This window comes from Spartinivicinus ruber (assembly GCF_011009015.1).
In the GTDB taxonomy this organism is placed as follows: domain Bacteria; phylum Pseudomonadota; class Gammaproteobacteria; order Pseudomonadales; family Zooshikellaceae; genus Spartinivicinus; species Spartinivicinus ruber.
Genome location: NZ_CP048878.1, coordinates 3,082,131 through 3,543,503, shown reverse-complemented (window position 1 = coordinate 3,543,503; position 461,373 = coordinate 3,082,131). Strand labels below are relative to the sequence as shown.

At 41.3% G+C, this 461,373-nt stretch carries 378 protein-coding genes, 1 tRNA gene, 4 pseudogenes and 1 riboswitch (2 of these 384 running past the window's edge); of the genes and pseudogenes, 238 read left to right on the top strand and 145 right to left on the bottom strand.

Translation table 11 applies throughout. The annotated features are described in order from the left end of the window. The 7 genes from G4Y78_RS16280 to G4Y78_RS16250 form a co-directional block, all read left to right on the top strand. Positions 1–712, top strand: partial view of a glycosyltransferase family 4 protein gene (locus G4Y78_RS16280; RefSeq protein WP_163834027.1) — the 3' portion only. 434 nt of this gene lie to the left of the window's left edge; the window shows 712 of its 1,146 coding nt (coding positions 435–1,146); its start codon lies off the left edge, out of view; it ends in the stop codon at positions 710–712. A 14-nt stretch (positions 713–726) separates the two neighbouring features. After that, a complete protein-coding gene (locus G4Y78_RS16275; protein WP_163834026.1) occupies positions 727–1,317 on the top strand; it encodes a histidine phosphatase family protein in 591 nt (196 codons plus the stop codon). Between the two features lie 82 nt (positions 1,318–1,399). Continuing rightward, positions 1,400–1,843 carry a DUF2214 family protein gene (locus tag G4Y78_RS16270; protein ID WP_163834025.1) on the top strand — a complete coding sequence of 148 codons (444 nt, stop codon included), beginning with the start codon at positions 1,400–1,402 and terminating at the stop codon, positions 1,841–1,843. 52 nt (positions 1,844–1,895) lie between these two features. Then, on the top strand, positions 1,896–3,389 hold the full coding sequence (locus tag G4Y78_RS16265; RefSeq protein WP_163834024.1) for a C10 family peptidase: 1,494 nt from the start codon (positions 1,896–1,898) through the stop codon (positions 3,387–3,389). A 438-nt stretch (positions 3,390–3,827) separates the two neighbouring features. Next, a complete protein-coding gene (locus G4Y78_RS16260; protein WP_163834023.1) occupies positions 3,828–5,915 on the top strand; it encodes a phage tail tape measure protein in 2,088 nt (695 codons plus the stop codon). A gap of 213 nt (positions 5,916–6,128) precedes the next feature. Further along, positions 6,129–6,980: a DUF4123 domain-containing protein gene (locus G4Y78_RS16255; RefSeq protein WP_163834022.1), complete on the top strand. Its 852-nt coding sequence runs from the start codon at positions 6,129–6,131 to the stop codon at positions 6,978–6,980. 14 nt (positions 6,981–6,994) lie between these two features. Beyond that, entirely contained in the window at positions 6,995–7,396 is a 402-nt protein-coding gene (locus tag G4Y78_RS16250) for a hypothetical protein (protein WP_163834021.1), read from the top strand. 13 nt (positions 7,397–7,409) lie between these two features. On the opposite strand, the gene G4Y78_RS16245 is transcribed toward G4Y78_RS16250, so the two are convergent. From G4Y78_RS16245 to G4Y78_RS16230, 4 genes are read right to left on the bottom strand one after another with little or no spacing between them, the layout of a single operon-like run. Beyond that, positions 7,410–8,192, bottom strand: a complete 783-nt coding sequence (locus G4Y78_RS16245; RefSeq protein ID WP_163834020.1) for a polysaccharide deacetylase family protein — start codon at positions 8,190–8,192, stop codon at positions 7,410–7,412. Between the two features lie 4 nt (positions 8,193–8,196). After that, positions 8,197–9,381 (bottom strand): glycosyltransferase family protein, encoded by a 1,185-nt coding sequence (locus G4Y78_RS16240; protein WP_163834019.1) that lies wholly within the window; start codon positions 9,379–9,381, stop codon positions 8,197–8,199. Further along, positions 9,378–10,598, bottom strand: coding sequence for a glycosyltransferase family protein (locus G4Y78_RS16235; RefSeq protein ID WP_163834018.1), 1,221 nt, complete (start codon positions 10,596–10,598; stop codon positions 9,378–9,380). The genes G4Y78_RS16240 and G4Y78_RS16235 overlap by 4 nt, the downstream gene beginning before the upstream one ends. Before the next feature lie 31 nt (positions 10,599–10,629). Further along, the gene (locus G4Y78_RS16230; protein WP_163834017.1) at positions 10,630–11,901 is read right to left on the bottom strand and encodes an adenylate/guanylate cyclase domain-containing protein; all 1,272 of its coding nucleotides are present in this window, start codon (positions 11,899–11,901) and stop codon (positions 10,630–10,632) included. Positions 11,902–12,194: 293 nt separating this feature from the next. On the opposite strand from G4Y78_RS16230, the gene G4Y78_RS16225 reads away from it, so the two are divergent. Continuing rightward, positions 12,195–13,568 (top strand): adenylate/guanylate cyclase domain-containing protein, encoded by a 1,374-nt coding sequence (locus tag G4Y78_RS16225; RefSeq protein ID WP_163834016.1) that lies wholly within the window; start codon positions 12,195–12,197, stop codon positions 13,566–13,568. A gap of 19 nt (positions 13,569–13,587) precedes the next feature. On the opposite strand, the gene G4Y78_RS16220 is transcribed toward G4Y78_RS16225, so the two are convergent. Together G4Y78_RS16220 and G4Y78_RS16215 are read right to left on the bottom strand one after the other, a co-directional pair. Next, positions 13,588–14,235 (bottom strand): HD domain-containing protein, encoded by a 648-nt coding sequence (locus tag G4Y78_RS16220; protein WP_163834015.1) that lies wholly within the window; start codon positions 14,233–14,235, stop codon positions 13,588–13,590. An 82-nt stretch (positions 14,236–14,317) separates the two neighbouring features. Continuing rightward, entirely contained in the window at positions 14,318–14,773 is a 456-nt protein-coding gene (locus tag G4Y78_RS16215) for a cyclic nucleotide-binding domain-containing protein (RefSeq protein WP_163834014.1), read from the bottom strand. A 533-nt stretch (positions 14,774–15,306) separates the two neighbouring features. Here G4Y78_RS16215 and eat point away from each other — a divergent pair. The 8 genes and pseudogenes from eat to G4Y78_RS16175 all read left to right on the top strand — a co-directional run. Beyond that, the gene (eat, locus tag G4Y78_RS16210; protein ID WP_163834013.1) at positions 15,307–16,743 is read left to right on the top strand and encodes an ethanolamine permease; all 1,437 of its coding nucleotides are present in this window, start codon (positions 15,307–15,309) and stop codon (positions 16,741–16,743) included. Between the two features lie 56 nt (positions 16,744–16,799). Further along, positions 16,800–18,182, top strand: a complete 1,383-nt coding sequence (locus G4Y78_RS16205) for a glutamine synthetase family protein (RefSeq protein WP_163834012.1) — start codon at positions 16,800–16,802, stop codon at positions 18,180–18,182. Between the two features lie 16 nt (positions 18,183–18,198). After that, on the top strand, positions 18,199–19,626 hold the full coding sequence (locus G4Y78_RS16200) for an aldehyde dehydrogenase family protein (RefSeq protein WP_163834011.1): 1,428 nt from the start codon (positions 18,199–18,201) through the stop codon (positions 19,624–19,626). Continuing rightward, the gene (locus G4Y78_RS16195; RefSeq protein ID WP_230425603.1) at positions 19,626–20,819 is read left to right on the top strand and encodes an iron-containing alcohol dehydrogenase; all 1,194 of its coding nucleotides are present in this window, start codon (positions 19,626–19,628) and stop codon (positions 20,817–20,819) included. The genes G4Y78_RS16200 and G4Y78_RS16195 overlap by 1 nt, the downstream gene beginning before the upstream one ends. Before the next feature lie 5 nt (positions 20,820–20,824). Then, positions 20,825–21,538, top strand: coding sequence for a glutamine amidotransferase-related protein (locus G4Y78_RS16190; protein ID WP_163834010.1), 714 nt, complete (start codon positions 20,825–20,827; stop codon positions 21,536–21,538). Between the two features lie 17 nt (positions 21,539–21,555). Beyond that, on the top strand, positions 21,556–24,234 hold the full coding sequence (pepN, locus tag G4Y78_RS16185; RefSeq protein ID WP_163834009.1) for an aminopeptidase N: 2,679 nt from the start codon (positions 21,556–21,558) through the stop codon (positions 24,232–24,234). A 164-nt stretch (positions 24,235–24,398) separates the two neighbouring features. Beyond that, complete coding sequence (locus G4Y78_RS16180; RefSeq protein WP_163834008.1) at positions 24,399–24,746, top strand: TfoX/Sxy family protein; 348 nt, start codon at positions 24,399–24,401, stop codon at positions 24,744–24,746. Positions 24,747–24,757: 11 nt separating this feature from the next. Then, positions 24,758–25,480 (top strand): annotated as a pseudogene (locus tag G4Y78_RS16175) (TIGR01458 family HAD-type hydrolase); the annotation flags it as partial. A 29-nt stretch (positions 25,481–25,509) separates the two neighbouring features. Here G4Y78_RS16175 and G4Y78_RS16170 read toward each other — a convergent pair. Next, positions 25,510–25,597: transfer RNA gene (locus tag G4Y78_RS16170), tRNA-Leu, on the bottom strand. 305 nt (positions 25,598–25,902) lie between these two features. Between G4Y78_RS16170 and G4Y78_RS16165 the strand changes: the two genes are divergently transcribed. The 3 genes from G4Y78_RS16165 to G4Y78_RS16155 all read left to right on the top strand — a co-directional run bounded on the left by G4Y78_RS16165 (position 25,903) and on the right by G4Y78_RS16155 (position 28,233). Next, a complete protein-coding gene (locus G4Y78_RS16165; protein WP_163834007.1) occupies positions 25,903–26,415 on the top strand; it encodes a hypothetical protein in 513 nt (170 codons plus the stop codon). Between the two features lie 33 nt (positions 26,416–26,448). Next, positions 26,449–26,697 (top strand): hypothetical protein, encoded by a 249-nt coding sequence (locus tag G4Y78_RS16160; RefSeq protein ID WP_163834006.1) that lies wholly within the window; start codon positions 26,449–26,451, stop codon positions 26,695–26,697. A 234-nt stretch (positions 26,698–26,931) separates the two neighbouring features. Next, complete coding sequence (locus tag G4Y78_RS16155; protein WP_163831508.1) at positions 26,932–28,233, top strand: IS701 family transposase; 1,302 nt, start codon at positions 26,932–26,934, stop codon at positions 28,231–28,233. A gap of 16 nt (positions 28,234–28,249) precedes the next feature. On the opposite strand, the gene G4Y78_RS16150 is transcribed toward G4Y78_RS16155, so the two are convergent. After that, entirely contained in the window at positions 28,250–28,870 is a 621-nt protein-coding gene (locus G4Y78_RS16150) for a type 2 periplasmic-binding domain-containing protein (protein ID WP_163834005.1), read from the bottom strand. 304 nt (positions 28,871–29,174) lie between these two features. On the opposite strand from G4Y78_RS16150, the gene G4Y78_RS16145 reads away from it, so the two are divergent. Further along, positions 29,175–29,645, top strand: a complete 471-nt coding sequence (locus G4Y78_RS16145; RefSeq protein WP_163834004.1) for a transcription termination/antitermination NusG family protein — start codon at positions 29,175–29,177, stop codon at positions 29,643–29,645. A 319-nt stretch (positions 29,646–29,964) separates the two neighbouring features. Here G4Y78_RS16145 and G4Y78_RS16140 read toward each other — a convergent pair whose 3' ends face one another. Beyond that, positions 29,965–30,201: a DUF6316 family protein gene (locus G4Y78_RS16140; RefSeq protein ID WP_163834003.1), complete on the bottom strand. Its 237-nt coding sequence runs from the start codon at positions 30,199–30,201 to the stop codon at positions 29,965–29,967. Positions 30,202–30,635: 434 nt separating this feature from the next. Between G4Y78_RS16140 and G4Y78_RS16135 the strand changes: the two genes are divergently transcribed. Next, positions 30,636–30,971 (top strand): PilZ domain-containing protein, encoded by a 336-nt coding sequence (locus G4Y78_RS16135; protein WP_163834002.1) that lies wholly within the window; start codon positions 30,636–30,638, stop codon positions 30,969–30,971. Positions 30,972–30,981: 10 nt separating this feature from the next. Here the strand turns inward: G4Y78_RS16135 and G4Y78_RS16130 are convergent, their stop codons facing one another. Further along, positions 30,982–32,958, bottom strand: a complete 1,977-nt coding sequence (locus tag G4Y78_RS16130; RefSeq protein WP_163834001.1) for a monovalent cation:proton antiporter family protein — start codon at positions 32,956–32,958, stop codon at positions 30,982–30,984. Between the two features lie 57 nt (positions 32,959–33,015). Next, positions 33,016–34,521, bottom strand: a complete 1,506-nt coding sequence (locus G4Y78_RS16125) for a J domain-containing protein (protein WP_163834000.1) — start codon at positions 34,519–34,521, stop codon at positions 33,016–33,018. Between the two features lie 138 nt (positions 34,522–34,659). Between G4Y78_RS16125 and G4Y78_RS16120 the strand changes: the two genes are divergently transcribed. From G4Y78_RS16120 to G4Y78_RS16110, 3 genes are all read left to right on the top strand, one after another. Further along, positions 34,660–35,862 (top strand): DUF5610 domain-containing protein, encoded by a 1,203-nt coding sequence (locus tag G4Y78_RS16120; RefSeq protein WP_163833999.1) that lies wholly within the window; start codon positions 34,660–34,662, stop codon positions 35,860–35,862. A 63-nt stretch (positions 35,863–35,925) separates the two neighbouring features. Continuing rightward, on the top strand, positions 35,926–36,183 hold the full coding sequence (locus tag G4Y78_RS16115; RefSeq protein ID WP_163833998.1) for a glutaredoxin family protein: 258 nt from the start codon (positions 35,926–35,928) through the stop codon (positions 36,181–36,183). Between the two features lie 97 nt (positions 36,184–36,280). Next, entirely contained in the window at positions 36,281–37,114 is an 834-nt protein-coding gene (locus tag G4Y78_RS16110; protein ID WP_163833997.1) for a cobalamin-binding protein, read from the top strand. Here the strand turns inward: G4Y78_RS16110 and G4Y78_RS16105 are convergent. The 6 genes from G4Y78_RS16105 to G4Y78_RS16080 form a co-directional block, all read right to left on the bottom strand. After that, positions 37,086–37,400, bottom strand: a complete 315-nt coding sequence (locus tag G4Y78_RS16105) for an AzlD domain-containing protein (RefSeq protein WP_163833996.1) — start codon at positions 37,398–37,400, stop codon at positions 37,086–37,088. The two genes, G4Y78_RS16110 and G4Y78_RS16105, sit on opposite strands and share 29 nt — an antisense overlap. After that, complete coding sequence (locus G4Y78_RS16100; RefSeq protein ID WP_163833995.1) at positions 37,393–38,151, bottom strand: AzlC family ABC transporter permease; 759 nt, start codon at positions 38,149–38,151, stop codon at positions 37,393–37,395. Before G4Y78_RS16100 ends, G4Y78_RS16105 begins: the two co-directional genes overlap by 8 nt. Positions 38,152–38,190: 39 nt before the next feature. Continuing rightward, positions 38,191–39,138, bottom strand: a complete 948-nt coding sequence (locus tag G4Y78_RS16095) for a bifunctional helix-turn-helix transcriptional regulator/GNAT family N-acetyltransferase (protein WP_163833994.1) — start codon at positions 39,136–39,138, stop codon at positions 38,191–38,193. A 105-nt stretch (positions 39,139–39,243) separates the two neighbouring features. Then, positions 39,244–40,200, bottom strand: coding sequence for an EamA family transporter RarD (rarD, locus tag G4Y78_RS16090; protein ID WP_163833993.1), 957 nt, complete (start codon positions 40,198–40,200; stop codon positions 39,244–39,246). Positions 40,201–40,483: 283 nt separating this feature from the next. Beyond that, positions 40,484–41,329, bottom strand: coding sequence for a LysM peptidoglycan-binding domain-containing protein (locus tag G4Y78_RS16085; protein ID WP_222937508.1), 846 nt, complete (start codon positions 41,327–41,329; stop codon positions 40,484–40,486). A 303-nt stretch (positions 41,330–41,632) separates the two neighbouring features. After that, a complete protein-coding gene (locus G4Y78_RS16080; RefSeq protein WP_163833992.1) occupies positions 41,633–42,001 on the bottom strand; it encodes a hypothetical protein in 369 nt (122 codons plus the stop codon). A 70-nt stretch (positions 42,002–42,071) separates the two neighbouring features. Further along, a riboswitch (SAM-I-IV-variant riboswitch) is annotated at positions 42,072–42,181 on the bottom strand. A gap of 520 nt (positions 42,182–42,701) precedes the next feature. On the opposite strand from G4Y78_RS16080, the gene dnaX reads away from it, so the two are divergent. The 11 genes from dnaX to G4Y78_RS16025 all read left to right on the top strand — a co-directional run bounded on the left by dnaX (position 42,702) and on the right by G4Y78_RS16025 (position 55,893). Beyond that, positions 42,702–44,795 (top strand): DNA polymerase III subunit gamma/tau, encoded by a 2,094-nt coding sequence (dnaX, locus tag G4Y78_RS16075; RefSeq protein ID WP_163833991.1) that lies wholly within the window; start codon positions 42,702–42,704, stop codon positions 44,793–44,795. A 40-nt stretch (positions 44,796–44,835) separates the two neighbouring features. Further along, the gene (locus tag G4Y78_RS16070) at positions 44,836–45,162 is read left to right on the top strand and encodes a YbaB/EbfC family nucleoid-associated protein (protein WP_163833990.1); all 327 of its coding nucleotides are present in this window, start codon (positions 44,836–44,838) and stop codon (positions 45,160–45,162) included. Between the two features lie 74 nt (positions 45,163–45,236). After that, complete coding sequence (gene recR, locus G4Y78_RS16065) at positions 45,237–45,845, top strand: recombination mediator RecR (RefSeq protein WP_163833989.1); 609 nt, start codon at positions 45,237–45,239, stop codon at positions 45,843–45,845. After that, positions 45,751–47,289, top strand: coding sequence for a ribonuclease D (rnd, locus tag G4Y78_RS16060; protein WP_163833988.1), 1,539 nt, complete (start codon positions 45,751–45,753; stop codon positions 47,287–47,289). Before recR ends, rnd begins: the two co-directional genes overlap by 95 nt. Next, on the top strand, positions 47,289–47,735 hold the full coding sequence (locus G4Y78_RS16055) for a YcgN family cysteine cluster protein (RefSeq protein WP_163833987.1): 447 nt from the start codon (positions 47,289–47,291) through the stop codon (positions 47,733–47,735). The genes rnd and G4Y78_RS16055 overlap by 1 nt, the downstream gene beginning before the upstream one ends. A 283-nt stretch (positions 47,736–48,018) precedes the next feature. Next, positions 48,019–48,420 (top strand): PA2779 family protein, encoded by a 402-nt coding sequence (locus G4Y78_RS16050; protein WP_163833986.1) that lies wholly within the window; start codon positions 48,019–48,021, stop codon positions 48,418–48,420. Positions 48,421–48,445: 25 nt separating this feature from the next. After that, positions 48,446–49,465: a PA2778 family cysteine peptidase gene (locus G4Y78_RS16045; protein ID WP_163833985.1), complete on the top strand. Its 1,020-nt coding sequence runs from the start codon at positions 48,446–48,448 to the stop codon at positions 49,463–49,465. A 188-nt stretch (positions 49,466–49,653) separates the two neighbouring features. Continuing rightward, positions 49,654–50,034, top strand: a complete 381-nt coding sequence (locus tag G4Y78_RS16040; protein WP_163833984.1) for a hypothetical protein — start codon at positions 49,654–49,656, stop codon at positions 50,032–50,034. 236 nt (positions 50,035–50,270) lie between these two features. Next, positions 50,271–52,556, top strand: coding sequence for a VWA domain-containing protein (locus G4Y78_RS16035; protein ID WP_163833983.1), 2,286 nt, complete (start codon positions 50,271–50,273; stop codon positions 52,554–52,556). Between the two features lie 135 nt (positions 52,557–52,691). Continuing rightward, on the top strand, positions 52,692–53,471 hold the full coding sequence (locus tag G4Y78_RS16030; RefSeq protein ID WP_163833982.1) for a class II glutamine amidotransferase: 780 nt from the start codon (positions 52,692–52,694) through the stop codon (positions 53,469–53,471). 385 nt (positions 53,472–53,856) lie between these two features. After that, positions 53,857–55,893: a DUF1302 domain-containing protein gene (locus G4Y78_RS16025; protein ID WP_163833981.1), complete on the top strand. Its 2,037-nt coding sequence runs from the start codon at positions 53,857–53,859 to the stop codon at positions 55,891–55,893. 69 nt (positions 55,894–55,962) lie between these two features. On the opposite strand, the gene G4Y78_RS16020 is transcribed toward G4Y78_RS16025, so the two are convergent. The 3 genes from G4Y78_RS16020 to G4Y78_RS16010 all read right to left on the bottom strand — a co-directional run bounded on the left by G4Y78_RS16020 (position 55,963) and on the right by G4Y78_RS16010 (position 61,553). Beyond that, the gene (locus G4Y78_RS16020) at positions 55,963–57,351 is read right to left on the bottom strand and encodes a DUF1329 domain-containing protein (protein WP_163833980.1); all 1,389 of its coding nucleotides are present in this window, start codon (positions 57,349–57,351) and stop codon (positions 55,963–55,965) included. A gap of 123 nt (positions 57,352–57,474) precedes the next feature. Further along, on the bottom strand, positions 57,475–58,410 hold the full coding sequence (locus G4Y78_RS16015) for an IS1595 family transposase (RefSeq protein WP_163830705.1): 936 nt from the start codon (positions 58,408–58,410) through the stop codon (positions 57,475–57,477). Positions 58,411–58,505: 95 nt separating this feature from the next. Continuing rightward, a complete protein-coding gene (locus G4Y78_RS16010) occupies positions 58,506–61,553 on the bottom strand; it encodes a HEAT repeat domain-containing protein (RefSeq protein WP_163833979.1) in 3,048 nt (1,015 codons plus the stop codon). Positions 61,554–61,928: 375 nt separating this feature from the next. On the opposite strand from G4Y78_RS16010, the gene G4Y78_RS16005 reads away from it, so the two are divergent. The 4 genes from G4Y78_RS16005 (at position 61,929) to G4Y78_RS15990 (ending at position 65,529) form a co-directional block, all read left to right on the top strand. After that, positions 61,929–62,771, top strand: a complete 843-nt coding sequence (locus G4Y78_RS16005) for an AAA family ATPase (protein WP_163833978.1) — start codon at positions 61,929–61,931, stop codon at positions 62,769–62,771. A gap of 6 nt (positions 62,772–62,777) precedes the next feature. Continuing rightward, on the top strand, positions 62,778–63,956 hold the full coding sequence (locus tag G4Y78_RS16000) for a vWA domain-containing protein (protein ID WP_163833977.1): 1,179 nt from the start codon (positions 62,778–62,780) through the stop codon (positions 63,954–63,956). Beyond that, positions 63,953–64,375 carry a thiol-disulfide oxidoreductase DCC family protein gene (locus G4Y78_RS15995; RefSeq protein WP_163833976.1) on the top strand — a complete coding sequence of 141 codons (423 nt, stop codon included), beginning with the start codon at positions 63,953–63,955 and terminating at the stop codon, positions 64,373–64,375. Before G4Y78_RS16000 ends, G4Y78_RS15995 begins: the two co-directional genes overlap by 4 nt. A gap of 218 nt (positions 64,376–64,593) precedes the next feature. Further along, a complete protein-coding gene (locus tag G4Y78_RS15990; protein WP_163833975.1) occupies positions 64,594–65,529 on the top strand; it encodes a YopT-type cysteine protease domain-containing protein in 936 nt (311 codons plus the stop codon). Between the two features lie 72 nt (positions 65,530–65,601). On the opposite strand, the gene G4Y78_RS15985 is transcribed toward G4Y78_RS15990, so the two are convergent. From G4Y78_RS15985 to G4Y78_RS15970, 4 genes are all read right to left on the bottom strand, one after another. After that, entirely contained in the window at positions 65,602–67,443 is a 1,842-nt protein-coding gene (locus tag G4Y78_RS15985) for a M12 family metallopeptidase (RefSeq protein ID WP_163833974.1), read from the bottom strand. A 345-nt stretch (positions 67,444–67,788) separates the two neighbouring features. Next, on the bottom strand, positions 67,789–68,913 hold the full coding sequence (gene gcvT, locus G4Y78_RS15980; RefSeq protein ID WP_163833973.1) for a glycine cleavage system aminomethyltransferase GcvT: 1,125 nt from the start codon (positions 68,911–68,913) through the stop codon (positions 67,789–67,791). 46 nt (positions 68,914–68,959) lie between these two features. Continuing rightward, positions 68,960–70,333, bottom strand: a complete 1,374-nt coding sequence (locus G4Y78_RS15975) for an alanine/glycine:cation symporter family protein (RefSeq protein WP_163833972.1) — start codon at positions 70,331–70,333, stop codon at positions 68,960–68,962. 1,010 nt (positions 70,334–71,343) lie between these two features. Further along, positions 71,344–71,961, bottom strand: a complete 618-nt coding sequence (locus G4Y78_RS15970) for a helix-turn-helix domain-containing protein (RefSeq protein ID WP_163833971.1) — start codon at positions 71,959–71,961, stop codon at positions 71,344–71,346. A gap of 422 nt (positions 71,962–72,383) precedes the next feature. Between G4Y78_RS15970 and G4Y78_RS15965 the strand changes: the two genes are divergently transcribed. The 7 genes from G4Y78_RS15965 (at position 72,384) to G4Y78_RS15940 (ending at position 80,747) form a co-directional block, all read left to right on the top strand. Further along, on the top strand, positions 72,384–73,763 hold the full coding sequence (locus G4Y78_RS15965) for an L-serine ammonia-lyase (protein ID WP_163833970.1): 1,380 nt from the start codon (positions 72,384–72,386) through the stop codon (positions 73,761–73,763). A gap of 67 nt (positions 73,764–73,830) precedes the next feature. Further along, complete coding sequence (gene glyA / locus G4Y78_RS15960; protein ID WP_163833969.1) at positions 73,831–75,129, top strand: serine hydroxymethyltransferase; 1,299 nt, start codon at positions 73,831–73,833, stop codon at positions 75,127–75,129. A 73-nt stretch (positions 75,130–75,202) separates the two neighbouring features. Next, positions 75,203–75,595, top strand: coding sequence for a glycine cleavage system protein GcvH (gcvH, locus tag G4Y78_RS15955; RefSeq protein ID WP_163833968.1), 393 nt, complete (start codon positions 75,203–75,205; stop codon positions 75,593–75,595). A gap of 128 nt (positions 75,596–75,723) precedes the next feature. Further along, a complete protein-coding gene (gene gcvP / locus G4Y78_RS15950; protein WP_163833967.1) occupies positions 75,724–78,624 on the top strand; it encodes an aminomethyl-transferring glycine dehydrogenase in 2,901 nt (966 codons plus the stop codon). Between the two features lie 225 nt (positions 78,625–78,849). Continuing rightward, the gene (locus tag G4Y78_RS15945) at positions 78,850–79,884 is read left to right on the top strand and encodes an ABC transporter substrate-binding protein (protein WP_163833966.1); all 1,035 of its coding nucleotides are present in this window, start codon (positions 78,850–78,852) and stop codon (positions 79,882–79,884) included. Positions 79,885–79,922: 38 nt separating this feature from the next. After that, a complete protein-coding gene (locus G4Y78_RS31725) occupies positions 79,923–80,165 on the top strand; it encodes a DUF6868 family protein (RefSeq protein ID WP_408022075.1) in 243 nt (80 codons plus the stop codon). Positions 80,166–80,420: 255 nt separating this feature from the next. Beyond that, positions 80,421–80,747 (top strand): hypothetical protein, encoded by a 327-nt coding sequence (locus G4Y78_RS15940; RefSeq protein WP_163833965.1) that lies wholly within the window; start codon positions 80,421–80,423, stop codon positions 80,745–80,747. Between the two features lie 89 nt (positions 80,748–80,836). On the opposite strand, the gene G4Y78_RS15935 is transcribed toward G4Y78_RS15940, so the two are convergent. Next, positions 80,837–82,093 (bottom strand): cytochrome P450, encoded by a 1,257-nt coding sequence (locus tag G4Y78_RS15935; RefSeq protein WP_163833964.1) that lies wholly within the window; start codon positions 82,091–82,093, stop codon positions 80,837–80,839. A 142-nt stretch (positions 82,094–82,235) separates the two neighbouring features. Here G4Y78_RS15935 and G4Y78_RS15930 point away from each other — a divergent pair, with 142 nt between their 5' ends. Beyond that, complete coding sequence (locus G4Y78_RS15930) at positions 82,236–82,784, top strand: hypothetical protein (protein WP_163833963.1); 549 nt, start codon at positions 82,236–82,238, stop codon at positions 82,782–82,784. 170 nt (positions 82,785–82,954) lie between these two features. Here the strand turns inward: G4Y78_RS15930 and G4Y78_RS15925 are convergent, their stop codons facing one another. Next, positions 82,955–83,224 (bottom strand): hypothetical protein, encoded by a 270-nt coding sequence (locus tag G4Y78_RS15925; RefSeq protein ID WP_408022098.1) that lies wholly within the window; start codon positions 83,222–83,224, stop codon positions 82,955–82,957. Between the two features lie 273 nt (positions 83,225–83,497). On the opposite strand from G4Y78_RS15925, the pseudogene G4Y78_RS31720 reads away from it, so the two are divergent. The 6 genes and pseudogenes from G4Y78_RS31720 to ectB form a co-directional block, all read left to right on the top strand. Beyond that, positions 83,498–83,671: pseudogene (locus G4Y78_RS31720) on the top strand (transposase); the annotation flags it as partial. Between the two features lie 131 nt (positions 83,672–83,802). Then, positions 83,803–84,738, top strand: coding sequence for an IS1595 family transposase (locus tag G4Y78_RS15915; RefSeq protein WP_163830705.1), 936 nt, complete (start codon positions 83,803–83,805; stop codon positions 84,736–84,738). A 31-nt stretch (positions 84,739–84,769) separates the two neighbouring features. After that, positions 84,770–85,582, top strand: a complete 813-nt coding sequence (locus G4Y78_RS15910) for a thioesterase domain-containing protein (protein ID WP_163833962.1) — start codon at positions 84,770–84,772, stop codon at positions 85,580–85,582. 328 nt (positions 85,583–85,910) lie between these two features. Next, positions 85,911–87,260 (top strand): MFS transporter, encoded by a 1,350-nt coding sequence (locus tag G4Y78_RS15905; protein ID WP_163833961.1) that lies wholly within the window; start codon positions 85,911–85,913, stop codon positions 87,258–87,260. Positions 87,261–87,379: 119 nt separating this feature from the next. Beyond that, positions 87,380–88,315, top strand: a complete 936-nt coding sequence (locus tag G4Y78_RS15900; RefSeq protein ID WP_163830705.1) for an IS1595 family transposase — start codon at positions 87,380–87,382, stop codon at positions 88,313–88,315. 64 nt (positions 88,316–88,379) lie between these two features. Further along, entirely contained in the window at positions 88,380–89,639 is a 1,260-nt protein-coding gene (gene ectB / locus G4Y78_RS15895) for a diaminobutyrate--2-oxoglutarate transaminase (RefSeq protein WP_163833960.1), read from the top strand. Positions 89,640–89,756: 117 nt separating this feature from the next. On the opposite strand, the gene G4Y78_RS15890 is transcribed toward ectB, so the two are convergent. After that, positions 89,757–91,427 carry a DNA topoisomerase III gene (locus tag G4Y78_RS15890; RefSeq protein ID WP_163833959.1) on the bottom strand — a complete coding sequence of 557 codons (1,671 nt, stop codon included), beginning with the start codon at positions 91,425–91,427 and terminating at the stop codon, positions 89,757–89,759. Positions 91,428–91,736: 309 nt separating this feature from the next. Beyond that, positions 91,737–92,093, bottom strand: a complete 357-nt coding sequence (locus G4Y78_RS15885; RefSeq protein ID WP_163833958.1) for an aminoacyl-tRNA hydrolase — start codon at positions 92,091–92,093, stop codon at positions 91,737–91,739. A 275-nt stretch (positions 92,094–92,368) separates the two neighbouring features. Between G4Y78_RS15885 and G4Y78_RS15880 the strand changes: the two genes are divergently transcribed. Next, positions 92,369–92,686, top strand: coding sequence for a HigA family addiction module antitoxin (locus G4Y78_RS15880; RefSeq protein WP_329604873.1), 318 nt, complete (start codon positions 92,369–92,371; stop codon positions 92,684–92,686). A gap of 81 nt (positions 92,687–92,767) precedes the next feature. Continuing rightward, positions 92,768–96,586: an anti-phage defense-associated sirtuin Dsr1 gene (dsr1, locus tag G4Y78_RS15875; RefSeq protein WP_163833957.1), complete on the top strand. Its 3,819-nt coding sequence runs from the start codon at positions 92,768–92,770 to the stop codon at positions 96,584–96,586. 323 nt (positions 96,587–96,909) lie between these two features. Here dsr1 and G4Y78_RS15870 read toward each other — a convergent pair whose 3' ends face one another. The 3 genes from G4Y78_RS15870 to G4Y78_RS15860 form a co-directional block, all read right to left on the bottom strand. Further along, positions 96,910–100,284 (bottom strand): leucine-rich repeat domain-containing protein, encoded by a 3,375-nt coding sequence (locus tag G4Y78_RS15870; RefSeq protein ID WP_163833956.1) that lies wholly within the window; start codon positions 100,282–100,284, stop codon positions 96,910–96,912. A gap of 558 nt (positions 100,285–100,842) precedes the next feature. Next, entirely contained in the window at positions 100,843–105,744 is a 4,902-nt protein-coding gene (locus G4Y78_RS15865) for a DEAD/DEAH box helicase (protein ID WP_163833955.1), read from the bottom strand. A 545-nt stretch (positions 105,745–106,289) separates the two neighbouring features. Beyond that, positions 106,290–106,781 (bottom strand): hypothetical protein, encoded by a 492-nt coding sequence (locus G4Y78_RS15860; RefSeq protein WP_163833954.1) that lies wholly within the window; start codon positions 106,779–106,781, stop codon positions 106,290–106,292. 408 nt (positions 106,782–107,189) lie between these two features. On the opposite strand from G4Y78_RS15860, the gene G4Y78_RS15855 reads away from it, so the two are divergent. Together G4Y78_RS15855 and G4Y78_RS15850 are read left to right on the top strand one after the other, a co-directional pair. Continuing rightward, complete coding sequence (locus G4Y78_RS15855; protein WP_163833953.1) at positions 107,190–107,378, top strand: hypothetical protein; 189 nt, start codon at positions 107,190–107,192, stop codon at positions 107,376–107,378. Between the two features lie 37 nt (positions 107,379–107,415). Further along, positions 107,416–107,670: a type II toxin-antitoxin system Phd/YefM family antitoxin gene (locus tag G4Y78_RS15850; protein ID WP_163833952.1), complete on the top strand. Its 255-nt coding sequence runs from the start codon at positions 107,416–107,418 to the stop codon at positions 107,668–107,670. A gap of 96 nt (positions 107,671–107,766) precedes the next feature. On the opposite strand, the gene G4Y78_RS15845 is transcribed toward G4Y78_RS15850, so the two are convergent. The 12 genes and pseudogenes from G4Y78_RS15845 to G4Y78_RS15790 all read right to left on the bottom strand — a co-directional run bounded on the left by G4Y78_RS15845 (position 107,767) and on the right by G4Y78_RS15790 (position 124,025). Beyond that, on the bottom strand, positions 107,767–109,701 hold the full coding sequence (locus G4Y78_RS15845; protein WP_163833951.1) for a DNA topoisomerase III: 1,935 nt from the start codon (positions 109,699–109,701) through the stop codon (positions 107,767–107,769). An 8-nt stretch (positions 109,702–109,709) separates the two neighbouring features. After that, a complete protein-coding gene (locus G4Y78_RS15840; RefSeq protein WP_163833950.1) occupies positions 109,710–110,174 on the bottom strand; it encodes a hypothetical protein in 465 nt (154 codons plus the stop codon). A gap of 8 nt (positions 110,175–110,182) precedes the next feature. Then, a complete protein-coding gene (locus tag G4Y78_RS15835; RefSeq protein ID WP_222937507.1) occupies positions 110,183–112,102 on the bottom strand; it encodes a site-specific integrase in 1,920 nt (639 codons plus the stop codon). Then, positions 112,099–113,910, bottom strand: a complete 1,812-nt coding sequence (locus G4Y78_RS15830; protein WP_163833949.1) for a site-specific integrase — start codon at positions 113,908–113,910, stop codon at positions 112,099–112,101. The genes G4Y78_RS15835 and G4Y78_RS15830 overlap by 4 nt, the downstream gene beginning before the upstream one ends. 14 nt (positions 113,911–113,924) lie before the next feature. Further along, positions 113,925–115,268, bottom strand: a complete 1,344-nt coding sequence (locus G4Y78_RS15825; protein WP_163833948.1) for a site-specific integrase — start codon at positions 115,266–115,268, stop codon at positions 113,925–113,927. A 97-nt stretch (positions 115,269–115,365) separates the two neighbouring features. Continuing rightward, a pseudogene (locus G4Y78_RS15820) lies at positions 115,366–115,683 on the bottom strand (toprim domain-containing protein); the annotation flags it as partial. Positions 115,684–115,817: 134 nt separating this feature from the next. Then, positions 115,818–116,588, bottom strand: a complete 771-nt coding sequence (locus G4Y78_RS15815; RefSeq protein WP_163833946.1) for a substrate-binding periplasmic protein — start codon at positions 116,586–116,588, stop codon at positions 115,818–115,820. A gap of 119 nt (positions 116,589–116,707) precedes the next feature. After that, positions 116,708–118,093, bottom strand: coding sequence for a TRAP transporter large permease (locus G4Y78_RS15810; RefSeq protein WP_163836493.1), 1,386 nt, complete (start codon positions 118,091–118,093; stop codon positions 116,708–116,710). After that, positions 118,093–118,638, bottom strand: coding sequence for a TRAP transporter small permease subunit (locus G4Y78_RS15805; RefSeq protein ID WP_163833945.1), 546 nt, complete (start codon positions 118,636–118,638; stop codon positions 118,093–118,095). The genes G4Y78_RS15810 and G4Y78_RS15805 overlap by 1 nt, the downstream gene beginning before the upstream one ends. A gap of 117 nt (positions 118,639–118,755) precedes the next feature. Next, a complete protein-coding gene (locus G4Y78_RS15800) occupies positions 118,756–119,439 on the bottom strand; it encodes a CsiV family protein (RefSeq protein ID WP_163833944.1) in 684 nt (227 codons plus the stop codon). A 76-nt stretch (positions 119,440–119,515) separates the two neighbouring features. After that, positions 119,516–122,986: a transcription-repair coupling factor gene (gene mfd, locus G4Y78_RS15795; RefSeq protein ID WP_163833943.1), complete on the bottom strand. Its 3,471-nt coding sequence runs from the start codon at positions 122,984–122,986 to the stop codon at positions 119,516–119,518. Positions 122,987–123,122: 136 nt separating this feature from the next. After that, complete coding sequence (locus tag G4Y78_RS15790) at positions 123,123–124,025, bottom strand: type IV pilus assembly protein FimV (protein ID WP_163833942.1); 903 nt, start codon at positions 124,023–124,025, stop codon at positions 123,123–123,125. A 598-nt stretch (positions 124,026–124,623) separates the two neighbouring features. Between G4Y78_RS15790 and G4Y78_RS15785 the strand changes: the two genes are divergently transcribed. After that, positions 124,624–125,829: a hypothetical protein gene (locus G4Y78_RS15785; RefSeq protein WP_163833941.1), complete on the top strand. Its 1,206-nt coding sequence runs from the start codon at positions 124,624–124,626 to the stop codon at positions 125,827–125,829. Here the strand turns inward: G4Y78_RS15785 and G4Y78_RS15780 are convergent. After that, entirely contained in the window at positions 125,786–126,808 is a 1,023-nt protein-coding gene (locus tag G4Y78_RS15780) for a TIGR00341 family protein (RefSeq protein WP_163833940.1), read from the bottom strand. The genes G4Y78_RS15785 and G4Y78_RS15780 overlap by 44 nt on opposite strands. A gap of 264 nt (positions 126,809–127,072) precedes the next feature. On the opposite strand from G4Y78_RS15780, the gene G4Y78_RS15775 reads away from it, so the two are divergent. The 10 genes from G4Y78_RS15775 to sthA all read left to right on the top strand — a co-directional run bounded on the left by G4Y78_RS15775 (position 127,073) and on the right by sthA (position 137,888). Then, positions 127,073–128,524 (top strand): glyceraldehyde-3-phosphate dehydrogenase, encoded by a 1,452-nt coding sequence (locus tag G4Y78_RS15775; protein ID WP_163833939.1) that lies wholly within the window; start codon positions 127,073–127,075, stop codon positions 128,522–128,524. 397 nt (positions 128,525–128,921) lie between these two features. Further along, positions 128,922–130,265, top strand: a complete 1,344-nt coding sequence (locus G4Y78_RS15770) for a Na(+)-translocating NADH-quinone reductase subunit A (RefSeq protein WP_163833938.1) — start codon at positions 128,922–128,924, stop codon at positions 130,263–130,265. Between the two features lie 3 nt (positions 130,266–130,268). Beyond that, complete coding sequence (locus G4Y78_RS15765) at positions 130,269–131,477, top strand: NADH:ubiquinone reductase (Na(+)-transporting) subunit B (RefSeq protein ID WP_163833937.1); 1,209 nt, start codon at positions 130,269–130,271, stop codon at positions 131,475–131,477. After that, positions 131,467–132,243, top strand: coding sequence for a Na(+)-translocating NADH-quinone reductase subunit C (locus tag G4Y78_RS15760; RefSeq protein WP_163833936.1), 777 nt, complete (start codon positions 131,467–131,469; stop codon positions 132,241–132,243). Before G4Y78_RS15765 ends, G4Y78_RS15760 begins: the two co-directional genes overlap by 11 nt. 2 nt (positions 132,244–132,245) lie before the next feature. After that, the gene (locus G4Y78_RS15755) at positions 132,246–132,911 is read left to right on the top strand and encodes an NADH:ubiquinone reductase (Na(+)-transporting) subunit D (protein WP_163833935.1); all 666 of its coding nucleotides are present in this window, start codon (positions 132,246–132,248) and stop codon (positions 132,909–132,911) included. After that, on the top strand, positions 132,911–133,522 hold the full coding sequence (nqrE, locus tag G4Y78_RS15750) for an NADH:ubiquinone reductase (Na(+)-transporting) subunit E (RefSeq protein ID WP_163833934.1): 612 nt from the start codon (positions 132,911–132,913) through the stop codon (positions 133,520–133,522). Before G4Y78_RS15755 ends, nqrE begins: the two co-directional genes overlap by 1 nt. A gap of 24 nt (positions 133,523–133,546) precedes the next feature. After that, positions 133,547–134,779, top strand: coding sequence for an NADH:ubiquinone reductase (Na(+)-transporting) subunit F (gene nqrF, locus G4Y78_RS15745; RefSeq protein WP_163833933.1), 1,233 nt, complete (start codon positions 133,547–133,549; stop codon positions 134,777–134,779). An 80-nt stretch (positions 134,780–134,859) separates the two neighbouring features. After that, positions 134,860–135,888, top strand: a complete 1,029-nt coding sequence (locus G4Y78_RS15740; RefSeq protein WP_230425602.1) for an FAD:protein FMN transferase — start codon at positions 134,860–134,862, stop codon at positions 135,886–135,888. A gap of 14 nt (positions 135,889–135,902) precedes the next feature. Next, positions 135,903–136,157 (top strand): (Na+)-NQR maturation NqrM, encoded by a 255-nt coding sequence (gene nqrM / locus G4Y78_RS15735; RefSeq protein WP_163833932.1) that lies wholly within the window; start codon positions 135,903–135,905, stop codon positions 136,155–136,157. A 336-nt stretch (positions 136,158–136,493) separates the two neighbouring features. After that, complete coding sequence (gene sthA, locus G4Y78_RS15730; protein ID WP_163833931.1) at positions 136,494–137,888, top strand: Si-specific NAD(P)(+) transhydrogenase; 1,395 nt, start codon at positions 136,494–136,496, stop codon at positions 137,886–137,888. A 69-nt stretch (positions 137,889–137,957) separates the two neighbouring features. Here sthA and G4Y78_RS15725 read toward each other — a convergent pair whose 3' ends face one another. From G4Y78_RS15725 to G4Y78_RS15715, 3 genes are read right to left on the bottom strand one after another with little or no spacing between them, the layout of a single operon-like run. After that, complete coding sequence (locus G4Y78_RS15725) at positions 137,958–138,686, bottom strand: glycerophosphodiester phosphodiesterase (protein ID WP_163833930.1); 729 nt, start codon at positions 138,684–138,686, stop codon at positions 137,958–137,960. Positions 138,687–138,695: 9 nt separating this feature from the next. Further along, a complete protein-coding gene (locus G4Y78_RS15720) occupies positions 138,696–138,983 on the bottom strand; it encodes a hypothetical protein (protein ID WP_163833929.1) in 288 nt (95 codons plus the stop codon). Continuing rightward, positions 138,980–139,573 carry a PilZ domain-containing protein gene (locus G4Y78_RS15715; RefSeq protein WP_163833928.1) on the bottom strand — a complete coding sequence of 198 codons (594 nt, stop codon included), beginning with the start codon at positions 139,571–139,573 and terminating at the stop codon, positions 138,980–138,982. The genes G4Y78_RS15720 and G4Y78_RS15715 overlap by 4 nt, the downstream gene beginning before the upstream one ends. Positions 139,574–139,698: 125 nt before the next feature. Here G4Y78_RS15715 and G4Y78_RS15710 point away from each other — a divergent pair, with 125 nt between their 5' ends. Both G4Y78_RS15710 and lolD read left to right on the top strand, forming a co-directional pair. Further along, positions 139,699–140,943, top strand: a complete 1,245-nt coding sequence (locus G4Y78_RS15710) for a lipoprotein-releasing ABC transporter permease subunit (protein WP_163833927.1) — start codon at positions 139,699–139,701, stop codon at positions 140,941–140,943. Then, on the top strand, positions 140,936–141,637 hold the full coding sequence (gene lolD / locus G4Y78_RS15705) for a lipoprotein-releasing ABC transporter ATP-binding protein LolD (RefSeq protein ID WP_163833926.1): 702 nt from the start codon (positions 140,936–140,938) through the stop codon (positions 141,635–141,637). Before G4Y78_RS15710 ends, lolD begins: the two co-directional genes overlap by 8 nt. A 52-nt stretch (positions 141,638–141,689) precedes the next feature. On the opposite strand, the gene G4Y78_RS15700 is transcribed toward lolD, so the two are convergent. Both G4Y78_RS15700 and G4Y78_RS15695 read right to left on the bottom strand, forming a co-directional pair. Further along, positions 141,690–141,998 (bottom strand): hypothetical protein, encoded by a 309-nt coding sequence (locus G4Y78_RS15700; protein WP_163833925.1) that lies wholly within the window; start codon positions 141,996–141,998, stop codon positions 141,690–141,692. Between the two features lie 45 nt (positions 141,999–142,043). Beyond that, positions 142,044–142,583 carry a DUF2062 domain-containing protein gene (locus tag G4Y78_RS15695; RefSeq protein WP_163833924.1) on the bottom strand — a complete coding sequence of 180 codons (540 nt, stop codon included), beginning with the start codon at positions 142,581–142,583 and terminating at the stop codon, positions 142,044–142,046. Between the two features lie 110 nt (positions 142,584–142,693). On the opposite strand from G4Y78_RS15695, the gene G4Y78_RS15690 reads away from it, so the two are divergent. The 8 genes from G4Y78_RS15690 to murB all read left to right on the top strand — a co-directional run bounded on the left by G4Y78_RS15690 (position 142,694) and on the right by murB (position 149,718). Beyond that, on the top strand, positions 142,694–145,027 hold the full coding sequence (locus tag G4Y78_RS15690) for a DNA internalization-related competence protein ComEC/Rec2 (RefSeq protein WP_163833923.1): 2,334 nt from the start codon (positions 142,694–142,696) through the stop codon (positions 145,025–145,027). A gap of 42 nt (positions 145,028–145,069) precedes the next feature. Continuing rightward, entirely contained in the window at positions 145,070–145,702 is a 633-nt protein-coding gene (locus G4Y78_RS15685) for a MotA/TolQ/ExbB proton channel family protein (protein WP_163833922.1), read from the top strand. Then, on the top strand, positions 145,699–146,124 hold the full coding sequence (locus G4Y78_RS15680) for an ExbD/TolR family protein (protein ID WP_163833921.1): 426 nt from the start codon (positions 145,699–145,701) through the stop codon (positions 146,122–146,124). Before G4Y78_RS15685 ends, G4Y78_RS15680 begins: the two co-directional genes overlap by 4 nt. A gap of 83 nt (positions 146,125–146,207) precedes the next feature. After that, positions 146,208–147,242, top strand: a complete 1,035-nt coding sequence (gene lpxK / locus G4Y78_RS15675) for a tetraacyldisaccharide 4'-kinase (RefSeq protein WP_163833920.1) — start codon at positions 146,208–146,210, stop codon at positions 147,240–147,242. Beyond that, positions 147,235–147,420 carry a Trm112 family protein gene (locus tag G4Y78_RS15670; protein WP_163836491.1) on the top strand — a complete coding sequence of 62 codons (186 nt, stop codon included), beginning with the start codon at positions 147,235–147,237 and terminating at the stop codon, positions 147,418–147,420. Before lpxK ends, G4Y78_RS15670 begins: the two co-directional genes overlap by 8 nt. A gap of 39 nt (positions 147,421–147,459) precedes the next feature. Further along, on the top strand, positions 147,460–148,236 hold the full coding sequence (kdsB, locus tag G4Y78_RS15665; protein WP_163833919.1) for a 3-deoxy-manno-octulosonate cytidylyltransferase: 777 nt from the start codon (positions 147,460–147,462) through the stop codon (positions 148,234–148,236). Then, positions 148,229–148,708 carry a low molecular weight protein-tyrosine-phosphatase gene (locus tag G4Y78_RS15660; RefSeq protein ID WP_163833918.1) on the top strand — a complete coding sequence of 160 codons (480 nt, stop codon included), beginning with the start codon at positions 148,229–148,231 and terminating at the stop codon, positions 148,706–148,708. Before kdsB ends, G4Y78_RS15660 begins: the two co-directional genes overlap by 8 nt. Further along, positions 148,708–149,718, top strand: coding sequence for a UDP-N-acetylmuramate dehydrogenase (murB, locus tag G4Y78_RS15655; RefSeq protein ID WP_163833917.1), 1,011 nt, complete (start codon positions 148,708–148,710; stop codon positions 149,716–149,718). Before G4Y78_RS15660 ends, murB begins: the two co-directional genes overlap by 1 nt. A gap of 95 nt (positions 149,719–149,813) precedes the next feature. On the opposite strand, the gene rne is transcribed toward murB, so the two are convergent. After that, positions 149,814–152,567, bottom strand: coding sequence for a ribonuclease E (gene rne, locus G4Y78_RS15650; RefSeq protein ID WP_163833916.1), 2,754 nt, complete (start codon positions 152,565–152,567; stop codon positions 149,814–149,816). Positions 152,568–153,238: 671 nt separating this feature from the next. Between rne and rluC the strand changes: the two genes are divergently transcribed. From rluC to sppA, 3 genes are read left to right on the top strand one after another with little or no spacing between them, the layout of a single operon-like run. Continuing rightward, on the top strand, positions 153,239–154,171 hold the full coding sequence (rluC, locus tag G4Y78_RS15645; protein WP_163833915.1) for a 23S rRNA pseudouridine(955/2504/2580) synthase RluC: 933 nt from the start codon (positions 153,239–153,241) through the stop codon (positions 154,169–154,171). A gap of 30 nt (positions 154,172–154,201) precedes the next feature. Further along, positions 154,202–154,894: an HAD-IA family hydrolase gene (locus G4Y78_RS15640; protein ID WP_163833914.1), complete on the top strand. Its 693-nt coding sequence runs from the start codon at positions 154,202–154,204 to the stop codon at positions 154,892–154,894. 17 nt (positions 154,895–154,911) lie between these two features. Beyond that, entirely contained in the window at positions 154,912–155,889 is a 978-nt protein-coding gene (gene sppA / locus G4Y78_RS15635; protein ID WP_163833913.1) for a signal peptide peptidase SppA, read from the top strand. A 49-nt stretch (positions 155,890–155,938) separates the two neighbouring features. Here the strand turns inward: sppA and G4Y78_RS15630 are convergent, their stop codons facing one another. After that, positions 155,939–156,529, bottom strand: a complete 591-nt coding sequence (locus G4Y78_RS15630; protein ID WP_163833912.1) for a Maf family protein — start codon at positions 156,527–156,529, stop codon at positions 155,939–155,941. A 127-nt stretch (positions 156,530–156,656) separates the two neighbouring features. Between G4Y78_RS15630 and G4Y78_RS15625 the strand changes: the two genes are divergently transcribed. From G4Y78_RS15625 to G4Y78_RS15565, 13 genes are all read left to right on the top strand, one after another. Next, positions 156,657–157,190 (top strand): YceD family protein, encoded by a 534-nt coding sequence (locus tag G4Y78_RS15625; RefSeq protein WP_163833911.1) that lies wholly within the window; start codon positions 156,657–156,659, stop codon positions 157,188–157,190. A gap of 10 nt (positions 157,191–157,200) precedes the next feature. Beyond that, the gene (rpmF, locus tag G4Y78_RS15620; RefSeq protein ID WP_163833910.1) at positions 157,201–157,383 is read left to right on the top strand and encodes a 50S ribosomal protein L32; all 183 of its coding nucleotides are present in this window, start codon (positions 157,201–157,203) and stop codon (positions 157,381–157,383) included. Between the two features lie 3 nt (positions 157,384–157,386). Continuing rightward, positions 157,387–158,412 (top strand): phosphate acyltransferase PlsX, encoded by a 1,026-nt coding sequence (gene plsX / locus G4Y78_RS15615; RefSeq protein WP_163833909.1) that lies wholly within the window; start codon positions 157,387–157,389, stop codon positions 158,410–158,412. 243 nt (positions 158,413–158,655) lie between these two features. Further along, positions 158,656–159,600 (top strand): ACP S-malonyltransferase, encoded by a 945-nt coding sequence (fabD, locus tag G4Y78_RS15610; RefSeq protein ID WP_163833908.1) that lies wholly within the window; start codon positions 158,656–158,658, stop codon positions 159,598–159,600. A gap of 49 nt (positions 159,601–159,649) precedes the next feature. Next, positions 159,650–160,396 carry a 3-oxoacyl-ACP reductase FabG gene (gene fabG / locus G4Y78_RS15605; RefSeq protein WP_163833907.1) on the top strand — a complete coding sequence of 249 codons (747 nt, stop codon included), beginning with the start codon at positions 159,650–159,652 and terminating at the stop codon, positions 160,394–160,396. Positions 160,397–160,540: 144 nt separating this feature from the next. Further along, positions 160,541–160,774, top strand: a complete 234-nt coding sequence (acpP, locus tag G4Y78_RS15600) for an acyl carrier protein (RefSeq protein WP_163833906.1) — start codon at positions 160,541–160,543, stop codon at positions 160,772–160,774. 450 nt (positions 160,775–161,224) lie between these two features. Beyond that, positions 161,225–162,463, top strand: a complete 1,239-nt coding sequence (gene fabF / locus G4Y78_RS15595; RefSeq protein WP_163833905.1) for a beta-ketoacyl-ACP synthase II — start codon at positions 161,225–161,227, stop codon at positions 162,461–162,463. 74 nt (positions 162,464–162,537) lie between these two features. Beyond that, positions 162,538–163,386: an aminodeoxychorismate lyase gene (pabC, locus tag G4Y78_RS15590; protein ID WP_163833904.1), complete on the top strand. Its 849-nt coding sequence runs from the start codon at positions 162,538–162,540 to the stop codon at positions 163,384–163,386. Then, positions 163,359–164,411: an endolytic transglycosylase MltG gene (gene mltG / locus G4Y78_RS15585; RefSeq protein ID WP_163833903.1), complete on the top strand. Its 1,053-nt coding sequence runs from the start codon at positions 163,359–163,361 to the stop codon at positions 164,409–164,411. The genes pabC and mltG overlap by 28 nt, the downstream gene beginning before the upstream one ends. A 21-nt stretch (positions 164,412–164,432) precedes the next feature. Then, positions 164,433–165,080: a dTMP kinase gene (gene tmk / locus G4Y78_RS15580; protein WP_163833902.1), complete on the top strand. Its 648-nt coding sequence runs from the start codon at positions 164,433–164,435 to the stop codon at positions 165,078–165,080. Further along, positions 165,067–166,071 carry a DNA polymerase III subunit delta' gene (locus G4Y78_RS15575; protein ID WP_163833901.1) on the top strand — a complete coding sequence of 335 codons (1,005 nt, stop codon included), beginning with the start codon at positions 165,067–165,069 and terminating at the stop codon, positions 166,069–166,071. Before tmk ends, G4Y78_RS15575 begins: the two co-directional genes overlap by 14 nt. Positions 166,072–166,099: 28 nt before the next feature. Then, entirely contained in the window at positions 166,100–166,453 is a 354-nt protein-coding gene (locus G4Y78_RS15570; protein ID WP_163833900.1) for a PilZ domain-containing protein, read from the top strand. Between the two features lie 161 nt (positions 166,454–166,614). Further along, the gene (locus G4Y78_RS15565) at positions 166,615–167,391 is read left to right on the top strand and encodes a TatD family hydrolase (protein ID WP_163833899.1); all 777 of its coding nucleotides are present in this window, start codon (positions 166,615–166,617) and stop codon (positions 167,389–167,391) included. A gap of 185 nt (positions 167,392–167,576) precedes the next feature. On the opposite strand, the gene G4Y78_RS15560 is transcribed toward G4Y78_RS15565, so the two are convergent. The 10 genes from G4Y78_RS15560 to xthA all read right to left on the bottom strand — a co-directional run bounded on the left by G4Y78_RS15560 (position 167,577) and on the right by xthA (position 178,838). Further along, positions 167,577–169,538, bottom strand: coding sequence for an acetoacetate--CoA ligase (locus tag G4Y78_RS15560; RefSeq protein ID WP_163833898.1), 1,962 nt, complete (start codon positions 169,536–169,538; stop codon positions 167,577–167,579). 16 nt (positions 169,539–169,554) lie between these two features. After that, positions 169,555–170,469 (bottom strand): hydroxymethylglutaryl-CoA lyase, encoded by a 915-nt coding sequence (locus tag G4Y78_RS15555; RefSeq protein WP_163833897.1) that lies wholly within the window; start codon positions 170,467–170,469, stop codon positions 169,555–169,557. After that, complete coding sequence (locus G4Y78_RS15550) at positions 170,462–172,480, bottom strand: acetyl/propionyl/methylcrotonyl-CoA carboxylase subunit alpha (protein ID WP_163833896.1); 2,019 nt, start codon at positions 172,478–172,480, stop codon at positions 170,462–170,464. Before G4Y78_RS15550 ends, G4Y78_RS15555 begins: the two co-directional genes overlap by 8 nt. Continuing rightward, positions 172,473–173,294 (bottom strand): enoyl-CoA hydratase/isomerase family protein, encoded by an 822-nt coding sequence (locus G4Y78_RS15545; RefSeq protein WP_163833895.1) that lies wholly within the window; start codon positions 173,292–173,294, stop codon positions 172,473–172,475. The genes G4Y78_RS15550 and G4Y78_RS15545 overlap by 8 nt, the downstream gene beginning before the upstream one ends. A gap of 32 nt (positions 173,295–173,326) precedes the next feature. Further along, the gene (locus G4Y78_RS15540; protein WP_163833894.1) at positions 173,327–174,952 is read right to left on the bottom strand and encodes a carboxyl transferase domain-containing protein; all 1,626 of its coding nucleotides are present in this window, start codon (positions 174,950–174,952) and stop codon (positions 173,327–173,329) included. A gap of 11 nt (positions 174,953–174,963) precedes the next feature. Next, positions 174,964–176,133 carry an isovaleryl-CoA dehydrogenase gene (locus tag G4Y78_RS15535; protein WP_163833893.1) on the bottom strand — a complete coding sequence of 390 codons (1,170 nt, stop codon included), beginning with the start codon at positions 176,131–176,133 and terminating at the stop codon, positions 174,964–174,966. A gap of 190 nt (positions 176,134–176,323) precedes the next feature. Continuing rightward, complete coding sequence (locus tag G4Y78_RS15530) at positions 176,324–176,707, bottom strand: MerR family transcriptional regulator (RefSeq protein ID WP_163833892.1); 384 nt, start codon at positions 176,705–176,707, stop codon at positions 176,324–176,326. Between the two features lie 17 nt (positions 176,708–176,724). Further along, entirely contained in the window at positions 176,725–176,889 is a 165-nt protein-coding gene (locus tag G4Y78_RS15525) for a hypothetical protein (protein ID WP_163833891.1), read from the bottom strand. Then, positions 176,861–177,781 (bottom strand): LysR family transcriptional regulator, encoded by a 921-nt coding sequence (locus G4Y78_RS15520; protein WP_163833890.1) that lies wholly within the window; start codon positions 177,779–177,781, stop codon positions 176,861–176,863. Before G4Y78_RS15520 ends, G4Y78_RS15525 begins: the two co-directional genes overlap by 29 nt. 241 nt (positions 177,782–178,022) lie before the next feature. Then, positions 178,023–178,838 (bottom strand): exodeoxyribonuclease III, encoded by an 816-nt coding sequence (xthA, locus tag G4Y78_RS15515; RefSeq protein WP_163833889.1) that lies wholly within the window; start codon positions 178,836–178,838, stop codon positions 178,023–178,025. 437 nt (positions 178,839–179,275) lie between these two features. On the opposite strand from xthA, the gene G4Y78_RS15510 reads away from it, so the two are divergent. After that, positions 179,276–179,941, top strand: a complete 666-nt coding sequence (locus G4Y78_RS15510) for a GNAT family N-acetyltransferase (RefSeq protein WP_163833888.1) — start codon at positions 179,276–179,278, stop codon at positions 179,939–179,941. 129 nt (positions 179,942–180,070) lie between these two features. On the opposite strand, the gene G4Y78_RS15505 is transcribed toward G4Y78_RS15510, so the two are convergent. Beyond that, positions 180,071–180,712, bottom strand: a complete 642-nt coding sequence (locus G4Y78_RS15505; protein WP_163833887.1) for a TetR/AcrR family transcriptional regulator — start codon at positions 180,710–180,712, stop codon at positions 180,071–180,073. A 625-nt stretch (positions 180,713–181,337) separates the two neighbouring features. On the opposite strand from G4Y78_RS15505, the gene G4Y78_RS15500 reads away from it, so the two are divergent. Then, on the top strand, positions 181,338–182,330 hold the full coding sequence (locus G4Y78_RS15500) for a DNA replication terminus site-binding protein (protein WP_163833886.1): 993 nt from the start codon (positions 181,338–181,340) through the stop codon (positions 182,328–182,330). A 108-nt stretch (positions 182,331–182,438) separates the two neighbouring features. Then, positions 182,439–183,200 carry a substrate-binding periplasmic protein gene (locus G4Y78_RS15495; protein WP_163833885.1) on the top strand — a complete coding sequence of 254 codons (762 nt, stop codon included), beginning with the start codon at positions 182,439–182,441 and terminating at the stop codon, positions 183,198–183,200. A gap of 29 nt (positions 183,201–183,229) precedes the next feature. On the opposite strand, the gene G4Y78_RS15490 is transcribed toward G4Y78_RS15495, so the two are convergent. Further along, positions 183,230–183,742 carry an STAS domain-containing protein gene (locus G4Y78_RS15490; RefSeq protein WP_163833884.1) on the bottom strand — a complete coding sequence of 171 codons (513 nt, stop codon included), beginning with the start codon at positions 183,740–183,742 and terminating at the stop codon, positions 183,230–183,232. Between the two features lie 480 nt (positions 183,743–184,222). Then, positions 184,223–187,978: an RIFT barrel domain-containing protein gene (locus G4Y78_RS15485; RefSeq protein ID WP_163833883.1), complete on the bottom strand. Its 3,756-nt coding sequence runs from the start codon at positions 187,976–187,978 to the stop codon at positions 184,223–184,225. Positions 187,979–188,533: 555 nt separating this feature from the next. On the opposite strand from G4Y78_RS15485, the gene G4Y78_RS15480 reads away from it, so the two are divergent. The 3 genes from G4Y78_RS15480 to G4Y78_RS15470 all read left to right on the top strand — a co-directional run bounded on the left by G4Y78_RS15480 (position 188,534) and on the right by G4Y78_RS15470 (position 190,350). Continuing rightward, positions 188,534–189,082: a DUF924 family protein gene (locus G4Y78_RS15480; protein ID WP_163833882.1), complete on the top strand. Its 549-nt coding sequence runs from the start codon at positions 188,534–188,536 to the stop codon at positions 189,080–189,082. 200 nt (positions 189,083–189,282) lie between these two features. Continuing rightward, positions 189,283–189,885 carry a glutathione S-transferase family protein gene (locus tag G4Y78_RS15475; RefSeq protein WP_163833881.1) on the top strand — a complete coding sequence of 201 codons (603 nt, stop codon included), beginning with the start codon at positions 189,283–189,285 and terminating at the stop codon, positions 189,883–189,885. 15 nt (positions 189,886–189,900) lie between these two features. After that, positions 189,901–190,350, top strand: a complete 450-nt coding sequence (locus G4Y78_RS15470) for a DUF3169 family protein (RefSeq protein WP_163833880.1) — start codon at positions 189,901–189,903, stop codon at positions 190,348–190,350. A gap of 628 nt (positions 190,351–190,978) precedes the next feature. Here the strand turns inward: G4Y78_RS15470 and G4Y78_RS15465 are convergent. Then, positions 190,979–191,905, bottom strand: a complete 927-nt coding sequence (locus G4Y78_RS15465; protein ID WP_268934986.1) for a LysR substrate-binding domain-containing protein — start codon at positions 191,903–191,905, stop codon at positions 190,979–190,981. An 87-nt stretch (positions 191,906–191,992) separates the two neighbouring features. On the opposite strand from G4Y78_RS15465, the gene G4Y78_RS15460 reads away from it, so the two are divergent. Next, positions 191,993–192,982 (top strand): D-cysteine desulfhydrase family protein, encoded by a 990-nt coding sequence (locus G4Y78_RS15460; protein ID WP_163833878.1) that lies wholly within the window; start codon positions 191,993–191,995, stop codon positions 192,980–192,982. Between the two features lie 76 nt (positions 192,983–193,058). Here the strand turns inward: G4Y78_RS15460 and G4Y78_RS15455 are convergent, their stop codons facing one another. Next, positions 193,059–195,140: an acetate--CoA ligase family protein gene (locus G4Y78_RS15455; protein ID WP_163833877.1), complete on the bottom strand. Its 2,082-nt coding sequence runs from the start codon at positions 195,138–195,140 to the stop codon at positions 193,059–193,061. Between the two features lie 123 nt (positions 195,141–195,263). On the opposite strand from G4Y78_RS15455, the gene G4Y78_RS15450 reads away from it, so the two are divergent. The 6 genes from G4Y78_RS15450 (at position 195,264) to G4Y78_RS15425 (ending at position 201,816) form a co-directional block, all read left to right on the top strand. Then, on the top strand, positions 195,264–196,226 hold the full coding sequence (locus tag G4Y78_RS15450) for a GlxA family transcriptional regulator (protein WP_163833876.1): 963 nt from the start codon (positions 195,264–195,266) through the stop codon (positions 196,224–196,226). A gap of 166 nt (positions 196,227–196,392) precedes the next feature. Further along, positions 196,393–197,283, top strand: coding sequence for a BKACE family enzyme (locus G4Y78_RS15445; protein ID WP_163833875.1), 891 nt, complete (start codon positions 196,393–196,395; stop codon positions 197,281–197,283). A 5-nt stretch (positions 197,284–197,288) separates the two neighbouring features. After that, positions 197,289–198,284 (top strand): 3-hydroxyacyl-CoA dehydrogenase NAD-binding domain-containing protein, encoded by a 996-nt coding sequence (locus tag G4Y78_RS15440; protein ID WP_163833874.1) that lies wholly within the window; start codon positions 197,289–197,291, stop codon positions 198,282–198,284. Positions 198,285–198,381: 97 nt separating this feature from the next. After that, complete coding sequence (locus G4Y78_RS15435) at positions 198,382–199,449, top strand: quaternary amine ABC transporter ATP-binding protein (protein ID WP_163833873.1); 1,068 nt, start codon at positions 198,382–198,384, stop codon at positions 199,447–199,449. Between the two features lie 2 nt (positions 199,450–199,451). After that, entirely contained in the window at positions 199,452–200,786 is a 1,335-nt protein-coding gene (locus tag G4Y78_RS15430) for an ABC transporter permease (protein WP_222937506.1), read from the top strand. 13 nt (positions 200,787–200,799) lie between these two features. After that, positions 200,800–201,816, top strand: a complete 1,017-nt coding sequence (locus tag G4Y78_RS15425) for an ABC transporter substrate-binding protein (protein WP_163833872.1) — start codon at positions 200,800–200,802, stop codon at positions 201,814–201,816. Between the two features lie 42 nt (positions 201,817–201,858). Here G4Y78_RS15425 and G4Y78_RS15420 read toward each other — a convergent pair whose 3' ends face one another. From G4Y78_RS15420 to G4Y78_RS15405, 4 genes are all read right to left on the bottom strand, one after another. Next, on the bottom strand, positions 201,859–202,632 hold the full coding sequence (locus tag G4Y78_RS15420) for a substrate-binding periplasmic protein (RefSeq protein WP_163833871.1): 774 nt from the start codon (positions 202,630–202,632) through the stop codon (positions 201,859–201,861). 132 nt (positions 202,633–202,764) lie between these two features. Then, entirely contained in the window at positions 202,765–203,775 is a 1,011-nt protein-coding gene (locus G4Y78_RS15415) for a 4-hydroxyproline epimerase (protein WP_163833870.1), read from the bottom strand. Between the two features lie 19 nt (positions 203,776–203,794). After that, entirely contained in the window at positions 203,795–204,868 is a 1,074-nt protein-coding gene (locus G4Y78_RS15410) for a PAS domain-containing sensor histidine kinase (RefSeq protein ID WP_163833869.1), read from the bottom strand. Then, positions 204,861–205,163, bottom strand: coding sequence for a response regulator (locus G4Y78_RS15405; protein ID WP_163833868.1), 303 nt, complete (start codon positions 205,161–205,163; stop codon positions 204,861–204,863). Before G4Y78_RS15405 ends, G4Y78_RS15410 begins: the two co-directional genes overlap by 8 nt. Before the next feature lie 453 nt (positions 205,164–205,616). Here G4Y78_RS15405 and G4Y78_RS15400 point away from each other — a divergent pair, with 453 nt between their 5' ends. The 19 genes from G4Y78_RS15400 (at position 205,617) to G4Y78_RS30805 (ending at position 235,766) form a co-directional block, all read left to right on the top strand. After that, entirely contained in the window at positions 205,617–206,900 is a 1,284-nt protein-coding gene (locus tag G4Y78_RS15400) for an NAD(P)/FAD-dependent oxidoreductase (protein ID WP_163833867.1), read from the top strand. 266 nt (positions 206,901–207,166) lie between these two features. Then, a complete protein-coding gene (locus tag G4Y78_RS15395; RefSeq protein ID WP_163833866.1) occupies positions 207,167–207,721 on the top strand; it encodes a DUF4255 domain-containing protein in 555 nt (184 codons plus the stop codon). A 28-nt stretch (positions 207,722–207,749) separates the two neighbouring features. Next, positions 207,750–208,673 (top strand): hypothetical protein, encoded by a 924-nt coding sequence (locus tag G4Y78_RS15390; protein ID WP_163833865.1) that lies wholly within the window; start codon positions 207,750–207,752, stop codon positions 208,671–208,673. 90 nt (positions 208,674–208,763) lie between these two features. Then, the gene (locus G4Y78_RS15385) at positions 208,764–210,401 is read left to right on the top strand and encodes a phage tail sheath family protein (protein WP_163833864.1); all 1,638 of its coding nucleotides are present in this window, start codon (positions 208,764–208,766) and stop codon (positions 210,399–210,401) included. 20 nt (positions 210,402–210,421) lie between these two features. Continuing rightward, entirely contained in the window at positions 210,422–210,886 is a 465-nt protein-coding gene (locus G4Y78_RS15380) for a phage tail protein (protein WP_163833863.1), read from the top strand. A 10-nt stretch (positions 210,887–210,896) separates the two neighbouring features. Then, complete coding sequence (locus G4Y78_RS15375) at positions 210,897–211,364, top strand: phage tail protein (RefSeq protein ID WP_163833862.1); 468 nt, start codon at positions 210,897–210,899, stop codon at positions 211,362–211,364. A gap of 30 nt (positions 211,365–211,394) precedes the next feature. Then, a complete protein-coding gene (locus tag G4Y78_RS15370) occupies positions 211,395–211,685 on the top strand; it encodes a hypothetical protein (protein WP_163833861.1) in 291 nt (96 codons plus the stop codon). Then, positions 211,685–212,338 carry a CIS tube protein gene (locus tag G4Y78_RS15365; protein ID WP_163833860.1) on the top strand — a complete coding sequence of 218 codons (654 nt, stop codon included), beginning with the start codon at positions 211,685–211,687 and terminating at the stop codon, positions 212,336–212,338. The genes G4Y78_RS15370 and G4Y78_RS15365 overlap by 1 nt, the downstream gene beginning before the upstream one ends. 13 nt (positions 212,339–212,351) lie before the next feature. Beyond that, positions 212,352–214,139, top strand: coding sequence for a type VI secretion system tip protein VgrG (gene vgrG, locus G4Y78_RS15360; protein WP_163833859.1), 1,788 nt, complete (start codon positions 212,352–212,354; stop codon positions 214,137–214,139). A gap of 77 nt (positions 214,140–214,216) precedes the next feature. Further along, a complete protein-coding gene (locus G4Y78_RS15355; protein ID WP_163833858.1) occupies positions 214,217–214,528 on the top strand; it encodes a PAAR domain-containing protein in 312 nt (103 codons plus the stop codon). Between the two features lie 30 nt (positions 214,529–214,558). Further along, the gene (locus tag G4Y78_RS15350) at positions 214,559–214,978 is read left to right on the top strand and encodes a GPW/gp25 family protein (RefSeq protein WP_163833857.1); all 420 of its coding nucleotides are present in this window, start codon (positions 214,559–214,561) and stop codon (positions 214,976–214,978) included. Further along, positions 214,975–218,961 (top strand): baseplate J/gp47 family protein, encoded by a 3,987-nt coding sequence (locus tag G4Y78_RS15345; protein ID WP_163833856.1) that lies wholly within the window; start codon positions 214,975–214,977, stop codon positions 218,959–218,961. Before G4Y78_RS15350 ends, G4Y78_RS15345 begins: the two co-directional genes overlap by 4 nt. A 62-nt stretch (positions 218,962–219,023) precedes the next feature. Next, on the top strand, positions 219,024–219,908 hold the full coding sequence (locus tag G4Y78_RS15340; RefSeq protein WP_163833855.1) for a hypothetical protein: 885 nt from the start codon (positions 219,024–219,026) through the stop codon (positions 219,906–219,908). Next, on the top strand, positions 219,905–222,430 hold the full coding sequence (locus G4Y78_RS15335; protein WP_163833854.1) for a hypothetical protein: 2,526 nt from the start codon (positions 219,905–219,907) through the stop codon (positions 222,428–222,430). Before G4Y78_RS15340 ends, G4Y78_RS15335 begins: the two co-directional genes overlap by 4 nt. Then, positions 222,423–228,350 carry a contractile injection system tape measure protein gene (locus G4Y78_RS15330; protein WP_163833853.1) on the top strand — a complete coding sequence of 1,976 codons (5,928 nt, stop codon included), beginning with the start codon at positions 222,423–222,425 and terminating at the stop codon, positions 228,348–228,350. The genes G4Y78_RS15335 and G4Y78_RS15330 overlap by 8 nt, the downstream gene beginning before the upstream one ends. A gap of 36 nt (positions 228,351–228,386) precedes the next feature. Beyond that, a complete protein-coding gene (locus G4Y78_RS15325) occupies positions 228,387–230,048 on the top strand; it encodes a hypothetical protein (RefSeq protein ID WP_163833852.1) in 1,662 nt (553 codons plus the stop codon). A gap of 2 nt (positions 230,049–230,050) precedes the next feature. Further along, on the top strand, positions 230,051–232,516 hold the full coding sequence (locus tag G4Y78_RS15320; RefSeq protein WP_163833851.1) for a tetratricopeptide repeat protein: 2,466 nt from the start codon (positions 230,051–230,053) through the stop codon (positions 232,514–232,516). A gap of 71 nt (positions 232,517–232,587) precedes the next feature. Beyond that, complete coding sequence (locus G4Y78_RS15315; protein ID WP_163833850.1) at positions 232,588–233,973, top strand: ATP-binding protein; 1,386 nt, start codon at positions 232,588–232,590, stop codon at positions 233,971–233,973. 404 nt (positions 233,974–234,377) lie between these two features. Continuing rightward, positions 234,378–235,766: an eCIS core domain-containing protein gene (locus G4Y78_RS30805; RefSeq protein ID WP_230425601.1), complete on the top strand. Its 1,389-nt coding sequence runs from the start codon at positions 234,378–234,380 to the stop codon at positions 235,764–235,766. Positions 235,767–235,871: 105 nt separating this feature from the next. Here G4Y78_RS30805 and G4Y78_RS15305 read toward each other — a convergent pair whose 3' ends face one another. Both G4Y78_RS15305 and G4Y78_RS15300 read right to left on the bottom strand, forming a co-directional pair. Further along, positions 235,872–236,318: a hypothetical protein gene (locus tag G4Y78_RS15305; protein ID WP_163833849.1), complete on the bottom strand. Its 447-nt coding sequence runs from the start codon at positions 236,316–236,318 to the stop codon at positions 235,872–235,874. 265 nt (positions 236,319–236,583) lie between these two features. Next, positions 236,584–237,819 carry an MFS transporter gene (locus G4Y78_RS15300; RefSeq protein WP_163833848.1) on the bottom strand — a complete coding sequence of 412 codons (1,236 nt, stop codon included), beginning with the start codon at positions 237,817–237,819 and terminating at the stop codon, positions 236,584–236,586. A gap of 291 nt (positions 237,820–238,110) precedes the next feature. Here G4Y78_RS15300 and G4Y78_RS15295 point away from each other — a divergent pair, with 291 nt between their 5' ends. The 3 genes from G4Y78_RS15295 to G4Y78_RS15285 all read left to right on the top strand — a co-directional run bounded on the left by G4Y78_RS15295 (position 238,111) and on the right by G4Y78_RS15285 (position 239,291). Then, entirely contained in the window at positions 238,111–238,299 is a 189-nt protein-coding gene (locus G4Y78_RS15295; RefSeq protein WP_163833847.1) for an MbtH family NRPS accessory protein, read from the top strand. Next, positions 238,281–238,526: a hypothetical protein gene (locus tag G4Y78_RS15290; protein ID WP_163833846.1), complete on the top strand. Its 246-nt coding sequence runs from the start codon at positions 238,281–238,283 to the stop codon at positions 238,524–238,526. Before G4Y78_RS15295 ends, G4Y78_RS15290 begins: the two co-directional genes overlap by 19 nt. A gap of 99 nt (positions 238,527–238,625) precedes the next feature. Next, positions 238,626–239,291: an ABC transporter substrate-binding protein gene (locus G4Y78_RS15285; RefSeq protein ID WP_163833845.1), complete on the top strand. Its 666-nt coding sequence runs from the start codon at positions 238,626–238,628 to the stop codon at positions 239,289–239,291. A 1-nt stretch (position 239,292) separates the two neighbouring features. Here the strand turns inward: G4Y78_RS15285 and G4Y78_RS15280 are convergent, their stop codons facing one another. Continuing rightward, a complete protein-coding gene (locus G4Y78_RS15280) occupies positions 239,293–240,927 on the bottom strand; it encodes a peptide ABC transporter substrate-binding protein (RefSeq protein ID WP_163833844.1) in 1,635 nt (544 codons plus the stop codon). A gap of 514 nt (positions 240,928–241,441) precedes the next feature. Here G4Y78_RS15280 and G4Y78_RS15275 point away from each other — a divergent pair. Further along, entirely contained in the window at positions 241,442–242,128 is a 687-nt protein-coding gene (locus G4Y78_RS15275) for a M50 family metallopeptidase (RefSeq protein WP_163833843.1), read from the top strand. A gap of 191 nt (positions 242,129–242,319) precedes the next feature. On the opposite strand, the gene G4Y78_RS15270 is transcribed toward G4Y78_RS15275, so the two are convergent. After that, positions 242,320–243,051 carry a hypothetical protein gene (locus G4Y78_RS15270; RefSeq protein WP_163833842.1) on the bottom strand — a complete coding sequence of 244 codons (732 nt, stop codon included), beginning with the start codon at positions 243,049–243,051 and terminating at the stop codon, positions 242,320–242,322. A gap of 311 nt (positions 243,052–243,362) precedes the next feature. Between G4Y78_RS15270 and yidD the strand changes: the two genes are divergently transcribed. The 3 genes from yidD (at position 243,363) to G4Y78_RS15255 (ending at position 245,635) form a co-directional block, all read left to right on the top strand. Next, positions 243,363–243,731, top strand: coding sequence for a membrane protein insertion efficiency factor YidD (gene yidD / locus G4Y78_RS15265; RefSeq protein ID WP_163833841.1), 369 nt, complete (start codon positions 243,363–243,365; stop codon positions 243,729–243,731). Positions 243,732–243,937: 206 nt separating this feature from the next. Next, on the top strand, positions 243,938–244,984 hold the full coding sequence (locus G4Y78_RS15260) for an ABC transporter substrate-binding protein (RefSeq protein ID WP_163833840.1): 1,047 nt from the start codon (positions 243,938–243,940) through the stop codon (positions 244,982–244,984). A gap of 105 nt (positions 244,985–245,089) precedes the next feature. Further along, on the top strand, positions 245,090–245,635 hold the full coding sequence (locus G4Y78_RS15255; RefSeq protein ID WP_163833839.1) for a substrate-binding periplasmic protein: 546 nt from the start codon (positions 245,090–245,092) through the stop codon (positions 245,633–245,635). A gap of 212 nt (positions 245,636–245,847) precedes the next feature. Here the strand turns inward: G4Y78_RS15255 and G4Y78_RS15250 are convergent, their stop codons facing one another. After that, on the bottom strand, positions 245,848–246,663 hold the full coding sequence (locus tag G4Y78_RS15250) for a c-type cytochrome (protein WP_222937505.1): 816 nt from the start codon (positions 246,661–246,663) through the stop codon (positions 245,848–245,850). A 518-nt stretch (positions 246,664–247,181) separates the two neighbouring features. On the opposite strand from G4Y78_RS15250, the gene G4Y78_RS15245 reads away from it, so the two are divergent. The 10 genes from G4Y78_RS15245 (at position 247,182) to G4Y78_RS15200 (ending at position 259,120) form a co-directional block, all read left to right on the top strand. Next, a complete protein-coding gene (locus G4Y78_RS15245) occupies positions 247,182–247,886 on the top strand; it encodes a substrate-binding periplasmic protein (protein WP_163836488.1) in 705 nt (234 codons plus the stop codon). Positions 247,887–248,254: 368 nt separating this feature from the next. Beyond that, the gene (gene dhbC / locus G4Y78_RS15240) at positions 248,255–249,511 is read left to right on the top strand and encodes an isochorismate synthase DhbC (protein WP_163833838.1); all 1,257 of its coding nucleotides are present in this window, start codon (positions 248,255–248,257) and stop codon (positions 249,509–249,511) included. 5 nt (positions 249,512–249,516) lie between these two features. Further along, entirely contained in the window at positions 249,517–251,160 is a 1,644-nt protein-coding gene (locus G4Y78_RS15235; protein WP_163833837.1) for a (2,3-dihydroxybenzoyl)adenylate synthase, read from the top strand. A 20-nt stretch (positions 251,161–251,180) separates the two neighbouring features. After that, on the top strand, positions 251,181–252,053 hold the full coding sequence (locus tag G4Y78_RS15230) for an isochorismatase family protein (RefSeq protein WP_163833836.1): 873 nt from the start codon (positions 251,181–251,183) through the stop codon (positions 252,051–252,053). A 9-nt stretch (positions 252,054–252,062) separates the two neighbouring features. After that, entirely contained in the window at positions 252,063–253,070 is a 1,008-nt protein-coding gene (locus G4Y78_RS15225; protein ID WP_163833835.1) for an ABC transporter substrate-binding protein, read from the top strand. Positions 253,071–253,073: 3 nt separating this feature from the next. Next, positions 253,074–254,132 (top strand): FecCD family ABC transporter permease, encoded by a 1,059-nt coding sequence (locus tag G4Y78_RS15220; RefSeq protein ID WP_163833834.1) that lies wholly within the window; start codon positions 253,074–253,076, stop codon positions 254,130–254,132. 3 nt (positions 254,133–254,135) lie between these two features. Beyond that, positions 254,136–255,209 carry a FecCD family ABC transporter permease gene (locus tag G4Y78_RS15215; protein ID WP_163833833.1) on the top strand — a complete coding sequence of 358 codons (1,074 nt, stop codon included), beginning with the start codon at positions 254,136–254,138 and terminating at the stop codon, positions 255,207–255,209. Positions 255,210–255,289: 80 nt separating this feature from the next. Beyond that, entirely contained in the window at positions 255,290–256,063 is a 774-nt protein-coding gene (locus tag G4Y78_RS15210; protein ID WP_163833832.1) for an ABC transporter ATP-binding protein, read from the top strand. 206 nt (positions 256,064–256,269) lie between these two features. Then, positions 256,270–258,249, top strand: a complete 1,980-nt coding sequence (locus G4Y78_RS15205) for a TonB-dependent receptor domain-containing protein (RefSeq protein ID WP_163833831.1) — start codon at positions 256,270–256,272, stop codon at positions 258,247–258,249. 97 nt (positions 258,250–258,346) lie between these two features. Then, entirely contained in the window at positions 258,347–259,120 is a 774-nt protein-coding gene (locus G4Y78_RS15200; RefSeq protein ID WP_163833830.1) for a 2,3-dihydro-2,3-dihydroxybenzoate dehydrogenase, read from the top strand. Between the two features lie 18 nt (positions 259,121–259,138). Here the strand turns inward: G4Y78_RS15200 and G4Y78_RS15195 are convergent, their stop codons facing one another. Next, positions 259,139–259,837: a sensor histidine kinase gene (locus G4Y78_RS15195; RefSeq protein WP_163833829.1), complete on the bottom strand. Its 699-nt coding sequence runs from the start codon at positions 259,835–259,837 to the stop codon at positions 259,139–259,141. Positions 259,838–260,109: 272 nt separating this feature from the next. Further along, the gene (locus G4Y78_RS15190; protein ID WP_163833828.1) at positions 260,110–261,786 is read right to left on the bottom strand and encodes a tetratricopeptide repeat protein; all 1,677 of its coding nucleotides are present in this window, start codon (positions 261,784–261,786) and stop codon (positions 260,110–260,112) included. 605 nt (positions 261,787–262,391) lie between these two features. Here G4Y78_RS15190 and G4Y78_RS15185 point away from each other — a divergent pair. Both G4Y78_RS15185 and G4Y78_RS15180 read left to right on the top strand, forming a co-directional pair. Further along, positions 262,392–262,787, top strand: coding sequence for a response regulator (locus G4Y78_RS15185; protein ID WP_163833827.1), 396 nt, complete (start codon positions 262,392–262,394; stop codon positions 262,785–262,787). Positions 262,788–262,913: 126 nt separating this feature from the next. After that, entirely contained in the window at positions 262,914–265,229 is a 2,316-nt protein-coding gene (locus tag G4Y78_RS15180; RefSeq protein ID WP_163833826.1) for a CHASE domain-containing protein, read from the top strand. Between the two features lie 19 nt (positions 265,230–265,248). On the opposite strand, the gene G4Y78_RS15175 is transcribed toward G4Y78_RS15180, so the two are convergent. Next, complete coding sequence (locus G4Y78_RS15175) at positions 265,249–266,478, bottom strand: PilT/PilU family type 4a pilus ATPase (protein ID WP_163833825.1); 1,230 nt, start codon at positions 266,476–266,478, stop codon at positions 265,249–265,251. Positions 266,479–266,823: 345 nt separating this feature from the next. Here G4Y78_RS15175 and G4Y78_RS15170 point away from each other — a divergent pair, with 345 nt between their 5' ends. The 7 genes from G4Y78_RS15170 (at position 266,824) to G4Y78_RS15140 (ending at position 277,307) form a co-directional block, all read left to right on the top strand. Continuing rightward, the gene (locus G4Y78_RS15170) at positions 266,824–267,162 is read left to right on the top strand and encodes a hypothetical protein (protein ID WP_163833824.1); all 339 of its coding nucleotides are present in this window, start codon (positions 266,824–266,826) and stop codon (positions 267,160–267,162) included. 262 nt (positions 267,163–267,424) lie between these two features. Next, positions 267,425–268,453 (top strand): DUF1015 family protein, encoded by a 1,029-nt coding sequence (locus G4Y78_RS15165; protein WP_163833823.1) that lies wholly within the window; start codon positions 267,425–267,427, stop codon positions 268,451–268,453. A 64-nt stretch (positions 268,454–268,517) separates the two neighbouring features. Continuing rightward, on the top strand, positions 268,518–269,627 hold the full coding sequence (locus G4Y78_RS15160) for a cysteine synthase family protein (RefSeq protein WP_163833822.1): 1,110 nt from the start codon (positions 268,518–268,520) through the stop codon (positions 269,625–269,627). Further along, positions 269,614–270,915 carry a hypothetical protein gene (locus G4Y78_RS15155; protein ID WP_163833821.1) on the top strand — a complete coding sequence of 434 codons (1,302 nt, stop codon included), beginning with the start codon at positions 269,614–269,616 and terminating at the stop codon, positions 270,913–270,915. The genes G4Y78_RS15160 and G4Y78_RS15155 overlap by 14 nt, the downstream gene beginning before the upstream one ends. A 354-nt stretch (positions 270,916–271,269) precedes the next feature. Then, positions 271,270–274,551: an EAL domain-containing protein gene (locus G4Y78_RS15150; RefSeq protein WP_163833820.1), complete on the top strand. Its 3,282-nt coding sequence runs from the start codon at positions 271,270–271,272 to the stop codon at positions 274,549–274,551. Positions 274,552–274,699: 148 nt separating this feature from the next. After that, positions 274,700–276,589 carry a DUF294 nucleotidyltransferase-like domain-containing protein gene (locus G4Y78_RS15145; RefSeq protein WP_163833819.1) on the top strand — a complete coding sequence of 630 codons (1,890 nt, stop codon included), beginning with the start codon at positions 274,700–274,702 and terminating at the stop codon, positions 276,587–276,589. Between the two features lie 10 nt (positions 276,590–276,599). Next, on the top strand, positions 276,600–277,307 hold the full coding sequence (locus G4Y78_RS15140) for a 3'-5' exonuclease (RefSeq protein WP_163833818.1): 708 nt from the start codon (positions 276,600–276,602) through the stop codon (positions 277,305–277,307). A 63-nt stretch (positions 277,308–277,370) separates the two neighbouring features. Here the strand turns inward: G4Y78_RS15140 and G4Y78_RS15135 are convergent, their stop codons facing one another. Then, the gene (locus tag G4Y78_RS15135) at positions 277,371–278,942 is read right to left on the bottom strand and encodes a BCCT family transporter (protein WP_163833817.1); all 1,572 of its coding nucleotides are present in this window, start codon (positions 278,940–278,942) and stop codon (positions 277,371–277,373) included. A gap of 611 nt (positions 278,943–279,553) precedes the next feature. Beyond that, positions 279,554–280,300: an SGNH/GDSL hydrolase family protein gene (locus tag G4Y78_RS15130; protein ID WP_163833816.1), complete on the bottom strand. Its 747-nt coding sequence runs from the start codon at positions 280,298–280,300 to the stop codon at positions 279,554–279,556. A 187-nt stretch (positions 280,301–280,487) separates the two neighbouring features. Here G4Y78_RS15130 and G4Y78_RS15125 point away from each other — a divergent pair, with 187 nt between their 5' ends. From G4Y78_RS15125 to G4Y78_RS15095, 7 genes are all read left to right on the top strand, one after another. Beyond that, positions 280,488–281,543: a c-type cytochrome gene (locus G4Y78_RS15125; RefSeq protein ID WP_163833815.1), complete on the top strand. Its 1,056-nt coding sequence runs from the start codon at positions 280,488–280,490 to the stop codon at positions 281,541–281,543. A gap of 85 nt (positions 281,544–281,628) precedes the next feature. Further along, positions 281,629–282,417, top strand: a complete 789-nt coding sequence (locus G4Y78_RS15120; protein WP_163833814.1) for a substrate-binding periplasmic protein — start codon at positions 281,629–281,631, stop codon at positions 282,415–282,417. A gap of 40 nt (positions 282,418–282,457) precedes the next feature. Continuing rightward, positions 282,458–283,180: a substrate-binding periplasmic protein gene (locus G4Y78_RS15115; RefSeq protein WP_230425762.1), complete on the top strand. Its 723-nt coding sequence runs from the start codon at positions 282,458–282,460 to the stop codon at positions 283,178–283,180. 403 nt (positions 283,181–283,583) lie between these two features. Then, positions 283,584–284,666 carry a ribosome small subunit-dependent GTPase A gene (gene rsgA / locus G4Y78_RS15110; protein ID WP_163833812.1) on the top strand — a complete coding sequence of 361 codons (1,083 nt, stop codon included), beginning with the start codon at positions 283,584–283,586 and terminating at the stop codon, positions 284,664–284,666. 376 nt (positions 284,667–285,042) lie between these two features. Further along, positions 285,043–285,819: a urate hydroxylase PuuD gene (locus G4Y78_RS15105; RefSeq protein WP_163833811.1), complete on the top strand. Its 777-nt coding sequence runs from the start codon at positions 285,043–285,045 to the stop codon at positions 285,817–285,819. Between the two features lie 91 nt (positions 285,820–285,910). Continuing rightward, positions 285,911–286,234, top strand: coding sequence for a hypothetical protein (locus G4Y78_RS15100; RefSeq protein WP_163833810.1), 324 nt, complete (start codon positions 285,911–285,913; stop codon positions 286,232–286,234). 18 nt (positions 286,235–286,252) lie between these two features. Next, positions 286,253–287,182, top strand: coding sequence for a DMT family transporter (locus G4Y78_RS15095; RefSeq protein ID WP_163833809.1), 930 nt, complete (start codon positions 286,253–286,255; stop codon positions 287,180–287,182). Positions 287,183–287,190: 8 nt separating this feature from the next. On the opposite strand, the gene G4Y78_RS15090 is transcribed toward G4Y78_RS15095, so the two are convergent. From G4Y78_RS15090 to xdhA, 8 genes are all read right to left on the bottom strand, one after another. Next, positions 287,191–288,435 (bottom strand): urate hydroxylase PuuD, encoded by a 1,245-nt coding sequence (locus G4Y78_RS15090; RefSeq protein ID WP_163833808.1) that lies wholly within the window; start codon positions 288,433–288,435, stop codon positions 287,191–287,193. A gap of 78 nt (positions 288,436–288,513) precedes the next feature. Beyond that, complete coding sequence (uraH, locus tag G4Y78_RS15085) at positions 288,514–288,855, bottom strand: hydroxyisourate hydrolase (RefSeq protein ID WP_163833807.1); 342 nt, start codon at positions 288,853–288,855, stop codon at positions 288,514–288,516. 95 nt (positions 288,856–288,950) lie between these two features. Then, complete coding sequence (locus G4Y78_RS15080) at positions 288,951–289,856, bottom strand: DMT family transporter (RefSeq protein WP_163833806.1); 906 nt, start codon at positions 289,854–289,856, stop codon at positions 288,951–288,953. Further along, on the bottom strand, positions 289,850–290,869 hold the full coding sequence (locus G4Y78_RS15075) for a Gfo/Idh/MocA family protein (protein WP_163833805.1): 1,020 nt from the start codon (positions 290,867–290,869) through the stop codon (positions 289,850–289,852). The genes G4Y78_RS15080 and G4Y78_RS15075 overlap by 7 nt, the downstream gene beginning before the upstream one ends. Further along, positions 290,866–291,294 carry a Rid family hydrolase gene (locus tag G4Y78_RS15070; RefSeq protein WP_163833804.1) on the bottom strand — a complete coding sequence of 143 codons (429 nt, stop codon included), beginning with the start codon at positions 291,292–291,294 and terminating at the stop codon, positions 290,866–290,868. The genes G4Y78_RS15075 and G4Y78_RS15070 overlap by 4 nt, the downstream gene beginning before the upstream one ends. A 52-nt stretch (positions 291,295–291,346) precedes the next feature. Next, entirely contained in the window at positions 291,347–292,195 is an 849-nt protein-coding gene (xdhC, locus tag G4Y78_RS15065) for a xanthine dehydrogenase accessory protein XdhC (RefSeq protein ID WP_222937504.1), read from the bottom strand. After that, complete coding sequence (gene xdhB / locus G4Y78_RS15060; RefSeq protein WP_163833802.1) at positions 292,182–294,557, bottom strand: xanthine dehydrogenase molybdopterin binding subunit; 2,376 nt, start codon at positions 294,555–294,557, stop codon at positions 292,182–292,184. The genes xdhC and xdhB overlap by 14 nt, the downstream gene beginning before the upstream one ends. Continuing rightward, positions 294,550–295,998 carry a xanthine dehydrogenase small subunit gene (gene xdhA, locus G4Y78_RS15055; RefSeq protein ID WP_230425600.1) on the bottom strand — a complete coding sequence of 483 codons (1,449 nt, stop codon included), beginning with the start codon at positions 295,996–295,998 and terminating at the stop codon, positions 294,550–294,552. Before xdhA ends, xdhB begins: the two co-directional genes overlap by 8 nt. Positions 295,999–296,481: 483 nt before the next feature. Between xdhA and G4Y78_RS15050 the strand changes: the two genes are divergently transcribed. Further along, positions 296,482–298,512 (top strand): di-heme-cytochrome C peroxidase, encoded by a 2,031-nt coding sequence (locus G4Y78_RS15050; protein WP_222937503.1) that lies wholly within the window; start codon positions 296,482–296,484, stop codon positions 298,510–298,512. Between the two features lie 3 nt (positions 298,513–298,515). On the opposite strand, the gene G4Y78_RS15045 is transcribed toward G4Y78_RS15050, so the two are convergent. After that, positions 298,516–299,730, bottom strand: a complete 1,215-nt coding sequence (locus G4Y78_RS15045) for a cytochrome P450 (protein WP_163833800.1) — start codon at positions 299,728–299,730, stop codon at positions 298,516–298,518. A gap of 198 nt (positions 299,731–299,928) precedes the next feature. On the opposite strand from G4Y78_RS15045, the gene G4Y78_RS15040 reads away from it, so the two are divergent. From G4Y78_RS15040 to G4Y78_RS15010, 7 genes are all read left to right on the top strand, one after another. Continuing rightward, positions 299,929–300,198 (top strand): DUF4212 domain-containing protein, encoded by a 270-nt coding sequence (locus G4Y78_RS15040; protein ID WP_163833799.1) that lies wholly within the window; start codon positions 299,929–299,931, stop codon positions 300,196–300,198. A gap of 10 nt (positions 300,199–300,208) precedes the next feature. Then, positions 300,209–301,915 (top strand): sodium:solute symporter family protein, encoded by a 1,707-nt coding sequence (locus G4Y78_RS15035; protein WP_163833798.1) that lies wholly within the window; start codon positions 300,209–300,211, stop codon positions 301,913–301,915. 115 nt (positions 301,916–302,030) lie between these two features. Further along, the gene (locus G4Y78_RS15030; RefSeq protein ID WP_329604872.1) at positions 302,031–303,035 is read left to right on the top strand and encodes a cytochrome-c peroxidase; all 1,005 of its coding nucleotides are present in this window, start codon (positions 302,031–302,033) and stop codon (positions 303,033–303,035) included. A gap of 360 nt (positions 303,036–303,395) precedes the next feature. After that, positions 303,396–305,255, top strand: coding sequence for a choice-of-anchor B family protein (locus tag G4Y78_RS15025; protein ID WP_163833797.1), 1,860 nt, complete (start codon positions 303,396–303,398; stop codon positions 305,253–305,255). Positions 305,256–305,475: 220 nt separating this feature from the next. Next, positions 305,476–306,336, top strand: a complete 861-nt coding sequence (locus tag G4Y78_RS15020; protein ID WP_163833796.1) for a FixH family protein — start codon at positions 305,476–305,478, stop codon at positions 306,334–306,336. Between the two features lie 6 nt (positions 306,337–306,342). Next, the gene (locus G4Y78_RS15015) at positions 306,343–307,635 is read left to right on the top strand and encodes a cytochrome-c peroxidase (protein ID WP_163833795.1); all 1,293 of its coding nucleotides are present in this window, start codon (positions 306,343–306,345) and stop codon (positions 307,633–307,635) included. A gap of 316 nt (positions 307,636–307,951) precedes the next feature. Then, a complete protein-coding gene (locus tag G4Y78_RS15010) occupies positions 307,952–308,578 on the top strand; it encodes a TIGR02594 family protein (RefSeq protein ID WP_163833794.1) in 627 nt (208 codons plus the stop codon). 91 nt (positions 308,579–308,669) lie between these two features. On the opposite strand, the gene G4Y78_RS15005 is transcribed toward G4Y78_RS15010, so the two are convergent. Together G4Y78_RS15005 and G4Y78_RS15000 are read right to left on the bottom strand one after the other, a co-directional pair. Beyond that, entirely contained in the window at positions 308,670–311,174 is a 2,505-nt protein-coding gene (locus tag G4Y78_RS15005) for a carbohydrate binding domain-containing protein (protein ID WP_163833793.1), read from the bottom strand. A 632-nt stretch (positions 311,175–311,806) separates the two neighbouring features. Beyond that, positions 311,807–312,151 carry a hypothetical protein gene (locus G4Y78_RS15000; RefSeq protein ID WP_163833792.1) on the bottom strand — a complete coding sequence of 115 codons (345 nt, stop codon included), beginning with the start codon at positions 312,149–312,151 and terminating at the stop codon, positions 311,807–311,809. A gap of 203 nt (positions 312,152–312,354) precedes the next feature. On the opposite strand from G4Y78_RS15000, the gene G4Y78_RS14995 reads away from it, so the two are divergent. Then, complete coding sequence (locus G4Y78_RS14995; protein ID WP_163833791.1) at positions 312,355–312,960, top strand: imm11 family protein; 606 nt, start codon at positions 312,355–312,357, stop codon at positions 312,958–312,960. A 33-nt stretch (positions 312,961–312,993) separates the two neighbouring features. Here G4Y78_RS14995 and G4Y78_RS14990 read toward each other — a convergent pair whose 3' ends face one another. Further along, the gene (locus G4Y78_RS14990) at positions 312,994–313,188 is read right to left on the bottom strand and encodes a CopG family transcriptional regulator (protein ID WP_163833790.1); all 195 of its coding nucleotides are present in this window, start codon (positions 313,186–313,188) and stop codon (positions 312,994–312,996) included. A 121-nt stretch (positions 313,189–313,309) separates the two neighbouring features. On the opposite strand from G4Y78_RS14990, the gene dauA reads away from it, so the two are divergent. Then, a complete protein-coding gene (gene dauA, locus G4Y78_RS14985) occupies positions 313,310–315,049 on the top strand; it encodes a C4-dicarboxylic acid transporter DauA (RefSeq protein ID WP_163833789.1) in 1,740 nt (579 codons plus the stop codon). Between the two features lie 128 nt (positions 315,050–315,177). Here the strand turns inward: dauA and G4Y78_RS14980 are convergent, their stop codons facing one another. The 3 genes from G4Y78_RS14980 to G4Y78_RS31050 form a co-directional block, all read right to left on the bottom strand. Further along, positions 315,178–315,936: an AAA family ATPase gene (locus G4Y78_RS14980; protein WP_163833788.1), complete on the bottom strand. Its 759-nt coding sequence runs from the start codon at positions 315,934–315,936 to the stop codon at positions 315,178–315,180. A gap of 298 nt (positions 315,937–316,234) precedes the next feature. Further along, entirely contained in the window at positions 316,235–316,834 is a 600-nt protein-coding gene (locus G4Y78_RS31055; protein WP_230425599.1) for a Vgb family protein, read from the bottom strand. A 15-nt stretch (positions 316,835–316,849) separates the two neighbouring features. Continuing rightward, on the bottom strand, positions 316,850–317,191 hold the full coding sequence (locus G4Y78_RS31050) for an NHL repeat-containing protein (protein ID WP_230425598.1): 342 nt from the start codon (positions 317,189–317,191) through the stop codon (positions 316,850–316,852). A 145-nt stretch (positions 317,192–317,336) separates the two neighbouring features. Between G4Y78_RS31050 and G4Y78_RS14970 the strand changes: the two genes are divergently transcribed. From G4Y78_RS14970 to oadA, 3 genes are all read left to right on the top strand, one after another. Further along, positions 317,337–318,080 carry a GGDEF domain-containing protein gene (locus G4Y78_RS14970; RefSeq protein WP_163833787.1) on the top strand — a complete coding sequence of 248 codons (744 nt, stop codon included), beginning with the start codon at positions 317,337–317,339 and terminating at the stop codon, positions 318,078–318,080. Between the two features lie 385 nt (positions 318,081–318,465). Beyond that, positions 318,466–319,881 carry an acetyl-CoA carboxylase biotin carboxylase subunit gene (locus G4Y78_RS14965; protein WP_163833786.1) on the top strand — a complete coding sequence of 472 codons (1,416 nt, stop codon included), beginning with the start codon at positions 318,466–318,468 and terminating at the stop codon, positions 319,879–319,881. A 23-nt stretch (positions 319,882–319,904) separates the two neighbouring features. Then, positions 319,905–321,713, top strand: coding sequence for a sodium-extruding oxaloacetate decarboxylase subunit alpha (oadA, locus tag G4Y78_RS14960; RefSeq protein WP_163833785.1), 1,809 nt, complete (start codon positions 319,905–319,907; stop codon positions 321,711–321,713). 130 nt (positions 321,714–321,843) lie between these two features. On the opposite strand, the gene G4Y78_RS14955 is transcribed toward oadA, so the two are convergent. Both G4Y78_RS14955 and G4Y78_RS14950 read right to left on the bottom strand, forming a co-directional pair. After that, positions 321,844–322,872 (bottom strand): LysM peptidoglycan-binding domain-containing protein, encoded by a 1,029-nt coding sequence (locus G4Y78_RS14955; protein WP_163833784.1) that lies wholly within the window; start codon positions 322,870–322,872, stop codon positions 321,844–321,846. Positions 322,873–323,014: 142 nt separating this feature from the next. Continuing rightward, the gene (locus G4Y78_RS14950; RefSeq protein WP_163833783.1) at positions 323,015–323,782 is read right to left on the bottom strand and encodes a substrate-binding periplasmic protein; all 768 of its coding nucleotides are present in this window, start codon (positions 323,780–323,782) and stop codon (positions 323,015–323,017) included. Between the two features lie 609 nt (positions 323,783–324,391). On the opposite strand from G4Y78_RS14950, the gene G4Y78_RS14945 reads away from it, so the two are divergent. Next, positions 324,392–325,396: a DNA-binding protein gene (locus tag G4Y78_RS14945; protein WP_163833782.1), complete on the top strand. Its 1,005-nt coding sequence runs from the start codon at positions 324,392–324,394 to the stop codon at positions 325,394–325,396. Here G4Y78_RS14945 and G4Y78_RS14940 read toward each other — a convergent pair whose 3' ends face one another. Next, positions 325,397–326,311, bottom strand: coding sequence for a cation diffusion facilitator family transporter (locus G4Y78_RS14940; protein ID WP_163833781.1), 915 nt, complete (start codon positions 326,309–326,311; stop codon positions 325,397–325,399). A 234-nt stretch (positions 326,312–326,545) separates the two neighbouring features. Between G4Y78_RS14940 and G4Y78_RS14935 the strand changes: the two genes are divergently transcribed. The 16 genes and pseudogenes from G4Y78_RS14935 (at position 326,546) to G4Y78_RS14860 (ending at position 343,407) form a co-directional block, all read left to right on the top strand. Continuing rightward, positions 326,546–326,890, top strand: a complete 345-nt coding sequence (locus tag G4Y78_RS14935) for a metalloregulator ArsR/SmtB family transcription factor (protein ID WP_163833780.1) — start codon at positions 326,546–326,548, stop codon at positions 326,888–326,890. 117 nt (positions 326,891–327,007) lie between these two features. Continuing rightward, positions 327,008–328,009, top strand: a complete 1,002-nt coding sequence (locus G4Y78_RS14930; protein WP_163833779.1) for an ArsJ-associated glyceraldehyde-3-phosphate dehydrogenase — start codon at positions 327,008–327,010, stop codon at positions 328,007–328,009. Between the two features lie 7 nt (positions 328,010–328,016). After that, positions 328,017–329,240 carry an organoarsenical effux MFS transporter ArsJ gene (gene arsJ / locus G4Y78_RS14925; protein ID WP_163833778.1) on the top strand — a complete coding sequence of 408 codons (1,224 nt, stop codon included), beginning with the start codon at positions 328,017–328,019 and terminating at the stop codon, positions 329,238–329,240. Between the two features lie 69 nt (positions 329,241–329,309). After that, on the top strand, positions 329,310–330,107 hold the full coding sequence (locus G4Y78_RS14920) for a spermidine synthase (protein ID WP_163833777.1): 798 nt from the start codon (positions 329,310–329,312) through the stop codon (positions 330,105–330,107). Positions 330,108–330,130: 23 nt separating this feature from the next. Then, entirely contained in the window at positions 330,131–333,022 is a 2,892-nt protein-coding gene (gene hypF / locus G4Y78_RS14915) for a carbamoyltransferase HypF (protein WP_163833776.1), read from the top strand. Positions 333,023–333,069: 47 nt separating this feature from the next. Beyond that, positions 333,070–333,825: a substrate-binding periplasmic protein gene (locus G4Y78_RS14910; protein WP_163833775.1), complete on the top strand. Its 756-nt coding sequence runs from the start codon at positions 333,070–333,072 to the stop codon at positions 333,823–333,825. 70 nt (positions 333,826–333,895) lie between these two features. Next, the gene (locus tag G4Y78_RS14905) at positions 333,896–334,144 is read left to right on the top strand and encodes a HypC/HybG/HupF family hydrogenase formation chaperone (RefSeq protein ID WP_163833774.1); all 249 of its coding nucleotides are present in this window, start codon (positions 333,896–333,898) and stop codon (positions 334,142–334,144) included. Next, the gene (gene hypD, locus G4Y78_RS14900) at positions 334,141–335,271 is read left to right on the top strand and encodes a hydrogenase formation protein HypD (protein WP_230425597.1); all 1,131 of its coding nucleotides are present in this window, start codon (positions 334,141–334,143) and stop codon (positions 335,269–335,271) included. Before G4Y78_RS14905 ends, hypD begins: the two co-directional genes overlap by 4 nt. A 131-nt stretch (positions 335,272–335,402) precedes the next feature. After that, entirely contained in the window at positions 335,403–336,437 is a 1,035-nt protein-coding gene (gene hypE / locus G4Y78_RS14895; protein ID WP_163836484.1) for a hydrogenase expression/formation protein HypE, read from the top strand. A 23-nt stretch (positions 336,438–336,460) separates the two neighbouring features. After that, on the top strand, positions 336,461–336,787 hold the full coding sequence (locus tag G4Y78_RS14890; protein ID WP_163833773.1) for a hydrogenase maturation nickel metallochaperone HypA/HybF: 327 nt from the start codon (positions 336,461–336,463) through the stop codon (positions 336,785–336,787). After that, positions 336,787–337,566, top strand: coding sequence for a hydrogenase nickel incorporation protein HypB (gene hypB, locus G4Y78_RS14885; protein WP_163833772.1), 780 nt, complete (start codon positions 336,787–336,789; stop codon positions 337,564–337,566). Before G4Y78_RS14890 ends, hypB begins: the two co-directional genes overlap by 1 nt. Next, positions 337,559–338,662 carry a 4Fe-4S dicluster domain-containing protein gene (locus tag G4Y78_RS14880; RefSeq protein WP_163833771.1) on the top strand — a complete coding sequence of 368 codons (1,104 nt, stop codon included), beginning with the start codon at positions 337,559–337,561 and terminating at the stop codon, positions 338,660–338,662. Before hypB ends, G4Y78_RS14880 begins: the two co-directional genes overlap by 8 nt. Next, positions 338,652–339,491, top strand: coding sequence for an FAD/NAD(P)-binding protein (locus G4Y78_RS14875; protein WP_230425596.1), 840 nt, complete (start codon positions 338,652–338,654; stop codon positions 339,489–339,491). Before G4Y78_RS14880 ends, G4Y78_RS14875 begins: the two co-directional genes overlap by 11 nt. Positions 339,492–339,494: 3 nt before the next feature. After that, positions 339,495–340,304 carry an NADH-quinone oxidoreductase subunit B family protein gene (locus G4Y78_RS14870; RefSeq protein WP_163833770.1) on the top strand — a complete coding sequence of 270 codons (810 nt, stop codon included), beginning with the start codon at positions 339,495–339,497 and terminating at the stop codon, positions 340,302–340,304. Continuing rightward, positions 340,304–341,512, top strand: a pseudogene (locus G4Y78_RS14865) (Ni/Fe hydrogenase subunit alpha); the annotation flags it as partial. The gene G4Y78_RS14870 and the pseudogene G4Y78_RS14865, both read left to right, overlap by 1 nt. Before the next feature lie 929 nt (positions 341,513–342,441). Further along, positions 342,442–343,407, top strand: coding sequence for a calcium/sodium antiporter (locus tag G4Y78_RS14860; protein ID WP_163833768.1), 966 nt, complete (start codon positions 342,442–342,444; stop codon positions 343,405–343,407). On the opposite strand, the gene G4Y78_RS14855 is transcribed toward G4Y78_RS14860, so the two are convergent. The 10 genes from G4Y78_RS14855 to G4Y78_RS14810 all read right to left on the bottom strand — a co-directional run bounded on the left by G4Y78_RS14855 (position 343,351) and on the right by G4Y78_RS14810 (position 355,439). Beyond that, a complete protein-coding gene (locus tag G4Y78_RS14855) occupies positions 343,351–343,854 on the bottom strand; it encodes a phosphate-starvation-inducible PsiE family protein (RefSeq protein ID WP_163833767.1) in 504 nt (167 codons plus the stop codon). The two genes, G4Y78_RS14860 and G4Y78_RS14855, sit on opposite strands and share 57 nt — an antisense overlap. A gap of 37 nt (positions 343,855–343,891) precedes the next feature. Continuing rightward, positions 343,892–344,845, bottom strand: a complete 954-nt coding sequence (locus G4Y78_RS14850) for a universal stress protein (protein WP_163833766.1) — start codon at positions 344,843–344,845, stop codon at positions 343,892–343,894. Positions 344,846–344,870: 25 nt separating this feature from the next. Further along, positions 344,871–345,836: a calcium/sodium antiporter gene (locus tag G4Y78_RS14845; protein ID WP_163833765.1), complete on the bottom strand. Its 966-nt coding sequence runs from the start codon at positions 345,834–345,836 to the stop codon at positions 344,871–344,873. Positions 345,837–345,950: 114 nt separating this feature from the next. Next, positions 345,951–346,307: a DUF7352 domain-containing protein gene (locus tag G4Y78_RS14840; RefSeq protein ID WP_163833764.1), complete on the bottom strand. Its 357-nt coding sequence runs from the start codon at positions 346,305–346,307 to the stop codon at positions 345,951–345,953. A gap of 81 nt (positions 346,308–346,388) precedes the next feature. Beyond that, positions 346,389–347,288, bottom strand: coding sequence for a transcriptional activator NhaR (gene nhaR, locus G4Y78_RS14835; RefSeq protein ID WP_163833763.1), 900 nt, complete (start codon positions 347,286–347,288; stop codon positions 346,389–346,391). A gap of 21 nt (positions 347,289–347,309) precedes the next feature. After that, a complete protein-coding gene (locus G4Y78_RS14830; RefSeq protein WP_163833762.1) occupies positions 347,310–348,458 on the bottom strand; it encodes an ABC transporter permease in 1,149 nt (382 codons plus the stop codon). Further along, a complete protein-coding gene (locus G4Y78_RS14825) occupies positions 348,455–349,609 on the bottom strand; it encodes an ABC transporter permease (protein WP_163833761.1) in 1,155 nt (384 codons plus the stop codon). The genes G4Y78_RS14830 and G4Y78_RS14825 overlap by 4 nt, the downstream gene beginning before the upstream one ends. Continuing rightward, complete coding sequence (locus G4Y78_RS14820; protein ID WP_163833760.1) at positions 349,606–351,411, bottom strand: ATP-binding cassette domain-containing protein; 1,806 nt, start codon at positions 351,409–351,411, stop codon at positions 349,606–349,608. Before G4Y78_RS14820 ends, G4Y78_RS14825 begins: the two co-directional genes overlap by 4 nt. Continuing rightward, positions 351,390–352,502: an HlyD family secretion protein gene (locus G4Y78_RS14815; RefSeq protein WP_163833759.1), complete on the bottom strand. Its 1,113-nt coding sequence runs from the start codon at positions 352,500–352,502 to the stop codon at positions 351,390–351,392. Before G4Y78_RS14815 ends, G4Y78_RS14820 begins: the two co-directional genes overlap by 22 nt. Positions 352,503–352,742: 240 nt before the next feature. Then, positions 352,743–355,439, bottom strand: coding sequence for a cation-transporting P-type ATPase (locus G4Y78_RS14810; protein ID WP_163833758.1), 2,697 nt, complete (start codon positions 355,437–355,439; stop codon positions 352,743–352,745). A gap of 252 nt (positions 355,440–355,691) precedes the next feature. Between G4Y78_RS14810 and G4Y78_RS14805 the strand changes: the two genes are divergently transcribed. The 4 genes from G4Y78_RS14805 (at position 355,692) to G4Y78_RS14790 (ending at position 360,037) form a co-directional block, all read left to right on the top strand. Beyond that, entirely contained in the window at positions 355,692–358,184 is a 2,493-nt protein-coding gene (locus G4Y78_RS14805; protein ID WP_163833757.1) for a DUF1631 family protein, read from the top strand. A 281-nt stretch (positions 358,185–358,465) separates the two neighbouring features. After that, complete coding sequence (locus tag G4Y78_RS14800) at positions 358,466–359,080, top strand: sphingomyelin phosphodiesterase (protein WP_163833756.1); 615 nt, start codon at positions 358,466–358,468, stop codon at positions 359,078–359,080. Further along, positions 359,064–359,492, top strand: coding sequence for an exonuclease/endonuclease/phosphatase family protein (locus G4Y78_RS14795; RefSeq protein WP_163833755.1), 429 nt, complete (start codon positions 359,064–359,066; stop codon positions 359,490–359,492). The genes G4Y78_RS14800 and G4Y78_RS14795 overlap by 17 nt, the downstream gene beginning before the upstream one ends. Before the next feature lie 329 nt (positions 359,493–359,821). Further along, positions 359,822–360,037 (top strand): hypothetical protein, encoded by a 216-nt coding sequence (locus tag G4Y78_RS14790; protein ID WP_163833754.1) that lies wholly within the window; start codon positions 359,822–359,824, stop codon positions 360,035–360,037. Positions 360,038–360,092: 55 nt separating this feature from the next. Here the strand turns inward: G4Y78_RS14790 and G4Y78_RS14785 are convergent, their stop codons facing one another. The 4 genes from G4Y78_RS14785 to metH all read right to left on the bottom strand — a co-directional run bounded on the left by G4Y78_RS14785 (position 360,093) and on the right by metH (position 367,175). After that, a complete protein-coding gene (locus tag G4Y78_RS14785; RefSeq protein WP_163833753.1) occupies positions 360,093–360,854 on the bottom strand; it encodes a substrate-binding periplasmic protein in 762 nt (253 codons plus the stop codon). Between the two features lie 238 nt (positions 360,855–361,092). Next, complete coding sequence (locus tag G4Y78_RS14780) at positions 361,093–362,085, bottom strand: aminopeptidase (protein ID WP_163833752.1); 993 nt, start codon at positions 362,083–362,085, stop codon at positions 361,093–361,095. Between the two features lie 55 nt (positions 362,086–362,140). Further along, on the bottom strand, positions 362,141–363,463 hold the full coding sequence (locus G4Y78_RS14775) for an MATE family efflux transporter (RefSeq protein WP_163833751.1): 1,323 nt from the start codon (positions 363,461–363,463) through the stop codon (positions 362,141–362,143). A 13-nt stretch (positions 363,464–363,476) separates the two neighbouring features. Next, complete coding sequence (gene metH / locus G4Y78_RS14770) at positions 363,477–367,175, bottom strand: methionine synthase (RefSeq protein WP_163833750.1); 3,699 nt, start codon at positions 367,173–367,175, stop codon at positions 363,477–363,479. Between the two features lie 220 nt (positions 367,176–367,395). Here metH and nfuA point away from each other — a divergent pair, with 220 nt between their 5' ends. Then, positions 367,396–367,980: a Fe-S biogenesis protein NfuA gene (gene nfuA / locus G4Y78_RS14765; RefSeq protein ID WP_163833749.1), complete on the top strand. Its 585-nt coding sequence runs from the start codon at positions 367,396–367,398 to the stop codon at positions 367,978–367,980. Positions 367,981–368,205: 225 nt separating this feature from the next. On the opposite strand, the gene G4Y78_RS14760 is transcribed toward nfuA, so the two are convergent. From G4Y78_RS14760 to G4Y78_RS14750, 3 genes are all read right to left on the bottom strand, one after another. Next, on the bottom strand, positions 368,206–368,556 hold the full coding sequence (locus G4Y78_RS14760) for an ArsR/SmtB family transcription factor (protein ID WP_329604964.1): 351 nt from the start codon (positions 368,554–368,556) through the stop codon (positions 368,206–368,208). 543 nt (positions 368,557–369,099) lie between these two features. After that, positions 369,100–370,053 (bottom strand): lipase family alpha/beta hydrolase, encoded by a 954-nt coding sequence (locus G4Y78_RS14755; protein WP_222937710.1) that lies wholly within the window; start codon positions 370,051–370,053, stop codon positions 369,100–369,102. Positions 370,054–370,560: 507 nt separating this feature from the next. Beyond that, complete coding sequence (locus G4Y78_RS14750) at positions 370,561–371,643, bottom strand: lipase secretion chaperone (protein WP_163833748.1); 1,083 nt, start codon at positions 371,641–371,643, stop codon at positions 370,561–370,563. 564 nt (positions 371,644–372,207) lie between these two features. Here G4Y78_RS14750 and G4Y78_RS14745 point away from each other — a divergent pair. After that, positions 372,208–372,513 carry a hypothetical protein gene (locus G4Y78_RS14745; protein ID WP_163833747.1) on the top strand — a complete coding sequence of 102 codons (306 nt, stop codon included), beginning with the start codon at positions 372,208–372,210 and terminating at the stop codon, positions 372,511–372,513. A gap of 48 nt (positions 372,514–372,561) precedes the next feature. Here G4Y78_RS14745 and G4Y78_RS14740 read toward each other — a convergent pair whose 3' ends face one another. The 4 genes from G4Y78_RS14740 to G4Y78_RS14725 form a co-directional block, all read right to left on the bottom strand. Continuing rightward, positions 372,562–373,656, bottom strand: a complete 1,095-nt coding sequence (locus G4Y78_RS14740; RefSeq protein ID WP_163833746.1) for an HD domain-containing phosphohydrolase — start codon at positions 373,654–373,656, stop codon at positions 372,562–372,564. A 238-nt stretch (positions 373,657–373,894) separates the two neighbouring features. Then, a complete protein-coding gene (locus G4Y78_RS14735) occupies positions 373,895–376,240 on the bottom strand; it encodes an immune inhibitor A domain-containing protein (protein WP_163833745.1) in 2,346 nt (781 codons plus the stop codon). A gap of 511 nt (positions 376,241–376,751) precedes the next feature. Beyond that, positions 376,752–379,073, bottom strand: a complete 2,322-nt coding sequence (locus G4Y78_RS14730; protein WP_163833744.1) for an immune inhibitor A domain-containing protein — start codon at positions 379,071–379,073, stop codon at positions 376,752–376,754. Between the two features lie 496 nt (positions 379,074–379,569). Continuing rightward, a complete protein-coding gene (locus G4Y78_RS14725; RefSeq protein ID WP_230425739.1) occupies positions 379,570–380,466 on the bottom strand; it encodes a prenyltransferase in 897 nt (298 codons plus the stop codon). A 207-nt stretch (positions 380,467–380,673) separates the two neighbouring features. Here G4Y78_RS14725 and G4Y78_RS14720 point away from each other — a divergent pair, with 207 nt between their 5' ends. The 5 genes from G4Y78_RS14720 to G4Y78_RS14700 are packed head-to-tail and all read left to right on the top strand — an operon-like array spanning position 380,674 to position 385,595. Beyond that, the gene (locus tag G4Y78_RS14720) at positions 380,674–381,258 is read left to right on the top strand and encodes a NapC/NirT family cytochrome c (protein WP_163833743.1); all 585 of its coding nucleotides are present in this window, start codon (positions 380,674–380,676) and stop codon (positions 381,256–381,258) included. 52 nt (positions 381,259–381,310) lie between these two features. After that, positions 381,311–383,908, top strand: a complete 2,598-nt coding sequence (locus G4Y78_RS14715; RefSeq protein ID WP_222937709.1) for a molybdopterin-containing oxidoreductase family protein — start codon at positions 381,311–381,313, stop codon at positions 383,906–383,908. Positions 383,909–383,932: 24 nt separating this feature from the next. After that, entirely contained in the window at positions 383,933–384,622 is a 690-nt protein-coding gene (locus G4Y78_RS14710; RefSeq protein WP_163833742.1) for a 4Fe-4S dicluster domain-containing protein, read from the top strand. Then, the gene (locus tag G4Y78_RS14705; protein WP_163833741.1) at positions 384,622–385,005 is read left to right on the top strand and encodes a hypothetical protein; all 384 of its coding nucleotides are present in this window, start codon (positions 384,622–384,624) and stop codon (positions 385,003–385,005) included. The genes G4Y78_RS14710 and G4Y78_RS14705 overlap by 1 nt, the downstream gene beginning before the upstream one ends. After that, positions 384,978–385,595, top strand: a complete 618-nt coding sequence (locus tag G4Y78_RS14700; RefSeq protein WP_163833740.1) for a TorD/DmsD family molecular chaperone — start codon at positions 384,978–384,980, stop codon at positions 385,593–385,595. Before G4Y78_RS14705 ends, G4Y78_RS14700 begins: the two co-directional genes overlap by 28 nt. A 70-nt stretch (positions 385,596–385,665) precedes the next feature. On the opposite strand, the gene G4Y78_RS14695 is transcribed toward G4Y78_RS14700, so the two are convergent. Beyond that, entirely contained in the window at positions 385,666–385,944 is a 279-nt protein-coding gene (locus tag G4Y78_RS14695) for a hypothetical protein (RefSeq protein ID WP_163833739.1), read from the bottom strand. Between the two features lie 104 nt (positions 385,945–386,048). Continuing rightward, positions 386,049–386,555: a transcription elongation factor GreB gene (greB, locus tag G4Y78_RS14690; RefSeq protein WP_163833738.1), complete on the bottom strand. Its 507-nt coding sequence runs from the start codon at positions 386,553–386,555 to the stop codon at positions 386,049–386,051. A gap of 114 nt (positions 386,556–386,669) precedes the next feature. On the opposite strand from greB, the gene G4Y78_RS14685 reads away from it, so the two are divergent. Continuing rightward, positions 386,670–386,981, top strand: coding sequence for a hypothetical protein (locus tag G4Y78_RS14685; RefSeq protein ID WP_163833737.1), 312 nt, complete (start codon positions 386,670–386,672; stop codon positions 386,979–386,981). A gap of 47 nt (positions 386,982–387,028) precedes the next feature. On the opposite strand, the gene G4Y78_RS14680 is transcribed toward G4Y78_RS14685, so the two are convergent. Continuing rightward, positions 387,029–388,108, bottom strand: a complete 1,080-nt coding sequence (locus G4Y78_RS14680) for a 3-deoxy-7-phosphoheptulonate synthase (RefSeq protein WP_163833736.1) — start codon at positions 388,106–388,108, stop codon at positions 387,029–387,031. A gap of 386 nt (positions 388,109–388,494) precedes the next feature. Here G4Y78_RS14680 and G4Y78_RS14675 point away from each other — a divergent pair, with 386 nt between their 5' ends. Further along, entirely contained in the window at positions 388,495–389,868 is a 1,374-nt protein-coding gene (locus tag G4Y78_RS14675; protein ID WP_163833735.1) for a DegQ family serine endoprotease, read from the top strand. Here G4Y78_RS14675 and G4Y78_RS14670 read toward each other — a convergent pair. Then, on the bottom strand, positions 389,865–393,284 hold the full coding sequence (locus G4Y78_RS14670; RefSeq protein WP_163833734.1) for a UvrD-helicase domain-containing protein: 3,420 nt from the start codon (positions 393,282–393,284) through the stop codon (positions 389,865–389,867). The two genes, G4Y78_RS14675 and G4Y78_RS14670, sit on opposite strands and share 4 nt — an antisense overlap. Then, positions 393,277–396,030: a PD-(D/E)XK nuclease family protein gene (locus G4Y78_RS14665; RefSeq protein ID WP_163833733.1), complete on the bottom strand. Its 2,754-nt coding sequence runs from the start codon at positions 396,028–396,030 to the stop codon at positions 393,277–393,279. The genes G4Y78_RS14670 and G4Y78_RS14665 overlap by 8 nt, the downstream gene beginning before the upstream one ends. A gap of 215 nt (positions 396,031–396,245) precedes the next feature. Here G4Y78_RS14665 and G4Y78_RS14660 point away from each other — a divergent pair, with 215 nt between their 5' ends. The 3 genes from G4Y78_RS14660 (at position 396,246) to G4Y78_RS14650 (ending at position 398,583) form a co-directional block, all read left to right on the top strand. Continuing rightward, on the top strand, positions 396,246–396,725 hold the full coding sequence (locus tag G4Y78_RS14660) for a TM2 domain-containing protein (protein WP_163833732.1): 480 nt from the start codon (positions 396,246–396,248) through the stop codon (positions 396,723–396,725). Between the two features lie 101 nt (positions 396,726–396,826). After that, positions 396,827–397,357, top strand: a complete 531-nt coding sequence (locus G4Y78_RS14655; protein ID WP_163833731.1) for a metal-dependent hydrolase — start codon at positions 396,827–396,829, stop codon at positions 397,355–397,357. Positions 397,358–397,665: 308 nt separating this feature from the next. Further along, positions 397,666–398,583, top strand: a complete 918-nt coding sequence (locus tag G4Y78_RS14650; RefSeq protein ID WP_163833730.1) for a 5'-nucleotidase — start codon at positions 397,666–397,668, stop codon at positions 398,581–398,583. Positions 398,584–398,585: 2 nt separating this feature from the next. Here G4Y78_RS14650 and G4Y78_RS14645 read toward each other — a convergent pair whose 3' ends face one another. Beyond that, entirely contained in the window at positions 398,586–399,374 is a 789-nt protein-coding gene (locus tag G4Y78_RS14645) for a sulfite exporter TauE/SafE family protein (protein WP_163833729.1), read from the bottom strand. Positions 399,375–399,530: 156 nt separating this feature from the next. Between G4Y78_RS14645 and cysB the strand changes: the two genes are divergently transcribed. After that, positions 399,531–400,505 (top strand): HTH-type transcriptional regulator CysB, encoded by a 975-nt coding sequence (cysB, locus tag G4Y78_RS14640; protein ID WP_163833728.1) that lies wholly within the window; start codon positions 399,531–399,533, stop codon positions 400,503–400,505. Between the two features lie 50 nt (positions 400,506–400,555). Here the strand turns inward: cysB and G4Y78_RS14635 are convergent, their stop codons facing one another. Both G4Y78_RS14635 and G4Y78_RS14630 read right to left on the bottom strand, forming a co-directional pair. After that, the gene (locus tag G4Y78_RS14635) at positions 400,556–400,840 is read right to left on the bottom strand and encodes a hypothetical protein (protein ID WP_163833727.1); all 285 of its coding nucleotides are present in this window, start codon (positions 400,838–400,840) and stop codon (positions 400,556–400,558) included. A gap of 15 nt (positions 400,841–400,855) precedes the next feature. Continuing rightward, complete coding sequence (locus G4Y78_RS14630; RefSeq protein ID WP_178124463.1) at positions 400,856–401,581, bottom strand: phosphoadenylyl-sulfate reductase; 726 nt, start codon at positions 401,579–401,581, stop codon at positions 400,856–400,858. Between the two features lie 266 nt (positions 401,582–401,847). Between G4Y78_RS14630 and G4Y78_RS14625 the strand changes: the two genes are divergently transcribed. Then, entirely contained in the window at positions 401,848–402,594 is a 747-nt protein-coding gene (locus tag G4Y78_RS14625; protein WP_163833726.1) for a substrate-binding periplasmic protein, read from the top strand. A gap of 22 nt (positions 402,595–402,616) precedes the next feature. Here G4Y78_RS14625 and pabB read toward each other — a convergent pair whose 3' ends face one another. Continuing rightward, positions 402,617–403,987 (bottom strand): aminodeoxychorismate synthase component I, encoded by a 1,371-nt coding sequence (gene pabB, locus G4Y78_RS14620; RefSeq protein WP_163833725.1) that lies wholly within the window; start codon positions 403,985–403,987, stop codon positions 402,617–402,619. Positions 403,988–404,431: 444 nt separating this feature from the next. Between pabB and G4Y78_RS14615 the strand changes: the two genes are divergently transcribed. From G4Y78_RS14615 to G4Y78_RS14590, 6 genes are all read left to right on the top strand, one after another. Beyond that, the gene (locus tag G4Y78_RS14615; RefSeq protein WP_163833724.1) at positions 404,432–404,875 is read left to right on the top strand and encodes a tetratricopeptide repeat protein; all 444 of its coding nucleotides are present in this window, start codon (positions 404,432–404,434) and stop codon (positions 404,873–404,875) included. A gap of 435 nt (positions 404,876–405,310) precedes the next feature. Next, positions 405,311–405,958: a DUF2589 domain-containing protein gene (locus G4Y78_RS14610; RefSeq protein WP_222937708.1), complete on the top strand. Its 648-nt coding sequence runs from the start codon at positions 405,311–405,313 to the stop codon at positions 405,956–405,958. Positions 405,959–406,069: 111 nt separating this feature from the next. Next, the gene (locus G4Y78_RS14605; RefSeq protein ID WP_163833723.1) at positions 406,070–406,639 is read left to right on the top strand and encodes a DUF2589 domain-containing protein; all 570 of its coding nucleotides are present in this window, start codon (positions 406,070–406,072) and stop codon (positions 406,637–406,639) included. Positions 406,640–407,152: 513 nt separating this feature from the next. Further along, complete coding sequence (locus G4Y78_RS14600; RefSeq protein WP_163833722.1) at positions 407,153–409,192, top strand: carbohydrate binding domain-containing protein; 2,040 nt, start codon at positions 407,153–407,155, stop codon at positions 409,190–409,192. A gap of 93 nt (positions 409,193–409,285) precedes the next feature. Then, positions 409,286–410,155 carry an extracellular medium-chain-length polyhydroxyalkanoate depolymerase gene (locus G4Y78_RS14595; protein ID WP_163833721.1) on the top strand — a complete coding sequence of 290 codons (870 nt, stop codon included), beginning with the start codon at positions 409,286–409,288 and terminating at the stop codon, positions 410,153–410,155. A 77-nt stretch (positions 410,156–410,232) separates the two neighbouring features. After that, complete coding sequence (locus G4Y78_RS14590) at positions 410,233–411,000, top strand: substrate-binding periplasmic protein (protein WP_163833720.1); 768 nt, start codon at positions 410,233–410,235, stop codon at positions 410,998–411,000. 213 nt (positions 411,001–411,213) lie between these two features. On the opposite strand, the gene G4Y78_RS14585 is transcribed toward G4Y78_RS14590, so the two are convergent. Continuing rightward, on the bottom strand, positions 411,214–411,969 hold the full coding sequence (locus G4Y78_RS14585) for a zinc ribbon domain-containing protein (protein WP_163833719.1): 756 nt from the start codon (positions 411,967–411,969) through the stop codon (positions 411,214–411,216). A 370-nt stretch (positions 411,970–412,339) separates the two neighbouring features. Here G4Y78_RS14585 and G4Y78_RS14580 point away from each other — a divergent pair, with 370 nt between their 5' ends. The 4 genes from G4Y78_RS14580 to G4Y78_RS14565 all read left to right on the top strand — a co-directional run bounded on the left by G4Y78_RS14580 (position 412,340) and on the right by G4Y78_RS14565 (position 417,571). Continuing rightward, the gene (locus G4Y78_RS14580; protein ID WP_163833718.1) at positions 412,340–412,654 is read left to right on the top strand and encodes a hypothetical protein; all 315 of its coding nucleotides are present in this window, start codon (positions 412,340–412,342) and stop codon (positions 412,652–412,654) included. 338 nt (positions 412,655–412,992) lie between these two features. Next, entirely contained in the window at positions 412,993–414,207 is a 1,215-nt protein-coding gene (locus G4Y78_RS14575) for an acetyl-CoA C-acetyltransferase (RefSeq protein ID WP_163833717.1), read from the top strand. Between the two features lie 51 nt (positions 414,208–414,258). Continuing rightward, the gene (locus tag G4Y78_RS14570) at positions 414,259–416,397 is read left to right on the top strand and encodes a 3-hydroxyacyl-CoA dehydrogenase NAD-binding domain-containing protein (RefSeq protein WP_163833716.1); all 2,139 of its coding nucleotides are present in this window, start codon (positions 414,259–414,261) and stop codon (positions 416,395–416,397) included. A gap of 13 nt (positions 416,398–416,410) precedes the next feature. After that, complete coding sequence (locus tag G4Y78_RS14565; RefSeq protein ID WP_163833715.1) at positions 416,411–417,571, top strand: CaiB/BaiF CoA transferase family protein; 1,161 nt, start codon at positions 416,411–416,413, stop codon at positions 417,569–417,571. Positions 417,572–417,648: 77 nt separating this feature from the next. On the opposite strand, the gene G4Y78_RS14560 is transcribed toward G4Y78_RS14565, so the two are convergent. Further along, the gene (locus tag G4Y78_RS14560) at positions 417,649–417,870 is read right to left on the bottom strand and encodes an acetyltransferase (RefSeq protein ID WP_163833714.1); all 222 of its coding nucleotides are present in this window, start codon (positions 417,868–417,870) and stop codon (positions 417,649–417,651) included. A gap of 182 nt (positions 417,871–418,052) precedes the next feature. Between G4Y78_RS14560 and G4Y78_RS14555 the strand changes: the two genes are divergently transcribed. Both G4Y78_RS14555 and G4Y78_RS14550 read left to right on the top strand, forming a co-directional pair. Then, on the top strand, positions 418,053–418,265 hold the full coding sequence (locus tag G4Y78_RS14555; protein WP_163833713.1) for a hypothetical protein: 213 nt from the start codon (positions 418,053–418,055) through the stop codon (positions 418,263–418,265). A gap of 289 nt (positions 418,266–418,554) precedes the next feature. Then, positions 418,555–419,814 (top strand): chitinase, encoded by a 1,260-nt coding sequence (locus tag G4Y78_RS14550; RefSeq protein WP_178124462.1) that lies wholly within the window; start codon positions 418,555–418,557, stop codon positions 419,812–419,814. Positions 419,815–419,825: 11 nt separating this feature from the next. Here the strand turns inward: G4Y78_RS14550 and G4Y78_RS14545 are convergent, their stop codons facing one another. Then, a complete protein-coding gene (locus tag G4Y78_RS14545; RefSeq protein ID WP_163833711.1) occupies positions 419,826–421,502 on the bottom strand; it encodes a putative bifunctional diguanylate cyclase/phosphodiesterase in 1,677 nt (558 codons plus the stop codon). Positions 421,503–421,605: 103 nt separating this feature from the next. Next, positions 421,606–422,667: a TerC/Alx family metal homeostasis membrane protein gene (locus G4Y78_RS14540; RefSeq protein ID WP_163833710.1), complete on the bottom strand. Its 1,062-nt coding sequence runs from the start codon at positions 422,665–422,667 to the stop codon at positions 421,606–421,608. Between the two features lie 353 nt (positions 422,668–423,020). On the opposite strand from G4Y78_RS14540, the gene G4Y78_RS14535 reads away from it, so the two are divergent. From G4Y78_RS14535 to G4Y78_RS14515, 5 genes are all read left to right on the top strand, one after another. Next, positions 423,021–427,349 (top strand): PAS domain S-box protein, encoded by a 4,329-nt coding sequence (locus tag G4Y78_RS14535; RefSeq protein ID WP_163833709.1) that lies wholly within the window; start codon positions 423,021–423,023, stop codon positions 427,347–427,349. Positions 427,350–427,487: 138 nt separating this feature from the next. Then, positions 427,488–427,883 carry a hypothetical protein gene (locus G4Y78_RS14530; protein WP_163833708.1) on the top strand — a complete coding sequence of 132 codons (396 nt, stop codon included), beginning with the start codon at positions 427,488–427,490 and terminating at the stop codon, positions 427,881–427,883. Positions 427,884–428,598: 715 nt separating this feature from the next. Beyond that, a complete protein-coding gene (locus G4Y78_RS14525) occupies positions 428,599–428,934 on the top strand; it encodes a hypothetical protein (RefSeq protein WP_163833707.1) in 336 nt (111 codons plus the stop codon). A 333-nt stretch (positions 428,935–429,267) separates the two neighbouring features. Then, a complete protein-coding gene (locus tag G4Y78_RS14520; RefSeq protein WP_163833706.1) occupies positions 429,268–429,447 on the top strand; it encodes a hypothetical protein in 180 nt (59 codons plus the stop codon). A 328-nt stretch (positions 429,448–429,775) separates the two neighbouring features. Next, a complete protein-coding gene (locus G4Y78_RS14515) occupies positions 429,776–429,985 on the top strand; it encodes a hypothetical protein (protein WP_163833705.1) in 210 nt (69 codons plus the stop codon). Positions 429,986–430,056: 71 nt separating this feature from the next. On the opposite strand, the gene G4Y78_RS14510 is transcribed toward G4Y78_RS14515, so the two are convergent. Both G4Y78_RS14510 and G4Y78_RS14505 read right to left on the bottom strand, forming a co-directional pair. After that, entirely contained in the window at positions 430,057–430,602 is a 546-nt protein-coding gene (locus tag G4Y78_RS14510) for an SEL1-like repeat protein (protein ID WP_163833704.1), read from the bottom strand. Further along, positions 430,577–430,852 (bottom strand): helix-turn-helix domain-containing protein, encoded by a 276-nt coding sequence (locus G4Y78_RS14505; protein ID WP_163833703.1) that lies wholly within the window; start codon positions 430,850–430,852, stop codon positions 430,577–430,579. Before G4Y78_RS14505 ends, G4Y78_RS14510 begins: the two co-directional genes overlap by 26 nt. A gap of 285 nt (positions 430,853–431,137) precedes the next feature. Here G4Y78_RS14505 and G4Y78_RS14500 point away from each other — a divergent pair, with 285 nt between their 5' ends. The 8 genes from G4Y78_RS14500 (at position 431,138) to G4Y78_RS14465 (ending at position 437,227) form a co-directional block, all read left to right on the top strand. Then, complete coding sequence (locus tag G4Y78_RS14500; RefSeq protein ID WP_163833702.1) at positions 431,138–432,901, top strand: replication endonuclease; 1,764 nt, start codon at positions 431,138–431,140, stop codon at positions 432,899–432,901. A 68-nt stretch (positions 432,902–432,969) separates the two neighbouring features. Beyond that, a complete protein-coding gene (locus tag G4Y78_RS14495) occupies positions 432,970–433,332 on the top strand; it encodes a hypothetical protein (protein WP_163833701.1) in 363 nt (120 codons plus the stop codon). Further along, on the top strand, positions 433,332–433,559 hold the full coding sequence (locus G4Y78_RS14490; protein ID WP_163833700.1) for a hypothetical protein: 228 nt from the start codon (positions 433,332–433,334) through the stop codon (positions 433,557–433,559). Before G4Y78_RS14495 ends, G4Y78_RS14490 begins: the two co-directional genes overlap by 1 nt. 4 nt (positions 433,560–433,563) lie before the next feature. Then, positions 433,564–433,776 (top strand): hypothetical protein, encoded by a 213-nt coding sequence (locus tag G4Y78_RS14485; RefSeq protein ID WP_163833699.1) that lies wholly within the window; start codon positions 433,564–433,566, stop codon positions 433,774–433,776. Between the two features lie 58 nt (positions 433,777–433,834). Beyond that, positions 433,835–434,890, top strand: a complete 1,056-nt coding sequence (locus G4Y78_RS14480; protein WP_163833698.1) for a hypothetical protein — start codon at positions 433,835–433,837, stop codon at positions 434,888–434,890. Between the two features lie 8 nt (positions 434,891–434,898). Continuing rightward, a complete protein-coding gene (locus tag G4Y78_RS14475; protein WP_163833697.1) occupies positions 434,899–435,186 on the top strand; it encodes a hypothetical protein in 288 nt (95 codons plus the stop codon). Between the two features lie 3 nt (positions 435,187–435,189). After that, positions 435,190–436,362: a zonular occludens toxin domain-containing protein gene (locus G4Y78_RS14470; RefSeq protein ID WP_163833696.1), complete on the top strand. Its 1,173-nt coding sequence runs from the start codon at positions 435,190–435,192 to the stop codon at positions 436,360–436,362. Between the two features lie 361 nt (positions 436,363–436,723). Beyond that, the gene (locus G4Y78_RS14465) at positions 436,724–437,227 is read left to right on the top strand and encodes a hypothetical protein (RefSeq protein ID WP_163833695.1); all 504 of its coding nucleotides are present in this window, start codon (positions 436,724–436,726) and stop codon (positions 437,225–437,227) included. A gap of 9 nt (positions 437,228–437,236) precedes the next feature. Here G4Y78_RS14465 and G4Y78_RS14460 read toward each other — a convergent pair whose 3' ends face one another. Further along, positions 437,237–439,303, bottom strand: a complete 2,067-nt coding sequence (locus tag G4Y78_RS14460) for a flagellin N-terminal helical domain-containing protein (protein WP_163833694.1) — start codon at positions 439,301–439,303, stop codon at positions 437,237–437,239. Positions 439,304–439,576: 273 nt separating this feature from the next. Here G4Y78_RS14460 and G4Y78_RS14455 point away from each other — a divergent pair, with 273 nt between their 5' ends. Together G4Y78_RS14455 and G4Y78_RS14450 are read left to right on the top strand one after the other, a co-directional pair. Continuing rightward, positions 439,577–440,380, top strand: a complete 804-nt coding sequence (locus tag G4Y78_RS14455) for a substrate-binding periplasmic protein (protein ID WP_163833693.1) — start codon at positions 439,577–439,579, stop codon at positions 440,378–440,380. A 29-nt stretch (positions 440,381–440,409) separates the two neighbouring features. Then, a complete protein-coding gene (locus G4Y78_RS14450) occupies positions 440,410–441,192 on the top strand; it encodes a hypothetical protein (RefSeq protein ID WP_163833692.1) in 783 nt (260 codons plus the stop codon). 196 nt (positions 441,193–441,388) lie between these two features. Here the strand turns inward: G4Y78_RS14450 and G4Y78_RS14445 are convergent, their stop codons facing one another. The 8 genes from G4Y78_RS14445 to G4Y78_RS14410 form a co-directional block, all read right to left on the bottom strand. Beyond that, positions 441,389–442,294 (bottom strand): Wadjet anti-phage system protein JetD domain-containing protein, encoded by a 906-nt coding sequence (locus tag G4Y78_RS14445; RefSeq protein WP_163833691.1) that lies wholly within the window; start codon positions 442,292–442,294, stop codon positions 441,389–441,391. Positions 442,295–442,393: 99 nt separating this feature from the next. Beyond that, positions 442,394–446,779, bottom strand: coding sequence for a hypothetical protein (locus tag G4Y78_RS14440; protein WP_163833690.1), 4,386 nt, complete (start codon positions 446,777–446,779; stop codon positions 442,394–442,396). 1 nt (position 446,780) lies between these two features. Then, positions 446,781–447,611, bottom strand: coding sequence for a hypothetical protein (locus G4Y78_RS14435; protein WP_163833689.1), 831 nt, complete (start codon positions 447,609–447,611; stop codon positions 446,781–446,783). Between the two features lie 17 nt (positions 447,612–447,628). After that, positions 447,629–449,176 carry a hypothetical protein gene (locus G4Y78_RS14430; RefSeq protein WP_163833688.1) on the bottom strand — a complete coding sequence of 516 codons (1,548 nt, stop codon included), beginning with the start codon at positions 449,174–449,176 and terminating at the stop codon, positions 447,629–447,631. Positions 449,177–449,306: 130 nt separating this feature from the next. Beyond that, the gene (locus G4Y78_RS14425; protein WP_163833687.1) at positions 449,307–449,636 is read right to left on the bottom strand and encodes an STAS domain-containing protein; all 330 of its coding nucleotides are present in this window, start codon (positions 449,634–449,636) and stop codon (positions 449,307–449,309) included. 134 nt (positions 449,637–449,770) lie between these two features. Beyond that, positions 449,771–450,385: a LysE family translocator gene (locus tag G4Y78_RS14420; RefSeq protein WP_163833686.1), complete on the bottom strand. Its 615-nt coding sequence runs from the start codon at positions 450,383–450,385 to the stop codon at positions 449,771–449,773. Positions 450,386–450,546: 161 nt separating this feature from the next. Continuing rightward, positions 450,547–451,797, bottom strand: a complete 1,251-nt coding sequence (locus tag G4Y78_RS14415; RefSeq protein WP_163833685.1) for a type 2 periplasmic-binding domain-containing protein — start codon at positions 451,795–451,797, stop codon at positions 450,547–450,549. A gap of 115 nt (positions 451,798–451,912) precedes the next feature. After that, positions 451,913–452,842: a LysR family transcriptional regulator gene (locus tag G4Y78_RS14410; RefSeq protein WP_163833684.1), complete on the bottom strand. Its 930-nt coding sequence runs from the start codon at positions 452,840–452,842 to the stop codon at positions 451,913–451,915. A 240-nt stretch (positions 452,843–453,082) separates the two neighbouring features. Here G4Y78_RS14410 and G4Y78_RS14405 point away from each other — a divergent pair, with 240 nt between their 5' ends. From G4Y78_RS14405 to G4Y78_RS14395, 3 genes are all read left to right on the top strand, one after another. Then, positions 453,083–454,390 (top strand): efflux RND transporter periplasmic adaptor subunit, encoded by a 1,308-nt coding sequence (locus G4Y78_RS14405; RefSeq protein ID WP_163833683.1) that lies wholly within the window; start codon positions 453,083–453,085, stop codon positions 454,388–454,390. Between the two features lie 2 nt (positions 454,391–454,392). Next, complete coding sequence (locus G4Y78_RS14400) at positions 454,393–457,545, top strand: efflux RND transporter permease subunit (protein ID WP_163833682.1); 3,153 nt, start codon at positions 454,393–454,395, stop codon at positions 457,543–457,545. 425 nt (positions 457,546–457,970) lie between these two features. Beyond that, positions 457,971–458,987 (top strand): porin, encoded by a 1,017-nt coding sequence (locus G4Y78_RS14395; protein WP_163833681.1) that lies wholly within the window; start codon positions 457,971–457,973, stop codon positions 458,985–458,987. A 71-nt stretch (positions 458,988–459,058) separates the two neighbouring features. Here G4Y78_RS14395 and G4Y78_RS14390 read toward each other — a convergent pair whose 3' ends face one another. Continuing rightward, positions 459,059–459,922 (bottom strand): amino acid ABC transporter substrate-binding protein, encoded by an 864-nt coding sequence (locus G4Y78_RS14390; RefSeq protein ID WP_163833680.1) that lies wholly within the window; start codon positions 459,920–459,922, stop codon positions 459,059–459,061. A gap of 527 nt (positions 459,923–460,449) precedes the next feature. Continuing rightward, complete coding sequence (locus tag G4Y78_RS14385; RefSeq protein ID WP_163833679.1) at positions 460,450–460,746, bottom strand: hypothetical protein; 297 nt, start codon at positions 460,744–460,746, stop codon at positions 460,450–460,452. A gap of 252 nt (positions 460,747–460,998) precedes the next feature. Here G4Y78_RS14385 and aceB point away from each other — a divergent pair, with 252 nt between their 5' ends. Then, on the top strand, positions 460,999–461,373 hold the beginning of the coding sequence (aceB, locus tag G4Y78_RS14380; RefSeq protein WP_163833678.1) for a malate synthase A. Its footprint extends 1,230 nt past the window's final position; only the first 375 of its 1,605 coding nucleotides appear in the window; it begins with the start codon at positions 460,999–461,001; the stop codon falls past the right edge of the window.

Sequence of the window (461,373 nt, the reverse complement as noted above, 5' to 3'; positions counted from 1 at the left end):
TATTTTATCGCTCAATCCCGATGATGTACCAGGTTTACAACAAGTGTTGGGTAGTAGTGAGCGGGTTCAACAGATCAAGCCTTTTATTGATCCCATTGTGATCAATGACAATAAAAGTCAATTAAGGCAGCAGCTGTCTAATCAGTGGCAATTACCCATTAACAGTCATTGGCTATTAACTGTGGCAATGTTACGTCCCCGTGATAAACAACTGTCTTATCACTACCTCAGTCGCATATTACCTCAGTTAACAGACCTGGACTGGTATTGGGTTGTGGTGGGAGACGGTAAAGCCCGTGCTGAAATACAAGCTTATTTTGGTGATTTAACCCACCGAATTCGCTGGGTTGGTGCATTGCCAGAAGTAGAAGTCGCACGGTGGTTAACCGCTTCAGACCTATTTATTTGGCCTGCTATTAGTGAAGCATTAGGGATGGTGTTTTTAGAAGCGCAGGCAGCTGGTTTGCCGTGTATAGCAGGAGCAACAGAAGTAGGGGTGGTTAGTTTATTTGACCAGGCCAGCCCGGCTGGTATTTTATTATCAACCGAGCAGCCCAATGACTTTGCCTGCGCTATTCGACAGTTGCTATTAGATCAAGCATACCGACAGAAATTGGGACTGCGGGGAATACAACATATCAGGCAAAATCATTCAATTACCAATATCAGCCGCTGGTTGAAAAACCACTTTAATTTACTAATGAGTAAATAAGGGCACCTCTAATAATGCAGTCAATTTACTTTTTACGTCACTGGCCAACTGCCTGGAACCAGCAAGGCTTAATTCAGGGGCGTTGTGATGTCCCCTTAACTGACACCAGTATCGCCCAGTTAAAAACACTGCAAATACCAGCTGTTTGTCAGATTAAGCAATGGTATGTAAGTCCCTTGCAACGGGCCCAGCAAACTCTAGTGGGTTTGGGTTTAACAGGAGACGTGGCAGAGCCATTGACAGAAATGGACTGGGGGGAGTGGGAAGGAAAGTCATTAATTGAGCTTCGAGGTCTTGATCCCAGAATGGCATTGGAAGAACCAAAAGGGATTCATTTGCAATGCCCAGGAGGGGAGTCACCACTTGAAGTACAACACCGGTTGTTAAATTGGTTACAAACATTGGCTGATACGGATGAAACAATAGGCGTTGTGACTCACAAAGGCGTGATACGTGCGCTACTTGCCGCTGCCTGCCAATGGAATATGACCAATAAGTCCCCGGTTAAGCTTAATTGGCAGTGCCTGCATCAATTCGGTTGGGATGGTAAAAAACTCCATTTAATAAAAGCAAACATTCCCTTACTTAACCGAACAGGTCCTTAAAAGTTACGAATGAAACACTTGCTAGCATAGTGAAGTGGCAATTGATATCCTGCTGTTTTTTAATTATTAGTCTGGAATTAAAATGGATTATATCATTACCAAATATATTCACTTGTTAGCTACTTTGCTCCTATTTTCTACCTGTGTAGCAGAGCATTTACTATTATCAGACCGTATGCAGCGAGTTGAAATTAAGAGACTGGCCATTATTGATGCGATCTTTGGTGTTTCAGCACTTGTCGTATTACTGTCTGGACTTGTACTGGTATTGTGGCTAGGAAAACCTACCGATTACTATTTAGCCAATTGGCTGTTTCACTTAAAAGTAACGGTATTTATTGTAGTGGCCTTACTTACTATCTATCCAACAATCTATTTTATTAAAACCAGAAAAGCAGGAAATTTGACTGATATGGTCGAGCCACCGAAAACGATTAAAATGATGATTCGGGTAGAGTTACTGGGTATTATTATTTTACCACTACTAGGTGTTATGATGGCCAATGGTTTTGGAATACCAGGGTAACTAAAATAGTAGTGTATTTATTTGATTGTTGTAAGTGGAGTGCTTCAAATTAATGAAAAATAAAAAATGCTTCATGCCTTTATTATGTTGTACCAATTTATTAATTGGTTTGTCTACTTCTGTAAGTGTTCTAGCAGATACTTTATCAGTTGAAACTGCCAAGCAAATAGCACTACAAACTTATCGAAATAAAGTGCTTAAAGATACTCAGAAAGCTAAAGCTGAAATTACTGATATTCAAATTAAAAATAATGCACTTGGAGAAAATCAATTTTATATAATTCAGTTTAATCGTAAGGGGTTTGTGATTGTTGCTGCTGATGATGAGAATAAGCCTGTTATTGCCTATGGTGCAGATCATGGTGATAGTATAGGTTTTGATCAGAACAATACAGCTTTTAACGGTTGGCTTGAACAATATGCAAATCAATTGAAGGATAAAGCTAATAAACAACAAGACACTAAATTGTCTGATGGGTTAGCCCCTAGAAGCAGAGTTGCAAGAAGTGTCCACCGAGTAGAGCATGAGGCTGAGACAGCCATTGCACCATTAACTACATCGGAGTGGTCCCAAAATGGTTATTATAATGACTGGGTACCCAATGATTATTTAACAGGATGTGTGGCTACTGCGTTGGGGCAGTTTTTAAAATATTACCAGTACCCTTCTGTGGGGACGGGAAGCCATACTTACAAATACCCTGATCAGGATGAAATTACCGTCAATTTTGCTGCAACTACCTATCAATGGGACAGCATGGACAATAACTTAGCAGAAGCCAATGATGAAGTAGCTAAATTATTATTTCATGCCGGGGCGGCAGTCAGTACTTTATATGGTAATAAAGTGTCACTTGCTGGCATGCGTTATATTCCTAATGCATTGGAGAAACATTTTGGCTATGTCACAAATGGTTTTGAGTATGTATCCAATTACTCGAGCGCTGAATGGCAAACATTAATTCTTGATGAATTAAAGTCTAAGCGGGTAGTGATTTTAACCGGTTTAAGTGAGCAGGGAGCTGGTCACGCTTGGGTAGTTGATGGTTATGATGGCAAGGGCTATTTTCATATGAATTGGGGATGGGGAGGGAGTATGAATGGCTATTTTTTACTTAATCAACCCAATCCCAGAACTAATTACAATTTTAACCAGCGTATGGCTTTTGTTAGAGCAGCGCCAAAACCATCACTAGCCCATATTCCTTTTTGCCAGGGAACCCAGTATTTAACGGATAATCAGGGTACATTAAGTGATGGCAGTGGTAGCTGGAATTATCCAGTCGATAGTGATTGTAAGTTTATTATCCAACCTACTCAACCAGGTAAAATTACGCTTAACTTCACTGAGTTTGTTACAGAGCGTTCCTATGATTTGGTGAAAATTTATGATGGAACGACTACCAGTTCACCTTTAATTGGCCAGTTTTCAGGAAGCCAAATACCAGCAACAATGACTTCAACCAGTGGCAGTATGCTGATTCACTTTTCAAGTGACGAGGTAGTAACTAAAAAAGGTTGGACTGCCAATTATACTGTTCAATAAAAGACTATTCCTACCTCTATGGAGAGCGTTATGAGAGGGTGTAGAAAATAAATTAAATGTCTGATATGGAATAATAGACAATTGTTTTATAATATGTAGGGATTATTAATTTTTTCCACTATAAAAAGTGAAGGTATCATGCTTCGTGTGATACCTGTCTTGTTTTTTACTATTAAAAAATTAGTTAATTTTATTTTTTTCAAGCATAATGCTTTAAAGTGAAAAACACAGTTAGGTAAATTAATATTTAATACTGCTTAATGTTTAGTAGTTAGGCTTTTAGTTGATAAAACACAGTTATAAATACTTTACGTCTAACAATTAATAAATATAAAAACTCTCACAAGGATGGGAGGTTGCTTATAAGAAAGCTTATATTTTAGGCTGCTTATATCGCCATTTGGGAACTCTATAAATATAACAAATAGGTGATTAATAATGGCTAATAATTCTATCCAGCATACTAATGTTAGTCAGCCTACTCAACAGGCTATACAAAGAGCATTAATTTATAATGATTCTTCGACAGGTAATAGTAGACAACAGTCGTTTTCTACAGTTATTAATAAAGCTGTTGTCCCCAGGATTGTTCGATCATTATCAAATGAGCCGCAAGTTGGCTCTGTGCAGCAAGAATCTACCCGAACCAAACGAGCCGCTGAAGTGAAAAGGGAGTCCCTGACGGCAGAAGTATCTGGTTCTAATATAGAACGAGGGGCGCAATTAAAAGTGTCTGATCGTAATGGAACTAGAGTAATTCATGATCGTGATGATGGGCAGATAGATGGAAAAATTCAGTTTCAAGTAAATCCTAATGAAAATGGTGATTACAGTATAAAAGTCGATAATGACCAAGCACCGGACTTCAGTTTTAATGCCAATGTAGGCAATACCCAAGTGGAAGGACTAAAACCAGGCATTCAAGATACGTTAAGTCATGCACCTGCAGTATCAATAATAAACAATGGGAACCAGCTGCAGATAAAGGCTAATTTTTCTGCAGAGCAAATCAATTTGTTTAAAACCATTACCAAGGGTAATTTAATTGGTAATTTAGGTAGTACGCCTGCAGATCCGCGCAATCAACAGTTTGAACGTCAGTTATTAGATGGTACGGCTGATCCTCATAAAGTAAGTCAATTACTGAGCCGCATTGATAATACCCGACAGTTAGCTATTAGTAATGTTAATGAGCGTTTATTTGATGTTGTCAATAATCTGCGTGAGTTAGAAGGAATTAATTTAAAGAAACCCTTATCTACAGATAGCTCGGCAGTGGCCAGTCAAAAATTGTTTGAAGGTATGCAACAAGTCAGTGCTTTGGGTACAGCACTACAGTCGACTTATGGGGATTTGCAACAAGCGTTAAAACAAGCAAATAGTTATGGGATATCTGATGAATATTTAGCTGCTGGATTAAAAGCGCTAGAATTTAATGGTAAAACAGGTGAAGCTGCTCTCAAGGCAATGGAAACAAAAATTCAATCGGCAGCGGATAATTTTTTTGATAAAGCAACAGAACTGATCAAAGTGGGTGATCAATTGATTGGTCGAATCAAAGACTATGAAGCCAAAAAACAGATGATGGATACCTTACAAACTGTTTTGGGTTTTGCAACCTTAAGTTTTTCCTTTGCTGGTGCAGCACGTAGCTTATTTAAAGGTGCTGCAGGTTTTTTAAAGGCGTCAAAAAATACTAAATTGTTAAAAGAGGGAGCTGATAACGCCAAGAGTGCAGCTGATGAAGCTCAAACTGCGCTTAATGAAGCTATCAAAAATACTCGACCCAGAGTGCCAGGTAGTGCCCGTTATCGGCCAGATTTAATTGCCTTGGATAGGCAGCGGGAGAAAACACTGGGGTTACAGAAAATTGCCGGAGACGCTCAAAAAGCATTCAATGATGGTGTGAAGGAGGTCAGTAAAAAACGTAATGCTTTATTAGACTCAGCGAAAACAGGATTGGATTCTGCAACCAGTACAGCATCAACAATTAATTTAACTATTGCACGGCATAGACCGGGTGTTGAGCAACCTGATACTGGGCTAGCTAACCAGACGGATCAATTTATGAGTTCTGGTGATAGCGCTGGGTTGCGTGATTCAGCCAGTTATCAACGTTTTCATAAGACATTTGTCGATATGTATTTGAAGTATGCAATTGCACTGGATATGGGGGATAAGGTGGCACACCATCATGCATATGGTGAATATGATGATGGTGGTTATGATATGGTACATATGCCACCACCTGAAGCACACCAGCAAAAGCGAAAAGAAATGGAAGCACAAGTCATAGAATTAAACAACAATGCGCAACCGGGAGAGTTTTACTACTTGGTGGACCAACGCAAGTCCAGAGGTTTCTGGCGGCAGTCATCATGGACGTTGGATATCGTTAAAATTGATACCGGTGCTTATATGAAGGTGCCAGAAAGAGCTTATTTGCATGGTAACAATGTAACTCGTGATTTCTCAGAGTTTATTCCAGACTTCGACGTTACTGACTATGTGGGGATTATAAGCTAGAGCAATTCACGGTAGGTATTATCACATTATGGTTTACTTATAGTGGCGTAACGTTACAAGCCAAAATAATGAAATAAAACATACATTCTTCACATCAATATAGCCCGGATAATTTATCAGACTAAAGCTTGAATTATCCGGGCTAGTCTGCTCAGTTCATACTACACTTTACTCAAGTACTTTCAGTATTAAGTGCTGTCATGAGGATGTACTATGACTGTCTTATATAAACAATGGCCTGACCTTCCTTGTTACCTGTTATTGGATGTGGGTAAGCATCCAGTGATTAATAGCTGGATTGACGACAGTTATAACAGTTATGCCATTTATTTAAATACGCCTTATGCTGCCTTGATGTCACTTTCTCCCCAGCTGGTCGAGTTATCTTTTGACTCTAAATTATGGGGGGTATTCCAGCGTCAGGGTATTTATAATCAGTGGGGGGTTCTATTATTTTCAAATGCTGGCTTTACCGCTATCGTACGCCATTGCCAGTGGTGGATTCAAGTGCAGACCCAAACTAAGATGACTGGAATATTTCGTTTATATGACCCTTTGTTGTGTTATAAGCTTTTTTTTCACTCATCTGATGTTCAGCGACAAAAACTTTTGGGTATTATTAATACCATTGCTTGTTTTGCTGATGGGTGGCATCAATTTGATAACCCAGAACCTAAGCCAGCTGACCATCAGTTCATATTGTCGCTCGATGTGAATCAATGGAAAGCGATTAAGGAAGACAAATCCGCCGTATTCAAACACAGACTGCTACAGCATATACAACAGCTGTTTCCCCATTTACTAAAAAAGAAAAGTACTGAACAACAGCAACAGTGGGTGAGTATGTTGATGGAGGAAGCAAAAGCACTGCATTTTAATAGTGCAAAAGATATTTTTATGTTTGTGAATATTATTGGCTTATTGGGGATGGATGCTTTAAACCCAAAAATGTACCCAGAAATATACCGGCTGTTAACTAATCAAGATGAAACTTCTCCTTCAGCAAGATTAAGTGAAGCTGCAATACTGGCGCAGCAGGCTGTAAGGCAGGTGATAGCTGATTAAGAGGATAAAAATCAATGAGAGGTGCGGGAGGAACATCCGGAGGAATAGGGTTGTTTTTTATTGGTTTAATCATGATGTGTGGTGGCTTTTACCTGTTATTTAACGCAATTTCTGTGCGCTCAACATTTGGAATGGGTATGGGTTTATATAGCTTTTCAGGATGGGGCGCTAATTTTACAATTACCAATGGTATGGTGATGATCCCCTTTATGTTTGGGATTGGGTTGGTTTTCTATGATGCCAAGAACATAATAGGTTGGGTTTTATTTATTGGTGCTTTGGTCGCATTAATATTTGGGGTCATTACGTCTATTCACTTTAGCCTTAAGGCGATGTCTGCTTTTGATTTAATTACTATTTTAGTACTGTCTATTGGGGGCTTAGGGTTATTTTTGCGTTCATTAAAATCATTTTAAAAGTGTCCTTGGTTTAACTATTAGGCGTAGTTTTAAGCGAAACCACACTGGCTTTACTAAATAACAAATTGGGCTTTTGCCATTTTATATGCGAGTAAGGTTGTAAAAATTCACATAATTGTTGGCAAAACTGCCAGCAGCCATCATCATGTGCCAAGTGGTGGGTCATTAACCCGGTAGCTTCTTGGCAATCAACCTGATTTAAACGTCGTGCTTTCAAATGTTGGGTCAGTTGTTCCAGGCAGTGTTGTTCACCAGCAAACTGTCGTTGTTTCCAATTAATGATATCCACATGAACATTTTGTACCACTAGATCTTTTCTTGTCGTGCGGGGACCTAAAGTGGATAAGCCAATATAATGCATATTGGCTAGCTCGTTTATTAGTGCTTTTGCCATCCGGTTCCAGGGAGGGACTAGTATCGGAAAGAACTGTTTTGGAAGTGCCTGTTGCAGGATATTTTGACCTGTTAATAATTCACTGGCGATAACTTCAAAAAGTCGGTTGGTACCTAATTCGCATTTTCGTTGATCAGCCGGGGCATGGTTTTGATGGCTATACCCATGTTGGCTCAGCCAAACCAAAGGATATTGTTCAACCAGTTCGATCAACGACAGTTCCAGCTGACTGGGAATAACTGCCAGGCAAACAGGAATTTGATGTGTATGGGTTAACTGAATTAATTGTTCCAGTGCAGGGCTGTTGGCATGGGCATCATCATCTCGCCACCACAGGGTGATGGTTTTTTTCGCTTTTTCCCAGGTTTTAATTTCTGTTGCTAATTGCTGCCAACTCATGGGGTTATTCGTTTAAAAAACCTTCTAGTTGTTTAATGGTTTGTTCTGCACCATTTATTTGTATGTTGCAGTGGGGATTAACTGGCTGAGATAGTAGACGACAAATGTTGTCTACCAATTGTTGTACGGTTAATGTGGCTTGATCTAAACAAGGGAAGCCAGTGATTTGGCTAAATTGCTGGGCGCGAAAACGTTGCTCTGTTTCAGTTCTAGTAGCAAAGGGTACCCAAATAGCCTGGCAACCTGCTTGTAATGTGTCCAGTAAAGTATTATAGCCAGCTTGGGATATTGAGAGGCGGGAACGGTTTAAGCATTGAAAAAAATCCTCTCGGATTGGCTCTATCATCATATTAGCAGGGCAGTTTTTCAGTAGCTGGCGATATTGCTGTTGGGGGAGGTTGGGCCCGGTAATCATCCGCCATGTCCAGTGTTTAGTTTGGGGCAGTTGGTTTAAATGATGGCAAGCTACTTGAGCCAAATCAAGCAACTCAAAACCCACGGCTCCGCCACCGGCAGATACTAAGATATCCTGCTGCAAGTTGTTTGGGTTTGTAGTCTTTTCATACGCAGGAGCGATATAGCCGGTATAACTAATTTTATCTTCAATTTGACTGGCCAGGGGAAAGGTTTGATCCAACATAATCAATTTGGGATCACCGTGCACCAGCACTTTGTCAAAGTAATCCTGCAACTGTTGGACAACCCACTGATGGCGACGTAAGTCGTGCTTTTCAACTAACACATCACGAATAGATGAAGCGACTAATGGCGCTGAGTCGACTTGGCGGCAGGCTTCAAGTAAAGGCACAAGTTCAAAGCGAAACTGACGACGACCAAAGGGGTACATTTCCAGTAGCACCACATCAGGTTGAATTTGTTGAAAATAGCTCAGTAGTCGTTCAGTACGTTGTTGTTTGATAATGTCATCAATTGGATTGCCATCTGCTTGAATCAACTGACTAAAATGGGCATCTGCTGCGGTTAAGGGAGGGAGTTGCAAATAATTGACAGCCCCAAAATTAATTTCTGCGACTGGTCTACCGCCTGCAATAACAAAAACCTCCCAGCCGGCGTTGACTGCTGCCTGGCTAATTCGAGCGGCTCGCTGCAGGTGGCCAATACCCAACAAGTGCTGCACATAAAGCAACAGGCGACGAGGCTGTTTTACTGGGGGTAGTAGTGGGCTCATGAAAGATTAGGTTCCAACTGAATACCCCGCTTGCTCATGATATGATTAAAACGCTGGCCAATGGTATCGATGCCACTTAAATAAGTATTTGCCTGTAAAGTGTAAGGGCGTTCCTGGTTAGGCAGTGCTTGTAGTGCATTAATCATTTTATCGGTGGTATCAGGGCCTGTTAGCTGGTCAGGATCAAGCATGGTAGCCCAACCTAATTCGGCTGCTTTTTGGGCACGAATAAACTGTTCAAGGCGAGGCTCTTTTCTGGGAATTAATAATGCTCGCTGATTAAAAGACAATATTTCACAAAAAGTGTTGTAGCCACCCATAGCGACCACAGCTTGGGCATTGGCCATAACATGCTCAAGCTGACTGATAAAGGTTAACAGCTTAACCCGCGATAATTTCTTTGCTCGGTGTTCAAACGCTTGTCGATCATGACTGTTCATAAATGGGCCTGCAATAATCACTGCTGGCCAAGGCAATTTAGCCTCTGCTTGCTCATAGGCACGTAGCACCCAGTCCACCATTTCTACGCCATCACCGCCTCCCCCCGGGGTAACCAATAGATAGTGCTCTGGCAAATCACTTAGTGGTTCTTTTTTCTGGGGAAGGTGGCGATGCAGGAACCCAGTATACAGCCCACGTTGCTCAATTTCATCGGCAAAGGATAAACCTTGCAGAGGGTTACCCATCAGTTGAGGACCATATACCCAGATATCGTCGTACTGCTGTAAAATCTCTCGGGTAATGCCTTTGTGTTCCCACTCTTTTTGTAACAATGCTGGTGCATCCAATACATCCCTTAAACCAAGCACGGTATGGACGCCTTGTTGATGGAGGTGGTTCAGGGTCCGTTTGACTTCGCCTTTGAGGCCTAGTGGCTCTTTGTCCACAATAAACACATCGGGCTGAAAACTATTAGCTGTGTGAAAAATAATAGACTCACGAATAGAAAGGGTTTCTTCTAGGTTTATATGCAACCCCATAGATGTGTAGTCACCATTGTACAGCTTAATTACACCAGGAATTCTGACAAAATCTACCCTCGCTTTAAATTCAAACCGACCAATCAGGGCAGAACCACTTAAAATAAGAATGGAAACCCCTTTATACCTTCTCACCAGGCTGTGAGCAATGGTGCGGCAGCGGCGTAAATGACCCAGACCATAGGTATCGTGACTGTAAATTAAGACTTTAGCATGATGAGGCGTTGGCTGGATCATGAGTATAAACTGATTTAGCAGGGAAGGCCGACTATAAAGCAACTTCTAAATGATTGGTAGAGAAATCTGTCGTACATTGTTCTAGACGATAGACGGCCAGCGGTTCTGCCACGCCTTTAACGGTATATTTACCCACAAAGTGAACAGGATGATTAATCAGGCTGGCAAATTCATCAGACATTAATAAATTAGTGCCAACCACTTTAGTTAACTCTTCAATTCGAGCAGTGCGATTAACAGCTGGCCCCATAATTGTAAAGTCCAGCCGTGATGGTGAGCCAACATTACCATAAATGACTTCCCCTTGATGTAGTCCCACCCCAAATTCAATAATGGGTTGGCCTTTGCTGACCAGTTCGGCATTGAGGGTTTGAATTTGTTCATAAGCTAAGATAGCAGCATCCAATGCGGATTCACAGGCATTATTAATGGTACTGGCGGCATCTTTAGTGAATAAAATTAACATGGCATCACCAATAAAACGCAGGACCTCACCACCACGGTGGGTTACCGCATTGGTAATAATTTCAAAATAGGCATTAATGAGTTCCAACATATGTTGGTTTTCTAACGATTCAGTAAGAGCTGTGAAATTACGTAAATCACTATACCAGAGGGCCGCTTCAATAATTTCACTATCCCCTCGCTTGATATTACCTTTTAATATTTTTTGCCCAGTTTTTGGGCCAACATATGTATTTAATAATGAACGGATAATATCGCGGGTGGTATAAACCTCAAGAATAGGGTTTAAATAGTCCAATAATAATGACAGCTTTTGAATATCCTGTTCAGAAAAACCTGCCGGGTGGTCAGTAGCAATAGTAAAGGTATTGATATAGCCATCAGTGAATTGCAAAGGGAACACAATATAATCCGTGACCTGGGTTGCCGCTAATTCTTGCAAAATAATATGTGCCTGACTGATATCAATTTCGGACAGTTTATAGCGAACTATTTGATTGGTTTGACGAACCTTTTCGATGGGGCTCCCTTGGTATGAGCTAGTAGCCTCAATACCATGTTCAGGGGTATACACGTCAATTTGCTCCCGTCCTCGCCACCAGGTAAAGGCTTTGCCAGTAATCTCAGGATGTATTGTATGGAGGGTAAAGCGAATCCGAATGATGGGCAGGCCCGCTTCTAATAGTTGGTCGGCCAGTGCTCGTAACAGCTTACAGCGATCATTCAGCTTGCGCCCGTCAGTGATTAGCCAAACTAGCAGGGAAGCCAGGGGCCAGCTGGTAGTATCTCCTAATAAGGATTGAATGGTTTGCAGCTGTTGGGTGTTATTCGTTTTCACAGTCTCTACTTAACTACTCTATTTTCTAACAGTGTAGACAAGAGCTGTATCCTTTTTATTCTATATATCCACTCTCGAGTGATTTCTTAGGTTTGTTGGTGTCATTCTTCACCCCAATCATTAATAAATGCATAAGCTCATGGGGCTATCACTCGATGGGCTAGGTATTCAATTAATGCAGCTATCGCTAGCTTCACAATAGTAAGCTAGCTCCCTAAAAAACCATTCGTTTTGGCTATAGTACATTAACAGACTAGTTATATGGCCAATACTTATTAGAAGGGCTGCACGTTATGGTGTGGAAGAAGCTAACATCGCAGTTTTTCCAGGGTAATTTTGTATCGCTCAGTAATGAGCTTCCTGAGCGCTTTAAACAAGCGGTACAGCGTCAGCAAATAATAGGTGAACAATTAATTGCTGGCATTGAATTTGTTATTGTCGTACTTTTCTGGTTGCTGTACTCACTCTCACCTAAAACCTTTAGCAAAGCGACAGGCGATTTGGCGAATCCTCTTTTTAGTTATGAAGAGGTCGTCCAATTGGTTCAGGCAGAGCCAGTCCCTTGGGCGTTATCCATTTATTTAGGGTTTGCTGTCAGCCGGTTATGGCTAGTTTATTACCGCCCTAAGGATAATTGGCATGCCCATCTATCGATTGTAATGGACTTTGCTTTGCTATACGGCTTAATTTGGTGCTTTCATATCCAGTACCAGCAGCCACCTTCCTTCTACTTAAAAGCACCGACGCTATTGTATGTTTTTATTTTTATTGCCATTCGCAGTTTACGGTTTGAGGCACGGTTTGTGCTGCTGGCTGGTATAGTGGCAGTGGTTGGCTGGTTGATGATGGTGGCTTATGTGGTGTTTAGCCAGCCAGGGATGCCTATGATTACACGGGATTATGTGGCATATCTGACCTCAAATTCAGTTTTGCTAGGGGCCGAGTTCGATAAGATGATCACCATGGTCTTTGTTACCTTGATTTTGGCTTTAGCCATTACCCGAGCGCGCTTTTTATTAATCGAGGCGGTAGTTGAGTCGCAAGCTGTAGAAGATTTGGCTCGATTTGTGCCAACTCAAGTGGCAAAAAATATTACCCGGGCAGAACAGCGGGTAGCTGCGGGTTATGGGGAAGTAAGAGAAGCCACGATGTTATTTACAGATATTGCTGGCTTTACCAGCTTAAGTGAAGAATTATCTCCTGAAACGCTTATCCAGGTGCTAAATCATTATTTTAGTGTAGTAGCCCAACCCATTGAGGCATGTGGCGGTACTATCAATCAATTTCAAGGGGACGCCATCTTAGCTAGCTTTAACTTACCTACTGCAGATGATGACCATGCTAAACATGCTATTGAAGCGGCTCTGGCTATTCAGCAAGCGCTGGCTAAAGACCAAATTGCCTTAACGACGCGAATTGGCATTAATACAGGGTTAGTGGTAGGTGGTTTGGTAGGGACCAAAGACCGTTTAACTTATACGGTACATGGTGATGCAGTGAACTTGGCTGCACGGTTGGAGGCATTGAACAAACAATACAGTACATTAATTCTATTGTCGGAGAGAACCAGAAGCCTTGCGGGTGAAGTATTTGATTATCAGCGAGTGGGGGAGGTGCAGGTGAGAGGTCGCACCCAACCCACTTCAATCTATACCCTTTGCGAATGAAGTTTATGCTTTGGCTTTGTTATTTATTGCAGCTATGAAACCCTTGTTGGTTCAGTTCATTGATGAGTCGTTGGAGATTTTCTTGGGCTTGTGTGCCATAACGTTGTTGAAAATATTCTGTGAAAAAAAACGTTTCCCGTTTTAATAGAGATTCTAAAAAAGCCAACTGTTTAGGGTAAAACTCGCTATCACATAAATGACTACATTCTGCACGTACATTTGTGCTGTCACGTAAAAAATCTTGCCAGGGTAGGGCCATGCTGGATAAATCAATATCCGCTAAATACTGGCCATCAAGAGTAGAAGGTGTATGTTTGTGAGTAGTATCAAGGATGAGGTCGTATACTTGATCAGCAAATTTGGGCTTCAGCTTTTCGGCGACATATTCTTTAAAAAACATCGCGCTTTGAAATTCATTATCACAGGCCCCGCGTTCGTAGATCACATCATGAAACCAAATGGCCATTTCCACTGCATCAGGTGCAGTTAAAAACTGGCTGACTTGATCAAATTGCTCCAGACAAAACTTGATATGGTCCGTCGAGTGATAATAACGTTCATTAGAGTCATAGTAAGAATAAATACGGTTAAAAACTGTACTTGCGTCGTGGTCGTTATTATCAGCAACAGTTCTACTCCATAACTTACAAAACCGCCGTTGCATCATAGGGTCTGAATACCGTCTTAGTATCTATTTTTATTGTAGTGTAATTTCTTATACCACTCATTCGGGTATCTTGAAAAGGGCGTTACACCTGTAACTGCTCATGCAGTTGCTCATATTGCCGTTGGGCTTCGGCAATTTTAGCACTAAGTTGATGCATTACATCAAGAGCAACCCCAGGATTTTCTGAAAGGAGTGTGAGGAAAACGTCAGCATTGATTTTTAGTACATGTACTTCGCCTTTAGCTCGAATAGTTGCAGAGCGGGGGGACTTCATTATCACAGCCATTTCGCCAATCAAGGCATTACGCCCACGTGTAGCTGTAACCATATCTCCTGTTGAGGTATGAGCAACCACCTCGACTTCACCACGCATAATGACATAGGCACTGTCTGGTGGATCGTTTTGTTCAAATAGCACTTCTTTGTCTTTGTAACAAAGCGCTTCGCTGGTAAAAGCCAACAACCGTAACTTGGACGGATCCATTTTGGAGAACATGGGCACCTGGCTCAGTTGTTCGACTTCTTCTTTAATATCCAAGATTATGCCTCTCTACCAACGGGGTTACCCATGAGAATAACAAAATTCCCTGTTAACGGGTAATTCACTTAATACACTTTAGTTATACTCTATCTCATTGTATTAAGAGAATAGTTATATAATTCTAATATTTTGTTGTGAGTGTCGATAGCTCCCTAATTAAATAATAGCGTTTATTTTGTAAATTATTGTTATGTATCATAGCTGACTTTCTTTCTCTCATTTTTAACATAGGTATACAGCACCCGTCTTTCAGTGATATGGTAGCATTATTATGGCAGTTTAATGGGAGCTAATCTGCATTATACTGTTATTGGCAAATAGTAACTGGCACTGGCTTATTTGTTGAGTAAGTGAGCAGCTATTTGTCGGTTGAAAAATCACCCAGCAGATGGTTTCTATAGCCAAAAGTATAAAATAAAAATAATAATTCCTTCGCCAAAGATCCTTTAATAACCTGTCTGGTGATGGAGTTTTGCTCGCTAATTACTGTACCCAAGCTTTTGAGCCTGAGGATAATAACAAGGAAAGTTATGACAGAAATCAATTCTTCTTCAGTCATCAGTTATGAAACGGTTTCTACGGAGTATTTTTCTAAACGCCAACTAAAGCAAGGTGCAGCTGGTTGGGTATTGCTTGCCAGTCTTGGTGTTTCTTATGTTATATCCGGTGATTTTTCCGGGTGGAATTTCGGTTTAACCCAGGCAGGTTTTGGTGGCATGTTAGTGGCAACGATTGTGATGGCTATTATGTATTGCTGTTTAGTCTTTGCTTTGGCGGAGTTATCCGCTGCTATTCCTACAGCTGGCGGTGGTTATGGCTTTGCCCGGCAAGCGATGGGACCTTGGGGTGGTTTCATTACCGGCAGTGCGATTTTATTAGAATATGCGATTGCACCGGCGGCTATTGCCGTCTTTATTGGCCATTATGTCAATTCGTTGCTTGGCATCAATGGGCCATGGGTTTACCTGGCTTTTTATAGTGTTTTTATTGCTGTTCATTTGGTCGGGGTAGGGGAAGCACTCAAGCTGATGTTTGTGATTACAGCCTTGGCACTATTGGCCATTGGTGTTTTTGTGGTAGGTATGTTTCCCCATTTTCAGTGGGCAAATTTGCTGGATATCCCCATTAATTCTGATGCATTGGGTGCCAGTGCTTGGTTGCCTAATGGCTGGATCGGGATTTGGAGTGCACTACCTTTTGCCATGTGGCTGTTTTTAGCGGTAGAAGGGGTACCACTCGCGGCGGAGGAAGCTCAGCAACCAGCTAAAGATATGCCAAAAGGGATCATTTGGGCCATGATGGTTTTATTATTATTAGCGGGCTTGGTGCTATTTTTAGCGCCCGGTGGGGCAGGAGCTGCGTTGATACAAAACCATGGAGCCCCCCTGGTTGGTGCGCTAGAGGCGGTATATGGCAAAGGTTCCAGTGCTTCGGTATTTGTCAATGTGGTTGGCCTGGCAGGTTTAATTGCCAGCTTTTTTTCTATTATTTTTGCCTATTCACGGCAAGTGTTTGCTTTATCCCGAGCGGGCTATTTACCACGATTTTTATCATTAACTAATCAACGAAAAGCACCAGCAGTAGCATTGATTGTGCCCGGTGTTTTGGGTTTTGGCCTATCGTTAACTGGTGAAGGGGATTTACTCATAACCATGGCAGTGTTTGGTGCCACTATTTCTTATGGCATGATGATGCTTTCCCATATTTTACTGAGAAAAAAAGCACCTGAATTAAAGCGGCCCTATTATACGCCAGGGGGTGTATATACGGCAGCGATTGCTTTGTTTTTAGCCGTTATTGCGTTAATCAGTACGTTTATGGTTAATTTAGCCGCGGCTGCCTGGTCAGCATTATTTTTTCTGGTGTTATTGGCTTATTTTGCTCTCTATAGTCGTCACCATTTAGTGGCACAAGCTCCAGAAGAGGAATTAGCGGCTATTGCCAAAGCCTCTGCTGAATTAACCTAAGAACATCCTAACCATCTATTTCGAATTAATACGCTGTATTGAATAAGGAAGTTACAATGGCAGATCCAATAACTGCGCGACAAGTTGCCAATCGACAAGACTTAGCTCAGCTGGTTAAAGAACGGGAGCTATCTCATATTAAGGTGGGGCTATTTGACTTGGATGGCCTTATGCGCGGTAAATACATGAGCCGGGATAAATTTTTTAAAGCGGTTGATTCTGGTTTTTCTTTTTGTGATGTGATTTTAGGTTGGGACATCAAAGACCAACTATACGATAACGTTTCTTATACTGGGTGGCATACAGGTTATCCTGATGCAGCGGTTGAGCTATTACCCAACACCTGCCGTGAGCTTCCATTAGAAGACAATATGCTACTGATTTTAGGTCAGTTAACGGGCCGTGCTGAAGCGTTATGCCCTCGTGGCTTATTGCGTAGGGTATTGCAAACCGCTGATGATATGGGTTATCAGGTTAAAGCGGCGTTTGAATATGAGTTTTTTCTGTTTGATGAAACCCCTGATAGTGCCCATGAAAAAGGGTTTCGTCAGTTAAAACCAGCTACGCCTGATTATTTTGGGTATTCGATTTTACGTAATAGTGTTCATGCTCAGTGGTACCATGAAATATTAAACCTTGCTGAATCCATGGACTTTCCCATTGAAGGGTTGCACACGGAAACGGGGCCTGGTGTGTTGGAAGCAGCATTGAGTGTAGATGATGCCTTAAATGCAGCAGATAAAGCCGCTCTATTTAAAACGTTTATTAAAGTATGGGCACAAAAAAATCAGCGAATGGCCACATTTATGGCGAAGTGGTCTAATGAATACCCTGGGCAAAGCGGCCATATTCATCTTTCCCTGGTTGATAAAAATACAGGCCAACCGGTATTTTACGCTGCTGATCAAAAACATACCATGAGTGAGGTACAGCGTTATTTTATAGGTGGCTTACAGCAACAGCTGCCAGAATTTTTACCTTTACTGGCCCCAACCATTAATAGTTATCGGCGGCTGATACCTGGTTTTTGGGCACCCACCCATGCGACCTGGGGATTCGAAAATCGTACCACGGCTATTCGAGTTATTTCCGGTGGTGAGCAAAGCCAGCGGTTGGAAATGCGGTTGGGTGCTGCTGATGCCAATCCTTATTTGGCTTTGGCTGCAACAATTGCAGGGGGGTTATTAGGGGTTCGTTCAGCAGCCGAGCCGTCACCAGCGATTGTTGGCAATGCCTATGATACAACCATTCCTGAGGAGCAAGCATTACCAGCCACTTTATGGGAAGCTGCTCAACGGTTTCGGCAATCAAGTGTTGCTCGTGATTATTTTGGCACTGCTTTTGTCGAGCATTTTGCTGCTTCCCGTGAGTGGGAAGTGCGGGAGTTTCAAAAACATATTACCGACTGGGAGCTAGAGCGGTATTTTGAAATTATTTAATAAGTGAGGAAAGAGGATGTCCACCAACGCCGTATTTCAAACAATTTCTCCCATCAATAATCAGGTATGGTTAGAACGGCCCTATGCAAATAAAAGGCAGGTTGTTGCGACGCTAACAAATGCCATTAAAGCTCAACAACTGTGGTGTAAACTAGCTTTGAGTGAGCGAGTTGCCTATTGCCAGAAAGCGATGAATTATTGCCTCAGTCAACAGCAAGCGATAGGGCGGGATATTTGTTGGCAAATGGGGCGCCCGTTATTACAAGCAGAGCGTGAAGTATCTGTTATGGTTGAGCGGGCAAATTATATGTTGGAGGTGGCTGAGTCTGCCTTAGCACCTGCCCAGTTACCCTATAGGCCTGGCTTTAACAATAAATTAGTGCGAGAACCATTGGGTCTGGTGATGGTGATTGCTCCTTGGAATTACCCTTTATTAACTGCTATTAATTCGATTATTCCGGCGCTAGTGGCTGGTAATGGAGTGATCTTAAAACATTCTTCACAAACGCCGCGTTGTGCTGAATGGTTAGCAGAAGCGTTTAAGCAAGCTCAGTTGCCGGAAGGAGTATTTCAATATTTGCATCTTGATCACCAAACGACAGGTGAACTATTAACTGCCAAGGAAATTAACCATGTGGTGTTAACTGGGTCTGTGGCTGTAGGGAAGCAGGTGGAGAAACAACTCGCTGGTCACTTTAAAACTATTAGCTTAGAGTTGGGTGGCAAAGATGCTGCTTATATACGACCTGATGCTGATCTTAAGTCGAGTGTTGCCAGTGTGGTCGATGGGGCGTTTTTTAATAGTGGCCAATCTTGTTGTGGCATTGAGCGGCTATATATCCATCAGGAGGTGTACGACCAATGTTTACCAATGATTATTGATGCTGTTAAACAATATCAACTTGGTCATCCAGAGAATCAACACACAACCCTTGGGCCTATGGTTAGAGCCCGTGCGGCCAGTCAAGTGCTAACACAAATTCAACAGGCTATAGAACAAGGGGCCGAAGCAAGACTTGACTACCGATTATTTGTTGATGAAAAGGTGAATAATCCTCCACTCAAAATTAATACAGTTGACAGTGCCTATTTAGCACCTCAGATATTAACTGGGGTAAATCATCAAATGGCGGTGATGACAGAAGAAACCTTTGGACCTGTTTTACCAGTGATGAAAGTGGATAGTGACCTGCAGGCAGTTGAGTTAATCAATGACTCCGCTTATGGTCTTACGGCTGCTATTTATGGTAAAGACAGTGAAATAACCAGAAACATGGCCAGCCAATTGGCCGTGGGCACGGTATTTTTAAACCGTTGTGATTATTTAGACCCCGCATTGGCATGGACTGGGATAAAAGCATCCGGTAAAGGCTATTGTTTATCTAATTGGGGTTATGAAACAGTGACACGACCCAAGTCGTATCATTTTAAGGGGCAGCCGTAATGGAATACACTTCAGTGATCGAACAAATGCCTTGTCGCTGGCATTTTCCTACCGCTATTTTATTGGGTGTTGGTGAACGACAGCTGTTGCCTGAGCTTTGTTTGCAACATGATATTCAATCGCCACTGGTTGTAATAGACCCAGTGTTAGCGCAGTTACCTGTGTTTACAGCATTAATTGGTAAAATTGCCCGGGGTGGACTGAAATTAACGGTGTTCACCAAAATCAGTGGCAATCCAACTGGCCAACAAGTGATGGCGGGAGTGACACAATTTCGTTATCACCAACATGATGGCGTGATTGCTATTGGTGGCGGTAGTGCTTTGGATACTGGTAAAGCCATTGCGTTAATGGTAGGGCAAACTAAATCTCTCTGGGATTTTGAAGATATTGGCGATAATTGGAAGCAGGCTGATGCGGATAAAATTGTACCCGTAGTTGCCGTACCAACTACGGCTGGTACAGGTTCTGAAGTGGGTAGGGCCGCAGTCATTACGGATGAAAAAGTTCAGTTAAAGAAGATAATTTTTCACCCCAAAATGCTACCTTGCCAGGTGTTGTTAGACCCAGAGTTAACCTTGTGTTTACCGGCTAATTTAACGGCTGCTACTGGTATGGATGCATTAGCCCATAATTTGGAAGCATTTTGTGCGCCGGGTTATCACCCAATGGCAGCAGGGATTGCAGTCGAAGCGATTCGGCTAATTCGTCAATATTTACCCAGAGCCTATGTAAAAAGTGAAGATATTGAAGCAAGAACTCATATGTTAGTGGCTTCTTGTATGGGGGCAACGGCTTTTCAACGAGGCTTGGGAGCGATGCATGCGTTAGCTCACCCCATGGGAGCCCGCTATAATGCCCACCATGGTTTACTTAATGCAATACTTATGCCGTATGTTTTAATGGCTAACCACGCGAAAATATCAGGTCGTATTGTGCAGCTGGCTAAATATATTAATTTACCGCAAGCGGACTTTGCGGGATTTATGGAGTGGGTTTTAAGTTTACGGGATCGACTGGGTATTCCTCATACCTTAAATGCTGTGGGGGTGGCACTAAGTGATGTGGAAGAGCTGGCCGAGCTGGCAATTAAAGACCCTTCTGCAGCGACAAACCCTATTTTATTATCCGTTGATGAGTATGCGACACTTTGTGCCAATGCCATTACAGGCACATTGGAATTTTCAGGGTGATGATAATGAGGTTGGGTTTACTTCAATGTGACCATGTTACAACAGAATTACAGCCTGCTCACGGTGATTATCCTGAGCAATTTAAAGCGGTTTTTGAACGAGCTGGGGTGATAGTTGAGTGGCAGTGCTTTGACGCCACACAAGGAGTATTGCCTGACAATATTGATTGCTGTGATGCTTATTTAACCACAGGAAGCCGGTTTGGTGCTTATGAGCCACTGCCTTGGTTGACAGCTTTGTTGGAATTTTTACGACAGTTGTATCAAGCAAATAAACCTTTTGTAGGGATTTGTTTTGGCCATCAATTAATGGCTGAGGTGCTAGGAGGAAAGGTTGAAAAATCAGCAAAAGGTTGGGGGATCGGCGTTTCATTTAACCAAATAAAACAGCCGAAAAGTTGGATGCAACCATTTAAGCCAGAAGTGGATTTATTGGTCAGCCATCAAGATCAAGTGGTGGAACTGCCCGATAAAACTGAAATACTGGGTGGCAGCCAGTTTTGTCCTAACTATATCATTCAGCAGGGTAAATGGTTAGGCATTCAGGGACATCCTGAATTTACTAAAGCATATTGTCATGATTTGCTTAAACTCAGAAGTGAAAAATACTCTCCCGAACGGGTACGTGAAGCTGAATACTCCATGGCTGCGCCCGTCGATAGTGAACGAGTTATTCAGTGGGTAGCTGCCTTTATTCAGGAATCTATACAAAATCAATAAAACCAGGGAAAACAGGAATGGATAATACTTCTCGATCAGGGACTTGGAATCGATTATTAACTACTGGACTAACGATCTCCCTGATTGCTGGTTGTACGACACAACTATCGCAACAAACAGGCTCGAAAAAGCAATGGAGTAGGGCTGCTGAAGCTAACCTTACCCACGAATATGCTAAACAGCGCTATCAACAAGTACGTGATGTGTCGTATCAATTAGCTTTGTCACTTTCAAAAACCAAACCAGACTATACTGGTGAAGTGACCGTTGATTTTGCCTGGCAACCGGGTGAGCAGCCCCTGACGTTGGATTTTGTAGGAGGTAAAGTCCATAGCATGCACATTAATGGTAAGCCTGTTAACGCTGAATACAACAACTGGTTTATTCAATTGCCTGCTACCCAATTAAAGCAGGGCCATAACCAAGTCACCATTCAATATAGTCATTCTTACAGTAAAGATGGGGCAGGATTACATCGTTTTACTGACCCAAAAGATGGTAAGGTATATTTACATACCCAGCTACAGCCTTACGATGGTAATAAACTATTTCCTCAATTTGATCAGCCCAACTTAAAGGCCTCTTATCAATTAACGGTTGATGCACCCGTAGAGTGGCAAGTTGTTAGCGCCGAGCGGGAGTCAACCATTGAACGATTATCATCTGATCGGAAGCGTTGGTATTTTCCCCGTTCAGAACGGTTTAGTACATACATTATTTCTCTTCATGCTGGTCCCTATCAGGTGTGGGAAGATAATAGTGCAATACCACCACTGCGTTTGTTAGCCCGGCCGTCAATGGCTAATTATGTGGATGCTGAAGAGTGGTTTAAATTAACCCGTCATGGTATGACTTTTTTTCAGGACTATTTTGGGCTGGACTACCCTTATGAAAAATACGACCAGTTAATTGTACCGGAATTTAATGCTGGTGGTATGGAAAATGTGGCTGCAGTAACTTACTCTGAACGTTATTTAACACGGGGAAAAGTAACACGAGAATTACGTCAAAGTCGTGCTAACGTAATTTTACATGAGCTGGCTCATATGTGGTTTGGTGATTTAGTGACGGCAGACTGGTGGAATGGCTTATGGTTAAATGAAAGCTTTGCCACTTATATGGCCCATTTAGCTATGAGTCATTATCCTGATTATGAGGATAGCTGGTTACGGTTTTATTCACGGATAAAATTATGGGCTTATGAAGAAGATGAACTGGTAACTACTCATCCCATTGAGGTGAAGGTGGAGGATACCAATAATGCCTTTACCCATTTTGATGGAATTACGTATGGGAAGGGTGCGGCAGTATTAAAACAATTAGCCCATTATTTGGGGCCGGACAATTTCAAGCAAGGTGTTCATAACTATTTAAAGCAATATGCGGGAGGAAATACTCAGCTCGATGATTTTTTTAATAGTTTAGCGGATGCATCAAAACAAAACTTAACCCCTTGGGTCAAGCAATGGTTGCGTACTGCTGGAGTGAATACTATTAGTACCCATTATCAATGTAAAAATAATAAAATCAGTGATTTTTCTATTATTCAGCAAGCTTCAAATAAATACCCAGTCTATCGTATTCAGCGAGTATTAGTCGGGCTGTATTATGATAATGCTAAGCGATTAAAGCGAGCTAAACCTATTCCTGTTACCTATTTGGGTGAAGTAACATCAGTACCTGCAGCCATTGGGCGCCCCTGTCCTGACTTTACCTTTGCAAATGTAGATGATTGGGGGTATAGCAAAGTAGCACTCGACTCTCGTTCTGAAGATTACATTAAACGGCATTTGTCACGGATTAGTGACCCACTATTGCGTTCTATGGTTTGGCAAGGACAGTGGGATCAAGTAATGGCTGCTAAATTGCCACTAACGAATTACTTGTCGTGGGCACTGCAGCAATTACCCATCGAAAAAAATGAAATGATTGTACGGCAGGTAGTGGCTAATTTGCAGGAAAGTTATGACTACCTAGCAGTTTTGCATGAAAAAGAGCTGGCAATTTTTGGCCCTCAATTGGAAAATCTGGCTTGGCAGCAGTTGGCAAAAGCCAAGCCTGGTTCTGACTGGCAAGCCTTTTGGTTTGAAGCCTTTATCCACTTTACTCATACGCCTGCAGGTTTAGCTAAAGTGGAAGATATTTTGGCATTAAAACGTCGTATTGCTGGTCTAGCTATTGATCAAGATTTGCGTTGGCGGCTGGTGGTTAAGCTAAATGAATATGCTATTCCTAGTGCAGCCCAGTGGATTAATCGGGAGTTGAGTCGAGATAGCTCTGATCGGGCTGAGCGTCAGGCTTTGTTAGCAAAAGCAATTCAACCACAGGCGAAGGCCAAACAGTATTGGCTGGAACAATTATGGGATAATAGTAATTTGACTTTACAAGAGCAACGTTCTTTAGTTGATGGTTTATTTCCAACCAGTCAGTTTACTTTATCTGCTGGTTATGCGGATCAAATAGTTGGCCAGCTGAATGATCTGAAGGAAAAAGATAGCCGGTTTAAATCGACTTACTCCCGGTTGTTGCCAAGGCTCTGTCAGCCTGAAAATGTAGCAAGGTTACAAGCAGCGTTGACTAACCTGGCATTTGACAGCCCCGTGGTACAGAAGCGTTTAAAAGTGGCTATTCAACAAGAAGAGCGTTGTATTGCTATTAGCCAACGCATTAAGGATAAAAGTAAACAACAGTTGTAGTAAAAGAGCGTCACAAAGGCTGCTTCCCCCTTTGAAAAAAGGGGGGCTTAATAGGTTAGCAAGTTGTTTAAGGGCTTTCCAATGGGGATAGTAACTGCTTGAGGTTTAATCACTATCGGTTATGTAATATACTGCACTACAAGCTTGGCATAACTGGAATTTAAATGACTGCTATTTCTGTAACTTCAACTAACGAGTTTATTCAAACTGTACAACAGTTGCTCAAGCCTTTAGGGTGTATTGAAGGTAAGCAGATTTTTGGTGGGTATGGTTTACAGGTTGAGGCCAAGCAGTTTGCTATTATTAGAGGAACAACTATTTATTTTCGAGTGAACGATAATACCCGTTTGAAGTATCTGGAAAAGGGTATGCAGCCATTTTCCTACGCATCAACCAAAGGTATTGTCAAAGTCAAACAATATTATGCTGCGCCTGAAGAGTTGATTCAATATCCTACGCTATTAGTTAAATGGGCCAAAGAAGCGATAGATATTGTTGTAAATAAGAGCTAGGGTACTTAAAAGTGCTAAAACCCTATAAAGCGTTATTTCTTGATCTTAGCGGTGTACTTTATGACGGTGAGCAGTTGATCCCTAGGGCGGATGAAGCAGTTAAATTAGCTCGCAAAAATAAGCTGGTGCTGCGTTTTGTCACCAATACTGCTACCAAAAATAACCAGTCAATAATCGCTAAGCTGCAGCATATCAATATTCCTATTAAGGAATCTGAGCTTTTTACTGCTCCCATTGCCGCCAAACGTTATATTCAACAACAGCAATTAAGGCCCTACTGTCTTGTACATCAAGCAATCAAAAGTGACTTTGCTGATTTTGATCGGGATGAGCCTAACTGTGTTTTGTTAGGAGATGCTAGGGAGGATTTACACTACCAGTCGTTAAATAAAGCTTTTCAGCTTTGTAAAAAAGGAGCTCCACTCATTGGTATTGGCTTAAACAAGTATTTCAAAGATGAACATGGTTTACATTTAGATGCAGGCGCTTTTATTCGAGCCATTGAGTGGGCGGCAGATACCAAAGCCATCATTGTGGGTAAACCAAGCAGTGAGTTTTTTGAGCAAATTGTAGCTTCAACTCCGTTTGATCCAGATCAGTGCCTAATGGTGGGGGATGATTCTGTAAGTGATGTGGCTGGAGCAATAACAGCAGGTTTACAGGGTTGCTTAGTAAGAACAGGTAAGTATCAGCAAAGTGATGAGCAACAATTGCCAATTGACGCAGTAGTGATTAACTCAGTTATTGACTTGTTTTATATGTCTGGTGCCCGGGGCCGGAGTCGAACCGGCACGGAGTATTCCTCCGAGGGATTTTAAGTCCCTTGCGTCTACCAATTTCGCCACCCGGGCTGCTAACAGCAACTTACTTGTCGTCGAAATTTGGCCTCATTATACATAGCTTTTGCTTTAGTGCAATAGTTATAGATTGTTGCTTTGTATATCGCGCATCAAAAAGTCTTGTTGTAGACTGAAAATTGCTCACTTGAGTGGTTTGACAATTTTTAATCACTAGTTTATTGCTAGCTATACTTTTTTTGTTTGCCTTTAAATTAATAGGTGATCTGCAAACTACAATAATTACTAATAAGGTAAATAGACTCAAACGTTCGTAAATAGTTAGAACTTGTTGTATGTGTATTAACCAAAGAGGCCTATTGGTAACTTTTACATCAATTATCGCTGTTACCGGCTTGATGTTTGCTAGGTTACCTTTTATTTACTCATTGAAGCCAAACGCGAAAGCAGATGCAGCATTGCCAAGAATTGATGTATCAGACATTAAACCTGGTACTTATATTTTTTTGCCTCATCCTATTTATGGAGAGCTTTATAGTGGTTACAGCTGGTCAGTGATGATTTATCGCAAGCATGATGGTACCGTGAAGGCGTGGGATTTGACTACTCGGAATGGTGCTGTTGGTATGCCAGATCTTCATTGGTGGCGTCCTTTTTACGACTGTAAACAGTTTGGGCCAACTGTCATCAATGGTGAGGTACAAGAAAACCTACCCATTCAATGCCATGATGCAGATATACCATCGAATTGGTGGGCTAATGAATGGCGTTGGAATATTTCGGGTAAAAATCTCGGTAAAATGATGTCTGACTTAAATGAGACTGTAGGCGTTGTCGAAGGTAAGTATTTTGTATTTGCCAAAAGGCATTAAAAACATATTTTAGAACGTGTTAGATAAGTAGTAATGGAAAAATATTTTAAGAAAGCAGCTAGAATGATCTTAGCTTTAATATTTGGGTGTTTAGGTATGGTTGTTGGCGCCATTGTTAGATTGTTTGTTATGCCAACCACCTTGGGTTCATATTCTGAGCTGATTACCCAGTATGCGCCTTGGATGCTTGGTTTTGCTGTGGTATTTGGGTCTTTAGCTTACTTCTTCCCAAAAATAAGCTCTTTTATACTGCAGTTTATCTCTGGTTTGGAAGTAAAATAAGGTATTGATAAAGGAGGAGCTTATTAGACTATAGGTAAATATTTTCTTATTAAGCGATTAATATGGTTTATAGTTTCATCTTCAACTGTTTTACTGCAAATGAAATATCGGTAATTACCTGAAGGTATTTCAGGAAACTTATGTATCTGAAGTTTCACCATTCCAGTAACAAAAAAGCCCCTTTTTTGATATGTTAGTTTTCGCCAAAAAACAACACCCAAAAAAGAGGCTTCAGTGCAAAGTTTAATCGATCTTCTTAAGGAATTGCAAACTCAAATTAAGCAAAATGGAGAAAGAAAGGCACTATTTGTTTATACTTTGATCGCCATTATGCTACCAGTAATAGGTTCCAGAGCTTCACATATCTACCGAGCAATAACAAAGCTCTTTAAATATAACGTCACCCTCCGTCGATTCTATGGATTTATGGCTTCTCCTAAGTTAGCTTGGGATAAATTATGGCCAATTGTCTGGCAAAAAATATTACCCTTAAATCAGACAGAAGGACCTATTCTGCTTGCCACAGATGATTCTATGTTGCCTAAAACTGGAAGAAACATATTTGCTTGTGGCAAACACTTTGATCATGCAGCTAAACAAAATCAGTCGCGTTATATCTGGGGGCAAAATATTGTCAAACTGAGCTGCTTAAAAAATATTCACGGTCGTTGGGCTAGTTTACCTCTAAACTTTCGTTTTTATCAGCTGAATAAAGATGTCGCTAAAAAAGACTTTCAAACACGGATTGATCAAGCAATTACCATGATATTACGTGTAGTTAAAGTATGTGGCCATCGCTCAGTATTGTTAGTCTGTGATAACTGGTTTGGTAACGGGTCATTATATTTGCCTTTGAAAAAAGCACTTGGCGAACAGTTTCATCTCCTCTCTCGATTGCGTTCGAATAGTGTCTTATATGATCAGCCTACTCAACCCAAGAAAAGAAAAAGAGGAGCGCCTAGAAAGTACGGCAAGCGTCGTGGCAATGTAGCAACTCTGGCAAGGCGACATAAAAGAAATGCAACAACGTATCAGGTTAAGCTCTACGGTAAGACCCGCGCGGTACAGGCTTATACTGAGCTAGTGATGAGTCAATCGTTAAAAACACAGATTAGAGTCGTGTGGATTTATTCCGGACGAGCTTCTTGGGTTGCTCTCTACTCAACAGATACCTCTTTAACGGTGACTCAAATAATTGAATGGTACGGTGCACGCTGGAAGATTGAAGCTGGGTTTAAAGAGTTAAAACAGGAATTAGGGAGCTTATCTTGTCAGGCTAGAACAGAGCATGCCGTGACGAACCATCTCCATTTTTGTATGATGGCCATGTCATTGCTTTGGTTTTATGTGGCACAACAGTCTAGTAAACCTACTCGTCGCCACTCTGTTGCAAACCGGAGCTCTTTCGCTTTTTCTGATATCCGCCGTCTCTTTGCGGAAGAAACTGAACAGGAAAAATTCAGCAAGGGTTTGGGGATATTTACCAAAACCCATGATAATAATTTAATTAGTACTATGCTTCAGTTAGTGGCTTAAATGTTTTGGTGAAACTTTAGTTATGTATAACAAAGTCATGATTATCTTCAATCAAATTATAGGCTTCTTCATATGCAGAGATAAAATAATTAATTTGGTTGTTTTTTAACATGGATAACATGCCGAGGCTGTCTTTTTCTGTAAATACAGCTTTAGGTGTGTGTTGAGCGAGCTTTTTATCTAAAAAATCACCATATGAATAACCCGATTTAATACCAATGATGAATTGCTTATCGGAAAGCAGTTCATCGATAGTTCTTTTCTTGAGTACTTTGGTTTGGAATTTTGTGGTTATTACCACTGCAGGTAAATCTTGATAGATTGGAATGGAATATTTTGAGAACTGCTCTCTTTGCTTATTTCTAAACCAGCCAATAGCGCATACTTTATTATTACTATTTTTTATTACAGCTAATTGTTGTTCTGCAGGTAATGGCAATAAGCGATATGAGATTCCACTTGCGTCTAATATGAACTGGGCCTTAGTACCAACGATTCCTGCTAGTTTATTGTTTTCTATAAAGTAGTAATAAGGGCGTTCGTGATAGTATATTTCAATAGGTTGATCTTTAGCGGGTGCTTGGTTTGGTAACAGCAGGTAGGTAATTTGAGTAAGAATAACAAGGGGTTTATTCATTGCATTGAATTTTAGTGTAATAGAGCGCTTGCTTTGACAGAGTAAACTAAAACAATTATAGCTAAAGTTTGAGCCTGGGTTGTTGTGTATGGTTATTGATGTAGATGGGAAGTCAATAGGTAATTACCCTTATGTATGGATGGGTGTGACTACATTAAGATGCTTGTTTGATTAATTAAAAACACCTGTGGGATTTGTCAGGTTTGTAAGCAAGCTTGTCAAACAATAGATTTAAGCTGAGAGTTCCATTTTTTCAATATGGACGTTGAATTGAAACCGTTTTTTGACTACTAACTGGGCGACTATGTGGTATTTGCTAAGAACAAAACCAAAAGAAGAAAAAAGAGCTGTACAACATTTGAATAATCAGGGATTTGAAAACTATTGTCCTTGGCTTAAAAAGAAAAATGGTACAGAAGAGCCCTTGTTTCCCGGCTATCTTTTTTTGCAGAAAAGAGCTGCAGATGAAGTGGGTACGTTATACTCTAAAGTACGGTCGACAAGAGGTGTGCTTGGTTTTGTTCGGTTTGGCGCCACTTTTGCTGAAGTAGAAGATGAGCTAATTGACAAAATACAAAAGCAGCAAGCTTTGCTGGATGGCCAACCTATATTTAAGCCTGATCAAATAGTAGAGTTTAAGGATGGTCCGTTCAAATACCTTAAAGCAGTGTATTTATGTGATAAAGGAATTGATCGTTGCGTTGTATTGCTGAATTTCATCAACCAGATCCATCGACTTGAAGTGGATCAAAGCGAGCTAATTAGTGCTAGCTAGGGTAATAGGGTTAGTTAATTTTTCAGATGACATTTTGTCATATATTTTACACTGCGGCCTAATTAACAGCCTATTAACAGTAGGCTAGTTTTTACTTATTATTTTGAGTTGTTATTGGTTTTGTGGCTTCAGCATTTGTTGATGCTTTACCTGGTGCTGGTAGCCAGGAAAGCATTAAACCAAAGGTAATAAGAAAAAATAATTGTCTCATTAGTCGGTTTATATACACAATAAGACTCCCTTTTCGATGAAAACGAAATAGCATTGCCTACAACTGCAATGCTACGGCTAATCGCTATTTTTCTCGTATTTTATTTGCTTAGTAGTAATTTCTTAAGTTATACACATACGAAAAATACGACTGTAAGGCTGAAGAGCTAGCTAATGAAATAAAATCCAGATAATCTTTAACTTTTTCTTTAGCATCATCTATGTTGCGAAAAGGTCCGATATTTAAATCTTCCCTGGTTTTAAAGTACCAATAATTTTCTTTAAAGATAAAACGATCCGAGCGTTTTCCAGGATAGGATAACTCGCCTGAACGAGGATTATTCATTAGCTATACTCCCTTAGTATTTATACAGCAGTTAAGGCAGAAACTATGCCTGGAAAATGATAGTTGTATAAAATCAAAGGGTTAATTAATCTGGAAAGGTGTCATCCGCAAGAGTGTAAAAATCGCTGACCAGAAAAGTCAAAGCTGTTACCAGAAAATGCAGTAAACTTTTGTTTGATTATTGCGTTGTACCGCTTTCAGTAAAAACATTTACCTTAACTAAACGCTATACTGACTATGTTATGTGCTATACCAGTTTTATGCTGGTGATAAGATATATTAGTTTTATTATAAATGTTAGCTGCTAAGAGCTAGTTAGAATATGAAATCGGTAAAAAAGTATTTTTAAGAAGTAATAAGTTCACTTTTGTAATATAGCCAAAGCGTTAGAAGTAATAGGGTTTGTAATAACACAAATGAGTAGTTGATAACAAATGACTGAACAAGACCAGCATGAGCAAAGGCAGTCTCCCCGCCGGGCAGTCCGTTGGAAAGCCGCCATAAAAGATGGAGACAGGGTAATATCTGCTAAAACTGTTAATGTATCTGAGCACGGTGTTTTACTAGAGGCTGATGCCAACTTTAAAATGAAACAAATTATTCCGGTTATGATCCAAGCCAATCATAATGGCAAGAATATAACCATTTATGCCCGTGGCCAAGTTAGGCATGTCGTCATCAGAACAGTCAATTTTCATCTTGGGCTTCAGTTTACTGAAATTCAACCGGAAGCCCAAAAGTTCTTAGCGTTGTTTGCTGAAGGAGCCTGAGAGGTTGTTTCTAGCCAAGTAATAGCAGGTTTTCAACTTGCTCAATATCTTCGGCTAAACCAGAAACTAAAATACAGTCGCCGGGTTTCAATAAAGTACCAAATCTATTGGTGATGGGATGATCATTTCGTTTGATGTCATGTATTTCTACTGAATAGTTAGCCAGGAGTTGCTCATTAAGTGGTTGGTCAATGCAGACCGCATCGTCAGTTAATGTTATGGCATGTAATATTTGCCTGGGCTTCCCCTTTGCGTCAATCAGAGTAGATTTTTCGCCTTGATAATAGCCATGTAATAATTGGTAACGATCTTTTCTTACTTGGTCTATTAGCTTTCTCACCACTGCTCCTGGCTGGTCCAGCATGACAAGAACATGACTGATTAACATTAGACTGGATTCTAACACTTCTGGTATGACTTCGGTTGCACCAACTTCTTTGAGCGCTTCTAAATAGGTATCATCTCGGGTTCTGACAATAATGGGAATATCACCCCGCAAACTGCGAATATTTTTGGTAATAGTAATGGCTTGGCTGGGGTCATCAATACACACAACCGCTAAGCAGGCTTTGTTTAAGCCGATGGCCTTGAGCAATTCAATACGTCGGCAATCACCATAGTAAATATGGGATTCTGCTTTACTGGCTTCTTTTATTCGAATGGGGTCATCATCCAAAGCGGTATAAGGCAGTTGCTGCTGTTTTAGAAACCGACCAATTGACTGTCCAACACGACCGTAACCGCAAATAATGGTGTGTCGATTAAGCTTATGAGTGAGCTGAGCAATTTCTTGGGCATGGCTATCAGCAGGCTTAATGGGGGAGAGGGGAAAGGCCCACTTAACAATTAAGCTGCTATAACGGATCATAAAAGGGGTGGTTACCATCGACAGAATACTGATCGCTAGCAGTAACGACTGGGATTCTTGGTCTATAAGTTGTTGCTTACCAGCTAAGGCAATCAGCGCTAGACAAAACTCACCACTTTGTGATAGATAAAGTCCAGTTGTTAGCGCTGATTCCCTTTGCTTACTAAATAAATAGGTCAGTATGGCAATTAATAAACTTTTGACTGCTAGTAAACTGACTGTAGCAACTAGGATAATCATCCAGTTTTGAATAAATAAATTCAGGTTTAGCATGGCCCCAACGGAAACAAAAAATAGGCCTAGCAACACATCACGGAAGGGACGGATATCATGTTCTATTTGATGTCTATAATGGCTTTCTCCTAACATCATGCCAGCTAAAAAGCCGCCTAGTGCCATTGATAAGGATAAAAAGTGGGTAATCCAACCGGCAAATAGCGCAACGACTAATACTGTCAGTAGAAATAATTCTTGCGATCGTGCTGTGGCTACTTCATGAAATAACTTAGGTAATAAGAACTTGCCAATAAATAGCATGGCAATAAAAAGCCCTATTCCTTTGCCAAGTGCAAGCAAAACAGCATGTCCCAGTTCCTGATAACTGTCACTACCTAAGGTTGGAATTAGGGTTAAAAATAAAACTGCAGCAATGTCCTGAAAAATTAAAATAGCAATGGTAATCTGGCCATGCTCAGTTCTAAGTTCATTGTGTTCAGTCAGTTCTTTGGAAACAATCGCAGTTGAAGAAAGAGCCATACCAGCGGCGGCGAGTAGGGCAACCGTGATAGGAAGCTGAAATAACCAGCCTACAAAAAAAATTAAAGCGGTAACCGAAATAACCTGAATTCCCCCTAAGCCAAGCACCAGTCGCCGCATTGCGACTAATTGGGCAAAGGAAAACTCCAGACCAATGGAAAACAGTAAAAACACCACACCTATTTCAGCTAATAAGGCGATGGTTTGGTAATCGGCAATACTGTCACTGACTGCTGGACCAAGGATAATACCAATAGCCAGATAGCCTAAAATGGGTGGCATTCTCAGTTTGTTCAGTAGAGCAATAGCCATGACTGAGCAGGCAAAAATCAGCAGCAGTTGATTGTAAAAAGAAAAATCCATAATTAATCCAGAAATTGAATGTACAACAGTAAGCGTACTTGATTTAAATAACAGTTTCTAAGCAGATGGTTTGAGTGATAGTTCAGCTTGCTGGCCAAAGAGAGTAATATTTTGGCTTATTGTGCCTGTAATACGAGTAAACTGGCCACAGGCTTGATTATAAAATTTGCCAAAAGTAGCGCTTAAGCGTGTGATACCAGCAGGTAAGTGGGTCAGCATTGCTGTTGTATTGGCGTAAATAAGCACTTTTTGCACTTGTTGTTTACCACTATTAAAAGTTACTACTACATCTTGTTGGGATGGGTTGGTAAGTTTAAGTGATTGTTGACCAAACTGCTTGCCCATCAGTTCACCACTAAACGGCTTGCGTTGGGGGTATTGATCACACTTCAGTTTTTTTGCTGTGTCAGCATCCCCAAAACCAATGAGTGCCTCACGAGCAAAATAAGGCTTTTGCTTATAAGTCACCTGTAACCAAACATTATCGATTACTTTCGCTATTTGAATGGGATGGAAACCTGGTAACAATGTTTCAACTGTACTATTCAGGTTAGGGCTAGTATACAGCTTGGTTTCAGTTAGGGTGTAATGTCGGCCAAGCCGTTCTTTTGGATAAAGGGGTGCGGGACGAATCTTGAAAGGCTCACTGGGAATATAAGGTTGATGGAGGGCAGCCTGAATAAAAAAGGGACTGATGATCATTGCAATTAACAACAGAACTAATGCTCCATGACTGGCAGGCCAGTACCAGGGCAATAAATTAGGGAGTGGTGGCTTGAGGGGATTGCCTAAATTATCCAATAGTCGATAGCAGCTTTGCTGAATTGCTCGATTGGGGGGGGGATTTAATGATAATAACTGGTAGGCAAAGTTAACCGCTTCGCCATAATGGTGTTGCTGGTAAAGCGTTTTAACCCAAGCAAATAATAACGACAGTTGTTTTTCAGGTTGGTAGCCACCTGTTGCATTATGCCAAAAGGCTTTTAAATTGTGCCAGGGCCCAGCAGGTAATGCCCACCAGCCTAGCAGCAAATTAATGCAGTTATACCATAAACTAAGCTTCCAACTGCAACCTAAGCACCAAATGCCTTCATATTGCTGCTGATGGGTTTTATAGAATAAACCGATGACTCGGTAAAACTGTCGTATACTCAAATTGATTGTACACTGACCACAGCGTTGGCAAGTAGGTAGCTGTTTACTGTCTGTGGCTGTAGTTGAAGACAAGTCTGGTGCTTTTACGGATTGGTTGTTAAGGGTTTTACTGGATTTTATACCATAAGCTTTTGCAAGCTGTTGTTGGTTACGCTTTACTTGTTCAGTAATACTTGTGGCTGATTCAACTTGGTTTGCAGTTGTCGGGGAAGCATGCTGAAAACCCTTGATTAATAACCGATAGGTTTGCTGCAGTTGCTGGAACGCTTGGGTGGTATCCTGATTTGCGTTTTTATCGGGGTGGAGTCGTTTAGCATGATACCGGTAAGCCCGTTTGACATCGTCAAGACTGGCATTGGGAGGCAGCTCTAATTGTTGTAACAGTTGTTGGCGAGAAGGTTTTGCCATAGTCATTGTTCATTTTAGAAACCATTGGAGATAAGGCCTGGCTCAGTCAAACAAATTTATTATAGCTGATGGTTCAAGTGTTTAAAAAAACCTGCCGATACCTTCATTAAGGAACTGCTACTAAAAAGGGTGGCTCATATGTCATTTAACCCCACATCACTCAATCAGCCTAACACTGGATTACAGTCGCTGTATCAGGGGCTTGAGAAACAGTCTTCATCTACTCATCAGCAATTGGAACAAAGCCAGTCTGTTGTATCCCCCCAGCTGAAAGATCAACTGAGTCATTCTGTTGAACCAGATCCTTCCATCACAAAAGTACGACCAGTTAATGAGTTTTCTGCCAGTACAGTAGCAGGGAATGTATTGCAGTTTGTAGCAAGCCGTTTAGCGAAAGAGGCAGCCAACGGGGCTAATGAAGAACACTTGGCTAACCTGTTTGATCAGGCCATCATTGGGGTACAGAAGGGTTTTACTGAAGCCAAAGAGGCGCTAGATGCTTTAGGTGGGTTAACAGAGGATATCGACCAAGGTGTTGATAAAGCATTTAGCCAGATTGAACAAGGGTTAGATCGATTGCGTGAGCAGTATTTACCCACACCTACTGATAAACCAGTCGTTACTGAGGAAGGTCGTGATACTAAGCAGGAGCCTCCCACAGTTACCCCTCCTGTATTGACTGGAGAACCTCGGCTATCCACGCACACCCGTTCGGCCAGCCTGTTAAGTCAGCAGGATTTCTCGTTTCAGGTAACCACCCGTGATGGTGATGTGGTAACGATAAAGGCATCGGCATTTGAGGCGTATCAAGCATATGTCAGTCGTGCTCAAGCACAACATAGTGGTAGGCAAACCTTCGTGGCTGAAGAAAACTTTGAATATTATCAGCATCAGCAGTTTCAATTGGCCATTGAAGGTGAGTTAGACCTTGAAGAGCAGGAGGCCATCAATGGTTTACTCAATGATGTGTTTTCACTTGCCAATGATTTTTTTGAAGGAGATATAGCCACTGCGTTTGATAAAGTATTGTCACTGGGTTTTGACACCTCTCAATTACAGAGCTTTGCTGTTAACTTATACTCTGCAGAAGTACGGCAAGTGACTGATACTTACCAGTCTGTCGCGGGGCTGCCTAATGCAGCAGCAGGCTTAAAACCACTAGCGGAATATGTCGATCAGCTGCAGCAAACCTATTTGAAAGCCGTAGAGCGCTTTAACCAACCCACTCAGTTATTACAAGAATTGTTGGCTAAAGCAGAAGACTTATTTGCAGATGAAGGGGTGTTGATTCCTAGGTTAGCTGAAGTTAGCCAGAAACTACTAGAGCCCTTAACAAGTTAGAGGATGGTGCAACCTCTCTGACTTAGTTACACTTAGCGGCCTATTTGTCGCTAAGTGATTGTTATGCCCTCTGTTATTTTATATACCACTGCTGGTTGCCATTTATGTGATCAAGCCTTAGCGCTACTGAAACCAGCTGCCGCTCACTATAACCTGACAATTACTCTTCAAGAAATTGCAGATGATCCTGATTTAGTGGATCGTTATGGGGTTCGAATTCCAGTGATTGCCTTGGATAATCAATCCACTGGTGAGTTAGGTTGGCCTTTTACAGCAGAAGTATTAAATCAGTTTGTAGTGACTCACCTTGATGAGTGTTAACGGTTTATGGCGGTGCACGTCCTTTAGGCGGCACGTTATAAGTGTCTTGTGTCTTATTTGGACAATTACACAGGCTACGCTGTTATCTGCCGACTCAGTGATTGCTGTTCAAGATGATAGTCAGCAGTGGGTGAAACTAAACGCTCCGGCGAAACGCATTATTAGTTTGGCACCTCATACGACAGAACTTTTATTTGCAGCAGGGGCTGGTGATAAAGTTGTAGGCGTCATTAGTTTTAGTGATTACCCAGAACAGGCTAAGCAACTGCCAACAGTGGGTCGATTTGATGCTATAGCAGCAGAAACCATTATTAGTTTAAAACCGGATCTGATTGTCGCTTGGCGCAGTGGTAATGCCAATGCGGGTATTCAAGCCCTGCAACGGCAGGGATATCCAATATATTTTTCAGAACCAACTCGGTTAACTGCTATTCCGGAACAATTGGAAGAGTTAGGACAGTTGGCGGGTGTAGAACAAACAGCTAATCATGCAGCAGAGAAATTCAGGCAAAGTTTAAAAAAACTCCACACCCAGTATTTAACAAAAAATACTCAGCAAAAAAAGCAACCAACAGTCTTCTTTCTGGTCAGCCAAACTCCATTAATGACGGTTAATAAAAATCATATAATTAATGATGTGATATCAAACTGTGGTGGTGTTAATCCCTTTGCTGACTTACCACCGCTGATACCCATCATCAGTATTGAACAGTTATTAGTGACTTCTCCATCAGTTGTTGTTGCGACTAATAGTCTTCTACAGCAAGATGGCTGGTCAGCCCAACTAAAAAAGCTGCCCGTTATCCAGCACAATCAAGTAATTTATCTGGAAGCGGATCATATCTTACGCCCAACCCCTCGTATATTATTAGCGATGGAAACTTTATGTGAGCAATTAGCTACTAAAGCCACTGTAAAGCCCCAAAAATAGCCATGCCTAATACAATTGTGGCGAGTAGGTTTTTACTAAACCAGGCTATAAACATGGCCAATACGCCAGCTATTAAATAATTATTATCCAGTGATAGCTCTATTTGCTGTCCAGAAGGCATTAACAGGGCTGGTACGATAATGGCCGTTAATACGGCAGGGGGGACATAATTCAATGCTTGGGACAGCCAGCCAGGAAAATAAAATCGGCCAGCAGCAGCAAACAAACTATAGCGAATAAAAAAGGTAACAGCAGTCATACCTACAATTAGCATTACTTCAGTCATTAGTTTTTTTCTCAGTATTTTTGGAAACAAACCGCTCACATAATACGCCAACGATAACCCCGGTAAGGGCAGCAATAATTAATCCGGCTTTATGGGGCAGGGAATGGGTTGCCACTGCCACTAGCCCCGCGCTGACAACTGCAGCCCATTGAGGGCGCTTGACTAAATAAGGAACTACCATACCAATAAAGGTGACATACATTGCAAAGTCTAATCCCCAGTGTTGTATATCAGGTAGGGCTTGTCCCATGGTAATTCCAACCAGTGTACAAACGACCCAGTTAAGGTACATCGCAGTCATTGAGCCAAGGTAAAACCAGTGGCCAGCCACGGGGGAGAGGTTGTTTTTTTGGTCTTCAAAATAACGTTTAGCGGCAACCGCAAAGGTTTCATCAGTTAAACCAAAGGCCAGCAGTGCACGCCATTTTTGAGGGAGTGATTTAACAAAAGGCAACAAAGTGGCAGCATACAACATATGCCGTAAGTTCACGATAAAGGTGGTGAGAATAATAATTGGTATGCTGGTGCCAACAGCTAATAAGCCGACGGCGATAAACTGGCTGGAGCCAGCATAAACAAAAACAGACATAGCCAATGCGGTCAGTGGAGATAAGCCTTGGTTAATCGCTAATGTGCCATAAATGACACCAAATGGAATAGCCCCAATCAGCAGTGGAATAGTTTGTTTTGCGCCAGCAAAAAATGCTTGCCTGGCAGGGTGATTAAATTTGCTAAAAACAACTTCTTGCATAACTGCTATTTCTCAATGATAAAACTGCTGTAAAACAACTTATAATGTTAATTCCATATAAACATCAGCTCTGGTAAATCGAGCTTCGCCTTCCGGATGGGGTAGCGCTTTAAATCCCATTTTTTGATATAGCGCTAAGGCGGGGTGTAGTTTAGATGCTGTTTCCAGGATTATTTTTTTTGCTCCCAGCAAGTTAGCTTGGCTGATAGCATGTTCAATCAGTCGTTGGCCAATGTTATAACCTCGGTATACTGGGTCTACTGCCATTTTTGATAACTCATAAACACCAGGTTGAATGGGGTATAAAGCAAAGGTGCCAACCGCTTGCTGATTAATGAGAGCAAAAAATATCACTCCGCCAGAAAGCAAGTAGTAATTTTCTGGCTGTTCCAGTTGTTGTTTATCTAGGGGTAAAAACTCAAAATACTCATCAACCCATTGGCGATTTAACTGGTAAAAAGCCTGCTTGTAAGCGGGTTGCCAGCCGACAATGGTAATATCAGGCGTGGGCTTGACGAGCTTTTCTTGTACTCGTTGCTGTAAGTTTTTTTCGGTGAGAACTTGTTCCATATCATTTAGTGAAGTAAGTAAATTATGAGGGCTGCTCTCAATACAATCATCAATTGCCGTTTTAATCGCATGCCAAACGGGCTGCAACTGCTGTATTAATTGTTTAGCTTTTGGCGTGAGTGTTAATAGTTGTCGGCGCTCATCCTGGCTATCACTTTGCTTAGTGGCTAATTCCAGCTTAATCATGGTATTTGCCATTTGACTAACAGCAGCATGACTAACACCCAGCAGCTCAGCCAGGGTGCTAATGGGTGCTTGTTGTTTGCTTAACAAGCTTAATAGTGGAAACAACCGAGGGGGCATATCCACTTCTGCGGTTTGGTAAATCTCGGTCACTTCTTGCATGAAGTGGTCACTGAGCCGTTTCAAGCGGCTACCTAACGCCTGGGAGCCAAGCGCAGCGATGAAATCTTGCATTTGTTTAACTCATTACGTAAGTTCTTACGCAACTCTATAAGCGAGTCTAACAAGAATCAATAGTTAGTTGCCAACCGACTGCCTCATGGCGCATTTAGCTAAAGGTTATGCCTTTTCTGTATACTTTGCAGGTGAATGATGCCACTTTATATCCAAGCTATAAATAATCAGACCTAACCAAATAAAGCAAAAACAAATCAGTCTTGGCAGGCTAAAGGGTTCATTGAATAACCAGATAGCCATTAAAAATGTCATGGTTGGACTAATGTATTGAATAAAACCAATGGTGGATAAAGGGAGTCGTGTTGCTGCAACAGCAAAAAATAATAATGGAATGGTGGTAACAGCACCTGCCAGCACTAATTTATAATGTTCAAACTGTTGCCAGTGAAAATAATTAGTATCGGTATACGTCAGGTACAGAAAATAACTGGCTGCAATAGGTAGCATCAGTAATGTTTCAATAAAAAGCCCTGGCATAGCGGGTACCTGTAGCTTTTTGCGAACCAGAGTATAAACACTAAAACTGGAGGAAAGTATTAACGCTACAAGAGGCAGTTTGCCCAGGCTTAGCAGCTCTATGGCGACACCTGCGATAGCTAAACAAACAGCAAAATATTGCCGTTTAGACAGGCGTTCGGCCAAAAATAAATAGCCTAGTAACAGTGTGGTTAAAGGATTAATAAAGTAGCCTAAACTGGTTTCCAACACTTTTTCATTGGCAATGGCCCAAATAAATGTCAGCCAGTTTAAAGCAGCCAAAGCAGAAGAAAGCAATAAACCACTAAATAGTCGCCTATTTTTGAGCAACTTGAAGGTGCTACGTAGCTGTCGGGTGAAACAGAGTAATGGTAGCAGTAAAACTACTGACCAAATAATGCGGTGGACTAACACTTCCGGAGCAGGAACATCCGCTACCCACTTAAAATACAAAGGGGCTGTTCCCCAAATGAAGAAAGCGGTAATGGCTGAAATAATACCTGTCCGCTGGTTATCAATGGCAGTCACAAATACAACCTCATTTACTGAAGATGCCAGAAGCGACGAAAATCGTTTCGACATGCTGAACTACAAGCCGTAGTGCCTTGCGACCCTATGGTGAATAAAAAAACAAACAGAAATGCTACTTATCCTCAATAGCCTCTAAGCTTTAATCGTGGTTGGGCTTATATTGTGCTTGGTTTTAACTAATTTATGGCTAGATTTAGGATAAGTAGAGAAGAGAATGGTTATCCTAAGTAGATTTGATGGGTTAGGCAAGCAGAATTTGGTTCATGTATTCCCATGCAGCTACAAGTTGCTGCATGAGATTGAAGAGATGAGAAAGCTTAATGGTAAGTATATATTAATAATTCAATGCTTGTTTTGCTTGGGTAAGATAATGTTGGCGGTCATCCAAACCATTCAAACCACCATTGATGCGGCGGGTAATGGTTCGAATATCGTCTTGGTCAGCATAACGATTTAAGTTGTTTTTATTCCAATACCAGCCGGCGGCATCGACTACAACTGTCGGATTTTGGGCAACTTCATCCGGCGTGCTTACCACATCAATACCACTGTCTTTTTTATAGGCTTGATAATTAGACTTTCCTGTTAACTGAATAAAGCCTCGGCCACGGTACTGCCAGCCATCGCCACTACTTTCACTGCCATTACCCATGCGGTTGGCATACACTCGGTTGGCTATTTTTTCCGGATTGCGGGCGTATTGGTCAGCTAGGTTCTCATTTGGAAAATATTTACCAAATACTTGCAGCAAGGCTTCTTTGCTGTAGTTGAGATTTTCACTGACATACCGAAAACCACCACTTTCATGGGCAACTTGGGCAATAAAATGCGCAATTCTCAGTGGTGTATTAATTTCGTATTTATGAAGACATCGATTAACTGCTGAACAGTAATGTGACAATGTTTCTGTTTTGGTTTTGGGAAGGATTTGTTCTAGTTGTGACAAGCTGATGAGACTATCAGCGGTTTCACCTTCAGGCTCGCTGATGGTTGTTTGTTGTTTAGCTGCTGGTTGTGCTTTGTCTATGCCTGGTATAACCAGCTGCTGACCTATTTCTAGACGATTAATGTCTTCTAAGTGGTTGGCTTTGGCAATTTCAGGGTAGCGCATCGCATCACCATAATATTGCTTAGCAATGCGCCCTAAGGTATCACCCGCGACTACCGTGTGCGTTAACATGAAGTTGTCCTCCCTGGTTTTATAACAACACTCTGGTGATGCTCCTATGGAGAAGAAACATCTTTATCCACTGTTGTTGTATTTATTTGTTTGCAGTCCGTTGATGCGATTGAGTCATCAATTGATCAACTCAAATTGGAATTAACCGCGTTGAATTTAATGTTAAGCATAGACCTTATTTTGGAATCTGGTTAGCTGAACGGACTGGTAAAATACCTTGCCAAGCTGATAGCAGGAATTAGCAGGGAGCAATAAACCAGCATAGTTCCGACCAGCTAGAATCCTTACTTGTATAGGACGACACTAATGTGCGCGTTTGATGGGAGCTTCTCGAGTGGCCTTTGGCGATATGCTTGGTAACTGGCAGTGAGCGATTGATTGAAGGATAAACTGGCGTGCTAACGGTAGGCTAGTAAAGTAAAACGGCTGATAGCAACAGCTACGTGTATGATCCCGGTATTCAACATACACCACCCAAAGAGGCTTACTATGATGTTTAGACTGTTTAACCCATAGTTGGCTTGCCCAATAATAGAGCAGGCATTGATAGTGTTGATGTTCAATATGACCTGCAAAGTCAGCGAGCTCTTGAGGAGATGTAATATCTGCCGCCTTGGGTAATGGGGCAAAGGCGTTAATATTAGTGAGTTGAAAAAGGTGTTGGTTGATCATCGTGTTCTCCTGCTACTTAAACAGAGAACTGACGTATGGTTTGAGAGAGCCTATTTAGTTGCCCGGCCTGGATGCATCATAATGTTGCAGTCTAGGCTTGGCCACATCTCCGTCACCGGAATCCACCTTGCTTAGGTTAGCAGGTTGGCAAGGACGTCAGTCCTATTCTTGATGTATACCGTATTGGTTAAATAATAAATTAACGTCTTAATTTTTCTGTTACGAGCAATTTAATACCGCTTATGTCTTGATGGCTACTACTGTTAACTAAGAGTTCATATTAACTAAAAGCTTATGTTTACTAAAAACTTAGGTTAACTCATTAGTTTACAGTGATGTTGTCGCATATATTTTCTTAATCACTGTCTAAGCAATCGCTAAATGACTCTTTATCAATAATGACATTCGCTCAATCAATATAGTCAAACTTGGTGTATAAAAATAGCGCCAGTAGCCAATATTGTGAGCTTATTAAAACAGTAACTCACAGTTTACTCAAGTAAACGTTAGTCTAACTTGCCCCTTACTCTCTAGCACTTTTGTGACATTCTCTAAATACTTAGGAGTAAACACAAAGTTTGATATACTGAGTCGTTTTTAGTAACTGTCTTACAAAAGCACGCTGCTGCAATAGTAATAAGTTGTAGTCAGTCATAGAAAGTAGGCAACATCCAATCAAACAGCGATTTCAGGCAGCTAAATGAGCTATCAGGTATTGGCCAGAAAATGGCGGCCAAAAACATTTAAAGCAATGGTTGGGCAAAACCATGTGTTGCAGGCATTAATTAATGCCTTGGATCATGGTCGCTTACACCATGCCTATTTGTTTACTGGCACGCGTGGGGTAGGAAAAACTACTATTGCACGTATTTTAGCCAAGTGTTTAAACTGCGAAACAGGTATTAGCTCAGAGCCCTGTGGGCAATGTTCAGCTTGCCAGGAAATCGATCAGGGCCGTTTTGTTGATTTGCTCGAGGTAGACGCGGCGTCTCGAACCAAGGTAGAGGATACCCGCGAACTGTTGGATAACGTTCAGTATGCACCGACCCGTGGTCGATTTAAAGTGTACCTGATTGACGAGGTACATATGTTGTCAGCCCACAGTTTTAATGCGCTGCTAAAAACCCTTGAAGAACCGCCTCCTCATGTGAAGTTTCTGTTGGCCACAACTGATCCGCAAAAATTACCTATCACCATTTTGTCCCGGTGTTTACAGTTTGGCCTGAAAAATATGTCACCGGAGCGTATTGTTGAGTATTTAATCCAGGTACTTGAGGCTGAAAAGGTGGGGTTTGAGCAAACCGCTCTTTGGCAAATTGGCCGAGCGGCTGATGGCAGTATGCGGGATGCGTTAAGTCTGACAGATCAAGCAATTGCTTTTGGCAATGGTCAAGTGACTGAGGATAAAGTGGCGGCCATGCTGGGTACCATTGATCAGAGGCAGGTTTATCGGGTGGTAGAAGCTTTAGCCAGCCAACAGCCTGGATCAGTATTAGGTGCCGTTGCCCATTTGGCAGAATTTGCACCGGATTACACCAGTGTACTGGCAGATATGCTCTCTGTCTTTCACCGCATTGCACTGGCCCAAATGGTGCCGGATGTAGTTGATAATAGCGAGGGTGATCAGCAGCAAGTATTGGCTTTGGCCACGAGCATGACGGCTGAAGATGTGCAACTGTTTTATCAGATTGGCTTGCAAGGCAGGCAAGACTTAGCTATTGCACCGGATCCACGCTCAGGGTTTGAAATGGTGTTGTTACGGATGCTGGCTTTTCGTCCACAGCAAGGCCCGGTCATTCCACCTAGTCAACCTTTACCAGGATCTGAGGGCTCTAGCACAGCAGACAACACCAGTAATGCCGACAGCCATTCGAGTTTGCCAGGCAATAGTGCTGTAAATAAAAGTGATCCTCCCCCTACTAATAGCACTGAAGAAAACAAGGGTGATTCAGCTTCATCCCAACCAAAACAATTGGTTGAGAATGCTCAGCTGCAACAGCTATCTAAAGAACCCATAACTTCACAGCCAGCAGGACAAGACTCTATTGATAAAGGGCAGAGTGCAGATGTCAATGCTGCTGAATTAGCGGCCTATCAACAATATGCAGAAGTGATGACACCTGACTATGAAGATTATGCAGTCTCAAGTGTCTATCAGCAGCCTTCATCACCAGTGACAGAACAACCTGCTGTAGATTACAACCCAACAGCGGTTGCTGTGAAGGCCAGGCAGGCACCAGCGAAAAGGGTGGTAAGTGAACCAGCAGTTAACAGAGAGGCTGCTGTTGCTCAACCTCCTGTTGATGGTAAAGTGAAGTCTGGTGAAGCGATAAAAGAGGTTAAACCTGCTGCAACGCAGGCTATGCTTAAAGAAGAGGTCAAGCCAGCGTTTACCCTGGCAATGGTAAAGCCAGCAGACTGGCCACAATTATATTCCCAGCTGTCAATCAGTGGTGCGGCTAATGCGATTGCCCAGCAAATGGAGCTAGTCGAAATTACGGCTGGGCGCTGGTATTTTCGCATCGCGAAAGAGCATACCACGCTACTAAATGATAGCCAGCTGCAGCGGGTCAGTCAGGCTTTATCCCATTACTTTGCAACAGAAATTCAAGTGTCGCTGGATCAGGTTGCTGCAACGAAGGCTGAAACCCCAGCGGCTTACCGAGCCCGAAAACAACAGGAGCGACAAGCAGCAGCAGAACAAAGTATTATTGCTGACCCCAATGTGCAGGCATTAATGCAGCACTTTTCTGCTACAATCGTCGAAAACTCAGTAATGCCAGTCGATTTTTGAGTATTACTGGTCTTTAGTCAAAGCAAAACGAGGTTTTTATATGTTTAAAGGTGGTATGGGCAACCTCATGAAACAAGCCCAGCAGATGCAAGAGCAAATGCAAAAAGTGCAAGAAGAACTGGCCAACGCTGAGGTGACAGGTGAATCTGGTGCTGGCTTAGTGAGTATTGTGATGACAGGCCGCCATGATGTTAAGCGAGTGAACATTGATCCTAGCTTGCTACAAGAAGATAAAGAAATGCTTGAAGATTTAATCGCCGCTGCGGTTAATGATGCCGTTCGTAAAGTTGAAAAAAACAATCAAGAAAAAATGGCCGGCCTAACAGGTGGTATGAATTTACCTGAAGGTTTTAAATTTCCTTTTTAAGTCGCTGATGGGTAGAGGCGCATTGGTTTCAGCTGCGCCTCCATCCATATGTTAGTAGACCAATACAGCATTCTATGTCTTTTAGCCCTTTAATTTCTGAATTAATAACAGCCTTTCGTTGTTTGCCTGGGGTGGGTCCAAAGTCAGCACAGCGGATGGCTTTGCACTTGTTGGAACGGGACCGGCAAGGTGCGTTGCAGCTTGCCCATAGTTTACAGCAGGCAGCCAATCATGTTGGTAACTGCCAGCGATGCCGAACTTTATGCGAAACCTCATTGTGCCCAATTTGTAGTAGTAGCCGTCGGCAGTTGGAAACCATTTGTGTGGTTGAAACACCGGCTGATGTATTAGCTATTGAGCAAGCCGGTGGCTTTAATGGTATGTATTTTGTGCTAATGGGGCACTTGTCGCCACTTGAGGGAATTGGCCCGGAGCAGCTTGGTTTGAATCAGCTGATTGAGCGCGTAAAACAAGAGCAGATTGAAGAACTCATTTTAGCCACCAACCCTACTGTTGAAGGTGAGACCACGGCTCACTATATTGCTGATCAACTTCAGGGGCTGCCTATCCGTCTATCAAGAATTGCTCATGGTATTCCGCTTGGTGGTGAGTTGGAATATGTTGATGGTGGTACGCTGGCCCATGCGCTGGCTGGGCGCAAGCCATGGATGGTCAATGGTTGAAGACTTGCGGCCACAGTGGATAACCACTAATCAAGCATTAGCTCAGTATGCCACTGACTGGCTGGCAGAGCCCCAATTGGCATTGGATACAGAGTTTTATCGTTGTCAGACCTTTTATGCAAAACCAGGCCTGATTCAGCTGGCTACACCTAAGCAAGTATTTTTTATTGACCCTTTACTGGTAACAGACTTTACCCCTTTGGCAGCTGTTTTCAGAGCACCACAAGTGGTCAAAATGTTACATGCTTGCAGTGAAGACCTGGAGATTTTTCAACAATTAACAGGTGCATTACCTGCACCACTGATTGATACGCAACTGGCAGCAGCTTTTATTGGGTTAGGGGCATCGATAGGCTATCAACGCCTCGTGACTGAGCTACTGGGGGTTAAGCTTGCTAAAGATGAAACTCGATCGGACTGGTTACAGCGGCCGTTATCAGCAACGCAAATAAACTATGCGGCATTAGATGTACATTACTTGTTGCAGTTGTACCAGCCATTAGTTAACCGACTGAAAGATTTGGAACGGCTCGATTGGTTACACCAAGAGTGTCAACAACTGGTTGAGCAAGCAGCTAACCCGACACCACTGGATCAGGTTTATCAGCAGGTTAAATTGGCTTGGAAGCTGCGTCGCAGTGAACTAGTGATTTTACGTAAGCTGGCAGCTTGGCGAGAAAAAGAAGTGAGGAAGCGGGATATTCCGCGCCATCGTTTATTTTCTGATGATCAATTATGGTGGCTGGCCAGGATTAAACCCCGCAAATTGATACAACTGGATAAGGTACGAGGGATTCGGAAAGAGCAAGTGGCTCGTGAAGGGCGTGCGATTTGTGGAATTATTGCCAAAGCATTAACTGAATCGGCCAATAACTGGCCTGAGCGGTTACCCAAGCCTTTACCAAAATCGAGCAAACCACTTATTTCTAAGGTAAAAAAACACGCAGCGAAGGTAGCTGAAACACTTTCTTTACCCCCTGAGTTGGTGATTCGAAAAAAACAACTAGATGCACTGATTAGAAGCGGTTTAGCGGATGGCCAATTTAATTGGCCAGAAAATTTACAAACCTGGCGTCGTGAATTGTTGGGGGAGCCTTTATTGACAGAGTTAACCCAACTGGCCCAAGAGCAACAATGTAGTACGGTTATGAATAAGCAGTTAGTTTCTATTTATAAAAGCCCTAACAAAAATGAAATGTATCTGTATGTGGCGAAACAGGCTCAATTGTCTGAAGTGCCCGATGCGCTATTACAGTTATTTGGTAAACCTAAACATGTGATGGATATGTTACTGACACCAGAAAAAAAACTGGCGAGGGCCAATGCTGTTCAGGTGATGAAGGAAATTGATAGCAAAGGCTTTTTTCTACAAATGCCACCCGCTAAAGAGGATTACCTTATTGAATTACCGGAAGAGTTTTTATCCAAAGGAGACCCTGTGTAATGGCTACAAAGCTATTACCTTTTTGGCAAGCTAAGCCGTTGTCGGCAATGAGCCAGGAAGAATGGGAGTCACTATGTGATGGATGTGGTTTATGTTGTTTACATAAACTCGAAGATGAGGAAGACGGGGCAATTTATTATACTCAAATCAGTTGCCGCTGGCTGGACCAGCAAAGTTGTCGTTGCAAGGATTATCAGCAAAGACGACAGTTAGTGCCTGGTTGCCTGGATATCCGAGCAAGCCAGCCGGAAGTATACGATTGGTTGCCTCCCAGTTGTGCTTATCGGTTGTTAGCAGAAGGAGAGTCTTTGCCCGACTGGCATCCATTGGTGAGTGGCGATCCAGATTCGGTACATCATGCAGGTGTTTCATTACAAGGGCAAATGGTCGCAGAGCATCAGGTTAGTGAAGATGATTGGCCTGAATATATTATTGCTATCAGTTGAATATTTTCGGCTACAAAAAATAACTAAATAAGTTAATTATGACATAAGTAGCATACTCTATCTTATGTCATGTTTTTGTAGATTGATTAATCGAATAAATAAAACAGATTAAATAATAAACATTTATTCAATAATAAAAGATATTGATTTGTAAACAAGTTGTTGTATACCAATCCTCACTTCAGTAATGAAAGCACGCACGGATTAAAAAAGCCTGTTTGACCCTACAGAAGTATTACTTCTAGACTTGAACTGAACTAAATTTCTTAAGTAGGACAAAATAATGGCACTGACAATCGGTGGGCGTCGTCTTGTGGCGCTTATGTTAACTTGTTGTATAGCACTACTTTCAATCCAGGCTTCAGTAGTGCGGGCGGGTATGGTCGGTACAGATCAAGTGATTGCTGAAGAGCAGCATCAAGTTGATAAAGAAACCCTGCTAAGTATGCTGGAAGAGCAGGAGGTTAAAGACAAGCTGCAAGCCCTGGGGGTGCCTGAAGAACAGGTAAAATCCAGGATTGATGCAATGACACCGGAAGAACTGGCTCAATTTAATGAAAAGTTAACTGAGTTGCCTGCTGGTAGTGGGGTTGCTGGGGTGATCGTACTATTTCTGGTTGTCTTTATTGTTACTGATATGCTCTGTGCGACGGATATATTTACCTTTGTACGCTGTATTAATTAAGCTAAGTAACCCATAAAAGATTGTAGTGACAAACTTTTTACAACTATTACTACCCTTTCAAAATGCCCGGCATGTGCTGGGCATTTTTATTTTGTTGGGGATAACTGGCTGTACTAGTAATGCTTTTATTAAGCAAATGGATGCACTTCCAGCGGATAGTTTCTATCAAGTTGAGCTGGAGCAGGTACCTTTTTTTCCTCAAACAGAATATCACTGTGGTCCTGCTGCACTAGCGACTGTATTGAGTTATTGGCAGGTGCCTATAGAACCTGATGATCTGGTGGATGAAGTCTACACACCGGCCAAGCAGGGTAGTTTTCAAGTTGAGCTGGTGGCGGCTACACGTCAGCGAGGTCTATTGGCCTATGAAATGAAAGGCTCTCTACAACAGTTGATGGCTGAAATTACCGCTGGGCATCCGGTATTGGTGATGCTGAATTTAGGCTACAGCTGGTATCCACAATGGCATTATGCAGTTGTGGTAGGCTTTGAGTGGTCAACTAAGCAAGTGGTGCTGAGATCAGAGCAACACAAACGTTATAAAATGCCCTTGGCACTCTTTGGTAAAACTTGGGAGAGGGCCCAGTATTGGGGGTTGGTGCCATTGCCCCCTGATCGCTTGCCTGCAACAGCTAATCCGTTGTCCTATCTCAAAGCTGCACAGGCTTTGGAGCAAGTGAACCAGCGCCAGGTAGCGATTATGGCCTATCAAACTGCATTAAAAACCTGGCAGCATCATCCTATTGCGTTACTGGGACTGGGCAATGCCTATTATGCGAAGCAACAGTGGCAACAATCAGTGGATGCATTAATGGAGTTGGTGGCGAATCATCCTCATCATATCGTGGGCTGGAATAATCTGGGTTATGCACTGGCAACAGGTGGTTGTGTGCAGGCTGCACAACAAGCTCTAGCATGTGGACTGGCAGTTCAACCGGATAATCAGCAGTTACTGGCTACTCAGCAAGAAATTCAGGCTCTCACTGTCAAAGATCAGTTTAACCAGTGTCCGGAAGTAGTCTGTAACAATACAAAGCGACAGTAATCCAAACTAATCCCCTAAAATATTATTTAACTTGTTTATAATGACCTGACGATGCTCTTTGATTATGATGAGTAAAATTTTTCTAAACTAAGTTGTATATTATTGTCGGTATGGATCCAAATCATTACTTTTACGGTTGGATGATTTATTTAGCTAGCGCCTTCGGTTGCTTTTTAGTCTGGGTGCGGATGACAAGGTCATTGAGCCGGTTTTTGAAAGGTCTGTTGCGGGGTTTTGTGGCAGTTGCCTTATTTACCCCTTGGTATGTTGATAGCAATCATGAATATTTAGCCCCTGCTGGGCTGATCACCTTGTATGATGCTTTAACCAAAGGTGCTGAGGCGGCCTACCGAGCTGGACATGTGGTGGCTGTGGCAGAGTTACTAATGTTTGTCTTGTTATTGGCACTTTTCATAGTATTGCCATCCCCTAAGCCGAAGCGTGCTAAGGGTAAACCTGATGAGCAAGCAAAGTCACAATCTTCGGCTCGCAATCAAAAGCCACAGCAGAAAAAGCGGACAAGAAAAGTACCCCAGCCAGCCAAAGAGCGAATTACCCCAACCATTTAAAAAAGGCATTACTTTATGGTAATACCTTTATCTTACCACTTATGCCCTGCGCAGAAGCTAGTCCGAATCATTGAGGTATGACTCGGGCTAGACCTTATGAATAGTGCCATTTGCAATAAAGCTGCTATAACTTAATGATGATACCAGATATTTTCCTGTGCTGATCTGTTATATACACAGACACAGCAGTTCTGCCACAGGGGCTGGTCATTAGTCACTATTGCAAGGAGCTGGCAATGACTTATAAGGCTGGGTATATGAGCCTGGCAAGCATATTTTATCGACGTCCAGTAGTGGCTATTAAGCCAATTATTAATACGATGAAACAGGCTGGCGGGAAGTTTAGCCTGGTTTTTTTGATGTTGTGCTCTTTTATCGTATTTGCTGAAGAATCTGACCAGTCATCGAATAGCCAAGTTTCCGCAGCTGATGTACGAATGTTAGTGGATATTTCTGGTAGCATGAAAATCAATGATCCACAAAACTTACGAGTACCAGCAATTGAATTAATGGTTGAGCTATTACCAAAAGGCAGTAAAGCAGGAGTGTGGATATTTGGCCAGCATATCAAGTCGCTGGTTCCCTATGCTGAGGTAGATAGTCAGTGGCGGCAACAAGCAAAGCCGCAAGTCGAAAAAATTAATTCAACTGGTTTATTTACCAATATTGGTGAAGCACTGAATGCCGGGGCATTTGATCGTAATGCACAAGCCAAGCAATCCCGGCATATTATCCTATTAACCGATGGGATGGTGGATATTTCAAAAGACTCAGATAAAAACCAGACAGAACGCGAGCGAATTTTAACTGAGCAAATTCCTGTGCTCAGTGACGCAGGTTATACCATTCATACCATTGCTTTATCCAGCAATTCTGATCGGGCATTGATGGACACCTTAGCCATTGAAACAGGCGGATTATCTTCAGAAGCTAATAATGCTGAAGAACTAACCAAATTATTTTTAAAGGCATTAGAACAGACTGCACCCAGTGAGCAAGTTCCCCTACAAGATAATAAGTTTCTGGTTGATTCTAGCGTTGAAGAATTTACCCTATTAGTGTTTAAACCACGGCCAGAAGCAGTTACCCAACTACTGTCGCCTGATCAGTCAACCTATTCCAAAGCCAATACGACAGATGATATTAAGTGGCACAGCACAGATCAATATGATTTAGTGACTGTACAAAAGCCTTATGAAGGAGAGTGGTTATTACAAGCAGAACCTGATCCTGATAATCGGGTTACCATCGTCAGTGACTTGAAATTAAAGGTAAAAGATATACCCAGTAATTTGTTCTTAGGGCAAGAAGTGGAGCTTGATTTTTGGTTTGAGGAACAAGGAAAAATCATCCTAAAACAGGATTTTTTGAACATTATTCAAGGCAGTTGGCAGGTTTATCAGTCAGCTAAGCTTATCAGCGAACAGCAAATAAAAGATGAGAGTTCGCTTAACGACGGCCACTTTACCGACCAGCTTAAACCCTTTTCAGATATAGGTGATTATCGAATAGAGCTGGTTGTTGATGCAAATACTTTCAATCGACGTTATGCCAAGTTGGTTTCAGTTCGTCAACCATTTCAGATTGAAAGTGAGTTGTTTGCTGAAGAAGGACAAGATAAGTATTTAATTGTAGTGAAACCCCGTAGTCAGTCGATTGACCGTAAGTCTTCCAAAGTGGTTGCACAAGTGCGATATCCAGATGGCACCAAACAGCTTCGCCCGGTTCCCCTTTATAAAGATGGTCGTAGTTGGCGCTTTGCTATTGAGCGTTTGCAGCAAGGTCAACATAAAGTATTTTTTAATATTGATGCCCAGGCAAAAGATGGGAAGACCCTAAAAATAGAAACCGCACCTATTGTATTAAATTACCCGGAAACCCAATCAGCGACTCTAGAAGCAGGTGTTACACCTGAGCCTGAAACAGATACAACTGAACAGGTGGGAGAGTCAGAAGATGAAACTGTTGAAGGTGAAACCAAGGAGGAAGAACCACCTGTCATAGAAGAACAACCAGAAGTAGAGCCTGAGGAAACAGAGGAAACAACAGAAGATGAGTTGGGCTGGATTACATATGTAGGTATTGCTTTAGGCAATATCCTGGTGTTAGGCGGGTTGTTTTTTGTCTATAAAAAGCTGATAAAAGGCAGTGATGAAAAATTTGAAGAGGAAGAAGCAGGAACAGAGGAAACGGAAAAGAAAGAAGAGCCATCAACTGAAACAGTAGATGAAAAGCCAGCAGAGGTAGAGGAAGTTCCTGAAGAACTAGAAGAAGACCTTGTGGAGGAAGATGATATGGAGATTGAGCTGCCTGCTGACGATCTTGAAGATTTAACGGCCTCTGACTCATCAATCGCAGAAAAAGAACCCCCACCTGCAGCGCCTGAATCTACTGAAGAGGAACAGCCTAAAACCAAGGATCAGTTGGATGAAGATGATATCCCCCCAGAAGACCCTGAAGACTTACTCGATGAAGACTTTGACTTATCCGGTGGAGATGAGTCTGATGACAAAAAAGATTAACCTGAATAAATCAGTAGCTGTCTATTTTTAGAGATGCTCTAATATTTTTTCCAGATGATTATACCCAAATTAAAGGCTATATCGTGGTATAGTAGGCAAATGAGTTATATTTAGGTTAACTTGGCTACTGTTGTTATGTGTGAATTATTAGGCATGAGTGCCAATGTCCCAACGGATATTTGTTTTAGTTTTACCGGGTTGATGCAACGTGGTGGGCGTACTGGGCCTCATAAAGATGGCTGGGGGATTGTCTTATATGAAGGGAAAGCTATTCGGGAGTTCCGTGATAGCCAACCGAGCTATCAATCGGCGGTGGCAGAGCTGGTAAAGCAATACCCTATTAAAAGCTGCATTGTCATTAGCCATATTCGTCAGGCAAATTCTGGTCGTGTTTGTTTGGAAAATACCCATCCTTTTATTCGGGAGTTATGGGGGCGAAAGTGGACCTTTGCCCATAACGGCCAACTAAAAAAAGCCAAGCAAGATCTGCCTTTATCGTTTTATTTGCCAGTAGGTACTACCGACAGTGAACATGCTTTTTGCTGGATGTTAGCCCAAATAAGGCAGCAGTTTCCTACCATGCCTGAACAGTCTGAATTGTTATGGCAAACCATCCATCAGCTGTGTTGTCATCTAAATGAATATGGGGTTTTTAATTTGCTTTTGAGTGAAGCGAATTACCTCTATGCCTTTTGCTCAACAAAACTGTCCTGGTTAACCCGGCGAGCTCCATTTGCGGAAGCGGTTTTGAAGGATGCAGAATTAAGCATTGATTTTCAAAAAGAAACTACCCCTAATGATGTGGTCACTGTGATTGCAACAGAACCTTTAACCACTAATGAAGCTTGGAATACCTTAGAGCCAGGACAACTGGCGGTATTTCGGCTAGGGGAGTTAGTGTCCAAAATAGAATAACTATTGTACTCTTTCACTCAGTATGAAGCGTGGATTCAACTAACAAGTGCAACTAAGCAATATCTAGGTGAGAGGGTATACTAGCCGGCTAATCTTTTCCGGCCCAATCATAGTTGTAAAAAAGGATCTGCTTTCGGTTCATTGGTTAAATAGGTTGCAAATTTTTGGCATATAATTAATTTGTTAATGCGATTTTTTTATATGCTTTTTACAATATAGTTAACTGTATAGTCTATCTTATAAGCAAAAGGAGGTGTTCAAGTTATTTATGCAGCCGTAAAAGTACTTGAATATCTAAAGTAGATATTACTTAATACATGGAAAAGTGTGCCGAAATATATAAATAAACCAATAATTTTCTAATCCCAATCATTGAAATAGTAACGTGATCAATAATATTTTTTTGTCGGTAGTGCTTATTTATTCTAGAAAAAGCTTTATGCTACTAAGTGTTTTTATAACACTAAAAATTCATGGGGGAGAGATAACTAGTTCACTGGATACTAGCTTATCTTATGGGGCAATGTGGCGAGTGGAGGGACGAGATACTCGAAAATATGGGAATGATACTGAGCCTACCCATGATGATGTAAATTCTAATGATGGTAATCGTAACTATGATACAGGGCTGGTTTCTAGTCTTTATAAGCTTACTTTTGAATTAGAAGCTAATTACTCAAATGCTGAAAGCAGAGTTGAAAATATTGGTATTTTTATTCGAGGAAGGGCTTTTTATGATAGTGTCGTAATAGGCCAACCTACGAATTGGATTGACGCTAATAATCGCCTTACACGTCAAGGTTTTCCAAATCAAATAAACACTTACCCTTATGGAGATGGTTTTAATAATAGAGTTGATCGTTTAATTGGTAAAGATGCTTCAGTATTAGATGCTTTTCTTTTTATTGATTTCCATATAGATGAAAAACCAGTCGATATACGCATTGGCCAACAAGTATTAAATTGGGGAGAAGGCTTGTTTTATAGAGGAGGTATTAATACAATTAATCCAATAGATGCTGTTCAAATCGCATTACCTGGATCTAAGATAAAAGACATATTGATACCTCAAATGGCTTTGTCATTCACATTAGGGCTAACTGATAATACATCTATAGCGGCGTACTATATGTTGGAATGGGATGAGGCAATAGTACCCCCTAGAGGTTCCTATTTTAACAATAATGATACATTTGCTGAAGGGGCTGACAAGGGATATAAGCCAGTAAGTGTTGATGTAATGGCTATTGCAACAGCTTATCAAACGTTATTGAATCCAGGTTCAAATTTGTATAGTGATTTAAATATCAATACAAACTCGTCACAAGAATATATAGTTGCTGCAGATGTTAGACAGAAAAAGAGTGCGTCTGATGGAGGTCAGTGGGGAGTTAATGTTAAGTATTTTGCTGAAGATCTCAATGGAACAGAGTTTGGATTGTATTATATTAATTACCATGCTCAAGTACCCTTTATAGAAGCCATAATACCTAATAATGGCAGAGTAGAAAACTTTAACTCAATAGAAAGTATTATAATAAAAAATCTATGTTTGGATCCCAGATTAGGCTTAGCCTTTGATGAAGCTAGCACATGTATTGCGGGTTTATCATCGAATCACATTCTATCAAACGATTTATTTGTAAGGAGAGTTTTTCCTGAAGATATTCGTATCTATGGGGTGAGCTTCAATACCGCGATTGGAAGAACATCTATTGCTGGTGAGTTAGCTTATCGACCGAATATGCCTATGTGGATTGATCACCCAGAGGATTTGGCTGCCGGAATATCCCTGAATGCAACATCTCTTGCTAATCAAGTTGCAGCAGGTTACTCTGCTGTTTGTTCTGGAGATACATTTAATGTATCTCAAGCGAGAGTTAATAATAAGGCATGTTTAGGAAGTTGGTATAGTAACTTTGAGCGAGTTGAATTATGGACTGGCTCATTAGTATTTATGCATAATTTTGGCCCCTCTCTAGGTTTTGATAGCTTTATAGGGTTATTTGAGCCTCACTTTGAAATGATTTCTGGCTTAGGTACTGATGATTATGATAAGTTTATATCAAACGGTTCAAATCCTTACAATAAAATAATTTTTGCTAGTGACTATACTCCAGCTCATGAAAGGTTAGATCGCTTTAGTTGGGGGTATACCTTAGTATTATCGGGAGTATGGAATGATGTATTTGCAGGTATTAATTTAAATCCAGTTTTTCGCTTTAAACATGATGTAGATGGTAATTCAAGAAGGACAGGCAGCTTTATGGAAGATCGTAAAGCCGCGACTATTTCATTGAGTCTAAACTATTTAAACACAGTATCGGCTGGTATTAGTTATTCGAATTTTTTTGGTGCTGAGCGACGGAATAAACTTAATGATAGGGATAATATAGCATTGATAATCAAGTATGATTTTTGAAAGTAATTGACTTCTCCTGAGAGAATAAATTTTTTATAACTATGGATAGATTATATAACTAATGATGGCTTATCTTCTACCTTTTTGTCTAAGTGCAGCTGGTCTGAAATAACTTTTGTTTGGTGGGATATTAGAAAATGTTATATAATTTTTCATCTCGTTAGCTATACCCCCTACAAAATAGCGTCGAGCCTGAAGGTCATGGTATACATCTAGGCTTGTCCATGTTGTCGGCTGATCATAGTAATTCAGTAAATAAGCCATATTGACCCGCCATAATTTTCCTCGGATATCATAAAGATCAGCAATAGCTATTCCCCAGCTATCTTCATCTAGATATAAGGTTCGTTGAAAGTAAATATGACGTTTTCCCTTTTTGAGAGTACCTTCCACAACCCAAACTCGATGTAGTTCATAACGGGTGTAATCAGGGTTAATGTGTCCAACTTTTAAGATATCATTATTTTTTAAACTAGGGCTAACTAGCTTATAGTTATTATAGGGTATGAAAATCTCTTGCTTACCTTTTAGTTTCCAATCGAATCGGTTGGGGGAACCACTGAACATATCAACATCATCAATAGTAACTAACCCATCAGCTAAATCAATAGGAGTATCATAAGAGGCATTTGGGGCCCGTCGAATTCGGCGTTGGCCCACATCATAGGCCCAAGATAATCTAGGTTGTTTTACTTGATCGAGAGTTTCAAATGTTAATAAAAGGCTCCCTGCTAACCTAGCTGGAGCAAGAGTTTCGGATAAATAATAGATATAAACATTTCCTAATGTCGATTCGTTACCATGTGGATTATAATAGTGGAAATATGCCTCTTGTAAGAGAGTAATCGGTGTATAATTACCATTGCGGTGAACGGAAGCAATAACCTGTTTACGTTTTATGTATATTCCACGATAACGAACAATATGATTCCATAGGACTTCTAGTCCATTTTTTGGTATAGGAAATGGAAAACCAGCATAGGCTCCAGTGAATCCATTGCCATTGTTAATTAGCTTTGCAGTAGTTGAATTTTTATAAGTATTTTTATAAATAAAAGAGGGGAGTGATCCAGAGCGACGAGATTTGTAAATAGGCATATTGAAGGTTTTTGGGTAAGAATAGAATAATGCCATTTGGCCTTTGGTTAGGTTTTTTGAATATCGTTTGAAGTTATTTACAGTAATCGTAAATAAAGGCTTGTCTTGAGGATAAGGGTCAGGATAGTGTTGTCCTGGCTTGGTAAAAGTTACTGGTATATCAGTTTTTTTGATACCTCCAGTCCACTCAGGGATTTTACCTGTGCTATTTCCTTTTTTTTCTGCTCCTATTGGAGTTAAATTAGTTTCTAATAATTCAACTTCTTGAGGGGATATCTCTGCCAGAGTTATTTTGATCGTGAAGATAGAAATAGCTGAAATAATAAAGGATATATTATTAATAAAATTGATATGTGACATAGGACCCTCAAAATTATTCTCGAATAATTAAAAGTTTAGTTATCACTAGATTAGTTTATAGATATAATGCAAACAAATGAAAAATTAATTCATAGTTAAAAAGTTACCTAATTATCATCATACCTAAGCTATATTTAGTAGCTTACCTGGTAGTGGAGGTGTTCTCAGTGCTACAAATGCTAGCCTAGGAATAAATTCTACTAAGCTAAATCTTCGATTAAATCGATACTGAAATTCAGCAAGATAACGTTGTGCATATTTAGCGCGAATAGCATGATAAGTACTACGTAAAGCACTTTTTAAGTTTCCAAGGATGGTGTTAACCCAATAAAATTCAGGTTCCTCTACTGATGCACGACCACCACCGCATACAATTTTATCATGAAGACAACCTGCTTCTATGACACCATTAAAACAGGCCAGTCCATCGGAGATTACGGTACTGCCCTTGGCCAAATTCTGCCTACTCCAAGCCGTTATCTCTTCTTTATTAAACCCTTTTAAAATGCTCAGTTTAATTCGTGTCGGTTGACCTTGTTTTGTTGTTTCTACGGCTGCTACAAAAGGTATTTTCCCATCTGCTCCCCTACCTCTTTTGCAACCTGTACGCTCACCACCAAGATAGGCATCATCAATTTCAATAAAACCCGACAATTGCTTGGTGCCTTCTCTTTCTTGCATCACTTTCATGAGCTTATGTTTCATTCTCCAGGCAGCTTGATAGGAAATACCTAAATGGCGATGTAATTCTATGGCTGATATACCTTTTTTGTCTTGGGAGATCAAATACATCCCTTGGAACCAAGTCTTTAATGGTAATTTGGTTGATTCAAAGATAGTACCTGCAGTTACAGATGTTTGCTGGTGACATTTATAGCACTGCTGAAGCTTTCTAGTAGTGAGTTGACAGCATTTGTCGTATCCACAATTGGGGCACTGAAAACCTTCTGGCCATCGCAATTTGTATAAGGTATTAAAGCATTGTTCTTCTGTACCATATTGTTTGAGAAACTCGTTTAAACTCAGGCCTTTTTGAAATTGAACTTTGTTGATAGCCATTATTTATACCTTCTCAATTAAGTTTCCATGCTGTTCAAATATACAGCAGTTAATGGCTTAGGTATAGTGATAATTAGGAAAAGTTAAGCAAGCTGCTACTCTTGCTCCATTGCTGCAGATCTCTCAACTTTTAGGCTGAGCTCATCGTAAATAAAGAGGGGGATAGCAATATGACTTTGATTGGCAAGACAGCAATCCCATATAGCAAGTAAAAATCCATGAATATGCTTACGTGAGATGATTTTGTCATCGATTTCATGGAAAAAAGTATGCCAAAAATGTGTTTGTTCAGCAAATGATTCCACTATTTTTATACCTGCAAGGTACTCTGCAAGGGGGTCAAGTGCTATGCGTATACGCTCTTGTGCAGGTTGAATAAAATGAATTATTCTTAGTTGATTTGCAAGGTATTTAAGTCGCTCTTGTTTGTTTTCTCCTTCCATTTCAGAAAGTACCTCAGCAATAAGAGGTGATGATGGCTGGAAATTTGTTTTGAGAGATACCCAGGCGATAGTTTTCATATCGCGATGGACTGTTAGGTCATCTAACTTTTTTTTATGAATGTTTTTATTAAGGTTATTCAGGTAACTTAACATTAAATCTGGTATGCTTTCTGGTAGTTGGGCTTCACAATTGCTTTCCACTTTTGAAATAATTAGTTCAGCATACAGCTTTACTAGCATAACAGTAATTTCTCTATTACTGATTATTGAAGAAAGTTTACTACAGTATTTGAAGAAAGTTGAATCATCAAATAAATTTCTTTTCTGCCGTTTAACCAAGTAGGCTTCCATAAATGATGATAAATGATTACCAGAAACTCTTAGTGGTTTAATTACTGATTTAATGCAACCACCAAGATTTTCTTCATTTCGAGAAGTTATTATTAAAGCATTAATTGAAAAAGTATGTATTTCTGGATGAAATTGCTTGCATGACTCCGTGGTCATTTCAGAAAAGTGATCAACTATAACTAAAAGGCGTTGATATTGGAGTAAGTATTGTAATAGCCTTTCAGGAATAGGTGCTGGGGATTCAATTAAGTCTTGTAGCTGTCTTCCAATTACTGTCAGTAAAGTATCACTGTCTTCTGATAGATTTACGTCCAGTTCATGTTCTAATAATATTGGTAGCATAATATGGTAAGAAGGCCTATTATTTTTTTCTTCTTCCATTACTAACTTTGCGATTTGGCAAGCAAGACTTGTCTTACCTGAGCCCCCTTCTCCTGAAATAAGTAAGCAGAACTTTTTTTTTCTAGTTCTTTTCTCTAATGCTGTAAGGGTTAATGAGTCTAGTAACTCGCCATCTATTTCCACAGGTACAGGGATATAAACCTTTCTATCATATACAGTGCTTTTTTGGGAGAAACGCTCACGGGCTGAATATATATGTGATTTAACCCAAGCATCAAGAACCCTAGGTCGGTAATGAAAAAAACCAACAATAAGTACTAAATTAAAAGGTAACTTCATTCCTCCTAACCAAGATGGCAGTTGAAATTCTGTATATGATTTTATACTTTCGTTAACGTTTAAAATCCATAATGGTTTTGCTAAAAATATAATTAACCATATTAATATGAGGGATGATATATAGATGGATATCCAGAAAATAAAAATGTTTTGATTGATCCAGTATATTATTTCGTATTTAAGACTTTTCTTTTCTAGTTTTATATGATTGGATAGTGATGTATTTGCGATTTTTATATCTTTTAGTGTAGGATTATTAGTTAAGTCTTTAAATGAAGATTCTATATTTGTTGTTATCTTTTCTATTTCGGAAATGGATGTGTTGTTTGCATTAATTAAGCTGTCTTTTAAGATGTCGTTAGTATTTTTAATTATTATGTGGCATAGTTCTTCATTTTTTCTATGTTTATAAAATAGTTTGGCTAATTTAGGTAGGCTGGGGCTCGCTGCCATACCAATTTTCCCTAGAGTATTTATTGTATTGATTACTGTATTGTAATTATTGTTATAAAATGTAAGAGAATCATTTATTGGTGTATCTAATAAATTGATTAATTCAGGTACTGCGGATTTTGATTTTTGACCAATTTTGCCAAGGGTAAGAATTATAGAGTTTTTAATATCTATGTTGTTTGTAGAGGTTAGTTTGGATTTTAAATGAGGTATAGTGTTGCTTGCTGATTTTCCAATAACTCCTATTGCATAAATTATACGTTCTAATAACACTTCATTATTACTTTCTAGTTTGTTTTTTAAAATTTTGACTGCAGGCTTGCCAAGCTTTCCCAGTGCTTCAACTGCTGTAAAACAAATATCATTACAGTCGTCATTTATTAAACCAGATAATGGAATTATTACCTTATCAGTTGAATTTCCTATTTCACCAATAGCATTGAGTATATATTCTTGCAATAGTTGATTTTTAGAATTGATATATTCAAGTAAAGTGTCAATTGATTTTTCACCTATTTTTTCGAGGGAGTCTATAGCTGCAAAACAGCTGCTATTACATTCATCATTTATAAAATTTTCTAAAAAAGGGATGGCAGTATATGCATTAGGTCCTATAGCACCAATGGCAATAATAATGTCATCAGTTACTTTTTCATTGGAGAGTTTACTTATTAATATATTAACAGCTGGTTGACCAATTTTACTAAGTGCAGTAATTGCCTCGTCACATATATCATCACATTCACCTTGAATAAAATCGGCTAAGTAAGAAATAGAATGGCTTGCTGGTGTGCCAATATTACCAATTGTTTGGATAATAGATTTTACGACCCTAGTATTGTTGGTATTCAATTTGCTTATAAGTACTTTAACTGATGCAGCTCCAATTCTTCCTAGAGCATTTATCGCCTCATAACATTTATGGTAACTTGAGCTGTAGTTTCTATCGTATGTATTAGGACATTCATCATTTATAAAATTGGCTAAGTAGGGAACAGCTTTACTTGCTTTTTCTCCTAGAAAACCAAGTTCTCTTATAGCGGTTATAGAACTTTTATTTTGCAATTTATTAATATATAAGTCGACATCTTCTACCTGTTTGTTTGTTGAGCATAGAGCGTAGTTGCCTATTATTGCAAAGGCAAATACTACTAGCCTATTGACTGTTATTATTGATTTGATAGTCGCTTTTACTTCGCTTATAGTTTTTTTCATATCTGTTTAGTTGAGGGGAAATAACTAACACCTAGAATCTTTTAACAGAATATTTTGTTTAGTATATAGTTAAGCAGATATTTTTCTGTACAGCGAAGCTTTGACTTGTAATTAGGTATAGATATCAGGAGGATATAAGGCATTATAATTAGCTTTTACTCGCTATTAGTATTGCAGTGAATATCGCCAGTAATTATGAATGAGTAGTTTCTAATGTAAAAGTTTGTAGGTATCAACTTTGTTTGAGTGATATTGATAGGGGCATGCTTCCTTTATTAATCATTATTCGCTACAGTAGCTTGGTAGTGAAACTGCATTTATACAACGCAGTTGATGCAAAGGCTTTAGATAACAAAGATAGCTAGTATAAACATAATGAAATTTTCAAGTACCAAGGAATATGTTGCTGCTGATGAATTGACCATGGCAGTGAATGCGGCAATCGCTTTGCAACGTCCATTGTTGATTAAAGGTGAGCCTGGCACAGGTAAAACCATGCTGGCTGAACAGGTGGCCAAGTCTCTTCAGCTACCGCTGATTCAATGGCATATCAAATCTACTACCAAAGCGCAGCAAGGACTGTATGAATATGATGCGGTGTCTCGGTTAAGAGATTCTCAACTGGGTGATGAGCGGGTTCATGACATTGGCAACTATATTGTTAAAGGCAAGCTGTGGCAGACATTCGATTCGGATCAGCCAACAGTATTGTTAATCGATGAAATTGACAAGGCTGATATCGAGTTTCCTAATGACTTGTTATTAGAGCTGGATAAAATGGAGTTTTATGTCTACGAAACTCAACAGCGCATTACAACAAAACACCGGCCTATCATTATTATTACCAGCAATAATGAAAAAGAGTTACCTGATGCATTTTTAAGGCGCTGTTTTTTCCACTATATTAACTTCCCTGATCAGTCCACTATGCGCCAGATTGTTGAGGTTCACTATCCTGGTATTGCGGCAAAACTGGTGACAGAAGCTATGGAAATCTTTTTCTCGCTGAGAGAAGTGCCAGGCTTGAAAAAGAAACCGTCAACGTCAGAACTGATTGATTGGATTAAATTACTAATGGCAGATGAAATATCTGTTGATATTTTACGTGATCGTGATGCCAGTAAGGCTATTCCACCCTTGTATGGGGCATTGGTAAAAAATGAGCAGGATGTGCATCTGCTGGAGCGACTAGCCTTTATGGCACGTAGAAAGCGGTAAACAGCAATGTTAATCCAATTTTTTGAAACGATCAGAGCAGCAAAAATTCCTGTGACTATTCGGGAATGGCTAGATTTACTGGCTGCTTTGGAAAAGCAGGTAGTCTTTGCTGATATTGATCAATTTTATTATTTGTCGCGTACTTGTTTGATTAAAGATGAACGCTATTATGACCGCTTTGACCAAGCGTTTGCCCATTACTTCAATGGTCTTGATGACTTAACTAAAGCGTTAGAAACGCTTATTCCAGATGAATGGTTACGGAAAGCCTTTGAACGGCATTTATCTGAGGAGGAAAAACGACAAATACAGTCTTTAGGTGGTTTGGAAAAATTACTAGAAACTTTTAAAAAGCGCTTACATGAACAACAAGAGAGGCATCAGGGAGGGAATCGTTGGATTGGCACTGGTGGCACCTCACCATTTGGTGCTTTTGGCTATAACCCCGAAGGTATTAGGATTGGTCAACCGGGCTCCAGGCATCGCCGAGCAGTTAAAGTTTGGGATCAACGCCAGTTTAAAAATCTGGATGGTGAGGTAGAGCTTGGTACTCGAAATATTAAAATGGCATTAAGACGGCTACGTAAGTTTGCCAGAGAGGGAGCAGCGGAAGAGTTAGCATTGAATGATACCATTCGAGCCACAGCCGAAAAAGGTGGTTTGCTGGATATTAAAATGGTGCCGGAACGCCATAATACAATCAAAGTACTGCTCTTGATGGATATTGGTGGCACTATGGATGATCATGTGCAACAGTGTGAAGAATTGTTTGCTGCAGCAAAATCTGAATTTAAACATTTGGAATTTTTTTATTTTCATAACTTTATTTACGAGTCTGTTTGGCAAGATAATTTTCGACGCCATCAGAACCGTTTTTCCAGCTGGGAATTATTGCGTACCTATGGCTCGGATTATAAAGTGATCTTTGTTGGTGATGCAGCTATGTCTCCTTATGAAATTGCTATGCCTGGGGGAAGTGTTGAACACTGGAATGAAGACGCGGGAGCCACTTGGATGGAACGTTTTAAAGATAAATTTACTCATATTGCCTGGCTGAATCCGTTACCTGAAGCGACTTGGGAGTACTATCAATCTTGTCAGATGATTCGTGAGCAGGTTGAAAATAATATGTTCCCAATGACAATGGATGGCTTAGAGCGTGCTATGCAGTGCTTAGTAAAATGACACCACCAGAAGTCCAGCAATATCCAAAAATTATTCTTTTTGATGGTGTTTGTGTATTATGTACCGGCTGGTCAAAATTTGTATTAAAGCGAGATAAGCAGCATCAATTTGTAATGGCGACAGTTCAATCCCCTGTAGGGCAACGCTTATTGAGTTGGTTGGAAATGCCACTGGATGAATTTGATACCATGATTTACCTGGAAAAGGGCCAGCGTTATACCCATCTTGAAGCATTCTTAAAGATAATCCAATATTTTGCTTGGCCATGGCGAATACTATTAGTATTAAAGCTTATTCCCCGACGTTATAGAGATAAGCTTTATTGCTTTGTTGCCAGTCGTCGTTATCGTTGGTTTGGTAAACGACAATATTGCTTTATTCCTTCTGCACAGCAGCGAGCACAAATCCTTCAGGACTAAATTGTATTTTTAGTGGTTATAGCCAAAGCGAATGGTTTTTAGGGGAGGCCGTCGAGCGATGAGGCCCCATGAGTTTATGTTTTTATAAATGATTGGGGTAAGACAGTTTGTTGCTCCTGCATAAGCTGTATTCACACCATCCTTGTGTGCTTAGCGACGACAACAAACCCTAAAAATCATTCGAGAAGGGGATATTTGAAATTTTATAAGGATATTTGATGAATAACGTACCAAATTTATTTCCGTCAGTTAATTCTCAACCCCAGCAGTTAGTAGCCAGTAATCTTTATTCGAATGAATCGAACTCAGACAATTGGGCTGGTAGAAGGTTGCAGCTTACTATTTCTCAAATAGCAGAGAAACTTATTGGGAACTATGATTATAGAGTAACAAAGGAACGAACTGCTTATAAACAAGGAATTAAAATTAGTAACTTAATAAAAGTGCCTACCAATCAACAAGCTAAAACTCTCTATTGTCGTCAAGGACTGTTAAGCCCAATATTTACTATTAAACGGCTAATAAAAAAGTATGATAATGCTATTTTTAATCGTTTTTCTCAAGGTGCTTATATAGGTGATTCTCCATTTGGTAAGGGGGGAATTTGTGCGGTACTAGTGATGAAATGGTTTGGTTCGTTAGCTCATAATATTGACTTTTTTTCTGATATTGGACCCTATTACACTGAATTAAAAAAAACGGCAGTTGATGGTCGGGAAGAAGTTTTTCAGTTGGCAATACATTATTATACCGATATTTATGGGGGTGCCCCTGGTCATGCAGATGCGAGCTGGAATGCAAGGCAAGCCACAGACAAAAAGGTATTAGCTGATTATTTAGCGGACTATGGAATAAACGATAAGGGCTATTTACTGCGTGAAAATCAATTAAAATTGGACAAGCTTGCTGCATGTTTAAATCAGCCAGGCTATTACGATATTGGTATTTATTTGTCTGAAGGTGGAGGGGGACATGCCATAGGAGCAGCGATAAATACTACTGATTCGGGAAAAACAGAGTACCGTTTGTTTGATCCGAACTATGGTGAGTTAGTATTCAGTGATCAAGAGTCATTACAAGCGGCGGTAAAAGACTATATCAGTCGAATTTATCCCAATCATAAAGGGAAATATCGAGTAAGACTTTTTGGTTAAATAGGAAAAAAGTGAATTTTTGTATGAAGGTCTGGAGAACATAGTGATCTCCAGACTTAGGTGTATTAATAATTATTTAATGAGCTCTGCTTTAATCGATACATTACTGAAAGGTGCTGTGGGATTAACCATGACATGATAGAATTGGTTTTGTACAGGGTTGTCGATAGTTATGACCTCTGTTGTGTTTGGCTGAGTAGAAGCATAATCAAACTGTGATAATGTAGGCCAACCATTTTTTGCTAGAGAGGCATAAAGGTCTGCATTGCCTTCGCCTCCATTGAGGGTAATTTTCAACTGCTTTGTACCTGGAGTTACAAATACAAAATAGTATTTTTTTTCCGACTGAGAGGCTAAACTACTTTTTATTATACAGTTTTCCAGCGCTCTAGGATCTGCAGAATAATCCGGATAATAATCATTGACTTTATTTTTACATTGACTGTTGCTTTGGGACATTACTTCTAAATCAAATACTTTTTCATCAGTATACCCATGACTATCACGGACCTGAATGGTAATTTGTGTTTTACCTTCAGACTGGTTGGATGTTTGAAGTATGATGAGTCGCTCATTGTCATTCGACCCAGGTTTGATGCTAATATTACTATTGGCTAAAACAGCCTGATTGCTTGAAGTTACTGTTATTTTAAGTTGCTCACCAGTTGTTTCTTGGTCCTTGATAGAAACTCGTAAACCGTAATTGGCTCCTGCAGTCAATGTGCGTTGTTTTTCAGCTAAAGTGAGTGAAGGCTTGGAATTTGTTCCAGTAGTAATTGCATGTGGTTTGCCATAGACTTGCTGTAATGCACTAATATCGAGAGGACTTAGTCCCTTGCGTTGACCAATTCGCTTTTGATTAGCTGGATCTTTGGTGGTAATAGCTGTGCTGCCATGTTTTGTTGATGCAGGGCTCCAAGCGGCATAGTGCATAATTGAATCAAAATCATAGGGTCCATATTGTGTTGAAAAGGCACCTAGTTTTTGATACTGGCCACCCCAGTCACCACCAATTTGTTTCCAGTTAACGGTAATATAATTGTCACGATCATGACGGCTTTGTTCGTGAGCAAAACCTAAAGCGTGCATTATTTCATGGATAGCAATGCCTTTGCTTTTAATGTTAGCCATTGAAAGGGGCTGTTCTGTGCCTGTCATGCCAAGGTATGAATAGTTTCCTGACCCAATGAATATATTGATATAGTTTGGTTCATTGATACGTGGGACAAATTTAATAGCTGCATTATCAGAGATTTCTTCCATAGCAGAGGCCATGGTTTGACGAATAATTTTTTTGTATTCAGCTTTTGTTTGCTCAATTTCTTTTTTTGTTTTGGGAATTTCAATGAGAACCCATTCATTACCTTCATTGGCAATTTTTACTTGGACCCAATTATCTTTGGTATTTTTAGTGTCTCGCTTGATACATTTTTTTTCTACCCAAATTGAGTCACCTTTTTGGGCATTGTTGGCACAAGACTTTGTTACCCACTCAGTCCAGACGGTATCGTAGTAACTAAGTTTGATTTCGCGGTTACTGTATTGGTAATAAACAATGCCATCGGTCCACTTTGATGCTCCACCCCATGCACTGAAGGCAATATTAGGGTTTTTAGAAGAAGAGAGATTTCGTTGAGAAGATTCGCTGACAGGTAAAAGCTGTCTGGTGTCAATACCCAGATTTTTAGCATTATCTACTGATGCTGCTGCTATATCTAGCTCAACAAGAGCGAGACCATCGATACCGCAAAAAGATACTGATTGGCCTGTATATGGATCGGAAGTTTCTCCAAGCTGACAGTGTTTAGCATTTTCAACAGCTTCTGTTGCTGCAAATACTGGGGATGTAATCAAGATTGACGCTACACAAGAAACAGCAGCCAGCTTAATGATTGCTCTATTTGGCTTTCTCACTTTCACACCTTTATTAATTGAATGTTTGAGTAATGACGCGAATTATGAGAGTTAACGGAACGAGTGGTGTGATTTGGTTCAAAAAACGTGTTGACCAGTATCTCGTCAATAGTGTGAGGCTGTTTGTTTTGCGAACAAGTTGGCTAACTTATAAAATTGTAAAGAATGTAAACATAATATTTATTTATGTATAAACATTTATATTTTTTAGGAATGTATTATTTGAGTTATTAAAAAAAAGTAATAAATAAAGAAGGGGAATAAAAAAAGCGCCTGTTGGGTTGGCGCTTTATGAAATAGAAAAATATTTTAACTCGTCTATTTTATCGAATATTAAAAGTCTGGTTAGCCTCGGTAATATCGTTGTTCAACAAAAGGTGTTTTAGCTACTTTAACTGGCAGTGATTTACCTCGAACTTGGGCAAAAATTTCAGTATCCAGGGTACTGTAAGCTGTTTCCACATAACCCATGGCAATTGGGCCACCAAAACTAGGACCAAAACCACCACTGGTCACTTTACCAATTTCTTTGCCTTCACTATTGATTAGAACAGTCCCTTCACGAATAGGGGCTTTACCTTGTGGCAGTAAACCCACTCGTTTGGTTTGCCAGTTTTTTTCAGTGATTTGTTCAAGGACTTTGGCTTCACCAATAAAGCCTCCTGCACGACTACCTTCAGGTCTTCTGGATTTGCTAATAGCCCAAATTAAGCTGCTTTCCAGTGGGGTTTTAGTGATATCTAAGTCGTGGCCATACAAGCAAAGCCCTGCTTCTAGCCTTAGTGAGTCGCGAGCACCTAAGCCAATTGCTTCTACTTCAGGCTCTGCTAACAACAAACGAGCTAAGGTTTCGGTTTGATCAGCAGGAACAGAAATTTCAAAGCCATCTTCACCGGTATAGCCTGAGCGGCTGATAAAGCAGTCAATGCCTTTTATATTAAGTGCCTGGCTATCCATGAACACCATGTCATTTACGGATGGAGCTAACCTGGCCAGCACATTAGCTGCTTCTGGACCCTGTAATGCAAGTAAAGCGCGGTCGGTTAATACTTTAATTTTTACGTCAGCGGGCAGGTGCTGTTGTAAGTGGGCAATATCCTGTTCTTTGCACGCGGCATTAACTACTAAAAATAAAAAGTCACCCATATTGCTGACCATTAAGTCATCTAAGATACCACCCTGGTCATTAGTAAATAGAGCATAGCGCTGTTTACCAACAGGTAATTCAATAATGTCAACTGGCACCAGCCTTTCTAAAGCTTGTGCTGCTTGATCACCAAATAATTGCACTTGTCCCATATGGGAGACATCAAAAAGACCAGCTTTTGCCCGGGTATGTAAATGCTCATTTTTAACTCCCAGTGGGTACTGCACTGGCATTTGATAACCGGCAAAAGGCACCATTTTCGCCCCTAACTCAAGGTGCAAGTTATACAGTGGGGTTTTCAATAATGCGTCATTTGTGGTCATAATTTTCTCCCATAAAAAGTGGGGTAGCGTAGGCTACCCTGTTTACTTAGTCGTTGGATGGCACGGCTTGACCTTCAATGACCTGTTGACTTTGCGCAAAATATTCCCGAGTCAGTTTAATAATCACTGGACTCAATGCTGCTAAAGCAATCAGGTTAGGAATAGCCATTAATGCATTTAAGATATCGGCAATAATCCATACCAAGTCTAGGCTGGCGATGGCCCCAACAGGCACAGCAATTACCCAAACCAAGCGGAATGGTACAATGGCTTTTTCACCCAGCAAATATTGTACACAACGCTCGCCGTATACACTCCAGCCTAAAATAGTAGTGAAAGCAAAAATAGCCAAACCAATGGTAACAATAGAGCTGCCCACGCCTGGTAAGGTAGTTTCAAATGCGAGGGAAGTCATTGCTGCGCCTTTGACACCGGTAGTCGTGTGCCAGGCACCAGAGGCAACAATTGCCAGACCAGTAATTGAGCAGACTATGATTGTGTCAATAAAAGTACCCAGCATGGCGATTAAACCTTGTCTGACTGGGCTGTTGGTTTGAGCAGAAGCATGGGCAATTGGTGCGCTACCAATACCTGCTTCGTTAGAAAATACCCCGCGGGCTACACCAAAACGTATTGCTGCGGCAACACCTGCACCCACAAAGCCACCAGTTGCAGCGGTACCAGAGAATGCGCTAGTAAAAATTAACTCTAATGCGGCGGGGATTTGTTCAATATTTAAAGCCAATACAATCACCCCAGCTACTAGGTAAGCAATGGCCATAAAAGGCACTAATTTACCGGCGACTTTAGCAATAGACTTAATTCCACCAATTAATACCGCACCCACCAATACCATCATGATAATGCCGGTGATGGTAGGTGAAATATTGAAATTTTCTTGAAGGGCATTGGCAACGGAGTTGGCTTGTACGGTGTTACCCATGCCAAATCCAGTAATGGATCCTAATACGGCGAAAGTGGTGCCTAGCCATAACCAGGATTTGGGCAGGCCATTTTTTATGTAATACATGGGACCGCCGACGTGATTACCATTTTTATCTTTTTCACGGAATTTAACGGCACAAACGGCTTCGCCATATTTAGTTGCCATCCCGACCAGAGCGGTACACCACATCCAGAACAAGGCGCCTGGACCACCTAAGGTAATGGCAGTAGCCACCCCGGCAATATTTCCGGTGCCAATAGTGGCAGATAATGAAGTCATTAAGGCATTAAAAGGAGATATTTCACCGGCTTCTTTAGATTCTTTCCTGCCCCCCCACAGTAATTTAAACGCCAAGCCCAATTTTCGGATTGGCATAAAACCTAATCGAAAGCTTAAAAAGAAGCCAACGCCTAGAATTAGAAATAACATGGCGGGGCCCCAGACAAACCCGCTAATTGATTGAAGAAGTTCCATAAATACCATCTCTATTTTTTTCTAGCAGTTGATTAGGGTCTGTGACATTTGCTCAAGTAGCTAGCTACACCACATTTCTGCCGACTTGCATGGTGAAATAGAAGGCTTAAGTGTGTTTTGCGAGCAGATAACAACAGCCCATTTTTTGTTATAAATCATGCTACTGGCACAGCATGAGATAATTCAAGGACTCAAATCCTACATTGGTTTTTTGTTTAGTGGTAGTTTGATTTTCATATGCTGTTCTTTTGATCACCTTTATTTAAGTTACTCTGTTGTTATATTTAAGGTGCCTTTTTTGTCTATTTATTAGGCGCAAAGGTTGAGCGAAAGGGAGTGACCAGATAAAAGCTTTTAAATGAACAGTGACTTTTAGAGCGGGTCCTACAATATCGCATCAATCGCTAAGCATTTTATACAGCAAATGATTTATTACAATCATTATGCAATTTGTTTAAGTTATGTTGTTATTAATATTATTGTTAGCAAGTATTTAGCTTGGTTGAAGCTGTATAGCTTGCTACATGTTCATTGGTGACTCAGTATAAGTGAGCTTCTGCTTATGGTACTTTTGTAAACCCACCTAATATTGTTGTTGTATTTTTGTTTTATTAATTAACAAAACAAAATAGTTTATTTTTTACTGGTAAAAGCTTTATTGAGCTCAAACAGTTTGATATTAAACTAGTCACGAGAGAGTAGTTTTCTCTGGTGACTATGAGCCATATTGGGTTTTACGTTCTTATTCTTTACCTTTACTTAAAAGCATAAGTGGCATTGACTGAGTAGATCTAATTAAAAGCCCAACTCAGTTAAAATAGTTTCCTATTGGAAACAACCTATCTTATTTGCTAAATCGATGCAAGTAATGAAACATAGAAATGCTTTGAATAGATGTAACAAAACGTTAACAGTTGCTTGCAGCTCAGGGTTCATGCTTACTGAGATTAGTAGGAAGTGAGTAACTATAGAGAGTTGAGGAAGGTGGGTGTTAACAGCCAGCCAGTTAGCTAGCTGGCGGTCACCCATAGAATGTGCGCATCTTCTTTACTGGTTGACACCAGGGCGTGCCCCATATTGGCATCGTAGTAAACGCTATCACCGACATGCAGCTCTACAGGTTCATAAAACTCTGAGTAAAATAGCAGCGAACCAGACAGTATCAGTAAAAACTCTTCTCCTTCATGACGAACCCATTCCTGGTAATCACTGAATGAGCGGGCTCGAACATATGACTTAAAAGGTAGCATCTTTTTATGAACCAGTTGGGTAGCAAGTAGCTCATGTTCATAAGTCGGAGTAGGGTGAGGCTTTCCTTCATTGGCTCGGGTGATATCGCGCCGCCCAGTGGCATGGGGAGTTTTTGGTTGCGTAAACAATTGAGGTAGGTCGATGCCCAGGCCTTGAATTAGTTTTTGCACCGCTGTAAAAGTGGGTGAAATCTGATCGTTTTCAATCTTTGATAGTGTCGATCGAGCTAAGCCTGTCCGCTGACTAACTTCTTCTAAAGTCCAGTTGTTGCTAAGGCGGATTTCCTTTAGTCGTTTACCCAATTGTAAAGGCTCTACATAAGCTTCACTGGATAATGATGTTTCCAGTTTAGGTAATCCGGGGGTTTCATCCGCCATAAAGTTTCCTTAACACTAACCGCTGTTTAAGCCACAGGATAGTACAGAAAGGATAACTTAATGAAAAGCAGAGGGTTTTCTTCTTTGTTAAACTAGCAAAGGATTCGTCGTTACGAATTATGTTTCCAATAAGAAACAAAGTTGATTTAAAGAGAAAAGGTTGCTAGTCTTTCACCCTATCATCTCTATTGTGTTCAATTAGTAGTTAAGCGAGTTGCTAACAAAGGGCTTCTAGCAAGGTTATATCACCTGTTAATTTGCACCTATTACAAATAGTTAGCCTGAAACAATGAAAAGCTTGAAAAGCGTTTAACGAGTTGTTGAGTTTATTTGATAGTCGCTATTTTCTGCAGACATTCAACAAGTGTAGGGTAGTAAAGCGCTTTATTAACAAGCAATTTAATTAAACAGAGTACCTAATCATGGCGCTAAGTATTTTTGACCTATTTAAAATAGGAGTTGGGCCATCGAGTTCTCATACTGTTGGCCCAATGGTGGCAGCCAATCGATTTTTAGCCGATTTAGCTGAACGACAACAACTGAATCAGGTAGCTAAGGTAAAAGTCGCTTTATATGGTTCGCTGGCGCTCACAGGTAAAGGCCATGCGACGGACACAGCTGTGTTGCTGGGGCTATTAGGAGAAGCACCTGCTACAGTAAATCCGGATCGTATACCAGAATATATTCAAGCTATTAATACTCAGCATCAACTCAGGTTAGAGGGAAAACATCTGATTGTTTTTAATCCTGCTGAAGATATTAAATTCCACTATCAAGCAAGCCTACCTGAGCACCCCAATGGAATGCAAATGTTGGCCTATGATGCTCATGGCTTACTACTTTTTGAAGGCACTTATTTTTCTGTTGGGGGTGGTTTTGTTGTCACTAAAGGTGAGCAAGCTGCTATTGATGGAGCTGTTACTGTCCCCTTTTTATTTAATTCAGGAAAAGATTTGTTAGCACTTTGCCAACGGCATCAATTATCGATTGCTGAGCTGGTATTAAAAAATGAACAGGCTTTGCAACCTGAACTGTCTCAACCAGCGTTGTATGACCAAATCTATGATATTTGGCAAGTTATGGATAACTGTATTCGGCGAGGCTGTCAGCAATCGGGAGAGCTACCCGGTGGCTTAAAAATAAAACGTCGTGCTGCTGACTTTTATCAAGAGTTAACCAGTCAACCAGAGGCTGCACTAAAAGATCAGTTAACGGTAATGGACTGGGTTAACCTGTTTGCTATGGCAGTCAATGAAGAAAATGCTGCAGGTGGTCGGGTTGTAACTGCACCCACTAATGGTGCTGCTGGCGTTATTCCTGCTGTATTAGCTTATTATGATCGATTTGTGCATGGTGCCAGCCGTGAAGGAGTTGTCAGATTTATTGCCACAGCTGCGGCTATTGGCATGCTATACAAGCAAAATGCTTCAATTTCTGCTGCAGAAGTTGGCTGTCAGGGAGAAATTGGGGTGGCCTGCTCAATGGCAGCAGGTGCATTAACTGCTGTACTGGGTGGAACTAATGAACAAGTGGAAAATGCGGCAGAAATAGGCATGGAACACAATTTAGGCTTAACCTGTGACCCCATTGCTGGATTAGTGCAAGTACCATGCATTGAGCGAAATACCATGGGGGCCATAAAAGCCATTAATGCTGCTCGGTTAGCGATTCGAGGCAATGGTGATCATCATGTTTCATTAGATAGTGTTATTGAAACCATGCGGCAAACCGGTCTTGATATGCAAGAGAAATATAAGGAAACATCGCAAGGTGGATTAGCAGTTAACGTGGTGGCCTGCTAGTCACCAATTAATTGTTAATTAATACAAAAAATAGATAACTGAATAAATAGTGGATTAGGGGTTAACAATGAGCCAATTTGAATATCCAAATACAGTACTTGAGCAGTTTTTTGCTGAAAACCTAGCAGTTGTTGACAATGATGTGCAGCAGGCACTCAACCATGAATTTAACCGTCAACAAGAACAAATAGAATTAATTGCATCAGAAAATATTGTTTCTAAAGCCGTATTAAATGCTCAGGGCTCAGTGTTAACCAATAAATATGCAGAGGGTTACCCAGCAAAACGTTATTATGGTGGCTGTGAGCATGTTGATGTCGTTGAGCAATTAGCGATTGATCGTGCCAAGAGATTATTTAACTGCCAATATGTGAATGTTCAACCGCACTCTGGTGCCCAAGCTAATGGTGCGGTGATGCTGGCGCTGACCCAGCCTGGTGATACGATTTTAGGTATGTCGTTAGATGCAGGTGGGCATTTAACCCACGGTGCAAAACCGGCTTTATCCGGCAAATGGTTTAACGCAGTGCAGTATGGTGTTAATCCAGAAACCTTAACTATTGATTATGATGAAGTCGCACGCCTCGCGAAAAAGCATCAACCTAAATTAATTATTGCAGGAGGTTCTGCTATTCCACGACAAATTGATTTTAATAAGTTTCGTGAAATTGCAGACAGTGTCGGGGCTTACTTAATGGTGGATATGGCCCATATTGCTGGGTTAGTTGCCACGGGTGCTCACCCAAGTCCTTTACCCCATGCCCATATTGTTACTACAACTACTCATAAAACCCTGCGTGGCCCACGAGGGGGAATGATTTTAAGCAACGACGAAACACTTGGTAAAAAAATTAATTCAGCCGTATTTCCTGGTTTGCAGGGTGGGCCATTAATGCATGTTATTGCAGCAAAAGCCGTTGCATTTGGTGAAGCGTTAACCCCTGTGTTTACAACCTATATCGATCAGGTTGTCAGTAATGCAAAAGTGCTGGCTGAAGTGATTGTCGAAAGAGGCTATGCCGTTGTTTCTGGTGGTACTGACACCCACTTAGTTTTAGTCGATTTAAGACCCAAAGGATTAAAAGGCAATAAAGCAGAAGTCAGCTTGGAAAATGCTGGTATTACGTGTAATAAAAATGGCATTCCATTTGATACTGAAAAACCCACAATTACCTCAGGTATACGGTTAGGCACACCAGCAGGCACCAGTCGTGGATTTGGTAATGAAGAGTTTCGTCAAATCGGTCATTTAATTGCTGATGTGTTAGACGGTTTGGTTAATCATCCAGACAGTAATGAAGTGGCTGAACAAGTAGTTCGGGTTGAAGTGGCAAAACTATGCAAACGTTTTCCACTTTATAGCTAACAATTGATAAGTAAATAAATCGTTTTGGCTACAGATAAGTCTGTAAGCAGTATTAAACAGTAGGGTAAAGCATATGAGTCAAATTCCAACAGAGCTGTATTATAGTAAGTCTCATGAGTGGGTGCAGAAAAATGACGATAATACTGTCACTATCGGTATTACTGCTCATGCTCAGGAATTACTAGGTGATTTGGTATTTGTTGAGTTGCCTGAGGTGGGCTCTAATCTAGAAGTAGGTGATGAGTTTGCAGTGGTGGAATCTGTTAAGGCTGCATCCGATGTATATAGCCCGATTTCTGGAGAAGTGGTTGCTGTCAATGAAGCCTTGATTGATAACCCAGAGCAAGTGAATGAGGGACCTTTTACTGATGGTTGGTTAATTAAGCTTAAGTTGTCCGATAAAGCAGAGCTTGCTCAATTATTGAATGCAGATGCTTATCAAGCCGTAGTCGAAACTGAAGTTTAATTTTATCCTGTATGAATGATTTTTTAATTTAGTGCAGACATTGTTTTTAAATGAAATAATGCAACTGAAACTACTGCTTAAAGTCATTCAAGCAGTGGATATCCCTTATTATTAAAAGGTTAATGCAGATGACAGTTGATAAACAGCCTTTGCCGCAGCTTGAACAGAATGATGCTTTTATTCAGCGTCACATTGGACCTGATCAAGCGGATAAACAATCCATGTTAGCCGCGTTAGGGGTAGAAACCTTAGCGCAGCTTATTGAGCAAACGGTACCTCAGTCGATTCGTTTAAAAAAGCCTATGCAGCTGGGCGATAGTATGACTGAACAGGATGCATTAGCCACCTTAAAAAAAATGGCCAGCAAAAATAAGGTTTTTAAATCTTATATTGGCATGGGCTACCATAATACCATTACCCCCAACGTTATTTTACGTAATGTTTTAGAAAACCCAGGTTGGTATACTGCATATACACCTTATCAGCCTGAAATATCCCAAGGCCGTTTGGAAGGATTGCTGAATTTCCAGCAAATGGTGATGGATTTAACTGGGATGGATTTAGCTAATGCTTCCTTATTAGATGAGGCAACAGCTGCAGCGGAAGCAATGACCCTTTGTAAACGGTCTAATCGTAAGAAATCCAATAGCTTTTTTGTGGCTGAGAATGTCCATCCACAAACCATCGATGTGATTAAAACCAGAGCAGAATATTTTGGTTTTGAAATTATTATCGGTAACCCCTATCAAGACTTAGCCAATTACGATGTGTTTGGTGTTTTACTGCAATATCCAACAACAGAAGGGGAAATTGGTGACATTAATGCGGTCATTCAAGCTGCTCAGCAGCAAAAAGCGATGACTGTAGTCGCTGCTGATATTCTAAGTCTGGTATTGCTAAAGTCCCCTGGAGAATTAGGGGCTGATGTAGTCATTGGTAGCGCTCAGCGGTTTGGTGTACCTATGGGGTATGGTGGACCCCATGCAGCCTTCTTTGCAACGCGTGATAAATTCAAACGGTCAACCCCTGGGCGTATTATTGGAGTATCAAAAGACACACGTGGTCAATTAGCATTACGCATGGCGATGCAAACCCGTGAACAACATATTCGTCGGGAAAAAGCCACTTCCAATATTTGTACGGCACAAGCTTTATTAGCTAATATGGCTGGCTTTTATGCGGTTTATCATGGTCCTGTTGGGCTAAGAACCATTGCTACTCGTATCCATCGTCTCACCTCTATTTTGGCCGAGGGGTTGTCTGCAAAAGGAGTCAAGCGTATCAATGAACAATATTTTGATACCTTGACTTTGGAAGCAGGGGAGCAAACAAAAGCGATTTACCAGCGGGCCCTAGCAGAACAAGTTAATCTCAGGCTAATTGATGGCGAGAAAATCAGTATTGCTTTAGATGAAACCACCACGGCACAAGATGTCCAACAGTTGTGGTCTATTATCTTAGGCGCTGATCATGGCCAGCAAGTTGCCGATTGGGATCAACAGTTAGCAGAAAAAGGGTTAGTGGGAATTCCCCCTGCTTATCAACGGAGTGATAATATTTTAACCCACCCAGTTTTTAATCAACATCATTCTGAAACTGAAATGCTGCGTTACTTAAAACAGTTGGAAAACAAAGATATTTCTCTGACTCATTCAATGATTCCACTGGGCTCTTGCACTATGAAGTTGAATGCCACAGCAGAAATGATGCCTGTTTCCTGGCCTGAGTTTTCGCAAATACACCCGTTTGCACCAAAAAATCAAACGGTAGGCTATCAAGAAATGCTGCAGCAGTTGGCTGACTGGCTAGTAGAAATGACCGGTTACGATGCTTTATCTCATCAGCCAAACTCAGGTGCACAAGGAGAGTATGCTGGCTTGTTGGCTATTAGTGCTTATCATAAAGCCAATGGTAATGACCATCGTAATGTGTGTTTAATCCCCAGCTCAGCCCATGGCACCAACCCTGCTAGTGCTAGTATGTTAGGGATGGATGTGGTTATTGTTAACTGTGATGATAACGGAAATGTGGATCTGGCTGATTTAGCGGCAAAAGCGGAAAAATACGCAGATAATCTGTCGTGTATAATGATTACTTATCCTTCTACTCATGGTGTGTATGAAGAAGGCGTTCAGGAAATCTGTCGTATTGTTCATCAACATGGCGGACAGGTTTATCTGGATGGTGCTAACTTAAATGCTCAGGTGGGATTAACCAGTCCCGGCTTAATTGGTGCTGATGTCTCTCATTTAAACCTGCACAAAACCTTTTGTATTCCTCATGGAGGCGGTGGCCCTGGTATGGGACCTATCGGTGTGAAAGCCCATTTAGCACCTTATTTACCAAACCACAGCGTCAACCCGGTAGATGAGTCATTAGGTAGTAATGGTGCTGTTTCAGCAGCCCCTTTTGGTAGTGCTAGTATTTTACCGATTTCTTGGGTTTACATCGCATTAATGGGCACTGAAGGCATGTGTCAGGCGACGGAAGTAGCTATTCTGAATGCTAACTATATTGCTGAGAAACTCAGTGTGCATTATCCAGTGCTGTACCGGGGGAGCAATGGCCGAGTCGCCCACGAGTGTATTATTGATTTACGCCCCATTAAAGCAGAAAGCGGAATTTCAGAAGAAGATGTGGCGAAGCGGTTAATGGATTTTGGTTTTCATGCACCAACTATGTCATTTCCAGTGCCAGGCACATTAATGATTGAACCGACGGAAAGTGAGTCAAAAGCAGAATTGGATCGTTTTATTGACGCTATGATTACCATTCGTCAGGAAATTCAAAAAGTCACAACAGGTGAATGGCAAGCAGACAGTAACCCCTTAGTGAATGCACCCCATACATTAGCTGATATTACTGATACTGAGTGGAGCCGTCCATATTCTCGTGAAGAAGCCGTTTTTCCATTAAATTGGTTAAAACAACAAAAAGTATGGCCTACTACTAACCGTATCGATAATGTCTATGGTGACCGTAATTTAGTATGTTCTTGTCCGTCAACTGATAGCTATCGTACAGAATAAATAGTATTAACAGTATTTTTTAAAGGCTGTAATAGCCTTATGTCACGACTCCCTTCCTAGCCCTGACACAATTGTGTGTTGGGGTTTTTTTTAGTGCTTTTTCCATTATTTAGTAGCTAGAGAATTGACAGAATGGTTTGGCTCCCATCTTGGGCTAAACTTGTTAGCAATATACCTAAAATGAAAGGTGTGGAATCCTAGAGGCAAAACGACTGGTGTGTTTTGATGAAGATGAAAAAATTATTTTCTTATCAATTGATGGTTTCCCTGTTAGTGGCATTGGTGTTAACTATAAGTATTCCTATTAAGCTCTCCGCTGGTGTTAAGGATCTGTTAATTATTCATAGTTATAGTAGATCTGAGTCAAACAAGTGGGTGAGTGAGCAAAGTCAGGGGATAAGGTCTGGGTTTGCAAATAGCGATTATGTTTTTCATGAATTAGAAATGGGGACCAAAAAGTTACCGGCAGATCAGTTTAAAACTAAAGCAGCAGAGGTCTATGAGCAGGTAAAAGTGATTGATCCTGCCTTGATTTTTATTACGGATGATAATGCGCTCAAGCTAATGGTACCTAAAATTGGCAAGAAAATACCTGTAGTTTTTATGGGGGTAAATGCCAATATACGGCTGGATTATCCATGGTTACTCGAATATCCGAATGTAACAGGTATTTTAGAGCGCCCACTCATCAAACGAACGCTCTTTTTGATGAAAGAGTCCCTAAATTTAAAACCAACTAAAGCACTCTTACTATTAGGTACAAACCAAACTGGAAAAGCATTTTTAAAGATTGAACTAAACAATCAACAAAGTTTTAAACTGGTTTCTTTTGAGGTTGATGTCAAAGCATCTGGTGAGGTTAAGCAGTGGCAAGAATGGATAAAATCCAGCAAGAGTGATGGATATGACTTGGTTCTAGCAACAACTTTTTTGGGATTAACAGCCCCTGATGGCAGTAAGGAAAATACTAATGTGTTTGTGAAATGGATGTCAGCTAATTCACCTGTGCCAGTGTTTACTGTTCATACAGATGTGATTGGATACAATAAGCTTGTAGGCGGAATGGTTTTAAATGGTATCTTATTTGGGGAGGAGGCGGCTAAAATTGCCCATGAAATTCTAGGTGAGCAGAAACCTCCAAAAAGCATTCCTTATAAAACCTTGACAAAAGGACAGTTGATTTTTAGCAAGCAACAGTTGGTTAAGTGGGGTTTTGTTATTGATAAAAGCTTTATGGGTGAGGTGGTGTTAGTTGATTAAATAACTCTGAAAAACTAGAAATATATCAAGGTGGGCTTATGGATATTAAGAAACTAACCGATTTCTTTATGTGGTGCACTATTTTAAATGCTGGGTTTCTGATTTACATTACTCTCATGTGTGTATTCTTTTCTAATTGGATTTATCAGGTTCAAAGTAAGTGGTTTCCAATATCAAGAGAAGTATTTAATATAGTTGTGTATGCATTTATTGGATTATATAAACTAATTTTTATTGTATTCTTTTTAGTACCTTACTTGGCATTATTAACTATGCAATAGTTCTTTAAAAACGAAAAATGTTTTATTCATATTACATGATAGTGACGAAAAACTTTCGGTAAGATAATAGTGGGCATGAAAAATCTATTCTCTAAGGGATTTTAATATAGATTTTGTATATGGTTTAACCAAGTTCTATAATTTTTCAGCGACCTCTGTATCTGATAACTAAGGACAGTAATACAAATTTATTATTGTATTGTTTATGAAAAATGAACTTATAAACAATGATAGTGAACCAAAGGATGGGTAATAATGAAATCAAGCATGATAATTCTAACAGTACTCGGTTGTAGTATGTCTTTTGCTGTATTGGGTGAGTGTAAAGTTGATCAGGGGACTTTCACTCTTTCGACACATATGGTGCAAAAAGCAGTAGCTGGCTCTGAAGATGCGCAAGTTAGAAAAGCATTTGCTAATGATAACTGTACTATTACTAAAGGCTGGCAAAAAGGTGGTGATATTCCCGAAAATTTACCTGCTAAAGCAGAACATATCACGGTGAAGATCCCTGATTATTCTACTTGTTATATTTTTGACCACCCTGATTTATTTGGTGTATTTACGACAGTTTGTGGTTGAAAATATGTATGCCTTGTTATTGGCAAGGCATAGATTCAAGTCTCATAGTCCATGGATAAAGTTGGATAACTTTGCGCATGGACTACTCGTTACTGGATTGTGATGGGTAAACTTTCTAAGCCGACCAATGTGTCTTGTTGGCGCCACTTTGCTTGTTTTCGGTCAACGGCAATTGAAAGGCTGCTCAAGTGAGTTAATACGAGTTGCATTTCAAGACGAGAGAGTTGTGCGCCTGAGCAAAGATGACGAGCATAACCAAAAGCTAAGTGTTTGTTATGTTGACGGTCCAGTTTAAATTGATCGGGGTGTTCAAAGATATTAGGGTCTCTACAAGCAGCACCTAACAGGACTTCGATACAATCGCCTGGTTGTAGTTGATATTGATGCAGGGTTATTGATTTAGTCGCGATACGTCGTATTGACTGTACAGGACAGCTGTAGCGAAGGGTTTCTTCTATAGCTGGACTGAATAGAGTAACGTTTTGTAAAACAGGATTCAGTAGCGCTTGCTCATCAAGAAAATAAAATAAGTTCCCTATAGTGCTAGTGGTTGTTTCATGACCTGCTAATAATAGCATTGAACAATTATCCGCCATACACTGATCGGTTATTGTAGGGTGGGTATTTTGTAAGTTTAATAACGCACCCAGTAAGTTCTCTTGAGGTTGTTGCCGGTGTTGATTAATCAAGTGAAGAAAATAATCACGTGAAGCAAACATCGCCTGCTCAGCATCGCCAAGAATGCTAGGGGTGATATTGGCGAAAAAAACACGAGTCAAGCGGTCTGAAAGTTGTTTCAGGTATAAGGCATCTTCAGCCTTGGCACCAAGTGCTCTGGCTATGACTAGCATGGGTAAGGGAAAAGCGACCTCTTTGATTAAATCAAAGGTAACTGGTTTTGTTTGGTTCAAAAATGGATGTAATAATTGTTCAATACACTCGTGCATCAAAGGTTGCATGTTGTCTAATGTTTGACGATTAAATGCCTGGTTAATGCAGCGTCTTAGTAAAGTATGTGGTTCGCCATCTTTGAATAGTACCCAATTTTCGAAACCTTGAATTAGTTGTTCATAAGGGGTTGGGTTAAGGGTGATTTGTTTAAAAATAGCCCGTACCCGTTTAGCCGAAAAATCATCTGACTTTAACACATGTTGTACAGTTGGATAGTCTGCCACAGCATAGTAATGATCACTCAGTTGCCATGCTTGTGGTGGGGGTTGATGTAATACTTGATAGATTGTAAACAGTTGGTTCCAGTCATTGGGGGGAATATAAAGCTTTTGTACGACTTCCGTTACCTGCTCTGAAATAGATGTGGCTGTTGTTGTATGATTCTGACTATGCATTATTTTTATATCCGGTTGGTCAGCGTTTTTCCCCCTATTGGGAATATTTGCAGTCTAACTAATATTGTAGGTTGAGGTTCATTTTTTATCTTATCTGTTTATACTTATGAGCTTGAGTAATACTGGATAAGGAATGGAATTAATGAAACAAGTTGTAGCAAGCTATATCAGTTTGTTTTTTTGCTTTATGTTAGCGGCATGTAGCGTTAATGGTGAGAGTCCTAGTGATTATGACATGATATCAATGGGCTATTTTGAAAATAATCAGTATATCAATGCTAGTTTGGGCTTAAAACTTAATTTTCCAAAATCTTGGTATATCAAAAATACAAATAAGCATAAAAAAATAGGACGAAACGAGTTTAAAACAATTCACTTGTTTTACATATCGAAAGGGAATCCGGCTGAAAAAAATTCAGGCCCAGAGGCAATATTAACCTTGTCAAAAGCAAAAAGTGATTTTTTAACTGACAAGGATATAATTATTCACGGCCAGCAAACTAGGCAGTTTGCTAATAATAAAATCACTGCGACTGATATTATTTTTACTTACCCAGAATTTGTGCCAGGTGTGTTCAAACGGGTAATATTACTTGAGCAGGACGGACTGTTTGTTACTATTGGCTTCACTTTTAACCAAGATGAAAAAGCGGAAGTAGAGTCGATCATTAATGAATTAGTCATTTTATAGGGACGTTTATGTTATTACTTCGTTCGTTATTTTTATGTGTAGTTAGCGCTTTTACTATAAAGTCGGATGAAATGAATACCATCAGTATGTGGGTAAAAGCCATAAGTACTGTAAATAAAGGATTCTTGAATCACTTATATTACTATACGGTATCCTTTGCTACCGATTTTTTAGTATTTACTCTGTCCCAGTCCTTTTAAGCCTGAAAAAACTCGGGCTTTACTTGACATAATTAATGTTGGTAAAGCATGTATTAGTGGCTCCATAAAGCTTTTATAATTGACTTCTTTGTTACTGATGGACGTTAGTTGTGATTCCCACTGGGCTGTCATATCTGGAGTGGTAGCCACTTCTGGCAAGCTTTGGATAAGTTGGCAGCCTGTTTCAGTTGAGTGGATTTGTTTTCCTTGGCGGGGTAGAAATTGGAGTTTAAATAACAGCTCAATAACCTCTGCACGGGTGGCTGGGTTATTCGTTCAGCTTATACCTCGATCACTTTTACAAGTCTTTTTTTGTGAAAATATGTAATTCTTTAATTTCATTGAGTATTTTACTATTTTCATATAAATAGCTGATTTTGTATTTTGTTTAGTCGTTTTGCATATTCTTTTAGGATTGGCTCTGATATTACTGGAGAGACGAATGTCTTATTTTTTGTGTTGATTGAAGTGCGATCAATAAGGCGGTTGTAAAAATGGCTAACTGGTTTAACTGGAAAAGTATTTGGTGGCAGAGGCTATATCTCTGCGAAATTGACCGAAGAATTACATAAAGAAGGACTGCTACTAATCACTAGAGTTAAAAAGGATATGAAAAATAAATTTATGCTCATGACTGATAAATTGTTACTTAGGAAAAGAGCTATTATTGAGTCGATTAACTATTAAATAAAAAATATTCGCCACATTAAGCATAAAAGGCACAGGAGTAAAAAAGTTTTCCTAATTATCACTATACCTAAGCCATTAACTGCTGTATATTTGAACAGCATGGAAACTTAATTGAGAAGGTATAAATAATGGCTATCAACAAAGTTCAATTTCAAAAAGGCCTGAGTTTAAACGAGTTTCTCAAACAATATGGTACAGAAGAACAATGCTTTAATACCTTATACAAATTGCGATGGCCAGAAGGTTTTCAGTGCCCCAATTGTGGATACGACAAATGCTGTCAACTCACTACTAGAAAGCTTCAGCAGTGCTATAAATGTCACCAGCAAACATCTGTAACTGCAGGTACTATCTTTGAATCAACCAAATTACCATTAAAGACTTGGTTCCAAGGGATGTATTTGATCTCCCAAGACAAAAAAGGTATATCAGCCATAGAATTACATCGCCATTTAGGTATTTCCTATCAAGCTGCCTGGAGAATGAAACATAAGCTCATGAAAGTGATGCAAGAAAGAGAAGGCACCAAGCAATTGTCGGGTTTTATTGAAATTGATGATGCCTATCTTGGTGGTGAGCGTACAGGTTGCAAAAGAGGTAGGGGAGCAGATGGGAAAATACCTTTTGTAGCAGCCGTAGAAACAACAAAACAAGGTCAACCGACACGAATTAAACTGAGCATTTTAAAAGGGTTTAATAAAGAAGAGATAACGGCTTGGAGTAGGCAGAATTTGGCCAAGGGCAGTACCGTAATCTCCGATGGACTGGCCTGTTTTAATGGTGTCATAGAAGCAGGTTGTCTTCATGATAAAATTGTATGCGGTGGTGGTCGTGCATCAGTAGAGGAACCTGAATTTTATTGGGTTAACACCATCCTTGGAAACTTAAAAAGTGCTTTACGTAGTACTTATCATGCTATTCGCGCTAAATATGCACAACGTTATCTTGCTGAATTTCAGTATCGATTTAATCGAAGATTTAGCTTAGTAGAATTTATTCCTAGGCTAGCATTTGTAGCACTGAGAACACCTCCACTACCAGGTAAGCTACTAAATATAGCTTAGGTATGATGATAATTAGGAAAAAGTATGTACTGTGAAAAAAGATGAAGCCTCACAGTTAGTTATTTTTAGTGATGAAGAGCAATTACCATCGTTGTATTGTTTCCCCGGGTTAGGTGGTTTATCAATAGGCTTTTCAGAATTATCTAGAGCATTGTTTAATAAGGTAAATATCAAAGCTTTTGATGCACAAGGGTTATTTAATGAAGCTGTAGTGTTTAATAACTTTGAAGATATGATTGATCATCATGCATTAGAAATAAAACGACATCTTAGTACTGCTAGTTGTAGTTTAGCTGGGCATTCATTTGGAGGAAGAGTTGCTTTTGAAGTGGGGAGAAGGTTAGAAAATGAAGGCATCAATGTTACGCTTTTTATGTTAGATGTGGTTTTGTCGAATAATGTCTTTGGTATTGATGAGCAGGAAAATGAAGAAAAAATAAAAATGGACTTCATACTAGCACTTAGTGAGTGGCTAGGAATAAGTACTGAAGCTGAGCTTACTTTAGATAGTCCTGCTATTGATGTTTTTTCAAAGAATATATCGCTAGCTATGCAAAAGATGGGGCTGATAAATAATCAGTCATTTTCAGTGGATGATTTTTGGAAAGCATACAAAAGCCAAAAAAATATGAATGATCACTACCTTCCTAGTGGTAAATTTAATGGTGATGTTTATTTTCTTTATTGTGAAGAACTAAAACCATACTTACCTGAGGTTGTACTGGACTATCAACAATACTGTTCAAAAGTAAATACATATAAAGTAATGGGAGAGCATCATTCCATGTTGAATCATGAGAATGTTGGCTCAATAGTAAGTTTAATTCAAAAGAAAATTAGTTAGTTTATACCTGTCATGAGTCATTTTTAGGTGTAAAAATAAAACGGTATATACTCACAGCTAAGGATAATTTAGGCGAGGCCACCGAGAGATGAGTTCCAGTAGCACTTTTCTATAAATTAAAGTAGCTACCGCAAGTCTTACAGTAGCAGACTTGCCCCCAGGAGTTTAGTAAACTAAATGCCTGGGGTGACAGTTAAATGCTCCATGCATTAACTGCATTTCCACCTTCCATGGTGGTCAAGAACGATGGTAACAAAGCCTAAAAATCATTCGCGAAGAGTATAAATTAATAGTTTTATGTATTTGCTGTTTAGCAAGTGGAGTAAATATGCATGTTTTGACTGAAGAATCTGAATGTAGTGATGAACAGGATAAGTCAATAGGTTTTATTCGGTTTTTATTATTGCTGGTTGCAACGTTAATATCTGTCTTAGGGACTATGATGACAGATTTTGCTTTGGGGCAGTGGGTTTATAAAGAAACACAGTCTGCAACAGCATATGGACTTATTGGCTTTGCTGCACTAGCACCGCAATTATTAATGGCACCTGTTATTGGTGCTTTAATTGATCGGCACTCGCGTGCCTTGTTAATGATTATAGGCCATGCGGGCGCAGGAATTTGTACATTATTGCTTTTATTTTTATATATGAACCAGAGCTTGGAAGTATGGCTGATTATTCTTTTAGCAAGCATTAGCTCTGTTTTTAATGGACTGATAAATCAGACTTTTATTGTACTTACACCGGTTATTGTTAGTAAAAGTCAACTGGTAAGAGTGCAGGGTTTTATTCAGGGGGGGATGGGTATTGTAGAAATATCTGTACCGGCTGTTGCTGCTTTTTCTCTGGTTACAATCGGTATAGAGGGAATATTTGCTATTGATATCATAAGCTTTCTTGCAGCTATTTTGCTTATATTGGTTGTATTGAAACAGTTGAGTGATTGTGATGGCAGGATTAAAGATAGTAAAAAAGATAATAGAAGTATCAGGAGTGATGTTACTTTTAGTCTTCAATATTTAAGACAAAACAGAAATTTGCTATATTTGCTGATATTCATGGCTGTCGTTAATTTCTCAATAGGGATTGTTCATGTGTTATTTACTCCTCTTGTCTTAAGCTTTTCAAATGTTATTGAGTTGGGTAAGGTTTTGACAGCAGCTGGAGTGGGTACCTTACTAGGAAGTATCTTTCTAGCTATATGGGGAGGACCAAAAGATAAAGTAAAAGGTATCTGTATGGCACTGTTAATAATTGGTATATTGTTAATGATGTCAACTTTAATTTTTATAAAAGAAGTATATGCAGTACTATTTTTATCTGCAATAGCGCTTTTAATTACACTGTCGTTTGTTATTGTAAACGGCTGCGATCAAGTCATTTGGCAAACTACTGTACCTTCTGAAATACAAGGCAGAGTATTAAGTATCCAAACTATTGTTTCACAAGGTGCTTTGCCACTCGCATTCTTAGTAGCTGGACCTTTAGCAGATTATATTTTTGAACCGATGATGGCTATAAATGGACCTTTAGCTTCTAGCATGGTGGCAGTGTTAGGTGTTGGCCCTGGAAGAGGCATCACCCTGTTGTATGGAATCTGCGGACTACTAATAATAGCAAGTATACTGTTATTTTATACTATAAGTAGTAAAGGGAATACTAAGAGGGTGATATGACTATTGTTTCTTCCTCTAAAAGTAGACGCCAAATAATATTTCCTAATTATCACTATACCTAAGCCATTAACTGCTGTATATTTGAACAGCATGGAAACTTAATTGAGAAGGTATAAATAATGGCTATCAACAAAGTTCAATTTCAAAAAGGCCTGAGTTTAAACGAGTTTCTCAAACAATATGGTACAGAAGAACAATGCTTTAATACCTTATACAAATTGCGATGGCCAGAAGGTTTTCAGTGCCCCAATTGTGGATACGACAAATGCTGTCAACTCACTACTAGAAAGCTTCAGCAGTGCTATAAATGTCACCAGCAAACATCTGTAACTGCAGGTACTATCTTTGAATCAACCAAATTACCATTAAAGACTTGGTTCCAAGGGATGTATTTGATCTCCCAAGACAAAAAAGGTATATCAGCCATAGAATTACATCGCCATTTAGGTATTTCCTATCAAGCTGCCTGGAGAATGAAACATAAGCTCATGAAAGTGATGCAAGAAAGAGAAGGCACCAAGCAATTGTCGGGTTTTATTGAAATTGATGATGCCTATCTTGGTGGTGAGCGTACAGGTTGCAAAAGAGGTAGGGGAGCAGATGGGAAAATACCTTTTGTAGCAGCCGTAGAAACAACAAAACAAGGTCAACCGACACGAATTAAACTGAGCATTTTAAAAGGGTTTAATAAAGAAGAGATAACGGCTTGGAGTAGGCAGAATTTGGCCAAGGGCAGTACCGTAATCTCCGATGGACTGGCCTGTTTTAATGGTGTCATAGAAGCAGGTTGTCTTCATGATAAAATTGTATGCGGTGGTGGTCGTGCATCAGTAGAGGAACCTGAATTTTATTGGGTTAACACCATCCTTGGAAACTTAAAAAGTGCTTTACGTAGTACTTATCATGCTATTCGCGCTAAATATGCACAACGTTATCTTGCTGAATTTCAGTATCGATTTAATCGAAGATTTAGCTTAGTAGAATTTATTCCTAGGCTAGCATTTGTAGCACTGAGAACACCTCCACTACCAGGTAAGCTACTAAATATAGCTTAGGTATGATGATAATTAGGTAATATTTTATACGAAAAAGATTGCAAATTAATTTTAAGGGAAAGTAATGAAATTATTCTCAGATTACGAGTCAGAAGTGAGAAGCTATATCCGTTCATTTCCTGTCATTTTTGATCGAGCTGATGGGGCTGTTATATGGGACGACCAAGGAAATGAATATTTGGATTTTTTTGCTGGGGCTGGCACGCTTAATTATGGCCATAATCCAAAGGCAGTGAATCAAGCCTTAATTGACTATCTTAATAACCAAGGAATTTTACATAGTTTAGATAAAGCCACAGTAGCAAAACAAAATTTTATTGAAAAATTTTTTCAAACTATTATTAAGCCAAGAGGTCTTGATTATAAAATTCAATTTACCGGTCCTACAGGAACTAATGCAGTAGAAGCTGCTATTAAGTTAGCTCGCCGTGTTACCCAGCGTAGAAATGTCATTGCTTTTACCCAAGGCTATCATGGATTAACTATGGGGGCATTGATGCTGACAGCAAATAACTACTATCATAATCCAAGTGATGGAGGGCGAGCAAATGTTTATCATGCGCCTTATGATGGTTATTTTGGTGAAACTGTTAATACCGCAAAATATCTTAGAAAATTGATAGAAGATTCTAGTAGTGGTGTATCAATGCCTGCTGCTATTGTTTTAGAAACGATTCAAGGAGAAGGGGGCATTAATACTGCGTCGAAAGAGTGGCTTCAAGAAATTGAAAAATTGTGTAGAGAGAATAGTATAGTTTTAATAGTTGATGATATTCAAGTGGGTAATGGACGATCTGGTGAATTTTTTAGTTTTGAGTTTGCTGGAATAAAGCCTGATATTGTTTGCATCTCCAAATCAATTGGTGGTGGTTTGCCACTTGCTTTTACCTTAATAAAACCAGAGTTAGATCAATGGCTGCCAGGTGAACATACAGGCACATTTAGAGGAAATAATTTAGCATTTGTTGCAGCAGCGGAATTATTGACCTATTGGGATAATGATGAGCTATCACAAACAGTGCTTCAAAAGGGTCATATGATAAAAAGCTGCCTTGAGCAGTTTGTATCAGATTTTCCTCAGTTAAAGATGTCTGTTAGAGGAAGAGGAATGATTTGGGGCTTGGAAATACCCAAAGCACAAGCAGCCAAAGTACTTTCTCAATATTTATTTAAGCATAAGCTTTTAATAGAGACCTGTGGAAAAAATGATAGCGTCATAAAAATAATGCCTCCTTTAACCATTGAACACTCATACTTGGATCAAGGACTCAGAAAAATAGGCGACGGAATACATGATTTTCTTAAAAGTAGATATATGGATTAGAATTTATTTTCACTAGTTATTGATAGTTAGAAAACTCAGTCTTATAAAAACAGGGCTTATAGTTTAAAAATAAAAGCCCTTGAATTATACAAGTTAAGTTGTAAAAGTCTTAGTTAGTTAGGATTTTTTTCTTTTTTTATAATTTCTCTTTGGTTGCTTTTTGAAGGTTTGTCCTTGTCCTTTTAGCTTACTAAAGGCACTTACATCTACCTGAGTAATTAAGTCATGAAGGGTGTTTGTCATCGGCTCCATAAAACGCTGATAGCTAGTTTCTTTGTTGCTGATAGACGTTAGTTGTGACTCCCATTGGGCGGTCATATCCGGTGTGGTAGCCACTTCTGGCAGGCTTTGGATAAGTTGACGGCCTGTTTCAGTCGAGCGGATTTGTTTACCTTGGCGGGTTAAAAATTGGCGTTTAAATAGTAGCTCAATAATGCCTGCACGGGTGGCTTCAGTACCGAGGCCATCAGTTTCTCTTAATATTTTTTTGATTTCAGGGTCTTTGACAAATCGGGCGATACCTGTCATTGCGGATAATAGGGTAGCATCCGAAAATGGTTTGGGTGGCTGGGTCATTCGTTCGGCTAACTCGCCTTTTAAACATTGGACTACATCGCCTTTTTTTAAATCAGGTAGTTTCTGTTGTACTTCTTGATTGGGGTTATTGTCATAGCCTTTATTTCCATTACTTTTGCTAAATAGTTTTTTCCAGCCTAAAGCTACCGTTTGTCTTGCAGTAGCAACAAACAGCCCACCACTGATTTCTACTTCTATTCTTCGATCATCATATTGCCAAGCAGGGTAAAATTGGGCGAGGTACTGTCTTGCAATTAACTCATAGATTTGTAACTCGGTTTTAGATAAACGGCTTGGATCAAGTTTTCGTTCGGTAGGGATAATAGCATGGTGTGCTTCTACCTTTTTATCGTTCCAGGCTTTGCTTTTTAAGGATAAATCAGCTTCAACAACTGCTTTTCGTAATGGCTCACATACCTGATTAATGGCGGCGGTGACAGTATTTATTTGGTTTAAGTGTTCCTTAGGTAAATAACGACAGTCGGAACGTGGGTAGGTAATCAGCTTATGTTTTTCGTATAAATCTTGGCAGGTACTCAACACCTGTTGGGCATTTAACCCATAATGTCTGGCTGAATCAATTTGAAGAGAGGATAAATTATAGGGGAGGGGAGCCACTTGTTGTTTGCGTTTTTTGGTAGCAGCGGTAATCAGCCCAGGTTGGCCGGTAATACGATTGACGACAGTTTCAGCCAGCTTTTTGGAGAGTACTCGACCTTCTTCATCCTGATAAGCCTGGCAGGCTTCGCTGGGTTGCCACTTGGCTCTAAATTGTTCGCCTTTTTCTGTTTCCAATAAGGCGAACACTTCAAAATAAGGCTTCGGTTGAAAGTTTTCGATTTCTTGATCACGTCGAACCACTAAGCCTAACAAGGGAGTTTGAACACGCCCAACAGAGAGCACTCCTTGATAACCGGCTTTTCTGCCTTGAATAGAACAGACGCGACTCATATTGATTCCATATAGCCAGTCAGCTCTAGCACGGGCTAAAGCTGATGTGGCAAGGGGAATAAAGTCACGATTATCCCGTAAGCTTGCTAGTGCTTTTCGTACTGAGTTCGGGTTTAAATCATTAATCAGGCAGCGTTGGATGCTAGCCCGTTTTGTTGTTGAAACACCAATAAAGTTAATGACTTCATCAACTAAAATCTGACCTTCTTCATCACTGTTACAAGTCTTTTTTTGTGAAAATATGTAAACCCTTGATTTCATTTAGTATTTAGCTATTTTCATACAAATAGCTGTTTTCACATTTTGTTTAGTCGTTTTGAATATTCTTTTAGGATTGGCTCTGATATTACGGTTGGGACGAATGTCTTATTTTTGGTATTGGTTGAAGTATAATCAATAAAACGGTTGTAAAAATGCAAGTACTTTTCTGAGGAGGCATAAGACATATCTCGCATAAGTCTCTGTACTCAACCTATAGTATTTTAGTCTGTTCATACTATTTTAACGATCCTCTTAATCAATGTGCTAGATACTACATAAAGTATGTCGTATCTTTGCTTAAAAATAAATTTATAATATCCTCAATCGTTTAATTACTTTGCTTTCTACTGCCGTTGGAAAAATTACGATACCCGTTTGAGTATAGGCTTCGACAAAGTTATAGCCTGAATCAACAATATCAAAGCAATAGAAACCATTGCTAATTAGTTTTTCTTTTAAGCTGGTTAATTTTTCAAATGAATTTACCTTTAGTACAATTTTTCGCCTATCACCTTGTTCGGGGCTTAACCAAGTTTTGAATGAAGCTTGGTCTACCATTTGGTGCTGCCATATCATGTCTGTACCATGCCCTATCTGCACAGCAAGCTTGGCAGGATTAAGTTCTAAATCACTTCGTATAACAAAGTATGCTTTTGGGGTATCCATAATAATGCTCAAGAAGTTTAGCCATCAGACTATAGCGGTTGCGTAATTTTTTAGCTCTTTTAATTCCATTATAAACTGGGTGGTTGACAGAGAGAACTTACAGAACTGAAAATATCATAGGGTGCCATATACTGTCTGAGGATAGGAAGTTTGTTAGGACAAGAATGATCTACGGACACCTGTCATTAGGAATTAAGCGCATAGCTGTCCCACACTATAGTGATATTCGTGCTGATCTAGAACACAAAGGTACACTGACCGATTGGTGTTAAAATATGGCTATTCAACAACATAATCCTATCCACCCTGGTGAATTTATTAAAAGGGTGTATCTAGACGAATTTGATATTGGTTCTAATGAATTAGCCAAACATCTTCATGTCAGCTCAAGCATCATCAGTCGTCTATTAAATGGAAAGTCTGACGTTTCCCCAGCGATGGCCTTGAAGCTGTCTAAAGTGCTTGGCCGGTCACCTGAAAGCTGGCTACAAATGCAAAACAATTACAACTTATGGCAAGTCAAGAAATTAGTGAATCTAGACGAATTTACGCCTTTTGATTTCGCTTCAAAAAATTGTGGGCAGCAAAGCTAGTTATAAGACAGTTTTAATTAGGGTAAACTCGATGAGTAAATAGAGCGAATCCCTGAACTAACAGGATAGAAAGTTAAAAGAATGCAATTCATAGCCCACGGCCCTGACATTCCCGACGAGCTTTTGCAGGCGCATGAAGAGGGGCGCGTGGTGTTTTTCTGCGGTGCGGGCATTTCCTATCCTGCTGGCCTACCTGGCTTCTATGGGCTTGTAAGAGAAATCTATCGGTTGTGTGGCACGACACCCTCAGATATTGAGCAAGAGGCACTAGACCGCGAGCAGTATGATGCCACGCTCGACTTGCTGGAACGACGACTCCCAGGGCAGCGTCTGGCAGTTCGCCGCGCTCTGGAGCAGGCTCTCAAACCTAAATTGCGCCGCAAGGGTGCCACTGATACACATGCGGCATTGTTGCGACTAGCGCGCAGCCGTGAGGGTGCACTGCGGCTGGTCACCACCAACTTTGACCGTGTGTTCCATACGGCGGCAAAACGCATTGGCCAAACATTCAGGGCTTATGCCGCGCCGATGCTTCCGATCCCGAAGAACAGTCGATGGGATGGGTTGGTCTACCTGCATGGTCTCTTGCCAAGAAAGGCTGAAGATACGGATCTGAACAGTCTGGTATTCACCAGCGGTGATTTCGGTTTGGCTTATCTTACTGAACGCTGGGCAGCACGCTTCGTGAGTGAGCTGTTCCGCAACTATGTGGTCTGCTTTGTTGGCTACAGTATTAACGATCCTGTCTTGCGATACATGATGGATGCGTTGGCTGCTGACCGAATGCTGGGGGAAATTACACCGCAAGCCTGGGCTTTGGGCGATTGTGCACCGGGGCAGGAACACTGCAAGACCATTGAGTGGGAGGCTAAGGGAGTTACGCCCATCCTTTATGATGTGCCTGCCAGTAGCCATGACCATTCGGCATTGCACCGAACCTTGCAGGCATGGGCGGAAATCTACCGAGATGGCATACTGGGCAAGGAACGTATCGTTGTAAGCCATGCACTAGCACAGCCATCAGTGAGCACACAGCAAGATGATTTCGTAGGTCGGATGTTGTGGGCTTTGTCGGACAATTCTGGGTTGCCGGCCAAACGCTTTGCTGATTTCAACCCTGTCCCGTCGTTGGAGTGGTTGTTAGAGGCCTTTATAGACGAACGCTTTCAGCACAGTGATTTGGCCCGCTTTGACGTGCCGCCACGGGACAAGGTAGATGCTGAATTGCGCTTCAGCCTGATTCGTCGGTTTGCACCCTATGACCGTGCACCACTAATGTTGCTGGCCTCCAATGGTATCAATAGCAGTCAGTGGGACAAGGTTATGTACCATCTAGCCCGCTGGTTAACGCGTCATCTGAATGACCCTGAGTTAATCATCTGGGTAGCAAAACGTGGCGGCCAGTTACATGATCCTTGGCCGCAATTGATCGAGAACAAGCTCAAAGAATATGCCTTACTTGAGCATGACGGCAAGACCACCGAGCTGAATGATATCCACGCACAGGCACCCAATGCAATTCCTAGCCCTTTGATGCGTAAACTTTGGCGTCTGCTGCTTAGCAGCCGGGTAAAATCACCGTTGCGTGAATTCAATCTCTATCGCTGGAAAGATCGGCTGAAGCGGGAGGGCCTGACCATCATGCTGCGTTTGGAGTTGCGCGAACTGCTCACGCCAAAGGTGGCTTTGAAAAGGCCGTTTCGTTGGAGTGACCAGGAAGAGAGCGCAGCTCAAGCTACTCGCCTGTGTCAACTGGTGGACTGGGAAGTAAAGCTTGCAGCTGGTGATGTGTATGCGGTTCTACATGAACTTACCAGTGAGCACTGTTGGACATCTGCACTACCACAACTGCTAGAGGACTTTCAGCAACTGCTGCGTGATGCGCTGGACCTGATGCATGAGCTGGGTGGAGCTGATGAGCGCAGCGACCGATCTTTCTGGGATCTTCCCTCCATTACTCCACACTGGCAGAACAGAAGCTTTCGCGATTGGGTAAGGTTAATTGAATTGCTGCGTGATGCGTGGCTAGCTGTTTATAGCAATGACCGTGTTCGTGCGACGAGGATTGCTCAGGCTTGGTTCGAGTTGCCGTATCTCACCTTCAAACGTCTAGCCTTGTTTGCAGCTAGCCAGGAGGATTGCATTGATCCCGATCAGTGGGTGGATTGGCTGTTAGCTGATGGTGCTTGGTGGCTATGGTCCACTGATACGGGGCGGGAGGTGTTCAGGTTGTTCGTTCTGCAAGGGTGCCGATTAGCAGGGGCGACTCAGGAACGTTTGGAGGCTGTCATCTTGGCTGGACCACCGCGCGAGATGTATCGAGAAGATCTAGAACCAGATCGTTGGCAAGAGCTGGTGGATCGATCAGTATGGCTTCATTTATCCAAACTGGATTCCTCTGGGATATCTCTAAGCCCTACCGCCCAAGTTCGCTTACAAGAGTTGTCACATGCATATCCAAAATGGCAGCTGGCAGCTAACGAACGGGACGAGTTTTCCCATTGGATGAGTGGAACTGGCGATCCAGGCTATGAAGACAGTCGGGATGTTGATATTGCACCTCGAAAGCGGCATGAACTCGTTCAGTGGCTTAAAAAGCAACTACCCGAGCAGCAAAGTATCTATAAAGACACATGGCATGATGTCTGCCGCACCCGCTTCTTTCACAGCTTGTTAGCGCTATGTGATCTAGCTAAGGCTAGCATTTGGCCAACCGACCGATGGTGTGTGGCCCTGCAAGTTTGGAGTGAAGAAGATATGGTGTTGCGATCATGGCGACATGCTGCTTTGCTAGTAAAGAGGATGCCAGACGACACCCTTCAGGTGATTGTCCATAGTGTAACGAGCTGGATTGAGATCGTTTCGAAGTCAGTCAATCAGCAAGAAGATATACTTCTGGACTTGTGCCGTCGAGTTCTTGAACTGCCTTTAGAAGCACTTCTCAATGGTGAGCCAGTTGACCCTGTCAATGAAGCTATCAATCATCCCGTTGGGCATACCACACATGCATTAATCAATTTTTGGCTCAAACAGAGCCCTAATGATGGGGATCATCTTCCCGCTGACATTAAGCAATTCTTTACGGAAATCTGCGATGTAAATGTGGACCGGTTCCGTCATGGGCGGGTTCTGCTAAGCTCGCGATTAATTGCACTCTACCGTGTGGATCAAACGTGGACTGAACAATATCTGTTGCCTTTGTATAGTTGGAACAATCCGAAAGAAGCAAAAGCTGTGTGGGAAGGTTTTTTGTGGTCGCCACGTTTGTACCAGCCCTTATTGACTGCTCTCAAAACGGAGTTTTTAGAGTGTGTGAAACACTATATTGAGCTAGGCGAGCACCGTCAGCAATTCGCAGCTTTTCTTACTTACGCAGCGCTCGATTCGCTAGAAGGTTATACCGTGGATGATTTTCGTTCAGCGATTGGGGAGCTTCCTCAAGAAGGGTTAGAGGAAGCAGCTCAGGCACTCTTTCAGGCTCTAGATGGGGCTGGAGAACAGAGTGAGGATTATTGGAGAAACCGTGTAAAGCCGTTCTGGCAAAATGTTTGGCCCAAGTCCCGAGATCTAGCTACACCGCGTATTGCCGAATCCTTAACCAGGCTTACCATTGCAGCTCGCTCTGAGTTTCCGTCCGCTTTGGCTGCTATGAAAGACTGGCTGAAACCAATTGAACATCCTTATTACACCTTAAACCTCCTGAAAGAATCAGAATTGTGCAAAAAATTTCCTTTGGACTCACTAGATCTGCTAGATATTGTGATTTCAGACCAGCAACAATGGGTAACTCAGGAGTTGGGACAATGCTTAGATGAGATAGTGCAAACTGCACCTCTGCTAGCGCAAGATGACCGATACAGACGCTTAAGAGAATACTTACGGAAATCTGGGGTTCAATAGGAACGAATCTGGTGTGAGCCGCAAACTCAACCAACTGCTTTCCATCAAGCAGACCGATATTACTCAGTAAATGTCGGTGAACAAATCAGTTTGTAACCAAACAAGTAAGTCTGTAACTAACAAAGCTTCATTTGCTGTTGTCAGTAAACAAATAAGTTTGTAACTGGATAAATAAGTCTGTAACCATAACAAATATGTTTGTAACTAAGCGGCCAAAATAGCGACAGCAAAACCCTGTGGTCAACTCAGCTGTTTCAGTCAAGTTGACTCATATGGAACAGGATTAAGGAGGCAGCTGATCAAACCGACTATTGGCAATTCCATTACCCAAGGGAAAAACCAAAACTTTCAAACAGTTCTTTCCCTTTTTTAAATAGCTCAGAACCTTTGTCGATCATATTCAAAAAACCTGAAGCCGTATTTAGATAGGTTTCAACTAGGGTTTTATTCGGCTCAGATTTACTTACTTCATCGACGGTATTTTTTAAATACCGTATGGCATCTTCAGAGTTGGTAGTCGGTGGAGCAGCTTGCAACAAGTTAATTAGCTCCTCAAGTTTACCGATTTTTGCCTGTTTATCTGAGTTGTTCGCCCCTATATTAATATCACCTTTAATCATAAACCTAATATTTTCACTATTTTCTATAGTTACTTTATTTCCTGTATTTTCCACTTTTTTTGCCTCCTTGATATAATAATAAGTGAAATGTTGTATTTGTTCTGAGGTTGTTTCTGGTACTTCACTTAAAAGCTTCACATCTTCATATTCGAGTGCATCGAATAACGATACTGCACTCACATTTTCTCCTGTTTCAGCGACAACATATGGGGTTCGAGTCTGATGTGCTTTCTTTACTTCTTCTATATCAACCCATTCACTACCTTGCTCTTTTATTAGGTGTTCTATAGGCTGACAAAGATTCAGCTCATCCAGTGACTTCAAAATGCGTTTCAATAGTGCTGTTGGATTCTGGCCTGAAGCATAAATATGGATGCTTTTGGTTTCGGAATCTGCAACCAATGCCGCTGCGCTTTTTAGTTCTCTATCAATGACAGCAATACCATTCCGCCACCATGTTTTTTTAGGTGCTAAATGGCGTGCATGAATAATGAAACGTTCAACTAGTAGTCGGTGCAACCAAGGATAAGTGATTTTATATTCAAACTTTGCATTATAGGTATAAGCCTCTAACTCTGGGTGCGACTCGGGTAACAGTGAAGGAAAGACAAACTGCTGCTTTCCAAATGCGCTCCATTGAGACTGTGAAAAGCACAGGTGGCTCCCTCGCATGAAATTGAAGAAAATTTCCACCTCACTTTGGCTGTAGCCGCTAAATAGTGCTAAAGCTTCGTTGCCTGTAATTTCACCATGTTTTTGGTGGATGATGTGTCTTGGGCCTTTCCCTTTGTTATCTTTTTCAAATAAACGGTAAATTGCTTTTATGGCCCAATTTTGATCGAGAATAATATGATTGTTAAAGTCAGATCCGAAATAAAAGCAACTGCCGGTTTGATGAAGATAATCAAGTAATACATCAGGGTGGCCTACCTGATTCTCTTTACAAAGTGCACAGTAGTCATCGTAACTAATATAGTGGTCCTTTGTGTTATCCAGTGCTTCCCTTACTTGATGCCAGGTGATGGGTAATGTCGGTAAGTTGTTTACCAATTGCTCTAGTGCATCGACTATTGCGGCTTCTACGACTCGCACACCCTGATACACATTCGCACTGATACCATAATGCTGAAGGTGGTTATAGGGGGGTTGTTGAAGCTCATTAATTTGCAGGCCTAACTCATTTCGTCGATTAAGCTGATTTTTAATCACTATAATTTCAGCATCTTCAGCATGGAGTTGCACTAAATCCAGCCAATAGATCAGCTCATGGTCATGTTCTGTATCTATTTCATCCGTTTCTTCTGCCCATAGCACCAGATATAACGCATTACTGGTATAAAAGAGTCGGTGAGTCGCGTGATAAATCTCTTGGCCAGCAAAATCCCATAACCGTAATTGCCAGGGGTTACCCCCTTGATGACAAGGTAATGTAATGTCTTTAACGATAATCCCATGGGTTGACTCAAAAACGGTCCCTTCCAATGGAGCCTGCTGATGCTCTAAACAATAAGCCAATGTGGTTTTACCTACTCGGCCATTACCCAGTAATAATAATTTAATTTGTTTGTTTTCGATGGCACCTTGTTTTAGATCTGCAAAATACCCTTTTAAAATCTTCAGCGAATCTAAAAACTCCTTGGGAATACGTTGAATAGGATTATATCTGAAATCGACTGATATTAATGTTGGGTTATTTTCTACAATTGTTTGTATTTCTACGGAATTGGTTAGTTGATTATGACTGCAATCCAGCGTAGTTAATTGGGTCAGCTTGGCCAGGCCTGATAGGTCGGTTAGTTGGTTACCACTACAATCCAGCTCAGTTAATTGGGTCAGATTGACCAGGGCCGATAAGTCGTTTAGTGGGTTACCACTGCAAACCAGCGTAGTTAATTGGATCAGCTTGGCCAGGCCTGATAGGTCGGTTAGTTGGTTACGACTGCAATCCAGCGTAGTTAATTGGATCAGCTTGGCCAGGCCTGATAGGTCGGTTAGTTGGTTACCACTACAATACAGCTCAGTTAATTGGGTCAGATTGACCAGGGCCGATAAGTCGGTTAGTTGGTTACGACTGCAAACCAGCGTAGTTAATTGGGTCAGGTTGACCAGGGCCGATAAGTCGGTTAGTTGGTTATCACTGCAAACTAGCTCAGTTAATTGGGTCAGGTTGGCCAGGGCTGATAGGTCTTTTAGTTGGTTACCACTGCAACCCAGCGTAGTTAATTGGATCAGCTTGGCCAGGCCTGATAAGTCGGTTAGTTGGTTAAAACTGCAATTCAGCGTAGTTAATTGGGTCAGCTTGGCCAGGCCTGATAGGTCGGTTAGTTGGTTACCACTACAATCCAGCTCAGTTAATTGGGTCAGATTGACCAGGGCCGATAAGTCGTTTAGTGGGTTACCACTGCAAACCAGCGTAGTTAATTGGATCAGCTTGGCCAGGCCTGATAGGTCGGTTAGTTGGTTACGACTGCAATCCAGCGTAGTTAATTGGATCAGCTTGGCCAGGGTCGATAAGTCGGTTAGTTGGTTAAAACTGCAATTCAGCGTAGTTAATTGGATCAGCTTGGCCAGGCCTGATAGGTCGGTTAGTTGGTTACCACTACAATCCAGCTCAGTTAATTGGGTCAGATTGACCAGGGCCGATAAGTCGTTTAGTGGGTTACCACTGCAAACCAGCGTAGTTAATTGGATCAGCTTGGCCAGGCCTGATAGGTCGGTTAGTGGGTTATCACTACAATACAGCTCAGTTAATTGGGTCAGATTGACCAGGGCCGATAAGTCGGTTAGTTGGTTACGACTGCAAACCAGCGTAGTTAATTGGGTCAGGTTGACCAGGGCCGACAAGTCGGTTAGTTGGTTATCACTGCAAACTAGCTCAGTTAATTGGGTCAGGTTGGCCAGGGCTGATAGGTCTTTTAGTTGGTTACCACTGCAATCCAGCTCCGTTAACTGGGTCAGGTCAGCAACTGCTTGTGGCAATTCTGCTAGATTTAGAGAGGATAAATCCAGCTCAGTTGATTCATTGAGCCTTGCTGCTTCAATCCGTTTAAGGGCTTCTTGTTGTCCATTGCTGTTCATAATGCAATACGTTTTTTGAGGTAAGTTACCAGTTGCTTATACTTGGGTACACTTACAGTGTAGCCATTAAGCAATCATGTTAATTACCCCAACAGATTAAGTCTTTTTTATTGAAAGGTTTCCTTTGCTAAAAGGCATTAGAAATCATTAAGTTGCTAATTTTGCCTTAGTAATGATTTTGTAAGAAAAAATCGCAATTGTTAGTTACAAACTTATTTGTTATGAATCAGAGTATTTTTTAGTCATTATCTTTGGTTGGTTACAAACTTATTTTTGTTAATGCTATTGGCGTAAACGGAAGAATGCGGGTTATAGGCGGCTCTAGTTACAAACTTATTTGTTTAATGACAGCTGTGACTGAGGCACCTTTCTAAGCTCGACTAACGATAGAATCAGGTTTGCAGGCTCATCTAGTTACAAACTAATTTTTTGTAACCGGAACTAATATAAACGGCAGCACAAGGGCTACAGGCTAAGCCAGTTACATACTTATTTGGCTAACGACAAGAGTTAGTTTTGACCAAGTCAGTGTTACCCCCTTTTGTGCCCCATGAGTTACTAGTTAATATCTAACCTCGGTAGATTTTTAACAATTCTCAGTGTTTGTAAACTTACTGTAATAATACGTTGAAACAGCTTTAGGGGGTAAGAGGGGTCTTTCATAGTCTCAATTGCATAGCGGTTAGCATCATTGACAATACCACTACTTTTATCTTTTTTCACAACCTGACGTTCCATGACCCACTCCAAAGCGGGTTTGCCGTTGACAATGTAGTCATAGGCTTCAACAGGTATATTGGTCATAGTGATTTTATGATTATATATGACCGTAGATTTGTCTTTCTTGCTAGAGGTTCCACCAAATTTCCATTTTTTGTCCACACAGAAATCATCCTTAGTTAACTCATCCCAAAGCAAACGCCCACCTTTATATTCAACAGGATAAGGTTCAACGGTTTCATAGTTAACATGTAGCTCAGCTAGAGCTTTTCCTGCTTTAGCAAAAGCCCAAAAATTTTCTGCTTTTTTCACACAGGGGATACGAGGTAACTGCTTGGAAATATTGTTGGCATAACGATTATAATAATCTTCGGAATGAAGCAGTCCATAGAGGTAATAAAAAATATCCTCTTTTCGAATTTTTTCGCCTGGATAAGCTATTTGGAAATGAGAAAGCCCTGCATCCGAAATACCATCTCTCATTGTGTATTCATCAAGAAGACTTGATTCTTTGGAAACCAAATCGATAGTTGCATTTTTTTTAACAGGCTCGTAGAGTTTTAGGGGAAAACACTGACCAGTGTCCATTGTGTGAAGATTTGGGAGCGTATTTATCATCAGTACAGAAAAACCCGATCTGGCACCGACTCCTGTTACAATAATCACTCTGTTATCAATCTCGGCCTTTGGAAAAATTTGAGGTATTTGACAAACCATTTCATTTAATTGGCGGTTAAAATAAACCCACTGTTTGCTAAAAGGCCTATAGGAACTTTGAACTAGGCATTCTGCTTGAAACTCTAAAAGTTTTCTTTTTTTCAAATCTCCTTTTAGTGACCGGGACCAGCTTATTTTCTTCGCATCACTGTGAACAAAATCGTCGATTTTAATCTGTTTCTGACCAAGTGTCTCAGCAAGGTAACGATCAACTTCTGAGTTATAATAATTAATCATACGACTGATATTTCTGGATAACTCGCTTTTTGAAGCATTATAACACCATGCATCACGGTTGGTGACAACACCTAGAGAATAGTTTTCAAATACTGTAGCAGTAGTTTTATTTTTCTTATCTCCAAGGGAAATAAATTCGTCAAAACTTTTATCCCTCTGGTTTAACCAGTCACCATAGTCATCTGGAGTAATAGTTCGCCAAGCTTTTTTTTCAGTAATACCATTAATACTGACAAAACTGCTTATGAGCGCTAATTTTTCTTTACTATTTAGATCCTCCCCAATATCATAATAAAAGATGTTTCCAAATGAAGTCGCATTGGGGTTTTTAATGAGCAAGGTAATCACTATGCCTGTCATACTTGAAGAACCAAAGATGTTACTTCCTTCTTTAGCTCTTCCCTTACTTAACATATTTTTTCGAATATCGCCGCGCAGATTAAAAACGTAGATCTTAGTAAATTCATTAGCCAAGCATTTACGCATTCCATCTGCAAAGGACCGTTCTATCCAAGCATTACCAGATACATAGGCCATAACACCACTCTTGCCTAAGCGGTCACTTCCCCAGCGGATTGCTCGGATGTAACTATCATATAAATATTTATGAAGTCCTGACCTTGATTTTTGTGCATAAGTCGATCGAATGCTTTCATCTAATTCATGATAAGGAATGTTGGAATTATTATCATTCTGCCTTTTTTGACCAGAGGAGTAGGGTGGATTACTCATAATCACCTTAATATCCAGTTTCTTCTGACGCTTACGACGACCAGAGTTATCAGCCATCAGGTGGGATATTAAATCCTCTTTTTCATGCATGTGAAAGGTATCAGTGAGGCAAATCCCCTTGAAAGGCACGTATTCGCCCGCTGAAAGATCGTGATAGACTGCCTCAATGTTAATGGCTGCAATATAATAGGCCAATAGCACAATTTCGTTGGCATGTATCTCATGAGTGTACTTGTAAACTAGCTCTTCAAGGGTTATCAGCCCGGATTGCATGAGACGCGTGATGAAAGTACCAGTACCGGTAAAAGGATCAAGTATATGGACTCCTTTACTGCCCAATGTCAGCCCAAACTCATCTTTTAATACGTCATTAACGGAATGAATAATGAAGTCCACTACTTCAACTGGGGTGTAAACAATACCCAGTCTATTAGCCATGAGGGGAAAAGCTTTGCGGAAAAATTTGTTGTAGAGCTCTACCACTAGATGCTGTTTGCCTTGAATGGTTTCTACACCTTGTGCTCGTTGTTTAACGCTGTCGTAGAACTTTTTCAGAGACTGAGATTCTTTCTCCAGATGCTGTTCTTCCAGCACATCCAGAACTCCCTGGATCGCTTTTGATACAGGATTTTCTTGAGTAAAACTATGGCCTTCAAACAACACATCAAACACAGGTTTGGTGATGAGATGTTGTGCCAGCATTTCAATTGCTTCAGCTTCGGTGATGCTGTCATTGAGATCATCACGCAACTCCTCCAAAAGCTTTTCGAATGCATTACGCTCTTTAGTACCAAGCTGTTCTACCACAGTCGCTATACGAGTGACATGAGCTTGTGCAATCTTGGCAATATCCTTGGCCCAGTCTTCCCAATAAAGGCGAGTACCGCATTTCTTAACAATCTTCGCCATGACGGCCTTGGAAAGCTCATCAAAAATAAAGCTAAATTGCTGGGGACCTCTTACATCTACAACAGACTTGCCATCCCCCTCAGTTTCATAATGGTTTGAACCTCCAATATTAATCCGTTTCTCTTCTTGCTGGTTACGACTAGGAAGTTCCTGTACCACAGCCGTGGTGGCCGTAGATTCCTCACTGGAAATACCAACAATTTGAATGTTAGAGCTCACATCCTCCCCCAATCCCGCTTTGTTAATCATGGCATCAAAGCGATCATCATGGGCACGCAAAGCATTGAGTATCTGCCAGATGACTTCATATTTTTCGTTATTATTAAGGGCTTCTTCTGGCTCAACACCAGCGGGAATACCAACGGGCAAAATAACATACCCCATTTCCTTGCCTTCCGCTTTTCGCATTACACGTCCCACTGATTGCACCACATCAATCTGTGACTTACGGGGATGCATAAAAATGATGGCATCTAGTTCTGGTACATCCACACCTTCAGAAAGACAACGCGCATTCGTGAGAAGGCGGGCTTCCTGTTTTTCAGTATTCTCCTTGAGCCATTCAAGTTGTTGATTGCGAGCCTTGGTATTGAAGGTGCCGTCCACATGACGAACTCCACATCGCAAGTCCTGCACCTGATCCGGATGATGATTAAGATATTCCTCAACTACCTTGCCAAACTCACTTTCGATCAATTTTGAGCTTTTAATATCCCTACAGAAGGCAAGAGCACGACGCATAGGCTGGACGTCATCCTCTATATCTGAGGCCAAATTCTTCTTGGCCAAAGCTTTGTAACACCCAATGATTTTGGTGGCATCGTCTAGCTTCAGTTCATTGTCTTCTGAAGCTAAACGCCGCTGAACATTTTGGCTCACCAAACCCTCGTCCACAGCTAAGACAACCACTTTATAGTCACTCAAGAGGTTGGTCTGCACAGCCTGGGAAAAAGTAAGCTCGAATAGCTTTTCTCCAAAGAGTGCTGTGTCATCCATCGAACAAAGCACTGCAGCGGCCTCGTTAGCTTTAACTTTGGCTGCATCTCCAAAAATACGTGGAGTGGCCGTCATATAGAGGCGCTTTTTACCCTGGATAAAGTCTTGGTTATGGACCTTAACAAAACTGGATTCTGCCTCCCCCATAAGGGTTGCGCCGGTGGTGCGGTGTGCTTCATCACATATAATCAAGTCAAACTCAGGCAGGCCATAGAGCAACTGGGCATCAGAGATTGCTTGGATAGATTGGTAAGTGGAAAATACAACGGTCATTTTGTCTGGAGCATCAGAGCTGGCTTTTTTAGCCAATGTCTCCGCGTGAGTTGTGGCAGGAAAAACCAAATCTTGCTTTTCCAAGTCTGCCACATCTTCCTTCCGGCGCTTGCCAACCTGAGTATCAGAGCACACAGCGAAGGAACGCAATGCTAATACAGTATCATTGGTCCACTTGGTTACGGTTTGGGACATCAAGGACAGTGAAGGTACCAAAAATAGAACCCGCTTGCCCAATCCCGCAAGGTTCTCGGCTATTTTGAGGCCTGTAAAGGTCTTTCCTGTCCCACAGGCCATGATCAGCTTGCCACGAGAGGTGGTTGCTAACCCAGCTTTAACGGCTTTCAATGCTTCTTTTTGATGTGGAAGTATCTGTTTTTTAGGGCATAGCCTTACTTCATCATCAGATACAAATGTCAACCAATCGATGCGACTTTCTTCTAAGGCAGAAAGCCCAATCCTCAAGGTTTCTATTTGCTGTCCCTCAAAGGCACTTTGAGCATTTTTACCTAAATCACCTAGCGTTGTATCAATGACAATACGACGGGAAAATGGCTTTTTACCTGAAGCAGAGAAAAATGAGTCAAGATCTTTTCTTTGAAGACGATAATCTTTATCGTAAAACTTGCACTGGATAGCACACAAGCCAGCATCATCAGCCATTTGTGCAACCAAATCAATCCCAGTATCTGCCTTGCTGAGTCCCTGCTCTGCGGCCCAGTCGGCATATCTCCAGATTTTACTGTACAGCTGCCTCTGGATATCATCGTTTTCTAAATAGGCTTTGGAAATACTTTCAAAGTAACTACCTAGCTCACGCGGCGTTTTAGCATGTGAACGGTAGGTTTCTAACAAGCGATTTAATGCTGAACCCATGGGCATCCTGCCTTAAAAATCCTATCAACAGTTGATATCAGACTGATTAAGAATTGCTGAATCAAGAGAATCATCGTTGTTGCCAATGATGTACTTTCTAGTGTCGAGCAAGCTTTTTGCTATTTTAGATGACACAAAGAAAGTAAACTCCTTTTCATACTGCAGGGAAACAAACTACCTAAAGCTTAGATCAAACTATCGTTAGAATTAGAAAATGATATGCCCAAGATGATCTATATTTTGCTGTTTACCAGAAAAATAGTAGAACCTGACTTCGCTTTCAAAATGTCCAATAAACGTATTAATGGTTTTGAGTCAAGAGCTGGAAAGTTTCCCATACATCAGTTCAGCCGTATAAATCGATCTGCCTATCCTGCTAATGAGCTTTTTATGCACAATACTGATACCGTGTTTGGTAGTATTTACTTTGAATGCTTGTGCTCTCAGGATGTCTCGAAGTAAGGCAAAATATTTGTTTGAAAATGGCGATAAGCAACAGTCCTTGCAGAAATGCACTCAAAGGAATGGTAGTAGCAAGTTAATAGCTAAACAATGCTCATTAGTTTTGGCAGGTGAGGGCCAAGGTACTCTATACTGCAAAGCTCCCAATCATTAACGATATTGACTGCGAGCTCTCGAGCCTTTTGCGCATGATCTGTTTGAACAAGTGCTTGGTGACGCATCCCTACAACCTTCCAAAAGCCGTACTTTCCATTGTCTGGGTGACTATCAAAGTTGGGTGGTTCATCAGAAAATGAACTTGCACATTCAAGGGCATGAGATAGTCTTTCAGAGCCTTTATGTTCGCTATGATCATTAGCTTGACCTTGAATAATCTTCATAAAGGTGCCTATGTCAATCAGGCATGTTTCACACAGTGAAATATCAATAGCTTTCATATCCCACTCTGGTGGGGCATCATAGCCAAAGGTATGCTTAATACGGACACAAGTGTGCATTTCATATATTTTAGAGCACTTGTCGCAGGTAAATTTATCTGGTTCTTTTACAGATACTGTTTTGTAGTGGATTGGCATTCGTGTTTTTTTTCCTCTGAAAAAGGGGTAATTCGTTATCGATTACTCATGTACAATATTAATCAAACGAACATCTAAGCAGCTGCGCATAAACTAAATCATCGGGCCTTGATCTGCAAATTAATAGAAGCTCAACCTTCCTGCTAAACTCCTGTTGGCGTTTAGCAGGAAGGTTGATGGCTGGATAGCCCTCATAAAGTAGTTCCATTCACCATAAACTGACCCATTCGTTTATTTACATTGTAGAAAAATTGATTACGTGCCTTCGTTAATCCTTCAAAAACAGTCCCAATCAATCTGGGGATACAGATAATACAGATAATACAGATAGGGCAAAGATACAACTGGATGGTATGGCATCCTAAGCTTCCTCCCCAACCGCTCAGATAGTAGATCAAGGCGAGTATATTGTCAGTGACGTTAGCATTCGAACTTGAGCTGGTTGGTAGGCTATTTTCCTGTTGTGCTGGGGCAGTCGATCTCATTCGTTTGTGGTGCTATCATCAAGGCATTGATTGGTGCCGGGAGACTGGAACAGTAAGGCCTTTTATTCAGTGCCATTCAGCACATGACAAGTTAAGCGGCACTAAACTTTAGTGTAAGATAAAGGTATTTATCTAAATAAGTTATCATAATGAAAACAGTTAAGCCTATACATGCAGATTTTTCAGTGAGCATTACAGAATTTAAGCAGAACCCCATGGCAGTGGTTGAACAGGCTGAAGGGGAAGCAGTCGTCGTACTCAATCATAATCAGCCGGTGTTTTATTGTGTGCCTGCTGACGCTTATGAGTTGTTAATGGATAAGCTAGAAGATGTAGAGTTGGGTGAGCTTATAGCGGCTCGTAAGGGGCAAAATGAAGTTGAAATTAGTATAGATAAGTTATAGTGCATAATCTGTAAAAAATTTATACCTTAGAATTAACTGGGCTTTCATCATAAAAAGAAAAGCCCTTGAATTATATAAGTTAAAAGTCTTGATTAGTTAAGCTTTTTTTCTTTTTTTATAATTTCTCTTTGGTTGCTTTTTTACGGTTTGTCCTTTTCCTTTTAGTTGACTAAAGGCACTTGCATCTACCTGGGTTAATAAGTAATGAAGGCTATTAATCATTGGCTCGATAAAGCTTTTATAGCTGGCTTCTTTGTTACTGATGGATGTTAGTTGTGATTCCCATTGAGCTGTCATATCCGGTGTGGTAGCCACTTCTGGCAAGCTTTGGATAAGCTGGCGGCCTGTTTCAGTCGAGCGGATTTGTTTGCCTTGTCGGGTGAGAAATTGGCGTTTAAATAGCAGTTCAATAATCCCTGCGCGAGTGGCTTCGGTACCCAGTCCATCGGTTTCTCTTAATATTTTTTTAATTTCGGGGTCTTTGACAAATCGGGCGATGCCGGTCATGGCAGATAATAAGGTTGCGTCACTAAAAGGTTTGGGAGGCTGGGTCATTCGTTCAGCTAACTCACCTTTTAGGCACTGGACCACATCACCTTTTTTTAAATTAGGTAATTTCTGTTGTTCTTCTTGATTGGGGTTATTGTCATCGCCTTTGTTTTCATTACTTTTGCTAAATATTTTTTTCCAGCCTAAATCCACCGTTTGCCTTGCAGTCGCAACAAACAGCCCACCACTGATTTCTACTTCTATTCTTCGATCATCGTATTGCCAAGCAGGGTAAAATTGGGCGAGGTATTGTCTTGCAATTAACTCATAGATTTGTAACTCGGTTTTAGATAAACGACTAGGATCGAGCTTTCGTTCGGTGGGAATGATGGCATGGTGAGCTTCCACCTTTTTATCATTCCAGGCTTTGCTTTTTAAGGATAAATCAGCCTCAGCGACAGCTTTTTGTAGTGGCTCGCATACCTGATTAATGGCTGTGGTGACAGTATTTATTTGGTTTAAGTGTTCTTTAGGTAAATAACGGCAGTCTGAGCGCGGGTAGGTAATCAGCTTATGTTTTTCGTATAAATCCTGGCAGGTACTCAGCACCTGTTGGGCATTTAACCCATAATGTCTGGCTGAATCAATTTGAAGAGAGGATAAATTATAGGGGAGGGGAGCCACTTGTTGTTTGCGTTTTTTGGTAGCAGCGGTAATTAATCCAGGTTGGCCGGTAATACGATTGACGACTGTTTCAGCCAGCTTTTTGGAGAGTACTCGGCCTTCTTCATCTTGATAAGGCTGGCAGGCTTCGCTGGGTTGCCACTTAGCTCTAAATTGTTCGCCTTTGCCTGTTTCTAATAAAGCGAACACCTCAAAATAAGGTTTAGGTTGGAAGTTTTCGATATCTTGATCACGTCGAACCACTAACCCTAACAGGGGAGTTTGAACACGCCCAACAGAGAGAACCCCTTGATAACCGGCTTTTCTGCCTTGAATCGAACAGACGCGGCTCATATTAATGCCATATAACCAGTCGGCTCTAGCTCTTGCTAAAGCTGAAGTAGATAATGGGATAAATTCCTGATTATTACGTAAACTGGTTAGTGATTTTTTTATTGAGTTTGGGTTTAAATCATTAATTAAGCAGCGTTTAACTGCATTACGCTTTTCAATAGGAACATTACAATAATTAATTATTTCATCTATTATTAACTGACCATTTCGATCCGGATCTCCAATATGAGTCAAGTTGTCAGCTTTGTTAATTAGTTTTTTTAGTGTTAAAAATTGCTTTTTTGTTTTGCTACTAACGACTAATTTCCATTTTTTTGGGATAATAGGTAAATGCTCTAGTTTCCATTGTTTGTAAATGGGATCATAAGCATCGGGCTCTGCTTGTTCTAATAAATGACCAATACACCAGCTGACAATATCGCCATTACCTACAATAATATATCCATCTTTCCTTTGGTGAGGTTTTGGTAATACTTCAGCAACTGCATGACCCAAACTAGGTTTTTCTGCTATGTATAAAATCATATATACTACTAATCTGGCTTGTGAATTGGAACTAGTTTATTTTGTAGGATTTGCTGTTCTAGTTCATTAATTTTTGTGTATGCTTCATGAATAGCAAAAGATAAACGAGCATTTTCTTCAACTACACTGTCGGCAAACTGCTTCATTTTATCTCTTTGCTCCCTATATATGACTTTTAGTTGTTTTTCTTTATCTCTCTGTTTTCTGAGTTTACTAATTTTTTCTTCAGCATTGCTGCTATTTAGATATTGTTTATTGTTGGAAATATCTTTATCAATTATACTGCGAGCTTTAGTGATGAAGTCTTTATAGTAGTATATGCCACCTGAACTGAGTTTTGCCTCATCATTAATTCGTTTTAGATTAATCCTGCCATCACACGGGGTATTTATTGGCTTACCATCTAAGAGTCTTTGTAGTGCCTCTTTAAGCCTGATTTCAGTTAACTCACTTCTGTTCATTTTTCCACTCATTATTGTTCCTATAGCATTGTAACATCAATGGTGTCAATAAAAGGAGTAAATGGAATATCATGGTCTTTGAAGCATTGTTCAATGGACTTAATATCATAATATATTTTTGACATGATATTGGGTTGTTTTACCTGCCATTTTTTTAGGGTAAGGAACTTCTTTACTAATCGCTCTCGTTCAGGTACTAAATTAATAGCTTTTTCCTTGGTAACCACTTTGAATCGGCAAGTTTGCATATTACAAATTCGATTACAACTTGGGTTTGTACAATGTCCACCAGGGTGCTCAATTATTGACATTTGCCCTTCTTTAACCTGACGTGATATTTCATCTCTACTGAGGTATATGGTAGTAGGGCTGCTCAGCCTGGCATCTAAAATTCTTTTACCCTCTATGCCTGAGAGTGTTTCCGCTTCATTGTAAATATAGTAAAGAGTATCAGTCATAAACTCATGGTTTTCTTCTTCTATGATATTGATCAGGTCTCTATCAGTCATCATATCAAAATAACCAGCAATTTCTGCTTGATTAGAGTACCAAGCTGTCATTGCAACATTCATGTGTTTAAACTGATATTTCAGTTCCATTAGTGAACCGAGGCGATTCCTGACTAAAAATACAGCAAATGTTCTTCTGAACCCATGAGGATGTGGTATTAGTATATCACCAACCTTGAGTTGTCCTTTTCGTGTAGGGTTTAGTCGATTAAACTCTTCAATATCTTCTTTCGTTAACCTGCAATCTACTGACTTCGCAAAATTTTCTAATGAGTTGCTTAATGCTTGCCTTCCAGCTGAGGGGTGTGTAGTTGCAATATGAGGTAATGTTAAAAATATTTTATCAACCTTCTGTAAAAATTTCTTTCTATCATCAAGGTGCGTAATATTTTTTCCTTTTTCCCTCCATTCATTTCTTGCAAACTCAAAACTGTACCATAACAGTTCTATTGCAAGCTTGACAGCAGGTATAGTTACCCAAGATATCCGTCTAGAAATACCCGCATGATTGGGCTTAGAGTCTTCACCATATACAATGGGTATCGTTACGTCTGCATATTGCTTCTCTTCATATGATGCCAAGTTAAATGACTTTATTTCTCCATCCCTACACCCTGTGAAACCTGCTATCACAAAGTAACAGGCACCTCTAAGCCAGGAAAGCCAACTTCCTGATAAGTCTAATACAAAGTCACTGAATGGAATGTTGTGTTCAACATTTCTAACAGCATATTTTTTTGAATTTGCTTGTGTTTTCCAAATAGATGAGGATTTTTTATATTCGATGAATAAATTTTGATATGCTCTGCTAATAGCATATCTGTAAGGGTGATACCTAGTAATAACCTTTAAAGCATAATCAAAATACTTAGCTGCTATCCTTTCTGGAATAGCCATTGATTGTTGTACTGAAAGGTTATGGCCAGCTAACTCTATTGCTAATTTTTCAGCATTTCCTATGTCACGACATATAAATGATTTTTCGTGGAGTTTGGATATGAAAACTAAATAATTTTTCCAGGTTTTGAGTTTTAATTTTTTTTTCTTGGCCTCGATAACTAGCTTTCTAAAATTACTGTCATCATCTATGAATGTAAAGCTACTTCCGCCAGTCTTTATGATTAGTTTTTGAAAATTTATAGCGCTTTCTATTATGTTTTTCTGGATAAAGTTACTACTATAGAGTTTTTTTTCAGTAAAAAGTACTCCATAGATCAATTTTTTTGTTGTTTCTTTAAAATATCCTGTCAACCCTTGAAAATTTAAGTCTCTTGCACTAATAAATTTCCATTTGTCATCAGAGTATAGGCTGTATGGCTTATTTGCAGAGTCATATGATATTATAGTTTTTTCTTCGTTTTTTGAGAAATCAGCACTATACTTTGGCTTACGAACATTTGGGTCTATATCTTTCATAGAAAAGATACTCATGACCAAACCTCCATTAACATACCCAAGTCGTTATAATCAGACCATAAAGGGTGAGGCTCATCATTATACTGCTCAAGTGCTAACATATAAGTTTTGTTGTGATCTTTTTCTAACCTTTTTAATAAATAATTAATAGTATTTAGGACTTTTGTAAGTAAGCTAGTAGGGATACTATTTACTGATGGTCTGGCTAGAGACTCGTCGATAACATCACGAAATGAAAGTATCATCCATATGTCTTCAACTTCAGCGATAACTGCATGATGCTCGCATCCAAAACATTCAAGAAATTTATAACAAGCAACACGATCTCGCTTAGTGGCTAAACTAACTTCCTGAAGAGTTTTTTTCAGCTGTTCAGCCTTTTTACCAAAAGGGCTTTCGCAGCGTAAGCCACAAGGAGAAAGTGGTGGAGTAGTTAGTCCATTTTTCTGGTAGTTATATTCTCTAACGGGATCTTTGAATTGAAACCTGATATTATGAATGACTTCTCTAATTGGTTCCCCTTTAGCAGATCTTTCCCGCACTTCCAACGCTTTTGCTAAAGTGATCTGGTTAGTCACTTGATCTCCATCGGAGTAGTGCTTGTCAACTGTAGAGGGTGAGTTATTGAGGCTTTCTGCAACAGAAAAGATACTATTTGTAGCTCTCATTATAATAGAAGCTTTAGTCTTTCTAAATCGTTTTGCACTCAGAGCTGGAAGCCCTAACATTTTAAATGTTGTATTGATTCCACTATACAGATGACTATTATTCATCTTACTACAAACATCATTAGTTACTTTTGGAAAAACATATCCAGAACTATTCGAGGTGATTAATTTACTGAGTCGTAGCCATGTTTCAAAAAAATCTTTTCCTCTTGCTGTAAAGCCTACTCCATGTAAGTTGCGCTGGTAATTTTGTCTTCCCTTAGTTGTTTGGAGTAGGTATTTTCCTTTTGACGACTCAATGAAACTACAGCCTTTGATATCAGAGTGTTTTAAGTTTAATAGTGACGATTGGTTTACACCGGTAAAGAAACAGGTAATGAAATACCCACATATAACTAAATCTTGTTTCCAAGTTGATGAATTCCTTTTATAGCTTATTTTTCTTGATGAGGAAAACCGTATATAACGTGATATTTTGTCATTAGACTCTGTATTTTTATCATTGAATAGAGGAAATGTGTCAGGAGTGGTTTTTTCTAATAAGTGACTTTTATATGAATTTAGAATCTTATATAAATTTCGTAAAATTACTTTGAGCTCGTCATCAGTATATGGTTCAGTTGGTGTAGAGTCATTTGGGAATTTGTAAAAACAATCTAAAACTTGTCTCTCGTTAGGTAAAGCCATCTCTGCTATGAGAGTTTTTATAGAGTATTGGATTGAGTTTTGAGTTTTACCTTTTGCCCCCCGAGTATACTTAGTTTTTAAAGTTGATACAAATTTTTCAATAGCTGGAACAGAAAAAATATCGCTGATATTAGCTTCATCGCAAGCTTTTATGAGTTTACATAGATCTTGATAAATATTTGTTTTTGTCCTTTCGCTCTTATCCATACCCTTGATATTTATATACAGGCTTTGAACAAGATCCCACCTGTTCATATCGACTAAATCTTCCGGTCTTTTAGATTTAAACGATTTATTTTTGCTGCCTGGTGAAAGGTTAGGACATCCTTTATAGCCTAATCGTTTGAAGTGTACAGTCCTGTAGCTATCATTTATGACCATCGATTCAACGGATATTGGATATACTTCTGCAGAACTATTGTCTTTAGCTTTTACAGTTTTTCTTGTTTTTTGTCTTTTGAAAGCCATGGTGATTTACTCAGTTATACCAGGTTGAAGTCATTATCACTACCAAGTAAAACATCTACGGCTTGCTCATATATCTCATTAGCTTCTAATTCAAACTTAGAGAACTTTAAATAAGATAACAGTGAAGATCGATTTTTATGTCCCATGACTGCTTGTAGATAATCTAGAGCTTCTCCTTCAGTAAGCTTTTCATTGCTTAGTAAAGACTTGAGACGAAATACAGCATAGGTTGATCTTAAGTTATGAAACTTGTGATCGAAGTTTTTGTACTTGATTCTTGCAGCGTTTCGGATTTCCCCCCAACGAGCATCAAAGGTTTTTCCGGAGTATTTATTTCCTTTTTGAGTAATAAAAAGTGGGGCTCCAAATGGCTCATCAGGGTTCTTTTTCAGGTATTTATTACGGCGTTCAATATATCGTGGTGAGTTAATATATTTATGTAAATTGAGCATTAATAGAGTAGGTATTTCCACTCTTCTAGCCCCTGCCCCTTTTGTGTTCACTCCAACGGCAGGGGAGATGAGTATTCCATTATTATGTATTAAGTATTTTTTTATTAGTTGCTCTGCGTTAGGCTTAAAAACCATATTTGAGCGAAATGTGGCTAACTCCTCCCGTCGCATACCTGTATATCTAGCTAATGCCAGTATCAGCTTGAATTCAACTGAGATGCTTACCTTTTTCTTTTCTCCATTCGTGTAAGAGATAGCTTCACCTTGATTTCGGTATATATCATCGACTAATGACCACTCTTCTTCACTCAAGGGAATGAGTTTTCTGGACAATCCTCCGAAACTTGTGTCTTTAGGTAGGTTTAGCCGAAGGTCTGTTGTGTCTACATGAATAAACCCTTGTCGCATGAACTGATGGTTACCAGTTAGCTTGATTTTAACTTCTTCGTATCTAAAAGGAGGGTTAGAAAAAGGGTGGCGCCTTGCTAAGTAATACTTGTAGAAGTTAACTACCACTCCCATGTAGTTATTAGCTGTAGTCCTAGCGATACCTCCATTTTTGAATACTTCCTTAAGATGCTTTTTAAACCTGTAGGTTGGCCTGTTTCGAGGGGGGATGGGCATTTCATCCCACTTGAGATTGAGATCATCCAAGAAAATAAAGTAATGCAGTAGTGCTTGGGCTTGAGTGCTAACTTGTTTTCTGTGGTTGTTAGCTTTAAGGTGAATAAGCCATTGATTGACAACCTCGATAGATTTCCCTCTCTCATCGTATAACAGTGGCAAACGACCTAACGCATTGCCGGTCCCACTCCATCTAAGTTTTAACTCACCGTTTAAGTCAATCTCAAAGCAAGGTTGCTTATCAATAGTTAAGTTTGGTAGATCCCATAGTATGTATTCCATGCCACAAGCCTCTGTTTAGGTTCAAACTATCGTATTTCACATTTTCATACAACTAAAGATGTAAGATATGAAATTCAGTCTTTAACCGTAACAGTGCTCGATCGGGATCGCCAGCATGAATGAGTTGGTCGGCTTGTTTAATTAATTTGCGTAAGACTCCCAGCTGCTTTTTAGTTTTTGCTTTAGGGGTTAGCTGCCATTGTTTTGGAATAATCGGTAAGTGTTCCAGCTTCCACTGTTTATAGGCTGGGTCATAGGCATCAGGCTGTGCCTGTTCAAGTAAATGGCCAATACACCAACTGACGTAATCACCATTGCCGACCTGGATATAACCGTCGCCTTTTTGGTGGGGCTTGGGGAGTACCTCGGCAATGGCTCTGCCTAAACTGGGCTTTTCGGCAATAAACAAACGCATACTGTATTCTTGTTACTGTGAATCTATACAGTATGCTAACAGGTTGTTGAGGAGACGCCAACTTCTAGGAGTGGTTGGATAAGGATATCAAACAGCTTCTAGTGTTGAACACCAACAACGTTCAATGAAGGTGGTTATGGACGATACTTACCATCAATACTATCTGTTAGCATCTTATCGTAAGCACCAGAGCTTTTGATTTTTGCCAAGCCTTCATTAAATTTTTTGATTAGCTCTTCGCTATTGGCTACTTTTTTGCTGAGAATTAAATGGTAACTGGTTTCGCGTAATGGTTTAGGATGATTAGTTAAAAGCTTTCCTGAAGCTTCGTCCAGCTTGTCAGCGATTAAGGCATAGCCAACTTCTAAGGTGGCTGGGAATAAGTCAATACGGCCTGCAGCTAATTTTTTTAAGCTGGTCTCATCTTTAGCTGTTCGTGCAACGTTGATGAGTTTATCCGCTTCTGCCTTAGCAAATGCATCGCCATAACTGTAACCAATTGATGCGCCAATTTTATATTTGCTTAAGTCTTTCATCGTGCTCCAGTCGAACTGGAGGTCTTTCCGATGAAAAAACACTTCTTTAAGTTCGATAACGGCATCGCTAAATACAAAATCTGCTTCTCTGTCTGGGTTTTTTGTCCAAACCACAGACCCTGCCCATTTTTTACCTTCTTGTGCTTCTTTAAATGCCCGTTTCCAAGGAAAAAAACCATATTCGACGGTTACCCCAGATTGTTTAAAGGCTTCGGTAACAATATGAGAAATAAGCCCGTGGTGTTTATATTCTTTCGATAAATAAGGTGGCCATTCACCGTTGGTTAATTTCACGGTATCGGCAGCCCACACAGTTGCACTTGTTAAGCAAGTGATTAATAGTATGCATTGGATAAATGAGCGGAACATGGTTGCTACTCCTACTTCTCAATGACTGGCATTTCAATAAGTTTAGCAACTATTTGGGATAGCCTAAGGAATATAGTCAATGCGTAGGGTTTTTAGGAGGCTAACCTGCTGCTGCAAGGCTAGCGATATACCATTGCAGGAAACCAATTAACCAACCCAGGAAAGAGTAGAATGATGATTAATCCCACTAACTGTAGGAAAATAAAGGGAATAACCCCACGATAAATAGTGCTGAGCTGAATGTCAGGTGGACAAACCCCTTTTAGATAAAATAAGGCAAAGCCGACCGGTGGGGTAAGAAATGAGGTTTGTAAGGTTACGGCAATTAACATGACAAACCAAATCAGTTCAGGATTATCAATGACACCATAGCCTGAAATATCCAAATTGAGTGTGGAAATAACAGGGGCAAGTAAAGGTAATATAATCAGAGTGATTTCAATCCAGTCCAATATAAAGCCCAATAAAAAAATAATGCTAAGGATGACCAGAATAATCCCATAATCACTAAAGGGTAGCCCGGTAAAAAATGACTCAATAAGTTCATCTCCTCCTAGTTCTCGAAGGACTAAAGCAAAAAAAGAGGCACCAATAAAAATCATAAAAATATAAGCAGTAACATTCATTGTGTTATGTAAACACTCACGAAAAACGGTAACAGTCAGTTTGTTATTCCACCAGGCTAATAAAATAGCCCCCAGTGCTCCAACGCCAGAGGCTTCAGTTGGTGTTGCCCAGCCTGAAAAAATAGAGCCTAATACTGCCAAAATTAATAAAAGGGTGGGTAAAGTGGCTTTTAATACATTAAGCCAGATGGTTAGAGTAATGGGTTGAAGATTGTTGGGTAATGGGAAATGATCTTTGCGCAAATAACCATAAATTAATAGGTAGCCAATATATAAAATACCCAATAAAATGCCTGGAAACACAGCCCCCATAAATAAATCACCCACTGATAAGGCCAGTTGATCTGCCATAATGACTAGCATAATGGAGGGGGGAATTAAAATACCCAAAGTGCCTGCTGATGCAATAGTACCTAAGGCAACAGTATCTTTATATTGTTGGGTTTTCATCGCTGGCATTGAAATTATCGCGAGTAGAACAACTGACGCACCGATAATACCCGTTGAAGCGGCCAGAATAATGCCGATTAAGGTAACGGTGATAGCAAGCCCCCCTCGTACCTGGCCAAACAGTGACTGTAATGCGTGCATCAGTTTTTCTGCCACACCTGACTTATCCAGCATATGTCCCATAAATACAAACATGGGTAAGGCCACTAAAATCCAGTTATCCATTATTTTAAAAATACGGTTTACTGCAAGGCCCAGCGTCATAAAGTCTAAGCCGGTAAATGCGCCAAAATACTGATCAGCGAAATAACCAGCGGCGGCAAATAACGTGCCTATACCTGCTAATACATAAGCCACGGGAAAACCGCTAAATAATAAAATAATAAAACTAACCAGCATACCAATGACTAAAATTTCATTGATTTCCATCATTGGCTCCTAACTAACAACAGTAATTCACGGTAAATACGGGCTAACACTGTGATGGCGAGTAATAAAAAAGCAGTAGGAATAATCGATTTGATTAACCATCGATAAGGCAATCCGGCAGGGGCTGGAGAAGATTCATTAATACGCCAGGAGTCTTCGACAAAATCCAGACTATGAAGAAAAACGATGGTGATAAAAGGCATCACCAGTAACAGTAAACCAAAAATTTCTATCAGATGTTGGGTTTTTTTGGAAAAACGCTGGTAAAACAAGTCAACCCGAATATGGGAGTCTTGCACTTGGGCATAGGCCATGCCAAACATAAAACCAATGGCGTATAAATGCCATTGTAATTCTTCCAGGATAATCAAACCGCTAGCAAAACCTTTGCGCAAAATAACCTGTAAAACAATAGTCAGTATTAATAAGGCATAAACCCAGGAGATCAGTTCTCCCAGGCGGCGTACCCACTGATTAACGCTGTCTATGACAAGTAACGATTTTGCTGAAGGTACTGGTTTTTTTGATATTGGTTGGTTATCCATTCACTGACTGACTCCTAAAAATCCTTTGCGGTATATAACATGGGTGGATTAAAATTGAAACAAAAGCCTTGCAGCAGTAGAGTCGAGTACTGTTGAATGATGAGTCGCTTTAAAATATTATTTATTTTTGGGGCTAGGGGTGAGTAGTACTAACATACCTAGTACAGGGCTATCCACATAATAAATCTGATTAGGTTTTAATGGTTGTTGCTGGCGTAAGTGAAAATTGCGGGAAATTTGATATTCCGTTTGGTCAGGTCCTGCTGTTACCAAAAATCTTGGATTAATATTTATCCGCTGTTTTGGCCTAATAGGTTCAAATTCTCGCCACCAGAAATCGAGTGTTAATTTCAGCTCTTTATCTGCAACCAGTCCCACACTGCCAAGTAGCTCATGGTGCTCACCGTATTTTCCGCCGGCTTTTAACAGGGTAGGGGGTATGGCAGGGTTGGTTTGTACTGGCTGCAGCCAGTTAGAATAAAATAACACATTATATTTATGACTCTGCTTGAGTTTCTTTAGACTGTCTGTCAGTTGGTTTACTTGGGTTGGGTTTAATTGTTCAATATCATTTACAGTAATAGTTGGTGGGTTAATTAACTGAGCAAAAGGATCCACCTTCACTGGTGGCCACCATTGGTGATCAGGTTTGGTTTCATGTTGAAATACAATCATTTCCACTTGAAAAGGCTGCATTAGTTCTATTGCTAGATGATTTTCCTGTGCAATTGAGTAACAAGTACTTAACAGAAAAAGACCTGTACTTATTAAATGAATCATCAGTCGTTTTTTATTGACCATTTAGCATTCCTTGCTATGTGGGTGTTATTCCATATTAGGCACTAAAATTTTAATATTATTATATTCACTATAGCCCTTAAGCAGCAGGTTTTAATTCATTTAATAATCTTTCTGTGTATTTTAATCGCTGGTCAGGTTCATCCATAGTTTCGAAATATTTTAGGATAGTGGCCCCTTCTAAACGGTAGCGTTGCGGTTGATTTTGCACCATTTTAACAATGGTTAATGGGTCAACTTTTGCCTCGGCAGAAAATTCTAGTCTGCCGACTTGGGCACCAACATCAATTTTCTCAACCCCTATTTCAGATGCCTGTAATTTTAACTGGGTAAGGCGGAATAAATGTTTAGTGGGATCTGGCAATAAACCAAAGCGGTCAATCAACTCAACTTGTAACTCATCCAGCTCTGACTCGGATGTGGCATTAGCAATCCGTTTGTACATAATCAGTCGGGTATGGACGTCATGAATATATTCATCTGGAATTAAAGCAGGTAAACGTAGATTGACTTCTGGCCCTTGATCTAAGGGCTTATCCAAGTTCGGGGTTTTACCTTGCTGAATCGCCTTAACTGCTCGGTTCAGCATCTCCATATACAAGGAAAAGCCAATGGCTTGAATTTGACCGCTTTGCTCTTCACCTAATAATTCACCCGCCCCACGAATTTCCAAGTCATGCGTAGCTAGAGTAAAGCCAGCGCCTAATTCTTGGGCATTGGCAATGGCTTCCAAGCGTTTTACCGCATCTGTCGTCATGTTTTTCTTTGATGCAGGGGTTAATAAATAGGCGTAAGCCTGGTGGTGGGAACGGCCTACCCGGCCTCTTAATTGGTGCAATTGGGCTAAGCCAAATTTATCGGCCCGGTCGATGATAATGGTATTAGCACTGGGAATATCGATTCCGGTTTCGATAATGGTAGTGCAGACTAATAGATTAAAGCGTTTATGATAAAAGTCTGACATCACTTGCTCTAATTCCCGCTCACGCATTTGCCCATGGCCAACGGCAATTCTGGCTTCGGGCACTAACTCGGATAATTCGGCAGCCGTTTTTTCAATAGTTTTCACTTCGTTATGCAGGTAATAAACCTGACCACCGCGTAGTAGTTCCCGCAAAATGGCTTCTTTGGTGACAGCTTTATCTGAGGGACGAACAAAGCTTTTTACGGATAAGCGGCGTGCCGGTGGGGTGGCAATAATCGACAGATCGCGCATACCGGCAATGGACATATTCAGGGTTCGAGGAATTGGGGTGGCGGTTAAGGTTAAAATATCCACCTCAGCACGCAATGCTTTTAGCTTATCTTTTTGCCGTACTCCAAAGCGGTGTTCTTCATCAATAATCAATAAACCCAGGGCTTTAAAATTAAGATCACTTTGTAATAGTTTGTGGGTACCAATTAGAATATCTACTTTACCATCAGCTACATGTTGTTGTACGGCTTGAGTTTCTTTACTGGTTTTAAAGCGGGAAATTACTTCAACATTAACGGGCCAATCAGCAAAGCGGTCTTTAAAACTTTCATAATGTTGTTGTGCCAGCAGCGTAGTGGGGACTAAAACGGCGACCTGTTTCTGGCTTTGTACAGCTAAAAAAGCCGCACGCATGGCCACTTCGGTTTTACCAAACCCCACGTCACCACAGACTAATCGGTCCATAGGCTGTTTGGCGGTCATATCTTTAATAACAGCTTCAATGGCGGCTTGTTGATCAGGCGTTTCTTCGAAAGGAAATCCGGCACAAAACATTTCATAGTTATCATCGGGATTAGTGAAAGTGAAGCCTTGACGAGCTGCCCGGCGGGCGTAAATATCTAATAATTCAGCAGCAACATCACGGGCTTTTTCGGCAGCTTTACGTTTAGCTTGACTCCATTTTTCGCTGCCTAACTTATGAAGTGGGGCTAGCGCATCATCAGCACCGGTATAACGACTGATTAAGTGTAATGAAGAGACTGGTACATACAGTTTGGCTTCATCAGCATACTCCAGCATTAAAAACTCAGCTTCTTGATTATCAATATTGAGTTTTTCTAAACCCCGATAACGCCCAACCCCATGATCAATATGTACGACAGGTGCGCCAATCCGTAATTCAGTAAGATTTTTAATTACCTGGTCGGACTGATCCTGAGTTTTCTTACGACGTCGCCGTTGCATGACCCGTTGGCCAAATAGAGTAGTTTCAGCTATTACCACTAAACCGGGCTGGGTTAACCAAAGACTGTTTTCAACAGGGGCAACTGTAATACCGATAGCCTGCTCGCTGACCATAAATTGGTGTAAATTGCTGTATTCTTCTGGGCGGCAATTGACTTTTGACAGCAGCTCCAACAGTGTTTCACGACGCCCTGCTGATTCAGCACAAAACAGTATTTTGCTATTTTGCTGTTCCAGCATAAATGTTTGTAAACTGGCTAATGGTTGCTCGGCCCGGGCATCGACTGGCAAACTAGGGACTGGGTTGACGGGGAAATTAGTGAAGCCTGCTTTATCTGCAATAGGTGTATCGAACAATACCACCCGAGGGAATGTTTTTAATTTTTGATTTAATTCTTCAACGGGTACAAACACCTGATGAGGAGGCAGAATAGGGCGTTCTGGGTCGTAGCGTCTATTTTCGTAACGGTCATTAGCATCTTGCCAAAATCGTTGAATAGCAGGCTCAATCTGGTCAGTGGTTAGCACCAGGGTATCTTTTGGCAGGTAGTCGAACAACAGTGCACATTGCTCAAAAAATAATGCCAGATAATATTCAATCCCAGCAGGGCTGAGGCCTTCCTTAACATCTTTATAAATCGGGCTGCGACGAAAATCCACATCGAAGCTATCCCTAAACCGTTGCATAAACGTGGTAATAGCTTCTTTGGTTAATGGAAATTCTTTAGCCGGCAACAGTTGTATTTTATCTACCGTTTGGTGGGAGCGTTGGGTTTCGGGGTCGAAGGTACGTAAGGTATCAACCTCGTCATCAAACAAATCAATCCGGTAGGGCACCTGACTACCCATGGGGAAAATATCAATCAATGCACCCCGAATGGCAAACTCACCATGCTCATAAACTGTGTCTACACAACGGTATCCCGCTTGTTCCAGAACTTGACGTTGCTGATCCAAGTCCATTCGGTCCCCTTTGCTGATTACCAGGCTATTGCCGTGTAAATAGTGTTGAGGGGTTAAGCGGTGCATCAGAGTAGTGATAGGGACAATTAACACACCACGACTGATGGTGGGTAACTGATACAGGGTTAGCAGTCGTTGGGAGATAATATCCTGGTGAGGGGAGAAGCTGTCATAAGGGAGTGTTTCCCAGTCGGGAAAACTAAGGATATCGATGTCATCCCGGTGCTTGAGAAAAAATCGCAGTTCCTGTTCCAGCTGGTCTGCCATTGCAGAATTGGGAGTGATCATCAAACTCAGGGAGCCATGTTGTAAACAGGCCTGGCTTAACGCCAGCCCCAAACCCGACCCGGAAAGAGAACCCCATACCCGTCGATCACCTGCTTTACGCGGTAAGTCAATAGCCAGTAATTGTCTTGTATCGTTCATGAAACGCATCTGCTAGCAAAATTCCAATGCAGCAGATTCTAGCTTGGATGGGGGGGAGATGAAACCGTCAAGCAATAAACGGCTTGCTAGCAAGCTTAGTATGAGCTGTATATTGAAGGCAGCTAAAAATCACGGATCATTGGAATTCTTTCAGCTGCTCTTTTAAGTCTTTAATTTGGTCATCTTTTAACGTAATGAGCCGTTTTAATGTATTCACTTGGTTAGTTAATTCTTGCAGCCTATCGTTAATCTCGTTTCTTTCTCGCTGTGATTTATCGAGTCGTTCCTGGGTCATAGCGAGCTCATTTTTTAGTTCTGCGACTTCTTCTGCTCGGTTGGCAACTTGTTTTGTCACTGTATTGCGATTGAGATTAGCAGTGACAATATTGAGTTGGTCATCTTGTCTGGCTGTTGTTGATGATGACTGCTGTTTGTTACTGGTTATAGAAGTTGTATTTACTTTACTGGCTACTGGTTTGTCAGTCCCTTTGGTTTGGTAGCTAGAGCTTGTTCTAGTGTGAGTGTAGGCTGTTGATGATGCTGTACGAAATGCTGTTTTTTTGCTTGACTGGTAGCGAGTAAAGTGGGGGGGATCCAATAAAGCAATATATTCCCGTTGCAAGCGTCCTTTGGGCCAGTAAACTTCAACTAGAAAGTCTAAATAAGGTTCTCGCACGGGGCTGCTGCTCGTGACTTTTATGTAGGCAGTGCCATCCCCTCGAAATTGAGTTTTAAATTGCATATTGGCTAAAAAAGCGGTGCGCTGAATGCCTGCTTGATCAAATGTTTTATAGGTAGCTAAACCAGCGAGGATTTCTTCTTGGTTGAGCTCTCTAATTTTAATTAGCTCAATTTCAGCATCTAATGGTTGATGAAGTCCTGAGTTGAGAGAAAGTTGCCCCAATCCCAGCGCACTTACTGATTCACAACAAAAAACGCCACAAGCCAATAGGGCGGATAAAAATTTTGATTGTTTTCGGAGGGCTTCTGTAAAGTGATTAAAACACTTTACACGGGATGCTTCATGTTTTTGTGCCATATGCATAGGAACCAACTAAACATCATCTGTCTTTAGTTTTTATATGCATAAAATTGGCCATTATTTCTGAAAGCTGATACTGACAGGATTAGCTAGGGGGCTGTTAGTGTACGCTAGTCGTATTAAGTTGCTTGTTACAATTTATTGACGGCTAATTAGATAATTTTATTGTATACCACGCACGATTCACTTTTAGGTGAAGAGCAACGATAACAAAGCTTGAAACTCATTCGTGAGGGGGGTATCAATGTAATTTAGAGTCGACTAGGCGTTGTGAAAAGACCGGTACTTGCCGAAAAGAATGAATGGGAATTTTTACAGTTGAAAGCCTTCTCAGTATAAAGGTATTAGCCCTGTAAAACAGGGCTACTTCCTCTGATTAACCACAGCTTCGTCAATGAAGACTGACGTGATTAGAAAAGACAGTAGCTGTTTAGCTATAACATGTATACTTTTTAGTGCTGGAATTGTGACGCGATGCATTAACTTTTACTGTTTTAACCTGTTAGCGCAACAAATTTGACGTTTAACTGACACAAGCAATTTGCAATAATGTTGATTCTTCCTTCCTCGATATCCTCAATAGGTCAGATCACTTATGAGAAACGTTGTAATTGCTTGTTTTGCTCTCACTGCTCTTTCATCTACACTGGCATATTCAGAAGAAGGTGGCTTTGAGCATGTGGCTTATCGCTGTATAACCGATAAAACAACAATTTTGGCTTATTTAGGTGAAGGTGGCTCTTTTCAGCTAACGGCTAATGAGAAAAATTTAGGTTATGCGAATTGGCAGAATAATAATACTTATGTTACGGCAGATAATTCCATTGAAATAGTCTCTACAGGTAATAAGGGCTTGTTGCGTTATCCAAAAGCCCAGCAAGAGTACTCTTGTGATTACCTGAACTTTATTACTTATTCGGCTTTATCAGGCAGGCCGGTTAAGGCGATTTCTTATGGTGGGAGGTTCCGAGCTGGGCCTGATACTTCTTATAATCAACCGTTTGCACTCAACAAAATAGTGCCGGTTTATTTGTTGCAGGATACCGGTGTCTTTCAAGCGGCAGATGGAACTGGCTATCATTGGTTTAAAGTGCTGACTGCAAAAGGAGTTGCTTATAAGCCCGGTGATTTTATGTGCACTTTGGATACTGTAATCCCCAATATTCCTTATCAGTGTAAAGCTTCAACTATTAATGATGCTAAGCAAAATGGCACCCATGCAGCGCTCAAGCCAGGCTTAAGTCAGGAAATACTGGATGGCCTTATTCAATCAAAACCTTCAACTGAGGCAAAAACTCGGATAAGCCAGTTTCAAAGTCACTATACATCAATTGATGAGCAACATTGTAAAACATTAGAACTTGATAATCATAGTAGCGTTCAGTCCTGCCAAGGTTTTGCCAATATAGTGGTCAAAGTAACTGATTTTGATTTACGGCAGAGTATTACCTTGGTTCAAAATAACAGAGAATTTCCTTTACACTTCAGTGATACTGTCAGCTCAAGCTTTAGTGAGTTAGGCTCAAAAGTTGAGTGGCGTTATCAAGGGAACAACCCTGATCAGGTGGTCAGCATGATTGCGCGCTTGAATGTTTCTGATAACTCTGAGCAGCCAGGAAAAGTGAAATCCTATTTAGTGGTCAGTAAAATTTTGGCAGACCAAGCCTGTGTCGTAGGGAAGATCCCTCCGCAGCAGGATGGCTCTCAAAATACTAAAGCCCGACAACTGGCTGATAAAGCAGCAACATTGGATTGTGTTAATTCATCTTCCCAAACCACAATCCAATCAATGCACAAATAGTCAGCAGCAGCATCACCCAAAATACAACACTGGCCTTGAGGTTTTTCCAGGCGGCCTCATGATGCCACCAGTGGCGGGGGTGAAGTCCCTGCCACTTAAACGCTAACAGTGCAGAGAGATTCACGGCAATAATATTGGCGAGAAATAATACTGCCGCTCCCATCGCTTCCAGCCAGTGCCCACTCCCCATCATAAGACCAATAGTGACTAGTGGTGGCATTAATGCCACGGCGACCATAACCCCGATTAAAGTGCTGGCCGCGCTACTGGTAAATGATAGGGCGCCTGCCATACCAGCCGCTAAGGCTAATACTACATTGGCTAATGCCACATGAGTGCGGGCACTAATTTCTGGAATAGTGGGGTCAATTTCCATTGTTAAACCAATAAGAATGGCTATTACCAAGCCAATTAACATCCCAGTTAAATTGGTTAACAACGCCCTGAGTGCTAAACCACCTTCGTGCAAAATCACACCCAACGCGATGGCCACGTTGGGTTTTAACAGTGGTGCGATAACCATGGCGCCGATAATAATGGCCACATCATTTCGCATCAGTCCAATGGCAGCCACTAATGCAGATAAAATGACGTTTGCAATAAACATCCAGTTAAGCTGGCAGCCTTTGGCTATATCATGATAAATCTCTTCGCGACTAACGCGTTCTTTGCCTTCTGGCTTGAAATAATGCCAGAAGTTTTTGGGACCTGGTGATTTTGGTTGATGGGTTTCCGCCAGTGGCAGTGCTGCATCAGCACGAAAGATAATCATGCGAAACCGCTCAAACCCTGCAAAATGCTTGTGAAATGCATCGCAAATGGCTTCAGTTTGCTCTGTGGTCACCAAAAAGCGAAAGCACTGTCGCTTGGTTTGGGGAGGACCTTGCCAGTTATCAATGATAGGGAGTGTTTCAGTAATGCTTGTTACTTTATCTTCACATCCTTCAGGTAATAGCAGTTCTATAATTCGTAGGCCCATGGTGCTTATAAACTCGGTAATGGGTTTTATTGTGATTTTGATCAGAGTTTAGTCGAGGATAAGAGGGTAAGTGCTTTTGAGATAAGTTGCGAAAGTCAATCACTACCAGGATAATAGAGAGCCCTTGCACTAAAGAAGCCCTAGAGTTTGATCAGCTCTAAGAGAAAAAAGCTTCCAAATGATCAATAAACATCAGGGCGCCTCTAAAATATAAGTGTCCGTAAGTTTGAGCTTAAGTAATTTAGGATATAAAGGTATAAATCCGTGAAGCAACAGCAAAACGATTACTTCCAGCAGTGGAAAAACCGAGAAGCCATTGCCGAGTCGATGATTCCGCTGATTGGAAAACTGTATCGGGAAAACCATGTCATTACTTCCGTTTACAGCCGTCCAGTCATTAACCGCTCTGTTATTGATATTATTAAAGCCCACCGTTTTGTTCGCCAACTCGAAAAAGAAGAGTTATCGGTAGAAGACAGTTACCCTATTTTAAAATTGTTGACGGAGTTAGACCTGGGGCCTGCGCGGATTGATATTGGTAAACTGGCTATCAAATATAAAACTCAAGGTCAGGGCCAGGACCTGGAAGCCTTTGTCCGTGATGAAGTTGCGGACGTGGTTGGAAAAAAAGGCTTAGATGAGCAGAAAGGCCAGGATGTAGTGCTTTACGGGTTTGGCCGAATTGGTCGTTTGATGGCCCGGATCCTTATCGAACGTGCTGGTGGTGGTGAAGGCTTAAACTTACGTGCCATTGTAGTGCGTAAAGGTGGTGCTAAAAATGACCTATTGAAGCGTGCCAGCCTGTTGCGTCGTGACTCTATTCATGGCTCTTTTGCTGGTACGATTACCATTGATGAAGAAAATACGGCACTGATTATCAATGGTAGTTATGTAAAAGTAATTTATTCTAACTCCCCAGATTCAGTGGATTACACCCAATATGGCATTCAAAATGCTATTGTGGTGGATAACACGGGCATCTGGCGGGATGAAGAAAGTTTAGGGATGCACCTTAAGTGTCCTGGAATTGATCGAGTACTGTTGACGGCTCCAGGTAAAGGCGAAATTAAGAATATTGTTTATGGCGTCAACCACCATTTGGTGAATGAGGATGATAGAATTCTTTCTGCAGCTTCTTGTACAACGAATGCCATTACCCCTGTACTGAAAGCTATTAATGATAAGTTTGGAATCAAAAATGGCCATGTTGAAACGGTACATTCTTATACCAACGACCAAAACTTAATTGATAACTATCACAAAGGTGATCGCCGTGGCCGCAGTGCTGCACTTAATATGGTCATCACTGAAACGGGAGCTGCCAAGGCAGTAGCAAAAGCATTACCTGAGTTAAAAGGTAAGTTGACAGGTAATGCCATTCGAGTACCTACTCCTAATGTGTCGTTAGCTATTTTAAATCTGAATTTGACAGAAAATACCTCTGTTGAAGGACTCAATGACTACCTGCGTCATGTGTCTCTTTATTCTGACTTAAGACGTCAAATAGATTTTGTGAATTCTCCCGAAGTAGTGTCATCAGACTTTGTGGGTTCCCGGTATGCGGGAATTGTTGATGCTGAAGCCACAATAGTTGATGAAGATCGTTGTGTACTTTATGTGTGGTATGACAACGAGTTTGGCTATAGCTGTCAGGTTAACCGCGTGCTGCAAATGTTGGCAGGGGTTAACCAACCCGTGCTACCTAAAAATGAATGATGTTTAAACTGGTTGACTAAAAAAACGCTCCCAATTGGAGCGTTTTTTTATGTTTGGGTAAAAAATAATCTTGAATGTTCTATCTTAAATAAAAAAAACCAACCAAACCATGATGATAGGTGGCATATTTGCAAGCCGCTCATTATAATGTGGCCGTTTTTTTCCTGGGTTCATACTCTAAATTAGCTTGATGGGCGAAAAATTAGCTTGTTGTTGTATTAAGATCATATAAGTCACCAATCCCCAGAAACGGGATGGAAACACTGGTCTTATATTTTGTTAATACAATATTCCTTATTTTCACTAGACTGATCTAATAACAAATAAACGTCAGTTTGGTGAAGGAGGGCTATTTAGAGCTGACCTTCATCGTTAACTAGTGATTAGGCATCGACGTATGATCAATATCAAACGGGGCCTTGATCTACCCATAACCGGTTCACCAGAACAGGTGATTGCTGACGATGGCCGCCAAGTAACATCCGTGGCAGTTGTTGGCTTTGACTATCCTGGCATGAAACCGACCATGCAAGTGGCGGAGGGAGATCGTGTCAAAAAAGGCCAAATTCTTTTCGAGGATAAAAAATCCCCTGGTATCTTTTATACAGCACCTGCTGCAGGCGTAGTCGCTGCAATTAATCGTGGCGAGAAACGGGTGTTCCAGTCCCTTGTCATTAATATCGAAGGTGATGAGGAAGTAACCTTTACTCAATATGAGGCAAGCCAACTGTCCACGCTAAGTCGTGAGCAAGTGGTTGATAATTTGCTTAAGTCTGGACAATGGACCGCATTTCGAACCCGTCCTTATAGCAAAGTGCCTGCGGTAGATGCAGTGCCTCATTCTATTTTTGTCACTGCCATTGATACCAATCCATTAGCGGCTGACCCAGCATTAATTATTGCTGAGCAAGCGGAAGCCTTTGGCGAAGGGTTGGAAGTCATCAGTCGGTTGACTGAAGGTAAAGTGTTTGTTTGTCATGCGCCTGATAAGCAAATTCCAACAGGGAATGCCAAGGTAGTCACTGAAACCTTTGCGGGGCCTCATCCTGCAGGTTTACCGGGTACCCATATTCACCATTTAGACCCTGTTAACGCCCATAAATCCGTTTGGTATGTGGGTTATCAAGATGTGATTGCTATCGGCAAACTGTTCACTACCGGTAAATTATATGTTGACCGGGTGGTGGCACTAGGGGGCCCTCAAGCTGAGAAACCACGTCTGGTGAGAACCCGGGTGGGTGCAAGCTTTGATGAACTTTGTGCTGGTGAGCAAAAAGCTGGTGAAAACCGCTTGATTTCAGGTTCTGTCTTTGGTGGTCGCAGTGGTAAAGGGCCTTTTGCTTATCTGGGCCGCTATCATGTTCAAGTTTCTATTTTGTTGGAAGGTAGCCAGCGGGAGTTCATGGGGTGGTTATCTCCAGGTACAAACAAGCACTCTGTGTTAGGTATTTTCCTTTCTAAGCTGTCACCTAGCCGGCTGCTTAATTTTACCACTACCACTAATGGTAGTGCGCGGGCCATGGTGCCAGTGGGCAATTACGAGAAAGTCATGCCACTGGATATTCTGCCTACCCAATTATTACGGGCACTGATTGTTGGTGATACCGTGGTAGCTCAACAACTGGGTTGTTTGGAGCTGGATGAAGAAGACCTTTCCTTGTGCAGCTATGTGTGTGCAGGTAAGTACGAATATGGTCCCATCCTGCGCGATAACCTGACACGAATTGAAGTGGAGGGGTAAGCCATGGGATTAAGACAGCTTTTAGACAAAATTGAACCTAACTTTCACAAAGGGGGTAAATACGAAAAATGGTATGCCTTATATGAGGCGGTGGACACCATTTTTTATACCCCAGGTAAGGTAACAGCCACTACCTCCCACGTCCGAGATGGTATAGACCTGAAACGGATGATGATTACCGTTTGGTTTTGTACTTTCCCAGCCATGTTCTTTGGTATGTACAACGTGGGTCTACAGGCCAATACAGCCATGGCAGACTTAGGATTGGCTGCAATGGAAGGCTGGCGTGCTGGCTTTATTGAAATGTTTGCAGGCTACTCAGCTGATAGTATCTGGGACTGCTTCATTCATGGTGCCGCTTATTTTATCCCCATTTATTTTGTAGTGTTTATAGTGGGCGGCTTTTGGGAGGTGCTGTTTGCTTCCATTAGGGGGCATGAAGTTAACGAAGGCTTCTTCGTAACCTCTGTACTATTTGCTCTAATCCTTCCGCCTGATATTCCTTTATGGCAAGCCGCTTTAGGTATTAGCTTTGGTGTTGTCATTGGTAAGGAAGTGTTTGGTGGTACTGGCAAGAACTTCTTGAACCCTGCACTGACAGGACGGGCTTTCTTGTTCTTTGCTTACCCCGCTGAAATGTCCGGTGATTCTGTGTGGACTGCTGTTGACGGCTTTAGTGGCGCGACTGCCTTGAGTGTAGCTGCTTCTGAAGGCATGAATGTGTTACAGCAACAGCTTAACTGGTCCAATGCATTCTTTGGCTTTATGCAAGGGTCTATTGGTGAGACCTCAACCTTTGCCATTGCACTTGGTGGCATTGTGCTTCTAGTGATGGGCATTGCCTCCTGGCGGATTGTCGCTGGGGTGATGATTGGCATGATTGCCACTTCTTTGCTCTTCAACCTGGTAGGTTCTGATACCAATGCTATGTTTTCCATGCCCTGGTACTGGCATTTAGTGCTGGGTGGATTTGCCTTTGGTATGTTCTTTATGGCCACTGACCCTGTGTCTGCAGCAATGACGGATAAAGGTAAATGGTATTTTGGTGGTTTGATTGGGGTGATGGTAGTGTTGATCCGGGTGATTAACCCAGCCTTTCCAGAAGGCATGATGCTGGCCATTTTGTTTGCCAACTTATTTGCACCCTTGATTGACCACTTCGTGGTTCAGGCCAATATCAAGCGTCGGGAGGCAAGAGCCAATGTCAGCTAATAACGATACCATTCAAAGAACGGTCATTGTTACCGTATTGCTCTGTTTGGTTTGCTCCATTGTCGTATCCAGTGCTGCAGTTTTCCTAAAACCGGCTCAAACTGAAAACAAGAAGCTGTCAATGCAGCGCAGTATTCTTGAAATTGCTGGATTAATGGAAGAAGGATCATCTGTAAAAGAACAGTTCAAGCAAATCAAAACTAAAATTGTTGACCTACGTACGGGTAAGTTCTCTGATGCTGTGGATGCTAAATCTTATGAGCAGCGCTCGGCAGCTAAGAACCCTAAGTTATCTGAAGTACTCAGTGGTGAAGACGACATAGCCAGTATTAAACGTCGTGCTCACTATGCCACGATTTACTTGGTGGAAAAGCAGGGAAAAATTGAGAAGTTGATTCTGCCTGTTCATGGCTATGGTTTATGGTCAACTTTGTACGGTTTTCTTGCTTTGGAAGGGGATACTAGAACTGTGGTCGGCTTAGGCTTTTATGACCACGGTGAAACACCGGGTTTAGGTGGGGAAGTGGATAACCCTAAATGGAAAGCGCAATGGCCTGGTAAGGAAGTCTACAGTGACCAGTTTGCAGTGGATATTTCCATTGTCAAAGGTGGCGCCAACCCAGAAAGCCCTCGCTTTAAACATCAGGTAGACGGACTGGCTGGTGCAACATTAACGAGCCGAGGCTTGCAAAACTTATTGCACTTCTGGCTGGGTGAAAACGGTTTTGGACCTTTCTTAACCAACTTTAGGAAAGGGGAGGCATAGCAATGACTGTTAAAGCAAAAGAAATTCTGCTAACGCCGATTTTCAATAACAACCCAATTGCTTTGCAAATACTAGGTATTTGTTCTGCGTTAGCCGTTACCACCAGTTTGCAGGTGACGTTGGTAATGTGTATTGCCCTTACCTCGGTAACGGCTTTTTCTAACCTGTTTATTTCTCTAATTCGTACTCAAATTCCAAACAATATTCGGATCATCGTGCAGATGACCATTATTGCCTCGTTGGTAATTGTGGTTGATCAGTTACTAAAAGCTTATGCCTATAGCATCAGTAAGCAGTTGTCAGTATTCGTTGGCTTGATTATTACCAACTGTATTGTAATGGGTCGTGCAGAAGCGTTTGCCATGAAAAACCCTCCATTACCCAGCTTTTTGGATGGTATCGGTAATGGCTTAGGTTACAGCGTTATCCTGATTATTGTAGGTACGATTCGTGAGTTGTTTGGTGCAGGCAAACTACTGGGTATTGAAATCTTGCCAGTAGTTAATGAAGGCGGTTGGTATCAGCCCAATGGCTTATTGTTGTTACCACCAAGCGCTTTCTTCCTGATTGGCTTGCTTATCTGGGCGTTACGGACTTGGAAAAAAGACCAAGTGGAAGAGCCTGAGTACAAAATGGCGCCTCAAAGCCAGTTTAAGGAGGCGATGTAATGTTAGAACATTATTTAAGCCTGTTTGTTAAAGCTGTTTTTATTGAAAACATGGCATTAGCCTTTTTCTTGGGAATGTGTACCTTTCTGGCAATTTCCAAGAAAATTCAAACAGCGATTGGTCTTGGTATTGCGGTCATTGTGGTATTAGCGATTACTGTTCCAGTTAACAACCTGATTTACCAGCATGTGCTGAAAGATGGGGCTTTAGCTTGGGCAGGCTTACCTGATGTGGACTTAAGCTTTTTAGGCCTGCTGAGCTACATTGGCGTAATCGCTGCTATCGTGCAAATCCTGGAAATGTTCTTAGACCGCTATGTGCCTGCTCTTTATAACGCGCTGGGCGTATTCCTACCGCTAATAACCGTAAACTGCGCCATTATGGGGGCTTCACTGTTTATGGTAGAGCGTGATTATACCTTTGGTGAAAGTGCTGTGTATGGCATGGGTGCTGGTTTAGGTTGGGCACTAGCGATTACTGCATTGGCAGGTATTCGTGAAAAGCTCAAATATAGCGATGTACCAGCTGGCTTGCGTGGTCTGGGGGTGACTTTCATAACCGTAGGTTTGATGTCACTTGGGTTTATGTCTTTCTCAGGCGTGCAGCTTTAAGACACAAAAAGAAGGTTTTGAACGATGAGTGAAACGGGTGTAATTCTTACCGGAGTAACCATGTTCACCGTAATCGTATTGGTGTTGGTTGCGGTAATTTTGGTTGCTCGTTCGAAATTGGTGAGTTCAGGTGATGTCACCATTAGTATCAATGATGATCCTGATAAGGCAGTTAAGGTGCCAGCGGGGAGTAAACTCCTGCAAACGTTGGCAGCACAGAATATCTTTCTTTCCTCAGCCTGTGGTGGGGGTGGTACCTGTGCTCAGTGTAAATGTAAAGTGCTTGATGGTGGTGGTTCAATGCTGCCAACGGAAGAGCCGCACTTTACTCGCCGTGATGCTAAAGAAGGCTGGCGCTTGGCCTGCCAGGTAGCTGTTAAACACGACATGAAAATTGAAGTGCCAGAAGAGTTCTTTGGGGTCAAAAAATGGGAGTGTGAGGTTGTTGCTAATGACAACGTGGCAACTTTCATTAAAGAGCTGACGTTGAAGTTGCCTGAAGGTGAAAACGTTGACTTCCGAGCGGGGGGATATGTGCAGTTAGAAGCACCACCTCATCATGTCTATTACAAAGACTTTGATATTCCAGAAGAGTATCGAGGTGATTGGGATCGCTTTGATCAGTTTAAGTATGAGTCAAAGGTTGATGAAACCGTGATTCGTGCTTACTCCATGGCAAACTACCCGGAAGAGAAGGGTATCTTGAAGTTCAATATTCGAATTGCTTCACCACCTCCTGGCACTAAGCATCCACCTGGGCAAATGTCATCTTTTGTATTTAATTTGAAACCGGGTGACAAAATCTCTGTTTATGGCCCATTTGGTGAGTTTTTTGCCAAAGAGACTGATGCCGAAATGGTCTTTGTAGGTGGTGGTGCCGGTATGGCTCCTATGCGGTCACATATTTTTGACCAGTTGAAGCGTCTTAGCTCTAAGCGGAAAATTTCTTTCTGGTATGGTGCACGTTCACTACGTGAAGCGTTTTATACAGAAGAATATGACCAATTACAGGAAGAAAACGAGAACTTTAAATGGCACTTGGCACTGTCTGATCCATTACCTGAAGACAACTGGGAAGGTTATACAGGGTTTATCCATCAGGTGTTGTATGAAAACTACTTGAAAGACCATCCAGCACCCGAAGACTGTGAGTTCTATATGTGTGGTCCACCCATGATGAATGCTGCAGTAATCAAGATGCTAGAAGATCTTGGGGTTGAGCGAGATAATATTCTGCTTGATGACTTTGGTGGTTAAACACCACTAAGTGGAGTCAAAAAGGGTTCAGAGGTGTGCTTCTGAACCCTTTTGTTTTTCAGGCTAATGTGAGGTAAGTAGTGCAGAGAGCAATTAGGCTTTCAGTTGTTATTTGTGGATTGTTATTTTTATTGACAGGTTGTAATTCAGCCAAAATAGAACAAGTAGCAGGTCCCACGATGGGGACTCGCTATCATGTGAAATATGTAGCCGATAGCAATACAAAAGCAACCAAAAAGCAGGTTCAACAGGCTGTACAACAGGTGTTGGATGATATTAATGCCCGAATGTCGACTTATATTAATCATTCTGAATTAATGCAGTTCAATGCTGCTGCAATTAACCAGTCTTATACTCTTTCAGCGGATATTGTTGAATTAGTTGTATTAAGTCAGCAACTGTCCAGGCTATCCTCAGGTGCCTATGATGTGACAGTAGGGCCGTTAGTCAACCTATGGGGGTTTGGTCCGGATCATCGCCCCGATCAGGTACCCGCTGAGCAGGAGATAAAGGCGGCTTTTGCCAAGGTAGGTTATGACAGCGTTGAAGTAGATAAGCAACAAAGTCAGCTGACTAAGCGTAAGCCAGTGTTTGTGGACTTATCATCAATTGCGAAAGGTTATGCAGTTGATCAGGTTGCTAAAGCACTGGAAGGGCTTTCTGTAAACAGTTACATGGTAGAAGTAGGTGGAGAAATTAAAGCAAAGGGTATTAAACCTAATGGTCAGCATTGGCAAATTGGTATTGAACAGCCGGAGCTATTAAAGCGTGAGGCTAATATGGTGATCCCAGTTAATGACAAAGGCGTAGCGACGTCGGGTGATTACCGCAATTACTTTGAAGCAGGTGGTAAGCGTTATTCCCATACCATTGATCCACGGACTGGCTACCCAATTACCCATCGACTGGCTTCAGTAACGGTGATTGATAAAACTGTTGCAAAAGCGGATGGCTTATCCACTATGTTTATGGTGTTGGGGCCAGAGCAAGGACTGGCAATTGCTAACCAGGAAAACATCGCTGCTTATTTTATTGTCAAAACAGAACAGGGTTTTAAATCGCTAGCAAGCGAAGCATTTAAGGCGTATCTTGCCACTAACAGCAATTAATTGAGGTATTAAAGATGACTATCTTTCTGGCATTTTGTTTGATGCTGCTGATTGTAGTTGCTATGGCTGTGGGTGTGATCATGGCAAACAAGCCTATTAAAGGCTCTTGTGGGGGTATCAGCGCTTTGGGCATGGGAACTGCCTGTGATATTTGTGGTGGTGATCAGGCGAAGTGCGATAAAGAAAAACAACAGCAACAGCTTGCCCAGTCCAGCATAGAAGATGACTTGTTTTACAATGCCAGCCCAAGTCGCTCACCAGAACGCTAATTTATTTGTGTATAGCCTAAGTCATCAGTAGCTGACACTTGGGATGTAAGCCTCCGTTATGCCCTTGTGCTGGTTAATCAAATTTAAAGCTATTGATAGCTGATGAAATATAGCCAATGCGAATGATTTTTAGGGTGGCTGTCGAGCGATGAAGCTCCATGAGTTTATATTTTTATAAATGATTGTTTAATGCTGTATAAGCTGCATTTACACCATCCTTGGGCTGAGCGACGATAATAAACCCTAAAGATCACTCGCGATGTTTAAAGTTGGGCTATAAGACAACAAATAAAAAGAAATCAGTAACAATTAATTGATGTTGGAGTTTTTATAATCATGGGTGTAACGAACTATGATGTGGTGGTGCTAGGTTCCGGGCCTGCTGGCGAAGGGGCAGCAATGAATGCTGTTAAGCTAGGTAAGCGAGTGGCCGTGGTGGAGCAGTCAGCACTGGTGGGGGGGAACTGCACTCATTTAGGGACGATACCATCGAAGGCATTGCGCCACTCAGTCAAAGAAATTATATCATTTAACACGGATCCGATGTTTAGAGCCATTGGTGAACCTCGTTGGTTCAGTTTTCCCAATGTGCTGAAAAAAGCAGAAAGTGTCATCAGCAAGCAAGTAAAGTCACGAACCCAATATTATGCACGGAACCGGATTAATATTTTATTTGGGCATGGTAGTTTAATTGATCAAAACACGGTTGAAGTGGTGCAACATAATGGCTCTATTGAGCGACTGGTAACCAAGGATATCGTAATTGCCACTGGCTCAAGGCCTTATCGACCTAGCAATGTGGATTTTAACCATGAGCGGATTTATGACAGTGATACTATCTTGCAACTGAAGCACACCCCTCGTCGTATTATTATTTATGGTGCTGGGGTTATTGGCTGTGAATATGCCTCTATTTTCAGTGGCCTTGGGGTTAAGGTTGATTTAATTAATACCCGTGATCGTTTGCTGTCCTTTTTGGATGATGAAATTTCTGACGCACTCAGTTATCACTTGCGTCATCAAGGAGTACTGATTCGCCACCGAGAAGAGTATGACAAAATCGAAGGTACTGATGATGGCGTGGTGTTGTACTTAAAATCAGGTAAAAAAGTAAAATCCGATGCTTTGTTGTGGGCTAATGGCCGGACGGGTAATACGCAAGAAATGGGGCTGGAAAATGTCGGAATAGAGCCTAATAGTCGTGGGCAGTTGGAGGTCAATAAACATTATCAAACCTCTGTTGAAAATATTTATGCAGCAGGTGATGTGATTGGTTGGCCTAGTTTAGCCAGTGCAGCTTTTGATCAGGGGCGCTCAGCTGCAGGCAATATTGCGGCAGAGAATGACTGGCGGTTTGTTGATGATGTACCTACTGGCATTTACACCATTCCAGAAATTAGCTCAGTGGGCAAAACAGAACAGGACTTAACGGCAGAAAAAGTACCTTATGAAGTAGGGCAAGCTAACTTCAGATCCATGGCTAGAGCACAAATCAGTAATGAACCTGTAGGGATGCTGAAAATTTTATTCCACCGGGAAACATTGGAAGTATTAGGAATTCACTGCTTTGGTGATCGGGCCTCTGAAATTGTCCATATCGGTCAAGCTATTATGAGTCAAAAAGGTGAAGCTAATACCCTGAATTATTTTGTGAATACGACCTTTAATTATCCTACGATGGCGGAAGCTTATCGGGTGGCAGCGTTGAATGGGTTGAATCGACTGTTTTAAAGCACCTTATAATAACTTTTAGCTATTTTTTGCCTCTCCCTCTAGATAAAAAAAGAGGAGGAGGCAAAACTATGCTGCGTCCTGAAACAATTCCATTAGCTCACTAGGACGGTCAGTAATTAAACTACTGACCCCTCGAATAGCTGCTAACTTCCTTGCTACCTCTAATTCATTGACTGTCCATACTGATACGGTTAAACCTGCATTAGTGGCGGCTTTGACTCGAGCTGAAGAGCAGAGTATCTGATCAAGGCATAAATACTGGCAACCAAGTTTTTTAGCGGTGTGGATGGGGGGAGGGAAGGAATACTCGACTACTAAACCACGTGGCTGAGGGCTTTTCAGTCGAACTAAGGTTGTCAAACAGTGGCGGTTAAGTGACGTTAAAATTAAGTTAGTTTTGCCCTTATATTGTTGACAAAATTCATGGGTCGCTTCTGCCACTGCGTACGCCTCAGCGCGATTATCTGCTTTCATTTCTAGCTGGATACTGTTGATTTCAGGGCATGCATTAAGTAGGTCTTTCAGTAGCGGCACAGGGCATGCCTGGTCCCAGAGCGGGTGGGCAAACTGAGCATTTAGCTGGCTTAGTTCTTTTGCAGTTAATTTTGCCACTTTACCACTACTGTTGGTGGTGCGATCGACAGTAGCGTCATGGATTACCACTAGTTGGCCATCTTTACTCAGTCGTAAGTCTAGCTCGAAATCGAGTATTCCTAGGCTAATGCCGTGTTTAAACCCAGCGATGGTATTTTCTGGAGCCTCGTCTCGGGCACCGCGATGACCAATTAGTTTCATAGAGGTTCGCTACTCTTGTGAGGTTCGATTAGCTACGCTGTGCAGCACCGTATCATTTTCAAAATAGACGGTAAAATTAGCATAGCGCCAGGTTGAAATAACTGGGTTGCCAACAGCCGTTTTTTCAGAGGGTTGGCCATATTGCGTAAGAACATCTTGTTGCTTCATGCCATGACGTGGTTGTGATTGGTTTTGGCTGACTTGGGCATGTTGGCCGACGGTGAGTTCTTGAGCGCTAGTGACACATGCCAGGCATAAAAGTCCACTGGCTAGGGTGGCCTGAATAAGTGTTTTCATGATGACGACTCCTGCTTAGAGTGTTCCAGTTGCTGTCGCCGTTGCTTGGCTTGGTATTGAATGATGTGTTTAGCCAGCAACTGGCGATCGGGCTCAAGTATATGTTTAAATGTGATTCTGTAGTGATAACCAGTTTTAATTTTGTCACATTTTACTACTTTCCCTGAGATCAACAAGCCAGTATGACTAGGCAATAAGACCAATTTAATCGCAATAAATTGATCTGCAGGCAGAGACTCTGCGTGATCAAAGCTAATACCACTTTCACTAAGACTAACTTTTACTTTAGGTAAGTTGAGTAGTTCGCTACTACAGGAGGCGACGGCATTACCCATGAGTTGAAGGCGCCGGTCTATATTCTTTAAGTATTGAGCGATCGCACGATTCTTATCATTAATAATTCTCAATAAGTGATGGGCTTCACTCTCTAGAGTTTGCAGGTTGCTGGATAAGTGAAAGATTTCAGCTTCGCCATTAAAAGGGAAGTGCTTTGAGTCAGGCTGATAGCTGTCATCCATCACCTGATAACTCATTGCAACAATGTCATCGATTCGATAAAAATCGCGCCGATCCGCCAGTTCTTCTGGCATAATAACCGCCCTGTTAATTATTTGGTAACTCCATTAACATTTTAGCCCGAATCTTTCATAACGTTTTGCTCAATCTCGCTTAGTCGTTGATTGTGAAATATCTGGGCTGTAAGGCAAAAGACTTCATGTTCAAACCATTACCGTTTTTTATTGGCTTGCGTTACACCGCAGCCAAGCGACGCAATCGTTTTATTTCCTTTACCTCGCTTATTTCCTTTTTAGGCTTAGCCCTGGGGGTTTGGGTATTGATTGTCGTGTTATCAGTGATGAACGGATTTGACCGGGAACTGAAACAACGCATTCTGGGTATGGTCCCCCATGCCTCCATCACGACAGCCCAAGGTACCATTGAAAATTGGCCTGAGCTGATTAAACAGGTTGAACAGTCACCTGATGTGGTGGGAGCAGCCCCTTTTATTAGCGCTCAGGCCATGCTTACTCAAGGTGGTCATGTAAAAGGTGCCTATATTCAAGGGATTAGTCCTGATGATGAAAGTAAAGTCTCAATTATTGATGAGCATATGGATGCAGGCAAGTTAGCTGATCTAGCGCCTGGTGAGTTTGGCATCGTTTTAGGGGATATTTTATCTCGCCAGTTGGGGGTGAGTGTTGGGGATAAGGTGACGTTAATCCTACCTGAAGCGTCCATTAACCCTGCGGGTATTTTCCCTAGGCTAAAGCGATTCAATGTGGTCGGTATCTTTAGTGTGGGTGCCGAGTTGGATGCCAGCTTGGCCTATATCCATTACAAAGATGCAGCCAAATTAATGAGAATTGAGAAAGGCGTTTTAGGTATTCGTTTACAGCTTAACGACTTATTTAAGGCTCGTGAGGTCGCTTGGAATGTAGCGAGTGAGTTACCTGGTCGCTATTACGTGCGGGACTGGACGCGTACCCATGGTAGCCTATTTCAAGCGATCCAAATGGAAAAAACAATCGTAGGACTTTTGTTGACCCTCATAATTGCAGTGGCTTCCTTTAACATAGTCGCCACTCTGGTGATGGTAGTAAATGATAAGCAGTCAGATATTGCTATTTTAAGAACCCTTGGCGCGACCACTCGCACAGTCATGGCCATATTTATGGTTCAAGGCGCTGTCATTGGAGTATTAGGCACTTTGCTGGGAGTAGTTACTGGGGTAATTACTGCGCTTAATTTGCCCTCCTGGATTAAAGCCATTGAAGAGTTGTTAAACTTTAAATTTTTAGACTCAAGTGTGTATTTTATTAGCTATTTACCCTCCGAATTACAGTGGCAGGATGTTGGCTTGATTGCCTGTGCAACCCTGCTACTGAGCTTTTTAGCCACTATTTATCCTGCATTCCGTGCCGCTAACACCCAACCTGCAGAGGCTTTGCGTTATGAGTAGTCATTCAGTACTAGTGTGTCAGGACTTAGCCAAGTACTACCAGGAAGGCCCTGCAACAGTTGAAGTAATCAAAAACGTTAACTTTCAGTTAGAGGTTGGAGAGCGGGTCAGTATTGTGGGTAGTTCTGGCTCAGGTAAAACCACGTTGTTAAATTTACTAGGAGGGTTGGATACCCCTTCTAAAGGAAGGGTATTGCTCGATAACCAGGATATTACTCTGCTTAATGAAAACCAGAGAGGGTTGGTTCGTAATCGTAGCTTGGGGTTTGTATATCAATTTCACCATTTATTGCCAGAATTTTCTGCTGTCGAAAATGTTGCCATGCCATTATTGATGCGCAAAGAAGTGTCTGTAAAGGAAGCCAAAGCAGGTTCAATCAAGCTGCTGGAACAGGTGGGACTATCCCACAGGCTACAGCATAAACCTGGTGAGTTGTCGGGCGGTGAGCGGCAACGGGTAGCAATAGCGCGTGCTTTAGTCACTCAGCCAAAGTGTGTATTGCTAGATGAACCGACAGGAAACTTGGATCAGCATACAGCACATAGTATCCATCGGTTGATGCATGATCTTAGTCATTCGGTGAATACGGCTTTTGTAGTGGTTACCCATGATTTAGGGTTGGCCCAACAAATGGATCGAGTATTAAAGCTGGAAGATGGGCAGTTAGTACCAGTTAAAACACATCAGGAGTAGATGCTTTCTTATTGAAAAGGGCTGTCAGCAAAAGCTAACGGCCCTTTTTTTGTTATTCATCATCAGTGGGCTGATTCAAGTAAGTACTTGGGTCAATGGCAATGCCCAGTGAACGTTTATCAATTCGTTTAATTTTACCTACCTGTTGGTAACGAAAAACAACTTTATCACCCACATTAACATCAAGTACTTCTTCGGGGCTTAAGTAGTTATATTCTTCTCCATCCACCGTTAATGTATGAATATAATAATCTGGCATGCCTAGCCATTCATTATGAGGCCCATCAGTCACAATATTTTCTAGAGTGCCTCGGCCTTGTTGTTTAGGGTTTTTACGCCTCGGATTAAAACGCTTATTCATAATGCAATAACTTCTAGAGTTCAGAAAAATTTAATGGTTGGGTGATTAGTTCTTGTCGTGTTGATTAGGTTGCCGCTTTTTTTTGCGATGTAACCATGACTTGGTGACATGCCAGCGCCAATACAAACGAACTAATAAATAGCTGACCAGCCCTAACAGGATGCCACTAATAATAGAGCCGAAATATAATGGTTGCCATATATTAGCAAACTGTTTACTGATCCATTCTGTCGTGAATTCCATTTCCAATTCAAGTACTGGCGTATTCAGTAAATAACAGCCTATCTTATAGGTAAAGTAAAAAATAGCTGGCATGGTTAACGGGTTGGTTATCCAAACCAGTACCACAGAAATAGGTAAATTACAGCGAAAAATAAAGGCTAAAAAAGCAGCAACGACCATTTGGAAAGGAATTGGAATAAAAGCACAAAATACTCCCACAAAAAAAGCCATTGAAACAGAACGGCGGTTTAAATGCCAAAGATTAGGGTCGTGAATTCGGTGACCTAAAAATCGCTGAAGAGACTTATTACCTTTAATAATGTCTGGATGGGGTAGGTAGCGCTTGATTAGTTTTTTGGGCATTGATGGGCTCTGCTAGATCACTACAAAGTAAGAAGCCTATTTTAAGGTGTTAACTGCATGGCCTTCTTAAACACGCGTATTATGCATTTATTTTAAATGGTTCTCTACAGATGCACAGAAGTCTGATTGCATTTTCTTTTGGCTGTGTACTGGTGGCTGCTTTACCTTCCCTTAATCAATGGTATCTGTTTACGGGTTTGTTCTCTTTAATTGTAGTGGTTGTAATTAGTTTGCGAATTCGCCGTGGTTGGTTGGTGAGCCTAGTCAGTTTTGTATTGGGGTATTGCTGGGGAGTAACTTATGGACTGATAGGGCTAGCAGAACGGTTACCAAATTCACTTGAGCGTCAATCTTTACTCATCACTGGCCACATTGTCGGGATGCCCCAACAGCGAGCCCATGGATATCGCTTTGATTTTAAAGTGGTGAATATTGCAAGTCCTAGCCGACAGCCAGTGGTTGATGCCTACTTTCCTCCTAACAAACTAAGACTGTACTGGTATCAACAATATCAAACATTAATGCCAGGGCAACGCTGGCAGTTGTTAGTCAAACTCAAGCGTCCCCACGGCTTTGCTTCGCCTGGTGCCTTTGACTATGAAGGTTATTTATTTCGGTTAGGTATTGATGCCACGGGTTATGTTAGTCGCAGCAAGCAAAATAAACTCTTGGCTTGTTGTGAATGGCTAACCTGGTTTGATCAGTGGCGCTGGCAGCTGAAGCAGCACTTTACCCAGCAATTAGAAGAAGAGCCGGGGTTAATCCTGGCATTATTACTGGGCGACCAGTCTGCAATTCTCCCCAATCAGTGGAGTGCTCTAAATAAGACAGGTACGACACATTTGGTGGTTGTATCTGGGTTACATATTGGCCTATGTGCGCTGTTAGGGGGGCTGGTTGCCTCAGTGCTAGTCAAGGTAAGACTATTGCCTTTAGTTATTACAGCCAGGCAATGGGCGATTGGTACTGGTTGGCTATTAGCAACTGGGTATGCCTTACTAAGTGGTTTTCAGCTACCTGTTCAACGCGCCTGGATTATGTTGACTATTGGGGCTATTGCTTTTGTCGGGCGTTGGCAATTTCAACCATTGAGCTATTGGTGGGTAGCTTTATTTTTTGTATTGCTATGGCAGCCACTCGCGGTCATTAGTGCAGGGTTTTGGTACTCTTTTGTTGCTGTTGCCGCGCTATTGCTGGCATTCAGTCATCGTAGACTGGTTAGTGGCATTGTGCCTGTATGGATTAAACCCCAGTGGATTGTTTGGATTGTTTTACTGCCATTATTTATACACTGGCAGCAAGTCAGTGTTTGGTTTTCCCCTTTAATTAACTTACTGGTCATCCCCCTTTTGGGGTTTGTGGTAATGCCTGCTTTGCTGTGTGCAATAGTGGTGGCCAGTTTTTCTGAATGGGGCTGGGTTGGCTTGAAAGTGATCAACTTGGGGTTGGCGGAAGGTGTTAATATGCTGGCCCAGTTGGCTCAACTGTCAACGACCGATCAAACTGTGCTGAGTTTAGTACCACTGGGAGTTGTGTTATTCGCACTGGCCTGGCTATTACCAGCAGGATTACCTGGCCGTGCTGGGCTGTTATTAACAGGGGTTTTGGTAAGCTGTTTCAAGCCCATGACGGCCATTTTGCAAACCGGCCAGTTTCGTTTCACGCTGTTTGATGTGGGGCAGGGATTGGCGGCCCTGATTGAAACGAAAAATCATCGGTTGATTTATGATACTGGGCCACAATGGAACCCTCGCTTTAGTACTGTGGGTGCGGTTATTTTGCCTTTTTTTAAACAAAAACAAATCAATCAACTGGATAAGCTAGTGATTAGTCATGCTGATCAAGACCATAGTGGTGGATTAACAGAGTTAAATAAGGCTGCATTGATTAAAGCTGTTGAGTCAGGTACAGCTTCAGAAATAACTATGAGTAAGTCAGTGCAATCCTGTCAGGCAGGGCAAAGCTGGCAGTGGGATGAAGTTACTTTTCGTTATCTAGCAGGGTCTGAAGGTAATAATCGGAACGAGCAATCCTGTGTATTGCAAATAATAGCGGGGAATAGCCAGCTGCTACTGACAGGAGATATTTCCACACGACTAGAAAATCAACTGATAAATAACTGGCGGCAGCAATTACAATCTACAGTGTTGGTCGCTGCTCATCATGGCAGTTATTATGCTACAAGTGTATCCTTTGTTAATCAGGTTAAACCAGTGGTTGTATTGTTTTCGGCGGGTTATCAAAACAGTTATGGTCACCCGAATAAAAAATTAGTCAAGCGGCTGCAACAGTCAGGAATCGTTACCTACAATACAGCAGATGAAGGGTCAATTCAGTGGTTGTTTGATAAAGCAACAAAGCCTGCTTTAATAATGCGCTATCGCCTTGATTATCCTAGATATTGGTCACAAAAAGTTAGCGCTAGGCTATTCGGTCGCTTATAACTTTATGTTAGAGTTGGCCCAACATTCATAAGGGGAGATGTCGTGAAAGAACTCATTGTAGCCGGTGGCTGGTTGATGCTGCCAATTCTTATTTGTTCTATTCTTGCCTTGGCTATTATTATCGAACGTGCCTGGACGTTAAGGCCCTCAAAAATTGCACCAAAACATACGTTAGCCTTGGTTTGGAAATGGATTAAAAATAAACAGCTTGACAGCAAACGCTTAAAAGAACTTAAGGGAAGTTCTCCATTAGGGCAAATCCTGGCTGCAGGGTTAAGTAACTCCAAGCATGGACGTGAAATTATGAAAGAAAGTATTGAGGAGGCGGCTTCGGGGGTTATTCATGACCTAGAGCGTTTTCTCAATAGTCTGGGCACCATTGCAGTGATCACACCATTACTTGGTTTGCTAGGGACTGTTATCGGCATGATTAAAGTATTTGCCGAAATTCAGATTTCAGGTACAGGTAATGCTGATGCCTTGGCTGGTGGCATTTCAGAAGCCCTGATCACAACTGCAGCGGGGCTGACCATTGCTATTCCGGCAATGATTATGCACCGTTTTTATGTGCGCCGGGTTGATGAGCTGGTCATCGCTATGGAGCAAGAAGCCACTAAGTTGGTGGAAGTTCTCCACGGCGAACGTGAAGTGGATTACAGTGAGGTAGGCAAGTGAAGTTTCGTAGGCAAGCAGCCGAAGAGGTTTCTGTTAACCTCACCCCATTAATTGATGTGGTGTTTTTGCTGCTGATTTTCTTTATGGTAACCACCACATTTACCAAAGAAACCCACTTAAGTGTTGATTTACCAGAAGCTACTGGTGAGCCTGTTGAAAACCAACCTGATCAGATTGAAATTTTGATCAGCAAAACAGGCGAGTATGCTGTAAATGCTAAATCACTAGTTAATACGTCAATTAAAACGCTGAAAACGGCTTTACGGAAGGTGTCTAAAGGCAACAATAAGTTACCTTTAGTTATCACCTCTGATGCCAATGCACCTTATCAGGCGGTAGTGACAGCAATGGATGCTGCAGGTCAACTCGGGTTTGTTCATTTAAGTATTACTACCCAAGAACAATCAGATAAAGACGAATAACTGGCTAGCTGATTTTCTTATTACCTCAGTCGATATAGGCCAGCCTTGTGCTGGCCTAAGCTTTTTATAATTTTGGTGAATCCATGAACTGGCTAGTGAATGCCTGGTATCAACCGGATCGTCATCTGTATTGGTTAGCTCCTTTAAGGCTGCTGTATCAGCAGGTTGTGAAACATAAAAGACAGCGTTTTCTTTGTGGGACAGTAGCTGTTTGGCAACCTCCGGTGCCTATAATTGTAGTGGGTAATATTACTGTTGGAGGAACAGGCAAAACGCCTTTAGTGGTGGCTATTGTTGAGCAGTTGAAAGAGTGGGGCTATACGCCAGGTATTATCAGCCGGGGTTATGGAGGGAAAGTCGATCATTACCCGCTGTTTGTTAATTCTGATAGCAATCCCATGCTGGCAGGAGATGAACCCGTTATGCTTGCGCAACTGACGGAAGTACCAGTCATGGTTGCACCTCAGCGCGTAGAAGCAGCTAAAGGGTTGCTGACCCAGTTTCCTGAGACTGATATCATTGTTGCTGATGATGGTCTGCAGCATTATTCATTAGGCCGGGATATTGAACTGGTAGTGATTGATGGCGATCGAGGTCTGGGAAATGGCTATTGCTTGCCCCAAGGACCACTACGTGAGTCTCCAAAGCGGCTTGAGACAGTAGATTTTGTGGTTGTTAATGGCTCCAAACCGTTATTAAGTGTTCCGTTAGCTCAGCAGTCAATGACATTATTACCGGAATATTTAGTACAGTTACAAAATGGAAAAAAATACCCGCTGGCTGAAGTAAACATGAGTGATTTTAAGCTAGTGCACGGAGTGGCGGGCATCGGAAATCCTGCTCGTTTTTTTACAACCTGTGAATCGTTGGGAATGCGGGTGATACCTCATTCTAAAGCTGATCATGCACCACTAGCAGCAAAAGATATTCATTTTGATGACGACTTGCCTGTGATAATGACCACTAAAGATGCTGTGAAGTGCAGGCCTTTTGTATCCGCCAACCATTGGAGTTTGATGGTAACAGCCAAACTGCCTGATACCTTTTGGCAACAACTAAAGGTAAAGGTTGAACAAGTACGATCGAAAAAGGTTAACCACAAAGAATATGTTGGATAAGAAACTGCTTGAGATTCTTGCCTGCCCCTTATGTAAAGGGGAGTTAAAGTACGATGACGAGCACCAAGAGCTGGTTTGTCGTCATGATGCACTGGCTTACCCTATTCATGATGGAATCCCGGTTATGCTAGAACATGAAGCGCGAACTCTCACCACAGATGAAAGATTAAGTAAATAGTTCAATCAGTTATTTTAGCTAGTTAAAGTTATTTCTCTTATGACATTTACGGTTGTTATCCCTGCTCGCTATGCATCAACGCGGTTACCTGGTAAACCTTTATTGCGTATTGGCGAAAAGCCAATGATTCAGCATGTTTACCAACAAGCACTACAAAGCCAAGCCACTCGAGTGGTGGTTGCTACTGATCACCAGGGGATTGCGGATATTGTTAACGGTTTTGGTGGTGAGGTTTGCTTAACAGCGGATAACCACCCCTCAGGCACTGATCGAGTCGAAGAGGTGGCTAGAAAACTGGCCCTGACTGATGATGAGGTGGTGGTTAATATTCAAGGGGATGAGCCGTTAATTCCGCCAGTGGTGATCAATCAGGTGGCTAGCTTGCTTGGCTCACAACTTGAGTGCGAAATGGCAACATTGGTGGATCAGATTACTGAAGTTGATGACTTGTTCAATCCGAATGTTGTAAAAGTGGTATTAAATGCACACGGAGAAGCCAGTTACTTCAGCCGTGCCCCCATACCTTGGGGACGAGAGCACTTTAGCCTATCCGAACTGCCTAAAAAACTACCTGTTGGACCATTTTATCGGCACATTGGTATTTATGGTTATCGGGCTGGGTTGCTGCATCGCTATGTTAACTGGCCTGTAGCACCTACTGAGCAGCTGGAATGCTTAGAGCAATTACGAGCTTTATGGCAGGGCATCAAAATAGCCGTTGCTCAGGCGGAAGTGGTGCCTCCTCCAGGAGTTGATACTGAAGAGGATTTGGCTAAGGTACGGCAATGGGTGGAGGGAAGCTCAAGTCATGGTTAGTGTGATGTTTGTTTGTCTGGGCAATATCTGTCGTTCTCCAACGGCTCATGGTGTATTTCAACAGATGGTAGAGACGGCAGGATTAGCAGCGCATATCCAGGTAGCTTCTTCTGGAACGTCTGCTTACCATATTGGCGAACCACCTGACCGGCGGGCTCAGCAGGCAGCAAAGCAGCGGGGCTATAATCTGAGTGGGATCAGTGCTCAGCAGGTGAGCTTAGATGATCTTGAAACCTTCGACTATATTCTGGCAATGGATAAAAGTAACCTAACTGCGTTGAAGCAGTTAGCACCGGTTAATCACCATAGAAAGCTCAAGCTGTTTATGAGCTTTGCTCAGCTACAGCCTCATACTCAGGAAGTACCAGACCCCTATTATGGCGGAACAGATGGTTTTGCTCAGGTGCTGGATTTAGTGGAAGTGGCTGCACAAGGGTTGTTGCAGCAAATCAGGCAGGAATATCAGTTGTAATGACCTTGTCAGTAAAGCGTCAGGTCGCTTTGCAGTCTCATCATACGTTGGGCTGTCCTGCGACTACAGAATATTGGACTGAAGTACGCTCTCTTAATGAACTAGTAGAAGCTTGCCGGTATGCAAAAACGCATCAGCTGAACCTTCTTCCTTTGGGAGGAGGCAGCAATGTGGTGTTTACTCAACCCTTCGAAGGGTTAATCGCCAAAATAGCAATTTTAGGCAAGCAAATAGGTAACAACCAGGGTGGTAAGGTGATAGTTGAGGCTGGTGCTGGCGAAAACTGGCACCAGTTTGTTTGCTGGACCTTGCAGCAAGGGCTTTCTGGACTGGAAAATCTGTCATTGATCCCGGGCACGGTGGGAGCAGCACCGATTCAAAATATCGGCGCATATGGTGTTGAGTTGAAGGAAGTGATGGATAAACTGTGGGCATTTAATAGGGAAACCGAGCAAATTAAGCAGTTTTCTGTTGATGAGTGCCAGTTTGACTATCGAGATAGTATTTTTAAACAGCCAAGTTCCCCTTGGATCATTGCTAAAGTTGCTTTTAAGTTAAGCGCTAAATTTCAGCCAAAGCTTCATTATCAACCCCTAAAGCAGTTATTGGATGGAAAATCAGTTACCCCACAACAAGTCAGTGATACGGTTTGCCATATTCGTGCAAGCAAGTTACCAGACCCCTCTGTTTTAGGTAATGCAGGAAGCTTTTTTAAAAACCCAGTTATTTCTTTGGAGCAATTTAAGGCTATCTATCAGGCTTATCCTGAAATGCCTCATTACCAGGCAGGAAGCCACCAAATTAAGTTGGCTGCAGGTTGGTTAATTGAGCAATGTGACTTTAAAGGGTTATATCAAGGTGATATCGGTGTGCATGAAAAGCAGGCGCTGGTGATCGTCAATAAAGGAAATGGCACAGGTCGTGAGGTAATGGCGCTGGCAAGCCAGATTGCTAAAAAGGTAAGTGAGCAGTTTGGGGTTCAGCTTGAGATTGAGCCGAGGGTTTACTGATATTTCTGTAAAATGTCTAATTATATTATTTTTTGACAGAGATAAAAAATCAGGAGGGCATGCCCTCCTGATTTAGTTTTTGCTACTCAAATATCTCAGCCTGTTTCTTCAGAATTCACTGTCGGCTGTTGAGCATCACCGCTTGTGCCTTTGTCTGCCGTTGCTTCTTTTTTGGCAGGCTTTGGTTCATCTTCACTAGGTGTCTTGATTTCAGTAACTAAAGAAGTGGTGAAGTTAATACGTGCTTCTTGTTCATCGCTAGACGTTTGCTCTGCTTTAGCTGGCGCTGTATTTGCTGCATCTCCTGTTTCTGGCTTAAATGTAACGTTTACTGCTTCTTGAGAAGAGGGCTCAGATTTTTGAGCTACAGCTTCTTGTTTAGCCTGCTGTTGGCGACGAGCCTCCCGTGGGTCGTTTAAAGCACGGCGTCTGCGACGTCTTCTAGAGTCTGCAGCATCAGTAGACTGGATTTCTTCGGTTATGGAAGCGGAAGCTGGCTGCTCTGCTGATTTTTCTGGCTGTTGAACAGCTGTCTCTACAACCTCTGGCTGTGTTTGCTGCTCAGTAGTCGTTGGCTTTGCTGCAGCAGTTGTTGCAGAAGCTACCGCAGTTTCCTCTGATTTTACAGGTCGCTGTACATCAGCAATAGTTGGTGCTTCAGTTGAAATGGCCTTAGCTTTAGCTGGTTCACTAGCCTCACTGGCAACTACCGGTTGAGCATCTTGTTTTTCCTCAACAGCTTGAGTTGTCGTTTCACCAAAGTCTCGGCCTCGTTGTGAAGGTCGATTGCTGCGACGCTTATTAGTGTTACCATTTCTAGGACGGCGTTTAGGTGCTTCACTTTCTACTGACTGTGAAGCAGCTTCTTCGTGACGACTTTGAGGAGCTGGCTGCACTTTTTCATCATAGCGAGGGGATTGCTGCCGGCGGGTGGGGCGCTCTTTTTTGTAACCAGTATCAGCCGTCGCGTCTGTGCTATTATCGCGATCGCGGTTTGGTTTGCTGTCGTAGTCCTGGCGGCCTCGGCTTGGTTTATTATCATAATCTGGGCGATTACGGCGAGCAGCTGGGCGCTCTGAACGAGGCTTTTGCTGCTGCTGGCGTTGCTGGGGGCGCTGCTGATTATAGCTACGTTGTTCTTTTACTGGTGGTTGTGCTGATTTGGCTGCTTCTTCAGAGCTGAAAATGCCTGATAAAGAGCTAACGATAGACTTAAATAGGCTAGGCTTCGCAGGCACGGGTGCTGGCTCAGTCGGCTCAATGTTTTTAACCGCCGCCTCAGGCTTAGGTGTGTTGCGAACTGTAGAAAACTCCACTTCGACAGGCTCTAAATCGCTAACGATTTCATAGCTGCTTTCTGTCGTTTGGGCTTGTACATGATCCTCTCTAAGACGTTGAACCTCAAAGTGAGGAGTATCCAAGTTAGGGTTAGGAATAACGACAACTCGAATGTCATACCGCTGCTCAATGTCAGTAATCAGTGAGCGTTTTTCATTGAGCAAGAAAGCAGCAATAGTGATAGGTACCTGGGTGCGAATCTCTGAGGTACGTTCTTTTTGGGCTTCTTCTTCAACCACACGGAGTATTGAAAGTGACAGTGAGCTGATATCACGGATTGAGCCTTGGCCATTACAGCGGGGGCAAACTACACCGCTGGTTTCACCCAAAGATGGGCGGAGTCGCTGACGGGACATTTCCATCAAACCAAAGCGAGAAATCCGGCTGACTTGCACTCGAGCGCGATCGACTTGAAGAAATTCGCGCATGCGATTTTCAACTTCCCGTTGATTGCGAATAGGCCCCATATCAATGAAATCGATAACTACCAAGCCACCAATGTCTCTTAACCGTAGTTGACGGGTAATTTCCTCTGCGGCTTCCAAGTTAGTTTGTAGAGCAGTTTCTTCAATATCACCGCCACGGGTTGCTCGAGCTGAGTTAATATCAATCGATACTAACGCTTCAGTGGGGTCAATGACAATCGAGCCACCAGAAGGTAGCTTCACTTCCCGTTGAAAGGCAGTTTCAATTTGGCTTTCAATTTGGAAGCGATTAAATAGAGGCGTGCTGTCATCATATAGCTTAATCCGGTTTTGGTATTGCGGAATCACTTGCTGAACAAACTTAAGAGCCTCTTGGTGAACAGTCGGGTCATCAATTAATACTTCACCAATATCCTGGCGCAGGTAATCACGGATAGCGCGAATGATGACATTGCTTTCCTGAAAGACTAAGAAGGGAGCCGGTTGCTCTGCTGAGGCTTCTTTGATGGACTGCCAGATTCTCAGCAAGTAGTTTAGGTCCCATTGAAGTTCCTCATGGGTACGTCCCAAGCCTGCAGTTCTGATAATGACACCCATCTCAGCTGGGATTTCCAGCTTGCTTTTGGCTTCTCTCAGCTCAGCGCGCTCATCCCCTTCAATCCGTCTTGAAATACCTCCGGCGCGAGGGTTGTTTGGCATGAGGACTAAATAGCGACCCGCCAAACTTACCAAGGTAGTTAAAGCAGCTCCTTTATTACCACGTTCTTCTTTGTCTACCTGAACAATAATCTCCTGGCCTTCGGTCACAACATCTTTGATGTTAAGGCGACCAGGACCTTGGGGTGGGTTAACAAAGTATTCTCTGGCAATTTCTTTGAGAGGAAGAAAACCATGCCGTTCAGCGCCAAAGTCAACAAACGCTGCTTCTAAGCTTGGCTCAATACGGGTTATTTTTCCTTTGTATATATTGGCTTTTTTTTGTTCTCTAGAACCAGACTCAATATCTAAATCATATAACCGCTGACCATCAACGAGGGCAACTCTTAGCTCTTCCTGCTGAGTTGCGTTGATTAACATTCTCTTCATAGAGTTTTGTAGTACCTGTTTATTAATTAAATGCTAGCTAATTCAATAGGTCAGGCACCACCTATCATTTTGTTGTGTAGGCGCTATACCGCTGGCTGTCACTTTTCCTTCTATGATTGGTTGTCAGGTTAGCTTTAGGGTTACGATTTAACACTTGCGTAACGTTGTAACGACCTAGCTTTGCTGCTTTTACCAAGCGACCCTTACTTATCGGGCTAATCACCTGTGCGGAGCTTTTCTCAATGCGCAACTAAATATTGTTGAAGTTGCTAGCCATTTGGTCTGCTTATTAACGACAACCTGGCTCCACACGTACACAGAATCTGATATGGTGCGTCTATTGATTAGTAGCACATTTATAATACACACCTTATATAGGGTGATATTACTCGGTGTGCATGCCCTAATCTTAATAGTTTCAATTACTTACATGCTTTCAATCGGTTGCAGTATTAACACTATTAGTTATGTAATAGTAAGTAATAAGCTCATGCAACAGATTTCTGCAACTGGTTACTATGGTCTTAAATCTTGAGTGATTGCCATAACGTTTAACCAGTGACCTAATTATAGCAGGGGCCAAATATATCAGTAATTTATAAGTGCTTCAATTAATACAAAAAATGCTAAACTAGCGCCGTCAATATGGTTTAGCTATCCAAGAGTCGTACGTGAACCCTAACCAAACCGTCCAATATTTAACGATTGATTCTGAGCAAGCTGGTCAGCGGCTCGATAATTGGCTAACAACTCGCTTGAAAGGTGTTCCTAAAGGCAAAATTTATCGGATCATTCGCAAAGGCGAAGTCCGAGTAAATAAAGCAAGGGTAAAGCCTGAATATCGAGTAGTTGCCGGTGATATAGTGCGAGTCCCACCGGTTCGAGTCAGTCAAACTACGCCTAAAGCACAGCCACATCAAAAGGTTTTGCAGGATTTAGAGCAGTCGATTTTGTATGAAGATAGTCAGTTTTTAGTGCTGAATAAGCCCTCAGGGCTGGCAGTACATGGCGGGAGTGGCATTAGTTATGGCGTGATTGAAGGACTAAGAAAACTACGTCCCAACATTAAAAGTTTAGAGTTGGTTCACCGCTTGGATAGAGATACCTCTGGCTGTTTGCTCGTTGCTAAGCGGCGTAGCATGCTACGCTATCTGCATGAGATTATTCGCGAAGGCCATATTGATAAGATTTATCAAGCAGTAGTGCTTGGTCGCTGGTCAAAACGCCGTAAGCAAATATCAGCCCCCTTGCGCAAAAATGAACCAAGAGCAGGTGAGCGGATTGTAAAAGTAGACCCAGAGGGCAAACAGGCTTTAACTGAGTTTGAAGTAATACAGTATTATCCTGAGCTAACCTTGGTGCAAGCAAAGCCTATCACAGGCAGGACCCATCAAATTAGAGTGCATACACAGTATGCAGGGCATCCCATTGTGGGGGATGAGAAATATGGTGACTTCGCAGTTAATCGTCAGTTGAAAAGCAAAGGATTTAATCGGCTGTGCTTACATGCTGCCCAGTTAATTTTCGAGCTGCCTGATGGAACGTTATTTAATATTGAAGCTCCGTTGCCTGAGTCGATACAGCAGACACTTGCTCAGCTATAAAGTCAATGGGTAGAGTTTTTAGAGGTTGTAATGGATAAGCTGTTGTTTCAAGCTGAATTAAGTGTAAAAGAAAAAGCTAAGCACTATTCATTAATTGTATTTGATTGGGATGGTACTCTGGTTAATTCAATTAGTCGTATTGTCCATAGCCTGAGAATAGCCGCAGAAGCAAGTCAGCTGCCTGTATTAACTGAAGCTGCTTATCAGGATGTTATTGGCCTTGGTATGCCTGAAGCCACCATGAGATTATATCCAGAGCATCCTGATAGCCATGAGTATTTTCGTAATCAATATCGAGAATCTTATTTAATGGCAGAAGCCAAGCCAGCACCATTGTATTCAGGCGTTGAGCAAGGGCTGAGTGTTTTAAAACAAGCAGGCTATCGATTAGCAGTTGCTACTGGGAAAAGTCGCCGTGGTTTGGATAGAATGCTGGATCAGCGAAAATGGCATGACTTGTTTGAAGTGACTCGTTGTGCAGATGAAACCTGCTCTAAGCCCAATCCGCTAATGTTAAGAGAAATCTTGGTTGCCACTGATTTAGCCGCTGATCAGGTCTTGATGGTAGGAGACTCAGAATATGATGTGGCAATGGCGGCAGCCGCTAATATTGATCGTGTAGCAGTGACCTATGGGGTTCACACTAAGCAACGTTTAATGGATCATTCACCGGTAAAGTGTGTTGATCAATTTCAAGAACTGGTAAACTGGCTAGTAGATTAAATGGAGTTCTATTACGAATGAGTGAAGAGAAACTGGGTCTACCACCTGAAAAAGATCGCCAATGGGCGTTAATTGAAAATTTAGTGGGTGGAATTTTAGTTGAGCAACGCCGCTCCCGTCGCTGGGGGATTTTCTTTAAGTTGTTAACCTTTTTTTATTTATTTTTATTCCTGGTTTATGTCATCGCTATGGCTGCCAATATGAATATCAGTAAAGCGGCAAAAGGTGGTGAATATACCGCAGTGATTAATGTTAACGGAGTGATTGCCGCCGATGAGCAGGCCAGTGCAGACAATATTGTTACAGGGCTGCGTGCTGCATTTAAAGATAAAAAGGCTAAAGCGGTAGTGCTGCGTATTAATAGTCCAGGTGGTAGCCCGGTCCAATCTGGTTATGTTTATGATGAAATTAAGCGGCTGCGTGAGTTGCATCCAAATAAAAAAGTGTATGCTGTTATTGCTGATTTAGGGGCGTCGGGGGCTTATTATATTGCTTCTGCGACAGATGAAATTTATGCGGATAAAGCCAGTCTGGTTGGTTCGATTGGGGTAGTGGCTTCTGGTTTTGGTTTTGTTGAGGCTATTGATAAAGTAGGTGTAACCCGTCGGGTTTATACTGCCGGTCAGCATAAAGGCTTTCTTGATCCATTCTTGCCTCCTAAAGAAGATGAAACTGAGTTTTGGCAAGACGTACTTAACACTACGCATCAGCAGTTTATTAATAGTGTCAAAGAGGGTAGGGGGGATCGCCTGAAAGATGATCCAAAGCTATTCAGTGGTTTAGTTTGGTCTGGTGAACAGGCTGTATCACTGGGACTGATTGATGGTCTTGGTAGTACTAGTTATGTAGCCAGAGAGGTAGTTGGTGTTGAAGAAATTGTTGACTTTACTCCGCAAGAAAACCCATTTGAGCGTTTTGCGAAACAATTAGGTGCTAGTATTGGGGCAGGTATTAGCCAGTCACTTGGTGTAAATAGCACTATAAAACTTCAATAAATTAAATCTAGCTTTTTTCTAGGAAGGCTATTTTGCCTTCCTAAAATTTTTATAATACTTTTACTCCCATCTCTTCCAGCAAACTCACTAGCTTAATCAGCGGCAATCCCACCAGACTATTTGGGTCATCAGTTTCTAGTTTGCTAAATAGTGCAATTCCTAGTGACTCACATTTAAAGCTACCTGCACAGTCAAATGGTTGATCAGCTTGTAAATAGTGGTCAATTGCTTGGTCAGTCAGTTTTCTAAAAAGTACCTGGGTTTGAGAAACCTCATACAGATGGTGCCCATTAGCACTGTTCCAGATGCATAACCCAGTATAAAAAATAACGCGATTGCCGCTGCTTGCTTTAAGCTGTTGTTGAGCATTTTGAAAGTTACCCGGTTTATCTAAAATTTTGCCATTAAGGCTCGCCACCTGATCAGAACTGATAATTAAGTGGTTGGTATTTTCATAGCTTTCAGCAACTACAGCTGCTTTTGTAATGGTTAAGCGTTTAGTCAGTTGGCTAGGTGGCTCACCTACTAGAGGTTGCTCATCAATATCTGGTGAATGACAACGAAATGGGAGTTGAAGCTTGTTTAAAAGGGCTTTCCGATAAGGGGAGCTAGAAGCTAGGATTAGTTGAAAATCAGTCATTTGCAGTGTTAATAGTTAGCAGCTTAACTTTAATGGCACTAGATAATAATGCGTGTTGTTCGTTTACACCAGAATCAGCAATAAACCCTTTGACAGCTAGCATTACTATGCCTATTATTGCGCGCTTATGTTAGAAGGTCATTTACCCAAAACAATTGACCCCCGTAAACTTGCCAAACAGCATGTCAGTTTAAAAGGGGGGTGGCCTGTTGCTGATCTTGAGCAGGTAGCTAACTATCTCACTAACCCTGAGGGGGAAGTAGAGGTTGACTTAGCTTTTACTCAAGATGCAGAAGGTCACTTTGTGATATCTGGGCAGTTAGTTGCCCAAGTACAGATGACCTGTCAGCGGTGCTTGGAGCCAGTTACACTTGGAGTAACGGTTGAAGTGCTGTTGGCAGTCGTCTGGAGTGATGAGTCTGGTAAGCAATTACCAGATTATCTGGACCCTATCGTGGTTGCTGATGAACACCTTTCATTAGCTAGGCTGATAGATGAAGAGTTAATTCTTAATTTACCTATTGTGCCTGCTCACGAGGATCCAATTTGCCAGCCGCAAATGGAGTGGTTAGATCCTGATGCTGTAGATGATTCTACTATATCAGAGCAGCCCAAAAACCCATTCGCTGTGTTGGCTTCCTTGAAAAAGTCGAAGACTTAAGGAGCTTTTCATGGCTGTTCAGCAAAACCGTAAAACTCGGTCTAAGCGTGGTATGCGTCGTGCGCACGATGGCTTGACTGGTGCTGCGTTAACTGTGGATTCTACTACGGGTGAAACCCATCGTCGTCATCACGTGTCACCTGATGGCTTCTACCGTGGTCGTAAAGTCGTAGCTAGCACAGACGACGAGTAATCCTTGACCCAGTTGACGACCATTGCGCTTGACGTAATGGGTGGGGACCTGGGTCCCCGCAGTGCCATTGCTGCTGCTGTTCAGTGGTTAAACCTCCAACCGAAACGTTCTTGTCAATTGATATTGGTGGGTGATCGCGCCCTCATTCAAAACCAATTAAAAACCTTTCCTGATTGCTCATCCCAGTTTGATATTGTTCATGCACCTGATGTTATTACGATGGCGGATAAGCCTACCTGGGCTTTACGTGCCAAGCCAAAAGCATCCATGCGTCAGGCGATTGATTTGGTAGCGTCAGGGCAGGCGGAGGCATGTGTGAGTGCAGGTAATACCGGTGCCTTGATGGTAATCGGGCGATATGTGTTAAAAACACTGCCAGGTATTGATCGGCCTGCTATTGTGAGTCGACTTCCTACTCAGCAAGGAGTCAGTTATCTGCTGGATTTAGGTGCTAATGTTGATTGTCACTCTGAGCATTTATATCAATTTGCGGTATTGGCGGCTTTATTGGTTGAATGCTTACATGGCATAAGTTCCCCTACGGTTGGTTTATTGAATGTAGGAAGTGAGGCAATCAAGGGGAACGAGCAGGTTCGACTCGCAAGGCAATTAATTGAAAGTAATTCAAAGCTGAACTTTACGGGGTACGTAGAAGGTAATCAGCTGTTTCAAGGTCATACATCAGTAGTCGTTTGTGATGGTTTTGTTGGTAATGTGGCATTAAAAACCAGTGAAGGGCTAGCAGAGTTTATTTTAGCGTCGATACAGGAAATGGCCGGCTCTTGGTTGCGAAATCCTCTGACTCGTTGGCTTACGAAACGTATTTTTCATAAACTGCATCAGCAAATTGATCCTCGTATATATAACGGTGCGAGTCTGCTAGGTTTGCAGGGAACAGTGATAAAAAGCCATGGTCATGCAGATAGCTTGGGCTTCAGTTGGGCAATTGAGCAAGCCTATCAACAAGCACAGCTTAAATTACCTCAGGTGCTAAATGAAGCGTTAGAGGCTTGGCTAGAAGTTGACTGAATTTTTGTTTTGGCTGTTGCAAAAAAAGTAAGCAGATGCAGTACATTGTTAATAGTATTTCAGTTTATTGTAAGTGCTGACTGGGTAGTTTTGTTAAGGTGCGGTTAGGATGAAGCTTAACAGTTGTTAAACTGTTAAATAAGGCACATTGTTTAGATTAATAATTTCTCAGATACTTTTTTTAATATTTCGCTTATAATGGCGGCTTTTTATTGACTGATAAGTCAGAGGGTTGCAATTTAAATGACGACACAATTTGCCTTTGCTTTTCCCGGACAGGGTTCGCAACAAGTGGGTATGCTGTCAGCAATTGCTGCTGAGCAGTCAGTGATTAAGGATACATTTGCTGAGGCTTCAGCTGCATTGAGTTATGACCTGTGGGAGCTCGTACAGCAAGGGCCGGCTGAAGTGTTAAATAAAACAGAACGCACTCAGCCTGCAATTTTAACTGCCAGCGTTGCCTTATGGCGTTTATGGCAATCTGAAACTGCATTAAAGCCTGAGTTAATGGCTGGACATAGCTTGGGAGAATACTCGGCACTTGTTTGTGCTGAAGCAATGTCACTAGTTGATGCTGTCAAACTGGTCAGGTTAAGGGGGCAGTTGATGCAGGATGCGGTAGCTGAAGGTGAGGGAGCGATGGCGGCTGTCATAGGACTTGATGATGAAGCAGTGGCTGCTGTCTGCATAGAATCAGCTGAGCAACAAATTGTTGCGCCAGTTAACTACAACTCGCCGGGCCAGGTTGTGATTGCAGGACAGTATGAAGCGGTAGAACGTGCGATGGCAGTCGCCAAAGAAAAAGGGGCGAAAAAAGTCATCTCATTGCCTGTGAGTGTGCCTTCACATTGCTTGCTGATGAAACCTGCTGCAGAGCAGTTAGCTGAAGCACTAGCTGAAATTGATTTAAGTCAGCCAAAAATTCCCGTATTACAGAATGTTACTGCAGCAGCAGCTGAGACGGTCGAGCAGTTGCAGGGCAACTTAGTTAAGCAGTTATATAGTCCAGTGTTATGGGTGGATACTGTGCAGTCTATGGTTAATGCGGGTATTGAGGCTATTTATGAATGTGGACCTGGCAAAGTGTTGTCTGGTTTAAATAAGCGTATTCATCGCCGCTTAGCTGTAGCTTCTTTAGAGCAGTCTGATGCCTTTGATGCAGCACTTGCAGCTTTAAATGTTAATTAGCACATTAAGTTAATAGTTAGTTAAACGCATTTAATAATCGAGAGAAACAATGGATTTAACTGGAAAAATCGCCCTAGTGACAGGGGCAAGCCGAGGTATTGGGCAAGCTATTGCCAAAGCACTTGCTGAAGCAGGAGCCACTGTTGCTGGAACAGCTACTTCAGAAAGGGGAGCTGAAGCAATTACGGCTTACCTGAAAGAAGTCAATAATTCAGGGCAAGGTTTTGTGTTAGATGTCGGTGACGATGCCTCTGTTGAACAAAGCATAAAGACAATTGCTGAAACACTCGGTGGTAGTCCGTTAGTCGTGATAAATAATGCAGGTATTACCCGGGATAATATTTTGATGCGGATGAAAGCAGACGAATGGGAATCCGTTATCAATACAAACCTCACTTCATTATATCGAGTGAGTAAAGCTTGCTTGAGAGCAATGACAAAAGCCCGTTGGGGGCGCATTATTAATGTCAGCTCAGTCGTTGGCTCAATGGGCAATGCAGGGCAAACCAATTATGCAGCGGCTAAGGCGGGACTTGAGGGCTTTACTCGGTCATTGGCACGTGAATTAGGGGCAAGAAATATTACAGTAAATGCAGTAGCGCCTGGCTTTATTGATACTGATATGACCCGTGAGCTGCCAGAGGCACACAAAGAGACGTTATTAGGGCAAATTCCATTAGCGCGACTGGGACAGCCAGAGGAAATTGCGGCAGCTGTTAAATTCCTTGCCAGTGAGCCAGCAGGCTACATTACTGGTGAGACCCTCCATGTAAATGGGGGCATGTACATGGGATAATTGATAATTCCCATTGTACTCCCTGAAAGTACTGCTAGAATACCCGGTAATTTTTGGGGGTGGTGAACTTGCTTTCATCACAAACGTTTTTATACACTTACCTCTGCAGCGAGACTGCATAACTAGATAGGAGCAGAACAAGGTATGAGTACCATTGATGAACGCGTCAAAAAAATCGTTTGCGAACAATTGGGCGTTAAAGAAGAAGAAGTGACAAATGGCGCATCTTTTGTTGACGATCTTGGCGCTGATTCTCTAGACACTGTTGAGCTGGTAATGGCGCTAGAAGAAGAGTTTGAGACCGAGATTCCTGACGAAGAAGCTGAAAAAATTACTACTGTTCAAGAAGCTATTGATTACGTTATTAATCATCAGTAATTTTATTTGCTTCTTGTTTGTTTTAAGAAAAAGCCGTTCATATCCTGAACGGCTTTTTCTTTGTGAGCTTAATTTCGAGTACAGTGGCTAGCTTTTTATGCAGTCAGAGTAAAACGGATGTAATTAACTGATAACTAGGCATGCTGTTTGCTGAAAACAACAGGTGGGGCTTTGCTAATTTTGGGAGTTTGCGGAAAAAGTTTAATTAAGTTAGCCAATTATTTTTCTGGCTAAAATGGCGGGTACACAAACTAAGATATGCCTGTCATGTGATGTGTAATATTATTAAACAATTGCAACGTCTCACTAATTTCTATCTAGTGTATCACTGAACAGTAGTAACGTTTCATTGATTTAAGCAGTTTGTAATACCGAAGAAGTAAAGCATGTGTGGTTAATTATGTTAGGTCTTCGTTATATTGTTATCGATTTATTTTGGGGAGAGCATTAGTGTCTCGCAGACGAGTGGTGATTACTGGTTTAGGACTTGTGACTCCATTAGGAAACTCTGTTTCTACAGCATGGCAAAAGATACTATCTGGTCAAAGTGGTATAAGCGCTATTGATTTTATGGATGTAGCAAACTTGCCCACTAAGTTTGCTGGTATTATTAGAGACTTAGATATTGCTGAATACATGCCTGCTAAACAAGCACGAAAAATGGATATGTTCATTCAGTATGGATTGGTTGCTGCTATTCAAGCAATCAAAGATGCTGGCTTTGAAGTATCCGATGCAAATGCTGATCGTGTTGGAACAGTCATTGGCTCAGGTATTGGGGGTATCTCCACCATTGAGCAAAATGTACAAACTTTAAACCAGTCAGGGCCAAGGCGTATTTCTCCTTTCTTTGTGCCTGCCTCCATCGTCAACATGGTCAGCGGTCAATTGTCCATGATGTTTAATCTGCGTGGCCCAAACTATGCTGTTAGCACTGCTTGTACCACGGGAACACACTGTATTGGCCTAGCCGCGCGCAACATTGCTTTCGATGAAGCAGATATTATGGTGGCGGGTGGTGCAGAAAAAGCCTCGGCTGCCATTGGTATGGCCGGTTTTAGTGCAGCTAGAGCATTATCGACACGTAATGATGCACCAGAAAAAGCTAGTCGCCCCTGGGATCAAGACCGTGATGGTTTTGTTCTTAGTGATGGTGCTGGAGTAGTTGTACTAGAAGAATACGAGCATGCTAAGCGTCGTGGTGCCACTATTTATGCTGAGCTAGTTGGCTTTGGTATGAGCGCTGATGCTTTTCATGTGACTGCTCCCCCTGAAGATGGTCGAGGTGCACTAAAAGCTATGGAGAATGCAGTTAGAGATGCGAAGCTAACGGCAGATCAAATTGACTATATCAATGCCCATGGTACTTCGACCCCTGCAGGTGATATTGCTGAGTCAAGAGCAGTAACCCGGTTGATGGGAAATAGCGCCAAACAAGTAGTCATGAGTTCTACCAAGTCAATGACAGGGCATTTGCTGGGTGCTGCTGGAGCCATTGAAGCAGCATTTACAGCTCTGGCTATTCGTGACCAAGTTGCGCCACCAACCATTAATTTGGATAACCCAGACCCTGAGTGCACACTTGATTATGTACCCCATGAGCCCCGCTCCATTTCTATAGACTATGCATTATCGAACTCTTTTGGCTTTGGTGGTACTAATGCGTCATTAGTGTTTGCCAAGGTTTAACAAATAGAGCCATTTAGCTGTCAGCTTATAGGGTAGTGGGTGTGATCATTTTTGTTAGCAGTAAAGAGGTATAGGTGGCTGGTCATTGCTGGTTAAATGGTGAAGTTGTAGCAACGCTTCCAGCCACAGATCGGGGGCTTCATTACGGTGATGGCTTATTTGAAACCATTCGAGTTGAAAATAATCAGCCTGTTTGGTGGCTGCAACACCTCGAGCGTCTGTTGAAAGGCTGTCGATGTCTATCTATCGTCATTGAATCAGGCGTAGTTGAGCAAGAGTTGAAGGCGTTTATCACTAGTCAGATAGCCAGTCATGGCATTGTTAAGCTAATGGTTACCCGTGGCTCTGGTGGACGCGGTTACAATTCTACAGGAGCGAATCATCCCAACCGGCTACTGCTTTGGTATCCGCTGCCAAAATATCCTGTCAGCTATTTCCTGCAAGGTATTAAACTTTATGATTGCCAAACCCGCTTAGGGCAGCAGCCAGTGCTGGCGGGTTTAAAGCACCTTAATAGGCTTGAGCAAATATTAGCAAGACAAGAGTGGACTGATAACCAGTTTGCAGAAGGGCTTATGCTGGATTTGAACCAGCATATTGTTGAAGGCACAATGACTAATATTTTTTGGGTGGCCGAGAGTGAAGTGCAAACCCCTGCATTAACCTATAGTGGTGTTGCTGGGGTTTGTCGTCAGTTTGTGTTGGAGCAAGCAGCACAGCTTGGTTTAACAGTTAAACCAGGTGAGTATAAAGTTGCAGCACTTGCTAGGGCCAAAGAAGTATTTGTCTGTAATAGTGTAATAGGGGTTTGGCCGGTAACTGGTTACCGGCACTGGAATTGGCCAGTTGGAAAACTGACTCAGCAGTTACAGGCGTTGATAAATGCAGTAATGCCATGCGAACGTTTATTTTCAGAACACTGACTTTTTTGTTTTTTTTGATTGGAGTTGGGCTACTTGCCGCTACTTGGACATTGATCTATGGGGTTGATTTATATGGTAAACAACCTTTAAAACATCAGCAGTCAGCTACCTTGTCCATTGCCAGTGGCTCTTCGGTTAAGCAAATTACCCAGCAGTTACAGTCTCAAGGGCTGGTTGAGTATGACTGGCTGTTTGCACTTTATATTCGAGCAAAAGGCAAAGCGCAGCAATTAAAGGCTGGTGAGTTCGAGTTACAAGCTAACGCAAACCATGAAAACTTATTGGAAGCCTTGGTTAACGGCAAGCAGCGCCAATATAGTGTTACTTTTGTAGAAGGCTGGAGTGTTAAGCAAATGCTGGATGCCTTGGCCAAGCACCCACAAATTACTCACACACTACCTGTATCAGTTGACCGGAACAATTTATTAGAAGTGCTAGGGTTGCCTAGCAAACATGCTGAAGGGTTGTTTTTTCCGGATACCTACTTTTTTACCGCGGGTATGAATGATAAAGCCTTGCTGCGGCGGGCTTACCAAAAGATGGATAATGTGTTGTCAAAAGAGTGGCAAAAACGGGATGAAGGGTTGCCTTATCAGTCGCCTTACGAGGCACTAATCATGGCTTCAATTGTGGAGAAAGAAACAGGCGCAGCGGGCGAAAGGCCACAAATAGCCGGGGTATTTACCCGTCGGCTAGAAAAGGGTATGCGACTCCAAACCGATCCTACCGTTATCTATGGGCTAGGGGATAAATACCAGGGTAATCTAACTAGAAAACATTTACGCCAGCCCACTCCTTATAACACCTATACCATCAGCGGCTTACCACCTACACCCATTGCATTGCCAGGGAAAGCTGCTATCAAAGCTGTGTTAAACCCTGCATCAGGGAAATCTCTATACTTTGTTGCTAAAGGGGATGGTAGTCATTACTTTTCTAAGACTTTGGCAGAGCATAACCAGGCAGTGCGTAAATATCAGTTAAGTCGTAACAATAACTATCGTTCACAACCTGTTAATAACTAACGAAATTTCAAGCGATATATCATGTCAGAGTTGAAATCAGGCCTGTTCATTACAGTGGAGGGCTCTGAAGGGGTAGGCAAGTCTACCTGTATAGCTTTTATTCAAGCCTGGCTGCAGGCTGAAAACTTACCCCTAGTAACCACCAGAGAGCCTGGTGGAACACCTTTTGCTGAAGCGGTTCGAGACTTGTTATTAACACCACAGCAGGAGCCAGTTGCTGATATTACTGAGTTGTTATTGATGTTTGCGGCTCGTGCGCAGCATATCGAGCAGGTGATTAAGCCTGCTTTAGCAGAGCAAAAGGTGGTGGTCTGTGACCGGTTTACGGATGCTACTTATGCCTATCAAGGCGGTGGACGTGGTGTGGATTTTCAGCAGATTGCTCAATTGGAGCAGCTAGTACAAGGTGCATTACGACCCCATGTCACTTTGCTGTTGGATATGCCAGTGGCAGATGCATTACAGAGGGCAGCTAAGCGGGGCGAGTTAGACCGTATAGAAAGCCAAACTATTGATTTCTTTGAACGAGTTAGGCAGGTATATCTAAAAAGAGCAGAGCAATACCCTGAACAGTTTCACCTAGTTGATGCTAGTCAGCCGTTAGAGCAGGTTAAGCAACAAGTGGAACAGATATTAGCTAAGGTTATAAGCCAATATGTTAGCCTTTGAGCCGCAACCATTACCCTGGCAACTAGCTCAGTGGCAGCAGCTGATCGCACAGCGTCAGCAACAAAAACTGGCTCATGCTTATTTGCTGCATGGGATGCCAGGGGTAGGTAAATTGCATTTTGCACAATTATTTGGCCAGCTTCTGTTGTGCTTAAAACCAAACCTAGAAACCGCCTCACCTTGCCAGCAATGTAAGTCATGCCTGTTGTTTAACGCAAGTTCACACCCAGATATATTGCAAATAGTACCTGAAGGTTCTGGCAAGCCTATAAAAGTCGATCAAATCAGGCAGCTCATTGATTTTGTAGCAAAAACGGCTCAACAGGGTGGCTATCGCGTTATTATTATCGACCCTGCTGATGCCATGAATATCAATGCTAGTAATGCACTGTTGAAATGCCTTGAGGAGCCGGGGAGAAATACCATCCTATTGCTACTGAGTGAGCGTACCAGTGCACTGCTGGCCACTATTAAAAGCCGTTGCCAGGTGCTAGCCTTTCCACTGCCTGCACTATCAGTGGCAAAAGCTTGGCTACAACAGCAGTCATTAGCTGATAATGATTTAGATCAGCTGCTAGTGGCAGCCCATTATCAACCCTTAACGGCTTTGACCTTCCACAAAAATCAGCGACTAAAGCAGCGACAAGCCTTGCAGTCCTGTCTGGCCACTATTACCAAAGGGCAGAAAACTCCGGTTGCCGCTGCTCAAGAGTGGCAAAATGAGGATTTACTTTGCCTGTTTGACTGGCTGGTAGACTGGTTGGCAGAAATGATTAAGTGGGTGATGGCAAAAGATGAGACATTCATCAAAAATCACGATATGCTTAAAATGTTGAATTATGTTTCAAGCAAAGCAGGTGTAACTCGATTATATGGCTACTATGCTTGGTTGATCGAACAACGCCAGCGGTTGTTAGGTGCTGCTAACCAAAATAAACAATTAGTGTTAGAAAGCTTGTTTATTGGCTGGCTTCATCTGACAATATATTAGATAGAGTGAATACAGTTAGGCTGTTGTCATGAAACCTCCGAAGTTTGGTCCACGAAACGGAATCTTGTCATTAACCATAAAGGATAAGGCAGTGCTTTATGCTGCTTATATGCCTTTTGTGGGAAATGGTGGTCTTTTTATTCCAACCAATAAGGCTTATCAATTAGGCGATGAAGTGTTCTTACTGCTTAATTTGATGGATGAGCCAGAAAAGATTCCTGTGGCAGGTAAGGTCGTCTGGGTGACACCAAAAGGTGCTCAAGGCAACCGTGCTGCAGGCATTGGTGTTCAGTTTAATGGCCAAGATGATATGGCTCGGAACAAGATTGAAACCTACTTGGCTGGTGCACTACAGTCTGATAGACCCACCCATACTATGTAAATATTACTGTTAAGAATGTTTGCTAAACCCGTGTTTTTACACGGGTTTTTTGTTTTTCTTAAGAAATTACTTTAAGTCGTATTTTACGGTAATTAGTAATACCAATAATTACGAATTTAACTGTTTGGAATCATCTTCACTGTATTTTTAGGTTTGCTGTTATGTTGATTGACTCGCACTGCCATTTAGACCGTATTGATTTGACGTCTTATCAAGGGGATTTATCAGCTGCTTTGCAGAAAGCGAGTAGTCGAGGGGTTGCTGGCTTTTTGGCAATTGCTGTGGATAAGGACAATATCAATCCTGTGGTTGATATAGCGCTACAATATGACAATGTTTGGGCCAGTGTAGGGGTTCATCCTTTATCTGCGGCTGAAGGCTCATTATCTGCTGAGGAGCTAATCAGTCATGCCAGTCAAGAAAAGGTTGTAGCAATAGGAGAAACTGGCCTGGATTATTACTATGATCAAAACACGCAGGCCGAGCAGCTCAAATCGTTTGCAGACCATATAGCGGTTGCGAAACAGCTGAACAAGCCGCTGGTAATTCATACTCGCCAAGCTAAAGCAGACACGCTAGCACTTCTGCGTTCAGAAGGGGCGGAGCAAGCAAGTGGCGTTTTACATTGCTTTACTGAAGACTGGGATATGGCAAAGCAAGCCATGGATTTGGGCTTCTATATTTCAATTTCTGGGATTGTAACTTTTAAGAAGGCTACCAATGTCCATGAAGTCGCCAAGCAAGTGCCACTAGATCGCTTATTAGTAGAGACAGATTCGCCTTATCTGGCTCCAGTACCTTATCGAGGTAAGTCTAATGAGCCGCAGTATGTAGTTGAGGTGGCGAAGTTTTTGGCTGAGTTACGGGGTGAGTCGTTTGAAGCACTAGCTCAGCAAACAACGGAAAATTTTTTCAGCTTATTTGCTGGTGCAAGATAAAAACTAAAGGTAAGAAAAGAACTGTTAGGTTGTCGCAAAAGCTAATGGATATGGAGTGGTAGGTATTCTGTAGCGAAGAAAAGCCTGTCACTCCATATCGAACACTAATTTTATTTTCAACACCTTTTTACGGCAGTCTCATAAGGTTCTGTATTGTTCGTCCAGCCCTAATTTAGTGATTTTTGTTAGTCTTCCAATAACTCTTTTCGATCTCGAAAATACTCCAATGCTTCAGGATTAGCCAAAGCATCAGTGTTATCCACGGTTTCGTTATGGATCACCTTCCGTACCGCTAACTCAACTATTTTGCCGCTAATAGTACGGGGGATATCAGCCACCTCTAACACTTTGGCTGGTACATGGCGAGGGGTGGTGTGCTCGCGAATGGTCTTTTTAATCGTAGTGATCAACTGTTCAGTGAGGTGTACACCTGGTTTGAGTTTAACAAACAATACCACTCGCACATCATCCTGCCATTGCTGACCTACAGCGATGCTTTCAAATACTTCGGGCACTTGCTCCACTTGGCGGTAAATTTCGGCAGTGCCGATTCTTACCCCACCTGGGTTTAGTACTGCATCAGCACGGCCATGGATAACAACACCGTCTTGTTCGGTTAATTCTCCATAGTCCCCATGGCACCAAATGCCTGGAAACTTGCTGAAATAGGCATTGTGGTATTTGCTACCGTCTGGGTCTTGCCAAAAACCAATAGGCATTGAAGGGAAAGGCTTGGTGCAAACCATTTCGCCTTTTTCAGCAATAATTATTTGGCCTGCTTCATTGTAAAACTCCACTGCCATGCCTAAGCCACGGCACTGCAACTGACCGCGATAAACGGGTAGTGTGGGGTTGCCTAAGGCAAAGCAGGAAATAATGTCGGTACCGCCAGAGATTGAAGATAAACAAACATCTTGCTTGATATCTCTATATACATAATCAAAGCTCTCATGGCTCAAGGGTGAGCCTGTCGATAAGATAGCTTTCAGAGCAGGCAGTTGATGAGAGTGAGCAGGTTTTACCTCTGCTTTCTCCAAGGCAGCAATGTATTTAGCACTCGTCCCAAAGACTGAAATATGCTCTTTTTCAGCTATATCCCAAAGCAGTGTAGGCTTGGGATGGAAGGGGGAGCCGTCATACAGCACTAGAGTGGCACCAGACGCTAAGCCAGTGACCAGCCAGTTCCACATCATCCAGCCACAGGTGGTGAAATAAAACAACACATCCTGATCCGTTAGGTCAGTATGCAGCTGGTGCTCTTTAAAGTGTTGGAGCAGTGTCCCGCCGATCCCATGGATAATACACTTAGGCTTTCCGGTAGTTCCTGATGAATACATAATAAAAAGTGGGTCATCAAAGGCGCAGGGCTCAAAGCTTAATTGATAGCTGTCAGGTGGAGCTTGGAGGAATTCAGACCAGTCTCTGTAATTCGTAAACTCACTCACATCTAATCGCTGCTCAACGAACTGGACAATGACTTGATGCTTAACACTAGGTAGTTGTTGCTGAATTTCTTTTAATTTGGATCGGCAGTCGATCACCTTGCCGTTGTAGTAGTAACCACTACAGGCAATAAACACTTTAGGTTCAATCTGACCAAACCGATCTACTACCCCATGACTACCAAAGTCAGGTGAGCAAGATGACCAGATGGCTCCCAGGCTGGTAGTTGCTAACATGGCAATAATAGTTTCAGGGCAGTTGGGGAGCATCCCAGCTACGCGATCTCCCTTGCTCAGGCCCATCGCTTTAAGCTGATAACTTACAGCGGTTACTTGCTTAAACAGCTCTGCATAGCTGAGTTGTTGGCGGCGTCTGGTTTCATCATAACTAATAATGGCTGGATGATTGTCCCGCCGATTTAGGAGGTGTTCGGCATAGTTAAGGGTGGCGCCCTGAAACCACTTAGCTTCCTGCATTGAGGGTCCGTTGGTTAAGGTTTGTTGAGGGGGGTGATGGAATTTCACCTGACAAAATTCAGCAATGGACTGCCAAAACTCACTAAGATGTTTTATGGACCATTGATACAGAGCGGAGTAATCAGGGAGTGAACATTGCTGTTGTTGCTCTATGTGCTGACGAAACTGGGTGATTCTTGCTTGTTGGATACGCTCGGCGGAGGGCAGCCAAATGGGGTTATCCTTCATATTTATTTTCTCAAAGTTATTTTTTTCGAAGGGTAGTACTCAATGCTTGAGCTACATGAGACCGGTTGGGTCGGCCCAGTTGATCACACAGTTGCTGGCTAATGTCAATTAGTTTGGAAAGTTTCAAGCCCGTATCAAAGCCTAATGACTCAACCAGATAAGTCACATCCTCAGTGGCGACATTTCCACTGGCGCCTTTCGCATACGGACACCCTCCCAGGCCTGCGATAGCGCTATCCACAATTCTGATTCCTTGGTTCAGGGCTTGATAAATATTGACCAAAGCCTGGCCATATGTATTGTGAAAGTGCACTGCTAGTTTACCAATTCCGGTAATCGGTATTACTAAATTCAGTAATGGCTTTACCGTTGAAGGGGTGCCGATACCGATAGTATCTCCCAAGGAAATCTCATCACATCCTAGATCCAGAAGCTGCTCCACCACTGGAGCCACCTGCGCAGGTGAAATATCCCCTTCATAAGGGCAGCCCACCACACAGGAAACATAGCCTCTCACTCGTAACCCTTGTTGTTTGGCCTGTGTAACCACTGGAGCAAAACGCTGTAGGCTTTCAGCAATAGTGCAATTGATGTTTTTTTGAGAAAAAGTTTCTGAGGCAGCCCCAAACACGGCAACTTCATTGACTTGAGCTTCAATGGCTTGCTCTAGACCTTTCATATTGGGGGTGAGGACGCTGTAAATGGTATCAGACTGTCGACTTAGTTGTTGACATACCTCAGCTGTATTTGCCATCTGAGGCACCCATTTGGGAGAAACAAAGCTGCCGCATTCAATGTGCCGAATACCTGCCATTACCAAATCTTCAATCAAAGCGATGCGAGTGGCTACTGGGATAGGGGTTGGCTCATTCTGTAGGCCGTCTCTTGGGCCAACCTCAACGATACGAATCCGCTCTTTCAGCTCAGACATTGGCAGGCTCCTTCGATTGACTGGCTTCTTCCACATGTAAAGCCAGCAAGTCGGTGCCTTCGCTCACTAAATCACCCACTTTGAAGTAAATGGCATCCACTGATCCAGCAGAAGGGGCATGAATGGTATGCTCCATTTTCATCGCTTCCAATACCATCAGGGGTTGCCCTTGCTCCACTTGCTGACCTGTAGTGACCAGCACTGATACTACCGAACCTGGCATTGGGGCTACTAATGCTTGGTCATGGGGGCTAGCAGCAGTTGGGTGATTCAGTAGCCTGGGAGGAAACTCAAAACACCAATCCTGCTGCTCAATATGCAGCCAACATTGCTTGTCTGTATTTTCAACGGTAGCACTTACCATCAGTTGGTTTAATTCAGCGGTGAGCTGGTGTTGTTGGCGCTTGGCCTGGCAATTGTACTTTTCAGCAACAATAGTTAATTCCCATTTATCCTCGCTCAGCCATTTCACATGAACTGAAATGGGCTGCTGAGCCGTTAGCCAATGGATGGTAGTTTCTGGCTGGTAATTACACCGCCAAGGCTGTTGGCTGGACCAAGGGTTCCTAAAACCTGTAGGCGCTTGAGAGTATTCCTCTGGTACTAACTGGGACAGAGTGGCTACCACTAATGCTTGCTGAAGTTTTTGGTTGTTAGACTTAAGCAGAGCAGGCAGTTGCTGGCTGAGCAGGTGAGTGTGGTACTGACCTTCTGCAAACCAGGTGCTATTCAATACTGCTAACAAAAAAGCGCGATTATGGGTAAGCCCCAGCAGAGTGGTGTGGGTTAATGCTTGCTGCATCCTCTGGATAGCCTGCTGGCGAGTTTCACCCCAGGTAACCAGTTTGGCCAACATGGGGTCATAGTGAACGCCGATAACGTCTCCCTGAGTTAAGCCATGCTCGATCCGCAAATAGGATTGTGGTTTGGGCCACTGTAAGTGTAGTAATGGGCCAGTAGCTGGTAAAAAGTCATTTTGTGGGTCTTCAGCATATAGCCTGACTTCAATGGCATGACCATCAATTGCCAGTTCATTTTGGGTGACAGGCAATGGTTCCCCACAGGCTACCATTAGCTGCCAGGCAACCAGGTCAGTGCTGGTGATCATTTCAGTTACTGGGTGTTCTACCTGGAGTCGGGTGTTCATTTCCATAAAGTAAAACTGACCATCAGGCGCGAGTAAAAACTCAACCGTACCGGCACCTACGTAGTCAATTGCCTGAGCAGCAGCCAGCGCGGCTTGGCCCATTTGTTGGCGAAGCAGCTGGCTTAAGCCAGGGGCTGGGGCTTCTTCAATGATCTTTTGGTGGCGGCGCTGAATGGAGCAGTCCCGCTCAAACAGATAGACTCCATTGCCTTGGCTGTCACAAAATACCTGGATTTCCACATGACGAGCTTCAGCCAGGTATTTTTCGACGATCAAGGTGTCATCACCAAAGCTGGCTTTAGCTTCCCGTTTGGCGCTTTGGTAAGCGCTGGCGAACTCTTTTTCGGTAGTAATGACTCGCATTCCTTTGCCACCGCCTCCGGCAGCAGCTTTAAGCAGAACTGGGAAGCCAATTTGTTTGGTGGCTTTCAGTAACATATCCTGTTGCTGTGCTGCCTGGTGATAGCCTGGCATGACTGGTACCCCAGCTTGTTCCATTAGCTGTTTGGCTTGTTGCTTAGAGCCCATTAGGCGAATGGCATTAGCTGGCGGCCCAATAAATTGAATACCTGCTTGCGCACAGGCTGCAGTAAACTCCGCATTTTCAGCCAGAAAGCCGTAGCCAGGGTGAATTGCTTCTGCACCTGTTTGCAGGGCTGCATTGAGGATGGCCTGCTGGTTCAAATAGCTATCCCGACTGGGAGCGGGACCAATGAAAACAGCTTGGTCAGCCAGCTGAACATGGCGGCTATGGCGATCAGCTTCCGAATAAACAGCCACACATTGGATGCCCATGGCGTGAGCTGTGTGGATAACCCGACAGGCGATCTCTCCCCGGTTGGCGATCAGGATTCGCTTAAACATGCTGGCCTTCCTCCTGCCAAGCAGGTTTGCGTTTTTCTAAAAAGGCACTCAGACCTTCTTTGCCTTCTGTTGAGGCCCGAATATCAGCGATCAGTTTTTGGGTGTACTCAGTCAATGCTGGCCCCATTGGCATGTTGACTACCTGATGAATTAGCTGCTTAGCCGCTTTCATTGCTTCCGGGCCATTACTGGAGTATCGCTGACAAAGCCGCTCGATAATGTCTGGCAGCTCTTCCGGTTGAGCAATTAAGTGGACTAGTCCTAGCTGTTCAGCGGTTTTGACATCAATAGTTTCAGCACTTAAAAAATAACGGCGGGCAGCCCGGGCTCCCATGGCTTGAATCACATAAGGACTAATGACTGCAGGCACCAATCCTAGTTTAACTTCACTTAAGCAAAACTGGGCTTTGGGGGTGGCGATTACCATATCGCAGCAAGCGACTAAACCGACCGCACCACCATAGGCTGCGCCTTGGACGACTGCGATAGTCGGCTTAGGAAATTCATTGAGGGTTTGCAACATTTTGGCTAACTCACTGGCATCCTGCAGGTTGTCCTGATAGCTGTGATTGGCCATTCGGCGCATCCAGCCTAAATCAGCCCCAGCACTGAAGTGACGACCATTGGCTTTGAGAATGAGGGTGCGTACTTTGTTATCGCTGGCCAGTTGGTTAAATACTGCCTGTAGTTCGGCAATCATTTCATCATTAAAGGCATTATGGACTTCTGGACGGTTAAGTATCAGCTCTGTGGCACCTTGAGCGAGTTGGTTGATTTGAACAAAGCGAGTTGTGGTGAGGTCAGTAGAGTTCATTGTCACTATCCTTTTTTCGCTGCTGGCCTTAATTACATTCTGAAAATACCAAAAGCCTGACTAGATGATGTGATGGCGGGGGGCGCTAAATTAGCCTGAAAAGCCGTGGCTAAACCCAGCCCAACGACTTTACGAGTATCTTTCGGATCAATAACCCCATCGTCCCAAAGCCGGGCGCTAGCATAGTAAGCATGGGCCTGCTTGTTATATTCAGCAGTGACTTTTGCTTTAAAGGCGGCTTGTTCAGGCTCAGGCCAGACCTGTTGACGCTTGGTCATGGCAGCCGCTTTGACCTGGGTGAGCACACCAGCTGCCTGTTCGCCTCCCATCACGCCAATCCGGGCATTGGGCCACATCCACAATAACCGAGGGTCATAAGCCCGGCCACACATCCCATAATTGCCAGCCCCATAGCTGCCGCCAATAATCACGGTGAGTTTGGGGACGATGGTACAAGCCACTGCATTAACCATTTTGGCACCGTGTTTGGCGATACCTTCAGACTCATATTTCTGGCCTACCATAAAGCCAGTGATATTTTGCAAGAACAGCAGGGGGATCTGCCGTTGCTGGCAAAGCTGGATGAAGTGGGTACCTTTTAACGCACTTTCAGAAAACAACACGCCATTGTTTGCCACAATCCCCACGGGATAGCCCATGATGTGAGCAAAGCCACAGATCAATGTGCTGCCATATAAGGCTTTGAACTCGGCAAAGTCTGAGTCATCAACGATCCGGCAAATCACTTCTTTAATATCAAAAGGCTTGCGAGGATCAGTGGGAATCACCCCATATAGCTCTTCTTCACTATAACGAGGTGGCTTGGCTGGCTGAGGTGGGTCTGTGAGTTTAGGGTAATTGAATAGGGCAACGGACTGTCTGGCTAGTGCCAAGGCATGTTCATCATTTTCGGCATAATGATCGGTCACCCCAGAGGTGCGACAATGGACATCTGCACCGCCTAGGTCTTCTGCTGATACTTCTTCACCCGTTGCCGCTTTGACCAGTGGTGGACCTGCTAGAAATATGGTGCCTTGCTGCTTGACGATAATGCTCTCATCAGCCATGGCTGGCACATAAGCACCACCTGCGGTACAAGAACCCATCACCACCGCTAACTGGGGAATGCCCGCCGCCGACATCCGTGACTGATTGAAGAAAATCCGACCAAAGTGCTCACGGTCGGGAAATACTTCTGCCTGAAGAGGCAGGTTGGCACCACCAGAGTCCACCAGATAAATACACGGCAGGCGGTTTTCAGCTGCAATGGTTTGTGCTCGTAGATGTTTTTTAACGGTAAGAGGGTAGTAGGTGCCACCTTTTACTGTTGGATCGTTAGCGACAATCATACATAGCTGCTGTTGGACCTTTCCAATACCGGCAACCACGCCGGCAGCGGGGACTGGCTCGTCATACACCTGATAGGCGGCTAGTTGACTGATTTCGAGGAAAGGGCTGTCACGGTCTAGCAGTAAGTCAATCCGTTCTCTAACCAGTAATTTGCCTTTGGCTTTTTGCTTCGCCTGAGCAGCTTCACCACCACCTTGTTTGACCATAGCCACTAAGTGCCGTAAGTCAGTGACTTGTTGGCACATGGCATCGAAGTTAGCTCGGTATTCGTCTGAATCTGTATTCAGCGAGGATTTTAGTAATGCCATAGCTACCTCGCTTAACGGGTTTCTTCAAACAGTTCACGGCCAATTAGCATCCGGCGAATTTCGGAGGTACCGGCGCCAATCTCATACAGTTTGGCATCCCGTAATAGTCGACCAGTTGGATATTCGTTGATATAGCCATTCCCCCCAAGAATCTGAATCGCATCCAAGGCCATTTGGGTAGCTTTTTCGGCACAATAAAGAATTACCCCAGCAGCATCTTTACGGGTGGTTTCGCCACGGTCACAGGCGGCAGCCACTGCATACAGGTAAGCACGGCAAGCATTGAGGGTGGTGTACATATCGGCCAGTTTGCCCTGGATCAACTGGAACTCACCAATGGCTTGGCCAAACTGCTTGCGCTCATGAACATAGGGCACTACTACATCCATGCAGGCTTGCATGATGCCGACTGGTCCAGCGGCTAGAATGACTCGCTCATAGTCCAAGCCACTCATCAGCACTTTGACGCCTTCATTAAGTTTGCCGAGAATGTTGGTGGCAGGTACTTTGCAGTTGTCAAACACCAGTTCACAAGTGTTGGAACCACGCATCCCTAGCTTATCGAGCTTCTGGGCGTGGCTAAATCCGGGGGTGTCTCGCTCAACAATAAAAGCGGTAATGCCTTTTGAACCTTTATCAGGAGCAGTTTTCGCGTAAATCACATAGGTGTGGGCATCAGGGCCATTGGTAATCCACATTTTGGTGCCATTTAACACGAAGAAATCACCTTCCTGCTTGGCTTTCAGCTGCATACTTACTACATCAGAGCCAGCACCAGGCTCACTCATGGCTAAAGCACCAATATGTTCGCCAGAAATTAACCTGGGCAGATATTTGGATTTTTGCGCTTCCGTACCATTACGCCGGATTTGATTAACGCAGAGGTTGGAGTGGGCGCCGTAGCTGAGTCCCACTGAAGCAGACGCTCGGGAAATTTCCTCCATGACGATAGAATGGGCCAGATAACCCATACCACTACCACCCAAAGACTCGTCTACGGTAATACCCAGCAGACCCAGCTCACCAAGTTTGGGCCAAAGGCTGTTAGGGAAGGCATTATCCCGGTCGATATCCGCTGCGAGGGGGGATATTTCTTTTTGAGCAAACTGGTGAATTTGCTGGCGAAGAATATCCAGGGTTTCACCCAGATTAAAATTAAGGCTGTGGTACACAATGCTCATGTTGTAATGTCCTTAGGATTTAAGAAAATTTTGTAATTTATTTTTTTGAGTACATCACTGAAGCCAGGGAGTATGGGGGAATAGGGTATTTTGGAACTAAGGCATGGATGCCTTTTTAGCTTTAGAGGCCAAGGATGGCCTTCTAAAGCGGTGGAAGAATGCCCTGTTTCTCCATATCTAAACACCTATGTTATTTAGTGTCAGAAGTTTTTAATGCGTCCAGGCAGCGTTGCTCCGCTGTATCTAATTCTTGTTGTAATGCCGCAATATCCTTTAGCTGCTGATTAAGCTGTTGGCGTTTGACGGCAATTTTGTCCAGTAAGGCTTGGATTTGCTTGATGTTACTGGTACCAGGTGTGTACATCTCAATCAATTCCTGGCACTCATCGAGACTAAAACCCAGCCGCTTTCCTCGCAAGATTAGCTTTAAATGGACGCGATCTTTACTGCTGTAGACCCGGGTTTGGCCTTGTCTTACTGGAGTGAGTAACCCTTTGTCCTCATAAAAGCGAATGGTGCGAGTGGTTATCGAAAATTCCTTCGCAAGTTCAGAAATGCTGTAAGTTGCAGACATAAAGGCTATTCCAACTATTACATGTTGGCAGTGCCCATGGCATTACCTCTTTTCCTATAATGTAGATTACCTTTACGTAAACGTAAATAGCGAGGTGCAAAAAATAGAGAAATGGAATAAGAAAATGCAAAGGCATCTTGATGGTTTGCAGCTTCAGATAATCGGTTGGTGTTCAATTTCATGACATAACTCCAGGATACAACGGCGCATCCAAACATTAGAGGCATCTTCATTGGAGCTTTCGTGCCAATACAAGTGCACTTCCATAGTGGGGAAGTCTTCAAATGGCAGAGGTAGTATTCGGATATCATGTTGGGCTCGGGCAAAGCGCTCAGGCACTGTCATGGCTAAATCAGACTTGCGAACAATCAGGGGAGCAACCAAGTAGTGCTGGGCGGTGAATACCACTCTACGTTGAATACCGAGCCGGCCGAGTACGATATCGACTTCATCTGCTTGACCAAAGCGTGGCAAGATTTGAATGTGGTTGAGCTCTAGGTAGTGATCGAGCGAAAGCCCACCATTACCTAACACAGGATGGTCTTCTCTAACCACGCAGACATAATTATCTTCAAACAACTTTTGGTGTTTAATCTGGATATCATAATTAACCGGTGCATCAATGGCGAAATCCAGCCGACCAGAGGCTAACTCTTTAGTGGTTTCCCGTGGGGATATCGGTTGGGTTTCTATGTTTAAGTTAGGAGCTATTTCCTGTAGTTTGGTTAATAATCGAGGCAATAAAATCGCTTCGTTCAAATCACCAATACTTAGTCGAAACAACTTGTCTGCTTCAGTTGGATCAAAGGAGTCGCAGTGTTGGATGCTGGTCCGTAATAACGTGAGCGCCTCGCGGACTTGCCCAATAATATTTTGTGCCATCGGTGTTGGCACCATACCTTGTGAGGTACGAATAAACAGGGGGTCATTAAAAGTTTCACGAAGCCTGGCTAAGGCATTACTGACAGCCGGTTGAGTAATCCCCAAAATATGACCTGCTCGGGTTAAATTTGCCTCTGAATAAATAGCATCAAAGACGACAAACAGGTTCAAGTCGATCTTGCTCAGATTCATAGAATGCCTCAGTCACTACAAACCATCTGGCGCGACATCCCTGAAGTGAGTGTTGTATTTTTCCTTACGCTTTTTCCAGAGTAGCAAAAGCTGTTGTAAAGCGTTAACTAATTATCATAAGAGGGTCATTTAATTGTCATAAAAGAGAAGATCAGCGCTCATATGTCGTATAGATTCGTGACAGCAGCCGACTACTTCAGCTGTCAGTTTATTGGTAGTCGGCTTGACAACTGTTTTGCTGTTACTCAAACGTTGCCCAAATAGGACAGTGGTCAGAAGGTTTTTCCATGGCACGAATCGTATAATCGATACCTGTCTGCTGGCATTGGCTTATTAAAGGTGAAGTTGCCAGAATTAAATCGATTCTTAAACCCCGTTTAGGCTCTCGTTCAAAACCACGACTGCGATAATCAAACCAGCTAAAACGATTCGCTTCGGCTGGATTTAATTGACGAAAGCTGTCTTTTACCCCCCAGTTTAAGAGGGTTTGTAGCCACTCCCGCTCTTCTGGCAGAAAACTACATTTACCGGTTTTTAACCAGCGTTTAGCATTATCAGCACCAATACCAATATCCAGATCAGTATGGGAGATATTCATATCACCCATAATAATTAAGGCATCACTGGGGGTATGATGTTCTGTTAGATATTTTAATAAATCTGAATAAAACTGTTGTTTAGCGGGGAATTTAGTCGGGTGGCTACGGCTTTCTCCTTGGGGAAAATACCCGTTAATAATGGTGACCTTGCCTTTTTCTGGGTGAACATAATCAGCTGCAATAAAGCGTCGCTGCTGCTCTTCTGTGGGATAATAGGGAAAACCTTTAACAATGTTGTGGCAAGGAGTCTTACTTAACAATGCCACACCATAGTGAGATTTTTCGCCATAATAGCTCACCTCATAACCCATTTCTTGAATAGCGGTTGCTGGAAATTGATCATCACTGACTTTAATTTCTTGCAAGCCAATCACATCCGGCTGATGCGACTCAATAAGAGCTTGCAGTTGGTGAAGTCGAGCACGGATGCCATTGACATTAAATGATATGACTTTCATTGAAAACCTTTAAACGCTATTCAAGATAAAAAGTTATACCTTAATAGCAACTTAACCTAATGCTGTAAATAGGGAGAGATAGTGAAGTAAAGGAGGTTGCTGAGTGGTTTCAGCTAACCGTTGGACAGCTGGTTAGCTGTGAGGTAGTTGGCTTTAACAAATTGCCGTGATATGGTGCACATAGTGAGTGTTACACCATTATTGATAGAGTGTAACCAGTTAGTAACAAGCAAAGGTTGGAGTTGAATTAGTAATAATACTGAAATGAATTCGGAAAAAAATTGCTTCAATAAAAAAATCTAAAAAAAACGGTAATTTTAATTTTGTTACCAAAGTTGGCGCTAGCGGTTCTGTTGCCATAATAATAACCAACGCGACACTCGCAACGGACACATAATAACAACAATGTTGGCTTTTTTAAGTCAATGGAGGAGTTAATGACTGAGTACGCCCTTCAACTGAATGTGGAAGATCAGCTGACAAGGATTGTATATATTGATGAAAATTTTAGTCGTGAAGCACGTTCGATGCTTTACCATGCATACCTTGAAGAGCCTTCCATTCGCTATTTAATGGATGACTCTAAACCTAACTATTCACAACGTGTTCGTGCGCTTATCAGAGAACTAATTAGAGTCCATTTTGCTGAAAACCAACCAGTTATCGGTGTAATGAGGGGAGAGCGGCTAGCAGGTTTTGCCTTTGTATCAACGCCAGACCATCAGTTAGAATTGTTTGAATCGTTGCGCTGGCGTTGTCGTTTGATGCTGTCAGTGGGATTGCAGGCGGCAGAGCGATTTATTAACTACCGAAAAGAAGTTGCAAAGATTTTAGCGGATAAGCGTCTGTATCGAGTGCCTTTGGTGGGAATTAACCCTAAATGGCAACATCAAGGCTATGGACGTTTATTAATGGAAGCTGTGGATAGCTTATGTGAAACTGACCAGAACTCTGAGGGGGTAGTACTAGATACAGGCAATAGCCGTTATTTGTCTTTTTATAGTTCCCTGGGCTATAAAGAGTTAGGCAGCATAACCGTAGGAGAAGTAACTGAAACAGTGTTATTCAGGCCTAACCGAGATCCTCAACTCGATGAAGCATAATATTCACAATTGGTCAGTTTAAGTTAAGTTTCTTCAGCAAACTTCCAGAGGCAAAATTAACCCATAACGAGCAATAACTTATTTAAAATCGTTGATGGGTTATTTGCCAAATTGGATAGTTTGTCCATGTTAATGATTGAGCTTTAAACCAGAGAGTATGCTATTGATTTGTAACTCTAGCAGTTGCTCGGCAGGAGCCCATTTCATTTGTTTTATAGTTAGCAAATTACTCACAATTCCCTGAACACCACATAATAGGACTTGGCCAATTAAAGTGTGATTTGATTCAGAAAATATTTGTGATTCGCAGCATTTTTTTATTTCGTTAAAAAGAGACGTAAAATACTGAGACTGCATTATGATTTCATTAGCTTGCTCGTCCTGGTCAGGTGTAGAGTTGAGTTCCTCAATAGAGAACACCACGCGAAAATGATCAGGATGCTTTAACCAATATTGGGCATAAGCCATTAAAAGCAATTTGATTTTATTGATGGGCTCGGCGTTTTCGGGGTGATCAGCCGCAAAATCACTTAACTGAGAGAAAATATCAACCCAGATAAAATGCAATAATGACCGTTTATTTTCAAAGTAATAATAAAGGGTTCTTGGCGTACACCCAACACGAGCGGCGATTTTTCTGACCGAGACTTGATCTACGCCCTCATTAATAAAAAGCTCTTTGGCAACGCCAATGATTTTACTTCTGATGGCAGCCTGTTCTTCAGGTGATTTAGGCGGCCTGCCTTGCTTCCGTTTTACTGTAGTATCCACTGCTAAAAAGACCTCTTCACACCAGCAGTTCAAATTAAATCCGTTAATTACTCATCAGAGGGAGTAGGATTTGTGAATATATCAAATTGCAGCGACCAGAAGCTGACGCAGTTGGAAATATGCAAACACAACAGAGTAATTTTAATCAATTAAGTGAGATATTTTGCATATTTAGTTGTAAGTAGTTAAATGTATTTAGACAAGTAAGCATCTCTTACAGTTGTTTTATTAGGTTGTTTTTTCACCAGGCGCATACAAGTTAAATTAATATTGTTAACTAATAGGTGTATATGGTGAGAAAAGAGCGCTGCTTAATAATTTCTATTGTTTACAAACTAGCCGTTATTTTTATCTGTCAAAAAATTATACGACGGAAAAATATACAGTTAGTAAAATTTAGAAATGACTTTTGTGTAATATTTAAACAGCTTGGGTGGGTGTTTGTAGTTTTATTTTTGAAATCCATTAGTTTTTATCTAAGAGTCAAGCTATTCACCGGTGTATAGAACCCGAAAATACCTGGACTTAATCAAAGAGGTGACGGGCATTGACAGAAGTTTGTATTTAGACCATCCTAACAAGCCATCAGCAAGGTTTAATATAGCTAAAAAGTAATAACATAAAAATGAGAACACCTGCTTTTACAGAAAAGGAAGCCTTACAGCGTGAAGTTGTGAGGGAAAAGTTTTATGCTTTGAAGTCGTTTGGCGCCAATTTAAAGCAACTGTTGCTGGAAGATAACAGTTTGGCTATCCATACTGCTTGTGAAATCCCACTTCGAGAAGCCAGTGAAGTACCAGAGAGCCTTGAAGTCAAGCAGCTCGATCCAGCCCATGAAACTACTAAATGTGCTTTACTCGATTTATTGACTGATTTTTACAAAGCAGATGAGCAAAATATTGTTTCAACTAAACGTTTAAGTGGTGTTGTGAGTATTGGTGTAACAGGCTTTCGGCAATTACAGCAATTTAACCAGTTAAAAGCATCACTGAAAGAGGCTATGTTGCAGCTGCCATTTAAGATTCGACGACATATGCATAAATATTTATCGCAACCAGGTCAACCATCAGTAGTATTGCTCCAAGCTTATCGCCAAGTACCTTTATATTCAAAAGCACAGCTGCCTGATCAACCGGGCACTGTTGCTAAGGTCCAATTGCATTGGCGACGCAAAGGTGTAGGAGGGAAGCAAACAACCGTTGATGAGCTGCGTGAGCGGCTGATTGCAGAAGCCAATAGTTTGTTTGGAGAAGGATGTTGTCAAAAGCCTTATGTGGAGTTCAGCTCGGCAAATGGCAAATTGACTCACTACCGGATGAATGTAGAAGCACTTGCTGGATTACCTGATAATGAAGTGCTGTTTGCTGACTATCGGTTGATTCGTCCTCATCCGCGGGCCAATATCTTTTTTACAGACAGTCAGGGGCAGGTAATAGCAAAACCACTCACGCCAATAGCTGTGATGCCAATTTTTATTCAGCAGTCTGAACTCTTTACAGTTAAACCTCTTTCGAACCTTACCCCTCGAGATATCAGTAGGGATGGAAAGCAATTAGCTGATCAGCCAGTTACTGAAAACCCATACGCCTTTCGTTATCTTACGCCTCGCTATCGCTGATGATCGTTTGTAATACTTTCTAATAAATGAGGCTACAGACAAGTTTTACCATCGTTTGAGGCTATGCTTTACTGACTGGTAATATCGCTGAAATAGCGTGGTAACCAAATGACTAAGCCTTTAGCCAAATTGCTCGGGTTGCTGATAGCAGTGTTTTCTATAATGGTCTGGGCTGATGATGGCTTTATATTGCAAGTTGTGACAGAGGAATTTCCACCTTATAACTATACAGAAAATAATAATATTACGGGTCTTAGTACTGAGGTTGTGAGTGCTGTGCTGGCTGAGGCAAAAATTAAAGCAACTTTTCGTTCCTATCCTTGGGTAAGAGCTTATAAAATGGCTTTGACTAAACCTAATGTATTAATTTATTCCATTGGCCGAAATAAAAAGCGGGAGGAGCTATTTAAATGGGTAGGGGTTATTGCTCCAGCTAAATTTTATCTGTTTACATTAAAGCAACGAGACGATATTCAGATTAATAAATTGGAAGAGGCAAAACAGTATTTAATCGGCACTTTTCGTGAAAGTGTCAGGGAGCAGTATTTATTAAGTAAAGGCTTTAAAAAAAATGTCAATATATTGAGTTATTATGATTATAAGCGTGGTTTGACAATGCTGATCAATAAACGGATTGATTTATGGGCAATGAATGAAATGGTTGCTTATCATATTTGTAAAAGCATGGGGTACAAACCAGAAAAATTATTACGTCAAGCGTATTTTTTTGCCGATTTATCACCTGAAGGTTATTATATGGCCTTAAACAAAGATACGAGTGATGAACTAGTGAATAAACTTAGAGAAAGCCTTAGTATTTTAAGTGATAAAGGTGTATTGCAAAAAATTCATCAAAACTACAGCAAATAATGATTCCTTGTTGTTTGACTGTTTGTAACTTAAATTAAATCTTCAATGTTATCCTCGGTTTGGCCTTTGACTATTTTAGTCTGATTTGTCTCGTTGTTATTCACTTCTACTTGTTTTTGGTTTTCTTGCTCATTATTACTCTGTTCAGTTTGTGTTGTCTCTTTGGTTTCTGTTTCAGCTGTTTGCTCGGTAGATAAGGATTGTGAGGGAGCATAATGGATTTGGTAATCCTCCATGGTGGGTAAACAGGGAATAACTCGGTTCACCTTAAGCATGGTAAGTAAACCTAATGGCTGACCTTCTGCACCTATAATAAAAATGCGCTTTTGTTTTCCCTTTAAAACTTTATGCATGTGAATGATCGTGCCAATGCCAGTAGAGTCCATGAATAGTACAGGTCTTAGATTGATTAATACGTCATCAGTGATTTTGTTTGCTAATTGATCAAAGATATACTTCAGTTTTTGTGACACTTTGGCATCAAAGTGTTCTTTTAAAGCGATAATGACTTTTTGTTCTTTCTTGTAAATTGAAAAATCCATCAAAGCATCCCTTTTAAGTGGTGATAGTTAGGATTTGCTTATGCTTGATAACTTTACTTCCCTAGCTTTTGGGTGATGGCGATCGCTTTGGGTGACATGTTTCTTGCTAGCATAGCTTAATATTAGACAAATATATGTACTACAGTTGCTACTCTTCCTGGGTTTTAATTCGTATTTTTTATTTTAGCGTCAAATAGGAAAAGGCGACCCTAAAAGTCAGAATTTTTAGCGATAATAGGGGCATTAGCTTTAATATTCCAAATCAAGCAGGCTTTTTAAAAGTGTCATAAAGTAGCACTGAATAATGAGCTAGTAGTCCATACGTAAAATTGGGAACAGTTTTCGAAGTCATTTATTTTCTGGCATGGCGCTTTTTTGCAAGCATAGTGGGTCTACGTCGAGAAAAAGAGTGGTATGTTGGTTGGTAGCCACCAAAATAGTATAGTGGCTACTTGTTCGATAGGAAAATTATTTAAACGATTACTGTTGTACTGCAGCAGTATTATAAGTTTGATAAGGTAGTTGATATAACCAGATGCCTTGATTTTTATCATTATAGCCAACAAAGCTACTCCATTCAGGAACATATCTCCAGCGGCCAAAGACCCCTTGGTCTTTCCGTCTTCCTTGATCATTATATTGGCTAGGGATATTTTTTGTTGCTGTTGGTTTTTGTTCGGTTAGTGTCCAGGTTTCTGGGTCTAGCGTAATGATACTGGTGCCGCCATCCCACAACACAAATACTCTGTTAACCGTATCATAGTCAACGCCATAATGGCGAAGTGAGGTGGGGGTTTCGCTCAGCTGGTTTTGCCTTAGTTGGAAGCGCTCTCGTTTGCCTGCTTGTTTGACGTATAATGGAGTGGTCTTGATTTTTGGCAATTTACTGTTTGGGTTGTTCCAGTCAACATCGCTTAGATCGTAATAACTGACTTTTGAATCAAGTAGTTGGATAAATAGACGACGGTCAGGAGCAAATCCTGAAGGTGAGGCACCACCATGGTCAGGACCAGAAGTTGACCGGTGTTTTATACGGTTATTCACTGGATCATAGGCAACCATTTTTTTGCCATTAGCGACTAATATATATCCTGTTTGCTTATCATAAGCGGAGCTTAGTTTACCTGGTAGTGGAATGGCTTGCTGTTTAGCCCACTGTTTTGATTGTGGGTCAAAAAAGTAAGACTGCTGTTGTAATGTATCCCTACCACTGATGTATAAAGAGCCTGGACCCATCCAGAACTTTCCCAAATTAGGTAAATACTGCACTGCGCCATAAGAGTGGGCGGCGGTAGGGGTTTGATCTATGGTCATGCAATTGCTGGTTGGCTGACTGTTTTGATCAATACACTTACCGTGAGCATCGCGATAATAACCGCTTGGCTCTGTTAAGCGGCTCCAGTGAAGCGTATTTAAATCTAGGCTATATACTTCATTACCACCGTAGTCAGATCGTCCACCACCCCAGAGTAGCAGTTGACCATTACCAATTGCTCCACCAGACCAAGCTGATAACACAGCTGTTGGACCTGAGCTGCCCCAACTGTCATGGCGTTTTTTAGGAAATACCTCTGCTAAGGTGTTGTGAGTTTTGACATGATACCATTGCCCTGGTTTCATATTGTTAACAACGTCATTAATAGGGGTAACCTGACTGACAGGTTTGCTTTCAGTTGTAGACTTTTTTACACTTTTAGTTAAAGAGCTGACGGCTGGAGCTGTATTCGGTACAGGATCATGGAAGACAGTTTCAACCTGGTCATCAGGGTCTTCAATAATAATGACATCATCACCATTATTATTGTCGTCATCGTTATTTGGGTCATCGTCGTTTGTATCATCATCGGATGGTGGTAAATTAACAGGGTTGACCACTAGTGCTTGACTAGGAACTTCGGGATGAAAGCTCATTCCCTTTGCGTTGATAACATTATCAGCTTGGGTGTACCGACTGCGAGGCACCAAGGCTAACTGAGGGCCTTTACTATAGTCAGGCTTGGCTGAACGCTTGGTAAATGTGTCCCAAGCTTTCATTGCGTTTGGGTAGTTTGAGTCGGCTGCAACTGCCAAAGCAATTTGCAAGTGGGCTGGAAAACCAACAGTGGAATATGCGTAACCTACCATATGGCCTGGCTTTAAGCTTTTATTTTGCTGTTGGTTATAGTAGTTAATCATTTGCTGGGAATTACATGGCATTTTTTGTAGGTCAATATTTACTGTCTTGGAAAATGCCTCTGCAAATGAACGGTAGACTGCAAATTGCTCGTTACTGGTTTTATCCCTTAAGTTAAGGCTATAGCTACTGGCAAAATTCCAACAAAAGCCTGAATTAAGCATTCTTTCAATACTGAATTTAGCTCGCTTATCCAGTATTTTTTCTGCTTTGCTAAACCCAAGTTCTTTTAAGAACCCTAGTGACCAGGTATGGAAATCATCCATCCAGGGAGCAAGCCCAGTTTTGTTATTATAAACCAAGGCGTAACTGCCAGTTCGGATACCAAAATTATCGATTAACGTTTCTTTTCCTTCGCGATCGCTTTCAGCTTTATTGATATAAATATTTTCTAAATAAGAAAGGTTGTTATCTAGAACTTGTTGGAAGTACTGCTTAACTGGGCTTTTATCCGGGCTAATATAGGCCACTTGACCTAAGGTGCGTAATGACCAGGCTTCCGCACGTACTTGAAGGTTTCTAAAAATACCTTGCTCTTTACGCCGATACCAGGGGTGGGAGTTCAGTAAGTTGTAGTTGGCCCAAAACATAAGCTCTTCGAAATCATAATAATTACCCGTAAAAAGATAAGGTAAATAAGCAAAGGCGGGTTGATGAGCACTGTCAGGTTGGTGAGGGTTGGTACAAGGATCGCACTTAGGAAATGCTTCGGACTTGCCTGTTTCGCGATTAATGAAATCAGCAGGATTTCCCTTCAAACCAGCATAGGGCTTTTTATCAATACGAACAATTTGTCCTGTTTGTTTGTCTCTGTAGTGGATAGACCAGGCTCCTGCTTGACTGGCATTACCCAGGGTGACATTTTTAAGACGTTTATCCTGACTAATTAAATAGCCAGCAGCCCAGCCAGGCAATGGGCCAATATCAATACGTCCGCCTGTTGTTGCCATTGGTGAGGTAACGGTACCTCTATTCATCAATTGGCTCTTAGCCTGATAGTTTTGGTAGAGACTACTGATCGTCGCTTCATCTATTTGAATTGATGGGTCGTATAATGGAAGTGCTTTGGTGTTCATTAAATAGTTTTTATTAAAGACAATATGAAGAGGGTCATTGCCTTTTAAAATAACATCTCGCTTCCAACGGGCGTGGTGATAGTGCTCAACAGCGTTTTGTTGAAAAAGAGTTTTACCTTGGCTAGTCAGTTTGACGTTATAGGTATAGTTACGTGGGTTCGGTTGATAGGCATAAGTGTTTTCTACCACCACAGATACGGTGGCTTTTTCATTATTACTACCATAAGTTCTTAAGTAAAAGCGGGCATGTAGGTGAGGATGAGGTTGTCCCTGACTATTTTTAATTGGGCTACTAAAAATAAACTCGTTAGCAATGCCCCCAGCAATCCACTGTTTTTCCAGGGTACCATTGGCAATTACATCTGATAGTTTGAGATGGTAAGCAGCGCTGCCAATATCTAATGAAAGGGTTAAGTCAAGGTTATATTGCTGTAACTGGGCACGGCTAATAGACTTGCCAGGATTTGCCCCGGTTCCTTTAAATAATGAGAAGGTTTCTTGAGGGCTTGCTAGGTTGACTTTAGCACTAATAATCGCATGTCTCAGCGAGCCATCGGGGTGAGTCGCTTTTTTATCAACTTGAGTACGAATTAGATTACCTTTGGCATTTTTTAGTAGTACGGTTTCATTGGCACTGATTTCACCTGGTTTAAATGCATGGCCAAAGGTAATGTAGTCTGCTAATGGTTTACCTTCTGCGTGGGCAATAATGATTTCAGTAATTTTTTTGCCAGTTTTCACCGGTGTATCTGGTGATGGCTGGGATGGCGCAGGTGGATCATTATTGACAACTGGATCATCCGTTGGAACATCGTTGGAATTGTTATCATTATCTTCCTCTCCAGTGGTTGGAGGAGTAGGAGGAATGTCAGCATCAGGCAGAGTGGTGGTATCAGGCTTTGGGTCGGAATTACTGGAGTCTGGACAGCCAGTCAGACAGAGAGACAAAATGCTGATTAGAGCAATGTAAATTGCTGGCGATTTCATTAGCACTTATCCTTTAATGTAAAGATACAGGTTGTTGGCGCCAATGTGTTCAAAGTATGACTTATTTGTTAAGAATATAACTAGGTATATAAGCCAAGAGCGAATAAAAAACCAACAACAATTTAATAAATAAAACCTATGTGAACTTACTAATCTGATTCCCTGTTCGGTATTTGATCAATTATCAAAGAAAGATCAGCTGCCATGTTCCTGGGGCTATTGTTCCCTGTGTAGGCCAATAATGACACCCTTAGTTCAATGAAATGGCACTATTTGAGAATAAATACATAGGTTTTTTTATAAAGGATGAGCCGATTAAAAAATTAGTTGTTAAATAGAAAGGGTGCTTACTATTTTTATAACGATAAAGAAATATACGTTAAAAAATAATGTGGATTATGTTGTTATGGGGGAGAGCTAATAATGCATTGCTAATGATTTGTAATGCTCATCAACCTAACCATTAATACCTTGCTGTTGTTAAACCATATACGCGATACTAGTTGTATAAAGTAATTGGTTGTCACTATAGCTATATTAGACCATCCTATCATTATGAAGCATACAGCATACCAAGATATACTTGAATTCTGGTTCAATGAAATAACACCACAGCAGTGGTGGATAAAAGATGCTGATTTTGATCAGTTAATCAAAGACCGTTTTTCCCCCGTGCATCAACAAGCGGCTAACGGAGAGCTGTTTAGTTGGCGTAACCAAGCTGAAGGGCGCTTAGCAGAAATTATTATTATTGATCAGTTTTCACGCAATATTTTCCGTGATCAACCTGAAGCATTTAAGTGGGATTCAATGGCAGTTGTGCTTGCTCAGGAAGCAGTTGCACAACAAGTAGATAAAAAGCTAACGATCAAGCAACGAGGATTTCTTTATATGCCGTATATGCATAGTGAGTCGTTAGTGATTCATGAGCAAGCCGTTAAACTCTTTAGTCAACCAGGCTTAGAAGACAACTTAGAGTTTGAGTTGAAACATAAGGTAATTATTGAGCAATTTGGGCGTTATCCCCACCGTAATCAAGTAATAGGCCGTCAATCCACACCTGCTGAATTAACATTTTTAGCCCAGCCAGGCTCTAGCTTCTGAGGATTACATCATTTTCATATACTTTTAGGGCACAAGGGCTAGGCTACTGAGTGTTGAAGCTTTAGGAGCTTAGATAAACTAATTGATTGGGGTAGCAGGTAATAGATCCTGCATTAACTGCTCTACCATCTTTGGTAGTCAAAAGTGATGGTAACAAAGCCTAAAAGTCATTAGCGAAGAGCATACTTAGGAAATAGTCAATGGAATTACTTTATAGCGATGCATCACCATTTGCACGAGCAGTACGAATCGTGATTCGTCAGTTACAGCTGAATAATGTCAAGGAAACCGTGAGTCATCCATTTAATAATGAACCAATATTGTTACACGCTAACCCGTTAGGCAAAGTACCATGTTTAATCATTGATGACCAACAAGCACTCATGGATAGTGAGGTGATATGTGATTACTTGGATCAACACTGGGGTAAAGGCCAGTTATATCAATCTATAAAGCACACTTGGCCATTGCACCGATATTTTACTTTAACGAAAGGGGTTTTAGAGCTGGCAGTCGCTTTTCAACAGGAAAAGCTAAGAAAAGAACAACACTGTCAGTCAGGGTTTTGGTTGGAACGAATGCAGCAAGGGGTTCAACGGAGCTTAAATGAGTTAGCACAAACCCTTAAACTATTGCCTGATACCCAAACGATAGCCCATGTGTTTTTAGGTTGTTGTTGTGACTATTTGTCATTTCGCCATGCTGAATTGCAGTGGCAACAAAGTTTTCCAGCACTGGCTAAGTGGTTTGACAGCCAATGTTGTGGAGAGGAATGGCTTGCTACCAAGCCGGGTGTTCATTGATCGAAGCAGGTAAAGATGAAGCAGTGGATTTTTATCGCACTTGGTGTGTGTTCTAGTCTTGTAGGCGGACTTTTTTTCGCTCTTTCTTTTTTTATTTGGTTTTATTTTGATAACCCTTATTCAGAAGGGTTTTCCTTACCATTTGTGGTTATCTTTCTATTGATGATTATCGTCGGTGTTTGGTTGGTGATACGCAATAGAAAGCAATTAAAACAAATAGACAGACAGGCCCTGGAAAAACGTATTTTAGCTGCAATTCTGGCTAATGCTGGTCAAGTAACGGCTGCTGAAGTCGCTGTACTAGCAGACTGCTCTTTAGAAGAAGCAACCAGACAGCTGGACCAGTTGTGTGAAAAAGGGATGGGGGAGTTACAAATTACAGATGGCGGCAAGTTGGTGTATCTATTTACTGGGTTTGCTCAAACTCGTGATAAGATTACTGCCCGCTCGCCAATGGAACCTTGATTTCAATCGCTTTTGGCTGGTGTTTGTTTAACTGATAATATATACCTATCATGAATCGTTTTTAAGTATAAAAAATAAAGCAGTATATACTTACAGCGATGGGTTAATTAGGCAAGGCTTTCGAGCTATGAGGCCCCAGGAACTTAGATAAACTAAGTTCCTGGGGTGACAGTATTAACTTAACTGTATTTCCACCTTCCATGGTGGTCAAGGACGATGGTAACAAAACCTAAAAATTATTCGCGAAGAGTATAAACAAACACCATTTTTATGTATCTATAGCACTACGGAATCAAGCTGCTTTTTTAATATTTTTCTTTATCTTTTTGATTTTACTGGCGTGCTTGTCCATTTTTGCTTTTCTTTGCTTAAGCTCTTTTTTAAGGTCTTTTACTTTTTTAGTCATTTAACAAGTTCCTTCACTGTGGTACTCAAAATTACTTCCCTTAACAGAAGATTATTAAGGGACCCTTATGTAAGATAGCAATTTAACATATTTGTCAGCAGAAAATCGTATATAAATTTTATATAAAATTTTCATATTCAAGTCATATTGTTATTCTTTGTTGTAAAATCATAGTTTAAAAATTAGTCGTCTTTATTATATATTATTGCTGCACATGAATGGCTAACTCGATTCAGTGGTTTGTATTAGCCAATTGATTAGCGCATTAATAGCAGGTTGGTTAATCCGGTCAGGGTGACAAACGAAGTAGTAGCTATGTTTAGATGTTACCTTTTGACCAAAAGGAGTCACAAGCTGACCACTTTTCAGGAAGTTGTTAAGCAAGTTAAGTCTGCCTAACGCAATCCCTTGGCCATTGGCTGCCGCCTGAATAGTCGCCTCGCTAATATCGAAGGTATAATTACACTTGGCTATTATTGGTGGATTGTCTGATTGCTGTTGCCAGTAATCCCACTCATCATAATTTGCTGATTCTGGACAAGCCTGTGAGTCATGAAAAATAATACAGTTGACTATATTTTCAGGTTTACCATATAGATCATTTTCTACAACATATTCAGGGCTACAGACAGGCTGAAGTAATTCAGTCATTAATTGCCGAGTATAAAGTCCAGGATACTTTCCTGCGCCATAGTAGATGGCCGCATCAACATCTTCTGTAAGGAAGTCTCGTAAGCTGTTAGGTGTTTCAATAGCAATCGATAATTTAGGGTAGATAGTTTGAAGCTGTCCTAGCCTGGGGGCTAGCCAATTGATGGAAAATGAAGCAGGGGCTGATAAGGTCAAGTGGCCACTAATATCTTGATGGCGAATATCTCGAATGGTTACATTGAGTATATTCAAAAAATGTTCTATTACGAAGAGCAGCTGTTTTCCTTCTTCTGTTAATTCAATGTTGCGATTAAACCGTAAGAACAAGCTAAAACCTAACTGCTTTTCTAAGCTCTTTATTCGATGGCTAACAGCACTTTGAGTCAAGTGAAGCTCTTTGGCTGCCAGGGTAAAACTCATATGTTTAGCTGCACAAGCGAAGCAATGGAGGTTTGCAAGTATGGTGGGATTCAGAGGGCTTACTTTCTCATTAATCATATTAATCCGTAAATATAAATTTATCGTTTGATAACATATATAGGTTTTGTTGATATTATTTTTCCGAACAGAATACAAAGGTGTTACATGTTACTCCATTCATTGCCCCGTACATCACTGGGATTTTTCCCTACCCCAATTGTTGAACTCAAAAAACTTAGTCATAAGTTGCAAGGTCCGCGAATTTTCGTGAAGCGAGATGATCAAACTGGCTTGGCTTTGGGGGGAAATAAAACCCGTAAACTCGAGTATTTTGTCGCGGATGCGTTACAACAAGGTTGTGATACTTTGGTTACAGCAGGGGCCCCTCAATCTAATCACTGTCGTCAAACTGCAGCAGCCGCGTCTTTAACCGGACTGGATTGTCATTTGGTGTTAGGTGGCCAGCCAACAATTGACGTGAATGGGAATTTGCTACTAGATAAACTATTGGGCGCTAATATTCATTGGTCAGGTGACCAGCGAAAAGGGGAGCAAATTCCTAATATTATTGACTCGTTAACAGTACAAGGAAAAAAGCCCTATGTGATTCCCTATGGTGGTTCTAATGCAGTTGGTGCGGCAGCTTTTGTGTTTGCTTTAGAGGAGTTAACTCAGCAGTTAACTAGTCTCAATATTAATATCGACCATATTGTTTTTGCTTCCAGTTCAGGCGGGACCCATGCTGGGTTAACCGTCGGCAGCGCATTATTAAATCTTGACTCGCAAATCGTGGGCATTGGTATTGATAAAGGCGAAGCAGGGGAGTTACCTTATTCCACTTGTCTTGCCCAACTGAGTAATGAAACCCATCAGCTGATTATGGGCAAGGGCAGTCAATACCCTGAACAGGATTTTATTGTCAATACTGATTATCAAAGTACAGGTTATGGGGTAGTGGGCGACTTAGAAAAAGAAGCCATCCAGCTAGTAGCTCAAACGGAAGGTATTTTATTAGACCCGGTTTATACTGGTCGAGCAATGGGTGCTCTGATTGATATGATTAGAAATAAGCAGTTTGACCGACAGGAAACAGTCTTATTTTGGCATACCGGTGGTGCACCTGCATTATTTGATTATGCTGCTGTGCTAACTTAAGTCACCTCTAAAAATTGATTGTTATGAGATTTATATTAAACACCAGCTGAATAATTCAACTGGTGATTTGCATTGCTTAATTTGTCGCTTCGCTGATTATTAAAGCATCTAATGCCAATACCCCCTGTTCATTAACAACGACTGGGTTGATATCAATTTCTTTGATTTGATCGAAAAGCTGGTCTACTAACTGACAAAACTGGTAAACAGCCTTTTCTAATCCAGCTAAATTAACAGCTTTTTTACCACGGACACCCGCTAAAATTCGGTAGATTTTCAGGGTTGTTAATTTTGCTTTAATTTCTTGGAGTGATGCAGATGGTAGTAAAAATATTTTGTCGTCTAAGTATTCAGCTAAAATACCGCCTGCACCAACTATAACGATTGGGCCAAAATTATCATCGGTTTTCATACCAAAAATCAACTCGTGATCAAATAGCTGCATGGGTTGAATCAGTGCTTGTGGTCCAAGTCGACTTGCTAATTGTTGATAGGCCTCGATTAAAGCATCCATATCCTTTAAGTTAAGGATAACCCCGCCAACATCTGCTTTATGAAGAATGCCTGGTTTTGCAGTTTTTAAGACAACAGGAAACGCTAGTTGATTTTGTAAATTCTGTATTGCTTGAGTATTATTGATGGTGTAACTGATATTGGTTGGAAAACCATATTCTTTTAATAATAGCAGCGCATCATGTTCTTGAATAACATTCTGTTTGGTTAATACATCAATAGTTGTATTTATTTGAGCGGTTGTTGTTTTTTGCTGGTCAACAGGTGAATATTGGAAATCCCTAAAATCGAATAAATGTTTAATAGCTAATAGGGCAGGGCGAGTGCCGGTTAACACAGGTACATTTAATTGGTTTAACTGTTCAGTAGTTTTACTGCGGCGTGAGCCACTGAAATTGGTCATAAATACAATAGGTTTTTCAGTAGTTTTTTTGGCAATTTTTATGGCTTCTACCAGACCATCAGTGAGGAAATAATCGTCACGAATATCCTGGCTGAATAAACCAATAGCTGCATTGGGGGCTTGCATCATTATTGCTAAGGACTCACCAAAAATACGCTCAAAGTCCAAACCGGTTCCCCAAGGGTCTAACGGGTTATCAGCAGTTTGGCCAAACTCTTGGATCGCTTGTAATTTGTCTATAGTCACAGGATTCATGGTGGCAAATGGCAAGGATATGGTTTCAGCTTCATCGGCTAATAGATTTCGCTCTCCCCCTGAATCAGCCACTGCCATTAGTCCACCGGAAGCAATGGAGGGAAACTGGCTAAACAACAGCAAACTATTGGCTAGCTCCGCTAAGCTTTCAACTCTAATCACCCCGTAGTGATCAAAAACGGCTTGTAATGCATCATCATCGCCGGCCATTCCCCCTGAATGACTGAGCGCAAACTGGGCGCCTAGCTCACTGCGACCCACTTTCATTGCCACAATGGGGATCCGTTGAATCGCGGCTTGGGCTAAAGCCTGAATAAACAGTGCAGGTTTTCGAATGGTTTCTACATATAAGCCAATGACTCGGGTTGACGGTTGTTGTAAGGCATGGAGGATAAAATCTGCTGCACTGGTGGTTGTTTCTGCACCAGTCGCTATGGCTAGGTTAAATTTGAGTTGGGGATCATTATGGGCCAGTGTACTGAATATTGAGCCTGACTGGGTAACAAGAGCAATGTGACCTGCCATCAAATCATCAGGTGCCTTAAAGCCACAAATCCGTAGGTTAACATCATGGTTATAAAAGCCCATGGCGTTGTGTCCTAATAGTGGGATGCCTGCGGCTTCGCATTGGGCTGCAATTCGGGATGCAACTGGGGGGTCCTGATCATCAGGTAATACTGCATTGGCAAATAACACGATGGCTTTCACCCCCGCCTTAATTGCGGATGTTACTTGAGCCTCCGCTCGGTGTGCGGCGATGCATAACACGGCTAAGTCTACAGTTTTACCAATTGCTTGCAGGTTTTCATAGCAGGGCAGACCACAGACTTCTGCATAACGAGGGTTAATGGGATAAATTTCTCCATGGAAACCGCTTTGTTGAATCATGGTAACCATATCACGGCCTAGACCTGGCTTGTTGGAGGCTCCAATTAAGCCAACGGATTGTGGGGTTAATAAAGGACTTAGGCTGGAGGTTATTGTCATTGCAGCGTTTCCATTTCTATTTTTTTGTTTATTTGGAAGTCACTATAAGGGGACGCTTTGGCTTGATTTTGCCTTTTTCCGATTTTAATTTGATATAAACCGTCAAATTTTTAGGAAATATGAATGTTTGGTGACCCTCCTCATAAACTACCCCAACAAATCAGCTATTTACTATTGCCGCGTTTTTCCCTGATTGGGTTTTCATCGTTAGTGGACCCTTTACGCTGGGCTAATACTATTAGTGGCAAGCAACTCTATCAATGGCGCAATCTTGCTGTAGCGGGCCAATTGGTGGAATCTAGTGATGGTATCGCTGTACAAGTGGATGCCACGATTAATGACATTGAACAGTGCCAAATGCTGGTGGTGTGCGCAGGTTATGATCCTCAAAAACAAGTGCAGCCTCAGTTAGTGGGGTGGTTAAGGCGGATGGCCTCTCATGGTTGTTTATTGGGGGCTCAAGACACGGGCAGTTATATTTTAGCGGCAGCGGGGTTGTTGAATAATTATCGCGCCACTATCCACTGGGAAAACTTGCAAAGCTTTGCGGAAATGTTTCCCCAAGTAAAAGTGGTGAATGATATCTTTGAGATTGACCGTAACCGATTTTCCTGCTCTGGTGGGCTTTCTGGTTTGGATATGATGCTGCATTTAGTACAGTGCCAGCATGGTCAGGAATTAGCTTCAGCGATAGCTGAACAGCTCATTTATAGCCAGCGCCGCAGTGCTGAACATCCACAGCGACTGTCATTGCAAGCCAGGCTGGGTACTACCAACCAAAAGTTAATGACAGCCATTAAAATTATGCGCAGAAACCTGGAAGAGCCTTTGACTATACCTGCTCTGGCTGCTGAGGTGTATATTTCTGACCGAGAGTTAGAGAGGCTATTTCGCAAACACTTAAGCACTACCCCAGGTACTTATTATCGAAACCTTCGATTAGAACAAGCAAGGTGTTTACTACAGCAAACCAGTCGCAGTGTTACCAATATCGCCGTTGCTTGTGGTTTTGCTTCATCGGCTCATTTTTCCCGTAGTTATCTCAGCAAATATGGGGTTCCCCCTAGCCAAGATCGGCAAGCATGATATTGATTGATCGATAGCTGATCAATAGTACTTAAAACTGTCATAATTGTCGATTTTAGGCAATTTATAATCGATAAATATCAATTACTCTATTAGGGAGCAAGGTAGCTTGATAAACAAATAAGAACATAAGCAATAAAAACAAAAACAAGGAACTCGCCTGATCATGAACAACGATGTCATTATCACTTGTGCGGTCACAGGCTCTGGAGATACGGTTGGAAAACATCCCGCCATCCCTATTACCCCTGCCCAAATAGCCAATGCAGCCATTGAAGCGGCTAAAGCGGGTGCAGCAGTAGCTCATATCCATGTTAGAGACCCTAATACCGGAAAAGCCTCCCGTGATGTGGCGCTGTACCGAGAAGTAGTTGCCCGAATCCGTGATCAAAATACTGATGTTGTTATCAACTTAACAGCAGGTATGGGGGGCGATCTTTACTTAGGACCTGATGAAGCCCCCACTGATTTTACTGAACACACCGATTTAGTAGGAGGAATGGCCAGGTTGCCTCATGTTGAAGCCTTACTACCTGAAATTTGTACTTTGGACTGTGGTTCCCTCAATTTTGGTGACGGTAATTTAGTTTATGTTGCGACTCCCGAAATGTTGAGGATTGGCGCTAAACGGATACAGGCATTGGGTGTTAAACCTGAGCTGGAAATATTTGATACCGGCAACTTATGGTTTGCCTTGCAAATGTTGCAGGAAGGACTGGTTGATTCACCACCGCTGTTTCAACTTTGCCATGGTATTCCCTGGGGGGCACCGCCAGATATTGGCTTGATGATGGGGATGGTCAAGATGCTACCGGACAATGCTAACTGGACGGCTTTTGCGTTAGGGCGAAATCAAATGCCTTGGGTTGCGCAATCCATGTTGTTAGGAGGCAATGTACGAGTTGGGCTGGAAGACAACCTTTATTTAGAAAAGGGGGTATTTGCCAGTAATGGCCAGCTGGTTGAACGAGCAGCCAATATTGTCACCAATCTGGGAGGCCGGTTGCTATCGCCTGCAGAAGCAAGAGTCAAACTAGGGCTGAGCAACAAGGAGTAAGAGACATGGAAAATCAACAAAACAAAGCCCTAAAAGAGCGGCCAGCACCCAGTCAAGTGAGTCGAGCAGGAGTACTGGGTACGGGTACCATCGGTGGGGCCTGGGCTTTACATTTTCTAAGAATGGGAATGGATGTAGTGGCTTATGACCCAGGCCCTAATGCCAAGCAAAACTTGTTAGCCATGGTTGAAGCTATTTGGCCCACCATGAAAGAGCTGGGGTTGAGAGAGGGCGCCAGTCCCAGACGTCTGAGTTTCGTCAGCAGTTTGGCAGAACTAGTTGAAAATGTTCAGGTGATTCAAGAAAATACCCCGGAAAACCTAATGGCTAAACGCAAGCTGTTTGCCGGTCTGGATACGATTACCCCAGCAGAAGTTGTGATTATTTCCAGCACTTCTGGCTTTGTAATGACCGATATGCAAGTGGATTGTCAGTATCACCCAGAGCGTTTTGTTGTAGGCCACCCTTTTAATCCACCTTATTTGATTCCCTTTTGTGAAGTGGTTGGAGGCAAGCAAACCATACCAGCAGTAGTTGATTGGACAGTGGCTTTTTACGAATCCATTGAAAAGCAAGTCGCCAAAATGGATAAAGAGCTACCTGGGTTTATTGGTAACCGGCTGCAAGAGGCTCTTTGGCGGGAAGCATTGCATATGGTAGCTAACAATGAGTGCAGCGTAGAAGATATTGATAAATCCATTGCTTATGGGATGGGATTGCGCTGGGCCATTATGGGTCACTGTTTGACTTATCATCTGGGGGGTGGCCAAGGAGGTATGGCCCACTTACTGGATCATTTTGCCCCTGCCTTAAAAGAGCCTTGGACTCGGCTCGAAGCCCCAGAATTAACACCAGAATTACGTAATGCGATGGTGCAGGGGTGTTTAAATCAGACAGAGGGCCGTTCAATTGATGAACTAGTTAAAGAGCGCGATGACTGTTTAATACGAATTATCAACAGCTTAAAAGAATATAAAACCCTGCATGGTATAAAACGGTAATACGGAATACTCAATTTAAAAAGATATTACCTACTTTAGTATCCGTTATATCTGAAGCAGGGACAGCAACAATAATAACGAAAAAAGAGGTGTACCCATGAGGAGTACAAGTAGTGAAACCACTACCATTGAATGCCAAAATGTTTGGAAAATTTTTGGTGATCGAGCAGAAGAGGCCTTATTGGCTATCCAATCCCGGGGGCTAACCAAAGAACAAGTTCACGCTGAATTTGACTGCGTTGTAGGCGTTGCTGATGCCAGTTTTAAGGTATCTGAAGGAGAAGTTTTCTGCATTATGGGCTTATCGGGTAGTGGCAAATCCACTCTAGTTCGCCATATTAACCGCCTGATTGAGCCCACTGCCGGTAATATTTTAATTGATGCTGAAAATATTGGTGAGCTGAATGAAGAGTCACTGCGTGCCGTTCGTGCAGATAAAATTGGCATGGTATTTCAACATACGGCGTTATTGCCCCACCGTACCGTAAGAGAAAATGTGGCTTTAGGTTTAGAGCTACGCCATGTTGATGAACAAACTCGGTTACGCGTCGCTGAAGAAAAGTTGGCTTTAGTTCAACTCTCAGGCTGGGAAGACAGAATGCCTAGTGAGTTATCCGGCGGCATGCAACAGCGGGTTGGCTTAGCACGAGCCATGGCAGCAGACCCACGAATACTATTAATGGATGAACCGTTTAGTGCGTTAGATCCATTAATTAGGCGTCAGTTGCAGGATCAGTTTTTAGCTCTGGCGGAGGTCATGAAAAAAACCACTTTGTTTATTACTCATGATTTAGACGAAGCGATTCGTATTGGCCATCGTATCGCGATTATGAAGGACGGTAAAATTGTTCAAATAGGTACCCCAGAAGCAATAGTAACCGCTCCAGCTGACGACTATGTGGCAGATTTTGTTAAAGGAATTTCACGGCTGAAGTTAGTATTTGCACAGTCTATTATGCAACCAGTGAATGATTATTTGTTGGAGCAGAATATCAACCTGGCACAAATTAGCCATTTCCCCGTTGCCGCTTGTGATTCTAATTTAAACCAATTAATCGACTTAGCGATCGCTTATGATAATCCCACATTAATTTGTGAAGGAACTACAGCAGTTGGCGTTGTAACCAGAAAACGGTTGTTGCGTGGTATTCAAGGAGGGGATTAAGTATGGATATAGTGAATAACCTGGCAACTTATAATAAAGCAAAAGAACTGGATCAGCTAAAGCAGTTCTTAGTGAACTCATTTAATTATTATTCACAACAATTTAATCAGTTAATTCATGGTAAAAAATTTAGTTTCAATACAGCGGCTGTATTATTTGGACCATTATGGGCCGCTTACCGTAATATTTGGGTATTGTTTTGGTTATTGTCCATCACCGATGTTATCGGCTTGGTGATGATTGGCCGCGGTTTATGGGGAGCAGAAAAATACCCTGAAACCAACCTAATGATGGGGATATCTTTGTTAGTATTGTTCCGTTTGCTGGGAGGAACTGTTGCTAATCAACTGTATTATGCTTACTTTAAGCGCTGGCGGGTTAATCATGGTTTGCAGTGTGGGGTGAGTACCAAACGTATTATACTTGGTGGTCTTTTAATGGCCGCTACTTATCCACTCACTATTTATCAGTTTACTGCAACTAATATTGTCAGTTATCTTGAAACCTTTCCAACCTCCCGAAAAATTGCCGCAAAAACCGCTTTGGTGATTGATCAAGGTGTAGAATGGATGATCAGCCAGTTCGAAGGGGCTTTTGATAATATTACTGCTTGTATTCGAGAAATTTTAAATTTTCTTGAGCTGGTTTTTATTGGGACGCCTTGGCCAGTAATGGCATTGTTATTATTGTTATTAGCCTGGCGCGCGGCAGGCTGGAAGGTAGTAGCGTTTACGGCGGCAGCGCTGGCTTATTTAGGCTTTTTTGGTTTTTGGAATAAAGCCATGAGCACTATGGCATTAGTGGCAGCATCAGTATTTATTTGTTTTGTAGTTGGTACCCCATTAGGTATTTTGGCTGCTAGAAAACCTCGGTTTAATGCTGTATTAACCCCCATTTTAGATTTAATGCAAACCATGCCGAGCTTTGTTTATTTGATTCCTGCTATAGCCTTTTTTTCCGTCGGGAAACCTCCTGCTGTATTAGCAACAGTTATTTTTGCCATGCCACCGATGATTAGATTAACGACTTTAGGGATAAAGCAAGTGCCTAGCTCTGTCATTGAAACCATGTTGGCATTTGGTGCAACATCACGACAAATTTTATTTAAAGCGGAATTACCATTAGCGATTCCCTCAATTATGACGGGAATTAATCAAAGCATTATGATGAGTTTATCAATGGTGGTGGTGGCTGCGCTTATTGGTGCAGGTGGTCTTGGTTATGATGTGTTGTTTTCATTGCAACACTTAGAAGCGGGGAAAGGTTTGTTAGCCGGTATTGCCATTGTACTATGTGCGATGATATTGGACAGGATTGTTCAAGGTAAACGAAAATAAAAAAGAGGTAGTAATGATGAATAAAATAATAAAAAAACTAGGGCTAGCCACTACTTTAACCTTGGGGATAACCCACGTTGCTGCAGCTAAAGATACGGTTGTAATTGGTGAAGTGAGCTGGGATGCTTCACTGGCTATTGAGCAAATACTGAAACAGGTTATGGAAAAACACCTTGATGTGGATGTCAAAATTATCGCCACTGATCAGTCGGCTATTTGGGCGGCTATGGATAAAGGTAAGGGCAGTATTGATATTCATCCTGATGTTTGGACATCCTCTCAAGCAGAACCTTGGGCAAAGTTTGTAGTGAAAGGAGGCAAAGAATCAGTGTTGGCCAATCAAAAGCCTTATATGGGAACTGAAGGCTTGTTTATTCCAGGTTATATACAAGACGAATATGACATAAATTCAGTTTATGATTTAGCCAAACCAGAAGTGGCTAAATTATTTGATCAGGATGGTGATGGCAAAGGGGATTTTTGGCCGGGTGCACCGGGCTGGGGAATTGTTAAAGTTAATCAGGTGAAAGCCAGAAGCTACGGTTTTGATAAGTATTTTAAAGCCTTTCATGTGTCAGATGCTATCTTAAGAGCACAACTAAAAACCGCTTACCGAAAGAAAAAAGGAATCTTATTTTATTCCTGGACGCCTGACTGGATTCATAAGGCTTATGACTTACGAAAGCTGGAAGAACCCAAATTCACCGGCTATGCCAGTGACGATAAACGACATCATCCCAGTTATAATCCCGATGGTTGTTGGAAAATGGTAGAAGGCGATAACTGGTTAGAAAAGAGCTCTATTACCTGTGACTGGCCAGAAACGAAAGTGTACTTAGCTTACTCAAAATCATTACTAACCAGAAATACTCAAGTGGCCCAGTTTTTAAATAATGTGTCCTTTACAACGGACGATATCAGCCAGTGGATATATCAAATCGCTCAAGAAAAAGAACTGCCAGAGGATGTAGCAGAAGAATGGATTAACAATAATCAGAACGTTATTACACAATGGTTGAATCAATCGTAGCAACCTTAAGCTGCAGTATCTGAAGTAACTGAGGGTTTTTCCTCAGTTATTTTTCGGCTCATACATTCCCATTCTTGATTCTTGTAGTATTTGATTGAGTTTGCCACTTTTTATAAGCTGCTGTAGACCTTGGTTAAAATCATTAATGATTTTTCTAGCATCAAGGGTTTTTTTCGAAATAAGCAGGTGATTGTAACTCACTTGAAAAGGTTTCCGATGAAAGATAAATTGACTAACCAGCTCAGGCTTGTACATTAAGCGTAACTGATAATAAGCAACTTCGATATTCTCTAAAGTAACGTCTATAAGTCCTGCAACTATCATCATAAAGCATTGAGTAATACTTTTAACAAAAGTAACATTTAACTTGTCGTTTCTTATTGCGGTGTAAAATGCATTGTTGTAAGTAAATCCTTTTATAGCGCATATCCTAACCCCTGACAGCTCATCCAGTGTATTCCAGTCAAACTGATACTCTCGCAAATACAACCACACAACTTTTTCTGCTAGAACCGGTTTACTGTAAATATGATCAATTTTTCTCTCTTCTGATTCAAACCATTGGGCTGTGCCATCAACGCTACCGACTTTGGACAAATAATAGGCTTTAGGCCACGGAAAAAATGTAAAGTCGACTTGATAGCCTGCTTTAGTAAATGCTTCTGTTATTATTTTTGGCATTAAACCAAAATGTTTAAATGTTGCTGAGTTATAAGGTGGATATTCGCCAGTGGATAAAGTAATGGTTTCACCAGCAAATAAACCACTTATTTGGAGTGATATTATAATAGTTAGTGTAAGTTTAAGTGACTTCATGCCACAACCTGCAGCTATCAACGGTTGAGTACACTATAGCTAATTGATAACCAGTAAGTAGGTGTTCTGGAAACAATAAGATGAAAAAAATGCATCAATGGTCAATGCAAATGATTTCTAGGAGTATACTCTTTATTTAACTTCAAACCCGAGGCAGTAGGGGTCATCTGTATCCACCCAAATGGTATTGTGTCCATAGACTTTAGCCCAGCCTTGAATGCTAGGTAAAATAGCGGTGTAATTGCCTACTTCCGTGATTGCTTCAACTCTCCCTTCAAATAAGCTGCCAATAATACTTTCATGGATAAATGAATCGCCCGCGGTTAATTTACCTTTGGCTGCCCATTGGGCCATTCGGGCACTAGTGCCGGTGCCACAAGGGGAGCGGTCAATCGCCCGGTCGCCATAAAATACGGCATTGCGAGCAGTGGCTTTAGGTTGGGTGGGTTTTCCTGTCCATAATACATGACTGACTCCTTTTACTGTTGAATCCAGTGGATGCATACACTCAACTGTTTCATTTAGCTGTTGTCGTATAAGGGGGCTGTAATAAAGCAATTTATCAACAGCAAGTGATGCTAATCCTGAATAATTAGGCTGTGGGTCAATAATGGCGTAATAATTACCACCATAAGCAATATCCACCACTAACTCACCTAACTCAGGACAGGTGATGGGTATTTCTGTGTGGGCGAGATAAGCCGGTACATTAAAAATTCTCACGCTTTGTATTTTATTCACGTCATTATCAACTTGTTGATACTCCACCCGGATTTGGCCGGCAGGTACATCCAAAATTAATTGGCCGGGTGTTTTAGGCTGAATAATGCCGTATTCAAGGGCTGCGGTAACCGTACCAATAGTGCCGTGGCCACACATGGGTAAACAGCCACTGGTTTCCACAAATAAAATAGCAGCGTCGGCTGCTTCAGTACAAGGAGGGTAGACCATAGCGCCAGACATTATGGAATGACCACGGGGCTCAAACATTAATGCTTGACGAATCCAATCGTGGTGTTGCATGAAGTCCTGGCGTTTTTCACTCATGGTTTTCCCTTTTAATGGGGGAATACCACTGGTAATTAGCCGGACTGGATTACCACAGGTGTGGGCATCGATACAAAAGAAAGTTCCTTTTCTCATTTTGCCTTTTACTCCATGTTTAGCACCATACTCTTGGCGACTCTTTCTTTAAAGGGAGGGTAAAATAAAATTGGCTCCCTTGTCCGAGTTGTGATTTGACCCAGATTCGCCCGCCATGGCGTTCAATTATACGTCTGCACAAAGCTAGACCTATGCCAGTGCCAGGATAGGTTTGTTGGGTATGTAAACGATAAAATACATCAAAAATTTTATTGGTATTTTGGGGATTAATACCAATGCCATTATCACTAACACAAAAGCACCACTCATTGGCCTGTTTTTCTGCAAAAAAATGAATTTTCGGTGGTTTTTTACTTCGATATTTAATGGCATTACCAATGAGGTTTTGCATTAACAAAACAAGTTGTGCATGGTCACCAATCACTGTAGGTAACTTATCACAGGTTATTTCTGCGCCAGTCTCTGTAATGGACTCTTCTAATACATTAAAAGCTTCATCTACCAATGTTTGAAAGCTAATCTCCAGAAACGGCATTTGTCGGGTATCGACCCGTGAGTAGGTTAATAGGTCAAGAATAAGCGTCTGCAGTTTTTTAGTGCTTTCAACAGAACGATTAATCCACTCATTGGCTTGATCATCGAGTTTATCTTGGTAATTAGACTGTAATAGCTGGATAAAACCACTAATAGAGCGTAAGGGCGTTTGCAAATTGTGGGAAGTAAGGTAGGCAAACTGTTGTAGCTCCAAATTACTTTTTTCTAGAGCTTTGTTGGCATGTTGTAATGCTGTAATTGTTTGCTGATAATTTTGTTCTAACTGTTTGTGAACCGTAATATCTCTTAGTGTGATTAATTTACAATGCTCTCCTTGCCACTCAACTTCATCCACACGCATCTCTGCGACACAAATGCTCTTGTCTGCTTTGTTATAGACTTCTATTTCGACTGGTGTCTCAGTGCTGAGTGGATAGCCAAAAGGCAGTCCTTCCAGTGAGGTTTGGTTGAATTGAAAGAAATCCTTTGCTGCAAAGTTGGCGTATTTAACCTGGCCTTGGGGAGAAACCACCAGAATGGGATCAGCATTGTGAGACACCAGCATACGGAACTTGCCTTCTGCATGGCCTCTAATCACCGCTGACCTTAGAGAGTTCGTTACCGTGGCCGGTTAATGCGATCACGGTGGCTAAAGGATCTTGTTCCCATAACAGCTTTTGTAAGACATAAATGCCATCGTGGTCTGGTAGCATATAGTCAAGTAACACCACATCAAAGCCACCTTCATCAGCATATAGCTGCAGGCCTTCATCGGCTGTCGTCACTTCAGAAATTTGAATGTTCTGTGATAGCTCAGACTGACTCAAATAGCGTTTAACTCTGATCCGGTCAACTTGATCATCATCAATAATGAGAATTTTCTGTAAATGCATTGCTGTATTAACTAGCCTTTTAATCCCTGAACATATCTGACATCCGCTGTTATTATATTTTTTTAGGAGTTGCTAGTGCTTTGTTCATGAACCAATAATAATTGAACTTATAAGTTTATTGGGATCTCATATGTTTGATAGTTAGGCCTAAAAAACTTCTCATTGGATTTATAATAAAATCTTTGGAATTTGTCGCAGTGTAGTCATCACTTTCAGTAATGTCTACCATTTTATACCTGTACATGAATGTTACATGACAACAAAAGTGTGTGATAACAGTAGCGTTTAATAAAAATGTGATTACCAATGAAAAAACGAAGTGTAGTTATTATTTACTTTTTTAGTTTTTATTGTCGAATAAATCACAACAAAGCGAGGGCGCTGCAAAGGGTTATGAGTGTAGCAAAGCCAAGGCAAAAATCAGTAAAAAGATAACATAGGCAGGGATTAATTATGGAGCAACAGGCAACAATCGATGTGGCTGTAGTTGGTGCAGGTATTGTTGGTATTTGCTGTGCTTGTTTACTTAAACAAGAAGGGCTTAATGTTTTATTGTTAGATCGTCTTCCTCCTGTTGAAGGGGCTTCAAAAGGCAATGCTGGGCATTTTGCTACTGAACAAGTAATACCACTAGCTTCACCTCATATCCTCACCAAAATTCCAGCTATGCTACTAAATCCATTGGGACCAGTAGCCATTCAATGGACCTATTTACCACAGATTTTACCTTGGCTACTGCGGTTTATCTGGCAAAGCCGAATGGATACTTTTAAACAAAATATGTTGGCTTTACAGGCTTTAAATGAGCAGGCATTAATGGCCTATCAACCATTGCTAAAAGCGGCTGGAGTGGAGTATTTAGTCAGCATTAATGGTTCAATGGTAGTGTTTGAATCACAAGCTGCTTTTACCGCTAGCCAAGCACAATACCAATTGATGGCGGACCATGGGGTTACAGTAAATTATTTAACGGCTGAGGAAATAAGGGAGCTAGAGCCTCAACTTAGTCAACAGCTGACAGCAGGTGTATTATTTCCAAATACAGGGCACACGATTAACCCTTATCGGCTTGCCATGTGTTTGTATGATTTTTATCGACAAATCGGCGGCCATTTTCAGTGTGCTGATGTTGTTGCCTTATATAAGGAAGCGGATGGCTGTGTGATTAAAACACAAGCTAACGCTTGCCAGACCGATTCAGCCAGCCCCTATCATATGAGCCACTATAAAGTACCGCGACTGGTGTTAACCACAGGTGCTTGGTCGAAACAGTGGGTACAACAACTGACAGGGATTAAAGTGCCCTTGGATACTGAGCGCGGTTATCATTTAATGGTGCCAGAGGCAGCCAACATGTTGAAAATGGCGGTTTCTTCCGGTGAGCGAAAATTTATTATGACACCGATGGAAGAAGGCTTGCGCTTGGCAGGCACCGTTGAGTTTGCTGGATTAAAACGACCAGCCAATATGAAGCGGGCAGATATTTTATTTCACCATGCTAAAGCTTTGTTACCAACGTTGCCTGAGCAACAGGGTGAACGCTGGATGGGGTTTAGACCCTCACTACCGGACTCATTACCCGTTATTGATCAACAGGGACCTGTTTATTTTGCGTTTGGCCATCAGCATTTAGGGCTTACCCAAGCGGCGATTACCGGTCAACTGATTAAGGAAATGATTAAAGGTGTTAAACCGAGTTTGGAATTGAATCCTTATAGGATTAATCGATTTAGCTAACTATTCGCTTTGACTCTATATATACCCTTCGTGAATCATTTTTAGGTTTTGTTATCATCATTATTTTGTCATTAAGTTTTCATAATAAAGTTTGTAAAGTAGTAGCAGTATTAAATTTAGAATAATTCTTAATGTGTTTGGTTGACTTTAAAGCGATTAGATCTAAATTAAAATTTTAGAAGGAAAAGTGACTTAAGGTGTAGGATTTATTTAAGGTGAGTTTTCCTTAAAAGTTCTTTGCTAGAAACATGGTAAGGTTGCACTGCGTGATTGATGATACTGTTAAATTCATTGTTGGACAGTTCAACCAAAGCCTTAAGGCACAATATGATGTATCTGAAGATTTGGTCATTATCTCGAATCTATCTGATAAATCAGCCATCGTCACTAATAACCATTTAGTGGCTATGTTAGTGAATATCGAACGTGACACTTACCCTAACAATCACATAGGCAACCAAAGCCGTATAGCGCCTAATGGAAAACGTCCAGTTTATCTTAATCTTTACTTAATGTTTATCGCAACCCATGAAGGAGAAAAATATATTGAGGCATTACGGTTTATTTCCAATACGGTTGAGTTTTTCCAGAATAACCCTGTATTTGAACGTTCATGTTATACAGAAATGCCTAATTTAGTGGAAAAAATTGTACTGGATATTGAAAACCTTAACCTAAGAGAGCTGCATAACATATGGACATTAGTGACAGGCCGTTACATGCCTTCTGTATTATATCGGGTCAGGATGATACCTTTCGATAAGAGCATTAATCAACCAGTTACCTCAATTACTAAAACAGGTCACCGAGTGAATCGATAAAACTCATTGTTTTGTGGAAATGTAATAAATGGCACATTATCAGCCGTTATTAAGCTTAATGATTAGTCATGAATATTACCAGGGAGTGATTCCAAGTCAGTTTATCGATTACAAAGTCCACGAAAGCTCCATTAGGCTCTTGCGTAATTTAAATTTACTGAGCCAACTGACCCATAATGGGATTGAGTTGTTATATGACAGCTCCTCAGAGCAGCTGGAAAACTTGTCTGATTACCTGAGCCTCAACCCAAAAAATCAAGAAGCAGTTGCTGAAGACCAACTTATCATCCTAATAAAAATAACAAACGATGCCTTTTTTTATTGTACCCCGATTAATCTGGTTCCATCAGAAAAGGTTTTTTACTTCGAAGATGTAGCGCTGCTGAAAAAGCAGAAAGTGGATGAAACTGCCTATATCAGCAGAGATGCCCACCGGGCAGCTAGTGTATTGTCGAGTAATATGGTGGTTAGCCATTGTCAAAATATTTTAATTATTCTTAATATCAATCTTTGGCACTGGTTGCGGCAAGTGTTATCACAACATGCTCAATATGAACCAGCTACACTGTATTTGGATTTTGCTACCCAAGCCTATCATTGGCTTTATTCGATCTGGGTGGGGGAGCGATTATTTAATGAAATAGTAGATAGTAATGGTAAAGCTGAACTACTCTTTATTGAGCCATTATCAGTAAAAAAATCAGAAGATTTTGTTTTTACTCAAGTAAAAACCGATCAAAGAAACAGTAATCAGTTTGTCATTCGTTTTATTTCGGCACAGGCTATTACTTGTCTTAATAGGCAAGCATTAAAGCTTAGGCTTAAAAAGCGTACGGGGGTGAGCACAAAAACACTAGTGGAATCTTTACCTCATCCAGAATATCGCCATCAAGAAAAATTAACTATAGACGGTAAAGCAGCAACTGTTTTATCTGTGCATATGAAGTTATAGCCTATTAAATGATCGCTTTTAGGCTCTATGTATTACTAAAAATCATTCGTGAAGGGTATATCAACAGCAACATAACTAAAGGATTGCCTTATGGCTGCACCAATGAAAACGCCTGGCGTTTATATAGTTGAGAAAGATGCATTTCCAAACTCTGCCGTAGAAGTTGCTACGGCAGTTCCTGCATTTATTGGCCATACAGAAAAGGCTGAGATAAAGGGAAAATCACTCACTAATCAACCAGTCAGACTCAGCTCGCTTGCTGAATATTTATCGTTGTTTGGTGGTGCGCCAAAAACAACCTTTTCGCTTAGTAAAAATGCAGGGAGTAGTGGTGGAGCTACTGCCTCAGGTGAAGATGAAGGTGATGAAACTGCACCTGCTGCATCTGCACCAGCGGCCACTACGCCACCGACGATTACCATCCGAGGTCAGGGTTATGATTTAGATCCTAAAACCAAAGACTATATCTTTTTTAATGCCATTCGGTTGTTCTTTGAAAATGGGGGAAGTACTTGTTATATCGTTTCGGTTGGGGATTACAATACCGACTATGAATTGGACCGAATGCGGGGAGGGCTCAATGCATTAATTAGAGAGCAAGAGCCCACCATGATCATTATTCCTGAAGCGATAAAGTTAAAAGAACCTGACTGTATTACTTTACAACAGGCGATGTTAGCGCATTGTGGTGGTAAAATGAAAAACCGGGTGACTATTTTGGATATTTATAATGGTCACTTGGGTCGTCAGCCAGATTATGACCCGATTGCGGAATTTAGAAATAACATTGGGGTAAATTATTTAGATTTTAGTGCTGCCTATTATCCCTGGTTACATACGACAATTGTCCAAGATAATGCAATTAGTTTTGAAAATATCGACAAAGAGTCGGTATCAGTTTTACAAGCGCTACTAAAATCCGAGTTAATTGCGCCTTTGGATGATGAACTGGCCAAGCTAAAGCCAGGTGATGCAGAGGACGATGCACGAAAAGTCAAGCTGAATGAGCTGAAGACCGCTTATGATGGTTATATCAGTCAGCTAGGTGCTGATGATTTAACTGACGTACAAAAAAGCAGCTTAAATAAAGCATTATTACAGTTAAGTCCTAGTTTTCGGCAGATTATGGCTGAAATCAAGTTACAACTGAATTTATTACCACCGAGTTCAGCCATGGCTGGTGTGATTACCATGGTGGATAATGAACGGGGCGTGTGGAAAGCGCCGGCTAATGTTAGTTTAAGCTCAGTCGTGCAACCTGCCGTCGATATTACCCATGATGAACAGGAAGATTTAAACGTAACGCCACAAGGCAAGTCGATTAATGCGATTCGTAGTTTTATTGGCGAAGGCACGTTGGTATGGGGCGCGCGGACCCTGGATGGCAATAGCCTTGATTGGCGTTACTTACAGGTGCGTCGCACCATTATTATGTTGGAGGAGTCAATTAAACTGGCTTCGAAAGCTTACGTGTTTGAAAATAATGTGGCGAATACTTGGGTCACTATGAAAGGCATGATTAATAACTTCCTGACCAGTATCTGGAAGCGGGGAGGGTTGGCAGGCACCACACCTGAATCAGCGTTCTCTGTCAGTGTTGGCTTGGGTGAAACCATGACGCCAGAAGATATTCTCGAAGGTATTTTAAGAATTACGGTTAAAGTTGCTTTGGTGCGTCCGGCTGAATTTATTGAAATTACCTTCCAACAAAAAATGCAAGAATCTTGATTAAATAGGGAGTATTAATTATGGCAGATGACGGCTCAGCCCAAACCAGTAATGCCCAAATGTGGCCACTCCCCAAGTTTTACTTTCAAGTAAAATGGGATAGTGATGTAATGAGTTTTCAAGAAGTGAGTGGTTTGGATGTGGAAGCGCAACCTATTGAGTATCGGGCGGGTGATAGCCCGATACACAGTGTCGTGAATATGCCTGGGTTGAAAAAGTATGGCAATATTACGATGAAAAAAGGTGTGTTTATTAAGGACAATAAATTTTGGGATTGGTTTAATCAAATTAAACTCAATACCATTAAGCGTATTCCTTTAACTATTAGTTTGTTAGATGAAAGTGGTAGCCCCACCATGGTGTGGACAGTGAAAGATGCCTGGCCAACTAAAATATCGGGTACTGACTTGAAGGCAGAAGGGAATGAAGTGGCTGTTGAGAGTATTGAAATTGCGCATGCAGGTATCACCATAGCTAATAGTTAATGAGTTTGCCATGTTAGATGAACTACTGTTTGATTCCTATATTCCTACAGTATTTTATTTTTCGGTTTATGTGTCTGGGTTTTTAGGCGAAACCTCCTTTACTGAAGTGAGTGGTTTGGATTATACCATTGAAACGGAAGGGTTGAGTGAAGGAGGTTCTGAAGCGACTTATCAGGTACCAAAATCTGCATCGCCGGTTACTTATAGTGACTTAGTGTTAAAGCGTGGTATTGCTTCCAGGGCATCACAATTAGGGATGTGGTGTATTAACTGTACACAAAATTTGACGTATAACAGTATTCAAGCAAAAGACATTATGGTATCTCTGCTTAACCCTGATAGTTTACCTATTCGATCCTGGTGTTTTCAACAGGCTTATCCCGTTAAATGGTCGGTAGATCCGTTTAATTCAACTGAAAATAAGTTAGCTATTGAAACCATCACGTTAAAACATGGGGGGTTTACCCGGATACTGTAGCAGATACACTGCGTGAAGAGTATATAACTAATGAGCTTTGATATTGAAGAAATATACTTATTATCAACGGTACAAAATGAAGATGAGCCAGAATATAGCCCCACTTTTAGCTCAATCGATGGAAATAGTCGTAGCGGTAATAGTGAAACTGCTACTGCAATGGACAACCGTGGTGAGCAAACAGGAAGAACAGAAAGCGCTGAAAAGCTATTTGGAAAAATGCAGCATGATGAGCAGTTGGCAGTACAACTGAAGAACAGCATTTTAAGTGAATGTAAAAGAATGATTGATGACATCTTGGCAAGGCAGAAGGAGCGTTAGTGCCAAAAAACCGCCTTAAAATTACTGCCCAGGAAAGTGGTGATTCAATTGTTTTTCAGTTAAATCCTACCTCTGTCGAGTTGGTACAAAGCATTGCCTATAATCATGATAGGCCGTTAGGTGCGCTAGCATCAGTCAGTCGTTATAACCGCTATATGCCACAAAAACTAAAGTTCAGTGCTTTTATGGATGGTACCGGGGCAATTAAAGATAGTACTGATGATAGTAGCGAATCGATCACTGATAAAATTGATTCACTTAATGCAATTATTTATGATTATTCTGGTGATAATCACCAACCCAATATCGTAGAGATTCAGTGGGGAAATGAATTATTCGTAGGGCGTTTACAAGACATGAGTCGAAAGTTTACTCTTTACGATTCAGAAGGTGACCCACTTCGTGCAGAATTACAATTTATTTTTGTTGGTTATGTCAGTGCCGAAACCCAGGAAACGATGGCGGATAATCAGTCTCCTGACTTAACCCATATTGTCAGTGTACGGGCTGGCGATAATTTACCTGCTTTATGCTTTCGTATCTATAAAAATGCGCAGTATTATCCAATGATTGCGCAAGTAAATAAACTAACCAATGTCATGCAATTGAAACCTGGTATTCAACTTGTTTTCCCACCAATAAAAAAACGTTAATAATGAGGACAATGTGGCTGATTCACCAACATTAACAGGTGATGGTGTGGTTGAAGTGTCTGTATCAAGTAATGGCAGTTCGCTTCCTGATACAGTGAGAATTTATTCCGTTACTGTTCATAAAGAAATCAATCGTATTCCTTCTGCCATTATTGCCATTGAAGATGGTGATATGCCAACACAAAGTTTTACTAATGCTGATTCGAGTTATTTTAAACCGGGGACCACCATTAAAATTGAAGCCAGTTATGACCAAACCAGTCAGTCAATTTTTGAAGGTATTGTGGTTAAATTAGGCATAAAAATAGCCAATAATAATAGCAGCCGACTAGTAGTTACCTGCAAAGACACTGCGATTAAAATGACGGCTGAGCGTAAAAATGTTATTTACCAGTCAGTAAAAGACAGCGATGTCTTTTCAACTCTGATGAGTAATCATAGTGTAGAAAGTGATATTGAAACCACTCAAACTGAGTATAATGAGTTAGTGCAGTATTACTGTAGCGACTGGGATTTTTTAATGTTAAGGGCTGAAAGCAATGCCATGGTGGTTATTGTTGAAAATGGTAAAGTGTCTGTAGGCAAGCCCGATGCGACGGCAAGTGCTGTATTAACAGTGGAATATGGTCAAGATATTTATGAATTTAGTGCCGATGTGGATGCTTGTAGCCAGTTATCCAGCGCCAAGGCAGTTGCTTGGGATGTCACGAATCAAGCCATCGTCACAGGTGAGGGTTCGCTCCCTTCACTTAATGATCAAGGGGATTTAGACCAATCGACACTCGCTAAAGTATTAAGTGTGAGTGATTATAAATTACGGAGTGCCACCATAATTGATCAAGTGGCTTTGAAAGACTGGGCAAGTGGCAGGTTACTTAAATCGGGGTTGGCACGAATTAGAGGGCATATGACTATTCAGGGCAATGCAAATGCAACACCTGGAGCAGTCATTGAATTAAAAGGCGTCGGTAGTCGTTTTTCGGGGTCAGTTTATATTAGTGCCGTTACCCATCGTATTGCTGATGGTAATTGGTTATCAGACGTTAAATTTGGCTTAAGTGATGATTGGTTTAGTGAGCAATACCAGATCAGTTCACCACCGGCGTCGGGTTTTTCGGCTGGCGTGGAAGGCTTACAAATAGGGGTCGTCAAAAAAATTAATGAGGACCCGCAAGGTCAGTATCGGGTGCAATTATCACTGCCTGTTCTTGAAGCCACTACGGATGAAATCTGGGCAAGGTATAGTCAGTTTTATGCTTCATCGGGAATAGGCGCTTTTTTTATGCCGGAAATAGGTGATGAAGTCATAGTGGGTTATTTTAATAATGATCCTTCTAATCCAGTTATTTTAGGCAGCCTCTATAGTAAAAAAAATACCGCCCCCTATGAACCGGATAGCAGTAATACAACCAAAGCATTAATGACCAAGCAGAAGTTGTTAATGGAGTTTAATGATGATACAAAAGAGATAACCATTACGACCCCTGCGAACAATCAAGTTGTATTCAGTGATAACAATTCTTCAATTACCGTGTCTGATCAACATGGCAATACATTCACTCTGGACTCTAGCGGGATAACACTGGATAGCGCCAAGGATATTAGCTTAAAAGCAACAGAGAAAGTCACTATAGAAGCGGGTAGTAATATTGAAATGACGGCATCGGCAGATGTTAAAGCTAATGGCGTTAATGTTAGCTTGGAGGCCTCAACAACATTAACCGCTAAAGGAAGCTCCAGTGCAGAATTTTCAGCCTCAGGTAATACGACAGTGAAGGGATCAATGGTAATGATTAATTAAATATATCCTTTGCGAATGACTTGGTAGAAGATAAAAAATATAAGTAAATAATTTTTAAATTACAAGGAAAGTACTCAATGGCTTTTGCTGCTCGATTAGGCGATATGCATTTATGTCCTATGCAAACGACAACAACGCCGTCGGTTCCTCATGTGGGTGGAACAATCACGGGACCGGGTATTACTACCGTACTTATTGGGGGAGTAGTAGCAAGTGTCGTGGGCGATAGCTGTATTTGTGCAGGAGATACCACCGGCGGTACTGACACAATCAGTCAAGGGTCTGCTACGGTGATGATCGGCGGTAAATCAGCAGTCAGAATAGGTGATATGACGGGACATGGTGGTAGCATTACTGGGGGTAGTAGTAATGTGATGATTGGCGGTTAACAAAGTTAAATTGATAGTACGTTTAAAACTATGCTTGAGATTGAAAATTTTTTAGGACGAGGTTGGGCATTTCCAATCAAGTTTGATCATCACGAAGGCAGAATTACTACTCGAATGGTTTCACTGGAAGAAGATATTCGAGAAAGCTTGAGGATATTATTTAGCACTCGGCCTGGTGAGCGAATGATGAACCCGGAATTTGGTTGTGGACTACATAACATGGTGTTCGATGAATTAAGCCTTGCTACCCGAACGAAAATAGTTAATTTAATTGAGAAAGCCATACTCGAATTTGAACACCGGATTCAACTAATTCATATTGGCTTACATGAAACTGATCCGTTAGAAGGGCGAGTGGATATTTTACTTGAGTATAATATCCGGCAAACTAATCATCGCAGCAATATGGTTTACCCTTTTTATTTTGTTGAAGGAAATGGCAATACATGAGGGATAATACCTCAACTGTCACAACAAATAATGATAAAAAAGGACAGGGTTGTGCTCAATCTGAGCGGTTGGATCATCCTTTAAAAACGGGCTATCTGTTACTTGAAGAGCGGAGCTTGGAAGATTTATTGGCAATGGGCGTTGCTTTTGCAAAACAGGTTAAGTTTATTGATGAAAACAATCAGTTATGCGGTAGCTGGGCAGGGCTGTTAACCAGTGATGAAACCATTATATTAGCGTTAATCAGTCAAAAAAATAATTATAGTCGGTTTGAAGAGCAGTTTTTAACGCTTATTAAAGGTCGTTATGATGATTCTCCAGAGCTATTAGTCGATTTAATTAAACTTAACATCTCAATCCTGACAACCATTGATCAATGGTATGCATGGAGTAAACAGCGAGCAAATAAAATTGCCAAGCAGCTGCAGGCCAAACTGTTAGAAATTATTCAGTTTCATCGGTCTCACCTGAGTAAAATCAAAGAGTGGCTGACATTAAATAGCGAGAAGGTTGATTCAAATCAGGCGATTTTTCACTCCCTCCAAGCCGCTATAAATGAACTTAGTGGTTTGAGTAAAGCCTGGCAGGATGATCAGGAGGATGGCAGCCATGATAGGCATCCTCTTGATAGACAATATTTGGAAAATTGTTTTCATAGTTTACAGCACTCCATTGGTTATTTAAGTGACTTTGCCAAGCCTCGGGTAAAAGCCTCACTTAATATTGCTCAACATGATCCGGCTTGTGCATTATTTATTGGTTTTATTTTATTGTTAGGCAAAGTGAGCACGCGGACGAATCACTTTGTTGATGATCACCAACACTTTTATTACAGCCAACTATTGAATATATTGCCAAAACAGCCGCAGTCTGATTATACCCAACTAGTGTTGACCAGCCATAAAAAAACAATCGTACCGCAGAACACCATTTTTATTTGCGAGGCTACTGATCAGCAAGACGAGTTATACTACCAGTCAGAGCGTCCAGTCATGGTGGTTGACGGGGCTGTTGCTCAGCTAGCAAATATTTATATCCAGCATGATCCACTCAATGTACCTGCTTATAATTTAGGTTTAGTCACCAATATTCATGGACAATGTTTGGATGACAATAAATTAGCAAACAATCAGGCACAAAGTCTTTTTGGCGCGCCTTTAATCATCAATCAACAAACACGACGGGAGCAGACGACGATTGGCTTTGCAATTGGTAGCAATATTTTACGGTTAAAACAAGGCTTGCGACAAGTTACACTTAACTTGGTATTGGAAAAACGTCATCTTCAAAATACTATCGATGAAAATATTCATTACTGTGTTAAAACCGAAAAGAGAAAAGTTATTTGTGATGCTTTAAGTGAGTGTTTGTTGGAAGAAAAACTGCTCACTGATGATTGCTTGGCTGTGTTATTGGATGAACAGTGTACATTGCTCGCTGAAGGGGCAAAACAACGCTACCAGGCATTAAAAGTCGATGCAGAACAAAGTGGTGTTCAGTTAACCCCAGCAGATAGACAGCTACTGATTGAAAAAATTTTTGGTCAGGGATTTCAAATTGCAATGACTGGTGAAGAAGGTTGGCAATCCATCACGAGCTACGATTTCGATTTATTAACCCCTAAACAGTCTCCCAGTAAACATATTGAGTTTACCATCAGTTTTCAATTACCTCGCTCAGTACCTGCCATTGTTAACTTTGATCAATCAATACATGGTTTAGCTGTTAGTGACCAATTTATCGACCAGCAAGCCCCGGTTATTCGTTTTTTACTTAATCAAGAAAGCTTGATTTATAGTTATTCGTTACTGGCTGATTTGGTGTTGTTGCAAGCTAACATTGAGGTAGAAGTAACAGGGCTTAAAGATCTGCAAATTTATAATGATTTTGGTCCGGTTAACCCAACCAGTCCGTTTATGCCGTTTGGTGCGCAGCCAGTCTTGGGTAGTTCGCTGATAGTTGGTAGTAATGAATTTTCATTTAAAAAAGTCAATCAGTTGTCGCTTGATATTGAATGGGCAGGGCTGCCACAAAAACGGGGTGGATTTGAAACCTACTACAAAACCTATGAATTAGGTATTACTAATGATTCATTTCAGGTTTACCCGCAAATTTTACAAGATGGTCTCTGGTATCCTGAAATAGGTGTTGTACAGCAACAAGGGAAAAGTCCCCAGCCTCAGCCACTCTTTACGATCGATCAGGAAGGTTATTTAACTAATTGGCAGACGGTCGTATTTAGTGATCTTGAGTTATTTAAGCCAGCAAAAGGTAAGCAATACTCGTCGCTTAATTTTACGACCCAATCAATGAATGGTTTTGTCAGGTTCCAGCTAACGGGGGCAGAGCATAGTTTTGCCCACCAGCAATACCCGGTTATTATGGGGAAAAAAATGACGGAAACCATTCGTTTAAAAATAGCGAAGCCCCCTGAATTACCTCCACCTTATACACCTATGATCACCAGGATAAGTGCTAATTATCAGGCAAGTTGCAGTATTTATGTAGAAAAGTTGGCTCGGGAATCAAAACAACAGGTGAAGAATTCGGCAGGGGAGGTATATACCTTGTATCCTTTTGGTGCTCGATCATTCTCTGAAAAAATTCATTATGAGACTGGGTATTTGTTGCCACAGTACTCATTTCAAGGTGCTGTGTATATTGGTTTGAAGTTTAAATCGTCATTTACTGGTGGACGTTTGAGCTTACTAATAGATGTTGACCCTTCCAGTATTGCACGAATTCGGCATACGACTTGTGCATTAAACTGGGCTTTGTTAAGGCACAATGTTTGGCTGGAAATTGATGGTAAGTATGTTTTAGCAGATGACACGAATGGATTTTTAACGCCAGGGATTATCACCTTAGAGTTACCTGAAGCACTCCTTAAAGGGGAGGCTACCTTGTCGCAGTTAGGTACAACAGCATTGAACTGTCATATCATGGATCCTGATTTATTCTGGCTGCGGGTTTCTACGCAGGATGATCCTGCCTGTTATTGTCAATTACGTGATATTCAATTAAATGCTGTACGGGTACGCTGGGTAGTTAATTGTGAGGCATCGCGTTCTGCTATTTTAGCTGCAGAGAATCGTTTTAAATTACAACAGTCTATAGAAGGTATTACTAGTGTTTCTCAACCATTACCCAGTGTAAGGGGTAAACTAAAAGAATCAGTTAGTGACTGGTCTCAACGTTGTGCTGAACGACTAAGACATCGTAATAGGGCGGTTCAAGCGTGGGATTATGAACGAATTGTATTAGAGACTTTTCCCAATATAGCGCGAGTAAAATGTTTTACTGCGCAGAGTTTTCAGCAGCCACATCAAGTTGCCGCGGGTCATGTATTGATTATTGTTATTCCTACAGCAGCTCACTTACATAATGAGTCAACGGCAAGTGAGTTAAGTCAGCCACCGCAGCCTATCAGTGCGATTGAGTTAGAGCAAATCAACCAAACACTACAGCAGCACTGTACCCCTGGGGTTACCATTGAAGTGGCTAATCCCATTTATGAACGTGTTCAATTACGTTGTTCGGTGGTATTTAATAGTAATGCTTCGGATATTAATGGCCATTCGGCATTAAACGACGCAATTAGCCATTACTTATCAGCTTGGGGAAAATATAAGATAACACCAACATTTGACTGGCAACTTCAGCCAGATATTATTGAAGCATTTATTCGTGACTTACCTTATATTGCTTATGTAACCAACTTATCTTTAATTAAAGTGACACCTTTAAAAGATGGACGTTATGAGCTGCTTGACTCTGTCATCAGTGTAGATAAAAAGGCTCCCCCCAGCCAAGAAAAAGCAACTTGTACACAGCGTGATGTCTATCCAAAATACCCTTGGGGGATTGTATTACCCTTTGCTCAACATGGCATTGAGTCGTTGGGACAGGCGAATAATGTGTTGGCAGAGAGGACTGGAGTAGATGAATTAGCTTTAGGGTCAAGTTTTGTCATTGGCCATTAACTTAATTTTATACCCAATATGAAAGGTATAATTCGTGTCTCCATTAAATGGACCCCAGTGTTATGGCCAAAAAAACCAGAGACAAATTAAAAATATTATTCAGCCGAGGGAGATTGCCAAGTGAACTGGACTTTGCTGACTTAATTGATTCCACTATTAATCCTGCTGACGATGGCTTTGATATCACCCAAGTTACTGGCATAAAAATTAGACCTACAGAACGCCATAAATTATTGAGTATTTATGCTAGGCATACCGATACTAAAACAGCTTTATGGCAGATGGAAATGGAAAATGATGGCTCCCATCTACATTTTAAAAACCTGCTTGATTTTGTATCGTTAGAAAGAAAAAAAATTATTAATAATAAAGCTGAGTCTACGCATCAAACTGAAGATATAAGCAGTGAAAGTAGTTCATTATTATCATTCAGTGCTAATGAAAAAAAAATAGGAATTAATCGTAAAAAGCCTGACCATACCCTTGATATTAATGGCACCCTTGCTTGCTCTGGTAGAGTTGGTAATTACTGTCAGGGTCGTGTTGTTGCGAACGGCCGTTGGCATGATGTCATTACCAATTTAACTGGTTGTAAGATGTTTGAAGTGGTAGCAGGTGTTGGTGGTAAAAAAGGACAGGGGCGTTATGCCTTACTGAAAGCAACCGCAATGAGTACTTATCATGGTACTCGTTGGCTGAGTAAATTATTTGGCTATAATACAGGGATTTTTCATCAACATTGTCATTTTTACTCCCGTTGGGATCGGATTCGTTTGCGTTGGATAAAAGCCGGACTTAATCGATATACCTTGCAAATGCGCACGATTCGTAACTATTGCGATAGGGAGGTAAATATTTATATAAATTATAACATAACACAGTTGTGGTTTGATGATCATATGTATCATTCCTATGTCAGTAATGATAGGGAAGAAGTATTAACATGAGACCCTCACAAACCATTGATTCTTTAGATAGTGATAATCCATTTAGTTACGAAAGCTTGATGTATGAAGGGTTAAGTTTCATGCAGCAGCTGGCTGGAGACGTATGGACTGACTATAACTTACATGACCCTGGGGTCACTTTGCTGGAACAGCTCTGTTTTGCTTTAACTGATGTTGTCTATCGAAGTAGTTATCCAATACAACAGTACTTAATTGGTCCTGAAAATAAAATTGATTTATCAACACAAGGCCTTTATAGCCCGGGTAAAATACTACCAAGTGGGCCTGTTACGCTTCATGATTATAAAACACTGATGTTAGCCAAACTAACCAGTATTAATGCAGTTGTAATGAATATGAGTCAGCTCTTTCAGCAGCCTAATCTGGAGGTGCGTTATAACTGTAGAAGTTATCATAGTGAAACGGCAAAACAACAGTTAACCAAGGAACTGATTAGCTATTATCATGCACAACGCCCGCTGTGTGCTCCCATTGTTGTGCAGGTAGCAGAAATGAATGCACAAATGGTGTATCTGCATGGCAGTGTTGATATCGAAATTGGTCACCCAGTTGAAAAGGTGATCGCACAAATTTATCTTGAGTGTGCTGATTTAATTACCCCAAAAGCAGAATTTGTCCGTTATGAAACATTATTAGAAGAAGGATTAGGGTTAGAGGATGTTATCGAAGGGCCTTTTTGTCCCCAAGGTAGATTAAAAGAAACGCCCACTAAAAGAAACCTTCAAATTAGCCATTTAACAGAACATCTTGAAGCATTAGTAGGGGTAAAAAAGATCTCACAGCTTCATTTAGTTGCAGGTAATAAACAGTTTTATCAATATTTGGTGGTTGATCAGCACAGCCAATATAAGTTAGCGATCCCCTTTGATGACTTGACATCTTTTAAGCTTGACATAACCCAGGGTGGTCGAGTGTATTCAGTACAGCTCACTGAATATCAAACGGCAATACGCCAGGGTATTGCTCGTAAGGAGAAGGCTGCACTTTCCATGAAACATCATGAGCAGATTTTTCCTCATTTTGGAAATGATTATTTACTGCTTAATCAGCACATTCCAGTACAGGGATTATTTCCAGCCAATTACCAAATCAGTTCCCAGGGGTTACCTTATTTTGCGTCTAGTCAACGACAAGCACAGGCAAAACAACTTAATGGCTATTTAATGCTGTTTGAGCAGTTTATAGCGAATAACTTAGAGAACTTAGAACAGTTTCGAACTTTATTATCCCTTGATACCCAAACCACCAGCAGTTATCACTATCAAGTGCTTCCCCAAAGAGATGCACAAATATTGTATAAACAGCAGGGTGAGTCGTTAGTAGAAATATTAGCTAAGATAATTGCGGAAACGGATAATTACTGTGAACGAAAACTACGTGCGTTGAATTATTTGTTAGCACTTTATGGTGAAAGTTACCCCGATGATAGTCATCGACAATTTAATTGTTATTTTACCCAGCCTGCTTTTGAATATGAGCTAATACGAGCAAAAGTGACCTTAGCACAACATTTACCTGTATTAGGTTTGGTGAAAGGGAGGGGGGGCAACTATCAACTGCCTGCCTGGCATCCAGAATCGATATCAGGCCTCACGCTAAAAAGTCGATTACTACTGAATTGTGCTAAGCTAACCAATTGCTCGTTGACTGAATTGCTTCATAGAATAAATTTGACAATTGTGGAAGACCGGTCATGGGATTTTTCAGCCATTACATATAGTAGTGATGACCAAAAAACTATAGAAACTGATCAGAAAATTAAACACCATTTTTATCCTGCAATATTAATACCTGCTGAACCTTGTGATGAATCTCAACTGCCAGACTTGTACCAACAATTAATGCAAGTAGGCTTATTTCGCTCAGACAAAATTAATGCAGAATTTTTAGTTGAAGGTATTGACCCACAACGTTATCGATGTGGTTGGCAAAAATCACATCGCCATAAAGATCATAAAACCCAGCAGAAGAAAAAGTGTGTCTTGGTTTTTAATCGAGGTAACAAACATGATTGGTATCAATTAGGCGTTTTTAACAGTATTGATCAAGCAAAAGCGGTGGCAAGCGTATGTCAGCAGTTTTTAGTTGGGTTGAATCGCTATACTGAAGGCCTACATCTTTTGGAGCATATTGCTTTACACCCACATTCTTTAGGTAAAACAAAAAACTCAACAACTAAGCAAGGCAAGGCGACTTTTTATTATGGTCGTTTAAGTCTGTTAATACCTGCCTGGCCGGCACGCTATGCAAACCTTGATTTTCAGCAGTTTGCTCAATCTATAATCAGAGATATCTGCCCAGCTCACTTTCATCCAGAAGTATTTTGGCTTGGTTTTACTCAAATGCAGCAATATGAAAGCTTGTACAGCAAGTGGCGTCATGAAGCTATTCAAACTAAGCCAAACCATAAACAGGTTGAATCAACCAGACGACAGTTAGTCGACTTTATGCAGTCGTTGTCTAACAGTGATGAAAATAATAGAGCCGGTAGTCATGATTAAGCACGCCTGTGGTGATCAAAACCGGGTAGGGTGTTTTAATTGTAAAGTTTCCTATAATGGCTTTACTCAATTACCACAGGTGGATAAGTTAGATAAACAATTAAAATATTACTTAAACCAAGAGTTGGGAAGGTGGCTGGAAGAAGCATTACATCAGTTAAACCCGAGTTTGTTAACAAAACAGTTGAAGAAAAAGGTAGCAATTAAGCGATTGACTGTACAATTGCCCATAATTTTATATAGCCATTCTCAAACACCCCATAAATGGTTACTACAGTTTAAACGACACTTACAGCAACAGTTTGTTCAGGCACTCACCCACCATTTGCAAAACCAGCAAAATAATACAGATAATTCTGTTGAGCTAAATGGCTTAATGTCGGTACGACCCGTTATTAATCAAACGGATGCTAATAGCCCACAAGGTGATCATTCACTGAATTACCCTCAAACAACTATATCAAGTCGCTTGCCTGATCAATTACTCGCTTGGTTTGAAGAGCTACTTGCCCTTGAATATCCTCAGCAGCAACAGTCCTTGAATACAACACTATCATTGTGGAATCAACAACCGGAGTTGGTCAAGCCATGGTTGAATTTATTGAATAAGCTGCCAAATATAGCTGAGCAATGGTGTCAATTACTTAGTGATGAACAGTGCCAACAATTTTTCATGCTGGTTGCGCCGCACAGCTACCCTATGGCTAGCCAATTAATAGCTGCTTTAATGCCAGTATGTGAGTTGCTATTGAATAAAAATACAAAACAATCAGTAGTTAATCACCCATCGCTAAAGAGCCCTTCTGATAAACCAAACCAGGAAGAACCTTTCTCACTATGGGCAATTTTTTTGGCAAAGCAGCTTGAACAATATAAGGAAAGGGAGACAGGAAAGCACTCCTCGGTCAGTGATTCATATACAAAAATGCTTTCATTATTGGTAAACAAACTGGATAGTCGACAGTTTGATTTTACTTTTCTTTCTGTTCACTTGTTGGATAATTGGTTAAACCCTATATCATATCAGAGAAAAAAATACAGCTGGAATTTGCTGAAGCTGCTATTGATTCAATTAAAAACCAAAAAACAAATTTTTTTTTCAAATAAAGTTGGAGTAGAAAAACGAAATAGCAGCAGCAAACTTTTTTCTAATACGATATATAACAGATATTACTTTGGCCAACAGGCTGGATTAGCTATCCAGCAATTGCTTGAAAAACAGTTTAATTTAATTAATAAAAATAAAAAAAAGGCTGCTGATACAAGACAGTTCGAAAGGGGCTGCAAACAGCAGCCTGTAAATAGTAAGTTTCATGATGGAGTAGTAAAATGGCTTTGGTTGAAGCAGCTACAATATGATTGGGCCAAGTCAGTTAGACTCATAAGCCAGCAAGGCTCCCAAAATAGCACGAGTGATAACACAAATGATGTTTATAAAGTAGTTAAAGAAACAAATCATTCTGATCATGTTAAAAACATAAAGTACAACCAAGATGAAGCCTGTCAAATAACTCAAGATAACTTGAAGGAAACCTATATACAGAGTCACTCCCAGCAATTAAAAGACACTATTAACCTGCTATCGACTTCTCAGCTGCAACAGCTATTCGACGGTATAGACCTAGCCAATAAGTGGGATATTTATCAGCAGGTATTGAGTGAATATGATAGGGACGTTAATCAATCAACGGAAAGTAAGGTCGATATTGAATATTATGTAAATAGTCTTGCTAGTCATAAGGCCATTGACAGGCTACCTGATGCTGGTGAATTTTGGCATAAACTTTTTACAGCACTTGATGATCATAGTAAATTTAAACCAATAAAACGTCCTCCAGTTGACCAAAAAGTTCATACAAATATAAATACATTAAGCTATTTTAGCAGCAGTGAGTCTTTATATTGTTTAATGGCTAGTTCACTTGATAAAATACTTACTCAAACAGCACAACGGGGAGAGGCATATAGAAAAGATTGGTATCGTTGGGTTAATGACTATTGCTTATTACTAAGCCAGCAGTTATCACAATCTCTTCAGGATAAATTGCTCAAAAATTATTTAACCAATTATGACAGTATACTGCACAGTAAAAAAGTCGCCAACTCGAACTATTCAATGGATAAAAAATCATTTATATCTGAAGCTGATAAGCGAGATTTGGTGTATATACTATTCCCGCAGTTAGCGAGCTGGTTATTATTGCATCATGATATCGCAGTAGACCTTTTAATCAACCACCTTGAAGTAAACTTGAAGTCGACTGTTGAGCAACTGCCTATTGAGTCGATTAAAGTACAGTTAACCCATTTAAGTAGAGAAAGTATTTTAATGGGCCAAACACTATCTAAGTCGTTAACTATTTTTTTTCGCCAGGCAGAGTTGGCCATCCAGCAATGGCAACAACAATTAAATAAAACAAGCAGCTTAAATAGAGAAAAATACCCGGAAGTGGATAATAATCTTGATCATTATCAAATGAAGAAACAAGCTATTGTCCTCTCAAAAAAACAACTAGAATTAGATTCTAGTTCAATTCAGCTTAGGTCAAAAACTGATTCTTTTAATCAGAATTTTACAATTAATGTTGGTGAGCAATTTACACTAACTCACAAGTACTACCGGAAACTATTACGTCAAATTGGCCAAAAAATAACGTCTACTTTACCTGGTTATCTAAAAAACTACTTTATCAGTCAGTCTAGCCCAGGATATACCAGTATTAATGATTCTATTGACCAACCGTTGAAAAAAAATACACTAGCTAATATCTTAATTAGGTATCCAGATAATGGAAAAGTTTATGAGTCTATTGATAAAAAACAATATTGTGTGGTATCTGATCGTGAGATAAATGAAATACTTGCAACTTTTAAGCGAGCTGTTTTAGCACAACATAATCAGTTATTTTACCAAAATAGTACGAGGTTGTTGTATCAATTTTTATTACAGACTGCACCTGCACGGCTAAGCTATTGTCTACTACAGAGACTTAAGGAGCCTAAATCACTGGATTATTTATTAGGCATTTTACCTATTGCCTTAAAAAATAGTTTAGTAATTTTGCTGCGCCCTCATGATGGCTATCTGCTATTAATCTTTATTCACTGGCTAGTTGTTACCTTAGAAACCCTGATCAATGTGCATGATGGCTTGTCTTTTGAACGAAACGCAGAAGGAGCAATTGAAAATTTCAGTAATGATTGGGAAAAATATCATGACCGACGACATCAATGCTGGTTAGTTATTCAATATTGGGTATTCAATCAACGAAGCCTTTTGGTTGAGAAGGATATTCCAGAACTGTTGACTTTATTGCTACCTGAAGTCAGTCAACAAACCAAAAATTGGCTACAACAAGCACTGATAAATCAATGGTATTGCTCTACTGCATCGGCTGACTTACATAAAGCTACAAGCCAAAAACTTTCTGCTAACAAGCAACCAATAACGAATAGGAAGCATGTTAAGGCCAGAGTTAATATAGATGTTAAAGAGAATGTCACCCAGTTAGCTCAACAGCAAGCTAAAACACTTTATCAATTGTGTAATAATAGTTGGCAAGAAAATGTTAAACTAATTGCTTCACTTAGTTGTCAGGACTGCTTTAATTTACTATTACAACTGCGTCCTTTTGATGGGTTAACTATTTTCAATGACACTATAAAGTTAATTCAACAATTACAACAGGAAAACATCAATACAGAATTTATCTATAGTAACCAAACGACAGGTTTGAGCTGTAAGGCATGGGCTTTGTTATGGTGTGCTATTGGCAATCAGATTCGTACTGAAAAACCGGCTATAGAACAGGTAAAGCACCCTTATTCTCATCATAAATTGATTGCTGAGGCATTTGATCGGAATTATTTTGCCAAGCTTTATCGACAGCATTTAAGCAAACAAACGGGCGATGACAAACTATCAACCAAGCAAAAAATAGCTGAGCAGACATTTCAACCTCTTGCTGTCATTGCTCAGTTGCTAAATCGGCTGGTTCCGCTAACTCAGGTGCAGTATCAACAAATTCGCTTATTAACTACTCAGGTCCTAGAGGGGAATTTACAAGGATTAGTTCAGTGCTTTGAGGAAAGTCCAGGTTGGTTGCAAAGTTGGATGCTATTAATGAGTGAATCTCAGTGGCAAGCATTAGTGATGAGATTACGACCTGATGATGGGGTTAGCATTCAAGTGTATAGTGGTGCTGTGTTGAACCAGTTAGGCTGTTGGCTGGAAACGTTGTATTACAAACAACTTAATGCAAAAAGTCGGAAAAAATTATTACAACGTGCCAAGCAAATGACTAGACAGTGGTTGATGGAATTCTACTTACAAGCCCATCAGCGACTGGAGCCTGTATCATTGGTAAAATCCTGGCTTGAATATCTTACTCCGCTTTATGACGAAATTGTTCACTTAAATGGTTCACCTAAACAATTAACCAGTCAAACAGCAGCAACAACTATAGCAGGATTGGCTGATTCTTCACTGGCTTTTGCTGATGAATTATTGAATCTGCCAGATAAGGCTTCAGCCGTATGGAAACAGTTGAAGTCTTATTTTATGTCATCAGAAGTGTTGCTTCTAGAATGGATGGATGATGTTGAAAATCAGCATTATAAATTGACTCAGCAAAAACTGACAAAATCAACGATTAAAACAGTAAGTGTTGAGCAGATGGTTTCTCAGCCAGAAGCGTGGTTAAACCAACCAATTGATTTGATACAACAGCAGTTGGCTGAATATTTACGCAGTCAAGCCAATTTGGAGCGTATTGCTGAAGAATTCGATATGGTTTGGTTTGAACAACTTGTTTTACAGATTCGTCCTAGTGAATATTTAAGTTTGTTAGTTTATGCGTCACTCATCGTCGATTGTGTGTTAATAGAAGAAGAGATGGTGAAAACAGTGGCTTCTGAAAATGCTGACAAGAGCCAACTGGAGTTAACGGTAGGTAGTAGCACCAGCAGAAAGATAAGTGATCATGCGGCTTACTGCTTAAAATGGTTGGTATTGAGCCAATGGCTTAAGCCACAGCAATTGTTTAAATATCCTCAATCTTTGATTGAGGCTTATCAGTTGCTTGTAGAAAAGTGTGGCTTGGTAACAAATGGCAAGAACTTGAACTATCCTGACCAAGCCTATCAACGGGAGATTGTTGGTATGAATGATCGTCGCTTTTGGGGGTATCGTTTAAGCCAACAATTAAAACAGCACCAAGACCAGTTATGTAATAACCGCAAGAGTAATAATAACCTGGCTTTTTCTGTTTATATTGAGCCTGATGCACAGCCTGCTTTAATTGCTGCTTTACAATATGCCTGTCTTGATAAAGCGCCATTGGATAGCTCAGTGGATGTGCCTAGTGCAATCCTTGATCGTAATAATAACGTCACCGTTCAGTTGGATAAAGATAAACCCATACTGGTTGAAAATGCTGGGTTAGTGATTGTTTCTTGCTATTTAGAGCGCTTGTTTGGCCAACTCAATTGGCAAGCTAAAGGTGCTTTTAATAATACAGAAGCAGCAGAAAAAGCAGTTGCTTTGCTTCAATATATGGTAAGCCCGGATTGGCAGCAACCGGAGTACCACTTAACCCTCAATAAAATATTGTGTGGTATTCCCCTTGATGCCCCTTTAACAGAAACAGCGAGTTTAACAGAACAGGATTGTGCTATCGCGGATAGTTTACTTAAAGCAGTGATAAACCACTGGCGAGTATTGGGTAATACAACCGTTGAAGGATTACAAACCAGCTTTTTACAGCGAGTGGGCTGGTTAGTTTATACAGAGAAACACTGGCAATTAAGGGTCGAAGTGAAAGCCTATGATATGCTACTCGACCAATTACCTTGGAGTATTAAAACCCATAAGTTGCCGTGGATGGAAGCCCCCTTAATAGTCGATTGGCGAGATAAGTAGATTCCCATTGGCTATTTATACATAGAGAGTCAAATCATGGATACGATAAGACAACAAACAATAAGGGCTAGGATACAGCTTTGTTTGTTTTTTTTATTAGTTGTCGTTCTATCTAGTAAAGGCTTTGGTCAAGCGAACCCTAGTCAGCCACAAGTAACGGATACTAAGCCTTATAGTGGTATCAAACAGTGGGAAGCTATAGAAAATTGTAAATGTGGTTTGGCAGTGTCACAGTTGAAAAATCAAGTGTATGGTTTATTGTATTCTCAGCAGCAAAAAGGATTAGCATCGGTTTATTTTCCGATTGATTTTGGCAATGTTAACCGAGTTGCTTTTCAGTTAGACAATGTATTTTATGAGCATGATAAACGTCAAATGAGGGTGGAAAATAGCGAGTTTTATTTATCTTCTGCTGCTCAGTTTGTATCGTTGGCTCATCAATACAATACAGCCGTTGACTTGTTGATTTCTACACATAATGGCTTTCCACTAAAGCCAAATCAGCCGGTTTTCTATCACAATGAAACCAGTGCCGGTGACATTCTATTGCTAGCGCAGGACATTAAAAATTTATTGCTAAAAAATAACTTTGATGGGGTAACAATTGACTTGGATCGGCTCTTTTATGGGGATATGTTGTCTTATCGCAAGCTAGTATCAGGGGTGATTAAAGAGTTACGAAGCCATACCAAACTAGAAACAATTAGTATTAATATTATTGTGTCTGATCAAGACTTGCTGCCAGAAAAGCAGTTTGTAAATTACCTCGATAATGATATGAGTAAACTAGATAATCCTAGCTTGAAAGAAAACCGGCTACTGCTTCGTTTATTAGATGAAGATCGTCAACAAAATCGAAAAAAAAGTTTAAAAAACCGATTATTGGTACGTACCCGCCGCTTTCAGGAAAAAACCTCTGATACTCTGATTGCAGCACAATGTGATACAAAATCGGGCCCCATTTTGGAGGCAAGTTTTCGTTATGAAAAAGGATCGGTTAATACAACCAAAGGGCGTTTTCCACTATCGAATGTTTACCCCTTGGTACCATTGAGTCTATTGAAAAATAGTTTGGGGAAGGCCAGTCCCTTTTGTCGAGAGCAGTTTATTGAGGCATTTATCATTGCAAAAGGTTTTCAAAGTCTGGCCTTTGAAGGTTCGTCGGATGATAGTGGCGGAGTCAATAGAACTGGCTATGGCAAAGTTGAGCCGCAGTTTAATCGAGTCTTGCTTCAAGATGGTTTGAAGCCAGCTTTGTTATCTTTCACTGGTGATAGTGATTCAGCAAAGCAAGTCCGTGCAACCTGGGCTGATCTTGGTTTTTTAACGCAGTTGCCAGATTACAATAAAATGACTTTTTTTAAACGACAGCTACAGCGTTATTGTCCTGCCTGTTGTAATAGTATTTGTCCTTATCAAAGTACTTTGCTTGGTATCAATGTGATTTTATTGTTACTGGCATTAGGAGTTTTGCTGTTTGCCACTATTAATTATCAGATCCATTTGGTGTTAATGCGGCATACACTAGCATTTATTATTAGCGTTGTGTTGTTAATGTTAGCCTTTCAGGCACTAGTACTGTGTGAGCCAAAACTCGTTGAGTTTAGGAATGTTATTTTATTTATTATGGTGACGATCACGACGATTATTTTGGTCTACCTTCAATATAAAGCAAACATTAAAGCACGGCTGCCCTAACTATGAATGGATTGAGTCACTTTTGGTCTTTTTTAGCTGAGCAAGTGAACAGCACTCATACGACTTATCATGTATCTATGAGAGAACAGACATGTCGCCTGGGTTTGATTATATTGTTATTGATGTCTTTATCTGGCTGTACGTTATTTGGGGCTTCACTGTTATTAGAAGAACAATCTTGTCAGTATGTTTCAGCAAGTTCTTGTTACCAGTTAGGTTTGCGTTACCTGGAAGGTAATTCAGTGAAAAAGTCTGATCAGCAAGCTTTGAAATACTTTTTACTTGGTTGTGATGGTAGAAATGCGGCTGCTTGCTACCAAGCGGGTCAATTATATGAGAAATTAGGCAGTAAAAAAGATCTGACTAATGCTGTAGAGAGTTATACGAAAGGTTGTAACGATCAAAGCAGTGATGCTTGTTTTCGGCTCGGGCAGCTTTACCAGCAAGGTAAGTTGGTAACAGTTGATCAGACTAAAGCGCGAGATTACTACAAACTGGCTTGTCAATATGAACAACTGGTGGGGTGTGTTAATTTAGGTTGGCTTTATCAGCAAGGTATTTTGGGTAAAACCGATTTTAGCCAGGCGTATCGGTTATATCGCCGAGCGTGTGATGGTAATAACACATTAGGTTGTTATCAGTTAGGGAGACTCTATGATTTAGGTGAAGGCGTTCCCGTTGATCCTATACAGGCTGCAAATCTCTATCAGCAAGCTTGTCCTGCAGTAGCTGATGCCTGCTACCAGTTAGGGGTGCAATATGATGAAGGTAAAGGCCGTGATCCTGATGTTAAAAAAGCAACAGAATATTTCACTTTAGGTTGTGACAAGCACAGTGGTATAGCTTGTTATACATTAGCATTACGGGTTCCAGCAGGGCAGTGGTTAAAAAGACTGAATTTATTAAATCAAGCCTGTGAAGAACATTTTGCAAAAGCTTGTTTAACCTTGGGAAATGATTATTATCATGGTAATGGCATTCAGGTTAATTTACAGGAATCGTATTCTTTTTACCAAAAGGCTTGTCAGTTAACAAATTATCAAGGTTGTTATCGACAAGCTGAAGGGTTAAGAAAAGGGGAGGGAGTAAAAGCAAGTCCTGTACAAGCAAATACCCTTTATCAGCATGCTTGTGACCATAAAATCAATGCAGCTTGTTATCAATTGGCCGTTAATAAATTTGCTGCACCAACTACAACGGAAAAAATTGCCGAAGCTGTGGAATTATTAGACGGCTTGTGTCGGGATGATGTTGCTCAAGCTTGCTATGACCTGGCCCAACGTTATCAAACTGGTCAGGATGTATTACAAAATGGCGCCCAAGCCCAGGCCTATTTCCAACTGGCTTGTGATGGTCAAATCGCCGAGGCCTGTTTTCAATTAGGTCCATTAATGGAAGATGATTATGACCCAGAGAACCAAGTGGCCAACCAATATTTACGTGCGTGTACGCTGGGGAGTGCAGAAGGTTGTTATCGGTTAGGGGAACATTACCGCATCGGGAGTGGTGTTAATAAAAATCGTGACTTGGCCTTGCAGGAATATCAAAAAGCATGTGATGGGAAATATTATCAAGGTTGCTACTGGCAAGGCCGACTTTTAGAGCTTACTCCTACCCAATTAGATGCCAAAACCATTGCTAAAATGCAGCAAATCTATCAAACCGCTTGTGATAATGGTATTCGTCTAGCCTGTTATCGATTAGGCACAATCAAACAAGACAGTCGTTGGGGCAAGGTTGATCCACCTGCTGCAGCGCAATATTTCAGAAATGCCTGTTCGAAAGATGAATGGCTCACTTGTTATCCATTAGCTGCATTATTACTGACAGGAAATGGGGTGGTGAAAAGTGTGTCACAAGCAGCTGAGTTTTATCAACAAGTTTGTGATTCCCCCGCGACTAACCCAACACACAGTTTGGTTCAGCTGGCTAAAAATGTTGTCGTATCGGGTAATTGGTCAGCCCAGGCTTGCTTTAAATTAGGTTTACTATACCAACAGGGCAAAGATGCTGAAGGCGATGGTGTGGATAAAAACCCAAAAATGGCAGCCAGTTTGTTTAATAAGTCTTGCCAACTACAGTGGGGAGAAGGATGTTATTTGTTAGCTATTGCCCAAGATTATGGCAGGGGATTGCAGCAAAATAATCAGCAGGCGTTAACTAATTATGAACGTGCTTGTAATGAGTCTTATGATCCAGTTGGAGAAGCGTGTTATAACTTGGGTGTTAGCTATCGAGATGGTATTGGAACTAAGGCTAATCCATCGTTAGCACAGGAAATGTTTAAAAAGAGTTGTTTACTAGGACAGGCCAGGGGTTGTTTTAATCTGGCATTATCCTATCGGGGACAACAACAAGCGAAACATTATTTTGCCCAAGCCTGCCAGTTGGGTTTAACCACGGCTTGTAAATTGGTGGATGGTGATGCCTCTGGTTATATTGTTACCACCGAAACAGGCAAACTTTAATATTCCCTAAAAAAAACCTGCACTTTGGGTATACTCTATGAGTGCTTAGTTACAGTTAAAAAATAGGTATAATGTCTTCTGTTAAGTTTATTGAGCAAGAGCTTGCCTGGTTGCAGCAAGTGATTCTTACCCGTATACAGTTGTATTTTAACCAAGATTGTCCCTTCACTGATATTATGCAGATTCCCCCGCCTCCTTTAGCAGATCAAACCGGCTATTACTCTGAATTGCTGGAACAATATCATTTCGAGTATTGTGGCAGGCTGTTATTGATTTTAGCCTTAGCGCCTCATTTGCGACCGGAAGCATTGGACATTTTTTTTACCAAAAATACCCATTTTGATCGTCCTTATTCAGAGTTTGGTGGTTTACAAATTGAGGGGCATAGGGGTTTTTGGCCAACGATTGAAACGGCTGCATTTATTTGGAGTGGGGGAGACTTAACCAAGCGACTACAATTACAACAGTTTATTCAGGCTAATCCTTCTCTACCAAATTCAGGTATGCAATTTAATTCGGTATTATCCGACCAGGGTGGTTTTCATGCATCTGGCGCATTAAAATTGCCTTCCACTGGTGAATACGAAAATATCTTCGTTACACCATTAACCATTAGTGACCATTTTTTTCGAAAAATCAGTGGTAGTATACCTTATCAGCCTTGTTATAGTCACAATTTTCCCGCGGAACCTATGACGACAGGTTTAGTATGGGATGATTTGGTATTGTCGCCAGAGGTGATGGATCAGGTAGAAGAAATCCGTGCTTGGATTATCCATCGTAATACATTACTTAATGAATGGCAATTAAAGCGGAAAATTCAACCAGGATTTCGTTCGTTATTTTATGGCCCACCGGGTACTGGTAAAACATTAACGGCAGCCTTGTTGGGTAAAGTAACTGGGCTACCTGCTTACCGGGTGGATTTAGCAATGATTGTGTCGAAATTTATTGGTGAAACAGAAAAGAACCTTAGCAAAGTGTTTGCTCAAGCAGAAAAACAGGATTGGATTTTATTTTTTGATGAAGCCGATGCATTATTTAGTAAACGGACAGAAACCCATAGTTCCAATGATCGTCATGCGAATCAGGAAGTAGCCTATTTATTACAGCGGATTGAATATTTTCCTGGCATTGTGTTATTAGCCACGAATTTAAAAAGTAATATTGATGAAGCCTTTTTGCGACGTTTTCAATCGATCGTTCATTTTTCGATGCCAGATGCAGAGCAGCGCTATATCTTATGGAAAGGTGCATTTTCCGATCCTGAGCGGCTAGCAGCGAATGTAGATTTTACAACAATTGCTGGTGAATATGAATTAGCTGGGGGTGCCATTATTAATGTATTACGCTACGCCAGTTTAATGGCCTTACGGCAGGGGAGCCAACAGGTAGGGTTACAGGATATTCGTCAGGGCATACAAAAAGAGTTTCGTAAACTGGGGAGAATTACTTAGTTTGATAAAACTGCTAATGTCCTTTGGCTCCTGGGCATTAGTGGTGCCAAAGGACGATTGCTTAAATCGTTAAAGGTTGATTACACACAGTAATTTTTAGGAGTTATTGGCATTGGTTGTTGCTTACAATGCCTTATTCACCCGTTTACTGACTTAATAGTTCGACGGCTAGTGTTTGTTTTATTTTTTGAAAAGTAGAAGGTAGTCAGGGGAGTTTTTGACTAAATATTGAACGATTAAAAAAGATTAGGCCTATAATAAATTTGATTTGGTGAATGATTGGCTTGGAAAGGGGAAATACATACTTAACGGGCGACTATATACTACAATTTAAGTGTTAATTATATGATTGTCAATACTATTAAATAAATGCTGGATACTACAAGAGAACCAAGGAAAGATGAATGAGCACTTATCAAACTAATAACAAAAATAAGTCAGCTGTTAAACAAAATACAACAACTGAATCCAGTGCTCAACGTCAGGCTATTCAACAGTTTAAAGATAACCGTCAGTCGGCAGCACAATTACAAGCGTTACAACAACAAATGCAACCCATGCAGCGTCAACCGAATCGCACGGGCTTACCCGATAAGCTAAAAAGTGGGATGGAAAACCTTTCGGGTATGTCGTTAGATCATGTAAAAGTGCATTATAATTCCAGCAAACCTGCTGCTGTACAAGCTCACGCTTATGCTCAGGGTTCTAATATTCATTTAGCCGGTGGTCAAGAAAAACATTTGCCCCATGAGTTAGGTCATGTTGTACAACAGATGCAAGGGAGAGTGGAACCCAATACCTCTGTAGGGGGAATGGCGGTTAATGATGATGCGGGCCTGGAGCGCGAAGCGGATGTAATGGGCACCAAAGCATTACAAATGAGGGTGCAGCAACATATAACGGAAAGTCAGTCGATTGATAATGGTATCGCTCAGCATAAGTGTGATTTTAAACAAGGGAGCCACTTTGTAGATAATCGAATTACCCAAAGAAAAGTCTTGAATAATACCCAAAATGTCATTCAGCGAGAACTGTTAACTCTGGGTGAATGGGACGATGAACCTAATTCAGTGTCAGTTGATCGTTTAGTTGCACTTAGGGAAGGTGGTAGGAAAACACCTCCTGATGATTTACAACGTCTTAGGGAGATGGCAAGAGATAGTGAAGAGCATATATTTGCCTTGAATGAAAATCACAAGGTGAGTGTAGTAGAATGGACAAATATGTTGGGCTCTGTCACCAAAGGCGGGAAAGCTCTGAGAGCAGAAATAGCTTGGAAAGGCCACATGAAAAATAAGCAATATGCTCAGGCTATGAATGCGATTTCTCAAGCTTATGGATTTAATACTTTAAACTATCGAATTGAAATTTCTACTGATAACGATTCAAATGCTTCAACGGGCTGGCGAGATGGAAGAACAGGACGAACAACATCAGCTTCTACAAGTAATAAATATTTATCGATCAAATTTAGGACTCCTTATCTTAATGAACAATATAGTTTAGGTACAGAAGGGTTTATCAGAGTATTACATACTTTCCGGCATGAGTATAAGCATGTACAACAATATCTATCTAGTAGACGAATATCCACGGAAGTATCAGAGTTTGAAGCTTATGCTTCTGAAGTATTGGATGATGATGAATTTGATTTAATCAAGTTGAACCCAGATCGCTTTAAAAGACAGGGATATAAAGCACTACAAGAGTATACAAAAATGAAGCCAGATGAAAAAACATTATATAGGGTTAGAAAAAATGAAATTATGAGAAAAATTCGTGCACTAGGCTAAAAGGTAAAATGTGCTGACAGAGAAGGTTAAAAAGATCTGTCAGCTAAAATACTGTTGAAAGAATTATTGCTATGATGTCTGTTAGTATTTAATAAAACAAAGAATTTAATTCTTACGCCCAATAATCGAAGCCCCTAATGCAGATAAAAACCCCATTAACCCTCCAAGGATAATATGAAATGATTGGGTGGCAATGTTTTGTTTTTCTTTGAAATTGGCTACTTCATCTTTAAATAAAGATGATATTAATGCTTTCGATTCTGGGTCTTGGATACTTGTAAAAATACGTTGTTGTTCATCTGCATGTAAAATTGGGGTTTGATGGATAAAGGCAATATAACCGGTTACAATAAACAGGCATAAATAAGCCATTAAAATCCATACCCAGGTTTTTGATGGAGTTTGTTTATCACTATGCGCCTCACTAGCAGTAACTGCCGGCTGACTGCTTGGTTGAACTAAAGGTGCTGTTACAGGTGATGAGGGGTGAGGTTTATCTTCTTGATAGACATTGTTTTTAGGGGTATTTTGAGCGGGTGTTGCCGTTTCCATTGGCGGATATCCTTTTAAAAATTGGCAAGTATTTTATTTTTCCAGTCTAAGCTGAAATAAAGTATAGTCAGTCATTAAAAAGTTTTGCTGAAACTCTCCGCAACGTTGGTATAGTTATACACCACAACTTAAGTACTTATTAAGGCCACCCATTCTCACTGGAAGAGGGTGTCACAAAAAAGTATTTTTTCGCCCAGCAATGTACAGCTGCTCTAGAAAGTCCATCTCTGGTCTATCTAGAGTTAAAAAGGTATCTAATAGTTAATCAGGTAGTCACTGGTTGGCTAGCTTTAACCTCTTTATCACGACGCGTTAAGTGATTATGTAACAGTTGGATTTGTATGGGCAGTAATGCCGTTGTGGTAACCGCTATCCAAGCCACTGTAGCCATATTCTCCAGCTGGCCACTTGCATTTTGGCTTAAGACTAACGTGGAGACCGCCACACCTATGCCACTAAATGTATGCCTTATCGCTGACTGGGTGGCCATGAAACCGGCCCGCTGTGATGGAGGAGGAATTTTAGATGTTACCGTTTGCACGGTGACATTACGAATTGAATTGCAACCCATAAACCCGCTGAAAACCACTAATACCGGCCACCATAAATTAGGTAAAAAGCCTGCTAAAATACTGCTGCTAATCCCAATTGCAGCCACCCAACCTAAAATAATGGGTCCCCATTTATCCACCAGCCAACCAGTTATTTGCATCACTATATAAGTAACTATTCCCCCCACCATATAAAGAGTGCCAAGGGAGTCTCTGGGGTAGTCGAGGTTAAATAAAAAGTAAGTAGCAAAATGGGGAATGATCAAAAAGCTGGAAAAAATAGCAAAGCCGGTTAGAGCTAAACCTTGCAGCATAGTTGGATTGGTTAATGCCATAGTGAGTTTAAATGGTTCAGCCTGGTTAGCTTTGTGGTTGTTTTGTTTAGGTAAAATGACCCAAGTTATAGCAACTACCAATAAGCCAGCACTACCAATCAATAAAAAGGGTGCTTGCCAGTTGTACCAATGGGCCAGCTGGAGCCCAAGAGGGACACCTATTACTGAGGCCGCGGGAAATGCTCCCATCACCATTGCCATGGCTTTGCCTCTGTTTTTGGGTGGGACTTGATCAACTACTACAGCCATTGCGAGTGATGAAGCTAAACCACCAAATAACCCTGCAACAATTCTAGCGATTAACAACCCTGTTAAGCCATTGGCTAAGGTAGCGGCCAGGGTAGCGACACTTAAGCCACCCATGCAAAAAACCAAGGCATTGCGGCGGTCAAAACGATCCAGTTTAGAGGCTAGTAACAAGGCCATTAATGCTGCAGAAAAAGTATAAACACCCCCAATAAAACCAGCTTGGTTAGCAGGAATGCCCAGGTCTTGCGCAAAGTCTGGCCCTAGTGGCATGACCACCATGAAATCAACTAAGTTAATGAACTGTACTAATGCCATCAGTAGCACAATTGTGCGCTCTGATGGGGGGGATAAGGTGGGTTGGGTCATGATTCCTCAATTAAGTAACAAAAATTAAATATGGGACTAACTTACATTAAATTTTATTGATAATTGTTATCATTTGCAATAAAGTCATGCCTCACTTGCAGTATTCGTTGTAGTAACATAAGTAGTCAGCAGGAAGTAGGCAATGGGTAAACCCTCTGAAGTATAGCGCCAACAAAAACTTTATTATTCCCCTTATCAGCTGGCACAGAACGGCATTAGGTATGCGTAACAGCGAGATCTGACTAATGTGAAGCTATAAAGCGATAGCAGCCCAACATAAAAAAGTGCTAAATGGGCCGTCAAGCGATGAAACCCTATGAGTTTAAATCATTTGAGAAGGGTATAGCCTCAATGACGACACCTGTCGATTATAGTGATTACTGCTATCAAGTATTGGAAAATAAAGCTGGCGATTTTTCGGTTTGGTCCAGTAATATGCCTTTACCAGAAGGGTGGCAACAGTGGCAGGGAATTGGTTGAGTAACTTGGATTTTTACCTGATTTCATTACGTCCCAATAAAGCAAAAAATACAGTACAACAGTCGTCTACGAGCGTGGGTGAAATGGTTGACGCGGTGTTTTACTTAGGGGAGCTGAAGCGTGAGATGACGGTGGATCAAGCGGCTTTAGCCGATAAAGCTTGGCTAACGGAAATGACCCGGCGAGCTAAAATATTAGGAGAGGGGCATTTGCTAGGGGTTAAATAATTTACTAAAACAGCAAAACGCTTATGGTCGGTGACGGAGAATTTCACCTGTAGTCTATGCTTGAAGGTAGCTCGTTGTTTATAAAATGTTGTCATAGAAATGTGTAGTCAGAAATATAGTTATTATCTTTTAATCATCTTAGCTTTTACTTGCGTCCCTTTATGGGCTTCAGCACAACTCACTATTGTTACTTTAGCAGATAAAGACTTAACTCATGTGCGTGTTATGGAGAAAACCTTAGCAGAGGCTTATAAGTTATTAAGTATCCCAATTGAGTTGAAGGTAATGCCCAATAAGCGATCTCTGGTTGCTTCAAATAGTGGCAGAGTGGATGGTGAAGCGGGACGGATTGCAGGTATGGAAAAAGAGTACCCGAATTTGATCATGGTACCGGAGTTTCTTTATAGCCTGCCTGTATTTGTTTATAGCAAGAATGAGCGTTTTACTATTGAGGGGTGGGAGAATCTTCGGCCTTATCGAATAGGCGTGTTACGAGGTGCTAAGTATGCTGAAATTGGCTCTAAAGGTATGGATACACTGAAAGTATCCTATGGTATACAGTTGTTTAAAGCGTTGGAAGCAGGAAGAATTGATGTTGCTGTATTGCATGAAAGTGGTAATTTAGCATTGTCTGGAGTAAAGGGGATTCGGATACTACAGCCCCCTTTACAGGAAATTATTATTTTCAACTGTGCTATTAAGAAAGTGAAGAATAAAAAAATATCTGACTTCTGTTCTGAGTTACTAAAGAGTTATACTCGTTAAGCTAATTCTCCACTATATATAAATTCTTGGTATACATATTATTCAGCGGATTTTTATTTAAATACCCTTTAACATGGGGCTTTAGTAAATTACGGCTGACATAATAGTAAAAGGGAATAATCGGAAAATCGGTAACCAGTAACTTTTCTGCCTCCTGATAATAAGGCGTTGGATTGGTGGCGGTGGCTGCTTTAGTTAACAACTCGTCGTATTTTGGGTTATTGTATTTGCCATCATTAGCACCACTGGTGGAAGCCATGACACTGAGCATGGTGGAAGGCTCATTGTAATCCCCATTCCAGCCATAACGGGCAAGTTCAAATTGTCCTTGTCGTTTAGTACTTAAAAAAGTTTTCCATTCCTGGTTGATTAAATTTACTTTAATGTGTTTCAGGTTTTGTTTCCACATGGCTGATACAGCTAAAGCAATTCGCTTGTGGGATTCGTTGGTATTGTATAGTAACTCAAAAGTCAGGGGTTTTTCTTGATTATAACCAGCCTCCGCTAATAATTTGTTGGCTGCTGTATTACGTTGTTGTTGGGTCATTTTGGCAAAAGGGTTACCAGGTGCCACATAACCATCAATATAGGGGGGAGTTAAACTATAGGCAGGTATTTCTCCCATACCTAACACTTTTTTAGCAAGAATATCCCGATCTGTGGCTAAATACAGGGCTTTTCTTACCTTTACATTGTCAAAAGGTGGCTTTTGGGTATTAAAGGCATAAAAGTACGTTGACACAATACCATGGGATTTTACTTCTGCTGTGATGGTTTTTTTTAGTTTTTGATAGTGGTCTTCCGGGATTTCCCGAGTCCAGTGTAATTCACCGGCTTTATAACGGTTTAACTCGGTGTTGGCCGATTCAATGGGTAAATAAGTCACCTGTTCAATTACCGTGTTATCGTTGTCCCAATAGTGAGGGTTACGTTTAGCTTCCATCCGCTCATTCACGACCCACTTGGTTAAGGTGTAGGGGCCATTAGTGACAATATGCTCTGGCTGGGTCCATTTCTCGCCATATTTTTTTACGGTGGCGGGGTGTACGGGGAATGTCGTATAGTGGGCTAGGGTTTTGATAAAGTAAGATAAGGGGTGCTTTAAGGTAATTTCTAAGGTTTTGTTATCAATAGCACGAATCCCTAGTGTTTCAGGCTTTTTTGTACCCTTGATAATAGCATCGGCATTTTTAACCCCAATTAAATCAATATACCAGCCATAACTGGAGCCTAATTGTGGATCAACGGCACGCCGAAAGGTAAATACAAAATCATCGGCTGCGACTGTGTCACCGTTGGACCAACGGGCATTATCCCGTAATTTAAAGGTATAAACGATTTTGTCTTGGCTAACTGTCCAGGACGCAGCTTGCCCTGGTATAATTTTGCCTGTCTCATCTTCAGTCACCAGACCTTCAAATAAATCACGCACGACAAACCCACCGGGACTCCCCTCAACCAGTTGTGGATCCAGAGAGCTGGGTTCTGCACCAATCCCTCGAAAAAACACTTGTTGTTTCGCCAGCTTAGTACCTGGTGGGACATTAGCAGCGTAAAGTAAAGTCACTTGGGATACACTTAAGCAGGTGAGTAATAACCAGTGAAAAATAAAAAAAGTTCTCTTGAGAATATTCATGCACACTCCTTTGGCATTATTGTTATTATCCTATTAAGGAACGTGCACAAAATAACTTACAGTTTTGGCTCCAATCCATCCCGCTTGACTGTGTTGTAAATACTCGATGTAGGCCCACTATGTTCTCTTTTTTGCGCCTTGCCAAACGGGCTTCTTGGAACAAAAATCTAGCAAGTTATTTTGTGCATCTTCCTAAAAGGTAATACAAAGGCGTTATTATTGCATCCTATAAATAAGGAATTTATTTAAGGCTGAAAGGGTTCTAAAAGTAAATTTGCTGTCAAATATGGAATAACAGGGTATTCTTCCACCACTCATGAAGGGCCTTTCCTGGCTTATCAAGAGCTAAAACAATATCTCTGATGTGGCTTCAGAATACCCCTGTTACCCTATATGTTTTAACTTTAGTGTCAGCCTCTGTGAGAGCATAACTGATGTTTATCTTCTAAAAACCCTACAATTTGGGTATACAGTACTGTACATCTATTATTTAAGACTAAGCGAACTTTAATTTATGAATGAAGTAATAACAGAACCTTCGCCAGAGAAATCACGAAAGATCACCCGACTGATTACCTTTGCGGTTATTGTGGCAATTGTTATTGGTTGGCATTCCAGTTGGCTGTATCCACTGAAAATGCTAACGGTCTTTTTTCATGAGCTATCTCATGCGTTGATGACGATTGCCACGGGCGGTAAAGTCGTCAGCTTTGAATTAGACCCACGCCAAGGTGGGGCGGTAATGTCGGCTGGGGGGAATCGGTTTTGGACCTTAACAGCAGGGTATTTAGGCTCTTTGCTATGGGGGGTTGTGCTATTCTGGTTTGCTGATCGTACCCGCTTGGATCGTTATGCGACAGGTGCGCTGACCTTGTTAATGTTAGTGGTTGTTTTGCTTTTTTCGCCTAACCAATTTGCACTGATTTTTTGTTTGGTAGCGGGCGCAGTGTTGGCTTTATTAGCGATTAAAGGCAGCCACTGGCTAAATGATTTAGTGCTTAGGCTAATTGGTATCAGTTGTATGATGTATGTTCCGTTAGACATTATCAGCGATACCATTATACGTAGTCACTTGCGTTCAGATGCAGCGATGTTAGCTGAAGAATTTGGTGGTGCCACGATATTATGGGGATTAATTTGGTTGGTGATTTCTGTAGTAGTGGGGGTGTGGATGATGGTTAAAGTATGGCGAAGTAAGTAATATACTCTTCGCGAATGATTCTTAGGCTTTGTTACTGTCGCTCTTCACCCCAGTCACTTAGTTTATTTAAGTTCCTGGGGCTTCATCGCTCGGTGGCCTCGCCTAAATAACCCTTCGCTATGAGTATACTTTATACCTAGAAAATTTTACTAAAACTGACCTTTTACCCTCTTTAGTAATAATTTTCTATTTTATTCAGCAACACATAGTGAATGACCTAACGCACGGCTATCGTTAGTGCGAATTTGGCAACCATAACCTAAGCCATCCATTGAGCCGCCACCAGCTAATCGAACGATGTCCCAAAAATCCAGGGATAGACAAGCCTTGATTATGTTTTGCTCTGCTTCTGCAGGTGTAGCTAAGCGTGTACCTGCGGGGCAGCCACTATCACCATTGACCTTCATATGGGTATAAGTTGCACATAAGGTGTGGCCTAATAATTGTTCTTCCCGAGGCCTTAAGTTACAGCCATAGCCTGGTCCATCCATGGCGCCACCATCTAATAAACGAGCAATATACCAAGAACCTAAGGCATCACAGGTTTCTGACGAGTGGGCCTTGGCAACTAAGGAGCTGACCATGGTTTCACCTGCTTCGCAGTAGTAGTCTCGTGGGCGGGCAGTAAACTGGGTAGGTTGTTTACATAAACTATGACCCAGTTTACGGGTGTCGTTGGCACGCATTTTACAGCCATAACCTGGCCCATCTAACGAGGCCCCATTGGCAAGTCGGACAATATCCCAGCTACCTAACATACTACAAATATCGGTGTAGTTAGCTTTAACTTCATTGGGATTAACCAGAGAGTAACCAGTTGGACAGGGGCTATCCCCCTCAACTTTTTGAAATTCGGTAGCGGAAGCGCTGGAAATGCCTAAAACAACAGCAAATGAACCACTAACTAAACGCCTGAATTTCATTTAAATCTCCTTATTTTGTTTTATTTATTATTTATATACCCCTCTCTACCCCCAATATATTAAGAAGGGTATCAACCAGTGTAGACACTATACGGCGGGTGTTGAAAATTTACTGGTTATATGGCGGTTATTAATTGTGGCTTAGAAATTCATTCATATGTTGGTTATTTTGGATGCTTAAGTAAGGCATTAAAGCGCTTGATACCTATCAGTCAAAAATGGGATATTTATGGAGCCTTGTTATAGTCTGACTCAAGTATTAGCCTAAAAATGATAAGCAGGGCCAAAATCATGTAATAGAAGGGCTACTAATGAAGTGGTTACTGATTGGATTAATTCGCTGCTATCAGCGCTGGATTTCGCCTTATAAAGGATTTAGCTGTGCTCACGCTGTTTATCACCAAGGTCGTAGTTGCTCGGCAGAAGCCATTTATTTGTTGGAGCAATATGGCATGGTTGTGGGATACCAACGACTAGTCCAGCGTTTTCAAGCTTGTCGCCGAGCTTATCAACAATTGATTACAGAAGATCCCGAGCAAAATGACCAGCGGAGGAGAAGGAGGCGCAGAGATAAAGACAGCAATAAGTTTTGTGATAGCTGCGATTGTTTGGATATTGTTGATTGTAAACCAGAACTGCCCTGTGACATATCGCCTTGTGATATAGGACCTTGCCACTGATTTTGACAGAACTTTTGTACTTGGACAGGTACTAGTATCCCGCATAGTTCGGCATGTGCTTATTTATGAAATGTGTCTCAAAAGGTACATTGCCGCCCCTTGTTTCAGAATTTATTTATAAATAACAGTTGATGCTTCCACGATGGTAGTAATGGTAAGCGTGGTGTAAGCATCCAGACATTAGTTGTGCGGGATGGTGATAGACAATGAGTAGTAACAATCGGCTGCCAGCATGGTGGCAACAGTGGTTGACGGGGTTAATGTTAGTGCTAGCAACGTTAGTTGCGGCCAGTAGTATGGCGAAAGAAAATACGCAGTCTAGCCACAGAGTTGGCTTGCAGGCAAAGCAGGACGTAAAAAAAGTACTGATGCTGTTATGGCGGGGTGAAACGCAAGCCGATCAAGCATTTAAAACAAAGCTGGAAGATAATATGACCAGTATTCAATTCACCCAAATTGATGTCAATCAAGACCGTAAACAGCTGGCGAATACGTTACGCAAGCAAGTTTCATCATTTGATCAATATGATCTTATTTATGTATTTGGTACCACTGCCACTCGAACAGTCAGGCATTATACCCATGATAAGGTGCCATTATTATTCAATATGGTCTCAGACCCAGTGGGGTCAGATATTGTTGAAAAATTTGCAGAGCCACCAAAAGGATTAACTGGTGTTAGTGATGGGGTATCAGTGGCTTACCAAGTTCATGTGCTTCAGCAGTTAATCCCCTTTAAATCACTACTGGTGCCGTATAATCCTAAAGAGCGTAATGCTGCACTCTATGTCCAACAGCTAAAACCCATAGCGAACAGTCTAAATATTAAATTGAATATTGTGCGGGTATCAGACAAAGAGCCTATTTGGCAAGGTTTCTTAAAAAAACTGGCAAAAGGAGAGTGGCAAGCAGATGCTGTGTTAATTCCACAAAGCTCATTTTTGGTCAGCAAAACAGATACCATAAAGAGACTGGTCAGCAAGTATAAAATGCCAGTATTTACTGCATCTGCAAGTGGCATTAAATTAGGTGCACTCGCTTCAGTTGCTCCTAACTTAAGTCACTTAGGTGAGCTAGCGGCTGATAAAGCGATTGCTATTTTAAATGGTAAAGCAGCTGAGACCATCCCTATTGAGCGTATTGAACGGCCTGGCATTATTGTTAATAAAAAGGAATGGAAAAAACTGCGCAAACCAATACCGAAGTCATTGATGAAAAAATGCTACTTTGATAATGACGAGGTATGTAAATAACGTTTTATATCAGTAACTTTCATACCTCATAAAAAGGGCAAGGATGCCCTAATATTAACAATGAGCAAAGTGGTCAATTTGTTGCACTGATAGTGAGGGCGAATAATGCTACAAGAGATAGGCACTATCTTCGTGTTATTTGGAATAGCCCTCCAATCCTTTGCTAATTGCCAATTAAAAGTACGAGTCGCTGATTTTCCTCCCCAATATTATCAAAATGAAATGGGGCAGTGGCAAGGAATGTCCATCGAGTTGACCGAAGTGTTATTCAATGAAGTAAGTTGTACACCGGTCTATATTAAATCACCCTGGAAAAGGTCTTTTATTCTATTAAAGAGTGGAAAGCTTGATATGATGACAAATTTGTCAATAACAGAAGATCGGAAGGCTTTCCTTCACTTTATTGGGCCTCAACGTGACGAAACCATTGTTTTAGTCGTTCATAAAGACAGTCATTATCATATAAACTCACATGCTGATCTGGCAAAACTGCCACATAAAGTGGGGTTTGAAATAGGCGCATATTATGGCGAAATTTTTGATAACTTATTCAAGCAAGACCAAGCATTTGCCAGTCGGTTTGAGACAGTGCCTCATTCTGAACAAAATATTCATAAATTGCAGCTAAAAAGAATCGCTGGTTTTTGGTGATTTGTATTCAGTTAATTATCGTATAAAAATTGATCCACTTTATAGCCACGTTAAAATTCATCCCTTTGTTATCAATCAAAACTGGGTTTATTTTGGGCTAAGTAAACAGTCGGTATCAGAAGCACTATTTAATCAACTAGAAGAGCCTACCAAAAGGCCGCCTCGCAAAATAAATTTAAGCAGGTTTTATCACGTTATCGATAAGGGCGTTTTCAGTTCAGTCTGCTTTTGTATTGTAAATAATCAACAAGTGCATCTAGCTCTTGATCTGAAAGATCTAGATGATCAGGCATTTTAGAATAGCGAAACTTAGAAGGCTGTTTGATAAATGCTTTTATCATAGATTTTGAGCGATACTCTGTAATGCTTTGGGGGGCGTTTAAGTCAGGTCCAAATTTGCCACCTTGCTGGTTAATTGAGTGACATTGAAGGCAGCGGCCTTTAAACAGCTGGTAACCTTGATAAACAGTTGTACTACTAGTTACTCCTTGTGGGTAAACAGCCGGATACTGGTTTTCAAACTGAATAAGGCTGATTGATGCTAATTGCCAAGTCCAGGGAAATGCATATTCTGTTGTCTGTTGCTTGCCTGTCCATACCAGATAAAAAGGGCCAGGTGATACTTTGCTGTGGCCTACAGGTTCCCAGCCATTAGCATCAATATCAAAAAAGGTGAGATATCCCCCTTGTTCATATAATTTTGATACTTTACTGATGGCACTATAGCCATCGCTAGCAGTAAAAGTTGCATCAGAATATGCATGGTTTTTCCATTTGTCGCCAAATGCTAATTGTAATACATCTTGTATTTTAAAAGCTAAAAAGCGTTTGGTTTTGCCGTAGTGAGGGTCTTCAAATGATATTTTATGCGTTTTAAGTTGCGATTTTAACTCTTCCAGAGTGAATGTTTTAGGGGGCTGTTTTACTATTGAAAATTCAAGTTTGGCAATGCTAGCAAAAGTTTGATTGATAAGCAGTAAAGCCATAATAGCTAAATGACTTAACAAGCGTGTTAGTATTTTTTGCATATGATCATCCATAAATGGCGATTGTGGATGATTGTCCCTAGTATTTCATGCAGAAAATAAGATAACAACTTCTTATCCATTTATCCTCTGGCTAGTTGCCTTTTCTTGACATAAGGCCCACTATGTCTGTAAACAAGCGACTTGTCAGAAAATAAATAGCTTTGGAAGTCTGTTACCCAACTTTTTGCATGAGCCACTAGCGGAATTAATAATCCACTAATTAATAGAAGCGTGCTAATTGTGTGCAAAAATTACTGCTTAACTAACTACTTTTGCTTGATGAGTTCAGCAACTTATATGCCGGTTGCTCAAAGGCTTCTACTAATAGGTATAGATAGGCAAAGGTTTATTTTTTGTATAAAAACCTGACCTATTTAGCGACTACCTACTTTTGATTAATCGATCTATGCTAAAACTGATAGCATGGGATAAAGTATGTAGAAAATAATGAATCGTAGAAAAGTCTTAGCTGTGCTGATTGCCATAGTGGTGGGGGTAATTGGCCTGACTCAAAGTATATAGCTCAAGAGCTGGTCTTAGGTTTATTTGACAGCAAGCTAAAACCATATCGTTGGGCAGAGCAAGGTGTTGTTAAAGGGGCTGATCCGGATATAGTTAAAGAAGCTGCTATACGCATAAATGTAAAGATAAATATTCTGACAATGCCCTGGAAACGAATTTTACTTTTAATTAAAAATGGTAGTTTGCATGGAGCGATAGGTGGTTATAAAAATGCAGAAAGGCTTGCTTATGGCATTTATACCGAAGTCCCTTTGCACTACAGCTATTTTAGCATTTTTACGTTAAAAGGAGGAAAGCTATATTTTACTAAGATAAAGGATTTATATGGTAAACGAGTCGGAAGGTTAAGTGGCTATAATTTTAGTGATGAGTTTAACCTGGCAGTAGCACAGAACAACATTTTTCTGACGGATGCAAATAAACGACATCAGTTGTTCACAATGTTACAAACAAAAAGATTGGATGCTGTCATTGATGCACACTCACCAACGCAGATTGCACTTAAAGAACTGAAAATTGACACAATTATTGCGTTGCCAAAGCCTGTCACTCAGCCTAGAGGCTCTTATTTATGGTTTTCCAAGTCTGCGCAAATTTCACCCGACATTATTGAGCGCTTTAACCAAGCACTAAAAAAAATGCTGCAAGACGGTAAAATTGAGCAGATTACATTAGGGTATGGGTTTAGGTATAAGCCCTAAACAGACCTACAGGGCATATCTCATTAAACAGATACCCTAAGTTAGAATAAAGTATGAGAGTGGTGTAGCTGCAGTCCTTAAAGATTTAGCTTACTAACCTTCTAAAACTGTCTTACAGGGCAATATATTGTCTGATTGTCTGTCAGGTTGTGACGGTGTTTATAAAACCTAACTCACTGCTAATTTTTTATCTCTTACTCCAAAAGATAAAAAAGTGATGGCTCAACGGCTGTCTGAGACCTAAGTCGTATAGAGTAAAGTTAAAATATTATTGATAATTGTTATCATTTGCAATAATATCTACAAGATATCAGTTTTTATTGGTGGGCCCCGCTAGTAAATCGTCACGTCAATGAGAAGAGGTTCCCATGAAAAGTAATTGTTCAGAGTTAATCCCAACGGGTTCTGAACTGATCAGTCATTATGATGCTAATGACTTTTCATTTTTCTTTGGTACACCAAAACATGCTTTACTCGCTCGTGGTGTACAACAGATGTTAACTACAACAGAAGCTGCTGATGGGCTACCTGATGCGATTAAAACAATGCAAGCCAAAGCACGAGCAAAAGGCTACTTTAACCCTATTGTTGTAGGAGCTGTGCCTTTTGATACAAATAAAAGTGCACAATTGGTGATACCTGATTATGTAGAGCGAACAAGACAAGTGAAGTATGGCTCAATGAGTAAACCTAATAATAGTGTTACTCAAGCCACGAAAATAACAGAGATACCAGCAGCAGAAGCTTATAAAGCAGGGGTAAATAATGCGCTACATCAGTTTCGTACGACAGAATTAAATAAGGTTGTGTTATCCCGTTCATTACAAGTGATGGCACCTAGCCCCATTGATGTACAGCAGTTATTAACACAACTGGCTGCTGATAACGCAGCAGGTTATACTTTTGCTGTTAATTTGGCTGAAGCTCAGGCAATCACTAATAATGCATCTGTGTCCCATGGGCGAACACTCTTAGGTGCAAGCCCTGAGCTATTAGTTTCTCGATCAGGCTCGATGGTACAGTCTAATCCATTAGCAGGCTCAATTCCCCGAAGCAGTAACCCAAAAGAAGACCAGCAGCGAGCAGCCGCTTTGCTAGAGTCAGCGAAAGACCTTCATGAACATGCGGTGGTGGTTGATGCAGTGGCTGAAGCATTGCGCCCTTATTGTAAAATACTCGATGTACCTGCTAAACCATCAGTAATATCTACTGCTACCATGTGGCATCTTTCTACTTTTATTCAAGGTGAATTACTTGATCCTACCACTTCATCATTAACCCTGGCTCATGCACTACATCCTACACCTGCCGTATGTGGTTATCCTCCTGCGATGGCGAAGGAGGCTATAAAAACCATTGAGCCTTTTGATCGAGGTTTTTTTACTGGTATGTTGGGTTGGTGTGACAGTCATGGTGATGGTGAGTGGATTGTAACTATTCGTTGTGCTGAAGTGGCTGGTAGCGAAATGACATTATTTGCGGGTGCAGGCGTGGTTGAAGGTTCCTGTCCGGAAAGTGAGTGGAATGAGACAGGGGCGAAATTTCGTACGATGTTAAATGCTATTGGTATGGCACCACTTTCAGAAGTAAATAAATCAGCAACGAATCAGCTTGAGGCAAGTTAATGATAATGGCAGAACAAGTATTGCCAGCTAAATTTGATGAAGCTGATTGTCCCCGATGGCCACAAGCACTGGCTGATTATTATCGTCAAGCTGGTTATTGGCAGGGAATGACATTTGGTGACATGTTAAAAAGACAGGCGCGACAATTGCCTGATCATGAAGCGCTGGTTTCTGCCAATGATCGTTGGACTTATCAAGTTTTTGATCAAAAAGTCGATCAGTTAGTCAGAGGTTTTCATCAGTCAGGTATTGAAAACCGTGATGTGGTGGTTGTGCAGTTACCGAATATTAATGAATTTTTTGCTGTTTGTTTTGCTTTGTTTCGGTTGGGTGCTATTCCTGTCATGGCACTGCCAGCTCATCGCCGTCATGAAATCGGTTATTTTTGTCAGTTTACCCAAGCTAAAGCATATATTATTGCTGATAAACACTTGGGATTTGATTATCGCCAATTAGCCAGAGAGGTTCAGGCAGAAGTACCTTCACTCCTGCAAGTGATTGTGGTGGGCGATGCACAGGAATATACTTCATTAGCTGAGCTTTATCTTAAACCTGAAGCAAATGACGTTCTAGCAACACTAGCTAAACCTGGTTCAAATAGTACTGCTTTATTACAAGTCTCTGGTGGTACGACAGGGTTACCTAAGTTAATTCCTCGCACCCATGATGACTATTTATATAGTGTGAAAGTGAGTGCAGAGGTTTGTGCTTTGAGCACAGCAAGTAGTTATTTATGTTGTCTGCCTGTCGCTCATAATTTTCCCTTAAGCTCGCCAGGTACCATGGGTGTTTTTTATTCTGGTGGAAAAGTGGTATTAACGAAAGATACTACGCCTGAAACAGTTTTTTCACTTATTGAAAAAGAGCAAATAACGATTACTGCTGTGGTCCCTCCAATGGCCTTACTATGGTTGGAGGCAGTGAAAAATACTCCATTTGATTTATCCAGCTTACAGGTATTGCAAGTAGGCGGTGCAAAATTCAGTGCAGAAGCTGCTAAGCAAGTGAAACCTGTATTAGGTTGTCAGTTGCAGCAAGTGTTTGGTATGGCTGAAGGATTGGTTAATTATACCCGCTTAATTGATGACGACGATATTTGTATTCATACCCAAGGCAAACCGATGTCGCCAGCCGATGAAGTACGGGTGGTCGATGAAGAAGATAACCCAGTGCCGATTGGTCAAATAGGTCAATTACAAACCCGTGGCCCTTATACGATATGTGGTTACTATAAAGCCCCACAGCATAATGCTAAGGCATTTACAGCAGATGGCTTTTATTGCACGGGCGATGAGGTGAAATTAACTGAGTCAGGCTATTTAATTGTGGTTGGCCGAGTAAAAGACCAAATCAATCGCGGCGGAGAAAAAATTGCGGCAGAAGAAGTGGAAAACCATTTGCTGGCCCATCCGGCTATCCATGATGCTGCTTTAGTGGCTGTGCCTGATGAATCATTAGGCGAAGCCAGTTGTGCGTTTGTAATTTGTCCTGTTGATCAATCACCAAAAGTGATGGCATTAAAACGCTTTTTACGTGAGCGAGGGTTAGCGAATTATAAAATTCCAGATCTAATTGAATTTGTGGATGCTTTCCCCAAAACAGCAGTGGGCAAGGTTAATAAAAAAGCGTTACGAAACAGTTTAAATTAATAATAGGAAAACTTGAAGTTATGGCTATTCCTAAAATTGCAGCTTATCAATTACCAACTGCTGAGCTAATGCCAGAAAACCGGGTGGATTGGGAGTTTGATCCAGCAAGGGCCGTGTTGTTGGTGCATGATATGCAGCAATATTTTCTGAATTATTATGATTGTAATGCTGAGCCTATTCCAAGTGTTGTGGCCAATATCCAAACAATCAAACAACAGTTGAAGTCATTAGGCGTCCCTGTTATTTATTCTGCTCAGCCTGGTGACCAAACGCCAGAGCAGCGCGCCTTGTTGCAAGATTTTTGGGGTAAAGGGTTAGCCGCTGATCGTGCCGAAACCGATATTACTGATTTATTAATGCCAGAAGGTAATGATCAAGTGATTACCAAATGGCGCTATAGTGCTTTCCAACGTACTGACTTATTAAAAATGATGCAAGAACAACAGCGAGATCAGTTGGTGATCTGTGGTATTTATGCCCATATTGGTTGCTTGCTCACAGCAGCGGATGCTTTTATGAATGATATTAAAGCTTTTTTTGTCAGCGATGCGGTGGCAGATTTTACTCAGCAAGATCATATAATGGCTGTTAATTATGCTGCACAACGTTGTGCTAGGACTGTCACAACACAACAACTGTTGGCTGATGCTACTGAGCTAACAGCAAATATACCCACTGATAAGCAGCAACTAAAACAATTAATTGCAGGCTGGTTGAGTGTGGACAGCGATGAGCTGGAAGACGATGATAACTTAATTGAATGTGGGCTGGACTCTATTCGGGTAATGTCACTGCTAGAACAGTTTAAGGCAACTGGTAAAAATATCAGTTTTATTGAATTAGCAGAAAATCCAACGGTGGCTGGATGGGCTGGACTATTAATTAATGGCTGAATAATGATTATGGCAAAAAAACTGATCAATTGTCTTTTACTAATGGGGCTTGTTGTTTTAGCAGGCTGTCAGCCTGCAGAAGAATCGAATGATATACAGTCTGACCGTTCAAATGATAGTAATGAAACGACACAAGTTGTCTTACATAATCAGTCAGCGACTGATGAAGACTATCGCCAAGTAACGGATGCTACAGGTGCGGTTGTTGCTATTCCCAGTCAACCAAAGCGAGTGATTGTACTGAGTGAGTTTGACTTGGATAGTTTAATTGCACTGGGTATTCAGCCATTAGGGTCGACTGCAGGAAGAGGGCAAGCAACAGTACCCAGTTATTTAGCTGCACATATAGCTGATATTAGTATTGTTGGGCGATTAGGCTTACCAAGTTTAGATAAGCTTATTGAGTTGAAACCTGATTTAATTTTAGCGGGAGGCTTTATCGACCCTGTTGCGTTAAAACAGGTTCAAAAGATAGCGCCTACCATTATCACTCATAAAGTGGGTGAAAATTGGAAGCAGGCTTTCCAACGCACAGCAAGTATACTTGGTCAGAAACAAGCTGCAGATAATTTCTGGGCAAGATATCAAAAACGTGTAGAGCAGCTAAAAACATCCTTAGGGGAAAACGCCAATGCTGAAATCAGTGTCGTACGTTGGAACCCCACAGGTCCTGGATACATGTTAGGTGACTCATTTATTAGCTCAGTATTAAACGATGTGCAATTGAAACGACCTGTGGCGCAAAACCAGCCGGGGGCAGGTCATTCGCCATCCCTCAGTTTAGAAGCATTGGAACAAATTGATGGTGATTGGTTGTTTGTTGGTACCCTTGCGGAAAAAGGTAAAGCAGCGCAAGCTTTAGAGCACATTAAAACAACAGACGTTTTTAAAAAGTTAAAAGCCGTACAAAACAACCATGTAGTTAGCGTTGATGGTTCGTTATGGACGAGTGTTGGTGGTCCGTTGGCGGCAATGGCGGTGTTGGATGACTTAGCAAAAGTATTTAAGGATTCATAGGATTTGTTTGCTGTAAAACTAATTAAACAACATAATGAGCCTAATATTTGGCTCATTAGTTATTTGTTAATTGCTGTTCTTGCCATATTTTTGCTAATTTCCCTTACAACTGGTGCTGGTTATATCAGCGTTGGACAAAGCTTGGCTTACTTGCTTGGACAACCTGATGCCATTGCTGATAATAAATTAGCCTCAGTAATGGAGACCCTACGAATGCCTCGGACAATCGCAGCCATTATTATTGGGGGGTGTTTGGGAGTGGCTGGTACTTTAATGCAGACAGTGACTCGTAATCCGTTGGCTGAACCTGGCTTATTAGGGGTTAATGCTGGAGCTGCGTTAGGGGTTGTGATTGGTATTAGTTTTTTGGCGGCTGAAACAGGTTATGCCTATTTAGTTTGGGCAATACTTGGCGCCTTGGTAGGTAGTGGGATCATTCTCTGGGTGGCTAATCATGGTTCAGCTGTGGTGACGCCTGTTAAGTTAGTGCTGGCAGGCATTGCAATTAGCGCCACATTTCATGGTATTACTTCGTTTTTATTAATTAACAGCCAGGCGACTTATGATCAATATCGTTATTGGGTGTTGGGCTCTTTGGCGGGAGTTGACTTAAAGAGTATAAGTCAGGTGTCACCTTTTTTAGTGATTGGTTTAATTGCATCACTGATATTAACCAGGCCACTTGCCAGTTTAATGTTAGGGGATGATGTAGCTAAATCACTAGGACATAAGCCTGCATTAACCCGTTTCATTGTCACTATCACAGTTACTTTACTCGCTGGAGGCTCAGTGGCCTTGGCAGGGCCAATTAGTTTTTTAGGATTAATTGCACCGTTTTTGGCAAGAGCGATTACAGGACCAGCTTTATTTCATCAACTTATTTTGTCAGCGTTATTTGGTGCTTTAGTGGTGTTGATTGCTGATATTTGTGCCCGACTAATTGTCCAGCCATTTGAAGCATCCGTTGGGGTAATTTTGGCAATTATCGGGGCGCCTTTATTAATTGGTTTAACCCATAGTAGCCGCTTTAGTCAGCTTATCTTAAGTAAAACAGGGAGCTGATTCTTGACTGATTCGATGATTAAATTGGCTTTAACTAAACATCATGCAGATAGAGCGTTAGCTGTCAGGCTAAATAATGGTCGTTATTCATTGGTGTTTAATCGGCCAGTTATTCTACTAAGTGCAGGGTTAATAGTTTTACTGATTTTATCTGTGTTGGGTTCATTGTCCTTAGGCGCCACTATCTTAAATTTTCAAACCGTTTTTGATGCTTTATTAGGGCAGAGTACACAAAGTCAACAATTGCTGGTGAATGAATTTCGTTTACCAAGAGTAGTTGCGGGTTTAATTGCTGGGTTTGCTTTAGCTATCGCTGGCAGTCTTATTCAAAATGTGGTCAGAAACCGTTTGGCAACACCTGATGTACTGGGGATTAATGAAGGGGCCGCATTATTGATGTTAATCGTACTGGTTAGCAGTAATGTTGGGTTAATGGGACCTTGGTGGGTTGCACCTGTGGGAGCATTTGTATCAGGCATATTATTGTTAATAATAGCAAAAGGTCTGGGTACGCAAGGTTATCGCTTAATTTTGGTGGGATTGGCACTAACTTATTTGGTGCGTTCCATCAGTGAATTGATGCTGGCCCATATTAATTCATTACATGCCAGTGCGACTTATAGTTGGTCTGTGGGTAATTTAAATGGCCGAGGATATGAAGTCGCTGAACCTATTGCTATTGGTTTAGCTGTGTTGCTGCCTTTAGTCTTGATTATTTCACGGCAGCTAAAGATATTTCAATTAGGTGAAGAGTTAGCCAGTACCTTAGGGGTGAACATTTTTCAGACTCAACTTACAGCAATTTGCTTGGCTATTCTTTTTGCTGGTTTAGCTGTGGGTATTGGTGGGCCAATTGGTTTTGTCGCTATTGTCGCACCAGTGATTATTAGTAAAATTTTAGGCAGTACCCACTTGGCCATGATCAACACGGGATTATTGGGTGGTATTTTAGTGATTGTTGCGGATACCTTAGGGCGGTTTTTGGTAGCGCCTTTGGAAATACCTGTGGGTGTGTTAACCAGTATTTTAGGTGGGCCATTTTTGTTGTGGGTATTATTAAGTAATAAAAATACCTGAAGCCATTTTTCAAAAAAGTGAACCAGAAATAAACGAAAGCCAAAGTGAATGGGTTTCTGTAAAAGGGTATGAGGTAATTTGTGAGTTTAGTTGTAAATCACTTGACAGCAAGTTATGACCAGTTTTTAGCAGTTAATGATATTAGTCTTTCGGTGCAAACTGGAGAGGTTGCGGTTATTGTTGGGCCAAACGGTTGTGGTAAATCCACTTTATTTCGAAGTATTGCACGCTTGCATAAGCCTGATACTGGAGAAATATTAGTTAACCAACAAAATATTTGGCAATTAAAAGCCAACCAAGCAGCTAAACAACTGGCTTTATTACCTCAAGTGCCACAGGCTCCAGATGATATTACCGTGAGAGGGTTAGTGCAGTTTGGGCGACATCCACATCAGGGGCTGTTTCGTCAATGGTCTGCTCAAGATGAACAGGTTATAAGTCTGGTGTTGGATGTGACGGGAGTGACTGAATTAACAGGGCGGAAATTATCCCAGTTATCGGGTGGGCAACGTCAACGTTGTTGGCTGGCCATGGTATTAGCCCAGGAAACCCCATTAATATTATTGGATGAACCCACCAGTATGCTTGATCCAGGGCATCAACTGGAAGTATTACAGCTAGTACGACAGTTGGCACATAAGGGTAAAACATTTGTGTTAATTCTGCATGACTTAGTAGCTGCGGCTAAATATGCAGATTACTTAATTGCAATGCGAGACGGGAATATAATAGCATCGGGTAAGCCCAAAGATATTATTACAGCCCAACTGGTAAAACAATTGTACGATATAGATGCAGATATTTTACAGTCACCAGAAGATGGTAAACCAATTGTAGTTGCCAGAGCCAGCTAACAGTTTTAGTTTTGAGTAAATCAAGTACTGCCATTAAACAGAGCAATAGTTTTTAATATTTGTTTTATTAGTCAACAATAATAAAGGGCAACTCTACTATTTATTTAATTAAACATGCCCTAAAGCCTGATAAGTGAAATTTATTTACTGAATTTATTTGATATTAATGCCGACAGATATATAACAGTAGAAATTTGGAGAGTATTTTGAACGCCAGTAGTAATGTTTCAAAAAATGTTTTATCACCACTTACCTTGGCTATATTAGCAACTATGCCTGCTGCAACATTGGCTGATGATAAACAACAGAAGAATTATACGACGCTTGACTCAGTCGTAGTGACAGCAACAAAAACAGAGCATGATTTGACTACGGCACCAGCATCCATGTCAGTCATTACCAGTGAGCAATTAAAGGAGATGCCAGTTTCTGATATCAGTGATGCGATCCGTCATACAGTGGGGGTGTTTCAAGACAAGAAAGGGGGTAATGGGCGACAAGGGATTGGTATTCGAGGTTTAGATAGCTCTTATACCTTAATTTTAATCAATGGTCGTCGAGTTAATTCAGTCAATACTTTAATTCGAGGCAACGACTTTGATTTATCGACTATTCCACTTAATCAGGTCGAGCGCATTGAAGTTGTGCGTGGGCCGATGTCATCTTTATATGGTTCAGAAGCATTGGGTGGGGTAGTTAATATCATTACCAAGCAAGCAGACAATCAGTGGGGGGGGCAGATCAGTGTTGATTATTCAACTCCTGAAGGTAGTGGCAGTGATGATGGTAATGAAATCCGCACCAGTATCAGTACGAGTGGAGCGTTAATTGAAAACAAGTTATTTCTGTCTTTTCATGGGAATAAATATGATAGAGAGGAATGGACGCCTTTTCAGGATGATTCGGCAACTGCCACAGTTAATGAACGGATATTGTCAGGACTTGAAGGTCGCAATAGCACCAATGCTAATCTTGGTTTAAGCTGGAAATTGAATAGTAATCAGACGATTGATTTTGAATATGGCTATGGCCATGATGATCGTAAAGCCCATATCAGCCAAAGTAGGAGTAATAAAATTACTGATCAAGAAACACGACGGGACACTTATACATTAACCCACAAAGGAGACTGGTACTGGGGAAGTAGTCAGGTACGTGTTTATCAGGAAGAGATTGAATTTAAAGAACGCAGTACCACCGTAGCTAATGGCGATATCACCCAAACCAACCAGGTGGTTGATGGCTTTATCAATAAAACCTTTGGTGATCATGCGATTACTACAGGTGCAGAATATAGAAAGTCAGAACTGGATAATGATATTAACTTAAAGCAATCCGGCAGCGCTGATGTTTCACAAAAGGCGCTGTATATTCAAGATGAATGGCAGTTAACCCAGGATTGGTCATTTACTGGCGGTGGGCGGTTGGACGACCATGAGTTTTTTGGCCGTGAATTTAGCCCCCGTGGTTATTTAGTTTATACCCCAACAGATGCCTTAACCATTAAAGGTGGTGTGGGTACCGCATTTAAAGCCCCGACGTTAACTCAGCTAACCAAAGAGTTTAGTATTCCAAGTTGCGGTGGCCAAAAAAATGGTTGTACTTTAATTGGTAATCCAGATTTACAGCCAGAAAAGTCGAAAAGCTATGAACTTGGGTTCACCTACCAAGGAAACAGCTGGGATATAGGTACTACAATTTTTCGCACTGACATTAAAGATAAAATCACACTGGGTAAGCCGGTCCATGGTCTGAGAACCTATAATAATGTAAGTAATGTAAGGGTCGATGGAATAGAGTTAAGTGGTAGTGTTGATTTAACAGACAGTGTATTTTTAACTGCAAATTATTCCTATACAGATTCAAGGGACCGAGATAGTGGAGATAGATTAACAGGAACACCTAGAGAAAATGTGAATGTTCGTCTGGATTGGGAAGTAGACAGCAAGTTAGGTGCATTTACTCAAGCCCGCTATATTGGAGACCAGGAAAGTTTTCGCGGTAACAAGAATTTACCAGGATACAGTTTAGTGGATATGGGTGTCACCTATCAGTTAACTGAACAAGTGAGTTTACGTTCTGGCATCACCAATTTGGCTGATACAAGGCTGGATAAAAAAGACGACAGTTTTGGCTATGTAGAAAGAGGGCGGACTTTCTATGCCGGGTTTACTGCATCTTTCTAAGTATTGATTATTTTACTGCTTTGCATCAATCAATGGGTCATGGATGACCTTTTTTAGTCTAAAAATCTTTATCTTTAAAAAGTAAGATAAATAAACTATGAATTTCCAAAACAAAGTTGTTCTTGTGACTGGCGCTGCACAGGGTATTGGTGCCGCTGTCGTTGATAAATTATGTCAGTATGGAGCAAAAGTTGCTGCTTTAGATAGTAATGAAACTGTACTTTATCGTTTTATCGATAGTCTGAGAAGTCAAACTGTTTTACCTTTTGTGGTTGATATTAGTGATAGTAGACAAGTGATTTGTGTTGTAGAGCAAATAGAAAAAACGCTTGGTCCTATTGATTATCTGGTAAGTGTGGCAGGTATCTTAAGAATGGGGGATTTACTTGCACTATCAGATGAGGATTGGCAAGCGACTTTTTCAGTTAATACGACAGGTGCCTTTAATATAACCCGTACCGTAGCTCGTTATATGAAGGAAAGATGCTCAGGGTCAATGGTTGTAGTCAGTTCCAATGCAGCTTCTGTCCCTCGAATGCAGATGGGGGCCTATGCTGCTTCAAAAGCAGCCGTGACAATGTTAGCAAAGTGTTTGGCATTGGAATTAGCTGCATTTAATATCCGTTGTAATATTGTTTCCCCTGGCTCTACTGATACAGCAATGCAGCGTGCTTTATGGACAGATGCAAGTGGCCCTGAAAAAGTAATAGCTGGTTCTCTTGATCACCACCGATTAGGGATTCCCTTACAAAAAATTGCCTCCCCGGATACAATTGCTGATGCTGTGATATTTTTATTATCTGAACAAGCCAGCCACATTACTATGCATGATTTACGAGTAGACGGGGGGGCCACATTAGGTTGTCAATGATTATCTACAGGTGTGCTACTAAGGTAAGTATAGGGTGAAACAGCCGCCACTACTATTGATTAGACTATTATTACTTAGCTCGATTTTTCCTTGGTGTTTTGCTTGTTGATGAACTTTAGCAATTTCCTGGGCAAAATATAAACCTAAAAAAGTACTGCCACTATGACCTTTGGTAATTATAGTAGCTGGTTGTTGGTAAGCTATCATGTTATCAGGAAAACCTTTGCCATTATCATGTACTTGCAGGACTAGTTGGGCATTTTGTTGTTTTGCTAAAATTAGGATTTTATCTTTGGTGTAGCGCGCAGCGTTAACTAGCACATTATTCAATACACAACCGATTAGATATTCATCAAAATACCAGGAAAGATTATCGTCACACTCTACAGCTACTGTAATATCTTTATATTGAAATAAATACTGATTTCTTGCTATTTGCTCTTCAATAACATCAGAGATAAATAATTGTTGTTTATTTATAAGTAGTTGGTGATCTTGCAATCGGTAAAAGCTTAGTAGTTGGGTTAAATCGTTATTTATTCGGGAGTATTCATAATAAAGCAGCGCGTAGTTATCTATCGCGTCTTTGTTGTCTTCGGGAATATGTAACCTAAGCTCATCCAGTGATTGAACAACCATTGATAAAGAGTTTTTGATATCATGAGCGCAAGTGGCTAATATAGTTGACATATCTATGCTGGCATCTGGCTTCAGCATGATCAAAACCTCACTTCAATTATCTATACTTTTCTCGAATGACCTTTAGGCTTTGTTACCCTCGTTTTTGACCACCAAGGATGGTGGAAGCGCAGTTAATGCATGGAGCATTTAACTGTCACCTCAGCGATTTAGTTTACTAAACTCCTGGGACTCCATCACTCGGTGGCCTCGCCTAAATTATCCTTCGCTGTGAGTATATACCGATTTATATTTACACCTTAAAATGATTCAAGATGGGTATGTCTTTGGTCAAATGTTGCTTGTTATTACTATGCATATTTTTTAGATTTCTCTTGCCACTGTTTAACAGGTTTAAGTAGTTTCTGATACCGGTTGTATTGGGGGTGGTTCTCTCTCAAATGTTTGACATTGATAAGTGACTGTTCACATAGGTCAAGCCACTTATGTGAAAATTTTTCTTGTAATAGATAAAGGCAGGCTTGAATTAAATTGAGGTTGAGGCCTGGGTGTCTGGGTGACAGTTCCAATGCTTTTTGAAATTTCTCGACGGCCTGTAAATAATCTTTTTGCTCGTAGAGCAAAATACCTTCTTTGTTGGCGATAGCTGCTTCTTGTCTAACTTTTTGACTAATGGGTTCATCAAGAAAGGAAATGATCTTATTTACATAAGCTTTATCATCAGCATACTCTTCCATCAGTTGATAAAAAATAGTTTCGGCAAGCTCTTTTTTATTACATAAAAAGAGCGTTTTTGCTATCTCAAACTTGGTATCAGGTAATAAATTATTTTCTGGTTCATTGTAGCTGTTTTGAACATTTTCAAACAGCTCGTCCATTGTTGTCATGTCTTTTTTTTGAAAGGCTGCTTTTGCTTTAACCAAATCGATTTTTATTAATTTATTTAGGTCAAGACTAAAGCGCTTACCCGCTTGCTTTAATAGTTGAGAGGATTCTTGAATGGCTTTTGCAGGATTAATGCTCTCATCTTCTTGTGTTAGGTCGATCAAACAGGTTGCCAGGTCAATATAGTTATCAGGGTCATCATGACAAGAATTTTCACCTAATTCTAAGGTACGTCTGAAGGCTTTGGTGGCTACATCTAAACTGCCTGCTTCACGACTGACTTGCCCTAATTTTTGCTGGCGCAAAATTGCATAAGGAGAGATGTTTACTGCTTGCAGTAACATTTTTTGTGCTTCTTCAGTATTGCCTTGGTTAAGGAGCACTTGTGCCATTTCATCGTATCCAGCCATAGAGTTTGGATTAATTTTGAGCAATTGCTCGTAGTGCTTTAATGACTGACTTTTATCACCTTTCTGTGACTCAATTCTACCTAACATTTGATGGGGCCAGTCAACACTGCGCTCAGCTAAAATGGTATTGCATAAGTCTTTTGCTTCATCATATTGCTTGTTTATAATTAGTAATTCGCATAGTTGCTTTTGATACCAAGGTGTGAGCCGGCTTTCGTTGGATAATGCTTGCTTACAATCTTCAATCGCTTGGGTGAATTTCTTTTTGCTGATAAGTTTTTTGATGGGGGATATAACATTGATTTGTTTAACTAGTTTTTCCAAACGTTTTTTTAGCAGGGCTTGGTTAATTGGTTTAGAAAGATACGCATCAGGCTGACACTCAAGGGCACCCATGACTAAATCTTTAGAGGTTTCAGCGGTAATCATTATGAAGACACAAGTTGGGCTTAGCAGGTTGAGATGTCTTAGTTCTTCTAAAAGCTGTTGGCCATTCTTGCCTTCACCTAAGTTAAGGTCGCAAATAATAATATCGTAACTTTGTTGACCACAAGATGATAGAGCTAGCTTGGCATTTTGAACCATATCAATAGAGCTAATGCCAATTTCTTGTAACATTTTCTTTAATGATAGCCGAAAGTTTTCAAAGTCGTCGACAATTAGAACTTTCTTTTTGTCGAAGATGTTAGAGCCCTTTGATTCAACATGTTGTATGGTATTGAAAACGTCCATCTTTGTAAAAGCTCTGTTGCCTCATCATTATTTTTAATTACTTTTTATATTTTAGTTGTTATTCCCCCAAGTATAGCCAAAGTGTTGGTTTTGTATGGTGTACTTGAATTGTCAAGTTAACGTTGTAAATTCTTAATAAAGCTAATTTATTAAAATGTTATTAGAAAAGTAAATAAAAATGATTAGTTAAAGTGCGATTCTTTCGCTTTCGCTTTCGCTTTAGCTATAGAACTACATAGGTTTAATAGGCCATAGTTGAGTAATGACAATTACTCACTACTGGAACTAGGTATCTTTGCTAGCAGATGAAACTTTGTGCAGATATAAAGAAAGATATCTCGGGAGCTTGCTCCCGAGTGTAACTGTAAAAATTCCGTTTGACCGAAGGTCAATCAGGTCGGCGTAAACTCGGTTGCTTGCGGCCGAGTAGTCGGGCTGAAGGAATTTTTTTGATCCGTATTTAGTTTAAGACGGTATGGCATCGAAGGCTTATACTATAGTCAAGATCGCATCACTTTTATAATACTGACTTAGTGGTAACGCTAAGGTTTAAGATTACTGTAAATAACCCCAACTTATTAAGGCAATAACTAGAGCAGTTAATAGTGAGTAAACTATGCAAACAACCAATAGTACTGTTAATTGAAGACAGTATGCATGACTTTACTGCAATTCAACGTGCCTTTAGGAAAACGGGGTTTGAGGGACACATTGAACATTGCCAGAAAGGAGAAACAGCACTGGATTATTTGGAGCAGGTAAAAATAGCAGTAACTAATAATATTGTTAGCCTACCTCATTTTATTTTACTAGACTTAAATCTTCCGGGTATCGATGGTATTGAAGTATTAAAAACAATAAAGGCAGATAGTATTCTGAAACAAATACCTATCATTGTTTTTACCACCTCTCAGAGCCTACAGGATATAAAAACCTGTTACCAGTCTGGAGTAACTCTTATGTTACTAAACCCATGGATTTATCAGCTTTCAATCGGGTGATAGCAGCTATATCAGAATATTGGTTAAAAATTGCCTATCTACCTTAAGGATATCTCTAAATTTGAGTTACCCTTAAATGGAGGTTCTTAGAAAATATAAAATAATAAACATGTCATTAACCTTACGATGTATCTGCAAATAATCAAAGATTACTTCTTAAAGATATTTGTTCTTGCGGTGAGCTATGCGGTTATTGGTTATTTCTCACTCTGGTTAGCGATACCGCCAGGATTTGCTTCTCCCGTTTGGCCTCCGGCAGGCGTTGCGCTTGGATTGGTGCTACTGTGGGGGTATCGCTTTTGGCCTGGTATTTTATTGGGCTCAATGACAGTCAATATTTGGGCCTCTCAAGAAGCTTATACCAATATTATTGCGTTAGCTAATGGGATGGGTATCGCCTTGGGGGCATCACTACAAGCTGTTGTTTCCAAGTGGTGTATCGAGAAAGTCACTCAACCACCATGGGAGCTGGAAGATGTAAAACAAATCACTGCTATCGTGATGGTCGGGGGGCCTATCTGTTGTATTGTTTCTGCAACGATTGGTAACACAATATTACTGTTGAATGGGGTTATTCAACCCGATGCTTGGTTACCCGCGTGGCTAACCTGGTGGATAGGCGACTGCATTGGAGTAGTGGCTTGTGCACCGGTGTTGTTGGCATTGTTTGCTGGTTCAATTTCTCAATCAAGGAAGGGTATCGTTGTTATGCCATTAATGGCACTACTAGTCACCGTCATTTATCTGTTTTTTTCAGCCCAACGTTGGGAGCAAGAGCAACAAAATAATCAGGCTATTAAGGAAATGGAGCGTGCTGTAGAGCATATGCAAGATTACCTTGATGGCTATCTTTTATCACTATTTTCTCTGGAAAAACTTTTCCAATCATCAAACTATGTGAGTCGTGAGGAGTTTCAGCGTTTTGCTACAGGGTTTGTCAGTAAATATCCAGGTATCCAAGCATTGGAGTGGGTTCCTATTGTGCCTTCCAGTGAAAGGGAGAGACTTATTCATATGGCTAAAGTGGAAGGGTTAGATAATTTTGAAATCACTGAATATAATCTTCACTTTAATAAAATAGAAAGAGCAAAACAACGTGAAATTTATTATCCGGTATTTTATATAGAACCTTTAAAAACAAATGAAACCGCTTTGGGTTATGACTTGGGGTCAAACCATCGTTGTTTAAAGGCGATTGAGAAAACACTACAAACACTACAGCCTGTTGCTACGGAGAAAATTATGCTGATTCAGACTCTACAACCTGAGCCTGTATTTTTAGTGTTTCAGCCTGTTATTAAGGATATAAATTTCGTACCTGGCTTTGTTTTAGGGGTATTTAAGATATTGCCATTAATGGAGCAACTTCATCAACATTTAAGTAACCTAGAGACAACGGTTCTTATATATGATGAAAATAATGAAGTAATATACAATCCTGGGAAAACAATTAACCAACAAGATAATTATAAATCACTTGATAATTTTATTAATTTAAGTAAAACGCTTTCGGTAGCAAACCGAGAGTGGAAACTTAATTTTCAGTTTAAGCCACAAATTAGTTTTGAACATCGATTTTGGTCAATCTGGTTATTAGTTGTTGGCGGTTTTTTTATTATTGGTATGTTGAGTTATGTATTACTAATTATCACTGGTCAAGCAGAAGCAACTAAGCGACAAATTGTGCGTCGTACTATGGAGCTGGAAGCCAGTAAACATGCACTGAGTGAGCAGACAGAAGTATTAGAAAAATCTAATAAAGCGTTGGAAGAGTTTGCCTATATTGCTTCACATAATTTAAAGGAACCGCTTCGAGGTGTTAGCAATTATTGTCAGTTTATCAGTGAAGATTATAAAGATAAACTTGACCAGCAAGGGAGTGATATGTTGAATAACATGCGCAAGCTAACAAGAAGAATGGAAAGTTTTATTAATGATCTACTGAAGTACTCAAGAGTGGAATATATTGATGATGTACGTATTGAAACTGATATTATGGGTTTATTAGTTGAGGTTAAAGAAAATCTATCCCACTTAATAAAACCTCCTAATGTTAATGTGGTAACAAAAGAGCCATTGCCAACGATATACTGTAATAAAACTAAAATGATGGAACTGTTTGCCAACTTGATTACCAATGCAATTAAATACAATAAAAGAAAAAAAATTGAAATAATAATTGGCTGTGATATTAATAGTGTACCATCAGTTTTTTATGTACAAGATAATGGTATAGGTATACCTGATCATTTACAAAGTAAAGTATTTAAAATTTTTCAACGACTTCATACCGAAGACGAGTATGGTGGTGGAACCGGAGCTGGTTTGAGTATTGTTAAAAAAATTATTGAGGCTTACCGTGGTTCCATATGGATTAAGTCGAAACCCGGGGAAGGTAGTACTTTTTATTTCACACTACCTTTAGCAATGCAAAAAAATTAAAGAAAATATTCCCCCTTTTCTAATCGTTATAGGGTTGAAGTTCATCCTCATCATCTTGCTCTTCTTCCAGTGGCTCTAGTGTAAGATTAGACAGAATAGATGAATTATCTTTCTTTTCTATTGTTGGTTTGGCTACTGCTTTTTTAGCTTGTACTCGTTTTAATATTTCTTCATCCACAGTAGTAGATGTCTTGGACTCTAAATTAATACGTAGTCTTAGATTATTTTTAGAGTCTGCATTTTTTAAAGCTTCTTCTAAAGTGATTTTCTTCTGTTTATATAGGTTATAAAGTGCGGTATCAAAAGTCTGCATACCTTGCGCTTCAGATTTCAGCATGACTTCTTTTATTTCAGCCACTTTACCTTGTTTTATTAAGTCGCACAGGCGAGGAGTACCTAACAATATTTCAATTGCAGCACACCGTTTGTTATCAACCGTTGGGATTAAACGTTGAGAGATAATACCCTGTAAGTTTAGTGACAAATCTAAAAAAAGTTGTTTATGACGTTCTTCTGGGAAAAAGTTAATTATTCTGTCAAGGGCTTGATTAGCATTGTTGGCATGTAAAGTAGAAATGCATAAATGGCCTGTTTCTGCGAAAGTAATAGCTTGCTCCATTTGCTCCTGGGTACGTATTTCACCAATTAAGATAACATCAGGGGCTTGTCTTAAGGTGTTTTCTAAGGCATCATCATAACAGTTTGTGTCAACCCCCACTTCTCGTTGGTTAACAATAGACTGCTTATGCCGGTGGACAAACTCTACAGGATCTTCAATGGTGATAATATGGCCGGCTGAATTACTGTTACGATAATCAATCAAGGCGGCGAGTGATGTCGATTTCCCTGAGCCTGTGCCACCAACAAACAATACCAATCCGCGTTTTTGCATAATCAGCTTCAGTAAAATACTGGGTAACCCTAAGTCTTTATAGTGAGGGATTTCTGTTTTAATGGCACGAACAACCATCGATACTTGATTTCTTTGTTTAAAAATATTGACTCTAAAACGACCTATGCCTTGCTCTGCAATGGCTAGATTCATTTCAGGTTTATGATCAAAAGCGACTCGTTGCTCTTCATCCATAATCGAGTAAGCAATTTCTTCCACTCTTCCAGGAAGTAATGGCTTGTCTGCAATTGGTTTTAAATGGCCATGAATTTTGGCACTAGGAGGTGCGCCTGTGGTTAAGAACAAATCAGAGCCATCTTGTTCAGAAAAGTAACGAAGATAATCAAGCCATTCCATTGCGCATTCCCTAGTCTTAGTTCTCTAACTATTCATCTAAATGTCATATTTTAGAGTGTTGAAGAGTGCTCTGATAGTATAGCAAGTGATTTTCTGATATCTGTTAGTTTGATACCAGTTTGATACCTGATAGGGTGAGTTAATATTTTTTAAAAAAAGTGAACTTGTATAAATACTATTAATCTGAGTAATTGTTGCCTTTGCTAATATAATTAGACTAGTAAATAGTATTCGGCTCATATAGTATATTAAAAGAAGATTGTGCTTGGTTATGTGTGCTATTAATCAAATAACTGTTATTCATAACATTGCTTTTATGGCTGACTTTAAGAGTGTCATTGAGAGATGCTAGTTCAATTAGCTAAACGTTTGCTCTACCTCATTGTTCTAGCGATAGGCTTTTTTGTACTGCTTTCAACAGCAGCAAATGCTAATAAAATAAATAGTGATAGCTCTACAGTAGAAGAAGCCAGTTTGCACTACCTGCATGATCAAGAGAGTCATCTATCATCTGAACATAATGTTTCTATTGATGATTGTCACTGCTGTTTTGGTAACTGTTCTTCTTTAATTGCCTTACCTAACTATAGCTTATTCAAAACCCCCGCTGTTTTTTACCCTGCCATTACACTTACTAACTTAAAGCTGTTTATTGATCTGCATTTTCGCCCTCCTATTGCCTGAAAAACTGGCAACTATGCACTTAATCAATAATTTATAATGCCACTTTAGTAGCGGTTTAAGAGCTGTTTGTGCTGCGCTTTTAGCATATTTTGTTATTTATTTGCTGAAAAGTAGAGCAGTGGTTTTGATCGCCTGTGTGGATTGGCTATTGCAAAAAAATACAACCAAGATTTCTTTCTGTTAAAAACAAAAGTTTTAATAAGAGTGGCTATTGCTTGTTAACTGAGTAATTGCCATTGGATAGGTTTTTAAGGAATATTTTATGGACGTTATAGAACAGACACTTCAAGTGAGTAAATGTAAATTACTTCATCATTTTCAAGTAGCTGCTAGCACTAATAATTTATTGCTATATCGTATTGAAGGTTTACAAAATGGTGAATACCATCAAATAACGGGTATTTTAACACAGTTTAATAATAGATGCTGGAGAGTACCTGTTTACCCCCACGAACAAGTTGATTACCAGAAAGTATGTGATATTCAACAGTCAATTACAAAGTCGAAGGCGATTAATACTCCTAGTTATTTTGTAACAAAAAGTGATAGTTACCCGAAAAAGAAATTGGATGTATTGTTCGATTCAGGCACATTGATCGCTAAATTTACAAATAATGCATTATCCCATTCAGTTGTGTGTATGCATGACGCTGATCATATTAAGGAAGTTATATCTGCTATAGAGTGTATCGAGGATTTTCTGATTGCTGATGGTCACCACCGTTTTACAGCCTATCAACAGCAAGTGAATAGTGGTATAGAAACAGTTAGATCGCTACCTGTATTTATAACTCATGCGTCACAAGCCAGAGTTAAGAGTTTTGAGTTAATTTGTCGGCTTACAGCCAATTTTAATTGGCAACGATTTGCTCAGTATATACGTCAACTAGGGTTATTATCTTGTAACCGAAGCATAGCAGACTATTTAATTACCTATCAAAATGAACAACTGGCTGTTGCATTTGACTCACGGATTAATCGTCAAGACGATACTAAGCGAGCAGGCTACCACTTTGAGCTTATTATTGAAAAATTGACTGGATTTTCTGGCATAGATTTTATTTCTAGTGAAGCATTAGAATTTTATGAAGAAAATAATGAAGCGAATAGCCAACTGGGCAGTCGTAGTCATCAATATTTATTTATAAAAACCAAATCGCCGAGTATAGATACTATTTATCAGGATGCCATTAATGGTTATTTATGCCCCAAAAAGTCAACATGTTTTCTATTTAAACCTCATGAAGATATTATTGATTATTTACAACAAGAATTAAGGGTTGCGTCTTAAATAAGTACCATCGAGTTAACCGTCTATTCAAATTATTAAAAAGCTTATATTAAAGAGTAAACATATGTTACCAGTAAATTCACCCAATGCAGCTGTTCAATCATTATTAGTGTCTAGTCATTATTGTGCCAAAAGCTTATATGATGCTATTGGTAAAGTCCCTATTGTCCGTTTAAATCAATTAGATTTATTATGTAAACAACATAATATTTATATCAAACTGGATTCTTGTAACCCCTCTGGCAGTATAAAAGACAAAAATGCAGTTTACTTAATTAAGCAAGCTGAAGAACAAGGTCTATTAAAACCGAGGGGAACGATTATTGAATCAAGTTCAGGTAATTTTGGTTTAGCATTGGCAAGCATTGGTGCTTCAAAAGGCTATCAAGTGATTATTGTGATTGATGCTAAAACTCCACCACCGGTCATTAAGATGCTTCATGCTTATGGTGCCAGCTTAGTTGAGGTGCCATTAACCTTGGCGGATGAAGCGGGCTCTATGCAAAAAGCGAGAATGGCTAAGGCACGGCAACTAGCCAGTGAAATTCCTAATGCATTTTACCCTTGTCAACACCTTAACCCAGATAATCCTACTGCACATCAAGCATATACCGCTAAAGAAATTGCTGCTGAGTTTCCAACACCGCCTGATGCAATTGTGATTGGGGTGAGTACTGCAGGACAGTTAGCTGGTATAGCCCGTTATTTTCGAGATTATTCACCAAACACAGAAATTATATGTGTTGATGTGGCAGGATCAGCTATTTTAGGTATGCCGCGTTATCCTTATAAAATGATTGGTCTTGGATTGTCTTTTGTACCACCAGCATTTGATCTAAATTATTTGGATTATGGTTACAATGTTGAAGATCATATTGCATTCTCAATGTGTCATTTGTTGGCCAAGAAAGAAGGTTTATTGCTGGGGGCATCAACTGGAGCCATTGTTAGTGCTGGATTAGCTTACCTACAGTTGCAATCCCAAGCAAAAACGATTGTATTGATTAACCCTGACCGAGGCGACCGGTATTTGGACACCGTTTATAATGCTGAGTGGCTAGCGCAGCAACACCTTACCTTGTTAAATCGTCGTGAGCTTATGCAGGCAATTAATACTATACAACCTGTTGTCTTTCCAGAAAATAGTAAGGGAGCTGCCTGTGAAAAGCGCTAAACGACAATCCTATCTGCTCCTAAAGCAATTTTTGCCTATGTCGGCTAGTGATATGGTAATGGCATTAGGCGATCCTATTATTGTATTTGTGTTGGCAGGCTTGCCAAATGGCACATTGTATTTGGCTGCGTTTGCTTTGGGGAAAGGTGTTGCTGTTTTTTTTGAAAGTCCAATCATTTCGATTTTACCTACTTCAAATACTATGGCAGGCCAAGCTAAAGTACGACAGTTATTGCTCTGTTTTGTACTGTTATTAGGCGGTGGGCTAACTGTTGCTATGTTACTAATAGGAAGCTTTATTGGTATACCAGCGTTGTTTCAAATTAGTCAGCCGGTTTGGGATTCTGCTTTATTAATTATTCTGTTACTTTGTCCCTGGCCACTCGCGATTGCATTACGTCGGTTTTGGCAAGGGAAAATTATTCGAGCAGGTTTTTCTGGGCTTATTGCCAAGGGCTCAGTATTGCGTTGTTTATTGTTAGCAGTGACGGCTTTTGCTATATCTGCAGTGACAAGTCGTGGTGAATGGGTAGCGGCGGGTGCTTTATTAGCAGGTGTTTTTGGAGAGCTGTTATTTATTCGTTATAAGGCTAATAAAATTGTTTTAGATGAGGTGACTCCCCACTATTCGTTACCTACCAACTTAAGTGAAATGGGGCGTTATTATTGGCCATTAGCACAGTCCATGCTTTCATTATGGGGGGCACGCCTATTGTTGCCTTTTTTAGTTGCTGCAACAGGTGAGTTGTTTATTGCTGTGTGGGTGGCAGGTTGGGCATTGGTCATCAGTATGAGTAATGGGGTAAGAATGGTTCAACAGTTAGTGATTCGTAATGTTGATTATGTAGCACGACAACAGTTGTGTTATTTTTCACTTTGGGTTGGGACTGCATTTAGTTTCATATTATTTCTCATAGCAGTGACTCCTTGGGGACAGGCATTTTGTCGTTATTATGGAGGTTCCCAACTGCTAGGGGATAATATAAGTAACGTTATTTTGGCTGCTTGTTTACTACCATTGTTGATGTCATTGCAAAACTATTTACAGGGACTATTAATGGTTAAATCATTAACGAATACCATTGGTCGCTCGGCTCTGATAGCAAATTGCCTGATGGTACTGGGTGCTGTGTTCTTCACTCAACAGGGCTATCACCCTTACTGGATAGCATTGGTTGTGAGTGTGGCTACCATCGTTGAAGTTTGCTTGTTAGCTTTTTACTTAAAAGCCAGTGAACAAAGCCAGCCCAACAAGTTATTTTTTTCAAGTAAATCAACTAATCTTTAATGAGGGTAAAACCCCTGTCAGTTATGGGCGATAATTGATAGGGGTTTATAGCTAGTCAACTACAACACTTGTAGCATTTGTTCAGTATCAATCGCTTTATCCCCTAAACCCAATTTTTCGAGTATTTTATGGAAAATCCCTGCAAGGCAGCTGTATGTGTTTTGTTCAATGATCAGGAAGTTTTGATATAAGCATAAACTAGTGTTATGTCTTCAATGCATAACTTCAGTAGCAGTTCTTTCAGGGAGTAATAGCTTAAGGTGAAGTCTGTAGTCTCCTAAGAGCCTTCAAATCACCTACACTGTGATTACGTAGTCAAAAGAATAAATAGCATTACCGCTAAGTGATACCCGTATGCCAAAAAGCCGTTTGCAGTTGGGGATTCGCGGAAAACTCATCTCAATTTTCAGTCTGATCAAAGTACTGCCACTGTTATTGTTAGCGTGGATTGCTTGGGATCATAGTGTCAAGTTGGGGCATAAAGTAGTCAGTGAAAGTCAGCAAATGGCTGATCGGATGTTGCATACCGTTACAACAATAGGCGAAGTGACTACCAAACAGTCATTTAAAGCGCTGGAATCTCAAGCCCAATCAGCCATTGAACGCTTAACAGTGGATACGGCTGAGCAAGTGGCACGGTTTCTTTATGAACGAGATAAAGACTTACTATTACTTGCTGGGCAGACACCCGATTCTGACACTTATCAGCAATTTATCACCCATCGAACGGCTGTGGTAACTCTGCATCAGCCCTGGCAGTTGGATGAGGCGGGCCAGCAGTGGCAATCGGTTAGGCCGATGAGTTTTCAATATCGACAAATTAAAGCTACGGAAGAAGACAACCGTACAGCTTTTCATTATCGGCCACCTGATCATTTAGGTATTCAGGAAAAAAGACCGTTGTATCGGGAAATCAGCTTTTTTGACTTAAATGGTCAACAACAAATTCGTATTTTATCAGACTCAAACCAGGCTGCGCCGTTAATGAATATTTCACGGCCGGAAAATACTTGGTACAAGGCTGAAGATTATTTTGCTGAGCTTAATTCACTAAAAAAAGGGGACATCTACGTCTCAGATGTCATTGGTGCTTATGTGCCATCACCGATTATCGGTGCCTATACCCAAGTGAAAGCAAAAGAAAAAGGAGTTTCTTTTTTACCCGAAAATGCAGCTTATGCGGGGAAGGAAAATCCGGTAGGGAAACGGTTTGAAGGCATCGTTAGATGGGTAACACCTATTTTTCAAGCAGGAGATAAGATTGGTTATTTATCGCTTGCACTGGATCATACTCACCTGATGGAATTTACGGATCATTTGGTCCCAACTGAGCAGCGTTTTACGCCAATTGCGGATGCCAGCTCAGGGAATTATGCCTTTATGTGGGACTATTTAGGTCGGAATATTTCTCACCCAAGGGATTATTTTATCGTGGGGTATGACCCTGCAACAGGTGAACAGGTACCTTCTTGGTTAGATCAGGCCACTTGGCAACAGTGGCAGGACAGTGGTTTATCTTTTCAGCAGTTTATCCATCAGCAACCAATCTACCATGCTCAGTCGCTTAAGCGAAAGCCAGCATTATCCCAAGTCAGTAAAGGACAACTGGCATTGGATTGCCGTTATTTGAATTTTGCACCTCAGTGCTCAGGTTGGTGGAATCTCACCCAGGAAGGAGGAGCAGGATCATTTGTGATTTTTTGGAGTGGCATTTGGAAAATCACTACGGCAGCAGTAATCCCTTACTATACCGGTCGTTATGCCAACAGCGCTCGGGGGTTTGGGTTTGTCACGATTGGGGCTAACCTGAACCAGTTTCATGCACCGGCGTTAAACACTAAAAAAGAGATGAGTCAATTAATTCAGCAAGCGAATCACCAGTTGGAGAACAAACGCAATTCAGTAATCGACGGTATCAATAGTGCGTTACAGAAAATTACTGTGCAGTTAACAACTTCTACGGTAGTGATGGTGTTGTTAGTGATCTTGATAGCCATTTGGATGGCCTCTTATCTGACTAATCGGATAAAACATATTATCGAAGGGATGAAAACGTTCACGGCAGGTAATCTTAGCCACCGTCTCTCAAGTACCACGGAAGATGAAGTCGGGGAATTAATTGATAACTTTAATGAGCTGGCCAATACCATTGAACTCAATGTAAAAAATTTAAATGAGGAAATTCAACAAAGAAAAGTGGCTGAAACTAAGTTAGCACAGGCAAAAAATGAACTGGAACAACGGGTAGCAGAACGTACTTTAGAGTTACGTATTAGTAATGATCAATTGAAAAAGGAAAATAAGGAACGACAAAAAGCTCAACGACAAATTGAACATTTAGCCCGTTACGACCACTTAACTGGGCTGGCGAATCGCGTACTATTTGGTGAACGGTTGAAGCAAGCGTTGGAAGTGACAGAGGAAACAAGTGAGCCAGTGGCTTTATTTTTTGTTGACCTGGATGGGTTCAAGGAAGTGAATGATAGTTTGGGACATGAAGTGGGGGATTTGCTCTTAAAACATGTGGCTAGGTCTTTAGAGAGCGCAGTAAGAGAGGGGGATACTGTCGCGAGACTTGGGGGGGATGAGTTTGCTGTTGTAGCCCAGGGAATTACCAATCATGCAGTATTAGTGGAATTGGCGGAGCGGCTATTGAAAAAACTCGTTACGAAGGCTTCTTTGGATGGACATAAACTTCGGGCTGGTGGGAGCATAGGTATTGCCTGTTACCCAGCGGATGCCAAGAGCCAAGAAAAATTGATTCATTTTGCTGATATGGCCATGTACCAGGCCAAACATAGCGGTGGCGGTAATTGTTACCGGTTTTTTACTCCAGACATGCAGGCGCGAGTCCTTCATCATCAAAAAGTTGAAGCAGAGTTACATCAAGCGATCCAGAACAATGAATTAAGGGTGTATTACCAGCCTAAAATAGACCTGCAAACCGATAAAATATTTGGTATGGAGGCGCTGGTACGTTGGCAGCATCCCGAACGAGGGCTACTTCCACCTATTGAGTTTATCGAAATTGCTGAGCATACCGGGCAAATTGTTGAGTTAGGTGCTTGGGTGCTGAAAGAAGCTTGCCGACAAACTCATCAATGGTATCAACAACAGATTGGTACCTTGCAGGTGTCGGTGAATGTATCGGGCTATCAAATTGACCAGCGTTTTATTGAGTTGGTGACATCTGTATTAGCCTGCACGCATTTGAATCCACAACAGTTAGAGTTGGAATTAACTGAGTCGACCTTAATGGATGATACCCCGGCCACTAATACAATTTTGAAGCAATTAAGCGAACTGGGGGTGGCGATTTCCATTGATGATTTTGGTACCGGTTATTCATCATTCGAACGGATCAGGGCCTTACATTTAGATGTGATTAAAGTTGATCGCAGTTTTATCAAGGGGCTTGGTTGTCCTGATGATAATGCCATTGTTGATGCCATTATCAGTATGGCAAAAACCTTAAAAGTGAAAATTTTGGCGGAGGGAGTGGAAACCCAAGAACAGCGTCAGTATTTACAACAGGCCCAGTGTGATGCAGCCCAGGGTTTTTTGTTTAGTAAACCCTTGCCAGCAGAAGCATTTGAACGACTATTGATGGGTACAGATCGTCGACAGTCGCCGTAATTTAGCACGGCAAGGTTTCTTCTCAATCTGTTGAATGCTAGCCTGAGTGCCTGGTAGGCAGCTTGTGTAGTCTAAATGGGTTATGCTTTTTTGTTCGATCTGTTTGGTATAGCTGTTGGTGAGGGCATCGTAGTAAAGAGGGCAACTCATGCAAGTAGAGCAACTGGAAATAGCTGAGTTTCTAGCTAAGCACCCCCCTTTTGATGAATTACCTGGAGACGCACTGAGTCAACTTGCCCAACAAACGGAAATTGCTTATTACCGGGCTGGCTCGGCGATTTTGACTTATGGTGACTCCATTCAAGATTTATTTGTTGTTCGCAGTGGTGCAGTCGAAATTTATCGGCGTACGGGAGAGCTTCATAACCGCCTAGCAGAAGGCGATGTGTTTGGCCAAATGGGGTTGATGATGAATCGCCGGGTACGTTTTCCTGCCAAAGCTTTGGAAGATACCTTAGTCTATTGCATCCCCGCTGAGCAATTCAGTGAATATAACGATCGTTTTGAAACCTTTGCTGATTTTTTTGAAGCGGAAGGTGGAGAGTTGTTACGTCGCACCTTATCCAGTCAGGCTGATAATAATGACCTGACCACGGTTAAAATAAAATCACTGCTGACCCGAGAAGCAGTGACTGTGCCCTGCCAGACACCCATTCGAGAAGCTGCTATGACCATGACTGAAGAAGGGGTGTCATCATTATTGATTACTGATCCTGATAGAGCGGTTAATGATGATGAAAACAGTGGCGAGCTAATTGGAATTATTACCGACCGGGATTTACGGGAGCGGGTATTGGCGGCGGATATCCCCCTCCACACTTCTGTGGAGGAAGTCATGACTACTGATGTGGCGGTTATTGATGACAATGCTTATGTGTTTGAAGCCATGCTGGAGATGTTGCGCTTTAATGTGCACCACCTGCCAGTCATGCGTCGTCATCGTCCAATCGGCGTGGTGGCTATGTCGGATATTGTTCGCTATGAGTCTCAAAGCAGCTTGTTGTTGGTAAGAGGCCTTTTCGCTCAGCAAACGGTGGATGACTTAAAAAGCTATGCTCAGCAACTACCGCTGGTGTTTGTGCGAATGGTCAATGAAGATGCTAACTCCCATATGATTGGTAGTGCTATGTCCTGGATTGGCCGAAGCTTTAAACAACGCCTTTTAGAACTGGGTGAGGAAAAGTTGGGCCCCCCCCCGGTGCCTTATTGTTTTTTGGCTTTGGGCTCAATGGCACGTGATGAGCAGCTGATTGTTACAGACCAGGATAACGCGATTATTCTGGATAATGGCTACGACCCAGAACAACATAATAGCTACTTTGATCAACTGGCCACTTTTGTTTGTGACGGCCTAGCAGCCTGTGGCTATGCCTATTGTAGTGGTGAAATAATGGCCTCAAATCCTCAGTGGCGGATGACCCTAAATCAGTGGAAAGAGCGGTTTGCCAGCTGGATTGAAAACCCTGTGCCTGAAGCCTTATTGCATAGTTCGATTTTTTTTGACCTGGATGGAGTTTGGGGTAAAACCAGCTGGGCTAAGCAGCTGCAAACCTTTATTGCCCGCAAGGCTCGTCAGAATCAAAAATTTCTCGCCTGCCTGGCTCGGAATGCGCTTAATCGAACCCCTCCATTGGGCTTTTTTAAAGGCTTTGTGATGGAGCAAGATGGCCAGCATAAAAAGTCCATTAACCTTAAACGCCGTGGAACTGCTCCTTTGTCGGATGTGATTCGAGTCCATGCCCTAGCAGTTGGCTCCCGGGCGCAGAATTCGTTCGAGCGGCTGGAAGATATTATTGAGGCTAATATTTTACCCCCAGGAAAGGGCCAGGACTTAAGCGATGCGCTGGAGTATATCGCCATGGTGCGGATTCGCCATCAAGCTGCAGATATTGAACGAGGGGATGAGCCAGATAACAATATTGAACCAGAAATGCTATCCACCTTTGAACGGCGCAATTTAAAAGAAGCTTTTCAGGTGCTTGATAAAGCACAAAGCTTTTTGAAGTATCGTTATCATGCGTCGAAAGCATTGAAGTAAAGGGGGGGAAATGGTTGATCAATCCCGCCCAACTTCTTGGCGAAAACACTATGATTGGCTGCACGCCAATAGCCAGGATGAACGCCTACAGCGCTTTTATGCCGCTGGCATGGTATCTGGCAAGACCCCAATCAATCAGGTAGCCCTGGTGGCCCTGGACTTTGAAACCACGGGGTTGGATGCTGAACAGGACGATGTTGTTAGTATTGGTTTGGTGCCCTTTACTTTACAGCGGATTTTATGCAGAGAGGCTGCTGAGTGGATAGTCAAACCTGTACAACCGCTAGCAGAAGAGTCGGTGGTCATCCATGGTATTACTCACTCTGAAATTAGCGCGGCCCCTGATTTACAGCACATACTCGATCAACTCTTACTAGCATTGGCGGGCAAGGTAGTGGTTGTTCATTGTCGGCAAATTGAGTGTGATTTTTTCTCTAGGGCCTTATTACGGCGAATTGGTGAGGGGATTCAGTTTCCTGTCATTGATACACTGGAGTTGGAAAAACGTGCATTAAGAGCCAGGCAGGGGTTCGTGGGGCGATTACTACAGCAGCCGTTGGGTTCAGTTAGGCTAGCAGACTGCCGGCAACGTTATTCTTTACCTTATTATCATCCCCATCATGCAATGACTGATGCCTTGGCAACGGCTGAGCTATTACTGGCACAAATTGCCCATCATTATCGTCCTGACACTCCCATTTCACAGCTATGGCTGTAGCTATACTTGTATAAAAAAACCGGCAATGAATGCCGGTTTTTTTAGTTTAGATAGCAACGTAGCTTAGCGTTTTTCAGTACGCAAACCAGCCACTAAGCTTACACACATGAGCAATAACACAATGGTGAACGGCAAGCCCGTTGAGATGGCTCCAGCTTGCAAAGCCTGAATAGCTTCGGTTCCACCAATCCAAAGTAGAGCAGCGGCAATGGCACCTTCAATTGATGCCCAGAATACTCGTTGAGGTACAGGCGCATCAATTTTACCTCCGGCAGTAATGCTGTCGATGACTAACGAGCCAGAGTCAGAAGAGGTAATGAAGAAAACTAATACCAACACAATAGCAGTGACCGAAAGGAGGGTACTCATTGGTAGTTGTTCGAACATTTGGAACATAGCCAGTGGTACTTCAGTTAAGCCTTTTTCACCCAACGCACCAACACCTGCTATTACTTGATCTAAGGCGATCCCACCGTAAACAGACATCCAAATAATGGTTACAGCGGTGGGTACAAGCAATACCGCTGTGATGAATTCACGAATAGTACGACCTTCAGACACCCTAGCAATAAACATCCCTACAAAAGGTGACCAGGAAATCCACCAAGCCCAGTAGAACACAGTCCAACCCTGGAACCAGGCTTCATCTTCACGGCCATGAGGGTTGCTGAGAGGGATAATATTCTTCACGTAGGCAGCAATCGTTGTTGGTACATTGCCCATGACAACAGCAAAAGCGATAAAAATAACAAATATTAGTAGCGCGAAGGCAACCAGCATATTGATGTTACTGAGTAGCTTAACCCCACCTTCAATACCACGGACAACAGACATTATTGCTAATGCGGTTACCCCGATAATCACCAGAATTTGCATACCGATGCCGCCATCAGTACCAAATACATGATTGATACCACTGGCAGCTTGTTGAGCACCTAAGCCCAGTGAGGTAGCTAATCCAAACAGGGTGGCTAGCACCGCTAATATATCAATAATGTGCCCTGGCCAGCCCCAAGCACGATCACCGAGTAAGGGATAGAAAATTGAGCGGATAGAGAGAGGTAAGCCTTTGTTGTAGGCAAAGAAAGCTAAAGATAAGCCAACTACCGCGTAAATTGCCCATGGGTGTAAGCCCCAGTGATACATGGTGGCCCCCATTGCTAGCTCAGCGGCTTCTGGGGTGTTAGCCTCGACCCCCAGTGGAGTTTTATACCAACCGGTATAGTAGGCCACTGGCTCTGCAACGCTCCAGAACATAAGGCCTATACCCATCCCTGCTGCGAAAAGCATGGCTAACCAAGACAGAGTCGAGTGCTGTGGCTTTGCATTAGCTCCACCAATACGGATCTTTCCATAAGGCGATACAAGTAAAATGAGGCAGAAGATAACGAAGATATTACCTGACCAGATAAAGAGGGAGTCAAAGGTGCCAATGATATCCCACTTCAAACCATCCAACGCTGCTTTGGCAGTGGCAGGTTCTACCAACAGTACGGCAACGAGGAATAACACAATCAGCCCAGCACTTATACCAAATACCGGGTTATGGACGTCGAATCCCCACTTTTGAACATTATCCTGACCCACGGTGTAGTCAGTGTTTTCTATACTATATTTATCGTGATGTTTATCCATACAGCTCCCCGATTTGAGTACAAACCTTTATAACTCTAACATTTTGAGTTCAAATAATAAAATCCAACCTTCTTTAACTAAGATGTGGGTTAGACTATATTCGCTGAACAAGCATGTTAACGGTTGTCGCAAAATCGTTATGACGGCAAATACGGGTAAAAACTGATTTAAAATACTCGCCAATCTGTTTGGAGCAAACTTGACCAGTTGGTTAGCAGCACAGGATGAGCAAAGTATTTATTAATCCCTAATATGGTTGAAAATTAAATTCCATTTTTATCAATTTTTATTTTGCATTGCTCTATACGACATTGTTTTTGTTAAAATCCACAACGGGTCAAAACCCAAACGTAACTAGCGTTGTGTGTATTCATTATCTATAGAAGTTAAGGAAGACACCAGCTTTTTATTAATGATGTTATGAACTTTGAGACATATGGGGAATATTTGAAAAACACTCGATAAATTCAGCATTAAATTACAATGGTATTTTAATGTTGTTTAATGTCGTAAATGAACATATGGTTGGAGAAAAGGGGAAAAATAAAGCGCTGTGGTAAGCAGTTAGGTTTTTTACTTGTCTTATTAAACAGCAAAAATAAAATTTTGCCTCATCCGTTTTGTGTAAATTTTGGTTTATTATGTCGAGTTAAAAATAATTTAGTTATTTGTTTGGCTGTAAATTGACCAAGAGTAGTATATCCCTGTTCAGATGGGTGATAACCATCAGCTGCAAACAGTCGTTTATCGGCTTTAAAAACAAGCGGTACATGGATAATAGAGGGATGTGATATTACCTGTTTAATAATGCCATCAAAAATTTTCCCTCGAATCCCCAGTAGCATTCGTAAAGGTTGTGGTAAAAGCGGAAAATTGTTGAGTGGAGGAATCCCCAGTACAGCGATAATGGCATGGGGAGAATACTTTCTTAATAATAGTAAAATAGTTATCAGGTTTTGTTGCCAGCGTTGTTGATTGGTCAATGCTGTTACATCATTTATGCCTATGGACAAAATAATCAAGTCAGCTCTTTGAGCTGGTAGCGCTGGTATCAGTTCATTCATCACCTGGTGCGAATCTGCACCAATGATGCCTATTGCATTCCAGTTGATTTGGCGCTGTAGCATTATAGCGAGAGTAGTGGCGGTTTGGCCCACCAGGGCATTCGACAAAGTGGTTGCACCTACCCCTGCCACGAGTGAGTCCCCTAATGCTATCAGTGTAAGCTGTCTGCCATAGCCGACAGAACCAGATGTAGGGCCATTGGCGCCAGAAAAGCGAGGTGCGTTTTTGCGAATAATCATGGCCTGTGGAATAACGAGGGGAAATAGCCCCCAAAATAGAAGGTTTTGCAGCATATTAATCCACTATTTAGAGGCTTATGGGGCTTCGTCACTTGATGGCAGCCCCTGAAAACCATTCGTATTGGATACATCATTTAGTTGGTATTTTGAAGTATAAGCTGATCCTTTGGTAGTGTCGTCAGCAGATATGAACTTGACCTTGCATTGTCATACAGTTGTCGCTTTTAGACGGACCTGATAAATGACCTGCAAAACTCGCTTTAAATCTGTTTTGTTCATGATCCTTGCTTCTGGTTTTCCGCTAGGGGTGAGTGCAATAGATGTAAGCCCATATCAACCGGGACAATCTCTCACAACTGGTCAGGCATTAGAGTTAAAAAAGCGGTTTAAAAATAGGCCAATGGGAGTTTGGCGGGTGAATGATTCAAGTAATATTGATACCCATAAGAATGCTAAACTAATTCGTTACGGTATACAGATACTTGACCATACTGCGGATACTATTGGTCCCAATGTTTCCGAACCACAAAAACGCTTTTCTGGTAATAATTTAAGTTGCTCAAACTGCCATTTAAAAGGCCCATCAGGTTTGCCAGGCACGAAATATTATGGGATTCCTTTTGTTAATGTAATGAACGATTATCCTAATTTTCGTGCCCGAAGTATGAAGGTGGGAACTATTGTTGATCGGGTAAATGGTTGCATGAGTCGTAGTATGGGAGATGGCAAACCTTTGCCTGAAAACTCTTTAGAAATGCAGGCTGTGCTTGCTTATTTTAATTGGTTAGCAGAAGGTACAGCTACTAATCAGGCAATGGTGGGGGTGGGGCTGCCGGTAATTGATATTCCCAACAGAAAAGTGAGTTTACACAACGGTAAAAGGGTATATAAAAGCCAATGTGCTCAATGTCATGGAGAGAGTGGGCTGGGAGTAAAAGAAGCAGCCAGTAACCGTCATAGCGGTTACTTATTTCCACCCATTGCAGGGCGAGATTCTTATAATAATGGAGCAGGAATGAGTCGTGTGATTAAGGCCACTCGATTTATTTATGCCAATATGCCATTTGGTGCAACTGCTAACGCAACGGTTTTATCAATCGATCAAGCGTATGATGTGGCAGGTTATATTAACTCATTAAAAAGGCCTGAACGGGCTGATCGTGATAAAGATTTTCCTAACCCTCGTTTTAGGCCTATAGATTATCCTGTACCAAGCTATTTTATTGATGATGCAACCAAGTTAGAGCAAGCAAAATATGGCCCTTTTAGAACCAGTAGGCTACAGGAGAAAAAATAGGCTAAAGCGTAAATAACTTGCTATATCAGTTAGGTTGCTCTAGATGGATAAAAGGTAATAGTTAAGGCAGGACCTCAATGGTCTAATGTGTTATAAGTTTGTAGTACTTTTATTCAGTTTTTGGTTATTTTCAAAAGTAGGGGCAAACCCTCTGGTTGTGATTGCTTATGAAGATAGACCAGGCCCACCTCATTATTTGGGAGAGGGTTTTACTCCTAGTCACTCCCCAGGGATTACGCCGGATTTATTGAACCTGATTGCCTTGCGATTGAAATATAAAATTGAGTATCGACGTTATCCTTGGTCACGCTGCTTATCAATGTTGGGAAAGAATCAAGTCGATGCTGTTTTTCATGCCAGCTTTAAACCAGAGCGGTTGAAGTTAGGCGTATTTCCAATGAAAGATGGGCAGCCTGATAGTTTTAAAAAAGTCCATCGTAAAGCATATGTATTGTATAAACTCAAGGGAAGTGACTTAACCTGGGATGGTAAGCAGTTTCAAAATCTGGATGGAGTGATAGGAGCTACTTATAAATACTCAATTGTTGATCAGTTACGAACAATGGGGCTCGTAGTTGATGAGGCTTATAATGCGGAGATGAATTTTAGAAAACTTGTTGGTGGTCGATTAGTTGGCGTAGTTGATTTGGAAAATATAGCCGACTTTATGCTTTCCGTTAGATCTGATCGTTTTTCCCAAGTGGTTAAAGTGCAGCCTCCAATTTCAGTAAAAGATTATTACATTATATTCTCACACCACTTTTATCAGGAAAACACCCAACTTGTAGAAAAAATTTGGAATGAAATTTATCAAACGCATAAAAATGGTGATTATGAAAAAATTGCTAAAAGATACTTGAAAAACCTGCAGTGAACTGGCTGTTATTTAGGAAAAGAGTACTGTTAAAGTGACTATGTTAGTTTTATTAAGACCACTATTTTTGTTATTCATGGCGGTATTGTTTGGGCGACTTGCTTTTTCTGAAAGTCTACTGGTGGTTACTGAAAACTGGCGTCCGTTTAATTATATGGAAAATGGCGAGTTAAAAGGCGTTTCTACTAAGATAATGAAAGCTGTGTTAAAACAGGCAAAACTCAGTTATACCATACAAATATTACCTTGGGCGAGAGCATACCAGTTAGCACAGACTCGACCCAACTGTATTATTTATACGATTGTGAGAATTCCTTCCCGTGAAAAACTATTTAAGTGGGTACGACCTCTGGGTAAAGGAGGCACTACTTATTTATATCGGCTGACAGAAAACTACCAAGTTGCGCCTACGAACCTTGAGCAGGCAAAGCAATACTCTATAGCCACTAACTTTAATTCAATGGATTATGTTTGGTTGAAAAATAATGGATTTTCAAGAATAGAGAGTCCACCTACTTTAAAGAGTGCTATTAATATGCTCCATCAAGGCCATGTGGATTTACTTGCCTTTAATAACATATCATTTGTATTAGAGTTTAAAAATGCTGGATTTGATCCTTCCAACGTCATGGCTGTCATGCCATTATTTACTACACCTTATTATGTCGCTGCGAGTTTAGCAACATCCGATGAAATCATTATCCAGTTGCAAGAGGCATACGACAGCTTACTTAGGAACAATCAAATACAGTTAATCAACTAGTGTACCCATTGCAAATGTTCAGACCTGAAAATGATTCATGGTTGGAAGGTGTTAACAAGGTTACGTGAATAATTTTTGGGATTAGTACTTTACAGGCACACCAAACAGTTGCACACTACATAGTAATAGTAGACAGACCACAAGCCATAGGAGGAAACTAAGTATGAATATGAGTGATATTGTATTAGCAGGGAAAGTCATCAGATGGATGAACGATGAGTAAGAAGCTTCAAGTAAAGTTATTGTAATCAAGAACTACTCCCTTCTTACTTATAATTCATATCTTCTGTAATGGATTAACCTCTCTGGTGAACCTTTCCCATTCCCGCTTTATAAACGGTTTTGTGTAAATGTTTTTTATGACTTAAGTTTGTAACAGCTTCGGCTATTGGGAGAAATTGTTGTGCAACTAGACAGATTGCGCCGTTTTGGTTGGAAAGCTTTTTTTATGCAACAGTTGTTGCTTTCAGAGTGGGACAGTTGTACTCCTGCGCGAGTTTGTAATATTCAGCGTGATTGTATTTGGGTTGAAACAGAGCAGGGTAAGCAGTTATTGCGAGTAGGGAAGCTTGATTGTCCAATGAGTAGTTGGCTAGCGGTTGGCGATTGGGTATTGGCAGAAGCGAAAGGGGATTGTCTTTGGTTGGTACGGTTATTGGACAGAAGTAGTTTACTGCGTCGACAAGCCGCTGGACAACAAACCAGAGAACAACTACTCGCAGCCAATGTAGATACAATGTTATTGGTGACCTCACTCAATCAAGACTATAACCTACAGCGTTTGCAACGTTATATCATGGTTGCTCATGATGCTGGGTTGGAGCCAGTTGTGGTATTAACTAAGGCAGATTTAGTGGAAAATGCTGAAGAGTCTGTGGCTGAAATTGGCCAAAAACTCAAGCTAAATGCTGTGGCAATTAATGGGCTTGATACTCAAGAGGTTAGCAGTAAACTAAGTCCTTGGCTTAATCCAGGTGACACGCTCGTGTTAGTAGGTTCTTCTGGTGTAGGCAAATCGACGCTGATTAATAGCCTATTAGGACAGCCTATGTTGGACACTGGGGGCATTCGTGAAAATGACGACAAAGGACATCATACGACAACGAGTCGCTATCTACTTCATACTGAAACAGGTATCAATATTATTGATACGCCTGGGATGAGGGAAATTCAACTCTGGTTAGAAGAAGGACAGCTAGAAGAAGTTTTTGACGATATTGTAAAACTGTCCAATCAGTGTCGTTTCAGAAATTGCCAACATGATGCTGAGCCAGGTTGTAAAATACAGGCGGCACTGGATGCTGATGAGTTATCGGTTAATCGCTGGCAGCAGTATTTAAAGCTAAAAAGAGAAGAAGCCCATCATTTAAGACAAGCTAAAGGAGCGGCTGCACAAAGAGAGCATTTTAAAGCGTTTGCAAAAATGGTGAAATCCAGCCAAACAGAAAAATTGCAATTTAAAAACAGGAAAGTGAAGTTGTCTTAAAATAAGGTATTAACTGCCGTATATTTTTGGTTGGCAAGATGACTGTCAGCCAAATTTTTTGTGAATTTAGGTGGAAATAAAAGTATCAACCGAATTGCTTAATAATTAATAATACAGCTGCCGTTATATAGTTATTAGCTAATAATATAATGGTTATTGTGCTTCTTATACTTAAAATAAATCATGTACTCTTTATTCCTGATTACCATAGAATGGTGAGAATTCAGTTAAAGCATGGAACATTTAACTGTTATCCCAATCACCTATTATTTATAGGCCATGGGGTCTCACTCAATGGGCACACCTAAGAGCCATTAGTAATCGAGTATAGTTTAGAGAATGTAGTCTTTACTTATGAAATAATAAGGGAAATTACATGGATGTAGTGTTATGGGAGTGGGCTACTTATGCAACACGTTGGTTGCATACTGTTGCTGCCATTGTATGGTTAGGATTTTTCTTTCATACCCGTGAACTTGACCGCGCAATGCAGAGGCAAGACGCAACACAGCCGAATGCCGTTGGTGAAGCATGGGCAATCCGTGGTTTTGGTATCTATAGAACGGTTAAGTATCTATCTCGTCAAACTGACATGCCTCCAAATAATTTGTTGGTATGGTATAAGTGGCCAAATATTACGACAGTTGTAAGTGGATTTATTCTATTATCACTCATCTATTATACTCAAGCTGAACTTTATCTTATTAATATTGATGGATTTATCATGTCTGCTGAGCAGGCTGTAGCTGTATCAATTTTAGGTATTTTTGTGGCATTGGCTGTTCATGAAGGGCTTTATCGGCTGCCTCTTAAACATAATGAGACTGCAATATTGATTACAAGCTTTGTCTTTCTCTCTGGACTTAGTTTTATTTACAGTCAAGTTTTTTCTGGTCGTGGTGTATTCATGCAAATGGGGGCGACGCTTGGAATGTTTGTCACGGCGTACTTTTTTGTGAATATACTGCCTGAACTTCGTAAATTGATTGCACAACCTGAAGGTTGGCAGCCGTCACCTGAGCGTTTGCAATGGTTTTTGATGAGGGCAAGACATAATAACTACTTAGTGCTTGCTGTGGTTTTTTTGATGTTAGCAGTGCATTTTCCACTTGCCCACTCAGGTACTTATTCGTGGCTGACTATTCCATTTTGATACTTTTCATGAGACAGGGAAGTTGCTTATTTGGCCATGGGGGATGACAGCTACAATAGCGATAACTATTGTGACGCTAAGTGTTTTTGACATGAATAAACCAAAACCTGCTTGGGGAACAATGGGTTTTTTAAAATCAATTAATGCTGAAGCAAAAACTATTGTTCAGAATCGATGTAGCATGTGTCATGCTCGAACACCATCATGGCCTGGTATACATCGAGCTCCTGGAGGAGTTATGTTGGAAACAATGACTGATATGCAGCACTGGGCTCCAGCAATTAATAAGGTTGTTGTTTTATCCAGAGCGATGCCACCTGGAAATATTACAGGAATATCCCATGAAGAGAGGGCATTACTTGGCCAGTGGATGATGGTCAGTGCAGATAATATGACTGCTGTAGCGAGTAAATAACAGGAAGCTTGGTTCCCAATGTATTGGTGGTATAAAAAGGAGCTGGTGGGAGTTGGTTGGATGTTGGTAGCAGCATTCCTGGCATCACTTGTCCTGGCATCTGGAAAGCTGACAAGAACTGATATACCTGTTTTTCAAATTGTTTTTATGCGTTATTTGAGTGGTTTTGTAATTCTCTTTGCGATGATAACATTGAATAAAAGATTAAGTTTTCGAGAAACACTCACTACATCCTGTCTTTTCTTACATATGGCACGTGCAGTATCAGGTATAGGTGGTATCACATGTCTGTTATTTGCGGCAATGAATATACCATTAGCTGATGTAACTGCAATTAGTCTCACTCAAAATATGTTTATTGTGCTCTTTGCTGTATTACTATTAGGTGAAACGGTTTCACCTATTCGTTGGGTTGCTATTGCCTGCTGTGCATTAGGGGCTTTCCTAATTGTCCATGGTCAGCAAAAATATACATCTAGTATTTTCTTTATTAATTTGTCAGTAGGCATGGCTTTACTTGGAGCATGTCTTGTTGCAGCAGAAATGATTTTCATCAAGTTGTTGGCTAGCCAAGAATCTCCTTTAACCATGCTGTTTTATATTAATGGACTAGGTATTGTTATTTTTGCTTTTCCTGGAGTAGCAAGTTGGCAATCTGTTACTGTGATTGAGCAAATTGGACTTATGTTGCTTGGACCGATCGCAATTGCTGCACAACATTGTACGGTGCAAGCCTATCGATGTGCTGAAGCATCACTGGTGGCGCCAGTAAATTACTGTGGAATAGTTTTTGCTGGGGGGATTGGTTTTTTGATATTTGGGGAAATTCCAGAACCAGTTGCAGTTATAGGCTCATTAATGATTACAATAGGAGGTGTTGTACTGGCTAAAACCATTCGCTCTAGCCAGACAACTGCTGATAGTGTAGTTAGTTTGCAAAAAAGCTAGTCATTTCATTAACTGTTAGGTGAGCCTAGCTCAATCCATCGGGAAATTAATTCCCTTTCTGATTTTGTCATCCCTGTTTTATTCATCAAGGGCATATCTTCAGAGTCAATTGCTCTGGCTTTAATGCGAGGTGCCCATTGTTGCATCACCAAAATATTATCAAGTAGCACCCCAGCTGGTGCCACTTGAAATACATCATCCGTTGGGTTGTGTGAATGGCAGCTGCTGCATCGATTTTTTATTACTTCCTCAACATGAGTGATATCAACAGATTTATCTGTCTCTGCCGTTTGATTTTCTACTATGTTTGTTTGCTCGATAGCACTTGTTGATTGAGAATAAATAAGGTGGGAAGGGATAATAGCTAAGGCAAGTACTACCGTGGCAGCTCCAGCGCCAACCAGAATACTGGGCTTGTGAATACCCGTATGACGTAATACGAAATACTGTCTGCCCAATGCAGTAATGATAATAATAGCAATTAAAACAGCCCAGTTAAATGAATGATTATAAGTCATTGGATAGTGATTACTGATCATAATAAAAATCAGTGGTAGGGTAGTGTAGGTATTATGAGTTGAACGTAATTTAGCGTTAGTCGCCAATTTGGGGTCAGGCCTTCCACCTACTTTCACTGCGTCAACTAGGGCTTTTTGCGAGGGAATAATAACACGGAACACATTCCCCACCATGATTGTGCCAATAACTGCTCCCATATGGATATAAGCCCCGCGGGCACTGAAGATATGGGTTAACAAGTAAGCAATGGCAGTGGCTAAGGTGAGTAATATAATACCTAAAATTGCACCATGCTTTGCTAGTTTGGTATTACATAATACGTCATAACACAACCAGCCACCAAAGATTACCGTTAAGCCAATACTAATGGCTTGCCACTGATTTAAGTCGGCGACTCGTTTATCAATCAAATAAACTTCCGCCCCGACGTAATACATCAGTGTCAATAAAAAGAAGCCTGTGATCCAGGTGGAGTAAGCTTCCCACTTAAACCAGTGTAGGGTGGACGGTATTTGGGGAGGTGCCAGCTGATATTTAGCCACTTCATAAAAACCGCCACCATGAATGGCCCACAAATCACCTTTAATCCCTTGATCAGCTTTCCATTGAGGCGGTTTTTCCAAGTGATTATCTAGCCAAATAAAATAAAAAGAGGCACCTATCCAGGCAATACCAGTAATGACGTGTAAAAATCGCAGCAATAAATTAAGCCATTCAGTTATATATGTTTCCATTATTTTGTTATCACTAGTTCACTTTTATACTTTATATTTTCAGCCACTTTAATCAAAATAAGCGGCTAACGTTGTGTATTAACTACCACGGTAAGTGGTATAGCTATGGGCAGTTAGTAGTAAGGGAATATGATAATGTTCTCCATTCCCTCTAATACAAAACACAATGTCTACGTAAGGATAAAAGGCAGTAATTCCCTGTTGTTCAAAATAACTTTGAGTATCAAAGTGCATTCTGTAAGTTCCTTCAGCTAAGACTTGATCGGGGTCTAATAAGTCTTGAATACGGCCATCATGATTGGTTTTTCCCTGTGCTAACATTTCCCAGCCATCACCTGTTTGCCAACTTAAACTGATGGATACATTAAAGGCTGGTTGGCCAAGAGTAGTGTTCAATACATGGGTGGTTATCTGACTCATAAAAATTTCTCCATCACAACGGTTAGTAAGTCTTTTTGAAAAATAATATTCTTGTGTGTTACTTATTTTTTATTTGATCAGTTATTAGAAAATGACTATACTTTAGTGTTTTTAGTGGCAGACTGTGCGCCAAGTAATATTGAACTAATGATCAAGGCCATTGCTATAGTATCTGAAATACTTAGCGTTTCTTCTAAAAACGTAACTGCGAGTATTGTTGTGAAAAGCGGAAAAATACTTCCAAAAATGGCAGCTATAGAAGCTTCTACCTTTTGAAGTCCAAGTGTCCATAAATAAAAAAACAAAAAACTGCATACGCCGCTAAAGAAAATTAGCGTTATATTAAATGTGTCGAGTAAGGCATTTAATTGGGTTTGGTCATTTTCTAGTATTTTAAAGTTGATAGGGAAAAATAAGATGAGTGCGGAAATATTTAACATGAGTGCTGCTGTGATGATATGAAATTGGCCTCTGGCTTTTCTGCTTATAATGCTATATATCGCTTGTGGAATCATTGCGATGAGTATAAAAATATCTCCTCTATTGAAAGTTAATGAAAAATTATTGTTAAAACCAGTGTTTAAAATTAAAATGCCTAAGCAGGCTAATATTATGCTTAAAATTTTTTTTGAGCTAAGGGACTCTTGTAAAAAAACAAAAGCCATAAAAGCAATGAAACAAGGGAGTACACTCCCAATAATGCCTGCTGAGGTTGCACTGGTTGAACTTAGTCCCTCAAAAAAAAGTATGTTGAATAAAAAGCCACCGCTTAAACAGTATCCAATCAGTAACAATAGACTTTTCTTGTTGCCGTTAGTTGTTAATATTTTTTTTTGTTTTTGTCCTGCAAATAGTATTAGGAAAATGATACTGCTAACAAAAAACCTTGATCCTACATAAACAAATGAAGAAAGACTAAAACTTAAAAACTTCCCAAGAATAACGTTAGTCGCGACAGCAATTTGAGCTAATGATAGATAAATATAGCCTTTATTTAGCATAACTGGATCCATTTTCCTTCAGATAGGTGAATAGCATCTATTACCTTTTGAACTTTATGACCTTCAGTTATACTTGGAAGATTATTAGGCTCACCATCAATGGCTTTTTTAAATGCTTCAACAATATGTTTGCTCTCCATGAATGCTTCTGGATTTTTAACTCCAGAGTCATCTAATAAGGTTAGTGGCTCTTGGTTTTTCCGGCCTTTTAAAAACTGAAAGTTCTCGATAGTTAAGTACCCTTGTGTGCCAAAAAATTCTAAAGTGATACTTTCTTTGTCTTGAGAGAAATTTGTTAATATATCAAGGTGAACTTGGGTCTTGTCGGTAAGTTCTAGTAAACCATGAACTTTCTGTTCTGAGTGTTTTGGTTTGTTTTCTGGGTATGAAATTATTGTGTTAACTCTTTCAATTGTTAATTGTTTATCAAGTATATATAGTAGCCCATAAATAAAATGTGGCACTATTTCGCGAATGACGCCGCCTTCGTGTCTATTATTTAGCCAAGAGTTCTGGGATGCACCTGTACACGGTCTAGGCCAAACAGGAAAATGTAGCTTCAGTTCTATTTTGTGAAGATGAGCTAAATACTTTTGATGTAGTAGATTTTTACAAGTAGTAATGGCACTAACAAATGCCATAGGAAAATTTATTCCTGTTACAATACCTTTAGAAGCTGCAGTTTGAGATGCGGCAAGTATTTCATCTGCTTGTACTGAGGTTAATGCTAAAGGCTTTTCACATAATACATGGTTACCTTTCTGCAAGGCGATAATAAAAGCATTTTTATGATGGGCGGGCGGAGATGCAATATAGCAACACTTAGTTCCTGTCACAGCACTATCAAGAGAGGTAGACACTTCACATTGAAATTCTTTAGCAAAAAAAATAGCTTTTTCTTTATTAGGGTCATAAATTTTCTTTATGGAAAAGTGCCCACTATTACTTAAACTGTGGGCCATAGTACTGGCCATACAACCTGCGCCAATGATACTGCACGGAATGCTACTCATAAAGTGTTATCCTTAGCAGCTGCAGCCATGCACTCAATTACAATTTTACAGTCTTTCGGTAGGTGGCTAACACCTAAAGAGCTTCTAGCGGGAGCATCTGTCGGGAAATAACTATTAATGACTTGATTTACAGATTGAAAATCATCATCAAGATTAGTAAAAAATAATGTCATTTTAATTATATTAGACAGATTGCTACCTGACTCTTCTAAAAGAAGTGATAAATTTTCCATAATTTGTTTAGCTTGATCGCTGGCTTCTTGACTGATGGGCTCTAAATGACCAGGCTTAAAACCTTGGATACATGATGTATAGATAATATCATTAAATATTGAAGCATGGGTGAAAACAGGCAAAGGCACTGATAGCTGATTTGATTTTACTCTCTTTATTTTTGATAGAGTATAGCTTGTTTTTTGTTGCACGGTTTACACTCCCATAATCTTATAATACTAGTAATAACTTAATTAAGTTGATTTATAAGTTATTATCAGTCAATACTGACTTTAGTTGTTTCCAGTGTATACTTTGTTGTTTTACTTTCAGTGCTTCTTCATTTGATTGATTCTGTTGATAGTGGTTAATAACTTTACCAGCAATTGAAACAGCTACTTCCATAGGTCGTTTACCAGGAACTTCATCAAGTCCCATTGGGCAGTGGATACGACTGATGATTTTGTCAGTAAAGTTTTTAAGGGTTAAACGCTGTTTAAAACGTTGCCGTTTAGATTTCGAGCCAATCAGTCCCAAATAGCCAAAATGATTAAGTTTTAAAATAGCTTCACAAATATCAAAATCTTGTTGGTGACTGTGAGTCATGATCAGATAATAGCTATTTTCAGGCATCAAATTTACTTCATCTGCTGGGTATTCACTCGTAATCGTTGTGACATTACTGGGAATAGTCGATGGAAATTGTGCTTGGCGGCTATCCACCCAGCTAACGTGACAGGGCAATTCACTTAAAATTGAAACTAATGCTTGTCCTACATGACCAGCCCCAAACAACATAATATTCACTTGGTTGGCGCTAAATTGCTCAAATAATACGATAGTACTCCCCCCACAGCATTGTCCTAGGGAAGGACCTAAAGGAAAATATGCCAAGTGTTGTTGAGGCTGTTGCTCTGTTAGCATTTTTTGGGCAGTGGCAATGACCTGATACTCTAAATGCCCACCACCAATCGTGTCATATGTTGCATCTGCACTGATCACCATTTTTGTGCCAGCATCTCTTGGAGTAGAACCACGAGTAACCAATAGTGTGACTAAAACAAAGGCATCGCCTGACGTATTAAGCTGATTAATCGCCTCAACCCAATTCATTTTCACTGCATTCCTGGTTGGTTTTGGCTTGGATGAATTCCACTGCTTTAAGTACACGTTCTGGAGTTGCTGGGGTATCTAAAGGTGGACTAATGGAATAATCAGACAAACTAGAAACTGCATCACGCAATGCTGACCAAACAGAAATGGCTAACATTAAAGGGGGTTCTCCCACTGCTTTTGAATGGTAGATAGTAGCTTCACGATTTGGGTATTCAGGAAATAGTTCGACTCGAAAATCCACTGGCATATCACTGACAGCAGGAATTTTGTAAGTGGCTGGTCCAGTGGTTAATAATTGCCCTTGATTATTCCACACTAGTTCTTCTGTGGTTAGCCAGCCCATACCCTGAACAAAGCCACCTTCAATTTGGCCAATATCAATGGCTGGGTTAAGGGATTTACCCACGTCATGGAGAATATCCACTCTTAGTACTTTGTACTCGCCCGTTAGAGTATCAATAATTACTTCTGATACAGCGGCACCGCCTGCAAAATAAAAAAATGGTCGGCCAGCTGCTTTGTTGCGATCATAATGAATTTTAGGGGTACGGTAATAACCAGTGGCTGACAATGAAATGCGATTGATATACGCCAGTTGTGCCAGCTCAGCAAAAGAGATGGATTGCTTTCCAAACATAACTTGGCTATTAATAAACTCGACCACAGTTGGTTCAATTTTAAAATATTGAGCAACAAAGTCAGTTAAACGCTTTTTAATGGTTTTTGCGGCGTTTTGAGCGGCTTTGCCATTTAGGTCAGTACCAGATGATGCTGCGGTAGGGGAGGTGTTGGGTACTTTATCTGTACGGGTAGACGACACACAGATGGTATCAATGTCCACTTGAAACTCTTCAGCAACAATTTGCGCTACCTTGGTAAGCAATCCTTGGCCCATTTCAGTGCCGCCATGATTTAGGTGAATACTACCATCGGTATAAACATGAATTAATGCGCCTGCTTGGTTCAGATGCTGAACTGTAAAAGAAATACCAAACTTGACGGGGGTTAAAGACAAGCCTTTTTTTAGCACCTTATTTGTTTGATTAAATGCTATGACTTGCTCACGGCGCTGCTGATAATCTGAGCTTTGCTCAAGTTTCTCTACCAGTTGTGGAATAATATTTTGCTCTACTGTTTGGTAGTATGGTGTTGTACTTCGAGAGCCAGGTGTTTCATCATAAAAGTTAATTTTTCGAATGCTCAGGGGATCTGTCCCTAAGTAACGGGCAATATCATCCATGGCGGCTTCAATAGTAATCATCCCTTGTGGCCCACCAAAGCCGCGAAAAGCGGTATGGGATACCATATGTGTCTTACATCGATTTCCGACAATTTTAACTTGATCAAGATAATAGGCATTATCTGTATGAAACATGGCCCGATCGACAATTGCATCGGATAGGTCGGGAGAGTAACCACAGTTGCCGTTTATTGTAATCTTTGCACCTAAAATTCGCCCTTGTTGATCAAAACCAATTCGATAACTGTTTTTAAAAGGATGACGCTTGCCTGTCATCACCATATCATCACTTCGATTTAAACGGAGTTTAACTGGTTGCTGGGTGATTTTGGCTAGTAAAGCGGCTAAGCAAGCCCATTGAGCGGCTTGGGTTTCTTTACCACCGAAAGCACCTCCCATTCGTCGCATATCAACCGTGACTAAATTAAAAGGAATATCCAATACTTCAGCGACTAATTTTTGTACTTCTGATGGATGTTGACTGGATGTAAATATCTGCATACCCTCATCTTCAGTTGGTACTGCAGTTGATATTTGGCCTTCTAAATAAAAATGCTCTTGCCCTCCAATGGATAACTCACCTGAAAGCTGATGGGGGGCATTGTCAATGGCTGCTGACGCATCACCTCGTTGCATGGTATGGGGTGGGCGAACAAAACTTTGCTGCTGTAATGCGGTATCAATATTTAAAATAGCGGGTAAGACTTCGTATTCAACTTTAGCCAGTTGAGCAGCACGCCATGCTTGTTGATGAGAGTGGGCTGCAACGACGAATAGCGGTTGTCCATAAAATTCGACAAGGTTTTTAACCAGTAGTTTATCACCTGGAAAGACTGGACCAATATCTAATTGGCCTGGTACATCATTGGCGGTTGCGACGGCAACGACACCTTCTGCTTTATATACCTCAGTTAAATCTATGGACTTAATTTTACCGTGGGTTATTTGGCTTTTTCCCACTGCGGCATGGAGTTGATTAATGGTATTTAAGCGATCATCAATATAAACTGCTTCTCCACTAACGTGTTTATGGGCACTTTCGTGCTTTTCAGCTTTTCCTATAACACCACGGATATTTATAGCAGGTTGCGTTGTGTCAATATCAGATAGTTTACGCATAATCAGTAACTCTAATTACGACGTTGGGGGTGCTAACTTCTAAAAAACACTTCCATAAAAGGTTTTTAGCAACTTGCATTCGGTAGTTTGCTGAAGCTCTAACATCGCTTAGCGGTTTATAGTCTTGTTCTAAAGCATTGGTTGCTGCTGTTATTGTCTGCGCTGTCCAGGGTTTATTTTGTAATGCAGCTTCGCAGTGGTAGGCCCGTTTAGGAATGGCTGCCATACCGCCAAAAGCAATACAGACGTCTTTTATTTGGTGATTGTCAACGTTTAAATAAAAAGCACCTAATACTGCTGATATATCATCGTCAATTCGTTTTGATACTTTGTACACTTTTAATTGATAGCCCTGCTTGGCTTTAGGAATATGAATCGCTTGAATAAATTCACCTGGATGTAAAGCGGTGACTTTATAATCGAGAAAAAAATCAGTAATGGGCAACTGACGGCTACACGTTCCCTGATGCAAGGTTAAACTAGCCCCTAGCGCAATTAGAACGGGGGGCATATCGCCAATGGGGGAGGCATTACCAATATTACCACCAATGGTTCCTTGGTTACGAACTTGTAAGGAACCTAGTCGCTCCATCATATTAGCAAAGTCGGAATATTGCTTTTTCAAGGTGATAAAACAGTTGCTGTAGGTGACTGCTGCACCAATAATGAGGTAATGAGAGGTTTCTTTAACGGTTGTTAATTCAGCGACATTACCAAGATAAATAATAACCTTGAATTCCTGCTGTTGCTGAGTAACTGTTAGTGCTAAGTCGGTTCCGCCTGACAATAATTTTGCATCAGGATAATGTTGTAATAGTGCCGTTAGTTGTTGAATTGTTTGTGGTGAAAAAAAGTGACTTTGGCCATCCGTTAAATGAATTAGCTGCTTCCTTTTAATCGTTTTAAGCTGGGCAATACTATTTGTAGGCTGTTGACTATTTGTTGGTGACTGAATGGATTTAGCGATATTCGCTGCTGCATTGACAATGGCACGGTAACCAGTACAACGGCATAAATTGCCGGATAATGCAGTAAAAATTTGTGCTTTAGTGGGAATAGGGTAATGCTGTGCTAAAGCATATAGTGACATTACAAACCCTGGTGTGCAGAAACCACACTGAGACCCGTGGAAGTCAACCATTGCCTGCTGTACAGGGTGAAGTAGGTTTGAGTTTTTTAAGCTTTCAACAGTGATTAATTGTTTGCCCTGTAAACTGGCAAGAAAAGTGATACAGGCGTTAATCGCTTTATAATGAATAGTTCCATCAACTAACTCACCGACTACAACGGTGCAGGCACCGCAGTCACCTGATCCACAGCCCTCTTTAGTACCACAATAGTTCAAATGGCTACGTAAATAATGAAGTACAGTGGTATTAGGGTTGATATTTTCAACCGTTTGCACTGTTTCATTAAGCAGAAACTGTAATATGTTAGGCATATTATTGTTAATTTATTATTACTTTCATGTTTAGGTAATCTTCATGATCGCCAGTAATATAATGCTTTATTCTGGTGCTAATCAACCCATGTTTGAAGATTTAATGACAATTAAATAATAAAACTGATTTAGTGTTTGGTTATGTTGTGCAGTAGGTACTTACATTTTTGTCTGATCAAAGAGAGCTAAAGATAATTCGATTTGAGCAAAACTAGGAAAGTTTCACTAATCTCATCTATGGTAATAGTGGCACGAGTGATACTGTAGAAGTGTGTCATTAAAATAATATAAAACTGTAAATAAATTTTAAACTGTTTAACCTGAATTCCCTGGTTTTTTATTATCTGATAAAAAATTTGGGGTAAGTAGCCTAAGGCTAGGAAGATAATAATGTTTTTACGTCATCTCTTGTTATCTCTAGGAAAGACTATAAAAGGAAAGCTTCGTCTTTTTAGCAAAATCATAGCAACAATAGCTATTTTGATGGTTGTGACGTTAATTATTGGTAAAACATATCAGCACTGGGATGATGATCCGAACCGTGGGGCAATCGCCATTAATAGTGGTGAGTTTAATGAAAATTATGATACCCCTATTTATTTAGATCAAGGATGGTCTGAGGCAGATAGTTTATGGTTTTATTATACAACCCAGGGCTCTGGATTACTGCCTTATGATTTCTTTTTGATGTTGGAGCAGGCTGACTCACAAGAGTTATTTCGCTCTACTAGTAACATGGATAAATTTCGTTATTTACCGCAAAAGCCTACCTTTTTTAACCCTGATGGTTTGCCCGTTGGTTTTGTGAAAGATACTTACCAAGGTCATGATTATATGGGGTTTACTTGTGCTGCTTGTCATACAGGACAGGTTAATTATAAAGACAAAGCAGTTAGGATTGATGGCGGTCCAGCCATGGCTGATATGGTATCATTTCTGATTGAATTACAAAAATCAATAGAAGCTACGTTGAATGAACAGGATAAACTTTCACGTTTTGTTTCAAATGTCATTGCTCTGAATAATAATTACGCGAATAGACAGCAGGTTAAGCAAGGATTACTCAAATGGAGTAATAATATTCAATTATATAATATTTTGAATTATAGCCATGTTAAATATGGCTATGCTCGCTTAGACGCTTTTGGTCGTATTTATAATCGAGTGTTACAACATGTACAAAATAAATCGCAGGTAAGAGATGTATTAACCATATTAAAACGGCCTTCTCAACGACAGTTTTTAACAAAAAATGAAATAGATAAAGTTTTAGAAGGCATTAATGAAACTATCATTGATGATGTACAATTTGCGACGATTATTAATCGACTGGCATCTAAAAAGCCTGGTTATCCTGCTTTAAGTTTTAGAGACTTATTACGGGTGCGCAATGCCCTTTTTAATGAACCCAATGCACCAGTGAGTTATCCATTTTTATGGGATATTCCACAATCCGATTTTGTACAGTGGAATGGATTAGCGAGTAATGCAGGACTAGGCCCATTAGGTCGTAATACAGGAGAAGTAATAGGTGTTTTTGGTATTTTGGACTGGCAGGAGAAAGAGCCTGGCTTTAGTTTAGCTGCTTGGCTCTCTGGACAAAGTAATAAGAAAAAACAAGTTAATTTTAAGTCATCAATTGACTTAACCAATTTAAAGCGACTAGAGAACCAGTTAAGAAGTTTACAATCGCCCAAGTGGCCGGAACATATATTTGGCAAACTTGATCAACAAAAAGTTGAAAAAGGACGCTTGCTTTATAATCAGTATTGCCAGGGGTGTCATGAGGTTATTGAACGAGACGCTTGGGATCGTTTAATGGTTGCTAAAATGTCAAGCATTGATTCGATTGGCACAGACATTGCCATGGCCAGCAATAGTGTAAATTATGTAGGTAACTCTGGTAATTTTAAACATATTTATCAAGGCACTGATGTAGGCGATATAATTGTTGCTCAAACTGCTCCTGTAGTACAAATTTTAACTGCCGTCACAACTGGCGTAGTGGCAACTCCTGACCCAGATAAAAGCTTTATCCGGCGTTGGTTAGACTGGCTATATACTCTTGGCATGTCATTTTTTGATAATACGATAAAAGCCAGCGTTAAAGCAGGGAACTATCAACCTGATACAACGGCTAAACCTTACCAGTCATTATTGTCGTATAAAGCACGTTCATTAAATGGCATTTGGGCAACGGCTCCTTATTTGCACAATGGCTCAGTTCCCAGTTTGTACGACTTATTATTACCGAAAAAGCGTGAGGGAGACTCTGAAGAGGGGAAATACCGGCCAGATACATTTATGGTAGGAAGTCGTGAATTTGACCCTAATAAGGTTGGCTTCAGATACACAGGGTATCAAGGCACTGAGTTTAAAACCCATATTACAGGGAACATGAATAGTGGTCATGAATATGCGGCAGGTAGAACCCCTCAGGCAGATGGTACGGAATTACCCCCATTAACGGAAGAACAACGGTGGCAGTTAATTGAGTACCTTAAGAGCTTATAATTACTATATCGCTTGCAGGGGACAACTCAACATTCCCCGTAAGCTTAAATTAAATTGCCATTTGGGTTTTGTATCTACCAGTTGCCAATTGTGAAGCCTTTTTTGTAATAGTGAAAAAGCGACTTTAGCTTCTAACCTCGATAAAGAAGCACCAGAACAGAGGTGTATACCATGGCCAAAAGCAAGATGAGGGTTGTCAGATCGAGTAATATCAAATTGATTAGGACGCTGAAAAATAGCAGGGTCGCGATTGGCTGCCCCTAGGACTAATAATATCCGGTGGTTAGCTTTGATTTGAAAACCATCCAAATCGATTGGGTCAGTTGAAATCCGGCCTATGCGCTGGAAAGGGCTCTCAAAACGTAAACACTCTTCAATGGCTGAATTTAAATGGTTACCTAGTTTAGCAAGCTGTTCTGGGTGCTTTTTCAACGTCATCCAACCATTGCCGATTAAGTTAGTTGTTGTTTCATGACCTCCAAAGACTAATAAAATAGCATTAGCGATAAGGTTGGCATCAGTTAGAGAAATTTGTGACTGTTGTATTGCTATTAACTTGGTCATGAAGTTGTCTGCGGGTTGATTTCGGTAATAAGTCAATAAATGACTAAAATAATCGCTCATAGCAACCACGGTATCGGATGCTTTTGCCACAATATCTATCTTAGTGCTATCACTTAAGAATAAAGCTAGGTCATCAGACCAGGACTTAATTTTATCAATATCAGAGACAGGCACGCCTAATAGCTTTGAAATGATCACTGCAGGTAATGGATAGGCAAAGTCTTTGATCAGATCACATTGTTTTTTCTCAATAAATAAATCAATTAATTGATTGGCAACAGTTTCAATAATCGTTGTCATGTTGTTCATAACTTTGTTAGACAAAGAACGAACCATTAGCTTACGTATAGGTGTATGCTGTGGTGGGTCATTGAAGATAGCCATTAATGAGAAAGATTGTCTTAAGGGTGATATTTGTGCTTGTTCTTCAGGTGTTAAGTTAGCAACTAAGGCAGCTGATCGGTCAGAAGACGTATGAGGGTGTCTAAGTAATCTCTTAATATCTTTATGCTGAAAAATATAATAGAAGCCATATTTGGGGCATTGATAGATAGGCTGGTTTTCTAGCAAGTCTTGGTAAGTGGGATAAGGATTAGAGAGGAAGTCATAGGAATATAGGTCAAACCGACGTTGGTCATAGAATTGAGTAACCATATTGTTTCCTTTTACTAGAGATATACTTTATTCGGTGTAAAACAGAACATCCATATTCTTTTCTAATATACGCTGTAGAACTATACCTTGGCAATTTTACCAGGCATTATGAGTCGTGTTTGATGGAGTTTTTTTATAATAGAAATAAGTAAAGACTAGCTGTTATTTAAAGTTATATTTTATTAGGGAGATAAAGTAATGAGTTTTGAAAGTAAAGAAAAAGCCAGTGCTTATTGGAAAGAGAATATTCATTTAATGTTGATGCTCTTGATAGTTTGGTTTGTTGTTTCTTTTGGTTGCGGTATTTTATTTGTTGAGTCACTGAACACCATTCAAATAGGTGGATTTAAATTAGGCTTTTGGTTTTCTCAGCAGGGTGCTATCTATATTTTTGTTGGATTGATTTTTGTTTATGTGGGAAAAATGAACAAACTTGATCGTAAATATGATGTGCAAGAAGACGAGTGAGTAGTGAGTGATGGACATTCAAACCTTAACTTTAATACTGGTGGGTGCTTCCTTTACACTTTATATTGGCATTGCCATTTGGGCCAAAGCTGGTACAACAAGAGACTTTTACATTGCCGGTGGAGGTGTCCATCCTGTAGCAAATGGAATGGCTACGGCAGCTGACTGGATGTCAGCCGCTTCATTTATATCAATGGCGGGTTTAATTTCATTTATGGGCTATGACGGCTCTGTGTATCTCATGGGGTGGACAGGTGGTTATGTATTGTTAGCATTATGTTTAGCACCTTACTTGCGCAAGTTTAGCAAGTTTACTGTGCCTGATTTTATTGGAGATCGATACTATTCACAAACTGCTCGAACAGTGGCGGTTGTTTGTGCCATATTTATTTCCTTTACTTATGTTGCAGGGCAAATGCGTGGGGTAGGTGTCGTATTTTCCCGTTTTTTAGAAGTAGACATTATCAGTGGTGTAATGATTGGCATGGGAGTGGTGTTTTTTTATGCCATTTTAGGTGGTATGAAAGGTATTACTTACACACAAGTGGCACAATATTGTGTGCTTATTTTTGCCTATTTAGTACCTGCAGTATTTATATCGATTTTAATGACTAATAATCCTATTCCTCAGCTCGGTTTTGGGGGGATGTTAGCTGATGACTCTGGTATCTATTTACTTGATAAGCTGGATGGGTTATCGACAGAGCTTGGGTTTTCAGAATATACCCAAGGTAATAAAAGCATGATTGATGTATTTTTTATTACTGCGGCATTAATGGTGGGTACCGCTGGCCTACCACATGTGATTGTGCGTTTTTTTACTGTCCCTAAAGTACGTGATGCAAGAAAATCGGCTGGTTGGGCATTATTATTTATAGCGCTTTTATACACCACCGCACCAGCAGTTGCCACATTTGCAAGAGTCAATATGATTAGCACCATTAATGGACCTGAAGGACAGGGTACTTTATATGAAGATGTGCCAAGTTGGGTTGAAAATTGGCAGCGAACTGGATTAATCACCTGGTCAGATAATAACGGTGATGGTCGTATGTTTTATTCAGGTGATGAACGAAATGAAATGTCAATCGACCGTGATATTATGGTATTAGCGAATCCTGAAATTGCTAATTTACCTGCCTGGGTAATCGCTTTAGTGGCAGCAGGAGCTATAGCAGCAGCATTATCAACTTCAGCCGGTTTGCTATTGGTAATATCTACATCAATTTCTCACGACTTATTGAAACGAAACTTAATGCCAAGAATTACTGACAAACAGGAGTTACGTTATGCCAGAGTTGCCGCAGCAGTGGCAATTGGGATTGCGGGTTATTTAGGCATCAATCCACCGGGGTTTGTGGCCCAAGTGGTCGCATTTGCTTTTGGGTTGGCAGCTTCCTCTTTTTTCCCTGCTATTGTAATGGGTATCTTTTTTAAGAAAATGAATAAAGAAGGGGCTATCTGTGGTATGCTAACAGGAATAGTATTTACCGCAGCTTATATTGTATATTTTAAATTTTTAAACCCAGCAGCTAATACAGCTGAGTATTGGTTATTGGGTATTTCCCCTGAGGGAATAGGAACTTTAGGGATGCTGTTAAACTTTTCAGTTGCCTTACTTGTTAATCGAATGACTAATGATTCTCCAAGGCATGTCCAAGATATGGTAGAAAATATTCGTTTCCCAAGAGGGGCTGGTGAGGTGCAAGCTCATTAGTCTGATAAATATTATAGGAACTCTATATTCTACACATTGAGCATAGAGAGATATGAATAAATAAAATAATAAAATTGATGTGAAAACACTTTATTTAAGAAAAAGGATTAGCTTAATGATGAAAACCTATTTTTTAGCTATATTACTCACTGTAGTCACAATTGTTCAAACAAACAATGGATTCGCTTCTCAGTTACGTAATGAGCCAATAAAACCCATTCCAATGGATATGGATTACGACAAAGAAAAAGTCGCGTTGGGGAAAAAACTATTTTTTGACCCAAGGCTGTCAAAGTCTGGCTGGTTGAGTTGTAATTCATGCCATAATTTAGCAATGGGAGGGGATGATAATTTGCCCAGTTCTATTGGTCACCAGTGGCAGCTTGGCCCTATTAATTCGCCTACGGTATTGAATGCTAAATTTAACCTGGCGCAGTTTTGGGATGGACGAGCTCTAGATTTACAAGCACAAGCTGCTGGCCCTATTGAGAACCCAGGTGAGATGGCTTCTACGCATAAACTTGCAGTAGCAACATTACAATCTATTCCCAGTTATAGAGAACTTTTTGAGCAAGCTTATGGTGTAAAAACAATAACCATTACTGAAGTAACAGATGCTATTGCAACCTTTGAAAAAACCCTAATTACACCTAACTCGCGATTTGATCAATGGTTGATGGGGAACGAACAGGCCATTACAGTAGAAGAAAAAGCAGGTTATCAATTGTTTAAAGCAAAAGGCTGTGCTAGTTGCCATAATGGCATTGGTGTTGGAGGCAATAGTTATCAAAAATTTGGTATTGTCAAACCTTATCAGAAAGATTTGGAAAACCTAGGGCGATATAACGTAACAAAAAATAAGGTAGATAAGTACGTTTTTAAAGTTCCGTTATTAAGAAATATTGAACTGACAGCACCGTATTTTCACGACGGTAGTATATGGAGCTTAGATGAAGCTGTGAATGTAATGGCTGAATATCAGTTAGGTGTGACATTTTCAAAACAAGAAACAGCAAAAATAGTAGCATTTTTGAAAACGCTAACGGGTAATCAGCCAAAAATTACCTATCCTATTTTACCCGTAGAGATGCCTGAAACACCTAAACCAAATATGAATTAATTTTGGACCGAACACAGTAACTGGTTACCTTGTTGATGTTTAATAATTACTCTCGGAAGGAAGGGTATATAGCTTAAACATCAATGGTAACTAATGTGGTTGTTATTAAAATTGTTTGGGGTTTCTTTATGTCAATTACATGACAAAATGTCGTACAGTAGCTTAATTGATTCGATATTTAATCTTCATTTGGTTAACTGTTAGCATTAATTGACAAATATTGGAGGGGCTTTCATATTTAATTTGCTAGAATTATATTTTATATCTATTGACAAGTTTTGTTTTTAGCGGGCTGTTTGCATCAGAACAAAGCTTAAAACAGTGGTAAGTAATAAGGTTACAGCGACAGGGAGAGTTGCTATGAGAAGAACCCTAGTGGCGTGTAGAACAGTGACATTGTTGACTGGTGTGGGCTTTATAGGGCTCAGTTTTGGTCATAGTGCAATGTTTCCTGACGGATTTAAATTTGACGATAGCAATGAAGGGGAGAAAGCACAGCTGTTGCTACCTCAACAACAAACAGTTCGATGTATTAATGGTAAGGCAGGTGATTATCCCTGTAATAAAGTTGATTTGCATGCTTTTTTAGCAAAAGAAAATATGGGTGGAGGATCGGCTAATTTAAATGATATTTGGGGGTACACTGACCCAGTAACCGGTGCTGAAATTGCCATTGTAGGCAGAACCAATGGTACATCTTTTGTCGATATTACTGATCCTGTCAACCCGGTTTTCCTGGGTTTTTTACCATCTCATGATAATGGCTCAGATGCCTGGCGAGATATTAAAACTTATAACGATCATGCCTTTATAGTGGCTGATGGTAGTGGTAATAAAACCCATGGTTTACAAGTTTTTGATTTAACTTCGTTGCGTTATTTACCATCACCTGGACAAACGCTTAATGAAACAGCCCATCTGGGAGGTTTTGGCAATGCCCATAATATAGCGATTAATGAAGATACGGGCTATGCCTATATTGTTGGTAGTAACCAGTGTAGTGGCGGTTTATATATGGTTAATATTTCTAACCCTGTGAAACCACGTTATGCAGGTTGTTTTTCATCTGATGGTTATACCCATGATACCCAGTGTGTTATTTATAAAGGTCAAGATGCGCGGTACTATGGCAGAGAAGTTTGTGTTGGTTACAATGAAGATACAATTACTATTGTGGATGTGACGAATAAGTCTAATCCAGTTCAAGTTTCGAGAACACCCTATCAGGGAGCTCAATATACTCATCAAGGCTGGTTTCTCAATGACAGTCATAATATCTTAATAATGAATGATGAACTTGATGAATCACGCAATGGGATCAATACTACCTCCTATATATACGACGTTAGCCTTTTGGATAATCCAGTAGAATTAGGCCGTTATGTAGGCCCCACATCAGCCATTGATCATAATTTGTATACCCATAACAATTTTGTCTTTGAAACGAACTATCGGGCAGGTTTACGTATTCTTAGTACCAAGAATATTACATCAGGTAAATTAAAAGAAGAAGCTTATTTTGATACCATTCCTGGATCAAATAGTGCTCAGTTTTCCGGCACCTGGAGTAATTACATATACTTTGCCAGTGGTAATATCGTCATGAGCGATATTGGTTATGGCTTGTTTGTAGTTCAGCCTGATTGGGATGCCATTAATAACCCAGATCCAACAGTCGAGTACTGTGAAGCTAGTGGTAATAATGCCAGTGAAGAATGGGTTAGCTCTGTAAAAATTGCCAGTTTTACTAATAGTTCTGATTCCAAGCGCTACTCAGACTTTACCAATAAAGTAATTAATCTAGAAAAAGGGAAAAGTGCAGTAGAATTAACACCAGACTTTAGTGGTATTCGGTATAATGAGTATTGGAAAATTTGGATTGACTTAAATAAAGATGGTGATTTTGAAGATACTGGTGAGCAAGTTTTTAGCTCTAATCATGCTACATCCTCTACAGTTAAAGGGGAGTTAATGATTCCAGACAGCGCAAAATCTGGTAAAACTCGGTTACGGGTAGTGATGCGTTATAATGCTGTACCTAATGCCTGTGGTAGCTTTAACTATGGTGAAGTGGAAGATTATACAGTTAATATCTCATCTGGTTCTGAATTGGCTAACAAGCTGTCTAACACTCATGCCAGTGAGAAAATGGTAAAAGCGACAAAGATAACTCAAGATCAATTACAACAGAAATACTTTGCGCAGTTAAATTTTAAATAAACGATAGAAATTATTATTGATGGATAGCTGGCTGGTAAGATTTTACCAGCCTTTGTTTTACATACAGTCAAATTGAAAGTTATTCAAAACTGATTACAACATGGCTTAATTTCTTCAAAAATACGGTATGTCTAAAAAAACAAAAAAGAAGACTTTCTGTTTAAATAATGCATTGGTTTTGTTACTGGGTTATAGCCTAACTCACTGGAGTATGGTGAGTATGGCAAATGAGCCAGCAACACCCGAAACTCTAAAGGTAGCAAATGATTTGATTATAGATGCCAGAAAGTTGGAATTGGCATCTATGCAGATTATTAGTAGAGCCAATCAAATACGTCAACAAGTAAATAACTTAAGAGCAACAGCACGATCCTTAACCGATAAAATAGCTAAACAACAATTGAATACAGCTGCAGATACACTGGCGGAACAAATTGCCCTATGGCAGGAACAAGGTGCTGACAGCCGACAGAAAAGCAGTCGTTATTTTAACTATGGCCGACAATTATTAACAACAACATTTAAACAACGGTGGCAAGCCAATATTAAGCTGAATGGTGAAATAGCTTTAATGCCATCAACACAACAGTTGATGGCTCATAATACCCAAATTCGCAGTGTTCATCCCAATATGCCAAAAAACATGCAGGAAGAGGGCTCCTCTGTTACGGGGATGACATTGTCAGTACCGTCATTGAGTGCGCAGTCGATACCCTCGCCATTGGATACGGATAGTTTTCAAATTTCGAGAGATATTAATTTTTTTTCTCATGTAGAACCAATACCTGATACAGCCCAGGATCAACAACCGATGGTGCCATTAAATCAGATTCATCAGTGGCGACTCATCTTAGCAGATTTATCGGGGCAGCCGGTTTCGGGAAAAGCCATTAATGTGCGTGGCCACATGCCAGGCCATGTTCATGGCTTACCGACCCAACCCAAAGTGACTAAGGAACTAGAGCCTGGTGTTTACTTAGTGGAAGGGATGAAGTTTCAGATGATCGGTTGGTGGGTAATAGAATTTGATGTCCCGCATCAAGAGGGGATGGATACAGTCAAATTTAATGTGGTTTTATAAGCAGGTATGACCTTTATAAAGCATAAATTATTATTTGCCAGTATTTTTTCTCTATTAGCTTGTCCAGTATTGGCAATTAATTCTCTCTATCACTTTTCTGAAAATGATATTCAGTTTTTAGCTCAGTTCAGTTTATCAAACTTGCCGCCATTGCCTGATGCGAAAGATAACCAATATGCAGACTCCATTGTTGCTGCTAAATTAGGCAAGCAGATTTTTTTCGATAAACGCTTCAGTGCCAATCAAAAGATAGCTTGTGCTAGTTGCCATAACCCAAATCAATATTTTACTGATGGAATCGCAAAATCTAAAGGTATTGCTGAAACACGGCGGAATGCGCCATCCGTTATTGGTGCGGCTTATAGCCCCTGGCAATTTTGGGATGGACGTAAGGATAGCCTCTGGTCACAGGCATTAGCCCCGTTAGAGTCAGCTGTTGAGCATGGTCTCAGCCGACTTGAGGTAGCACAGTTACTGCTGCGTTTTTATCAAAAACCTTATCAACGAATTACGGACAACAAAGTTAATGCTAATAATCTATTGAAGTTGAAAGGCCCTGCAAGCCCAGTTGGTAGTGAAACAGAAAGAGCCAATTGGCAACAACTGACGAATAATCAACAAACGCAGGTTAATATGCTATTTGCTGATGTGGGCAAATTGTTAATGGCTTATCAACGGCATTTGCAGCCTTTACCTAGTCGCTTTGATCAGTTTATTGAACAGTTGCAACAAGACCCGACCCAAATTACGCAACTGAAAAAGCAGTTAAAGGAGGAAGAAGTAGCAGGGCTCCGGTTGTTTATGGGGAAAGCCAACTGTGCAAGTTGCCATAATGGGCCGTTATTTACTAATTTTGAGTTCCATAATATTGGGGCACCTGAACCGGATATCGCACAAGTGGATATGGGCCGTTATCGAGGAGTAGGGGCGTTATTGCAAGATGAGTTTACCTGTTTATCCGAGTGGAGTGATGCGAATAAAAATTATTGTCAGGAAATGTTGTATTTAAAAAAACAAGGCCAGGAATTAGTGGGAGCCTTTAAAACCCCTTCGTTGCGCAATGTGGCTGCAACGGCGCCCTATATGCAAAGTGGCCAGTTTAATACATTGGAAGAAGTATTGGCCCATTACAACAAACCTGTACCACCTTATTATGACCGGAACCAACACCCATTTAGGCCCCACTTTGATATTTTGCCATTAGGTTTGATGCCAGAGGAAATACAACAAATCAAGCAGTTTTTGACGGCACTGACGGGTGATCGGACCAAAGCGGATCAATGGTGGCAAGCTCCTTAACCTCATTATTATAAGTTAGTGTCTAAAAATATTAGACCATCCTATCAACTCTCCTTATGTTGAAAACACTTAAGGGTGAATTTTCTAGAATTCCTTAAGCTTAAGTATTCTGTTGTTTGCAAAATGCTGAAAGACGTTGAGTTGCCAAGCATAACCTGACTTTATAAAGTCCATAGCTATAAATTGAACTAGACATTTTTAGACCATCCTATCATTATGCAAATAAAAAACTAAATCAGCGGAACTACTAAACCTAGTAGTGGTGCTATAAAGAGAGTTATTGCCTGGATCTGCTTTTTACCTTAGAGGCAACAGCATGATGAATACTATCTATCGAGTTCAATCGGGTGATACCCTAACTAAAATCGCCAGAGTCCATTGCCTTTCGCTAAAAGAATTGCTAGCCATTAACCCGCAGATAGCGAACCCTGATTTCATTGATATTGGTCAGCCTATTAATATACCCATCAATGAACAGGATGCTGAAAAAGATTTAAGCATTGAAATTTCTGATAGCTCATTACCCAAATGGTACCTGGTTGCTCGTAAAGAAATGGAAGTAGGGGTAGAGGAAATTAGAGGGGCTGAGCATAACCCAAGAATTATTGAATATCACCAAAGCACTACATTAAAAGCTAGTGATGATGAAACCGCTTGGTGTTCTAGTTTTGTTAATTGGTGTATTGAGATCAGTGGTATAACCGGGACGAAATCTGCCGCGGCACGCTCCTGGTTACAATGGGGTAAGGCATTACCGGAACCTACAGAAGGGTGTGTTGTGGTATTTAAACGTGGTTCAAAACCCTGGCAAGGACATGTGGGTTTTTATGTGGGTATCAATGGCAGTCATATCCTGGTGTTAGGTGGTAACCAGTGTAATGAAGTGAATATTTCTTCTTACCCTAAAGGGCGGTTACTAGGTTTTAGATGGCCAAATGTGTAAGTATGCTCTTCGCTTTGATTATATAGTTGATATGGATTAACAGACTATCCTGTTAACCCATATCATCATCCTCATTAGTTGTGGTGATTAATTATTTTTTCTCTAGCTTAATGCTATCAATATAAAAATCCACCTTAGGCTCTGGGCCAATAATGTAAATATCAGCTGATTTAATGTTACCTTTGGGCTTGAGTTTAAACTCGGCAGCTAAGTCGTACCATTTGTTGCCTTTAGGCAGTTTCATTGAATGAATTCGTTGCCAGTGGTAGCCGTCATCATCCACATAAAACAGTTGTACATCGAGCATTTGGCTTGATTTTGCTGCTTCACCTAAACTAGCGGCTAACGACAGTTTATACGTTTCATCGACTTTTATTTTATCTTTAACGGGTAACGAAAGCCCTGCATACCAGTGATTACGTTCGGTGGATTTAACGCTCCATTGGCCTTGATGGCTCATTTGGTTGGTGTGTTCCAGTTTGCCCATTTTAAATGAAGCTTTCCAACCCTGTAAGTCATTTTCAAAACCGTGATCAAAAATTACTTTGTCATCAGGCTTGGGATCTGGGCCTGGAGTATTATCAACAGGTACCACTTTCACTTCGTCAATTAATAGGGTTTTATCCGCTTTCGGGCCAAATAAAACAATATAAGCGGCTGTTACTTTACCCAGTGCATTTACTTTAAATTGCTTTTTCAGCTCTTTAACATTTTCATCCACTTGGTTGATAGCCAAATACTGGTAGTAATAGGCACCTAAATCATTTTTAAGTAACAGGGTGGCCATGGCTAAATCTTTTTTAGCCCCTTTGGGTAGCTTCACTTTGGCTGAAAATTGATACTCTTTATTTTCTTCTAAGGGTTTAACCAGTTTTTGTAGTACACCATCATAATACTGCTTACGTTCGGTGACTTTTAGCCAATTATCTTGACCACAGTCCCGCTGCATTTTTTCAATAGTATGTTTTATGTCCTTGGTATAAAAGCGTTTCCAAGGGGTTAATGCGTTGAAATCAGGCTCTCTGATCAAGTTGTCTTTCAATAAGTCAGGTTTTTTACATAGTGGGTCATTAGGATCGGGTTTTGGATCCGGCTTAGGATCGGGTTTTGGATCCGGCTTAGGATCGGGTTTTGGATCCGGCTTAGGATCGGGTTTTGGATCCGGCTTGGGATCGGGTTTTGGATCCGGCTTAGGATCGGGTTTTGGGTCCGGCTTGGGATCGGGTTTTGGATCCGGCTTGGGATCGGGTTTTGGATCCGGCTTAGGATCGGGTTTTGGGTCCGGCTTGGGATCGGGTTTTGGATCCGGCTTGGGATCGGGTTTTGGATTCTCAACCCCATGATTATAAATACGTCCAGAGCAGTGCTTATCACCGTTTCGTGTGAACCAGAAATAGCTGCAATCTCTGTCATAACTATAGCGACCTGTATGCACGGCATAACCCGACAGCTTAACATTATTCAAGTGGATATAACGGCCATCTCTTTTCAAACTGAAATGTTGGTGAGGGCCGGTAGACATGCCACCTTGGCAAAGGGCTTGGCTTTTATTGTTGGCATAATTAGAAAGCCGTTGGCTTTGTTTAACCGTTTGGCCGGTTTTTACTTGAGGGTTGCTTAAGTGGTAATAGGTAGTTGACCAGCCATTCTCATGAATGACTTCTATATTACACGACGAATGTACTTTAACTTGGCCTGCTGCAGCTGCAATTACCCATTTATTGGAAGTATCTGAACCCCAGCCACCACTATTATTCAAATCTAAGGAAGACTGAGGGTATTCACCCTGGCCAGTGGTGACATGGCTGCCACCTATCCACCAGTATTCGCCAGTAGGGTAGGGTAGTTGCAGCATATTATCTGGAGGGGTTGCATCGTAGTAGCTGGAATAATAGCTTTCACTTAAGTTGGATTGTTTATTCTGTGCTTCGGGAAACAATCGATAATAGGTTTGATAAAAACTATCCAGCTTATTTTCTGTATCTGAGAACTGACTTTCTGTGTAAGCATTGGGTTGTTGATTACTCGCTTGGTTATTTTTTGCTAATAGTTTTTTAAGTGCCGAATCTGTTTCAAGAAATTGTTGAGAGTAAGCTTGAGTTGAGGTTTGCTGTTTAGTGGTTTGCTCAATCAATTGGTAGTGATCACGGGCAAGTTGTTCAGCAATATCTTTTACCTGATTAGAAAAGCCAATTTTTTTCGATAAACCACCCAAAGGCTTCCGTAAAAGTACTTTCGATGCTGGTGGACTACTAATAATACCGGTTTGGTGCTCGATTAATGCAATTAATATTTTGGGGTGAATACTCGTATAACCTGCCCAGTGAGAAATGACTTCGGCAAATTTCTGCAGGTGCGGTGCCTGTTGGATGATATATTCATAGACATCAAACGATAACATTTCGTCTGTGGTATAAATAAGATGGTTTTCTTCAAACTGGATCGCTTTTGAGGATTGTTCTTTATCACTGTTTTGGACAAAATCACTGGCAAAGGCAGGATAACTCGACAATATACTGCCTGTTAAACACAGTGCACTTATTGAGAGAATACGCTTTGATAGCATATTGAGTGTGAATTTTGATTTGTTTTTCATAATCACTAAAACACTTAATTATAATGAATATAGAAGGAAGGCTAACAAACTAACTTTTTAAAAATATTCGCAGGGTGTGGTGTGTTACCCATTAATAAGTTTGTATTTTTATAAGCCTGTTTATGGGAAGAAATTCTGTCATTAAATAAGCTGGAGTTGTGTGTAGTCATTCAAATCAAGCAAAAGACAGAAAGTAAGACAAATCCTTTTTTTTAAAACTGGGTTTTTAGTAAGGTTAATGTTTAGTAGCTGTGCAACAACAATGTAAATTGATTGATTTTTATATGGAAATAGATTTGTAGTGATGTTGGAAGTTAGTTAAATGATTGGTTGTTTTTGAATATTGCGAAAAAAATTAATTTAATTTTTTTATTCGAATTCGAATAAGGTTAGAACTAGAATGCAGCACTCATATGAATTACATTATGGAACAAAAGGATATTAATCCAGACCTATTATTCAATTAATCAGTTGTTTTAATAAATAACCACTGTAGACATAAGTTTCCGATAGCGGATAAGCAAGTAATGATTAAATAAAATGTAGCTTGCTTGAGTTGCAGACATCTTTGCGCTAGACACCGTCTCTCTTTTGTTGTGGTCCGACGTCTAAAATTGAAAAGTGCATTAAAGTTAAAGCCGTATCCCCTGGCCGCGCAGAAAATTCTGGAAGGTTGCACAGGTAGTATTGCGAGAGGGCATGATATTACAACCGCAACCAAACCCACCCCAGCTCCGACGATTGCAATCCAGTCCTCCAATCAATTGTCGTACTCCATTTGCTTGACAGGTTTGCTGAGCCTGAGTCGGCGTTGCCATTGGAATAAATTGTCGACTGGATGTAACGTAATACACTGTTGGAGCAACTGCATTATGTCGAACAAAGGTTGGGCGGAAGCTGTTACTTGTGCATTCGCCAGCATGGCTTGCATCAGCAACTGTCATCAGAATAAGAGCGAAAAGGTAAACCGGTTTCATGATGGGCATCTCCTTACCTCACTAACACAGCGTGTCAGGTTATTAGTCTAGTTCAGAAATAACAGGGAAATGCGTTAAAATTTTATAACCTTACCTCTTAAGTATTTAATCTAGGGCCTGTTAACTAGGTATGTCTGTTCCCTTCTACTATGCTTGTAAAAAACAACTAAAAGGTAGCTGGGTAGAATCTGTAGGGAGTAACAATGAAATACGACAGTGAGTATTATATTGCCAGGGATGTTGGCCCTGCTTCCCGCTATATTTTAAGCACAGCAGCAAATACCGGTGTTGAAGATTTTTTACTAGAATCTGACCACTGTATTGCTAATGAAGTGAAAGGAACAGGTAAGATACAAGTTAATCGAGGTGATAAAGTCCATTTCCACCCCCATGATTACCATGAATTACCTGAGCCTATAGTGTCGGAACGTTTAAAAACCTTAATTCAACAATTTACCCCTATTAAAGTCGATTTTTATCCCACCGAAATTATTAGTGGCAAACAGGTGTGGAAAGGCCATTATTTTTTACACATTTATAATGAAATTGCCGGACTCCATCCTACTCGTTCAATATTTGATTTTAATGAAACAAACGATGAGATATTTATTGAAAAGCTATCATTGAATGAAGAACTGCTCGATAAAATTCCTCTACAACAGCGATTGATTTTTGTGTTAGAAGAAGATGTCATCCAGCTTTATCACGAAAGTGTCGTAGAAACGATTAGTAATGCAGACATTACCGGGATTAAATTTGGCCGGGTAGATAAATGGCAAATTGGTCAGCACTTGGATAGTGACAACTAAAACCACCTACTTAATGGCAGTTAGGTAAGTGGATTACTTTTCTGGCTTTTCATTCTCACTAAAAATTTGATCTTTCCATTCAGTACCTAGCTTTTCTTCCAAGTATTCGCGGATAAATTGCCGTACTTTTTGCGAGGGTGTGACATCCTCAAGCGCACACAATTTTTCAAAGGCTGCTTTTTTCTTTGGGTCTATCAACAAAGTTAGTCGGGCTGTTCGCTGTTCCATCTTACTCACCACTTATCCATCACTGTTAGTAATTGATGTTAATTTGACTAACATTGAATTCTCTTTGAATGAGAGGATAATTCATACTAGATTCAAATTCAATGTGACTGAAAGTGTCGTTATGGCTCACCGTGCTCACCTATTTTCATTAAGAATTGCTCATGCTTTGCGAGAGTTTCTCCAGAAGAATCCCTTTAGCTGGTCTTGGTTGACTAAGGACTTAATGGCTGGAGTAACCATAGGGGTGATTGCGATACCACTATCAATGGCGTTAGCGATTGCCAGTGGCGTTCCTCCACAATATGGGCTTTACACGGCAATCATTGCAGGGCTGTTAATTCCCTTAACTGGCGGCTCCAGATATAGCGTATCTGGCCCCACGGCTGCTTTTGTGGTGATTCTTTATCCTGTTGTTCAACAACATGGTTTTGCTGGATTGCTGATAGCTAGTGTGTTAGCGGGGATTATCCTGGTGACTATGGCCTTATTACGCTTGGGCCGATATATCGAATATATTCCTGAGTCAGTAACGTTGGGCTTCACCGGGGGAATTGCAGTGGTAATTGCAACCTTACAGATCAAGGACTTTCTGGGGTTAGCTATTACTGAAATGCCAGCCCATTTTACAGATAGGCTCATTACCATTGTTGGCCATTTACCCGCCTTTTCTGAATCCAGCTTAATCGTGGGATTAGCCACATTAGCGGTCATGATACTGTGGCCAAAATTAAAAATCGTAGTGCCTGCCCACTTACCAGCCTTAGTTGTCAGTAGTTTGCTGGCATTTTTCCTAACCCAACAGGGGTTGGAAGTAGCTACTATTGGTTCCACTTTTACTTTTACATTACCAGATGGCCAGACAGGTGTGGGCATTCCCTCAGTATTACCTGAGATTGCCTGGCCTTGGCACCAAACGTTGCCAGGTGAAAGTAGCCTGGAATTTAACTGGGCTGTAGCTCAGGACTTATTATCCGCTGCCTTTGCTATCGCTATGTTAGGGGCGATTGAGTCTTTATTATGTGCTGTAGTGCTGGATGGGATGAGTGGCAAAAAGCACAGTGCCAATAGTGAGTTGTTGGGGCAAGGGATTGGTAACATCATTACGCCATTTTTTGGTGGTATTACTGCAACTGCCGCTATAGCACGATCAGCTGCTAATTTAAAAGCTGGGGCTCAATCACCCATTGCAGCCATTATTCATGCCCTTGTGGTGTTGTTGGCACTATTGTTGTTGTCGAAATTACTGGCGTATTTACCCATGGCTAGTATGGCGGCATTGTTATTTATTGTCGCTTGGAATATGAGCGAAGCGCCCAAAGCTATTCATTTGTTAAAAACAGCGCCACCTAGCGACATCGTAGTTTTTTTGGTTTGTTTTTCACTGACTGTTTTGTTCGATATGGTAATTGCTATTACTGCAGGTATCGTATTGGCGTCATTGTTGTTTATGAAAGAAATTGCCGCAATGACGAAGGTGACTGATATCACTCATAACCACAAACAGGTACCCGATAAACTGCCACCAGGGTGGCGAGTAATAAAAATTAATGGACCACTTTTTTTTGCGGCTGCTGATCGAGTATTTGGCGAACTATCATTAATGCTTGAGAGGCAAAATGGGATGGTGCTTTACTTTGATGCTGTGCCTATTCTGGATGCAGGTGGTCTGGCTGCCATGCAAAAATTTTTTAGTAAGTGCCAACAGATAAATACCCATATTTTGATTGCAGATATACAGTTTCAACCGCTGAAGACGCTTAGTCGTGCCAAGATAAAACCAATACCAAATAAAATAGAATATTTTTCTACTCTAGAAGAAGCTTTACACAATATCCCCTTAACCAATAGAAGTAGTGATTGATGACGTAATGTGAATAGTTTGATTGAGCTGTATTTGAATTAATATTTTTACAAGCATGGAGTATACCAATGACGATTGATCAAGCCAAAAGCTTATATACAACAGGCTATTTTAGTGAAGCCCTTAAGTTATTCCTCTAACAATATTTCCAACATACTTTCATATTTATTTAGAAATTGCTTGGTGACTGCATAGGTATCAGTATCTTCATAATCAACTTGAGTCAGCTTATCACCTCTTATTTCATAAATAGTCGCATTAGGGTAGGCCAATAAAATAGGGGAGTGGGTGGCAATGATAAACTGGCATTGTTGACCAACTAACTGGTGTAATAAACTGATCATGGCCATTTGTCGGCTGGGTGATAAAGCAGCTTCTGGTTCGTCGAGTATGTATAAACCTTGTTTGCCAAAGCGGTTTTTCATTAATGCGAAAAATGATTCTCCATGGGATTGTTCATGAAGTGAAATACCACCGTAGGAATCAATAATAGGACCACCCCCAGGTCCATTATCCAGACGCTCAATTTCAGTGGCAACATTGTAAAAGCTTTCTGCCCGCAAAAAAAAGCCTGTTTTGGGTTTTTTAATTGCTTTAACTACACGCAAATATTGGTGGAGATCTGAATGAGATGCGTGTGTCGAGAAGTTAAAGTTTTTAGTGCCGCCTTCTGGATTGAACCCTTGAGAAACTGCCAGTGCTTCCAGCAGTGTTGATTTCCCGCTACCGTTTTCCCCCACAATAAAAGTAACTGCTGGGTGAAATTCAATACTATTTTCCAGTGCTTTTACCGCTGATAGGTTAAAAGGATAGTGCTCAGATAACGTGTTTGCTTCTGGCTTGAGCCTCATGGAAATAACGAAGTGTTTGGCATCATAGGTTTTCATAAACAGTTACTAGAGGAGCCCTAAATCAATTGACGTAAAACAAGGCTATTTTAACGTCAATTGATTGCTGAAGCTATCTTAAGCAACTTAGATAAATCGGTATTACTCATAGTGAAGGATATTTTAGGCGAGGCCATCGAGTGATGAGTCTATCCTCCTTACATAGTGGTCAAGAACGACGGTAACAAAGCCCTTGTGCCCTAGGGGTATAAAAAAATTATTCACGAAGAGTATAAATCACCATTAATTTATCCTGTGCGGACTCTGGCGCCCATACTTCGCCTGGTCGACCTAATAATTATCGCACTTGTCCATTGGGGCTGGGAATATTAATACTGGTGAAGATTTCTGTTTTTGGATCAAAGCGTACGATAGTATTTGCTCCAAAATCACTCAGCCACACGATGTCTTGATCATCTACATATACGGCGTAAGCTTTAGGATTACTGCCAGGTAATTTCCATTCACGCCACTGCTTAGTCGCTGTATCATAAACCCCCACTTTACCGGCTAACCATTCACTGACCCAAATCCGGTTCTTTGAGTCAGACCATACCCGCCGCGCGCCTTGATTGGGGGTAGGTGGGTCTATTGGTTTAGCCGTGCCCGATTTTATATTGATTTGAGCGATGTGATTGCCAGCCAAAGATGCATAGTAAACATCACCTGCAGGGGTGGTATGAATACCGTATGGCCCTCTGCCTCTAGGTGCAGGGAAAACAATGACTTTTTCAGTAGTTGGATCAACCTTTCCATAAATACCGGACTGTCCGGTAAACCATAACATTCCATTATTATCAAAGCTGGCAGTATTTAAATTGGTGTAGCCAGTATTATCGGGCAGCGGAAAACGTTTGACGGCTTTGGTTTTTGGGTCAACCCGAACGATGGCATTCAATCCACCATCAGTGATCTAGGGTGCGCCATCTGGTCCCACTATAACCCCATGGGGTGTGGAACCTTCCCCTAGAGGAATATGTTCTACCTGACCATTGTCTGGGTTAAGGTAACCCAGTGCGCTTTTACGCTGAGCTGTATACCAAACGCCACCATCAATCGCAGGCGCTACATCATGAGGACGTGAACCGGAAGGTAGAGCGTATTCTTTAATCGTAAAACCTGCATAAGCTAAAGAGAAACCTGTACCCAGCAGCAGTTGTAGAAAAAAATGGAGTAGCCAGGTAGTCCTCCAAGGTTTTGCCAATGCTGTTTTTATTAGGGAAAGGCCTGACAATTTTATAGGGGCGTTTTTCATACCGTTTCTCCTATGTTATTTGATTAAACATCCAGACCAGTGTTGTTAACGGGGCTATATTAATTTATAGGGCATACTTTTCAGATACCCTCACCATAACAGCTAATCAAACACCTTTATTTGTAGGAAAAGTACGAGAGCTTCAGTGACAGTTAAGCTAATAGGCTATAAGCAGATTATCCGCTCAGTGCAAGGTTTATTTTTTGCTCTTGCAACCCCTGCTGGCTGGTTGTGCATCCAATGGCTGCAAGGGCAAAATATTTGGGCGGAAGTTTACCAAAATATTGGTTTATACCTGTATATGCTCATTGGTTCGATGATTGTGTTTGGCTGCGTAGGCTGGTATGTCGGGTATAATGAAACCGTTGTTGGGCAGTTTTCTGTCAAAGACCCACTCACTGGTCTATTTAACATACGTTACTTTCGTAGCCGTTTGGCTGAAGAAATTACCGTTGCCAAGCGACATGATATCTCATTTGCATTAATTATTTTTGATGTTGATAATTTCAAGCAGACTAATCAACAGTATGGCCATACGATAGGTGATGAATTATTAGTAGCTATCTCGGATACGATTAGTAAAACCTTACGAAGTAATGAAGTGATCGCGAGAGTGAGTGGGGAAGAGTTTGCTATGATATTGCCCCATTGTACTGCTGAGGTGGCACAAGAAATTGCTGAACGGCTAACAAATGCTGTTAGCCAAGTAAAACTACCGGTCGATGAGCACACTTTTATCAGTAGCAGTATCTCTCAAGGAATTGCCGTATACAATAAATTAGAGACCAGTGATTTACTTTATCAGCGGGCTGAGCTTGCATTATTCGCTGCGAAACAACAGGGGCAGGGTAAGTTTGTGTTGGATGAGCAAACTGAAACTAATAAGTAGCCGATAGGTTTGGCAATCTGTTACTGAAAACACTACGCCAAAACAGAACAAAAGAGTATAGACTAGTCGTTTTTAGTAAAATCCATTACTCACCGAATCACTTAGCATTTTTATACCTTTAAGATTAAATAGCTTCATCTTTCAGATAAGCTTCTGAACTTCGAATTATTTAACAAGTTTTTTGACTATCGTTCTCCAAAGGTTTTAGCGACTTACACGGTTTTACAATTAGTTAATAAAACAGTAATTTTTGTTTACTATGTCTAAACGGGGATGACTTTGTCTTAGTGGTTCTTTGTTACTTGGAAAAATAATACAGATCCAGTGTTTTTGCTTGTTTTCAGTACGATAGATGAATTTTGTTTGCTGACCTGGGAGGAGAGGCATGCTGAAAAAAATATTGATTGCAAACCGTGGTGAAATTGCGGTGCGCATCATTCGGGCCTGTGCGGAATTAGGTGTTCGTTCAGTAGCCATTTACACAGAGCCTGACCGTTATGCGCTGCATGTAAAACGAGCGGATGAAGCCTATTCCATTGGGGAGGATCCACTGGCGGGTTATCTGGACTTACGCCGATTGGTCAACTTGGCAGTGGAAACTGGCTGTGATGCTATTCATCCCGGTTATGGCTTTCTTTCGGAAAATGCCGAGCTGGCTAAGGTGTGTAGTGAGAGAGGCATTAAGTTTATCGGTCCTGCGGGTGAGGTGATTGACAAGATGGGGGATAAAACGGCAGCCCGAGCCAGCATGGTTGCGGCAGGAGTTCCCGTGACACCCGGCACCGATAGCAATCTAAAAGGTATTGATCACGCTGTAGAAGTTGCTGAACAAATTGGTTATCCGGTGATGCTAAAGGCTACTTCTGGTGGGGGCGGGCGGGGGATTCGTCGTTGTGACTCAGAAAAGGAGTTGCGTCATCAATACCCCAGGGTAATTTCTGAGGCCACCAAAGCATTCGGCTCGGCCGAGGTATTTATGGAAAAATGCATCGTCGATCCCAAACATATTGAAGTCCAAGTGCTGGCTGATGACCACGGTAATGTCATCCATCTTTTTGAGCGCGACTGTTCCATTCAGCGCCGTAACCAGAAACTAGTCGAAATTGCTCCCAGCCCTCAGCTATCGACTGAACAGCGTAACTATATCGGCGATCTGGCAGTGCGTGCTGCTAAGGCAGTCAATTACGCGAATGCAGGTACCGTGGAATTTCTGTTTGCTAATAACGAATTCTATTTCATGGAAATGAATACCCGTGTTCAGGTAGAGCACACTATTACAGAAGAAATCACCGGTGTGGATATTGTGCGGGAACAGATTCGCATCGCAGCTGGTCTACCGCTCAGCTATCGCCAGGAAGAGATTAAACACTTGGGTTATGCTTTGCAGTTTCGCATCAATGCTGAAGACCCGAAAAACGACTTTCTACCCAGTTTTGGTCGTATCACCCGATACTACGCACCTGGTGGACCGGGGGTTCGCACGGATACCGCGATTTACACTGGCTACACTATTCCACCTTATTTCGATTCTATGTGCCTGAAGTTGGTTGTGTGGGCTTTGAACTGGGAGGATGCCCTCCAAAGAGGTGCCCGCGCTTTGGATGATATGCGGGTTCAAGGGGTAAAAACGACAGCCCACTATTACCAGCAGATTCTTGAGCATCCACAATTCCGGCAAGCAGAGTTCAACACCAGTTTTGTCGCCAGCCATCCCGAGTTATTGAATTATTCGGAAAAGCGCCGTCCTAGAGAGGTGGCTGTTGCAGTTGCTGCTGCGATAGCTGCCTATGCCGGAATTTAACCGCCAGATTTCAGGGAAAAATAATGACTCAAATAAAAGTTACCGATGTTATCCTTCGCGACGCTCACCAGTCACTCATTGCCACCCGCATGAGGACAGAAGACATGTTGCCAATCTGTGAAAAGCTAGACCAGGTCGGTTACTGGTCTCTGGAAGTCTGGGGGGGAGCGACTTTCGACGCCTGTGTGCGCTTTCTCAAGGAAGATCCTTGGGAGCGTCTGCGTAAGTTACGCCAGGCATTACCTTCAACTCGCTTACAAATGCTGCTGCGTGGCCAGAACTTATTAGGTTATCGGCATTATGCAGATGATGTGGTGGAAGCTTTTGTTACCAAGGCAGCGGAAAATGGTATCGACGTTTTCCGGGTGTTCGATGCACTCAATGATTTGAATAACATTGAGGTGGCCATGTTGGCGGTGAAGAAGGCTGGCAAGCATGCACAGGGAACGATTTGTTATACCACCAGCCCGGTACATACCCTCGACAAATTTACTGAGCAAGCTAAAGCATTGCGGGACATGGGGGCAGACTCCATTGCTATTAAAGACATGGCTGGATTGCTGACACCTTACCACACCTATGATCTGGTAGGTGCTATCAAGGCTAGTGTTGACTTACCGTTGTTTATTCATAGCCATGCGACAGCAGGCCTAGCAGCACAATGCCAATTGAAAGCGATAGAAGCGGGGGCAGACCATATTGATACAGCGATCTCAGCATTTGCTTGGGGTACTAGTCATCCAGCAACTGAATCTCAGGTAGCAGCATTAAAGGATACCCAGTGGGATACAGGGCTTGATCTTAAGCTACTTGGGGAGATTGCCAAATACTTTAGAGAGGTCCGCAAGAAATATCACCAGTTCGAAAGCGAGTTTACCCGTGAAGATGTATCGGTTCAGATCAACCAAGTACCAGGTGGGATGATGTCGAACTTAGCGAATCAGCTGAAAGAGCAAAATGCGCTGGATCGGATCCAGGAAGTGTTTGATGAAATACCTCGGGTGCGTGAAGATTTGGGGTTTCCACCGCTTGTTACGCCAACTTCTCAGATAGTGGGAACTCAAGCAGTGATGAATATACTGACAGGAGAGCGTTACAAGACCATTACTAAGGAGGTTCGTCGCTATTTATTAGGGGGCTACGGCCAACCGCCCGCTACGGTGAATCAAACCTTGCAGAAACAAGCCATTGGCAATGAAACACCAATAGAAGGGCGGCCAGCAGATCAATTAAGTCCAGAGATGAAATCGTTGCGTAAAACCATCGGCTCTCTGGCACAGTCAGACGAAGATGTGTTGACCTATGCTATGTTCCAGGATATCGGTAAGCAGTTTTTGCAGGAGCGAGCTGAAGGTAAATTAGAGCCAGAACTTTTATTGCCGGTGGAAGCAGGACCCGCTGGTAGACCTATTGATGCAGGTATCGCTACCGAATTTCTTCTGGATGTGCATGGTGAGAATTATGAGGTTGTGATTACCGGTGCTGGAAATAAGGACCGTGCCAAACGCAGTATTTTCATGACTATCGATGGAGTGCCAGAAGAAGTGGTGCTTGAAACGTTAGGGAATTACACCTGCAGTACCAGTAGCGAACGCCGAAAAGCTTCCAAACCTGGCCATATTACTACAGCAATGCCGGGTAATATTGTTGATGTGTTGGTAAAAGAGGGAGACCAGGTTGAGGCTGGCCAACCTGTATTGATCACTGAAGCCATGAAGATGGAAACGGAAGTGCAAGCCACTATTGCTGGCATCATAAAAGCGGTTTATGTGACCAAAGGCGACCGTGTAACACCTGGTGAAGTGTTAGTAGATATTGAAAGTAACGCTTAGATAAAATAATTGATTATCCTTTTAACAACGTAGTCGTTGATTTATTGGGACATAGTTTAAAGAGGCTATAAAAAGCCTCTTTAAATTAAAACGACGGATGTATTGGATTATTAGTGTTACAGGCTCTAAGTTAATTGCTTTTAGCCCATACAACATAACCTTTTAAATCCACACCAACGTTAGATAAATATTGCACGGCACTTTGATACATATCCGCTTTAACAATACTCACAACAACTTCTGCTTTAGCATTTGCATATTCACTCCATTGTACCCCTTGGCTAACAGCGTAATCATTTTCTGTTTCATAACCTGTGGTATACAACTGTGGAGAAAGCATATCGATATTGCCGCTACTGAAAAAACTCTTCATGAGTTGGGGAGCATCTGAAATACCATAAGGTGCTGAATGACTTACTGTGACTAATACCGACAGGCTTTGTTTTTTTGCTGCCAGAAATGACTGTTCAAACTGTGTTTCAAGTCCTGCCGAGCCTACTTCAACGTCATACACAATGCCATCATATTTACTGAAATCAGCATTATTAATTGCATCAGTAACACTACTTAACGATGAACTGGTCCAGCTACCATTATCATTACCACCACCTAAACTGATGTATTTTTTGCCTGCAAGGTCACTATATACATTATTGCTGTTACTCAATGCTTCTTGTGGGTCAACCCAGCCACTGAATGCTATGCCTAATGTTGCACCGGAAGGAGGTGTAGTTGGAGACCATGTCCAGTCATAGTAGCCAACATTTGGAGCAGCTGCTTGTGTGGTGGTTGAGCGTTGTTTAGTAGATACAGTGGAGGAAGTTGGAATATTAATGATTTGGCCAACATGCAGGTCTGTAGGTGTTATTCCCGGATTTGCTAGTTCAATGTCTTTAGCTGTTATATTTGCAGTTTTAGCCAAACCTTGTGCAATATTGTAGTAAGTATCACCGCTTAAAATTGTGTAATGCAAAACAATTTTGTTACCTGTTACTGCAGGTATACTAATGACTTGTCCTGGCATTAAATATTTGGGGGCAACACCTGGATTAGCTTGCGCAATTTTCTCCCATGAAACACCAGCACATTCATTAAAACTCTGTGCTAACTGCCAATAGGTGTTGTGAGGCAAAATAGTATATTTTAATGCAATGTTCATATCCCTCTCCTTCGGATATTAGATCCTTTGCGATTTCCTATAAATTACGCACTACTTATTTTGTTTAAAATAGGGTCCATTTAAGATAGATGATTTACAGGTGATTGCTTTATTTCTTGTGTTAACTCTTTGTGATGGCTTGTTACCAGGAAGTTGCATACTCCATTGGTACGCCATACCGCCGAAAGATACGTTGATAAGTGCCGTCAGCCTTTATATATGCCAGCCCTTTATTGAATTGTTCAGTTAGCTTTTGGTTATGAACAAACTGTCGCGAAATCATTAGGTGAAAAGTATTTGCACTTTCTGGCTTTGGAGCGACAGCAAAAGAACGTCTGTGTCGAGGGTAGGCTTGATCTATAAGTCGCCAGCCTACTAGTTCATCTATTAAGGTAAAATCAATTCGCTGATTCATTAACTTGTAAATATTTTGAATGTCTGAGGTTGCATAATGAACGTTAACTTCCTGTTCTTTAAAAGCAGATTCATACCAATAACCTAACACTCCTCCAATCACATAAGGTTGAAAATCTTTTAAAGTGTGCCAGTTAAAACCATCAGGAAAGTTAGCTTTGAGATAAAAAAATTTAGGAAAAAAATAAATGATAGGCTCTGAAAAATTAAATGACTTCGTACGCTCTGCATTTATTACATAGGGGAAAGTCGCAAATGCTTTACCTTCTTTTACGAGTTCTTCACAACGTGTCCATGGTTGAAATTGGAATTTGACGTTAACGCTAAACCGACTGAAAACACTCGTAATTAAGTCTGGAAATATACCACTTGCTTCATTGTTGTTCTCAATTACATACGGCTCATATGCACTTGTTACAAATTCTATAGACTCGTTTTTATCTCCATATATCTGTGAGCAGAACAGTAATAGCACCATTATAAGCATAGCTTTCATAAAAGCTTCTCGATCTAGATTCATTTAACCTGACTGTTAGTGTTTAAAAGCATAGCTCGCCAATGAAAAAGGACGAAAGCTATCTAAAATAGCTGTCGATTATTTGTACTATGCAGATGGTTTCTGCACATACAACAGTACCTCATAGTTACTTTTATGCTCACTTACTCATTCACTACTCTTTCCATTCTTGCTCTGAGTAATATTAGCTGCACTGTTATTTAAAAACCCTCCGATAACTAATGTTATCGGAGGGTTTCAGTTTTATTTGATATTATAATATCAAATAAAGTATTACGTATTATGGTATTTAGTATTATCGTATTCTGTACAAACTCAGAGAAATGATAGATAATTCACAGAAATGGCTGTTAGGGCCCTTGAAGGACTGAATTGTCATGCTTAATCGAGCCCTTAAAGAAAAAAACTGAAAGAGGAATAGGGATGGAACAAGAGAGCCACACAAGAAACTAGAGGGTTTGTTAATGACGATATACAGTGCAGCGCTATGTCTATCAATAGCTAAAAACAGCTGTTAGCCCGCAAGATGTGGCAAACATATTGAAATATTCAAGCTAAACTGACTAATGAAATAAAAGGTAAATATAAGTGGCCAGTGTTGTAACAAAAGAAGCGGTTTTCTCCGCCTGTCGCCAACTACAATCCGAACAAGGGCAAGTGAGGCAAGCGGATGTACAAGCCATCACTGGGGGCTCATTCTCAAAAATTGGCCCTTGGATTCAGGAGTGGCGGGTGCTGGATGGACGACTCTCAGGCCTTGAGCACTTAGACCACGAGCTATTGGCAGGCCTTAATAACTGGTGTCAGCAGTTAAAGCACAAATATCAGCAGGCTGCTGAAAAAAAGGTAGATAGTTATCAGGATGAAATCGAGTCTTTAAGTAATCAACTGACTACAGTGGCAGGAGAAAGAGATACGCTGCTGAAACAAGTGGAGCATCTGACAGAGCAGCTCTCTGACTTACGGGAAACAGTGGCTGAACGCGAGCGCCATATTGATAACAAACGTACTGAACTGAGCCAGTTACGTACAGAACGACTGGAGCTTAAACAACAACTAGAGCAAGAGCAAAGCAAGCGTAATGAGCTTCGGGAAGAGATGGCCCAATTGTCAGTGAAACATGAAGCTGACTTAAAAGCTCAAGAGGCGCGCCTTAAAGGTGAAGTTGACCGGATTAGCCAGATTTACGAAGGAAACGAAAATAAGCTTTATCAGCAACTGGATGATCAGCGCACGGCTTACAAACAGTTAGAGAAAAAATCCAGTGAAGAACAGGCCAAACTGCGCAATGAAGTAGGGGAGCTAGCCAAGCAGTTACAGGAGATGGGGAATCAGCTGGTCAGAGCCCAAGCGGAAATGGTAGTGGCGAAAGAAACCTTAGAAAACTCCCAGCATCGTGAAGACCACCTGTTTAATCAACAAGAAAAACTCAGCCAACAGGTTGCTAATGAACGAGCCAAAGCTCAACAGGCTGAAATTGCTTATGCGCAAGTAAAAGGCCAACTGAATTTCTTGGAAGAACGCTGTGAGCACCTGGAACAACGCTTGGAAGAAAATATGCTAAAACAGTCAGCCAAAAGCAGTGTGGAGTAATCAATGAGAGTGGGATGGTAGCGGTCCACAATCAAACTGCTCACATTGATCATATTCAAGCTGTACTGTGGCATGTTGGATGCCAAATTGTTTATATAACCACGCATGGATGGTCGCTAATAGCTTATCGTGATATTGGCTGCCATCTGCATGCACATGCAATGTCACTAATAATTGTTCGCTACCCAACTGCCAGGCATGGACATGATGTACATTAATCACACCCTCCAGCTCATTGGGCATTTTCTGGACAATCTGCTCGGTATTCAGACTGCTTGGTACTCCTTCTAATAGCTCATGGCTGGTTTCTTTAAGTAACGCCCAAGCACTGCGGAGAACAAGCAAAGACACCACCACAGACAGAATAGGGTCAATGGGCGTCCAACCCGTTACAATGATAATGACCGCTGCAATGATCGCTGCAGCAGAGCCCAACAAGTCACCAAGTACATGTAAAGTGGCCGCACGGATATTGATATTTTGTTGTTGGCCACGGTGTAATAACCAAAACGCAAGCAGGTTGACAGCAAAGCCCACGATTGCAATCACTAACATAGTCGGGCCCATCACCGGTTGAGGCTCGATAAACCGTTGAACAGCCTCAATCAGAATCCAACCTACAATCAGCAGTAAACTTGCGGCATTAATAAAGGCAGCTAAGGTGGTAAAGCGTTGATAGCCAAAGCTGCGCTTATCATCCGGTGTCCGCTTAGCTAAGCGGATGGCGACTAAAGCCAGGGCTAATGCGAAACTGTCAGTCAGCATGTGGCCAGCATCAGCGATTAGGGCTAACGAGCCAGCAATTAAACCGCCAATAACTTCAATTACCATAAAGCCTGTGGTAATTATAAAAGCAATAAATAACGCCCGGAAATTTGACCCTGCCCCGTGGTCGTGATGACAATGATGCCCCATCTCAATACCTAACATTTACCCGTTGATAATTACTATTAAAAAGTGTAAACCCTAGAGCTAACTCTAGAGTCAATGGGAAATGTTTGTCGAAACCTTTATCAGCTAGCTACTCAAGCATGTGCTTTGTATGGCTTTGTTATTTACTATTACATATGGTTTTTCATATATACTATTTACCGTATATAGTTTTATGTCTTACTATTGGTTTTAAGCTAACTAACAGAGCGCCACGTGATGAACCCTGTTCAGTTCTATAAATGCCTGTCAGACGAAACGCGACTTCGCTGCTTAATGTTAATTGAGCGAGAAGGGGAATTGTGTGTTTGTGAGCTGACTGAAGCCTTACAAGAGATTCAGCCTAAAGTATCCCGCCATCTAGCTCAACTCCGTCAGTGCAACCTGTTGCTTGATCGCCGCCAAGGGCTTTGGGTGTTTTACCGGATTAACCCAAACTTACCTAGTTGGGCAAAGGCTGTGTTACAACAAACCACTGAGGCTAACCAGGGCTTCTTAAAAGAGAACTTACAGAACCTATGCAAGATGGGAAGCCGGCCTGAGCGCGCTAGTGCATGCTGCTAAAAAAATTTTATCCCTTTATATACGAAAATCCATATATAGAGGTGCTTATAGGTTTTCTCACTAATTGACTAAATAGCAGTTTTTTGTTGTGCCTTAACAGCAATTGAGAGGTTAACTATGCCAATTAAAGTAGGCATTAATGGCTTTGGCCGCATGGGGCGTCTGTCTTTTAGAGCAGCGTTTGATTGGGAAGATATTGAGTTTGTGCATATCAATGATCCTGCAGGGGATGCAGCCACTCTGGCTCACTTACTGAACTTCGATTCCATTCATGGCCGCTGGGATTGTGAGGCTATCAGTGAGGGTGAGCATCTTGTAGTGGGTAATCAGCGTATTCATTGTACCCGTAACCAGGCAGTCAGTGATACCGATTGGTCTGACTGCGATGTGGTCATTGAGGCCTCTGGCAAAATGAAGCAAACCGTCCAGTTAGAGGCGTTTTTAGCCCAGGGTGTCAAACGGGTAGTGGTGACGGCACCTGTTAAAGAGCCTAGTGTCTTAAACATTGTGATGGGGGTTAACCACCGCCTATATGATGCTAATCAGCACCGGATTGTGACGGCGGCTTCTTGTACCACCAATTGCTTAGCTCCAGTGGTTAAAGTGATCCATGAACAGTTAGGCATAAAGCATGGCTCAATGACGACTATCCATGACCTGACTAATACCCAAACCATTCTTGATGCACCTCATAAAGACTTACGACGTGCCCGTGCTTGCGGCACGAGCTTAATCCCAACGACAACTGGCTCAGCCACGGCAATCACCCATATTTTTCCGGAACTGAAAGGTAAGCTGAATGGCCATGCTGTGCGTGTGCCTTTGGCTAATGCTTCGTTAACGGATTGCGTCTTCGAAGTAGAGCGAGCAACGGATGTAATAGAAGTCAACCAGTTACTGAAATCAGCCGCTGACAATGAGTTACAGGGAATTTTAGGATATGAAGAGAGGCCCTTGGTTTCAATCGACTATAAAACCGATCCTCGCTCAAGCATAGTTGATGCGCTTTCAACAATGGTTGTAAACAATACACAAGTGAAAATTTATGCCTGGTATGACAATGAGTGGGGCTATGTAAACCGCACAGTAGAGCTGGTGCGAATGGTGGGCCAGGAGTAGACCGCAAATGGGAGGATTAGCCAGCTTACCCCCGGTTATTCGCCAGTACCTCCTGGTTACTGGCAACTACTGGGCCTTCACCTTGACCGATGGGACACTACGGATGTTGGTTGTACTCCATTTTCATGGCTTGGGGTACACACCACTTGAAATAGCCTTGCTGTTTTTGTTTTACGAGTTTTTTGGCGTCGTTACCAATTTAGTCGGTGGTTGGTTAGGTGCTTTTCTTGGTTTAAATAAAACCATGAATATTGGTTTAGCGATGCAAGTCATTGCTTTGAGCATGTTGCTGGTACCAACCAGTTGGCTAACTGTTCCTTGGGTTATGGCTGCACAAGCATTATCAGGTATTGCGAAAGACCTAAATAAAATGAGTGCTAAAAGTGCCATTAAGCTATTAGTACCCAGTCACGCTCAAAATATCCTATATAAATGGGTCGCTATCTTGACTGGCTCAAAGAACACACTTAAAGGGGTAGGCTTTTTTTTAGGGGGCGCTTTGCTCTCGCTGCTTGGTTTTCAAGGAGCAATTGGGGTAATGGTCATCCTGCTAGCGCTGGCCTGGCTGTTTAGCCTGGTCATGTTGAAAAAGGATTTAGGAAAGGCGACCAATAAACCTAAATTCAGCGATATTTTCTCAAAAAGCCGAGCTGTTAACGCACTTTCAGCTGCACGGTTGTTTTTGTTTGGTGCCCGTGATGTTTGGTTTGTCGTTGCACTACCAGTGTACTTAGCCGTTACTTTTAATTGGGGTCATTGGCATGTGGGCGGCTTTTTAGCCTTATGGGTAATTGGCTATGGGTTTGTTCAGTCCATTGCTCCGAAACTGACAGGTAAAGACGCCCAGCATGTGCCTGATGGCAAAACCGCCTTGGTATGGGCCTCTATACTATTGGTTATCCCTGTATTGATTGCTCTGTCTCTCACCTTCAGCATTTACCCTTTAGCAGGGCTATTAGGAGGGCTGCTAATATTTGGAGGATTATTTGCCATTAACTCATCATTGCACAGTTATTTGATTGTGAGTTATGCCAGTGAAGATGGCGTATCCCTTGATGTGGGTTTTTACTATATGGCAAACGCAATGGGACGGCTGGTAGGTACAGTACTATCGGGCTGGATTTACCAAACAGTTGGGCTTACAGCTTGTTTATGGTTATCTGCTCTGTTTGTTGGTATCACTGCAGTTATTTCGATTGCACTACCTACTCATACAACTCCAGTTCAGTAATTAAAGTTACTAAATTCAGCCTAAACTAGGTAGTAATTGTTGTACATAATGTTTTTAAAGCCAACAAGTATGTTACAAAAAATAAAAAAGCTCATTACAGATTTTACAGGAGCAACCAGCGTTATCGAGTTATACCGAAATGAAGATGAATATGGACGGGTAATTGTGTTAGAGCATGCTGGCAGTCGTATCTTAACCTTTGACTCAGTCTATGAACAAAGTTGTGTGTTGATTGCAAAGCCCTATTCACTGGTTTATGAGTATCTACAAGCGATGTTAATCGGGTTAACTTTCGTCACTCCCAAACATGTGACTTTGTTAGGGCTAGGTGGCGGTAGCTTGGCCAGTTGTCTTCACCACTTCCTACCAATGGTTGAGATACAGGTTATTGAGCTAAGGCAAATGGTAATTGATGTTGCTTTCAAGTATTTTCTACTACCTAGTGATACTCGGCTTACAGTCACTCATGCTGATGCGCAAAAATATCTACCTCAAGCGAAAAAAGGCAGCACTAATATTATATTTGCAGATATTTACCAGGCATTGGGGATGCATATTTATCAGAAAAGAAAAAAATTTGTTGAAGATAGTTTTGCATTATTAAGTGACAATGGCTGGTTGATTATTAACTATCATCAAGAGCCTAATTTCAATGAGTCATTTTTTCACGACCTTTGTGCACAATACCCTGAAGTGTATTTATGCTTGGCAGGCTCCACTGAAAACCGAATTATTCTGTGTGGAAAAAGTAAGTTAAAGTTAGATTTGAAATTATACGAAGCCAAAGCAAAAGCCTTGGAGCGTGAAATGGATATCCCCATAGCGCGTTACTTTAAACGACTGATTAAGCTGCAGTTGCAGCCTTAATCACCACAACAGGTGTGGCAACGTTGATAAGCAAAGGAAAGCAAATCAACAATACTTCAGCAACCGTCCGTATCATTGGCATTGGAAATCAATTACATGGTGATGATGCTATTGCTCATTATGCATTAGGGTTACTCAAACAGTATCCCTGGCCTGATCATGTCGAGTTGGTCGATGGTGGTATTGGCGGGGTAACGCTAACTTCATTGTTTCGTGACTGTCAAAGAGTCATCTTGATTGATAGCTTTAAAAACCCTCATCAAGCAGGGGAAGTGGTTTATTTGACTAATGTACAGCCAGGGAGTGACGGGGCTGACTTTTTATCTGGCATGACAAGTGTTGAGCATGGTGGTGGGGTTAAGTCGTTACTAGCTTTGTTGCCGTTACTGGTTTCTCCACTACCTGTCATTGATATCTTTGCGATTGGTGGTGCTAGTTTTACTCCCTTTAGTCATGGATTAAGCAAATGCTTAACACAGAAACTATCTGTCGTATGTCAGCAGTTACATCAAAAAATAATTAAAGAATATGCTGATAGTACATCCTCCTCAAAAGGTATTTTGTTATTAATTACTGGGCGTGTGCAAGGGGTGGGATTTCGCCCCTTTGTTTACCAATTAGCTCAGGAAATGGGACTAATGGGCGACGTTCAAAACACTTGTTATGGGGTTGAAGTCAGGCTTTTAACTACATCTGAATTAGCTGAGCAATTTTGTGATCGACTGCAAACAGAGTGTCCTGATTTGGCTTGTATTGAGCAAGTCCAGTGGCGGACCTGTACTTTCCAAGCAATCCCTAACAGCTTTCAGGTATTGGAAAATTATGGAAAGAAATTAATATCTGGAGGAAAAGAACAAGGTAATAGCATCACTTTCCCTGCCGATTTAGCCGTTTGTTCAACCTGCTTAACTGAATTAACGGACTCAAACAATCGACGTTATGGTTATCCTTTTATTAATTGCACTCAGTGTGGGCCACGCTTTTCCATTATTAAAGCACTACCTTACGACAGATGCCGTACCATTATGGAAAAATTTCCTATGTGCGAGCAATGCACGACAGAGTATGAAAACCCAACTGACCGGCGTTTTCACGCGGAATCAATTGTTTGTACGAAATGCGGTCCTAGCATCTGGCTAAAAGATAATAAAAATAATGTAATCACTGGCCAAACACAGGAGTTAATCAACCACTATTGTCAGTGGCTGGCTGCAGGAAAAATACTGGCAATAAAAGGAATTGGAGGCTTTCAACTAACCTGTGATGCCACCAATAGTAACGCAATTAATACATTAAGACAGCGTAAATATCGACCAGCAAAACCTCTAGCAGTCATGATGTGCGACCTCAGCCAAGCAACGCAGTATTTTGAACTGACTTCACTGGATAAACTGCAATTATCCAGTACTCCTGCACCGATTTTATTGCTAGCGAAAGAAAAATTTAATTCTGATCAGTCCCTATTAGTTGAGTTATTAGCACCCGATCAGGTATTTATTGGGGTAGTGCTAGCTTATTCTCCTTTACACTGGCTGTTATTGAAACAGTTTGGTCAGCCTTTGGTGATGACATCAGGTAATGTAAGGGGGTCTCCTATTTGTATTGATAATGACCAGGCGAAGAATGCATTAACCGATTTAGTCGATGGCTGGTTATTACATAATCGAGATATTCTACATCACTGTGATGATTCGGTAGTGAAAATCATTGCCAATAAACCACGTTTGATACGCCGGGCCAGAGGCTATGTATCGGATTCAATCAAACTACCCGACAAATTAAGTGCTAATAATGACGTAGTGTTAGCATTCGGTGCAGACTTAAAAAATACTTTTTGTTTGGCCTCCGCAGGAAAGGCAATGCTGTCTGCCCATAACGGTGACCTATCTCAGCCAGATTGCTTTAAAACTATGCGAACTGAAGTTGCTAATTTGCAAACTTTGTTAGATGTAAAACCTCAGGCAATTGCTGTTGATTTACATCCAGATTATTTTTCCAGTCATCTAGGACTGCAGTTAGCTAAAACAGCACAACTGCCATTGATTAAAGTACAACACCACCATGCCCATTTGGCTGCCTGTCTTGCTGAAAATGAAGTAATACCTCAACAACCCGTACTAGGCATTATTTTAGATGGCCTTGGTTTTGGTGACGATGGCACTTTCTGGGGAGGCGAGTTGTTATTAGGGGATTATTGTCAATATCAGAGAATAGCCCATTTACGGCCTTTTCCATTATTAGGCGGCGATAAAGCCAACAGTCAACCCTGGCGCAACCTACTATCACTGTTAGCTCAAGCGGGCTATTGGCACACGCTATCGAGTAATAAGTCAGCGCTTTCTGTATTGAAGCAATTAAACAATTCAGAAGCCAAGCTGCTACTGCATATGGCAGATAATTTCCCTCAAACCAGCTCTGTGGGTCGGTTATTGGATGCAGTTGCTGCATTATTGGAAATAGCCCCTAAGCAACTGAGTTTTGAGGGGGAGGCAGCCATGAAGCTGGAAGCTCAGGCTTTGGCGTATCATGCTGGTATTACTGATTACTATTTATTTACTGTATGTCGTAATCAGGATTACTGGTTACTGGATACTACTACCATTTGGCCCCAAATGATTAAAGAACTAAGCCAAGGTATCAGTCAGTCTGAGTTGGCCGCCAAGTTTCAACTAAGCTTGGTGAAAGGGTTAAAGACATTGGTAATCAAACTGCTGGAGCAGGAGCATCTGGAATTTAATGAAGTTGCATTGAGTGGTGGGGTGTTCCAAAACCAGCTGATTCTGAGTGAACTGATAGCGGAGCTGAGTGCTCTAGGACTAGTGGTTTACTCCCATAGCCAAGTACCCAGTAATGATGGAGGTATTGCTTTAGGGCAGGCGGCTATAGCCTTAACAAAAATTGGGGAGTGTAGATAAGAATTCGATTCTGCATTTGAATAAGCCATAAGTAGAACAAATCATCAGTGAAAAAGTTTTGGATTATACAACTGTGGTCTTTGATTGTTTCGTATGGAGCAAGTTGTTGGGCTGCAGATAAGATCAAAATCTGTTTGATTGAATATCCCCCTTATATGTCAGAAAAACTGCCTGGTTATGGAGTTGAACCTTCCATTGTAGCGGCTGCCTTTAAGCTGATGGATATCGATATTGAGTATAATTTTTTGCCGCCTGGCAGGGCATTTTTAAGTGCAAAAAAAGGCAGCTACCATGCAGCAGTGGGTTGGGTATGGTCTGAAGAACGAGCAAAGTCTTTCTATTACAGTGACTCGATTCTACAAGGCAAGTTGGTTTTTTTTCACTTAAAAAGTTACTCCTTTAAATGGGAAAGCTATGATGACTTGAAAGATATCCCTATCGGAATAGTGGTAAAAAACTACTACGGCCGTAATTTTCATAAAGCTTTAGACACGGGTATTCTAAGTGTTCAAGAAGTAATACAGGATGAGTTTAATTTTGATAAGCTATTGGTATCCCGTATTAAACTTTTCCCTTTGAATGTTCATATTGGCTATTATTTTATCAATAGCAAGTATAATGCAGAAGTTGCCAGTTTATTTACCCATCATCCAAAGCCACTAAAAGTGTCAGTCTATCATGTTTTATTTTCTAAAAAAATTCAGGGAAATAAAGCTTTAGTAAAAGTATTTAACCAAGGGCTTCGAAAGTTAAAAGTAAATGGAATATATCAGGAAATAGTGGATAAGTATGATTTAAAATAAGCTTTAAACCTAAGCAGACAAGTCAAAACATTATTAATATTTTTGCAATGCAAATGGAATATTACTCACTATGTGTTTAGGCATACCCGCAAAAATTATTGCTATTACGGACTTGGCAAACAGCCTGGCTCTGGCGGAAACTGCTGGAGTACAACGGCAGGTGAGTGTGGCAATGTTGACCTTAAAGGGAAAAACTATTGAGTCGTTAGTGGGAAAGTGGGTATTACTTCATGTAGGTTTTGCTATGGCACTAATTGACCAAGAAGAAGCTGATCGAGCCTTGGATTTATTGGCGAAAATGGTCCCTGATAGCCAATGATGACGCTGACGAGTGCCTTCCGTGACAGCAGCCAGGTAACCAAACTGATTAAGCTGATTCAGACTGTCGCGGACCCGCTAGCTGATAAATGGGGGCGTCCATTACAGGTTATGGAGGTTTGCGGCGGGCATACCCATGCTATTTTTAAATTTGGCTTAGATCAGTTATTTCCCAAATCTGTTGAATTTATCCATGGGCCTGGCTGCCCCGTTTGTGTTTTACCCGTTGAAACTATTGATCAAGCATTAGCTATTGCTGAACAACCAGAAGTGATTTTCACCAGCTTTGGTGACCCATTGCGGGTACTCGGCTCGAAAAAAAGTTTGTTGCAGGCCAAAGCGCAAGGTGCGGATATACGGGTGTTGTATTCTCCGTTAGATGCCATTGACTTAGCGAAAAATAATCCAGATAAACAGGTGGTTTTTTTCGCCATTGGTTTTGATACCACCATACCCAGTATTGCTTTTTCTTTGCTTACAGCTGCTCAGCAAGGCATTCGCAATTTACGTTTTTTGTGTCATCACATCCGACTCATGCCAACCCTAATGGCATTATTGGTAGGAGATGACGTCCAGTTAGATGGCTTCGTCGGGCCTGGCCATGTCAGCATGGTTATCGGGGCCAATGCTTACCATCCCATTGCAGAATGCTTCCAAAAGCCTTTAGTGATAGCAGGGTTTGAGCCAGTAGATTTCCTCCAGGCGCTATATCAACTCATCTTGCAATTAGCGCAGAGTCGTTGCGAAATCGAAAATGCTTATGCACGAGTAGTCACCGCTGAGGGAAATTTGTCAGCACAACAGACTATTTCAACCGTGTTTGATGACGGTGTAGATAGTCAATGGCGAGGACTAGGAGTAGTCCCTGGTTCTGGAGTCAAAATTAAAGATTATTATCAGGCATTTGATGCTACGCAGCTGCTGAGCAGCACAGTTTTGTCTCTATCTTCTGCTGAAATAACTGACCCTGGTTACTGTAATGCGGTGTTAACGGGAAAACTGAAGCCTGACCAATGCCCTTTGTTTCGCAAGCACTGTACACCAGAGAATCCAAAGGGGGCGCTGATGGTGTCGGGAGAAGGGGCATGTGCAGCCTATTATCACTATAAGCGAGAGTTTTGTGTCTGATTTGGGGTAGCAGGCTGTTGGAGAATAAATATGGAGCAACAGATTTATTTTCAGCCCCTTTTGAGACAGTTTTCAAAGGGAGAAGGAACTAAATTGGGTGTTTGATAAGGAGAACTTTGATTTTGGTTAAAATGGATTCCCCCATTATTACCCTGGCCCACGGCGCGGGTGGCCAGGCTATGCAGCAGTTGATAGATGAGGTTTTCCTTAGTGTTTTTGATGACAACAGTCCTTTGCAAGGCCAGCCCAAAGAAGATCAAGCTCGATTTTCTTTAGCAGAGCTTACAGTCCAAGGAGATCGTCTGGCTTTTACCACCGATAGTTTTGTGGTGACACCTTTGATATTCCCAGGGGGAGACATCGGCAAACTAGCGGTCTGTGGCACTGTTAATGACCTGGCTGTAGGTGGCGCTAAACCTCTGTATCTCAGCGCTGGGTTTATTCTGGAAGAAGGAATTGAACTCAAACTGTTGGAAACCATTGCCAGCTCCATGGCAAAAACCGCTCAACAGGCAGGGGTGAGGATAGTCACTGGGGATACCAAAGTGGTCGAGCGGGGGATGGCAGATCAGGTGTTTATTAATACCTCCGGGGTGGGGGTTATACCCAGTGGAATTCAGGTTAACGTCAGTGCTGCACAACCGGGGGACAAAATCCTAGTCAATGGTTCTATAGGCGATCACGGAGCTACGGTGATGCTAGCCAGAGAAAACCTGGGGCTTTACAGTGAACTCCACAGCGATTGTGCTCCGTTATCTTTATTGGTTCAGCCTTTGTTAGCCCAATATCCACAAATTCGCTATATGCGTGATGCTACCCGTGGTGGCTTGGGTGTAGTGCTGAATGAAATCGCCAAAGCTTCCCAAGTGACTATCGAGCTATTTGAGGCTGAACTTCCCATTCGCCCCCAAACCCAGGCTATCTGTGAAATCCTTGGTTTAGAGCCTTTGTTTCTTGCCAATGAGGGGATGGCAGCGTTTGTCGTGCCAGCTCAACAGGCGGAACAGGCCCTAAAGCTCATGCAGTCGCACCCTCTGGGCCAACAGGCGAGGCTAGTTGGCCAGGTTACCGAGGCATCTCAAGGGATGGTTTATTTATCAACGGCTTATGGCGGAAAACGAATGTTAGAAACGCCCCATGGCGTGCAGTTACCGAGGATTTGTTAATCATTCGAGAAGCATAAGGAACTATGCACGAACTGTCGATTATTCAGGCACTACTCCAGCAACTCAGGCCTTATACCGATAAAAACATTCGCAAAATCTGGATTGAGGTGGGTGGGCTCAGTTGTGTGGACCCTGACCGGTTGCAGTTCTGTTTCGAGATAGTGAAACAGCAAGCTGATTTAGCTGAGGCTGAACTAGTTATCGACAACCCTAGAGGTCAGGCCAGGTGTAATAATTGCCAGAAATTGTTTGAACTAGTCAGGCTGGGCTTACCATGCCCCTGTGGGAGTTATGACTATACTTTGATTTCGGGGAGGCAATTAATACTGACGGAAATGGAATTTGCCTAATGTGTAATTACTGTGGATGCTCAAGCGAAAAAGCCCTGTTCACCGAGCCGGGTACGGATAGCCAACACCGTCACCTGCACTTTGACTCTAATACGCTTCAATTACAGCAATCCTTGCTGGCAGGAAACGAAGCAATTGCTGAGCAAAACCGCCAGTGGCTGAGCCACCAGGGTATTACTTGTATTAATCTGATGGGCACCCCCGGTGCAGGTAAAACCCAGTTATTGGAAATTACCCTGAAAAAGTTAGCAGGCGTATTGCCTGCAGTGGCCGTGTTGGAAGGAGATCAGCAAACCCTCAATGATGCCAAGCGAATCCAAGCTTTAGGCGCTAAGGCGCTGCAGATTAACACCGGTACTGGCTGCCACTTGGATGCAGAAATGATCAAAGTGGGTTTGGCAGCTCTGGTACCTACAAAAGGTAGCCTGGTGTTTATTGAGAATGTCGGAAACTTGGTTTGCCCCGCGTTATTTGACCTGGGGGAGCAGCACCGAGTAGCAATGATGGCTGTCACTGATGGTGATGATAAGCCAGAGAAGTATCCCCACCTGTTTAGCAGTTGTGAACTGGTGATTATCAATAAAGCTGATTTATTGCCTTACCTAGATTTTGATCTCACCAAAGTCAAACAGGCAATTAGCCATTTAAACCCCCAAGCAGAAATCCTTTTACTATCGGCAAAAACCGGAGAGGGATTAGTTGAATGGCAACACTGGTTAACAACCAGTAAACCCGTTATCAAAACCTTACCACAGCATACCCACCATCCCCATGGATAAAGGCTTTTTACCACGGCAACAATTTCCAGAATTGTATCAAGCGCTAACAAAAGCGGGTTATGAAGTGATTGGGCCAACGGTAAAGGATGGTGCCATTGTATTCTCGCCATTAGCGGGTTTTGAGCAGCTTCCAACAGGCTGGAAGGAACAGACATCCCCAGGGCGCTATCAACTGGAACAGACTGCTGGTCAGCGTTGTTTTTACTGGAACACTGGCCCTCAAGCGCTTAAGCCCTGGCTGTTTAAACCTGAACAACCATTATGGCAGGCAGAGCAAACAGCAGATGGCTTATGTTTTCGCCAAACACCCGAGCAAGTTCAGCCAAGGGCATTTATTGGCCTGCGAGGTTGTGATCTGGCAGCGCTGAAAATTCATGATCAGCATTTTCTCAAAGGGGTATTTACTGATCCATATTATCAAGCACAGCGACAGCAACTATTTATCATTGCCGTTAATTGTGCCCGCAGTGCCAGTACCTGTTTTTGTGTCTCTACGGGTGACGGCCCTACTGCTACTTTTGGGTTCGATATGCTGTTGGATGAATTGGAAGAAGGTTTTCTGGTCGCTAGTGGGAGTGATCAGGGTGAATTAATCATGCAGCAGTTACCGCTGGCCAATACTAAAAAAAAGCAGATATCCGAGGCTAAACAGCAATTGCAAAGTGCCACCCAACAGCAACGAGTCATGCCAGACGAACAGCAATTACTGAAACTGGTAGACAGGCTGGAACATCCTCAATGGCAGGATGTGGCAGAACGCTGTCTGGCCTGTGGCAATTGCACTTTGGTCTGTCCCACTTGTTTTTGCTCAAAGCAAGAGTCACACAGTGATGTTAAAGGGCAGCAGGCCGACCAAGTACGACTATGGGATTCCTGTTTCAGTGAGCAGCATAGTTACATTGTAGGGAAAGTTTTCCGCCCGGAAATCAGCCAGCGTTATCGTCAATGGTTAACCCATAAGCTGGCTACCTGGCAGCAGCAGTTTGACCGCAGTGGTTGTGTGGGGTGTGGTCGCTGCATTAGCTGGTGTCCGGTGGGTATTGACCTGGTAGAGGAAGCTCAAGCTTTGTTAAAGAGCGAGGCAGATGATGGCTGACTTTTTACCTAAAGGGCAGCAACTACCAATCGTAGCAACATTGGCCGATAAACAGCAGGAGTCACCCGGTATTTATACGCTGCACTTAGCCATGGATACGGACTCATCTTTCGACTTTGCCTTTGGGCAATTCAATATGCTGTATTTGTTGGGGCTAGGGGAAGTGCCTATCTCTATTATGGGCTGGCAACAGAACTTGCTGCTGCACACTATCCGAGCTGTTGGTCGGGTTACCCAGCCATTGGTGGCGTTGAACATTGGGGCACAGCTAGGTTTGCGTGGGCCATTTGGTCAAGGCTGGCCACTACACCAACTGGAAGGTCAGGACTTAGTGTTCATTACGGCTGGGTTAGGTTGTGCGCCTGTGGTTGCAGCAATTAATTATGCGGTAAATCACCGCAAAAAGTATGGTCAAATTGTAATTCTGCAAGGGGTAAAGCACCATAATGATTTACTGTGGCAGCCCCAGTACGAATGTTGGCGTGACTTAGGGAATTGCCAAGTATTACTGGCAGCAAGTGAAGAGAAAAAGCGTAAATATCATTGGCGGTTGGGAATGGTGACTGAGCTATTGGCACTGGCTCGGTTTGACGCTAACCATTGTGCCGTGCTGATGTGTGGCCCAGAGATTATGATGTTGGCGGCCCTGAAACAACTGGCTAAACATCAGGTTTCCGATAAATCTGTGTATTTAAGTCTGGAGCGGAATTTCCAGTGTGGTCATGGTTCTTGTGGTCATTGCCAGTTAGGACCTTATTTTGTCTGTAAAGATGGCCCCGTATTTCACTATCCACAAATCAAATCCTGGTTTGGGTTGGCGGGGGTTTAGGACATGAGCCAGCAAACGAACCCAGATAAACTAACCGTCGCCCTTCATAAGCTAACATCTTGCTCAGGTTGTCAGCTGGCTTTTCTTAATCAGGGAGCCACGTTGCTTGAGCTAGTTGAACTGGTTGACTTTAAACACTTTATCGAAGCAGGACTAAACTACCCAGATGAAAAAGTGGACTTGGCTTTTGTGGAGGGTAGTGTCTCCACTCCAGAAGACTTGAAACGTGCCCAACAGATTCGCCAGAACAGCAAGCTAGTGGTCACTATTGGTGCCTGTGCTACTAGTGGTGGAGTACAGGCGTTACGAAATATGGCTGATGGTAATGCCTGGATGCAGGCGGTGTATACCCGCCCTGATTTTATTGCCACCTTAGCGACCTCAACTGGGGTAGCTGAACATATAAAAGTGGATTTTGAACTATGGGGTTGCCCCATTACTATCAGGCAAGTGAATCATTTTATTCGCCAGCTGTTGTTTGGTGCCAAACCCCGGCCTGAAACAGAAAAGCTTTGTATGGAATGTAAACGCCGGCAATTAGTTTGTGTTATGGTCACTCAACAAGCACCTTGTCTAGGTCCGGTGGTACGAACAGGGTGTGGTGCTCTATGTCCAGCTTTTGGCCGACCCTGTTATGGTTGTTTTGGCCCTTCAGAACAACCCAACTGCCATAGCATAGCCAACAGGTTTGCTGGACTGGGTTTAGTCCCACGAGAAATTGCCCAGCGTTTTGCCTCAATCCATAGCCATAGCCAACCCTTTCGGGAAGAAAGCCAGCATTGGCGTGCAATTGAGGTTAAGGAAATCGAGTAATGGCTAAAAAGCGTAAGATTGCTTTAAAAGTTCCTTTTGTCACCCGTCTGGAGGGAGAAGGTGCATTAGAGCTATCCGCTAAGGGCGATACAATCGATAAGCTATACCTAAAGATTTTTGAGCCACCTCGACTATTTGAAAAGTTTCTGGAAGGCAAATCCTACCAGGATGTACCAGATCTGAATGCCCGCATTTGTGGGATTTGCCCAATGGCTTATCAACTAACGTCTATTCAAGCGATTGAAGCATTGTTTGGCATTGAATTACCCGATCACTTGGTACAACTCAGACGGTTAATGAACCTAGGTGAGTGGATTCAAAGTCATTCACTGCATATTCATTTCTTAGCCATTCCTGATTTTTTGGGATTTGAAAGTGCCTTGAGCATGGCGAAGCAGCATCCACAAATTTTGCAACGGGGCATGCAAATCCAAGAAACCGGCAATGCCTTGATGACCTTATTAGGCGGGCGCTCTGTACACCCGGTGGGTTTACAGGTAGGTGGCTTTGGTCGACTACCTGAGCCGGCAAACTGGAATGCAGCCAGACAGCAAGTAGATCAAGCGCTACCCGCTGCAACGGAGTTATTACGTTGGACTGCCAGTTTGAAATTACCGGACTACAGCCATGACTTTATTTGGGTCAGCTTGAAACACCCTCAGATTTACCCTATTAATGGCGGAGACATTGCCACTAGTGAAGGGCTAACTTTAAATTACTGGCAATATCCTGATCATTTTAAAGAACATCAGGTGCGGCATTCAACAGCTTTTTATTCATTACTGGATGGTAAAGATTATTTAGTCGGCCCGTTAGCTCGGTTAAATAATAATTTTACTATTTTGCCTGATGCGATAAAAAAACTAGCGAATGAGAATGGTGTCGTTTTTCCCAATCAAAATATGTTTACCAGTATTCAGGCCCGGGCAGTGGAAATTATTTTAGCGTTAACTGAAGCACAACAATTGTTGACTGAACCCTGTCCAACCGGTGATGCCCATCTACCAGTATCACCCAAAGCTGGAGCGTGCTGTTATTGCACGGAAGCACCTAGGGGAATGATCTATCATCATTATCAATTAGACGACGAGGGGCGAGTAATTAGTTGTACAATTATCCCACCTACCAGTCAGAACCAAGCCAGAATAGAACAGGATTTAAAATATTCTGTTAAAAAGTTCGGTTTAAATAATAGTGATGACGCATTAAAATTTTTTTGTGAAAGAGTCATCCGCAATTATGACCCATGCATTTCCTGTTCGACCCATTTTTTGGACTTTAAAATAATGCGAACTTAGCTTATTGCCTTAACATTACATCGTCTATCAAAGGATCTAGGTATTCAGTTTACACACAAGTTTTTTCTTGATGTGGGCATTTATATTATAAAATTTCTTTTTAATCGCCTCTAACACTTGTGGATACTTAATTTTTTTGTTCGCTAATATCAAGTACATTCTCTTCAAACAGCAGTTCCAAAAAATACTCAAGGCTTGCCGTATTGCTATCTAAATAACCATAATTTTTGGAGAGAAAATTGATCGTTTCAAAGTACTTGTTTTTATAAAGCTCTACATCATTTTCGAGGCTATTTATTTATCAGGGTTTTAAATTGATCGATATTCACTGATTGAGAGGGTAGTTGCTGCTCTAATGCAGCTGCTTGTACGGAACGCCACATATCATTAACCACCCAATATACTAAATTAATTAAAAACTTGGGGGCGTGGAAGAATCGTTATCTGGTCCATCAGTTTCAGAGAGTGGTATTACCCAAAAAGCATACTTTCAATGAACTGTCATGTGGTTGCCGTTTGGCTGATAGAGACTTTTCAATAACAAGTCTCAATATAGTCATAATAACGTCATAACATATAACAAAGTATGTAAACGTGAGAGACTGTCAATGACAAAGTATAAAACCATTGCTGATAATCCATGGGCTGTTTTTTTGATTTGGAGCTGCTCTCCCTATTTCAACTTGTGTGGAAATAGCCGGAATGGCGCATAGCATTGATGTTCTGAAAGCTTCCCCTTGGTTGGTGGTGATTGCCTGCGGAGTAATCGGATGGTTGGCAACACTTGCTTTATGATTAAACAACAAATGTCTTTTAACTGCGGATAAAATGATCTTTTTATGAGTGATAATCTGCTCAGTGACGCACCGATTTGGCTTAATGCATTAATTGTTTTGGTAACAATGCTGCTGATTGCCAAAGGCGCCCAGTTGGTGGTGGTTGCTGCTTCACAATTAGCCAAGTTACTGGGGCTGTCAGAGCTAGTGATTGGTTTAACTGTGGTTGCCATGGGCACCTCGGCGCCGGAATTTGCTGTAACGTTGATTTCAGGGCTAAAAGGCCATGGCAATATTTCCGTGGGTAACATCGTTGGCTCTAACATTTTTAACCTAGGTTTTATTTTGGGTGGCTGTGCCCTGGTAAAAGCTATTCCAACCAATACTAAGTTGGTTTGGCGGGATGGACTGGTACTCACTACCGCTACAATTTTTCTTACCATCGTAGTAGGGCTAGATCTACACCTGGGGCGTCTTGAAGGGGCATTGATGTTTACTGGACTGATTCTCTACATCATGTATCTGTTATATCGGGGTGATGATTCACTGGCACCAGAGGCCTTATCATCATCCAATCACCCGCTTTTTAAACAATGCCTGATGTTGGGGGGAGGGCTGCTGATGATTCTAGCCAGCTCCCATTTGATGGTGGACGCAGCCGCTTCTATTGCCGCTGATTTTGGTGTCAGCCAGTGGGTTATTGCTGTCACTATTGTGGCAGCTGGTACTTCTGCACCCGAGATCGCCACCAGCCTGACAGGGGTAATCAAAGGGCATTATTCACTTAGTGCAGGCAACATCATTGGCAGTGACCTGTTCAATCTGCTTGGAGTGCTGGGGTTAGCTGGGATGTTACAACCCGTCACAACTGATCCAATGGCACGTATTTCATTACTGGCTGTTACAGCGATGGTGGTAGTGACTGTAATATTCATGCGTAGCGGCTGGCGCATTTCCCGGTTGGAAGGAGGCTTACTGGTGCTGTTTGGCTTGATACGCTGGGGATTTGATTTCACTGCCCGTATGTAAGGCCGTCTCCTCCAAGTGATTTTTTCGCGGCAGCTTATGGATTAACCAATATCCAATACTCATTGCTAAAACAACAGCGCCCACTGCCAAAATATAATAAGGGTCAGATGACTCGTGGTCCATAATAATAACTTTTCGAGCGATAGCCATTAACGCGGTTGCCATGACAATTTTGACATGGATAACGTCTTCTCTTAGGTAAATAGTAATATTAATAAATATTTCGATGGCGATCAGAACAGCGAGAAATGCGCCAAATGTTGCCAGCATGTCTGATATAGTCAGTATGTAAAGCGGTGGTGTGACGAGTTTTTGATATAACGTCCATCCTACATCAATGACACCCATAACAATGACAAATACCATTAAGATAGCCAACAACCTAACAGACCAATGGATAACAAAGTACAGTTTGTCAATCAGCTTTTCGTTAGTATCAGGTTTCACAGTTACCTCCAAATAATACAATGAGCTAAGAATAATTTTACTCTGTCTGCATTACTGGAGAATTAAATGTTTTTGGCTTCAAAGTAATGACAGGACAGGTGACTGTATCCAAAATACTTTCTGCTCTATTGCCGATTATGAAGCCGGCGATGCCTGTACGACATAGTGTGCCCATTACTAACAAATCAATTTCATTGTCTGTTATGTAAACAGGCAGTTGGGTTTCAGGTTCACCTTCAACCAGTGCAATCTCAGGCGATAAATCTTGTATGGCTAATCGATTAATCAGTGTTTGCATTGCCAATTCCCTATCTTTTAACTCAACATCTGCATACCTGTGAATGTCGTTTTCTTGAAATCGCCCCCAACTGCGAAAATAGGATTCACCAGGCAGTTGCCAGGCATGAAAAATATGCAGTTTTGCATCGAGAGAACGTGCAAGATAGGCAGCAAAGCTTAGCACTAGGCTATTCAACTCAGTGCCTTCAGGCGTAGGGGCAGCTAAGTCAACCGCTGCGACTATATGCTTTGCTTGTGGCTCAGCATTTCGTGCGGTTGTCCAAACCGGTATGGGGGATTTACGCATTAAATGACGGGTTGTGCTACCTGACTGAGCGGCATATTGTTTATGCCCACGATTAGCGTCGATGGCAATTAAATCATACTGATACTTCACTGAGAAAAGGATAATTTCTAGAAAAGCAATACCTGATTTGACTTTGACATCAAATTTAATTTCAGGATAACGAATTTCTAAGTTAGCCACATAGTCTAATAGTTGCTGCTCTTGTTTTTCTAAAATGCCATCCATTAATTCTTTAGCGAGTTCTATCGGTACATATTTAGCCATCCGGGTAGCGGTTATATCTTCCACAACTGAAAATAATGTCACAGCAGCACTATTTTGATTAGCTACTTTTAATATTTGGTGAAATTGATCATTTAGCATTTGGCTAGGAGCTAACGGTATTAATATTTTATTGATATTCATAGCAAAGTCCTCTTAATTTGCTTTTTCATACGGCTTGATGTGTTTGGTATAACCACAGTAAATAACTACTGTAACCCACCACTAAAAAGCATCCTGCAAAACGACCTAAACTTTTTTTTTGCTTAAAAAAACCAGTAATAACAAGCAAAATAAGGGTGCTGAGCAATAATACGGAGTAGTCTCGGCTAAAGACACCAGGTTCAACCCAGGTGGTTGCAATTAATCCAGGAATAGGCATCACGGCCAGTAAGTTAAATAGATTAGAGCCAACAATATTCCCGATTGCCATACCATGATGCCCTTTAACAGCACTAGCAACAGATGCCGCTAATTCAGGTAAGCTGGTGCCAATAGCAACAACAGTGAGTCCAATCACCAATTCGCTAACCCCTAAACTGGTAGCAATATTCATTGCTCCCCAAACGAGAAGTCTGGCACTCAATAATAAAATAATTAACCCTACCAAAAACCAACCAATCGTTTTCCATAAAGGGGTTGTGGTAGCTTCCGCTTGATTAATAACATCATTATCAGCTTGCGAATCCTGACTATTTTTGTAGCAGACAACATAAAGAGTAATAAGCAAAAACAGTAGTAGAATAATACTATCAATCACCGCTAGCTTATGATCATATAATAAATACCCTGTTACTAAAGTCACTATTAATAACAGAGGTAATTCCCGCTTAATTAACCCTTTTTCTAATAAAATAGGGGAGATTAGTGCCGTAACACCAAGCACCAGGCCAATATTGGCGATGTTAGAGCCTAAGGCATTACCAACCGCCAGTGATCCAGCTCCACTCAACCCAGCCATGGTTGAGACAACTATCTCAGGTGCGGATGTACCAATGGAGACAATGGTAATGCCGATTAATAATGGTGAAACATTAAAGCGATGCGCGATAGTGGCTGCGCCAAAAACAAATCGGTCAGCACTCCAAACCAATAATAATAAACCTATGATAATGGCAATAGTAAATAGTATCATTATCTACCACTTCAATTAATTATTAGTAATATCAGGTCACCAAGACAGGAGAAGTACAATACTTGTATTGCTTAAACTGCTTGATGACCTGTCTTTCACCTAAGCAAAGTGCAATTAATACTGTCGTAACAAGGCTAATGCAGCCTGATTGATTTTTCGAGGTGGTTGAAACACTTCACTTAATTGATATTGTTTTTCTTGAGCTGGTAGTTTGTAAACATGATACGCTTCTGGTCCTAAGGTATCTAATGCCGTATCAAGGTATTCATAAAGTTCAGGGATAGGCTCCCCGGTTTTGACAACTTTAAACTGGCAACTACATTCAGGCGTCGCAACAGCTAACGGCTCTTCAATCCATAAATAAACAGCTTTTTCTATTAGCAGGTATTCTGATCGGACAATGCGAAAACCTTGCTTCAGGGTTAAGGTGTTAATTCCCTCTTGCAATGGATATTTATGTATCGTTTTCATTACTCGATCCTCCTATTGGTTATGCTCAAGTTGAGTTTGGTTCAGAATTAGGATCGAGAAAAGCAGATTAAGCCGTCTTTATCATACGGTTTTTTCGATATATTGCTTGCAAATGGCTTCTACAGCGGGATGGCTGGCAAAGCGAGAGCGGGTAATGGCAAATAGTCTTTCTTGGATTGCATCAATATTAGCCACCAGTTCAACTTGGTATTGCCGACATACTTCATCAGTAATCACTGTTGGAGCAGCAAAAGCTCCCAGACCATGGGCACCAAATACTTTAATCAAAGCACTATCATCCACTTCAGCACGAATGATAGGCTTAACCCCTTGTTGTCCAAACCATTGCATCAACTGTTGAAAGTAAGGGGAGTTAAAGGTTGCTGCTAAAATGGGTTGTTTATCCAGGCTAAAAGGGAAGTTATCACGCAACCTTTCAGCCAGCGCTGACGCAGCAAAGATACTGATGGTTGACTGACCTAGCTCATACCAGTGCATTAATCTATCTGATTTGGGCGGCGGCAGTTGGTCACTGAGTACAATATCAAGGTGATGACTTTCGAGCTGCTGCATCAAATAATCCAGTGAGCCACTCTTACATGTCAAGGCGACTTCTTGGTCAATCGACAGTGCAGGCTCCAGTAATTGATAAGCCACCAGCTTATGAATAGAGGTACATATTCCCACGGATAGCTGAATGGAGCGCCGGCTAGTCACCATCGCAGCAACTTGTTTCAGCTCTTCTGCGACTTGAAACATTTGATCAGCATAACGTAAGACTGTTTTCCCCAAATAGGTCAGGGTAAGCTGCCTCCCTTGCCGATTAAACAGAAGCCCACCGAATGACTCTTCTAAAGTTGCTAGCTGACCGCTCAAAGTTTGTGGGGCTAAATTAAGCGTCTTGCTGGCATTAACAAGTGAGCCTTCACGAGCAATCACCCAAAAATAATACAAATGTTTATAGTTAAGTGTGTTTGGCATTGACTGGTTATAAAATAAAAGTTATTCAAATTGACGAAAAAAACGCCATATCCCAAATAAAAAAATCACTGTGCCTAACAGAGTTAAGCCAATAATATTGGGTAGCAAGTCAATTAAATCAGCCCCCTTTAATAGTACTCCATAGCCCATTTCAATGTAGTAATACAACGGTGATAACCACATCAGGTGGCGTAGCCAGTCTGGCATGGCTTCAGGTGGAGTCCAGGCGCCGGATAGCAATAGAATAGGCATTAAGATTAGGATGACCAACATCACTACCTGCCCTAAATTCCGAGCAATGGTAGCAATAAATAAACTCATACCTGAGGTGGCGAAAATAAATAAGGCTGTCAGCAGAAGAAATAGCAAGGGGCTACCGACAAAGGGTAAGTCAAATTGCCAGATCAAAATAAAGGTAATACAAGCGGTCACACCAATTAACAGGGCCAAGCCCATGGCTAGAATTTTTGGTAACAGAATTTGAAACGGGGTTAATGGAGATACTGCCAACTGTTCAATGGTTCCTCGCTCTTTTTCTCTGACCATGGCCGCTGCTGGTAACATCAGTGACAGCATGGTTATTACTGTCATCATTTCGCTGATTCCCATGAACCAGGGGTCTCGCTGGTTGGGGTTGTACCAGACCCGGGTTCGATTTTCGATGCTAGGCATTGCTTCCATTTGACGAGGGGGTAATTGCTGTAGCTGCAAGGCTTGCTCTTGGGCAAAACTGGCAACAATTTGAGCGGCATAACTGCTGGCCAGGGTACCGAGAATGGTGTTTGTAGTATCCATTTGTAGTTGCACATTACTCACTTCCCCCCGGAGCAAGCGGCTTTCCAAGTCGGCGGGGATATCCAGCATGGCCATCACTTTACCCTGATCCAGTAGAGCCAGGCCTTGTTCTGGCGAAGTAACCCGACCTTTAAAGGTAAAGTAGGGCTCCTGAAACCGGCTGATCAATTCCCGGGAAGCAGGGGTATTGCTGTTATCCATCACCACAAAGCTGGCATGGCGTAACTGCATGGAGATACCACTGGCAGCCATATAGACTTCGCCAAGAAAAAACCAAACCAGTACTGCAAGAATGACTTTATCCCGCCCCAACTGAAGCAGTTCTTTACGGGTCATCACCCATAACCGGTAGTACCATAAAGACGCAGGGGTCATCGTTTAGGCCTCTTACTGAATCGCCAGAAACCAATGGTCCAGAGCACCACAGCAAACATGATGATGGCTGCTAGATCAGCTAACAAACGGGTAAGGGGTAGATTCTTGAGGAAGATATCCCAAATGATGTTCAAATAATGATGGGCAGGGAGAATGGCTGCGGCAATGCGGGCATCGCCACTCATGGAGTTGACTGGGACCATTAACCCCGAATACAACATACCAGGCACCAAAGTCACGACCATGGTCACTAGAATCGCTGCTACCTGGGTTTGCACCAGGATAGATACCAGCATTCCAACACTAGCCGTACAAATCACATAAACAACGGAAATAGCAAAAAAGGTAATAGCTTCGCCTTTAAATGGAGCATTAAAGAGTTGAGTAACCATCAGCCATAAAATCAGAATATTAATGATACTGATGGCCAAAATGGGTAGTAGCTTGCCGACAATAAATTCCCCGCGGCTAATGCTGGAGGCATAAAGGTTGTAAATACTGCCACTCTCTTTTTCCCTGACCACACTCAGAGCAGTAAGAAACGCAGGCATAATATTTAAAATCAGCATCATTAATCCTGGGGCCAATGACCACTCACTGCGAATAGCTTGGTTATAGAGGTAGCGAGGCTGTAACTGAACAGGAGTGAAACGATTTGCCACCACCTCTGGATGGATTCCCTCATTTCGGGCTAACCATTGCTGTAATAAGGTTTGATTAAAAGCGTTGGTGATGGCTTGTACATAGCCTCGGGTCGTATCTGCACGAAAGGGGAAAATGCCATCAATTAATGTTTGTACCGCCACAGGGCGTCCGGCATTTAGTTGCCGGGAAAAATCTGGGGGAATAATTAATATCAGTCGGGCCTGACTGCGGGCTAACAAGTCATTAGCCTGGTCACTATGGTCAATATAGCGAACCAGTGAAAAATAGCGGGAATCAGTCAATTTTGCTGCAAACTCACGGCTTTTCGGCGACTGATCTTGATCCAGAATAGCAAAGGGAATTCGCTCCACATCAAAGCTGAGCCCATACCCTAGTACCATCATCATCATAATCGGTACCACAAACCCCATTGCCAGATAGAGCTTATCCCGCCAGATTTCCCTGGCTTCTTTAGTGGCCAGAGCCATAATCCGTTCCATCTTCATGCTTGTAGTCGCTCTTCCTGCAGCATCCGGTAAACAAAGACATCTTCCATGCTGGGCTCCACCTCAACGGGTGGTTTCATCGTAATCTGGTGGTCCTGAAAAACCGCTGCAAGCTGCTGTCGCAACGCGGCTTCCTGCTTGCCGGCGAAAATATGCAAATCCCGACCATACAAGGCCACATTGGTCGTTACCTGATGCTCCAGTAATGCCAGCGCTTCCATCGGCTGGGAAGGGGTCAGCAACAGTAATTTGCCAGCCTCTTCTGTTAATTGTTGTTTGAGCTGGCTTGGTGAAGCATCCGCTATGACCCGCCCAGCATGCATTAATGCCACCTGGTCACAGTATTCGGCTTCGGTCATATAATGGGTGGTAATCAGTATGGTAACGCCCTGGGTATCGACTAGATGACGAAGCAGTTGCCAAAACCGTTCTCGTCCCTGAGGGTCAACGCCCGAGGTTGGCTCATCCAAAAACAGGACTGAAGGCTCATGAATCAACGCACAGCCAAGTGCCAGCCGTTGTCTGAGTCCCATAGGCAGTTCGGTTGTCATGACCTGTTGATGGCGATTTAGCTCTGAAACAGCCAACACCCAATTGACCCGCTCAGCCAAGTAGCGCCCACGTAGTCCATAAATTCCTCCATATAACTGAACGTTTTCAAGCACCTTCAGGTCTTGATAAAGGGAAAATGCTTGGGACATATAACCGATATTTTGGCGAATGCGTCGGCTGCGTTTGATATTAATCCCTGCAATGGCCGCTTTACCTGAAGAAGCTTTCAATAAACCGGTCAGCATTTTGATTACCGTGGTTTTACCAGCCCCGTTAGCCCCCAATAAACCAAAAATACGGCCTTTTGGGACATGTAAATTAACGGCATTCACGGCACAAAAATCACCAAAATATTTATTGAGGTTGTCTGCATGAATGGCCGTATCAAAGTGATTATTCCGCTCAGTGTTGCTTATAGGCCAGTGAAAAGTGACTTGATCCTGTTGACCAGTGAGGCGGCTGAATGCCAGCTCCAAAGGTGGTTGACCGTGTTTAACTTGATTGGGTTTAACAGCTGCCTGATGTAAAACCTGGTCCAAATCGCCTTGGAATAGCACCTTGCTCTGATCCATCAGCGCCAGGTGATGGAAGCGACTGGCTTCATCCATGTAGGCTGTTGCAACAATGACCGTCAACGTCTGACTTTTAAGCAGCTCAGTTAGAATGCTCCAAAAGTCCCGACGGGACACTGGATCTACACCTGTAGTGGGCTCATCCAATATCAGTAGTTCTGGGTTATGAATCAAGGTGCAAATCAGGCCGAGTTTTTGCTTCATCCCCCCTGAGAGTTTACCCATCGACCGTTTGCGGAATTTTGCCAAGCGGGTTAACGCCAGTAACTGTTGTTTACGTTGCGTTAAGACCTCTCCTTTAACCCCTCGAATTCGAGCGAAAAATTCAATGTTCTCGTCTACTGATAAAGTAGGGTACAAATTTAGCCCGAGCCCTTGGGGCATGAATCCCAGTCGTGGTTTGATTTGCTCTGCTGCTTTATTGGTAGCAATTGAGTGACCAAATATGGACACGTTGCCCTGTTCATACTGCAGCACCCCAGCCAGGATTTTCAGTAAGGTGCTTTTACCTGCTCCGTCGGGACCAATCACCCCAAAGAAACCACCGAGGGGAATGGAGAGGTTTACTCCATCCAAAGCTTGGGTTTTGCGGTAGTGTTTAGTTAAGCCTGCCACCTTTACCAGTGGCTCTGCATCCAGTGATGAATCAGTCATGGCTACCACTTGGGGCGTTGCCACTGGGCCGAAGGCTCCACCCGAATGGCTGCATCCCCAGGCAAACCAGGTACTACTCGTTGGAGAGGATTACTGGCTAATTGCAATTTAACCGCATAAACCAACTTGGTGCGCTCTTCGACTGTTTGTACTTCTCGAGGAGTAAATTCTGCCTTGCTAGCAATATAATTAATTTTGGCAGGGATCGGCTCAACCAGTGCATCAAGGTAAATTTGCGCCTCCTGGCCAAGATGGACCTGACCAATAACGCGCTCGGGAATGTAAGCTTTAAGGAATAGCTGGTTAAGGTCTACCACTTCAAATAAAGGAGTACCTGCACTCACTATTTCGCCCAAATTGATACTACGACTCACTATAACGCCATTAGCGGGGGCTGTGATTTGTAAATCATCCACATAACTTTGAGCTTCAATCACAGCGGCTTGTGTAGTCTTGAGGTTATCTCTGGCTGCCTCCAGGGCATGTTGCTGGGCTTTGATTCGTAATTTGCCTAATTGAGCATCTTCCAGCATGTTCTGTGCTTCTTTCCTGTCACTGTTAGCATCAGTGAGTTTACTTTTAGCCATGGTGTGAGCTAACACCGCCTGTTCTGCTTTTTGAGTATCAATGGTGCCTTCTTTGGCCAGCTGAGAATAACGCTCAGCATCCACTTTAGTTTGATGTAGGTTAGCTTTGGCTGCCTGTACCGCTTCCTGAGTTCGTTCGACTTCCGCTTGAGCCCGAGCAATATTGAGGGGAACCTGCTGTTGTAATATTTCCAGCTGGATTTGTACATTGGCCAATTGTGCCTGAGCAGAAAGCTCAGTCGATTTAGCCTGTTCCAGCTTAGCCAACAAAGCCTGATCTTCCAGTGTGGCTAAGATTTGACCGGCTTGGATGGTATCACCTTCTTGAACTGGTAAGGTTTTGATTCGGCCACTCAGCTTACTACCCAAGTACATGCTTTCGCCTTCAATACGTCCATTAGCAAACACTAATCCTTCGGCTTGTTTATGCTGTTTTTTCCATATTTCCCAGCTAAAGGTGCCAGCCACTAATAAGATGACCACCAGTAATAACCAGCCAGGCCGAATGCGCTGGGCAATATCTCCCATATTCAATCCTTTATTTTTGTTGTCGTTGAATACCTTACTTTTCCTCTTAGTTAACGTTGACAGCATCACTCAACGTTAAAAATAATGTGATTATTATCTTATCTGTTATATCGTTGTTTAATGATTAAAATCAATGATAACTATTTTAATTAGGGGTTGGCATTTTTTTATAAAGTGAGTGATGTAAAACAAGTGTGGTTAAAAGAGCCCCAAATATAAATCAAAAAAGGCAAAACCTGATTAGTGTAGGGATAAAGTAAATTTTCGTATTAGATATTTTTCTATTTCAACAACGATAAAAAATAATATAGTGCCACCTAAGATATGCAGCCAGCTTATTAATGTCAGCCCACTAGTTTGAAATAAATATTGAAAATAGCCGCTGTAAGTAAATGCTATTTGCAATAGTAGTAAGACAGCGATAGCGACCCACAAATAACGGTTGCTGGTTAAGCTCCGCCAGGACAGAGCAGGCAGCTGTAACACGCGCGTATTCAGTAAATAAAATATTTCACAAAAAACCAGCACATTTACCGCAATGGTTCTAGATTCATTTAATGCATGCCCGGATTGTCTATACCAGAGGTACATTCCAAAACTAGTCACCACCATTAATAGAGAAACAAAACAGGTGCGCCATATCAGCAGTTTCGACAATAAAGGTTCATCGGGTTTACGGGGTGGGCGCTTCATTACATCGGTTTCAGCTGGTTCAAATCCTAAGGTCATCGCTAGAGTGATAGCAGTAACCATGTTAATCCATAAAATCTGTACAGGGGTAATCGGTAATACCACCCCTAAAGCGATAGCCGCTAAAATACTCAAAGCCTCACCACCACTGGTAGGTAGCACAAACATAATGCCTTTTTTCAAATTATCGTAAACTACCCGGCCTTCTTCGACTGCATCGACAATGGATGCAAAGTTGTCATCAGCCAGTACGATGCGGGACGCCTGTTTGGCTGCCTCTGTACCTTTACAGCCCATGGCAATCCCCACTTCAGCCCGTTTGAGAGCAGGAGCATCATTGACCCCATCTCCGGTCATTGCCACCACATGGCCTTGGGTTTGTAAGGCTTTTACCAGTTTTAATTTATGTTCAGGGCTAGTACGGGCAAACACATCCCGTTCTTGAACTAGTTGCTGTAATGCCTGATCAGATAGCTGTTCTAAGTCACTGCCCGTGACAGGGTCACTATTCAGTCCAATCTGCATCTGTCGACCAATTGCGGCAGCGGTAGCGGTATGGTCACCAGTGATCATTTTGACCTGGATTCCTGCCGACTGGGCCAATGCGACAGCTTGAATGGCTTCAGGACGGGGAGGATCTACCATTCCGACCAACCCCACCATGGCCAGCCCCTCACTAATATCAGTTAAGGTAAGTTCATTGGGGTGAGAGGTGAATTGGTGGTAGGCCAGCGCTAATACCCGTTTACCATTATTAGCCAGTTCATTGGCCTGAGTAAGCCACCAGCTTGAATCAAAGGGTTGATCTTCGCCGTTCAAACGTTGATGACTGCACATCTCAATTAGTTTTTCAGGGGCTCCTTTAATGATCGCAAAATAGTGTCCATGATGGTCATGGTGAAGCGTGGCCATAAAACGGCTTTCTGAAGCAAAAGGGATCTCATCCAGCCGAGGTTTGTCTGATTTTTCGTTGTTGCTGATAAGCCCGTATTTATAAGCCAAGGTAATCAATGCCGCTTCGGTTGGGTCGCCACTGATTTGCCAGTGCTGGTTATGCCGTTGCAAAGTGGCATCATTGCAAAGCAAACAGGCACTCATCATTAAATCCAGGTCAGGGTGATGGTTAGTATCAACCTGCATGCCTGCTTGACCAATGGAGCCTTCCGGCTCATAACCTACTCCTGATACTGAGTAGGTTTCTCCCCGTAATACCACATCGGTCACGGTCATTTCGTTGCGGGTTAAGGTGCCTGTTTTATCGGAGCAAATGACAGTAACAGAGCCCAAGGTTTCTACCGCGGGTAATTGACGAATAATGGCGTGGCGATTTGCCATCCGTTGGACTCCGATTGCCAGGGTGATCGTGAGAATGGCCGGTAGCCCTTCGGGGATAGCCGCTACCGCAAGACCAACTGCGGCAATGAACATTTCAGTGGCACTGTAATGGCGCCATAACCAACCAAAACAAAAGGTGGCTGCCGCCAATAAAATAGTGGCAGCAGAAAGCCATCCAGCAAATCGGGCCACCTGACGGAGCAATGGGGTAGATATGGATTCCACCTCGCCCATTAGGCCGCTGATCCGGCCAATTTCTGTATTAACCCCTGTATTGGTGACAATTCCTACGCCATTACCCGAGGTGACTAGGGTCCCTGAATAAGCCATTGAGAATCGTTCCGCCAGTGGGGCGGTAGCAGTATCTGGTTGATCGGACTTGACCGCTGCCTGGGATTCCCCCGTTAAAATGGCTTCATCAATATGGAGTTCCCGTACTTTAAGTAGACGTAAATCAGCAGGGATTTTGTCGCCTGGTTGTAATAACACAATATCCCCAGGAACTAAATCAGAGGCTTCAATAATATGGGTTTCACTGTTCCGGCGAACTAAGGCTTGAGGAGAGAGCAGGGCACGAATGGCATTTAAGGCTTTTTCAGCTTTACCTTCCTGAATGACTCCAATTAACGCATTTATAATGACTACACCCAGAATCACTGCTGTATCCAGCCAATGTTGGAGCAGAGCAGTAATAATGGCTGAAACGATTAACACATAAATAAGTGCATTGTTAAATTGAGCCAACAGACGACTGAACCAGCTCCGTTGTTCAGCTTCTGGCAGTTTGTTAGAGCCATAGTTTGCCAGACGTTTTTGGACTTCTTGTTGAGACAAGCCTTCCTGTTCATTACTACTCAGTAATGAAATGACATCAGATGTTGAACAATGCCACCAGTTTTGTCGTGGAGACATCTATCTTTCCCTTGAATTGTATTTCAGAAGTTATGAATCAGTGGCAGCATTCACCCAGTGAAATCATAGTACAGTAGCTGTCGTAGAGTAGGGTTGACCTAACTCATTCTGTCCACACTTCTTTTAAACCAACCGTGGACAGCACTTCCGAACGCTAAAAAATCCTGGGAAATAGCAATAATAAGATTTGAGTTGTCGTTAACTGTCTATAATTAGGTATTAGCTAAATTAATTATTGTAAGTTTATTATCCATGCCTACCTCTGACTCCATGATTAAGCCATTGCCAGCATTGATTGCGAAGCTGATTAGTGCTGCAAAAAAGGAGATTTTTAGACAATATAATGTGCTATTGGATGCAGTACAGGAACAGCTTGATCAACTAGGAAAAGAGTCAGAAGACTATTTGCAACTGGCAGATGAGCTTTGTAAAAGCCGCCCTGTTATGGTCAGTGCATTCACAACCCAGTGGCAAGAATTTGAAAAGGCTCTAAACCAACCCAAGCAAGCGTACACAGATAAATTAAAGCAAAGTGGCTTCAGCTTAGTAAGCGATGATGACCTTGAAGAAAAACTGGTTGTGCAGCGAATGATTGCAAGTAGTTTAAGTGCCTTTAATTTTGTGATGGTACCGATTGTCAGTGGTTTTTCTCAGGCAATGCCCGAGGCGCATATTACCCAGGAAAATATACCTTTTTTTCCTCATTGTGTGGGGGAGTGTTTGCAAGAAAGCCTAACAAAAGCCAAATTAAACAGTTCACTTGACCAAATATTACGAAAACAGTTTCGCGACCGGCTATTCCCTAACTTTAAACATTTATACCTCGGTATTAGAAAACAATTAGAGAATAACGGGTTCACCCTTGAAGAGGCCCCTGCTCGGGAGCGAGAAGAAGCATTAGCTGAGTCCCATGGTGCTTCTGTCGGTAGCAAACTCATAGAAGTACCCGAGGATTTTGACCTTAATATTCTGGAATTGATTCAATCAGCTGATATTTCGGCATTGTTAGCAGGTACTGAAACCAATAAACCTAGTTTATCCCATGTACCTGAGGATATTGGTGATGATAAGTCCATCGTCACAATATCCAATAAGGATGTGGACAAGATGCTAGAGGTAATTCAGAACTCAGCAAAATTAAGCGATCACGCTGGCATCTCTGATGTGCATCAAACCTTAGCAGAGAATCTTCAGCGCAATTCATCTGATACTCAGTACAGTGTTATGAGCCATTCAGGTGAGAATATTATCAACCTGGCTGGGTTGATGTTTGAGTTTATTCAAAATGATAGGGGTATTCCTCCAGTTGTTTCTGCTTTATTGATGCAGTTACAAATTCCCTATATGCGTTTGGCATTATCAGATGCAGACTTATTTATCGAACAAGAACATCCAGCGAAGCAGCTATTAAACAATTTAACTGAAATTAGTTACCGAGTGACTTCGACAGAATCTGATGCATTTAATATGATTAATGAGTGTGTTGATGAGTTAACCCATAATTTCACGACAAATAAAGACCAAATTCAGGCGTTAGAAAGTAAGACGAAGGATTTTCTATCTCACTTGATCGAATCAGAAAGCCAACAAGAGTCATCAATTACTGAACAAGCGCGCATTGAAGCGGAACAAGAAGAACGCATACGAGAGGCAGAAGCGGCTGTTAAAGAATATGTAGTTATGCCTATTAGCAAGATGCAAAAGCCAATGTTTTTCCATCATTTATTAGAAAAGGTTTGGTCGAAAGTATTGCACATTTCCTTTATGAAGCACTTGCCGTTGAGTGATGAACGAACAGCAGTGGTTGAGATGTTTGATAAAATTTTATGGTCAACTGCTGTAGGTCAAAGTGCTTTGCAGAAAAATGAGTTAATGCGTGAGTTACCTAAAATTGTAAAAGGAATCGAAAGGATATTTGCAGATTGCCAAATTGATGAACTTATTCAAAGCCACTTTATGGAGCAATTAAAAGATATCCATTTGTCTTTTATTAAAAAGGCTGAAGGCGAGTTTATTAATCCACTGAATAAAAACATAGAAACATCATCTGAACCTGTTGAAGACTCTCAAGCGAAAGCAATCTTCGGGAAGCTAGCCCAAGAGCAAGCAGCCAGGGAAGCGCTCAAACAACAGCAGGCACAAGCAAAATTAGCTGAGAAAATTCAGCAAGCGGTAGGTCATGACTACCAACAGCTCAAGCAAACAACAAAAAAAGTTGAGCAAGTCAGTCTTTCTGAAACAGAAGAGGAGAACTTGGAGCCTGATACACTATCAGAAATATCTATTGAACTTGAGCCAGCAGCCGAAGAGCTTACTGAAGAGGAGCCCTCTCAAAAGGAAGAAACAACTTCAGTTTCAGATAAACCATTGGAGTTTTCATTTACAACAGAAAAATCTAAGCAGAGTCAACCAGAGGAAGTCGATAAAACAACCACTGCAGAAACAGAGCCTGACCGCTTGTCAATGGCAGAAACGCTAAGTCTAGTAAATAAGGTAAGGACTGGGACTCGAATGAACTATATGATTAAAGGAGAGTTTACTCGCTGTAAAGTCGCTTTTCATTCTCCAAGTCTTGAGAAATACGTTTTTACTGATAATCATGGTTTTAAACTGTTTGAGCGTTCAAGAGACGATTTGCTATTGGATATTCAAAATGGTTATGCCAAAGTACTAGAAAACCAATTTACTTTTGACAGTGCCTTAGAGTCAGTCGTGGCCACTATTCGTCAACATCGCAGCAGTTAAAAAGCGGCTAGACAAGTTAAAGTTTATTTTAATTGTTTATTTAAGTTAAAAACTACTGGCTTGATTTAGTATTCTTTATTTTGCTGCACAACTCCTATCTAGACGCAAAGCTTTCTTTTTGTAAATACAAACAAAAAAATTATATTGATACGCTTGGGCATTATTTATTCCAAACAAATATGGATAGTACGTTTACATAAAAATGTTAACTGTATACTATCTAAACCTCTCAGTGCGCACTTACTTAAAAATAAATAATTTAACTGGTTTAAAGGTGTACCATGTCATTATTTACTATTAAAAAGCGCATTGCTATTTTTGCTTTTTTAATACCTATCTCCTTGTTATTTTCTTCTATAACCAATGCAGGCAACTCACTTCGGGTGATGACTTTTAATATCATGCAATTAGGTTATCAAGACTGGGACCAAACTAATCGGCTACAACGTACACCTAATGCAATTAGGAAGTTAACTAATCTACCTGATGTTATCGTTTTTAACGAAGCATTTACTGATGATGCTTATTCAACAATTACCTCCCATTTAGCCGATCTTTACCCCTATAGCACACCGGTAGTCGGACAAAGTTGCTCTGGGTACGGTTGGAATTCACTGAATGGTAATTGCTCTAGTGGTGTTGTTGTCATTAGAGGCGGTGTATTTATTATGAGCCGTTATCCTATTACCGAAAAACATGCTTATATTTATTATGCTTCGCACTCCGCAACCTGGGACTATAAGGCGAATAAAGGTGCTGCTTTAGTCAAGATCAACAAAAATGGAACCATTTTTAATGTGGTTGGCACCCATCTACAAGCGGATGAAGATGATGCACCTGATGCTCATACTTATCGTATGAATCAACTGAAAGAAATGAATGGATGGATGGATTAAAAACACCTTACGAGTACCTTCATACCAGCCGGTGATTATAGCTGGTGACTTAAATGTAGAGTTTAGTAAACAGCATCATGTGAATGATATGGTAGCTGCCTGCCGCTGTCAGCTGAATTATACAAAATCAAACTACGGCTCATTTTCCTCAAGCACCAACTGGGTAGCGAAGGCTAATGCTTATTACAACGATTTCAGCCTATTTTACAATGATACCCTGGATTATGTGATGAGCCATAATGACTTCAAACAACCACTTAGTTCATCTAATATGGAAGTCATTCCATTAAAGTCTGATCAAAGCTGGTACTGGAGTTATTTAAGAGGCAGCTGGGGACACGGTATTTACAGTAACGGCTATTATAGTGACTTATCAGACCATTATCCCGTCGTCAGTACATTTTACTTTTAATTAATATTCCATTGTATTTGTCAGAGAAACCACCATTATTAATGGTGGTTTCTCTTTTTCTATAAGAATAAATCCACTTACACCGTTCCAGTTAAGCTTATATATAATAGTTGCTGCTGCATTTTTTACTTTCCTACACCTCAATATAAATCAAGATCTACCCTCATACGAAGAAGAGTAACTCAGGGCTGGTCTATATGCTGATAACAACACGAATGAGTTTTAAGTGAAGTTCCTGAACGATAATAACAAGGTACTGATGCCTTATAAAAATCACTCATGGTGAGTATAATAGTCTTAATATGAACTAGTATTTTTAGGTTAGTAGCATGTGGCTTATTATAATTGGTATTATCTTATTAATAATCACAACGTTGGAATTAAGAGAAAAAAGTACTGAAGCAGGAAGCCTTTTTGATTACATAAATCCTTTAGACTTCTTTGATATACACAAGAGTACAACGCCAACACTTTTTTGGATAGTGATTATTATTCAATATTGTGTGGCTATAAGTATTATTATTGCTGGCTTAAGAGAATTTTAGAGGATGTTGTTCGATAAAACTTGATCGTGGGCTTGGGTTATTCTAAGTTAAACTGTTAAAAAGGAATATTATATTTTTGTAAAATTTCAGTATATTCAGGTGTTTTCTTAAATTCGTCTAAAGCTGCATTAAACTGACTGAGCATATCTTTGCCACTTTTGTCATACTTATTAATTAACAAATGAAGGGGACGAGAAGATAGGGGTTTTTTTAGCGTAGCAAATCGATCGACTTGGTTAGGGTATTCACTTCTTACCAGCTCCCAAGCAACAAGCTCGGCTAATGGGAGAAAGTCATAGTTTCCTTTTAACAGCTCACTGAACGCTTCTTTCTCATTACTGGTAAGATGCACTGATAAGCCTGCATTGCGCAGTGCTTTCTCATCAGCATAACCATTAGGAATGACGAATGTATAGTTTTTTAAGTCGGCTAAACTTTGCCATTGATGCGGTGGTTGCTTTTGCTTATTTTTTAGGTAGAAAAAAACGTTTTTAGACTCCGCAATCGGGGCAGAATACGTATAGTATTTTATTCGCTTTTTCGTGTGGCCATAAGGAAAAATAGCTTTCACTTTACTGTACTTTAATAGAGCTTCACAGCGACGCCAGGGCATAAATTTATAAATGGGTTTGATGCCAATTTTGTTTAATGCGGCTGTGATGATTTCAGTTACATAGCCTTTGCCTTCAACGGTATTGGTGACATAAGGTTTCCATTCACCAGTGGCAATAACGATAGCATTGCGGTCAACGGCAAAGCTGAAGCAGGAAAAAAGAACACAGCTTATGTAGAGAACGTGCTTCAGAGGTGATGGCATTATAATTATCCTCTATCGCTCATGAGAGAGTGCCGTAAAGCTAATAACTTTTTACAACATCCACTCATCGGTATATGACTATACCCTTAATTAAAAGAAGTTTATTAGGAAAGTAATATTTATTATTGATTAAACTAATTGTTATTATACCATCATAAAAGTAGAGTTTTTAAATGACCAGTATTCCTTTAGAAAGATTTCGCATAATAGAAAACTAATTATTCTTTTATATTGTTTCCTACTGTGCTGCAGAGGCTAGCTTATGGAGCTTATCTTGTCGTACTTGATAAGTTGCTGTCGCTAGTTGTTGGCAAGCCTTCATAAACTGATCAAGGTTACCTTGATGCTGGTTATAAAGTGTCAGCAGGGCAGGGACCCAACGATAATAGGTAGCTACTGTTGCTAGTTTTGCATTATTCAGCTGGCTATTGATCCAGTGATCATAATGGGGCTGGTTATGCCACTGCTGTTGCCTTTTTTGCTGATAACTTATTCGAATATCAGCCAACAGCTGTTGTTTTTTGGTTGTCATGTCTTTTACTGACAGTGGCTGCTGATAAAGCTGTTCCAATTGATCACGATAACTCAATAGCCAGCGACTGAATTCGAGATCAAACTGAAAACGTTGCTTTAACCGAGTAACGGCTTGAGGCTCACGATCTGCAAACCATTGTTTAACACCTATAATAGCCAAAGTCGTTGCTAAGCTTTCATTAAAATCCACATCATCTTGTACATACAACCAGCGATGAGTCAGCTCGTGGAAAATCAGGTTGGCCAGCTCTAATTCTGGAAAATAAATAAAAGTATTTAACAGTGGGTCATCAAACCAACCTAAAGTCGAGAAGGCTTTAATCCCGGCTACATAGGTGTCGTACCCTTCACGCTCTAATTGCTCAGCTTCTTGTTGAGCTGCTTGCTCAGTAAAGTAACCTCGATAGCTGAGGCAGCCTAGCCAGGGATAACACCATTGATAAGGCTGGGTAGAAAACTGGGGAGCGGCAAAGACATTCCATACCACAAAAGGACGCTTGGTATCAGTATAAGTCTGGAAATTGCCATTAACTGGTAGCTTGAGTTTATTTTTAGCAAACAAAGTTAACTGCTGTGCCAACTGTAACTGTTGTTTAAGTTGTTTTGGTGTCTGTTCATTATTAATAACCGAGGTGACTGGCTCTCGCTGTCGAATCAGCTGCCATTGCCCTTGCCAGGCCTGGTGATAATAGCGCAATTCACTACAGCCTGTTAAAGCTAGAAACAGACTGAGAGCTATAAATTGTAAAATGTTACAGCCTAATTTTTTGCCACTTACGCTGATACCAGATCCAGCCATAAATCAATGAATTAATGAACCGTTGAAAAGCCTGTAAACACCAGATACCCACTAAACCATAACCAAGAATAGGACCGATGATGGCAGCCATAGGCAAGAATAGTAGCCATTGGCTGGATAAATTAACGGTCATGACGGTTTTATTGGCTCCAGCACCCAATAATGCCTGAGATAACACCAAGGCAGTGGCATCAATGACCATCATAACGCCAGTAACCTGTAAAGGAATAACCCCCATTGCAATCACTTCCGGTGATTTGAGGAAAATACTTAGAATAAGCTCAGGCCAAATGATAAAAGGGGCACCTAATAAAATTAAAATCCCAGCAGAGACTTTGACTACATCCCAGCCCCACTGATAGGCATCTTCCTTGGCTTTGCGGCCGATGGCCTGGCTCACTAAAGAGGTAGCGGCCATTCCCAATCCAACCCCAGGCAAAATTAAAAATAACGCAAGGGTTATCAGTACATGGGCGACGGCTAATTGATGGGTACCAACCAAGCTGATGATCCAAAATAGCACTGTCACGCCTAATGCAAACAATACTTGTTGTACAGAATGCGGCCATGACAGGCTAATAATTTGTCGTAAAGCCCTTGATCCAGGCCAGTTGAGTTGCCAGTTATAGTCTTTTCTGGACCGCCAACACAGCCAAGCATAAATACCACTGCCGATATAGAGTGATAGGGTTGTACCCAGTCCAGCTCCAGTGGCTCCCATAGCAGGAAAACCTGCGACACCAAAAATTAGGCAATAACTGATGGCTACATTAAGCACATGCATGATTAACAGTGCCCGTAAATACATCATGGACTGGCTTATGCCATTCCAAAAGCCACGGAAGCAAAAATTCAGTGCCACTCCAAACATACCCAGCACTCTTGCTTGAAAATAGGGAGTGGCTGCTTCTGCTACGGTAGTATCAGCATTCAACCAATGAATAAAAACTGGGCCTAACAAAAACAGTAGTAAACTAACAGGTAGGGCAATTAATACAGCCAACCATAAGCCTGCCATCACTGGGCTAGGGGCACTGATGACAGAGCCTTCTCCAACCCGGCGTGCCACCAAGGTTTGCACCCCCGATGACAGGCCAATCAGACAAGCAACACAAATAAAATTAACGTAACTACCAAAGCCAACACCTGCCAGCGCCACTTCTCCCAGTGATCCTACCATGGCTGCATCAACCAGGTTTAGCAGGCTTTGCGACATCATTGCGCCCATAATGGGTAAACCAAGTGTGAGCAAGGCCTTCAGTCGAGATTGAGTCATAGGCTAAAAACCCTTACTTAGGGTCATAGATCAGGTTGGGTGCTAGCCAGCGTTCTACATCAGTGACTGTCATATTTTTACGTTTGGCGTAACTGGCCACTTGGTCTTGGTCAATTTTGCCAATCGCAAAATATTTTGATTCAGGGTGGGAGAAATACCAGCCACTGACCGCCGCAGCTGGGAACATGGCGTAATGCTCAGTTAACTTCACATCAATGCTAGCTTCTGCATCTAATAGCTTGAATAGTGTCGCTTTTTCTGTGTGGTCTGGGCAAGCAGGATAGCCAGGAGCAGGGCGAATACCTTTGTAGTGCTCCTTGATAAGTTCTTCGTTAGAAAAGCGTTCGGCTGGACTATACCCCCAGAACTCTTCCCGAACCCGCTGATGCATATGTTCAGCGAAGGCTTCAGCCAAACGGTCAGCAAGGATTTTCACCATAATGCTGTTGTAATCATCATGCTTTTCTTCATAGGACTTGGCGAGCTCTTCTGCACCAATACCCGCAGTGACTACAAAGCCACCTACATAGTCAGTGATACCACTGTCAATTGGGGCAACATAGTCAGCTAAACACATATTGGGTTTGCCAGGTACTTTATCTACCTGTTGGCGTAAGTGGTGTAGGGTGGTGAGTTGATTTTGTTTAGTAGCATCTGTATATAGAGCAATATCATCGTTATTCACTTGAGCGGCTGGCCAAAAACCAATAATGGCTCGGGCCTTAATCAGTTTTTGCTCAATAATTTTCTTGAGCATTTTCTGGGCGTCATTAAATAAATTAGTAGCCGCTTCACCAACCACTTCATCACGGAGAATTTTCGGGTACTTACCGGCCAGATCCCAGCCAATAAAGAAAGGTGTCCAGTCAATAAAGTCCACCAGTTTTTCCAGTGGGTAGTCATCAAATACTTTTTTACCCGTAAAGCTAGGGGTAGGTGGCGTATAATTTGGCCAGTCTAGCTTTAGTTTACGTTCAGGTAATTGCTCATAAGGCACAGGGCCTGTCTTTGGTTTGCGGTTAGCGTTACGCTCTCTGATGACGGTATATTCTTCACGACGTGCTTGAACAAAAGTTGGGTTTAACTCGTTACTTAACAGATGGGTAGCCACATTGACACAACGGGAAGCATCCGGTACATACACCGTCGCACCTTCATATTGAGGCTCTATTTTAACAGCAGTATGGGCTTTAGATGTTGTAGCACCACCAATCAGTAGGGGAATAGTAAACCCTTGGCGCTGCATTTCCTTGGCAACATGGACCATTTCATCCAAAGAAGGTGTGATCAGGCCACTTAATCCAATCATATCCACCTGTTCCTGTTTAGCGGTTTGGAGGATTTTTTCACAGGGCACCATCACCCCTAAGTCAATGACATCATAGTTATTACACTGCAGCACTACACCGACAATGTTTTTGCCAATATCATGAACATCCCCTTTAACCGTGGCCATCAGTACTTTGCCTTTAGACTGTGCTGCATCACCTGTTTCTGCTTCAATAAACGGCACTAAATGGGCAACGGCCTGTTTCATCACTCGGGCACTTTTCACTACTTGAGGTAGGAACATTTTTCCTTCACCAAACAGGTCACCCACCACACCCATACCATCCATTAATGGGCCTTCAATGACTTCAATAGGGCGACTGGCTGCCTGACGGGCTTCTTCGGTATCTTCAACAATAAACTGGTTGATCCCTTTTACTAAGGCATGCTCTAACCGTTTTGCTACCGGCCAACTGCGCCAGACTAAATTTTCTTCTTGCTTGGTTACCCCATCGCCCTTGAATTGCTCAGCAACAGTTAATAAAGATTCGGTCGCGTCAGGGTGCTTATTCAGCACAACATCTTCTACTTTTGCTTTTAGTTCAGCAGGGATGTCTTCATAAATGGCTAGCTGACCCGCATTAACAATCCCCATGGTTAAGCCAGCTTTAATAGCATGGTAAAGAAAGACTGCATGAATGGCCTCACGCACAGGGTTATTGCCCCGGAACGAGAAAGAAACATTACTAACCCCACCAGAAATCATGGCATGGGGTAAGTTTTGTTTGATGTATTGGGTGGCTTCAAAAAAGTCAACAGCATAGTTATTGTGTTCTTCAATGCCTGTTGCGATGGCGAAAATATTCGGGTCAAAAATAATATCCTGGGGAGGGAATCCCACTTTATCCACCAGCACATCGTAAGAACGTTTACAGATATCTTTTTTTCGCTGGGCTGTGTCTGCCTGGCCAGTTTCATCAAAAGCCATCACCACTACAGCAGCACCATAACGCCGGCAGAGCGTGGCTTTTTCAATAAAGTCGGCTTCGCCTTCTTTTAAACTGATGGAGTTAACCACCGGTTTACCCTGAATACACTTCAAACCTGCTTCAATGACTTCCCACTTAGAGGAGTCCACCATGATTGGTACCCGGCTGATATCTGGCTCGGAGGCTATGAGATTCATGAAAGTAATCATTGCCTGCTTGGAGTCCAGCATCCCTTCATCCATGTTGACATCAATGATTTGAGCGCCATTTTCAACTTGTTGGCGGGCCACTTCTAACGCAGTTTCGTAGTCTTCTTCGCGAATTAACCGGGCAAATCGGGCAGAACCGGTAATATTAGTTCGTTCTCCTACATTCACAAATAGTGATTCAGAACTAATCGTCAATGGCTCCAAACCACTTAATCGACAGGCTACAGGTAGGTTGGGAATACAGCGGGGTGGGTATTTTGCCATGGTATCAGCAATGGTTTTGATATGAGCCGGTGTGGTACCGCAACAGCCACCAATAATATTCAGGAAGCCACTTTGGGCAAATTCCTCAACAATTTGGCTCATGTCTTCCGGAGTTTCATCATATTCACCAAACTCGTTGGGCAGCCCCGCATTCGGATGAGCGCTAACATAGGTATTAGCTTTATTGGCCAGCTCTTCTACATAAGGGCGTAACTCTTTGGCTCCCAGAGCACAGTTTAAGCCGACACTAATAGGGTTGGCATGGGCGATTGAGTTCCAGAATGCTTCCGTGGTTTGGCCGGACAAGGTTCTCCCAGAAGCATCTGTGATTGTGCCTGAAATCATAATGGGCAACTCAACGTCCAGCTGATCAAAGGTCTTTTGGACTGCAAAAATCGCTGCTTTACAATTGAGGGTATCAAATACCGTTTCAATCAAAATGATATCAGCCCCACCCCTGATCAAGGCCTCAGTGGCCTCACAGTAATTTTCAACTAGTTGATCAAAGGATACATTGCGAAACCCTGGGTTGTTGACATCTGGGGATATCGTTGCTGTTCTGCTGGTTGGGCCTAAGACACCGGCAACAAACCTTGGTTTATCGGGTGTTTTGGCTGTCATTTCATCGGCTGCTTGACGGGCTAATCTGGCAGAGCTTTCATTAATTTCTTGGACTAACTGCTCCAGTTGGTAATCGGCTTGGGAAACCTGAGTTGCGTTAAAGGTGTTAGTCTCAACAATATCAGCACCAGCTTCTAAATAAGCCAGGTGAATAGACTTGATAATGTCAGGCTGGGTGATGGAGAGCAGGTCATTGTTGCCTTTGACCTCTTGGGTTAAATCTGCAAACCGATCACCACGATAATCGGCTTCTTCCAGACGGTGAGACTGAATCATCGTCCCCATTGCACCATCAAGGATCAAAATACGATCAGCCAGGGCTTGTTTAAGTTGCGCTATACGTGGATTTTCCGAAGCCATGTGGGTTTCCTGAAGCGATTAATCTATCAAAAATGCCTTGCTGGGCAATCATAACAGAAATAAGTTATTGATTGATAATGGCTTATATTCTGCAATGATTGAAATTTACCTGCTGGGTATCCTGTTAATACTTGATCAATTTAGTAAGGATTTATATCAGGTGAAACTTGGCGTACAATCAATGCAATTGATGTAATTGATTATAAGGTGATGGCCTACCATGAGTTTAACCGTAACTGATGATGCTCAAGTTTATTTAGCCGACTTGCTGGCAAAGCAAAATGTGGAAGGGATAGGGATTCGTATTTTTATTACCCAACCAGGTACACCCTATGCAGAAACCTGTATTGCCTACTGCAAACCAGGTGAATCTCAAGAGAATGACATTGAAATGCCTCTGAATGGTTTTACTGCTTACATTGAAGCGGCTAGTGAAAGTTATTTGGAAGATGCACTGGTTGATTATGCAAAAGACCAAATGGGTGGCCAGTTAACCATCAAAGCACCTAATGCAAAAGTACCACAAATTGGTGAAGACAGCCCGTTAGACGCCAAAATAAACTATTACTTGCAAGCAGAAATTAATCCAGGCCTAGCTTCCCATGGAGGACAGGTGTCGTTAGTTGAGATTACTGAAGAAAATGTTGCTGTTTTACAGTTTGGTGGGGGTTGCCAAGGTTGTGGAATGGTGGATGTTACATTAAAAGATGGGATAGAGCGTACGTTAATGGAAAAAATCCCAGAATTAAAAGGGGTGAGGGATGTGACCGACCATAGTTTCAGGGAAAATGCTTATTACCGTTAGCATGAATATGAGAGCCTTTAATATTTAATCAGGCTACTGGGTTTAAAACACTTTTCCAACTTATGTCAGTGTCATAACTGATTTAAATATTCATGACCTCTTTTTTTCTCTAATGAGGTTAAAGGCCATGAATATTTAACTGTTTGATTTTATTCTAACAACAATTCGTCAACGTCAATTAGGAGTGTGCATGAAATAACTTGCTAGTCTTTTCATGCATATTCTTTAGTGCGCTGTTTGTTGTTGCTCTCCATATAATTGATGCAGCAAGCTTAACACCTGCCGGGTGTTCTCACAGGTGAGAGAGTAGTAAACAGTTTGTGCCTGCTTACGGGTTTTAACCAAGCCATCTTTGCGCAATACCGCCAAGTGTTGGGAAAGAGCAGACTGACTCAGGTCCAGGACATCATTCAATGCACCCACAGACATCTCGCCATCTGTTACTAAGTGGTACAGAATCAGCAACCGATTTTCATTGCTAATGGCTTTGAGTAGCGTCGCTGCCTGACATACTTTCAGCTTCATTGTTTGTATATTCATAGGAAAGGATTGTAGTTCTGGTGTTATTGACTGCATATACATATTCTTATTATCTATTTGCGCTTATCGTAATCTAAATGAACACCAAATGACAAATAGTAAACAAAACTTTTTTAGCGAATATCTCAAACACTCGTTTTAAAACACTTAGATTAATCAGAACAAAAACTCTCGTACATTTATTTTGCCCACTATCAAAGGCTCTTAGCACGTAGGCTTTAGAGTATTCTTGGTTTTTCGAAAAAAGCCAATGGGGAATGGAATGACACAAAGTTTTACTTCACATGTATTAAAACTTGACAAATTAAGTCAGACACCAATTGTAACAAGGTTCAATAACTATGGGGCCGTTGAGTAATGATAATAAACCCTAAAAATCATTCGGGAAGAGTAAACAACACACTATCTAAAAGCTTTTGTAATATACAAAAGCGATAACTGAAATTAAGAACAAAAAACAAACAGTTTTTCGTTAAGTCGGTTTTCAGACAATTTATCTTGGCAGGAAAAACCGACTTAAATTACTTTAATTATTAATTCGAACTAACCGGAATATTTCACCAGATAGTAAAAATTCAACTAGAGCCCTGCCCGTTGTAAACGATTAGCATGTTGACGATATATCGTTACTGGGTCAGTTTCTAACAAATGATGTAAACCAAATAAATGGTTGATCTGATCAACATGGTTCATTCGATAATTATCTCGAATCACTTGCCCAAAATGGGAGCTACAGCGACTGACTAATCCATCATTTTTGTCTTTAAAGGCTTTTGCCAATAGTCCTAAACCCCAGTCAGTTGGATCTAACACATTGGTAGTGACCTGTGTGCCTGACCAGGAATAAAAACGAACCCCATTCTCTGTATACTGTCCCTCACCACATGCTGATGTGGGAATACCAGCCGGATAATACTGATTAAACAGCTGCATTTTAGGAGTGCTGGAAGCACTGATACTATGGGTAAAACTTTGAATATGTTTTTCTGGATTGTTAGAAAACTTATCAATCAAGCTTGCCAAACCATTCATAACGCTGGTAAAAACCTTATGAGCAGTTTCACCAACAGGTTTATTCAACATTACGTCAGGAACAGAGCTGCCTTTATGAGGAGAACCAACAGTGGTGAGAGACTTAACCAGAGGCTTTTTACTATTGTAGTTTAGGTGATACATAGCATAACGACTGGTAGGCCCACCTTGAGAGTGGGCAATTAAATTAAACCCTTGTTCATTGTATAAAGCTCGCCAATATTCAAGCTGCTCAATTAATTGTTCACCTCTTGCTTCGTTGCTATCCAAAGCCGTCAGTTTAGCGATATGTACTCGGGCACCATCTTTACGTAATGCTTCTGCTATACCGTACCAATAATCAATTCCCAAAGTTTTATCAAATCCTAACATGCCATGGACTAATACAATGGGGTAGCGAGTTTCAGTATAACCAGAGTTTTTTTTTGCCATGACACTGCTAGCGGGGGCGAGTGAAATAATAACAGCACAACTCAGTAGTGAAATAATTTTTTTCATCATTATCATCCCTTATTATTTTAAAAAAGCATGTTTTTCAATAAAAAAGATGCTTGCATGAAGATAGAGTAAAACTGTTTTTTCTTACATAGGTAGTATGCCAGGCATTAAGTACTTAATATCTGACAATAGTTTTACTAAAAACAGTTAAAAACTATAGTTCAACGTATCTAGCCAATTGGATAATGGTAGATAGTGCACCGGAACAAGCAGGAAACAAAATAATAAAGGTGAGGAAAGCAGCAGTGAGTATTGGTATTGTTCATAGTTATTATTATATATTTTTGCTCATTACTAAAAATATACCATTTTAATAATGGGCTAATGTTAGTGTTTAAATATCAACGTGATACTAGTCCATAATAATACAGTTGACTAGTGGTATTTTTAATACTTTGGGATTAGCTATTCTCCTAACCCAATCTAGGTTTTCATGGTTTTTATGAGTACTGAAATTTATTTGTAATTATTTTTTTAAGATCCTAAAACCAAGAAAAATAAAGCGTATAACTATTCAGGGCTGGTAAAAAATGTATCCGGTAATTGTGCCAGCACTTTCACTCTTAGCTGTTCTTGATCAGTAAACTGTTGATTTAACAGAGCGCTAACAGCCAATTGCAATTCAGCTTGAGGGAGCTGTTGAGCTGCTAGGCTTTGATAAGCTTGTCGAAATTGCTGTAATCGTTGTTGCCACTGGGCTTTAGCCTGGTCCAGTTGAGCTAACCGAGAGGCTGCCGCTTCACCAACAATTTCAGCTCTTGCGCTATAAATTATGTCAGATGTTGCACCTTGCTGGTTTAATTGGTCAACTATTGACTTTACCTCAACCTCTTGCTTGTTAGGCGCGAAAACTTCCTGCAAATCTACTGGTAAAAAATGTTCCATCGCTGCAGCTTTTTCTGGCTCAGACAGGCTTGTATCACTGCTTATAGCAAGCCGTTGCCTGACCCAGTCACTGTATTGCTGATCAAAACCAAAAAATGCCTCAACTATCATAGAAGAAAAATATTGCAGCCTTAACGAATTGAGGGCTTCTTGGTATTGTTCAAATAACTGCAATAAGGGCCTTTGTTGTTGCCCCAACAAGTTGTCAGCCAATAACTGCTCATAATCAGTTAAAGCGATTTTATAATCCAAATAACGAGTCAGTAACTGATGTGCTTCCTCTCGAGCCGGTGGTGTTAGCTGCTGGTTTATATTAGCAGTGATCCTGGCAATTACTTGGTCAAGACTTTCTTCACCAATAATTGATAAGAAATAATCAAATCGTTCTTTAATTGCTTGAGATGGGATTAGGTGACCATTTTCATCCACTGGAAAATGGCCATCAACAGTTGTGTGTTTAAGCGAGTGTGGCAATTCAAGTTCAACAGTAGGGGATGTTAGTCGACTGAAATGGTTTGATTGATTGGGTTTTAAAGAGGGTTTATTGTTATCAGCAATGGTACCTGAAGGGGAGGTCTTAGCTTTTTTAACGACTTGTTGGGCAGATGAAGGCAGTAGCTGCTGCACATCTTGCCAGAAAAGCAGGGTAGCCACTACGATCACCCCCCCCCAACCATAATAGCTCTTTAAATCGCTGAATTTTTTCATTGGTTATTATTATTGTATTATGTTTGTTAATGGACGTAGTTTATACATTCCACGTTGTATAAACAACTATATCCATTCTCGATATCGTTTTTAGGTAAAAATAAAACAGTTGTTTGAAATCTGATTGCTTATTTTTCCTGGTTTTATCCATTATAGAAGTAAATGAATATTACAAAAACAATACGAGGCATTCATGCTTTAGCTTAAAAAAATAATTAAAAATTAATAGCATAAAATACGACAAAAACACTTTAAATCATTCTCAACGCGTATCAACAATAATATTCAAATAATTAGCTATATTTTTTCCACTGCTAGTGAAAACCTACTCCAGCAAGGTGAGAGCTTACTGGTTGGTATTCAATCGTATACCTACCTATCTGGTTTGATTTTTAGGTGTAAAAATACTGCCAGTCTTTCACATAAGCCACTATTTGGTTACAAAAAATTATTGACCATATGGACAAATTTTGTATTGTCTGTTATATAATGGCACCAGTTGAATACGTCGAAGAGTATAACAACGCTGTTGTACCAGCTTTTTGTCAGTAGTAGAGGTTAATAATGCCATCATTTATTTTAGAAGTTGCTGGATGGTTACCTGCGATTGTTTTTCCTATAGCCACTTTTTTGCAACTTTGGGTCGTGCTGAAAAACCGCAGTGGAGAAGGGGTCAGTAAAACCACCTGGCTATTGTTTGGTATTGCTAATGTTGGACTTTATATTTATGCTGAAAAGTACGACTCTATCCAAAGTATTGTTGGAATGTTGCTAACAGCAGGGTTGGATTTCTTAATTGTCTTTTTGGCATGGTTATTTGGTGACCAGAGTTCTCAACAAGAACAGACTGTTACACCAGAGCTAAGTTAGTGATAGTATTGAAAGTAAACATTAGAATAAAAGGGGTCACTGTAGTTTTCAAGCAACATAGCGCTGTCTAACCACCAGGTTAAAAGCCTCAACGACTTTAGGGTCAAAAAAGGTGCCACTATTACTGTTAATTTCAGTGACCGCTCTTAATAGAGTACGCCGAAAGCTTTTATCATCACGGTGTTCATTAATCACATCCTCGTAGGTATCAACAACAAATAGAATGCGAGCACCAGGATTGATATCTTCGCCTTTAATACCTACAGGATGGCCTGTTCCATCATAGCGGCAATGATGTTGTTCAATCATTTTACCTGCCTCTTCCCAGTTAGGAATACGGCTCAGTATTTCAGCGCCAATGCGGGTATGATCATAAAACTGTGCTTGCTCCACTTTGGTTAGCGAACCTTGTTTATCAAGAATATATTTAGGGATAAATGCCATTCCTAAATCATGTAAATAAACTGCTGCGGCTAGTTGCTGGTTATCGACGGGATTATTCAATTCATCATTAATTTGCTGACAAAGTTTAACAACTTCTGCAACCCGCTCACGGTTGTATAATTTTAACGAGTCAAGCTTTAAGGCTAAACCATAGAAAAAATCCAGGTCACTGAGTTTAGCCGGTTGGGGCGCCGTTTCAGGGGCTCCGGCAGCTTCTGCTTCCTCCTTGGCTTCTGCCCCTGCTAACTTATTCAGAATTTCATTAACTGCCGCGATTCGTTGGCTATTATCCGCTTCTTTGACTTGAATAATGTAGTCTTCAACATCATCCAGCAGTTCTTGATCTGCTTCTCCCTGGTTTAATAATTGTTGAATAAGTAGCTCAATTTTACCGACGATAACTAATATAAACTCCCCAAACAGGGGTTCATAGGGATATAGATCATCGCGAATATCTGAAACGATTTCTTCCAATTTATGACAGGCATCCACCAGAGGGTCTAAAAACACCATCCGGCAATTTCCTTTCAACGAGTGCATTGATCGGAATAAATCGTGTATATCAGAAGGATCATTATCTGAATCCAGCCGACCACAACAGGCTTCTATTTCTTCTAAGGTTTCATGAAAGCAGGTATAGAAGTCATCAATAACTTCTTGGTCAAGTGAGGTAAAACTATCACAAGTAAAGCTGCTCATGGTGATTGTAACTATTGACAATTGTGGCTGTTATTGCTGATTACAGTAAATTTAATTGCCCAAACTGAGTGGGACTAGCTTAACTGTAGTTAGCTAAACCGTCCTGTGCAACAAAGCGGTCAATATTAAAACAGTGCATTTTTGTCATTTTTTATAAAATGTTGCTATTTAATTTCCTTTCTCCATAAAAAACCACCCGTAGGTGGTTTTTTTAATTACATTTTTGGTGAATGTTAGGTTAGAACTGTTCCATCCAGCCTTTTCCTAACCACTGGAAAGGGTCTCGCCTAGCCCCTTTAAATGGAGTAGAAACTAACACACGACCTACAGTCATATCTTCACTTTGACCATTTACCTCAATTAATAAGCCATTTTTTGGTAGCTTACGGCCTGCATCAGGAATGTCATCATGAACATAGTCAAATAAATCAAAAAAAGTACTGACATTAAATAACTGACTATCTGTAAGTACTCGATCGTCAATTTCAACTTTTAATGGGGTTTGATACCAATTCATACTGAAAGCCGCATCGCGAACTTGATAGCGAGTTTCAGCCACTTCATTATCATCCCAACGTACAGGAGATTGGTCTGAGTCAACCACACCTAAGAAACCTTCACCAGGATGAATACCTACCCAGTTATTAGTGTAACTGTTATCGACATACCAAATGACCAAACCAGGATCAAATACCATCAGGTTATCTTTGCGGTTAATATGCTTTAATCCTACATCAACACCTGCATGGTTACGCCACTCTAATAAGTAGTAGTGATCAGCCATGAAATAACCAGGATCAACCGTAAAACCAGCTAATTCAAAGGGTACATCACCTTCAGCAGCATCACTGAACAATAGTCTACCACCATCTTTGACTTCAATCTGGTCAACATAAAAACCGGCTTCAGAGGTACCACTATCTGTTAGATAGTTAAAACTTAGGGTAATAGTTTGACCGGCAAATTCCCGTAAATCAAACTTAGCATTTGCCCAGCCTTCAGAATGCCCAGTAATACCATGTCCATGGCCTATTTCATTGGGATCTTCAAACGTGGTTAGATTACCTGGAATTGGTTTACCATTAACCAGCACCCGACCATAGTCGTAATCCTCTTCAATTTGATACCAAGCTTTAAATAACAAGACAGGTGCTTTGGTTTTAGTTAAATCCAATTTCACCGTCATTAAGTTATTCAGATCATCTCCTTTACCACCATGGTATTCATATTGACCTTCAGCCGGTTTATTCACCTGAATTTGTTTCTGTGGCAGATTAATTCGCACCACATCATTATTGGTACCTTTATCATTAGCCTGATCTAAGTAATAAGCGTTACCCCAAATAGAAATATCATCCAAGTCAACACTTTTACCATGGAGCCAGTTACTCATCGGCATATTAGCTTGTAAAAACTGCTTTGCCCAAGCGCTAAAACCAGTTGGCTCGGTACCAGGAATAATTCCCGCCCAGCTACCACTGGACATAATTGACCAATAGGAGACAGGCTCCCCTTTACCAGTATACTGAGTGTCGTATTCATCAGGCAGACCTAAATCATGGCCATATTCATGGGCACAGACACCAGCAGCAGCATCGATGGGCTGAATAGTATAATCATAAGCAGCCATCATCCCTTCAAAACGATCCACTTCACTGGAAGTACCAGGAATTTTAAAAATCTGACCTAGATTCCAGCGGTGTGACCAAATAGCATCTTCACCTAAATCACCACCACCAGCTTCTTCACCAACACTGGAATGGAAAATCATTAAATGATCCACGACCCCATCGGGCTCCCGATAATTACCATCATTATCGTAGTCATAGCGGTCTTCCTGATCATATTCGCTAAGATCAATATTAGGGTCTTTTGCAGCGGCCTCAAGGGCTTCCCTTACCAGCTCACGCACTAATGGCTCATTTTCATTATCCCCATAGTAACGGGCAGACTCTTTAGCCATATACCAGCCAGCGACTTTCCCTCGTACACTGTAACTGCCGCCTGACTGCTGCTCATAAAACTGGCGCATGGAAATTAAATTTTCGCCATTGGGTCCACTATAACCAGCACCTGAAAATAATAATTGTTGGTAATGTCCGCCCGTATAATCTTCATAATACATATCTGTATCTTCTGGACCCACGGCATTATGCTTATAGTCAGGAAACTCCACTAAAATTGCTAAGACTTTATCCGTGCGGGTCCCCCCTTTATATTGTTCAAGTTGAACTGAGTTTAATTGCTTGGTAGGGAAGTGCTGGTGAAAATCCTTAAAGTCAAAAACCTGGAGTTGATATTTTTGCTGCTGTTGCAATTGTGCTGCTTGTTGGGCTAACTCGCCTGACTGACCAGTGTGTTGAGCCTGGCGTTGTTGCAGGTAGTTTTTTAAAAGCACCTTGGCTTCTTTGTTGGTGGCTGCTTGGTCAATTTTACCTGATTTTTTTAACATGCTAATGAGTTTTTCTTCATTAGCCAGGGGTATATCAAATGGTTGACCATTATCAAAGGGCGCGGCAAAACTCAACGAGCTAGCCAGTAGCGTGCCTACCGCCGAAGCGGCAAATACTCGCTTATAAGACACGTTAAAACCTCCTAATGTGTTTTTTATTGTATATCGGTAGGGTAGAAACTACGTGTGGTATACAGCAGGGAACTGGGAATAAACCCATTTATTAATATTTTTTATGGTGCTATACCCTTTACTGTTGGCTATACCACAGTTTAAACAGTCGCTTTGACCGACCTGTTAGGTTATAACAAAATAAAGCAATAAAACTCAAGAAAAAAGTAACATAAATTCACAATAGGTAACTTTTGTCGGGCAATTGTAACTAATTATTTCAGTATATTTATATTGATTGCTCTAAAGGTAAGGATGCACTCAATTTAATGAAATACCGTCTTAGTCAATTAACCCAAAGTAGTAAATTATCTTACAAAAAATATGGCTTTATTTATAAATTGCTTAAAAAGCCAGCTATTATGACTATTTGGTCGGATATTTATTTAAGAAATTTAAAATTTAGAAAAAAATAAAGCAGCTTTTTAGGCTGCTTTATATTATTGTTTTTTTTTAGTATTGCTTAGCGTGACTACTGTTGTTGAGCCTCTTGCTGATTTTGCTGGACAGTATTATCATCTAATCCATAACTCACCCTGATAGCAGCTGCACTCATATCTTCTGCTTGATCAACCACTTCAACTAATAATCCATATTTCGGTAAAATACGGCCGGCGTCAGGTATTTCTTCACTCATATAATCAAATAAATCAAAGAAAGTTGCTGTGTTATAGAGTTGATTATCAGATAAAGTATAACCATCCGTTGATGCAAGGTTAAGCGGAGACTGTTGCCAAGTTAAACTAAGGGCTGCATCTCTCATTTGAAAACGAGTAGAGGCCACTTTGGCTTCAGATTCTTTTTCCCAGCGCAATACTGACTGGTCAGCATCAACTACACCTAAAAAGCCCTCTCCAGGATGTACGCCCACCCAATTATCAGTGTATTTATCATTGGCAAACCAGATCACTAAGCCTGGATCATAGGTCATTAACTTATTGTTAAAACTAATATGCTTTAAACCTTGATCTACACCTTGATGATTACGCCATTCTAATAAATAGTATTGATCTGCCATGAAATAACCTGGGTCTACTGTAAAGCCTTGCAAAGTAAAGGCACTTTCACCTTCAGCATTGTCTTCCAGTAACAGTTGGTCATTATCAATGATGGTAATATCGTCCACATAAAAACCAGCTTCTGAAGTACCAACATCTGTCAGGTAATTAAAGCTCAAGGTTATTTTATGGCCTCTGAACTTAGATAAATCAAAATTTACATCTACCCAACCATCAGATTTACCAGTAATACCCCAGCCATGGCCAATTTCATGAGGATCTTCATGGGTGGTTAAATTACCCGGAATAGGGGTGCCGTTAACCAAAATTCTGGCGTAATCATAATCCTGCTCAATTTGGTACCAAGCTTTAAACTCCAAGACAGGTGCTTCGGCAGTGGTTAAATCCAGCTCAATACTCATTAATTGATTTAATTCATCACCACGACCACTGAAGTATTCTTTTTCCCCTTGATAAGGTTGGTTAACCACGACTTTTTCTGGTGGTAAATTCACTCTTACTACATCCAAGTATTCGGCTTTTTCATTAGCTTGATCCAATAAAAAGGTTAATCCCTGACCATTAAGTTCATCCATATTAACACTGCTGCCGGATAACCAATTGCCACCCAGATTAGCCTGTAAGTATTGACGAGCCCAAGGACTGAAACCAGTGGGTTCGGTTCCCCTTATTTTACCGCCATGACTACCGCTGGACATAATAGACCAGTAGGCAATCGGTTCACCTTTACTATCACGGTGAGTGTCGTATTCATCAGGTAACCCTAAATCATGGCCATATTCATGGGCGCAGACACCAGCAGCGGCATCGATAGGTTGAATAGTGTAATCATAGGCAGACATGCTAGAGCCAGGGATTTTATATACCTGACGTAAATTAGAGCGATGGGACCAAATGGCATTTTCGCCTAAATCACCACCACCACTTTCTTGTCCTACGCTGGAATGGAAAACCATTAAATGATCAATTATCCCATCAGGTTCACGCAAATCACCATCATTGTCATAATCGTAGCGATCTTCCTGGTCAAACTGCGATAAATCAATGGTTGGATCTTGAGCAGCAGCTGCAAGTGCTTCTCTTACTAAGTCTGGCACTTTAGGATCAGGACGGCCTTCACCGTAATATTTAGCTGGTTGTTTGGCCATATACCACCCAACTACTTGACCATCAACACTATAACTGTTGCCTGATTGCTGCTCATAATATTGACGCATAGAAATCAATTGCTCCTGATTAGGCCCTGCATAACCTGAATCAGAAAATAACAGCCGGGTATAATGGGGAATATTATAATCAGGGTAATAGCGCTCAGTATCCTCAGGGCCTACTTCATTATGTTTATAGTCTGGAAACTCTATTAATAATGCCAGCACTTTATCTTGAGTTTTCTTACCCTGATATTGCTGGGTTTGTTGTTGGCTGTTTAATTGTCTTGGATAAGTAGGTAATTGCCCAGTCTGTTGATACTGGAATTGTTGAGCTTGTTGTAACTGTTGTTTGCGGCGTTTTAATGCTTGTCGATCCAATTCACCAGGGATCATTTGCAGGGTTTTCGTTTCCGTTTCTTTTAAATAAGCTAAAACTGCTTTTGTTGCTTCCGCCGGGCTTGCATCCTGTTTTAAGCGTCCGGTTTGTTTAAGCAATTTGGTGATACCTGCTTCATCAGCAATCGCTAAATCGGCAGTTGAGTGTGGTAGGGCAGGGCTGGCAGCACAAGTGGCCCCTACCAGTAGACTACTCACTAATAGTGAAATAGACGACAGTCTGAACATTCAAGCTCCTTACTTATATTTTATTATTGGTATTTTTATACCCTTCAATGGGCTTTTTAATGGGAAAGGAACAACACACAACCCCTGTTGATTGCTACAGTTTTATTATTTTTTTATTGCATGACAATAAACAGCACTTAGCTGAGCGTGTCATCACGCTGTTTTAAATAAGCTGACGCTAAAAGTAAATAAAAAGGAACTATTAATTGTGACTATATAGTCTGTGTTTAAACGTAAATCCCCTTGAGTGACGCTATAGCTAGAAATCTATAATGTGGCATAGGTTGGATAGCTCAATACTCAGTGATAGCCAGCTTTTTGATGAGAATATCTATGTCACTTTATGATTTTCCAGCTATATCAACACCAATTGTTGTTTATGAATAATTCCAAATGGATAAGAAAACCAAGGATAAGCTACCCACTGCCTATAAAACATACATAAAGGTAATGAACAGCATCTGGGGTAAAGATAGTCATTGAACCCGGACAACTTTTAGGCTGACAGTAAAGCTACAGCTATGAGAATAGGCGCCAGAATGTTGATAGCAACATTCATACTCATATAAGGAATAAGCTTTGTCACTTCCTCAGTATGACGGTAAACACCAATAAATACTGGAATTGCAATCGCTAAAGTAATCAAGCCTATTAAGCTACTATTGGGTAAATATTCTAAACTGATACCCAAAATAAGGGAAAGAAACGTTAATACTATAAACAGAGCATAAACCATGCTGCTTCTACGCTTTCCAATCCATATAGGTAAATGCTTTCTGCCAATCTCACTATCTACCTCAGCATCTGGGAATTGGTTAATAAGCAGTAAGTTGTTGACAAGAAAGAAAGGTACTAACGAAGCGAAAAATGCCGTCATAGAATACTCGCCAGTAAGCATGAAATCAGTTCCTATAACCATTAAAGGACCAAACCCAAGTCCTGGTGCAAATAAACAAAGTAATGGTTTGCGGGTAAGCCAAGGAGTGTAAGTAGAAACAATCAAAAGGCCGACTATGCCTATTGGTAGTAGGGCTAGTCCTCTGATGTAAAGAAAATACAAACCAATTAATACTGTGAGAACAAGAGTTGAGAGTGCAATGATCAGTGTGAGATCAACTAACTCTGGCTTATTTGGTAAAGTGCCACTGCCTCCACTAAAGGGAGTACGTGTAGTTTTAAAATCTAGCCCGCTCTTGAAGTCATGATACTCATTAAGTGTATTAACACAAATATGAGCTAATATTGCGCCAATAAGTGTTAAGAATAAATAGAAAAGATTAATGTTTTCTGTACCTATACGCCAAGCGGCAGTACCAAAACCTAGAAAAACACAGATTGGGGTTAAAATAAGAAAGGGCAGCCTTATAGGTCCAATAATATCTTTTAGGTTCATTAAAGAGCCCATCATCCCAATCACGATTATCAGGGTCAACTTTAGTAATAGTTATTTATTAAGGCAAATTATTCCTTGGGCAGATTCAACTAATAAGCGCTAAACTTTAGGGACCCTATAATCAGAACTAATGCATTCATATTTTTCATCAATAACCATATGTGTAACAGAGTGTTTAGCTAGCAGTAATTACAGGGGCTTATTTTAATGGCTTGGGTGAAGGGAAATTTATTTAAATATGTATTTTCTATGTCAGCCATAATAGGTGTGTTGGTTGGTATGATGTCTATGCTAGCCTTAGAGAAAGTAGATCAATTAACATCAACTGACAACTTTTGTAGCAATAGCTGTCACCCTATGACGCGTTTTGTTGCTAATAAACCCTTCTTTATACAATCCAGTCATCGTGCTACCAGTTCAGGTGTTCAAGCAAGTTGTGCTGATTGTCATATTCCAAAAGGGCTGCTGCCAGCAACATGGGCACATATTACAGATGGTTCTCGTGACTTGTGGTCACTTCTCATTAATGACTTTTCATCAGAAGAACAATGGAATGCGGCACGGCCAGAAATGGCTTATCGGGTGCGAGATTGGTTATTGGAGAATGACAGTCACACCTGTCGTAGTTGTCATGTCACAGTTAAGCCTTCTCGTGAACGAGGTCAACGTCAACATAAACTTGCTGAGCGCAATGGTGTTACCTGCATAGGTTGTCATTTTAACTTAGTGCATGATGAGGTGAAGCCAAGAGAAAGTTTTCTTAGACAAGTAAAGATAGATAATAAGCTATAAATGAATAACGGTTTTAAAGATAAAATCTAAAAATATATATGACGGTTTTCCTATGAGACTGAGTCGAAGAGTGTTTTTAAAAAGTAGCAGTTTATTATCGCTGTTTGCTGGTTTTGGGGTGCCATGGTCTGTTATTGCCACAGAAGTTGAAAAGATGAAAACAGGAACATCAGCCGCTACAAAGTCAGTAATTCGTTATGTTAAGTCTACTTGTGCTCATTGTGTGAATTTCTGTGGCATTAATATTAAATTAGAGAACAATACTATTCGTAATATTTATCCTGATGAAGCAAGAGCTGAGTTTTATAATCATGGTATTTGCCCAAAAGGGGTATCAGGTAGTTTTAATACCTATAACCCCTACCGTATCAAAACACCGCTGAAACGGACTAATCCTAAAAAAGGTTTAGACCAAGACCCAAGTTGGGTAGAAATTTCTTGGGATGAAGCCTTTGACACCATTACCAAAAAACTTCAACGCATACGTGAAGATGATCCACGAAAATTTATTTGGCAACACGGTCATGGTAAATACTTAATAGGAGATAACTTCCCCAAAGCTTTTGCAGCTGCTTTTGGTACACCAAACCTGGTGCATCGAACGACGTCCTGTGAAGCTGCACGTCATGTAGCCGATGAAATTACCTGGGGATATCACGGGTTTTTACCTGACATCAAAGAGTGTAATTACTTGCTTAATTTTGGTGCTAACTATTTTGAGGGTGAACAGTTTGCCCGCTGGCTGGATCATACTATAACTGACGCAAAAGAACGGGGCATGAAAGTGGTAGTGGTTGAACCCCGTTTGTCTAATAGTGCAGCCAAGGCCAATGAATGGGTACCAGTAAGACCAGGCAAGGATATATTACTGTTACTGGGCATGGCACGTATTTTAATTCAAGAGAATTGGATTGATAGAGAGTTTCTTACCCAATACACCAATGCACCCAACTTGGTGGATACCAATGGGGAGTTTTTACGGGATAATAATGGTCAAGCACTGGTATGGGACCAGGTAACGCAACAGGCAGTGGCATTTAGCTCGGGTAAAATCAAACCAGAATTAGCCGGGCGGTTTACTCACAATCAACAAGAATACTCGACAGCTTTTCAGGTATTCGCAGATAGTTTAAATACGCTGAATGATAAGGATTTAGCAGAAGAAGCAGGGGTGCCGGAAGCAACTATTAGACGGTTAACAGAGGAAATAGCGAAACAGGCCCAAATTGGTGCCACAGTTGTGCGTAATGGGCAAACCTTGCGTTATCGCCCTGTCGCTATTCATACTTTTCGTGGTCTTGCGGCTAAACAATATGGTGTACAGAATTGGCGTGCGGGTTTAATTGTACAAATGCTATTGGGCAGCATTGATGCGGTGGGTGGCCTTAATCTTCATAGTGTGCACAAAAAGCCTAGTTATATGGAGCCTGCTGAAGCTGAATATCCACCTATACGAGTGGATTTACAGGAAAGTATTTTTTTTCCTCATGCCACACATAATGTTGCTCAGCAGGTGGCAAAAACGATTCTGGAACCAGAAAAATTCGGTTTGCCTTATACCCCCGAAATGCAAATCTTCTATGCCACCAATCGGCCATTTTCCACTACGGATAGTAAGGAACAATTTAAATCATTGGAAAAAACCTATAACGTGGTGATTGATATTGTTATGTCAGAAACAGCTGAGATGGCTGATATTGTGCTGCCCGATTTAACGTATCTAGAATCCTGGCATTTATCACCAACACGTTATACTCCGGCCACCAAACATACGGCTATACGTCAACCAGTAATTAATGTGTTTAATTTACCCCATGATGGATTTTCCATTATCTGGGAACTCGCTAGTCGTTTAGGACTACGAGATCAATATATTGAACAAGTTAATAAAAAGTGGGGCTTAAAGAAGTATCCGCTAAAAATAGGGCGGGATTATAACGCAAAAGAAGTAGTAGAAAAGTTATGGCTGGAAAAAACTAAAGGTAAGGAGTTTAGTTATGCCGTCGATCATGGCTTTAGTGGCAAACATTTATCCGAAAATGATACTTACTTAAAAGGGGTAGAAGCTAAATTTAAGGGAGCAGGTAAGCCAAAAATGCAGTTCTACGCAGAAAGCATGCTGGGCACACTGTTTAATATTAAAGAAACGGTTAAGCAACATGGTATAAAAAATATTGATCTGGATGATTACCAAGTTTCCTTATCACCACTGCCATTAAAGGTACATAGTATGCCTGTGCCCCATCGCAATAAGGATAAATACCCTTTTTATATCATTACATACAAGCGGATGAATCGAACTCAGTCTGGTAATACTGCAATGAACCCCTTATTAAATGCCTTAGGCCCAGAAGCTGATGAGAACTTTGTATTAATTAATCAACAAACGGCCCATGAACTGAAGCTCAAAGAAAAGGATAAAGTGCAGATTGAGACCCGCGTAGGCAGTGTGCAAGGCCGCGTTAAATTAACTCAGGGCATCAGGCCCGACACCCTGGCAGTTTCTTATCACTATGGTCAGCAAAGCCTGGGCATGCCGGACTATGCACGGAAGGGAATTTGGATTAATTCAATACTAGAATCGCATTCTGATTTAGTGTCTGGAATGGATAGTTTTAATGACTCGGTATGTCGTTTGAAAAAAGTGTAGATATACACGAAAAGGTATAACTCTATGACCAAATTTGTACGGCTAATAGATATGGATCGCTGCATGGGGTGTCAGGCTTGTGTGGCTGCGTGCTATCAGGAAAATCATTACACTCCTGGCTCACCTTGGAATGAAATGATTGAATATGAGATTGGCACCTATCCTCATGTTGGCAAAGTATTTGGCACCATGGGTTGTATGCATTGTGAGGGTGCACCGTGTAAAACAGTGTGTGATGCCATTAATGTACACGCCATTAGCAAAAATGAATATGGTGTAGTACTAGTTGATTATGACAAATGTATAGGTTGTGGTTATTGCGATACTGTCTGCCCCTACAATGTGCCTCAGTTTAGTAAAGAAATAACATCGCTTTATGGCGAAGGTGAGTTGAGTCCTTTAGAGACAATTCCTCAAGAGCAGCGTCATCCCACGCACCGCAAAAAAAACAATGTGATGGAAAAATGTACCTTTTGTTGGCACAAATTGGAACAAGCTATAAACAGCAATCAAATTGATAAAATTGGTGTAGATCCACACTTTACTCCTAGCTGTGATTTAGTATGCCCCGTTGATGCCCGTTTTTTTGGTGATCTGGATAATCCTGACAGCGAAGTATCACGTCAGATAGGTACCAAGAAAGCGACGCAATTGAAAAAAGAATACGGCACGAATCCCCAAGTCTACTACAAAATAAGTGGGGGAGATTTTTAATGATAAAGCGATGGAGTTTTTTTTTATTGATAGTAAGCTTGAGTTCTTTTTCACTCATAGCAGGTGATAAAAAAACAAAATCAGATAATATTCCTTTGGCTGTAGTTGCGGAAAAAATTCGTAGCGGTGAAATAGATGTAGGGAAAGAATATTCGTTAAACACAAAAACTGGACGATTTCATATTATTCATGCAGATAAAATGCTGATGGACTGCAGCAGCTGTCACTATGGTTATAGCTACAAAAACGATTTCTTGATTATGGTAAAGTATAAACCCTATCCCGCTTTAGCCAAAGGTCAGTATGAGCGTAGTGTTTGTTTAGGTTGTCATCAGCAGGGGGGCATTGCAACGCAATGGTATCATGGCAGCACCAACCCATAAGCACAGACCAAGCCGATGTTGATAAGGGCTGCAGTAAACTGTACTGGTTTTGTAGCAACTTTTTTTTAATTCAACCTATGTCTAACTTTCTTAATCACTTGCAACAACAAATTAAGCAAGCAAACATTACAGCATCAATGCCATTAATGGGGGAGTTGTCAGGCTTGTGTTATAGTAACGAGGCATTATTAATAGACTATACTCGGTTATTTGCAGGTTTAAAGGCAGGTTATGGTCCGCCCCCTCCTTATGAATCACTCCATTGTTCACCTTACCGAAGAGAAGATGTTATTACCTCAGTCTCCGCGGCCTATGCAGCAGCTGGTTTTGGCAACTTGCAGTATCAGGGTTGCCCACCTGATCATATTGGTACAGAGCTCCGTTTTATGGCTATGTTATATGGCATGCTTATCAGTGATAAAGAGCAATATAATCAGTTGTTGAAAATAGCAACGGACTTTAAACAACAGCATATATTAGTTTGGATACCATCCTATTGTGATCTGCTAGAACAGGTAGCACAAACGCCATTTTATCGACAGGTGGCGCGTATAGTGAAGCAGTTGTTAAGTCACATAAGTTCGGTTTAAAAAGTAATTAACCCATATCCTAAAATAATAGTTTTTTACTCAGCTAATAAAACCTGTCCCCATAACTACTCTACGGGGATTTCTTCGGTGGTTTGTTTTTTCTAGCTTGATTTAATTTAGCTCTTTTTGCTAAGTACTCACGTACGGCCTGTTGTATTTCTTCCTTGTTGGCATTAGGTGATATTTTACCGGATTTTTTTAACATTTGGACTATGCGATCATCTTGAGCTACAACGGGTGAAGAGCTTGCAGATGTTGCTTTAGGAACTGCTGCAGGTGCGGATTGTCCACTTGCATAACTGGTTGCGGTTAAACTGACTAAGATAATACTGGTTAAAATAGTTTTCATACTTCGCTCTTTTTATTGCTGTGTTTTTTGTTTTATATCCGACAATTCACTTAAGTTTCATTAGACCCAAACAACACTACACAAGTTTCGTACTGACTAAAAGTTTATTCTGGGGCTTGATACCAAACATTAATTATCCAATAAATTTGTTCACCTTCGGGTGTGTTGACTATCACTTCATCATCCAGTTGCTTACCCAACAAGGCACGGGCTAACGGTGCATCCATACTGATTAAGCCTTGCTTTAAATCAAACTCATCGGGGCCAACTATTCGATAGGTGAATTTTTCACCTCTTTCATTTTCTAATTGAACCCAAGCACCAAAGTAAACTTTATTGGTATTGCTGGGTAATTGATCAACAACAACTAACTTATCCAATCGATTTCTTAAAAAGCGTACTCGGCGATCAATTTCCCGTAGTTGTTTTTTACCGTAAATATATTCAGCATTTTCTGAGCGGTCACCCAATGCAGCAGCATCACTTACCGCTTGAGTGACTTGTGGACGTTTAACTCGCCACAAATAATCCAATTCCTTCTTTAACTGGGCATGGCCACCAGGCGTAATATAATGGTTGCTTGGCGGTTGAGGAGGGCGATAACGACTCATAATGTATATCCTATAGCCAAACACATCTGTTGTATTTGCTTTTAAAAAAGTGTATCCAAAGAAACGCAATTAGTGTATCTTACAGACCTTTTTTGCAGGACCGAAGTAGCCACTGTGAAACGCTATAAACAATCCATTTTATCTGATTACTTTATAGTGCAGGATTTAACCAGTAACGTGCGACACTTGATGGAGGCCAATTATGATATTGAGGCTTCAATGGATCGCACTCTGTGCACTGAAGTATTACAACATTCACGTTATATTGATGTACTCACTGGTGCGCAACTAGGGAAGGTCTGCTCAATTTGTAAGGCCATTTTAGACCGCCGAATTAGTAATATGCCTCGTACAAAATCAGCGATCAGTCGAAAAATTAATCAGCAAGAAATGGAAGAGCCACAGCAGTTAGCATTTGATTTTTAGTTGTTACCAGACAAGTAAGCCCATCTGGTAACTGTCAATAAGCGTAATCAAACACCTGGAACTAATGGTTTACGTTTTTCCAACACACCTTTCAGTTTGTCACGCATTTCCATAATGATTTTTTCAGTAGTTGGCCAGTCAATGCAGGCATCTGTAACCGATACGCCATACTGCATATCATCAGAAATTTTCTGGTTACCCCAGCCAATATTACTTTCCACCATTAGGCCAATAATCGACCGATTACCTTCAATAATTTGATTCGCTACATTATCAAGTACCAGTGGTTGTAAAGCAGGGTCTTTATTTGAGTTGGCATGGCTACAGTCGATCATAACATTGGCTGTCAAACCATGGCTAAGTAACTCTTGCTCACATAATGCGACATTGACTGAATCATAGTTGGGTCGGCCATTACCCCCACGAAGTACAACATGGCCGTAAGGGTTACCTTTAGTATGAATTATTGATACCTGACCCTCACGATTAATCCCCAGAAAACGGTGAGGGCTGGAGACAGATTGCAATGCATTAATTGCTACCGTTAAACTACCATCGGTACCATTTTTAAAGCCAACAGAGGAGGATAAGCCACTAGCCATTTCCCGGTGTGTTTGCGACTCGGTTGTACGAGCGCCAATAGCGGACCAACTGATCAAATCCTGAAGATATTGAGGAGAAATAGGATCCAGTGCTTCGGTTGCTGTTGGCAGCCCTATCTCAGCAATATCCAACAACAGTTGCCGACCAATCCGTAACCCATCTTGGATTTTAAACGAATCATTTAAATAGGGGTCATTAATGAGTCCTTTCCAGCCTGTTGTTGTTCTTGGTTTTTCAAAATACACACGCATTACAATATAAAGGGTATCTTGTACCGCTTCAGCCAGCTTTTTCAGCCGAGCAGCATAGTCTTTAGCCGCTTCTACATCGTGGATAGAGCAAGGCCCCACCACAATAAACAGACGGTGATCCTTATGGTCCAGAATATTTTGGATCGTTTCACGGCCTTTGGAAACTGTTTCGGCAGCCTTATCGCTTAGGGCAATACTTTGCTTGAGCTCTTCAGGGGTAACCAGTAGGTCTTGAGACTCTACATTCAGGTTGTCAATGACAATGTTAGACATTTTTATTCCTACTAAATACAAACTACCCGTTATGGTAGGCGGGTGGCAAGATCTTCATAATGATTTGCGTGTGTTGACTTTATCACTCCTCAACAGTTTCTATTGTAAGAGAAGCTACAAGAAAATCAGCAATCTAAGTGAAAAATTTTGTTAAAAGTTTAATAAACAGCCTATTTGCGAGGTAGTTATGACATTGACCAGGCTGATGGGATTCTTTCTGGACCTCATAACAACCCTTTCTAGTGAAGCTAGGATATAAATAATCTATTGCACTGTGCTTGAAAACAACAATATCAGTCACCAAAAACTAGCATTGTGAATATACCCTATGGGTTGAAAACAGCACTAGCTAAACTGACTTTCTAGAAACACCCAGGATACCACTTATGAGATCAAAGACGACGCTTGCTTTATTTTGCTTATTTTTTACTATGTTCACTCATCAACTGAGCCTGGCAGCTATTCCAAGTTATGATGCATCAGGAAAACCATACCCTTCATTAGCCCCAATGCTCAAGCAAGTGAATCCGGCAGTCGTTAACATCGCTACTTACTCTAAGTTACAATACAGTTATAACCCTCTGCTAAACGATCCATTTTTCCGGCATTTCTTCAATATCCCTGATCAACAGCAATATCAGCAACAGCTCCCCAAAAAACAGCAACAAAGTGCTGGCTCGGGGGTCATTATTAATGCACAGCAGGGTGTAGTACTCACTAACTATCATGTCATTAAAGATGCAGATGAAGTGCAAGTTGCTCTTATTGATGGGCGAGGTTATCAAGCAAAAGTGCTAGGCTCTGACCCAGACCTGGATATTGCCGTACTCAAAATTGAAGCTAAAAACCTGACAGAAGTTTCCCTAGCAGATTCCAGTGCTTTGGAAGTAGGGGACTTCGTAGTTGCTATTGGCAACCCATTTGGCTTAGGGCAAACCGTCACTACTGGTGTTGTCAGTGCACTTGGCCGTACAGGACTTGGCATAGAAGGTTACGAAAATTTCATCCAAACTGATGCTTCGATTAATCCAGGTAATTCTGGTGGTGCCTTGGTTAACTTAAAAGGTGAGTTGGTTGGAATCAATACGGCAATTATTGCTCCAGCAGGTGGTAATGTAGGAATCGGTTTTGCCATTCCGATGAATATGGCCAAGGCCAGTATGGAACAAATTCTTAAGCATGGAGAAGTAAAGCGTGGCCAGATAGGCGTAGGTATTCAGGATATTACACTTGGCTTACGTGAAGCTTTTAATTTAGCGAATGGCCAACAAGGTGTACTAGTGACTGAGGTGGCTAAAAGCTCACCGGCAGAAAAAGCGGGCTTAAAATCAGGTGATGTTATTTTAGCTGTAGATGGAGAAACCACTTCATCTACAGGGCAATTACGCAGTCAAATTGGTATAAAAACAGTCGGCGATCGAATCACCCTGACGATTTTACGAGCAGGCAAACAACAGTCAATATCTGTAACTGTGGGTAGTCCTGATAGTTTATTGACTAACCTTGGCAACTTTCACCCATTACTTGAAGGCGCCCGGTTTGAAAATAACTCTGAAGGCAAAGGAGTTGTTGTTGCCGCATTAGCGCCTAATTCTGCTGCCGCTTATAGTGGGTTACGCCCCGGGGATATTATTATCAGTGCTAATCAACAACGGGTATTCGATTTAAAATCCTTTAGCCAGGCATTACAAAAAAGCCAATCAGCAGTACTGCTCCATATTAATCGTAATGGTGCAGCATTGTATTTAGTAATTCGCTAATTGAAGTGAACCTCTTCCAAGTGTTGGATATCAGTAAAGTACAACGCCGCCCGAATTGGCTCATTACCCAGCACTTGGAAGGTTTGCACATAGCCTTTTAATTGAGCACGATACTGTTGTACTTCAGCTGCAATTTTCTGTTCAATCGATTCAACCGTCGTTTGAGCAAGCTGTACTGTCTTATAATCAATGATCCAACGAGTGTTGGTATCTGGGTCAATAAAAGTTCTGTCTACCACATAATGCATCGTTTTATCACGCATTTGCAGGGTTAACGGATATTCACATTGACTGGCTGGATGATGGTGATTCAAAAACCACTGCGCTTTAGGGTCAGCCAAGGTTTTTTCTACCGCACTTTTTACCTGATGGCAGGCACTGGTTAAGTCATCCTGAGCAATCCCCAACTGTCGTAGTTGATTACGCCAAATGTTGTAACGTTGTTGACAATACTGTTGGGGTTGATTGGCAACCTGCTCAATACCTAATAAGGTAATATGGTATAACGCCCGGTGAACAACGGTTCCTACATGACGGGGCACTTCGTCCCACACCATTTCCGGTAAGTTTTCTTCATCACTAAATTCTTCACCCCGGTAGGCTTTTAATAATTGTCCATAGGGTTGTGCAGGTGGTTGATGATCACTGGGTAATCGCCAACCAGTCGATAAGTTAATACCTGGCTCTGTCGATTGTGAGGGAAGAGTTTTTGGGGCCGTTTGCCAACTGACCTGATCTTTTATTGCCGGCCAAATGGTTGCTAATAATGATGAAGCCACCGGCGATTTTACTTCACCAGCAGCTTCATGTTGTTTGCCATTAAATAATAGATACAATTTTTTTATCGCCCGGGTAGCCGCTACATATAATAGCCGGGTATTTTCTAAACGTATTTTTTGTTGCTGTTGATGGCGAATAAAATCATAAATAGCATCACTTTGGTCTTCATAGGCATGGACCGGGCTCAGTAATAAATGATCTTCACCATTAGCGCTTAAAAACTGCTGCCAGACTAGCAGAGATTTATCATCCGCTCGCGGCTGTTTATCCAGGCCAGGTAAAATAACCACATCAAACTCTAACCCTTTGGCTTTATGAATCGTCATAATTTGCACCCGTGGGTTAGCGTCTGGGTTGGCCTGGGCATACAGCTTGTGTAGTTTAGTTTCAAAGCCCATTAAGTCTATGCCTGCAAACGGGGTGGCATATTCTCGCAAGGTAGCAAAAAATACAGCAGCCTCTTGTTGGCCTTGTACTTGATCAATACAGGCTCCACCACCGATTTGTTGCCAGCAGCCCGCTAATACCTGGGAAAACGGCTTCCGTTGTCGTTGGCTGTAAACCTGATGAAAAATAGGCATTAAAGTTTTCAGTCGTTGCTGACCATGGGGAGATAGTTGCGCCAATACAGCATCATCTTGTAAGCGATTTAAGACAGTTATTGCCGACTGGGTATGAGCTAATATCTCTAAATCATCATTATTTAAACCACACCAAGGTGCACGGAGGGTAGCTAGCCAAGCTAATTTATCTGCTGGGTTAAGCAGCGCTTTGGTAAGGGATAATAAGTCCTGAATAACAGCACGGCTGGCCAACGGGTCAATTTCCGTTGCCTGCCATTTAATGCCTGCCGCTTGCAATGCAGTAATAATATCCAATAAATGGCCACGACTACGCACTAAAATAGCAATGGTATCCGTAGCTGACTCAACTAAATGCTGGCTAACCAATGCAGCAGCTTTATCTGCTTCCAGTTGGCGCCCCACTTCATCATGAAATCCCATACACTCAACAGCAGGGCCAGCCAGTGCCAAATTAAACGCAATTGATTGGGCATAACTCACGGCACCTAAAGGGATGTTTTCCTGTTGGGGAAAACTCTGCTTAAACGTGTCATTTACCCAGTTAATCACGTTAGCCTGAGAGCGGAAATTCACAGTTAATGCGAGGGGGGTAAGGGGTACTGAGCCAATCCCATGCTGCCTGGCATTTAGAAAAATCCCCACATTAGCATCCCGAAACCCGTAACAGGACTGCATACCATCACCCACAATAAATAAGCTGCGGCCATCACTGGCTTGCCAGCCAGCAGTGAGCTTTTCCAATAACATTAACTGAGGCTTAGAGGTGTCCTGAAATTCATCCACCAAAATATGGTTAATTCGATAATCCAACACTAGGGCTAAATCCGTAGGGGCGTCCTCGGAACCTAATGCAGCAAGTGCTGCCCGGTTAATTTCGGTATGATCCACCTTGCCTTGCTCAGTAAAAGTGACCATCAGTTGTGCGACTAACAAGGGCAGCAACTGACAAAGGGCAATCAATAGTTCCCCTTGTTTGGGTTGGTAATGAACAGGAGGCAATAAACGCAAATTAGCCAGTTGTTGGGCTAATCCAGGCTGAGTTGCCAGGGCATCAATTAGCCCCAGCAACCGCTGTTTCATTTCTTTAAAATAGGATTTTTCGACCTTGGTTTTACCGGGAGGAAAACCAGCCGCTTTCGTTATTGTTTTACGCCAACTGCCTTTTTTATCTTGGGTAATCAATAGCTCAGTAAGCGCAAGCCATTTATTTAACGACTCAGGAGTAGTATCAGGCAGGCCGGTTAATCCAATGCAACTACACAGTATGTGATCCGATTTTTCTTCGGCTAATTGCTGGCCAGCAAAATCCGCTAATTGTGCCAGCTCACTGCTATGATAATTCAGGGCTTGAGTGACAGCTATTAAACTGTCTTCAATGATTGCCAACAGTCCTTGTTCAATATGCTGCAACAGTTGTTGGGTATCGGCAGCCACTACATAAGGTAGCCACTGGTCACGCCGACTCAGTAAAGACTCTAACAATAGCGCTAATTTATTTAAGTCATTATCCAAGTGCAGTAACAGTTTGCCCAATAACTCTGCTTCCGGTGACGACTGACGTAGTACCCCTAGAAACTTTCTCACGGCTTGCTGATAGCCGTCACTGGCATCATCCATAATATCAGGCATACCACCAAAACCGGTTTGTAATGGAAAATGGCGAACCAAATAAGCACATAAACTGTCGATGGTTTGAATTCGCAGCCGATTTGGGTTGATTAATAATTGCCAATCATACTTTTGATCCTGCCTTAAAACCCTTTTAGCTAATAACCAAGTCTGGCGTTCGTATTCATTGGTGGGTTCACTTTCCGTTTGAGCTTTACGAATGGCATTTAAAATCCTACTGTGCATTTCAGCAGCGGCTTTGCGGGTAAAGGTTATACAGAGAATTTCTTCTGGCCGCTTAACCGTGGTTAATAACGTCAGTACTCGTTGGGTTAATAATCCAGTTTTTCCAGAGCCAGCCGGGGCTGTTACGGCAAACGAGCGGGTAGGGTCAAGGGCTTGCTGGCGGGCTTGCCAATCTGCTGGCCGGGTTACCTCACTCATTATTTTCCCTCTGGTGGTTAATCCGGCATAAGCTGGCTAAATCACAATAACGACAACTGTTGGCCGATTTGGGATCAATACGGCTAGCGCCTTGTAAAAATGCGACGGCTAATTGCTCTAATTGTTGTTGCCATTCCTTTAAAGTGTCTTCCCACTGGCAAGGCAGTTCCCGTTTGTTTTGTTCAATTGGAATAATCTTAGGTATGCCTGTATCAGCTTCACTTAAACCGCAAAAACCTCGATTTTTCGGTGATAAATTGGCAAAACTGATGGCACCTATTTTACGGTTAGCCACCGTACAATACAGTGGCAGCTGCGGGTCATCCAATCGCTCTGAAGCCCAAGCACTGTCACTAGCGGGATTCATTTTGTAGTCAATAAGTAAATAAGAGCCATCTTCTAGCTGATCAATCCGGTCTACCCGCAAGTTTAAGGGTAACCCAGCAATTGTACATCGCTTGCTTTGCTCAATTGCTACGACCCGAAACGGCGGGCGTTGTTTTTCAATGACTAACCAGGCCGTTAACCACTGACTGACTCGCCATTGCTCTAGTTGTTGATAGCGAATCGACATTACACTGGGAAATTGGGGCAATAACCGTTTTAATGACTGAACAGTGGCTCGTTGAATCAACGCTTGTAAGTCTGCATCTGTCTTATTGATTAAAGTGGAGTGGTCTTTCAGCTCACGCCAAATAATTTCCAAACCATAATGTAAACACTGGCCGCGTGACCAGGGAGGAAGGCCAATCAATGGTGTTGGTAATGCACTGGCACCCAACCGGTGCTTAGCAAAAGATTGAAAAGGGCAGCTGGCCTGACTTTTCAAAATTTGACTGCCACCTTTAATGGTAACAGCTCCCGTAGCAATGACCTTTTCTGCCACGGGCTTAGTTTGATCTAAAACATACGACTCTAGTGGTGCTGTTAAGGTCAGCAGCTGAGCTGTTTGTTGTACCGACTGGGTTAGCCAACAACTGGCGTCCACTTCAGGGAGATCTGTTAATAAAGGACACAATTGTTGTTCTTTATCCCCATTCAATCGGGCATAACTGAAAACAATATGCTCAGCATTATGTTTGTAGGTATCAATAATTTCCTTGGTAAATGCCAATTCTCGTTCAACTGAGGCATGAGGCATCATTTGCGCCACTTGAATATCAATAGGAATAAAAGGGTTTGGCTTGGGAATCGCTGGCCAAGTACTGTCATCAAACCCGATTAACCAACAGTGAGAAAACCGCAACCCCGCCCCCTCTAGCGAACCCAAAATTTGAATCGGCGAATCTTTGGTTTGAGCTTGAAACGTCACTTGTTGTAATTGTTTGTGTAATAACCGGCTGGCTTCTGTTAAAGGTATTTGCCCCACAATTTCATCCAGCCCAGCAAAGGCTTTGATTTCTTCATAAAACCGGCTGACTTGTTGGTACTCAACACTATCTAAACGACGTTCTCCAGGCCAACCTAAACATTGCCACTGTTGATAAAATAATTTAACCCAATGGCTAGGGTAATGGCGGCGGTTTTGGTAGCCTGCCTGCGCTTTGATTTTAAGTTGCTCTATGGTTTGTAGTGCCTGAGTAAACGGACAGTTAGCCTGATTAAATAAATCCTGCTGTAAATCAGCAGACTGCAACTGTTGTTGTTTATCAAACAGCTGCTGGCTCATTTGCCGTAGCCGTCCAGGAGAAATGGTCAATTGTTGGCTACGAATAATTTGTTCACTGAGTAGGGCTGGAAAATCTACGTGTAAACTATCCAGGTGATGAAAAGGTGAGATTAACCACTGACAAAGTTGGGCTACTTCCATTTCCGATTTATTCAGCTCAATCATTGCTAATGCCGTAGCAATAATTGGCTGCTGGGTTAAAGGCTGTCCAGCTGAAAAATTAAAGGGGAGGGTATAGCGAGGGCTCTCAGGTAAACTGACCTGAGGCTCAAATACTTGTTGAAAAGCTGCTTCCACTTGCTGTCGGTGTAAATGCAACTCTGGCACGACAATACCAATCATTGCCTCTGCGTTATTGGCCAGTGTAGTGTGAGCCCAGTTAGCGGCTGCCTGAAGTTCCTCTTCAAAATGCGCTAACTGAGTTCGTTGGCACTGAGGCTCCAGTACCTTGGGTCGATAGTGATGACTTTGCTCTGCCAGCCCCTCAATAATCGCTTGATGCAAGGGGCTCAAGTTATCAAACCCCACTAGATGTATATGTGGGTACTGAGTCAGCCAGTTTTTTTCACAGGCTTTTAATATAAAGTGGGCAGTGTGAGTTTTCGTTAAGTAATGCTTCACCTGACAAGTCGCCAAAAACTGCTTGAGCCACTGCTGAAAACATTCGCTGTCGTAGGTGGTAGCTAACGCTGAGTCTCGCCAATCCAGCTGCCATAATAATAATAAATCAAATGCCTTCTTGGCAGTTTGCGCAGCAGACGCAGTTTTGACTAAATTATCACCACTTTGTTGCTGAATGATTTGCTCCCACAACAGTTGCTCCCTTAACTCAGACAACACAATATGATCTGCCGCTGGCTGAAAATTGCTATCAGCCAGCCGTTGCCACAAACTCTGCAGCCAATGTTCAATGGCCATTACCCTAGGAGTAGGCCAAGCCTGGTGATGAGCAGCTGTTTGTTGTGCGGCATAAGCAGCCTGAATTTTTGCTGTCATCCGCCGGTTCGGGGTAAGAATCAACTCCCCATGCTTAAGCGCAGCTTCTAAACCAGAAATATCAAACAGTGTTTTGGTCACAGGATAATCGTCGGCTAATCAAATTAGGGCTATTGTAACTTAGTGCTACATCCTGTAAATGCCACTTATTTTACTAAGGAGTAGTACTCGATTGTTTAAGTTTAACTATTTCCCCTTAATTCCCATTTTTTAGAGCAGTTGGCATGTTTTGCATTAGTGCTTAGATTTGAGATACTCTGGCGTCTTTTTTTGTTGTCTAGTATTTCGGAGCAGTTATGCAGCAAGCGCAAGCTACCCCCTATGCATCCCCAGAGTCAGCTTTAGAGAGGCCCGTTTATTGCCGTAACTGCGGTAATAAACTTTCACCAAAAGCTGTAAACTGTCCGAGCTGTGGTGAACCACAACTCTTAAATGGACGAAACAAGGTGGCTGCGGCTTTACTGGCTTTCTTTTTAGGGGCACTCGGAATTCACCGTTTTTACTTGGGACAGTGGTGGGGTATTTTTTACTTATTATTTTTCTGGACGGGTATTCCAAGCTTAGTTTCTTTGATTGAAACTATTGTGTTTGCGTGTACTAGTGATGCCCGTTGGTCACAGAAGCATGGTCATAAACCGCCTCGGTCAGGCTGGTTATATGCAATTGTATCGGTAGTACTTTTTTTCTTTATTATGGGCCTTTTGGCTGCCATCGCTATTCCTGCTTACGAGGACTATACCGAACGAGCGAAAGCAGCCACTCAGCAAGTGCTATAAAAGCTGGTCCTAATTGATCATAATTGTGCCTGCTAGTTGCCATCGTTCTATGGCTAAATCAGTAACAAACCGAACGACACTGCAAAGGCTGTTACTGATTTATGTTTATTGCTCACCTGCCAGCTGGCTATTTAATTACCCAGCTATTTATCAAGCGTCAACTTCTTCCCTGTACGGAACAACACAGAATCTGGTTAGTTGGGGTAGGGCTGTTTGCCAGTGTGTTACCTGATTTAGACTTGTTGTACTTCTATTGGTTTGATCAGCGACAGCATAACCACCATAGCTATTGGACCCACACCCCTGTTTTTTGGCTAGCCATTTTTCTCTTGCCTTGTATTGTCGCCTGGATTACTAAACAGAAACTACTGTTAACAACAGTAGTCGTACTATTAATGAATGTTATGCTACATCTGTTACTGGACAGTGTCTCCGCTAAAATATTGTGGCTGTACCCTGTTGTTAAGCAAAGCTTCGGTTTAGTAGAGGTACCTGCTCGGTTTGCCTGGTGGCCACTTAATTTTCTTTTGCATTGGAGCTTTATGCTTGAAGTGCTGATAGTAGGGGCAGCAATTTATCAAGTTAAAAAACAATATTTGTTTAAAAATCAATTAGTTACTGGATATTCTTAATCTTGTTTATTAGATATATCGCGGAGTATTTTTTAACTTAATGTGAATTCTATGTTTTTAAGATTTTTTCATAGTAGTCAAGTAGTTATACTATTTAGTTGAAGTGGTTTTATAATAATAGGAAGCATCGTATTTGAGGAAAGGAAGAGATCAAAATTGGTTTCCCCCTAGCGCTCTCTCAGAGAGGGGGTCGCAATAGTTTTGCGACAGTCTCTAAAAGCATATACGGCATGAGTAATAGAGAAGCTTTTCTTTGTTTTATGCTAACTTAAGGGCACTTCTAATACTCCATCCACTTTGGAGGTTTTATGCCAGCGCAGTTAACTGACAAATTAGTGATTGCTATTTCATCGCGGGCTCTGTTCGATCTGGCAGAAAGCCACCGTATTTATGAAGAAGAGGGCCTGGATGCTTATCAGGAATACCAGATTGCCCATGAAAATGAAATTTTAGCACCAGGCGATGCCTTTCCTTTAGTCGCCAAACTACTCAAACTAAATGAGCGTTTAGGGCAGGATCGAGTAGAAGTAATATTGTTATCACGAAATTCAGCCGATACTGGGTTGCGTATATTTAACTCCATTGAGCATCATGATTTGAATATTATTCGAGCTGCATTCTGTGGTGGACAAAGCCCTTATCGATATATTGCTTCTTTTAATTGTCATTTATTTTTATCCACTCATATAGAAGACGTTACCAATGCATTATCTGCAGGGTTTGCAGCCGCAATGATCATGCCTTCAGCAAAGTCATCAGAAGCACCCAATGATGATATTTTACGGTTTGCGTTTGACGGTGATGCAGTAGTGTTTTCAGACGAGGCAGAACAAATATATCAAGCAGAAGGGTTAGAAGCTTTTGCTGCCAGTGAGCGGGCTGCGGCCAAATCGCCCTTATCAGGTGGCCCATTTAAGCCTTTTTTAGCAGCATTGCATCAACTACAAAGTGAGTTTCCAGCCAAGCAAAGTCCAATTCGTACTGCTCTAGTGACAGCAAGATCAGCTCCTGCTCATGAGCGCGTAATTCGCACTTTAAGAGAGTGGGGAATTCGCCTGGATGAATCACTATTTTTAGGTGGCTTGGCAAAAGGGGCTTTTTTAAAAGCTTTTGGAGCAGATGTATTTTTTGATGATCAGATGGGGCACTGTGACTCAGCAAGAGAACATGTTGCCACAGGGCATGTGCCCCATGGAGTGACTAACAGCAAAGCTGTTGAAAGTTAGGGCTAAAAGAAAGCATATTTAACTCCTAATGCCAATAGCGTACTGGCCAATACGGGGTGCATGACTTTTTCCGGAAGGTGGGCTCCTAAACGGGAGCCTATATAAATAGCAGGAATAGAGCCGACTAATAAGCTGACCAACAGTCCAAAATCAACATTGCCTAACCAAACATGACCAATACCAGCAATAAAAGTAAGAGGAACAGCATGGGCCAAATCTGTTCCCACTATTTTCACACCTGTTAACTGGGGATACAGCACCATCAATAATGCAGTGCCAATCGCTCCAGCCCCCACTGATGATAGTGTCACCAAAGTGCCAAGCAAAGCACCCATAATTAAGGTAATACCCGTAAGGTGTCGTTGAATAAACTGTCGTATAGTGGTAGTAATTGATGATTGACTATTAATGACAGCAAGGCGTGATCGGGCTAATAATACCGCAGCAGTCATAATCAGCATAAAACCTAAACTGCTTGTTAGTAGATGGCTATATTCTGAACTATCTTTGAAGTAGGCATTCAGTATCAGAACCGTTAAGCCGGCTGCTGGTAAACTACCGGCCCCGAGCAGTCCCACTAAACGCCAGTTAATTGTCCGACGCTTGTGGTGTAACGAAACCCCACTGGCTTTGGTGACGGATGCATACATCAAGTCAGTGCCTATGGCGATATGAGGTGGAAAACCAAATAGCAATAGCAGTGGAGTCATCAGTGATCCTCCACCAACCCCAGTCAGTCCGACGGCAAGGCCAACTGTGGCACCTGCCAAAATATAAAGCAAAACTTCCATCAAATATGGTCTAAAGTTATAAATGGTGATAGAAAAGCTATGAGTTAGAGAATAAAACCATAATTCTTGGAAATTTAGCGGTTTCCATCTATTCTTGAAAAGAATATTTATTTATATTTTTATGCTTTATGCATATAAATGCCGAATGGAGGGGTTATGAAGTTGCAACAGTTGCGCTATATCTGGGAAGTAGCGCATCACGATTTAAATGTTTCGGCTACCGCACAAAGCCTATATACATCACAGCCTGGAATTAGTAAGCAAATTCGCTTACTGGAAGATGAGCTTGGGGTCGAAGTGTTTGCACGTAGTGGTAAACATTTAACTCGGGTGACACCAGCTGGTGAAGCCATTATAAAAACCGCTGGAGAAATTTTACGTAAGGTAGAAAGTATCAAGCAAGTGGCGCAAGAGTTCAGTAATGAACAAAAAGGCAGCTTGTCTATTGCTACCACCCATACTCAAGCACGTTATGCTTTACCCACTGTCATCAAAAAGTTTATTCAGCAATACCCAGAGGTGTCTTTACATATGCACCAGGGAACGCCCATGCAAATTGCTGAAATGGCCGCCGATGGTACCGTCGACTTTGCTATTGCCACTGAAGCAATGGAGCATTTTAATGATTTAATTATGATGCCTTGTTATCGGTGGAACCGTTGTGTACTAGTGCCAAGAGACCATCAGCTAGCCCAAATCAGCCGACTTGAGCTTGAAGATGTAGCAAAATATCCCATTGTAACTTATGTGTTTGGTTTTACTGGGCGCTCTAAGTTAGATGAATCTTTTATGAGCAAAGGGCTTACACCTAAAGTTGTATTTACCGCTGCAGATGCAGACGTCATTAAAACTTACGTAAGGTTAGGTCTAGGGGTAGGGATTGTGGCCAAAATGGCTTATAACCAAGACCTTGATCAGGATCTAGTGGCACTGGATGCCAGTCATTTATTTGAGTCGAGCATCACTAAAATTGGCTTTAGGAAAGGAACTTTCTTACGGGGCTTTATGTATGAATTTATTGAGCAATTTGCACCTCACCTCAATAAAGATATTGTTAATGAAGCTTCTCAACGGCATAACCGGGCAGAGCTGGAAGAGTTATTTGAGTCGGTACAGTTACCCGTCTATTAATTTTTGACAAAACCGTCGGCTGGCATTAGCCAGCCTTTTATAGAGCACGCTTACTGTAAATGTTTTAATACTTCCTGTACCAGTTTAAAGTACACGGTATACACCACTTGCTGGCCATCGGCCTGCTCAACGATAAAGAAAGGCGCCTTATCAACTTGTAAGGTTTGAGCCAGTTGCATCCCTTCACTTGTAGAATCATTTTCATGAGCTTCAACAATATGGTCAATGTGTTGTATATAGCCTGACTTTTCTAGCCGCTGTAAAACATCAGCACACTTTTTACAGGGTGAACCATCAGCCATTACTTTTTTCACTAACGTAATTTTTACAGTCATGATCTCTTCTTCAAATTATTTACTTTGGTTACTTGCATGTAACCCACACTCTTTCTGTGTAGCCGTTTCCCACCACCAACGTCCTGCCCGTTCATGTTGGTTAGGCAATACTGGACGGGTACAAGGCTCGCAACCAATACTGACAAACCCTTTATGGTGTAGCTCATTAAAAGGCACATCATATTCGTGGATGGTTTCCCACACTTTCGCCGAGTGCCAATGTGCCAGTGGGTTAAATTTGTATAAGGGTTTTTCCTGGCTACCAAAGAACAAGTCTTGTTCAATGACAGGGATGTGAGCTCGGGTATCAGGGCTTTGGTCTTTACGTTGGCCGGTTATCCAAGCATCCAGTTGACTCAGTTTACGCCTAAGTGGGGCTACTTTACGAATGCCACAACATTCCTGATGACCATCCTGATAAAAACTGAACAACCCTTTGGCTTTGACAAAGGGTTCCAGCTCAGCATAATCCGGCGATAATGTTTCAATTTCTATCCCATAATGCTCCCGTACCTGATCAATAAAGCGGTAAGTTTCGGGATGCAAGCGCCCTGTATCTAGGGTGAATACAGAAATATTGTCGGTTACTCGGGTAGCTAACTCAATTAGCACAACATCTTCTGCACCACTGAATGAAATCGCAATATTATCAAAGGTATTAAAGGCCAGCTCGAGAATCGCTTCAGGATCCCGCTCACTGTATTCCAGCTGCAATTGGAGGGTATTGAGCGGCTTAGTCACAATGGTTACCTATCATTAATTGGCTTATATGTAATCACAGTTAGGGCTTGAAGCATTAGCAATGCCCTAGTTTAAAATTATCAGTTATAAATCTGGCTTATAATACCAAGTCACAGCTATAAGAGATAAATAAAATCTTTATCTATTTATATGTAGACAGGGTATAACAGTAAGCCAGTTGCCTGTGAGCTAAGACGAAATCGTTATCTATAATAAAAGCTATGCTCAAGTGTAATCTTTATCTATGTCTTGGTTTATGGTGGCTAATGGCTATTCCACTAGCTGCCAAAGAAATCAAAATCGCCTATAACAGCGATTGGCCTCCGTATTCTTATACAGATAAACGGGATGGAGTAGTAAAAGGCATTTTGGTTGACTTGCTTGACAGCTTGTTTATTGAGCAAATCGGTATCAAAACGGCTAACTTTGGCTTTCCTTGGAAACGGGTGCAATCAGAAGCGAAAGCAGGGCTGATGGATGCATTTATTACGGTACCTACCCAACAACGGCTGGAATATGCATTACGTTCACGCAATATCGTATATACCATCAAAATGCAGGCTATTACCCGCCAAAATAAAGAACTTATAAGCCAAATTAATCGGGTTCAAACCGTTTATGGCTTAAATGCTTTTAATGTGTGTGAAATTATTGGTAATGGTTGGGGGTATCGGTTTTGGCAACAGCACAACGTTAAATTTCTACCTGTACCTAAGGTCAGCAATTGTTTGTTGTTGATTGATAGGGCGCGCGCTGACTTAATGATTCATCCCCTAGCTGTTGGTAGCGCGGAAATTGCCCGACTTGAGTTGAATAAAAAGCTGATTATTTTGCCGAAAGTATATGGTGAAATGAAATTCACTTTGCTGCTGTCAAAGCGTTCTGCTCAATATGGACAAGCACTGGTTGACCAATTTGACCAAACCATTGACAAGCTACAAAGCGAAAAAGCCTATCAACCTTTATTAGATACTATTATGGCCAAAGCCACTGCTGCCGCATTACAAAATTAAAAAAGGTTTAATTAATTGCCAACTATGTTTGACTGAACTGACTCAACCCACTCATTAAATTGCTAACTTTAGCCCACGACTCCTGATACTCATCTTCACAATTAGAATCGGCAACAATGCCACCACCGCCCCAACAATAAAGTCCCTGATCTTTGGCCACGAGGGTACGGATAGCGATACTGGTGTCCATCTGTTGACTAAAACTGATATAACCGATAGCCCCACAATAAACACTTCGGGAAACAGGCTCTAACTGCTGGATAATTTCCATTGCCCGAATTTTTGGTGCTCCCGTAATAGATCCGCCAGGAAAGGCACCAGTCAGTAACTCAAAATAACTAGCATCATTGTGTAACTGACCAGTTACAGTAGTGACTAGGTGATGTACATTGGCAAAACTTTCAAGTTCAAATAAATGGGGGACTTTTACCTGAGAGCAATGCTTACTCAAATCATTACGTAATAAATCCACAATCATTAAGTTTTCTGCCCGGTCTTTTTCACTACTTAATAATGCTTCTGCTTGTAAACGATCCTGTTCTAGGTCAGCACTTCGAGCCCGGGTGCCTTTAATCGGTTTGGTTTCAACCAAACGTTGGTTGGTTTGGATAAAGCGCTCAGGGGAATGACTTAACACAGTGATTTCCCCATAATCTAAAAAAGCAGAGAAGGGCGCTGGGCTGACTGCACGCAAGTGGGTATAAGCTGTTAATAGGTCACCACTATATTGGCTATCAAATCGTTGAGTAAAATTAACCTGATAGCAATCACCTGCCTGAATAAATTGCTGAATTTGGTTAAATGCTGCCTGGTATTGGGCTTGAGAAAGCACTGGTTGAAAGGGAGTAGTCAACGCAAATGGCTGTAGTGATTGTGTTTGGGTTAATGGACTTAAACAGTTCTGTATGTATTGATGTTCAGTTATAGAAAGATCTGGATGGGTAATTAATACCGCCTGTTGCTGCTGATGATCAATTACAATTGCCCATAAATAAAGCCCTGTCATTAGACAAGGCCACTCATCTTTGTGGTGGCTAAATCGATGTGGCTCAGTGACTGCCTTTAAATCATAACCCCAGTATCCAAGCCAACCACCAGCAAAAGGCCAATGGCAATCAACTGACTCGTACTGATCAAATAACTGCTGTTGCAATACCAACGGATCAGTCTGGAGTTGCTGCTGCTCATCTGCCAACAAGTTGTGTAAAGTGCAGTCTCCTTGTTGATAGTGTAAAAAGTAACGTGGGTTAGCCGTAATAATGTCAAAGCGACCATCAGGGTGTTTGGCATCAGTACTATCCAGCCAGGCAGGATAAGGCATATGACGAATTGCAAGAAAATAATCCTGACTGTTAGCTGGATAACGGAGTGGAGTGACGGTCGCTTGTTTCATAACATCTTTATTTACTTAAGGGCTAACAATGCATCCAAAATAGCTGCGGCATTGTAGCGGGGTAGCCCGAATATTTCACTATTACATCATAACTCCTTGTAAAAAAGCACAACAGTTGTTTTTTAACCAATTTATTGCAGCATTTTTAATATAGGTAAGTATCGCAATAAAGTTGCTGCTGTTTAATTCTTATGGTTACAACCAGAAAAGAATGCCCGGTTTTTTTTATTGATCAAGCTATAGCATCAAGCCTCTGTTATCACTACACGTAATAAACTCCACTAATAGGCTAATGGCTTATTAATTGCTGTAGTAGACCCTATCACATTCAACCTATACGACATCTGCTCCTATATAGCCAAACGAGGGGCTAGTCAGGTCGTAAATGATAAGGCTCCTGAGCCTTTCAATTAAATTCTTTCCAAGGGTATAAAGGAGAATGTAATGGATTCTACCACCTTATTGATCAGCCAAGTTACCACTGAGTGGGGAGCAATCAAGTGGCTCCTGGCTACGCTTATCTTACTATGGTTGGCCAGTGCCACGTTCCTAATGGTTTTAGTAGTGAAAGCCAAGCGTTGGTTGGTTCATATTGATGCAGTGCAAAAACGTAAGCTGTTTAGAGAACAAGCGGATGAATTCTTGGAGCAAAATAAACTGGACCAGCTCCAAAAAATTAGTGAACAACGAGTAGAGAGCTATCCAAACGACACATGGTGTCACTGGTATCTAGCTTTAGCTTTTTATCATAAGGGGCGGTGGCATGATGCCAAGCGGGCTTTCCAAACGATTCTGCAACTGAATCCTAGCTGGCGAGATACTGTCAACCCTTACGTTGAAGACTTAATGAATAAAATATCTAACAGTCGACCTGGCTTGGTGAAATAACTGCTTTTTGGATAAGGGCCCATGGGTGAAGTAGGGTCTTTGTCAACCGCTATCGTCGTACAAAATTTCCTCAGTTTTACTTGCTGATTGACTACTCCTTAACTATGTTTTTTGGCACAGTCCGTTAATAGCTTGGTGAACCAAGCAACTATATTTTTTAGAAAACTGACTGTATATGCCCAATGAGAATGGTTTTTAAGGAAAGCCGTCGAGTGACGAGTTCCTGTAGCACATTTATTCAAATTAAGTGGCTACCACCGCAGTTCTTACAGTAGCAGAGCTGCTCCTATGAGCCTATGAATGAATAGGTGATTGGGGTGAGGGACGATGACAACAAACCCTAAAAATCATTTGTGAAGGGTATACATATGGTGCAGTCATTTTGTCTTGCACCAGAACCCTACTCTATAAGAAAACTCTCAAGGAAGAAAAACTATGGCGATAGATACTGGACTGATAGGCTCAGTCATTAATGCTTTACCACTGGACCGCATGATCTCTGCACCCTTAAATGCAATGATCAAAGCTCAAGTTCAAGCAAGTAAAGCTTATGCAGACTTCTTATTAACTGTTTGTATTAAAGACGGTAAAGCCATTGCAGTAGAGTTTGAATACGACGAAACCTTGGTAAACTCTGAAGGCCGATACCAAGGAACCTTAACCAAAACCATGCGGATACCTTTATTAGCGGCTATTAGCCATCCTAATATTACTGTTGATGAAGGTAGAATCGACTTTGAACTAGAAGTTAGCCAATCTGAAGAAAGCCAATCTTCTACTGAAGCAGAAGCGTCTTTAGAAGCCAAAGTAGGTTGGGGCCCCTTCAGTGTAACTATCAATGGTCGTGTTTCGCATAAATCAGAACAAACCCGTAAAACTGATACTCGGGCGAAGTACAGCATCTCTACCACAGTTAAGCGTCAAAATCCTCCAGAAGCCTTAATGCGAGTGATTGACTACTTGACTGATGCAGCCACTAAACCTGTTGTATTACCTAAAAATGATCAGCCAGCTAATAAAGACGCATTACCTACAGATGATGTGCTTCCTGCACCAAAAGCTGAAGAGAAGAAAACTGGCTAAATAACCTTGTCGTAGTTAAAGCACCTCTAGTGATCACTGGGTGGCAACACCCCAACACTAGAGGTGTCTGTGTTTATAGGGGGTTTTGATCTTATTGAGGGGGAATAAAAAATGGTATTTAATAAAAAGAAAGAACCCATGAATAGTGTTTCGTTAACCAACATCACTCGTGGTATGCACCATGCGGCGATGACCACGACCAGCATGGTGGCTCAGCAGTATGTCAGATTATTTGAACAGTTTTTTGATCGGGAAGACCCCAAAGACCCAGACTCACCCCTGAAAGCTAAAATGGTTGAGATAAAACTGGGTGATAACCACGCGATGATGGTGCCATTAATCTCAATGGTGGCACCTAAAGGTATCGTGATGGATAAGATGAAGGTCTCAATGACCGTCAGGATGGAAGATATTGAACTGAAAAAGGCAACCACGGCTGACAATGCAGAGCAAATGCAACGAGGCGGGTTCACTGTATCTTTTCAATCGAATAAACGAGGCAAAAGCGATGCACGGTTTGCTGATGAAATTCAAGTTGATATGGAGTTTCAAGCCGTCGAGCCCCCTGAAGGTATTATGCGAGTCATTGAAGAATATACTAATTTAATTGGTCCCGTGGCAGCGACGACTGAACCACCCAAGCAAGACGAGAAAAAAGAAGAAACCACAACTGAACAATAAAGAATAATTATAAAAATGACTGTTACTTACTGACCCTCAATAACAACTAAAATTGTGATCTGATTAAATCATTTATTTAATCAGATCACAAAGCAGCTTATCTAGTAAGCCCCTTCAATAAAGTTGTTTTTAATCTCTCAACTGGTATACCCACTCAAAATTAATTATTTTCAATGCAATCAATAAAATATTCTAAATAATCACGCCAACCCATTACCTATTTAACTCATTAGTCGTGAAAAAAATTTCATCTATAACAAAAACCAATAATTAGCTTGTTGAATGTGTAGTAAATCGCGTTATTTTATTTTTATACCGATTAACGTAAGCCCAGTATTTGCTTTTACTCGGGTTTATTACTCGTTATTAATGAGTATTTCCACCCTTTTTATTAAGAGTTTTCATTTTTTTAGTAAGCACCTTCAACTTATATGAGAAGGTCCATTTAAAAATATTTTTGCAAATCCCAATTTTAAACAAAAACCAACTTTTGAAAAACCAAGAGCTGATTTTATGCGAAGTCATATCCTAAAGATATCCAGTTTAAGCTTGGCAATTGCCGCTTACAGCACCTCAGCACTTGCCAATACGATGTTGGATGTATTGGTGGTTTACCCCGAAGGGAAAAGTGGCACTCGCGATGTCAAAGCCCTCGCTGCCTCTTATGTCAACTGGGCTAACCAAGCTTATAAAAATAGCCGAGCCAATGTTCAGCTAAGGTTAGTCGGAGTTGTACCGATTAATACTTTTCATGGCAATACCAATGGAAATGCATTAAACCGAGTGACCAACGATAGGACTATTTCCAATCTCAGGCAACAATATGGCGCTGATTTTGTCAGCTACTTTGCACCACGTTCTGGTGGTACTTGTGGTGTTGCTTGGGTGCCTCAAGGTCGGGTACAAAGCAGTCAAGCGTACAGTGTTGTCGCCACCGACTGTGGTAATGTGGCATTTGCCCACGAACTTGGCCACAACATGGCGTTAGGCCACTCAGCCGCTCAAGACAGTAAAGGTGGAATTTGGACTTGGGCGCGCGGCCATGGTGAACAAGGCATGTTTGCAACCGTCATGGCTTATGGTTCTGCTTATAATGCACGTAATGTGCAGTATTTTTCCAACCCTAATGTTAATGCTTGTAAAAACCAGCCTTGTGGTCGCGCTAATTACACTGACAGTGTTAAAAATATCAATGCAGTGGCGACTCAGTTAGCTGACTTTATGCCGTCCAAACAGCCGGATAATCCAAAACCAAATCCGAACCCCAATCCAAACCCGAATCCTGATCCCGGTGATGATAATGGTCCAGATTGGCCAGATAAGCCAAACCCCAATCCAAATCCTGACCCAGGTGATGATGATGGTCCAGACTGGCCAGATAAACCAAACCCGAATCCTAATCCAAACCCTGATCCCGATGATAATGGTCCAGACTGGCCGGACAAGCCGAATCCAAACCCCAATCCGGATGATCCTGATGACGATGGCCCCAAACCACCTGATGATGGAGATAATGATGGTCCTGGTTGGCCGGATGATGACGATGATAAACCTGGCCCGAACCCGAACCCAGATGATAATGTTTGTAAAAAGCCGCACATGTCAAAGAATATGATTCAGTCTGGAGACTTTAATAGCCTAAGCGGCTGGAATAGTTTTTATAATAATGTGGTGACCATTGACACTGAAGGAAAAACAACCAAATGTGGTCGTGATAATTATTTAAAAGTCACTAACCGTATGGCTTATTATGATGGTGTGGCTCAAGATATCACCAACCAGGTGATTAATATACCTAACTTGAAGGACACTGAGCTTGAAGTCAGTGTTAAAATGCAGCTGGCTACAGAAGGGCAAAAACGTGATAACGCCAGAATTGCATTGCAAATTACTGATGATTTAGGTGTGCATTATCAATATGTCGCAAATAGCTCAATTACCAACAATGAAATGTCAACGGTAAAAGGTCAGTTTAAAATTGACCACTTTGGCAATATTCGCAAAGTTCAGCTATTAATTTTTGGCCCAGAGAAAAACACTGCCTTTTTTGCAGATGAAGTAATCTTAAGAAAAGCAGGGGATAAGCCCGATTTAGGCCCATTAATTGATCATGGTTTTGAAGCGGATAAACACGGCTGGATTCCATTCTTTGGTATCGATAAAGTTGAGCGTACCGATAAAATGGCAAAAGACGGCAAATACAGCCTAATGGCCATGGGACGTGACCACTGGTATTCAGGCCCAGCACTGGATGTCAAAGGGTTAGTGGAAAGTGGTCAAAACTACCAATTCAGTTTTGATACTCGTTTAGCCGACAAGGTCAGTAAAGAACAGTTTATTGATATGCAACTGTTTTATGTTGACGACGAAGGCTACCACTGGAAGCGGATAAAGACAGAAACTGTTCCAGCCAATAAACAATGGATGTCAATCTCGGGAGAGTTTAACTACCAAGCCAAAGGTAACGTGAAATTTGCCCAACTTTATATCTTTGGCCCAGAGCCTGGTAATGATTTTTATCTGGATAATATCAAGCTAGATAAAAAGAAGTAACCTTCTAACCAAGCTACTCTAAAAATAGCTCTGTTGTTTTCAACAACAGAGCTATTTTTTTATAGGCTTACAGAAAAATAATAAGGAAGGTTCATGCAAATACAATTCAGGTTTATTTATCTAATCATACTTTGGTTTGTAACCGTTTTATTATGTATATTTGCTAGTCCAACAGTTGATGCTGAAAATATCCACAATAATAGCCGTTGCGATTTCAACTATTCGATTTTAAACGAAGTCAAGGCAGTTAACTGTAGTTATCACTCGCTTTATATTGAGACCAATGCAGGTATTAAACGTGAGGTGAAGTATCAGTTGCCTGTAGGGGAGCCACCTGTTCATGGTTGGCCGGTAGTATTGATTTATCAAGGTAGTTTTTTCCCAGTAGAGTTTCAACGGCGTAAAAATGATCCATTTGGTGGGTTTTATGAGGCAATGTTGATTAAGCAATTATTAGATGCAGGCTATGCTGTTATAGCCCCAAGAGCAGCCATTAACTTAGCTTGGCAAACCAATATGCTAGCTAGTGCAACACCTTATCGGTTGACTACAGATTATCAGTTTATTGGACGGGTGATAGAAGGTATTGAACAAGGTTCATTTGGGCCATTAAATAATCAACGCAAATTTGCTACGGGTATTTCCAGTGGAGGATACAACACCAGTCGGATGGCACTATCATTTCCAGGTGAGTTTCGTGCCTTGGCAATTCAGTCTGCTTCTTATGCCGCCTGCCTTGGTCCTGTTTGCCATGTCCCCTTCGATTTACCAACTGACCATCCACCCACTTTATTTCTTCATGGACTGTTGGATGTAACTGTACCCGTATGGACCATGAAGCGTTATTATCATCGTTTAGTTGATAGTGGTATTTATACTGAGCTGTGGATTAAACCCACCAAGGGGCATGCCTGGTTTGAGGAGTCTCCTGCCAAAATAACTGAGTGGTTTAGCCGTTATTAAATTACACTTTAGCTTAAGTAATAACCAAATTTATATGCCTGCTAATGTTAAAGAATTCGTTGCTATTACTAATTGTAATGACACTGTTCAATGCACTTAACAGCCGTGCAGCAGAGCAACCGATCATTATCTGGACTTATTATAGCTCTCCCCCTTTTTCTATTAATAATGAAAAAAGGGAAGGGCTGACTTATGACTTTGTTGACCTATTGAATAAACTATCACCAGGTGAATTGACTTTTCTGGCTCACTACATCCCAAGAAATCGTTTGGATGAGCTATTGCAAAAGCGTAATGATGGCATTGTAGCCTGGGTTCACCCTGCCTGGTTTAATGATAAGCACAAGCAAAAATACCTATGGACTCCACCTTTAATACAAGATACCAATGAAGTCATCTCGTTAGTTAAAAATAGCATTAGCTATAAAGGACCAGAATCACTAACAGGACTTCAATTAGGTGGTGTGTTTGGACATGTATACAGTGGGTTGGAAGAGTCGATAAAACAAGGGGCTATCAAACGACTTGATGTGGCTTCATTTAGCCAAACATTAAAAATATTAATCGCTGGGCGGGTTGATTTTGTGATTATTCCTAATAATACCATCCGCTATTTAGCCATTGATATGGGCGTTAGTCATCAAATTTGTTATTCAACAACCCCTCATAGCCTATACACACGTCATATTCTAGTACAAAAGGGTCAACAATCAGCTTATCCATTTTTGGTTAAAACCATTGAAAATTTAGCAAATAACCAGCAGTGGCAAGCGCTGCTACAACGTTACCACTTAATCAATACCTCAATTAAACCATGTCGACTAAAGAGCAACTCTAAAAAATAACCGACTCAACTGAAATGTTATTGGTTTACAGGCATCAAGGTTGTCAGCCCATACTTAGAAATTAGCTTTTCAAAAATGCCATCACGTATTGTTTTGGTAAGCCAACGATTAACAATATTAATGTGAGGGGATAAGGTTTTCGTAACCAAAAAATCCCTCGCATTGGGGGTATAGAGGATTTTACTTTTCCGTTTTCAGTTTAAATAAAAAAAACTATTGACGGGATAATTTCAACTGTTTGTAAAGAATGATTGAAGCCCAGCTTAATGATGCAATCATAATGATTGATCCAAGCCAATGAGAAGCCTGGGCTATACTATGATCGTAACGCAATAACCCCATCTCAGTGAGTAAATATTCCCAGTCATGAAAACCATAAGGTGCTGAATGGCCGAAATTTCCACCCAATAAAGGCAGCTGTCCTGCTCTAGCATCATTAATATAAGGGGCAATATCAAGAAAATTTTCTCCAAACCACCAACCACACACCGCTGCACCATAAGTATTATGATGTTTTATTAGCAATACGAATAAACAGATCAATGGCATCAGTAATTGCCCTAATGTACCACCTAATGAAGCAACAAACTGCCCCAAAGGCCTGAAAATAACATGGCCAGCTTCGTGAAAGGGCAGATTAATCAGATGTAAAAATGACTCTCCCACAGTATTGCTCGAAATCGAAGCAAATATTAAGCGCAACCCCCAAATCGTTAGTATAACTAACAAACCAAAACGTACATAAACAGCAATAGCATCTGTTTTATCTCCAGGGTATAACAGCCTGTCTTTCCAAGTAATACCATCAAAATCATGTGATTCTAATGCCTCATTGTCTTCAAGTGCTTCCTCCTTCTTTGCCTGAGTAGCAGAAGGGTGATACTTAAAATATTTTGAGAATACAATCCCACACTGCTCGCAACTAATATTTTGGTCTTTTTGTTCAAGTTGACACTTTGGACATTTCATATTCGATTAGCTAACAAATTTTGATTAAAATTTTATTATAGCTTTGTCTTTGGCTATTTATCACTGTGTCAGTAGAAAGTGATTGTTATTCAGTCCAACCGCATAACAAAATATAAAAAATATACCTATGTATATACACAGACCAACTTATAAAATTCCATGAGAGTTAGTTTTATAAATTAAAGCAAAAAAATTGCCAATTACTTTAGTTTTTCTTATAAGTCGTAAGCCGCATAGTTTTTATATATTGATTTTATCTAAATTAGCTTTAACAATAACTTGCCCAGTAAACTCATGATGTTCTACGTTTTGAATACCTGGGTTTAACCATTCATGGAATGAATATTAATCATTTTTAGGAAAGTTAATTATGAGAAAAGCGTTACTGACGGCTATTGTTTTAACTTTAGGGGCCAATGCTTATGCTGTTACTGAAAATCCCATCAAAGCATCGGGGGCCTTATTAGATGCTGCAGCTAGTGTTAAGTCTGCTTATGTTTTTGCACCCACAATTGTTGAAAAAGAGTGTAAAACCGCAGTAAAAAATGCTATAGACATGCATTTTCCCGGCTCAATGGACCCAGAAGTGGCTGGGCAGGCGCTTTGTTCAAGAACCTCGCCCGTTAACTTTTTAGAGCTATTATTGAAAGTGTCTACCCAAGTAGAAATGAGCACACCTGAATAAAAAATAGCCATAGGTTAGTTCTTATTTAGGGCCTATTCACACTATTGGTATAAGTGTAAAGTTATTTCTTATTTTACGCTTATACCATTATCCTCGCTATTATATTGCCTGATTAGTCAGAGTTTACACTTTCAATTGCCCACAATGTCCTTTTACCCTTAAGCATGAATGTATCCGTGCATACAGTGGTCCATGAGCAAAAGAAGGTAACAGCGTCTTCTCCATTTACCCTTTGGCTGTGTTACTTTTTTTGACGTAGGCCCACTATGCCTGCAAAGAAAATAAATGGCTTTGAAGACTGTTATCCAACTATACGCATGGACCACTAGAAGGATCTTATGACACAGCAGGCTTATATTTTTGATGCCATTCGTACACCTCGAGGCAAAGGTAAACCCAGTGGTGCTTTATATTCGGTTAAACCCGTTCGCTTAGTCAGTAATCTCTTATCTACACTACAGCAGCGGCATAATTTAGATACCTCACTCGTTGATGATGTTGTATTAGGCTGTGTTACCCCGATTAGTGATCAAGGGGCAAACATAGCCAAAACTGCTACCAGCATAGCAAACTGGGATGTATCGGTAGCTGGGGTACAGATTAACCGTTTTTGTGCTTCCGGGTTAGAAGCCGTTAATATGGCAGCCATGAAAGTTGCTTCAGGTTGGGAACAATTAGTTGTGTGTGGTGGTATCGAGTCTATGTCTCGGGTGCCCATGGGCTCTGATGGCGGCGCTTGGCCATTGGACCCGGAGACTAATTTACATACAGCATTTGTCCCCCAAGGCATTAGCGCTGATTTGATTGCCTCATTGGAAGGTTTTAGTCGTACCCAACTTGATGAATTTGCGGTAAATTCACAACAAAAAGCGACTCATGCTTGGAAACAAGGTTATTTTAATCAATCTGTTATTCCCGTTATTGACCAAAATGGTATGCCATTGCTGGAAAAAGATGAGCATATTAAATCGGATACAACAACTGATGTATTAGCTGGTCTTAAGCCCGTGTTTGCTCAAATAGGTGAACTTGGGTTTGATGAAGTTGGGTTAAATGTGTATTCACACCTTGAAAAAATAAGCCATTTGCACACTGCAGGTAACTCTTCTGGCATTGTTGATGGTGCCGCCGTTGTGTTGATTGGTAGCGAAACCATGGCTAACCAACTGGGTTTAACACCAAGGGGGCGTATTATTTCAACTGCTGTCACTAGCACTGATCCTACCTTAATGTTAACCGGGCCTACACCTGCCACAGAAAAAGCCCTAACCAAAGCTGGACTGTCTATTGCTGATATCGACTTATTTGAAGTCAATGAAGCCTTTGCCGCAGTGGTTTTAAAATTTGCTCAGGATCTGTCGGTGCCAATGGAAAAAATTAATGTTAACGGTGGCGCGATTGCCATGGGTCATCCATTAGGTGCAACAGGGGCGATGCTATTAGGCACTTTGCTTGATGAGTTAGAGCGAAGACAGTTGAAGTATGGTGTTGTCACTTTATGTGTTGGTGGTGGGATGGGAGTAGCCACTGTTATTGAACGACTAAGCAATTGAACAGCTCACTGACTGGATAAGTTTAATATAGAAGAGTATAGAGGCCGTTACATGGATGCTATTATTCACTACCAGCAGGATGCTGACAATATTGTTATTTTAACCCTCAATAGTCCAGGGCAAGCAACCAATACGATGAATGCCGCCTATCGGGAGGCAATGATCAATACTATAAACCGCCTAGAAAATGACTTAGACAATATCAGGGGAATTATTATTACCTCTGCCAAAGACACCTTTTGTGCAGGTGGTGATTTAAATGAGCTGAGTGAGCAAGTTGATACCAGTACTTTTTATCAAATAGTCAATGAGATTAAAGTGCCTTTACGACAGTTGGAGACATTGGGTAAACCCGTAGTGGCTGCCATAAATGGATCAGCATTGGGGGGCGGCTTCGAACTTGCATTAAGTACTCATTATCGAATTTGTCTTAATCAGCCGACTATTCAATTAGGTTTACCCGAAGTAACATTAGGCTTGTTACCCGCCGCTGGTGGTATAACCAGAATGGTTAGATTGCTAGGTATTGAAGCAGCATTACCCTATATTCAACAAGGAAAAAAATTTAATCCACAACATGCAAAACATATTGGTTTAATTCATGAGCTGGCTGAGTCAAAGTCCACTTTAGTTGAACAGGCTAAAACCTGGATAAAGGCTAATCCTGAAACAACACAGCCATGGGATAAGCCTGGCTATAAAATACCAGGAGGCACTCCAACATCCCCCCAACTGGCCCAAAAGTTAATGATTGCCCCTGCCATGTTAATTAAAAAAACCAAAGGCTGTTTACCTGCACCCGAAAAAATTCTTTGTGCTGCAGTTGAGGGAGCTCAAGTCGATTTTGATACCGCTTATGCTATTGAAAGTCGTTATTTTGTTCATTTGGCGACAGGCCCTGTCGCCAAAAACATGATCACAGCATTATGGCATCAGTTAAATCAAGTCAATAGTGGTAAGTCTCGTCCTCAGACAATTACAACAACTAAGACTGAAAAAGTCGGTATCATCGGTTCAGGTATGATGGGAGCAGGGATTGCCTATGTCACTGCTAAAGCTGGTATTCCTGTCGTACTAAAAGATATTTCCATTGATAAAGCGAAACAAGGCAAAGACTACAGTCGTCGACTATTACAAAAACAGGTTCAACAAGGAAGATTAACAACACAAGACGCAGAAAGTATTCTTGAAATCATTCAATGTACAACTGTTGATAGTGATTTTCATGACTGTGATTTAATTATTGAAGCGGTGTTTGAAGATCGATCATTAAAAGCAAAAGCTACTCAGGCTGCTGCCGAATATGCAACCAAAGGCGCTATTATTGCTTCCAACACGTCTACATTACCTATTACCAGTCTTGCTCAGGCAGTTGAGCACCAACAGCAGTTTATTGGTTTACATTTTTTTTCGCCAGTAGACAAAATGTCTTTAGTTGAAATTATTCGAGCCCAGCAAACCAGCGAAGCGACCTTGGCCAAAGCATTTGATTTTGTTCGCCAGATTCGTAAAACACCCATTGTCGTTAATGATAACCGAGGATTTTTTACTTCCCGAGTATTTGGTCGTTATTGTCTGGAAGGGCTTGCTTTATTACAAGAAGGCGTTGCACCTGCACTGCTTGAACGGGAAGCAGTTAAAGCAGGCATGCCAGTGGGACCATTAGCTGTAATTGATGAAGTCAGTTTAAGTTTATTAGCCCATATTCGAGATCAAGAAAAAGCAGACTGTAAACAATCGGGACAACCTTTTATCCCCGCACCTGGCTATGAAGTGTTAGATAAATTGTTAGTTGAATACGACCGGAAAGGCCGAGCTACAGGAGGTGGCTTTTATGACTATCCCGCCCAGGGAAAAAAACAACTGTGGCCAAACCTAACCCGATTATTTCCATCAACAAACGCTGTTCCAAAGCAAGATATTGCCACACGACTGTTGTTTAGCCAAGCAATCGAGTCTGTTAGCTGCCTGGAGGAAGGTGTCCTGGAAAGTGTGGCGGATGCCAATATTGGTTCGTTGTTTGGTATCGGATTTCCAGTCTGGACAGGTGGGGTGTTACAATATATTAACCATTATGGACTTGCCTATTTTATTGACAAAGCTAAACAGTTAGCCGGTAAATATGGCGATCGTTTTCAACCACCCGCATTATTACTGAATAAAAATAAAGCGAAGGCAGCTTTTATTTAAAAGGGTGACGTATATGTCTGGTTGTGATCCTTCACCACCTTTACAATCGCTGAAAATACTGGATTTTTCCACTTTGCTTCCTGGGCCTTATGGTTCCATGTTACTAGCTGATTTAGGTGCTGAAGTATTGCATATTGAATCACCTAATCGTCCGGATTTAGCCAGAATAACGCCTCCGTTTGCAGGTAAAGAGTCAGCATTACATTGCTATATAAACCGCAATAAAAAATCCATTAGTCTGGATTTAAAACAGTCTGAAGCTGTCAACAAAGTTAAACAACTAATCGTAGAATATGATATTTTAATTGAACAATTTCGACCTGGTGTCATGGATCGTTTAGGCCTGGGCTATGATCAGTTAAAAACCATCAACCCACAGCTAGTTTATTGTTCCATTACTGGCTATGGTCAGTCTAGTCCATATCAACAGCGAGCCGGTCATGATATTAATTATTTAGCATTGGCCGGTATTGCAGACAACTCACGCCGGAAAGAACAACCCCCCGTACCACCAAGTGTTCAAATTGCCGATGTAGCAGGTGGTTCATTACACAGTGTCATTGGCATTTTAACCGCCGTAGTGGCAAGACAAACGACAGGAGCAGGCCAACACATTGATATCAGTATGGCTGATTGTGCTTTTGCCTTAAATGCACTGGCTGGTTCTGGCTTTTTAGGCGCTGGAGTTGAGCCAAAACCAGAGCAGCAAATACTTAATGGCGGCAGTTTTTACGATTTTTATCAGACTCGTGATGGCCGGTTTTTGTCAGTAGGTTGTTTAGAGCCTAAATTTCTTCAAACTTTTTGCCAGCTCATTGACAAACCCGAGTTAATTAGCCTGGCAAGTAATCCTCAGCCCACTGCACAACAACAGATTAAGACCATTTTGACTGAATTATTTTTAACTGAGGAGTTGGCTTATTGGCAACAGCTGTTTGCAACAGCTGACGTTTGTATTGAGCCTGTCTTAACTTTTGCTGAAAGTTGTGAACACCCGCATTTTAAAAACCGACAAATGATTGTTGAAGTTGCTTCACAGCAAGGAAAGCAAAAACAAATGGCCTGTCCAATCAAATTTTCTAATGCTCATGCTCGTTATCAATCCGTTGGTCGTTCACTAGGAGAAGATAATCAATGGTTAACCAACAAACTCTTTTCGACCTCTCAAAAGTAATTAATCAAAAATAACTATCTGAAATCTTACCATAGCGAATACCTACGGCGAATGGCTATTTATACCCGAAGAGTATGTTATCGTTTTAATTCTGCTGCTCTGTAATGAGGATCAGTCCAACAACGGGGGAGTGTTTCACCGGACTGAAATATTAAATTCTGTTTACTAAATTTTTCAGGATCCTGCACCTCCTCACCATAATGATAACGTCCAACCACTTCCTGCTGGTATAAATCAAAAAGTTCAGTCAAGCTTAAGATTTCAACCAGATGTCCACTATCTTTTTCTTTTAAAAACATGGTAGAAAACCTCAGGTAGCAATATCCGCTTTCTGTTTAGCATAGTCGTATCCATTTCATTCGCGAGCAAATTTGACAAATAATCTATTTTTAGACAATTGGTAAAAAAAATGTAAGAGAAATGCTCACCTAAAAAGCATTATAATCAGCCTGTGTTACAGCAGTTAATGAGGATTACTTATATGGTAAAAGCAACGGTTTATTTAATGCTTGACCAAAAAGATGTCTGCATTCCCTACAGTTTTACTCAGTTACCCGCCATTGGTGATGTTATTCCTGCCAGACAAACCAGTGATGGAGGTAATGTTGCCTCTATCAATGCTGCCCTTAATGAAAAGTGGCTCGTTAAAAATGTCGACCCAGAAACTGGGTACGTTATTTGCGAACCATGTTAGCTTGAATATTTCATCAACCACTATAGACAAACCACTGCGCCTTGCTGTTGAAAAAGGAACTGACAACTGGGCGCACTTATATCCTTCATTTAGATAATCATAAAATATATTTTTTAATTTTCCTCACGATAATTTTCACTGCTAAACTGGTTTTAGTTTTTAAAAACATTTATTCAGTACAACCATAACACCAAAAGCCATTTGATGTAGGTTTTTAAGGCTTTAATTATTCAGCACATGATGACAATCAAAATAATACAGCGGGCCCAAGCGTCATAGGGAGATGATTATGAAGCCTCTATTATACAAACACTTATATTTAAGTATTTTAGGCATAACTTCACTACAAACAAGTGCACAGGCAGAAATTATCCCACACTCTGTTACAGCTACATTTATAGAGCCATACAACCAATCATACACCATTCCAATCAGCCAACTTAAGCAGAAAGAAGCAGAGCTGACTAATTCTAAACTTATGCGGCAAGTTAAGTATTCAATTACTACTTTGGATAACCAAATTATTGAAAAAATTGTGCCTAATAGTAAAACCAACCCAGATAATGTAAAAAGAGTAGAGTCTATTATCTCCAGTAAAGATTGGGACTTTTTATTCTCCAAACGCAACGTTACTTATACCTATAATAACTTTTTAAAAGCCATTGGTAAATTTCCAGCTTTTTGCGGGGGTTATTCAGACAATCGTGATGCAGATGCTATTTGTCGTAAATCATTAGCCACCATGTTCGCTCATTTTACCCAGGAAACAGGAGGACACAATCCTTATGAAGAAGTACCTGAATGGCGTCAAGGATTATTTTGGGTAAGAGAAATGGGCTGGAACGAAACCATGCGAGGGGGGTATAACAGCGAATGCAACCCAGATACCTGGCAAGGACGCACTTGGCCTTGTGGTACATTTAAAGATGGTGAATTTAAAAGCTATTTTGGTCGAGGCGCAAAACAATTGAGTTATAATTATAATTATGGGCCTTTTTCCGATGCCATGTTTGGTACCATCAGGACTTTACTGGATCACCCTGAAAAGGTTGCTGATACTTGGCTGAACCTAGCCAGTGCCGTATTTTTCTTTGTTTATCCACAACCGCCAAAGCCTAGTATGTTGCATGTAGTTGAAGGCACTTGGCAGCCCAATCAACATGATCATAACAATGGGTTATTTCCAGGCTTTGGAGTAACCACCCAGATCATCAACGGTGGTGTAGAGTGTGGTGCAACACAAGAACACAAACAGTCATTAAATAGAATTCGTTATTATCAAAGCTTTACCCAATATTTAAACGTACCCATTACCAGTAGTGAAGTGCTGGGTTGTGCCAATATGCAACGATTTGATAACCAAGGTAGTGGTGCACTAGCCATTTATTGGGAGCAAGACTGGCGTTGGGACCCTAGCACACCCACTGGCAAAAGTTATGCCTGTAAATTAGTTAATTACCAAACGCCTTTTACTGCACTAAAACAGGGGGATTATATCGACTGTGTTGTCCATCATTTTAAGGATGTGATTATTGATCCTGACAATTAACCAGATTAGTATCAAGCAACCTTGATGTAGCCGGTTTTAAGTAGAGACTCAAACTCATGGGCGGGGAGGGGTCTGCTATAGTAATAGCCTTGGATAGCATCACAATGATGGCTACGGAGAAAATCGACATGATGAATATTTTCTGCGCCTTCAGCAATCACTTCCAAGTTAAGCCCTTGTGATAAGCCAATGATAGCCTTGGCGACTTCTGCTGTATTTTCATTGACTTCTAAATCGTGGATAAAGGCTCGATCTATTTTTAACGCGGTAATTGGGTAACGGGTCAGGTAGCTCAAGCTGGAATAACCTGTACCAAAATCATCAATGGATAGGTAACAACCCAGCTCTCGAATTTTTTCCAGCTTGTTAATGGTCTTCTCAACATTATGAGCCAACATGCTTTCAGTAATTTCCAGCTCTAAAAACTCAGGGGCTATGTGAGTGTTAAGCACAACATCCTGCACATGTTGTACAAAGTCAGGGTTGTTTAATTGCCGCCCTGATACATTGATTGAAAACTTAACCGGACCTAGACCTTGCTGTTGCCATTGTTTGTTTTGTCGACAGGCTTCTTCGAGCACCCACATCCCAATGGGTTCGATAAGCCCGGTTTCTTCAGCAACAGGAATAAATTCACCCGGTGAAACCATGTTTTTCCCGTTTTCAAACCAGCGAATCAAACCTTCCATCCCCACAATACGGCCATCATTGGCTCTGACTTTAGGCTGATAAAACAATTGAAACTCATTTTTGGCAATCGCATGGCGCAACCGGCCTTCCATTTCAATCCGTGCTTTGGCTCGACAATTCATTTCATTGGAAAAGTAATCGTAACAATTACCTCCTTCCTGCTTAGCATGGTTAAGTGCACTGAAGGCTGATTCAACCAAGCCTTCCGGAGTTTCGCTATCACCAGGAAACAAGCTAATACCAATAGAAGCCCTAACATGCACCGGTTGTTGGTTAATAGCAAAAGCAGTCTCAACAGAGTGGAGTAGTTTTCGTGAAACAATTGAACTGTCGTCTGATGCCGTAACTTGTAAAACAAAAGCAAATGTATCTTCTGTTAACCGGGCAATGGTATCACTTTTGCGAATACAGTTATGTAAACGCTCAACTAGTTGGCATATTAATTCATCACTGAAGCGTTGACCAAAACCTGCTTTTATATCAGCGAAACGGTCAATTGAAAAAAGTAATACAGCAACTGACTTACCTGATCGCTTGGCATTAATCATGCTCTGCTGAATCCGGTCTTTTAATAAAACCTGATTCGGTAGCCCGGTGAGTTCATCAATGTTGGTGGCTTTGCTTTCAACTTTTGTTTCAGTAGAGTACTGACCGTCAGGAATAACTTTTAATAGCCAAAGTGCTCGCTTTTTATCAACAGAAATAGGGGAGGCAATTACAGATTTAAGGACGCGATGCCCACTACTACCCACTAATAACTGACCATTCCAGGCAGTATTATTTTTAAAAGCATACATTAGCGGGTCAATATCATTTTCTACTGAAGATTGAGAGATAAACTGTGATAGTGGGTGATTAAGGATAGCTTGTTCATCAGTGCCACATTGCTTGCAAAAAGCACGACTTACAGAATGAATACAGGTTTTAGCATCACAAATGAGCAATGAGTCATCAATAGAAACCAAAAGCTGATCTAATACTAATTGTGCTGCTGCCATGAATATAACTGCATATGCTGAGTGACTACTACTATCAAAAAGCTAAAGCTCACTTGTTTTAGCCTAGGTTAGAAATAGCCAATCAGCAATCACAAAGTTGTCATTAAGAAGCAGGGGTCTCATCATCGGCTTTGGTTTCTGTAGTAGCAGGCTGTTCTTTTTCAGGGAAAAGTATACTGGCAATAACCCCTGCCAGGATAAGACCAAGCACCACATAAAGGCTGACATCATGGGGAATATGAAAGGTTTCAAGTCCAAAGGTTTTCTCAACGGCTGATGCCCCTAACTTAATTGCAATAAAGACTAAAACAAACGCCACTGCTCTCTCTAAATGGCAAAGATATTTAGCAGCAACTGCTAGCAGAAAATAGAGATTACGCAAGCCTAAAATAGCAAAAATAACAGCGGCATAAACCAGCAAGGGCTCTTGGGTAACTGCAATAATCGCCGGGACAGAGTCAAAACTAAACACAATATCAGATATTTCAATACAGATCAGGCAAAGAAACATAGGTGTGGCAAACCAGGCACCGTGTCTTGCTGTATCACTGAAGGTAAGGGTAGGGTCATCCTGCTTCATTTGTTCCACAACCTCACGCCGAACAAAAAAAGCTTTACCAACCAGTCGCGGAATGACTGGCATATACTTTTTAGTTAGATTGACACTCCAATGCTGGGAATAGTCATCAATATCATCATCGTCACCACTACCATGCCAAAGCGCCCAACCTGACCAAGCGACTATTAATGCAAAAATTAGCTCTACCCAGGGGGTCAATCCAAATAATGTTGTCCCTGCAGCAACAAAAATGGCCCGAAAGATTAATGCACCTGCAATCCCATAGTAGAGAATACGATGTTGTAAAATACCTTTAATTCCAAAGCTGGAGAATATCGCGACAAATACCATCATATTGTCGATACTCAGGGCTTTCTCCAAGGCATAACCCGCCATAAATAAACTGGCGTATTCAGGACTAAACCGTACTTTCAAGTAATAGTAAAATGCTATTGCCAAGACAATCCAAAACACCGACCAGCCCGCTGCATCCTTGAAAGTCACATCTTCCTTATTACGGTGGCTAAATAAATCCATGGCCACAGAAACAAAGACAACGGAAAAGAGAATTATTATAGTCTCTATGGGAAAGCCAAAGTGTTCCATATTGAGCATACCTTTTTCTTGTTATGAGCTTTCTTATGTGTACATTACAGCTGACAATTCAGAAGCGCGAGTTTAAGCCTAGCTGGTAAGTTCTCCCCGAACAATAGCAAATAAGCCAAGCAACCTATACAAGCGATAAACCATTACATAAAAACTATAACCATACTACAGGATCAGTGGGAAAAACTGATGTTAACAGGCCCTAATATGCTGCATAACAAATAACTAAGCATAGGCTCATTCACATTATCCTGAGCTAAACTAAATCTCATAGTTTGTGTATGGGTAAATCACAACTCACAAAAACTGTAATAAAAAGACATAATACATAAACGGACTTGTTCGAGCAAAAAATGTTAAATATCTTCGCTAAAACGGTTTATCGTGTTCCAGTTGTGTTAGTCGCTATTACCTCTTTATTTATAGTGGCAGCCTATATCAGCAGTTATCTGGAACAAAAGCGTGTCTATGCAGAGTTTGACATATTATTACAAGGAGAAGTACAAAGAAGTATTACTGCAATCACTACTCATTTAGAAAAGTTGAAAAGCGATTTATCATTCTTAGCCTCTGTCCCTCCTATCCAAGGAATTATCAGAGCGACAGCAAATAATGGTTTTGATGAACAAGAAAACAGTACTATATCACTTTGGCAAAAACGCCTTAATACTATTTTTAGTAGTTATATTACCAGCAACCCAAATGTTAGCCAGGTGCGTTATATTAGCATTGCCAATAATGGTCAAGAGCTGGTACGAGTAGATAATAAAAATAATCTAGCAGTTATTATTAAAGAAGATGCACTTCAAACGAAAAACCATAGAAATTATTTTAAACAAACGCTTAGTAAACCTCCCGGCTCTTTTTATATATCAGATATTACATTAAATCGTGAACACCAAGAGCTGGAAAATCCTCATAAACCAATGCTTCGTCTGGCAACCCCTGTTCATAATCCCGATGGTACGCCCTTTGGGATGTTGGTCATTAACTTTAATGTAACGGCCTTATTTACCAGTTTACAAAGTGGTTTGCCAAAAGATTATCAATTATACCTCACTAATACTGAAGGTGATTTTTTAATTCACCCGAATCCAGAAAAAGCTTTTGGATTTGATTTAGGAAAGCGATTTCGATGGCAAGACGAATTTCAACCTTTGTCGCATAAAGTTGCAAGCCAGTTACAGCGTTATCAACACCAGCAAGTTAATAGGCTAGTCAGTAACAGCAAATTACTGTTAGAAGAAACACCACAACGTTTTTTAAACCTGGCCATTACGATACCTGAAGCCACAGTTAACAATAGAATTATTCAAAGCTTGATGACTAATATAGTTGCAATGATTGCTGGTATGTTGGTTATTGGGGGAATTCTTTATTTATATTGGCTCAATGTAAAACAGCAGCAACGTGTTAGCGTAGAACAAGCACGACTTGCCGCCATAGTGGAGAGCACCCAGGATGCAATAATAGGCAAAAACCTTCAAGGCAACATTACTGACTGGAACCATGGCGCTGAGCTGATGTTCGGTTACTCTGCTAAAGAAGCTGTTGGTAAGCCACTTATCAATCTTATTATTCCAGACAACCGAATTATTGAAGAAGATGATATTTTAGAGCAAGTAGCAGTAGGTAAAACTGTGCCACACTTCAACACACAGCGACGTTGTAAGGATGGCCGTTTACTGGATGTATCTGTATCCGCATCTCCAATCAAAGATAATACAGGAAAAATAGTTGGTGCTGCAAAAACCATTCGAGATGTTTCTAAACAAATAGAAACAGAAAACCAGATTCGCGAGTTAAATGCTTCCTTAGAAAAACGAGTGGCAGAACGAACAGCAGAAATACATCACTATGCTATGTTGCAAACAGCCATCTTAAACCAAGCAGGTACAGCAATTATTGCAACAAATACCCAAGGTGATATCCATTTATTTAACCCTGCAGCAGAGCATATGCTGGGTTATTGTACTGAAGAGGTAACAGGCAAGCTTAACGTTGCCTCATTGTTTTTAACGACTGAAATCGAGGCTCGTGCTCAGGAATTTTCTACCGCACTAAAAGAAAAAGTAGAGCCTGGCTTTGATGTATTAGTCATTAAATCACAACATAGCCTCCCTAATAAACATGAATGGACTTTTGTTCGACAAAATCATTCCCTTTTACCTGTCTATCTGTTGGTGAGCTCTCTCATAGACGACTCAGGTCTTGTTTCCGGCTATTTATTCATGGCAACAGATATTTCACAGCAAGTAAAAGACAAGCGTAAGCTGTTATCAATGCAAGGGCAGTTGTTGAAAGCGGCTGAAGTGGCTGAGTTGGGTATTTGGACTTGGAATATAAATAATAATAAGCTGACCTGGAATCAGCAAATGTATGAAATACATCAAACGCCAGCCAAAGATCAAAACAAAGATCTTTATTATGATTATTGGTGTAAAACTTTACACCCTAAAGATAAGGAATATGTGTTAACTAAACTCCATGGTGCCTTAGCAGGCACTGATACCTATGATCCCACCTTTCGTATTATTCGACCTAATGGCAATATCCGATATCTAAAAGCTACTGCAATAGTTGAGCGTGATAATCAAGGACAACCTACCTTATTATTAGGCATTAATCGAGATATTACTGGACAATTAAAATATGAAAGACAACTCCAACAAGCGAAGTCTGCAGCAGATAAAGCCAACGTAGCCAAGTCAGAATTTGTGGCCAATATGAGCCATGAAATCCGCACCCCCATGAATGCCATATTGGGAATAGTTCAGTTACTCATGCGTACCACACTTGAAGCGAAACAATGCCAATATGTACAACAAATCGACTCCGCTGCACGCATATTGCTAGGTATTCTCAATGATATTCTCGATTTTTCCAAAATGGAGGCCGGTAAGCTAACTCTGAATTTGCAACCTTGCAATATTGAGCGCTTACTACGAAATGTTGGCATGATTACTTCCTCCAATGTAGGCAATAAAGCGCTGGATATTTTATTTGATTTAGATCCCTCATTATCACAAAAAATGGTAGTAGTGGATGAACTGCGCTTACAGCAAATTTTGATCAACTTGACCAGTAATGCTATTAAATTTACTGAAAAAGGAGAAGTCGTATTGAAGGTAGAGCTTTCCATCGAGGAGGGAGCCAATGTTTTATTCTTTGAAGTGAGTGATACCGGTATTGGCATCTCACAGGAGCAGCAGATGTCTATCTTTGAAAGTTTTACTCAAGCCGAAACATCTACAACCAAACAGTATGGTGGTACGGGTTTAGGACTAGCCATTTGCCAACGTTTAGTGCAATTAATGAATGGAGAATTAAGTGTCACCAGTAAGCTAGGAGAGGGGAGTACGTTTAGTTTCTACATCCCCTGTACTCTAGCTGAAGAAACAGCTTTGCCAAATAAAATCAATAAACTCGCCCGACAGCAGAAAGTTTTAGTTGTTGATGACAATGAATATGCACGAAATGTGATATTAAATATGATTCGCTCGTTTGGTTGGATAGCTGATGGTGCCAGAAGTGGAACGGAGGCGCTCACCCAGTTGAATACTCGGAATCAGAAAGCCCCTTCCTATAACCTGTTATTAACAGACTGGCGTATGTTTGATACGGATGCTCTACAGCAACTGAAAGCACGATTTGAACCAGACCAGCAACCTTTAATTGTTCTTCTTTCTTCCCATCGAAATGATATTAGTCATCTTAACACGTATGCAGATGGACATTTAATTAAACCGATTACTGCATCCATGTTGATTGATTTCATTATGGATAAAACTAAGGGGACCACCCATCAGGATACCAGTTCAATCAATCAAGCTGAGCAACGGCTTCAAGGACTTACCATTTTGTTAGTGGAAGATAATCCAACTAACCAACAAGTCGCTCAAGAGTTATTAGAACTAGAAGGCGCCTGTATTGAAGTGGCCGAAAATGGAGAGGTAGCATTAGAAATTCTTAAAGATAAAGCATCAGCATTTGATGCGGTGTTAATGGATATTCATATGCCCAAAATGGATGGTTACACCGCTACCCAAGAAATCCGTGAAACTTTAAAGTTAACAGAACTCCCCATCATCGCTATGACTGCCAATGCAATGGTATCAGACCGAGAGGCTGCATTAGTATCAGGCATGAATGACCATATCGCCAAGCCATTTGAAGTCGATCAAGTGGTAAGTGCGTTACTCAAAATTACCCAGCCTTTAGATAACAAGCCGTTGAATGATCGAGAAACAGCGTCTGCAACACCCAATAAGCCAGACAAGTCTCATATATTGGATACGAAAAGTGCATTAGCCCGATTTGGTGGACATCAGCAGGTTTATCAGCGTGCTTTACTCAATTTGTTAAAAGACATGCCCAAACTAATGGCTACATTGCCTTTACAAAAGCCAGAGACTGAACAGCAGGCAGAGGAAGTAGCTAATATCTTGCACACATTAAAAGGCATGGCTGCCACTATGGGCGCAACAGCCGTTAAACTAACCAGTGAAAAAATGGAAAAGCTGTTGCGCCCTCCCAGTAATACAGATAATTACGAAAGCTTACTGACAGAGTTAACCCAACAGGTGAACTATACCTATCAACACGTGGAAAGTCTGGTGCAAGCAACACAGCAACTACCATCCGACCAAAAGACGAAAGACTTAGAAAAACTCAATGGCTAAACAGCTTTATGCCATTCCTGACACTAAGGGTTTTTCTTTTGATTATTCAATATACAGCTGTTGTTGGTTATTAGTTTAGACTAAATTAGATGGTTTTGTTAGACTTCATTTTCCTATTAATTCTATGTGTTTAAAAAAATGAAGTTTATTTCAACAATTGTAGCTTTAGCTGCCTTTTCTGCATCTTATGTAACCGCTGGCACTTCGACTGAAACAAGATGTCCTGATATCGCAAGTATTCAGTACGATGGTGAGTTTTATGAATCAGTATTGCCAGGAACTAGTTTAGTGGTTAAGAGCCATCCTGGTGAAAATGTGGGGGTTATTGAAAGTTTCGATTCTGCTTTTTTAGATCGTACGAATAAGATTTTTGTACATTGTGTGTATCGTTTAGGGAATGATGATCCGGTTGTATTATGGCCAGTTGGCCCAGTTCAGGCTGAAAAGAATGACAGTAATTCTTGGGCTCCATTTTTAAATTATGACTATTGTATTGAAAATTCTTCAGTGTGTAGATTTAATGTTCAACCTTAATTTTACATAAGACAGTATGCGAGTGCAGTGTTACCAAACACTGCACTTTACTATGAATAAACCACTAAAAAAATGGCAAGCTGTTGATCAAGTAAAGACCTAAATCTAGGAATTCATAATCTGGGTGTAGCATTTCTTAATCCTTAATATTAGCTGTTTCTAATACCAAGAATACGTCAGTTCGTGTGTATGGATATTGATTTGGATCAATGTTTGTAAATACGTGCAAACCTTTTTAATACTAGTCGTATTCGATACGACAAGAGCTGTGAGCGGTTTGAGTTGGACCCGAGTGACTTCTATTGCGTGGTTGATGATACCCGGGTAACCCGCTGGACAGGCGATAAATTACCGGGTTACGGGCGTTTCTCATTGAAGACAGCCGTTACCGGTGCGGAAGGCGAAGAAAGCTGAGGCAGCTTGCGAAATGCGCCTCGGGCGCGAGTGAGTAAGCTAACGAAGCACTGAGCCGTAGCGGTTGGTGGTTAAGAGATTTGTTGGTGAAGCTTAACCGGGTTGATCGGGTGACGGGTGGATTCACCCTCCACTCTCGGTTGGTTAACTTCGCATAATGTACAACGTTATGTTGAACTTTCGGCTGAGAGAATAACAGGTTATCTCAGCCGAAAATTTACACATAACGTGTCTTATGCGATGTTTTGACCGCGTTTTAGCTTATTTTCTTTCGTATTACGCAGTAATGGACTACTGGTGTATGGACTACCATATTAGCGATCTGAGACGCTTACGGATTCAGTCAGTTAGCATACGACGGCTGTTGTATTGGCGGCCTCGCTATATTCTTTATTTTATTATTCCTCGTGTGAGATGGCCGGTACTTTATGCTGATGAGCAGGGGAGAACCGTGGTATTTGATAGCTTTGAGGATGTATTAAGCCTTGTAGATAGCTTCAGAGGATTGCAGACAGTGGATGTGCAATTGATGGAGCTTAGCCAAATACCGCAGTCACGGGGTAATATCGTTGAGTGCTATTCAGATAACTATTTGCGCAAAGAAGACGTGAGCCGTTCACGTTTCGCATGTCTGTGACCGTGTAACAGGTGGTGAGTAAATGTGATGCCATAACGCTTATGCCGTATATACCCCCATGCCTCACAACCCTTTCCCTTATTAACCTTGCTTTTTAAGAGTCTGCGTTGATTGCCACCATGCTTATTTGGTGTAGACGGCGTGAAGCCGTCGGAGACAGTAGCATCATTCATTCGCGTAAATTTGTAACCCTTGAAGCGCCCGCAGGGCTGGGGTTTGGGGCTAGCCCCATCAGCCTTCAGCCACTTAGCAAGATAACAGGAAACATAACAAAAATTGCCTAGACTGAGTTAGTTGGCGGAAGCGTTTGGTCTGATTAAGGAGGATTTTATTGTGATAAGTGCAATTATTTATTTGGATGGTAGTGAAATACAGGTTGGTAGCATAAAGACTCCTATACGAATAGGAGAGTCTATTGATACTGGCAGTCATGGAAAGATTAAAGTAGTAGATGTTGTTTGGGTTTTTAAGCGTCAGCATCAAGGCTGTAAAATTTATTGTACGCGGCAATGATATAAGAGGAAGTTTTGCTATCGGGGTAAGTCTCTCTTTTGAACGCTCTTAAAATTCTGCAAATAGATATAAAACGACACCCTAAAGTATAGAAATTGATACTTGACACAGTTCAGCAAGCCTTTAATTAAGAGTAAATACATGCTTACTATATAGGCCAATGATAAAGGCTTGCTGGCAGGTTTAAAGGATTGCACCCAGAAACCCGCGTAGCGGCGGGTGTCGGGCTGGCCCGACAGGCATCAACAAATAAGCAAGTTAATAGGAAAAACGGCGGGAGTTGCCTAGACTGAGTTGGATGGTCTGTGGGAATGAATGGAGGAGCGTAATGGCTGATACAGTTAGAGAACCGTCTTGTCCAAGTTGTAAAGAGGAAGGTTTTCATTTGATGGAGTGTAGCAAACAAAGTCAAATGGGGACTAAGCCTTTTGAAGTGGTTTATTGTTTATCTTGTGGGTATGTTTATGAGGTAAGACCGTCAATAGTTTTAGACTCAATATTACAAGCTATTAAAAGAATAGAAAAAAAGCTTAAGTAGTGTTTGTAAGTGCAGTGTTTGGTAATACTGCACTTTACTCCCATTTTTGGAACTCGTAATAGCGGATAAAGTTATATTCGGTGTTTTTTTATCCACTCAGAGGCTTGAGCTTGAGTCTCAAGGATAGCCTTTTTAGTTAGTATACAGTTCTCTAGATGTTTGGTGAGTCCGTTGGTTCTTCTAAGTTCTTTTATTGGAATATCGGCCATGGCTTCATTTATAAGACGCCAGAAATAGGCTTTGCGATAGTTTTTAACCACACCAAACCCTTCAAAGTACATAACAGCAATATTGTGTTGAGCCATGCTGGTGGTTGGCATGCTTAAGTTAGTTTTTATTAACTTGATAGCTCTTTTGTAGTTACCTTTCCTGAGTTGTTCACCAGCAGCTTTTTCAATGGTGTTTTTAAATTCCCAGTTTTTATGTATGACAATAAATGTAGGGTCGCTGCTGCAAGTTGAGTAGGATTTCATTGCGTTTGGATCGACAGCGTATGCTTTTGGTAGTGTTTTTTGAGCAATGGCTGTGGTGCTTATACAGGTTGTTGCCAGTATTAAAACTAATTGGTTGATGCTTTTCATAAGGCTGCGTTTAATTGTTGCCTTTTTCTTTGGCAAGTCTAATCCATTGAGCTTTTAGTTCAGGGTTTTTAGTTTTCTGCGCTTCAGCAGTAGCAATTACTTGCAATGGGTCAATTTTTAATGCTTGTGCAATTCTTAGGTATTTTTCTTTACCTATGGATACTGACCCAGTTCTAAGCTTAGATATTGCTTGTCTGCCGACGTTTAATTCTTTTGCGACTGCATAATCGCTTGGCAAATTCAGCTTTGCCTTAAATTCATCGACGTAATCTTCTAGCCATTTCATACAGGTTATTTTTATTCCTTGGGTGAAGAATTTCACCTTACATGTAGTCTTGTAATTAGTTAACGTACCTTTTTATGGTAACAGTAGACAAGGTTGTTGACATGTTTCGCATTTTTTGACTAACATGGCCACGTTCTAAACACATCCTGTGCTTTATAAGAATATTTTTTAATCACTTGGCGATTGAACCGCCTTTTATTATTACCTGATCAAGTCCAATTTAGCTGGTTTTAATTCCGCACTCGTTGGAGGTCGCTTTGCGGCCAGATAGGAAGGAGTTCTGTGGTGACTCAAACATTCGTCGGCTTTGACGGTCGTGTGCATAAAAATGATGAAATTAATAAATTCGGTACACCGGATTGCCTGCATTTTCGGGATCGAATTTTATCTAAATATTTAGCGTTAGCACCGGCGATGCGTGCGGAATATTTATTTATTGCTGAAAACCAGTCTCACGTAGAAGCGAATTTACGTTTATTAGAATTAGATAAGCAATTGCATATTCGTGATTTTAATTTATTAGCTGATCGTGATGAGTTGGATGACTTTGTCATGCGACGTGTAGAAAATTGCATGCAAATTCGTGCGGCAGCGGGTAATGATTTTGAACGGGCTTATCACGGTTGTTGCAGCCTTGCCAAATTATATGAGGTGAAAGCGCCGAGTGTTATCAGTAATGGTGGCTATGAACCCTGCGTGAATCGTTTTTGCTGTGATAAATGGTGGAAACGGCAATTAACCAAAAGACAAAAAACAACGGTAGATTCTATTGCGCGTGATTTAAGGCAGGTGCATAACCATGCTAAACCCTATTGTTCTGATATTGCGTTAAAGCTGCATCGTCAACAGAAAGTGATTAATCGTACTTATTTAGAAACACAGATAGCGGTTAATGAGGAAGACCAGGAATATACTTTAGCAGAATTAGCCGATGTCACAGTTTCGAATCCAGCGATTCGTCGTATGGAGTTAATTACCCGTATTAAAGGGTTTGAAGCCATAGCGCAGGAAATGGCGCATAGTGCTTTATTTATAACGTTAACCGCGCCTTCACGTTTTCATTGCATGACTAAAATTACCGTGGGTGGAAAAGTAGTAAAAGTTATCCCCAACAAAAATTATGGTGGTCAGACACCACGGGACACGCAAAAATACCTTGTTAATTTGTGGGCAAAAATTCAAGCGAAATTAAGCCGTGAGGGGATTAAACCTTATGGTTTTAGGGTAGCAGAACCGCATCATGATGCGACACCACACTGGCATTTTTTATTATTTGTAGAACCTGGCCAGGTGAATCAGTTGGTGGATATTTTTCAGCAATGGGCGATGCAAGATACGCCAGACGAAAAGGGTGCGGAGCAACACCGGGTAAAGGTTGAGCCTATCAAAACCGGGGTAAACCCAAAGACCGGCAAAGACTATTCAGCGACGGGCTATATCATCAAATACGTGTGTAAAAACATAGATGGTTATGGCGTTGATAATACGGCAGCTGACGGTGAATGGGCTGATAAAGATGCGGCGAGTTTAGCGGAAAGAATCGAGACGTGGGCGCGGACTCACAGAATACGACAGTTTCAGCAGATCGGGGGACCGAGTGTGACGGTATGGCGAGAAATGCGACGGCTAGCAGAGCAAGAGGGGTTGCTTGAGGAAGTACGACAAGCAGCGGATGCCGGAGACTGGGCGGCGTTTGTGAAAGCCATGGGTGGTCCGAATGCGTTGCGTAAAGATCAATTGGTTAAGCCAGCGTATGCGGTTTCGAAGTCTGAATATATTGATACGGAAACGGGTGAGATTATTAACGTGCCGGGTTGTACGGAATACGGTGATGATGCCAAAGAGCGTGTAATTGGCGTGTTAATGGCGGGTATTACGGTGTTAAGTCGGATGCATACCTGGCAAATAAAAGAGAATGAAAACGTGCGTAAGGCGTCCCGTAAGATCATGACGGGGATGGTTGAATTATTGGATGAGGCTTATCAACAGAATAAGCATGAATTGTTATTGCGGCGGGCGAAGCCCGCTGCCTTGGACTTGTGTCAATAACTCTACGCAAGGGGTAAGAGGTTATCGCCATCGTTTAATTATTGCACACATTTTTTAAATCATTTTCATTGCGCGGTTGTAAAGCGCTACAAGGCCAAAAGGTAAATAAAGGAGTCATTATGTCTTTTTCAATGGATATCGTATTTGTAGGTGCCACTGTGGGCTCTGGTGAGAGTAAAAAGAGTGGTCGTAAATTTGATATGGCAACGATTGATTACGCAGTCCCGGCTGAGGATTTTTCGAACGACAAGTGTGTTATTCAAAAAGCCGGTTATGAAGTGAAACAGATCGATATGGAAAAAGCGTTGTTGTCTAAGCTGCGTGACATTCCATTTGGCACAAAAATCTCTTGTCAGTTGGCAGTTGATCCGGCAAACCCTCGCCGGACGTTTGTCACTGACGTCACTGTATCCAAACAAAAAGCGGCTTAATGCAAGCAGTTTTGTGTTCGGGGCAATGGTTAGCGGAAGCCGGTCAGTTGCGTTGTGATGGCGAGCTGACAACGGTCGACGCTAGCCGTTTATTTTGGGACCTCTCCCAACTTGATCTAGCAGCGTTAAGCGCTGCGTTTGGTTCTGGCGCTGGCTTATGCCTAGCGTATTGGGCATCAGCAAAGGGACTGACGTTAATTTTGCAATTTTTAAAAACAAGGAGTTAAACCGATGCAACGTTATTTACGTTTGTTTTTTGTGTTTTCCGTGGCGTTACTGTCTGGCGCGGCTTTCGCTGAAGGTGACACGCCTACGTTAACGAGTGGCATTAGCTTTGATGGGGTGCTCGCTCAAATTACGACAGTTGCTATTGCACTGGCTGCGTTCTATGTAGGCCGTAAAGGCATTTACTTAGTGTTGGATATGCTGCGTTCTAAAAACTAAGCACAAGGGGGCTAAGGCCCCTTTTTTAATGAAGGGAAAAAGGTTGTGCAGGATTTGTATGTATTGGCGTTTTTTGTTCTTGGCTATCTCTCTACTTTGTTCATCGTTCGCGAGTGGTGAGCATATTTTCTATGTGAAATACCCAGCTGAATACCCGCGTTTTGGTAGTTTGGAAGCAGTTTGTGATTATATTTTAGGTTCTGAGCGTAAACCTGAAAATGATGTGTATTTTAAGGTTCCCCCTAACCAATGGCTGCTTGAGTATCGAGGTGTTGCATTTGAAGGGTTGGAGTGTGGCCAAGATAGTGTTTATCACCCTACTTTTTATACAGCGGTTGGTGTTCGTATTGAAGGTTGTCCAGCGGATAAGCCGCATTGGGACCCTAAAAAATTAGAGTGTGTTAAGGAAAGTCCTTGTGCTGATAAGAAAGGCCAGCCCGCTTATTTAAAGGTGAAGCGCGAGAATAGTTATCACGATTATTTTGAGCTGAACGGTTGTGAGGTGGTTGTACGCACTATGCAGTGTCGTGTAGTTGAGGCGACAGGTGAGGAATGGTGTTTTGCGACTTCAGCGGAATATACAGGCGAATCAGGCGCAGGTAAGCCAAGCGCAACATCGACGTCAGGTCCACCCGATAAGCCAGAGGAACCGGAAGAACCTGAAGGGCCAGACGATCCTGACACGCCAGAAGAACCAGAGGAACCAGAAACCCCTGGGCCGGATGATCCTGACGATGAGGGTACAGAAGAAGGGACCGAAGAGGGTTCAGAAGGCGGAAGCAGTACAACAGGTTCAGAAGAAGAGGGCGAAGAGGAAGAAGGGGATTTGACCTTTACAGGCCCGGAGTTACCGGATGACCGCGCCAATGCGGATAAGATGGCGCAAAGCTTAATGCGGCATATTTACGAAGCCCCTATCGTTAAAGCGATTAAACAACTCTCGCCGCCTAACACGGGTGGCACCTGCCCCAAATACAGTTTTGATTTAGGCACCCTGGGGATGCACACCTTAGATCAGCATTGTGACTTTATTAATCGGTTACGGGGTGCGTTGAGCATTTTATTTAAAGCCATGTGGACTCTGGCAGCTGTCATTGTGTTTTTAAAGCTATAGGCGTTGTTATGTTAGATAAAATCAGTCAAGCCATTAGCGACTTCTTAGATTGGGTCATGGATGGCATTGCGTATCTACTGTGGTGTATCGCGGACTTCTTCATGAGCTTGTTTGGCAAGGTACTGGGGTTAATTCCGGTGCCTGACTTTATGCATGATGCTAATACCATGATGGCGCACTTATCGGCTGAGTATGGTTGGTATCTGTCGATAGCCGAGTTCAGTTATGGCATGAAGGTCTTGTTTTCGGCGTTACTGGCGCGGTTTGTGATTAAGCTGATTCCGTTTATTGGGTGATGTATGACAGTTCGAGCGTATATCGGTAAGCCCAGGAACGGTAAGAGTTATAGCGCGGTTAAATATGAGCTGATACCGGCGTTAGAGTCAGGGCGACTGGTGGTGACGAATATCCCGCTTAACATGCCGGAGATACTGCGGCGTTATCCGAAAGCGAATGTACACAGCATCAGTCGTGATGCGCCATTAGACGACAAGCGCAGTTATAGGCCGGGTTACTTCAATCTGAAGCGTTGGCCCGCAGGCACGCTGTTTATCCTAGATGAGTTCAGACGCTATGTCCCGGCGGGTACCACTGAACGACAGATTGATAAGGATACGCTCGACTTCTTTGCTGAGCATGGCCACATGGTGGATGAACACGGGCAACAAAACGACATCATTCTGGTGACGCAATGCTTAAGCCAGATCGCGAAACCGCTGCATGTCTATGTCGAGGAAACGGTGATTGTTCAGCGCAATTACAACCTGGAGAAAGTCACCCGGTCGGATAAGCCAAAGATCATCAGTAAGATATACGACGGCCCGGTTACGTTGGAACGCCACCCGGAGTCCGCGTTAGCGCGGACCATGGATGAGTGGTTAGATACAACGACGGCGGAGTTATACAAGACCAACCAACACACAACACATGGTGTGACGGATAACAACACGACGAGTAACCGCAACAACGTGCTGAAGCAACCAGTTGTGTATCTGGGGTTGCCGTTTATGTTTGTCTCAATCCTGTATGCCGTCTACAGCGTGTTTAGCTTCTTCAATGTGCCAGTAGCAGAAGCTGAAGAAACCAAGCCAGCCAAGACACAATCAGCACCGATCAACCAGCCACAACCGATTAAGACCGTGCCTGTTACCGGGTCACAACCTTCAACAACGGTTGAGTCAGCAACACCGACAAAGGCCGTGTATTCGTATCACTGGCGGATTACAGGTGATTTTTATGACTATTGGCGAGATGGTCGGCGGCTCCGCTGGGTAATGATCGAGACAGCTTCGGGTGTGACTCGTCGTATTCGATACGACAAGAGCTGTGAGCGGTTTGAGTTGGATCCAAGTGACTTCTATTGCGTGGTTGACGATACCCGGGTAACCCGCTGGACAGGCGATAAATTACCGGGTTACGGGCGTTTCTCATTGAAGACAGCCGTTACCGGTGCGGAAGGCGAAGAAAGCTGAGGCAGCTTGCGAAATGCGCCTCGGGCGCGAGTGAGTAAGCTAACGAAGCACTGAGCCGTAGCGGTTGGTGGTTAAGAGATTTGTTGGTGAAGCTTAACCGGGTTGATCGGGTGACGGGTGGATTCACCCTCCACTCTCGGTTGGTTAACTTCGCATAATGTATATTATGTTAAATTAGTTATATAGATAAACGATTACATAGCTGTTACTGCCAACTAATTCATACTGCTCTCTTATTCAGCACCTTGTATTCAATAAACTGATTTCGTTGTATTATAAATACTCTAAACGGACATGCTGACGCTTTATTTAGCAGCTGACAACTAATCAGTTAATCATTGTTAATCTTATGGTAAGCAAATTGACAAAATATAAACTTGGTGTGGTCTATTGCTCTATTACGCTATTGTTAAACGTCGTATTGGCCGGTTGCGGCATTGAGGAAAAACAAGAGAAAACCACAGCAATGAACATTGCTAAAGCTGACAATTCCTCAAAAAAAATAATCTTGTCCAAATCAACCGCCATACAACCAGCTAAGTCAGCTTCGATGGTTAATGAAAACCGTGCTAATACATCTGCAAAACAAACCGTCAAAACAACAACAGCACAAAATAAGTCAACTAAAACTAACACCGTTAACAAGCCCTTAGTGTTGAAGGTTGATCAATCAATGCTGGATGATGATACCGACCAAAATGACCAGAAAAAGTCTTCTAGCACCGGTGTGTTACCTGATATGTTTAATGGTAATGATAAAAAGAAAAAGGTTATTTCTGGTGGTCTATTAACTAAGGACGCAACGGATAACTTATCCGATACCGTAGATGGTGCTGAAATCTCACTAGAATTAGAGACAAATTAAATATTTGCGTTAAAGCTGTAGTAACTCCAACACCTGCTGAGGTTTAGCATTGGCTTGGGCTAATACTGAAATACCCGCCTGCTGTAGTACTTGGGCACGAGAAAATGCTGCCGTTTCTGCAGCAAAATCTGCATCAACAATGCGAGACTTTGCTGATGCAAGGTTTTCATTATTAACTTGCAAATTATTGATGGTTGAGAAAAAACGGTTTTGAATGGCACCTAATTTTGCCTGTTGAAATGCAATCTGATCCAACGCATGGTCAACTGCCTTGATAGCCAAATTAGCTCCTGCTGCCGTAGACACATCAATATCTTGTAATAATTGGCTTTGTTCCAAATTACCATAAATGCCCACTCTGAAACCAACCCGATTAATTGATAAAAATGGGTTGTTAGTACTGATTTCAATTTTTCCCGCTGAAAGTAACTGAATAGAAGCCCCTGTATTAGCACCAATCGACGGTACATTAAATCCTGCATCCGTAGCATTTGCGGTTTCATTGGCTAAGTTTACATTACGCCCATCTTGTGCAATCAAACGAAATGAGTCACCAAATACTTCAGCAATAACCCCAGACTGACCTGACTTTTTATTAACAGCAGTGACAACTTTATCAATTACTTGGCTTTCAGAATCACTTGCCGTAAATGACAAACTAATGGTTACCCCATTAATTTCAACTGACTCGTTACGATCATTACCAGGGTTGACTGAGCGAGCATAAACGACAGTTGGTAATACGGTCGCTGTCACACCAGTTTGCTCTTTAACCAAGTTTATGGCGGCAGCTTTAGCGATAGCGGAAGCATTATTATTAATTGACGATGCAGTATCGAATGCAGTTACTGAAGACCCAACCGCTATTCCATTAATCACCAAGTCCCCTGTACTTAATGCTGTTGTACTTACCCTTCTGCCAACTACCCCACTGTTGCCACCACTATAAGAGCCAAACGCTAAACCGGTGAAACGGCCAATATCGGATCGTCCAAAATCAATATTAATTGGTTGTTGATTTTGAGCTACTAATGTATAGCTACCTACATAAGTTTGAGTGCCAGCAGCTGTAATTGCTACCGCAGCGGATAAACCAGAGCCATTATCATCGTAGCGAATATTACGACCATCATCGGCAATTAAAGTAATCCCTGTGTTAAGGTTACCAGTATTAATTGCACGAACGCCGGTTTGCCCAGTGGAATTATTAATGCTTGAAACAACCGACTCACGATTCACATCTGCCTCTAAGTTGGTATTGGTTGAGACATTAATGGATACATTGTTAATAATGATTGATCCATTGACTGTCGCATTGGTGGCAGCTGAAAAACCTGAATAGCCCACCACATTGGGATTCGCTCTTGCTGTTACTTCCGTTAAACCTGCAGACTTATTAATCGCAGCCGCAATAGCAATAGCGCTTCGTTCACGGTCGTGGGTTGATGCATTATCATCACTACCAGTAGGTGCCACAATGGGTACCCCATTAATCACTAAATCACCACTGGCAAGTGTGGTTGAAGCACCTGGTCGAGAGGATGAAATACCATCTGTCAATGTACTGCCTAACCTGTCTGTGGTCACTTTTGCAATTGAAATAGGTACAACATCGCCTAAATTTACCCCCGTTTGGAATAAGGTATTGGTTAATGAACCATCCAACAATTTCTTGCTATTAAAATTAGTGTTTTCAGCGACAGTTTGAACTTCGCTCAACAACTGTTGTATTTCTTCATTAAGGGCAATTCGATCAATTTCAGTATTACTATCATTAGCTGACTGTAATGCTAATTCGCGGATTCGATGTAAGTTATTAATGATAGAGGTAAACGCACCTTCTGCAGTTTGGGCTAAAGATACCCCGTCATTTGAGTTTCGAATGGCAATGGTTGACCCTCTAATGTGTGAGTCAAATCGAATGGAAATAGCAAAACCTGCAGCATCATCCTGAGTACCGGTCACCCGTAGGCCTGACGCCAGCCTGGCTAATGCATTATCTTCAGCTTGCTGGGTCGTATTGAGCGTACGTTGTGCAATCAGTGCTGTCACATTGGTATTGATGATTTGTGGCATAAAGTGACTATCTCTATTTTATAAAGAAATAACTGCAACCACTTATATTGAAAATTATTTTTAAAAAAATTTTCTGTTCTCTCAATTTTGGCTCAGCCCTGCCGTTATCTTTTCCAACAAATGTAATCCTTCATCAATTAAATTGTAGCAGTTAGCATAATTACTGCAGGTTTAATGTTGCTTACAAAAAGTTATTCTTACCAATAAAACACCTTTCGTTCTGACATATATTTGCTACTTTGAATGCTAAGAATGAAGTACTGAGGATATGCAATGAAAGGGCTTGTTGTTTGGTGTTGGGCAACTTTGATTGCCATTTCAGTTCATGCTGAACAACCCGTTACTGTTTTTGCTGATGACTCTTACCCACCCTACTCTTATGTTCACAATGGTAAAGTAACGGGTATTTATACCGATATTTTAAGAGAAGCATTTGATCAAATGACAAGCTATCAAGTGGACATTCGTCCCACACCCTGGAAGCGGGGGTTAAAATTTCTTGAGCAAGGGGTGGGTTTTGCATTGTACCCACCTTATTTAAGAAAAAAAGCCCGACCTTATATTGCCCCCTACTCTACTCCGATTTTAGCTGAGCAGTTGGTGGTGGTTTGTCGAGAAGAAGTGTTTGCTAACGGCCCTCGACCGGATTGGCCCTATGATTATATAGGCTTAACTATTGGTAGAAACAGCGGTTTTGAAGCTTTCAGTGTAGATTTTTGGCGCTTGGTTGCCAGTGACAAAATTAAAGCGGAAAGTGCCGGGGGTAATAGGATGAACTTGCTCAAAATCGCTAAAAATAGGATTCCCTGTTACGTCAACGACAAGCTGTCCATTTTCTGGGAGCTGCAACAAATGGAAAAAGAAGGTGTGTATGAACCAGCTACACATGGTCGTATTATCCAAGGGGTTATTATCAGTGCCGAATGGGGGCATGTAGGTTACACTAACCAAGGGGGTGGCCGCTTTCCATTTAAAACCGACTTTGTTAAGCAACTGGATATTATTTTAAAAAAAATGAAGTCATCTGGACGGGTTAAGGAAATAGTCGAGCGCTATGTCGTCTCCCAAGATCAATGACGATCGCATATACAGGGATTGAGTATTATATGAAACGCAAACATTGTAATAGAGTGCTTACAGTTTGGTTACTAACTGTAATGCAGGTTCTATTTGTTATAGATGTAGCCGCTGCAAATAACAATGACTGTAAAGAAATTAATATTTTACTATACAACGAATATCCTCCTCTTTATTGGAAAACACCTGATGGCTATAAAGGCGCAGCAATTAAAATCACTGAGCAATTCTTTAAGGCTATGTCAATTAAAATCAATTTCATTATCGCCAATTCCTATTTTAAAGTGATTAAATCAATCAAGGATGAACAAACCCACTTAATTCCTATTTCTAATGTTAATGCACCGAAATTACTATCCTTAGTTGAGCCCAGCTATTATAAATCAGATATTGGGATCTATGCACTTAATGAAAATATGATTTCACTTGACGAGTTTACCAAAGACTCATTGTACAAAGTCAGTGCTATTAACGTTGATATTAACCAGGTAGTTTCAGCCAAATTGCCAACCCATCATCTTAACTACCGTTATGGAGATATTAATACTTATTTCCGCCGGCTAAATAAAGGCATTTTTCGGTATCTCATTGCGGATAAAACATACTTTGGCTTGCTCAGCAATCAACCAGACTTAAAAGCGATTAAATTATCTGATTACTCGTTAGGCAAAACAAATATCCATTATGCTTTTTCCAATCAATACCCCTGTAAAAAGGTTCGCCGTGACTTTACTGGTTTTCTAAGTTCTTTAGTAAAAAATAAAGAAGCTGAAGAAATTATTAATAATGCTTATCTGGAGTATTATTACTAAGGGACGTTACTTAATAATGAAGTAATCTCTGCAGCTATTAATGCCTCTTGCGGCCAACGTTCTTCTGCCGCCTTCTCAAGGTATTGATTAGCTAGCGTTTCACCTAACCAATCGGTTATCCAGGCCCTAATAGCTTGAAGTTTCTTCTGTGCCTGTTGGCTAGCAATTTCTATAGGGGTGGTTATACCTTTTGTGATCAGTGCTTTATATAAGGTTTTAAAGGTGATTGTCCTTGTTGTTTTCGAATAGCGGAAATTCGTTGAGGAATCAAAAACCCGTCAGTATCCATATCCCCAAAATAATACACATCAGTTGCCGAAAACTGTGCTTCCAGTACCGCCAAACTGTCGCAATAAGCTTCGCTGGATAAGCGGTTCCCTTTACCGTAAACAATGGCCGAAAATTGTTGTAATTGCTGATTGGCCTGACAACAGCTGTAGTATGTGTTGGCATTTTCAACGATAAGTAACGGCTTATTACTGGTCAGACGCTTATCAAATAAAGCAAGGGGTTGAAATGGCAAAGGTTCAGGGCAATAAAAACAGTCAAGGTCAGATAACTGCAGTTGGTTATTAAATAGTCCCTTATTCTCTCGACAATTATCTAAGGCTTTTTCATCACCAAATAACTGTAAAGCTCGCTCTCTGGTAGGTAATCTATCTGGGTTAGCTGGTCGGTATTTTAAATAATCATTGATAGCTAACGCCATCTCAGTATCTTTTAGCTTGGTTATGCTTGGTGCGATAGCCGCCATTTTGGTTGGCTCCCAAGCAGTTTCATTTTTAATCCGCTCCAACTCAGGGTTAGCTTGCTTGCTATCATCACGAATAAGTACAACCGTTTCAGGCAAGCCCGTGGTTTTGTTCCATTTTTTGCTTTTGGCAGCAAGTAGAGGTTTTATCTGACTTTCCTCAACCAGCGACTTTAAAACCGCAAGGAGTTGCTTAGCCATTTTTAAATCATCGCCAAACACGCCTAGATTTTTTCTGGATTGTTTAATAGGCTGGTAAAGTACTTCTTCTACGTTAACAGTTTTATTCTTCAACTCAGCGAAAATAGCCAGTACTTGTTGTTTAATTGCTTGCTCGACGGATTGATCCATTGGTTACCACATTCCTTTTTAAAAATTCTCTTGTAATACGCTATCAGGTTGTCACTTTCTGCAGTCCCCTCACCCAAAGGGAGGGGGCGTTAAATTAGCTTAGGCATGTTCCACATGCTGCTCTATCACTTCTAATAATACATAAGGCGTATTATCGACCTGTAACTGTCGATTGGTTTTTCTGATTGCAACCCGGTGTTCAAAAATACTCAGTGATTCCCGGTCATTAATCCCGGTTAAATACACACACTGAATGCCCATTGAGCGTGCCACTTTCAACTGAGCATCCAAAAAGTCTGAACGGTTACACACCCCTAATGGGTTATCAGCAATTAAAAAAGCCGGAATCCGTTCATCAGCACGATGACGCCGTTTTTGCCGCATAGCCGTTAACAAAGAATACAACAGTACCGCTGTAGTTAAGGCTTCACCACCCGATCCTAAATCTTTTCCTACTGGCTCATAATGACGCCCAGTATCATCACACTTCAATAGATGGATACCAAATTTATCTTTAGCCGTGGAAGCACGTAATAACCGATAAAGTAATTCAGCGCCTAATACATTACCTGCCGTCGGGTTCACTTCAGGTAAGCGGCCATGCTCCATTAGCTCTTCAAACCAACGCTCAATACTACTATGGAACACATCGTAATTTTTGTTGAAGTCTAATCGAGAACCTGCTTTCAATATGGGTTTTCCCCCATAAATATACACATCTTCAGGAATCATCACCTTGGCAGCTGCCTGTAATTTTTGGTGATATTCCTTGGTATGTTGTAGCAAGGTACCGACTAATGCTTTAACAAACTGTTCTGAGCGAGATAAATCACCCTCGATATTAAGCGCAATTTGCTCGGCTTTATCCAATAATTCTTCGCACTGATTACCCAGAGAGTTGGCATCATGACGAGCTAACTCATCAACAATTGCCGGTAACTGTTGTTTGAGTTTTTCATCCTGTAATTTTGATTGCAATTGCTCAAACGCATTACTCAGCTTATCACGGCAGCGTTTGACATGATCTTCTCGGGCTTTTTGATTTTTAGTCAGTTCCTTGACCAATTCAGCCATTGCCTCAGCATTGGCTGCAGGTGAATCAGCATAAATTAAATCAGGCCATTCTGCTCTGGGGGATTGTTCATCCCATAATGGCTCATAGGTACTAATAGTGGCTTTGGCGACTGATAAGGTATTGGATAACTGTTGTATTTCGGCAAGGCGTTTTTCAAACGGCGGTATTTGCTCGCCTAACGTATCGTAATTTTCTCGGCTGCTGGCTTCTTCATGACGGAACCGATGTAACAACACATCCAAATCTTCTGCCATAATTTCTTCTGAAGTAATACTCGGGGTTATTTTATTTCTCGCCTTGGCTTTTAGTTGTTTTTGGCAACGGTCAAGATCTTCCTGTTTCTTCTCTAAATCTGCGCCGAGCTTTGCTGCCTGCTCAATTAATGTTTGTAATTGGGCTTCCAGCATCTCTTTTTGATCATGTCGAACAAGTTTACTTTGTGCTGCCCACGGCTCTGCCAATTGCTGATCAAACTGATGGTTTTTTTGATAGTTTGCGAAACCCGTTTTCGCTTCCTGCTTGGCTTTCGTTAATTCATTTAATTCGTTATTTAACGCTGTAATTCCTAGCTCGGTGACTAATTGCCGCTGGGTTTCCTGTGCTTGATCATATAATTGACGTAATACACTGATATCATGTTGCAATGCCTCTTGCTGATCTTGCTTGGACAATGCTAGCTCTTCACTGACAGGCACATCATTTGCCAGTTGATCCAGCCGCTTTAATTCTGTTTGTTTTACCGACTGCTGCCCTGTTAGTGCAATCACTTGCTGTTGCATTGTTTCAATGGTTTCAACCAGGTTATCCCACTCTTTATTTAAAACGATTTGCTGCTCTTGGTGTTGCTGTAGAGCTTGCTGCCATTCCGCTAGGTTTTCATACTGATTTAGCCATTGCGTAATGGTGTTCAAATGCTGTTGGTATTGGTGTAATTGTTGTTGAAACTGCTGAGCTTGCTGACCAATGGTTTCTTGATCTGTAATCGTTTTCTCTCGCTGTGCCTTCAGTCGTTTAAGCTGCTGCTGTAAATGCTCAACGGCTTGGGTTTGACTAACTACTTGCTCTTTCGCCGCCGCTACCGCTACCGTATCAGGAAATAGACTACGATAGTGGTTTAGTTGTTGTATGGTGGTTTGCCATTGCGCTAATTGTTGCTTAATGTCAGTTGCTTTAGTTAAATTTGTTTGCAGTTGTTCATTTAAACGGCTTTTTAACTGATTAATATATTGTTCACTGTAAATATTCGGATCATTCGGTGTAACCACATAATGTTCGGTAGCGACGACTTCTTCCAACCCCTTACAGGGTAATGAAATAATCACGGGACGATTTAACCAGTCAGGAATTTCCAATTGTTTTATTTTGTCTATAATTTCCTGATTAGCCGCATAAATGCCCGTAAACCGACCTGGGTCTCGCTGCAAAAAAGCCGCTACCTGGTCCGGATCATCTTTGTAAAAACTGGTTAAATAATCCGGATAGGCTTTTAACTGAACCGGGGTAAACTTATGCTCATCATAAAAATACTGCAGTAGCCGTTGAGTTTGTGAGTCAACCGCTAAAGATTTTAGTTGCTCCCACTGTTTTAATTCATGCTCTAACTGCCAACGTGCTTCCTGTAGTGCTTCTATTGATTGTTGGCGTCGGTTAATCACCTCTTCCACTTTATTGGTTAATTCCGCACTGGTTGGCTCAAAGCTGTGGCTGCCGGTTAAGGTAATCAGTTGCTCATTGGCCAGCAACTGTTCTCGTAATTGTTCTGCTTGCTGTTGCTGCTGTGCTAATTGGTCAAGTAACTGCTCTGCCGTTGCTAGTTTTTGCTGTAAAGACAGTTGCTCGTTATCCTGCTCACGCCGGGTTTGCTCCAACTGGGTCAATTTAGCACGGTAATTTTCCAGTTGGTCTGTTACCAGCGCTACCATTTCCGTGAGGCGAGATTGAGCCTGTTCTGGTGTTTCATTATGTTCAAGTAGCAACCGTTGCTGACTGGTTTGAGCACTTTCCAACTGGGTTTTCAACCGAGTAATGGCTGCATTATTTTGGTCATGCTGCTGACGAATGGTATGTTGCTTTTGTTTTTGCTCACCAAGTTGCTGTGCATACTGCTGCTGTTGGCTGTCCAAGTTTTGTAAGTCAGTTTGCAGCTGGTCTCTTTCATGTTCAAGACGTAGATGATATTGACAAGCTCGTCGATTAATTTCCTCCCGTACTGGTGAAAGCTGACTATCCGCTTGCCGTAACGCTTGTAGTTTAGTCTTTTCTTTACTGGTTAATTCTTGAATTAACGCAATATAATCGGCTGCATTTATGGCTTCCCTTTCTGCAATGACCGCTATTTTTTGCTGTTCTTTATCCTTCAGTTGTTGTGCAGTTGTATCATAAATCTGCTGTAGCTGAGCCTCTTGAACAACCAACTTATTCACCCCAGCCACTTCCGATTTATGCAGTGCTTGTTGTTGTTCTTGTTTGATGACATTCAGCTGCTCAGAAGCTTTTTGGAGTTTTTCATCGGTTTTTGTATAGGCTTTATGAAGCAAAAATGCAGCTTCCGCTAACTGCGCCTGATTGGTATCGGCCTCATTTTTAGCTTGGCGCCACTCAGCCGCTTTTTGATCAAAATCCGTCAGTTGTTGTTGAATTTTTCTCACCGCCGTCAATTGACGCTGTTTAACTGGCCGGTCTTGCATTTTAGTAATTGATTGCTCGGTGGTTTCCCTTAGCTTTTGTGCTGCTTCCATATCTGCCACACAGCCTAAAAAAAAGCTGATAAACTCTGCTTCTGCTTTAAATTTAAAGGCATCCTTAATGCCCCCTTCACTACGGGCAAAATCCACCTGACGGCTCATTAACCAGGGATCCAATCCAAGGTTTTCCAGTTTTTCTTCCCACTCTCTTTGAGACTGGGTTTGTTGCACTCGCGAACTTAAAAACTCTCGCACAGCCGTATAAGGTTGATCTTGTGCCAGCAGTTCATCCCACTGGTGCTTTAGTTGGTCAAATAAATCCGGTTGATTAGCAATAAAAAAGTAACGATCGACCCGTTCTGTAGCACTTTTATGGCGAAACAATAACTGCCCTAACACCAAGTGCTCTTCAGGTTCCGCCTCAAATAAATTGTTTTCACCCGTGGTTACCAAATCTACTGCAACCACCGCGGGGCGACCGGGAATTAAATATTGCTCTAGGGTTTTATCACCATTAGACTGCAGGTGTTGAACAAAACGGCGTTTTTCTGGACAAAAAACGCCTAATAGAAAAGATAGTAAAGTGGTTTTACAGGTACCATTTGCAGCAAATAATACGCCATGGTCAGGCCGTTCCCCTTCTTTAAAAATAGGGAAATAACCTTTTTTTAAAATATTACCGCCCGCAACAATATCACTGACAAAGAATTTACACAGCCGATACACCTTAGTTCTCCTCTGTTTGCTCTGCTAATTGCGGCGATAATGTTTGAGCTTGTTGCTGTTCCGTAGACGATGTTTCTTTCAATTGCGGATCTTGCCCAGTGGCTACATTTCGAAAACTATGAAATGCATAAACCGCCGCCTGACGGAGTGCAGCCTGATATGCTGGGGTAGGTCGATACTCGATGGTTTCTTCCTGATGGTCATCAAATGCTAGCAAATAATCAGTGCTCACCAGGTGTTCTAATACCCGATTAATCAATGCTAACCAACTGGCCCCTGCACCAGAGCGTTTACTATCAGGGTTTTCTTCTGGTAATTCACGAATCCGCTGGGCAGCGGTTCGCACCTGCGGGTCAAAAATATCATCGTCCGGTGCTAGCTTTTGTTCCTGGTCAGCAAATCGACGTAATACCTGAATAATGTCGTCGACCATGACAACACCTAAATCTTCTACAGGTGCATCCAAATCGGTTTCATTAGGAAATAATGCTGTGGCAATTGCACAGTGCACACACAATAGATCAGCGGCTTTATTATCCGTGCGGGCCAACATTTTGCCATAGTCCGTCAACGTGGTAGCAAAAAAGCTAGTCGCATTACGTGCTGATAGGCGTAAGCCCTCATTGGTGATGGTTAGAATTTGCAACTCCATGGCTTTTAAACCGCTTTCCACCAGTTTCTGAAAAGGCTCGCTGGAACGAAATTTTTGCAGCAGCTCAGTCATTTCTTCACTATATGGACTTAATGCTCGCTTATTACCATTACTGTAAATCAGGCTTAAATAAATCAGCCGGTTGGCTTGAGGAAAACTATCTTCGTCAAGGTATGTCATGGCAACAATCCTTAAATTTAAGCCTGGTGAACACTGAAATATGTGCTTGGATGCGTACTGGACAGCAACAATTCGTGGCCGCGATATAAACGCCCATCAGGCAACAGCAGCCGTACGTGCTGGTCCGCCTGAGGCTCAATATCTAGGTGATATTTTTCTGCCAACCGATGATCAACAACACATTGGAATACTAACATGGACATAGCGATCGGTAGTAACAGCTGGATCTCTTCCGCCAATGTTGGCTGCTCAGCCGCTTGGGCTAATAATTGGCTGAGTAAAATGGGTTCACCGGCAACAGTCGTAAACAATAACTTTAACGCTTCTCCCATCAGTGCATCATTCAGCTCAGGCTGGAAATATTCAATCAGCTCAGCGGCTTCTTCTTCCACTTGTTGATAGAGGTCACCTGATGCACTTTGCCGCTCTAAAGCCCGGTCGATGGCATCAATCATTGAGCCTGGGTCAAATAAAGGCTGACGCAGAGGTGGGTCAAACCGGGCAATAAACTCCACACCAACGGCGGCAGCATGTTCTTCTGGAGTAGCGAACAACCGTCGGGTAATGGTATCCATGGCTGGCATCACTCCTATGGAACGGCGCCGAAACAGTTTATGGCCATGACTATTAAAATCATCCGGTAGTTTTTGTAGCTGATTGACCAGCTCCATTTGCTGAATATTTAACCGCTCCAGGTTTTCTGCCAATTGTTGAAGTTTATAGCGCAGTTCTTCTTCATCACTGTTTTTATCTAAATTATCCAACACCAGGTGGTGTAATCGGCCACTTTCCTGCTGAATCTGGGTGGCTTGATCAGCCCCTTCATCAGCTAGTTGATTAATGTGTCGAAAATCTACGGCCTGGATATTCCGTTCAATACTACGACGCACGTCGCGTACTTCATTGGCTTTGCGTAAACATTGCTTACGATTTTGTTCCGTAACCGTCAAGGCATCATCCACATTGCCCCGCTCAATTAATAATTTAATGCGCAAGTTACCAATAGCAGCAGCATCCAAAGCACTGCTTTCATGAAGACCAAAATAGGCGACATAACCTGCATCGGTGAGAGCAAAAAAAGACTCTTTACCCTGACCGGTATAGACCGCTTTGATCAGCCAGAATTTACGGGTGTGATACTGATGGTGTGCGCCATCATAAAATCGATAAGTAAACGGCAGATAACGATTATCACGGTTTACTAAATGATCAAAGACTTTACCCAGCACATTTTCTAAAGCACTTGAAGGGACTTGAATTTGTTGAACCTGAAGTTGTGCCTCAGCTAAAGGTAACAAGTGTTGTAAAATTTCAGTGCGACTGGCACCCACCTGATACTCTGTTAGCTCAGCAATAATATCCAACGTGGCAAAGGCAAGCCACATTAAATCAATGTGCTCCAGTAAATTAGGCGTATCTTCTTCCTGCCCAGTTTGCCGATAAATACGGCCAGGTAACTCATAGATCGGTCGCATTATCAGGCTGGAGTGAACCACCTTGGTTACGTCTGTTGCCAAGGTACGGTTGCTTGTGCCTTCTTCTAGAATTGTTTCAAATGCTGTCACACTACGACACCCTTAACCTTCAGCCCGCCGGAGCTTCAATTGAAATTAAATAGGGTCGTCTATTCTAGTGTGCTGTTGACTAATGGCAACTTTTTTATAGGTAAGGACTACTAATAAAGGGCACTCAAAGTCATGAACATTGTTTATGCGTAATATACGACTCAATATCATCATATATTTGTAACAAGTGATTAGCATGTAACACTGACAATAGCCTTAATAAATTGCCAGTTGCATTGACCAATGCAATATCTTTTCCCTTGTTCCGTTGTTGTTCTTGTAAGTTAACTAACCAGCGAAAACCGGTTACATCGATATAGTCTGTCAGCCGGCAATCCAATACCAGATCGGAAGCACTACCCACGAGGTTCTGACTTAAGTGGTTAATAGTATTGTTATCAATGCTTTGGGGTAACTTAATGACTCTCGCATTCAAGTGATCATAAGTCAGTAGGGGCATGGTCGTGACAATCCTTTTGCAACATGCTCTTTCTAAATTATAGAGGAAGGCACAACAGTAGATGTTAATTATACTCTTCGCGAATGATTTTTAGGCTTTGTTAGCGTCTCTCAGTCTATGCCGCTACCAACTGTTTACAATAAAGTCACAACACGAATCGATAAACCAATTAAGACGACACCTGTTACTCGGTCAATCAATGGCCCCTGCCGTTGTAGCAAGGCCAATACCCGTTGCTGAGAAATTAATACAGCAATAAGACAGTACCAACCACCATCAATCACCATCACGGTTAAGGCCATTGTCAATTTTTCCAACCACCCCATTCCTGGCTGAATAAACTGACTGAATAATGCAATAAAGAAAATCGCCAGCTTAGGGTTTAACAATGAAATTAGTAATCCTTCTTGTGCTGCCTGTTGCCAGGTTGTGACTTTACAGCCAGTAATGTGGCCTTTATCTCCAGAGGTAGCACGCCAGGCTTTTACGCCTAACCAGGCTAAATAGCCTGCCCCAATTAAGGTAACGGCTTGTTGCAATGAAGGATAAGCAGCAAAAACCACTGCTAGCCCAGAAATTGACAATAAAGCATACCCCCCCACGCCAATTGCATGTGCAATGGCCGTTACCACTCCCAAACCACGAGAGCCACTCACAGTATTTCTCATCACCACCGCCAAACTAGGGCCAGGTGAGATAGCTCCTAGAATACAAACCCCTATTAACGCTAACCAATTGGTCAACTCCACGGCATACCCCTTTCACATTAGCCTGAATCAAAGTGCTGGTTTGCTCTACCCAGCGTATTTACTTTATCCAGGAAATTATCATGAGTGAAATGGATTTTTTACATATAAAGTATGATTATTTGTAATGGTCTCCACGGGGGAGGATTGATAAAATATTCAGGCTAGTATTGCTGTAAGGCTTTTTCTACATCAATACCAAAGGTGATAGCACCGATCACCCGACCAGTTTTAGGGTCAGCAATAGACAAACTCACTTGAGCTTGAAAGTGTTGACTGGATTCATCATATTGAATTTCATCGATGAAAATTGCATTTTTACCAATGAGTACAGTGTTTTTATATTTACTTTCGTCCCCTTGCCAATAGTCAGAGGTAATATCACTCTGTCCTACATTGAAGCCTTTAATATCCATCACAAAAACTTCAGCAAATAAACCATTGGATTCTTTTTTTATTTTTTTTAAATAGCTAGATAAGTTGTTCGCTAATACAGAGTTAATCAAAGGTTGTTCGTTGTTCTTCAACTCACCTAGCCACTGTTGATCAAGGGATAGCTCCTGTTGTAGCGTTAGCATCCGGTGTTTGGCGTTTTGTTCGATGATAGTATTAATTACCACAGGATGGTGTGCAATTGCACGCAATCGACTATTGGCTAGCTGCAAGAGTAAAAGCCGATCCTGGTCTGTTAATTTAATTTGCTGCGAAGTACAAGGCCCTACAGCTTGATTAAAGCGATGCAAGAACAACGGGTTTTTACTTAAAAAATTATTAGAAAAATATACCCCCAACGGCGTAAACTTAGTAAATATTGATGTATAGTTATTTTCTACCCCTTGCTTGATCAGTTCACGGTTAAATGCTTGGCTATTGGTTAACACCACTTCGATGCGGCCCTGCTCTAACTGATGCACTAGCAGTGCTAATGATCGTGCTTTTGTGGCTATTTTGTAGCCTCTATCAGACAACCAGTTAGCTTCATTAGAGTCACTCTTTACACCAATGATTGCCTGCTTAAAACTATTTTGCTGCTTCTTTGGGTGCAGGTCGTTCTTAAAAAACCAAGCCCACTTTTCCAGGACTAATGGCGCAGATAGCTTAGCAAATAAGTTGACATTATTATCTTCTGCTACTGCGAAATAACCGTGTGCCACTTCAGTTTCAACTTCCTTAATTGCCCGATTCCATGGCATTAACTTAATGTTGTAATTCTTATCTAAGGTATTAAAAACACATTTTATCGACTCTATCGCCTCTCCTGTTAGAACCTCATCGACTTTGACTTGATAAGGTGGAGAAATATGCGTGCGTAGCTCAATAGACACTTCCTGACTGGCAGCGGGTTCATTATTGACTATGAAACCAATGAGTACCAGTATGCCCCAGAATTTGGCGATGCGCATAGTGACAGCCATACATCCACTATTGAGATTTTAAAATAAGCTTAGACTTTAAAAATAAGCATAGTCGGTTTTACCTAGGGCCTGTTAACACTATTTGAATGTCACTGTTGCCACTGTAAAAGCCCTATCACTCCAGAGCTATGGGCGAATACATTGACTCACTTAACTTTTTAAATACCTGCTGCCTAAACCATTGATGGGCAGGATCATTATGATGAATTCGATGCCATAATAAGTGATATTGATACTCCGGCACAGGCACTGGGAGCGTTTGATAGCAGAGGGGTAAATAACGGCAAGCATTAATGGCAATATGTAAAGGAATAACCAGTAACATTTTGCTTTCAGTTAACACAGAAAATGCCGCCGAAAAAAATGGTACTTCAACGGTAATTTGACGTTTGAGTTGCTGTTGAGACAGCCAATGATCAAGAAAACTGTCTTTATCCCCACCGGTTTTAATCGTCACAAAAGGCCAGGCTAGTAATTGTTTAACCGTTATTGTTGATTGGCTAGCGAGTGGATGGTGCTTGCTCATTAAGCAAACTGGGTAATCCTGGCCAATGAATTGGCCATGTAAGTTTTCAGGGATATCGCCAGTATTCATTGTTGACACCAAGTCAATGGGTAAGTGGCCCAGTTGAGTTAACCAATCTGGTTCCCATAGCCGATAATTGAGTTTTATTTGAGGGGCTTGGTCATACACCTGTTGTACAATTTGCGGCAAAATATACTGGGCTACATAGTCGGAAGAAGCTAACACAAACCGGCGTTCACATTGCGCTGGAGTAAAAGTCTCATCAATCAACAGTGCATCAATATCACCAATGAGTTGTTTCAGCTTGGGTAACAAAGCAGTTGCTCGAGCAGTCAGAAAAAACTGGCTACCTTCTCTAACCAATAACGGGTCATTGAAATACTCTCGCAATTGAGCAAGATTGCGACTCATCGCTGACTGGGTTAAGTGCATTTGTTCTGCCGCACGGGTCACATTTGCGGTAGTCAATAAACTATACAACGCATGGAGTAGATTAAGATTGAGTTTTTCTTTTTCCATTTGACGCCTGTTTCAATTTGTTGGTACTTGTACCTGTTTATCAAATTTCAGACTTATCAGACAGGATAAGCTTTGCCGACACACTCAATTTCCTGCTATTGTAATCGCCATTTTTAATATCAAAGCTGCAACTTTTATACAGTGAAATGGCTGTAACACATTTGCCTTATTTTTTACAAACAGTCAGGCAAAATGCAATTGATGCGCGTTCTAACAGCAGTTTCAACTGGGAGTATCATTATGAATTGGCTGAAAATTACTGTTCCCATTAGCATAATTGCCGGAGCACTTATCATCAGCTGGCAACTCAGCAATAGCAAGCAAAAACCTGATACAGAAGCCAAACCGACTGCCAAACTACCAGTAGATACCCGGTCTGTTACACCAACCCAAGTACATTTTTCCATTACCAGTCAAGGTACTGTTAAGCCCCATACAGAAACCAGCTTAATCTCACAAGTATCAGGCAAGGTACGTTCTGTTTCGTCGGCATTTGTCAGCGGAGGGACTTTCAATAAAGGCGATACCCTGCTAACAATTGACCCTCTCGATTATCAGGTTGCAGTTGCCCAGGCAAAAGCAACATTAGCGCAGGCAAAAGCAAAATTAACTGAAGAACAAGGCAAAGCTAAAACAGCTGAACGGGACTGGTTGCGAGAAGGACGACGCTTAAACCAAGCCAGCGATTTAGCACTACGCAAGCCTTATATCATAGAAGCCCAAGCTGCCGTTAAGGCTGCTAAAGCAGACTTAGCCAAAGCTGAACATTATTTAACCCAAACAGTTATCCGTGCCCCCTATGACGGCATGGTTAAAAATAAACAGGTCGATGTAGGACAATTTGTGAGTGCAGGTAGTAATTTAGCGGTTATTTTTGCTACCGATTATGCCGAAGTGCGGTTACCCATTAAGCGGAGTGACTTGGCTTTTCTACAATTACCTGAATTTGGTAACAGCAAAACTAAAGGTCCAGCCGTTACCTTAAGTGCCTGGAATGCTCCCTCCCCCATCTGGCAAGCTGAAATTACTCGGCAGGAGGGGGTTATTGATGAAAAAACCCGCATGCATTATTTAGTAGCTCGGGTAGCAGACCCTTATGGTTTACAACAAAATAGTCAAAAAATGGAGCAAGTCCCACTGTATTTAGGGTCTTTTGTTAAAGCCCAAATTAGTGGAATTACCATAGCAAACCTCTCTCCAATCCCGCGACACTTGCTGCGTAAAAATCAACAGTTGCTGGTTGTTGATCAAGCCAACACTCTACAGTTACGTACTGTAAAAGTGGTAAGAGAAGATGCTGACTTTGCTTACGTAAAGTCTGGTTTACAAACAGGTGATCAACTTTGCTTAACCGCCATCCCTTCGCCTGTGAGTGGGGCAACCGTTGTTGTTAATAATGATTCAAAACTGTCAGCCAACGAACAGCCTACCGTTGCTAGCTATAGTGAAAAAACCAATACCCAAGCTGGCACCAAACAGCAAAAACCAATTGAAAAAAACCATGGCACTGATGAACCAGCTGCCAATAATACACCCAGTGAGGGGTAACGATGCAGTCAAACGCTACCCATAATAAAGGTATCATCGCTTGGTTTGCGGCTAACTCCGTTGCAGCCAATTTGTTAATGCTGTTTTTACTTGCCTTAGGTATCGGCTCAGCGCTGTCTATTAAAAAGCAGATGTTCCCTGACATTAAGCTCGATACGATCGTTGTATCAATCAACTACCCAGGTGCTTCACCCAGTGAGGTTGCACAAAGTGTGACTTTACGGGTGGAGTCAGCCGTTCGCTCAATTGCTGGTATAAAAAAAATGGATGCAAGAGCAGAACAGGGTTATACGGTCATTATTTTGGATATTGAAAAAGGCTTTAATGTTGATGAAAAACTGGACGAAGTGCGTACAGCTGTTGATAGCATTACCAGTTTTCCGAAAGCAGTAGAAAAGCCCAGTATTCGTAAAGTAACGCCCAAAAACCGAGTTATTTGGGTAGCCCTTTATGGCGATGTCAGTTATTCCACGCTGCATCAAATCAGCCTGGAAGTCAGGGATGAAATTCAGTCATTACCGGAAGTGAGCAAAGCAGAACTTTTGGGTGCACGCAGCGCTGAAATTGCCGTTGAAATTACTGAAACGCAACTACAAGCCTACAACTTAACCTTTGCTGAGGTAGCTGATGCTATCCGTAATAGCTCTGTGGATATTGCAGGCGGCACCATCAAAGCAAAAAATGGTAACATCCAATTACGGGCTGAGGGGCAAGCACAAACAGAAACGGAGTTTCGGGATATTATAATTCGAGCCAATAGTGATGGCTCGTTGCTGCGTCTAGGGGATATTGCCACCGTATCTGATAGCTACGAAGATACCGGGGTATTTTCTCGCTTTAATCAAAAAATATCGATTGGCCTATCAGTAGAAGCAGCCGGTGACAATGAAATTGCGACTTCAGCTGCCGTCAAACAGTACATTGCTGAAAAACAAGCCTCACTGCCCGACACCTTGCACATTGATTATTGGGGGGATACCTCATTTTATCTGCAGGGCCGCCTGAATATGATGCTGGAAAATATGGGGGCTGGTGCATTGTTAGTGTTTCTGGTGCTCACCCTGTTTTTACGGCTGCGGGTAGCGTTTTGGGTCGTATTAGGCATACCCATCAGTTTTCTGGGGGCTATCTGGTTGATGCCTGTGGGCCCATTCCCCGTATTTATTAATATTGTGAGTTTATTTGCTTTTATCCTGGTGCTAGGGGTCGTCGTCGATGATGCCATCATTATTGGTGAAAGTGCCTACAGTGAAATTGTCCAAAGTGGCCATAGCCACCAAAGCGTTGTTACAGGGGTTAAACGGGTAGTGGTACCTGCTACCTTTGGGGTGCTAACGACCATGGCTGCATTTGCCCCGATTTTAACCGTGGGTGGCACGGCTGCGCCTTTTTTTGAATCTATCGCTATGGTGGTCATGCTGTGTTTATTTTTCTCTTTGGTTGAGTCTAAACTGATATTGCCCGCTCATCTGGTGCATATGAAATATACAGTCAATCAGCAAAATTGGCTGACCCGCTTGCAAGATAGGATTGATAGTAAACTGCAAGCTTTCATCCAACGCTTTTACCTGCCCTGGCTAAGTAAAGCATTAACTTATCGGTATACGACAATTGCGATATTTGCTGGCATGCTCATTATTACTGTTGGTGTACTAAAAGGGGGGATTGTTCGTTTTATTTTCTTTCCCAATGTACCTTCTGACTTTATTGAAGTGGCCTTAACCATGAATGAAGGCACCTCCAATGAAGCGCGTAATAAGACACTGCAGCATATTGAACAGGCGCTGGCCACCATTGATCAACATTATGCAAAAGCTAATTCAAATCAGCACTTAGTCAAGCATATGCTCACCTATACAGAAGACGAGCAACAAGGTGACATTGTTGTGGAGTTAACCAAATCAGAAACACGGCAGTTAGATGCTAATGCTATCACTGAACAATGGCGTAAAGCGGTGGGTAGTTTACCTGGTATAAAACAGTTGAACTTTGATTCCAGTACTAATGCTGGTGGGGGTGCTCCCATATTTTATCAACTTTCCAGCCGTAACGAAGTGGAATTAACCAAAGCTGTGCATGAGTTTAAAGCCCATTTAGCCAGTTATGACGGGGTGTTTGATATTGAAACCAGTTACAGTTCTCCCCAACCTGATCAGGTATTAAGCTTATTACCAGAAGCCAAAGCCTATCAGTTGCGGTTAGCAAATATTGGTGAGCAACTGAGACAAGGGGTACATGGTGAAGAAGTGCAAAAATTCCAACGTGACACCTCGGAAGTGACTGTTGTACTCCGTTACCCAAAAATAGAGCGCTCTCATTTAGGGGATTTGGGCAATTTTAAAGTCAGGGTGGATGGTGAAAACAGTATGCCACTTAATCAAGCCGTTAGCTGGTCTGAACAAACGGCACCGGCCTCAATTCGCCGGCTTAACGGCAGAAATGTGGTTACTATTAGTGCAGATATTGATCCCAGTAAAATTGAACCACAAACGGTGATTCAAACGTTGGAAGAAGATTACCTTCCCCAATTAAAAGCCAACTACCCTTCCCTAACCACTGATTTAGAAGGAGCCAGTCTGGAAGAGCAGCAAACCCAGCAAAAAATGATTACAGCAGCGTTGTTTGCCTTATTGTTAATATATGCATTGATTGCCATACCGCTTAAATCGTATAGCCAACCCCTATTAATTATGGCCATTATTCCCTTTGGTCTAATTGGTGCCGTAGCTGGACATTGGTTATTTGGTTTATCCTTGAGTATGATGTCTATTTATGGGTTAATTGCCTTAGCTGGCGTATTAGTAAATGATAGCTTAATTTTGGTTGACTTTATTAACCATTCCCTCAAACAAGGGAAAACCTTATCAACAGCTATTTTAAACTCAGGTAAAACTCGCTTTAGAGCCATTATGCTCACCTCAATCACCACCTTTTTAGGGCTAGTGCCGATTATTTTAGAACAAAGTTTACAAGCACAAATTGTCATTCCAATGGCTGTGGCCTTAGGGTTTGGAATTTTGTTTGCCACAGTAATCACACTATTTTTAATCCCCGCTTTATATGGCATTTTTATTGATATCCAAAAACTGGCAGCTAAATCTACTAATAAAAGTAATAACCCACTTAACGTAAAAGCCCTGCCAGACAACCATTAATATACAGTCGCTATTAGCCATCTATTATTTTTTTAACTGCCAATAGCGACGTTTTCTTCCAGCTCTGCAAAAAATCATCATAAGCGGTATAAAGTCACCTTTACCCTTTCCATTACCAAATCTATACTGACTGCAACTGTCGGTGAATAGTGATGTTAACTTTTACTGACGATGATTGAGCTTTTCACTACTATTCTAAACAGTGACATCCTGTCAGGCAGTCTCACAGAATAGATTATCAATCAATATTGCATAGCCAAAGCGTCAGTTTTTTAGGGGCTAGTCTGTTACTGCAAGGCTAACGACAGCAGCACTAGTTGAATTAAAAAGTGCTAAAAGGGGCGGCTGTCGAAGAGTAGCAACAACTCCTAAAAAGCATTCGCGAAGGGTATAAATAAAGGGAATTAGACCATCAGGAGGGATCTATGAAATCCACCAAGCTAGTATCGCTTGTATCTTTTGCCGTTGTCGCAAGCGTTGCTTCCAATTCAATTTTAGCCGCCAGTCAAGGCAAAGAGGACGATATTGAACTTTATGGGGAGATAGAAGTTCGATCAGTCAATCGTGAAGCTACTGACTTAGATACCTTTGTTGATAAAGCCAGAATAGGCTTAAAAGGTGCCCATGAGCTATCTAATATGGCTGGCTCAAAAGCCCGTTGGCAAATAGAATATAATCTGCCAGTTAATGGCCCAGCAAACAGCTCTACTGACACAGGTGATGTAAGTTTACGTAAAGCTCTTGTTAGTTTACAGGGAGGTTATGGTGAGTTCATTTTTGGCCGACAAAATAACATCTTAGCTGATACTAAAAAGATTGATACCTTTAAAAATGATTCAGGCACATTTTTGTTTGCACCTGATCGTGTAGGTAACGCTATTTCCTATGTCACTCCTACAATAAGTGGCTTTCATGGTTATGTACAGTTAGCTACGGATGCATTTACAGAAACACCTTCTGGAGATGAGGATGAAGTTGATGCAACCATATTTGGTATAAACTATTCAGATGATACCTTCTATTTTGGTATCTCTCGTTTTGATTCTGAGTCTGATTATATACCTACAGAGATTGGTGTCACTTCACTAGGTTTTTCTGTTTCATTTGGTGATTTTAGTGTATTTGGCACCTACCAAGATGAAGAAGATGACACTCAAGCATATGGACTAGGGCTTGGTTATTCTATGAATGACTGGACATTTAAGACTGGTGTCAATGGCTTTACATCTGATAAAGATGGCTCAGGAAAAAGCTTTGGTAGAATGGATGGCGACGATGATGAAGGCAATGCAGTCTTTTTCCTAGCCGAATATGCCTTAGGCCATGGTGTTTCTACGTTTGCTCAATATGTCTACTATGATGATGATGCTGAAGACGAAGGTTTTGGTGGTAGCGCTTTCTCAGTCGGTATAGCTGCAGACATCAGTCGTACACTAATGTAGTCAGTTTTTTAATAAAACCGCGTTAGCAGCACTTGTATTTAGGGGTGCTGCTAACAGTAGTTTGTTTCAATTTACTTGGTTTTCATCCAGTACTGATCATCAATGGCTTTGGTTTCTTCACTTAAATGAGGATTATCGATATTAAACACCATTCGTTGATCCATTTTCACTTTTTCGAAAGTACTTTTGACTAATGGGTCACTTTCAAAAAACTTGATAAACGAGCCATCTTCATACGCTTTTTTAAAACCATTGGTTAATGCGTCCGCTAATGGTTTAGCAGCGGGTGACACAAAGAAAAACATAGGGAATTTATATACCACCATTAGTTTATCATCCACTACCAAGTCAGGTAGCTTATCCACGCGACTGGCCACTTCACTATAGGGCTCGATAACGGCTCTTGGGAATAAGTCAACTCGCCCACCGTTCACCAATTTAAAGATACTTTCAAAGTTAGCCACTTCCTTGACCTTAAAGCCGCCGGACTTGAGTACATCGACATCAGCCCAGCCTTGTCCTTGAATCATGGTTAATTTATCCAAGTCTGCTTTGGTTTTAATATCACCTAATTTGGCTGCCATGGTTTTATTCGTGATAAAAATACGATGCCCTAACAGCCCTCTAAAGACTGGAAAACGAATCGGCAACAACCCTTCTTCTAATGATTTACTAGCCCCTAGCCAATCAACACTCAGCTCCCCTTTTTTCAGTAAATCTACTTTTCGATCCTGGGCATTTACCACTGACCGATAGGGCTTCATATTAGCTGTCTCGCCAGATTTCTCGACCAGAAATACAAGCAATCGGCTGGCATAAGCATCTAAATCAGAGCCTTTTCGTAATACCGGGTGAGTAATATCAATGGCTGCAAACACACTGGTAGTGCCTACAAGATATAGGAGGGCAAGGATAAAAATAGGCTTGAGTTTCATTTTTCTACTTCTCTTCTTGTGACTGCATAATGAAAGGTCATAGCAAAATTTCACTCTAAGCCTAGTGCAAGACTACAAAAAATTCCAAATAGTTAAAGGCAAAATTGATTAGTTAACTTGCTATACATTTTAATTGGCATGAAAGTTGTCGAAGATGGTATGAAAGAAATGCATGTTATAGGTGCATCTCAGATGACGGAGGGCGAGTAACTAAAGCAACTCATTAACTTAAATAGAGTGGAGATTGGCATACTACAAATAATGAAACAGGAGGGGGAAATAAAAAAACGTATTGAGCAGATTATCAATGAAGTAACCCAATAACGGTTATTAGTGGTTACTATTCCTAGTATTGGTTCAATAATAACTGATAATCTTTGCCGGTTTTTATCTTATAAATCACATCAGATACACCAGATAAACGGTCTTGACGTTTTTTGTGCAACGCTGAGCACAGCAAAACCGAATAGCCTGGCTAAACATATCATCACCTAACATCATGTGCTTTATTAGAAAGAGTAAACGCCTTACTGCCCTTGCCTGGACTGCTCCACATAATATAAGGCTTTATTAGCATGTTTAATACAGGAATGAAATTTCTCAACTGCTTGAGCCGTCTTTGCTAAAGAAAGCAGCCCTACTGCTTTAGAATAACTCAAAGTACCTGCAAAACCCTCCGCCTTAGCAATATCCATTCTTTCCCAGGTCGTATTTACCAAGGCAGCACATTGCTCGCGATAGTTATGTCGTGCAGAACAAGCAGCTAGCAAAGTAATTAATAACAACAAAATAGCGACAACTGATTTGTTAAGCGTATTTTTCATTTCCAGTGGTTCCTGTCAAAATAGCTATTATTTTGATTCAAGCATGCTATTAACTGACTCATAAGTCAAAGTAATACTGACTATTCCTTCTGCCAAGCTTGATTTGTTATGCCTTACATTGACATTATCCAGCATTGATCGCACACTTTTTGGCATCAATTAATAGCAAATTTACTAGATACTCACTAGTAATAACCTGTAGTGCATATGTAATCAGCATTGGAAGCTCTATAAAAGTTAAGGTGTAAACTTATGACAACCCCCATTTCAATTGCAGGCCTTTCAATTCATGCTGAGTTGACGCCAGCTTATGAAACCATTTTTACCGATGAAGCTATGGCATTTATAGCTGAACTGGTTAAAGAATTTCAATCCCAACTGAGCACATTATTAGCAGAACGGAAACAACGCCAAGCGCTTTTTGATAAAGGGACACTGCCTGATTTTTTAACTGACACAGCCGAAATTCGAAATCGCGACTGGAAAATTGCAGGGATACCTGCTGACTTGCAAGACCGCCGAGTTGAAATCACTGGGCCGGTTGATCGTAAAATGATTATTAATGCCCTCAATGCCAACGTTAAAGTGTTTATGGCGGATTTTGAAGACTCTCAGTCGCCCAGCTGG

Coding starts and splice junctions, on each gene's coding strand:
- G4Y78_RS16275 (WP_163834026.1), top strand. CDS start 727: ATGCAGTCAATTTACTTTTTACGTCACTGGCCAACTGCCTGGAACCAG.
- G4Y78_RS16270 (WP_163834025.1), top strand. CDS start 1,400: ATGGATTATATCATTACCAAATATATTCACTTGTTAGCTACTTTGCTC.
- G4Y78_RS16265 (WP_163834024.1), top strand. CDS start 1,896: ATGAAAAATAAAAAATGCTTCATGCCTTTATTATGTTGTACCAATTTA.
- G4Y78_RS16260 (WP_163834023.1), top strand. CDS start 3,828: ATGGCTAATAATTCTATCCAGCATACTAATGTTAGTCAGCCTACTCAA.
- G4Y78_RS16255 (WP_163834022.1), top strand. CDS start 6,129: ATGACTGTCTTATATAAACAATGGCCTGACCTTCCTTGTTACCTGTTA.
- G4Y78_RS16250 (WP_163834021.1), top strand. CDS start 6,995: ATGAGAGGTGCGGGAGGAACATCCGGAGGAATAGGGTTGTTTTTTATT.
- G4Y78_RS16245 (WP_163834020.1), bottom strand. CDS start 8,192: ATGAGTTGGCAGCAATTAGCAACAGAAATTAAAACCTGGGAAAAAGCG.
- G4Y78_RS16240 (WP_163834019.1), bottom strand. CDS start 9,381: ATGAGCCCACTACTACCCCCAGTAAAACAGCCTCGTCGCCTGTTGCTT.
- G4Y78_RS16235 (WP_163834018.1), bottom strand. CDS start 10,598: ATGATCCAGCCAACGCCTCATCATGCTAAAGTCTTAATTTACAGTCAC.
- G4Y78_RS16225 (WP_163834016.1), top strand. CDS start 12,195: ATGGTGTGGAAGAAGCTAACATCGCAGTTTTTCCAGGGTAATTTTGTA.
- G4Y78_RS16220 (WP_163834015.1), bottom strand. CDS start 14,235: ATGATGCAACGGCGGTTTTGTAAGTTATGGAGTAGAACTGTTGCTGAT.
- eat (WP_163834013.1), top strand. CDS start 15,307: ATGACAGAAATCAATTCTTCTTCAGTCATCAGTTATGAAACGGTTTCT.
- G4Y78_RS16205 (WP_163834012.1), top strand. CDS start 16,800: ATGGCAGATCCAATAACTGCGCGACAAGTTGCCAATCGACAAGACTTA.
- G4Y78_RS16200 (WP_163834011.1), top strand. CDS start 18,199: ATGTCCACCAACGCCGTATTTCAAACAATTTCTCCCATCAATAATCAG.
- G4Y78_RS16195 (WP_230425603.1), top strand. CDS start 19,626: ATGGAATACACTTCAGTGATCGAACAAATGCCTTGTCGCTGGCATTTT.
- G4Y78_RS16190 (WP_163834010.1), top strand. CDS start 20,825: ATGAGGTTGGGTTTACTTCAATGTGACCATGTTACAACAGAATTACAG.
- pepN (WP_163834009.1), top strand. CDS start 21,556: ATGGATAATACTTCTCGATCAGGGACTTGGAATCGATTATTAACTACT.
- G4Y78_RS16180 (WP_163834008.1), top strand. CDS start 24,399: ATGACTGCTATTTCTGTAACTTCAACTAACGAGTTTATTCAAACTGTA.
- G4Y78_RS16160 (WP_163834006.1), top strand. CDS start 26,449: ATGGAAAAATATTTTAAGAAAGCAGCTAGAATGATCTTAGCTTTAATA.
- G4Y78_RS16150 (WP_163834005.1), bottom strand. CDS start 28,870: ATGAATAAACCCCTTGTTATTCTTACTCAAATTACCTACCTGCTGTTA.
- G4Y78_RS16145 (WP_163834004.1), top strand. CDS start 29,175: ATGTGGTATTTGCTAAGAACAAAACCAAAAGAAGAAAAAAGAGCTGTA.
- G4Y78_RS16140 (WP_163834003.1), bottom strand. CDS start 30,201: ATGAATAATCCTCGTTCAGGCGAGTTATCCTATCCTGGAAAACGCTCG.
- G4Y78_RS16135 (WP_163834002.1), top strand. CDS start 30,636: ATGACTGAACAAGACCAGCATGAGCAAAGGCAGTCTCCCCGCCGGGCA.
- G4Y78_RS16130 (WP_163834001.1), bottom strand. CDS start 32,958: ATGGATTTTTCTTTTTACAATCAACTGCTGCTGATTTTTGCCTGCTCA.
- G4Y78_RS16125 (WP_163834000.1), bottom strand. CDS start 34,521: ATGGCAAAACCTTCTCGCCAACAACTGTTACAACAATTAGAGCTGCCT.
- G4Y78_RS16120 (WP_163833999.1), top strand. CDS start 34,660: ATGTCATTTAACCCCACATCACTCAATCAGCCTAACACTGGATTACAG.
- G4Y78_RS16115 (WP_163833998.1), top strand. CDS start 35,926: ATGCCCTCTGTTATTTTATATACCACTGCTGGTTGCCATTTATGTGAT.
- G4Y78_RS16105 (WP_163833996.1), bottom strand. CDS start 37,400: ATGACTGAAGTAATGCTAATTGTAGGTATGACTGCTGTTACCTTTTTT.
- G4Y78_RS16100 (WP_163833995.1), bottom strand. CDS start 38,151: ATGCAAGAAGTTGTTTTTAGCAAATTTAATCACCCTGCCAGGCAAGCA.
- G4Y78_RS16095 (WP_163833994.1), bottom strand. CDS start 39,138: ATGCAAGATTTCATCGCTGCGCTTGGCTCCCAGGCGTTAGGTAGCCGC.
- rarD (WP_163833993.1), bottom strand. CDS start 40,200: ATGTCGAAACGATTTTCGTCGCTTCTGGCATCTTCAGTAAATGAGGTT.
- G4Y78_RS16085 (WP_222937508.1), bottom strand. CDS start 41,329: ATGTTAACGCACACGGTAGTCGCGGGTGATACCTTAGGGCGCATTGCT.
- G4Y78_RS16080 (WP_163833992.1), bottom strand. CDS start 42,001: ATGATCAACCAACACCTTTTTCAACTCACTAATATTAACGCCTTTGCC.
- dnaX (WP_163833991.1), top strand. CDS start 42,702: ATGAGCTATCAGGTATTGGCCAGAAAATGGCGGCCAAAAACATTTAAA.
- G4Y78_RS16070 (WP_163833990.1), top strand. CDS start 44,836: ATGTTTAAAGGTGGTATGGGCAACCTCATGAAACAAGCCCAGCAGATG.
- recR (WP_163833989.1), top strand. CDS start 45,237: ATGTCTTTTAGCCCTTTAATTTCTGAATTAATAACAGCCTTTCGTTGT.
- rnd (WP_163833988.1), top strand. CDS start 45,751: ATGGTATTCCGCTTGGTGGTGAGTTGGAATATGTTGATGGTGGTACGC.
- G4Y78_RS16055 (WP_163833987.1), top strand. CDS start 47,289: ATGGCTACAAAGCTATTACCTTTTTGGCAAGCTAAGCCGTTGTCGGCA.
- G4Y78_RS16050 (WP_163833986.1), top strand. CDS start 48,019: ATGGCACTGACAATCGGTGGGCGTCGTCTTGTGGCGCTTATGTTAACT.
- G4Y78_RS16040 (WP_163833984.1), top strand. CDS start 49,654: ATGACAAGGTCATTGAGCCGGTTTTTGAAAGGTCTGTTGCGGGGTTTT.
- G4Y78_RS16035 (WP_163833983.1), top strand. CDS start 50,271: ATGACTTATAAGGCTGGGTATATGAGCCTGGCAAGCATATTTTATCGA.
- G4Y78_RS16030 (WP_163833982.1), top strand. CDS start 52,692: ATGTGTGAATTATTAGGCATGAGTGCCAATGTCCCAACGGATATTTGT.
- G4Y78_RS16020 (WP_163833980.1), bottom strand. CDS start 57,351: ATGTCACATATCAATTTTATTAATAATATATCCTTTATTATTTCAGCT.
- G4Y78_RS16015 (WP_163830705.1), bottom strand. CDS start 58,410: ATGGCTATCAACAAAGTTCAATTTCAAAAAGGCCTGAGTTTAAACGAG.
- G4Y78_RS16010 (WP_163833979.1), bottom strand. CDS start 61,553: ATGAAAAAAACTATAAGCGAAGTAAAAGCGACTATCAAATCAATAATA.
- G4Y78_RS16005 (WP_163833978.1), top strand. CDS start 61,929: ATGAAATTTTCAAGTACCAAGGAATATGTTGCTGCTGATGAATTGACC.
- G4Y78_RS16000 (WP_163833977.1), top strand. CDS start 62,778: ATGTTAATCCAATTTTTTGAAACGATCAGAGCAGCAAAAATTCCTGTG.
- G4Y78_RS15995 (WP_163833976.1), top strand. CDS start 63,953: ATGACACCACCAGAAGTCCAGCAATATCCAAAAATTATTCTTTTTGAT.
- G4Y78_RS15990 (WP_163833975.1), top strand. CDS start 64,594: ATGAATAACGTACCAAATTTATTTCCGTCAGTTAATTCTCAACCCCAG.
- gcvT (WP_163833973.1), bottom strand. CDS start 68,913: ATGACCACAAATGACGCATTATTGAAAACCCCACTGTATAACTTGCAC.
- G4Y78_RS15975 (WP_163833972.1), bottom strand. CDS start 70,333: ATGGAACTTCTTCAATCAATTAGCGGGTTTGTCTGGGGCCCCGCCATG.
- G4Y78_RS15970 (WP_163833971.1), bottom strand. CDS start 71,961: ATGGCGGATGAAACCCCCGGATTACCTAAACTGGAAACATCATTATCC.
- G4Y78_RS15965 (WP_163833970.1), top strand. CDS start 72,384: ATGGCGCTAAGTATTTTTGACCTATTTAAAATAGGAGTTGGGCCATCG.
- glyA (WP_163833969.1), top strand. CDS start 73,831: ATGAGCCAATTTGAATATCCAAATACAGTACTTGAGCAGTTTTTTGCT.
- gcvH (WP_163833968.1), top strand. CDS start 75,203: ATGAGTCAAATTCCAACAGAGCTGTATTATAGTAAGTCTCATGAGTGG.
- gcvP (WP_163833967.1), top strand. CDS start 75,724: ATGACAGTTGATAAACAGCCTTTGCCGCAGCTTGAACAGAATGATGCT.
- G4Y78_RS15945 (WP_163833966.1), top strand. CDS start 78,850: ATGAAGATGAAAAAATTATTTTCTTATCAATTGATGGTTTCCCTGTTA.
- G4Y78_RS31725 (WP_408022075.1), top strand. CDS start 79,923: ATGGATATTAAGAAACTAACCGATTTCTTTATGTGGTGCACTATTTTA.
- G4Y78_RS15940 (WP_163833965.1), top strand. CDS start 80,421: ATGAAATCAAGCATGATAATTCTAACAGTACTCGGTTGTAGTATGTCT.
- G4Y78_RS15935 (WP_163833964.1), bottom strand. CDS start 82,093: ATGCATAGTCAGAATCATACAACAACAGCCACATCTATTTCAGAGCAG.
- G4Y78_RS15930 (WP_163833963.1), top strand. CDS start 82,236: ATGAAACAAGTTGTAGCAAGCTATATCAGTTTGTTTTTTTGCTTTATG.
- G4Y78_RS15915 (WP_163830705.1), top strand. CDS start 83,803: ATGGCTATCAACAAAGTTCAATTTCAAAAAGGCCTGAGTTTAAACGAG.
- G4Y78_RS15905 (WP_163833961.1), top strand. CDS start 85,911: ATGCATGTTTTGACTGAAGAATCTGAATGTAGTGATGAACAGGATAAG.
- G4Y78_RS15900 (WP_163830705.1), top strand. CDS start 87,380: ATGGCTATCAACAAAGTTCAATTTCAAAAAGGCCTGAGTTTAAACGAG.
- ectB (WP_163833960.1), top strand. CDS start 88,380: ATGAAATTATTCTCAGATTACGAGTCAGAAGTGAGAAGCTATATCCGT.
- G4Y78_RS15890 (WP_163833959.1), bottom strand. CDS start 91,427: ATGAAATCAAGGGTTTACATATTTTCACAAAAAAAGACTTGTAACAGT.
- G4Y78_RS15885 (WP_163833958.1), bottom strand. CDS start 92,093: ATGGATACCCCAAAAGCATACTTTGTTATACGAAGTGATTTAGAACTT.
- G4Y78_RS15880 (WP_329604873.1), top strand. CDS start 92,369: ATGGCTATTCAACAACATAATCCTATCCACCCTGGTGAATTTATTAAA.
- dsr1 (WP_163833957.1), top strand. CDS start 92,768: ATGCAATTCATAGCCCACGGCCCTGACATTCCCGACGAGCTTTTGCAG.
- G4Y78_RS15870 (WP_163833956.1), bottom strand. CDS start 100,284: ATGAACAGCAATGGACAACAAGAAGCCCTTAAACGGATTGAAGCAGCA.
- G4Y78_RS15865 (WP_163833955.1), bottom strand. CDS start 105,744: ATGGGTTCAGCATTAAATCGCTTGTTAGAAACCTACCGTTCACATGCT.
- G4Y78_RS15860 (WP_163833954.1), bottom strand. CDS start 106,781: ATGCCAATCCACTACAAAACAGTATCTGTAAAAGAACCAGATAAATTT.
- G4Y78_RS15850 (WP_163833952.1), top strand. CDS start 107,416: ATGAAAACAGTTAAGCCTATACATGCAGATTTTTCAGTGAGCATTACA.
- G4Y78_RS15845 (WP_163833951.1), bottom strand. CDS start 109,701: ATGATTTTATACATAGCAGAAAAACCTAGTTTGGGTCATGCAGTTGCT.
- G4Y78_RS15840 (WP_163833950.1), bottom strand. CDS start 110,174: ATGAGTGGAAAAATGAACAGAAGTGAGTTAACTGAAATCAGGCTTAAA.
- G4Y78_RS15835 (WP_222937507.1), bottom strand. CDS start 112,102: ATGAGTATCTTTTCTATGAAAGATATAGACCCAAATGTTCGTAAGCCA.
- G4Y78_RS15830 (WP_163833949.1), bottom strand. CDS start 113,910: ATGGCTTTCAAAAGACAAAAAACAAGAAAAACTGTAAAAGCTAAAGAC.
- G4Y78_RS15825 (WP_163833948.1), bottom strand. CDS start 115,268: ATGGAATACATACTATGGGATCTACCAAACTTAACTATTGATAAGCAA.
- G4Y78_RS15815 (WP_163833946.1), bottom strand. CDS start 116,588: ATGTTCCGCTCATTTATCCAATGCATACTATTAATCACTTGCTTAACA.
- G4Y78_RS15810 (WP_163836493.1), bottom strand. CDS start 118,093: ATGGAAATCAATGAAATTTTAGTCATTGGTATGCTGGTTAGTTTTATT.
- G4Y78_RS15805 (WP_163833945.1), bottom strand. CDS start 118,638: ATGGATAACCAACCAATATCAAAAAAACCAGTACCTTCAGCAAAATCG.
- G4Y78_RS15800 (WP_163833944.1), bottom strand. CDS start 119,439: ATGGTCAATAAAAAACGACTGATGATTCATTTAATAAGTACAGGTCTT.
- mfd (WP_163833943.1), bottom strand. CDS start 122,986: ATGAACGATACAAGACAATTACTGGCTATTGACTTACCGCGTAAAGCA.
- G4Y78_RS15790 (WP_163833942.1), bottom strand. CDS start 124,025: ATGGCACAAAAACATGAAGCATCCCGTGTAAAGTGTTTTAATCACTTT.
- G4Y78_RS15785 (WP_163833941.1), top strand. CDS start 124,624: ATGAGAAACGTTGTAATTGCTTGTTTTGCTCTCACTGCTCTTTCATCT.
- G4Y78_RS15780 (WP_163833940.1), bottom strand. CDS start 126,808: ATGGGCCTACGAATTATAGAACTGCTATTACCTGAAGGATGTGAAGAT.
- G4Y78_RS15770 (WP_163833938.1), top strand. CDS start 128,922: ATGATCAATATCAAACGGGGCCTTGATCTACCCATAACCGGTTCACCA.
- G4Y78_RS15765 (WP_163833937.1), top strand. CDS start 130,269: ATGGGATTAAGACAGCTTTTAGACAAAATTGAACCTAACTTTCACAAA.
- G4Y78_RS15760 (WP_163833936.1), top strand. CDS start 131,467: ATGTCAGCTAATAACGATACCATTCAAAGAACGGTCATTGTTACCGTA.
- G4Y78_RS15755 (WP_163833935.1), top strand. CDS start 132,246: ATGACTGTTAAAGCAAAAGAAATTCTGCTAACGCCGATTTTCAATAAC.
- nqrE (WP_163833934.1), top strand. CDS start 132,911: ATGTTAGAACATTATTTAAGCCTGTTTGTTAAAGCTGTTTTTATTGAA.
- nqrF (WP_163833933.1), top strand. CDS start 133,547: ATGAGTGAAACGGGTGTAATTCTTACCGGAGTAACCATGTTCACCGTA.
- nqrM (WP_163833932.1), top strand. CDS start 135,903: ATGACTATCTTTCTGGCATTTTGTTTGATGCTGCTGATTGTAGTTGCT.
- sthA (WP_163833931.1), top strand. CDS start 136,494: ATGGGTGTAACGAACTATGATGTGGTGGTGCTAGGTTCCGGGCCTGCT.
- G4Y78_RS15725 (WP_163833930.1), bottom strand. CDS start 138,686: ATGAAACTAATTGGTCATCGCGGTGCCCGAGACGAGGCTCCAGAAAAT.
- G4Y78_RS15720 (WP_163833929.1), bottom strand. CDS start 138,983: ATGAAAACACTTATTCAGGCCACCCTAGCCAGTGGACTTTTATGCCTG.
- G4Y78_RS15715 (WP_163833928.1), bottom strand. CDS start 139,573: ATGCCAGAAGAACTGGCGGATCGGCGCGATTTTTATCGAATCGATGAC.
- G4Y78_RS15710 (WP_163833927.1), top strand. CDS start 139,699: ATGTTCAAACCATTACCGTTTTTTATTGGCTTGCGTTACACCGCAGCC.
- lolD (WP_163833926.1), top strand. CDS start 140,936: ATGAGTAGTCATTCAGTACTAGTGTGTCAGGACTTAGCCAAGTACTAC.
- G4Y78_RS15700 (WP_163833925.1), bottom strand. CDS start 141,998: ATGAATAAGCGTTTTAATCCGAGGCGTAAAAACCCTAAACAACAAGGC.
- G4Y78_RS15695 (WP_163833924.1), bottom strand. CDS start 142,583: ATGCCCAAAAAACTAATCAAGCGCTACCTACCCCATCCAGACATTATT.
- G4Y78_RS15690 (WP_163833923.1), top strand. CDS start 142,694: ATGCACAGAAGTCTGATTGCATTTTCTTTTGGCTGTGTACTGGTGGCT.
- lpxK (WP_163833920.1), top strand. CDS start 146,208: ATGAACTGGCTAGTGAATGCCTGGTATCAACCGGATCGTCATCTGTAT.
- kdsB (WP_163833919.1), top strand. CDS start 147,460: ATGACATTTACGGTTGTTATCCCTGCTCGCTATGCATCAACGCGGTTA.
- G4Y78_RS15660 (WP_163833918.1), top strand. CDS start 148,229: ATGGTTAGTGTGATGTTTGTTTGTCTGGGCAATATCTGTCGTTCTCCA.
- murB (WP_163833917.1), top strand. CDS start 148,708: ATGACCTTGTCAGTAAAGCGTCAGGTCGCTTTGCAGTCTCATCATACG.
- rne (WP_163833916.1), bottom strand. CDS start 152,567: ATGAAGAGAATGTTAATCAACGCAACTCAGCAGGAAGAGCTAAGAGTT.
- G4Y78_RS15640 (WP_163833914.1), top strand. CDS start 154,202: ATGGATAAGCTGTTGTTTCAAGCTGAATTAAGTGTAAAAGAAAAAGCT.
- sppA (WP_163833913.1), top strand. CDS start 154,912: ATGAGTGAAGAGAAACTGGGTCTACCACCTGAAAAAGATCGCCAATGG.
- G4Y78_RS15630 (WP_163833912.1), bottom strand. CDS start 156,529: ATGACTGATTTTCAACTAATCCTAGCTTCTAGCTCCCCTTATCGGAAA.
- G4Y78_RS15625 (WP_163833911.1), top strand. CDS start 156,657: ATGTTAGAAGGTCATTTACCCAAAACAATTGACCCCCGTAAACTTGCC.
- rpmF (WP_163833910.1), top strand. CDS start 157,201: ATGGCTGTTCAGCAAAACCGTAAAACTCGGTCTAAGCGTGGTATGCGT.
- fabD (WP_163833908.1), top strand. CDS start 158,656: ATGACGACACAATTTGCCTTTGCTTTTCCCGGACAGGGTTCGCAACAA.
- fabG (WP_163833907.1), top strand. CDS start 159,650: ATGGATTTAACTGGAAAAATCGCCCTAGTGACAGGGGCAAGCCGAGGT.
- acpP (WP_163833906.1), top strand. CDS start 160,541: ATGAGTACCATTGATGAACGCGTCAAAAAAATCGTTTGCGAACAATTG.
- mltG (WP_163833903.1), top strand. CDS start 163,359: ATGCGAACGTTTATTTTCAGAACACTGACTTTTTTGTTTTTTTTGATT.
- tmk (WP_163833902.1), top strand. CDS start 164,433: ATGTCAGAGTTGAAATCAGGCCTGTTCATTACAGTGGAGGGCTCTGAA.
- G4Y78_RS15575 (WP_163833901.1), top strand. CDS start 165,067: ATGTTAGCCTTTGAGCCGCAACCATTACCCTGGCAACTAGCTCAGTGG.
- G4Y78_RS15570 (WP_163833900.1), top strand. CDS start 166,100: ATGAAACCTCCGAAGTTTGGTCCACGAAACGGAATCTTGTCATTAACC.
- G4Y78_RS15565 (WP_163833899.1), top strand. CDS start 166,615: ATGTTGATTGACTCGCACTGCCATTTAGACCGTATTGATTTGACGTCT.
- G4Y78_RS15560 (WP_163833898.1), bottom strand. CDS start 169,538: ATGAAGGATAACCCCATTTGGCTGCCCTCCGCCGAGCGTATCCAACAA.
- G4Y78_RS15555 (WP_163833897.1), bottom strand. CDS start 170,469: ATGTCTGAGCTGAAAGAGCGGATTCGTATCGTTGAGGTTGGCCCAAGA.
- G4Y78_RS15550 (WP_163833896.1), bottom strand. CDS start 172,480: ATGTTTAAGCGAATCCTGATCGCCAACCGGGGAGAGATCGCCTGTCGG.
- G4Y78_RS15545 (WP_163833895.1), bottom strand. CDS start 173,294: ATGAACTCTACTGACCTCACCACAACTCGCTTTGTTCAAATCAACCAA.
- G4Y78_RS15540 (WP_163833894.1), bottom strand. CDS start 174,952: ATGGCATTACTAAAATCCTCGCTGAATACAGATTCAGACGAATACCGA.
- G4Y78_RS15535 (WP_163833893.1), bottom strand. CDS start 176,133: ATGAGCATTGTGTACCACAGCCTTAATTTTAATCTGGGTGAAACCCTG.
- G4Y78_RS15530 (WP_163833892.1), bottom strand. CDS start 176,707: ATGTCTGCAACTTACAGCATTTCTGAACTTGCGAAGGAATTTTCGATA.
- G4Y78_RS15525 (WP_163833891.1), bottom strand. CDS start 176,889: ATGAAATTGAACACCAACCGATTATCTGAAGCTGCAAACCATCAAGAT.
- G4Y78_RS15520 (WP_163833890.1), bottom strand. CDS start 177,781: ATGAATCTGAGCAAGATCGACTTGAACCTGTTTGTCGTCTTTGATGCT.
- xthA (WP_163833889.1), bottom strand. CDS start 178,838: ATGAAAGTCATATCATTTAATGTCAATGGCATCCGTGCTCGACTTCAC.
- G4Y78_RS15510 (WP_163833888.1), top strand. CDS start 179,276: ATGACTGAGTACGCCCTTCAACTGAATGTGGAAGATCAGCTGACAAGG.
- G4Y78_RS15500 (WP_163833886.1), top strand. CDS start 181,338: ATGAGAACACCTGCTTTTACAGAAAAGGAAGCCTTACAGCGTGAAGTT.
- G4Y78_RS15495 (WP_163833885.1), top strand. CDS start 182,439: ATGACTAAGCCTTTAGCCAAATTGCTCGGGTTGCTGATAGCAGTGTTT.
- G4Y78_RS15490 (WP_163833884.1), bottom strand. CDS start 183,742: ATGGATTTTTCAATTTACAAGAAAGAACAAAAAGTCATTATCGCTTTA.
- G4Y78_RS15485 (WP_163833883.1), bottom strand. CDS start 187,978: ATGAAATCGCCAGCAATTTACATTGCTCTAATCAGCATTTTGTCTCTC.
- G4Y78_RS15480 (WP_163833882.1), top strand. CDS start 188,534: ATGAAGCATACAGCATACCAAGATATACTTGAATTCTGGTTCAATGAA.
- G4Y78_RS15475 (WP_163833881.1), top strand. CDS start 189,283: ATGGAATTACTTTATAGCGATGCATCACCATTTGCACGAGCAGTACGA.
- G4Y78_RS15470 (WP_163833880.1), top strand. CDS start 189,901: ATGAAGCAGTGGATTTTTATCGCACTTGGTGTGTGTTCTAGTCTTGTA.
- G4Y78_RS15465 (WP_268934986.1), bottom strand. CDS start 191,905: ATGATTAATGAGAAAGTAAGCCCTCTGAATCCCACCATACTTGCAAAC.
- G4Y78_RS15460 (WP_163833878.1), top strand. CDS start 191,993: ATGTTACTCCATTCATTGCCCCGTACATCACTGGGATTTTTCCCTACC.
- G4Y78_RS15455 (WP_163833877.1), bottom strand. CDS start 195,140: ATGACAATAACCTCCAGCCTAAGTCCTTTATTAACCCCACAATCCGTT.
- G4Y78_RS15450 (WP_163833876.1), top strand. CDS start 195,264: ATGTTTGGTGACCCTCCTCATAAACTACCCCAACAAATCAGCTATTTA.
- G4Y78_RS15445 (WP_163833875.1), top strand. CDS start 196,393: ATGAACAACGATGTCATTATCACTTGTGCGGTCACAGGCTCTGGAGAT.
- G4Y78_RS15440 (WP_163833874.1), top strand. CDS start 197,289: ATGGAAAATCAACAAAACAAAGCCCTAAAAGAGCGGCCAGCACCCAGT.
- G4Y78_RS15435 (WP_163833873.1), top strand. CDS start 198,382: ATGAGGAGTACAAGTAGTGAAACCACTACCATTGAATGCCAAAATGTT.
- G4Y78_RS15430 (WP_222937506.1), top strand. CDS start 199,452: ATGGATATAGTGAATAACCTGGCAACTTATAATAAAGCAAAAGAACTG.
- G4Y78_RS15425 (WP_163833872.1), top strand. CDS start 200,800: ATGATGAATAAAATAATAAAAAAACTAGGGCTAGCCACTACTTTAACC.
- G4Y78_RS15420 (WP_163833871.1), bottom strand. CDS start 202,632: ATGAAGTCACTTAAACTTACACTAACTATTATAATATCACTCCAAATA.
- G4Y78_RS15415 (WP_163833870.1), bottom strand. CDS start 203,775: ATGAGAAAAGGAACTTTCTTTTGTATCGATGCCCACACCTGTGGTAAT.
- G4Y78_RS15405 (WP_163833868.1), bottom strand. CDS start 205,163: ATGCATTTACAGAAAATTCTCATTATTGATGATGATCAAGTTGACCGG.
- G4Y78_RS15400 (WP_163833867.1), top strand. CDS start 205,617: ATGGAGCAACAGGCAACAATCGATGTGGCTGTAGTTGGTGCAGGTATT.
- G4Y78_RS15390 (WP_163833865.1), top strand. CDS start 207,750: ATGGCACATTATCAGCCGTTATTAAGCTTAATGATTAGTCATGAATAT.
- G4Y78_RS15385 (WP_163833864.1), top strand. CDS start 208,764: ATGGCTGCACCAATGAAAACGCCTGGCGTTTATATAGTTGAGAAAGAT.
- G4Y78_RS15380 (WP_163833863.1), top strand. CDS start 210,422: ATGGCAGATGACGGCTCAGCCCAAACCAGTAATGCCCAAATGTGGCCA.
- G4Y78_RS15375 (WP_163833862.1), top strand. CDS start 210,897: ATGTTAGATGAACTACTGTTTGATTCCTATATTCCTACAGTATTTTAT.
- G4Y78_RS15370 (WP_163833861.1), top strand. CDS start 211,395: ATGAGCTTTGATATTGAAGAAATATACTTATTATCAACGGTACAAAAT.
- G4Y78_RS15355 (WP_163833858.1), top strand. CDS start 214,217: ATGGCTTTTGCTGCTCGATTAGGCGATATGCATTTATGTCCTATGCAA.
- G4Y78_RS15350 (WP_163833857.1), top strand. CDS start 214,559: ATGCTTGAGATTGAAAATTTTTTAGGACGAGGTTGGGCATTTCCAATC.
- G4Y78_RS15345 (WP_163833856.1), top strand. CDS start 214,975: ATGAGGGATAATACCTCAACTGTCACAACAAATAATGATAAAAAAGGA.
- G4Y78_RS15340 (WP_163833855.1), top strand. CDS start 219,024: ATGGCCAAAAAAACCAGAGACAAATTAAAAATATTATTCAGCCGAGGG.
- G4Y78_RS15335 (WP_163833854.1), top strand. CDS start 219,905: ATGAGACCCTCACAAACCATTGATTCTTTAGATAGTGATAATCCATTT.
- G4Y78_RS15330 (WP_163833853.1), top strand. CDS start 222,423: ATGATTAAGCACGCCTGTGGTGATCAAAACCGGGTAGGGTGTTTTAAT.
- G4Y78_RS15325 (WP_163833852.1), top strand. CDS start 228,387: ATGGATACGATAAGACAACAAACAATAAGGGCTAGGATACAGCTTTGT.
- G4Y78_RS15320 (WP_163833851.1), top strand. CDS start 230,051: ATGAATGGATTGAGTCACTTTTGGTCTTTTTTAGCTGAGCAAGTGAAC.
- G4Y78_RS15315 (WP_163833850.1), top strand. CDS start 232,588: ATGTCTTCTGTTAAGTTTATTGAGCAAGAGCTTGCCTGGTTGCAGCAA.
- G4Y78_RS30805 (WP_230425601.1), top strand. CDS start 234,378: ATGAGCACTTATCAAACTAATAACAAAAATAAGTCAGCTGTTAAACAA.
- G4Y78_RS15305 (WP_163833849.1), bottom strand. CDS start 236,318: ATGGAAACGGCAACACCCGCTCAAAATACCCCTAAAAACAATGTCTAT.
- G4Y78_RS15300 (WP_163833848.1), bottom strand. CDS start 237,819: ATGACCCAACCCACCTTATCCCCCCCATCAGAGCGCACAATTGTGCTA.
- G4Y78_RS15295 (WP_163833847.1), top strand. CDS start 238,111: ATGGGCCGTCAAGCGATGAAACCCTATGAGTTTAAATCATTTGAGAAG.
- G4Y78_RS15285 (WP_163833845.1), top strand. CDS start 238,626: ATGTGTAGTCAGAAATATAGTTATTATCTTTTAATCATCTTAGCTTTT.
- G4Y78_RS15280 (WP_163833844.1), bottom strand. CDS start 240,927: ATGAATATTCTCAAGAGAACTTTTTTTATTTTTCACTGGTTATTACTC.
- G4Y78_RS15275 (WP_163833843.1), top strand. CDS start 241,442: ATGAATGAAGTAATAACAGAACCTTCGCCAGAGAAATCACGAAAGATC.
- G4Y78_RS15270 (WP_163833842.1), bottom strand. CDS start 243,051: ATGAAATTCAGGCGTTTAGTTAGTGGTTCATTTGCTGTTGTTTTAGGC.
- yidD (WP_163833841.1), top strand. CDS start 243,363: ATGAAGTGGTTACTGATTGGATTAATTCGCTGCTATCAGCGCTGGATT.
- G4Y78_RS15260 (WP_163833840.1), top strand. CDS start 243,938: ATGAGTAGTAACAATCGGCTGCCAGCATGGTGGCAACAGTGGTTGACG.
- G4Y78_RS15255 (WP_163833839.1), top strand. CDS start 245,090: ATGCTACAAGAGATAGGCACTATCTTCGTGTTATTTGGAATAGCCCTC.
- G4Y78_RS15250 (WP_222937505.1), bottom strand. CDS start 246,663: ATGCAAAAAATACTAACACGCTTGTTAAGTCATTTAGCTATTATGGCT.
- dhbC (WP_163833838.1), top strand. CDS start 248,255: ATGAAAAGTAATTGTTCAGAGTTAATCCCAACGGGTTCTGAACTGATC.
- G4Y78_RS15235 (WP_163833837.1), top strand. CDS start 249,517: ATGGCAGAACAAGTATTGCCAGCTAAATTTGATGAAGCTGATTGTCCC.
- G4Y78_RS15230 (WP_163833836.1), top strand. CDS start 251,181: ATGGCTATTCCTAAAATTGCAGCTTATCAATTACCAACTGCTGAGCTA.
- G4Y78_RS15225 (WP_163833835.1), top strand. CDS start 252,063: ATGGCAAAAAAACTGATCAATTGTCTTTTACTAATGGGGCTTGTTGTT.
- G4Y78_RS15200 (WP_163833830.1), top strand. CDS start 258,347: ATGAATTTCCAAAACAAAGTTGTTCTTGTGACTGGCGCTGCACAGGGT.
- G4Y78_RS15195 (WP_163833829.1), bottom strand. CDS start 259,837: ATGCTGAAGCCAGATGCCAGCATAGATATGTCAACTATATTAGCCACT.
- G4Y78_RS15190 (WP_163833828.1), bottom strand. CDS start 261,786: ATGGACGTTTTCAATACCATACAACATGTTGAATCAAAGGGCTCTAAC.
- G4Y78_RS15180 (WP_163833826.1), top strand. CDS start 262,914: ATGTATCTGCAAATAATCAAAGATTACTTCTTAAAGATATTTGTTCTT.
- G4Y78_RS15175 (WP_163833825.1), bottom strand. CDS start 266,478: ATGGAATGGCTTGATTATCTTCGTTACTTTTCTGAACAAGATGGCTCT.
- G4Y78_RS15170 (WP_163833824.1), top strand. CDS start 266,824: ATGCTAGTTCAATTAGCTAAACGTTTGCTCTACCTCATTGTTCTAGCG.
- G4Y78_RS15165 (WP_163833823.1), top strand. CDS start 267,425: ATGGACGTTATAGAACAGACACTTCAAGTGAGTAAATGTAAATTACTT.
- G4Y78_RS15160 (WP_163833822.1), top strand. CDS start 268,518: ATGTTACCAGTAAATTCACCCAATGCAGCTGTTCAATCATTATTAGTG.
- G4Y78_RS15150 (WP_163833820.1), top strand. CDS start 271,270: ATGCCAAAAAGCCGTTTGCAGTTGGGGATTCGCGGAAAACTCATCTCA.
- G4Y78_RS15145 (WP_163833819.1), top strand. CDS start 274,700: ATGCAAGTAGAGCAACTGGAAATAGCTGAGTTTCTAGCTAAGCACCCC.
- G4Y78_RS15140 (WP_163833818.1), top strand. CDS start 276,600: ATGGTTGATCAATCCCGCCCAACTTCTTGGCGAAAACACTATGATTGG.
- G4Y78_RS15135 (WP_163833817.1), bottom strand. CDS start 278,942: ATGGATAAACATCACGATAAATATAGTATAGAAAACACTGACTACACC.
- G4Y78_RS15130 (WP_163833816.1), bottom strand. CDS start 280,300: ATGCTGCAAAACCTTCTATTTTGGGGGCTATTTCCCCTCGTTATTCCA.
- G4Y78_RS15125 (WP_163833815.1), top strand. CDS start 280,488: ATGACCTGCAAAACTCGCTTTAAATCTGTTTTGTTCATGATCCTTGCT.
- G4Y78_RS15120 (WP_163833814.1), top strand. CDS start 281,629: ATGTGTTATAAGTTTGTAGTACTTTTATTCAGTTTTTGGTTATTTTCA.
- G4Y78_RS15115 (WP_230425762.1), top strand. CDS start 282,458: ATGTTAGTTTTATTAAGACCACTATTTTTGTTATTCATGGCGGTATTG.
- G4Y78_RS15105 (WP_163833811.1), top strand. CDS start 285,043: ATGGATGTAGTGTTATGGGAGTGGGCTACTTATGCAACACGTTGGTTG.
- G4Y78_RS15100 (WP_163833810.1), top strand. CDS start 285,911: ATGAATAAACCAAAACCTGCTTGGGGAACAATGGGTTTTTTAAAATCA.
- G4Y78_RS15095 (WP_163833809.1), top strand. CDS start 286,253: ATGTATTGGTGGTATAAAAAGGAGCTGGTGGGAGTTGGTTGGATGTTG.
- G4Y78_RS15090 (WP_163833808.1), bottom strand. CDS start 288,435: ATGGAAACATATATAACTGAATGGCTTAATTTATTGCTGCGATTTTTA.
- uraH (WP_163833807.1), bottom strand. CDS start 288,855: ATGAGTCAGATAACCACCCATGTATTGAACACTACTCTTGGCCAACCA.
- G4Y78_RS15080 (WP_163833806.1), bottom strand. CDS start 289,856: ATGCTAAATAAAGGCTATATTTATCTATCATTAGCTCAAATTGCTGTC.
- G4Y78_RS15075 (WP_163833805.1), bottom strand. CDS start 290,869: ATGAGTAGCATTCCGTGCAGTATCATTGGCGCAGGTTGTATGGCCAGT.
- xdhC (WP_222937504.1), bottom strand. CDS start 292,195: ATGAATTGGGTTGAGGCGATTAATCAGCTTAATACGTCAGGCGATGCC.
- xdhB (WP_163833802.1), bottom strand. CDS start 294,557: ATGCGTAAACTATCTGATATTGACACAACGCAACCTGCTATAAATATC.
- xdhA (WP_230425600.1), bottom strand. CDS start 295,998: ATGCCTAACATATTACAGTTTCTGCTTAATGAAACAGTGCAAACGGTT.
- G4Y78_RS15050 (WP_222937503.1), top strand. CDS start 296,482: ATGGTTGTGACGTTAATTATTGGTAAAACATATCAGCACTGGGATGAT.
- G4Y78_RS15045 (WP_163833800.1), bottom strand. CDS start 299,730: ATGGTTACTCAATTCTATGACCAACGTCGGTTTGACCTATATTCCTAT.
- G4Y78_RS15040 (WP_163833799.1), top strand. CDS start 299,929: ATGAGTTTTGAAAGTAAAGAAAAAGCCAGTGCTTATTGGAAAGAGAAT.
- G4Y78_RS15035 (WP_163833798.1), top strand. CDS start 300,209: ATGGACATTCAAACCTTAACTTTAATACTGGTGGGTGCTTCCTTTACA.
- G4Y78_RS15030 (WP_329604872.1), top strand. CDS start 302,031: ATGATGAAAACCTATTTTTTAGCTATATTACTCACTGTAGTCACAATT.
- G4Y78_RS15025 (WP_163833797.1), top strand. CDS start 303,396: ATGAGAAGAACCCTAGTGGCGTGTAGAACAGTGACATTGTTGACTGGT.
- G4Y78_RS15020 (WP_163833796.1), top strand. CDS start 305,476: ATGGCAAATGAGCCAGCAACACCCGAAACTCTAAAGGTAGCAAATGAT.
- G4Y78_RS15015 (WP_163833795.1), top strand. CDS start 306,343: ATGACCTTTATAAAGCATAAATTATTATTTGCCAGTATTTTTTCTCTA.
- G4Y78_RS15010 (WP_163833794.1), top strand. CDS start 307,952: ATGATGAATACTATCTATCGAGTTCAATCGGGTGATACCCTAACTAAA.
- G4Y78_RS15005 (WP_163833793.1), bottom strand. CDS start 311,174: ATGAAAAACAAATCAAAATTCACACTCAATATGCTATCAAAGCGTATT.
- G4Y78_RS15000 (WP_163833792.1), bottom strand. CDS start 312,151: ATGAAACCGGTTTACCTTTTCGCTCTTATTCTGATGACAGTTGCTGAT.
- G4Y78_RS14995 (WP_163833791.1), top strand. CDS start 312,355: ATGAAATACGACAGTGAGTATTATATTGCCAGGGATGTTGGCCCTGCT.
- G4Y78_RS14990 (WP_163833790.1), bottom strand. CDS start 313,188: ATGGAACAGCGAACAGCCCGACTAACTTTGTTGATAGACCCAAAGAAA.
- dauA (WP_163833789.1), top strand. CDS start 313,310: ATGGCTCACCGTGCTCACCTATTTTCATTAAGAATTGCTCATGCTTTG.
- G4Y78_RS14980 (WP_163833788.1), bottom strand. CDS start 315,936: ATGAAAACCTATGATGCCAAACACTTCGTTATTTCCATGAGGCTCAAG.
- G4Y78_RS31050 (WP_230425598.1), bottom strand. CDS start 317,191: ATGAAAAACGCCCCTATAAAATTGTCAGGCCTTTCCCTAATAAAAACA.
- G4Y78_RS14965 (WP_163833786.1), top strand. CDS start 318,466: ATGCTGAAAAAAATATTGATTGCAAACCGTGGTGAAATTGCGGTGCGC.
- oadA (WP_163833785.1), top strand. CDS start 319,905: ATGACTCAAATAAAAGTTACCGATGTTATCCTTCGCGACGCTCACCAG.
- G4Y78_RS14955 (WP_163833784.1), bottom strand. CDS start 322,872: ATGAACATTGCATTAAAATATACTATTTTGCCTCACAACACCTATTGG.
- G4Y78_RS14950 (WP_163833783.1), bottom strand. CDS start 323,782: ATGAAAGCTATGCTTATAATGGTGCTATTACTGTTCTGCTCACAGATA.
- G4Y78_RS14940 (WP_163833781.1), bottom strand. CDS start 326,311: ATGGGGCATCATTGTCATCACGACCACGGGGCAGGGTCAAATTTCCGG.
- G4Y78_RS14935 (WP_163833780.1), top strand. CDS start 326,546: ATGAACCCTGTTCAGTTCTATAAATGCCTGTCAGACGAAACGCGACTT.
- G4Y78_RS14930 (WP_163833779.1), top strand. CDS start 327,008: ATGCCAATTAAAGTAGGCATTAATGGCTTTGGCCGCATGGGGCGTCTG.
- arsJ (WP_163833778.1), top strand. CDS start 328,017: ATGGGAGGATTAGCCAGCTTACCCCCGGTTATTCGCCAGTACCTCCTG.
- G4Y78_RS14920 (WP_163833777.1), top strand. CDS start 329,310: ATGTTACAAAAAATAAAAAAGCTCATTACAGATTTTACAGGAGCAACC.
- G4Y78_RS14905 (WP_163833774.1), top strand. CDS start 333,896: ATGTGTTTAGGCATACCCGCAAAAATTATTGCTATTACGGACTTGGCA.
- hypD (WP_230425597.1), top strand. CDS start 334,141: ATGATGACGCTGACGAGTGCCTTCCGTGACAGCAGCCAGGTAACCAAA.
- hypE (WP_163836484.1), top strand. CDS start 335,403: ATGGATTCCCCCATTATTACCCTGGCCCACGGCGCGGGTGGCCAGGCT.
- G4Y78_RS14890 (WP_163833773.1), top strand. CDS start 336,461: ATGCACGAACTGTCGATTATTCAGGCACTACTCCAGCAACTCAGGCCT.
- hypB (WP_163833772.1), top strand. CDS start 336,787: ATGTGTAATTACTGTGGATGCTCAAGCGAAAAAGCCCTGTTCACCGAG.
- G4Y78_RS14880 (WP_163833771.1), top strand. CDS start 337,559: ATGGATAAAGGCTTTTTACCACGGCAACAATTTCCAGAATTGTATCAA.
- G4Y78_RS14875 (WP_230425596.1), top strand. CDS start 338,652: ATGATGGCTGACTTTTTACCTAAAGGGCAGCAACTACCAATCGTAGCA.
- G4Y78_RS14870 (WP_163833770.1), top strand. CDS start 339,495: ATGAGCCAGCAAACGAACCCAGATAAACTAACCGTCGCCCTTCATAAG.
- G4Y78_RS14860 (WP_163833768.1), top strand. CDS start 342,442: ATGAGTGATAATCTGCTCAGTGACGCACCGATTTGGCTTAATGCATTA.
- G4Y78_RS14850 (WP_163833766.1), bottom strand. CDS start 344,845: ATGAATATCAATAAAATATTAATACCGTTAGCTCCTAGCCAAATGCTA.
- G4Y78_RS14845 (WP_163833765.1), bottom strand. CDS start 345,836: ATGATACTATTTACTATTGCCATTATCATAGGTTTATTATTATTGGTT.
- G4Y78_RS14840 (WP_163833764.1), bottom strand. CDS start 346,307: ATGAAAACGATACATAAATATCCATTGCAAGAGGGAATTAACACCTTA.
- nhaR (WP_163833763.1), bottom strand. CDS start 347,288: ATGCCAAACACACTTAACTATAAACATTTGTATTATTTTTGGGTGATT.
- G4Y78_RS14830 (WP_163833762.1), bottom strand. CDS start 348,458: ATGACCCCTGCGTCTTTATGGTACTACCGGTTATGGGTGATGACCCGT.
- G4Y78_RS14825 (WP_163833761.1), bottom strand. CDS start 349,609: ATGAAGATGGAACGGATTATGGCTCTGGCCACTAAAGAAGCCAGGGAA.
- G4Y78_RS14815 (WP_163833759.1), bottom strand. CDS start 352,502: ATGGGAGATATTGCCCAGCGCATTCGGCCTGGCTGGTTATTACTGGTG.
- G4Y78_RS14810 (WP_163833758.1), bottom strand. CDS start 355,439: ATGTCTCCACGACAAAACTGGTGGCATTGTTCAACATCTGATGTCATT.
- G4Y78_RS14805 (WP_163833757.1), top strand. CDS start 355,692: ATGCCTACCTCTGACTCCATGATTAAGCCATTGCCAGCATTGATTGCG.
- G4Y78_RS14800 (WP_163833756.1), top strand. CDS start 358,466: ATGTCATTATTTACTATTAAAAAGCGCATTGCTATTTTTGCTTTTTTA.
- G4Y78_RS14795 (WP_163833755.1), top strand. CDS start 359,064: ATGGATGGATGGATTAAAAACACCTTACGAGTACCTTCATACCAGCCG.
- G4Y78_RS14790 (WP_163833754.1), top strand. CDS start 359,822: ATGTGGCTTATTATAATTGGTATTATCTTATTAATAATCACAACGTTG.
- G4Y78_RS14785 (WP_163833753.1), bottom strand. CDS start 360,854: ATGCCATCACCTCTGAAGCACGTTCTCTACATAAGCTGTGTTCTTTTT.
- G4Y78_RS14775 (WP_163833751.1), bottom strand. CDS start 363,463: ATGACTCAATCTCGACTGAAGGCCTTGCTCACACTTGGTTTACCCATT.
- metH (WP_163833750.1), bottom strand. CDS start 367,175: ATGGCTTCGGAAAATCCACGTATAGCGCAACTTAAACAAGCCCTGGCT.
- nfuA (WP_163833749.1), top strand. CDS start 367,396: ATGAGTTTAACCGTAACTGATGATGCTCAAGTTTATTTAGCCGACTTG.
- G4Y78_RS14760 (WP_329604964.1), bottom strand. CDS start 368,556: ATGCAGTCAATAACACCAGAACTACAATCCTTTCCTATGAATATACAA.
- G4Y78_RS14755 (WP_222937710.1), bottom strand. CDS start 370,053: ATGATGAAAAAAATTATTTCACTACTGAGTTGTGCTGTTATTATTTCA.
- G4Y78_RS14750 (WP_163833748.1), bottom strand. CDS start 371,643: ATGAAAAAATTCAGCGATTTAAAGAGCTATTATGGTTGGGGGGGGGTG.
- G4Y78_RS14745 (WP_163833747.1), top strand. CDS start 372,208: ATGCCATCATTTATTTTAGAAGTTGCTGGATGGTTACCTGCGATTGTT.
- G4Y78_RS14740 (WP_163833746.1), bottom strand. CDS start 373,656: ATGAGCAGCTTTACTTGTGATAGTTTTACCTCACTTGACCAAGAAGTT.
- G4Y78_RS14730 (WP_163833744.1), bottom strand. CDS start 379,073: ATGTTCAGACTGTCGTCTATTTCACTATTAGTGAGTAGTCTACTGGTA.
- G4Y78_RS14725 (WP_230425739.1), bottom strand. CDS start 380,466: ATGAACCTAAAAGATATTATTGGACCTATAAGGCTGCCCTTTCTTATT.
- G4Y78_RS14720 (WP_163833743.1), top strand. CDS start 380,674: ATGGCTTGGGTGAAGGGAAATTTATTTAAATATGTATTTTCTATGTCA.
- G4Y78_RS14715 (WP_222937709.1), top strand. CDS start 381,311: ATGAGACTGAGTCGAAGAGTGTTTTTAAAAAGTAGCAGTTTATTATCG.
- G4Y78_RS14710 (WP_163833742.1), top strand. CDS start 383,933: ATGACCAAATTTGTACGGCTAATAGATATGGATCGCTGCATGGGGTGT.
- G4Y78_RS14705 (WP_163833741.1), top strand. CDS start 384,622: ATGATAAAGCGATGGAGTTTTTTTTTATTGATAGTAAGCTTGAGTTCT.
- G4Y78_RS14700 (WP_163833740.1), top strand. CDS start 384,978: ATGGTATCATGGCAGCACCAACCCATAAGCACAGACCAAGCCGATGTT.
- G4Y78_RS14695 (WP_163833739.1), bottom strand. CDS start 385,944: ATGAAAACTATTTTAACCAGTATTATCTTAGTCAGTTTAACCGCAACC.
- greB (WP_163833738.1), bottom strand. CDS start 386,555: ATGAGTCGTTATCGCCCTCCTCAACCGCCAAGCAACCATTATATTACG.
- G4Y78_RS14680 (WP_163833736.1), bottom strand. CDS start 388,108: ATGTCTAACATTGTCATTGACAACCTGAATGTAGAGTCTCAAGACCTA.
- G4Y78_RS14675 (WP_163833735.1), top strand. CDS start 388,495: ATGAGATCAAAGACGACGCTTGCTTTATTTTGCTTATTTTTTACTATG.
- G4Y78_RS14670 (WP_163833734.1), bottom strand. CDS start 393,284: ATGAGTGAGGTAACCCGGCCAGCAGATTGGCAAGCCCGCCAGCAAGCC.
- G4Y78_RS14660 (WP_163833732.1), top strand. CDS start 396,246: ATGCAGCAAGCGCAAGCTACCCCCTATGCATCCCCAGAGTCAGCTTTA.
- G4Y78_RS14655 (WP_163833731.1), top strand. CDS start 396,827: ATGTTTATTGCTCACCTGCCAGCTGGCTATTTAATTACCCAGCTATTT.
- G4Y78_RS14650 (WP_163833730.1), top strand. CDS start 397,666: ATGCCAGCGCAGTTAACTGACAAATTAGTGATTGCTATTTCATCGCGG.
- G4Y78_RS14645 (WP_163833729.1), bottom strand. CDS start 399,374: ATGGAAGTTTTGCTTTATATTTTGGCAGGTGCCACAGTTGGCCTTGCC.
- cysB (WP_163833728.1), top strand. CDS start 399,531: ATGAAGTTGCAACAGTTGCGCTATATCTGGGAAGTAGCGCATCACGAT.
- G4Y78_RS14635 (WP_163833727.1), bottom strand. CDS start 400,840: ATGACTGTAAAAATTACGTTAGTGAAAAAAGTAATGGCTGATGGTTCA.
- G4Y78_RS14625 (WP_163833726.1), top strand. CDS start 401,848: ATGGCTATTCCACTAGCTGCCAAAGAAATCAAAATCGCCTATAACAGC.
- pabB (WP_163833725.1), bottom strand. CDS start 403,987: ATGAAACAAGCGACCGTCACTCCACTCCGTTATCCAGCTAACAGTCAG.
- G4Y78_RS14615 (WP_163833724.1), top strand. CDS start 404,432: ATGGATTCTACCACCTTATTGATCAGCCAAGTTACCACTGAGTGGGGA.
- G4Y78_RS14610 (WP_222937708.1), top strand. CDS start 405,311: ATGGCGATAGATACTGGACTGATAGGCTCAGTCATTAATGCTTTACCA.
- G4Y78_RS14605 (WP_163833723.1), top strand. CDS start 406,070: ATGGTATTTAATAAAAAGAAAGAACCCATGAATAGTGTTTCGTTAACC.
- G4Y78_RS14600 (WP_163833722.1), top strand. CDS start 407,153: ATGCGAAGTCATATCCTAAAGATATCCAGTTTAAGCTTGGCAATTGCC.
- G4Y78_RS14595 (WP_163833721.1), top strand. CDS start 409,286: ATGCAAATACAATTCAGGTTTATTTATCTAATCATACTTTGGTTTGTA.
- G4Y78_RS14590 (WP_163833720.1), top strand. CDS start 410,233: ATGACACTGTTCAATGCACTTAACAGCCGTGCAGCAGAGCAACCGATC.
- G4Y78_RS14585 (WP_163833719.1), bottom strand. CDS start 411,969: ATGAAATGTCCAAAGTGTCAACTTGAACAAAAAGACCAAAATATTAGT.
- G4Y78_RS14580 (WP_163833718.1), top strand. CDS start 412,340: ATGAGAAAAGCGTTACTGACGGCTATTGTTTTAACTTTAGGGGCCAAT.
- G4Y78_RS14575 (WP_163833717.1), top strand. CDS start 412,993: ATGACACAGCAGGCTTATATTTTTGATGCCATTCGTACACCTCGAGGC.
- G4Y78_RS14570 (WP_163833716.1), top strand. CDS start 414,259: ATGGATGCTATTATTCACTACCAGCAGGATGCTGACAATATTGTTATT.
- G4Y78_RS14565 (WP_163833715.1), top strand. CDS start 416,411: ATGTCTGGTTGTGATCCTTCACCACCTTTACAATCGCTGAAAATACTG.
- G4Y78_RS14560 (WP_163833714.1), bottom strand. CDS start 417,870: ATGTTTTTAAAAGAAAAAGATAGTGGACATCTGGTTGAAATCTTAAGC.
- G4Y78_RS14555 (WP_163833713.1), top strand. CDS start 418,053: ATGGTAAAAGCAACGGTTTATTTAATGCTTGACCAAAAAGATGTCTGC.
- G4Y78_RS14550 (WP_178124462.1), top strand. CDS start 418,555: ATGAAGCCTCTATTATACAAACACTTATATTTAAGTATTTTAGGCATA.
- G4Y78_RS14545 (WP_163833711.1), bottom strand. CDS start 421,502: ATGGCAGCAGCACAATTAGTATTAGATCAGCTTTTGGTTTCTATTGAT.
- G4Y78_RS14540 (WP_163833710.1), bottom strand. CDS start 422,667: ATGGAACACTTTGGCTTTCCCATAGAGACTATAATAATTCTCTTTTCC.
- G4Y78_RS14535 (WP_163833709.1), top strand. CDS start 423,021: ATGTTAAATATCTTCGCTAAAACGGTTTATCGTGTTCCAGTTGTGTTA.
- G4Y78_RS14530 (WP_163833708.1), top strand. CDS start 427,488: ATGAAGTTTATTTCAACAATTGTAGCTTTAGCTGCCTTTTCTGCATCT.
- G4Y78_RS14525 (WP_163833707.1), top strand. CDS start 428,599: ATGGACTACCATATTAGCGATCTGAGACGCTTACGGATTCAGTCAGTT.
- G4Y78_RS14515 (WP_163833705.1), top strand. CDS start 429,776: ATGGCTGATACAGTTAGAGAACCGTCTTGTCCAAGTTGTAAAGAGGAA.
- G4Y78_RS14505 (WP_163833703.1), bottom strand. CDS start 430,852: ATGAAATGGCTAGAAGATTACGTCGATGAATTTAAGGCAAAGCTGAAT.
- G4Y78_RS14490 (WP_163833700.1), top strand. CDS start 433,332: ATGCAAGCAGTTTTGTGTTCGGGGCAATGGTTAGCGGAAGCCGGTCAG.
- G4Y78_RS14485 (WP_163833699.1), top strand. CDS start 433,564: ATGCAACGTTATTTACGTTTGTTTTTTGTGTTTTCCGTGGCGTTACTG.
- G4Y78_RS14480 (WP_163833698.1), top strand. CDS start 433,835: ATGTATTGGCGTTTTTTGTTCTTGGCTATCTCTCTACTTTGTTCATCG.
- G4Y78_RS14475 (WP_163833697.1), top strand. CDS start 434,899: ATGTTAGATAAAATCAGTCAAGCCATTAGCGACTTCTTAGATTGGGTC.
- G4Y78_RS14470 (WP_163833696.1), top strand. CDS start 435,190: ATGACAGTTCGAGCGTATATCGGTAAGCCCAGGAACGGTAAGAGTTAT.
- G4Y78_RS14460 (WP_163833694.1), bottom strand. CDS start 439,303: ATGCCACAAATCATCAATACCAATGTGACAGCACTGATTGCACAACGT.
- G4Y78_RS14455 (WP_163833693.1), top strand. CDS start 439,577: ATGAAAGGGCTTGTTGTTTGGTGTTGGGCAACTTTGATTGCCATTTCA.
- G4Y78_RS14450 (WP_163833692.1), top strand. CDS start 440,410: ATGAAACGCAAACATTGTAATAGAGTGCTTACAGTTTGGTTACTAACT.
- G4Y78_RS14445 (WP_163833691.1), bottom strand. CDS start 442,294: ATGGATCAATCCGTCGAGCAAGCAATTAAACAACAAGTACTGGCTATT.
- G4Y78_RS14435 (WP_163833689.1), bottom strand. CDS start 447,611: ATGACATACCTTGACGAAGATAGTTTTCCTCAAGCCAACCGGCTGATT.
- G4Y78_RS14425 (WP_163833687.1), bottom strand. CDS start 449,636: ATGCCCCTACTGACTTATGATCACTTGAATGCGAGAGTCATTAAGTTA.
- G4Y78_RS14415 (WP_163833685.1), bottom strand. CDS start 451,797: ATGGCTGTCACTATGCGCATCGCCAAATTCTGGGGCATACTGGTACTC.
- G4Y78_RS14410 (WP_163833684.1), bottom strand. CDS start 452,842: ATGGAAAAAGAAAAACTCAATCTTAATCTACTCCATGCGTTGTATAGT.
- G4Y78_RS14405 (WP_163833683.1), top strand. CDS start 453,083: ATGAATTGGCTGAAAATTACTGTTCCCATTAGCATAATTGCCGGAGCA.
- G4Y78_RS14400 (WP_163833682.1), top strand. CDS start 454,393: ATGCAGTCAAACGCTACCCATAATAAAGGTATCATCGCTTGGTTTGCG.
- G4Y78_RS14395 (WP_163833681.1), top strand. CDS start 457,971: ATGAAATCCACCAAGCTAGTATCGCTTGTATCTTTTGCCGTTGTCGCA.
- G4Y78_RS14390 (WP_163833680.1), bottom strand. CDS start 459,922: ATGAAACTCAAGCCTATTTTTATCCTTGCCCTCCTATATCTTGTAGGC.
- G4Y78_RS14385 (WP_163833679.1), bottom strand. CDS start 460,746: ATGAAAAATACGCTTAACAAATCAGTTGTCGCTATTTTGTTGTTATTA.